This window comes from Clostridium neonatale (genome assembly GCF_001458595.1).
Taxonomy (GTDB): Bacteria; Bacillota; Clostridia; order Clostridiales; family Clostridiaceae; genus Clostridium; species Clostridium neonatale.
Window position 1 is genome coordinate 173,015 of sequence record NZ_LN890328.1, and the last position, 461,373, is coordinate 634,387.

Annotated in this window: 456 protein-coding genes, 2 tRNA genes, 1 other RNA gene, 9 pseudogenes, 1 CRISPR repeat array, 4 riboswitches and 1 other annotated feature (2 of these 474 only partly in view); of the genes and pseudogenes, 394 read left to right on the forward strand and 74 right to left on the reverse strand. The window is 28.1% G+C overall.

All coding sequences use genetic code 11. The features are described 5' to 3' along the window. On the reverse strand, nt 1–268 hold the 5' end (the start) of the coding sequence (locus BN2920_RS07835) for a helix-turn-helix domain-containing protein (protein ID WP_058294468.1). Its footprint begins 308 nt before the window's first position; 268 of the gene's 576 nt are visible here — the first part of the coding sequence; it begins with the start codon at nt 266–268; the stop codon falls past the left edge of the window. Nucleotides 269–571: 303 nt separating this feature from the next. Between BN2920_RS07835 and BN2920_RS07840 the strand changes: the two genes are divergently transcribed. Beyond that, a complete protein-coding gene (locus tag BN2920_RS07840; RefSeq protein WP_058294469.1) occupies nt 572–1,393 on the forward strand; it encodes a helix-turn-helix domain-containing protein in 822 nt (273 codons plus the stop codon). Between the two features lies 1 nt (nt 1,394). Next, nucleotides 1,395–2,321, forward strand: coding sequence for a DMT family transporter (locus BN2920_RS07845; protein WP_058294470.1), 927 nt, complete (start codon nt 1,395–1,397; stop codon nt 2,319–2,321). Nucleotides 2,322–2,467: 146 nt separating this feature from the next. Here the strand turns inward: BN2920_RS07845 and BN2920_RS07850 are convergent, their stop codons facing one another. Then, complete coding sequence (locus BN2920_RS07850; protein WP_058294471.1) at nt 2,468–2,944, reverse strand: GNAT family N-acetyltransferase; 477 nt, start codon at nt 2,942–2,944, stop codon at nt 2,468–2,470. 264 nt (nt 2,945–3,208) lie between these two features. On the opposite strand from BN2920_RS07850, the gene BN2920_RS07855 reads away from it, so the two are divergent. The 33 genes and pseudogenes from BN2920_RS07855 (at nt 3,209) to BN2920_RS08005 (ending at nt 35,576) form a co-directional block, all read left to right on the forward strand. Further along, nucleotides 3,209–3,961, forward strand: a complete 753-nt coding sequence (locus BN2920_RS07855; protein ID WP_058294472.1) for a class I SAM-dependent methyltransferase — start codon at nt 3,209–3,211, stop codon at nt 3,959–3,961. 430 nt (nt 3,962–4,391) lie between these two features. Beyond that, on the forward strand, nt 4,392–5,870 hold the full coding sequence (locus tag BN2920_RS07860; RefSeq protein WP_058294473.1) for an SMI1/KNR4 family protein: 1,479 nt from the start codon (nt 4,392–4,394) through the stop codon (nt 5,868–5,870). Between the two features lie 548 nt (nt 5,871–6,418). After that, a complete protein-coding gene (locus tag BN2920_RS22040; RefSeq protein WP_242868342.1) occupies nt 6,419–6,547 on the forward strand; it encodes a DUF2798 domain-containing protein in 129 nt (42 codons plus the stop codon). Between the two features lie 683 nt (nt 6,548–7,230). After that, nucleotides 7,231–8,085, forward strand: coding sequence for a Cof-type HAD-IIB family hydrolase (locus BN2920_RS07865; protein WP_058294474.1), 855 nt, complete (start codon nt 7,231–7,233; stop codon nt 8,083–8,085). A gap of 39 nt (nt 8,086–8,124) precedes the next feature. Continuing rightward, nucleotides 8,125–8,985, forward strand: coding sequence for a MurR/RpiR family transcriptional regulator (locus BN2920_RS07870; RefSeq protein ID WP_058294475.1), 861 nt, complete (start codon nt 8,125–8,127; stop codon nt 8,983–8,985). Nucleotides 8,986–9,225: 240 nt separating this feature from the next. Then, the gene (locus BN2920_RS07875; protein ID WP_058294476.1) at nt 9,226–9,891 is read left to right on the forward strand and encodes a DUF5105 domain-containing protein; all 666 of its coding nucleotides are present in this window, start codon (nt 9,226–9,228) and stop codon (nt 9,889–9,891) included. A gap of 644 nt (nt 9,892–10,535) precedes the next feature. Then, complete coding sequence (locus tag BN2920_RS07880) at nt 10,536–10,940, forward strand: tautomerase family protein (RefSeq protein ID WP_058294477.1); 405 nt, start codon at nt 10,536–10,538, stop codon at nt 10,938–10,940. A gap of 14 nt (nt 10,941–10,954) precedes the next feature. Next, nucleotides 10,955–11,209: a TfoX/Sxy family protein gene (locus BN2920_RS07885; RefSeq protein ID WP_058294478.1), complete on the forward strand. Its 255-nt coding sequence runs from the start codon at nt 10,955–10,957 to the stop codon at nt 11,207–11,209. 169 nt (nt 11,210–11,378) lie between these two features. Then, nucleotides 11,379–12,047 carry an epoxyqueuosine reductase gene (locus tag BN2920_RS07890; RefSeq protein WP_058294479.1) on the forward strand — a complete coding sequence of 223 codons (669 nt, stop codon included), beginning with the start codon at nt 11,379–11,381 and terminating at the stop codon, nt 12,045–12,047. Between the two features lie 161 nt (nt 12,048–12,208). After that, on the forward strand, nt 12,209–12,805 hold the full coding sequence (locus tag BN2920_RS07895) for a nitroreductase family protein (RefSeq protein WP_058294480.1): 597 nt from the start codon (nt 12,209–12,211) through the stop codon (nt 12,803–12,805). Nucleotides 12,806–13,628: 823 nt separating this feature from the next. Next, nucleotides 13,629–14,555 carry an AEC family transporter gene (locus BN2920_RS07900; protein ID WP_058294481.1) on the forward strand — a complete coding sequence of 309 codons (927 nt, stop codon included), beginning with the start codon at nt 13,629–13,631 and terminating at the stop codon, nt 14,553–14,555. A gap of 77 nt (nt 14,556–14,632) precedes the next feature. Then, nucleotides 14,633–15,637, forward strand: a complete 1,005-nt coding sequence (locus tag BN2920_RS07905; protein ID WP_058294482.1) for a PdxA family dehydrogenase — start codon at nt 14,633–14,635, stop codon at nt 15,635–15,637. A 290-nt stretch (nt 15,638–15,927) separates the two neighbouring features. After that, the gene (fsa, locus tag BN2920_RS07910; RefSeq protein WP_058294483.1) at nt 15,928–16,575 is read left to right on the forward strand and encodes a fructose-6-phosphate aldolase; all 648 of its coding nucleotides are present in this window, start codon (nt 15,928–15,930) and stop codon (nt 16,573–16,575) included. 748 nt (nt 16,576–17,323) lie between these two features. Further along, nucleotides 17,324–18,154 carry a sugar phosphate isomerase/epimerase family protein gene (locus BN2920_RS07915; RefSeq protein WP_058294484.1) on the forward strand — a complete coding sequence of 277 codons (831 nt, stop codon included), beginning with the start codon at nt 17,324–17,326 and terminating at the stop codon, nt 18,152–18,154. An 11-nt stretch (nt 18,155–18,165) separates the two neighbouring features. Next, entirely contained in the window at nt 18,166–18,822 is a 657-nt protein-coding gene (locus BN2920_RS07920) for an aspartate/glutamate racemase family protein (protein WP_058294485.1), read from the forward strand. Nucleotides 18,823–18,849: 27 nt separating this feature from the next. Then, entirely contained in the window at nt 18,850–19,677 is an 828-nt protein-coding gene (locus tag BN2920_RS07925) for a transketolase (RefSeq protein WP_058296876.1), read from the forward strand. Then, nucleotides 19,677–20,609, forward strand: coding sequence for a transketolase family protein (locus BN2920_RS07930; RefSeq protein ID WP_058294486.1), 933 nt, complete (start codon nt 19,677–19,679; stop codon nt 20,607–20,609). The genes BN2920_RS07925 and BN2920_RS07930 overlap by 1 nt, the downstream gene beginning before the upstream one ends. Nucleotides 20,610–20,614: 5 nt before the next feature. Further along, nucleotides 20,615–21,526: a sugar phosphate isomerase/epimerase family protein gene (locus tag BN2920_RS07935; RefSeq protein ID WP_058294487.1), complete on the forward strand. Its 912-nt coding sequence runs from the start codon at nt 20,615–20,617 to the stop codon at nt 21,524–21,526. 27 nt (nt 21,527–21,553) lie between these two features. Then, nucleotides 21,554–22,456: a sugar phosphate isomerase/epimerase family protein gene (locus BN2920_RS07940; protein WP_058294488.1), complete on the forward strand. Its 903-nt coding sequence runs from the start codon at nt 21,554–21,556 to the stop codon at nt 22,454–22,456. A gap of 20 nt (nt 22,457–22,476) precedes the next feature. Further along, nucleotides 22,477–23,433, forward strand: a complete 957-nt coding sequence (locus BN2920_RS07945) for a D-2-hydroxyacid dehydrogenase (protein WP_058294489.1) — start codon at nt 22,477–22,479, stop codon at nt 23,431–23,433. A 137-nt stretch (nt 23,434–23,570) separates the two neighbouring features. Beyond that, nucleotides 23,571–25,466 carry a sigma 54-interacting transcriptional regulator gene (locus tag BN2920_RS07950; RefSeq protein WP_058294490.1) on the forward strand — a complete coding sequence of 632 codons (1,896 nt, stop codon included), beginning with the start codon at nt 23,571–23,573 and terminating at the stop codon, nt 25,464–25,466. 8 nt (nt 25,467–25,474) lie between these two features. Further along, nucleotides 25,475–26,332, forward strand: coding sequence for an aldo/keto reductase (locus BN2920_RS07955; RefSeq protein WP_058294491.1), 858 nt, complete (start codon nt 25,475–25,477; stop codon nt 26,330–26,332). 20 nt (nt 26,333–26,352) lie between these two features. After that, nucleotides 26,353–27,498, forward strand: coding sequence for a glycerate kinase family protein (locus BN2920_RS07960; RefSeq protein WP_058294492.1), 1,146 nt, complete (start codon nt 26,353–26,355; stop codon nt 27,496–27,498). Between the two features lie 21 nt (nt 27,499–27,519). Beyond that, on the forward strand, nt 27,520–28,326 hold the full coding sequence (locus BN2920_RS07965) for an MBL fold metallo-hydrolase (RefSeq protein WP_058294493.1): 807 nt from the start codon (nt 27,520–27,522) through the stop codon (nt 28,324–28,326). A 501-nt stretch (nt 28,327–28,827) separates the two neighbouring features. Next, nucleotides 28,828–29,655: a pentapeptide repeat-containing protein gene (locus BN2920_RS07970; protein ID WP_058294494.1), complete on the forward strand. Its 828-nt coding sequence runs from the start codon at nt 28,828–28,830 to the stop codon at nt 29,653–29,655. 138 nt (nt 29,656–29,793) lie between these two features. Then, complete coding sequence (locus tag BN2920_RS07975) at nt 29,794–30,552, forward strand: DeoR/GlpR family DNA-binding transcription regulator (RefSeq protein WP_058294495.1); 759 nt, start codon at nt 29,794–29,796, stop codon at nt 30,550–30,552. A 100-nt stretch (nt 30,553–30,652) separates the two neighbouring features. After that, nucleotides 30,653–31,024, forward strand: a pseudogene (locus BN2920_RS07980) (N-acetyltransferase family protein); the annotation flags it as partial. A gap of 262 nt (nt 31,025–31,286) precedes the next feature. Then, a complete protein-coding gene (locus BN2920_RS07985; protein ID WP_058294496.1) occupies nt 31,287–31,619 on the forward strand; it encodes a cupin domain-containing protein in 333 nt (110 codons plus the stop codon). Between the two features lie 33 nt (nt 31,620–31,652). Further along, complete coding sequence (locus BN2920_RS07990; RefSeq protein ID WP_058294497.1) at nt 31,653–32,060, forward strand: hemerythrin domain-containing protein; 408 nt, start codon at nt 31,653–31,655, stop codon at nt 32,058–32,060. A gap of 11 nt (nt 32,061–32,071) precedes the next feature. Then, complete coding sequence (locus tag BN2920_RS07995; RefSeq protein WP_058294498.1) at nt 32,072–32,806, forward strand: ATP-binding protein; 735 nt, start codon at nt 32,072–32,074, stop codon at nt 32,804–32,806. A gap of 276 nt (nt 32,807–33,082) precedes the next feature. Then, nucleotides 33,083–34,120 carry a polysaccharide deacetylase family protein gene (locus tag BN2920_RS08000; protein WP_058294499.1) on the forward strand — a complete coding sequence of 346 codons (1,038 nt, stop codon included), beginning with the start codon at nt 33,083–33,085 and terminating at the stop codon, nt 34,118–34,120. A gap of 31 nt (nt 34,121–34,151) precedes the next feature. After that, nucleotides 34,152–34,286 carry a hypothetical protein gene (locus BN2920_RS22345; protein ID WP_268259096.1) on the forward strand — a complete coding sequence of 45 codons (135 nt, stop codon included), beginning with the start codon at nt 34,152–34,154 and terminating at the stop codon, nt 34,284–34,286. 438 nt (nt 34,287–34,724) lie between these two features. Continuing rightward, the gene (locus BN2920_RS08005) at nt 34,725–35,576 is read left to right on the forward strand and encodes a transposase-like zinc-binding domain-containing protein (RefSeq protein ID WP_058294500.1); all 852 of its coding nucleotides are present in this window, start codon (nt 34,725–34,727) and stop codon (nt 35,574–35,576) included. 554 nt (nt 35,577–36,130) lie between these two features. Here the strand turns inward: BN2920_RS08005 and BN2920_RS08010 are convergent. The 4 genes from BN2920_RS08010 to BN2920_RS08025 are packed head-to-tail and all read right to left on the reverse strand — an operon-like array spanning nt 36,131 to nt 41,765. After that, complete coding sequence (locus BN2920_RS08010) at nt 36,131–37,507, reverse strand: efflux RND transporter periplasmic adaptor subunit (protein WP_058294501.1); 1,377 nt, start codon at nt 37,505–37,507, stop codon at nt 36,131–36,133. Between the two features lie 27 nt (nt 37,508–37,534). Beyond that, a complete protein-coding gene (locus BN2920_RS08015; protein ID WP_058294502.1) occupies nt 37,535–38,164 on the reverse strand; it encodes an HlyD family secretion protein in 630 nt (209 codons plus the stop codon). Between the two features lie 26 nt (nt 38,165–38,190). Then, the gene (locus tag BN2920_RS08020; protein ID WP_058294503.1) at nt 38,191–40,041 is read right to left on the reverse strand and encodes an ABC transporter ATP-binding protein; all 1,851 of its coding nucleotides are present in this window, start codon (nt 40,039–40,041) and stop codon (nt 38,191–38,193) included. After that, nucleotides 40,038–41,765, reverse strand: coding sequence for an ABC transporter ATP-binding protein (locus BN2920_RS08025; protein WP_058294504.1), 1,728 nt, complete (start codon nt 41,763–41,765; stop codon nt 40,038–40,040). The genes BN2920_RS08020 and BN2920_RS08025 overlap by 4 nt, the downstream gene beginning before the upstream one ends. Nucleotides 41,766–41,928: 163 nt before the next feature. Here BN2920_RS08025 and BN2920_RS08030 point away from each other — a divergent pair, with 163 nt between their 5' ends. After that, complete coding sequence (locus tag BN2920_RS08030; RefSeq protein ID WP_058294505.1) at nt 41,929–42,558, forward strand: TetR/AcrR family transcriptional regulator; 630 nt, start codon at nt 41,929–41,931, stop codon at nt 42,556–42,558. Nucleotides 42,559–42,718: 160 nt separating this feature from the next. On the opposite strand, the gene BN2920_RS08035 is transcribed toward BN2920_RS08030, so the two are convergent. After that, the gene (locus tag BN2920_RS08035) at nt 42,719–43,348 is read right to left on the reverse strand and encodes an aminotransferase class I/II-fold pyridoxal phosphate-dependent enzyme (RefSeq protein ID WP_083498752.1); all 630 of its coding nucleotides are present in this window, start codon (nt 43,346–43,348) and stop codon (nt 42,719–42,721) included. Between the two features lie 53 nt (nt 43,349–43,401). Here BN2920_RS08035 and BN2920_RS08040 point away from each other — a divergent pair, with 53 nt between their 5' ends. The 4 genes from BN2920_RS08040 (at nt 43,402) to BN2920_RS08055 (ending at nt 45,933) form a co-directional block, all read left to right on the forward strand. After that, nucleotides 43,402–43,737 carry a LysE family translocator gene (locus BN2920_RS08040; protein ID WP_058294506.1) on the forward strand — a complete coding sequence of 112 codons (336 nt, stop codon included), beginning with the start codon at nt 43,402–43,404 and terminating at the stop codon, nt 43,735–43,737. Nucleotides 43,738–43,878: 141 nt separating this feature from the next. Beyond that, nucleotides 43,879–44,427: a GNAT family N-acetyltransferase gene (locus BN2920_RS08045; protein WP_058294507.1), complete on the forward strand. Its 549-nt coding sequence runs from the start codon at nt 43,879–43,881 to the stop codon at nt 44,425–44,427. 25 nt (nt 44,428–44,452) lie between these two features. Further along, the gene (locus BN2920_RS08050; RefSeq protein WP_058294508.1) at nt 44,453–44,875 is read left to right on the forward strand and encodes a VOC family protein; all 423 of its coding nucleotides are present in this window, start codon (nt 44,453–44,455) and stop codon (nt 44,873–44,875) included. Between the two features lie 764 nt (nt 44,876–45,639). Then, the gene (locus BN2920_RS08055; RefSeq protein WP_058294509.1) at nt 45,640–45,933 is read left to right on the forward strand and encodes a hypothetical protein; all 294 of its coding nucleotides are present in this window, start codon (nt 45,640–45,642) and stop codon (nt 45,931–45,933) included. A 318-nt stretch (nt 45,934–46,251) separates the two neighbouring features. Here the strand turns inward: BN2920_RS08055 and BN2920_RS08060 are convergent, their stop codons facing one another. Together BN2920_RS08060 and BN2920_RS08065 are read right to left on the reverse strand one after the other, a co-directional pair. Then, nucleotides 46,252–47,850: a response regulator gene (locus BN2920_RS08060; protein WP_058294510.1), complete on the reverse strand. Its 1,599-nt coding sequence runs from the start codon at nt 47,848–47,850 to the stop codon at nt 46,252–46,254. 30 nt (nt 47,851–47,880) lie between these two features. Then, a complete protein-coding gene (locus BN2920_RS08065; RefSeq protein WP_058294511.1) occupies nt 47,881–49,701 on the reverse strand; it encodes a sensor histidine kinase in 1,821 nt (606 codons plus the stop codon). A gap of 211 nt (nt 49,702–49,912) precedes the next feature. On the opposite strand from BN2920_RS08065, the gene BN2920_RS08070 reads away from it, so the two are divergent. The 34 genes from BN2920_RS08070 (at nt 49,913) to BN2920_RS08225 (ending at nt 77,324) form a co-directional block, all read left to right on the forward strand. Then, nucleotides 49,913–51,169 carry an ABC transporter substrate-binding protein gene (locus tag BN2920_RS08070; protein WP_058294512.1) on the forward strand — a complete coding sequence of 419 codons (1,257 nt, stop codon included), beginning with the start codon at nt 49,913–49,915 and terminating at the stop codon, nt 51,167–51,169. A gap of 168 nt (nt 51,170–51,337) precedes the next feature. Continuing rightward, the gene (locus BN2920_RS08075; protein WP_058294513.1) at nt 51,338–52,213 is read left to right on the forward strand and encodes a carbohydrate ABC transporter permease; all 876 of its coding nucleotides are present in this window, start codon (nt 51,338–51,340) and stop codon (nt 52,211–52,213) included. 11 nt (nt 52,214–52,224) lie between these two features. After that, entirely contained in the window at nt 52,225–53,064 is an 840-nt protein-coding gene (locus BN2920_RS08080) for a carbohydrate ABC transporter permease (RefSeq protein ID WP_058294514.1), read from the forward strand. Nucleotides 53,065–53,090: 26 nt separating this feature from the next. Next, complete coding sequence (locus BN2920_RS08085; protein WP_058294515.1) at nt 53,091–54,203, forward strand: glycoside hydrolase family 172 protein; 1,113 nt, start codon at nt 53,091–53,093, stop codon at nt 54,201–54,203. Between the two features lie 53 nt (nt 54,204–54,256). Then, nucleotides 54,257–55,132 carry an ROK family protein gene (locus tag BN2920_RS08090; RefSeq protein ID WP_058294516.1) on the forward strand — a complete coding sequence of 292 codons (876 nt, stop codon included), beginning with the start codon at nt 54,257–54,259 and terminating at the stop codon, nt 55,130–55,132. A 58-nt stretch (nt 55,133–55,190) separates the two neighbouring features. Beyond that, nucleotides 55,191–55,586 (forward strand): VOC family protein, encoded by a 396-nt coding sequence (locus BN2920_RS08095; protein ID WP_242868344.1) that lies wholly within the window; start codon nt 55,191–55,193, stop codon nt 55,584–55,586. Nucleotides 55,587–56,105: 519 nt separating this feature from the next. After that, complete coding sequence (gene ltrA, locus BN2920_RS08100) at nt 56,106–57,521, forward strand: group II intron reverse transcriptase/maturase (RefSeq protein WP_198157488.1); 1,416 nt, start codon at nt 56,106–56,108, stop codon at nt 57,519–57,521. Between the two features lie 335 nt (nt 57,522–57,856). Beyond that, nucleotides 57,857–57,997, forward strand: a complete 141-nt coding sequence (locus BN2920_RS21325) for an aminoglycoside 6-adenylyltransferase (RefSeq protein ID WP_230132182.1) — start codon at nt 57,857–57,859, stop codon at nt 57,995–57,997. A gap of 74 nt (nt 57,998–58,071) precedes the next feature. Beyond that, entirely contained in the window at nt 58,072–58,638 is a 567-nt protein-coding gene (locus tag BN2920_RS08105; protein WP_058294518.1) for a GNAT family N-acetyltransferase, read from the forward strand. 160 nt (nt 58,639–58,798) lie between these two features. Further along, nucleotides 58,799–59,764 carry a phosphotransferase family protein gene (locus tag BN2920_RS08110; RefSeq protein ID WP_058294519.1) on the forward strand — a complete coding sequence of 322 codons (966 nt, stop codon included), beginning with the start codon at nt 58,799–58,801 and terminating at the stop codon, nt 59,762–59,764. A 64-nt stretch (nt 59,765–59,828) separates the two neighbouring features. Continuing rightward, nucleotides 59,829–59,975 (forward strand): hypothetical protein, encoded by a 147-nt coding sequence (locus tag BN2920_RS21330; RefSeq protein ID WP_157065767.1) that lies wholly within the window; start codon nt 59,829–59,831, stop codon nt 59,973–59,975. A gap of 55 nt (nt 59,976–60,030) precedes the next feature. Next, entirely contained in the window at nt 60,031–61,002 is a 972-nt protein-coding gene (locus BN2920_RS08115; RefSeq protein WP_058294520.1) for a MerR family transcriptional regulator, read from the forward strand. 159 nt (nt 61,003–61,161) lie between these two features. Further along, nucleotides 61,162–61,584 (forward strand): flavodoxin family protein, encoded by a 423-nt coding sequence (locus BN2920_RS08120; protein WP_058294521.1) that lies wholly within the window; start codon nt 61,162–61,164, stop codon nt 61,582–61,584. Nucleotides 61,585–61,922: 338 nt separating this feature from the next. After that, nucleotides 61,923–62,153, forward strand: a complete 231-nt coding sequence (locus BN2920_RS08125; protein ID WP_058294522.1) for a hypothetical protein — start codon at nt 61,923–61,925, stop codon at nt 62,151–62,153. Between the two features lie 238 nt (nt 62,154–62,391). After that, a complete protein-coding gene (locus BN2920_RS08130) occupies nt 62,392–62,688 on the forward strand; it encodes a DUF5316 domain-containing protein (RefSeq protein ID WP_058294523.1) in 297 nt (98 codons plus the stop codon). Between the two features lie 228 nt (nt 62,689–62,916). Next, nucleotides 62,917–63,519, forward strand: a complete 603-nt coding sequence (locus BN2920_RS08135) for a hypothetical protein (RefSeq protein WP_058294524.1) — start codon at nt 62,917–62,919, stop codon at nt 63,517–63,519. Between the two features lie 122 nt (nt 63,520–63,641). Further along, complete coding sequence (locus BN2920_RS08140) at nt 63,642–64,142, forward strand: DNA topology modulation protein (protein WP_058294525.1); 501 nt, start codon at nt 63,642–63,644, stop codon at nt 64,140–64,142. 138 nt (nt 64,143–64,280) lie between these two features. After that, the gene (locus BN2920_RS08145; protein WP_058294526.1) at nt 64,281–64,883 is read left to right on the forward strand and encodes an HD domain-containing protein; all 603 of its coding nucleotides are present in this window, start codon (nt 64,281–64,283) and stop codon (nt 64,881–64,883) included. Nucleotides 64,884–64,943: 60 nt separating this feature from the next. After that, nucleotides 64,944–65,483 (forward strand): nitroreductase family protein, encoded by a 540-nt coding sequence (locus BN2920_RS08150; RefSeq protein WP_058294527.1) that lies wholly within the window; start codon nt 64,944–64,946, stop codon nt 65,481–65,483. A 78-nt stretch (nt 65,484–65,561) separates the two neighbouring features. Further along, a complete protein-coding gene (locus BN2920_RS08155) occupies nt 65,562–66,014 on the forward strand; it encodes a GNAT family N-acetyltransferase (RefSeq protein ID WP_058294528.1) in 453 nt (150 codons plus the stop codon). 356 nt (nt 66,015–66,370) lie between these two features. Next, nucleotides 66,371–66,826 (forward strand): GNAT family N-acetyltransferase, encoded by a 456-nt coding sequence (locus BN2920_RS08160; protein ID WP_058294529.1) that lies wholly within the window; start codon nt 66,371–66,373, stop codon nt 66,824–66,826. 55 nt (nt 66,827–66,881) lie between these two features. Further along, a complete protein-coding gene (locus BN2920_RS08165) occupies nt 66,882–67,352 on the forward strand; it encodes a pyridoxamine 5'-phosphate oxidase family protein (protein ID WP_058294530.1) in 471 nt (156 codons plus the stop codon). Nucleotides 67,353–67,443: 91 nt separating this feature from the next. After that, complete coding sequence (locus BN2920_RS21340; RefSeq protein WP_058294531.1) at nt 67,444–67,818, forward strand: nuclear transport factor 2 family protein; 375 nt, start codon at nt 67,444–67,446, stop codon at nt 67,816–67,818. A gap of 16 nt (nt 67,819–67,834) precedes the next feature. Beyond that, nucleotides 67,835–68,317 carry a GyrI-like domain-containing protein gene (locus BN2920_RS21345; RefSeq protein ID WP_353797273.1) on the forward strand — a complete coding sequence of 161 codons (483 nt, stop codon included), beginning with the start codon at nt 67,835–67,837 and terminating at the stop codon, nt 68,315–68,317. Nucleotides 68,318–68,437: 120 nt separating this feature from the next. Continuing rightward, nucleotides 68,438–68,692, forward strand: a complete 255-nt coding sequence (locus tag BN2920_RS08180; protein ID WP_058294532.1) for an immunoglobulin-like domain-containing protein — start codon at nt 68,438–68,440, stop codon at nt 68,690–68,692. A gap of 210 nt (nt 68,693–68,902) precedes the next feature. Then, entirely contained in the window at nt 68,903–70,078 is a 1,176-nt protein-coding gene (locus tag BN2920_RS08185) for an acyltransferase family protein (protein WP_058294533.1), read from the forward strand. Nucleotides 70,079–70,528: 450 nt separating this feature from the next. Further along, complete coding sequence (locus BN2920_RS08190) at nt 70,529–71,059, forward strand: AAA family ATPase (protein ID WP_058294534.1); 531 nt, start codon at nt 70,529–70,531, stop codon at nt 71,057–71,059. A gap of 73 nt (nt 71,060–71,132) precedes the next feature. Beyond that, nucleotides 71,133–72,593: an oligosaccharide flippase family protein gene (locus BN2920_RS08195; RefSeq protein WP_058294535.1), complete on the forward strand. Its 1,461-nt coding sequence runs from the start codon at nt 71,133–71,135 to the stop codon at nt 72,591–72,593. Nucleotides 72,594–73,025: 432 nt separating this feature from the next. Then, the gene (locus BN2920_RS08200; RefSeq protein WP_058294536.1) at nt 73,026–73,277 is read left to right on the forward strand and encodes a kinase to dihydroxyacetone kinase; all 252 of its coding nucleotides are present in this window, start codon (nt 73,026–73,028) and stop codon (nt 73,275–73,277) included. A gap of 581 nt (nt 73,278–73,858) precedes the next feature. Next, entirely contained in the window at nt 73,859–74,497 is a 639-nt protein-coding gene (locus BN2920_RS08205) for a lysozyme inhibitor LprI family protein (protein WP_058294537.1), read from the forward strand. Nucleotides 74,498–74,633: 136 nt separating this feature from the next. Beyond that, nucleotides 74,634–75,068, forward strand: coding sequence for a hypothetical protein (locus tag BN2920_RS08210; RefSeq protein WP_058294538.1), 435 nt, complete (start codon nt 74,634–74,636; stop codon nt 75,066–75,068). Nucleotides 75,069–75,223: 155 nt separating this feature from the next. Then, nucleotides 75,224–75,685, forward strand: a complete 462-nt coding sequence (locus tag BN2920_RS08215; protein ID WP_058294539.1) for a GNAT family N-acetyltransferase — start codon at nt 75,224–75,226, stop codon at nt 75,683–75,685. A 92-nt stretch (nt 75,686–75,777) separates the two neighbouring features. Continuing rightward, nucleotides 75,778–76,344 carry an HD domain-containing protein gene (locus BN2920_RS08220; RefSeq protein ID WP_058294540.1) on the forward strand — a complete coding sequence of 189 codons (567 nt, stop codon included), beginning with the start codon at nt 75,778–75,780 and terminating at the stop codon, nt 76,342–76,344. Between the two features lie 107 nt (nt 76,345–76,451). Then, the gene (locus BN2920_RS08225; protein WP_058294541.1) at nt 76,452–77,324 is read left to right on the forward strand and encodes a methionyl aminopeptidase; all 873 of its coding nucleotides are present in this window, start codon (nt 76,452–76,454) and stop codon (nt 77,322–77,324) included. 39 nt (nt 77,325–77,363) lie between these two features. Here the strand turns inward: BN2920_RS08225 and BN2920_RS08230 are convergent, their stop codons facing one another. After that, nucleotides 77,364–78,185 (reverse strand): hypothetical protein, encoded by an 822-nt coding sequence (locus tag BN2920_RS08230; protein WP_058294542.1) that lies wholly within the window; start codon nt 78,183–78,185, stop codon nt 77,364–77,366. Between the two features lie 226 nt (nt 78,186–78,411). Between BN2920_RS08230 and BN2920_RS08235 the strand changes: the two genes are divergently transcribed. The 3 genes from BN2920_RS08235 to BN2920_RS22045 all read left to right on the forward strand — a co-directional run bounded on the left by BN2920_RS08235 (nt 78,412) and on the right by BN2920_RS22045 (nt 79,935). Beyond that, entirely contained in the window at nt 78,412–78,747 is a 336-nt protein-coding gene (locus BN2920_RS08235) for a YnfA family protein (RefSeq protein ID WP_058294543.1), read from the forward strand. A gap of 208 nt (nt 78,748–78,955) precedes the next feature. Further along, nucleotides 78,956–79,516 (forward strand): VanZ family protein, encoded by a 561-nt coding sequence (locus tag BN2920_RS08240; protein WP_058294544.1) that lies wholly within the window; start codon nt 78,956–78,958, stop codon nt 79,514–79,516. A 251-nt stretch (nt 79,517–79,767) separates the two neighbouring features. Next, on the forward strand, nt 79,768–79,935 hold the full coding sequence (locus tag BN2920_RS22045) for a cysteine hydrolase family protein (RefSeq protein ID WP_242868345.1): 168 nt from the start codon (nt 79,768–79,770) through the stop codon (nt 79,933–79,935). A 548-nt stretch (nt 79,936–80,483) separates the two neighbouring features. On the opposite strand, the gene BN2920_RS08245 is transcribed toward BN2920_RS22045, so the two are convergent. Beyond that, nucleotides 80,484–81,047: a TetR/AcrR family transcriptional regulator gene (locus BN2920_RS08245; RefSeq protein WP_058294545.1), complete on the reverse strand. Its 564-nt coding sequence runs from the start codon at nt 81,045–81,047 to the stop codon at nt 80,484–80,486. Nucleotides 81,048–81,199: 152 nt separating this feature from the next. Between BN2920_RS08245 and BN2920_RS08250 the strand changes: the two genes are divergently transcribed. The 7 genes and pseudogenes from BN2920_RS08250 (at nt 81,200) to BN2920_RS08280 (ending at nt 87,185) form a co-directional block, all read left to right on the forward strand. Next, nucleotides 81,200–82,585, forward strand: coding sequence for an MDR family MFS transporter (locus tag BN2920_RS08250; protein ID WP_097919341.1), 1,386 nt, complete (start codon nt 81,200–81,202; stop codon nt 82,583–82,585). 117 nt (nt 82,586–82,702) lie between these two features. Next, nucleotides 82,703–83,263 carry a GNAT family N-acetyltransferase gene (locus BN2920_RS08255; protein ID WP_058294547.1) on the forward strand — a complete coding sequence of 187 codons (561 nt, stop codon included), beginning with the start codon at nt 82,703–82,705 and terminating at the stop codon, nt 83,261–83,263. 754 nt (nt 83,264–84,017) lie between these two features. Continuing rightward, a complete protein-coding gene (locus BN2920_RS22490; protein WP_307991124.1) occupies nt 84,018–84,245 on the forward strand; it encodes an SRPBCC family protein in 228 nt (75 codons plus the stop codon). Between the two features lie 42 nt (nt 84,246–84,287). After that, nucleotides 84,288–84,731: a GNAT family N-acetyltransferase gene (locus tag BN2920_RS08265; RefSeq protein ID WP_058294548.1), complete on the forward strand. Its 444-nt coding sequence runs from the start codon at nt 84,288–84,290 to the stop codon at nt 84,729–84,731. Nucleotides 84,732–84,906: 175 nt separating this feature from the next. Continuing rightward, nucleotides 84,907–85,152, forward strand: a pseudogene (locus BN2920_RS08270) (ClbS/DfsB family four-helix bundle protein); the annotation flags it as partial. A 420-nt stretch (nt 85,153–85,572) separates the two neighbouring features. Further along, nucleotides 85,573–86,019 (forward strand): hypothetical protein, encoded by a 447-nt coding sequence (locus BN2920_RS08275; protein WP_058294550.1) that lies wholly within the window; start codon nt 85,573–85,575, stop codon nt 86,017–86,019. A gap of 410 nt (nt 86,020–86,429) precedes the next feature. Further along, a complete protein-coding gene (locus BN2920_RS08280; protein WP_058294551.1) occupies nt 86,430–87,185 on the forward strand; it encodes an AIM24 family protein in 756 nt (251 codons plus the stop codon). Between the two features lie 189 nt (nt 87,186–87,374). Here BN2920_RS08280 and BN2920_RS08285 read toward each other — a convergent pair whose 3' ends face one another. Beyond that, nucleotides 87,375–87,920 carry a PadR family transcriptional regulator gene (locus BN2920_RS08285; RefSeq protein ID WP_058294552.1) on the reverse strand — a complete coding sequence of 182 codons (546 nt, stop codon included), beginning with the start codon at nt 87,918–87,920 and terminating at the stop codon, nt 87,375–87,377. 195 nt (nt 87,921–88,115) lie between these two features. On the opposite strand from BN2920_RS08285, the gene BN2920_RS08290 reads away from it, so the two are divergent. The 9 genes from BN2920_RS08290 (at nt 88,116) to BN2920_RS08325 (ending at nt 98,003) form a co-directional block, all read left to right on the forward strand. Continuing rightward, on the forward strand, nt 88,116–90,110 hold the full coding sequence (locus tag BN2920_RS08290; RefSeq protein ID WP_058294553.1) for an oxidoreductase: 1,995 nt from the start codon (nt 88,116–88,118) through the stop codon (nt 90,108–90,110). A gap of 331 nt (nt 90,111–90,441) precedes the next feature. Beyond that, nucleotides 90,442–90,663 (forward strand): helix-turn-helix transcriptional regulator, encoded by a 222-nt coding sequence (locus BN2920_RS08295; protein WP_058294554.1) that lies wholly within the window; start codon nt 90,442–90,444, stop codon nt 90,661–90,663. A 108-nt stretch (nt 90,664–90,771) separates the two neighbouring features. Continuing rightward, the gene (locus BN2920_RS08300; protein WP_058294555.1) at nt 90,772–90,993 is read left to right on the forward strand and encodes a hypothetical protein; all 222 of its coding nucleotides are present in this window, start codon (nt 90,772–90,774) and stop codon (nt 90,991–90,993) included. A 14-nt stretch (nt 90,994–91,007) separates the two neighbouring features. Then, entirely contained in the window at nt 91,008–93,608 is a 2,601-nt protein-coding gene (locus BN2920_RS08305; protein ID WP_058294556.1) for a CHC2 zinc finger domain-containing protein, read from the forward strand. A 466-nt stretch (nt 93,609–94,074) separates the two neighbouring features. Beyond that, nucleotides 94,075–94,518 (forward strand): hypothetical protein, encoded by a 444-nt coding sequence (locus BN2920_RS08310; protein ID WP_058294557.1) that lies wholly within the window; start codon nt 94,075–94,077, stop codon nt 94,516–94,518. A gap of 289 nt (nt 94,519–94,807) precedes the next feature. After that, nucleotides 94,808–95,278, forward strand: coding sequence for a hypothetical protein (locus BN2920_RS08315; protein ID WP_058294558.1), 471 nt, complete (start codon nt 94,808–94,810; stop codon nt 95,276–95,278). After that, complete coding sequence (locus BN2920_RS08320; protein ID WP_058294559.1) at nt 95,265–95,921, forward strand: accessory gene regulator ArgB-like protein; 657 nt, start codon at nt 95,265–95,267, stop codon at nt 95,919–95,921. The genes BN2920_RS08315 and BN2920_RS08320 overlap by 14 nt, the downstream gene beginning before the upstream one ends. A 4-nt stretch (nt 95,922–95,925) precedes the next feature. Then, complete coding sequence (locus BN2920_RS20965) at nt 95,926–96,063, forward strand: cyclic lactone autoinducer peptide (protein WP_083498756.1); 138 nt, start codon at nt 95,926–95,928, stop codon at nt 96,061–96,063. A gap of 89 nt (nt 96,064–96,152) precedes the next feature. Further along, nucleotides 96,153–98,003: a sensor histidine kinase gene (locus BN2920_RS08325; RefSeq protein ID WP_058294560.1), complete on the forward strand. Its 1,851-nt coding sequence runs from the start codon at nt 96,153–96,155 to the stop codon at nt 98,001–98,003. A gap of 498 nt (nt 98,004–98,501) precedes the next feature. On the opposite strand, the gene BN2920_RS08330 is transcribed toward BN2920_RS08325, so the two are convergent. Further along, the gene (locus tag BN2920_RS08330; protein WP_058294561.1) at nt 98,502–99,116 is read right to left on the reverse strand and encodes a hypothetical protein; all 615 of its coding nucleotides are present in this window, start codon (nt 99,114–99,116) and stop codon (nt 98,502–98,504) included. Nucleotides 99,117–99,415: 299 nt separating this feature from the next. Between BN2920_RS08330 and BN2920_RS08335 the strand changes: the two genes are divergently transcribed. Continuing rightward, nucleotides 99,416–99,865 (forward strand): phage holin family protein, encoded by a 450-nt coding sequence (locus tag BN2920_RS08335; RefSeq protein WP_268259405.1) that lies wholly within the window; start codon nt 99,416–99,418, stop codon nt 99,863–99,865. A gap of 223 nt (nt 99,866–100,088) precedes the next feature. Continuing rightward, nucleotides 100,089–100,336, forward strand: a binding site (T-box leader). 60 nt (nt 100,337–100,396) lie between these two features. Beyond that, nucleotides 100,397–101,455: an N-acetyl-gamma-glutamyl-phosphate reductase gene (argC, locus tag BN2920_RS08340; protein WP_058294563.1), complete on the forward strand. Its 1,059-nt coding sequence runs from the start codon at nt 100,397–100,399 to the stop codon at nt 101,453–101,455. A gap of 44 nt (nt 101,456–101,499) precedes the next feature. Here argC and BN2920_RS08345 read toward each other — a convergent pair whose 3' ends face one another. Next, nucleotides 101,500–101,772 (reverse strand): hypothetical protein, encoded by a 273-nt coding sequence (locus BN2920_RS08345; RefSeq protein WP_230132072.1) that lies wholly within the window; start codon nt 101,770–101,772, stop codon nt 101,500–101,502. 181 nt (nt 101,773–101,953) lie between these two features. On the opposite strand from BN2920_RS08345, the gene BN2920_RS08350 reads away from it, so the two are divergent. The 3 genes from BN2920_RS08350 (at nt 101,954) to BN2920_RS08365 (ending at nt 105,515) form a co-directional block, all read left to right on the forward strand. Beyond that, nucleotides 101,954–103,126 carry a M20 family metallopeptidase gene (locus tag BN2920_RS08350; RefSeq protein WP_058294564.1) on the forward strand — a complete coding sequence of 391 codons (1,173 nt, stop codon included), beginning with the start codon at nt 101,954–101,956 and terminating at the stop codon, nt 103,124–103,126. Between the two features lie 644 nt (nt 103,127–103,770). Then, a CRISPR array of direct repeats spans nt 103,771–104,128; the repeat unit is 30 nt; unit sequence ATTTAAATACATCTCATGTTAATCTTAATC. A gap of 284 nt (nt 104,129–104,412) precedes the next feature. Beyond that, the gene (locus tag BN2920_RS08360) at nt 104,413–105,147 is read left to right on the forward strand and encodes a YwqG family protein (protein ID WP_058294566.1); all 735 of its coding nucleotides are present in this window, start codon (nt 104,413–104,415) and stop codon (nt 105,145–105,147) included. A 116-nt stretch (nt 105,148–105,263) separates the two neighbouring features. Continuing rightward, the gene (locus BN2920_RS08365) at nt 105,264–105,515 is read left to right on the forward strand and encodes a hypothetical protein (RefSeq protein ID WP_058294567.1); all 252 of its coding nucleotides are present in this window, start codon (nt 105,264–105,266) and stop codon (nt 105,513–105,515) included. Between the two features lie 302 nt (nt 105,516–105,817). On the opposite strand, the gene BN2920_RS08370 is transcribed toward BN2920_RS08365, so the two are convergent. Then, nucleotides 105,818–107,668: a PspC-like choline-binding domain-containing protein gene (locus BN2920_RS08370; protein WP_058294568.1), complete on the reverse strand. Its 1,851-nt coding sequence runs from the start codon at nt 107,666–107,668 to the stop codon at nt 105,818–105,820. Nucleotides 107,669–108,000: 332 nt separating this feature from the next. On the opposite strand from BN2920_RS08370, the gene BN2920_RS08375 reads away from it, so the two are divergent. From BN2920_RS08375 to BN2920_RS22350, 7 genes are all read left to right on the forward strand, one after another. Continuing rightward, the gene (locus tag BN2920_RS08375) at nt 108,001–108,285 is read left to right on the forward strand and encodes a hypothetical protein (RefSeq protein ID WP_058294569.1); all 285 of its coding nucleotides are present in this window, start codon (nt 108,001–108,003) and stop codon (nt 108,283–108,285) included. 107 nt (nt 108,286–108,392) lie between these two features. Beyond that, complete coding sequence (locus tag BN2920_RS08380; RefSeq protein WP_058294570.1) at nt 108,393–108,743, forward strand: arsenate reductase family protein; 351 nt, start codon at nt 108,393–108,395, stop codon at nt 108,741–108,743. A gap of 96 nt (nt 108,744–108,839) precedes the next feature. Beyond that, nucleotides 108,840–108,998, forward strand: coding sequence for a hypothetical protein (locus tag BN2920_RS21705; protein ID WP_172437789.1), 159 nt, complete (start codon nt 108,840–108,842; stop codon nt 108,996–108,998). A 196-nt stretch (nt 108,999–109,194) separates the two neighbouring features. Next, entirely contained in the window at nt 109,195–110,073 is an 879-nt protein-coding gene (locus BN2920_RS08385) for a DUF368 domain-containing protein (protein ID WP_058294571.1), read from the forward strand. A gap of 118 nt (nt 110,074–110,191) precedes the next feature. After that, nucleotides 110,192–111,256: an HD-GYP domain-containing protein gene (locus BN2920_RS08390; RefSeq protein ID WP_058296879.1), complete on the forward strand. Its 1,065-nt coding sequence runs from the start codon at nt 110,192–110,194 to the stop codon at nt 111,254–111,256. Nucleotides 111,257–111,287: 31 nt separating this feature from the next. Further along, on the forward strand, nt 111,288–112,343 hold the full coding sequence (locus BN2920_RS08395; protein WP_058294572.1) for an HD-GYP domain-containing protein: 1,056 nt from the start codon (nt 111,288–111,290) through the stop codon (nt 112,341–112,343). Between the two features lie 79 nt (nt 112,344–112,422). Continuing rightward, nucleotides 112,423–112,551 (forward strand): hypothetical protein, encoded by a 129-nt coding sequence (locus BN2920_RS22350; protein WP_268259102.1) that lies wholly within the window; start codon nt 112,423–112,425, stop codon nt 112,549–112,551. Between the two features lie 310 nt (nt 112,552–112,861). Here the strand turns inward: BN2920_RS22350 and BN2920_RS08400 are convergent, their stop codons facing one another. Then, entirely contained in the window at nt 112,862–113,884 is a 1,023-nt protein-coding gene (locus BN2920_RS08400; protein WP_058293044.1) for an IS6 family transposase, read from the reverse strand. Nucleotides 113,885–114,007: 123 nt separating this feature from the next. Here BN2920_RS08400 and BN2920_RS22050 point away from each other — a divergent pair. The 7 genes and pseudogenes from BN2920_RS22050 to BN2920_RS08430 all read left to right on the forward strand — a co-directional run. Then, a pseudogene (locus tag BN2920_RS22050) lies at nt 114,008–114,115 on the forward strand (winged helix-turn-helix transcriptional regulator); the annotation flags it as partial. Beyond that, nucleotides 114,111–114,398, forward strand: a pseudogene (locus BN2920_RS08405) (pyridoxamine 5'-phosphate oxidase family protein); the annotation flags it as partial. The pseudogenes BN2920_RS22050 and BN2920_RS08405, both read left to right, overlap by 5 nt. A gap of 86 nt (nt 114,399–114,484) precedes the next feature. Further along, nucleotides 114,485–114,586: riboswitch (THF riboswitch) on the forward strand. Nucleotides 114,587–114,720: 134 nt separating this feature from the next. Then, a complete protein-coding gene (locus BN2920_RS08410) occupies nt 114,721–115,266 on the forward strand; it encodes a folate family ECF transporter S component (protein ID WP_058294573.1) in 546 nt (181 codons plus the stop codon). Nucleotides 115,267–115,472: 206 nt separating this feature from the next. After that, nucleotides 115,473–116,474: an alpha/beta fold hydrolase gene (locus tag BN2920_RS08415; protein ID WP_058294574.1), complete on the forward strand. Its 1,002-nt coding sequence runs from the start codon at nt 115,473–115,475 to the stop codon at nt 116,472–116,474. Nucleotides 116,475–116,668: 194 nt separating this feature from the next. Next, the gene (locus BN2920_RS08420; RefSeq protein WP_058294575.1) at nt 116,669–117,016 is read left to right on the forward strand and encodes an arsenate reductase family protein; all 348 of its coding nucleotides are present in this window, start codon (nt 116,669–116,671) and stop codon (nt 117,014–117,016) included. Nucleotides 117,017–117,706: 690 nt separating this feature from the next. Beyond that, nucleotides 117,707–118,249 (forward strand): chromate transporter, encoded by a 543-nt coding sequence (locus BN2920_RS08425; RefSeq protein WP_058294576.1) that lies wholly within the window; start codon nt 117,707–117,709, stop codon nt 118,247–118,249. Further along, nucleotides 118,246–118,809, forward strand: a complete 564-nt coding sequence (locus tag BN2920_RS08430) for a chromate transporter (RefSeq protein WP_058294577.1) — start codon at nt 118,246–118,248, stop codon at nt 118,807–118,809. Before BN2920_RS08425 ends, BN2920_RS08430 begins: the two co-directional genes overlap by 4 nt. A gap of 104 nt (nt 118,810–118,913) precedes the next feature. Here the strand turns inward: BN2920_RS08430 and BN2920_RS21350 are convergent, their stop codons facing one another. Further along, nucleotides 118,914–119,489, reverse strand: a complete 576-nt coding sequence (locus tag BN2920_RS21350; protein ID WP_058294578.1) for a hypothetical protein — start codon at nt 119,487–119,489, stop codon at nt 118,914–118,916. A gap of 217 nt (nt 119,490–119,706) precedes the next feature. Next, nucleotides 119,707–120,945 carry a DUF1002 domain-containing protein gene (locus BN2920_RS08440; protein ID WP_058294579.1) on the reverse strand — a complete coding sequence of 413 codons (1,239 nt, stop codon included), beginning with the start codon at nt 120,943–120,945 and terminating at the stop codon, nt 119,707–119,709. 401 nt (nt 120,946–121,346) lie between these two features. Between BN2920_RS08440 and BN2920_RS08445 the strand changes: the two genes are divergently transcribed. The 8 genes from BN2920_RS08445 to BN2920_RS08480 all read left to right on the forward strand — a co-directional run bounded on the left by BN2920_RS08445 (nt 121,347) and on the right by BN2920_RS08480 (nt 133,264). Beyond that, nucleotides 121,347–122,687, forward strand: a complete 1,341-nt coding sequence (locus tag BN2920_RS08445) for an alpha-amylase family glycosyl hydrolase (protein ID WP_058294580.1) — start codon at nt 121,347–121,349, stop codon at nt 122,685–122,687. Nucleotides 122,688–122,897: 210 nt separating this feature from the next. Continuing rightward, on the forward strand, nt 122,898–124,871 hold the full coding sequence (pulA, locus tag BN2920_RS08450) for a type I pullulanase (RefSeq protein ID WP_058294581.1): 1,974 nt from the start codon (nt 122,898–122,900) through the stop codon (nt 124,869–124,871). A gap of 79 nt (nt 124,872–124,950) precedes the next feature. Continuing rightward, nucleotides 124,951–125,730: a DUF4931 domain-containing protein gene (locus BN2920_RS08455; RefSeq protein ID WP_058294582.1), complete on the forward strand. Its 780-nt coding sequence runs from the start codon at nt 124,951–124,953 to the stop codon at nt 125,728–125,730. 390 nt (nt 125,731–126,120) lie between these two features. After that, nucleotides 126,121–126,750 (forward strand): hypothetical protein, encoded by a 630-nt coding sequence (locus tag BN2920_RS08460; RefSeq protein WP_058294583.1) that lies wholly within the window; start codon nt 126,121–126,123, stop codon nt 126,748–126,750. Continuing rightward, nucleotides 126,751–127,536 carry an ABC transporter permease gene (locus BN2920_RS08465; protein WP_058294584.1) on the forward strand — a complete coding sequence of 262 codons (786 nt, stop codon included), beginning with the start codon at nt 126,751–126,753 and terminating at the stop codon, nt 127,534–127,536. Further along, on the forward strand, nt 127,529–128,338 hold the full coding sequence (locus tag BN2920_RS08470; protein WP_058294585.1) for an ABC transporter ATP-binding protein: 810 nt from the start codon (nt 127,529–127,531) through the stop codon (nt 128,336–128,338). The genes BN2920_RS08465 and BN2920_RS08470 overlap by 8 nt, the downstream gene beginning before the upstream one ends. Before the next feature lie 152 nt (nt 128,339–128,490). Continuing rightward, nucleotides 128,491–129,462: an NrtA/SsuA/CpmA family ABC transporter substrate-binding protein gene (locus tag BN2920_RS08475; protein ID WP_058294586.1), complete on the forward strand. Its 972-nt coding sequence runs from the start codon at nt 128,491–128,493 to the stop codon at nt 129,460–129,462. 532 nt (nt 129,463–129,994) lie between these two features. After that, a complete protein-coding gene (locus BN2920_RS08480) occupies nt 129,995–133,264 on the forward strand; it encodes a cellulose binding domain-containing protein (protein ID WP_083498759.1) in 3,270 nt (1,089 codons plus the stop codon). A 165-nt stretch (nt 133,265–133,429) separates the two neighbouring features. Here the strand turns inward: BN2920_RS08480 and BN2920_RS08485 are convergent, their stop codons facing one another. Then, the gene (locus tag BN2920_RS08485; RefSeq protein WP_058294587.1) at nt 133,430–134,047 is read right to left on the reverse strand and encodes a hypothetical protein; all 618 of its coding nucleotides are present in this window, start codon (nt 134,045–134,047) and stop codon (nt 133,430–133,432) included. A 516-nt stretch (nt 134,048–134,563) separates the two neighbouring features. Here BN2920_RS08485 and BN2920_RS22055 point away from each other — a divergent pair. The 9 genes from BN2920_RS22055 (at nt 134,564) to ndk (ending at nt 146,141) form a co-directional block, all read left to right on the forward strand. Further along, nucleotides 134,564–134,941, forward strand: a complete 378-nt coding sequence (locus tag BN2920_RS22055; RefSeq protein WP_058294588.1) for a DUF134 domain-containing protein — start codon at nt 134,564–134,566, stop codon at nt 134,939–134,941. A gap of 55 nt (nt 134,942–134,996) precedes the next feature. Further along, nucleotides 134,997–135,386, forward strand: coding sequence for a NifB/NifX family molybdenum-iron cluster-binding protein (locus BN2920_RS22060; protein WP_058294589.1), 390 nt, complete (start codon nt 134,997–134,999; stop codon nt 135,384–135,386). Nucleotides 135,387–135,864: 478 nt separating this feature from the next. Beyond that, complete coding sequence (locus tag BN2920_RS08500) at nt 135,865–137,412, forward strand: acyl CoA:acetate/3-ketoacid CoA transferase (protein WP_058294590.1); 1,548 nt, start codon at nt 135,865–135,867, stop codon at nt 137,410–137,412. Between the two features lie 27 nt (nt 137,413–137,439). Continuing rightward, nucleotides 137,440–138,075 carry a class II aldolase/adducin family protein gene (locus BN2920_RS08505; RefSeq protein ID WP_058294591.1) on the forward strand — a complete coding sequence of 212 codons (636 nt, stop codon included), beginning with the start codon at nt 137,440–137,442 and terminating at the stop codon, nt 138,073–138,075. Between the two features lie 420 nt (nt 138,076–138,495). Then, nucleotides 138,496–139,332: a BglG family transcription antiterminator LicT gene (gene licT / locus BN2920_RS08510; protein ID WP_058294592.1), complete on the forward strand. Its 837-nt coding sequence runs from the start codon at nt 138,496–138,498 to the stop codon at nt 139,330–139,332. Nucleotides 139,333–139,617: 285 nt separating this feature from the next. Further along, a complete protein-coding gene (locus BN2920_RS08515; RefSeq protein WP_058294593.1) occupies nt 139,618–141,516 on the forward strand; it encodes a beta-glucoside-specific PTS transporter subunit IIABC in 1,899 nt (632 codons plus the stop codon). Nucleotides 141,517–141,645: 129 nt separating this feature from the next. Next, entirely contained in the window at nt 141,646–143,259 is a 1,614-nt protein-coding gene (locus BN2920_RS08520) for a DUF1593 domain-containing protein (RefSeq protein WP_058294594.1), read from the forward strand. Between the two features lie 444 nt (nt 143,260–143,703). Next, nucleotides 143,704–145,119: a glycoside hydrolase family 1 protein gene (locus BN2920_RS08525; protein ID WP_058294595.1), complete on the forward strand. Its 1,416-nt coding sequence runs from the start codon at nt 143,704–143,706 to the stop codon at nt 145,117–145,119. Nucleotides 145,120–145,733: 614 nt separating this feature from the next. Continuing rightward, entirely contained in the window at nt 145,734–146,141 is a 408-nt protein-coding gene (ndk, locus tag BN2920_RS08530) for a nucleoside-diphosphate kinase (protein ID WP_058294596.1), read from the forward strand. A gap of 506 nt (nt 146,142–146,647) precedes the next feature. Here the strand turns inward: ndk and BN2920_RS08535 are convergent. After that, complete coding sequence (locus BN2920_RS08535) at nt 146,648–146,884, reverse strand: hypothetical protein (protein ID WP_058294597.1); 237 nt, start codon at nt 146,882–146,884, stop codon at nt 146,648–146,650. 208 nt (nt 146,885–147,092) lie between these two features. Here BN2920_RS08535 and BN2920_RS08540 point away from each other — a divergent pair, with 208 nt between their 5' ends. The 6 genes from BN2920_RS08540 (at nt 147,093) to BN2920_RS08555 (ending at nt 151,002) form a co-directional block, all read left to right on the forward strand. Next, nucleotides 147,093–147,650 carry a hypothetical protein gene (locus tag BN2920_RS08540; RefSeq protein ID WP_058294598.1) on the forward strand — a complete coding sequence of 186 codons (558 nt, stop codon included), beginning with the start codon at nt 147,093–147,095 and terminating at the stop codon, nt 147,648–147,650. 381 nt (nt 147,651–148,031) lie between these two features. Beyond that, the gene (locus BN2920_RS08545) at nt 148,032–148,361 is read left to right on the forward strand and encodes a hypothetical protein (RefSeq protein ID WP_058294599.1); all 330 of its coding nucleotides are present in this window, start codon (nt 148,032–148,034) and stop codon (nt 148,359–148,361) included. 62 nt (nt 148,362–148,423) lie between these two features. Next, entirely contained in the window at nt 148,424–148,600 is a 177-nt protein-coding gene (locus BN2920_RS21710; protein WP_172437790.1) for a hypothetical protein, read from the forward strand. A 15-nt stretch (nt 148,601–148,615) separates the two neighbouring features. Further along, entirely contained in the window at nt 148,616–149,974 is a 1,359-nt protein-coding gene (locus BN2920_RS08550; RefSeq protein WP_172437791.1) for an FAD-binding oxidoreductase, read from the forward strand. Between the two features lie 202 nt (nt 149,975–150,176). Beyond that, nucleotides 150,177–150,347 carry a hypothetical protein gene (locus BN2920_RS21715; RefSeq protein ID WP_172437792.1) on the forward strand — a complete coding sequence of 57 codons (171 nt, stop codon included), beginning with the start codon at nt 150,177–150,179 and terminating at the stop codon, nt 150,345–150,347. Nucleotides 150,348–150,570: 223 nt separating this feature from the next. Further along, complete coding sequence (locus BN2920_RS08555) at nt 150,571–151,002, forward strand: GNAT family N-acetyltransferase (protein WP_058294601.1); 432 nt, start codon at nt 150,571–150,573, stop codon at nt 151,000–151,002. Between the two features lie 136 nt (nt 151,003–151,138). Here BN2920_RS08555 and BN2920_RS08560 read toward each other — a convergent pair whose 3' ends face one another. Further along, a complete protein-coding gene (locus BN2920_RS08560) occupies nt 151,139–151,753 on the reverse strand; it encodes a LysE/ArgO family amino acid transporter (RefSeq protein ID WP_058294602.1) in 615 nt (204 codons plus the stop codon). A 507-nt stretch (nt 151,754–152,260) separates the two neighbouring features. Here BN2920_RS08560 and BN2920_RS08565 point away from each other — a divergent pair. The 3 genes from BN2920_RS08565 (at nt 152,261) to BN2920_RS08575 (ending at nt 155,104) form a co-directional block, all read left to right on the forward strand. Next, entirely contained in the window at nt 152,261–152,560 is a 300-nt protein-coding gene (locus BN2920_RS08565) for a hypothetical protein (protein WP_058294603.1), read from the forward strand. Between the two features lie 343 nt (nt 152,561–152,903). After that, nucleotides 152,904–154,409, forward strand: a complete 1,506-nt coding sequence (locus tag BN2920_RS08570; protein ID WP_058294604.1) for a hypothetical protein — start codon at nt 152,904–152,906, stop codon at nt 154,407–154,409. A 128-nt stretch (nt 154,410–154,537) separates the two neighbouring features. Beyond that, nucleotides 154,538–155,104, forward strand: a complete 567-nt coding sequence (locus tag BN2920_RS08575) for an adenylosuccinate synthetase (protein ID WP_268259406.1) — start codon at nt 154,538–154,540, stop codon at nt 155,102–155,104. A gap of 121 nt (nt 155,105–155,225) precedes the next feature. On the opposite strand, the gene BN2920_RS08580 is transcribed toward BN2920_RS08575, so the two are convergent. Next, a complete protein-coding gene (locus BN2920_RS08580; protein ID WP_058294606.1) occupies nt 155,226–155,615 on the reverse strand; it encodes an ACT domain-containing protein in 390 nt (129 codons plus the stop codon). A 176-nt stretch (nt 155,616–155,791) separates the two neighbouring features. Here BN2920_RS08580 and BN2920_RS08585 point away from each other — a divergent pair, with 176 nt between their 5' ends. Together BN2920_RS08585 and BN2920_RS21720 are read left to right on the forward strand one after the other, a co-directional pair. Beyond that, nucleotides 155,792–156,061, forward strand: a complete 270-nt coding sequence (locus tag BN2920_RS08585; RefSeq protein ID WP_058294607.1) for a hypothetical protein — start codon at nt 155,792–155,794, stop codon at nt 156,059–156,061. A gap of 466 nt (nt 156,062–156,527) precedes the next feature. Continuing rightward, nucleotides 156,528–156,698 (forward strand): hypothetical protein, encoded by a 171-nt coding sequence (locus tag BN2920_RS21720; protein WP_172437793.1) that lies wholly within the window; start codon nt 156,528–156,530, stop codon nt 156,696–156,698. Between the two features lie 118 nt (nt 156,699–156,816). On the opposite strand, the gene BN2920_RS08590 is transcribed toward BN2920_RS21720, so the two are convergent. Then, nucleotides 156,817–157,995 (reverse strand): right-handed parallel beta-helix repeat-containing protein, encoded by a 1,179-nt coding sequence (locus tag BN2920_RS08590; protein ID WP_058294608.1) that lies wholly within the window; start codon nt 157,993–157,995, stop codon nt 156,817–156,819. A gap of 665 nt (nt 157,996–158,660) precedes the next feature. Here BN2920_RS08590 and dhaK point away from each other — a divergent pair. The 9 genes from dhaK to BN2920_RS08635 all read left to right on the forward strand — a co-directional run bounded on the left by dhaK (nt 158,661) and on the right by BN2920_RS08635 (nt 167,028). Next, nucleotides 158,661–159,656, forward strand: coding sequence for a dihydroxyacetone kinase subunit DhaK (dhaK, locus tag BN2920_RS08595; protein ID WP_058294609.1), 996 nt, complete (start codon nt 158,661–158,663; stop codon nt 159,654–159,656). Nucleotides 159,657–159,684: 28 nt separating this feature from the next. Further along, nucleotides 159,685–160,320 (forward strand): dihydroxyacetone kinase subunit DhaL, encoded by a 636-nt coding sequence (gene dhaL / locus BN2920_RS08600; RefSeq protein ID WP_058294610.1) that lies wholly within the window; start codon nt 159,685–159,687, stop codon nt 160,318–160,320. 3 nt (nt 160,321–160,323) lie between these two features. Next, nucleotides 160,324–160,710: a dihydroxyacetone kinase phosphoryl donor subunit DhaM gene (dhaM, locus tag BN2920_RS08605; RefSeq protein ID WP_058294611.1), complete on the forward strand. Its 387-nt coding sequence runs from the start codon at nt 160,324–160,326 to the stop codon at nt 160,708–160,710. Between the two features lie 35 nt (nt 160,711–160,745). After that, nucleotides 160,746–161,450: an MIP/aquaporin family protein gene (locus tag BN2920_RS08610; RefSeq protein WP_058294612.1), complete on the forward strand. Its 705-nt coding sequence runs from the start codon at nt 160,746–160,748 to the stop codon at nt 161,448–161,450. Between the two features lie 109 nt (nt 161,451–161,559). Then, nucleotides 161,560–162,117: a glycerol-3-phosphate responsive antiterminator gene (locus tag BN2920_RS08615; RefSeq protein WP_058294613.1), complete on the forward strand. Its 558-nt coding sequence runs from the start codon at nt 161,560–161,562 to the stop codon at nt 162,115–162,117. Between the two features lie 190 nt (nt 162,118–162,307). Then, nucleotides 162,308–163,807 carry a glycerol kinase GlpK gene (gene glpK, locus BN2920_RS08620; RefSeq protein WP_058294614.1) on the forward strand — a complete coding sequence of 500 codons (1,500 nt, stop codon included), beginning with the start codon at nt 162,308–162,310 and terminating at the stop codon, nt 163,805–163,807. A 150-nt stretch (nt 163,808–163,957) separates the two neighbouring features. Further along, nucleotides 163,958–165,385, forward strand: coding sequence for an NAD(P)/FAD-dependent oxidoreductase (locus BN2920_RS08625; RefSeq protein WP_058294615.1), 1,428 nt, complete (start codon nt 163,958–163,960; stop codon nt 165,383–165,385). 13 nt (nt 165,386–165,398) lie between these two features. After that, complete coding sequence (locus BN2920_RS08630) at nt 165,399–166,679, forward strand: NAD(P)/FAD-dependent oxidoreductase (RefSeq protein WP_058294616.1); 1,281 nt, start codon at nt 165,399–165,401, stop codon at nt 166,677–166,679. Between the two features lies 1 nt (nt 166,680). Then, a complete protein-coding gene (locus BN2920_RS08635; RefSeq protein ID WP_058294617.1) occupies nt 166,681–167,028 on the forward strand; it encodes a DUF1667 domain-containing protein in 348 nt (115 codons plus the stop codon). 206 nt (nt 167,029–167,234) lie between these two features. On the opposite strand, the gene BN2920_RS08640 is transcribed toward BN2920_RS08635, so the two are convergent. Both BN2920_RS08640 and BN2920_RS08645 read right to left on the reverse strand, forming a co-directional pair. Beyond that, a complete protein-coding gene (locus BN2920_RS08640) occupies nt 167,235–168,233 on the reverse strand; it encodes an inorganic phosphate transporter (protein ID WP_058294618.1) in 999 nt (332 codons plus the stop codon). Further along, complete coding sequence (locus BN2920_RS08645) at nt 168,226–168,852, reverse strand: DUF47 domain-containing protein (protein ID WP_058294619.1); 627 nt, start codon at nt 168,850–168,852, stop codon at nt 168,226–168,228. The genes BN2920_RS08640 and BN2920_RS08645 overlap by 8 nt, the downstream gene beginning before the upstream one ends. 592 nt (nt 168,853–169,444) lie before the next feature. Between BN2920_RS08645 and serS the strand changes: the two genes are divergently transcribed. From serS to BN2920_RS08700, 15 genes are all read left to right on the forward strand, one after another. Then, entirely contained in the window at nt 169,445–170,725 is a 1,281-nt protein-coding gene (gene serS, locus BN2920_RS08650) for a serine--tRNA ligase (RefSeq protein ID WP_058294620.1), read from the forward strand. Between the two features lie 399 nt (nt 170,726–171,124). After that, nucleotides 171,125–171,280: a hypothetical protein gene (locus BN2920_RS22065; RefSeq protein ID WP_242868346.1), complete on the forward strand. Its 156-nt coding sequence runs from the start codon at nt 171,125–171,127 to the stop codon at nt 171,278–171,280. Between the two features lie 79 nt (nt 171,281–171,359). Then, nucleotides 171,360–171,629, forward strand: coding sequence for a hypothetical protein (locus tag BN2920_RS08655; RefSeq protein ID WP_058294621.1), 270 nt, complete (start codon nt 171,360–171,362; stop codon nt 171,627–171,629). 25 nt (nt 171,630–171,654) lie between these two features. After that, the gene (locus tag BN2920_RS21365; RefSeq protein WP_157065768.1) at nt 171,655–171,795 is read left to right on the forward strand and encodes a hypothetical protein; all 141 of its coding nucleotides are present in this window, start codon (nt 171,655–171,657) and stop codon (nt 171,793–171,795) included. Between the two features lie 3 nt (nt 171,796–171,798). Beyond that, nucleotides 171,799–171,972: a hypothetical protein gene (locus BN2920_RS21370; RefSeq protein ID WP_157065769.1), complete on the forward strand. Its 174-nt coding sequence runs from the start codon at nt 171,799–171,801 to the stop codon at nt 171,970–171,972. Between the two features lie 243 nt (nt 171,973–172,215). Continuing rightward, nucleotides 172,216–174,012, forward strand: a complete 1,797-nt coding sequence (locus tag BN2920_RS08660) for a MutS family DNA mismatch repair protein (RefSeq protein WP_242868348.1) — start codon at nt 172,216–172,218, stop codon at nt 174,010–174,012. A gap of 79 nt (nt 174,013–174,091) precedes the next feature. Beyond that, entirely contained in the window at nt 174,092–174,280 is a 189-nt protein-coding gene (locus BN2920_RS08665) for a hypothetical protein (protein ID WP_058294623.1), read from the forward strand. Between the two features lie 679 nt (nt 174,281–174,959). Beyond that, entirely contained in the window at nt 174,960–175,454 is a 495-nt protein-coding gene (locus tag BN2920_RS08670) for a peptidoglycan recognition protein family protein (protein ID WP_058294624.1), read from the forward strand. 130 nt (nt 175,455–175,584) lie between these two features. Next, on the forward strand, nt 175,585–175,734 hold the full coding sequence (locus BN2920_RS21915) for a sortase family protein (RefSeq protein ID WP_159115982.1): 150 nt from the start codon (nt 175,585–175,587) through the stop codon (nt 175,732–175,734). Nucleotides 175,735–175,934: 200 nt separating this feature from the next. Beyond that, complete coding sequence (gene hcp, locus BN2920_RS08675) at nt 175,935–177,608, forward strand: hydroxylamine reductase (RefSeq protein ID WP_172437794.1); 1,674 nt, start codon at nt 175,935–175,937, stop codon at nt 177,606–177,608. A 269-nt stretch (nt 177,609–177,877) separates the two neighbouring features. Next, nucleotides 177,878–178,582 (forward strand): MBL fold metallo-hydrolase, encoded by a 705-nt coding sequence (locus BN2920_RS08680; RefSeq protein WP_058294625.1) that lies wholly within the window; start codon nt 177,878–177,880, stop codon nt 178,580–178,582. A gap of 319 nt (nt 178,583–178,901) precedes the next feature. Then, a complete protein-coding gene (locus BN2920_RS08685) occupies nt 178,902–179,732 on the forward strand; it encodes a glycoside hydrolase family 19 protein (RefSeq protein WP_058294626.1) in 831 nt (276 codons plus the stop codon). A gap of 310 nt (nt 179,733–180,042) precedes the next feature. Then, nucleotides 180,043–180,576, forward strand: a complete 534-nt coding sequence (locus tag BN2920_RS08690; protein ID WP_058294627.1) for a GNAT family N-acetyltransferase — start codon at nt 180,043–180,045, stop codon at nt 180,574–180,576. 57 nt (nt 180,577–180,633) lie between these two features. Further along, nucleotides 180,634–181,287: a hypothetical protein gene (locus BN2920_RS08695; protein WP_058294628.1), complete on the forward strand. Its 654-nt coding sequence runs from the start codon at nt 180,634–180,636 to the stop codon at nt 181,285–181,287. Between the two features lie 237 nt (nt 181,288–181,524). After that, on the forward strand, nt 181,525–182,469 hold the full coding sequence (locus tag BN2920_RS08700; protein ID WP_058294629.1) for a helix-turn-helix transcriptional regulator: 945 nt from the start codon (nt 181,525–181,527) through the stop codon (nt 182,467–182,469). Nucleotides 182,470–182,477: 8 nt separating this feature from the next. Here the strand turns inward: BN2920_RS08700 and BN2920_RS20980 are convergent. Beyond that, nucleotides 182,478–183,421 (reverse strand): annotated as a pseudogene (locus BN2920_RS20980) (transposase). A 148-nt stretch (nt 183,422–183,569) separates the two neighbouring features. On the opposite strand from BN2920_RS20980, the gene BN2920_RS08715 reads away from it, so the two are divergent. Next, nucleotides 183,570–184,148, forward strand: coding sequence for a type 1 glutamine amidotransferase family protein (locus BN2920_RS08715; RefSeq protein WP_058294632.1), 579 nt, complete (start codon nt 183,570–183,572; stop codon nt 184,146–184,148). 140 nt (nt 184,149–184,288) lie between these two features. Next, nucleotides 184,289–184,837 (forward strand): nitroreductase family protein, encoded by a 549-nt coding sequence (locus tag BN2920_RS08720; RefSeq protein WP_268259112.1) that lies wholly within the window; start codon nt 184,289–184,291, stop codon nt 184,835–184,837. 78 nt (nt 184,838–184,915) lie between these two features. Here the strand turns inward: BN2920_RS08720 and BN2920_RS08725 are convergent. Beyond that, a tRNA-Glu gene (locus BN2920_RS08725) sits at nt 184,916–184,990 on the reverse strand. 407 nt (nt 184,991–185,397) lie between these two features. Here BN2920_RS08725 and BN2920_RS08730 point away from each other — a divergent pair. The 6 genes from BN2920_RS08730 to BN2920_RS08755 all read left to right on the forward strand — a co-directional run bounded on the left by BN2920_RS08730 (nt 185,398) and on the right by BN2920_RS08755 (nt 190,106). After that, a complete protein-coding gene (locus BN2920_RS08730) occupies nt 185,398–186,087 on the forward strand; it encodes a Crp/Fnr family transcriptional regulator (protein ID WP_058294634.1) in 690 nt (229 codons plus the stop codon). A 35-nt stretch (nt 186,088–186,122) separates the two neighbouring features. Next, the gene (locus tag BN2920_RS08735) at nt 186,123–186,881 is read left to right on the forward strand and encodes a nucleoside phosphorylase (protein ID WP_058294635.1); all 759 of its coding nucleotides are present in this window, start codon (nt 186,123–186,125) and stop codon (nt 186,879–186,881) included. Nucleotides 186,882–186,969: 88 nt separating this feature from the next. Beyond that, nucleotides 186,970–187,602, forward strand: a complete 633-nt coding sequence (locus BN2920_RS08740; protein WP_058294636.1) for an ECF transporter S component — start codon at nt 186,970–186,972, stop codon at nt 187,600–187,602. A 78-nt stretch (nt 187,603–187,680) separates the two neighbouring features. Continuing rightward, entirely contained in the window at nt 187,681–188,457 is a 777-nt protein-coding gene (locus BN2920_RS08745) for an energy-coupling factor transporter transmembrane component T (protein ID WP_058294637.1), read from the forward strand. Then, nucleotides 188,445–189,299 carry an energy-coupling factor ABC transporter ATP-binding protein gene (locus tag BN2920_RS08750; protein ID WP_058294638.1) on the forward strand — a complete coding sequence of 285 codons (855 nt, stop codon included), beginning with the start codon at nt 188,445–188,447 and terminating at the stop codon, nt 189,297–189,299. The genes BN2920_RS08745 and BN2920_RS08750 overlap by 13 nt, the downstream gene beginning before the upstream one ends. Beyond that, nucleotides 189,300–190,106, forward strand: coding sequence for an energy-coupling factor ABC transporter ATP-binding protein (locus BN2920_RS08755; RefSeq protein ID WP_058294639.1), 807 nt, complete (start codon nt 189,300–189,302; stop codon nt 190,104–190,106). Between the two features lie 394 nt (nt 190,107–190,500). Here the strand turns inward: BN2920_RS08755 and BN2920_RS08760 are convergent, their stop codons facing one another. After that, complete coding sequence (locus BN2920_RS08760) at nt 190,501–190,917, reverse strand: hypothetical protein (protein WP_058294640.1); 417 nt, start codon at nt 190,915–190,917, stop codon at nt 190,501–190,503. 243 nt (nt 190,918–191,160) lie between these two features. Next, a riboswitch (purine riboswitch) is annotated at nt 191,161–191,264 on the forward strand. 28 nt (nt 191,265–191,292) lie between these two features. On the opposite strand from BN2920_RS08760, the gene BN2920_RS08765 reads away from it, so the two are divergent. The 27 genes from BN2920_RS08765 to BN2920_RS08895 all read left to right on the forward strand — a co-directional run bounded on the left by BN2920_RS08765 (nt 191,293) and on the right by BN2920_RS08895 (nt 215,594). Further along, nucleotides 191,293–192,687, forward strand: a complete 1,395-nt coding sequence (locus BN2920_RS08765; protein WP_058294641.1) for an NAD(P)/FAD-dependent oxidoreductase — start codon at nt 191,293–191,295, stop codon at nt 192,685–192,687. A gap of 220 nt (nt 192,688–192,907) precedes the next feature. Then, nucleotides 192,908–193,159: a phage holin family protein gene (locus BN2920_RS08770; protein ID WP_058294642.1), complete on the forward strand. Its 252-nt coding sequence runs from the start codon at nt 192,908–192,910 to the stop codon at nt 193,157–193,159. 182 nt (nt 193,160–193,341) lie between these two features. Continuing rightward, nucleotides 193,342–194,307 (forward strand): hypothetical protein, encoded by a 966-nt coding sequence (locus BN2920_RS08775; protein ID WP_058294643.1) that lies wholly within the window; start codon nt 193,342–193,344, stop codon nt 194,305–194,307. Nucleotides 194,308–194,329: 22 nt separating this feature from the next. Continuing rightward, a complete protein-coding gene (locus BN2920_RS08780) occupies nt 194,330–194,764 on the forward strand; it encodes a hypothetical protein (protein WP_058294644.1) in 435 nt (144 codons plus the stop codon). A gap of 47 nt (nt 194,765–194,811) precedes the next feature. Then, nucleotides 194,812–195,007, forward strand: a riboswitch (cobalamin riboswitch). A gap of 223 nt (nt 195,008–195,230) precedes the next feature. Next, a complete protein-coding gene (locus tag BN2920_RS08785) occupies nt 195,231–196,064 on the forward strand; it encodes a sirohydrochlorin cobaltochelatase (RefSeq protein ID WP_058294645.1) in 834 nt (277 codons plus the stop codon). 88 nt (nt 196,065–196,152) lie between these two features. Beyond that, entirely contained in the window at nt 196,153–197,472 is a 1,320-nt protein-coding gene (locus tag BN2920_RS08790; protein WP_058294646.1) for a cobyrinic acid a,c-diamide synthase CobB, read from the forward strand. Nucleotides 197,473–197,814: 342 nt separating this feature from the next. Next, nucleotides 197,815–198,441 carry a precorrin-8X methylmutase gene (locus BN2920_RS08795; protein WP_058294647.1) on the forward strand — a complete coding sequence of 209 codons (627 nt, stop codon included), beginning with the start codon at nt 197,815–197,817 and terminating at the stop codon, nt 198,439–198,441. A 404-nt stretch (nt 198,442–198,845) separates the two neighbouring features. Further along, on the forward strand, nt 198,846–200,057 hold the full coding sequence (gene cbiD, locus BN2920_RS08800; protein ID WP_058294648.1) for a cobalt-precorrin-5B (C(1))-methyltransferase CbiD: 1,212 nt from the start codon (nt 198,846–198,848) through the stop codon (nt 200,055–200,057). Between the two features lie 72 nt (nt 200,058–200,129). Continuing rightward, the gene (gene cbiE, locus BN2920_RS08805) at nt 200,130–200,741 is read left to right on the forward strand and encodes a precorrin-6y C5,15-methyltransferase (decarboxylating) subunit CbiE (protein ID WP_058296881.1); all 612 of its coding nucleotides are present in this window, start codon (nt 200,130–200,132) and stop codon (nt 200,739–200,741) included. 22 nt (nt 200,742–200,763) lie between these two features. Beyond that, a complete protein-coding gene (cbiT, locus tag BN2920_RS08810) occupies nt 200,764–201,345 on the forward strand; it encodes a precorrin-6Y C5,15-methyltransferase (decarboxylating) subunit CbiT (protein ID WP_058294649.1) in 582 nt (193 codons plus the stop codon). Nucleotides 201,346–201,485: 140 nt separating this feature from the next. Further along, nucleotides 201,486–202,151: a cobalt-factor II C(20)-methyltransferase gene (locus tag BN2920_RS08815; RefSeq protein ID WP_058294650.1), complete on the forward strand. Its 666-nt coding sequence runs from the start codon at nt 201,486–201,488 to the stop codon at nt 202,149–202,151. Between the two features lie 216 nt (nt 202,152–202,367). Further along, nucleotides 202,368–203,135, forward strand: a complete 768-nt coding sequence (gene cobM, locus BN2920_RS08820) for a precorrin-4 C(11)-methyltransferase (RefSeq protein WP_058294651.1) — start codon at nt 202,368–202,370, stop codon at nt 203,133–203,135. 83 nt (nt 203,136–203,218) lie between these two features. Beyond that, on the forward strand, nt 203,219–204,289 hold the full coding sequence (gene cbiG / locus BN2920_RS08825; RefSeq protein ID WP_058294652.1) for a cobalt-precorrin 5A hydrolase: 1,071 nt from the start codon (nt 203,219–203,221) through the stop codon (nt 204,287–204,289). Next, nucleotides 204,289–204,633: a DsrE family protein gene (locus BN2920_RS08830; protein WP_058294653.1), complete on the forward strand. Its 345-nt coding sequence runs from the start codon at nt 204,289–204,291 to the stop codon at nt 204,631–204,633. The genes cbiG and BN2920_RS08830 overlap by 1 nt, the downstream gene beginning before the upstream one ends. A gap of 63 nt (nt 204,634–204,696) precedes the next feature. Continuing rightward, the gene (gene cobJ, locus BN2920_RS08835; RefSeq protein ID WP_058294654.1) at nt 204,697–205,431 is read left to right on the forward strand and encodes a precorrin-3B C(17)-methyltransferase; all 735 of its coding nucleotides are present in this window, start codon (nt 204,697–204,699) and stop codon (nt 205,429–205,431) included. A 28-nt stretch (nt 205,432–205,459) separates the two neighbouring features. Next, nucleotides 205,460–206,236, forward strand: coding sequence for a cobalt-precorrin-6A reductase (locus BN2920_RS08840; protein WP_058294655.1), 777 nt, complete (start codon nt 205,460–205,462; stop codon nt 206,234–206,236). Between the two features lie 118 nt (nt 206,237–206,354). Then, a complete protein-coding gene (gene cobT, locus BN2920_RS08845; protein ID WP_058294656.1) occupies nt 206,355–207,443 on the forward strand; it encodes a nicotinate-nucleotide--dimethylbenzimidazole phosphoribosyltransferase in 1,089 nt (362 codons plus the stop codon). A gap of 171 nt (nt 207,444–207,614) precedes the next feature. Further along, the gene (locus tag BN2920_RS08850; protein ID WP_058294657.1) at nt 207,615–208,145 is read left to right on the forward strand and encodes a cob(I)yrinic acid a,c-diamide adenosyltransferase; all 531 of its coding nucleotides are present in this window, start codon (nt 207,615–207,617) and stop codon (nt 208,143–208,145) included. A gap of 69 nt (nt 208,146–208,214) precedes the next feature. Further along, nucleotides 208,215–208,742, forward strand: a complete 528-nt coding sequence (locus BN2920_RS08855; protein ID WP_058294658.1) for a bifunctional adenosylcobinamide kinase/adenosylcobinamide-phosphate guanylyltransferase — start codon at nt 208,215–208,217, stop codon at nt 208,740–208,742. A 103-nt stretch (nt 208,743–208,845) separates the two neighbouring features. Further along, a complete protein-coding gene (locus BN2920_RS08860; protein WP_058294659.1) occupies nt 208,846–209,613 on the forward strand; it encodes an adenosylcobinamide-GDP ribazoletransferase in 768 nt (255 codons plus the stop codon). Between the two features lie 12 nt (nt 209,614–209,625). Next, a complete protein-coding gene (locus tag BN2920_RS08865) occupies nt 209,626–210,018 on the forward strand; it encodes a bifunctional adenosylcobinamide kinase/adenosylcobinamide-phosphate guanylyltransferase (protein WP_058294660.1) in 393 nt (130 codons plus the stop codon). Nucleotides 210,019–210,136: 118 nt separating this feature from the next. Next, nucleotides 210,137–210,739 carry a histidine phosphatase family protein gene (locus BN2920_RS08870; RefSeq protein ID WP_058294661.1) on the forward strand — a complete coding sequence of 201 codons (603 nt, stop codon included), beginning with the start codon at nt 210,137–210,139 and terminating at the stop codon, nt 210,737–210,739. 22 nt (nt 210,740–210,761) lie between these two features. Further along, on the forward strand, nt 210,762–211,712 hold the full coding sequence (locus tag BN2920_RS08875; RefSeq protein WP_058294662.1) for a cobalamin biosynthesis protein: 951 nt from the start codon (nt 210,762–210,764) through the stop codon (nt 211,710–211,712). 19 nt (nt 211,713–211,731) lie between these two features. Beyond that, nucleotides 211,732–212,799 (forward strand): threonine-phosphate decarboxylase CobD, encoded by a 1,068-nt coding sequence (gene cobD, locus BN2920_RS08880; RefSeq protein WP_058294663.1) that lies wholly within the window; start codon nt 211,732–211,734, stop codon nt 212,797–212,799. Nucleotides 212,800–212,866: 67 nt separating this feature from the next. Next, a complete protein-coding gene (locus BN2920_RS08885; RefSeq protein WP_058294664.1) occupies nt 212,867–213,517 on the forward strand; it encodes a Dph6-related ATP pyrophosphatase in 651 nt (216 codons plus the stop codon). Between the two features lie 48 nt (nt 213,518–213,565). Continuing rightward, nucleotides 213,566–215,068 (forward strand): cobyric acid synthase, encoded by a 1,503-nt coding sequence (locus tag BN2920_RS08890; RefSeq protein ID WP_058294665.1) that lies wholly within the window; start codon nt 213,566–213,568, stop codon nt 215,066–215,068. Nucleotides 215,069–215,081: 13 nt separating this feature from the next. Beyond that, complete coding sequence (locus BN2920_RS08895) at nt 215,082–215,594, forward strand: hypothetical protein (protein WP_058294666.1); 513 nt, start codon at nt 215,082–215,084, stop codon at nt 215,592–215,594. A gap of 69 nt (nt 215,595–215,663) precedes the next feature. Here the strand turns inward: BN2920_RS08895 and BN2920_RS08900 are convergent, their stop codons facing one another. From BN2920_RS08900 to ytaF, 3 genes are all read right to left on the reverse strand, one after another. Further along, nucleotides 215,664–216,707: a response regulator gene (locus BN2920_RS08900; RefSeq protein WP_058294667.1), complete on the reverse strand. Its 1,044-nt coding sequence runs from the start codon at nt 216,705–216,707 to the stop codon at nt 215,664–215,666. Between the two features lie 13 nt (nt 216,708–216,720). Next, the gene (locus BN2920_RS08905) at nt 216,721–217,770 is read right to left on the reverse strand and encodes an HD-GYP domain-containing protein (RefSeq protein WP_058294668.1); all 1,050 of its coding nucleotides are present in this window, start codon (nt 217,768–217,770) and stop codon (nt 216,721–216,723) included. 186 nt (nt 217,771–217,956) lie between these two features. Continuing rightward, nucleotides 217,957–218,580, reverse strand: coding sequence for a sporulation membrane protein YtaF (gene ytaF / locus BN2920_RS08910; protein WP_058294669.1), 624 nt, complete (start codon nt 218,578–218,580; stop codon nt 217,957–217,959). Nucleotides 218,581–218,769: 189 nt separating this feature from the next. Here ytaF and yidA point away from each other — a divergent pair, with 189 nt between their 5' ends. Further along, nucleotides 218,770–219,573: a sugar-phosphatase gene (yidA, locus tag BN2920_RS08915; RefSeq protein WP_058294670.1), complete on the forward strand. Its 804-nt coding sequence runs from the start codon at nt 218,770–218,772 to the stop codon at nt 219,571–219,573. Nucleotides 219,574–219,632: 59 nt separating this feature from the next. On the opposite strand, the gene BN2920_RS08920 is transcribed toward yidA, so the two are convergent. Further along, on the reverse strand, nt 219,633–220,388 hold the full coding sequence (locus tag BN2920_RS08920) for a helix-turn-helix domain-containing protein (protein WP_058294671.1): 756 nt from the start codon (nt 220,386–220,388) through the stop codon (nt 219,633–219,635). Between the two features lie 179 nt (nt 220,389–220,567). On the opposite strand from BN2920_RS08920, the gene BN2920_RS08925 reads away from it, so the two are divergent. The 3 genes from BN2920_RS08925 (at nt 220,568) to BN2920_RS08935 (ending at nt 224,811) form a co-directional block, all read left to right on the forward strand. Beyond that, nucleotides 220,568–221,623 (forward strand): FtsZ/tubulin family protein, encoded by a 1,056-nt coding sequence (locus BN2920_RS08925; protein ID WP_058294672.1) that lies wholly within the window; start codon nt 220,568–220,570, stop codon nt 221,621–221,623. A gap of 479 nt (nt 221,624–222,102) precedes the next feature. Further along, entirely contained in the window at nt 222,103–223,437 is a 1,335-nt protein-coding gene (locus BN2920_RS08930) for an FAD-dependent oxidoreductase (protein ID WP_058294673.1), read from the forward strand. 261 nt (nt 223,438–223,698) lie between these two features. Beyond that, nucleotides 223,699–224,811 carry an HD-GYP domain-containing protein gene (locus BN2920_RS08935; protein WP_058294674.1) on the forward strand — a complete coding sequence of 371 codons (1,113 nt, stop codon included), beginning with the start codon at nt 223,699–223,701 and terminating at the stop codon, nt 224,809–224,811. Nucleotides 224,812–224,830: 19 nt separating this feature from the next. Here BN2920_RS08935 and BN2920_RS08940 read toward each other — a convergent pair whose 3' ends face one another. Further along, on the reverse strand, nt 224,831–225,889 hold the full coding sequence (locus BN2920_RS08940; RefSeq protein WP_058294675.1) for a lactonase family protein: 1,059 nt from the start codon (nt 225,887–225,889) through the stop codon (nt 224,831–224,833). A 370-nt stretch (nt 225,890–226,259) separates the two neighbouring features. Here BN2920_RS08940 and metA point away from each other — a divergent pair, with 370 nt between their 5' ends. Then, the gene (metA, locus tag BN2920_RS08945) at nt 226,260–227,174 is read left to right on the forward strand and encodes a homoserine O-acetyltransferase MetA (RefSeq protein ID WP_058294676.1); all 915 of its coding nucleotides are present in this window, start codon (nt 226,260–226,262) and stop codon (nt 227,172–227,174) included. A 200-nt stretch (nt 227,175–227,374) separates the two neighbouring features. Here the strand turns inward: metA and BN2920_RS08950 are convergent, their stop codons facing one another. The 4 genes from BN2920_RS08950 to BN2920_RS08965 form a co-directional block, all read right to left on the reverse strand. Continuing rightward, nucleotides 227,375–228,574, reverse strand: coding sequence for an IS110 family RNA-guided transposase (locus tag BN2920_RS08950; protein ID WP_058293047.1), 1,200 nt, complete (start codon nt 228,572–228,574; stop codon nt 227,375–227,377). A gap of 987 nt (nt 228,575–229,561) precedes the next feature. Next, the gene (locus BN2920_RS08955) at nt 229,562–229,825 is read right to left on the reverse strand and encodes a DUF1294 domain-containing protein (RefSeq protein WP_058294677.1); all 264 of its coding nucleotides are present in this window, start codon (nt 229,823–229,825) and stop codon (nt 229,562–229,564) included. 75 nt (nt 229,826–229,900) lie between these two features. Beyond that, a complete protein-coding gene (locus BN2920_RS08960; protein ID WP_058296882.1) occupies nt 229,901–230,542 on the reverse strand; it encodes an undecaprenyl diphosphate synthase family protein in 642 nt (213 codons plus the stop codon). 216 nt (nt 230,543–230,758) lie between these two features. After that, the gene (locus BN2920_RS08965) at nt 230,759–232,081 is read right to left on the reverse strand and encodes an IS3 family transposase (protein WP_058293045.1); all 1,323 of its coding nucleotides are present in this window, start codon (nt 232,079–232,081) and stop codon (nt 230,759–230,761) included. A 407-nt stretch (nt 232,082–232,488) separates the two neighbouring features. On the opposite strand from BN2920_RS08965, the gene BN2920_RS08970 reads away from it, so the two are divergent. From BN2920_RS08970 to BN2920_RS09015, 10 genes are all read left to right on the forward strand, one after another. Then, the gene (locus BN2920_RS08970) at nt 232,489–233,340 is read left to right on the forward strand and encodes a 4Fe-4S binding protein (RefSeq protein ID WP_058294678.1); all 852 of its coding nucleotides are present in this window, start codon (nt 232,489–232,491) and stop codon (nt 233,338–233,340) included. A 160-nt stretch (nt 233,341–233,500) separates the two neighbouring features. Then, a complete protein-coding gene (gene hemA, locus BN2920_RS08975) occupies nt 233,501–234,709 on the forward strand; it encodes a glutamyl-tRNA reductase (protein ID WP_058294679.1) in 1,209 nt (402 codons plus the stop codon). Further along, the gene (locus BN2920_RS08980) at nt 234,667–235,338 is read left to right on the forward strand and encodes an NAD(P)-dependent oxidoreductase (RefSeq protein ID WP_058294680.1); all 672 of its coding nucleotides are present in this window, start codon (nt 234,667–234,669) and stop codon (nt 235,336–235,338) included. The genes hemA and BN2920_RS08980 overlap by 43 nt, the downstream gene beginning before the upstream one ends. Nucleotides 235,339–235,389: 51 nt before the next feature. After that, nucleotides 235,390–236,262, forward strand: coding sequence for a hydroxymethylbilane synthase (gene hemC, locus BN2920_RS08985; protein ID WP_058294681.1), 873 nt, complete (start codon nt 235,390–235,392; stop codon nt 236,260–236,262). A 37-nt stretch (nt 236,263–236,299) separates the two neighbouring features. Then, nucleotides 236,300–237,763 carry a uroporphyrinogen-III C-methyltransferase gene (gene cobA, locus BN2920_RS08990; RefSeq protein ID WP_058294682.1) on the forward strand — a complete coding sequence of 488 codons (1,464 nt, stop codon included), beginning with the start codon at nt 236,300–236,302 and terminating at the stop codon, nt 237,761–237,763. Nucleotides 237,764–238,114: 351 nt separating this feature from the next. After that, nucleotides 238,115–239,080, forward strand: coding sequence for a porphobilinogen synthase (hemB, locus tag BN2920_RS08995; RefSeq protein WP_058294683.1), 966 nt, complete (start codon nt 238,115–238,117; stop codon nt 239,078–239,080). A gap of 98 nt (nt 239,081–239,178) precedes the next feature. Next, entirely contained in the window at nt 239,179–240,468 is a 1,290-nt protein-coding gene (gene hemL, locus BN2920_RS09000; RefSeq protein WP_058294684.1) for a glutamate-1-semialdehyde 2,1-aminomutase, read from the forward strand. 149 nt (nt 240,469–240,617) lie between these two features. Further along, complete coding sequence (locus tag BN2920_RS09005) at nt 240,618–241,673, forward strand: ABC transporter substrate-binding protein (RefSeq protein ID WP_058294685.1); 1,056 nt, start codon at nt 240,618–240,620, stop codon at nt 241,671–241,673. A 190-nt stretch (nt 241,674–241,863) separates the two neighbouring features. Next, a complete protein-coding gene (locus tag BN2920_RS09010) occupies nt 241,864–242,886 on the forward strand; it encodes an IS6 family transposase (protein WP_058293044.1) in 1,023 nt (340 codons plus the stop codon). A gap of 334 nt (nt 242,887–243,220) precedes the next feature. After that, nucleotides 243,221–243,778, forward strand: coding sequence for a DUF3867 domain-containing protein (locus tag BN2920_RS09015; RefSeq protein WP_058294686.1), 558 nt, complete (start codon nt 243,221–243,223; stop codon nt 243,776–243,778). Between the two features lie 890 nt (nt 243,779–244,668). Here the strand turns inward: BN2920_RS09015 and BN2920_RS09020 are convergent. After that, a complete protein-coding gene (locus BN2920_RS09020; protein ID WP_058294687.1) occupies nt 244,669–245,643 on the reverse strand; it encodes an alpha/beta hydrolase in 975 nt (324 codons plus the stop codon). A 272-nt stretch (nt 245,644–245,915) separates the two neighbouring features. Between BN2920_RS09020 and BN2920_RS09025 the strand changes: the two genes are divergently transcribed. The 33 genes from BN2920_RS09025 (at nt 245,916) to BN2920_RS09170 (ending at nt 279,568) form a co-directional block, all read left to right on the forward strand. Next, the gene (locus BN2920_RS09025) at nt 245,916–246,854 is read left to right on the forward strand and encodes a DUF6414 family protein (protein ID WP_058294688.1); all 939 of its coding nucleotides are present in this window, start codon (nt 245,916–245,918) and stop codon (nt 246,852–246,854) included. 266 nt (nt 246,855–247,120) lie between these two features. Further along, nucleotides 247,121–248,575 carry a threonine synthase gene (thrC, locus tag BN2920_RS09030; RefSeq protein ID WP_058294689.1) on the forward strand — a complete coding sequence of 485 codons (1,455 nt, stop codon included), beginning with the start codon at nt 247,121–247,123 and terminating at the stop codon, nt 248,573–248,575. 20 nt (nt 248,576–248,595) lie between these two features. Next, a complete protein-coding gene (gene thrB, locus BN2920_RS09035; RefSeq protein ID WP_058294690.1) occupies nt 248,596–249,495 on the forward strand; it encodes a homoserine kinase in 900 nt (299 codons plus the stop codon). Then, entirely contained in the window at nt 249,495–249,932 is a 438-nt protein-coding gene (locus BN2920_RS09040; protein ID WP_058294691.1) for an ACT domain-containing protein, read from the forward strand. Before thrB ends, BN2920_RS09040 begins: the two co-directional genes overlap by 1 nt. A gap of 335 nt (nt 249,933–250,267) precedes the next feature. Then, nucleotides 250,268–251,284 carry a transcriptional regulator gene (locus BN2920_RS09045; protein ID WP_058294692.1) on the forward strand — a complete coding sequence of 339 codons (1,017 nt, stop codon included), beginning with the start codon at nt 250,268–250,270 and terminating at the stop codon, nt 251,282–251,284. Between the two features lie 162 nt (nt 251,285–251,446). Continuing rightward, nucleotides 251,447–252,355 carry an NAD(P)-dependent oxidoreductase gene (locus BN2920_RS09050; protein WP_058294693.1) on the forward strand — a complete coding sequence of 303 codons (909 nt, stop codon included), beginning with the start codon at nt 251,447–251,449 and terminating at the stop codon, nt 252,353–252,355. Nucleotides 252,356–252,454: 99 nt separating this feature from the next. Then, on the forward strand, nt 252,455–252,934 hold the full coding sequence (msrA, locus tag BN2920_RS09055) for a peptide-methionine (S)-S-oxide reductase MsrA (RefSeq protein ID WP_058294694.1): 480 nt from the start codon (nt 252,455–252,457) through the stop codon (nt 252,932–252,934). A gap of 283 nt (nt 252,935–253,217) precedes the next feature. Continuing rightward, nucleotides 253,218–254,372, forward strand: a complete 1,155-nt coding sequence (locus BN2920_RS09060; RefSeq protein ID WP_058294695.1) for a cysteine desulfurase family protein — start codon at nt 253,218–253,220, stop codon at nt 254,370–254,372. Between the two features lie 49 nt (nt 254,373–254,421). Further along, nucleotides 254,422–255,579 carry a tRNA uracil 4-sulfurtransferase ThiI gene (gene thiI / locus BN2920_RS09065; protein ID WP_058294696.1) on the forward strand — a complete coding sequence of 386 codons (1,158 nt, stop codon included), beginning with the start codon at nt 254,422–254,424 and terminating at the stop codon, nt 255,577–255,579. Nucleotides 255,580–255,707: 128 nt separating this feature from the next. After that, nucleotides 255,708–255,830 (forward strand): hypothetical protein, encoded by a 123-nt coding sequence (locus BN2920_RS22355; protein ID WP_268259115.1) that lies wholly within the window; start codon nt 255,708–255,710, stop codon nt 255,828–255,830. After that, nucleotides 255,830–255,964, forward strand: a complete 135-nt coding sequence (locus BN2920_RS22360; RefSeq protein WP_268259116.1) for a hypothetical protein — start codon at nt 255,830–255,832, stop codon at nt 255,962–255,964. Before BN2920_RS22355 ends, BN2920_RS22360 begins: the two co-directional genes overlap by 1 nt. 223 nt (nt 255,965–256,187) lie before the next feature. Then, complete coding sequence (hisZ, locus tag BN2920_RS09070; protein WP_058294697.1) at nt 256,188–257,333, forward strand: ATP phosphoribosyltransferase regulatory subunit; 1,146 nt, start codon at nt 256,188–256,190, stop codon at nt 257,331–257,333. A 4-nt stretch (nt 257,334–257,337) separates the two neighbouring features. Next, a complete protein-coding gene (hisG, locus tag BN2920_RS09075; RefSeq protein ID WP_058294698.1) occupies nt 257,338–257,967 on the forward strand; it encodes an ATP phosphoribosyltransferase in 630 nt (209 codons plus the stop codon). 144 nt (nt 257,968–258,111) lie between these two features. Further along, on the forward strand, nt 258,112–259,398 hold the full coding sequence (gene hisD / locus BN2920_RS09080; RefSeq protein WP_058294699.1) for a histidinol dehydrogenase: 1,287 nt from the start codon (nt 258,112–258,114) through the stop codon (nt 259,396–259,398). After that, a complete protein-coding gene (locus BN2920_RS09085) occupies nt 259,398–260,435 on the forward strand; it encodes a pyridoxal phosphate-dependent aminotransferase (protein ID WP_058294700.1) in 1,038 nt (345 codons plus the stop codon). The genes hisD and BN2920_RS09085 overlap by 1 nt, the downstream gene beginning before the upstream one ends. Before the next feature lie 20 nt (nt 260,436–260,455). Beyond that, nucleotides 260,456–261,040, forward strand: a complete 585-nt coding sequence (hisB, locus tag BN2920_RS09090) for an imidazoleglycerol-phosphate dehydratase HisB (RefSeq protein WP_058294701.1) — start codon at nt 260,456–260,458, stop codon at nt 261,038–261,040. A gap of 112 nt (nt 261,041–261,152) precedes the next feature. Continuing rightward, nucleotides 261,153–261,773, forward strand: coding sequence for an imidazole glycerol phosphate synthase subunit HisH (hisH, locus tag BN2920_RS09095; protein WP_058294702.1), 621 nt, complete (start codon nt 261,153–261,155; stop codon nt 261,771–261,773). Further along, nucleotides 261,770–262,492 carry a 1-(5-phosphoribosyl)-5-[(5-phosphoribosylamino)methylideneamino]imidazole-4-carboxamide isomerase gene (gene hisA / locus BN2920_RS09100; protein WP_058294703.1) on the forward strand — a complete coding sequence of 241 codons (723 nt, stop codon included), beginning with the start codon at nt 261,770–261,772 and terminating at the stop codon, nt 262,490–262,492. Before hisH ends, hisA begins: the two co-directional genes overlap by 4 nt. A gap of 17 nt (nt 262,493–262,509) precedes the next feature. After that, on the forward strand, nt 262,510–263,271 hold the full coding sequence (hisF, locus tag BN2920_RS09105; protein ID WP_058294704.1) for an imidazole glycerol phosphate synthase subunit HisF: 762 nt from the start codon (nt 262,510–262,512) through the stop codon (nt 263,269–263,271). Nucleotides 263,272–263,938: 667 nt separating this feature from the next. Continuing rightward, the gene (hisI, locus tag BN2920_RS09110; protein ID WP_058294705.1) at nt 263,939–264,268 is read left to right on the forward strand and encodes a phosphoribosyl-AMP cyclohydrolase; all 330 of its coding nucleotides are present in this window, start codon (nt 263,939–263,941) and stop codon (nt 264,266–264,268) included. Nucleotides 264,269–264,316: 48 nt separating this feature from the next. Then, nucleotides 264,317–264,646, forward strand: coding sequence for a phosphoribosyl-ATP diphosphatase (gene hisE / locus BN2920_RS09115; RefSeq protein ID WP_058294706.1), 330 nt, complete (start codon nt 264,317–264,319; stop codon nt 264,644–264,646). A 158-nt stretch (nt 264,647–264,804) separates the two neighbouring features. After that, nucleotides 264,805–267,981 carry a tetratricopeptide repeat-containing diguanylate cyclase gene (locus tag BN2920_RS09120; RefSeq protein WP_058294707.1) on the forward strand — a complete coding sequence of 1,059 codons (3,177 nt, stop codon included), beginning with the start codon at nt 264,805–264,807 and terminating at the stop codon, nt 267,979–267,981. Nucleotides 267,982–268,158: 177 nt separating this feature from the next. Then, complete coding sequence (locus BN2920_RS21725) at nt 268,159–268,335, forward strand: hypothetical protein (RefSeq protein WP_172437795.1); 177 nt, start codon at nt 268,159–268,161, stop codon at nt 268,333–268,335. 103 nt (nt 268,336–268,438) lie between these two features. Further along, nucleotides 268,439–269,251, forward strand: coding sequence for a hypothetical protein (locus BN2920_RS09125; protein WP_058294708.1), 813 nt, complete (start codon nt 268,439–268,441; stop codon nt 269,249–269,251). Nucleotides 269,252–269,351: 100 nt separating this feature from the next. After that, nucleotides 269,352–270,638, forward strand: coding sequence for a trigger factor (tig, locus tag BN2920_RS09130; RefSeq protein WP_058294709.1), 1,287 nt, complete (start codon nt 269,352–269,354; stop codon nt 270,636–270,638). Nucleotides 270,639–270,797: 159 nt separating this feature from the next. Next, nucleotides 270,798–271,400, forward strand: coding sequence for an ATP-dependent Clp endopeptidase proteolytic subunit ClpP (gene clpP / locus BN2920_RS09135; RefSeq protein WP_058294710.1), 603 nt, complete (start codon nt 270,798–270,800; stop codon nt 271,398–271,400). A 33-nt stretch (nt 271,401–271,433) separates the two neighbouring features. After that, nucleotides 271,434–272,723 (forward strand): ATP-dependent Clp protease ATP-binding subunit ClpX, encoded by a 1,290-nt coding sequence (gene clpX / locus BN2920_RS09140; protein WP_058294711.1) that lies wholly within the window; start codon nt 271,434–271,436, stop codon nt 272,721–272,723. A 228-nt stretch (nt 272,724–272,951) separates the two neighbouring features. Further along, nucleotides 272,952–274,619 (forward strand): ATP-dependent protease LonB, encoded by a 1,668-nt coding sequence (gene lonB, locus BN2920_RS09145; RefSeq protein WP_058294712.1) that lies wholly within the window; start codon nt 272,952–272,954, stop codon nt 274,617–274,619. 218 nt (nt 274,620–274,837) lie between these two features. Beyond that, entirely contained in the window at nt 274,838–277,168 is a 2,331-nt protein-coding gene (gene lon, locus BN2920_RS09150) for an endopeptidase La (protein WP_058294713.1), read from the forward strand. After that, nucleotides 277,158–277,754 carry a ribosome biogenesis GTP-binding protein YihA/YsxC gene (gene yihA, locus BN2920_RS09155; RefSeq protein WP_058294714.1) on the forward strand — a complete coding sequence of 199 codons (597 nt, stop codon included), beginning with the start codon at nt 277,158–277,160 and terminating at the stop codon, nt 277,752–277,754. The genes lon and yihA overlap by 11 nt, the downstream gene beginning before the upstream one ends. Before the next feature lie 297 nt (nt 277,755–278,051). Beyond that, on the forward strand, nt 278,052–278,531 hold the full coding sequence (locus tag BN2920_RS09160; RefSeq protein ID WP_058294715.1) for a hypothetical protein: 480 nt from the start codon (nt 278,052–278,054) through the stop codon (nt 278,529–278,531). 35 nt (nt 278,532–278,566) lie between these two features. Further along, entirely contained in the window at nt 278,567–278,860 is a 294-nt protein-coding gene (locus BN2920_RS09165; protein ID WP_058294716.1) for a hypothetical protein, read from the forward strand. A gap of 111 nt (nt 278,861–278,971) precedes the next feature. Then, nucleotides 278,972–279,568 (forward strand): hypothetical protein, encoded by a 597-nt coding sequence (locus BN2920_RS09170; RefSeq protein WP_058294717.1) that lies wholly within the window; start codon nt 278,972–278,974, stop codon nt 279,566–279,568. Nucleotides 279,569–279,766: 198 nt separating this feature from the next. Here the strand turns inward: BN2920_RS09170 and BN2920_RS09175 are convergent, their stop codons facing one another. Beyond that, nucleotides 279,767–280,693, reverse strand: coding sequence for a hypothetical protein (locus tag BN2920_RS09175; protein WP_058294718.1), 927 nt, complete (start codon nt 280,691–280,693; stop codon nt 279,767–279,769). 114 nt (nt 280,694–280,807) lie between these two features. Further along, on the reverse strand, nt 280,808–281,215 hold the full coding sequence (gene perR, locus BN2920_RS09180; protein WP_058294719.1) for a transcriptional regulator PerR: 408 nt from the start codon (nt 281,213–281,215) through the stop codon (nt 280,808–280,810). 404 nt (nt 281,216–281,619) lie between these two features. On the opposite strand from perR, the gene BN2920_RS09185 reads away from it, so the two are divergent. Beyond that, nucleotides 281,620–281,952: a hypothetical protein gene (locus tag BN2920_RS09185; RefSeq protein ID WP_058294720.1), complete on the forward strand. Its 333-nt coding sequence runs from the start codon at nt 281,620–281,622 to the stop codon at nt 281,950–281,952. A 250-nt stretch (nt 281,953–282,202) separates the two neighbouring features. Next, entirely contained in the window at nt 282,203–282,427 is a 225-nt protein-coding gene (locus BN2920_RS09190) for a hypothetical protein (protein ID WP_230132113.1), read from the forward strand. A gap of 62 nt (nt 282,428–282,489) precedes the next feature. Here BN2920_RS09190 and BN2920_RS09195 read toward each other — a convergent pair whose 3' ends face one another. Further along, nucleotides 282,490–283,974, reverse strand: coding sequence for a nicotinate phosphoribosyltransferase (locus BN2920_RS09195; protein ID WP_058294722.1), 1,485 nt, complete (start codon nt 283,972–283,974; stop codon nt 282,490–282,492). A 255-nt stretch (nt 283,975–284,229) separates the two neighbouring features. Here BN2920_RS09195 and BN2920_RS09200 point away from each other — a divergent pair, with 255 nt between their 5' ends. Beyond that, entirely contained in the window at nt 284,230–286,236 is a 2,007-nt protein-coding gene (locus tag BN2920_RS09200) for an ATP-dependent helicase (protein ID WP_058294723.1), read from the forward strand. A gap of 408 nt (nt 286,237–286,644) precedes the next feature. Here BN2920_RS09200 and BN2920_RS09205 read toward each other — a convergent pair whose 3' ends face one another. Beyond that, the gene (locus tag BN2920_RS09205) at nt 286,645–287,178 is read right to left on the reverse strand and encodes a hypothetical protein (protein ID WP_058294724.1); all 534 of its coding nucleotides are present in this window, start codon (nt 287,176–287,178) and stop codon (nt 286,645–286,647) included. Nucleotides 287,179–287,410: 232 nt separating this feature from the next. Here BN2920_RS09205 and BN2920_RS09210 point away from each other — a divergent pair, with 232 nt between their 5' ends. From BN2920_RS09210 to BN2920_RS09225, 4 genes are all read left to right on the forward strand, one after another. Then, nucleotides 287,411–289,591: a cell division protein FtsA gene (locus BN2920_RS09210; protein ID WP_058294725.1), complete on the forward strand. Its 2,181-nt coding sequence runs from the start codon at nt 287,411–287,413 to the stop codon at nt 289,589–289,591. A gap of 203 nt (nt 289,592–289,794) precedes the next feature. Then, nucleotides 289,795–290,976, forward strand: a complete 1,182-nt coding sequence (locus BN2920_RS09215) for a M20 metallopeptidase family protein (protein ID WP_058294726.1) — start codon at nt 289,795–289,797, stop codon at nt 290,974–290,976. A gap of 185 nt (nt 290,977–291,161) precedes the next feature. Next, a complete protein-coding gene (locus BN2920_RS09220) occupies nt 291,162–292,136 on the forward strand; it encodes an RluA family pseudouridine synthase (RefSeq protein WP_058294727.1) in 975 nt (324 codons plus the stop codon). An 8-nt stretch (nt 292,137–292,144) separates the two neighbouring features. Then, a complete protein-coding gene (locus BN2920_RS09225; RefSeq protein WP_058294728.1) occupies nt 292,145–293,755 on the forward strand; it encodes a putative polysaccharide biosynthesis protein in 1,611 nt (536 codons plus the stop codon). A gap of 323 nt (nt 293,756–294,078) precedes the next feature. Here the strand turns inward: BN2920_RS09225 and spoVB are convergent, their stop codons facing one another. The 3 genes from spoVB to BN2920_RS20985 all read right to left on the reverse strand — a co-directional run bounded on the left by spoVB (nt 294,079) and on the right by BN2920_RS20985 (nt 296,928). Beyond that, nucleotides 294,079–295,578 carry a stage V sporulation protein B gene (spoVB, locus tag BN2920_RS09230; protein WP_058294729.1) on the reverse strand — a complete coding sequence of 500 codons (1,500 nt, stop codon included), beginning with the start codon at nt 295,576–295,578 and terminating at the stop codon, nt 294,079–294,081. A 985-nt stretch (nt 295,579–296,563) separates the two neighbouring features. Continuing rightward, nucleotides 296,564–296,749 carry a YjfB family protein gene (locus tag BN2920_RS09235; protein ID WP_230132116.1) on the reverse strand — a complete coding sequence of 62 codons (186 nt, stop codon included), beginning with the start codon at nt 296,747–296,749 and terminating at the stop codon, nt 296,564–296,566. A 5-nt stretch (nt 296,750–296,754) separates the two neighbouring features. Next, complete coding sequence (locus BN2920_RS20985) at nt 296,755–296,928, reverse strand: YjfB family protein (RefSeq protein ID WP_083498761.1); 174 nt, start codon at nt 296,926–296,928, stop codon at nt 296,755–296,757. A gap of 200 nt (nt 296,929–297,128) precedes the next feature. Between BN2920_RS20985 and BN2920_RS09240 the strand changes: the two genes are divergently transcribed. The 21 genes from BN2920_RS09240 to BN2920_RS09340 all read left to right on the forward strand — a co-directional run bounded on the left by BN2920_RS09240 (nt 297,129) and on the right by BN2920_RS09340 (nt 318,781). Beyond that, on the forward strand, nt 297,129–298,427 hold the full coding sequence (locus tag BN2920_RS09240) for a PQQ-dependent sugar dehydrogenase family protein (protein WP_058294730.1): 1,299 nt from the start codon (nt 297,129–297,131) through the stop codon (nt 298,425–298,427). 202 nt (nt 298,428–298,629) lie between these two features. Continuing rightward, nucleotides 298,630–299,184 carry a hypothetical protein gene (locus tag BN2920_RS09245; protein ID WP_058294731.1) on the forward strand — a complete coding sequence of 185 codons (555 nt, stop codon included), beginning with the start codon at nt 298,630–298,632 and terminating at the stop codon, nt 299,182–299,184. After that, on the forward strand, nt 299,159–300,832 hold the full coding sequence (locus BN2920_RS09250) for a B12-binding domain-containing radical SAM protein (RefSeq protein WP_058294732.1): 1,674 nt from the start codon (nt 299,159–299,161) through the stop codon (nt 300,830–300,832). The genes BN2920_RS09245 and BN2920_RS09250 overlap by 26 nt, the downstream gene beginning before the upstream one ends. A 166-nt stretch (nt 300,833–300,998) precedes the next feature. Continuing rightward, nucleotides 300,999–301,325 (forward strand): hypothetical protein, encoded by a 327-nt coding sequence (locus BN2920_RS09255; protein WP_058294733.1) that lies wholly within the window; start codon nt 300,999–301,001, stop codon nt 301,323–301,325. Beyond that, nucleotides 301,312–303,264, forward strand: a complete 1,953-nt coding sequence (locus BN2920_RS09260) for a V-type ATP synthase subunit I (RefSeq protein ID WP_058294734.1) — start codon at nt 301,312–301,314, stop codon at nt 303,262–303,264. Before BN2920_RS09255 ends, BN2920_RS09260 begins: the two co-directional genes overlap by 14 nt. 13 nt (nt 303,265–303,277) lie before the next feature. Next, the gene (locus tag BN2920_RS09265; RefSeq protein ID WP_058294735.1) at nt 303,278–303,763 is read left to right on the forward strand and encodes a V-type ATP synthase subunit K; all 486 of its coding nucleotides are present in this window, start codon (nt 303,278–303,280) and stop codon (nt 303,761–303,763) included. A 33-nt stretch (nt 303,764–303,796) separates the two neighbouring features. Then, the gene (locus BN2920_RS09270; RefSeq protein ID WP_058294736.1) at nt 303,797–304,387 is read left to right on the forward strand and encodes a V-type ATP synthase subunit E; all 591 of its coding nucleotides are present in this window, start codon (nt 303,797–303,799) and stop codon (nt 304,385–304,387) included. A gap of 12 nt (nt 304,388–304,399) precedes the next feature. Then, a complete protein-coding gene (locus BN2920_RS09275) occupies nt 304,400–305,401 on the forward strand; it encodes a V-type ATP synthase subunit C (protein ID WP_058294737.1) in 1,002 nt (333 codons plus the stop codon). Further along, on the forward strand, nt 305,394–305,705 hold the full coding sequence (locus BN2920_RS09280; protein ID WP_058296884.1) for a V-type ATP synthase subunit F: 312 nt from the start codon (nt 305,394–305,396) through the stop codon (nt 305,703–305,705). Before BN2920_RS09275 ends, BN2920_RS09280 begins: the two co-directional genes overlap by 8 nt. Before the next feature lie 18 nt (nt 305,706–305,723). Next, nucleotides 305,724–307,502 (forward strand): V-type ATP synthase subunit A, encoded by a 1,779-nt coding sequence (locus BN2920_RS09285; RefSeq protein WP_058294738.1) that lies wholly within the window; start codon nt 305,724–305,726, stop codon nt 307,500–307,502. Beyond that, nucleotides 307,495–308,874, forward strand: coding sequence for a V-type ATP synthase subunit B (locus BN2920_RS09290; RefSeq protein WP_058294739.1), 1,380 nt, complete (start codon nt 307,495–307,497; stop codon nt 308,872–308,874). Before BN2920_RS09285 ends, BN2920_RS09290 begins: the two co-directional genes overlap by 8 nt. A gap of 3 nt (nt 308,875–308,877) precedes the next feature. Next, the gene (locus BN2920_RS09295) at nt 308,878–309,519 is read left to right on the forward strand and encodes a V-type ATP synthase subunit D (protein WP_058294740.1); all 642 of its coding nucleotides are present in this window, start codon (nt 308,878–308,880) and stop codon (nt 309,517–309,519) included. Nucleotides 309,520–309,595: 76 nt separating this feature from the next. Further along, a protein-coding gene (locus BN2920_RS20990) for an IS3 family transposase (RefSeq protein WP_230132317.1) occupies nt 309,596–311,019 on the forward strand; the annotation gives its coding sequence in 2 pieces (ribosomal slippage) (nt 309,596–310,085 and nt 310,085–311,019; 1,425 coding nt in all). A 227-nt stretch (nt 311,020–311,246) separates the two neighbouring features. Then, nucleotides 311,247–313,016: a 5'-nucleotidase C-terminal domain-containing protein gene (locus BN2920_RS09310; protein WP_058294741.1), complete on the forward strand. Its 1,770-nt coding sequence runs from the start codon at nt 311,247–311,249 to the stop codon at nt 313,014–313,016. Nucleotides 313,017–313,261: 245 nt separating this feature from the next. Continuing rightward, on the forward strand, nt 313,262–314,212 hold the full coding sequence (locus BN2920_RS09315) for an MraY family glycosyltransferase (protein WP_058294742.1): 951 nt from the start codon (nt 313,262–313,264) through the stop codon (nt 314,210–314,212). 88 nt (nt 314,213–314,300) lie between these two features. After that, nucleotides 314,301–314,409, forward strand: a riboswitch (SAM riboswitch). Between the two features lie 155 nt (nt 314,410–314,564). Beyond that, nucleotides 314,565–315,248: a vitamin B12 dependent-methionine synthase activation domain-containing protein gene (locus tag BN2920_RS09320; RefSeq protein WP_058294743.1), complete on the forward strand. Its 684-nt coding sequence runs from the start codon at nt 314,565–314,567 to the stop codon at nt 315,246–315,248. Further along, on the forward strand, nt 315,238–317,643 hold the full coding sequence (locus BN2920_RS09325; RefSeq protein WP_058294744.1) for a homocysteine S-methyltransferase family protein: 2,406 nt from the start codon (nt 315,238–315,240) through the stop codon (nt 317,641–317,643). Before BN2920_RS09320 ends, BN2920_RS09325 begins: the two co-directional genes overlap by 11 nt. A 120-nt stretch (nt 317,644–317,763) precedes the next feature. Then, nucleotides 317,764–318,021: a hypothetical protein gene (locus BN2920_RS09330; protein WP_058294745.1), complete on the forward strand. Its 258-nt coding sequence runs from the start codon at nt 317,764–317,766 to the stop codon at nt 318,019–318,021. Between the two features lie 126 nt (nt 318,022–318,147). Next, nucleotides 318,148–318,279 (forward strand): hypothetical protein, encoded by a 132-nt coding sequence (locus BN2920_RS22365; protein WP_268259120.1) that lies wholly within the window; start codon nt 318,148–318,150, stop codon nt 318,277–318,279. Then, nucleotides 318,257–318,556 (forward strand): flavodoxin domain-containing protein, encoded by a 300-nt coding sequence (locus tag BN2920_RS09335; protein ID WP_058294746.1) that lies wholly within the window; start codon nt 318,257–318,259, stop codon nt 318,554–318,556. Before BN2920_RS22365 ends, BN2920_RS09335 begins: the two co-directional genes overlap by 23 nt. 9 nt (nt 318,557–318,565) lie before the next feature. Further along, nucleotides 318,566–318,781: a hypothetical protein gene (locus BN2920_RS09340; RefSeq protein ID WP_058294747.1), complete on the forward strand. Its 216-nt coding sequence runs from the start codon at nt 318,566–318,568 to the stop codon at nt 318,779–318,781. A 43-nt stretch (nt 318,782–318,824) separates the two neighbouring features. Here the strand turns inward: BN2920_RS09340 and BN2920_RS09345 are convergent, their stop codons facing one another. Continuing rightward, a complete protein-coding gene (locus BN2920_RS09345; protein ID WP_058294748.1) occupies nt 318,825–319,628 on the reverse strand; it encodes an MBL fold metallo-hydrolase in 804 nt (267 codons plus the stop codon). 187 nt (nt 319,629–319,815) lie between these two features. Between BN2920_RS09345 and BN2920_RS09350 the strand changes: the two genes are divergently transcribed. From BN2920_RS09350 to ssrS, 4 genes are all read left to right on the forward strand, one after another. Beyond that, a complete protein-coding gene (locus BN2920_RS09350) occupies nt 319,816–320,349 on the forward strand; it encodes an ECF transporter S component (RefSeq protein WP_058294749.1) in 534 nt (177 codons plus the stop codon). Between the two features lie 204 nt (nt 320,350–320,553). Next, nucleotides 320,554–320,799 (forward strand): DUF1292 domain-containing protein, encoded by a 246-nt coding sequence (locus tag BN2920_RS09355; protein ID WP_058294750.1) that lies wholly within the window; start codon nt 320,554–320,556, stop codon nt 320,797–320,799. Between the two features lie 21 nt (nt 320,800–320,820). Further along, nucleotides 320,821–321,219, forward strand: a complete 399-nt coding sequence (locus BN2920_RS09360) for a hypothetical protein (protein WP_058294751.1) — start codon at nt 320,821–320,823, stop codon at nt 321,217–321,219. A gap of 121 nt (nt 321,220–321,340) precedes the next feature. After that, a non-coding RNA gene (gene ssrS, locus BN2920_RS20995) (6S RNA) lies at nt 321,341–321,532 on the forward strand. A gap of 132 nt (nt 321,533–321,664) precedes the next feature. On the opposite strand, the gene BN2920_RS09365 is transcribed toward ssrS, so the two are convergent. Then, complete coding sequence (locus BN2920_RS09365) at nt 321,665–321,895, reverse strand: hypothetical protein (protein ID WP_058294752.1); 231 nt, start codon at nt 321,893–321,895, stop codon at nt 321,665–321,667. A gap of 296 nt (nt 321,896–322,191) precedes the next feature. Between BN2920_RS09365 and BN2920_RS09370 the strand changes: the two genes are divergently transcribed. The 3 genes from BN2920_RS09370 (at nt 322,192) to BN2920_RS09380 (ending at nt 324,837) form a co-directional block, all read left to right on the forward strand. Continuing rightward, entirely contained in the window at nt 322,192–322,377 is a 186-nt protein-coding gene (locus BN2920_RS09370; RefSeq protein ID WP_058294753.1) for a DUF896 domain-containing protein, read from the forward strand. Nucleotides 322,378–322,392: 15 nt separating this feature from the next. After that, nucleotides 322,393–323,304 (forward strand): HPr(Ser) kinase/phosphatase, encoded by a 912-nt coding sequence (gene hprK / locus BN2920_RS09375; protein ID WP_058294754.1) that lies wholly within the window; start codon nt 322,393–322,395, stop codon nt 323,302–323,304. Nucleotides 323,305–323,448: 144 nt separating this feature from the next. Next, the gene (locus BN2920_RS09380; RefSeq protein WP_058294755.1) at nt 323,449–324,837 is read left to right on the forward strand and encodes an aminopeptidase; all 1,389 of its coding nucleotides are present in this window, start codon (nt 323,449–323,451) and stop codon (nt 324,835–324,837) included. 53 nt (nt 324,838–324,890) lie between these two features. On the opposite strand, the gene BN2920_RS09385 is transcribed toward BN2920_RS09380, so the two are convergent. Together BN2920_RS09385 and BN2920_RS09390 are read right to left on the reverse strand one after the other, a co-directional pair. Next, nucleotides 324,891–325,724, reverse strand: coding sequence for a PHP domain-containing protein (locus tag BN2920_RS09385; RefSeq protein WP_058294756.1), 834 nt, complete (start codon nt 325,722–325,724; stop codon nt 324,891–324,893). Between the two features lie 127 nt (nt 325,725–325,851). After that, nucleotides 325,852–326,334: a DUF4883 family protein gene (locus tag BN2920_RS09390; protein WP_230132123.1), complete on the reverse strand. Its 483-nt coding sequence runs from the start codon at nt 326,332–326,334 to the stop codon at nt 325,852–325,854. A 142-nt stretch (nt 326,335–326,476) separates the two neighbouring features. Between BN2920_RS09390 and BN2920_RS09395 the strand changes: the two genes are divergently transcribed. Then, entirely contained in the window at nt 326,477–327,493 is a 1,017-nt protein-coding gene (locus tag BN2920_RS09395) for a pyruvate kinase (RefSeq protein ID WP_058294757.1), read from the forward strand. Nucleotides 327,494–328,181: 688 nt separating this feature from the next. Here BN2920_RS09395 and BN2920_RS09405 read toward each other — a convergent pair. Both BN2920_RS09405 and BN2920_RS09410 read right to left on the reverse strand, forming a co-directional pair. Continuing rightward, nucleotides 328,182–328,808 carry a J domain-containing protein gene (locus tag BN2920_RS09405; RefSeq protein ID WP_058294759.1) on the reverse strand — a complete coding sequence of 209 codons (627 nt, stop codon included), beginning with the start codon at nt 328,806–328,808 and terminating at the stop codon, nt 328,182–328,184. Next, a complete protein-coding gene (locus tag BN2920_RS09410) occupies nt 328,809–329,714 on the reverse strand; it encodes a DUF5685 family protein (protein ID WP_058294760.1) in 906 nt (301 codons plus the stop codon). It lies immediately after the preceding gene. Between the two features lie 548 nt (nt 329,715–330,262). Here BN2920_RS09410 and BN2920_RS09415 point away from each other — a divergent pair. Continuing rightward, nucleotides 330,263–330,805: an NADH peroxidase gene (locus BN2920_RS09415; protein ID WP_058294761.1), complete on the forward strand. Its 543-nt coding sequence runs from the start codon at nt 330,263–330,265 to the stop codon at nt 330,803–330,805. 50 nt (nt 330,806–330,855) lie between these two features. Here the strand turns inward: BN2920_RS09415 and BN2920_RS09420 are convergent, their stop codons facing one another. After that, nucleotides 330,856–331,509, reverse strand: a complete 654-nt coding sequence (locus BN2920_RS09420) for a macro domain-containing protein (RefSeq protein WP_058294762.1) — start codon at nt 331,507–331,509, stop codon at nt 330,856–330,858. A 189-nt stretch (nt 331,510–331,698) separates the two neighbouring features. Between BN2920_RS09420 and BN2920_RS09425 the strand changes: the two genes are divergently transcribed. From BN2920_RS09425 to BN2920_RS09460, 8 genes are all read left to right on the forward strand, one after another. Then, nucleotides 331,699–333,153, forward strand: a complete 1,455-nt coding sequence (locus tag BN2920_RS09425) for a sensor histidine kinase (protein WP_058294763.1) — start codon at nt 331,699–331,701, stop codon at nt 333,151–333,153. 52 nt (nt 333,154–333,205) lie between these two features. Then, nucleotides 333,206–333,904 carry a response regulator transcription factor gene (locus tag BN2920_RS09430; RefSeq protein WP_058294764.1) on the forward strand — a complete coding sequence of 233 codons (699 nt, stop codon included), beginning with the start codon at nt 333,206–333,208 and terminating at the stop codon, nt 333,902–333,904. A gap of 282 nt (nt 333,905–334,186) precedes the next feature. Further along, nucleotides 334,187–335,335, forward strand: a complete 1,149-nt coding sequence (locus BN2920_RS09435; RefSeq protein ID WP_058294765.1) for a TolC family protein — start codon at nt 334,187–334,189, stop codon at nt 335,333–335,335. A gap of 1 nt (nt 335,336) precedes the next feature. Continuing rightward, on the forward strand, nt 335,337–336,854 hold the full coding sequence (locus tag BN2920_RS09440) for an HlyD family secretion protein (protein ID WP_230143554.1): 1,518 nt from the start codon (nt 335,337–335,339) through the stop codon (nt 336,852–336,854). A gap of 5 nt (nt 336,855–336,859) precedes the next feature. Beyond that, on the forward strand, nt 336,860–337,597 hold the full coding sequence (locus BN2920_RS09445; protein ID WP_058294766.1) for an ABC transporter ATP-binding protein: 738 nt from the start codon (nt 336,860–336,862) through the stop codon (nt 337,595–337,597). Further along, the gene (locus tag BN2920_RS09450) at nt 337,588–339,111 is read left to right on the forward strand and encodes an ABC transporter permease (protein ID WP_058294767.1); all 1,524 of its coding nucleotides are present in this window, start codon (nt 337,588–337,590) and stop codon (nt 339,109–339,111) included. The genes BN2920_RS09445 and BN2920_RS09450 overlap by 10 nt, the downstream gene beginning before the upstream one ends. Nucleotides 339,112–339,267: 156 nt before the next feature. Continuing rightward, complete coding sequence (locus tag BN2920_RS09455) at nt 339,268–340,296, forward strand: threonine aldolase family protein (RefSeq protein WP_058294768.1); 1,029 nt, start codon at nt 339,268–339,270, stop codon at nt 340,294–340,296. Nucleotides 340,297–340,404: 108 nt separating this feature from the next. Continuing rightward, complete coding sequence (locus BN2920_RS09460; RefSeq protein WP_058294769.1) at nt 340,405–340,629, forward strand: hypothetical protein; 225 nt, start codon at nt 340,405–340,407, stop codon at nt 340,627–340,629. A 56-nt stretch (nt 340,630–340,685) separates the two neighbouring features. Here the strand turns inward: BN2920_RS09460 and BN2920_RS09465 are convergent, their stop codons facing one another. Then, complete coding sequence (locus BN2920_RS09465; RefSeq protein ID WP_058294770.1) at nt 340,686–341,174, reverse strand: prolyl-tRNA synthetase associated domain-containing protein; 489 nt, start codon at nt 341,172–341,174, stop codon at nt 340,686–340,688. A gap of 143 nt (nt 341,175–341,317) precedes the next feature. On the opposite strand from BN2920_RS09465, the gene BN2920_RS09470 reads away from it, so the two are divergent. The 5 genes from BN2920_RS09470 (at nt 341,318) to BN2920_RS09485 (ending at nt 344,809) form a co-directional block, all read left to right on the forward strand. Continuing rightward, a complete protein-coding gene (locus BN2920_RS09470; protein WP_058294771.1) occupies nt 341,318–341,956 on the forward strand; it encodes a hypothetical protein in 639 nt (212 codons plus the stop codon). Between the two features lie 172 nt (nt 341,957–342,128). Then, nucleotides 342,129–342,668 carry a DUF5662 family protein gene (locus BN2920_RS09475; protein WP_058294772.1) on the forward strand — a complete coding sequence of 180 codons (540 nt, stop codon included), beginning with the start codon at nt 342,129–342,131 and terminating at the stop codon, nt 342,666–342,668. 131 nt (nt 342,669–342,799) lie between these two features. Further along, complete coding sequence (locus BN2920_RS21380) at nt 342,800–342,952, forward strand: hypothetical protein (protein ID WP_157065770.1); 153 nt, start codon at nt 342,800–342,802, stop codon at nt 342,950–342,952. 301 nt (nt 342,953–343,253) lie between these two features. Beyond that, nucleotides 343,254–344,108 carry a phage replisome organizer N-terminal domain-containing protein gene (locus BN2920_RS09480; RefSeq protein WP_058294773.1) on the forward strand — a complete coding sequence of 285 codons (855 nt, stop codon included), beginning with the start codon at nt 343,254–343,256 and terminating at the stop codon, nt 344,106–344,108. Nucleotides 344,109–344,203: 95 nt separating this feature from the next. Further along, nucleotides 344,204–344,809, forward strand: a complete 606-nt coding sequence (locus BN2920_RS09485) for an ECF transporter S component (protein WP_058294774.1) — start codon at nt 344,204–344,206, stop codon at nt 344,807–344,809. 67 nt (nt 344,810–344,876) lie between these two features. Here BN2920_RS09485 and BN2920_RS21920 read toward each other — a convergent pair whose 3' ends face one another. Next, nucleotides 344,877–345,170 (reverse strand): hypothetical protein, encoded by a 294-nt coding sequence (locus tag BN2920_RS21920; protein ID WP_058294775.1) that lies wholly within the window; start codon nt 345,168–345,170, stop codon nt 344,877–344,879. Nucleotides 345,171–345,442: 272 nt separating this feature from the next. Between BN2920_RS21920 and BN2920_RS21385 the strand changes: the two genes are divergently transcribed. Continuing rightward, a complete protein-coding gene (locus tag BN2920_RS21385; protein WP_157065771.1) occupies nt 345,443–345,601 on the forward strand; it encodes a hypothetical protein in 159 nt (52 codons plus the stop codon). A gap of 312 nt (nt 345,602–345,913) precedes the next feature. On the opposite strand, the gene BN2920_RS09495 is transcribed toward BN2920_RS21385, so the two are convergent. Then, a tRNA-Leu gene (locus BN2920_RS09495) sits at nt 345,914–346,000 on the reverse strand. A gap of 429 nt (nt 346,001–346,429) precedes the next feature. On the opposite strand from BN2920_RS09495, the gene BN2920_RS09500 reads away from it, so the two are divergent. From BN2920_RS09500 to BN2920_RS09535, 8 genes are all read left to right on the forward strand, one after another. Next, the gene (locus BN2920_RS09500; RefSeq protein ID WP_058294776.1) at nt 346,430–347,122 is read left to right on the forward strand and encodes an iron-sulfur cluster assembly scaffold protein; all 693 of its coding nucleotides are present in this window, start codon (nt 346,430–346,432) and stop codon (nt 347,120–347,122) included. 25 nt (nt 347,123–347,147) lie between these two features. After that, nucleotides 347,148–348,149, forward strand: a complete 1,002-nt coding sequence (locus tag BN2920_RS09505) for a GGGtGRT protein (RefSeq protein WP_058294777.1) — start codon at nt 347,148–347,150, stop codon at nt 348,147–348,149. 539 nt (nt 348,150–348,688) lie between these two features. After that, nucleotides 348,689–349,180 (forward strand): RNA polymerase sigma factor, encoded by a 492-nt coding sequence (locus tag BN2920_RS09510; RefSeq protein WP_058294778.1) that lies wholly within the window; start codon nt 348,689–348,691, stop codon nt 349,178–349,180. Continuing rightward, nucleotides 349,177–349,692: a zf-HC2 domain-containing protein gene (locus tag BN2920_RS09515; protein WP_058294779.1), complete on the forward strand. Its 516-nt coding sequence runs from the start codon at nt 349,177–349,179 to the stop codon at nt 349,690–349,692. The genes BN2920_RS09510 and BN2920_RS09515 overlap by 4 nt, the downstream gene beginning before the upstream one ends. Before the next feature lie 108 nt (nt 349,693–349,800). Then, a complete protein-coding gene (gene fliB, locus BN2920_RS09520) occupies nt 349,801–351,012 on the forward strand; it encodes a flagellin lysine-N-methylase (protein WP_058294780.1) in 1,212 nt (403 codons plus the stop codon). Nucleotides 351,013–351,182: 170 nt separating this feature from the next. Then, entirely contained in the window at nt 351,183–351,377 is a 195-nt protein-coding gene (locus tag BN2920_RS09525; RefSeq protein ID WP_058294781.1) for a hypothetical protein, read from the forward strand. A 93-nt stretch (nt 351,378–351,470) separates the two neighbouring features. Next, nucleotides 351,471–352,082: a hypothetical protein gene (locus BN2920_RS09530; protein ID WP_058294782.1), complete on the forward strand. Its 612-nt coding sequence runs from the start codon at nt 351,471–351,473 to the stop codon at nt 352,080–352,082. 442 nt (nt 352,083–352,524) lie between these two features. After that, nucleotides 352,525–353,703, forward strand: a complete 1,179-nt coding sequence (locus BN2920_RS09535) for a L,D-transpeptidase family protein (protein ID WP_058294783.1) — start codon at nt 352,525–352,527, stop codon at nt 353,701–353,703. 46 nt (nt 353,704–353,749) lie between these two features. Here the strand turns inward: BN2920_RS09535 and BN2920_RS09540 are convergent, their stop codons facing one another. After that, the gene (locus BN2920_RS09540; RefSeq protein ID WP_141443157.1) at nt 353,750–354,247 is read right to left on the reverse strand and encodes a hypothetical protein; all 498 of its coding nucleotides are present in this window, start codon (nt 354,245–354,247) and stop codon (nt 353,750–353,752) included. 152 nt (nt 354,248–354,399) lie between these two features. Between BN2920_RS09540 and BN2920_RS21390 the strand changes: the two genes are divergently transcribed. From BN2920_RS21390 to aspS, 19 genes and pseudogenes are all read left to right on the forward strand, one after another. After that, entirely contained in the window at nt 354,400–354,576 is a 177-nt protein-coding gene (locus BN2920_RS21390; protein ID WP_157065772.1) for a hypothetical protein, read from the forward strand. 150 nt (nt 354,577–354,726) lie between these two features. Next, nucleotides 354,727–355,596, forward strand: coding sequence for a radical SAM/SPASM domain-containing protein (locus BN2920_RS09545; RefSeq protein WP_058294785.1), 870 nt, complete (start codon nt 354,727–354,729; stop codon nt 355,594–355,596). 84 nt (nt 355,597–355,680) lie between these two features. Next, nucleotides 355,681–356,250, forward strand: coding sequence for a hypothetical protein (locus tag BN2920_RS09550; protein ID WP_058294786.1), 570 nt, complete (start codon nt 355,681–355,683; stop codon nt 356,248–356,250). A gap of 339 nt (nt 356,251–356,589) precedes the next feature. Beyond that, nucleotides 356,590–357,186 carry a Holliday junction branch migration protein RuvA gene (ruvA, locus tag BN2920_RS09555; protein ID WP_058294787.1) on the forward strand — a complete coding sequence of 199 codons (597 nt, stop codon included), beginning with the start codon at nt 356,590–356,592 and terminating at the stop codon, nt 357,184–357,186. A 212-nt stretch (nt 357,187–357,398) separates the two neighbouring features. After that, nucleotides 357,399–358,436: a Holliday junction branch migration DNA helicase RuvB gene (ruvB, locus tag BN2920_RS09560; protein ID WP_058294788.1), complete on the forward strand. Its 1,038-nt coding sequence runs from the start codon at nt 357,399–357,401 to the stop codon at nt 358,434–358,436. A gap of 127 nt (nt 358,437–358,563) precedes the next feature. Then, entirely contained in the window at nt 358,564–359,589 is a 1,026-nt protein-coding gene (queA, locus tag BN2920_RS09565; protein ID WP_058294789.1) for a tRNA preQ1(34) S-adenosylmethionine ribosyltransferase-isomerase QueA, read from the forward strand. A 328-nt stretch (nt 359,590–359,917) separates the two neighbouring features. Beyond that, complete coding sequence (gene tgt, locus BN2920_RS09570) at nt 359,918–361,054, forward strand: tRNA guanosine(34) transglycosylase Tgt (RefSeq protein ID WP_058294790.1); 1,137 nt, start codon at nt 359,918–359,920, stop codon at nt 361,052–361,054. Between the two features lie 282 nt (nt 361,055–361,336). After that, nucleotides 361,337–361,615: a preprotein translocase subunit YajC gene (yajC, locus tag BN2920_RS09575; protein WP_058294791.1), complete on the forward strand. Its 279-nt coding sequence runs from the start codon at nt 361,337–361,339 to the stop codon at nt 361,613–361,615. A gap of 61 nt (nt 361,616–361,676) precedes the next feature. Continuing rightward, a complete protein-coding gene (locus BN2920_RS09580; protein WP_058294792.1) occupies nt 361,677–362,045 on the forward strand; it encodes a TIGR04086 family membrane protein in 369 nt (122 codons plus the stop codon). Between the two features lie 338 nt (nt 362,046–362,383). Beyond that, nucleotides 362,384–363,631, forward strand: a pseudogene (secD, locus tag BN2920_RS22495) (protein translocase subunit SecD); the annotation flags it as partial. Nucleotides 363,632–363,655: 24 nt separating this feature from the next. Next, a pseudogene (gene secF / locus BN2920_RS22500) lies at nt 363,656–364,519 on the forward strand (protein translocase subunit SecF); the annotation flags it as partial. Nucleotides 364,520–364,648: 129 nt separating this feature from the next. Then, nucleotides 364,649–365,515 (forward strand): DHH family phosphoesterase, encoded by an 867-nt coding sequence (locus BN2920_RS09590; protein WP_058294794.1) that lies wholly within the window; start codon nt 364,649–364,651, stop codon nt 365,513–365,515. Between the two features lie 58 nt (nt 365,516–365,573). Beyond that, nucleotides 365,574–366,092: an adenine phosphoribosyltransferase gene (locus BN2920_RS09595; RefSeq protein ID WP_058294795.1), complete on the forward strand. Its 519-nt coding sequence runs from the start codon at nt 365,574–365,576 to the stop codon at nt 366,090–366,092. Nucleotides 366,093–366,382: 290 nt separating this feature from the next. Then, on the forward strand, nt 366,383–368,596 hold the full coding sequence (locus BN2920_RS09600; protein WP_058294796.1) for a RelA/SpoT family protein: 2,214 nt from the start codon (nt 366,383–366,385) through the stop codon (nt 368,594–368,596). A 36-nt stretch (nt 368,597–368,632) separates the two neighbouring features. Further along, nucleotides 368,633–369,082, forward strand: coding sequence for a D-aminoacyl-tRNA deacylase (gene dtd, locus BN2920_RS09605; RefSeq protein WP_058294797.1), 450 nt, complete (start codon nt 368,633–368,635; stop codon nt 369,080–369,082). Between the two features lie 30 nt (nt 369,083–369,112). After that, nucleotides 369,113–369,712 (forward strand): MBL fold metallo-hydrolase, encoded by a 600-nt coding sequence (locus BN2920_RS09610; protein ID WP_058294798.1) that lies wholly within the window; start codon nt 369,113–369,115, stop codon nt 369,710–369,712. Between the two features lie 77 nt (nt 369,713–369,789). Continuing rightward, complete coding sequence (locus tag BN2920_RS09615) at nt 369,790–371,217, forward strand: coproporphyrinogen III oxidase (RefSeq protein WP_058294799.1); 1,428 nt, start codon at nt 369,790–369,792, stop codon at nt 371,215–371,217. A gap of 196 nt (nt 371,218–371,413) precedes the next feature. Then, nucleotides 371,414–372,667: a histidine--tRNA ligase gene (gene hisS, locus BN2920_RS09620; protein ID WP_058294800.1), complete on the forward strand. Its 1,254-nt coding sequence runs from the start codon at nt 371,414–371,416 to the stop codon at nt 372,665–372,667. Nucleotides 372,668–372,800: 133 nt separating this feature from the next. After that, nucleotides 372,801–374,600: an aspartate--tRNA ligase gene (aspS, locus tag BN2920_RS09625; RefSeq protein WP_058294801.1), complete on the forward strand. Its 1,800-nt coding sequence runs from the start codon at nt 372,801–372,803 to the stop codon at nt 374,598–374,600. A 202-nt stretch (nt 374,601–374,802) separates the two neighbouring features. Here aspS and BN2920_RS09630 read toward each other — a convergent pair whose 3' ends face one another. From BN2920_RS09630 to rpsD, 3 genes are all read right to left on the reverse strand, one after another. Next, complete coding sequence (locus BN2920_RS09630) at nt 374,803–375,618, reverse strand: fused DSP-PTPase phosphatase/NAD kinase-like protein (protein ID WP_242868351.1); 816 nt, start codon at nt 375,616–375,618, stop codon at nt 374,803–374,805. Between the two features lie 359 nt (nt 375,619–375,977). After that, complete coding sequence (locus tag BN2920_RS09635) at nt 375,978–376,562, reverse strand: hypothetical protein (RefSeq protein WP_242868353.1); 585 nt, start codon at nt 376,560–376,562, stop codon at nt 375,978–375,980. Between the two features lie 66 nt (nt 376,563–376,628). After that, nucleotides 376,629–377,219, reverse strand: a complete 591-nt coding sequence (rpsD, locus tag BN2920_RS09640) for a 30S ribosomal protein S4 (protein ID WP_058294803.1) — start codon at nt 377,217–377,219, stop codon at nt 376,629–376,631. Nucleotides 377,220–377,431: 212 nt separating this feature from the next. Between rpsD and BN2920_RS09645 the strand changes: the two genes are divergently transcribed. The 3 genes from BN2920_RS09645 (at nt 377,432) to BN2920_RS09655 (ending at nt 380,484) form a co-directional block, all read left to right on the forward strand. Next, nucleotides 377,432–378,121, forward strand: a complete 690-nt coding sequence (locus BN2920_RS09645) for a DUF554 domain-containing protein (RefSeq protein WP_058294804.1) — start codon at nt 377,432–377,434, stop codon at nt 378,119–378,121. A 149-nt stretch (nt 378,122–378,270) separates the two neighbouring features. Next, a complete protein-coding gene (locus tag BN2920_RS09650) occupies nt 378,271–379,566 on the forward strand; it encodes a homoserine dehydrogenase (protein WP_058294805.1) in 1,296 nt (431 codons plus the stop codon). A 762-nt stretch (nt 379,567–380,328) separates the two neighbouring features. Then, nucleotides 380,329–380,484 carry a zinc-ribbon domain-containing protein gene (locus tag BN2920_RS09655; RefSeq protein WP_058294806.1) on the forward strand — a complete coding sequence of 52 codons (156 nt, stop codon included), beginning with the start codon at nt 380,329–380,331 and terminating at the stop codon, nt 380,482–380,484. Nucleotides 380,485–380,618: 134 nt separating this feature from the next. On the opposite strand, the gene BN2920_RS21730 is transcribed toward BN2920_RS09655, so the two are convergent. Then, nucleotides 380,619–380,771 (reverse strand): hypothetical protein, encoded by a 153-nt coding sequence (locus BN2920_RS21730; RefSeq protein ID WP_172437796.1) that lies wholly within the window; start codon nt 380,769–380,771, stop codon nt 380,619–380,621. A 248-nt stretch (nt 380,772–381,019) separates the two neighbouring features. Between BN2920_RS21730 and BN2920_RS09660 the strand changes: the two genes are divergently transcribed. The 4 genes from BN2920_RS09660 (at nt 381,020) to BN2920_RS09675 (ending at nt 384,806) form a co-directional block, all read left to right on the forward strand. Next, nucleotides 381,020–381,862, forward strand: coding sequence for a hypothetical protein (locus BN2920_RS09660; protein ID WP_058294807.1), 843 nt, complete (start codon nt 381,020–381,022; stop codon nt 381,860–381,862). Nucleotides 381,863–382,056: 194 nt separating this feature from the next. Next, nucleotides 382,057–382,677 carry a uridine kinase gene (gene udk, locus BN2920_RS09665; protein WP_058294808.1) on the forward strand — a complete coding sequence of 207 codons (621 nt, stop codon included), beginning with the start codon at nt 382,057–382,059 and terminating at the stop codon, nt 382,675–382,677. Between the two features lie 190 nt (nt 382,678–382,867). After that, entirely contained in the window at nt 382,868–384,040 is a 1,173-nt protein-coding gene (locus tag BN2920_RS09670) for an AI-2E family transporter (protein WP_058294809.1), read from the forward strand. A gap of 109 nt (nt 384,041–384,149) precedes the next feature. After that, entirely contained in the window at nt 384,150–384,806 is a 657-nt protein-coding gene (locus tag BN2920_RS09675) for an HAD family hydrolase (protein ID WP_058294810.1), read from the forward strand. Nucleotides 384,807–384,947: 141 nt separating this feature from the next. On the opposite strand, the gene ilvA is transcribed toward BN2920_RS09675, so the two are convergent. Together ilvA and BN2920_RS09685 are read right to left on the reverse strand one after the other, a co-directional pair. Next, nucleotides 384,948–386,168 (reverse strand): threonine ammonia-lyase, encoded by a 1,221-nt coding sequence (gene ilvA / locus BN2920_RS09680; RefSeq protein WP_058294811.1) that lies wholly within the window; start codon nt 386,166–386,168, stop codon nt 384,948–384,950. Between the two features lie 282 nt (nt 386,169–386,450). After that, the gene (locus tag BN2920_RS09685; protein WP_058294812.1) at nt 386,451–387,410 is read right to left on the reverse strand and encodes a calcium/sodium antiporter; all 960 of its coding nucleotides are present in this window, start codon (nt 387,408–387,410) and stop codon (nt 386,451–386,453) included. Between the two features lie 272 nt (nt 387,411–387,682). Here BN2920_RS09685 and BN2920_RS09690 point away from each other — a divergent pair, with 272 nt between their 5' ends. The 20 genes and pseudogenes from BN2920_RS09690 (at nt 387,683) to BN2920_RS09775 (ending at nt 407,446) form a co-directional block, all read left to right on the forward strand. After that, nucleotides 387,683–389,239 (forward strand): ABC-F family ATP-binding cassette domain-containing protein, encoded by a 1,557-nt coding sequence (locus BN2920_RS09690; protein WP_058294813.1) that lies wholly within the window; start codon nt 387,683–387,685, stop codon nt 389,237–389,239. 1,449 nt (nt 389,240–390,688) lie between these two features. Then, nucleotides 390,689–391,048, forward strand: a complete 360-nt coding sequence (locus tag BN2920_RS09695) for a phage holin family protein (protein WP_058294814.1) — start codon at nt 390,689–390,691, stop codon at nt 391,046–391,048. Between the two features lie 141 nt (nt 391,049–391,189). After that, entirely contained in the window at nt 391,190–391,357 is a 168-nt protein-coding gene (locus tag BN2920_RS21395; protein WP_125148927.1) for a Spo0E family sporulation regulatory protein-aspartic acid phosphatase, read from the forward strand. A gap of 218 nt (nt 391,358–391,575) precedes the next feature. Further along, entirely contained in the window at nt 391,576–392,487 is a 912-nt protein-coding gene (locus tag BN2920_RS09700) for a DUF2935 domain-containing protein (RefSeq protein ID WP_058294815.1), read from the forward strand. A 429-nt stretch (nt 392,488–392,916) separates the two neighbouring features. Next, entirely contained in the window at nt 392,917–393,537 is a 621-nt protein-coding gene (locus BN2920_RS09705) for an alpha/beta family hydrolase (protein ID WP_058294816.1), read from the forward strand. A 21-nt stretch (nt 393,538–393,558) separates the two neighbouring features. Beyond that, nucleotides 393,559–394,020 (forward strand): FecR family protein, encoded by a 462-nt coding sequence (locus BN2920_RS09710; protein ID WP_058294817.1) that lies wholly within the window; start codon nt 393,559–393,561, stop codon nt 394,018–394,020. A gap of 227 nt (nt 394,021–394,247) precedes the next feature. Further along, on the forward strand, nt 394,248–394,625 hold the full coding sequence (locus BN2920_RS09715; protein WP_058294818.1) for a zinc-ribbon domain-containing protein: 378 nt from the start codon (nt 394,248–394,250) through the stop codon (nt 394,623–394,625). Nucleotides 394,626–394,698: 73 nt separating this feature from the next. Next, nucleotides 394,699–394,899 (forward strand): hypothetical protein, encoded by a 201-nt coding sequence (locus BN2920_RS09720; RefSeq protein ID WP_058294819.1) that lies wholly within the window; start codon nt 394,699–394,701, stop codon nt 394,897–394,899. A 322-nt stretch (nt 394,900–395,221) separates the two neighbouring features. Then, nucleotides 395,222–395,386 (forward strand): hypothetical protein, encoded by a 165-nt coding sequence (locus BN2920_RS21925; protein WP_207644375.1) that lies wholly within the window; start codon nt 395,222–395,224, stop codon nt 395,384–395,386. Continuing rightward, nucleotides 395,364–395,618 carry a hypothetical protein gene (locus tag BN2920_RS09725; protein ID WP_058294820.1) on the forward strand — a complete coding sequence of 85 codons (255 nt, stop codon included), beginning with the start codon at nt 395,364–395,366 and terminating at the stop codon, nt 395,616–395,618. Before BN2920_RS21925 ends, BN2920_RS09725 begins: the two co-directional genes overlap by 23 nt. Before the next feature lie 258 nt (nt 395,619–395,876). Then, a complete protein-coding gene (locus tag BN2920_RS09730; RefSeq protein WP_058294821.1) occupies nt 395,877–397,229 on the forward strand; it encodes an MATE family efflux transporter in 1,353 nt (450 codons plus the stop codon). Between the two features lie 122 nt (nt 397,230–397,351). Next, nucleotides 397,352–397,576: a hypothetical protein gene (locus BN2920_RS09735; protein WP_058294822.1), complete on the forward strand. Its 225-nt coding sequence runs from the start codon at nt 397,352–397,354 to the stop codon at nt 397,574–397,576. 464 nt (nt 397,577–398,040) lie between these two features. Next, nucleotides 398,041–399,699, forward strand: coding sequence for an alpha-amylase (locus BN2920_RS09740; RefSeq protein WP_242868355.1), 1,659 nt, complete (start codon nt 398,041–398,043; stop codon nt 399,697–399,699). A gap of 197 nt (nt 399,700–399,896) precedes the next feature. Then, the gene (locus tag BN2920_RS09745; protein ID WP_058294823.1) at nt 399,897–400,706 is read left to right on the forward strand and encodes a pseudouridine synthase; all 810 of its coding nucleotides are present in this window, start codon (nt 399,897–399,899) and stop codon (nt 400,704–400,706) included. A gap of 28 nt (nt 400,707–400,734) precedes the next feature. After that, entirely contained in the window at nt 400,735–401,190 is a 456-nt protein-coding gene (locus tag BN2920_RS09750; protein WP_058294824.1) for a GNAT family N-acetyltransferase, read from the forward strand. Nucleotides 401,191–401,257: 67 nt separating this feature from the next. Then, on the forward strand, nt 401,258–401,602 hold the full coding sequence (locus BN2920_RS09755; RefSeq protein ID WP_198157490.1) for a hypothetical protein: 345 nt from the start codon (nt 401,258–401,260) through the stop codon (nt 401,600–401,602). Nucleotides 401,603–401,624: 22 nt separating this feature from the next. After that, entirely contained in the window at nt 401,625–401,921 is a 297-nt protein-coding gene (locus tag BN2920_RS09760) for a hypothetical protein (protein ID WP_058294825.1), read from the forward strand. A 552-nt stretch (nt 401,922–402,473) separates the two neighbouring features. Further along, nucleotides 402,474–403,751, forward strand: a pseudogene (locus tag BN2920_RS22595) (ATP-binding protein); the annotation flags it as partial. Nucleotides 403,752–403,769: 18 nt separating this feature from the next. After that, nucleotides 403,770–406,130 (forward strand): annotated as a pseudogene (locus BN2920_RS22600) (pyruvate carboxylase); the annotation flags it as partial. A gap of 854 nt (nt 406,131–406,984) precedes the next feature. Further along, on the forward strand, nt 406,985–407,446 hold the full coding sequence (locus tag BN2920_RS09775; RefSeq protein WP_058294828.1) for a hypothetical protein: 462 nt from the start codon (nt 406,985–406,987) through the stop codon (nt 407,444–407,446). A gap of 42 nt (nt 407,447–407,488) precedes the next feature. Here the strand turns inward: BN2920_RS09775 and BN2920_RS09780 are convergent, their stop codons facing one another. Next, entirely contained in the window at nt 407,489–407,941 is a 453-nt protein-coding gene (locus BN2920_RS09780) for a threonine/serine exporter family protein (protein WP_058296888.1), read from the reverse strand. A 30-nt stretch (nt 407,942–407,971) separates the two neighbouring features. After that, nucleotides 407,972–408,727, reverse strand: coding sequence for a threonine/serine exporter family protein (locus BN2920_RS09785; protein WP_058294829.1), 756 nt, complete (start codon nt 408,725–408,727; stop codon nt 407,972–407,974). A gap of 201 nt (nt 408,728–408,928) precedes the next feature. Between BN2920_RS09785 and BN2920_RS09790 the strand changes: the two genes are divergently transcribed. The 7 genes from BN2920_RS09790 to BN2920_RS09820 all read left to right on the forward strand — a co-directional run bounded on the left by BN2920_RS09790 (nt 408,929) and on the right by BN2920_RS09820 (nt 416,420). Then, the gene (locus BN2920_RS09790) at nt 408,929–410,197 is read left to right on the forward strand and encodes an N-acetylmuramoyl-L-alanine amidase (protein ID WP_058294830.1); all 1,269 of its coding nucleotides are present in this window, start codon (nt 408,929–408,931) and stop codon (nt 410,195–410,197) included. A gap of 409 nt (nt 410,198–410,606) precedes the next feature. Then, complete coding sequence (gene glyA, locus BN2920_RS09795; RefSeq protein ID WP_058294831.1) at nt 410,607–411,842, forward strand: serine hydroxymethyltransferase; 1,236 nt, start codon at nt 410,607–410,609, stop codon at nt 411,840–411,842. 149 nt (nt 411,843–411,991) lie between these two features. Then, nucleotides 411,992–412,924 carry a metallophosphoesterase gene (locus BN2920_RS09800; RefSeq protein ID WP_058294832.1) on the forward strand — a complete coding sequence of 311 codons (933 nt, stop codon included), beginning with the start codon at nt 411,992–411,994 and terminating at the stop codon, nt 412,922–412,924. A gap of 28 nt (nt 412,925–412,952) precedes the next feature. After that, complete coding sequence (locus BN2920_RS09805) at nt 412,953–413,885, forward strand: dipeptidase (RefSeq protein ID WP_058294833.1); 933 nt, start codon at nt 412,953–412,955, stop codon at nt 413,883–413,885. A gap of 115 nt (nt 413,886–414,000) precedes the next feature. Then, on the forward strand, nt 414,001–414,744 hold the full coding sequence (gene ymfI / locus BN2920_RS09810) for an elongation factor P 5-aminopentanone reductase (protein WP_058294834.1): 744 nt from the start codon (nt 414,001–414,003) through the stop codon (nt 414,742–414,744). Between the two features lie 38 nt (nt 414,745–414,782). Continuing rightward, nucleotides 414,783–414,962: a hypothetical protein gene (locus tag BN2920_RS09815; protein WP_058294835.1), complete on the forward strand. Its 180-nt coding sequence runs from the start codon at nt 414,783–414,785 to the stop codon at nt 414,960–414,962. A 135-nt stretch (nt 414,963–415,097) separates the two neighbouring features. Continuing rightward, complete coding sequence (locus BN2920_RS09820) at nt 415,098–416,420, forward strand: IS3 family transposase (RefSeq protein ID WP_058293045.1); 1,323 nt, start codon at nt 415,098–415,100, stop codon at nt 416,418–416,420. 74 nt (nt 416,421–416,494) lie between these two features. On the opposite strand, the gene BN2920_RS09825 is transcribed toward BN2920_RS09820, so the two are convergent. Together BN2920_RS09825 and BN2920_RS09830 are read right to left on the reverse strand one after the other, a co-directional pair. Further along, a complete protein-coding gene (locus BN2920_RS09825) occupies nt 416,495–418,018 on the reverse strand; it encodes a sensor histidine kinase (RefSeq protein WP_058294836.1) in 1,524 nt (507 codons plus the stop codon). Then, nucleotides 418,018–418,689 carry a response regulator transcription factor gene (locus BN2920_RS09830; protein ID WP_058294837.1) on the reverse strand — a complete coding sequence of 224 codons (672 nt, stop codon included), beginning with the start codon at nt 418,687–418,689 and terminating at the stop codon, nt 418,018–418,020. Before BN2920_RS09830 ends, BN2920_RS09825 begins: the two co-directional genes overlap by 1 nt. Before the next feature lie 197 nt (nt 418,690–418,886). On the opposite strand from BN2920_RS09830, the gene BN2920_RS09835 reads away from it, so the two are divergent. The 3 genes from BN2920_RS09835 to BN2920_RS09845 all read left to right on the forward strand — a co-directional run bounded on the left by BN2920_RS09835 (nt 418,887) and on the right by BN2920_RS09845 (nt 421,619). After that, nucleotides 418,887–420,134 carry a M16 family metallopeptidase gene (locus BN2920_RS09835; protein ID WP_058294838.1) on the forward strand — a complete coding sequence of 416 codons (1,248 nt, stop codon included), beginning with the start codon at nt 418,887–418,889 and terminating at the stop codon, nt 420,132–420,134. 31 nt (nt 420,135–420,165) lie between these two features. Then, complete coding sequence (recX, locus tag BN2920_RS09840; protein ID WP_058294839.1) at nt 420,166–420,804, forward strand: recombination regulator RecX; 639 nt, start codon at nt 420,166–420,168, stop codon at nt 420,802–420,804. 161 nt (nt 420,805–420,965) lie between these two features. Continuing rightward, nucleotides 420,966–421,619: a transglutaminase-like domain-containing protein gene (locus BN2920_RS09845; protein ID WP_058294840.1), complete on the forward strand. Its 654-nt coding sequence runs from the start codon at nt 420,966–420,968 to the stop codon at nt 421,617–421,619. Between the two features lie 119 nt (nt 421,620–421,738). Here BN2920_RS09845 and BN2920_RS09850 read toward each other — a convergent pair whose 3' ends face one another. Then, nucleotides 421,739–422,086: a tetratricopeptide repeat protein gene (locus BN2920_RS09850; protein WP_058294841.1), complete on the reverse strand. Its 348-nt coding sequence runs from the start codon at nt 422,084–422,086 to the stop codon at nt 421,739–421,741. 152 nt (nt 422,087–422,238) lie between these two features. Between BN2920_RS09850 and BN2920_RS09855 the strand changes: the two genes are divergently transcribed. The 12 genes from BN2920_RS09855 to BN2920_RS09900 all read left to right on the forward strand — a co-directional run bounded on the left by BN2920_RS09855 (nt 422,239) and on the right by BN2920_RS09900 (nt 435,385). Continuing rightward, the gene (locus tag BN2920_RS09855) at nt 422,239–426,537 is read left to right on the forward strand and encodes a 2-hydroxyacyl-CoA dehydratase (RefSeq protein ID WP_058294842.1); all 4,299 of its coding nucleotides are present in this window, start codon (nt 422,239–422,241) and stop codon (nt 426,535–426,537) included. A gap of 14 nt (nt 426,538–426,551) precedes the next feature. Next, entirely contained in the window at nt 426,552–427,559 is a 1,008-nt protein-coding gene (locus tag BN2920_RS09860) for a phosphodiester glycosidase family protein (protein WP_230132128.1), read from the forward strand. Between the two features lie 11 nt (nt 427,560–427,570). Next, nucleotides 427,571–428,641 carry a hypothetical protein gene (locus tag BN2920_RS09865; protein ID WP_058294844.1) on the forward strand — a complete coding sequence of 357 codons (1,071 nt, stop codon included), beginning with the start codon at nt 427,571–427,573 and terminating at the stop codon, nt 428,639–428,641. A 52-nt stretch (nt 428,642–428,693) separates the two neighbouring features. Further along, nucleotides 428,694–428,840, forward strand: a complete 147-nt coding sequence (locus BN2920_RS21735; protein WP_172437797.1) for a hypothetical protein — start codon at nt 428,694–428,696, stop codon at nt 428,838–428,840. Between the two features lie 27 nt (nt 428,841–428,867). Further along, nucleotides 428,868–429,002, forward strand: coding sequence for a CPC_1213 family protein (locus BN2920_RS22370; protein ID WP_253073998.1), 135 nt, complete (start codon nt 428,868–428,870; stop codon nt 429,000–429,002). A 324-nt stretch (nt 429,003–429,326) separates the two neighbouring features. Beyond that, nucleotides 429,327–429,752: a hypothetical protein gene (locus tag BN2920_RS09870; protein WP_058294845.1), complete on the forward strand. Its 426-nt coding sequence runs from the start codon at nt 429,327–429,329 to the stop codon at nt 429,750–429,752. A gap of 85 nt (nt 429,753–429,837) precedes the next feature. Next, nucleotides 429,838–430,800, forward strand: coding sequence for a UV DNA damage repair endonuclease UvsE (gene uvsE / locus BN2920_RS09875; RefSeq protein ID WP_058294846.1), 963 nt, complete (start codon nt 429,838–429,840; stop codon nt 430,798–430,800). A gap of 99 nt (nt 430,801–430,899) precedes the next feature. Continuing rightward, entirely contained in the window at nt 430,900–431,448 is a 549-nt protein-coding gene (locus tag BN2920_RS22375) for a cell wall-binding protein (protein ID WP_374117010.1), read from the forward strand. Nucleotides 431,449–431,969: 521 nt separating this feature from the next. Then, entirely contained in the window at nt 431,970–432,689 is a 720-nt protein-coding gene (locus BN2920_RS09885) for a hypothetical protein (RefSeq protein ID WP_058294848.1), read from the forward strand. Between the two features lie 29 nt (nt 432,690–432,718). Further along, nucleotides 432,719–433,936, forward strand: a complete 1,218-nt coding sequence (locus BN2920_RS09890) for a peptidase U32 family protein (protein ID WP_058294849.1) — start codon at nt 432,719–432,721, stop codon at nt 433,934–433,936. Between the two features lie 291 nt (nt 433,937–434,227). Continuing rightward, entirely contained in the window at nt 434,228–434,437 is a 210-nt protein-coding gene (locus BN2920_RS09895) for a hypothetical protein (protein ID WP_058294850.1), read from the forward strand. A 147-nt stretch (nt 434,438–434,584) separates the two neighbouring features. Then, the gene (locus BN2920_RS09900; protein ID WP_058294851.1) at nt 434,585–435,385 is read left to right on the forward strand and encodes a tetratricopeptide repeat protein; all 801 of its coding nucleotides are present in this window, start codon (nt 434,585–434,587) and stop codon (nt 435,383–435,385) included. Nucleotides 435,386–435,525: 140 nt separating this feature from the next. On the opposite strand, the gene BN2920_RS09905 is transcribed toward BN2920_RS09900, so the two are convergent. Then, complete coding sequence (locus BN2920_RS09905; protein ID WP_058294852.1) at nt 435,526–435,744, reverse strand: hypothetical protein; 219 nt, start codon at nt 435,742–435,744, stop codon at nt 435,526–435,528. A 179-nt stretch (nt 435,745–435,923) separates the two neighbouring features. On the opposite strand from BN2920_RS09905, the gene BN2920_RS09910 reads away from it, so the two are divergent. The 5 genes from BN2920_RS09910 to BN2920_RS09930 all read left to right on the forward strand — a co-directional run bounded on the left by BN2920_RS09910 (nt 435,924) and on the right by BN2920_RS09930 (nt 441,021). Beyond that, nucleotides 435,924–437,309, forward strand: a complete 1,386-nt coding sequence (locus BN2920_RS09910) for a L,D-transpeptidase family protein (RefSeq protein ID WP_058294853.1) — start codon at nt 435,924–435,926, stop codon at nt 437,307–437,309. A 127-nt stretch (nt 437,310–437,436) separates the two neighbouring features. Beyond that, nucleotides 437,437–437,811, forward strand: a complete 375-nt coding sequence (locus tag BN2920_RS09915) for a hypothetical protein (protein WP_058294854.1) — start codon at nt 437,437–437,439, stop codon at nt 437,809–437,811. A gap of 140 nt (nt 437,812–437,951) precedes the next feature. Beyond that, entirely contained in the window at nt 437,952–438,788 is an 837-nt protein-coding gene (locus BN2920_RS09920; RefSeq protein WP_058296889.1) for a flagellin N-terminal helical domain-containing protein, read from the forward strand. Between the two features lie 36 nt (nt 438,789–438,824). Continuing rightward, nucleotides 438,825–439,049 carry a hypothetical protein gene (locus BN2920_RS09925; protein ID WP_058294855.1) on the forward strand — a complete coding sequence of 75 codons (225 nt, stop codon included), beginning with the start codon at nt 438,825–438,827 and terminating at the stop codon, nt 439,047–439,049. 256 nt (nt 439,050–439,305) lie between these two features. Further along, nucleotides 439,306–441,021 carry a ribonuclease J gene (locus BN2920_RS09930; RefSeq protein WP_058294856.1) on the forward strand — a complete coding sequence of 572 codons (1,716 nt, stop codon included), beginning with the start codon at nt 439,306–439,308 and terminating at the stop codon, nt 441,019–441,021. Nucleotides 441,022–441,103: 82 nt separating this feature from the next. Here the strand turns inward: BN2920_RS09930 and lepB are convergent, their stop codons facing one another. Then, complete coding sequence (gene lepB, locus BN2920_RS09935; RefSeq protein WP_058294857.1) at nt 441,104–441,628, reverse strand: signal peptidase I; 525 nt, start codon at nt 441,626–441,628, stop codon at nt 441,104–441,106. A 112-nt stretch (nt 441,629–441,740) separates the two neighbouring features. Between lepB and BN2920_RS09940 the strand changes: the two genes are divergently transcribed. After that, entirely contained in the window at nt 441,741–442,241 is a 501-nt protein-coding gene (locus tag BN2920_RS09940; protein WP_097919261.1) for a 3D domain-containing protein, read from the forward strand. A gap of 460 nt (nt 442,242–442,701) precedes the next feature. Then, nucleotides 442,702–443,298 carry an SH3 domain-containing protein gene (locus BN2920_RS09945; RefSeq protein WP_058296891.1) on the forward strand — a complete coding sequence of 199 codons (597 nt, stop codon included), beginning with the start codon at nt 442,702–442,704 and terminating at the stop codon, nt 443,296–443,298. 65 nt (nt 443,299–443,363) lie between these two features. Here BN2920_RS09945 and BN2920_RS09950 read toward each other — a convergent pair whose 3' ends face one another. Then, nucleotides 443,364–444,035, reverse strand: a complete 672-nt coding sequence (locus BN2920_RS09950) for a GTP pyrophosphokinase (protein WP_058294858.1) — start codon at nt 444,033–444,035, stop codon at nt 443,364–443,366. Nucleotides 444,036–444,254: 219 nt separating this feature from the next. Here BN2920_RS09950 and BN2920_RS09955 point away from each other — a divergent pair, with 219 nt between their 5' ends. Both BN2920_RS09955 and BN2920_RS09960 read left to right on the forward strand, forming a co-directional pair. Then, nucleotides 444,255–444,893 carry a phage integrase SAM-like domain-containing protein gene (locus BN2920_RS09955; RefSeq protein WP_058294859.1) on the forward strand — a complete coding sequence of 213 codons (639 nt, stop codon included), beginning with the start codon at nt 444,255–444,257 and terminating at the stop codon, nt 444,891–444,893. Nucleotides 444,894–444,910: 17 nt separating this feature from the next. Continuing rightward, a complete protein-coding gene (locus BN2920_RS09960) occupies nt 444,911–445,114 on the forward strand; it encodes a heavy-metal-associated domain-containing protein (RefSeq protein ID WP_058294860.1) in 204 nt (67 codons plus the stop codon). A 250-nt stretch (nt 445,115–445,364) separates the two neighbouring features. Here BN2920_RS09960 and BN2920_RS09965 read toward each other — a convergent pair whose 3' ends face one another. Then, nucleotides 445,365–445,772 carry a secondary thiamine-phosphate synthase enzyme YjbQ gene (locus BN2920_RS09965; protein WP_058294861.1) on the reverse strand — a complete coding sequence of 136 codons (408 nt, stop codon included), beginning with the start codon at nt 445,770–445,772 and terminating at the stop codon, nt 445,365–445,367. A 191-nt stretch (nt 445,773–445,963) separates the two neighbouring features. On the opposite strand from BN2920_RS09965, the gene BN2920_RS22380 reads away from it, so the two are divergent. From BN2920_RS22380 to BN2920_RS10005, 8 genes are all read left to right on the forward strand, one after another. Then, the gene (locus BN2920_RS22380) at nt 445,964–446,644 is read left to right on the forward strand and encodes a hypothetical protein (RefSeq protein WP_058294862.1); all 681 of its coding nucleotides are present in this window, start codon (nt 445,964–445,966) and stop codon (nt 446,642–446,644) included. A gap of 541 nt (nt 446,645–447,185) precedes the next feature. Beyond that, entirely contained in the window at nt 447,186–448,061 is an 876-nt protein-coding gene (locus BN2920_RS09975) for a S66 family peptidase (RefSeq protein WP_058294863.1), read from the forward strand. Nucleotides 448,062–448,178: 117 nt separating this feature from the next. Next, nucleotides 448,179–449,369 carry a MalY/PatB family protein gene (locus BN2920_RS09980; protein WP_058294864.1) on the forward strand — a complete coding sequence of 397 codons (1,191 nt, stop codon included), beginning with the start codon at nt 448,179–448,181 and terminating at the stop codon, nt 449,367–449,369. A gap of 128 nt (nt 449,370–449,497) precedes the next feature. Beyond that, nucleotides 449,498–449,896: a VOC family protein gene (locus tag BN2920_RS09985; protein ID WP_058294865.1), complete on the forward strand. Its 399-nt coding sequence runs from the start codon at nt 449,498–449,500 to the stop codon at nt 449,894–449,896. Between the two features lie 498 nt (nt 449,897–450,394). Further along, nucleotides 450,395–453,037: a valine--tRNA ligase gene (locus tag BN2920_RS09990; RefSeq protein WP_058294866.1), complete on the forward strand. Its 2,643-nt coding sequence runs from the start codon at nt 450,395–450,397 to the stop codon at nt 453,035–453,037. Between the two features lie 158 nt (nt 453,038–453,195). Then, entirely contained in the window at nt 453,196–454,041 is an 846-nt protein-coding gene (locus BN2920_RS09995; protein ID WP_058294867.1) for a TerC/Alx family metal homeostasis membrane protein, read from the forward strand. A gap of 90 nt (nt 454,042–454,131) precedes the next feature. Next, nucleotides 454,132–455,436, forward strand: a complete 1,305-nt coding sequence (locus BN2920_RS10000) for a bifunctional folylpolyglutamate synthase/dihydrofolate synthase (protein WP_058294868.1) — start codon at nt 454,132–454,134, stop codon at nt 455,434–455,436. Nucleotides 455,437–455,507: 71 nt separating this feature from the next. Further along, on the forward strand, nt 455,508–457,448 hold the full coding sequence (locus BN2920_RS10005) for an HIRAN domain-containing protein (protein ID WP_058294869.1): 1,941 nt from the start codon (nt 455,508–455,510) through the stop codon (nt 457,446–457,448). 56 nt (nt 457,449–457,504) lie between these two features. On the opposite strand, the gene BN2920_RS10010 is transcribed toward BN2920_RS10005, so the two are convergent. Then, nucleotides 457,505–457,756: a TIGR03905 family TSCPD domain-containing protein gene (locus BN2920_RS10010; RefSeq protein WP_058294870.1), complete on the reverse strand. Its 252-nt coding sequence runs from the start codon at nt 457,754–457,756 to the stop codon at nt 457,505–457,507. A 153-nt stretch (nt 457,757–457,909) separates the two neighbouring features. Between BN2920_RS10010 and BN2920_RS10015 the strand changes: the two genes are divergently transcribed. After that, on the forward strand, nt 457,910–458,794 hold the full coding sequence (locus BN2920_RS10015; protein WP_058294871.1) for a YncE family protein: 885 nt from the start codon (nt 457,910–457,912) through the stop codon (nt 458,792–458,794). Here BN2920_RS10015 and BN2920_RS10020 read toward each other — a convergent pair. Beyond that, entirely contained in the window at nt 458,791–459,315 is a 525-nt protein-coding gene (locus BN2920_RS10020) for a DUF4364 family protein (RefSeq protein WP_058294872.1), read from the reverse strand. The two genes, BN2920_RS10015 and BN2920_RS10020, sit on opposite strands and share 4 nt — an antisense overlap. Before the next feature lie 297 nt (nt 459,316–459,612). Between BN2920_RS10020 and BN2920_RS10025 the strand changes: the two genes are divergently transcribed. Both BN2920_RS10025 and BN2920_RS10030 read left to right on the forward strand, forming a co-directional pair. Next, nucleotides 459,613–460,371 (forward strand): polysaccharide deacetylase family protein, encoded by a 759-nt coding sequence (locus BN2920_RS10025; RefSeq protein WP_058294873.1) that lies wholly within the window; start codon nt 459,613–459,615, stop codon nt 460,369–460,371. Between the two features lie 127 nt (nt 460,372–460,498). Then, the gene (locus BN2920_RS10030) at nt 460,499–461,149 is read left to right on the forward strand and encodes a single-stranded DNA-binding protein (protein ID WP_058294874.1); all 651 of its coding nucleotides are present in this window, start codon (nt 460,499–460,501) and stop codon (nt 461,147–461,149) included. Between the two features lie 116 nt (nt 461,150–461,265). On the opposite strand, the gene dapD is transcribed toward BN2920_RS10030, so the two are convergent. Beyond that, a protein-coding gene (gene dapD / locus BN2920_RS10035; RefSeq protein WP_058294875.1) for a 2,3,4,5-tetrahydropyridine-2,6-dicarboxylate N-acetyltransferase crosses the window boundary here: on the reverse strand, nt 461,266–461,373 show its 3' portion. It continues 603 nt past the right edge of the window; 108 of the gene's 711 nt are visible here — the last part of the coding sequence; its start codon lies off the right edge, out of view; its stop codon occupies nt 461,266–461,268.

A 461,373-nucleotide genomic window follows, 5' to 3' on the forward strand; every position in this document is an offset into this window, starting at 1 on the left:
CACTTCTAATAAGATAATGCAAGTGCTGTTTTATTCCATTAATAGCATAAGCAACAAATCTATGATTTTTAAAGTTGTATAATTTAAGACAGGCAAACAGTGTCTTATAACATTCACTTTTTATATCAGAAACATCATATCCGTATATAAAAGTATTTCTGGAAAGACTTGAGATATAAGACTCAAATTCTTTTATAATAAGTTCTTTTGATTTTTCATCTCCTTGCTTGGCATTTACAGCTAAGGATTCGACATAATTATAATCCATAAATTTTCCCTCCTTTTTCTGAAATATAAAGTAAAGTATATATGAAAAATTTGATTCAAAACTGCATAAATGTAGTAGAGTTAAAGGTCACAAAACACTGTAGAAATATTTATAACAATGTGGTTATGATATAATGTAGATAGTTGGTAATATTTAAAAGATATTTCTATAAATTGGGCGACGCTTAATAATAGAAACACATTAATGATTGCTTAATATGTTATTGTACAAATTTGTGTTAATATCATTCAAGAAAAACAGAAATTTCATGATATACTACTTATAGTAAGGAGGGGGATTATTATAGGACAGGAAGCACGAAAAGCTGTATTTGATGAGGATTTAAATATAGAAGCATATCAATTTGAAGGGATTATGCAGAAATTCCCCAATCATTTTCATGAACACTATGTAATTGGCTTCATTGAAAGAGGTAATCGTCATCTTTTGTGCAAAAACAAAAGTTATGATTTGCAATCAGGAGATTTAATGCTTATGAATCCAAAAGAAAATCATACCTGCGAATCAATAGATGGACAACCGTTAGATTATAGGTGTTTAAATATTAAACCTGAAATCATGGAAATGATGGTATATGAAATAACAGGGGGACGTTATATGCCACAATTTACTCGGAATGTTATCTATAGTTCAAATGAAGTAACTTTGATTAGAGAACTTCATCATATGATTATGGAAAAATATAAGGAATTTGAAAAGGAAGAAGCATTTTATTTTCTTATTGAATACTTCTTGAAAAAATATACTGAGAAAGTAGAAACAAATAGTGCACAAATAAGTACACAGATCAGGGAATCATGTGATTATATGGATAGAAATTATAGAAATCAAGTAAGTTTAGAAGATTTATGTAATGTTTCTGGACTAAAAAAATATACACTGCTTAGAAGCTTTACAAAACAATGCGGAGTAACTCCTTATCAGTATTTAGAAGCTGTTCGTATTAATCATGCAAAAAAGCTTTTGGAATGTGGAGTTGAACCAATTGAAGTTGCTATGCAAACAGGATTTTCAGATCAAAGTCACTTTACTAGATTTTTTAAGAGTTTTATTGGAATAACACCTAAGCAGTATCAAATTATATTTAAAGAAGAGGAAAGTTAATATGAAACAAAATAATAATATAAGAGAACATTTTGCAGCTTTATTTACTGTATTTATATGGGGGACGACATATATATCAACAAAAATTTTGTTGGTAGATTTTCAGGCAATAGAGATTTTATTTTTTAGATTTGTAATTGGATTTCTTACATTAATGGTAATTTATCCTAAGAGATTAAAGGGGACAAGTATAAAACAAGAGCTTATGTTTGTTTTGGCTGGATTATCTGGAGTAACACTTTATTTTTTATTGGAGAATATTGCATTAACTTATTCTATGGCTTCAAATGTTGGGGTAATCACTGCGGTAGCTCCATTTTTTACAGGAATTATGTCTTATATTTTCTTAAAAGAAGAAAGACCTAAAGGAAACTTTTTTATAGGGTTTATTACATCAATGATGGGAATATTTATGATTAGTTTTAATGGAACTACAGAGTTTCATTTAAATCCACTTGGGGATTTTCTTGCACTACTCGCAGTAATTATGTGGGCAGTATATTCTGTATTTACAAAGAAAATAAGTGCTTACGGATATAGCACAATCCAAACCACAAGAAGAACTTTCTTATATGGTTTAATATTTATGATACCTGCTTTATTCTTCTTTGATTTCCAAATAGGGTTAGAGAGATTTACAAATACAACTTATTTATTTAATATTTTATTTTTAGGATTTGGAGCATCAGCACTTTGCTTTGTTACATGGAATCTAGCTGTAAAAGCTTTAGGTGCTGTAAAGACAAGCGTATATATTTATGCAGTTCCAGTTATTACAGTTGTAACATCTGTAATTGTATTACATGAGAAGATAACTAAAGTTGCAGCTATAGGAACTTTACTTACTTTGGCAGGATTATTTTTCTCTCAAAGTAAAATTGAATTTAAAAAGAAATCTCAAACTTTAGCAATGGAGAATGATCAATAAATTTTTCTTATATGACGAATGTAAAGAAAAATTCTAAAATTCTAAAATTCTAAAATTCTTGAGAATTTTAGAATTTAGGAATTTTAGAATTTATATTCTTTAATATTGAAATTGTTTAGTTAATATTTCTATAGTATAAAATAATTTTAATTATCTTCAAAGATATATTTCATTGATGTATAATTTGACTTTTCCTCTAAAAATCCTATCTTTTTATATAAAGGATACCCATCTTTAGTAGCTTTTAATTCTACAAAATCAAGTCTCATTTTTTCAGCATCACTTAATAACATTTCCATAAGATGTTTAGCAATCCCCAGTCTACGGTAATTTTTATCAGTATAAACATTTAAAACTGCTCCTGTTTTTCCAGTGATAAAATTTGGATTAGCTGGTTTCTCCGCGACTAGTAATAATGCTGTTGCAACGATGCACATATTATCATCTTCAGATAAATAGGCAAATAAATCATGATTTAAATGTTTTGAAAAATAATCTGGGAGACTTTTTTTGATTTTTTCTTCTGTTATTTCATCTAGAACCCCATAATCATCATTTAGATATGCAATTCTCATATTTACTAGAGAATCAATATCAGAATTTGTAGCTCTTCTATAGTTCATTTCTATTACCACCTAACAATATAAAATAGTTAATATATGGCACTATTATAAACCAATTATTGTATTTCGGACAGAGAGATATTGTAAAATTTATACAATCAATAGATGATTAATTAGGATATTATTTTACTCTTAATCAAGGATGTAAAAATAATTATATAACTTAAAATCATATAAGTTATAAATAATATATATTTCAGTTATGAAAATCATTATGATATAGTATTTTTAAAGTTAATATGATTTTTTAATGGAGGGATGATTATGAATATTAAATGGAATGCTGAAGGATATACAAAAGACTTTCAATTTGTGCATAAATATGGTGAAGATGTATTGAATTTAATTGATGCTGAGAAAGGTATGAAGATACTTGACCTTGGATGTGGTAATGGTGCGTTAACAAGAAAAATAGCAGACATGGGAGTAGAAGCAATTGGTATGGATGCTTCAATGGAGATGTTAAATGTAGCTAAAAGCAATTATCCAGAGTTAACATTTATGCAGGATAACGCTACAAAATTTACTTCGGACGAACCTGTGGATTGCATATTTTCTAATGCTGTTTTTCACTGGATTGATGATCAAGATGAATTAGTAAGTAGTATATCTGAATCTTTAAAAGTTAATGGACAATTGGTATGTGAATTTGGAGGAAAAGGTTGTGCAGAAACCATTCATTCAGCTTTGCAGAAGGCCTTTGAAAAGAGAGGATTAAAATATAAACGTACTTTTTACTTTCCAACAATTGGAGAGTATGCACCTATTCTTGAAAAGCATGGATTAAAAGTTTTATATGCTACTTTATTTGATAGAAAGACTGCACTAATTGGGGAAGATGGAATGAAGGATTGGATAAAAATGTTTGTTACTTTGCCATTTGAGAGTCTAGATAAAGTATTGACAGAGGAAATTATTGAAGAAGCTGTACAAGAATTAAAACCAATTTTATATGAAGATGAAACTTGGTATGCAGATTATGTTCGTATTAGAATAAAAGCCCAAAAGATATTCTAAAATGATGCTGTTAACTGGATCAAAGAAAGAAAGTACATTAAATTTTTATTAACAAGCAGGATATAATCGTAATGACAAAACAGCATTTATACAATGAATTTAGTTTATATAGAAATATATTTTTTATGATTTTAAGACGATAGAATAGAAAAGTTTAATTTATCGTTGCCTTTTACTATGAGTGTATTTTTCATCATAGCCTTTAAGGCAGAAGTAGAATATTCAATTTGATTTACTTAAGTATATTAATTTGATATAAATGAAGTAGCTGTTGCAGTTTTTGCAACAGCATTTTTATTAATTATTTAGTATAAACTGCCTTAATTTTTTGACTATTAGTTAAAAAAATAAAGTCTAATAGATGTATATATGGTAAAATATAATTAACATGTTAATAATGGTTAAATTGAAATAATAAGGGGAGTGGCATATGAGAAAATATTTTGAATTTGAGTGTAACAATGAGTTATTTGAAAAGTTTAGTGATTTTATTCCTGATATTGAAGAAAAACTCAATAAAAGTGATACAGAAGATAATATAAAAAATATTGAAAGGTTGATAGAACATAAGCTGCCAGGAGTTTTTGTAGACTTGTATTCTAAATATGATGGCGAAAAATATGATGAATATTTAGGATTGATGCTTGGATTTTCTTTAATGAGCACAAATGATATACTAGATACAATTAATAATTTTAAACATATGGATTTTGAACTTATGTCAATGCAGACAGGATTCATTAAAGATGATACTATAAGCAGTAAAGTACCTTTTGCGTCTGATGGATCAGGAAATTTTATAGCATTTGATATGAATCCAGATAAAAATGGAATAATAGGGCAAATAATCACTGTTGATTTAGACAATAATAGATCATATCTTTTAGCAGACAGCTTAGAAGGATTGTATGAGTTTATTTTTAAAACTCTTAAATGTAAAAAGATGTATATTACTGTTGGCGATAATGGTAAAGCTTATTTTGAATTTGAAAGTGGACATCTATTTAATAAATTAGATGGTATTTCAGGTGAAGTTGGAAGAGATTCTAATGAATATATTAAGATGCCTAGGGATTTTTGGAAATCATATTACGTTGATCATTTAAAAGATGATAAGGTAAGTAAAGAACTTCTGGCAAATGAAAAGAGCCTCTTTATTAAAAATGAAAATCTGTCTTTTAAGCCACTTCAATATATGAATAATTTAAGAGAAGTTGTAATACATAATTGTAATATTACAGATTTTTCTTTTATTTCTAAAGCTTCAGAACTTAGAAAACTATATATTGTAAATTGTAAATTTTCTAAAGATGAATTAAAATATTTGTCATCTTTGAGTCATTTGAAAGAACTTAGTTTAAATATAATGGAAATAGAAAGTATAAAATGTTTGACTGATTTAAAGAATCTAAAAGATCTTAGTTTGCGTAAAATAGATAAACTGAATGTTGAAGAACTATCAAATTTTAAATCATTAGAACATTTAAGTCTTGAAGAATTAAGCATTCCAAATTTTGATTTCATTAATAATTTAAAATCACTTAAAGAACTCTGTATTGATAAAATTAAAATTAAAGATTTAAGCTTTCTTAAAAATCTAACTATGTTAAATAAATTTATTATGAGATATAAGGCAGAAGATGAAAGGAACATTAATTTTATTTCTAACCTTAAAAAAATTAAGGAAGTTCAATATCCAGTTTCAGATATGAGTATTTATAAAGAATGTCCATGTATTGAAGAAATAGGTGTTGATGCAGAAAATATTTTTAATATTGAAATGTTGAAGGATACAAATATTAGAAGTGTTATGGTTTATAATGCTTCTTCAAAAGAAAATGTTGATAATCTTATTTCTAAAATAAAAAGTTATATTGAATTGAACTCTTGGGGATATATGGAGAATTGATATTATTTATATAATAAAATGGAGATAGCTATTAATTTAGCTGTCTCCATTTTCGAGGTTGATTTGTATTAAGGATATATAAATTATATACAAATACTATTAATTATATTCAGTTAAAATGATTATATAGGTACAATATTTTTGATTTTTTTCATTTGTATAATCTTGACAGAAAAAATCTGTTTTGTTAAAATAAATTTACCGAGTGGTAGAAATGCGTAAATCCAGGTTATTGGATTTACGCATTTTTTATTCTTTAGGAAATTATATTTATGGACAATCTGTGGATAAACTGTTTTGAGAAATATTGGAATAAACTAATGTTATTGAACCTAAAGAATAAAAAATAAAATATATGCGCCTGGCCTTTTATTCGGCAAGCTCAGAAAATCCAGAATGCGCTAAAAAAATCGACGGCTAAAGGATTTCCTTAAATAGGAGGTCCATTAGCTAGAAAACTAGCCTTTAAACTTGTAGATTCTAAAAAACACAAGCCAATTGTAATTATATTAGCAATTTCTGTAATGACAGTTTGTTGCATGTGTCCAATGATGAGTTTAGTAGCAACAATATTGTTTAAAGGAGTTGATATTGAATTTTTTGCAAAATGGATTCAAACTGTGGTAATTGATTTTCCAATGGCTTTATGCTGGCAGATTTTCATAGCAGGCCATTAGTTAGATTTATTTTTAGAAAACTTTTTGCAAAGCAGCTTAAAGAACAATAAGTTTGCGCTGCATAATATTATAGAAAAGTACTTTAAAGTGGAATGAAATATATTAAAATAATAGGCTGATGAATAAAATTCAAATTTAACAATGGAATTCTATTAATAATATCTGAAAAGAAATATAAGATTTAAATATCGCATTAATTCATAAGTAAAAATGAATTTGCGGTATTTTTTGTGTGTAATATTAGATTAAAGATAAAATATGAAAAGTAGGAACTAAATAAAAAATATATTTACACAAGCAGAGATTTACCCTATAAATCTCTGCCCAAAAACCTCACATAATCTATACCATTGCAAAGTTTATCATAAAATACAATATAAGTAAATAGTTTTTGCGAAATATATAAGTTAATTATAGGAAAATAAAACAAATATATAATTTAATATATATATTTATTGATAAATCATAAATTTTTGAATTATGATATGAATTGTTTTGATGATAAATTGATTATATGGTGAAAGAAGATTGAATTTATAATATGAAAAATATATTCCAAAAGAAATATATTTTTCTTATTTTTAATGAAAAGTAAGTTTCAACTTTTATTAAACTTATTGGCAGATATATTTATAGGATTATAATGACTTATATAAAGAGTTTTATATAAGGGGGACAAACGAATGAGTAAAATAAAAGCAATTGTTATGGATGTTGATGGTACACTTACTAATGGTAAAAAACAAATTACTGAAAAGACAAAGGAAGTACTTTTAAAAGCGCAATCAAAAGGAATTAAATTAATATTGGCTTCAGGAAGGCCAACAACTGGATTAATAGGATTCGCAAAAGAGTTAGAAATGGACAAGAATAATGGCCTTCTTGTTTCTTTTAATGGATCCAAGGTTGTTGACTGTGAAACATTTGAAGAGCTATTCAATGAACCAATGAGTATTGAAGAAGGAAAAGCAGTACTTGAACATATGAAAAAGTTTGAGGTAAGACCTATGGTTGATAAAGGCGAATATATGCTTGTTAACAATGTCTTTGATAATAAGATATATGCTAGGAATGGGCAAGAAATAAACATTATTGAATATGAGTCAAGAGGCGGAAATTATAAATTATGTGAAATAGATGATCTTGCAGAGTATATTGACTATCCACTAAATAAAATATTAACAGCTGGGCAGCCGGATTATTTAAAGGAGCATTATAGGGAAATGATGGAGCCTTTTAAAGACAAATTAAGCTGCATGTTTACTGCTGATTTTTATTTTGAGTTTACTGCTAAAGGAATTGATAAGGCAAAAGCTTTAGAGACAGTATTAAAACCAATGGGAATAAATGAAGATGAAATAATATCTTTTGGAGATGGCCAAAATGATTTATCTATTATAAAATATGCAGGCATTGGAGTAGCTATGGAAAATGCTGTTGATGAGCTAAAAGAACAAGCTGATGAAATAACTTTATCCAATGAAGATGATGGAATTGCATATTCATTATTAAAGCATATACCACAGCTCAATTGTTAATATTGTTTTTATAATTTATAATGTTCATGAGGTGATATCATGAACATTTTTAGTAAAATGGATGAATTAATTGACTTAACAGATAATGAAAAGACATTAGTTGATTTTATAAAAAATAAGCGCTTTGATTTTATAAATTTAGAAATTGAAGATATTTGTAGTCAATGTTTTGTTTCTAAATCAACTATATATCGTTTGTGTAAGAAGCTAGATTTAAGCGGTATATCACAATTGAAAGTAGCAGTATCAGCAGGATTGAAAGATTATGTAGAAGATGATATTGATTATGATTTCCCAATTAAATCTAATCAGACACAATATGAAGTTTTGGACAGCTTAAAAACTATTTATAGCAGTACAGTAAATAGTACATATAATTTAATAGATTTACATGAGCTTAATGTTATAGTTTCACAATTAAAAAAAGCAAAGTTTATAGATGTTTATACTTCAGCTGGAAATCTATTTTTTGCTGAAAATTTTAAATTTCAAATGGCTGAAATTGGAGTTAATATAAATGTACCTGAAGAAGAGTATTTGCAGCATTTAACTGCTTCAACAAGTGATGAAACTCATATTGCAATTGTTATATCTTTTGGTGGAAGAGGGAGATGCACAAGCAGTATTACTGGACTTTTAAAAGAAACAAAAACTCCGATTATTTTAATAACCTCTACAGATGATAATCCTCTTAAGAAACATGCTAAATATATTTTGTATATGAGTTCTTTTGAAAACCATTTTAATAAGATATCATCTTTTTCAACAAGATTATCACTTTTATATATTTTAGATATTATTTACGCATGTTATTTTAAACTTGATTATGATAAAAATTTAAAATATAAGACAGATGCATATAAAAGGATGAGGAAGTTTCCAAAGGATTATGAGTGTTAATTAAACTACAAATTAATAAGATTAGTATAAATTGAAATTAAGTAATACTATTTTAAAGTTAGATTACAGAATTAGATATCGCAATATTCATGAAAAAATGAATTTGCGATATTTTTTATATTTTAAAGTATTCTGATTACATAACAAGAATTTAATAACAGTTATAAAAAAGATTGACATAAAAAGAAAATAAATGTAAAATGTAAAATGGATTAAATTAAATTAGTAGGGGGAAATTTAATGAAAAACTCAAAAAAACTTATAATGGTACTAGTAAGTATGTTAATGCTAGTAACAATGATTGCAGGATGTGGTCAAAAAATCGAACCACCAGAATTAGTAGCAGAGGCATATTATGATTTGATTGTATATGGAGATACTAGTAAATTAGAAACAATGGGATTTGCAGCAGATGATGTAAATACTATAAAAGAACAAAGAGAAAGTCAAGTAAAGACAACAATAAAAAATACATTTTCTGTATCAGGGCTAAAAATAAGTGATGAGCAGTTAAATAAGGTAATGCAAGCACAGCTTGATGCTATGAAAAAAGTAACTTGTACTGTAGAACCAGTATCAAGTGACAAAGAAACTGCAGTTGTTACATTAAAAACAAATTATGTAAGTATAGCAGAAGTTGATCAAAAAGCAGCAGAAGATGCTATAGCAGAGGTACAAGCTATGAATTTAACAACTCAACAAGAGGTATTAGATAAAGCTACTGAACTTTATATAAATAAGTTAATAGAAGCTCTTAATAATATCCAACCATCAACTGAAACTGTTGAGAAAAATGTAACATTAAAGTTACAAGTATTTGATGTTAGTGGTAAAACTAAAAAAATGTGGTCACCAGAGAATCCTGTTACTTTTGGAAATGATATAGGAACAATGGTAACTAAATAGAGCTAAGGACTAGTATGAATGTTCATACTAGTCTTTTTGGTTCTTTATAGAAAAGAAAATTATATAATCATAAGAATTTCGTACTAGGTACTTTTTAATAGTATAGATTATTTTTATATAGGAACTAATACGGCGTGGATGTTAAAATGTATTGAATGCGCTAAAAAGAATGGAATTGATACTCCAAATACTGAGATAGCATATCAAACAAATTTCGTGAGATGACATAAAGATAAAGTAATTATAATCTAATTTAATAATGAAATAATAAACAAATATTAGATCAATAATATGCTAGAATTGATAATATATAAATATGGCACTATTTATAAAAAAATAGAGTTCCATATTTTTTATTTTATCTAAAGCAATAAAGCATTCATAAGAATTAAGTCTTATATAACTTAGTTTAATAAAAAATATAATGATTTTGAAATATATAATAGTGGATGTTTTATAGGAAATATGATTGCTTTAAGAAATGGATCTAATAGTTTATTTTGAATATAATTTATAATATGTTCAAAAATGGTAAAATGTGATATTATGGATAATATATAAATTTAAATCACAAATTGGAGGATAATTAGTGATTCCTAATATTAATTATATTATTATGTTTTCTAATTAAGGGGGATATATCAATGCCATTTGTAAATGTTAAAGTTATTGAAAACCAAATTACTTTAGAAAAAAAGAAAGAGTTAGTTGCCGAGTTAACGGATTTAATTGTTAAGGTTATGGGCAGAGAAAGAGAATACACAGTAATAACAATTGATGAACTTAAAGAGTATCAATGGGCAATAGGCGGAGTTACTTTAGACAAAAGTTCTAATAAAGAAATAGCTGTTTTTGTAAACATAAAAGTATCAAAAGGAACTACAAATCCAGATGAAATGAATACAATGATAAAGGCTATAAAAGAATTGATTGTTAGGGTATTAGGAAATAGTGCAATAACTAACTATGTTGTTATTGATGAATTAAATCCAGATGGATGGGGATTTGATGGAATTTCAATGACTGAAAGAAATAAAATGGAGCAATAAATGGAGGTAAAACAATGGGAGAACTATCGAAGTTACCTAACATTGGAGAGGTTGTTGAAAAGCAATTAAATGAAGTTGGAATAATGACATATGAGAAATTAAAGGAAATAGGCAGTAAACAGGCATGGCTAGATATAAAATCTATAGATGATTCAGCATGTATCAATAGATTATATGCACTAGAAGGTGCTATTCAAGGGATTAAGAAAAGTCAATTATCAAAAGAAGTGAAAGCAGAATTAAAAGGATTTTATGATACAGTAAAGTAATAAATGGACAATTTGTATACGGTAAGAAATATATATTACTTGGAAATCCAGATTTATATGAAATGAGTGAAGACTTAAAATAATAATTTTTTATATATTAAAGAAAGAATATTTGTAAAGGTGTAATATTTGATTTATGAATATTATGATTTAAAGAGGGAGAAATGTTGTGAACAATGATTATATTAAAAAAATTGTATATTCTTTAGGGGCTGATGTATGTGGATTCTCAAATATAGGAAGATTCGATAATGCTCCCAAAGGATTTCATCCATTAGATGTTTATGCTGAAACAAAATCTGTTATAGTATTTGGTAAGCAATTTCCATCAAGTCTATTTCAAGCAAACACTAATGTACCTTACACATTTTTTAAAAATAATTCTGCTAAATTGTTAGATGATATTTCTATTCAACTTACTTTGGCAATTGAATCAGAAGGGTGCAAGGCAATTCCTATTCCATCAGATGAACCTTATGAATATTGGGATGCAGAAAATAAACATGGTAGGGGGATACTCTCATTAAAACATTTAGCACAATTATGTGGACTTGGATCCATTGGAAAAAATACTTTATTAATAAATAAAGAATATGGTAATCGTCTTTACTTTGGAGCGGTAATTACAAATGCAGAATTAACTGAAGATGATTTATCAAACAATTTATGTCCTGAAAATTGTAATATTTGTATAAAATCCTGTCCTCAATCTGCATTAGATGGGATTACTGTAAATCAAAAGAAGTGCAGGGAACGATGCATCTATGTAACTGATGGTGGAGGATTTGTGTATGGGTGTAATATTTGCAGAAAGGTATGTCCATTTGCAAATATATAATTAAGTATTTATATTAACAAACTTCACTTTTTAAAAATACAAAAACTTTTTATGAAATAATATTTTCTTTAAAATGAAAATCAAATAGTTATTAATTTTAAATAAACGATTAAAAGAGTTTTTAAGAAGATAAAGGAAAAATTATTTGTAAGGAGAGGAAAATGAGTATAGAAGCAATTTATAGTAGGAGAAGCATACGAAAATATAAAGCTGATAAAGTACCGCTAAATATGATTGAGAAAATAATAGAAGCAGGAAGAAATGCGCCCTCAGGGAAAAATAAGCAACCGTGGAAATTTACTGTCTTTGGTGGAGATCAAAAGGATGAGATGCTTTTAGCAATGGACCGTGGAATTCAGCGAGAGTTAAATGAAGAGTCATTATTGCCTAAAGATAGAAATGGTTTACCAGACGCAATTAATACTCTGAAAATTATGAAAGAAGCACCAATAGTTATTATGGTTTTAGATTCAGACTGCAAAACACCATTTGAGCTCATTACAGCTGAATACAGGATTACAGAAATAGTAAATACACTTTCTATAGGAGCGGCAATTCAAAATATGTTATTGCAGGCAGAAGATTTAGGACTGGGAACGTTATGGGTTGGAAATACATTTTTTGTATATGAAGAACTATGTAGTTATCTTGAAACAGATATGCAGCTAGTTGGTGCGATAGCAGTTGGATACCCAAATGAGAAGCCGGATGTAAGACCAAGAAAGCCTATTGATAGTATAGTAGAATATAGGATTTAAACGGCGAATTACTTATTGGAGACAGATCAAGAAATGTTAATTTTAGATTTAGATGTATATTGTCTCTAATATGTGCAATTAATAATAAATTTTGCTTGCTATAAATAAAAATTCTTAAATTCTAGAGTTACTAAGAACTTTAGGATTTAAGAATTTTTTTATGTAGACTATAAATAAAATTATTTTACTATAAAATAACAACTAGTATAAAGATATTTAAGAAAAAGAAGTTAGAGAAACTTTAGTAGAAAAAAATATTAAAGGTTTTTCTAACTTTTTTGTATTGAAAAGTTTATGAAACAAGATGAAACTTGTTAGTAACATAAATATGAAATAAAACGTTTTTTGTTGCAACACATATTGAAGGTGATTTTTTAGAAATCCCAAGAAAATGGCCTTTGAGAAAAATATGATACAAGAGATAAAAGTGGCATGAAAGTTGCTTTATAAATAAGTATACGAAAGGGGGGAGATGATATATCATTCCTAAGGAACTTGTCAGGTATCACAGTTATATTTGATAGATCATATAGAAGTAGAAAAATTGGTTTATATTGGTAAAGTATAATAATTAAAATAGTGATAATGAAGCGAGTTATCTTATGGTATTTTTTTATATCTAATATATTTAAGCGGGAAAAATAATAGTTCTTTAGAAAATATTATAGTTCCTGATGAGCTAGATATTATTGAAATGTAAATGTTATCAAGGAGAGTGGTGAAAAATGAGTCATTTGATCTAATAAATTTGTATTACAAATTGTATATAAATGTTTAGAGTTATTATGAAATATTAAATAAAAAAATGAGGAGGAATTGTAAAATGGCAACTATATTATTAAAAGCCTTAACGTTCATTGTTGTTTTTGCATTAGGTTATGCATTGAAAAAGAAGGGCCTCTTTGGACCGAAGGACTATAACGTTCTTAAAAAGGTGATGGTTAATGTTACGCTTCCATGTTCAGTACTTAGTGCCTTTGGAGGTTTTGAAAATAACCTGGTTCTTTATTTAGTTTGTTTACTAGGTTTAGGATGTAATATCATTTTGGTATTTGTTGGATATATAATGTCTAGAAAAAAAGACAATCCTACAAAAGCCTTTTATATGATTTGCACTGGAGATTACAATATTGGAGCATTTGCAATGCCATTTGCACAACAATTCTTTGGACCTATAGGAGTCATGACTACTGCAATGTTTGATATGGGAAATGCCCTTATGTGTAATGGTGGTTCATACATGCTAACATCAAGCATGATTGAGGTAGAGAATGGAGAAAAGGTTACAATAAAAGACATGCTTAAAAAATTATTTTCTTCGGTTCCTTTCTGCACTTATGTATTAGTGTTAATTTTAGGCTTTTTAAGTATAAAGATACCAACTCAATTAACTGATTTTATTAAACCAGCAGCTAATGCACATTCATTTGTTTCAATGTTTATGGTTGGATTAATGCTTGAAATCAATATAGAAAAATCAGTTATAGCAGAAGTTATGAAAGTTTTAAGTCTTCGTTATGTTATGGCAGCAATTTTTGCAGCTATATTCTTATTCGTTCTTCCATTCGAAGGAGAAATAAGAAGAGCATTAGCGGTTGTTGCATTTGCACCACTTTCAATTATAGGATCTACTTTTACTGAAAAGGCAGGAGGAAGTCCGGTACAAGCTAGTCTTGGAGTATCTATATCAATTCTATGCAGTGTTGTTATTATGACAATAATGGTAATTGGCCTTGGCGTAGGCGCATAGTAAGTAAAATATCGTAGTTCAATATTTTAAATAAAAGTTTAATAATTTAATTTTAAATAAAGAGAGGAAGATAAATTATGCATAAACCAATTTTAGGAATTTTATTAGGAGATACAACAGGGGTTGGACCAGAACTTATAGCGAAGATAGCAGCTAATGGTTTTTTAACAGATCAATGTAGACCAGTTATTATAGGTGATGTTAGAGTATTTGAAAATGGATTAAAAATTATTGGAGAAACTGCGCCACACTATGTAATTTCTGATATAGATGAAGCTGATTGGAGCAAGGGTATTCCAGTATTAGATATGAAGGATCAAAATCCTGAGGATATTGTTATAGGTAAAATAAGTGCAGAATGTGGAAAAGCAGTTTTGAACATGATTAAGACAGCTGCAAAGTTATATAATGATGGAAAAATAGAAGGTTTCTGTTTTGCACCATTTAACAAGGCTGCTATGATCGAAGGTGGATGCTCATTTGAAAGTGAACACCACTTATTAGCCAACTTATTCGGAGTTACAGGACCTTTTGGTGAAATTAATGTAGTTGGTGAGTTATGTACCACAAGAACAACTAGTCACATTCCAATAAAGGATGTAAGTGAACATATAACAGTGGAAAGCATATTACGTGCAGTAAGATTATCTTATGATACTGTAAAAGGAATGGGCGTTGAAGACCCAATAATAGGAGTTGCAGCTTTGAATCCACACTGTGGTGAAAATGGTCTATGTGGACGTGAGGAATTGGATATAATCGTTCCAGCTATCGAAGAAGCGAAGAAATTGGGAATAAATGCAAAAGGACCTTATTCTTCTGATATTTTATTCATAAAAGCATTTAATGGTGATTTTGACAGTGTTGTAACTATGTATCATGATCAAGGGCAAATTGCTTTAAAGCTTAAAGGCTTTAGAGGTGGAATTACTATTGCGGGTGGACAGCCAGCACCTATAGTTACATGTGCGCATGGTACAGCTTATGATATTGCTGGTAAAGGAATTGTAGACACATCTTCTATTGAAAATGCTGTAAAGATGTGTACTAAAATGGCTATAGTAAAACACGATAAAAACTAATATTTAATAAAGTTTTACCTATAAATTTTATATAATTCTCATTAATCCCTTTTCCCTGATAACTATTTGTCTATATGAAAATGCCTTTAACCCAATTATAATTAAATTTTTAGTTTATCAGGGGAGTTCTGTAATGAACAATATTTTTAAATAGAAATGCAGCAACATTATAGTTACTGTTTGTATTAGATAGTTAGAAATATATTATCATTTTAAGGGCTTGAATAAAGCCCTTAAAATATAGTCTTAAATATTAATGTTTCTTAGACATTAAAGGAGGAAAATAAGAAATGAAATTATTTATAGATACAGCTAATGTAGCAGATATTAAAATGGCAAATGACATGGGTATTATTTGCGGAGTTACTACTAATCCTTCACTTATAGCTAAAGAGGGGCGAGATTTCAATGAGGTAATAAAAGAAATAACTTCAATTGTAGATGGTCCAATAAGTGGAGAAGTAATTAGCTTAGATGCAGATGGAATGATTAAAGAAGGAAGAGAAATTGCTAAAATCCATAAAAATATGGTAGTTAAAATTCCTATGACAGAAGAAGGACTTAAGGCTGTAAAAGTTTTATCAAAGGAAAATATAAAGACCAATGTTACTTTAATATTCACACCAGCACAGGCTTTACTTGCTGCAAGAGCAGGAGCTTCTTATGTTAGTCCTTTTTTAGGAAGATTAGATGACATTGCTACAAATTCTTTAGAATTAATTAAAACAATAGTGGATATATTTAAAATCCATGATATTACAACAGAAATAATAACTGCAAGTATAAGAAGTCCGCTACATGTGGTGGATGCAGCAAGAGCAGGAGCTCATATAGCTACAGTTCCAGCTAATGTAATTAAAGCAATGTTAAAACATCCATTAACAGATAGTGGTATTGAAAGATTTATGAAGGATTGGAATGACGCTTTTAATAAATAATCTATGACAAAATATGATGAAAATTTCGGTACAAAAACTTAACTAAAAAACATATAGAATATTAAATATTATGTTAAATATCAATAGATTAATTTAGCAGGTTTATTTAGGAGCATACATAGATTTATGTAAAATCAAATCTATGTATGTTTTTTAACGTATATGAAAGTATAAAATTTTTAGCATAGTAAAAGCCTTAATAATAGAACTTTTCTGTAACATAGATGGGTTCAATACATTAAAAAAATTATAGTCCCGCAAAAGAACCCAAAAGCAAGTTTGGGAACCTTTTTTATTCTTTAGAAAATTATATTGCAATATAACTGCGGCCAAGGTGTCACTTGAGGGTATAACTTGCATTGGTTAATATTATTGATATATAGCATAGTATCCTTGGTGATTTTTTTGTATATGATTATTTCATAATTAATGTAAGAGAATTATGAAACATTCTTTTGAAACATTATGAAACGTTTATTTAAAAACAATGTGAAACATATGAAACATTAATAATGAAGTTTAAAAGCAATAAAGTCATAAAACTAATAAAGAAAGACATTTTATTTCAAGGTGATAAATATCATAAACAGCCTAAAGTGAAGAACTTTTTTACTGTTGTTTTAATGAAATCAAGAAAATATAAGCGCAGAAAATAAGTTGGCACGGAAGTTGCTTAATATATTTGTGTATGAATAAACTATAAAAAATAACTAAGAGTATAAGATGTGTAGAAGGAGGTGAATGGCACATGAAGTTATGTTATCAAGTAGCAACCCCAGATGTAGCAATTTCAGATTCTGTCACAGCATATCAGGGGCCATTAGATAAAAGCTTTTCAGATTTATCTGCTCTTGGATATGATGGAGTTGAATTGATGACTTTAAATCCAAGTGAATTGGATTGGGATTTTGTCAAAAAAGAAGCAGAAAAAAATCACCTAGATATTGCTTTAGTTTGCACAGGTGAGATATTTGGCCAGCTTGGATTAAGTTATACTAATCCTAAAGAAGAAAATAGAAAAGAAGCAATTAGAAGATCAAAAGAAATAATTGATTTTGCAAGTTATCTTGGTGCCAATATTAATATTGGCAGGATTAGAGGCCAATACTGTAGTGAATTAACTAAAGAAGAAACTTACAAATATGCAGTGGAGGCTTTTCGAGAATTAGCTGATTATTCTATAAAAAAGAATGTAATGATTGCATTAGAAACTGTAACTATTATGCAGACAAATTTTATTAATACTTTGGCGGAAGGCGCGGCTATGGTAGATGCAGTTGATAGACCGAATTTTAAGTTAATGATGGATATCTTCCATTTAAATCTAGAAGAAAAAGACGTTATTGAAGCTATAAAGAAGTACAGTCCATATAATATTCATGTTCATTTAGCTGATAATAATAGACGATATCCAGGACATTGTGGTTTAAATTTTGAAAAGATTTTTACTACATTTAAGGAGTGTGGTTATGATGGTAACTTTTGTACGGAAATTTTCCAAATACCAAATCAAGAAGAGGCTGCTAAAGGTGCGATAGAATACTTGAAGCCTATTATTAAAAGAGTATATGGTGATTAGGAGATGGCGTAATGAAAAGTATTGCATTAATTCATACTGTGGAAAGTGTAGCAGTATCTTTTGGTAAAACACTAAAGAAAATATTAAATGAAGAAGTGAAAATTCATAATATATGGGATGATTTTTTAGCAAATAATCCTAATGAAATTGGAGAATTTACCATTGATAATCGTAACAGATTGTTTAATGATATAAAGTCTGCTGAAATGACAGGGGCTGATGTAATTGTTGTAACATGTTCTACATTAACTCCAGTTGTCAAAATGATAAGGCCTTTTATAAAAGTACCTTTGATAGCAATAGACGATGCAATGGGAGAAAAGGCAGTTCTATATGGAGAAAAAATATTGGTACTTGCAACAGCGGAAAGTACAATTATCCCAACTAAAGATAAGCTTGCAGAAGAAGCAACAAAAAATAATATAAAGATAAAAGTTGATGAATTGGTTTGTGCACCTGCTTTTCAAGCTTTGAAAACAATGGAAATGAACAAACATGATAATTTAATAAAAAAGATGGTTCAAAATGTATCAGGATATGATTGCATTGTTTTAGCACAGGCATCAATGGCACACTTGGAATCAGATATTTCGAAAATTTGTGGATGCCCGGTTTTATCTAGTCCAAAACTTTGTATGGAGCAAGTTAAAAAAATTTTATATAAATAATATTAATGGAAAAGAGGTTGAGTTATGATGACAAATGAAAGAAAACAAGAGTTAGAGTCTCTTTGCTTACGCTTCAGAAATGAATTAATAGATCTATTACATGACATTCAAACAGGTCATCCAGGTGGTTCACTATCATGTCTTGAAATTTTAACAACATTATATACAGAGAAAATGAATCACAATCCAAAGAATCCTAAAATGGAAGGACGAGATAGATTAATTCTTTCAAAGGGACATGCTGCTCCTATCTTGTATATGAATTTAGCAGAACAAGGATATTTTAAAAAAGAGGAATTAAAGACATTAAGACAAATTAACAGCAATCTTCAAGGTCATCCTTGTATGCACAAAACAGCTGGTGTTGAGTTATCTACTGGCCCATTGGGATTAGGGCTTGGTGCTGGACTTGGAATGTGTTTAGGAGAACGCTTAAAAGGTAACGATTCTTATATATATGTAATTCTAGGCGATGGTGAAATTCAAGAAGGGTCTATTTGGGAATCAGTTATGGCAGCTTCAAAATTCAATGCTGATCATTTGATTGCTATTCTTGATAATAATGGAGTTCAATTAGATGGAAAATTAGAGGATATTATGCCAATGGGCGATATAAAAGCAAAATGGGAAGCCTTTGGCTGGAATGTGATTCCATGTGATGGACATGATGTAAGTTCAATTTCTGATGCTGTTGATAAGGCAAAAGAAAATAAAGGTAAACCAACCTTGATTTTGGCTAAAACCGTAAAGGGAAAAGGTATCTCTTTCATGGAAGGTAAAAATACATGGCATGGAAAAGCAATTAGTGATGAAGACTATAAGAATGCAAAAGCTGAGTTAGGAGGTGCTTGTTAATGGGTAATATTGCAATAAGAGATGCTTTTGGTGAAGCTCTTAAAAAATTAGGCGGAGTAAATGATAAGGTTGTTGCTTTAGACGCAGATGTTGGAGGCTCTACAAAGAGTGCAGTATTTGGCAAAGAATATTCAGACAGATATTTCAATGTAGGTATAAGTGAAATGAATATGGTATCAATGGCAGCAGGGCTAGCCGCTGATGGATATATTCCATTTGCAAATACATTTGCAGTGTTTTTAACAACTAGAGGCGCAGATCCTATTCAAGCTTTGATTTCATATGATAAGCTAAATGTAAAATTAGCAGGTACATACTGCGGATTATCAGATTCTTATGATGGTGCAAGTCATCAGGCAATTACGGATATTGCTTTAATGCGAGCAATTCCTAATATGACTGTGGTAAGTGTTTCAGATGCAGTAGAAACTGAAAAGGCAGTATTTGCAGCAGCAGAATATGAAGGACCTGTTTATTTAAGGTTAAGCCGTGCTGCTGCACCTGTAATATATGATGAAAATATGAAATTTAAGATTGGAAAAGGTATCACAGTTAGAGAAGGAAAGGATGTAACAATCATTGCAACTGGTACAGTACTTCATAAAGCAATAGAAGCAGCTGAGTTATTAAAAACAGAAGGTATTAGTGCAAATGTTGTTGACATGCATACTATAAAGCCTATTGATAAAGAATTGATAATTTCATGTGCTAAGAATACAGGAGCTATTGTAACAGTAGAAGAGCATAGTGTTTATGGTGGTCTTGGCAGTGCAGTAGCAGAAGTACTTGCAGAAGAATGCCCAGCACCTATAGAAATAATTGGTGCAACTGAATTTGCTGAATCAGGTGACTATGAACAATTACTAGAGAAATATGGATATAGCGCAAAATCAATTTCAGAAAAATGTAAAAAGGTAATTGCTAGGAAGTGAGTAGTATGGAAAAATCAATGAGAAAATATATGAAGGTTGGAATTATCCTTCATATGGCATTTAATGGACTGGCTACTGGTGAAGGTCCTATCTTAGAGTGTCTTAAGAAAATAGTAATTGATGATTATTTTGAAGCAGTAGAAGTTACGCAGATAAAAGATGATAATGTACGTAAAGAAGTAAGAGATATGATTCAGTGTAGTCATATGACAGTAGCCTATGGCGGACAGCCAAGAATGCTTACAACAGGAATGAACATAAATGATTTGAATGAGGAAAAACGTCTTGCAGCAGTTGATTCGTTAAAAAAAGGAATTGATGAAGCATATGAACTTAGTGCAGCTGGATTTTCCTTCTTAGCAGGACAATATGAAGAAGATACAAAAGAGGATTCATTTAAGGCACTTTTAAAATCAACAAGAGAATTATGTGAATATTCCAAATCAAAAGGTAATATGCCAATTACATTGGAAGTTTTTGATTATGATATTGATAAAAAATCATTAATTGGACCTGTAAATTTGGCAAAGGAGTATGCTGAAAAAATAACTTCAGAATATGACAATTTTGGATTAATGGTTGATTTAAGTCATATTCCAATGATTCATGAGAGCATCGAAGAAAGTATTCTCCCAATTCGTAAATATATCAAACATGCTCACATGGGAAATACAGTAATTAAAAGTTCTGAAATGCCTGGATATGGTGATCAACATCCAAGATTCGGATTTCCAAATAGTGAAAATGACGTAAAAGAACTAGCAGATTATTTAAGATTACTACTTAAAATTGGCTTTTTAAATGAAGAAAATAGGCCAATTGTAAGCTTTGAAGTAAAACCATATGGTAATGAAGATAGTGAGATAGTTATTGCCAATGCAAAAAGAACATTAAATTTGGCATGGGAACTTGTTTAATAAATCAGATATTTAGGAGGTACAAAAATGAAAGACCCAATTCAAAAATATTTTCAAATAGGAACTATACAATGGATGTCACATCCACCAGTAAATTATCCTTTACTTGAATCCGTTAAATCACTTGCTTGTGATCCTTATTTTACAGCTTTAGAAGTAACTAAAGTAGCAGATGATGAGACTCGTGCAGCTATGAAAAAAATATTAGAGCAATCACATATGAAAGTTTGTTATGGTGCACAACCTAGATTATTAGGTTCTGGTCTAAATCCAAATGATATTAATGAAGAAGGAAGAAAAAAAGCAGAAGCTACATTAATTGAAGCAATAGATGAAGCTGAATATTTAGGTGCAAAAGGCATTGCATTTTTAGCTGGAAAATGGGAGATAGAAACAAAAAATCAGGCATATTCTCAATTACTAAAAACAACAAGAAATCTATGTGATTATGCAGCTAAAAAAGATATGATGATTGAAATTGAAGTGTTTGACTATGATATGGACAAGGCGGCATTAATTGGACCTGCACCTTATGCAGCACAATTTGCAGCAGATATGAGAATTACACATAATAACTTTGGTTTGTTAGTTGATTTATCACATTTTCCAACAACTTATGAATCATCAAAGTTTGTTGTACAAACTTTAAGACCTTATATAACTCATTTTCATATTGGAAATGCAGTAGTAGAAAAAGGTTGTGAGGCTTATGGAGATCAACATCCAAGGTTTGGATTTCAAAATAGTGCAAATGATGTTGAAGAATTAGTAGACTTTTTTACAGTGCTAAAAGAAGAAGGATTTTTCAATGCAAAGAATCCTTATGTATTGTCATTAGAAGTAAAACCTTGGGGTGATGAAGATGGCGATATTATTTTAGCAAATACAAAGAGAGTAATTGATAGGGCATGGGCTCTTGTGGAAGATTAATAATAGGAGGTAATTAAATTATGAATATTGTAGTATTAGATGGTTATACATTAAATCCTGGTGATATCACATGGAAAGGTATGGAGGAACTTGGAAGTTTAACAGTTTATGATAGGACACCTGCTGATGAGATTATTAATAGAATTGGTAATGCAGAAGTTGTTTTTACAAATAAGACACCAATTTCAAAAGAAACTTTTGAGGCATGCCCTAATGTGAAATTTGTCGGTGTGTTAGCTACTGGATACAATGTTGTTGATGTTGTAGCGGCAAAAGAGAAAGGTATTGTAGTAACTAACATTCCAACATATGGTACAGATGCAGTTGGTCAGTTTGCAATTGGACTTTTGCTAGAAATATGCCATCATATTGATCATCATAGTAAAGCAGTACACGAGGGACGTTGGGAAAATAATGATGATTGGTGCTTCTGGGATTATCCTTTAATTGAATTAGCAGGTAAGACAATGGGGATTATTGGTTTTGGCCGCATAGGACAGGCTACAGGAAGAATTGCAAAAGCACTTGGAATGAAAGTCATAGCATTTGATGAATATCCAAATGATTTCGGAAAAGAACTTGCTGAATATGTATCTCTCGATACTTTATTTGCTCAATCAGATGTTATTGCATTACATTGCCCTTTATTCCCATCAACAGAAGGAATTATAAATAAGAATAATATTGCAAAAATGAAAGATGGTGTAATTATACTTAATAATTCAAGAGGTCCATTAATCGTAGAGCAAGACCTTGCCGATGCATTAAATAGTGGAAAAGTATACGCAGCAGGTTTAGATGTTGTATCAACAGAACCGATAAAAGGTGATAATCCATTGCTTGCAGCAAAAAATTGTATCATTACTCCTCATATTTCATGGGCTCCTAAAGAAAGTAGACAAAGACTTATGAACATAGCGGTAGATAATCTAGATGCATTTATAAAGGGTGCACCAAAGAATGTTGTTAATAAATAATAATTAAAAATAATTTTATAATATGCCACAATAGATCCAACTATGGTAAAATATTTAATCATAAACATGAAAGTATTATACCATAGTTGAGTATTTTTATTAACGTTAGTTGTTTAGTTTAGGGAGGGTTAAAGTTTATGGCTAAAATACTTGTTTTTATACCACATATGAATATGAGGCAAAATATAGAGGAAATAGTAGAAACTATGCCTAAATATGATGACGTAGAATATAAGCTAATTTATGTGTTTGGAACGCCAGAATCTTTAAAACATGATAGAGATGCAGATATATTGGTTGCACGTGGAATGACCTATAAGCAATTAAAAGTTTTACACCCACATAAGCATATTATTGAAATTAAATTTAGTAGCTTTGATATAATAGATGCATTAGTAAAATGCAAAGAAGTGTACCATGCTAAAAAAATTGCTTTATTTCTTCAAAGGGATGTTTTGAATTCCATAGAAGTGATAGAAGAATTATGTAATGCAAAAATTGATATATATGATGTTTGTGATGAAATTACTGCAAATAGGGCTATAGAAGAAGCTAAGTTAAATGGTGCTGATATATATGTAGGAGCAGGTACAATATGTGGAATATGTGATAACTTAGGACTTCCAAGAGTGCATATTGAAACAAAACAAAAAGCACTTGAATCAGCTTTATTTGAAGCGTTTAATGCAGCCCGCACAATTAATTATGAAAGAGCAGAAGCTAGCTTAATTAGTACTATGGTGAATAAAATGGAAGATTCCATAATTATAGTTGATAAAAATGGAAAAATTTTAGCAGTGAATAATCAAACGTATCGTACTTTTGAACTTTCTACATCAGAGGATTATAAAGGGGCATTCATTGAACATATATATAAAGGATTTAAATGGAAAGCTGTTATTAATAATGAAAGCAATGAAGAAGAAATTATTGCTTTAAGCAACAAAAATTATTTTGTTCAGTATAAGCCTTTTGCAGTTGATAATGCAGGAGCTGGAGTGATTATAACATTAAAAAATACAGATGCTGTTATAGAAGAGGAAATGAAAATTAGGCAAAGATTAAATGATAACGGTTTAATTGCAAAATATTGCTTTGATGATATTATAAGAAGCAGTCAGAAGATGCAAGATAGTATTGCAATAGCAAAAAAATACAGCACAGCTAATTCTAATGTTTTAATTATAGGGGAGACTGGAACGGGCAAGGAGCTTTTTGCTCATAGCATTCATAAAGCAAGTAGCCGATGTAAGCAACCTTTTGTGGCATTAAACTGTGCAGCATTACCAGAAAATTTATTGGAAAGTGAATTATTTGGATATGAAGCAGGTGCATTTTCAGGAGCATCTAAGAATGGTAAAATAGGACTATTTGAACTTGCGCATAGAGGAACAATTTTTTTGGATGAGATTGGTGAAATACCATGTGCTCTCCAGGCAAAATTATTAAGAGTTTTGCAAGAAAAAGAAGTTCGTAGAATAGGAAGTGATTGTGTACATCCAATTGATGTGAGAGTTATTTCAGCAACTAATATTAATATTGAAAAAGAAGTTCAAAATGGAAAATTTAGATCAGATTTATATTATCGTTTAAATATTTTAGATATTTTTATACCGCCTCTTAGAGAGAGAAATATGGATATTCAAAAGCTTATAGAGTACTATTTTACAAAACTTTCATGTGAAATGGGTAACCCTATTCCGAGTATTTCCAACGAAGCTATGAAAATGTTTACTGAGTATTCTTGGCCAGGGAATGTAAGGGAGCTTAGAAACATTTGTGAAAGGCTGATTGTATTAAATGAAAATCAAAATATTGGAGTAGATTTATTAAGACAGTTAAAAATATTTAAAAACAAAACTATTGAAATTGAAAATGAAAAAGCACAAAATGTTTGTATAGATCCAGTTTATGCAAATTTTAAGCGTAAAAAGAAGAAAAAAGATATTGCTGATGAGCTGGGAGTTAGCAGAACAACCTTATGGAGAATGTCAAAAAAACAAAAAGAACAAAATAAATATAAAGTGGAGTAGGAGATTAAATGTTAGCTAAATCATTAACATTAAAAAATGGTATTAAAATTCCAAGATTAGGACAAGGCACTTGGTTTATGGGCGAAAATAAAAGTAAACGTTCTATAGAAATAGAGACATTACGTCGTGGAGTAGAACTAGGAATGACTTTAATTGATTCTGCGGAAATGTACGGAGATGGTGCCTCTGAGAGATTAGTAGGAGAAGCAATACAAGGATTAGAAAGAGAAAAACTTTTTTTGGTTTCTAAAGTATATCCACATAATGCAGGAAAAGGTAAATTACAAAATAGTTTAGAAAATACATTAAAAAGAATGAAAACAGATTATTTGGATATGTATCTTCTTCATTGGCGTGGTAGCATTCCATTGGAAGAGACTGTAGAGTGTATGGAGGAACAAGTTAAAACTGGAAAAATTAGAAGCTGGGGTGTATCTAATTTAGATATTGATGATATGGAAGAGCTTTGGAGTATTGCAAAAGGAAGTCACTGTATGGTAGATCAGGTATTATATCACATTGGATCAAGAGGTGTAGAGTTTAGCCTTATTCCGTGGCTGAATCAGCACAAGACACCACTAATGGCATATTGTCCTTTAGCTCAGGGCGGATCTTTGAAAAGAGATATTTTTAATAATCAGATTGTGCAGAATATAGCAAAAATTCATAGGGCAACACCTGCACAGATAGTACTTAATTTTATATTGCAAGAAAATAATGTATTTGCAATTCCAAAAGCATCTTCTATCAAACATGTAGAAGATAATGCAAAAGCCTTAGAACTTGAATTAACAAATGAAGAATTAAAATCTCTGGATGTAATATTTCCCGCACCTAAATGTAAAACATACTTGGATATTGTATAGAGGAAAGGCAGGAAGATAATATGAAAGTAGTTATTGCAATTGATTCACTAAAAGGCAGTCTTACATCAATTGAAGCTGGTAAGGCTATTAAAGAAGGAATTTTAAATGTAATTGATGCAGAAGTTATTGTTAAGCCATTAGCAGACGGTGGGGAAGGTACCACTGAAGCATTAGTTGAAGGACTTGGCGGAGAAATAGTTGAAATTTTTGTTATGGGACCGCAAAAAGACAAAATAAAAGCTGCATATGGATATATTGAAGAATCTAAAACAGCAATTATTGAAATGGCAGCAGCTGCAGGAATTATGCTAGTGGGTGAAGAAAAAAATCCCATGGAAGCAACAACATATGGAGTTGGAGAAATGATTAAAGATGCCATAAACAGAGGATGCAGAAACTTCATTATTGGAATTGGAGGAAGTGCGACAAATGATGGCGGTATTGGAATGCTTACAGCATTAGGATTTGATTTTTATGATAATAATGGTAATAAATTAGGAATTGATGCAAAGGAATTAAGGAAGATTTCTATAATTTCTACAGAAAATGCTATGCCTGAACTTTCAGAATGCCATTTTAAAATAGCATGTGATGTGACCAATCAGTTATGTGGAGAAAATGGTGCCACTTATATCTATGGACCTCAAAAGGGTGTTACTGAAGAAATTAAAGAAAAATTAGATAAAGATATGGCCCATTATGCGAAAGTAACCAAAAAGTATTTGAACAATGATTATTCAGAAACTTCAGGAGCAGGAGCAGCAGGGGGACTTGGATTTGCATTTTTAAGTTACTTACATGGTGATTTGCAGCCAGGAATTGAATTGGTTATTGATACTGTAAAATTAGAAGAGTGTATGAAAGATGCTGATTATGTAATTACTGGAGAAGGATGCTTGGATAAACAGACAGCTATGGGAAAAGCCCCTGTTGGAATTGCTAAATTAGCTAAGAAATATGATAAAACTGTTATTGCTTTAGCTGGAAGTATTACAGATGATGCTGTCAAGTGTAATGAAAATGGCATAGATGCATATTTTCCAATCCTATCAAAAGTTATTCCTTTGCATGAAGCCATGAAAAAGGAAACTGCAAGAAAAAATATGGTAAAAACAACAGAACAGATTTTTAGATTGATAGCTGCTGTAGAATCTAAAAAAAGATAATATTGAAAGTAGGTAAAATGTATGGAAGAGACACTAATTATTCTTGGAACTGGCAATGCAACTGTGACAAAGTGTTATAATACTTGTTTTGCTATTAAAAATGGATCAGAGTATTTTTTGATTGATACTGGTGGTGGAAATGGTATCATGACACAGTTAGAAAAAGCAGAAATACCAATGGAACAGATTCATGAGATATTTATAAGCCATGAACATACAGATCATTTGCTTGGTCTTATTTGGCTGATTAGAATGATTGCTACTAAGATGAAAAAAGGTAAATATGAAGGTAACTTGAATATATATTGTCATGCACAACTTAAAGAAACAATCTTAACAATAGTAAAATTAACAGTTCAAGATAAGTTTGTGAAAATGATTGGAGAACGTATATTTCTTCACGAAGTAGAAGATGGGGAGATTAAGGATATTTTAGGATACAAGATAATATTTTTTGATATTCTTTCTAAAAAGGCAAAGCAATATGGATTTACAATGCAGCTAAAGTCAGGAAAGAAGTTTACATTTTTGGGAGATGAGCCATACAGAGAACATGAATATCAATATGCATTTAAGTCAGATTGGTTATTACATGAAGCGTTTTGCCTTTATGCGCAAAGAGACATATTTACTCCTTATGAAAGAGATCATACTACTGTGAAGGATGCTTGTGAAATAGCAGAAAAATTGCAGGCAGTCAATTTAATATTATATCATACTGAAGATAGAAATTTGGAAAAAAGAGAAGAATTATATCTTAAAGAAGGCAGAGAATATTACTCTGGAAATCTATTAATTCCTGATGATCTTACAAAAATTAATCTATAGTATTATTTTAGATCAAAGTCCATAGATAATATGAACATTTGATTTTAAATCTTATTTGAAGAAGAAATAAAATAAAGATTAATATAGTTTCATAATTTTAAATTGGACTTGATTAAGTATTAACTCAAGTAGGATAATGAGCCTATAGAAAAAATAAGTAAATAGATAAAACTTAATAGAGAATAAATTTTAAAGATTAAAAGTTTTTAATGGTGTATTTGTAGGGCATAGCATAAAATTAATATTTATGTTATGTCTTTATTATATAAGGGCGATAATTATATATATATGTTGCAATTAGTTTTCTACATTTTATATCCTAGTATTCACTTAGCCTGCAAACATCCTAAATGTAATTTTATTATTGCAAAATATATATTTTAAACTAATGTTTAGAATATAAATCTAAATATGATATAATTTACCGGGAAGTTAATATTAATTATACCTTTAAAATATTTATGAACATGTAGGTAGTAACCGTTTAATGAGGTGATAAAAATGGTAGATATATATATAGATAAGTATATTAATGAACTTAAAGTTGACTGCAAAAACTGTTTTGGATTATGCTGCATAGCATTATATTTTTCTAAATTTGAAGGATTTCCAATAAATAAGGATGCAGGAGCTCCTTGTATAAACTTAAAAAAAGACTTTACTTGTGCTGTCCATAAAAATCTTACAGCTAAGGGCCTTAAAGGATGCACTGCTTATGATTGTTTTGGCGCAGGACAGAAGATAGCACAGGTTACTTACGAAGGAAAGGATTGGAGAGAAAATAAAGAATCTTCACAAAAGATGTTTGAAGGATTTTTGATTATGAGACAGCTTCATGAAATGCTTTGGTATCTTACATGGGCATTTGAATTACAGAGTGATATTAATATAAAAGATAAAATAGGTTTACTTATAGATGAGACAGAAAATCTTACACTTTTGCACCTTGATGATTTGCTTAAGGTAAATGTTGAAGGACATAGAGATAAGGTTAACCAGTTCCTTAAAAATACAAGTGAAAGAATTCGCAGTAAAGCTAATAATAAGAATAAGCAATCAATAAGAAAAGATTATTTTGGAAAGGATCTTAGAAAAACAGATCTTAAAGGTGCTGATTTGAGAGGGGCAATTCTTATTGCAGCTAATCTCAGTAATGTTGATTTGAGTTTTGCAGACTTAATAGGTGCAGATTTTAGGGATGCTAATATTAATGGTGCCAATCTTGAAAGAAGTATATTTTTAACTCAGTCTCAAATTAATAGTGCAAAAGGAGACTTAAAAACAAAACTTCCCAAAAGAATTGTTATGCCTAATCACTGGGAAAAATAATTAACTATGGTATACAATAAAAATTTGTAATGAAATACATGTTTAAATACCAATAAATACATATAATAGGAAATTATTGACTACAACTAAAAACAAGTTTATAATTTGGTTATACTTGTAAAAAATGAGGTGGTTATATTGGCAAGAGCTATAAATGTGGAACGTAGAGCTAAGTTAGCCAAGCTTATTATGATGAAGGGAAGCTTATCGGTTAAAGAACTTGCACACGAGTTTAATGTTTCTACTGAAACTATTAGAAAAGATTTAATATCACTTGAAAAGGATAATATAATTAATAAAGGGCATGGTGGTGCAACAATTTCAACTAATTATTTAGAAAGTCATTTTGATACAAAGCTATTCAAAAATATGGGTATAAAATCTAAGATTGCACAAAAAGCCGTTGAACTTATACCTAAAAATGGTGTTGTTATATTAGATTCTGGAACTACTGTGCTTCAAATAGCTAAGCTGTTAAATTTAAGAGATGATTTGGTGATTATTACAACTTCATTGATAGTTGCTCAAGCATTAGAAAACACTAAAAATCAGCTTCTTGTAACTGGAGGTCACTTAAGAAAGAAAAGTATGTCTTTTGTTGGAAACTGGGCAGCTAATGCCATTTCAAGTATAAATGCAGATATTTCATTTATGAGCTGCGATGGATTTCATGCAGATGGACCGTGTATAAGATCTTATAGAGAAGTTGATATTAAGCAAGCTATTTTAAAGAATTCCAAGGAAAATGTTTTAATAACTGACAGTTCAAAATTCAGCAAGCAAGGTTTATATAGATTTACAACTTTTGATAAATTTAATCTGTTAATAACTGATGAAAATATTAATGGGAATGAGCGTGATTTAATTCCAGATAATATTGAGCTTATTACAGTTTAGTGATTTAGTAATAGATGATAATATGGGATATAAGGAGAGAGAATTTATGGATATTAATGAAAGTCAATAATAATGAATTCCAAATATTAAAGTTACTGAAGATAATGCAGATGAAAGAACGTTATTTTTAGTCGTAGAAGAAGACAATAATATAGTTGGATTTACACGCTGCGAAGGAAATAAATTAAGCAGATTTAAACATAAAGCAGAATTTGGAATATGCATAGAAAAAGAATACTTTGGATATGGTATTGGAAAAGTACTCTTAGAAAATGTTTTGATGTGGGCAGACAATGTTGGAATTAAAAAAATTTCATTAACGGTTGTAGAAACTAATATAAAGGCAATTAATCTATATAAGAAATATGGATTTATTGAAGAAGGTGTATTAAGAAATGATCGACTTCATAAAGATGGAAGTTACTATAACACAATTATTATGGGAAGATTTCTTGAAGAAGATAAAAAATAGATGTAATTATATTCATTAAAAATCTCATTCTCTATGGAGTTTGAGATTTATTTATTATATAAAAAGCAGATTAATACTGATTAAACAATGAAAAAATATCATTCTAGTATATAAAAGGATATCTAAATAAAAATATGGTTATTTTTCAAAATTATGATTAAAATAATTTAAAAATGTAACATATGTTACAGAATGAGTCTCGCTAAAATGATAGTATGATTGTAGAAACAGAAATCAATTAACTGGTAGAGGAGAGAAATATATGAGCGAAATCATGAAAAATATTAATAAATCAGAAGTATTAAAATTAAAAGATGAAGTAACATACATTGATGGTCAAGTTGCAAGTAAAACACTTGTACAAAATGGAGCTGTAAGTATAACATTATTTGCATTTGCAAAAGGAGAAGAAATTAGTACACATGAGTCTAAAGGCGATGCATTTGTAACATGCTTAGATGGTGTTGGTGAAATAACAATTGATGGAGTAAAGTATGAACTTACTGAAGGACAGTCAATAGTAATGCCTGCAAATCATCCACATGCAGTTTATGGAAAAGAACAATTTAAAATGCTTCTTGTAGTTGTATTTTAATAGTAAATTCATTTATTGTAATGGAGGAGAAATATGAATCTTTTAAGTTATTTAGAACAGCATAAATCAATTGGCTCAGAGATAGACCAAATAAAAGAAATTATAAAAAGAAATGATTTTGAAGAACATGTAGATGAAATTGCACATCACATTAATACACTTGCGGGTAAACTTAAGATACATTTACTAAATGAAGATAAATATTTATATCCTAATTTGAAAGAATCCAAAGATAATAATGTATCTCATCTTGCAAAAGAATATCAAGATGAGATGGGGGATTTAGCATTAGAATTTACTAATTTCAAAGATAAATATAATACAAAATCAAAGTTATTTATAAACAAATTAGATTTTAGAAGTGAAATAGATGTGATTATTAGAAAAATTGAAAATCGTATTAAAAAAGAAGAAAATGGAATATATAAATTGATTTCATAGGAGATGGGTGAATGATTAGAAAGATTGTAGAAATAAACGAAGAGCTATGCAATGGCTGTGGAGCATGTGCAAATGCCTGTCATGAGGGTGCAATTGCAATGATAAATGGAAAGGCAAAACTAATAAAAGATGATTATTGTGATGGTTTTGGGGATTGTTTACCTGCTTGCCCAACAAATGCTATTTCTATTATTGAGAGAGAAGCAGTTGAGTATGATGAAGTGTCTGTAAAGAAGAGAATGGAAACAAAGAAAAACACATTAAATATTGGTGAAGGAAACATGCATATGTGTCCAGGGAGCATGGCAAGAGCTTTAGAAAGAAATGAGGCTGATAATTCACAATCAGTAGCTGAGCAATTAAATTCAGTTCATAGCAAAAGCAGACTTATGCAGTGGCCAGTTCAAATTAAATTAGTTCCAATAAAGGCACCTTATTTTGAAAACGCAAATTTATTAATTGCAGCTGATTGTACAGCTTATGCATATGCAAACTTTCATGAAGATTTCATAAAAAATCATATAACTTTAGTTGGATGTCCTAAGCTTGATGAAGGCGACTATTCTGAAAAATTAGGACAAATTATAAGTAACAATAATATAAAAAGCATTAAAATTGTTAGAATGGAAGTGCCTTGTTGTGGAGGATTAGAACATGCTGCAGTAGAAGCTATGAGAAATAGTGGGAAAATGATACCATGGCAGGTTGTTACTATAACATGTGATGGAAAAATTAAAGAAGATTAAAATGAAAGTAGAACATTTTTTATATGAATAGCAATCAAAAATTTGAATGTTTTTATATATTAACAACTTTATATAGAGTTTATTTAGGCGTAATATAATTGAGTTAACTATAAGTTTACCTTTATATAACGCCTTTTTATTATATAATAGTTGTTTATATGATAGAATATAAGTATAATTGATAACTTGGTGCTATCATCTGTGTATAAGTATGAGGTAGTATAGGGAATGGTTTTATTATAAGTAAAATAATAAAATTTTGAGGAGGTAAAACAAATGAAAAATAAGAAATTAATATGGATAGCTGCTATGACTTTTACTGTATCATGTATTTTTCTTTATGGATGTGGAGGCGAAGAACCTACATCAAAAAATAATCAATACATAGTATCTTCTAATGAAAAAGAAGAAAATACACTTAACGACAAGAATGAGTTTAAGAAAGAGGAACAGAAGGATAAGCCATATATTAAAAATGAAGAAAAAGTAGATAATGACAAGGAAAAAGAAGAAAAAGTAAATGAAAAAACAGATGAAATAGATAATACAGAAAAGACTGAAGAAAAGAATAATGTACAAACAGAGACCTCTGAAACACAAACATTTTCAGGTGAGATTGCCAACTTATCTAATGAGTCTATAAACTGGTCTTTTGGAGGAAGTACAGATGAAAGTGGACGACCTGATGTTGTTACTGCTGCACAAGAAAAGTATAAAAATTATAATGTGGATTTTATAAAATCAAATGATAAAAAAATTTACCTGACTTTTGATGAAGGCTATGAAAATGGCTATACGCCTCAAATATTAGATATATTAAAAGCTAAAAATATTAAGGCAACATTTTTTATTACAATGGGTTATGCAAAAAGCCAGCCAGAATTAGTTCAAAGGATGATAAATGAAGGACATGTTATAGGAAATCATAGTACAACACATCCTGAAAAAGGGATGCCATCATTATCTTTAGATGCACAAAAATCAGATATAGAGGAATTACATAATTACGTAAAAGATAATTTTGGATATGAAATGTATTTATTTAGATATCCTGCAGGAATCTATAGTGAACAGTCATTGGCTTTAATGAGTAGTCTTGGCTATAAATCAGTATTTTGGAGCTTTGCTTATGCAGATTGGGATCCTAATAATCAGCCAGATGAAGCCCAATCTTTAGAAAAGCTTACAAATAAGCTTCATCCAGGAGCAATTTATTTACTTCATGCAGTTTCTAAAACAAATACAGATATTTTAAGTCAGTTTATTGATAATGCTCAAGGGAATGGATATGAGTTTGCAGAATATAATAAATAGTATATAAAATAGGTATAAAGGGGAGAGAAATATGGATATAGCATTAACAACAACGCTATTCACAATGATTAATTTGATAATAATTTTAGTTTTTGTAGGGATTGGAGTCTATGTACTTATATTGGCTATAAAGGCACTGAAAATCTATATTAAGAAGAATTCTTAAAATAATAGATTTAAACTAAACATAAGAAAATACCATATTATTTTTATATGGTATTTTTTTGTAGTTATAATTAGGAGGAATGGTATATGAAAGAGAAAAAGAGCAATAAAAAATATTTAATTAGTGTGTAAACCTTATATTATATCTTAGTATTTATTTAGACTGTAAACATTCTAAATGCAATTTTATTATTGCAACATATATATTATCTAAAAAAAACTTGTTTTTGTTCTCATATTTACTCCAAATAGTTTTAGATTTATATGCTTTTAAATTATATTAAGAAATGTTTTAAAAAAGTGTTGTTATGTTTAAAAGTGCTGCTTTGCGGCAAGTATCAAAATATATATTAATTTTTATATTTATAATTGGTCTTATGAATTAAAGTTTAAGATAAATGATGAAAATAATAGTTTTATTTTGATAGAGGAGATTGACATGATACAAGAAGATAATAATTTTGAGAAATTGAGAAAGCATACAGGATATCTTTTGAAATGTAACATTTATAAAAACAGATGTATTAAAGAATGTCCAAATTGTAATGGAAAAAATTATATTAAATTTGGAAAGTATAAAGGCATTCAGAGATATAGATGTAAAGAATGCAATAAAACTTTTTCTAAGACTACAAAAGCTTTATGGAGTTATTCAAAAAAAGAACCAGAAAAGTGGGTTGAATTTATGGAACTTATGCTTAAAAAGAGTTCTTTAAGAGAATGTTCAAAAATATTAGAAATCAATATAAGAACAGCTTTCCTATGGAGACATAAAGTTATGCAGGGAATGCTTAAAAATGTAATGCCAGATAAATTGGAAGGAAAAGTTTTTATAACAAAAGCAATTGAAAAGGAAAATTTTAAGGGCTGCAGAAATATAACCAATTCAGAAAGAAAAAATATATGGATTGTAGCAGCAAAAGATAGACATGATTCCATGATAATAACTCCAGTGTGTAAAGAGCATTGGAATGAATTTAATTTTAATCAATTAGTGTATTCAAAAATAGAAGAAAATTCATATATAGTTTCGGACTATGACAGATATATGATGAATGTTGCAAAGAAACATAATAAAGGAATAGTTTTAAATGCATATAAAGAGGAATGTATAAAAAATTTTAGAGGGATTTTAAAAAAATGGATAGGTGGATTTAGGGGGATAGCAACAAAATATTTAGAACGATATCTTTCATATTTTACTATTTTTAATGTGTATAGGAAATTCAATAGTCTTAATTTTACATATGAATTATCTAAAAGCCAGTATGTTAATTTTAGCTTGGCTTAATATTAGCGCCTTGATTATACTTGCAGTTTATCTTAAAAAGTTATATTTGTGAGATACTTTGAATTTTAGTTAAGTAGTATGTAGGATTGTTTAATATAGATGTGAAGACGAACTGGTATAATAATAGTAATGTGATATTAACAACATTATTTTAAAACATTAACCTACAATATTTTGAAGATTATAGTGTTTGGAAAAGGTCTAAAGCTGTATTAAGCTGTTACTTATGGTGTTAATATTTTGCATAGTATAGCTTTATAAGAAGAAGTCTTAGTAATATTTATGGATCATATTACTACATATAAATTGATTTTATGAATAGAAAAGAAATATTACATTATTGTAACAGTAATAGGTAATTATGTTGATTATAGCAACAATTATAGAGCTCAATGGAATTTAAAAAGGATGAATCCTGTTAACTACAGAAATCATCCTCTTAATATTGCTTAGCCGTTTTTTAATGTCCTTGACAAAGGGTACATTTTATATTGTAACAGCTCTTTTTTATTTATTATATTAATATTTTCTATACAAGGGTAATGATACATGTATTAATTACTCTTAACTATATTGTATTTCATATTATCAGCCATATTAGAGCTTCCTTGAATAACAACTTTATCGTCTTTATTTATACCATTTGTAATTACTAAGTAATCATTTTTATTCTTTGATATAGTTACTTGTTTTTTTGATAATACATCACCATTTATTACATATACATAAGAATTATCTCCATCTTTGAAGACACATTTGCTTGGAATTAATAATGAGTTATCTTCCTTATCATTCTTTAATGTAATATTTGCTACCATACCAACTTTTAAGTTTTCATCCGGTTTATCAATGCTTATTTTAACATCAAACATACCATTAGAAGTATCGGCAGAAGGAGATACTGCATATACAGTTCCTTCATATGACAGACCAGAAGCTGGAAGATATATATTAGCTTTTATACCTTCTTTTACATTTTGTATATTTGTTTCGGTAACCTTAATTGTCGCAGTTAAAGAATTTTCACCAGTAATTACAATTGAAGGAGTTTGATTAGAGGTATATTCACCAACAGTTATATTCTTAGCGCTTATTTTACCATCAATAGGTGATTTTACAGTTGCATTATCTAAAGCATACTTAGCTGAATCTAAAGAGGCCTTAGCGCTATCTACAGTTGCCTTAGCAGCTGCAATATTATCTGGATTTGTAATTGAATTTGTAATATTTGCATTTGTGCTTGCACTGTTATAGCTTGCGTTAGCATTACTAAGTCTTGTTTCAGCGCTAGATAATGCCATTGTTGCGTTATCTATAGCAATATCTAAGGCAGCTTTTGCAGTATCTAATTTATTTTGAGCAGTTTCTAAATCAATTTGTGCTACTGCATCAGCTTTAAAAAGCTCATTTGTACGGTCATAATTTTGCTTTGCAGCATCATATGCTGTTTGGGCAGAAGTTACATTTGTGTTGTTTGAATACTGATTTTTCGCTATATCATAAGCTTCCTGTGCATTTTTTAATTCGTTTTTTGCAGCTTCTAATGCTTTTTCAGCATCTACTTGTGCTTGCTTTGCACTGCCGCTAGAAACTTTATCATAAGAAGCATTAGCTGATTCATAATTAGCTTTTGCAGCATTATATTTATATGTTAAATCTGTATTATCAAGAGTAAAGAGTACATCATCTTTCTTAACTTCTTGTCCAACTTCAACACTTATGGCTTGAACTTTGCCAACACTGCTTGGAAAAACAGAAATATTCTCCTCACTTGAGATATTTGTTGTATAAACTGTATCACTTATGGAATCAGAAGTTTTAACTTTAGTTACTGTAACATTTGCTATATTATTACTGCCAAAAGGAGAGCAGCTTACTAAAAATGTACTTAATGATAATATACATAAGATTTTGATTATATTACTTTTCATTATTTATTTCAGTCCTTTCACAAATTACTATTTCAATTTAATCTTTACTACCGCGTTCATACCTAATGTAAGAGGAAGATTTTCATCATTTTCTATTGAAACCTTCACAGGTACAAGTTGTGTAACTTTTGTATAAGTACCGCTGGTAGAAAAACTTGAAGTACCTGAAAAATAAGTTTGTGTGGTATTATCTATTTCAGTAACTTTCCCTTTGAATTTTTTACTTGGATATGCATCTAATGTTATTTTAACATCTTGTCCAACTGAAATTTTTCTTATATCAGTTTCTTCGATATTTACTCCAATGTACATATTATTTGTATCTGCAACAATTGCAAGAGCAGAAGCAGCACTTACACTTTCGTTTTCTACAACATCATTTTTTATTATTGTTCCATCAATTGGAGATGTTATATAAGGAAGTATTTCTTGACGTCCAAGTACCTGATCTTTTTTAACTATATCTCCAACATCAACATTCCATTCAAGGATTTTTCCATTAGTCACAGGAGCTATTGTATACATCTTTGAAGTGACTTTAGCATTATCAGTTTTAAAATATAAAGCATTAGTACTATAGAAATAATATCCTATGCTACAACCTATTATTACTAGTACTATTAATGCAGGGTAAATGATTTTCTTTGATATTTTCATATTATGTTCCTCCATATTAAATTAGATTATTCCTCGCCTTCATCAAATTGACTATTATATAAACCAGCATAAAATCCGTTAGCTTTTAATAATTCATTATGGCTACCTTGTTCGATAATATCCCCATCCTTCATAACAAGGATAATATCAGCATCTCGTATTGTTGATAATCTATGGGCAATTATAAAGCTTGTTCTTCCTTTCATAAGATTATCCATTGCTTTTTGAATTAAAACTTCAGTTCTTGTATCAACAGAACTTGTTGCTTCATCAAGTATTAATATTTTAGGATCTGATAAAATAGTACGTGCTATTGTTAAAAGCTGTTTTTGTCCTTGCGATATATTACTTGCTTCTTCATTTAGGATTAAATTATACCCATGTGGAAGGGCCCTTATAAATTCATCACAATGAGCAGCCTTTGCTGCATTTATGACATCTTCATCAGTTTTATCAAAGTTTCCATACTTGATATTATCCAAAATACTTGCATTATAAAGCCATGTATCTTGCAGAACCATACCAAACATGCTTCTAAGGTCATGACGTGTATAATTCTTTAGGTCATGTCCATCAATTAAAATTTGTCCGGAATTTATATCATAGAACCTCATAAGAAGTTTTATAATAGTGGATTTACCAGCACCAGTAGGTCCAACAATTGCAATTCTTTGTCCAGACTTTATTGAAGATGAAAAATTGTTAACAATAATTTTATCTTCAGTGTATCCAAATCTAACATTTTTAAATTCAACATTACCAATTACATTATCAACTTTAACTGGTGTAGAAGTATCGGGAATTTCTTCCTCTTCATTTAAAAATTCAAATACTCTTTCTGCAGCAGCAGCAGTAGATTGAAGAGTATTAGATATATTGGCAAGCTGTGCTATTGGTTGAGTAAAAGAACGAACATATTGGATAAATGATTGTATATCACCAACCTCAATGGTTTTCTTTACAGCCAAGTAACCACCTAAAATACAAACAGCAACATACCCAAGGTTTCCTATAAAGGTCATTATGGGCATCATCATTCCTGATAGAAATTGTGATTTCCAAGCAGAAGTATAAAGGTCATCATTTATAGTAGTGAATTTTTCAATGGCTTCTTTCTCACCATTAAATACTTGAACAATATTATGACCAGAGTATATTTCTTCGATATGACCATTTAGTGATCCTAAAGATTTTTGTTGATCTTTAAAGTAACTCTGTGATTTTTTGACAACTAACATTATAAGAAGACCTGATAGTGGAATTACTAAAAAAGCAACAAATGTCATAAGAACACTGATTGAAAGCATCATAATAAGTACACCAATAACAGTTGCAGTTGATGTTATCATCTGTGATAAACTTTGATTTAGTGTCTGGCTTACAGTATCAACATCATTTGTTATTCTTGATAAGACCTCTCCGTGTGTTCTAGTATCAAAATATTTTAGAGGAAGCTTGTTCATCTTTTTTGAAATCTCTTTTCTAAGATTATATGTTACATTCATTGATACACCAGACATTATATATCCTTGAATGTATGCAAATAATGCTGATATTAAATAAAGTAGAACTAATAATAAAATACAGTTTCTTATATAATCAAAGTCAGTAAGTAAATTAGTTCCTAAAAGATATGCCATCAAGCCTTCAAAAAGCTTTGTTGTTGCTTTACCTAAAATTTTAGGACCTACAATTGAAAATAAGGAAGAAAATGCAGCTAAAACAATAACAGCTATTATTTTTACCTTATATTCCGAAAGATAGCTTATTAAATCAAGCATTGTCTTTTTAAAATCTTTAGCTTTTTGTCCGCCTCCCATTTTTCCAGCCATGCCACCAGGGCCGCCCATGGAAGGACCATTTCTTTTTTCACTCATGCTAATTCCTCCTTACTAAGCTGTGATAAAGCTATTTCTTTATATACTTCACAACTTTGCATTAAACTTTCATGAGTTCCTTTTCCAACTATATAACCATTATCTAAAACAATTATCTGTTCAGCATTCATGATTGTACTTATTCTTTGAGCAACTAAAAGCATAGTGCTGCCACCTGTTTCTTCTTTAAGCGCTTTTCTAAGAGCAGCGTCTGTTTTAAAGTCTAATGCTGAAAAGCTATCATCAAAAATAGATATCTGTGGTTTTTTTAGTAAAGCTCTTGCAATAGATAGACGTTGTTTTTGACCACCTGAGACATTATTTCCGCCTTGTGCAATTCCAGTATCAAATTTTTCAGGTTTTGAATCTATAAATTCCATAGATTGTGCAATAGTTGCAGCTCTTAATATATCTTCTTCATTTGCGTTTTTATCAGCATAGGAAATGTTACTTTTTATTGTTCCTGAAAATAAAACACCTTTTTGAGGAACATAACCTATATTATTCCTAAGATCATGTAAATCTATATTTCTAATGTCTATTCCATCTAGTAATATTTCTCCAGAAGTAACATCATAGAATCTTGGAATTAAGTTAACTATGCTTGATTTTCCACTACCAGTGGAACCAATAAACGCAGTTGTTTCTCCTGGTCTTGCAGTAAAACTTATATTATGAAGTACGTCTTCATCACCACCAGGATATTTGAAAGAAACATTGTTAAATTCTATTAATCCGGTACATTTTTTTAGTTTAGATGCTATTTCATTATTTTTAATAGATGAAACAGCTTCAAGTACCTCGGCAATACGATCACCAGAAACTGATGCCCTTGGTATCATAATAAACATCATTGAAAGCATTAAAAATGCAAAAATTATTTGCATTACATACTGCATATATGCCATCATCTCACCAACATCCATTTTAAATGCTGATACCTGATTAGCACCAACCCAGACTATTAATACAGTAATTAGATTCATTATTAAGGTCATGAGTGGCATCATTGATACCATAACTCTATTAACAAATAAATTTGTATTTGTTAAATCTTTGTTTGCCTTATCAAATCTGTCTTCTTCAAAGTCTTGAGTATTAAATGCTCTTACAACTAAAATACCATCAAGATTTTCACGTACAACAAGATTTAGCTTGTCTATTAAGTTTTGTATTGCTTTGAATTTAGGCATTGCTATTGTGAAAACAGTAAATATCAAGCCTAATAGACATATGATAGCTAATGCAATTATCCAAGACATTGACTTACTGTTAGCAAGTGCATGTACAAAACCTCCAATTGCCATTATAGGGGCATAAAAAATCATCCTTATAATCATAACTATCAATGTTTGAATTTGTGTTATGTCATTTGTAGTTCTTGTTATAAGTGATGAAGTAGAAAATCTATCAAATTCTGCATTTGAGAAACTTTCGATGTTAGTAAATAAATCATTTCTTATTGTTCTGCACATTCCAGCAGCAACTCTAGATGCTAAAAAGCTAACAATAATAGTGAAAGATGCACTAAGTAGAGAAACACCAAGCATAGTAAAGCCTGTTTTTATAATAAAACTCTTATCACCAACAGTTATGCCCTTGTTTATTATGTCAGACATATAATCTGGTAGTGAAAGGTCACAAATAGCTTGACCAAATAAAAGAATTATAGACGCAATAATTGATAGTATATAAGGCTCTGCATATTTAAGTAGTTTAACCATGTAGTAAAAATCACCTCGATTAACTAATATATGAAAATTATGATACCTCAGTATAATAAAAATGTAAATAGGTTATTAAAAAAATTATATACTGTTTACATAAATTATTGACTGAGTTATAAAATATTGCTACTATGGAATTATATGATGGGAGGAGAAATTAATGAGAAAGTATGAAAATTCAACGAAAAAAAAGATTAGAGAAGTGGCATTGAAGCTCATAGATGAAAAAGGTTATGAAAATGTTACTCTTAAAGAAATTTGTGAAGTTAGTGGAATTAATAAGCATACATTTTATTATTATTTCAAGTCTAAGGATGAACTTTTAAAAGGATATTATAAAATACCATGTGAGTTAACATCAATTAACTTAGCTGAAATAATGATTGCAGATTCTAATGTAGAAAAACTATGGCTTTTAAATAAAATTTTTGTTGATTTTGTACAGAATTCAGGGGTAAGTATAGTAAAACAAATAGTAATAAAAAATCTAAATGATAATAACACTGGAACATTTAAATTTAATGATGAACATAAACAGCTTTTTAAAATTCAATTAGATATAATAAAAAAAGGTCAAAAAAGTGGAGAATTTTTAAATAAAACAAGACCAGAAGTTCTTTCAATATTAGTGATTCAACAATTACATGCAAATGCTTTAAGATGGTGTTTTAGAAATGGAACATTTGATTTTGAATATGTATCAAGATATTTGTTTGAAACAATTTTAGATGTCTCGGAAGAGCATAGAAAGTGTAAGGAAATAGATGAAGAGTTTTTGTTTGATATTTAATTTTTTATAGTTACAATATACAGGCAAATACAAATTGCTAAGAGCAGGTAAATATAAAGTGCTAAGATTTGAAAAGAAATTTTTCAAGATAAAAATTTATCAATTAATAAAATTAAAAGTAAAATTTATATTTTGAGCAAAATCAGAAATTATAAAAAATCTAATATAAAATTTTATACAAACGTTTTATACCTGCCTGAATTGAGTCAAGATCTGTATTTCCATAGCCAAAAATCAGTGAACTATGATAATTAAGCTTATTGTATATATCATTTTCATCATGAAGATAATGTTTACTTACAGGGGTTAACTGTAGGTCATTATCTTCTATTTTTTGCATTAAAATTTTATCAAAGTATATGTTATTGAAAGTTGCAATAAGGTGTATACCTGCATCTGCTCCTGAAATGGAAACTGAATCTCCAAAAAGATCTTTAAGACATTTGATTAAATGATTTCTTCTTTTTAAATAAATGTTTCTCATTTTTTTTAAGTGTAAGTCAAAAAAAACAAATTCAATGAATTTTGCCATGACAAGTTGATCAAGTATTGGAGAATGGATATCGGCTATATATTTAGCTTTTTCTATTTCACTGCATAAGACATCAGGTAATACCATATATCCCATTCGTAATGAAGGCATAAAAGTTTTTGAAAATGTTCCTACATAAATAACATGTACTGGGTCAAGATTTTGCATGGATTGTATTGGATTTCCATAAAAGCGGAATTCGCTGTCATAATCATCCTCAACTATATAATTATTGTGCTTTCTTGCATACTGAATCATTTCAATTCTACGTTTAATAGGGAGAATAACTTTATCTTGGAGTTTTGGTGATTTTGCAAAAATCAAATTTGAACTTTAGGGAAACAAATGATGATGATAAAGCAATTATAGTTATAGGAAGAGGAGCTTTAATTAATCTTTTCAATCCACAGCTTACATTGTTTTTCTTTGCATTTTTACCACAATACATCAGCAATAATATCCAAAACTATGTTAAAGAAAGTTTTCTGCTTGGTATATTATTGATGATACTTACCTTTTTAATTTTTTGCGGTTATGGAATTTTAGCAGGTTTAATGAAAAGATTTGCTACAAAATCACCTAAAAGACTCCAATACATTCAACAACTATTTGGAATTATATTCATTGTTTTTGCAATTAATCTTTAAATGATTTCATTATAAAAAGTATTGTTATATTTTTAGTTGGAGTTATTACTGTGGTATAATTAACCTATAGAAACAGAAAGTGTATATAAAGATACGGCGAGAATTTATAAACTAATAGATAGTAGCTTAGGAGGAATAGAAATGCAATTTGAAGCCAAGGAAGTAGAATTAAAGGATGGGACAAGATGTGTTTTAAGAAGTCCAAATGAACAAGATGCAGAAAGCATGATTGAGTACTTGAAAACAACATCTGATGAAACACATTTTATGATTAGATATTCAGAAGAAATTGCAATAAGCATTGAGGAAGAGAAAAAGATTTTAAATGAGAATATAAAAAGGAATAAAGATATTATGGTTGCAGAATTTGTAAATAATGAACTTGCAGGTAATGCAGGTATTAGTTGTGTGAGAGATAATATTAAGCTTAAGCATAGAGCTACATTTGGGATTTCTATAAAAGAAAAATATTGGAATAATGGAATTGGAAATGTAATTCTTAAAGAAATAATTAAACAAGCAAAGAGTATGAGATACGAGCAGCTTGAACTTGGAGTATTTGATGATAATAAGAGAGCTCAAGCTTTATATAAAAAGCATGGATTTGAAGTTTGGGGATGTTCAAAGAATGCATATAAACTTAAAGATGGAACATATCGTGATGAAATTATAATGGGAAGAATGCTATGAAGATTTTAAGAATGGAGTGAAAATAATGATTCAATCAATTGTACACATTGCTTTAGTAGTAAAAGATTATGATGAGGCAATAGACTTTTATACTAAAAAACTACATTTCACATTAGTAGAAGATACATATCAGCCAGAACAGAATAAAAGATGGGTAGTTGTATCTCCACCAGGTTCTTTAGGAACAACAATATTGCTTGCAAGAGCCTCAAAACCAGAGCAAGAGTCTTTTATAGGAAATCAAGCAGGGGGAAGAGTTTTTCTTTTCCTTGGAACAGATGATTTTTGGCGTGATTATAATGAAATGAAAGCTATAGGTATTGAATTTGTTAGAGAGCCAAAGGAACAAGATTATGGAATAGTGGCAGTATTCAAGGATTTATACGGAAACCTTTGGGATTTAGTTGAATTTGATGAAAATCATCCTATGTCTAAGAGAGTTAAATAACAAAATTAAATTTAAGAAAGGTTAATTAAAATAGAAAAGTAAACCTAATGCATTAAAGCGTATTAAATAAAATAGATATCTAAGTTTTTGATGAAAGTATATTCGGCAAATATAAATTCTTCTTAAGAACATGGAAAGGAAAAAAACAATTTTATAAAGTTATTCATAATTAAAGTACAAGAAGTAGATATATACAAATATCAACTTCTTCCAATTTCTTATAGGTCCTTTCCTATGTAATTTAAACAATAAATATATATTGTAATATTCTAATATTCTTTTATTCTAATATTCTTAAGAATATCAGAATAAAAGAATATATACATACTAGAATATAAAAATATGCTTATTTATTGAGGGTCTCAGCAATTTCATAAGAAAAAAGCAAGTCTCCTTATGAAAAAAGTTCTAGGTAGATTGGTTAGAAGAAGGAAAGCTGAAACAGAGTTATTTTTTGATTGGATATATTGATATTAATAAGATTATTTTAGGAGAAGGGGTAAATACATAGTGATGAGTGAATTGAGAAAGGGTATCTAAGTAGGATGGAAATGTAATGATATTTAAGAGAATAAAATTTTAGTTAGGGGCTTAGTTAGTGTTTTTATAAAAATTATTTAAATTTAGTTATAATGAAATCTAAATTTAGTGGTGATAATACAAAAAGCTGGTATTCGTTAACACCTTGATAGGTGGATATCTTTGGATAAAAAAGAGGTTTATACTATTATATGATAATAACAAATTGAAAGTGATCAGAAAAAATGAAAACAATAATTACGTATTATACATTAGGTGGAACATCAAAAAAAGAAGCAGAACGTATAGCAAGTGAAAATGAGAATGTAGTTATTTGTGAGGTACAGCAAAAGAAAAAATATAATATTTTAACAGCATTTATTTTAGGATGCCCAAAGGCAATGAAGAGACAAGTGGTAGAAATAAAAGATGTACAATATGATTTATCAGATTTTGATCGAATCATATTTGTAGCTCCAATATGGGCTGGATTTCCAGTTCCTGCATTTAATGCAATGGTTAATTTATTGAGAGAATGAAAAGAGGTTGAAATTTTTATGTGTTCAGGAGGTGGAGAAGCTTAAAAGAGTGAAGAAGGCACTAAAAAAATGATTCAAGATAAAAACTGCAAATTGATAGCTTATCATAATATTAAAGTTTCTAAATAGTATAATAGAAAGTAGCAATCAAGCTATCAAAAAACACATTTGAGGAAGAACTGAGAAAGTGTGGATTAATAAGGAAGGAATAGAACTGTTTTCAAATTATATAATAGAATTTGAAAACAGTTCTGTTGTATTATTTAACCCATGTAACTACTTCATCTATTGACTGTCTAAACTTTGGAGATTGGTGATTTAATATACTTCTTGGCGATAAACAGATGGATTTTTGTCCATTTTCTTTTTAAAGCATGAGCTAAAATAATATTGATTTACATAACCAACTTTTTCGCTAATTTCTTTTAAAGATAGGCTTGTATTTTCTAGTAGTTTACAAGCGTTTTCTATTCTAACATTTGTGATGGTTGTACTTATATTTTCACCAATTTGTTTTTTAAATAGTGAACTTAAATATGCTGGACTAACATTGACATATGAAGCAATTTCATTTAATGATAAATCTTTTTTGCTAAAATTATCTTTAATATATGCAATTACACTGTTACATAGGTACTCATGTTGATCCCTCATTGATTCATCAAGCTTATCACAAATAATTTTTAGAATCTGAAAAAGCCAATTTATTATATCAGAGCTATTGTCAATTGTACCTAAGTTACTATAGGTATCTACTATTATATTTTCAATATCGCTAGTATTTATGGACATATTGTATAGAAGTTTTAATACATTGCTTAGGATAGAATATATATTGTTAAATATTAAGTACTTATTATTACAATTAACCAAGATCTCTTCATAAAACATTTGTATCCAATTTCTTATTCCATTTAAGTCTTTTTTGTAAAGAAGCTGAATTAATTTATCTTCATTATTACAAATATAGATATTGTGATTTTCATTATTTTTGTTGATAATATCATGAATATCAAATATATTGTTTTGAGGAAAAAAGAAATTATATTCAAGTGCCTGACATGAATTATCATAAGAAATTTTCATATTCCAAACAGAATCAACAACATTACCAATGCCAATATTTAATTCAAATATTTTACTTTCATAATTTTCTATAAAATGACTGAGTATGTCGTAAATTTTATTTAGTAAATAGCTTTCGTTAGGATAATTTCCACCGATAAATATAATCATATCATCTCTCTCATTTATATTGTGATACAAGTGAAATTTAGAGAAAACAGACTTGATATAATCACTTAAATCTATTAATGAAATATGATATTTCTCAATTCCTAAGTCATTTTTTACTTTTTCAGAATTTGTTATTCTAAAATTTAATATTATAAAATATTTCAGATCTAAATTTAAATTTAAATAATCTGGATATTTAAAAAGATTATATTTAGAATCTTCACTATTTAAATGTATTAATTCTGAAAAAAATTTATTTATCATTAGTGGGCGACTTTCATTTAAAATTTTAAGGTTATGCTCTTCTTTATCTAGCTGATTAAAGGCATTATTGATTATTACATTAAGATATTCATAGTCAATAGGCTTTTCTATATAATCATATACACCAACTCTAATTGCTTGCTTAGCATATTCAAATTTATCAAATGCACTAATAAGTATAATTTTTATATTGGGATTAATTTTCAATATTTGATTTGACATTTCTAAACCAGATATTTTAGGCATTTCTATATCTGATATTATTAAGTCAACATCTGTAGACTTTACAGCATCAATAACAGATTGAGAATCATAATACATATATATTACTTGTGAATTTAATAAATCCCAATTTATATTTTTATAAATACCTTCAACAGACAAATGATTATCATCAACTATAATTACTTTTCTCAAAACAGTTCTCCTTATATAATTATGAAATTTTTAAATAACTTGATTTATTATTATATTAATGTTTGTTCCAATATTTAAAATACTACTAATATTCATGGATTCTTTAGCGATTTTTGAAGAATATAGCCTAGCGTTAACATTACTTAGACCTAAATATTTATCACTAACATTATTAGTATTCAATATGGATTGAATATCTATAAGTCTATCAGGATCTATACCAATACCATTATCTTTAATGTTAATTAATATATAGTCCTCATGATAAGTAATAGAAATATCTATATTAATTTTGTTACCACCTTGTCCAATTCCATGTCTAATACAATTCTCCATAAGTGGTTGAAGTGTAAGCTTAGGAATTAAAAAGCTTTCTATACTTTTATCTAAATAAAAATTCCAAGTTATATTTCCATTCTTGCATATATTCTCCATAGATAAATATAATTTAGCAATTTCTATTTCTTCTTGAATTGTGATTAAATGTTCTGAGGTACGAAGAACATAACGATAGAACTTTGACAAGTCCCTAATAATTTGATTAGCTATATCAAACTTACCGATAGAATTACATACATGAATAGAATCTAGGATATTGTATAAAAAATGAGGATTAATTTGAGCTTGCAGCAAGTCATAATTTAATTTCTCTTTTTTTACTGATAAATCTAAGATGGTATTGAAATTATCATTTATTGTATTTATCATATCTTTAAGAGTTAATGCTATATAATCGATATCATCATAATATCCGGAGTTAGAATCAATTAACTCATTCAAATTATCAATTTTAATTACATTATTATTAAGTTCAGCAGATTTGATTATTACAGATAATCTATTGAGCCTTTTTGTTATCTCTTTGCCAAGAGATGCAGCAGTAAATATAAAGATTGGAGTTAACATCAAAATAGAAAATATAATTAATTTAATAAGTGGAAATGTATTTTCTAATATATATTTATCCGGAATATCAGTTACTATGTACCAATCATTAATTGATTTTGAAGATATAATTTGTGAATTTTTATATAGTGATAAATTACCATTTGATATATTTTGTTTAATAAGTGTGAGTTTTTTAGTATCTAAAGTATTGCCAACTTTGCTTTTATCAGAATGTGCTATAATAACTCCATTTTCATCAACTATATAGTTAGATATGGAAATATCTATACTAGAGTTTTTTAATATTTCTGAGAATTCATCAGACTTAATACTTATAAAATATGAATAAAACAAAGAATCACTTTCATTGTTTTTAACACTTCTGTAACAGAATATAGCATCAACTCCATCCTTATTGTTAGAAATCATATAAGGAAAATCTTGTTTTGCCCTAAAAACCCACTTAGTAGATATACCTAAATTTAAAAGGTCATTTTCTGAAATACCATACTTTTCAAGATCATTTATACTATTAAAATTTATTCCATGGTTGCTTATAATTAAATTTGGCTCTAAGAATGCATTAATATAAAAAATGTTAAAATTATTTTTTAATATATCAATATTATTAGAAGTATTATTAAAAACTGTTAAGTAATTTGATAGTGGCAATGTTGGAGTATTATTTAAGGAATATAAATAAAATTGAATTGAATCAGCTACATGTTCAATTTGAACTACACGGTTATTAATATCTACTTTTAATTGATTATTTAAAAGTAGATTACTATTAAGTATCTTATCTTTTGCAATTTTTACAGAAGTATGATATGAAATTAGTCCAATAGCTAGAAGCGGTATAATAGTACATAATATAAAGCATACTATTATTCTATTTTGGAAATTAGAAAAATATTTTCTTATACCATTATTTAAACTGTTTATCTTATAATTGACTGCCATTAAAGTGTTCACCTCTTTATATAAAAGTTAAATAATATCATCACAGCCATTATAGATAATAACTGTAAACATTACAATATTATTTTGTTTCAATAATCAAAAACAAAAAAAATTATAAATTATGAGAAAAATAATGTATTTAAACTAACTAGTCAATTTAATAAAATAAATATGAAGTCAAATGAAAACGTTATGAAAGAGGGGGATTTTTATGAAATCAATTAAAATTATGTCTTTATTGACTTCATCTGTTTTAGCAGTAACGCTTTTAAACGGATGTGGAGGTGCAAAATCAGCAAGTGATAGTGCATCAGCAGAAAAGACTGAAAAAATTACACTAATGACAATGGATACTACTTTTGATGAAGGATTTCAAAAGTATATCGAAAAAGCAGAAAAAGCAACAGGAATAAAAATAGAAACAATAGCTTGCCCAACAAACACAGATGATAGACAAGCTAAAATCACGACTATACTTTCATCAAAAGATACAAGTGTGGATGTAATAACAATAAATGATGAAATGATTAGTGCATTTAAAAATACAAACTTTTTAGAGCCTATACAAGATACTGTTATGACAAAGGATGTTGTATCACAATTTCCTCAACAGTATATAAAAGATTTAATACAAGTAGGAGATAATATATACTCTGTCCCTATGTATATGGAGATATTAGGTTTTTGGGTTGATCAATCAAAAGTAAAAGAGCTTGGTTTAGATGGAATAAATACAAAAGAAGATTTTGAAAAGTATGTTAAAGCTTATAGTAAAGATGGTAAATATGGATATGGTGGTGCATGGGAAAAAACATATGTATTTAATGAAATAGGTACTTTTGTAAATTTATTTGGTGGAGATTACTATGATTGGACAAATCCTAAAACAATGGAGGCAGTCAAATTTATGTACGACATGGTTAAAAATGGTGAAACTCCTTTAGCACAATTAGCAGATCAATACGATCCAATGATGCAAAAATTCTTTGATGATGATTATGCTTCAATATTTATGTATACAGGTGCAATGAAAAACTTTGTAGACTCTGGTAGATATGGTGAAGATGGAATATCTTTAGCTCCAATGCCTACTTTTGAAAACAATAGTGCTTATATAGCTTGTTGGAACTATGTTTTAAATTCAGCATCAGAAAATAAGGAGGCTGCAATTAAATTCTTAAATTATGCTGCAAGTCCAGAAGGTGAGAAAGATTATTATGAGATGACTTCAAGATTACCAGCAAGATCTGATGTAATAAATGATCCAAGCTTTCAAATAGAAGGACTAGATGTAATTAAGGGATATTTAGAAAATACAGTATTACGTGGACGTCCAATGGCACCTCAAGCTATGGAATTTATAAGCTCTATGGGATCACTATTCCAAAGATATGTTTCTGACGAAATACCATTAGATGAATTCTGTGAAAAAGCGCAAGTAGAAGTAGATAAGTATACTAAAGAATAATAAAGCAAAGTAAAAATATAAAAAACTCATACCTAGATTAAATATTAGTATCACTAAAATTTATTAGTTTATTTAGGTATGAGTTCATTATAAAAGCATATTGTAATTCTATTTTAGCAAAAACCTTACAGCAAATAGAAAGTACAATTATAAAGACTGGAGGAGCATATGAGTAATAAACGTAATAAGATATGGATAGCTTGGATATTGGTAATACCTGCACTACTATTAAGAGGCTTTACAACAATATATCCAATATTAACAACATTTAAAAATAGTTTCTTTGATATGAGTTTGCTAAAAGGAAAAGAAGAATTTATTGTAATTCAGAATTTTGTACAACTGTTCACTGATGAAAAATTACTTACATCAATAGAATTTACTATTATATTTACATTAGCTTCTATGATATTACACGTTATATTAGGTGTTGGACTAGCATTGATGTTAAATATAAAATTTAAAGGCAGAAAGTTTTTAAGAACCATAGTTTTAATACCATGGGCAATGCCTATGGTTGTTGCAGGGCTTGCAGCACGTTGGGCATTTAATGATACTTATGGACTTATAAATGATTTAATAAGAAGGATATTGCCTAATTTCCATTACGATTGGTTAATAAATGAGTTTTCTGCAAGGGTAGCTGTAATTTCAGTTGATTTGTGGAAAGATCTGCCCTTTTTTGCCATATTAGTGTTAGCGGCATTGCAGTTTATCCCATCAGATCTTTATGAAGCAGCTAAAATAGATGGAGCAGGAATAATTAAATCATTTTTTGCAATTACATTACCAGGAATAAAAAACACGGTATTAACATTATGTATATTTTTTACAATGTGGAGGCTTACTAGTTTTGATGTTGTATATTCAATGACTTCAGGAGGACCTGGAGATTCAACAACATTATTATCATATAGAATAATGACAGAAGCATTTACAAATTTAAATTTAGGATACGCATCTGCAATAGCAGTATTTTTATTTGCAATAATGTTAGTTTTAACATTAATTGATGTTAGATATATAAAAAAAGTAAATAATTAGGGGTGATAATTATGAAGTTTAAAATTAATAAAACTGTACCTTTTGTTGTAAAATGGGCATTAACTATTGTTATATCGGCTTTTATATTAATACCCTTATATTGGATTTTTATATCGTCTATTAAACCTTCAAATGAACTATTTACAACACCTATAAAATATATTCCAAGTAATGTTACTTTTCAAAATTACAAAAAGTTGTTTTTTGAATTAAATTTAGGTGAAAAAGCTTTAAATACATTAATTATAACTACAGCTGCATTAATAATATCTACTATTATATGCCTACTAGCAGCTTATGCATTTTCAAAATATAAGAGCAGGGGTTTAAAAATAGCTTATGGAGCTATAGTGTCTTCTGCTTTAATACCAGGAATAGTGACTGCAAGGCCATTATATGATTTTATGAACAAATTTAATTTAGTAGATACTTTTTTAGGACTAATAATCCTATATACAAGTGCATTAATACCATTCACAATTTTAATATTGAATAATTTCTTAAATGAAATACCTGAATCAATATATGAAGCAGCAGAAGTTGATGGATGCAAAGCTCTACAAAAGATGTTTTATGTAACATTACCTTTAATGAAGCCAGCTATAGCAACTATAAGCATAATTAATTTTATTACATGCCTAAATGATTTATTTACACCATTGTTCTTTGCACGAAAGATAGAAGTATTAAGTGTTGGAATAACTACAATACCTAAGGAAACAACTTATAGTATGCCTTGGGATTTAATTAGTACGATGGGATGGATAATACTTTTACCAATAATACTATTCGTATTATTATTTGAAAAACAAATTATGGATGGAATAATGGCTGGCGGGGTAAAAGAATAATTGATTAAAGAGGAGAAGTTATTTATATGAATAATTATTTATTTTCAAATGGACTTACTAGTTTATCAGTGCTAAAAAATGCACGTTCTCGTGCTATAAATTCAGAAAACCCTAATGGAGAAAAAGGAAATGGAGGAAAGGCTGCAAGTAATTTAGGAACTTCAAGAAAAGGAAGTCCTTGTTTAAGAGATATAGAACCAGGAAAAACAGTAACATTAGCTGAAGTAAATGGTCCAGGAATAATAACACATATATGGATTACTGTTGATAATAAAACAACAGATGCTGATTGTAATGTTCTAAGAGATTTAGTTTTAAGGATGTATTGGGATGACGAAGAAGCTCCTTCAGTAGAAAGCCCGCTTGGAGATTTCTTTTGTTGTGGCTTTTCAAGAGAATGCATTGTAAATTCAATGCCAATAGTAGTGGTTCCATCTAGAGGGATGAATAGCTATTTTCAAATGCCATTTCACAAAAAAGCCAAGATTACATTAGAAAATCAACATGATAATAAAATACCAGCATTTTTCTATCAAATAGATTATTGTTTATATGATGAATTGCCAAAAGATACTGCATATTTTCATGCACAATGGAGACGTCAACGTATAACAGAATTACAGAAAGACTACGTAATTGTTGATAATATAAAAGGAAAGGGACATTATGTAGGAACATATATAGCATTAACTACACTAGAAAGATACTGGTGGGGTGAAGGAGAAGTAAAATTCTATATAGATGGTGATGAAGAATATCCTACTATTTGCGGAACTGGAATGGAGGATTACTTTGGAGGCTCTTGGAGCTTTGCATCGCAGGTTAATGGTAAAACAATAGAAAATAATTATTGTACTCCATTTCTTGGATATCCATACTATTCCGCCAATGATGATTTAATACACAATCCATATCATAATAATGATTGTCCACCAATGAGGGGATTTTATCGCTGGCATATATTAGATCCAATTTATTTTCAAGATGATTTAAAAGTTACTGTACAGCAAATAGGAGTATGTTATAAAGGATTATTTGAACGTCAAGATGATCTTGCATCAGTATCCTATTGGTATCAAGCAGAACCTCATAACAAATTTGAAGAGTTAATGGATAAAAAGCAGCGTTGGCCAAGATAAATAAAAATATTAAAAAAAGATTAAATTTTTGAATAGTTAAAGAGGAGATTATTATGAAATATGGAGCAATAGAAGCAGGCGGAACAAAATTTGTTTGTGCAGTAAGTAATGAAAAGCTTGAAATTCTAGAAAGAATAAGTTTACCGACAACAACACCTGATGAAACAATGAAGAATGTTTTTGAATTTTTTGACAAATATGATTTAGATGCTATAGGTGTAGGGTCATTTGGTCCTATTGATGTAAACAAAAAGTCAAAAACTTATGGATATATAACTACTACTCCTAAATTAGCATGGGCAAATTATAATTTTGTTGGAGCTTTAAAAGATAGATACAATATTCCAATTGGATGGACTACTGATGTAAATGCAGCGGCTTTAGGAGAATTAAAAAAAGGAGCAGCGGTTGGTTTACAAAGCTGTATCTATTTAACTGTAGGAACTGGGATTGGTGGAGGAGCAATGATAAATGGACAATTTCTTGAAGGTTATGGACATCCAGAAATGGGACATATATTAATTAGAATGCATCCTAATGACCAATTCAAAGGAATTTGCCCATACCACAAAAATTGTTTAGAAGGTGTTGCATCTGGGCCTGCCATTGAAGATAGATGGGGAAAGAAAGCATATGAATTGGTAGATAATGAAGAAGTATGGAAAATAGAGGCTTTTTATCTGGCACAAGCATTAATGACATATACACTAACTATAAATCCAGAACGTATTGTTCTAGGTGGTGGGGTAATGAAGCAACGTCAGTTATTTCATTATATAAGAAAAGAGTTAGAAAAATTAATGAATAACTATGTTACTATGCCAGATTTGGATGAATATATTGTATCACCTGGGCTTGGAGATAATTCGGGAATTATAGGATGTTTGCTTTTGGCGCAAGAAGTAAATAAAGATGAAATAACATGCTAGCAATTTTTATGGGAAAAGTGGATAATATGTAGAATTTTTTTGAAGTAGAAAGGTAATTATGATGAATTTAAAAGCATTTTGCACAGGAGTACAACATATAGGTATTCCAACAGATAATATAGAGAAGACAGTTTTATTTTATGAAGAATTAGGATTTGATAAAATATATGAAACCTATAATAAAAATGCAAATCAAAAAGTAGTTTTTTTGCAATTAGAAAATTTAATAATAGAAACCTATGAAGAAAAGAATATATCTAGTGCTAATGGGGCTATTAATCATATTGCCATAGATTGTAATAAAATATATGAAGCTTATGATATTGTAAGAATGCAGGGATATAAATTATTGACAGATGGAATTCAGAACTTAGACTTTTGGGAAAATGGAATTCAATATTTTATTATTGAAGGACCTAATAAAGAAAGACTTGAATTTTGTAAAAAGCTATAAATAGATTTTTCTCAGAAACTTTTTTATGTAATAATGTTAATAAACTTTTATATATGACCAATTGTCAAGCTAAGTGCAAAACTTAGCTTGATTTTCGTGTGTGCCCAGCATGGGCACGTACTAATCGGTGAAAGTCCGTAGCAGAGGCTGATAGTGCCAACTGCATAGCCAACGGCAAGGGTGTCCATCGTGAGGTGGAATCTGAAGGAAGCCTAAGGCAAAGCCTTGGTCTGAGGTACACGAATCACATTTGAGGCTCAAAGCTATGGGTAAGCTTGCACGACAAAGTAAAGCCCTATAACTATCCGAAATAGCTAGAGTAAATGTGGCAGATAGATGAGGTGAAAGTGCGTGTTCTTACCTGGGGAGGTCTGATAGATACGTACCAAATGAATTAAATTTCTAGGTTACAACCTATACAGTGATGTATAACTGAACTATCAGAAGTCAGCAGAGGTCATAGTAACTCCGCTAATCGCGATAGCGGATGAGGGACTGAACGTTAGGAGGTTTACAACTTTGGAGAAATCAAAGAAATTACAGAGACAGCAGAAAACTCAATATAGAGGCCAAGTGATGGAAGTAGAAGTGGAACTTCAAGGTAAATCAAAGGCGCCGAATAATTCTATGGTTTTACCAAATAGGGAAAGCGTAAACAATGGAGCATTTGATACTAGTAGACTACTTGAAGAAGTCCTTGAAAGAAATAATATGCTTTTAGCACTTAAAAGAGTAATTAGTAATAAAGGTAGTCATGGTGTTGACGGAATGAAAATCGATGAACTTCGAGAACATATCAAGAAACACTGGCATACAATTAAAGCTAAACTACTAGAAGGGAAATATAATCCATCACCTGTAAAAAGAGTAGAAATACCGAAACCAGATGGTGGAGTTAGATTATTAGGAATACCAACTGTACAAGATAGATTAATTCAGCAGGCAATTGCTCAAATATTATCTAGGGTTTATGAACCATCATTTTCTGAAAATAGCTTTGGGTTTCGTCCTCATAGAGGAGCAAAGAATGCCATAAAGAAATCAAAAGAATATATTAATCAAGGAAATAGATGGGTTGTAGATATGGATTTAGAGAAGTTCTTTGATAAAGTTAATCATGATATTCTTATGATCAAACTTGAAAAGAAAATACAGGACAGAAGATTATTAGCATTAATAAGGAAATATCTTAAAAGTGGTGTCCTTATTAATGGTGTTTCTATAACAAGTGAAGAAGGAACTCCGCAAGGCGGTCCGTTAAGTCCATTACTAGCAAATATAATGCTAGATGAATTGGACAAAGAACTTGAAAAAAGAGGACACAAATTTTGCAGATATGCAGATGACAATAATGTATATGTTAAAAGTAAAAGAGCAGGAAATAGAGTTATGAAATCTATGATTAATCTTATTGAAAATAAACTAAAACTTAAAGTTAATAAGGATAAAAGTGCAGTAGACTCTGTATCTAAAAGAAAGTTCCTAAGATTTTTATTCTATTTTTCGAAAAGTGGAGCCGAGATAAGAATCCACCAGAAATCCATAAAGAGATTTAAAGAAAAGATTAAATTTTATACTAATAGAAACAAAGGAATCAGTATGGAATATAGACTGATAAAATTAAATCAAATTATGCGGGGATGGATAAATTACTATGAAATAGCCAACGCCAGCGGAAAGCTAGTTGAACTAGACAAATGGATTAGAAGAAGACTAAGAGCTTGCATTTGGAAACAATGGAAGAAAATTAGCACCAGACATAGGAATTTAGTTAAGCTAGGAATCAACAAATACAAGGCTTTGGAATATGCAAATACAAGAAAAGGCTATTGGAGAATTTCCAAAAGCCCAATTTTAAGCAAGTCTTTAAATAACAAATACCTAGAATCACTAGGATTTGTTAGTCTAACACAAACATATCAAATGATACATTAAATTCTAATGAACCGCCGTATACCGAACGGTACGTACTGGTGGTGTGAGAGGTCGGTAGACAAAATAATTGTCTACCTTCTACTCGATTAAAAGTTTCTAATGGTGTTGTAAATCTAAGATATTTTATTTGTTTATCATTTAGAATGTTTTTAACAATATCAACTTTATTTACTTATTAAGTATTTATTTACAAAATATGATATAATGATTAAGAATTAGAAATTGCAAGTTGATACTTAGTGTATATGAGAGCAGTTAGAAAAATAAAACCACAATAAATTTAAAAAAGCATATTCTTCTGGAAATATACAGGATATATGGGGAACGTTTTCATTATGTGTGACTTATTTAATGACACAGCAAAATGTGTATCTTCCAAAATGAATATTGAATACAGCAATATAGAAGCGGATAACAGTTTAAAGTTTTTAAAAGATGTGAGTTTGCTTTCAAGAGATGCAAAAGAGGTATATTAATTTATAACTATGACTTACAGTTGCCATAGTTATTTCGCTATATTTAAGAAAATAAGAAAGAGGATGTGAATTATATGAAGGATGTTTATGAAATATGCCCTGTTTTAGAAGATGACCAATATAGCTTAAGACTGGTAGAAGAAGGAGATGCAGATGATTTATTAAAAGTATACAGTGATAGAAATGCTGTTCAGTTCTTTAACAGCGATAATTGCAATGGAGATGATTTTTATTATGAAAGCCTTCAAAGAATGCAGGATGCAATTAAATTTTGGATCTTTGCATATGAAAGTAAAGGATTTGTAAGATGGTGCATTTGTGATAAAAAGAGAAATCAAGTAATTGAAACAATTGAATTATTCAATAGAAAATCAGATGATGATTTTAATGATTGTGGTCTTCTTAGATTGGATTTAAGAAGTGATTATGAAATACAAGAGTGTATTTTTAAGATATTAACCATTGTTATTCCAGCAGCCTTTCGTTTGTTTAATTGCAGTATGATTGCAACAAAAGCAATACCTGATGCAATAGAACGAATCAGTGTATTAAATAAACTGGGATTTGTTGAATCACAAAAGCAATTAATTGGACATGATGGAACAGCTTATAAGCATTATTGGGTGAAGCAAATGGAATAATGAGTATTAAAAGATATAGAAGAAGCTGTGGATAAATTTGCAAAGTTTTTAGGTAAAGTATGTTCACGAAGAAATAAGAAAATAATTTATCAACAAAGATATTACAAAAATTAAATTTTAATTGAAAGGTAAATTGTAATTTGTGGAGGAGATGAATATAATGCCAGTAAGTATAACAAAAAATAATATAGATAAAAGGACTATTTTAAAAATGGTTCAGAAAGCTTTTCTAACAGAAAAGGTTAAAGAGATTGTTGAACTAACAGAAGGATTCTTTAATGTTGCATTTAGAATTGGTTTAGAGGATAAAAATGTAATTCTTAAAATCGCACCTCCAGTAGATACAGAAATTATGACATATGAAAAGAATATTATGTACAGTGAAGTGGATGTAATGAAAATAATAGCGGAAAAAGCACCTGTTCCAGTGCCAAAAATTTTATTTTATGATAATAGTCATGATATTTGTGAAAGTGATTATTTCTTTATGGATATGTTACAAGGTAGCAGTTTTTCAAGTATTATGGACAATATGTCACAAGAAGAAAAAGATAAAATATATTTTGAAATGGGGAAATATACCCAAATAATAAATAGTATTCAAAATAATAAATTTGGTTATTACGGTCAAAAAGAAAAGCAAAATGAAAATTGGTATATAACATTTAAAGAAATGATAATGGATACATATTCTGATGCAAAGTATAAAGATATTATAATTCCCATTTCTCAAGAAGAAATATTAATATTATTAGAAAAGGATAAAAACATTTTTGAAAATGTTCATACACCTAAATTAGTTCATTGGGATATATGGGCAGGAAATGTATTTGTGAAAAACAACAGAATGGAAGGAATTATAGACTTTGAAAGATGTTTATGGGCAGATGAACTTATGGAAGTAGGGTTTAGAACATATGGTTATCAAAAGGCATTTTACAAAGGATATGGGATTGATAAATTAAGTGATGAAGAAAAACGAAGGGCAAAGTGGTATGATATATATTTGTTTTTAATTTCTTGCCTAGAATGTAGGTATCGAATGTATGATAATACAGATACTTATGTTTGGGGATGTGATATGCTTAATAAGAGTATAGTAGAACTTTTGAAATCAAATAAGTAAAATTAGCACTTCAACATATCTAGTATGACAATTCTAATTTGTTATTAGAATAGGAGATTGATATATGATCGAATATAAAAATGGAAACGAATATTGGAATGGTCATGAATGTGATGGAAATTTTATATTTCGTACTTTAGCAGATATGTTTCCAGGAGATTATGAAAAATACATGAAAGAATCATTGGAGTTTAAAAAGAATCATAATTAATTGACTTTGACGCGATGTCGTCCTTTATAATCAATTTCAGAAAGGAGATGAGGGGATGGAGCTTACAACAATAAGTCAGGTTTCAAAAGAATATAATGTTAGCACAAGAACTTTGAGGTATTATGAAAAGATTGGTTTACTAAATAGCTGCAAGAAAGAGGATTATGCTTATCGTACTTATGATGATGAAGCAATTAGACGTCTGCAGCAGATAATTATTCTTAGAAAACTTAGAATACCATTAAAACAGATTGCTTTTATTTTTGAGAATAATGATTTATCACAAAGGCTTAAGATATTTCAGAAAAATATAAAAGAACTTGAAGAAGAAATATCGGCTAGGAGTACTGTTCGTAACGTATTAAAAGAATTTGTGGACAAGTTGAGTGAACATATTAGACTTAAAAGCAATTTTGATCTACTTAATGATAAAGAAATTTTGACACTTGTTGAATCCTTGAGCCTTTCAAAAATTAATTTAAAGGAGAAGAAGTCTATGGAAGAAATAAACAATGCAAACAACACAATTGATAAAATGAAAGATGTGAGGATAATATATATTCCTCCAATGACCATTGCTTCAAGTCATTTTATAGGACCAAATCCTGAAGATGCTGCACAAAAACAAATTGATGAATTTATAAGAGCAGTCAGATTAAATGAAATAAAGCCTGATTTTAGAGTGCTTGGTTTTAATAATCCATCACCTAATGAAGATCAAGAGTATTATGGGTATGAATTTTGGGTTACAATTCCGGAAAACATGAATGTACCAGAACCACTTACAAAAAAGAACTTTGATGGTGGATTATATGCTGCGCACTGCATTAAGATGGGGGATTTTCATGAGTGGCAGCAGTTCTTTGAATGGGCAAAAAATAATCCAGAATATGATATTGATTACCGGGAGCCTTACGGGATGGGTGGATGTCTTGAAGAACATTTGAATGCTTTCACTTACTATACTTCTAAAGAAAAGCAGTTTATACAACTAGATTTGCTTATACCAATAAAGAAAAAATCATAATTATAGACACAATTGGTGGTATGCCCTAAATATTAAGTTTTTAAATTCTTTGAATAATATAAAATAAATATATGAACTTATCTCAATTTTAATTTTGAAGATGCAAAAAAATTATATTAATTTTATGTGATAATAACAAATTGAAAGTGAGGAGAAAAAATGAAAACAATAATTATGTATTATACATTAGGTGGAACATCAAAAAAAGAAGCAGAACGTATAGCAAGTGAAAATGAGAATGTAGTTATTTGTGAGGTACAGCAAAAGAAAAAATATAATATTTTTACAGCATTTATTTTAGGATGCCCAAAGGCAATGAAGAGACAAGTGGTAGAAATAAAAGATGTACAATATGATTTATCAGATTTTGATCGAATCATATTTGTGGCTCCAATATGGGCTGGATTTCCAGTTCCTGCATTTAATGCAATGGTTAATTTATTGCCAGCAGGAAAAGAGGTTGAAATTTTTATGTGTTCAGGAGGTGGAGAAGCTCCAAAGAGTGAAGAAGGCACTAAAAAAATGATTCAAGATAAAAACTGCAAATTGATAGCTTATCATAATATTAAAGTTTCTAAATAGTATAAGAGAAAGTATGGATTAAGAAGGAAACAATAGAACTGTTTTCAAATTATATAATAGAATTTGAAAACAGTTCTATTGTATTATTTAACCCATGTAACTACTTCATTAAATCCAATGCTATGTCTACATTAAAATATTATTAGCTATATTGACATAAAATATAATCTATATAGAATAGTATTATGAAGCAGGGGAAGAAGAGAGGATTATATAAAAGTAAGGCAATGGACACTTTTTGCTAGAAATGAAAATGCTATAGAAGAGTTTAAAGAATATATAAAAAAGAATTATAAAGTACATATTTAAGAAATTATAAGTTATTTTGGAGGATAGACATGGATAAGTTTTTAATTAAAAATACAACAAGAGCAGAAAGAGAAAAGATTGTAAGGGATTCATTAGGATATAGTGATATTTGTTGTGAAGATACTTCAGACGGATATGATATGTATCAGCCATATATTGATGGAGAAAAAGAAATTTCAGAAATAACTGCATCATATAAAGCAAATTATGTATCTGAATCTTTAAACGATTTTGGAAATGGAAGATGTCGTGTAAAGTAATTTAATAATATTATTAATATAAGATTCCCCACTTGGGGAATTTTTTTGTTTAGATATATTATAAGTATGGGGAATAGTAGAAATTACAAATAAATAAGGAATATATTTTTTACTTATTTCATAGTGCAATATTAGTAAATATGTTATAATTTACTAACGTACAAATACCTGTTTTTTAACATATAAATTGTTAACATTAGGCTACACTAGAGAATCAATGATATTAGGAGGAAAAAGTTTGAAAGCATCTTTTTTTATTGGATTACTTGTATGTATATCAGCAATTTTAATTGGCTTTATGTTAAATGATTATAATATAGCATTTAAAATAACTGGAATTGTAAGTGTCGCATGCTTAATTATAGTAGGTATATTAAATGGAGCATTTATTAGTGGTGATAAATACAGATTTAATCTTTTTAGTGAAACGAAAGAAGATAATAATAAAAAAGTCAAAATTACATATCGCTTATTATTATTAGCTTTTCCTAACATAGTAGTGACAATAATAATATTTGTATACTTAATGAAATAAAATATTTTAAAATATAATATTATTTATAAAAACTGAATTTACTAAAAAATATGTTTTGAAAAATAATGATATTATATTTAATATATATGTTATAATTTAAAATGTAAATGATTTTACTTGTTATAATTTTTATAGTTATTGATATCTAGAGTTATAATGAGTGAAACCTTAGAGATACAGTATTAGTAACGGATATTTTTATAATACTAATGATTAGGAGGAGTTTTAATGGATCGTAACATTACATTGAGAGAAGGACTTAAAGGTAAAACTTTTCTAGAAAAAATAGATTATTTATGGACATACTATAAGATACATATAATTGCTATAGTAAGTATACTATTTTTACTATTCATTTTTATTTCAGATTCATTAAGTAGGAAATCACCTTACTGTAATATTAAGTATATTGATAATAATATCAGCAATCAAGAATTAACTGTTGCAGCAGATAAACTTAATGATATAGTTTTAAAAAATAATAAAGATTACGTTATTAATTTTGATTCTCAGTTTGATATGATGCAAATTTCAAACAGGCAGGTGGATATTGCAATTGTAAGCAAAGAATTCTTTGAAGAGAATTTTAAATATGATATGTTCTTAAACTTAGATACTCTTAATGGTGGTTCAGATTTACCTCTTGAAAAATATGGAGTGATTAAAAAACTTGATAGTTCAGGAAAAGAAGGAATTTATGGAATAGAGGCAAAAGATTTAAATATTTTAAAGGATATAAATTCAGAAAGAGATGATGGTATACTTGTAGTAATATCAAATACAGATCATAATGAGAATGTAGTAAATGTATTGAAAGTATTTTTGAAATAGTTATATATTAATAATATATCATATTAAATCTGAATATTATGTGAAAGAAAAAGGCATGACAGAAAATAATTTTATGTTATGCCTTTTATATTTTTATCTTATGTGGAGGAAATAAATTTATTATGAAGATAGCAATAATAGGTTATAGTGGATCTGGAAAATCTACACTTGCAAAGAAAATAAGTGAAAAATACAATTACCCACTCCTATATTTGGATACTGTAAATTTTGAAGCTAATTGGAAGGAGCGTAATAAAGAAGAAGCCAAAAGAATAGTAGAAGAATTTATGAAAAATGATTCATGGATTATAGATGGCAATTACTTTGATTTTTATCAGGATAGAAGAATGAAAGAAGCAGACAAAATAATATTCATGAACTTTCCAAGGCATGTGTGCTTTAAACAAGCTTATAAGAGATACTTAAATTCTAAAAAAAAAGTAAGAGAAAGTATGTCAGAAGGCTGCGAGGAAAAATTTGATTTTGAATTTGCAAAATGGATTTTAATTGATGGAAGAAGCAAAAAATATAAAGAGAGATATGAAAATATCTGCAACAAATATAAAGATAAGGTGATAGTTTGCAGAAATAGGGATGATGTTAGAAATAGGATTGAAGTTTGATGTTAAATATTACATCTTACTAATAGCAGTTGATAAAGATGATTAAGATATAGCAATGCCTAAATTGCCATATTTTAATATGGTCTTTTTTTGTATTAATGAATGTTTTAGAAGAATAGTTTTAAAGGAGACGTTATAATGATACCAACAAGAAAGCAAGCAGAAGAGGAATTGAAATTAGCAGGACAGCTGAATCAGGGGTTATGGGAGGAGCATGCTAGAAATGTAGGGCGAGCAGCAGAAGAAATTGCTAAGCATTGTAAAGGTCTTGATTCAGATAAAGCATATGTTCTTGGATGCCTACATGATATAGGAAGAAGAGTAGGTATTGTTGGGGTTAAACATATAATCACAGGTTATGATTATGCAATGGAAAAAGGATGGGATGAGGTGGCGAGAGTTTGTTTAACTCATTCATATTCTGTTCAAGATATTAAAGCTGAGATAGGAAAATTTGATATTACTGAAGAGGAATATAATAGAATAGACCGTTTTTTGAAATCTGTTAAATATGACGAATATGATAAGTTAATAATTTTATGTGATTCATTGGCCACTGCACAGGGATTTTGTCTTTTGGAAAAACGATTTGTAGATACTACTAGAAGATATGGAGTTTTTCCTTTTACAATTGATAGATGGAATGCAACTATAGAAATTAAAGAATATTTTGAAAAACAAATGGGATGTTCAGTTTATGATATATTACCAAATGTTAAAGAAACAACATTTATAGATTAATTGCAAAAAATTAATATAAAATATATGAAAAGAACTGATTATAAAAAGGGGGACATATACATGATTAAAGAAATTGAAATGCGAAGAAGTATAAGAAAATATATTGACAAGCCAGTTGAAGAGGCGAAGATAACACAGATTCTTGAAAGTGCAAGACTTGCTCCATCAGGAAATAATACACAACCATGGCATTATATAATAGTAAGATCTGAAGAGATGAGACAAAAAGTAATGGAGGCTTCTCATAATCAAAAATGGATGATGACAGCACCAGTATTTATTGTATGTGTTGCAGATGTGCGCTGCAGGATAAAGGATGACAGAGAAGTATACATAAATGATAGTAGTCCAGAAGATGAAGTAAAACGTATAATTAGAGACACTTCAATTTCAGTAGGATATATGCTTCTTGAAGCTAATAATGCAGGCCTTGGAGTTTGCTGGGTTGCAGAATTTACTCAAGAAGAAATTAGACCAGTTTTAAATATACCTTCTGATAAATATGTAGTTGGAGTTATAACTGTTGGTTATCCAGATGAAAGCCCTAAACCTCGCCCAAGAAAGAATCTTGATAATATTGTGCATCATGAATGCTGGTAATTAATAAATATAATTTTTAAACATAGTCTTTTTTATTTAATATATTACAAAATAGCTATTTGATGGGGAGGAAGATTAATGAATATAAAAATAATACATACTGATAGCAGGAATAAGGATTTCATAAAACTTATAAAGTTATTGGATGATGATCTTAATGGGCAATATGGCGAATTACAAAAACAATATGATAAACATAACAAAGTTGATTATATAAATGATGTTGTGATTATATATGATGATGAAGTACCAGTTGCATGTGGTGGATTTAAAGAACATGATAGTGAGTCTGTAGAGATGAAAAGAGTATTTGTAAAGAAAGAAAATAGAAGACAAGGATTATCTAAAAAAGTAATTAATGAACTTGAGAAATTAGTTCAAGCAAAAGGCTATAAATATGCTGTATTAGAAACAGGGAAAAAACAAATTGAAGCAATTAATTTATATAAAAGCAGTGGATATGAAATGATTGAAAATTATGGACCATATGTAGGATATGAAAATAGCATATGTATGAAGAAGGATCTGTAATATTTAAATTTTAGCTTATACATAGAAGAATTAATAACTTTTAAATCTTTCTGGAAAGAAGAGTGGGGAAAATGGATTTAAAGTCATGGAATAGTCAACAAATTGGCTTATTGATTTTTGGGGAAGAAAAAATGTGGCAGGAATCATATTGATGCCAGTTACAAGACATCATGTGGTTCATATAAATGAATCCGTGCGTGCAAAAAAGAAAGGTAAAGAAAAGTGATATTATTAAGAAATAATATGGAATATCATTGGATGACACAATATATGTAAATATTATATAATATTTATATGAAATGCTGAAATAGGTTTGTAACATAATCACATATAAATAAGTTAACGAGGTCACTAATATGGAAATTGAATTTATAACAGCATCTGAAGAGGATGCAGAAAAATTTGTAGAAGTGCAAAATAAATCATTTTATTCTGATTATTTAAAATATGGTATGTGTCCTGGATATGGAAGAAATGCTGAAGAGATAAGTGAAGCAATGAAAAATAATTTCGTATTCAAAATTGTTGCAGATAAAGAATTGGTAGGGAAAATAAGTGTAAAGCAAATTAAAGATGATGAATATCATGTGAATTGCCTTTGCATAATACCAGAATATGAAAATAAGATGATTGGACAAAAAGCAATAGCATTTATTGAAAAACAGTTTCCCCATGCTAAGAAATGGTCACTTGAAACGCCAGCAGATAAATTAAGAAATCATTATTTTTATAAAAAATGTGGATATAAAATAGTAGATAAAATGATTGATGGCACAGTAGAATTAGTAGTTTTTGAAAAAGAGATAAGTTAAATTAGCTTAAAAGTAATTTAAATATAAAAAATAATTTGAAATGAGAGGTTATAAAATGAATACTTTTGAAAAAGCATTGAAAACGCTGGAAGAACTATTTAGTAAGGATTATCAATTTGCATTAGCCACATCAAAGGACAATATACCATCAGTTAGATTTGTAGATACTTTTTATGATGATGGGAGGTTTTATATTGTTACGTATGCAAAATCACAAAAAACAATTGAATTAGAGTCAAATTGTAATGTTTCACTTTGCAATAAATTATATAGATTTAATGGAAAAGCTTATAATATAGGACATCCCGTAAAAGAAGAAAACAAAGAAATAAGAAGTGAGTTAATTAAAGTATTTGAACCTTGGTACTTTGAACATAATAATGAGGATGATGAAAATATGTGCTATATAAAAGTAGAATTAGATAATGGCTTCTTCTATAAAGATGGTACTGGCTATAAGGTTAATTTTGCGTCAAAGGAAGCAGAAGAATTTCCATTTGATTTTGATAGTGTAATGATAGAGTAAAGTGAAATAACTAAATATTTTCAAGTATATGAAGAAAGAATTGCAAGAGATAAATAGTAATTTAGTTTTGGATACAAGGAGATAAGTGGATATGGCTGAAAGAGAAAAATTAATAAAAAGATATTTTGAATCTTGGGTTAAAAATGACATAAGTTCTTTAGAAGAGGTATTTGATAATTCTATAATATATAGTGAATGCTATGGCCCAGAATACAGAGGATTAAAACAAGTTAAGCAGTGGTTTGAAGATTGGAATAAGAAAGGGAAAGTTATACGCTGGGATATTAAATCATTTATTCATGATAATAATGTAACTGCTGTTGAATGGTTTTTTCAATGTAAATATAATGATGAAATAAGCTCTTTTGATGGTGTTTCATTAATCGTTTTTAATGGAAATGGAAAAATAATAAGCTTAAAAGAATTTCAGTCAAAATATGAACACAATTATCCTTATGGAGTATAGAAGATAAGAATTAGGAATGGGAAATCTAAAGAATGTATTTATTCAAGTGATTGAAAAACCTGCTCGCAAAGTTATTATCAAAAGGGGAGTCAAGGCTAGTGACTATTTTGCTTACTGTGAGGAAGTAGGCTGTGATGTCTGGGGGCTTCTTAAAAGTATCAAATCAATCAGTGGTGAGCCAGTTTGCTTATGGCTTCCATCTGAATACAGAATTCATGGTACATCAGAATATGTACAGGGAGTTGAAGTTGCTGAAAACTATGATGGTATTGTGCCAGAAGGCTTTGATGTAATTAAACTGCCTGCTGCAAAATACATGATGTTTCAAGGAGAGCCGTTTGCTGAAGAAGATTATTGTCAGGCAATTGAAGAGATATGGGATTCTATGAAGAAATATGATCCATCTGTAATTGGATATTCGTGGGATGATTCAAACCCTCGAATTCAACTCGAACCAATTGGAACAAGAGGGTATATAGAACTGCGTGCAATTAAATAAAATCTAATCGAGAGTTAAATAGAAGGAAGCTTTAAAGAGAAAATAATAATTTTAAATATAGCATTATTCAAATTAACAAATTAATTTTGAATAATGCTATATTTTTATTTCTGAGTTTACATGCTAAGTTGTGAGGAGTACTATGAGGTTTATAAATTTGAAAATGATAAAGGGAATCTTTTGGAGTTTTCTGATGAAACATATTTTACTGATCTTGCATATGAAATAGGACCTAAAGAAATAAATGGGAATAAGTGTAAATTAGATATTATAAAAGATTTTGAAGATTTTACAGCAGGAAAGTATAAGATAGTAAAAGAGGTGAGTAACAAAATAGGATATAGGACTCTTGTAGCAGAATTTGAAATTGATTAAATTAAGAAAAGGTGTTATGGCTACATTGATAATAGATTTCTTTAAGATAATATTAAAAAATAATAATGTATTTACTTTTTATAATTAGTGCTATAATAAAGAAAATAATAAATTGAAAAAAATAACATAACATATATAAATATACATATTGAATAAAAGTTTAAAATTTATATATTAGTGTTGATGCTACCAAAATATAGGAGGACAATAATGACAATTTATTTACTTATTTTTGCATTTATATTATTTTTAGGTGTAAAAATAGCGCCAAAAGGAAATTTTAATGAAGACTTCTTAAGTTTAAAAGTATCAAAAGGAATACAGGGATTCTGGGCTGTATGTATTATTGCACATCATTTTGTTCAGCCTTTTGTTTATAGTGGACAAGGAGCAGGAGCATTAAGTATATTTGCTCTAATTGGATTCTTATTTGTAGGGGTATTTTTCTTTTTTTCAGGTTATGGATTATTTAAAAGTTATAAAAATAAACCAAATTATTTAAATGGTTTTTTAAGAAAAAGGATACCAGTTGTTCTTGTGCCTTTGTATGTAGTAAATACTATTCTGACTGTAATTGTATTAGTTACAGGTGGAACAATGTATAATGATATGAATCCACTTGTGATGGGAATGGATAATATTTTTTTCAGAATAACAACATTTTTAGGTATTACTCTTATGAATTCTAATGCATGGTATATGATTACTATTGCAATATTTTATATTATATTTTACTTAGCTTTTAAATATGGCAAAAATGAGGATAAAGCATTTAAAATAATGGGTATTTTTTCAATAGCATATTTAATTGTAGGAATAGCAGCAGGCCACGGAATTTTTTGGCTTCAAGGTGAATGGTGGTATAATACTAGCTTTTTACTATTTATAGGCATGTATGTAGCTAAAAATGAAGAACGAATTATTTCATGTATTAAAAAACGGTATGCTACTTTTTTTGCTATTAGTAGCGTAGGAACAATTGTATTAACAGGTGTTGCAATTGTTGTTGTAATGATGCTTTCTTATTACCGGCCAGGCTTAGCTGGACGGGCATGCTCAATTGTATGTCTTTTATGCGAAACATTAGCAACAACATTTTTTGTAAGCTTTATTCTTATTTTAACAATGAAAGTCAGATTAAATAATAAGATTCTTGATTTCTTAGGAATAATAGCACTTGAAATTTATCTTATTCATAGATTTTTCTTGGTTGTATTAAATTCACAATATATAACTATTTCAAATAATATTCTTTATCTGGCTGCAGTTTATGTATGCACTATTATGACTGCAATTGTTCTTCATCAGGTTGATGGAATGATTGTAAAAGCAATTCAAGGAAAAAAATATTATGATGTGGAGCTCAATAAAAATCATAGCAGTTAAATATTTTTAAGAACTTAAGAATTTAAGAAGAAAAATTCTTAAGTTCTTAAAGTCCCAAATCCTTAAGAATTTGGTGATTAGTGCTAGTATAGCTTTGTGGAGACATTTTAGATTTAAATTATAATAAATTTAAGAGAATAATTGTAAATTAGATAAAAGATAGTGAGTTATTGTTAAAAAATTAGAAATGATTGATTATGTTAAAGAAAAAATAAGAACTCTATATAAAAAAATACTCAATAAAGATTGCTTAGTAAAATTAAGACTAAGCAATTTTTACTTTTATATAAATTTGAAAATATACTATGAAATCATATCATAAATATTTATTATATACTATAAATGTAATATAATTAAATGAATTAAATCTAAAGGGAATATTATTTAAAATAATAATCTAAGAAAATAATTATTTTGTAATGAAGCTATGATTATTATAAGGAGAGCATTATGGTTATATGGATAAATGGGGCATTTGGTGTTGGAAAAACAACAACAGCAGAGGAGCTAAATAAACTCATTAAAGATTCTTTTATATATGATCCTGAAATGGCAGGTGAATTTATTTGGGATAATTCACCACAGTGTATTAAGGAAAAAGGTGATTTTCAAGATATACCAATGTGGCGTGATTTTAATTATTCCATGTTAAAATACATTCATGAAAATTATTCTGGGACAATCATTGTTCCAATGACACTTACAAATAAAGAATACTATGGCCAGATCATAGAAAGGCTTATAAAAGAAGGGGTTGCTCTTCAGCATTATATTCTTATTGCTAAAAAGTCTGTTATATTAGAAAGATTATCAAAAAGAGGTGAAGATGATAGCTCATGGACTGTGCAGCAAATTGATAGATGCTTAAATGCATTTGAAAAAGATATTAATGGAATAAAAATAGATGCAAATGCAAGTACAAAAGAGGTAGTAAGGATCATTTTAGGAAATAATTATAAAGATATTGATCTCAATGATTAACTTCTATATAAATAAAGCATCGATCTAGACGTTTATAACAAATACATTTAATAATATGTTTAGGAGAAAAAATATGTCTAAATCTATATCAAAAAATGCAGTTTTTAAATCAATATTAAATATATTTAATATAATTTTACCTATAATAGTTACGCCAGTTATAACAAGAACATTTACTGAAAAGCAGTTTTCATACATCACGCAAGGAGAAACGTTTAATACAGTGCTTATAGCATTTGCAAGCTTTGGAGTTTATCAATATGGATTAAGAGAAATAAGCAAGGTTCGAGATGATAAAAAGAAGTTGAGGCAGACATTTACAAGCTTATTTTTAATAAGTACAACAGCAACAATAATTGTATCAGCATGCTATATGATATTTTTATTTAGATTTTATAGAGATAATCCAGCTTTTTATACATGTGTTGTTTTAGGATTCAATATAGTCTTTAATTTATTTTATGTAGAGTGGATCAATGAAGCTTTAGAAAATTATGATTTTATTGCAGTTAAAACAATGATAGTAAAGATAATTTACTCAATCATAATTTTATGTGTTATACGTTCAATCGATGATTTCTTTATATACATTTATCTTGGGGTTGCAGTAAATATAGTAAATAATTTGTGGAGCTATTTTTATATTAGAAAAAAAATAAGATTTGATTTTTCTAACTTAAGAATAAAAGAGTATATAAAGCCCATGTTTCTTGCAGTAATTCTTTCAAATACAAGCCTTTTGTATACTCAATGTGACAGGCTATTAATAATAAAATTTGGCAGTGAAGCAGATTTGTCAGCATATGGGATAGCTCAAAAAGCAATGCTCATAATAAATACATTAATGCTTACTATAATTCAAGTAACAATGCCAAGGCTTGCTAATAACCGTGGAAATGATAATGATGATACATATTTTTCATTATTAAATAAAGTGATGAAAATATATTTTCTATTGTTATTCCCGGCATCAATAGGACTTCTTTGTGTTTCAAAGCAGGTAATGTGGATATTTGGACCTAAATATGTTCCATGGTATCCTGCAATGATAGTATTTTCAATATATATGCTAACTTTAGGTGTACAAGGAATCATATCAAATCAGATTATATATCTGTATAAAAAAGAAAATGAAGATGTAAAAATATTTTTTATATGTGGAATATTTAATGTAGTTGTTAATTTTATTCTCGTATTACTTAATGTATTTACTCCAGCAAATTCAATTATGGTGACTATGATTTCTAATGTATTAGTAATTTTATTAGAATATAGGGTTATAAGAACAAAATTAAAATTGGACATAAAGCTGTTTTCATTTGAAAATATGAAATATTTCTATTATTCATTATTGTTTATTCCAATAACATTTGTAGTCAATAAATATGTGGAAAACATGATTATTTCTTGTGCATTAGATGTTATTCTTTGTGGAGCAATATATTTGGGAATATTAATAAGTACAAAAGATAATGTATTTTTTGATGTTTATGATAGGTGTAATAGTAAATTTAAGTCTTTATTAAGAAGATAAATATTACTTAATGAGTATTTAAATATTATTGTATTAAACCATATGAGATAATAATTTATAATATTCAAATGATATATTATAAATTAGTTTAAGAAAATACTTGAGTTAAACTTACTAAGATCATAGCAATAGAAATAAGATGAGATTTTTATAATATGTATTGCTAAAATATTAGTTTGAAATATCACATTATTCAATGATAAAGGAAACATCTTCATCAGTAGATGAAGATGGGCTATAATGCTAGTTTCGTGCCTCGCCAAGCATTATATTCCAATGGATTATGTGATATTTTTTATTGATGAAATTTAGAGGTTAAGTAATAAATTCATAAATAAAAATTTGCAATATTAAATAGTATTATATTAATAAAAGTGCTATAATTTACTAACAAATAAATATAAATTTTTAAATTTTAAAAGGAGAATTATTATGCTTGAATATAGATTTGATACACAATTATTAATTGCAGGAGAAAATCTTTCAGAAGATGAAATAAATGAGTATATTACTAAAAACTTTGAAGGAGACTGCTTGCTTGCAGTTGGTGATGATGAGCTGGTTAAAGTTCATTTTCACACAAACGCTCCATGGAAAGTACTTGAGTATTGTGCTTCACTCGGAGATATTCATGATGTTGTCGTAGAAAATATGGAAAGACAGGCAAACGGTCTTCAAGGTTAGATAATAACTATAAATTTTAAGTTATCAATAAGGTGAATTAGTAAATCTAATATTGATATATGAAAAATTTAATATGCTTATTGAAGTATCGCTTATTTATAATAAATGAATAGGCGATATTTTTTATATATTTGTAGATTGAGATATCAAATAATTAAAGAATACTCTTTGAAATTTTATAGTGTGATATTAACAAATACAATACTAGTCCAATGGATATATCTATTTATATGAAATTAGATTTGTGCAATTAGATAATGATTAATTGATTAATATAGAGATTTTGAATATAAAAACAAGCTACATACTTAATAATATATAGCTTGTCTGATTTTATTAGTTTTCTAACTCTACAGGTGCATCAGTAAATGAGTAAAGCGTAGCTTTCATATCATCTATATAGAAAACTTCAAAAATACCATTTTTAATGTGAATTAGATATTTGGATTTGATATATATGCCATAAAAGTACCAAAGAAGGTATTTTTATTACCTGAGATTTTATATGATGCAATGATAAACTGTGTGAATCAGTAAAGTGTAATTTGAATAGAAATAAAAAAGTGATTGGGTGAATAAAAATGAAAAAATTAAAGTTGACAAAAGCAATGGTTAGTTTATTAGTAGTAACTTCAGTATTTGCATTAAATCCAATAAGAGCAAGTGCAAAGTGGATAAAATCAGAATATGCTGAGGATGTTTTGTGGAAATATTCAGAAGGGAATAAATATACTATAGGTTGGAAATTAATTGATGGAAAATGGTATTATTTTGATGAATATGGAGTTATGAGTAGTGGAACCAAGATTGGAGATTATTATGTAAATCTTGAAGGAGTATGGACACATTTTGATTATTCAGCAAATAATCAAAAATTTAATAGTTTCTTAGATAGATTATACAAAATTGAAAAAAATGATAAGGTAGCCAATGAAAAAGCAAATACAACATATGATATTACAATATACGCGAGTGATTTTGCTAAACAATATGATACTTTATTAAATGATATATATAATTATCTTAAAAAAGTTATGCCAGAAAATGAATTTAAAAAATTACAAAAGGAAGAAATAGAATGGATTAATAAAAAAGAAACAGCTATTAAGGATGATTTACAAAGACATGAAGGTGGGACGATTTGTGCATATATTTCTGCACTTGATACTATAACGTACACTCACGATAGAATATATGAATTGCTAAAATATATAAATTAGAGAGAAATATAAAAGATTAAAGTGAAAGAGGGTTATTTTAATAAGATATTTGTTTATGGGGTGTGAAGATTTTTGGTAATAATAACGATAGGTGACTGTTACCATATTGGTAAAATTATAAAGGAGGCGATGTTATATGAAGAAAAAATATGTTGTTTTAGGTTTTTCACTATTATTTTTATGTAGTATAGTTTTTATATGTGTGAACAGATTAAATAAGATAAAAGAAGATGTTGCTTTAAAAAATACAATCATTGAAGCTACTGACAAATCAAACGAAATAGACTTTAGCCAAATAACAAATTTTGAATGGGATAAGATGTACATATTTACTCCATACTCGACTCCTAAAGATATCTTAAGTCAGGATGGAATAAGTACAAGAAATTCACAATTTAATATAGAATATCTTGACACGATAAATATGATTGGATTTATTAAGTCAGATAAGTTAGTAGCATTTGTAGAACTGCCAATAAATTATATAGACGAAGATTTAACTAATTGTATTGTTTTCAGTAAGGAAGAAACTAAATTTAAGATATCAAAAGAGAAAAAGATTGTTCTTTAAAAGGAATTAAATAAGATCAATAAAAAAATAAGTATAAATATAGTTATAAGCCCAGTAGAGCTACATTTTAAATCAGTATCACTTAAAGTAATATGCGAAGAAATGCAAACAGCATTATAAATAAATATTCAGAATTTTAAATGGAGATAGAGAGAATGATAATTAGAGAATATACAGCAAAGGATTTTGATGAAATAGCTAAGCTATTTTATGATACAGTTCATACAATCAATATAAAAGACTATACTAAAGAGCAAGTGTATGTATGGGCAACAGGTAAATTAGATACTGTTAGATGGAATAAGTCTCTTTTGGAAAATTATACTGTTGTAGCAGTTGAAAATGAAAAAATAATTGGTTTTGGCGATATTGATAAAAACAATTATTTAGATCGTCTCTATGTTCACAAGGATTATCAAAATAGAGATGTTGCAACAGCAATATGTAATAAATTAGAAAAATATGCAATTGGAAAGAGAATTTTAGTTCATGCTTCAATTACTGCAAAGCCATTTTTTGAAAAGAGAGGCTATAAAGTTTTGAAAGAACAACAGGTTGAGCGAGAAGGTATTTTTCTTATAAATTATATGATGGAAAAATGGAAAAATTCAATTTAAAAAATAGGATCCATGTAAAAGTAGGATAATATAAAGTTTAATTTATATATGGAAATTCCAATTTCTTATTCTAATTAAGGGAGAAATCAAATATGAGACAAGATATAATCAACTATATAAGCAAAGAAGTTGAATTTAGGTGTAAACAACCTTCAAATTTTTTTGGTATGGGATGTTTTTACCATATTAAAGCAGTTGTTAATAATGCAGAATTAATTGCAGATAGGTATAATGCAGATAGAGAGGTTGTAATAATTGCGGCATGGCTGCATGATATTGCTTCGGTAACAGATTATAGCTTATATGAAGAACATCATATTCATGGAGCAAGAATAGCAGAAGAAATTTTAAAAGAATTGAATTATCAACCAGATAAGATTAAGCTTGTCCAACAGTGCATTAAGAATCATAGAGGCAGTGTTTTAAATGGAAAACAAACAAAAGAGGAAGTATGTATTGCAGACGCAGATGCTATCTCACATTTTGATAATGTACCTAGTTTACTATATTTAGCGTATGTAAAAAAGAATTTGGACTTTATTGAAGGTGTGGAGTTTGTAAAGAATAAGCTTAAACGTAGTTTTGAAAAACTTTCAGATGAGAGTAAAGAGCTCTATAAAGATAAATATCAATCTGTTATGAAATTATTAGATTATTAGAGTGAGGAAATAAAGTATCTAAAAATATATTATAATATATGAATTATAATATAAACAAGAATATAATGAAAGATAAGAATTAATTTATATAGATAGGATATGATTTTATGAATAATAACAGAAATGATGAATGTTGGTGTGGAAGTGGATTAAAATATAAGAAATGCCATCTTGAATTTGATGAAAAAATAAATTTTTTAAGATCAAAAGGAAAGATTACTCCTCTTAAAAGGATGATAAAGAATGCAAAGCAGATTGAAGGAATACGAAAAGCAGCAGAAATAAACAGTGGACTTCTTGATCTTGCAGAAGAAAATATAAAAGAAGGAATGACTACAGAAGAAATCAATAAAATGGTTCATAAATATACAATAGATCATGGTGCTATCCCAGCAGATTTGAATTATGAAGGATTCCCTAAGAGTGTATGTATATCTATAAATGATGAAGTGTGTCATGGAATTCCGTCAACAGACAGAATATTAAAAGATGGAGATATTGTAAATGTAGATGCTACTACTAATTTAAATGGATATTTTGCAGATGCATCAAGAATGTTTATGATTGGAAATGTAAGTGAAGAGAATAAAAAACTTGTACAAGTAACAAAAGAGTGTCTTGAAAAGGCTATATCAATAATAAAGCCATTTGAAACAACTCTTGGGGATATTGGTGCTGTAATTGCAGAGCATGCTAAGAATAACCACTATACCGTAGTTCGTGAATTCTGCGGGCATGGTGTAGGACTTGCTATTCATGAAGATCCAACAGTTCTTCATTATGGAAAAAGAGGGACAGGAATGGTCCTTGTCCCAGGAATGGTCTTCACTATTGAACCCATGATAAATGCTGGTGATAGAAAGATTTTTATTGATAAAAAGAGTGGATGGATAGTGAAGACGAAGGATGGTTCTTACTCAGCTCAGTGGGAGCATACACTTCTTGTAACAAATGATGGAGTAGAAATTATATCAAAATAATATAGTGATAGAATTATACTTTTTATTTATAAGACTTTATTAAAAATAGGAGATAACCTTTTTTAATAATATAGAAAAAAGAAGATGCAGCACTGAGAATAGCAATGAAGTATTTAACAGTATAACAATAATGATGTTGTATGTAGTTATTAAAGGCAGTGATATATTTAATCCACTGAATATGTTTAATGCTAAAATAAGTATGAACATAGTTATAAGTCCACTATAACTGCCTTTTAAATCAGCATCACTTAATGAAATATGTGCAGAAATACAAATAGCAATATAAATGAATATCCAAAATTTTAATGTATGAATATTGTTAAATGAAAACATTGAAATAAGCATTTGCTTAAAAATATTAATTTGAAATGCAAAAAAGTCAGTACTTAATATATTTACAGTGTTTAATGAAGCATGTATGTTATTTACTAATAGAGTATATGTGTCATGCAATAAAAATCTCATAGATATTAGAAGACAAAAAGTGCCGCCAAATATAGGCGCAAATCCAACAAAAAATAAGCCTATCTTTTGAAATATACTTCGCTCATTGTATGAAAAATTAACATACCCTAAAACTCCATCTTGAGAGCCTTTGATAGGTCTAAATAATCTTACTTCTTTTATATTGTACCTGAAGATTTTTGCAAAAACATAATGACTAAGCTCATGTATAAATACTCCAGGACAAGTGAATATAATTCCATTAAATCCCACTGAAGATAGAATATTTTTAATTGATTTATTTCTTAAATATCCAAGCAGTAGTCCAAATATAATTATTATTCCAAACAATTCAAACATTATTATGAGTGTCTGCAAAAATGCATGACTAACTGTAGATGCTAGTATGTTCATATTGTAAATGCTCCTTTTTTAATTGATTTTATTTCTATTATATCATTACTTCTTTCTTTAGTAATTAAATTTATATTGGAGATGGAAAAGTTGTATGTTGAATAAAATCATATAAAGTGTGCAGCTATTCATAAAATGTTATTAGAAATTGAATAGTCGATATATAAATATGATATAATGGCTGGGGAAGTTACTTCAATACATTGTGAGGAGCATGGATTTACATATGGAAATTATAAAATCAATATTTTACTTTATATTAGCAGGAATATTTGAAATTGGTGGTGGATATCTCATATGGATATGGCTACGTGATGGAAAGAGTTTTTGGTATGGAATCACTGGGGCAATAATATTAATTTTGTATGGTATAATTCCAACATTACAACCTTCAAGTGCTAATTTTGGAAAGGTATATGCAGCTTATGGAGGAATATTTATTGTTCTCTCAATTTTATGGGGATGGAAAATTGATAATATAACACCTGATAAGTTTGATTTGATTGGTGGTTTTATAGCGCTAGTTGGAGTTATTATAATTATGTATGCACCTAGAGGCTAAAATATTATAAAGTTAAATATATTAGAATTACATAATAAAGATACCGTATTATTCAGTGATGAATTTGCGGTATTTTTTTATGCACAATATGAATAAATTGCGAACTAAATGATCCTTGAAAATTGAATAATACGGTATGAAAAATATGTTATAATAGTACTGACTTTTAAGTTGAATAAATTAGAATTTGATGGAGGCAAATAGTAATATGAAGAAATTTAAGAAATTCAACGCGTTTATGCTGTTTGGAATTTTTCTTTTTTTGTATACTCTTATATGTTCTTATGCGTTGATTTTCAAGTACGTTTCACCATTAGAATTGTTTAGTTCAAATAGAGAATATATTAGGAGTGTTAATGTCATACCATTTCATACTATATATAGTTATTTGGTAGGTGGGTTGAATGTTCCTCCAATTGTCATTTTAAGCAATATAATTGGAAATATAGTATTGTTTATTCCTATGGGAATTTATTTACAGTTATTAAAGAAAAATAAAAAAATATGGATAAGCACGTTGTTTGTATTATTCATCTCTTTGTTTGTTGAAATGCTTCAACTTATTTTGGGGCTTGGTGCTGCGGATATCGATGATATTATTCTTAATTTTTTAGGGGGCTTAATCGGAGTATTAATATATAGAGGATTATGTGCACTATTAAAAGATGAGGAAAAAGTTCGTATATCTATTGTATTCTTAGGGGGAATTACTATTTTGGTCCCAATTTTTGTGATGACTATATTTGGTCTCAGGTTTAGATTAGGTTAATGCTTTTTTATAGAATATAAAAAACAATAAGTATTATATGTAAGATGATAAATTTCAGTTTATTGATTAAATCATTGAAGCAATAAAAATATAATTAAAGTACCGTGTTATTCAAATGAATATGCGGTATTTTTATTTCGCAATTCTAAAAAGTGACGAAGTAAATTAATATCTGAGAAATCGAATAGTATTATATTTGCATATGGGCTATAATTTTCTAAAAATAAATTATAATTTGTAGAGGTGATAAAATGAAATGTTTGCTGGTTATTGATATGCAAGAAGATTATGTCAGAAACAAAAGAAATAAAAAAAGATATCCATATGATGAGAAAAAACTAATTCTAAATATCAATAAAAAAATAAGTGAATATCCGGCAGAAATGGTGTTTTATATTACAAATAAATTTTGGTGGTAGAATGGAAAAATTGAAAAAAGTTAGTTGATGGACTATCTGTTGTCTCAAATAACATTTATGAAAAAAAGAAAAATAGTTGTTTTTCTAACAAGGAATTATTTGAATATCTTAAGAAAATTAACACACAAACAATAGAATTTGTTGGGGTAGATGGAAATGATTATGTTGGATATTCAGCGTTGGTAGGACGAGAAGAATTTGATGTATTATTTGATTTGACTTGTATTGGAATTGGGAACATGAAAAAATTTCAGCATACAAAAGAGAAGTTATTGAAAGTAGGGGTAACTTTTCTTTAATAAATTCCAATAAGTGAGATAGATTTAAAAATTGAAATTCAGTAGATTGTATATGATGTTAATTTGCATACCATTAAACAAGAATGGAAAATTATGAAGCTAAATAAAGAAGAAAAAACTAGTTAAGAATGAGATATGCCATAGCATTAGGAACCTCTCGAAAATCATAAATATTGGATTTTCGTGGGGTTATCTTATCTATAAATAAGTCTTATAATAAATTACTGTCTTTTTAATCATAATTATTTTTTAAATATTTTCTGCATTTTGATTAGAAAATATATAACTATATTCCTGAAGCAGTATTTCAGTCATTTCTTCAGGTGTTTCTATGCAGCCATCAAAAAGCCATTTGCATGCAATAGATTTTATTCCATTTCCAATGAAAATCATATGATATTTTCTTTTACGCTTGGCTATCTCATCATCGTTTAGTGGCTTGGAATATAAATCAAATATAGAATCATAAGTAGTTTTTGCTAATATTTTGCTATCAATACTCATAAAATATGCTTTATAAAAGCTAGAATGATCCTTTATATAAGAAAAATACTTTGTGTAGGCATCTTTTGGTGAAAGCTTATTTTTTAGAAGTATATCAATGATTTTATTAGAATATTTTTTCTGGATTTTTAATATCAAATCATTTATGTCATCATAATGAGAATAAAAAGATGTACGTGCAATTCCAGCTTCTTTACATATGTCATTAACGTATATTGAGTTAAAGTCTTTATCTTTAAGAAGCGTTAATAATGCATTTTCTATTTTTTCATCTGTTATCTGGTATCTTTTATTATTGCTTTTATTCATACTTTTTCCCTTTATATTTACATATTACAAAATTGTGTAGTGGTTAAAACAAAGTCATTATAATATACTTTTATTAAAGTTACAACTGTTTAGATAATAAAATCATTATCTAAACATTACACATTGAGGATATGGAAAGGATGAAAACTTTAATGAAAATTAATAAACAAAAGAGGTCATTAATATTCATAAATATATTGGTGACATGCATTGCATCATCTATGCTTGCAACTTCACTTACCACAGCGCTTCCCCCTATTTTAAACGATCTTAAAATTAGCGCAACTATTGGGCAGTGGCTTACAAGTGGTTATTCTCTTGCAATGGGAATCATGATGCCAGCCACTGCATTTTTGATAAGAAGATTTGAAACAAAGAAATTATATTTGTCTGCTTTAGTATGTTTTATGTTTGGACTTATAATTGATATTTTTTCACCAAATTTTACGATGCTTATGATTGGAAGAATTTTTCAAGCAGCTGGAAATGGAATATTAACATCTATGGCACAAGTTGTTCTTCTTAGCATTTATCCAAAAGAAGAAGCAGGTTCTGTTATGGGATTATATGGACTTTCTGTTGGAGCAGCACCTGTAATTGCACCTACCATTGCAGGATTTATTGTAGATCATATGAGATGGCAGATGATATTTGTTATTGCATTAATTATTATAGCTATTTCATTTGCACTAGCTATTTTTGTTTTTGATGATATTCTTGACACTGTAAAACAAAAATTTGATATATTGTCTTTTGTTTTAAGTGCATTAGCTTATTGCGGTATTATCTTGGGAATTGGAAACATAGGAAATTATGCATTATTAAGTATAAATATTATTCTGCCTATTATAGTAGGAATTACAGCTATGATTATATTTGTATACAGACAGCTACACATGGAAATGCCATTTCTTGAATTAAGAATTTTTAAAAACAGGGAGTATATGTTGAGCGTCATAGGAAGCATGGTATTATATCTTGTTATGATGGGATCTTCTATTATTATGCCTCTATATGTACAAGCAATTAAGGGAATGTCTGCAACAGTATCAGGGTTAGTTACTCTTCCAGGATCACTTTTAATGGCAATAGTAAGCCCATTTGCTGGGAAAATATATGATATGATTGGAATGAAAAAGTTGTTTATAGCTGGTGCTTTATTTATGCTTATAAGTAATGTAGGTATGGCATTTATACCATTAAATGCGTCTATAGTAGTTGCAGCAGTATTAAATGCCATAAGATGTATTTCAATAGGATGCCTTATGATGCCTTTAGTTACCTGGGGACTTAGTGGAATTGAAGTTGAAGATACACCTCATGGAACGGCTCTTCTTACATCGCTTAGAACAATTTCAGGATCAATTGGGTCAGCTATATTTGTTGCAATAATGACACTAGTAGCACAAAATTCAGTCACAAGTTTTGGGGAAAGCGCACATATACATGGATTAAACATAACATTCGCAGTAATGTCATGTATTACAATAATTTTACTTTTAATGGCTGTGTTTTGCATCAAAGAGAAGAAGAATTAAAATTTTAAATATGGTCAATAGCAACTAAATATACGTTCTTTAGAGATTAAAGAACGTTATATTTATATATGTGTTATAATTTACTAATAAATTAATTATGATTTGTGAGGGGATATTATGAATAATATTGGAACAAAAAGAATAGAATCTGAACGTTTAATTTTGCGTCAGTTTGTATTAGAAGATGATAAAGCAATGTTTAATAATTGGGCATCAGATGCAGAAGTAACAAAATATTTAACGTGGCCAGCTCATAAAAGTTTAGACATTAGCAAACAAGTATTAAGAGATTGGGTAAATAATTATAAAAATCCTGATTTCTATCAATGGGCTATTATAGTGAAAGATTTCAGTATTGAGCCAATAGGATCGATAAGTGTTGTACATCAAGATGAAGAAGTTGGAATGGCTCATATTGGTTATTGTATTGGACGTAAATTTTGGCATGAAGGAATTACTTCTGAGGCATTAAAAATGGTTATTAATTTTCTATTTGATGAAGTTCACGTGAATCGTATTGAATCTAGACATGACCCTAGAAATCTCAATTCCGGTAGAGTAATGAAAAAGTGTGGAATGATTTATGAAGGAACATTACGTCAATCTGATCGGAATAATCAAGGAATATGTGATGCTAGTTATTATGCAATATTAGCGTCAGATAGATTAAAAATATAGTCTAATTTATAGATAAGTGAAGATTTACCAATTTTAAATATTTCAAAATTAATAATATATATAATATCACATATTCAGAAATGAAAATGTGGTGTTTTTTTATTACTTTATTATAAAATTTTATCTATAAACTTAGATATGTTTTTTTAAAAAATAAATGATAATTGCTCATACTATTAAATATTGACCTAAGTCACTAATAATTTTAGAATCTTAGAACTTAAGAATTTAAGAATTTAGGAACTTAAGAATTTTTATTTTTTAGAATTTTAGAATTACTTCCTGGTGCTAGTATATCTTTATGGACACATTTTAAATTAATAGAGACATATCTAAAACATTAATATAGCTTCTATAATATATAAGCTTCTTTTTGCTTGTATAATTAATTCTGGTTCTTGTGTCTCTTCAGTAGTTAGCTCATTCATTATAAAATTCACATACTTATAAATATCACTTTGAAATTATATTATAAATTATAAATAGTATTAATTTAGTTGTAAGTGTATGATAAAAACCATAAATGATACTTCAAATTCAAAAAGTGTATAAATTATATTTTAAATAAAAAGGGGATTATGATATGAAAAAATGTGTGATAAAGGGTAGATTTAGATCAGATATTAAGAATGTTTGGAAAGTTGTAACTGACAATAGTAATTTTGAATGAAGAAGTGATTTAAGCAAGATTGAAATTGGTAAAGATAACTTAAGTTTTATAGAATATACATCAAAAGGATTTCCAACAAATTTTATGATTACAGAAAAGAAGCCTTTTGAGCGTTATGAGTTTCATATGAGCAATAAGAACATGAAAGGTTATTGGATTGGAAAGTTTAATAAGATAGGTGATGGAACTGAAATAGAATTTACAGAAGAAGTGTCTTTAAACAATCCTATTATGAATTTGTTTGCTGGAATCTATTTAAAAAAGCAGCAGGAATTATATATTAAAGATTTAAAAAAAGCTTTAGGTGAATAATATTAATAATAAAGAGAAAAGAATGACTAATAAGGAGGAAATATGGAAATAAGAGAGCTTGCATGCAGTGAATTTGATACTGCATTACAATTAGCATGGACAGGTTTTCAAAAATATGAATCACCAGACTATTCCGAAGAAGGTATACAGGCTTTTTGGGATTCTATACATGACAAGGATTATATAAAAATGCTTAGAATCTATGGAGCATTTGAAAATAGAAATATGGTTGGTATGCTTGCAACCCGCAGTAGTGGTAGTCATATTGCATTATTTTTTGTAGATGGTATGTATCATAGAAAAGGAATTGGAAGGCAGTTGTTTGAAAAAGCATGCTCAGATAATATTTCTGGTACTATAACAGTAAATTCTTCTCCATATGCTATAGAAGTATATCATAATTTAGGATTTGCTGATACAGATATAGAGCAGGTTACAGATGGATTAAGATATACACCAATGGTATGCTCTTTAAAAACAAAATAATGATTATAATGGGATTATTATATAAAATTAAATAATTTTATATTTGAATATATGTTATAATTTGTTAAAAAATATTACTTCAAGGAGGTGCATTATATGAGAAAATTGGGCTTGGTAGGAGGTATGGGACCAGAATCAACTTTAAACCTAACATGTTGATGAAAAAGATAAATCAAAAATGATAGATGGAGTTGGCAGGACACCATCACAAATTATTTCTTATCAGCTAGGATGGCTAGACTTAATTAGAAAATGGGACAAAGACGAAGCTGATGGTAAAGTAGTAGTTACACTTGCATCAGGATATAAGTGGAATAACCTTGGCGGGCTTTACAAAAGTTTTTATACTGAGTATTCTGAGTACTCTTTATTAGAGCTACAAAATTTGTTTAATAAAAAAGTAGAGGAGTTTATTGAGTGAGTGAATAATTTTACAGAGGATGAATTATTCATAGAAGGTGGGCGTAAATGGACCTCTTGCACCATAGAACATAAAGTGAGGACAAATTTATATAAAATGCCGAAATGGAGTTTTTTATGATTAAAAATTTTAAAAGTATATATTGCGCAATGTATGAAATTGATGCATTAATTAATAAAAAAATGTTCTTTGAAATTTGAATAGCTTAATAATTACAAAATGTACTATAATTAGTAATGAATAAATTAGGATTTTTAGAGATAAATCATTGTATGGTAGTTAGGTATGATTTTTATTTTGAAATACATTCAAAAAGAATTATATTTCTAATGAATTTTCAGTATAAATAATTATAGAAATATACGGAAAATAAATAATAAAAGTTATCATTGATTAAAATTTAAAAGGTGGATAAGAAAGTTGAAAAAAATAATTAGTTTTATGATTATCTTGACTATATTAGTAATGACAGGCTGCTCAAATAAGGAAGTTATTAAACACGACTATACTTATAGGGGAGAAAATGAATCTTGGACTGCTGAATACAAAGTAAATGGTAAAGTAACATTTACTAAAGAAAATAATGTTACTAAATGTAATACTGAAGCTAATAAGGTTTTTACAGTAACTTATAAGAAGGATATATCAGAATTATCATCAGTAAAAAATGTAGAGATATCATATAAGAGTAGTGTTTCAGGCGGAAAAATAACTGGTAATTCTGATGAGGGAGATAGTGTACAAAAAACTTATACTATGCAATCAAGTAGTAAAAATGGAGCAATAGAGAAGCAAGATGAAGTTATAGAAGTTACTATAAATATTGATGGGAATACAGAAGTTTTTGAGTTAAAAAATGAACAATAATTTTTATATCACAATTTTTAAGTCACCGACATTAAGTTAAATCCCAATTTGTAGATTAGAATAAAGCCTTAAAATATCACATTATTCAAATAATAAATGAATTTTGTGATATTTTTTATTTTACAATACTACAAAAGACTTTTATTTTACCTACTTACAAACTTAAAAATGCTTTTAAAAGAAATAAACGATAATTACTTATACGAGTAAATGAATTATGACTTAGAATATTAGAACTTAAGAATTTGTTTTATGGTTAAGTATAGTTCTATAGGAAAATTTAAAAAACGAATTATAATAAAATTATTGTTGTAAAATATAAAATACTAAATTATAAATTAATTGCCACATATTACAAAATAATTTATAATTAAAAATGAATGAAAGATATAAAAAGGGAGATGATGAGAATGATAACATACAAAAATCTTTACGACAATAAGAACATAGAAATCATAGCAACTAAAGGTGGGGTTAAGGTACTTGAATATAAAAAAGATTTAAGTGTTAATACACAAAATGCAATAGCTGCATATTATGCATCAGAAATGAATGTAAGAAAGAGACAAGTCCTAATAGAGTTAAATGGAAATGCATATACAATAAGTGCAGGAGCAATGCAATGGACTTCTGGAAATGTGAAAATGGCAGCAGATGTTAAAGGTTTTGGCGATCTTTTAGGCAAAGCCATATCTTCTAAAGTAACAAAAGAATCTGCAATTAAACCTAAATATGAAGGAAATGGTTTATTAATGCTTGAACCTACATATAAACATATCTTGCTTGAAGATGTTGCAGAATGGAATGGGTTAGTACTTGATGATGGACTTTTCCTTGCTTGTGAATCAAAAGTTAAACAAAAAGTAGTTGCTAGAACAAATCTTTCTTCAGCTATGCTTGGAAATGAAGGGTTATTTAATTTATGCCTTGAAGGTGATGGAGTTGCAGTACTTGAAAGTCCAGTTCCAAGAGATGAACTTATAGAATTTGTTTTAGATAATGATGAAGTTAGAATTGACGGAAATTTTGCAATTGCATGGTCTAAGTCATTAGATTTTAGGGTTGAAAAATCTAGTAAGAGTTTAGTTGGATCTGCTGTTTCAGGTGAAGGCTTTGTAAATGTATATCGTGGAACAGGAAAAATCCTTATGGCTCCTATAGCTTAAAAAAATTTTGATAAATATATATGTTGCAATAGGTTTATTTTTCTAAATTATAACATATGAATTTTATAAAGCTACTAAAGGTAAGTTTCAAAAGTTTTTGTAGAGAAGCGTGAAGTACAATATAAGAATATTACAACTGAATTTATTTTAATTTGTTTTGATTATAACTTAAAAAATAACACAATCATTTTATTGTGTTATTTTTTTTATACAATCATCAAGCCAATCTATATAACTTTTTTCTCTCATAATTGCACCATTTAAAACAATATAATCTCCAAAATAAGGAGAAGATACTTTGGATATATCTTTAGTTTTTAAAAGCTCTTCCATAGAATTTTCCAGGTATTCTAATCTTTCAGAATGCTTACTTAATGCGCTTTGAAATTGCTTTAATAAAGTGTTATTATCCATTTCATCACAGAAGTAGGCTTTAAGTCTAAAAACATCTTTTGGAGTTGGCTCTAAAGGATCATCTTTTGCTAACCATTTTTGTAGGCATTTCTTTCCTTTTTCGGTTATAGTGTATAACTTTTTTTCTAGCTTTTCACCCTGTATAACTGTTTCGTATGAAATAAGATCTTCATCTGTTAGTCTTTTTAATTCAGGGTATATTTGACTATGTTTAGCATACCAAAATTCTACTAATCCTTCATTAAATGCTTTTGTTATATCATATCCTGTTAATGGCTGTCTATTAACAAGTCCTAAAATTGCATATTTTAAATTTCTCATATATTATTACCTCTTTATTATTATAAAGTTATTTTATCATAATTAAATTAAATGTAAAATATAATATGAAAAATAGAACATGTAAGTATTGACATGTTTTAATTTTGAATAATATAATAATAGGGAGGCATGCCAAACATAGGAAGAATTTTGTTAAAATATTAACGGCTATATATTTAATTTAGGAGGATATCTATGAATAAGTATAAAAAGTTATTTGAATCAATTAAAATAGGAAAATGTGAAATAAAAAATAGATTTGCATTAGCACCAATGGGACCGTTAGGGTTAGGTGATAGTGAAGGTGGATTTAATCAAAGAGGAATTGACTATTATACTGAAAGAGCAAAAGGTGGTACAGGATTAATTATTACAGGAGTGACTTTTGTAGATAATGAAGTTGAAGAACATGGTATGCCAAATTGTCCATGTTCTACACACAATCCAGTTCACTTTGTTAGAACCGCAAGAGAAATGACTGAAAGAATACATGCTTATAATGCAAAAGTATTTTTACAAATGTCAGGCGGATTTGGTAGAGTTACTATTCCTACTAATCTAGGAGAATTTCCACCAGTTGCACCATCAGCAATTCAACATAGATGGCTTGATAAAATCTGCCGTGAGCTTACAGCAGATGAAATTAAATCTATAGTTAAAAAGTTTGGAGATGGTGCTTATAACGCAAAAAGAGCAGGTTTTGATGGAGTACAAATTCATGCTGTTCATGAAGGATATCTTATAGATCAATTTGCTATTTCATTATTTAATCACAGAACTGATGAGTATGGTGGAAGTTTAGAAAATAGACTTCGATTTGCACGTGAAATAGTTGAAGAAATTAAAAATAGATGTGGGGAAGATTTTCCAGTGACTCTTAGATATTCACCAAAGAGTTTTATCAAAGATTTAAGAGATGGAGCACTTCCAGGAGAGGAGTTTTCAGAAAAAGGGAGAGATTTAGATGAAGGAATAGAAGCAGCTAAATTACTTGTATCTTATGGATATGATTCATTAGATACAGATGTTGGATCTTACGATTCATGGTGGTGGAGTCATCCTCCAATGTATCAAGAAAAAGGATTATACAGACCATATGCTAAATTAATGAAAGAAACTGTAGATGTGCCAATTATATGTGCAGGAAGAATGGATGATTCAGATATGGCATTGGAAGCTATTGAAAATGGGACATGCGATATTATAAGTCTTGGAAGACCATTGCTTGCAGATCCTGATTATGTAAATAAATTAAGAAGCAATAAATTGGAATCTATTAGACCATGTATTTCATGTCAAGAAGGTTGTATGGGACGTATTCAACATTATTCAATGCTTAATTGTGCTGTAAATCCACAAGCTTGTAGGGAAAAAGATAATGGGTTAACACCAATACTTAAGAAGAAAAAAGTTTTAATAGTTGGTGGTGGAGTTGCAGGCTGCGAAGCAGCAAGGGTTTTAGCTCTTAGAGGTCATGAACCAGTTCTTTACGAAAAGAATGATAAATTAGGAGGAAACCTTATTCCAGGTGGAGCACCAGACTTTAAGGAAGATGATATAGCACTAGCTAACTGGTATGCTCATACATTAGGGGAATTAAATGTTGAAGTACATTTAAACAGTGAACTAACAAAAGAAGAAATATTAAAATATGATGCTGATAGTGTAATAATAGCCACAGGATCTACTCCAAAGGTATTTTCACTTGGAGACGATGATAAAGTATTTACAGCAGCAGATGTATTACTAGGAAATAAAGATGCAGGAAATACTACTGTTGTAGTTGGTGGAGGTTTAGTTGGCTGTGAATTGGCACTTGACCTAGCTAAAAAAGGTAAAAAAGTTACAATAGTAGAAGCGTTACATAAAATCCTTGCATTAAATGGACCTTTATGTTCTGCAAATAGTGAAATGCTTGAAAAGTTAATACCATTTAACGGTATTGAGGTAAAAACAAATTCAAAGGTAAAAACATATAAAGATGGAATGCTTGAAGTAGAAACAGAAAATGGAATAGAAAAAATAGAATGTGATTCAGTAATACTTTCAGTTGGATACAAGGAAGAAAATTCTTTATATAACGAATTAGAATTTGAAATTCCAGAAATTCATCTTTTAGGAGATGCACGAAAAGTTTCTAATATTATGTATGCTATTTGGGATGCTTATGAGGTTGCGAACCATATATAAGTTCTAATATAATCTTCAAAAAGATTATATTAGAATATATGTTATTATGAATAAATAAAGAGTGTTAATCAAATAAAAAAGTAGTAAAAAATTAGAGTATTAAGAGGTTGTAGTTAAAACTACAGCCTTTTTTGTATTTAGAAGTTACGTTTTTAACGTCATTATGCCAATAAATAACAGATAACTAAAGAAAAGCAATGATAACATCCTAATTTTATCCATAAAAGACGTGATAAGACGTATAAATGAAATTGATTAGTACGACATAAAGACGTAAAATATATTTGTAAGCTAAAAAGTGGTAAAAATACGTAAAAGGGAGGTTGTATAAATGTCTGATTTAATAAATGATTTACCTTGGTTTAAAAAGATGGAAGTTTTAAGAACTATTAAGGGGTGGAGTCAGGAAGAAACTGCTGAAAAGTGCTGCACTGGTCAAAAAGCATATTGGGGATGGGAGAAGGGAAACATTTATCCGCGTAAAAATAGTAGACGAGCTATAGCACATGCATTTGGTATTAAAGAAGAAGAGATATTTGGAAAAGAAAAATGAAGCCTAAATCAGGTATAACAAAATTTATTTTATAAAAACTAATTGTATGTTGAGTGACAGGATATTATTAAGGTAATCAAAAGAATAAAAAAGGAAGGACTGATATCTTTGGATAAGCTAACTCTTCTTAAGGAAAAGTATAATGAAAAACTAAAGAAAGCTAATGATGCTGAAGAATATTTTAAGTCGCATTCAGTTGAAGAATGCATGAAGCATTTAAAGTTATTTAATTTAAGAACAAAAGAAGTGAGCATGGCAGGCATAGAGATTGAAAATTTCACAGGTAGAAAGATGACGAGTTATGAACTAATTAATGGCTTCGTGTTATAGGAGGTGCAAATGGAATGAGAGAAATAAATGATATAGACTTAAAATCTTTAATAGAATCTTTAACAGGAGAAAAATTCAACAGAGAAAACAAAATATATTCTCCATTTAAGAAAGAAAAAACACCTTCTTTTTGCATATACTTTGACAGCAATTGCAATAAACAAAAGTTTAAGGATTTCAGCACAAATGAGCAAGGTGATGCAATAGATTTTGTAATGAAGTATAAGAATTTAACTTTTCAGGAAGCTAAAAAGTATTTGGGGTTATATGAAAAACAGACTGAAAAAGAAATTTTTGAGGAAAAGATAAAAAAATATATTAAGGGTCAAATGAAATCTATTAAAAAAGGTTATGAACTTCTTGGAATATTTACTTTTGTAGATGAAAAGAGCAAGCCATTATATGCAAAGGCAAAGTTTCTAAAGCCTGATAATTCAAAAGAAACACCATATTATCACATTGATAATGGAAAAGTAATAAACAAAAGAGGATGCAATGAAGTACCATATAATTATTTCAATTTATTAAAAGCAATGGAGGAAGAAAAGACAATAATTTTTGTTGAAGGTGAAAAGGACGCTAATACCATAAACAATATCTTTAGAAATAAAAGTTATGTGGCTGGATCATTAAAGGGATTTAAAGATTTTGAAAAACTGAAAAAAGAAAATATGAAAGTATATGTTATTGGTGATACAGGAGAAGCAGGTGAACAATATGTATCTAAAATTAAAGAAGAATTTATAGGCTGTTCTAAAAAGTTTAAAATAATAAACTTACATGGAATAAATAAGTTAGGTGAAAACAAAGATGTAACTGACTGGTTAGAATCTGGACATAATACTCAGGATTTACTTAATGCTTTTGATAGAAGCATTGATCTAAAAAATAAATATGAATATGTCCAGGATAGAAAAGGAATATACAAGTTTAAGATTGTTAAAGATGATAAAAGTGATTTTGAAACAAAAATATATATTTCAGACTTTAACATTCTTGAAGCCAAAAAAATAATAAAAGTAGATGAGGAATGTGAAGGTATAAAGCTTAAATTTAAAAGCTGTATTGAAGGCAAAATTATAGAAAAGACTGGCAGCAGTAATATATTTGATGATTTAAAGAGCTTTAGAAATTTTCTTGGAATAGATTTAACTTTTCTAGGAAAGATGGATGATTTAATAAAACTCAAATTATATATTAACAAGTATTTTGCTTTAGAAAATGAAGAAGTACATTTAGGGACAAAATTCATTTTAAAAGATAAAAAGATTGGACTTATAACGTCTAGAGGAACAATTTATAAACACAAAATAGACTATGAGGTTTTAAGTGAAGAAAGTAGGGTAAATATCATAAATAAAGATCAAATAAACAAAGAAGAATTAAGGGAGATTAAAGAGAGAGTATTTAAATTCTTATCACCTGAAAAAAGTTTAAGCATCATTGGAACAGTAATAAATGATCTTGCAGTATTACAGAATTCCTCATTAGATCAAAAACTTCATCATCTTCTTATAGTTGGTGAATCTGAAAGTGGCAAATCTACAATATTAGAGCAGATAATAGCACCGATTCTTAATTATCCATTAGAAGAAAAACAATCAATATCAACAACTCCATTTGCAATGATAAAAGCGTTAAGTACAGGAAATTATCCTATTATTTTTGATGAATTTAAACCAAGCATGATGGACAGATATAAATTGCAGCGGTTAAGTGAGATTTTGAGAAATACTTATGATAAAAGTGTTGTTTCAAGAGGCGAGAAAACACTTAAAACAAGGGCGTTTAAAATGGAAAGACCAATAATTATGGCAGGTGAAGAAAGTTATCCAAATCAAGAAAAAGCACTCATAACACGGTCATGTATTGTTTATATTTCTAAGAATGAACGGACACAGGAAAGCAGTGAAGCCTTTTTATATCTTACTAGCCACAAAGAAACGTTAAATAAATTTGGCAGAAGTTTAATAGATGAAATATTAAACATGCCGATAGAAGAATATGCTTTTATTAGAGAAAATCTCATGGAAAAATTCAAGGAATTAAAGGACAGAACATTAACTACAGCACTTAATATAGGATGCGGAATAGAAATTTTTAATATTCTTATGGAGAGATATGGACTTGAAAAGATAGAGGGGTATGAAAAATTTATAATTCAAAATATCAAAGAAGAAATTCTTGAGGGCAGTGAAGATGTAAAAACAACAGTGGAGCAGATGCTGATACTTTATAATGACATGATTGCAAATAATAGGGTAAGCAGTCCAATGATAGAAGTTAAAGATGGTGAGATTTATATAAGAACATCAAAGATGATAGATGAAATTTTTAAGTTCATTAAGGATTATGGATCAGCAGATGTTATACCTTTAAAGTTAAAAGATTTTAGAAAACAGGCAATTAAGTCAGGGTATATTACAAAGATAAATGCAAAGCAGGCAAGATTCTTATCAGGCTTTAATGAATTTTCAAAGCCTGTATGGGTGGACATGTTCCATAAGGAAAAGCTTATGGATTTAAACGTAAGTAATATAACTAATGAAGAAATTTTTGAAGAAAATGTATGTGAATATGAACAGGAAATTTTTGAAAGAATGTTTCCAAACTAAATTAGAATAGTAATTGTAGGTATAGATGTTATATTTGTAACAAAAATTGCAAATCTTGTTACAAATTTTGTTACAAGTGAAAGCTCAGTAATTTAGGGGGTTAAGAACAGTTTGAGAATTTAATGAAAATTATTTTTGTTACAATTTTGTTACAAGGCTAAGGCCTCATGGATTGGGCTGTTGCAGTGTAAAATATATCCTCTGTAACAAAATAAAAAAATAATATACTAATAATAAATATTAAAACTAAAACAGATAGAAAGTAATAAATTTAAGTTTTTATTGTAACTTGAAAAAATAAAGATAAGCATATAATATTTATTTTTTTGTTACACATAACAAAAAGTTATGTAAGGCCTTGTATATTAAGGATTTCAACTGTAACAAAATTGAAATTAATTTTTGTTACAGAGATGCAAAAAGAAAAAAAATTGATAAATTTAGTGTAAAAATGAGGTGGATATGTATGAAGGAAAAGTTAAAAAGAACAGAAGAAGCTTTATATAATTATAAAAGAATGGAAATTGCTATAAAAAATATTCAAATAGATATAGAAAATTTATTAAATGATATAACACTTAAAGCTGTATCATATGATCAGAGAGGAAGTAAAACAAATGCATTCAATTCAAGTGTAGAAAATGAAATTATAAAAAGAGAAGAATATATAAAAGAACAGGTTGATATACTTAAAGCCAAACTTAAATATAATAAGGATTTGAAAGTGAAAATTGAAGGAGCACTAGGAGAACTAAATTCAATTGAATATAAATTAATAAATCTAAGATATTTTAGTAGAGAAAAAAAGACATGGGTTGCGGTAGGAATGGAACTTGGATTTGATAAGGATTATTGTGTAAAAATTAGAAGTAAGATAATTAAGAAAATGAGTGAATTGATTTACCCATAAAATAATAAAATGCTGATAGATGATGAATAAAAATTCGTTGTTTATCAGTTTTTTTCATGATTTTGTAATAATAAATGATATATACAAATATATTAAATAAATATTCCCTATTCTGCATACGATTTTTAATATATTTTCTTGAATTAATTACTTATTTTATGAAAAAAGTATTTTAAATAAAAAAAAGTAAAAAAAAAGAAGGAATATAAAAAAAAGTATAGAATTATTTAAATATAACATTGAAAAAGGTGATATGACGTTTTTATAGATAGGGTATAAGGGGGATAAAATGTTACAGCTTAATTTTTTGGAATTTGTATTTAGAGTAATTCCTGAATCATTTATGATAACTTATGGCATTATATTATTATCTGAAGAAAAAAATATGTCTATTTGGAAATATTTTTTATCAGGTATATGTATGTCAATAAATGCTTTTTGTGTAAGGCTATTGCCTATATCATTTGGTGTGCATATTATTATAAATATTATTTTAGATATATTAATAATAACTTTTATTAGAATTAAGCTTATTAAAGCTATATATAGTACATTAACTATGTTTTTAATTTTGTCGCTAAGTGAATTTATTAACATATATGTATTGGGACTTATGAACATTGATTTTAATACAGAAAGCATTAATATTTTTAAAAAATTATTATTAGGAATCCCTTCGTTAATCATTATGGTTGTATTTATTTTTATAATAAAACTTCTACTAAAAAAGAAGGCGAGGAAAGAATATGTCAATTACTGAAAAACTAGCTTTTAAATTAGGAAATATGGTTAAAACAAATTTAAATACTGATTCAGATGAAACAGATATCATTATATATGGAGCAATAAATTTATTTCAAACTATAAATTCTATATTATGGGTAATAATAGTTGGATTTTTTACAGGAGCATTATATGAGACATTACTATTTTCAATTACAGCAAGCATTTTGAGAAAATACTCAGGAGGAGTACATGCATCATCTCCTATGAGATGTACGATAATTGGAGCAGTTAGTTCTGGAATTTTTGGGGGTTTTATCAACAGGTTTTTTTATAAATCAAATATAAATATAGTTATTATTTTCAGTGTGTTATTAATAATAATTAGTCTGTTGATAATATTGAAAAAAGCACCTGTAGATAGTATCCAAAAGCCAATTGATGATGACAGTATGAAAAAATCGTTTAGAAAGAAATCAATATTATTAATATTTATAATTACATTTATAACTATAAGCTTACTTTTAGTATATATAGTAAATAGAAATGTAATATATATAAAATTAATAGAGTGCTTAATTATAGGAACATTTTGGCAGAGTTTTACATTAACCAAGATGGGAGATCTCTTAGTAACTAAAATTGATTTGGGATTAAAATTTCTTATTGAAGGGAGGTGAGGATATGATCCGTAAAGTATTATTAAAAACTGCAAGTGATGTATGCAAAAAAATGGCTTATGAAGTTTCTGCTTCAGCTTGTATTTGGGGTACTTATCAGCCTAAAGAGCCTAAGTGCCTAAAAAAGATAAAGAAGGATTAGAATTAATAGAAAGTGAAAATTGTTATAGAGAATTATCTTAAGTAACAATTTTTACTTTTTGATTTAGAAGCTATTGATGGGGGAATATAATGCAGGATAACATATATAATAATAAAATGTATAACATCTTATCTATTTTAAAAATTTCAATTTTAGTATTTATTATAATAATTATATATATTAATTTGCCTGAGGAATGGATAAATCTTATGGATAATAATCAAGGGGTAAATCTATATACATCAGCATTTTTTTTATGTCTTATAGCAGTATTTTATTTTTCGTGGATTGCTTTAAATAGAAGAAAAGATAAAAATCGTAAGAAAATAAAGAGAAGATTAATATTAGAAGATATAGTTCTTATTTTAGCAATATCTTTACCAATGTATATCTGCATGGAAAGTGATAAACAATATAAATATTTATTTTTATTACTTATAATATGTATAACCATTGAATTTGGAACAAAATATGGAACTATAACAGCAGTAATTTCTTCATTAATTATACTTATAGCAGATTTGTTATATGCTCCATTAAAAGATGGAATTAATATGGAATTCCAGAAAGATTTAATTATGACTGGTGTATTTATATTTGTTTCATACATACTTGGATATTACGTAGATATAGTAAAGGATATTGATAAAAAGAAAGAAGAAAAATTAAATAAATTAAGCAGTAAATTAGAAGAAAGAAATAAGCAGAGGGAGGAAATGAAAGTTATCCTCTTTAATAATGAGATATGCTATGATATATTATTTGAAAATTCTTTAAACGCTATTATTATACATAGAAAAGGAAAAGTTATTTATGCTAATCAAAGTGCCTTAAAATTATTAGGATATGATGATTCTTGCAACCTAGATAATATAGATTTTTATGGGCATTATTCTAAAGAGGCTCAAGAAGAGATTAAAAATAAATATTTAAATATAGTAAATAAGAACCTTATAAAGGATGTTAAGGAAGAAAATATATTTGACTGCAATGGAATGGAAATTCCAGTTCGTAATACATCATCTTTTTTTGTTTATAAAAAAGAAGCAACAATATTAACATTTTTAATAGATATAACTTCAGAAAAAACTTTAGAAAACCTAGAATCAGATATAGAAGAAAATATAAAAGTTTTAAATAAGACAAAAGAATTTAATTTACTTATTAGAAACTTTTTTACAAATATGTCCCATGAGCTTAAAACTCCAATTAATGTTATATATTCAGGAGTTCAAATGATTACTATGGATCTTCAATTACCTAATGAAAATAAGATTCTAAGAAGTAAAGCATATTTAAAAACAATGAAGAAAAATTGTTTAAGGATAATACGCTTGATAAATAACTTTTTAGATACTACTAAATTGGAATCAGGATCTATTAAATTAAGTAAGAGAAATAGCGATATTGTATATACTATTGAAAATATAGTGCAATCGGTTGCTAGCTACTTGAAAGATAAAAATATTAATATAATTTTTGATACAGATATAGAAGAAAAGATAATGAGCTATGATGAGGAAGTAATAGAAAGAATATTGTTAAACTTGTTATCAAATTCTATTAAATTTAGTAATGATAGAAAAGATATATATGTAACTGTAAGTGATAAAAATGATAGGATTATAATTAAAGTACGGGATGATGGGGAAGGCATTCCAAATAGTAAACTAGGTATTATATTTGAAAGATTTGGCCAGGCAAACAGTTCTTTATCAAGAGAATGTGAAGGAACTGGAATAGGACTATATCTAGTTAAATCATTTGTTGAACTTCATGGAGGAACAATAGAAATATTAAGTGAAGAAGGAGTTGGATGTGAAGCTATAATAGAACTTCCAGCGCAGCTAGTTGAAGATAAAGATTATACAATAAAAGTAATTGGTGAAACTAATGAACAAAAGATAGAAAGAGAATTTTCTGATATATATACAATATAAAATAGCTAAAATAGAAGTGATTTTTATAAAGTGTTCGATTTGGAATAGTTACTAATATTTTAGCTATTATTATTTTTAACAAGTGATTTTTTCATTACAATTTTTTAGTTTTAAACAATAATGTTATTCATTATTCATAAATCAACTTACTTTATATTCTTATGCATTATATCATTATTTGAGAAATGATGATAAATATTAAACAGTTTTAAAACAGCAAAGTTACATTTTTGTCTTCTTAATAAATAATATAATTATATTGTCAAAAGAATTGATTAAGAAATATTTAACCTTAATCATTTTTTTTGTTATTTTTTCCATCTAACCTCATTGTATCAGGATTATTATTGTTATGAATAAAATGGAATAGTTATTTATACATTTAAAAAAGGTATTAATTCACATATTCAATTTTGGTTATTTCTCACTAAACTATAATATAACACCATATATTTATTTCATACGTAACAGTATCATTTTTCACTTTTTAATGAATCATCATCCATGAAAGTATCCTGTTCTTGCTGAAACTACCACATAAGGAACATCTTTACCATCTATATTTACATATGCTTGGTATAGATCATTATCTAAAGGTTCTAATTTTGTTACCTTTTGACCATATATATTATATAGGTCCCGTTCAAATAATTTTTTCCAATCATTAAGAATTGGAGCATTTAAAGTTACATATTGTGAAATACTTTCTAAATCATTAGGATTTCCACCACTGGATATATATTGATCATATAATGAGCCAATATCAATTCTATTTAGAAATGACTCACTCCATTTTAACTTTTCAGCTTCAGGTTTATTTTCTTGTCCATTAATAATATAGTCAGTAATTTTTTCTGTAACATTTTGATTATTAATTTCAGATATATTTTTATCTTTATCATTGGATTCAGCATTGGCAGCAGAACTGTTATTTGTTGAATTATTTTCATTTTTAGCGGTATCTTTTGAATCATTATTTTCATTAAGGTTTTCTGAAACAGATTTATCAGAACTATTATTTATCTTAGAATTGTTTTCTTCTTTAGAAGACTCTGATGAACATGATATAAAAAACGTTATAAAAAATAATAAGATAAATGCTAACTTTTTCATAATAAAAATCTCCTTTTGTGTAAATAGGCAAATTTTAAATAATTTATGAATTTTGTGCTATATGAAATTTTAAAGTTTCTAAATAATAATATTCCTAACCTATTATTTATTTTAACATATTTTCCATGATGAATTAATTTAAAATGTTCCTAAATTTTAATACTAATAGCAACCTTATTAAAAATTATGAAAACTGCACTGTACTAAATATCATATTTAAATTTTTATCTTTACTAAAAGAAAGGAGGTGACCTAAAATATTAGAAAAAACTAACCTAATAAAATCAATATTTGCAGCCATATCAGCATATTTAAGCTCAAAACTTGGAATTTTATCCCCCATAATAGTCATGTTAATAGCGGTACTTATTACAGATTATCTAACTGGAATGTTATCAGCCTTTCAAAATAATGTATTAAATAGCAAAACTGGATTGTGGGGGATAGTAAAAAAACTTCTCTATGGGGTAGCTGTAGCAGTTGGAATGATTGTAGATTGGACAATAATAAATGTTGCACAAGCTATTGATATTAATATACCAATGACTACATTTTTTGGACTTTTAGTATCTATATGGCTTATAATCAATGAATTAATATCAATATTAGAAAATTTAATGAAACTAGATGTGCCTTTGCCTACATTTTTAATAAAAGTAGTATCAAATTTTAAAATAGCAGTTGAAAATAGCGGTGAAGTCTTAGCAGATACAATTGATAAAAGTGGTAAAAAGAATGATGATATGTAGAAAAATTTAAAGGCAATAGTTAGGTTTGATTTCCTAGCTATTGCCTTTATTTGTAGCATAAGAGTATATTGAATAATAACTGAAATCCAATATACGATATATTCTATTATAGGAAAATTTGAACTAAAAATATCGATCATTTTAAAACTGACAAAATATTAACATTGACAAAAGTATTAATTGACATATAAAAGTAAATATGTTACATTATAAAAAATAAATTACAAATGCTATGAAAAGAAACAGTAAATATTTTTGATTTTTCAGAGAGAAGTTGCCAGGTGAAAAACTTTAATGAAAAAATATTGAACCAGTCTTGGAGCTATGAACCGAAAGTGTATTATGAGTAGGCTTCATCGGAGATTCTACCGTTAAAAGGAAAACAGTATAAAGATACATAATCTTCGTACTGATTGAGTGCAGTTATTTCTGAAATTAGGTGGTAACACGGATTGTATATTCGCCCTAAGTTGATTATTAAATCAGCTTAGGGCTTTTCTTTTTGTAGCAGGAAAATAGGAGGAAAAAATAATGATAAAAGTTGGTATTTGTGGAGCTTCTGGCTATATGGGTGGGGAGGTGTTAAGAGTACTTTTGGAACATCCAGAAACAGAAGCTGTATGGGCAACAAGTAGACATGACAAATATGTATCAGACTTTCACAGAAATTTTTATGGATTAAATATGAAGCTATGCAAAATGGAAGAAATCACTCCTTGTGATGTTGTGTTCCTAGCACTACCTTCAGGCCATGCAATGGAGCTATCACAGAAATTTCTTGAAGAAGGAACTAAAGTTATAGACCTTGGATCAGATTTTCGTCTTGAAAATATAAGTGATTGGGAAGAAATCTATGGAATGAAACACACTCAGCCAGAGCTTATAAAAGAGGCTATATACGGACTCACTGAATTTAAAAGAGATAAAATTAAAAATGCTAAGCTTATTGCAAATCCAGGCTGTTATTCTTCATCAGCAATATTTGGACTTGCTCCATTAGTAAATGAAGGAATAATAGATACAAATAAAATAGTGGTGGATGGTCTTTCAGGAACAGCTGGCGCAGGAGCAGAACTTAATATAAGTGTTCATCATCCAGAGATAGGAAACAATATACTTCCATATAATGTAGTAAATCATAGGCATACATATGAGATAGAGCAAGAATTATCTAGATTTACGCAAAATAAAGTAAGTGTTCATTTTTCAACTGCTTATGTTCCAATTACAAGAGGAATATTAACAATATCACATTGTTTTCCTAACAAAACAGTAACACGAAAGGAAATTTTAGATTTGTATAAGAGTTTTTATAATGATAGCAAAGGCTTTATCAAAATTCTAGACTATGAAAAGAATGAAAAATCAAGCTATATTTATGAACCATATCCATGGGTTTCAGCAGTTTCAGGAACAAATTACTGTCATATTGGTGTTGATGTTGATGAAAAGAGAAATAGAATTGTTGTGTACAGCGTTTTAGACAGTATTGGAAAGGGAGGAGCACATGCAGGGGTCCAGAATTTAAATGTGATGTTTGGTTTAGATGAAAATACTGGACTTTCAAGAAGCGGAATGCATCCATATTAAATTTAAGCATATGAATATTAATTAATTTCTATTTTAATAATCAATTAATAATAGAAATTAATAGTATACTTTTTCCATGGAATGCGGCTTAAAGGTACCTTAGATATAAAATTTACAAGATCACGTCTTCCGCTATATCTAGCAGTACCTTGAGCATTTTGTGCCATAAGAACTACAGGCAGATTTTGAAATACACGAGAAAAATCCTTCCTAAGACCTTCTATATCAGAACTTGCAAAAACAGAAGGTTTTACAACAGCTATTGCAAAAGTTACATTCCTTTCTTTAATAACAGCTCCATCAAATTGCATTTGCATAACTTACACCTACTTTCAAAAATATTTTATCACAAGTAAATTAAAAGAAAAATAGGAAGAATATAATTCTATAATGAATCAAGTTTAAAAATATTATAAGAGCTTTTAGTATATTTATAGAAAAGAAATGAATTTATGACTTATGAATTCAGCTTAATAAAATTATGAGGAGGAAGTGCGTATGGAAAAGTATGAAGAAGAACTTATTAAATATATAGATGAAAATGATGAAAGGTATAAAGAAATAGCAAGAAAAATTCACGAAAAACCAGAAGTGTCTAATTATGAATTTTTTTCAAGTAAGCTATTAGCTGATACATTATCTGCAAATGGATTTGATGTAAAAATTGATGTTGCTAACCATAGAACTGGTTTTACAGCTGTAAAAAAGTCTGATAAAAAGGGACCTGTTCTCGTCTTTCTTGCAGAATATGATGCCCTTGAAGGATTAGGACATGGATGTGGGCATAACCTTATAGGAACAATAAGTGTATTTGCAGCTATAGCTCTTTCAAAGTTTTTAGATAATTTTGGAGGAGAAGTAAGGGTTTATGGTACACCAGGAGAAGAAGGAGGAGAAAATGGAAGTGCAAAAGAGGATTTTGTTAATTTAGGATATTTTAAAGATGTGGATATTGCTTTAGAAACGCATCCTAATATAGTGAATACACTTACTCCAAAAAGTTTAGCACTAGATCCAGTAGACATTGAGTTCTTTGGAAAAGCAGCTCATGCAGGAGTTTCACCTGAACAAGGAATAAATGCTCTTGATGCATTGATTTTGACTTATAACGGAATAAATGCTTTAAGGCAGCATCTCACATCAGATGTAAAAATTCATGGAATTGTTTTAGATGGGGGAACTGCACCTAATATTGTTCCAGACTATAGTCGTGGAAGATTTTATATAAGAGCTGATACGCGTGAAAGAGTAAATGAGGTCCGTAAGAAAGTATTAAATATAGTAAAAGGTGCTGCTCTCTCAACAGGATGTACTTACAAAATGGATTTATTCCAGAATAAAGTTGATAATCTTGTACCTAATAAAAAATTGGATGAAGTTTATGAAAGATATCTTAATGAATTATCACAGGAATATGAAAGAGATATTAAATTTGCATCAACTGATGCTGGTAATGTATCACAGGTAATTCCTACACTTCATGCAGGAATTAAAATTACAAATGGAAATTATTCTCTTCATACTGTTGAATTTAAAGATGCAGCTGTTTCAAAAGATGGATTAAATGCTATTAATCTAGGAGCAAAACTTCTTTCGTTAACAGGTTTAAAATTGCTTTCAGAACCGTCTTTAGTTGAAGAGATAAAAGAATATCATATAATTAAGAAGTGATCTTTGAAAATTAGAAGGTGCCATATTTTTCGATATATGTTATAATTTAAAAAATGCTTTTATGGGAGAATATGTATGCTATTTATTATATGTGGTGTAATTATGCCAATATTATTTGTTATTTATAATATTATTTACTATTTTAATAAAAAAGTTATTTACACAATAAAGGATAAGAATTTTATTATAGTTAATGATAAATTTTTTAAAATGCAATTATTCTTTAGTTGCTTAAATGCTATACTTGTATCTATAGTAATTTATTTTTGGGATAAATATAATTCAAGTTTATGTCTATTGTTTTTTATATTAATCTTTTGGGGAATTAATTATTTAATAAAATTCAGTGCAATATTGAAAAAATATGCAAAAATAGATAAATAAAATGATTTAATATATGAGTCTGTAGAAATACGATCAAGTAAAATTACTAGATTTATCTAATTATTGTTTTATTTGGTTTTTGGGTGTTTTTACTTGGTAATTGTCTAAATTAACTATATCTGAGGATAGTGGCAAAAATATTACGTATTTACCTGGATATAAGTAGAATAAAAACTTTGGGTGACTTAACTAAAGTTTTTATTCTACTTATATTAATATTAATCTACTACTAATAATCCAATAGATAAGGGATATACACAATTTAAATACATCTAATGTTAATCTTAATCGCATATTCTTTTAATAAAGAGACTTCTTCAGCATTTATTTAAATACATCTCATGTTAATCTTAATCAGTACCTAAAATTAAATAGGCAATTGTATTATATATATTTAAATACATCTCATGTTAATCTTAATCGAAACGCTCACATGATTTTGAAAGTGGTCTTATAGAATTTAAATACATCTCATGTTAATCTTAATCATATGTTTTTGATATTTCCCAAACTAATGCAAAAGTATTTAAATACATCTCATGTTAATCTTAATCGATAGTAGAAAGCAAATAGAAATTTACGAGTTTTATTTAAATACATCTCATATTAATCTTAATCTTAATCCAACGCAAATAAGCCATTTTTAAATTCAGCAATTCTCTGTATATGACTATAGTAGCATATTCTTTAAAAATTTACCAACGAAATTATATATTGATGCAAGCAATAGAGGAAAGTGCTTAAAGTGGCTTTGTCACTCTAATTTAAACAGAAAAGTAAATAAATGGCCTGGTAAATAATTAATGAAATGATCAGGTCTATTTAGATTATGGATAATGTTTTATTTACAAGATATGTTATAATTAGCATAGAAATAAATATTCATTTGGAGGGTTGATGTGATGATTAAATATGAGATTCCTGAGATTTTAAAAGAGCATGAAGCTATTATCATGGAGAATACTAGGTATAGTAATGAAATAACATTTAAAATTGAAGAGACTAAACCTTGGGATAGTAAATTGGGAGGATGTCCATATTTAGAATGTATTGAAGATTATCCTTTGGATAATGAGGGAAAAGCAATGGCATTTTTGGCGCAAATAAATTTATCAGATCTAAAGAATTTAAATGAATTACCTTCAAAGGGATTACTACAATTTTTCATTACTAATGATGATATGTACGGCCTAGATAGTCCTATTATTGTAAATTATATTGAGAATTATAAGGAAAGTGAAGAAGATTTGGTAAGAGAAAATCCTTATGAGAATGAATATGAGGAAGGCTTACCTTTCAGCAATAATGGAAAAATGTATTTTGAACTAAGGGAAATGCCAATTTCATCTTCACTAGATAAATTTGATGAATTATTTGAGGACAACCTGTCTCCAGAACAATATAATAGACTTCAAGATGATTGTTATGCTTGTGACAGCAGAGTAGGAGGATATCCATATTTTGTACAAAATGATTATGGTTTTGAAGAAAATGATTTTCTCTTATTACAGCTTGATATAGATGACACTTGTGGAATAATGTTTGGGGATTCAGGAAATTGTACATTTTCTATTTCAAAAGAAGATTTAAGAAATAGAGATTTTTCAAAGGTTGTTTATGATTGGCAATGCTGCTAATGAATAGAGTATGAAGATTTAAAGTTATATAACATTTACTTTATAGATTATACTTAATCAAGTAAAAAAGAAGCAATTAAATTTTATTATTGAAGAAGTAAAGAGGTAAAAGCTCTATGTTTTGGAATAAATGCTTATTATATAAAGGATCATCAATTGAAACATATAATAAAATAAAAAATACATTAAACTTAAATAATATAAAGTATAAAGAAAAAATAGAGAATAAGAACGGAAATTTAGGACCAATGGTAGATAAAATGATTATAGGAACATTAGGACAAAAAGAAGACTTCTCTTATGAATACAGTATTATTGTAGATAAAGAAAATCATGAGTACGCTTATTATTTAATAAACCAAATTTAAAAGAAAAAATGAATAAATAAGTTTGATAAAACATTATCCAAAATTAAAGCCAGAAAATTGAAAGAATAAATTATATAAAAAACTAATATTAATCATGAAAAAATAAACCCCACTCAAGCCTTGAGTGGGGTTCTATATTTTATAGGGTAGAAAAGTTATATTTCTTAATTTAAGATCAACAAAAGTTTAATTGTAATTTTTTATAATAGTTAATTTATTAATTGTATAGATTTTAATAATCGATTAATTTAAAACGTAGGGTTATTTTAAAGATTAATCTTAACATTATTTAATATAAGAAATTATCTTATCCAAGCACCGTTAGAGCCTAATCTGTAACCATTTATAGTTGTGTCATGAGCCATAGCACCATTTGGATATAGATAGTACCAAGTTCCTCTGTCATTTATCCATCCTGTTTTCATAGCACCTCTAGTACCATCAGAAATTGGATTTAAATAGTACCAAGTACCACTAACATTAACCCATCCAGTTTGCATAGCGCCTCTATAACCATTGGAAATTGGATTTAAGTAATACCAATGACCATTATCTAAAACCCAACCTGTTTTCATAGCACCTTTAGTACCATCAGAAATTGGATTTAAATAATACCATTGTCCACCAACTTGAACCCAACCAGTTGCCATAGTTCCATTAGAATTTAAATAGTACCATTGTCCATTTAAATCTAACCAACCAGTAGCTTTAGTTCCATCATTTTTATAGTAAACCCAAGTACCATCAGAGTTTTGATCCCAACCAGCTTTTTTATCTTCTTCTTTATTGTCATCTTCAGATGAGTTGCTCTTAGCTGAAATTATAGAGTAAACTTCATCATCTTCATTCCAAACAACAAGATTGTTATCATCGTAAACAGTTATTTCTTCCATAGATCCATCTACTTTATAAACTTTATCCCAAGAATCATCATTATCATATTTGTAAACAAATCCACCATTTAAAGCCCATAGATTACCATTAGCATCTACATCATAAGCTTCAGCATTTTCTAAATCTTGATCATCGCCATCACTAAAGTCAGTATAGTAGAATCCATTTTTAGATTTTAAAGTTAATGTAACAGCTTCAATATTATTACCATCTAATTTATAATTTGTTACTTTTCCGTTAGAGATTGTGAAATCTTCTTCTGCTTCAGTTAATAATGATTTAGCTTGACCTTTATCATTTGCAAGAACATAGTTGTTTACAGTCTTTGCATATTTAGCATCATCAACATCATCAGAAGCTTGAGCTTTAGAAATCTTTTGAATTACTTTAAATGTTACTGAAGTACCATCAGAATTAACTACTAAAGCATCGCTCTTATCAACAGCCATTCCATAAATTTCTGTAATTTTAGTGTTAGCTGATTTGCTAGCATCAACACTTACAGTAATTGTAGCAAGTCTGTAGATATTACTAGAGTCTTGTCCTAATACTTTTGTGTTAGAAAGTGAAGCTTTTATAGCATCTTTTCCATTAACAGCATCGTAAGTATCTTTAGTGTTTTCTATATTAACATTTTTTTCTGTATTATTAGATTTTGTTGTAACCTTTATTTTTCCAAGGTTATAATCTGCATCAATATAGTTACCTTTTGAATCAGTGAATATTGAAACAGCTGAGTTTGTTGTATAGGTAACGGCTGAGTCTGTTGTATAGTCTTTTGTCATATACCAAGTAGATGAGAATTTAGGCCCACGGAGAGCTTCTAAATTAGGTAATCTATTGTCATCACCATATCTATCGACATCTTTTATTTTTCTTCTTAATGCAGTACTAGCATCATCAATATTGTCTTCTTCTATATCATCATCAGTCACTTTACCATTTGATAAATCTAAGAAATAATCACCATTTTCAAAGTTGATGTATTTTTCACCATATATTTCAAGATCAGATCCAGTATCAATATCATCTAATTTATTATATTTTCCATTATTTAAGAAGTAAGTTGCTTCTTTATCATTTATGTCTCCATCTAAATAGAATGTCCCATCTTTATATGCTACTGCATTATAGATTGTCCCATCCTCTGAAGAAATTCTTTTATAGTCTGCTGCAAAAGCGCTTGTACTAGGTACTAATGAAATTACTGAAGCAGCAGCAAGTAATCCGCTTGTTAATTTATTTACTCTTTTTATCATATTTATTCCTCCCAAAATAGTAGTCAAAATCTTATAAGCATATATGCGTAAAAAGTATTATTAAATTAAATATTATTCGAAATATATTTCGTTTTATCCCCTTGTCGCTATATAATACAATCAATATTAGTCGATTTGGGTACCTTTTTTGAAAAAAGTTTATTTAGAGTAGAATTTTTATTAAATATCATTATAATTCCATAGCAGGATTCAACATAATAATTATAGATAATAATTCTAGATTTAGTGGAAATACATGTGAATATTAAGTTAGTGCGTAGATAAAAGATTAAGATAAAATTAACATGTTAAATAGGAAATAAATTTTTATAATGGCTATACTTTTTATTGTTTTATGCATATTTACATTATGCTTTGCATTTGTATCAAACATGGAAGTAGCATATATAACTGTAGTATTAGTTATTGTACTTTATCCACTTATATCTTATATTATTAGTGAGATAATTATTGGTATAAAATTCTCTAAAAAGGTTAAAGCTGATGAAAAAGTAATTTTAGAAAGAGATTTTGAGACAGAGAAGAAAGCAAATATAATTAGATATATAGATACAGAAATAATATCTATAATTTTAATTGGAATAATTATAGGGTAGTAATTTTAAAGATTATATATGTTTATGTCTATAATAGACATGGTTCTGTATTGGCAGAATATTACAAAAATAATTATCATTATAATTTAACAAATAGGAGAGAACTAATGAATATACAGATATTTGGAACTAAAAAATGTTTTGATACTAAAAAGGCAGAAAGATTTTTCAAAGAAAGAAAAATAAAATATCAACTTATTGATTTAAATGAAAAAGAAATGAGCAAAGGTGAATTTAATAATGTATGCAAAGCTGTAGGAATAAATGAATTAATAAATACAAAAGCAAAGGAATATGCAAAATCTAATTTGGGGAATATTAGAAGTGCAGAAGTGAAAGCTGAAGTTTTGCTTAAAAATCAAAAAATAATGAAGACACCAGTTGTTAGAAATGGAAAAGAAGCAACTGTTGGTGTTGATTTAGAAATATGGAATAAGTGGATTGAAAATGAAAAATAATTTTTAAAATTAACAAAAGTATTTATTTTATATGAATACTTTGTAATCTCTTTTTAAATACTAAATTTGAAGGTTATTTAAAAGGAGATGAATTTCATGGCTAAAGCAGGTATGCGAAGACCAGATCCAAGTGATGCACATGGAACAGAAAGTAATCACAAAATGAATCATCACAAAAACTCTGTAAAAGATATACCAACAGAAATACAAGGAAAAGCTAAGACAGGAAATGAAAAAGCTGGTCCAATAAACTAAATTAGCATAAATAATATTTAATTTATTATTTATACATATTTTTATGAATAGTAGTGCTTATAATCTTAAATAATAGTTTTATATACTATTTAATGAAGGATTATAAGCACTATTTCAAATTTAGAGTAAACTTATAATGATTATTATGCTAAAATGTAGTGGTATATAAAAATTATCAATTAAGAAGGAGAAAGACATGTATTTAATAAACTTTATAAGAGGATTTTGTATGGCGCTAGCCGATAGTGTACCAGGAGTGTCGGGAGGAACTATAGCTTTTATTTTGGGATTTTATGATAAATTTATAGGTTCTTTAGATGATCTAATTACAGGAAAAAAGGCTGAAAAAATTGAGGCATTAAAATTTCTTATTAAGATAGGGATAGGATGGATAGTTGGATTTGTTTTAGCAATGTTATTTTTAGGGAAGGTTTTTACAACCCATATCTATAATATTAGTTCATTATTTATAGGATTCATTATATTTGCAATTCCAATAATAATAAATGAAGAAAAGGAAATTTTAAAGAATAGATATTTTAATTTAAGTTTTACAATAATCGGAATAGTAATAGTTGCAGGCATAACTTACTTTAATCCAGCTAAAGGTGGAGTAGGGGTTTCAATTGATAATTTATCTTTAGGACTTTCAATATACATATTTATATGTGCCATGATAGCAATATCAGCTATGGTGCTTCCAGGAATATCTGGATCTACATTACTACTTATTTTTGGTCTTTATGCACCAGTTGTTAATGCAGTAAAAGAAGTATTACATTTTAACTTAAAGTATCTTCCGGTTGTTTTGATTTTTGGATTTGGTGTACTTACAGGTATATTCTCAATAATAAAATTTGTTAGGATTCTTTTAAAGAAGTATAGATCTCAAACAGTTTATTTAATATTAGGACTTATGATAGGTTCTATATATGCTGTATTTATGGGACCTACATCTTTAGAAATACCAAAGGATCCTATGACATTAAAAACATTTAATTTAGTGTTTTTTGTAATAGGAGGTATCATAATAGTCGGCTTACAGAAATTGAAAAGTTTTTTTGACAAAAAGTGAAAAATATAGAATAATATATATAAAGTATACATTAATGTAAAGGTATGAAAAACGAATACATTAATTATTTAGCAAGAAAAATATAAAGAGTATAGATTGGATGATGGGTGTGGGGAGTATGGAGAGGAAAACTAAGCTAATTAACTTTAATGAGTTAAGACCTGGAATGGTAATAGCAAAAAATGTTGAGCAAGGAAGACAGATACTACTAAAAAAGGATTTTGCAATAACGAACTCAGCTATACAAAAGCTAAAAAGAACTTTATTTCTTGATAGAATTGAAGTATATGATGATATGGTAACTAATGAAGATAAAATTGAAAGAAAAAAAATTAAAGAATATGAAAAAATTGACGAAGATTTTAAAGAGATATCTACAAGACTTCAAAGGACATTTAGGTTAATTACTAATCCAACTGGTTCAACTTTAAATGAGTTAAAAGAGTTTTCTGAAAGAATACAAAATGAGATGCGCCCAAGCAGTATGATTATTAAAAATATTGTCTTGCAAGGTAGTGGTGAAGATAGTATATATAGACATGGTGTAAATGTTGCAGCCTTAAGTGCATTAATAGGCAAATGGATTGGTATGGAACCTAAAGACATAAACAGACTTATATATTCTGCCATATTACATGATTTTGGAAAAACAAAAATCGATAAAGAAATACTTAAAAAAAATGGCGCTTTAACAACAAGTGAATTCGAAGTAATAAAAACACATACAACTTTAGGGTATAAAATGTTAAAAGATGTATCTTATTTAGATAAGAGTGTTTTATACGGAGTGGTAATGCATCATGAGAGAGAAGATGGATCTGGTTATCCATTAAGTCTTAAAGGAGAAGCTATCCACCAATTTGGAAAGATAATTGCAATTGCTGATGTTTTTGATGCAATTAATTCAAATAGAGGATATAAGAAAAAGAAGCCGCCATTTGAAGCATTACAAATTGTAAAAAATGAAAGCTTAGGCAAGCTAAATTATGAATATTCTAAAGTATTTATAGAGCATATAGTCAATTATTATTTGGGAGAAGAAGCAATTCTTAATAGTGGAGAAAGATGCAAAATAATACAGATGAATGTTAATAACCTAGAGAAGCCATTAATATTAAAAAAGAATGAATTTATTGAATTAACTAAAGAAAAGAATTTATATATAGAGGAATTAGTCTTATAATAATTTTAAATTGATAGAGGGTGGAGAATTTATGAGCGAAAAAGAATTTTTATCTGTCGATGAATTAAAAATTGGAATGATTATTGCAAGTGATGTTTTTAAAAATGGAGGTCTTCTTATAAAAAAGAACTCTGTAGTTACAGAGGATCTTATAAACGTTTTAAACAGAGCATATTTCTTGGACAAGATTCAAGTTACTGTTCCAGAAGAAGTGCTTAGAAGAAGTAGTAAAGAAGAGGAATTAAAAAGAGTTGAAGAAAAATTTAAAGAAGTAAGTACAGATCTTGAAAACATGTTTGAGAAAATGAAAAGAACAAAGGACTACAGAATAAATAATGATTTAAGAGAATTTGCAGATAAAATTCAAAAAGAAATTAAATCTACTGAGATCGTTGTAAGTAATATTCTATTTAAAGGTAGTGGAGAAGATTGTATATATAGACATGGAGTAAATGTAGCAGCTTTAAGTGCATTGCTTGGAAAATGGCTTGATTTTGATGCACCTAAAATAAACCTTCTTATATATACAGCACTACTTCATGATTTTGGGATAATAAAATTAGATTCTAAATTTCAAAGTAAGCCTGATATACTATTAGAAAATAGATATAAAGAAATTAAAGATCACACAAAAATAGGATATAAGGCTGTAGATGCAATACCATATTTAGATAAATCCGTTAGCTATGGAGTATTAATGCATCATGAAAGAGAAGATGGTTCAGGATATTTAGGAGTAAAAGGTGAAAAGATTCATCCTTTTGCTAAAATAATTGCAATTGCAGATGAACTAGATGTTATGAATTCAGATATAAAAGGTGTAGAAAAAAAGGGACCATTTGAAACATTAGAAGAAATTAAAAAGAACAGTTTAAATAAATTTGATTATTCATATGCTAAGACATTTTTAGAACATGTAGCAAATTATTACATGGGTGAAGATGTTATATTAAGTAATGGTAGAGAGGGAAAGATTCTTCAAATAAACACTGAAAATATATCAAAGCCATTAATATTAGTTGATGGAGAATTTGTGGATTTAAATAAAGAGAAGGATATGTTTATAAAAGAACTTATTGTAAGATAATTATTGATATTATATTTAAAAAGCTGGTATTCTAGTCAGTTTAATAAGCATTTATATTTTACTATAAAGATGAAATTCAGTGCTTAATGAATTATTGACTAGACCAGCTTTTTCTTTAATTCTTTTAATATATAGTTCTAAAATTGTTACCTATGATGATGATTTGTATGGATTTCATAAAGAAGATATTAGTGCTATTTTAGATTGATTTAAGAATTAAAGAACTTTAGAATTTAAGAATTTAAGAGTTTGAGAACTTAAGAAGTTAAGAATCTAAGAACTTAAGAATTTTAGAATTTATGTCTTTTATTAAAAATGACATATGCAGAAAAATATTGATTTAGTATAAAAGTGCGTTCACTGTGATTCTGTTAGGTTGTTATGAAAAAATAGCTTAACATTTCGTAGAATTACTCGCTCTTTGAAAATTATATAAGTTTGATTAATTTATTGCATGGCAAACAAGCTTGCAATAAATAGGATTTTTGCAGGTTAATCAAAGATATTGATTAACTAAATTAAGCAGCAACAAACCAAGAATGTTTAGATTTGCTATCGCTAGCGAAGCCGGCAACTTCAGCTGGAGTATGATTGTTTAATGATCCATGAGGTCTTATAAAGTTATAGTGAAAGATAAATACAGATATTAAGTTATTAGCTTTCTCGAATGAATTAAAGCCTTTTTTAGCTTTATACCAAGCTTTAAAAGTTTTATTGAAAGATTCTATAAGATTATTACTTGTATCACTGGACATTGGTGCTACAGGAATATGCTTAGTATTTGGCAAAACTTTAGCTACAGCTTGATTATATGAAGGCAATCTATCAGTAATGAAATTACTAGGTTCACCAAACTTTTTAGCTTGATTAATTAGAGTAAAAGCAGAATCTTCACTACGTGATTTCGTAAGATGAAATGCTAATATGAAGCGTGTTTCTGAGTCTATAGCAAGCCATAGATAATACTTTTCGCCATTTATAAATACAACAGTTTCATCAGCGTGCCAATCGTCAGATTGAAGATTTAACTGATCTTTAAAGGAATCAGCTTTCAGATTGAAGAATGGTGCAAATTTATGAGCCCAACTCGCTATGGTTACATGGGATACTTTTATATTTGCTGTTGTATGTAGGAAATGTGCAATAGCTCGTGTTGATGTATTATTTAAGAAATATAATGTCAATGCTGTAAGAATAATATGTAACGGAAAGCGCATTCCTTTCATAGAAAGGGAGCCGGTTAGCTTTTCACTAGATGCATCATCAATATTTAAATTATGATGATGTACAATTACATGATTACATTTTTTATTGCCACATTTATATCGATTATAGTGCTTATAAGAATGATGTAAGAATGTAGATTTACCACATTTAGGACACGTGGGGTATTTTGATTTCTTCGGCATGCTGACAGAGTCAGGAGCGAATTGGCGTTTGCAGTTCTTACATTGATATTTTTGGTTAGCCTGCTTATCCAAACCAAACTTATATAGTTGGTCAGAGTGACAGCGAGGACATTTTACTTTAGTTTTGTTCATTGTTCTTCTCTCCTTTTCTAGGGGGATAATTGGTTCTAGTCAAACTTATTATATTTTCTAGTGTTGAGAAGAGCAATGTTCATATAACTTAACAGAACGTTCACTGTAAATGGGAGATAAAATATGAAATTAAGAGAAGAATATACTTGTCCATTAGAATTAACACATGATTTGATACGCGGAAAGTGGAAGCCGATTATATTATGGCAGCTTGGAAAAGGTAATGCTTCATGTTTTCTATTTTACTACCAATACATCATCAATGCGTGTTAAACAATATATTAATAATACTAAAGCATGTATTTATTTTTGCGATAAAAGGTTCTTTAGAGGGGTAATGCTTAAAGGAACTATGGAAGTCCTTCAAGATAATAATTCCAAAGAAATGATTTGGCAAGAAGGTGACACAATGTATTATTCAAAAGGTGCTATTGATCCAGATTATTGCGTTTTGAAGTTTACAGCAGAAAGTGGAAGATTTTATAGCAACTTTAAATCAGAAGACCTTGATTGATAAAAGCATATAGAAATATATGTTAATAATATATACAAAAAATAAAAAAAGGTATATACTATACCTTGAAAAGTTAAAAAAATATGTACAGAGTAGGTATTTGTGCGTCAAGTGTTAAGAGGACGGGAAGTTGTCTCTTAAACGAAAAACTCTAGCAGTTTGCGGTACAAATATTGCATTCCGCTGTATTTAAAAGAGGTCTCTCTTTTATTTCAGCAGTAATTAAGTTATAAACTTTTCTTAAAACAACTAACTTTTTAAGTTTAGCTGAAATGACCTTGCTTATTTTTAGCAGGATTAAATGAAAGGGGGATTTTTTGTTATGAAAAATGTTGTAGAAGTGATGATTTCTTCATCAAAAGAATTAAAAAGTGTAAGAAACTTAGTGTTAGCTTCACTTTTAATAACAGTACATTTACTTTTGGATTTATTCACAATTCAATTACTACCAACGCTTCATATAAGCTTTGAATTCTTAGCGAGTGCAACTATTGGTATGTTGTTTGGCCCTGTAGTTGGAGGTATGTGTGGAGGATTATCAGATATAATCAATTATATACTTTATCCTAAGGGAGCATTTTTTCCGGGATTCACTATATCAGCTATAGTTTCTGGATTAATATATGGGGCAATGCTTTATAAGAAAGAAATAACATTAAAAAGATGTTTAGTTACAACTACATTAATAATATTAATAGTGGACATTATATTAAACACATACTGGTTATCAATTCTTTATAAAAATGCATTTTTAGTATTATTTGGTCCGAGATTAATTAAGAATCTTGTAATGATTCCCATAAACACTATACTTATGTATATTGTTTTAAAGAAAGTAAAAGAAATATCAGTGAAATTTAATATGTAATTAAAGTAGTATGTATAGTGTTACTCTGGCTATGCATACTTTTTTATTATGTTTGAAATTATACAATATATGGTGGTACTGTGAAAGCAATATAAAATGGATATTAAGATAGCGTTAAATATTATAAAGAATTATAATATATAGTGAGATTTAAAATACAATATAACCAAAGAGAAAAAATTATATTTATGGGAGAGAGATAATAAATGAAAGTAAGTAATTTAGATTTTAATAAATTTACTAATAACTATATTTCAGAAAAGAGTTTTCAGGAAGAAATGAAAACTAAAGTTGAACCATATTTAGATTCATTAAGAAAAGGTGGTTATTTAACTGGAAGTAATGGCTTGAAATTTTATTATGAAACTTTTATTAAGAAGAATTCAAAGGCAAGTATAGTTATATGTCATGGATTTGGAGAATTTATTGAAAGATATCATGAGCTTATATATTATTTCTTAAGAGAAAATTATTCTGTATTTATAATGGAACATAGGGGACATAGCAGATCAAGCAGACTTGGAAGTGACAAGTCACAAATAAATGTAGAAAAGTTTGATTATTACGTAGAAGATTTTAATAAGTTTATAGAACAAGTGGTAAATCCAGATAGCAGAGATAAAAAGTTATTATTATTTGCACATTCAATGGGTGGTGGAATAGGAACAGCATATTTGGAAAAGTATTCAACACGTTTTAAGGCAGCTATTTTAAGTGCTCCGATGCATGAAATAAATACAGGAAAGTATCCAAAGATAGTGGCAGATATTGTTTCAAGATTAATGAAACTTATTAATAAAGGAGGAGATTATCTTCCAGGACAAAAGGCATATAACAGTAATTATAAGTTTCCGGGAAAAGCAACTACATGTAAGGCAAGATATGATTATTCCTATAATAAAATGATAGAAGATGAAGCATTTCAAAGCGGTGGATCATCAGCAAATTGGTATGTAGAAGCTTCTAAGGCAACAAAAAATATAATAAAAGAAAAAAATGCTTCAAAAGTAGAGATCCCAGTTATGCTGCTTCAGCCAGAGAATGATACTTATGTGATGCCAGAAGCTCAAAATACATTTGCAAAGTATGCTAAAAATTGTGAGCTTATAAGAATTAAAGGCTCAAGGCATGAGTCTTTTAATGAAAAGGATGAAATAGCATTTCCTGTTTTTGAAAAAATACTTAATTTTTATAACAGTATAATATAGGTAAATAATATACTGATGTTAGTAAAAATAACATAAATTCAATAGATGATATGGTCGATTATAGGAAAATTTAAATGGAAATGTATTATCTTATTTATTAAATCTTTACCAAAATCATCAGATATGGTAAAATTAAATTAATAATTGATGGTAATTAATAATTATTATGATTTATAAAATTAAGGAGTGATAATATGTTATTTATAGAATATCCTAAATGTACTACATGTAAAAGAGCATATAAATATTTAAATGAAAATAATGTAGAAGTTGAAAGAGTAAATATAGTTGAATGCACACCAAGTAAAGAAGAATTATCAGATTATATGGAAAGAAGTGGACTTGAACCTAAGAAATTTTTCAATACTTCTGGAAAGCTTTATAAAGAAATGAACTTAAAAGACAAGGTTAAAGATATGTCAAAAGAAGAAGCTTGTGAGCTTTTAGCTACAAATGGAATGCTTATAAAAAGACCTCTTTTGGTTACAGAAGATAAGGTAATTGTTGGGTTCAAGGAAGATGAATACAGTAAAGTAAAATAAAGGACGCAAAATAAGAAGTTAGTGAGAAATAACCGAAATAAAGCTCTCAAATTCTGCTCGCTTGCTACAAAAAATGAACTAAGAATTAAAACATCAATGATTGTGCACAAAACTGTTTGCTCCAATATAAAATTTGACAAACAATTTTGGAACAATCATTGATGTAATAATTCTAAAGTTCATTTTTTGAATGCAAGTCTCCGCAGAACATGAGAGCTTTATTTCTTTGTTTCATCTAAACTTATATTTTATATATAAATTTTACTATAGATTGATACTAAAATTATACATTAAACATAGTGTATATAGGCTACAGTGAATAGAGATTTTTAACTTAATTCACTGTAGCCTATAATTTTATATCTTAGTAATAGACATAGTTTTATATACAGCAATAAAAGAAGAATACTGAAATAAATTGTAAAATTAAACCTTATAAGTAATAAAAGATAAAATATAAACCAAAATCTAATAATTAATTGTAGCTTTCATAGAAGGTATGATATGTTTTTGTACATTCACTATTCAAAATTGTTTAAATGGGTAATTAAAACAATTTTGAATTTTATATAGGATGTATTACTTATAAGTTATTGTGAAAAAATAATAGTGGCTTTGGTATTTAATTATGTTTAAAAATATATATTTATATAGAGAATAATATAAACAAAAGAAAGAGGGATACCTTGGATGAAAGAATTATTTGATTTATTTTTTACTTTTTGTAGAATTGGAGGACTGACTTTTGGAGGCGGATATGCAATGCTTCCTATGATACAAAAGGAAATTGTTGAAAATAAAAGATGGGCAACAGAAGATGAGGTCGTTGATTATTATGCAGTTGGGCAATGTACTCCAGGAGTAATAGCAGTTAATACAGCTACATTTATTGGATATAAAACAAAGGGTGTAATCGGAGCGTTGTTTGCAACATTTGGAGTTGTTTTTCCTTCACTTGTTATAATAATGATAATTGCAGCTTTTTTAAAGAATTTTGCAGAATTCGCAGTAGTAAAGCATGCTTTTGGCGGAATAAGAATAGCTGTTGTTGCACTTATCATAAGTTCAATTATAAAATTATGGAAAAGCTCAGTTAAAAATTCAATAGGTATATTCATAGCAATAGCTGCTTTTATTCTTGGTGCAGTATTTGGTTTATCACCAATTTATATAGTAATTGGTGCAGGAATAATTGGATTTTTAACTAAGAACATAGGAGGCAACAAGGCATGATATATTTAATATTATTCTTTGAATATTTTAAGATAGGCTTATTTTCAGTAGGTGGAGGCCTTGCAACATTACCGTTTTTAATTGATTTGACATATAAATATAATTGGTTTGATCAAGCGATGCTTGCAGATATGGTTGCAGTTTCAGAGTCAACGCCAGGACCTATGGGAGTTAATATAGCTACGTATGCAGGGTTTGAAACAGGAGGCTTTATAGGAGGATTTATAGCAACACTTGGCCTTATAACACCATCAATAATAGTGATTTTGATTGTTGCAAAGTTTTTAGAGAAATTTAAAAGTAATACTATCGTTCAATCAGTATTTAATGGATTAAGACCAGCAAGCGTAGGACTTATTGCTGTTGCAGGATATGAAGTTGTAAAAATTGCACTTATTAATATTGATTTATATAAATTAAGCAGAAATATAATGGATTTAATTAATATAAGAGCATTGATTGTTTTCGTAATTATTTTTTATGCCATAATGAAATATAAAAAGCATCCTGTTGTTTATATAGGTGCAGCTGCTATAGTTGGCATAATATTAAAGTTATAATATGTATAATCTAAGATTCTTAAAACAATAGAATTAAAGAGACTACTTCAAGTACATTTAAATGATATTTGAAGTAAGTCTCTTTTAAATTGGTTTCATTTCTATTATCTTAAAAAGTCTTTTAAAAAGTTTTTAGCAGTTGCAGATGTTTTAGCAGTATTGATCATATCGATTATTTCTTTTAATCTTTTATTTTCTGCATCGCTAAGTTTTGCACCGCTGTCTTTCTTTTTCATTAAATCCTGATATTCTTTATAGTTCTTGTCTCCAAGCTTTCCCTTTATGATACAGTCAACAACGTTTCTAAGGAAATCTTCTTGCTCCTTTGTAAGTTTGTCACCTTTTTCTCTGCATTTTTTTACTTCTTCTAATTTTGTGCATTGATCTTTAGAAAGATATTTCTTGTTTTCTTCACTAAAAATACTTTCACGTTTTTCTTCCTTTTTACAGTCATCCTTCTTTTCTTTTACTTCTTCTTTTTTACATCCGTCTTTCTTTTCTTCTTTTTTATCTTCTTTACAACCGCAACCATCTTTGTCTTTATTCTTATGATTTACAGTAGAAGACACATTGGCAACAGATATATCGTCAATAGATGCTAAAACTCTTTGAGGGATTGAAGATATACATCCCATGATTGCCAAAGAGGCTGCTATACATTTAATAGTTTGCTTTTTCATTAGTTACACCTTCCTAACATTAAATTTCAATCATAGTATGTGATTTAATAAAAAAATTTATTAATAAAAATAAAAAAATATTAAAAAAAGAAGATATCTTAAAATGATAATAATGATTTTAAGATATCTTTTTCTCAATTTTTAATTACAGAAATTAAAAATAAACTATTTTAAATATGAAGTTAACATCCAAATATTCTTTTAATTATTTATTAGTTTAATTGTTATTTGTTGAATTAGTGTCTTCAGTATTATTTTCTGAATCATTGTTTTTTGAAGTATTAACATCTTCAGAAGAATTATCTGTATTTACATCAGAATTGTTTTCATTTGAATTTTTATCTTCAAAATGAGTTTCAGTTTCTGCATCGTCAGGAATTATTGTTTCTTTATCTGAATTTTGTTGTGAACTATTACCTTCTGATTTATCTCCAGCAAATAAGTTTTTAAACCAATTAGATATTTTTCCAAGGAAACCTTCTTCTTTTGGAGTTTCAGTTTGAATTGCATCTGATTCAGTAGCATCAATTTGAGCAGTATCACCTAGTATGCTGTCATTTGTACTTTGAAGAATCCCTAAATCACCATCGTTACTTCCTGAGAATAGATCTTTAAACCAGTTACCTATTGATTCAAAGAACCCAGAGGTCTTAATTTTTTCACCCATTGCTTTTAAATTTGCACTTACATTATCAGAAACATTGTCCAAAGTGTTTTTCATAGTATCATAATCGTAATCTTGATCAGCAATTTTTTTCATTAGATCTTTAATTTGATCCTGCTGTTCGCTTGATAAAGTTATATTGTAATTATTAGTTACATTATTTATTGTTTCTGCAATTTGATTTACGTCTTTAGTATCATTTTTAATGATATCAGCTTTAATATCATTCATAACGCCTGTTGCTTTGTCTTGTCCGATTTCTTCAGCTAAGTCACCAGTAGTTATTAATTCTTTAGAAGCAAGTTCTTTCTTTTCTTCATCAAGCTTATTTCCAGTTGCATCTTCAAAAGCTTTCATTACACCAGTAAGTCCACCAGTTCCTGATACAGGAAATAATGAAGCCACAACAACGTTACAAGAATCCATTCCAGATGTAGCTAAGGTACTTGCTATCATTGAACTTGTAACCCAAGTTAAATTTGCAGTTTTTACTTTTATTCCACTTCCTGACTTTGTAGGCTCAACATATGCACAAGAGTATGTTTTAGTTCCAATTTGGGATTCAGTAGCTATTCCTTCTAAGTATTTTCTTTCATCATCATTATTTACTTCAAGTATAACAACTTGGTCTTTATTAACACCAAAGTATGTAAGCATTTTTTCTTTTTGCTCATTTGTAAGGTTAGCACCTAAAGTTACAACATTAGCACTATCAGCGTAAGCAAAAGAAAGATTATTAATAAGTAATGTACAGCTTAGCAAAATAGTAGCTATTAATTTTTTGAATTTCATTGATATTATCTCCTTTACAGTCAATTATGTATTATGTCAAAAGAATTATACCACAAAATTTCTTAAAAAGTGTTTTCGAAAATATTATTTTTCTATTAATATTTTGAAGATACTAAAGGGTAAATTTAAAGATACTAAGAGATGAATATGATTAAAAAATATGCGTAAGGGTAAGAATGAAAAATATAATAATTTACCGCTTAAATAATAGTCAATAAATATATTTAATGCATAAAGTATTAGTAAGATAAAATATTTTAATAATTATCTTCTCTTAAGATTAATGCTAAAAATTAAAACGAATTTATAAAAAATTAATAATTTATAATCGAAACGATATCATAATTAGGAAAAAATTAAATGAAATGTTATAATATAGTTGGCGATAAGGGGGAGAAGTTATGAATTCATGGATTAAAGAAAGTATATTTTATCAAATATATCCACTTGGATTTTGTGGAGTTTTAGATGCCGATAAGGATTATGAACAAAAGAATAGATTAATGATGATAGAAGATTGCATACCTCATTTAAAAGAAATAAATGTAAATGCAATTTATTTTTCACCAGTATTTGAGTCTACTTATCATGGATATGACACTAAGGACTATTATCAGATAGATAAAAGACTTGGAACTAATAAGAATTTTAAAGATTTATGTAGAAAATTACATGAAAATAATATAAAGATCGTACTAGATGGAGTGTTTAACCATGTTGGCAGAGATTTCTTTGCATTTAATGATGTTAAAGAAAAGGGAGCTTCATCTCAGTATATTAATTGGTTTACAAATTTAAATTTTAATAATAAAAGTGCCTATGGCGATGATTTTAGCTATGAGGGCTGGAATGGATGTTATGATTTAGTAAAGTTGAATTTATGCAATGATGAAGTTGTAGATCATTTACTTAAAGCAGTTGGATTTTGGATAGATGAATTTGATATAGATGGATTAAGACTTGATGCAGCAGATAAGGTGGAACTGGAATTCTTCAAAAAACTTAGAAGATTTACTGAATCTAAGAAAAAGGATTTTTGGCTTATGGGAGAAATAATTCATGGAGATTACAGAAGATGGGCAAATGACGAATGTCTTCATTCTGTAACAAATTATGAATGTTATAAGGGAATTTACTCAAGCCATAATGATAAGAATTATTTTGAAATATCATACTCTTTAAATAGATTATTTGGGAATGGTGGATTATACAAAGATTTATGTTTATATAATTTTGTGGATAATCATGATGTAAACAGAATAGCAAGTACTCTTAAAACAGAAAAGTACTTGAATAATGTATATACCATTTTATATACAATGCCAGGTGTACCAAGTATATATTATGGAAGTGAATATGGAATTAAAGGCGTAAAGGAAAATGGCAGTGATGTTTCTTTAAGACCACTATATGATATTGACGCATTTGAAAAAGAAAATAGCGAATTATGTGATACTATTGCTAGGCTTGGAGAAATAAGAAGCAAAAGTAAAGCGTTAAAATATGGTGATTTCGAAAATGTTGTAATAAAAAATGAACAATTAGTTTATTCAAGAGCAATTGAAGACGATAAGGTATATGTTTTAGTAAACTTAAGTGATAATGAAAGCATTTTAGATTTTCATATGTCCTTTGAAGAAGGTATGGATTTGCTAGATTCATCTAAAGAAATAATAGAAGGTGGAAGGGTAAGCCTTAAAGTACCTGCATTTTCGGCAAAAATAATAAGTAAAAGCAAGTAAGGTTTTGAAAGGGTAATTAAAAAATGAATTTATTAGATAATGATTATAATAACTATAATGGAAGTTTAGGTGTAGATTATTCTAAANTATGGATTTGCTAGATTCATCTAAAGAAATAATAGAAGGTGGAAGGGTAAGCCTTAAAGTACCTGCATTTTCGGCAAAAATAATAAGTAAAAGCAAGTAAGGTTTTGAAAGGGTAATTAAAAAATGAATTTATTAGATAATGATTATAATAACTATAATGGAAGTTTAGGTGTAGATTATTCTAAAGATAAGACAAAATTTGTAGTATGGGCTCCTAATGCTAATAATGTACGTTTGGTTTTATTTACAAGTAATGAAAAGGAATATAACGATCCGCCTCAAGAGATAATTGAAATGAATAGAGGAGAGAATGGTACTTGGAGTATAGAAGTAAAAAGAGACCTAAATAAAGTTTTTTATAATTATTTAATTACTAATAGTGGAAATGAGAGAGAGGTAACAGATCCGTATGCTAAAGCTGTCGGTGTTAATGGGAGACGAGGAATGGTTCTTGATCTTAAAGAGACAGACCCAAAAGGTTTTGAATATGATATAAGACCAGAGCTTAGCAGTGCATCAGGCTCAATAATTTATGAACTTCATATAAGAGATTTTTCTATAAATGAAATGTCTGGAATAGATGAAGATAAAAAAGGAAAATATACTGCTTTTACGCAAGAAGGCAGCAGTATTCCATGCGAATTTTCAAAGACAGGTATAAGCTATCTTAAAGATTTGGGAATTACACATGTTCATTTGATGCCATGCTTTGATTATGCAACTGTAGATGAAGAAAGATTAGATAAACCACAGTATAATTGGGGTTATGATCCTCAAAATTATTTTGTACCAGAAGGATCATATTCCACAAACCCATATAGCGGAAGTCAAAGAATAAAAGAATTCAAAGAAATGGTTCTTGCACTTCATAAGGCAGGTATAAGAGTAATAATGGACATGGTTTATAATCATACGTATAAATCTTATGATTCAAACCTTAATTTAGCAGTTCCAGGATATTATTATAGATGTGACCAAAATAGAAATTTCTCTAATGGTTCAGGATGTGGCAACGAATTAGCTTCAGAACGTTTTATGGTAAGAAAACTTATAGTTGATTCTGTTATATATTGGGCTAAGGAATATCATATAGATGGATTTAGGTTTGATTTAATGGGATTGCATGATATAGACACAATGAAAGCAATACGTAATGAATTAAATTTAATAGATCCATCAATAATTATATACGGAGAAGGCTGGACTGGCGGAGGAACATCATTAGATGGACATATTCAATCAAGTAAGCAAAATATAACTAAATTTGAAAGGATGCAGATTGCAGCTTTCAGTGATGATACAAGAGACGGTGTTAAAGGTCATGTATTTAATGTAAATGAAAGAGGTTTTGTAAATGGAAGAAGTGGACTCGAAGAAACTATTAAATTTTGTATAGTTGGTTCGACCGGTCAAAGTGGAATAAATTATGATAAAATAATATATTCACATTGGTCATGGGCAAATGAGCCATATCAATGTATTAATTATATATCTGCACATGATAACTATACACTATGGGATAAGCTTGCTATGGCTAATAGCGATTCATCCATAAAGCAGAGAATTAGCATGAATAAGCTTGCAGCTGCAATAATACTAACATCTCAAGGAATACCTTTTTTCCAGGCAGGAGAAGAATTTTTAAGAAGCAAGAAAAATGATGATGGAACATTTAATCATGACAGTTATAATGCTCCAGATAAAATAAATAATTTAGAGTGGCAAAGAACAATAGAGTATAAAGATATAGTAGATTACTATAAAGGCCTTATAAAATTAAGAAAGAAATATAGGGCTTTTAGGATGAATAGCAGATGTGAAATAAAGGAAAACTTAAAGTTTTTTGTTAAGGGAGAGAATTTTTATAAAGATAATATAGTTGCGTATAAAATTGAAGACAATACAGGAAAAAACTTATGTAATGATATTGTTGTAATATTTAATGCCAATGATGAAGAAGCTTTTATAGATTTACAAGAATGCAGATGGAGTGTGCTTGTTAATAAAGAAAAAGCAGGTGTTGATGAAATACATGCAATTACAGGAAACAATATAACAGTACCTTCAAAATGTGCATATGTTCTTATAAAAAAATAAACTTTTGAAAAATCATGATTTAAAATGATATAATGATTTTTATAAGATGAAATACGTAAGAAAGAAAAGGTGGTAATAGGTGGAGCAAGACAGATACCTGACATTTTTAAATGACATTAATGATGGCAAACCTAATAACTTTGTCAATAAAGATACTGAATGTCCATTTTGTGATAGAAAAAGTCTTGAAAATATAATTGATACCGAAGGTCCATTTATTATTTTAAAGAATAAATATCCAACTATAAAGGACACATGCCAGCTTGTTATAATTGAATCATATGAATGTGACACAAATATGAGCAAGTATAGTGATGAATATATGATAGAATTAATTAGATTTTCAATTAAGCACTGGCTTGAAATAGAAAAAAGTAATAAATATAAATCAGTAATTTTCTATAAAAATCATGGACCAAGATCTGGAGGAAGTTTAAAGCATCCCCATATGCAGATTGTAGGAATAGACAATATAGATTATAAAGAAAGTCTAAGAGAAGATAATTTTGAAGGAATATCAATATATGAAAGTGAAGGGTGCAGCATAAATTTATCTACAAAGCCATTTAATGGTTTTTCAGAATTTAATATAATTATGAGCGACACCTTAGATGCAATTGAAGAATTTTCATGCATCGTAAAGAAAGTTGTAACTTATGTGTTAAATGATTATTTTGTTAAATGTGATAGCTTCAATTTATTCTTTTATCATATGGATAAAAGAATCATATGCAAAGTATTCCCAAGATTCGTGACTTCTCCTTTAAATTTAGGATATGGAATAAGACAAATATCAGATAGTGCAGAAGATATTGCAGATGATTTGAAAAAATTATATTTTACAGATTACAAAAAATAATATATTAGTAAAGAAGGTAAAAAAATCTGGTGCACATGGAATAAATAAATGGTGCAATATCAGTGGCTAGGGATAACAAGAGAAATTCAATATATGATATGCTCTATTGTAAAAAAATTTTAAGCTGAAAATTCTAATGACAGTGGCTGTAGCCAAAATAGTTTGCTCCAAAAACAAGTTTTTGACAAGCAATTTTGGAACGGCCTTTGTCTAATAATTTAAAAGGTTAAAATTTTAATGCAATACATAAGTATACTCATATATTGAATTTATTTGTTTTTCTCTAAAATCATATATTACTTTATACTAGTGTTTTTATATTGACATAAGTAAGTAAAGATTGTATTATACTAAATGAAAATGATTATCAATATTTTAAATGGAGGCAACATGTCGAAATATATTTGGATAAATCCTGTAGCTGAAAAGATGTATGATGATGAGTTGAATTTAATAAAGTACAATTTAACTAAAAAAGGATATATAATAGTAAATTGTGAGTCACAACTTGAGTATGTAAAAGAACAGTATAAAAAATATTCAGAAGAAATAAACGGAACTATTTTAGACTGTAGATGCCCTGAAAGTATAAATTTTTTAAAAAGAAATAATTTAACTTATGGCTTTGAGATTCCAATGATTGAGCCAATATTAGTAAGAACATCTAGAGTATTATATGAAAAGTACATAAAAAATGAAGAGGATACATTAATAATAACCTGTCCATGTACGCAGCTTAGGGATTTTTCAAGGCAAGCAATGAATGATAAAGTTGGAATTAAATTTTTTACATGGAAAGAGTTTATTGAAAACGAAGGTATGGAATCATTAGGTAGCGTGGACGAGTCTCCTATACCATTAGGATATTTTAAGGATACTTTTGAAAATGTTCTTGAATTATCAAGTGAAGAAGAAATACTTACTGGAATAAGCAGCTTAAAAGAATGCAATGAAAAAAGATATGATATTGTAGAAATGCTTTATTGTAAAAATGGATGCAATAATGGAGATGGTCTATAAATGAAAAGTGAAAAATCTAAATTTAATATTTTAGGAAATTTAAAAGGATTTTTAATCTTTTTAATAATACTTATAGCTTGGTATATTGTATGTGAGATGAAGGTATGGAATGCTTATATATTACCTCCACCACAAAAAGTATTTGAAACATTTTTAAAGATGCTAAAAGATGGATCAATATTTATCAATATTTATGCAAGTATGAAAAGAGTTTTTATTGGGTTTTTCATAAGTGCAATAATCGGAATTCCACTTGGGATATTCTTTGGAATGGTTAACAGCATTTATGAATATTTTAAGCCGTTATTTAATTTCTTTAGAAATACACCACCATTAGCACTTATACCAATGCTTATATTGTGGTTTGGAATTGGAGAAAAATCAAAGATAATAATTATAATTCTTGCATCTTTCTTTCCTATATTTACAAGTACATTAAAAGGAATAAGAAATTGTGATTCGAAATTAATTGAAGTTGGTAAAGCTTTTGAATTATCTAGGTTGCAAATAATACTTAAAATAATAATTCCAAGTGCAGTCCTTGATATAGCTGTTGGACTAAAATTAGCATTAGGCTATAGTTTTAGGGCTATTATTGGTGCCGAGCTTGTAGCTGCATCTTCAGGACTTGGATATTTAATTTCAGATGGAAAAGAAATGTCTAGAACGGATGTAGTTATAGTTGGAATAATCGTAATAGGTATACTCGGAATATTGTGTGATTACATATTTTCTATACTTGTAAAGAAGGTCAACAAGGGAAAGTCGGTGGAAGCTTATGAGTAATTCGGGATATATAATAAAAAAAGTTTGCAAAAATTATGAAGTCAATAATGAGCAGCATATGGTTCTTAATAATATTTCATTAAATATCTCAACAGAAGATATAACAGTAATACTTGGAGAAAGTGGATGTGGAAAGACAACATTTCTTAGGATTATTGCAGGTCTTGAAAATGTAACAAGTGGTGAAATAAGCTACATTAAAGATAATAAAGAATTTAAACCAAAGGTAGGAATGGTATTTCAAGAAAGCAGGCTTATGGATTGGCTTAATGTAAGTGAAAATATAACTTTTCATAATGTTAGTAATAGATCTAAAAAAAATAATAAAAATGCAATATATAGGCTGCTAAGTAAATTAAGATTTAAGAAAAATAATTCAGTTAGTGAAATAGATGTAGATAAGTATCTTTCTATGATGAAATTAGAAAAGTTCAAAAATTCATATCCAGGTGAATTATCAGGGGGAATGGCTCAAAGAGTAAGTATAGCAAGAGCTCTTTCATTTGATCCAGATATGCTGCTTATGGATGAACCTTTTTCAGCTTTAGATTATTTTACAAGAAAAGATATGCAAAATGAAGTTATAAGAATACATGAATCTACAAATAAAGGTGTTATCTTTGTAACTCATGATATCGATGAAGCTTTAAAAATTGCAGATAAAATAATAGTTTTTACTTTAGAAAGAGAATTTAAAGAATTTAAAATAAATGATACATATAATAGAGATTTGACATCTAATTATTATGTTTCACTGAAAAAAGAAATTTTACATACCTTAAAATCTAATATTAAAGATTAAAGCCAATGAAGTAAAGATGATTAATAATATATTCCATGCAGAAAGTTATAAGTAAAAGGTAGAAAAGATTATTAAATATACATTATAAGAAGATTATAAATTATATATTAATATGTAATTTAAATATATAAACTCAAGGGGGAAAAACAATAATGAATTTTAAAAAAGTATTAGCATGTATGACAGCTATGATGGTTTTAACAGGAACAATGATAGGTTGTGGAAGCGTGAAGACAACAGAAGATAAGGCAGAACAAGTTTCAGAAATAAATTTAACTTACGTTAAATCACCACTTAATGTACCATCAATTATTCAAAAGCAGGATGATTTATTTGGAAAGGAATTTTCAAAAGATAATATAGCTGTTAATTTTCATGAAATAACTTCAGGACCAGATCAGACACAAGCTTTAGCAGCAGGAGAATTAGACTTCTTACATGCTTTAGGTGGAACTTCAGCATTAATAGCAGCATCTAATGGTGTTGAGTTAGAAATATTAAATACATATAGTAGATCACCAAAAGGATTTATGATTTTAACAAATGATGATTCAATAACTTCAGCAAAAGATTTAGTAGGTAAAAAGGTAGCAGGGCCTAAAGGAACAGTACTTCATCAAGTATTAATAGCTGCTTTAAAAAATGAAGGACATACAATTGATGATGTTGAATATATAAACATGGGGATTCCTGAAGCTAGTGCAGCTCTTGCAGATGGCAGTGTAGATGCAGCTCTAATAGCTGGACCTACAGCACTTAAGGCAATAAATTCAGGAAGCAAAGTTGTTGCAAATGGGGAAGGCTTAGTTGATGGAATAATTGTAACTGCTGTAAGCAAGGACTTTGCAGATAAGCACCCAGATCTAGTAGATAGATTTTTAAAAGTAGAAAAAGAAACTTTAAAGTATGTAGATGAAAACTTTGATGAAGCTATGGAAAAAGTAGCAAATGAAGTTGGCTTAACAGTTGAAGAAACAAAAGAAATGTATAGCTGGTATGATTTTAATTTAGACATAACAGATGCTGATATACAATCACTTAAGGATACACAAGACTTTTTAATTGCAAATGGATTACAAGAAAAAGAAGTAAATGTTGAAGATTTAATATATACTAAAAAATAATTATAAATAGCAAAGAATAAAGAAGTACGAATTTTTATTCATACTTCTTTATTTTGTATTAGAGGCAATAATATGTATTTTGTATTTAAAGAAAAAATATTAAACGTAAATAATGTATGTGAACAAGCGCAATATTTATTAACGAATATCCCATAGTTCAGTAATATGAACATGGGATATTTTTGTGTGATTTTATATTATATATAAATAAATTATAGATTTGTTTAAAATAAATCTAATTAATACAAGAATTAATTCTAAATTAATATGTAATATATTATAGCTATTATGATTTACATTAGAATTATTTAGACAAAAAGTACAAAATAATACCCCCTAAAATACTTAGTATATCATGATATAAAGGTTATGAATGTATAAGTAAGTCATATTAAGTCGGAAGATAATTATTGATATTATTTCCATAAAATAATATAATTTGAATTATAAAAGATTAAAATATTTTACTCTTTTATAAAATAATTAATTTAAACTCAAGGCTAAAAAATAAGGGAAAAGTGAGGGTGTTTTAATGATTAAAAAAAGATTTAAAAAACTGACATCATGTGTAATGGCTGGATCTATAATTACATCTTTAATTGGACCAACTAATGTATTTGCACAAGATATGAATCAAAATGTACAAGCAATCACAAATAGTGAAAATCAAGCACAAGTAAAAATTAAAGAGCGTACATCTGTTCATGATCCTTCTATTGTAAAAGACGGTGATACTTATTATGTATTCGGTTCTCATATAGAAGCAGCAAAGTCTACAGATCTACAAAATTGGACTAAATTTACTAATAACTATACCACTCCCAATAATGTTTTATTTGGGGATTTGTCAAAAAATTTAGCGGGATCTTTTGCGTGGGCTGGTGAAAATGATTCAGATAGTAAAGGTGGATTTTCTGTATGGGCACCAAATGTATTTTGGAATGCAGACTATGTAAACGATAACGGAACAAAAGGTGCATATATGATATATTATTGCACATCATCTACTTATAAGAGATCTGCTATAGGTTACGCTGTATCTCAAAATATAGAAGGTCCATATACTTATGTTGATACAATTATGTATTCGGGCTTCACTAGTGGAGATTCTTATGATACTGGAAGTAAAATAAATACTAATTATTTGAATACAAATATTAAAGAACTTATTGATAACGGTACATTAACAGGATCAAATTCAAAATGGTTTACAAGTAATGGGGCTTATAATACAAGCTATTCTCCAAATGCCATAGATCCAGAATTATTTTATGATTCAGAAGGTACACTCTGGATGACTTATGGCTCTTGGTCGGGTGGCGTGTATATATTAAAAGTTGATAAAAGCACTGGTAAAGTAATATATCCAGGAAAAGATGAAAATAGTGATAGTGGTAATATTACTGATAGATATTTTGGAACTAGAATATCTGGGGGATATACAAAATCAGGTGAAGGTGCAAAAGTTGTTTATGATAAAGAAACAGGGTATTACTATTTATATGTATCTTATGCTGGATTAGCTGCAAATGGTGGTTACAACATAAGATTATTTAGATCAAAAAGTCCAGAGGGTCCTTATTTGGATGCGGCTGGAAATAATGCTGTATTACCTGGAAATGTAGATAATGCTTATTCTGGAATTAAACTTATTGGCAATTATAAATTTGATTGTTTAGATGTTGGATATAAAGCGGCTGGACACAATTCATCATTTATTGATTCAGATGGACAAATGTATCTAGTTTATCATACAAGATTTAATAATGGTACAGAAGAACATCAAGTTAGAGTTCATCAAATGTTTATAAATGAAGAGGGATGGCCAGTAGTAGCACCTTATGAATATAGTGGTGATAAAATTTCTGAAGATGGTTATTCAAAGGATGAAGTTGTTGGATACTACCAATTTATTAATCATGGTAATTCTAACAGTTCTGCAATGATAGATACATTAAATGTAGAGCTAAAGGAAGATTATACAGTATCTGGTGATGTAAGTGGTACTTGGAGCATGAAAGATGATTCATATTTCATGAATGTTACTATAGATGGAGTGACTTATAAAGGAGTATTCTTTAAACAACAAGATGAGTCTAAATATGTGTCTAAAGTAATGACATTTACTGCTCTTGGTAGTAATAATGAATGCATTTGGGGAAGTAAGCTTGAATTAAAAGATAGTGAAGCAGTACAGTATGCAGGAAATGATTTAGAGGCGAAAATTCCAAGCAGTACAAAATCAGATATAACATTGCCTACAGTAGGCGCATATAATACAACAATTTCATGGTATTCAAGTAATCCTAGTGTGCTTGATAGTGAAGGAGTAATAAGTCGTACTGCAAATGACGAGATTATCACACTTACAGCGAAAATATCTAAAGGTGAATCAGTTTATAATAAAACATTTAATGTTGTTGTTAAAGGTAAATTAGAAAAGATTGATTTAGAGCCAACATATAAATATGATTTTGATACATTAAATGAATCAAATGAAGTTTTAAATAGTGGAATTAAAGATGGAAGTGCAATTCTAGTAGGTTCAGCATCAATTTTAGATGATAAAAATAGAGGGAAGGTACTAAGTATATCAAATGAAAAGGGCGCTATAAAAGAAAATTATTTAGCCTTACCAAGTGATACATTTAGTGGAATTATCAATAAAGGTTATACAATAGGAATGTGGGTAAATGTAGATACTACAGATCCAAATTACTTTGAGCATAGTGCATTGTTTGAAGGAAATGGTGGTGGACAAGATAAATATCCTGTCACAAGAATTAGTGCTAATTTATTCTCTAGAATTAATTCCAATGGAGCATGGGCTGACGCAACAGAAATTAGTAAGCCATTAAAAGCAAATACATGGCAATATGTAACATATACAGTAAATTCAGAAGGAATTGCTGTATATGTAGATGGAGATGAAGTTGGAAGCGCTAAAGGTAATTTAACAGCATGTTTTGCAGATGATTTTCTTTCAAATATGACTGATGTTAGAGTTGGAAGTGGTAACATTTGGGGAGATGCAGATATATCTTCTGCAAAATTTGATAATGTATCTGTCTATGATACTGCATTAACAGATCAACAAGTAGAAGCACTTTATAATGAAGAAGTGTCATCAAAGCCAGAAGAACCATCAAATCCAAGTGAAGGTAATGGAATTTCATTTAATTATAAAGTAGATGAGGCATGGGAAAATTACGTTAAGTCAACTGTAAAATTAACTAATACAAGTGATAAAACAATTAGCAATTGGGCATTGAAAGCTGATTTTGATGGAGAAATAACTCAAATATGGAATGCTTCAATAGCTTCTCATGATGGAAATAGTTATATAATAAAAAATTCTGGATGGCCACAAGATATTACCACAGGTGCAGCTGTTGAATTTGGTTTTATAGCTTCATATGAAGGAGAAAAAGCTCCTGAAATTACAAAACATAGTATTGTATCATCTGAACAAAGAGTAGAAGATGATCAATATAAAGTTGATTTCTCTAAAAGTTCTGAATGGGATAATGGATTTAATGGTGAGCTTGTAATTAATAACAACGGTAATACACCAATAGAAAATTGGGTTATTGAATTTGATTATAAAGATACAATTGAATCTATATGGAATGCAGAAATAGTAAGCCATAAAGGAGATCATTATGTAATTAAAGGTAAATCACATAATGCTAATATTAAAGCAGAAAATAGTGTATCATTTGGATTTGAAGGAGTGCCTATTGAGGGAGGTAAGTCAACGGAGGTCCCAGAAAATTATATTTTAAGTGAAGTCACATACTAGTATATATACAGGACAGGTATTGATAAAAATTTAATAATAGTTAGTTTTTTAAATCAGTTGGAGTGGATTTAAGTACTTCAACTGATTTTTCTGTACAAGAAATAATTAGTGTTGCATTTGATATTGTAATTTATCTTATATTAAAATTTAAGTTTAAGTTTAAGCTCATTTAGCATTAAACAGAGAGTATACCATATCTTCACGTACATAATTCAATGATTCAATTGTTCCATCAGATGCAGATAAATATCCATATTCACCATTATCAAATTTAACTGCATTATAGCTTAAATTCCCATTAATTTTACCAATAGCTTCACTTATTTCTACAAGATTATTTTTAAAGGAATCACTCATAGGAACGTATTTTTCTTCAAATAAAGTATTATTAGATATAGAATAAACATACATTTTTTCACTGTCATTAGGATGCAATTGTACTATATTACCATCACTGCTTATCTCAACATTACAATATGAATCGCCTTGAGTAGCGTTACAATCTATAGATTTCAAATCTAAGCTTTTCATAATGCTGAGATTATTTAAGTCATATAAAAAAAGACCAAAGTATCCATGGAAGATCACCATGTCAGAAGATGCATAGTCAATCTCGGCCATATCTGCACCTATAATGTCTTGAGGATTTAATTCGGATACAGCAGGTTCAATTTGTATTTTTTCATCATTAATATTACTAACATTTTTAGATACATTATTTGAAGATAATGATAAGTTTTTTGATGAGCCCTCATTGGTGTTACTACAACCAGTTAAAAACATACATGCTACCGATATACTTATTATTAAAGAAATTAATTTTTTCAGAATTCATCATCTCCTTTCTACAAACTAATTAATAAAGTATTAATTTATTTCGTCTTAGTTAAAATAATTATAAAATGTCTTTTATAAAAATATTTGAGATCTTTATTGTGTTTTTATAATTAATATTTTTGTGTTTATTGATAATTTACTAATACTGATTTTTATATATTCATCTACTAATTTATTTACCAAAGTAATTATATAGATTGTGAATATGATTATTTTTTTTGTAATATATAGCAATATTGTTAATAACCTGTGTAATCAAATTATATCATGAAAGTGATTAAAATAGAAAATTGAAATTTATGAGACTAAGAAAATAGAGTTATAGTACTTCGATGATGGTATTATAGATCTATTTTGGTAAAAATATAAAGAATAAATATGGAAATAGATACTAAGAATATTTGACATATGTCATAAAAGGTATATAATAATAATTGACATATGTCAAAAAGGGGGAGTGTCATGCCAAGACCTAAAAAGTGCAGAAGAATCTGCAGTATGCCTAAAACTGAAGAATTTATCCCAGTAGGTAAAAATATGGATGATGAGATAATAGTCATGAATTTAGATGAGTATGAAGCTATACGTCTCATTGATTTAGAAAAAATGTCTCAGGAACAATGTGCTAAGCAGATGAATGTTGCAAGGACGACAATTACAGCAATATATGATAGTGCGAGATATAAAATTGCTAATTCGTTGATTAATGGAAAGAAAATATTAATTGATGGAGGAAATATTGAACTTTGTGAGTATCATAGTAAGTGCTGTGGCATGGGCTGTATGAAAAAATGTTTTGAAGATAATAAGACATGCAGTAAAAACTGCTGCAATAAATAATATATTAAGTTAGTGTACAAGCATGTACATGACATATGATAAGGAGAATGAAAAGATGAAAATAGCAGTAACTTATGAAAATGAACAAATATTTCAACACTTTGGACACAGTAAACAGTTTAAAATTTACAATGTAGAAGATAAAAAAATAGTATCGAGTGAAGTTGTTGATACAAACGGAAGCGGACATGGAGCCTTAGCAGGATTTCTTAAAGAGCATAAAGTTGATACATTAATATGTGGAGGAATTGGCGGTGGTGCTAAAACAGCACTTGCAAATGCTGATATTACTTTATATGGCGGAGTTTCTGGAAATTCAGATGAAGTTGTTAATGAATTCTTAAACGGCAAATTACAATACAACCCCAATATTGAATGTTCTCATCATCATGAAGGTGAACATAACTGTGGGAACAATGGATGTGGAGAACATAGTTGTAAATAATTTATAATTTATATCTTTTTTAAAGAAATAAATTATAAATAATGGAGTCTTAATATTTTCTGGACTCCATTATTTTTATAATTAATATAATATTTCTATTATATTGCTACAAAGTTTAGCTTTTTAATTCAAAGGTTAAAAATCATAAATTTAGTGAGAATATATTTTTTGCAAACAATTAAAATATTCAGAAAATTTAAAAAATATATCTTGTTTTATTATTTGCATAATGCTATAATTATTTCTAAGAGAAAAGTAATTATTTAGAAAATAAGTATAATACGATAAATAATTAAATAAAAAGTTAAATTTAGGAGACTAAGAGATATAGAGTTATAGTACTTCAGTTAAGGAGGTGTTATAACTTTTTTTGTTGCAACATTTGTTAAAAAAATATCAATAATTACGGTTTAAATAATCCATTTAATAATGTGTGATGGATTGAAAAAAGAAATGAGAATTTGAGGGGGAAAAGACAATGACAAAAGTAATTAATTTTAAGGATGCAGTAAGATTAGTGAAAGATAATGATGTTTTAGCAACATCTGGTTTTGCCTTTTTAGGAGTTCCAGAAGCATTGATGAAAGGGCTTGAAGAAAGATTTTTAGAAGAAAAAAGTCCTAAAAATTTAACTTTAATGTTTGCAGCAGCATCAGGAGATAGAAAGGATAGAGGATTAAACCATTTAGCTCATGAAGGCTTAGTTGGTAAAATAATAGGAGGTCACTTTGGCTTAGCACCTAAGATTGGAAAATTAATTAGTGATAATAAAACAATTGCATATAACTTGCCTCAAGGAGTTGTATGTCATATGTTTAGAGATAAGGCTGGAAAAAGAACAGGGACTATAGAAAAGGTTGGATTAGACACATTTGTAGATCCAAGAATAGATGGTGGAAAAGCAAATTCAAGAACTAAAGAGGATATAGTTGAAGTAATAGATATATTAGGTGAAGAAAACTTAATTTATAAATGTCCAGATATTAATATAGCTTTTATTAGAGGGACATATGCAGATGAAAAAGGAAATATAAGTATGGAGCATGAGGCTACGTACTCCGAAGCCACATGCATAGCGCAAGCAGCTAAAAATTGTGGTGGAACAGTAATAGTACAGGTAGAAAAGGTGGTTAAAGAAGGCACTATTGATCCTAAAATTGTTAAAATTCCGTCAATTTATGTTGATTATATAGTTGAGGCAGAAAAAGAAGATCAGGCTCAAGTTTTAGGTCAAGACTATGATCCTTCATTGACTGGTGAAGCTAATATGGTGGTAGATGCACTTAAGCCATTAAATTTAAATGAAAGAAAGATTATTGGAAGAAGAGCAGCTATGGAATTATCAGAAGGACAAGTGGTCAATATAGGAATAGGAATGCCTGAAGCGGTTTCAAGCGTTGCAAATGAAGAAGAAATTGAAAAGCTTTTCTCTTTAACAGTGGAGCCAGGGTTAATAGGAGGAATCCCACAAGGTGGAGACAGGTTCGGAGCCTCAATCAATCCTGAATGCATGTTTGATCAAGCAACACAATTTGATTTTTATAATGGAGGTGGACTTGATATAGCTTTCTTAGGACTTGCAGAATGTGATAAAGAGGGGAATGTAAACGTAAGCAAATTTGGACCAAAGCTTCCGGGGTGTGGTGGATTTATTAATATTACTCAAAATGCAAAGAAAGTAGTCTTTTGTGGAACATTCACAGTCAAAGGACTTCAGATAGAAATTGAAAATGGAAAAGTGAAGATTATAAATGAAGGAACTAATAAGAAGTTTTTAGATTCCGTTCAGCAGATTACTTTTAGTGGTAATAGAGCAAGAAAGCTTAAGCAGCCAGTAATGTATATAACAGAACGAGCAGTTTTTGAATTAAAAGAAGATGGTCTTCATTTAACAGAAGTAGCACCAGGAATTAACCTTGAAAAAGATATTTTAAGTAATATGGAATTTAAACCAATAATAGATAAAAATCTTAAAGTAATGGAAGAAAAAATATTTTTAGATAAATTAATGGGATTAAGAAAGTAGCCTAAATTTATAAGGAGATGATGTAGTATGCTAGAAAATTTAAAAATTAAACTTATAAAAATTGCACAAGATGCAGAAAAGAATAATTTGGGTTTAGAAAAGTGTGGAAGTTTCAGTATCAAAGATAAGACATCAGGATATATAGTGATAACACCTGCAAAAATAAAAATAGAGAACTTAAAAACAACAAATATTTGTATTGTTGATTTAAAAGGAGAAAAAATTGAGCCGCTTGATGGAATAAACCCTAGTTCTGACTTGAAAATGCATCTAGAAGTATATAGCGCTAGAAAAGATATACGTACTTTTATGCATATAAATTCAACTTATGCAACAACATTTTCAATAGCAAATAAAGTGATTCCACCAATATCATATGATTCAGCAAGCTATGGAGGGTATATCTATTTAGCAAAATATGAAGAAAGAAAATCTGATGAATGTATAACTGATTTAATAGAAAAGTTAAGTAGAAGTGATGCTTGTTTATTAGAAAGTAATGGAGCTATTGTTATAAGCTCAAGTACAGAAGACATATTGTCTAAAGTAATAGATGTAGAAAAAGTTGCTAAAGTTTATTATAAAGCATTAATTTTGAATCAATTCAAAGAGCCAAAAAGAATATCAAGAGATGAGTTGATGCTTTATTTATCAAATAGATAAAACAATTTAACTTGCTTTCCCTAAACCCATTTATATAAAAGACCATATAATAAAAAATAAGGCTAAATAGTTTTCTATTCGGCTTTATTTTTTATTCAGTTTATTATAGTTTCTTAAGTATTGTATCATTTTAGCATGTTATATAGAATTAAATTGTAAATATAAAATGTGTAGTAAGTTTGCATATTATCATATTCTTAAATTAAAAGATAAAATATAAAAAGATTATATATTGACATGAAAAAGTTTTTATGATATCCTTATCATGAAATTAATATTTAAGGATTGTTACTGGTTATGCAGGCTTTACCGCTTTATTTTTAATATTTTGTAAAAAATATTATATTATTTTGTGGTGTGGTCTTTTTTTATACCACAATATAGAGATTCAAAAGGTGAAATTTTAGGGGAGAATAGCTTATGAAAATAGACAAGGTAATAAACAACAATTTAATTCGTGCATTTGACAAAAATAATAAAGAAGTCCTTGTTATGGGATGTGGTCTAGGATTCAAAAAGAAAATTGGAGAGGAAATAGACTCTGATAAAATTGAAAAGGTTTATTATTTAGAAGATGCAAATAGCACTAACAAATTAGTAAGTTTATTATCAGAAATTCCATTAGAAGTCATTCAGGCATGTAATGAAATAATTTCTTATGCAAAATATTCACTTGGTAAAAAGATTAATGATAATATTTATATTTCATTAACAGACCATATAAATTTTGCATTAGAGAGAGCAAAACAAGGGGTAGATTTTAAAAATGCTCTTATTTGGGAAATAAAAAGATTTTATAATCATGAATTTTTAATAGGTAAAGAAGCATTACAGATAATTAAGAAAAAGCTTAATGTTGAACTTCCAGAAGATGAAGCTGCATCAATTGCATTACATATAGTTAATGCAGAGCTTAATTCTAGTAATATGGATGAAACTTTAGACATAACTAAGATAATACAAAATACTTTAAATATAGTAAAATATCATTATAATTTAGAATTAGATGAATATTCACTTCATTATGAAAGATTTATAACACATCTAAAGTTTTTTGCACAAAGAATGTTTAGTGGAAAGGAAATAGAAGATGAAGATACTAATCTTTGTGAAATAATGAAGGTAAAATATAAAATGGCATATGATTGTGTTGAAAAAATAGAAAAATATATTGAAAAAGAATACGATCATAAGCTTACAGAAGATGAAAAGATGTACCTTGCTGTACATATAAATAGAATAACAAAAATAAACTAAATAAGTTTAGGATTGTTACTGGTAATGCAGGCTATACCTAAGAAACATAGATTTTTGAGCGCTCAGTCTATGTTCCTTAGGTATTTTTTATAAAATTTTATGTAGCTTTAAATAGCCTAAAGCTCGCAATAATATTTAATTAAATGCAAGAATGTTACCATAAGCAGGTTTATATAAAAAGTAATTACAAAATATAAAGTTAGTTAAATAAAATATAGATCTGGGTTATGGGCTTTACTTCATTAAAATCAAATTTAAAATTTATTTTAATTGGAGGATTGTATTATGGACTACTCAGTAGTAGCAAAAAGAATAATAGAAGAGTTAGGTGGAGAAAAGAATGTTAACAGTGTTATGCACTGTATGACTAGACTTAGATTCACATTAAAAGATGAAAGCATTGTTGATGATGAAAAAGTTAAGAAAATAAAAGGTGTTATGGGTGTCATGAAGAAAGGCGGCCAATACCAAATCATCATAGGAAACAATGTAGGAACTTGCTATAAAGAACTATTAAAGCTTGGAAACTTTAGTGATTCAAATAGTAATAGTGAAGAATCAAAAGAAAAGAAAGGAATTGTTACAACCGTTTTAGATGTAGTATCAGGATGTATGTCAGGAACTATGCCAGCTTTAGTTGGAGCAGGTATGGTGAAGGTTTTACTTGTAATACTTACTACAATAGGATTATTGTCTGATACAAGCCAAACATATAAAATACTGTATTCTTTAGGAGATGCAACATTTTACTTCTTACCATTTTTATTAGTTATTTCTTCATCTAAGAAATTTAACATTAATCCTTATACATTAGGTGCAGTTATAGGAGTTATGTTATATCCAGATTTTACAGGATTAGTAGCAAGTGGTGAAAAAATATCACTATTTGGACTTCCAGTAGCTGCAGCAAGTTATACATATGCAGTAATTCCAGTAATCATAATGGCATGGATTATGAAATATATAGAACAATTTGCTGATAGAATTACTCCAGCTGTAACAAAGAACTTTTTAAAACCATTACTTATTTTAATTATTGCACTTCCTATAGCACTTGTTTTAGTTGGTCCTTTAGGATATTTTGGAGGTAATATATTATCATCAGCATTATATGCTATGTATGACAAAGCAGCATGGCTTGCATTAGCGCTAATGTCTGCACTTATGCCTTTACTAGTTATGACAGGTATGCACTGGGCATTTGTACCTATATCAATACTTAGTATAAATACTACGCCAGGATTTGATACTTTACTATTAGTTGCAATGTTATCTTCAAACTTAGCTCAAGGAGCTTCATGTATAGCTGTAGGTTTAAAATCAAAAAATAAAGATTTAAAACAATTATCTTTCTCATCAGCAATATCAGCATTTCTTGCAGGTGTTACTGAACCAGCAATGTATGGTGTTACTTTAAAATATAAAAAGCCTTTATATGCTTGTATGTTTGCAGGTTTAGTTGGAGGATTTTACGCAGGATTAACAGTATTAAAATGTTATGTGTTTGCAACACCATCAGTATTAGCAATGGTACAATTTATTGCACCAGAAGGTGGTAGCAATATGACAAATGCATTAATAGTAGCAGGAATATCAGTTGTTATAGCTTTTGTAGGAACATGGATATTAGGTTTTGATGATCCTAAAAACGAAGAAGATGAAATAGTAGAAGAAGTTAATGAAGATAATACTTTAGAAGAAAGTATAGAAAATAATAATGAAGTAACAGTTGAATCTGTAGTATATGCTCCGATTGAAGGTAAGGCAGTTTCATTAAAACAAGTTGATGATGCTACTTTCTCAGAAGAAATAATGGGAAAAGGTGCTGCAATAATACCAACAGTAGGAAGAGCAGTAGCTCCAGTTGATGGAGTAGTTTCAGCATTATTTGAAACAAAGCATGCAATTGGAATCACAAGTGAAGATGGTGTTGAATTGTTAATTCACATAGGACTTGACACAGTTAAGCTTGGTGGAAAACACTTTACAGCTCATATAAAAGCAGGAGATAAAGTTAAAAAAGGTGATTTATTAGTAGAGTTTGATATAGAAGCTATTAAAAAAGCAGGATATGATACTATAACACCAGTTCTTGTAACTAACGCATATGACTATAAAGATGTTTTATCACTTATAGATAGAGATGTTAAAGAAAAAGAAGAATTGATTAAAGCTACTAAATAATTAATTCTACTCAAATTTGATATTTATAATATGATGAATTCTAGCTGATATATAGATATCAGCTAGGAGAATTCTATAAATTAAATATAAATTAACAAAAGAAAATATTAAAATAAGGGGAGTAGTAAAATGAAAAACAAAAAATGTTCTTTACTTTCTATGCTTGTAGCATCAGTTTTATGTGTTGGTATGTTTGCAGGATGTAATAATGCCAAAGCGCCTGAAACTAATAACAAAGTAGAAGGTCAAAATGTTTCATCAACAATACAAAAGACAAAGGCTCGTACTGTTATTACAACAGATGGTGAAGTTGATGATATGAACTCAGTAATAAGATTTATGCTTTATGCAAATGAAGTTGATCTTGCAGGAATAGTTGTGACAAGCTCCATGTATCACTATGCAGGAGATGAAGAAAAAGGGATTGAACCATTTAGATGGACTGGAACTAAGTGGGTAGACGAATTTATTGATGCATATGAAGAAGTATATCCTAACTTATCAGTACATGCAGAAGGCTATCCAGAACCAGAACATGTTAGAAACATAACTAAGATTGGTAATATCTCAGATGCTGGAGAAATGGATGAAGTCACAGAAGGTTCTGAGTACCTAAAAGAACTTTTCTTAGATGATGATGATAGAGAACTGTATGTCCAAACATGGGGTGGAACTAATACTACAGCTCGTGCTTTAAAGTCTATAGAAGAAGAGTACAAGGATACAGATAAGTGGGAAGAAATTCAAAAGAAGATTAATGAAAAGGTTGTACTTTATATAATTTTAGACCAAGATGACAGCTATGGTGAATATATAGCGAAAAATTGGCCAAACATTAGAATCATAAATGATAGAAGTAACTTCTGGCACTTTGCATATGCTTGGAAATATCATAACGATGAGGTGAACTCTTTATTACAAGGTGACTGGATGTATGAAAATATTAAAGCAAATCATGGACCATTACTTGAAAAATATGCTTTAATGGGTGATGGAAATTATATAGAAGGTGAACTTGAAGAAGAACAAAGAGGAACTGAAGAATATCTTAAAAATAACTCAGAGTATAATAGATATGACTTTATATCAGAGGGAGATTCTCCATCATTTTTATACTTAATTGATAACGGTTTAAGAAGTATGGAAGATCCAACTTATGGAGGTTGGGGATCTCGTTTTGGAGTTGTTAATGATAACTTATGGAAAAATACTGAACTAGATTACAATCCATATACAAATCAATATGAAGCATCATATTCTTTAACAAGATGGTTTGATGATATTCAAAATGATTTTGCTGCAAGAGCAGATTGGTGTGTTGCTAAAACTTATGAAGAAGCTAACCATGCTCCAACAGTTAAAGTTAAAGAAGGAATTGATTTAACTGCGAAAGCAGGAGAAAAGATAACATTAACTGCTGATGCCAAAGATCCAGATGGTGATGAAATAACTTATAAATGGTGGCGTTATGCTGAAGCTGATACTTATGAAGATTACAAAGGTCAAAAGAATGAGACAGAAGATACTTATGCTGGAGATCTATTACTAGATACTACTCGTAAACTTGCAGAAAATGAAGTTGTAGACAGCATTAAATTAGAAGGAAGTGACACTAATAAGGTTACTTTCACAGTACCAGAAGATGCAAAATCTGGTGATACTATTCACATTGTTGTTGAAGCAAAAGATAATGGAAAAATAAACTTAAAACATTATCAACGTGTTATTATAACAGTTAAATAAGAGATTATACTTAGAATAAATAATAACTAAGATATTAAAATATAAGTGCTGCTTATTGACACTATCAAAAAAATATGATATCCTTATCATAGATTTATAAAACAGGATTGTTACTGGTAAAGCAGGCTATACCTAAGAGATTTAGAAATTATTTTTCTATATTTCTTAGGTATTTTTTTATAAATTTTATATAAAACTATTACGATTATACNTATTAAAATATAAGTGCTGCTTATTGACACTATCAAAAAAATATGATATCCTTATCATAGATTTATAAAACAGGATTGTTACTGGTAAAGCAGGCTATACCTAAGAGATTTAGAAATTATTTTTCTATATTTCTTAGGTATTTTTTTATAAATTTTATATAAAACTATTACGATTATACATATTTTATCATTAGCGCTATGAAGATATAATCTTAAATTAGGAGGAGTAATTATGGCAATTAAATTTCCAGAAGGATTTTTATGGGGTGGAGCAACAGCTGCAAACCAATTCGAAGGAGCATATAACGAAGATGGCAAGGGATTATCAATTCAAGATATTATGCCACATGGTATAAAAGCACCATTAACAGATGAACCAACAGAAGATAATATGAAGCTTATAGGAATAGACTTCTATCACAGATACAAAGAAGATATAAAGTTATTTGCAGAAATGGGCTTTAAGACTTTTAGATTATCTATTGCATGGTCAAGAATATTCCCAAATGGTGATGATAAAGAACCAAATGAAAAAGGATTACAATTTTATGATAATGTTTTTGATGAATTAGCTAAGTATGGAATTGAACCACTTGTTACAATTTCACACTATGAAACACCTTTAGCACTTGCTAAGAATTATGATGGATGGACTAACAGAAAGCTTGTTGGATTCTTTGAAAATTATGTGAGAACAATTTATACAAGATACAAAGATAAGGTTAAATACTGGCTTACATTTAATGAAATAAATTCAGCACTTCACTTTCCATATATGAGTGCAGGAGTATGGACACCAAAAGAAAAGTTAAGCAAGCAGGACTTATATCAAGCTATGCACAATGAATTAGTAGCAAGTGCATTAGCAGTTAAAATAGGTCATGAAATAAACCCAGAATTTAAGATTGGATGTATGATACTTGGTGTACCGAACTATCCATTAAGCCCAAGACCGAGTGATGTACTAAAGGCTATGGAACAAGATAGAGCTAATCTTTTCTTTGCTGATATTCATGCAAGAGGAGAATATCCAAGATATATGAATAGATACTTCAAGGAAAACAATATAGAAATCAAAATGGAGCCAGGTGATGCAGAAATACTTAAGAACACAGTAGATTTCATTTCATTCAGCTACTACATGAGTTCATGTGCAACAGCTGACCCAGAAAAGAATAAGGCTGGTGAAGGTAACTTAATTGCAGGAGTACCAAATCCTTATTTAGAAGCATCAGACTGGGGATGGCAAATTGATCCAGAAGGCTTAAGATATATTCTTAATTTATTATATGACAGATATCAAAAACCATTATTTATAGTTGAAAACGGATTAGGTGCTGTTGATGAATTAATTACAGATGAAAATGGAAATAAAACTGTAAATGATGATTATAGAATAAATTACTTAAATGACCACTTAGTTCAAGTTTATGAAGCAATTGAAGATGGTGTTGAACTTATGGGATACACTACATGGGGATGTATTGACTTAGTTAGTGCATCAACTGCTGAACTTAAAAAGAGATATGGATTCATTTATGTAGATAGAAATGATGATGGATCAGGTACTCTTGAAAGATATAAGAAAAAGAGCTTTAATTGGTACAAAGAAGTAATAGCTACTAATGGTGGAAGCTTAAAAAGATAAACTATAAGATTTCAAAATAAAATATTATTTAAAGCTAAATAAGTTTATATGGTTTTATCTTTAAATAATTTAAAAATAAATATAGCATAAAGCATTAAATTTAACACAATATTTATATAAATAAACAAATAGAAAATGTAAACCATAAAAAGTAACTTTAATATAAAATAGTCTGTAAATAAAAAGTATAAACTCATAAACCATAATAATAGAAAGTGGGCTATCGCGTTAAGAATTAGTGCGAAGCTCCTTTTTATTACAAAAAATAAATCAAAACTCTAAAAGCTTATGATTTGTAGTAAAATATTTTTATGGAAAAAGAAAATATTTTACAAAAGATTATGTAATTAATCAGAAGTTTTATCAATTAAAACTTCAATTAAATATTGATTGTATTAAAGAAGAGATATGTATTTAAAGATTTGTAACGTATTCTCTTATTGATTTATTAAATAAATTAGAATTATAAAAATATAAATCTAAATGATAACCTTGTAAAATAGGATTATATCAGAGCCAAGCAGTTGTTAAAGCTATAACTTTTAATATATAATGACCATGTTATTTTAGTAATTATAATATTATTAGCAGTAATAAGCGCAGCAGGAGGAAACATGCAAAAACAACAAACTTTAGTCCTATTAAAACCAGACGTATTACAAAGAAATTTAGTTGGTAAGGTATTATCAATTTATGAAGAAAATGATTTAAAGATAGTAAAGATGAAAATGTTAGATGCAACATTAGAGCTTGCAAAAGCACATTATGAAGAACATGAAGGAAGAGAATATTACGATAGATTAATTGAATATATAACAAGTGATACAATTGTGGCATTAATTCTTGAAGGTGAAAATGCAATAGAAAGAGTTAGAGCGTTGAACGGACCTTTTGATATATCTAAGGCAAAAGAAGGAACAATAAGAAAGAAGTATGCAATAAGTAATAATATCAACTGTGTTCATGCTTCAGATTGTATAGAAAATGCAGAAAGAGAAATGAATATTTGGTTTCGAGAGTAAAGTAATATATAAGTAAACCAATCTATAAATATAAAATATAATTAATAAAAATCCACATATAAAAAACTGATAAATTCAGTTTTTTATATGTGGATTAACAATTTTTTAATACTGAAAATTTGATATAATCCAATTTTCAGTATTTTATTATTTAAATTTTTATTTCCAATTTTAAACAATTTTATAACACGAACTAAACATTTTTCAATGTTTTGAATGGAATATAATAAAATTGTTAAAAGAATTCATTAACAATACTTAATAATCCTAGGTAAAAAGGCACAGTGTAACAGTTGGAAGATTATATGACTTTTAATTAATAAAATCCCTAATGTAAAAGATAATTGAATTAAAAAGGAGAGAAAAATATGTTATTAAAAAAAGGATCAACTCCATAATATATTTTTGTACCTATTATTTTTTTAATATCTTCAGTACTATAAATTGTTACAGGGCCAGAAGCTGCTGTACCGGTGATGGTCCAATCACCAAAAATATTTCATCATTTATTGAGTTATCATTTTTGCTATTGGTCTCTGTAGACTTTTTATTATCTTTATCTGAAGTCTGTAAAGACTCATTACTAGTTTCCTTTTTTTCATTTGTTTGAGATACATCTGCAGTTTCTTTTTTATTTTCTTTATTATCATTTGCTTGTCTTCATTATTAATTTGAGCTTTATTACATCCAGTTATAAATGCGCATATTATAAGTGGAAGTATTATTAATTTTATTCTTTTCATTAGATTCCTCCATAAAACAGCATATGCCAAATAATACCATTTAATTTTTATTGAGGCAATAATTTAAAAAAATAGAAATATATATGTTATTTATTGAATATTAATCTGAAAAGTAATATAATTTTTAAAAGGTATTGTTATATTTTGCTAAATTTGTATTTATGATTTTTTTATTATTTAATTAATTTTTAAGATAGAAGGTGTTTATTTGACGGAGATAGACTATACTATTTCAAAGGAAGAATTAATAGATTTTCATATGGGACATGTTGAGGAAACTAAAGTTTTTAAATATCAGATGATTTCTAATTTTATTTTTATTATTTTAGTTATTTTATTAGGTTTTTTAGTTGCAATTGCTCTTATTAAAGACCCATTATCAATTGTAATATATATAGTATTTTCGTTTATAATTATGTTATTTAGAAAAAAGATTATTATGCATAAGCTTAGAAAAAAGTTTTTTAAAATATATTCTTTTGATAAATATCAAAATTTATTTGAACAAACTAAATTAACTTTTGTAGAGGAAGGATTAAAAGTTAACACTAAATTTGTAGTGAAAATTTATAATTGGAATTCTATTAAGAGCATACATTCACTAGATAATTACATACTTGTAAGAACAGTTAATAATGAAGATTTATTGATTCCAATATTCTCTTTTAAACCTATTGAAAATAAACAGATTTTTTTAGATACTATAATTAATAATACAAATTTAGAATTAGAAAAAGAATATCCTAAGGATATAAAATATCTTTAAACTGAGAATAGATTTTTATGAATATTTAAAAGAAGAATTTTGAATTAGACTAAGCTATATTGAATTAAATTTTTTATTTATTCAATATAGTTTATTTTATTTAAACAACATTTATGGTATGAAAAATCAAAATAATGACAGTTAAACTGCGTAAAATTAAAGTAATAATGTTCTATGGAGTTAAGTAAAATACTTAAAAAATTTAAGAATAGCAAATTTATGTTGTATAATCTATATAAGAAATGAGTGAAGTAAGTTGTAAATTATAGTGAATAATTAATAAAGAGCTATGTTCAAAATTTATTAAGGTCTTTTAGGAGCGTTGAAAATAAATTATAATACCATTATTAAAATATTTATAAATTAAAGGATGTAAAAACTATGAAGGAAGAAAGATTCACAGAACTAGATAAAGATGATTCAAAAAGATTTATACCATGTAAGCAATATAAATGGCTTAATGATATGAATGCAGAATATAGTGAATATAAGTTTTTTCTAGAAAAGCTTAAATACAATAAAGAAGTAAAATATATTGAAACAAGAGATATGGTTTATATTGCTGCATCAGATTATATATATAAAGACATAAAGTTTACTATGATAGTTGATTTGGATTATGAAAGTGTAGATTTTCTTGTTGAGGATATTGAAAAAGTAGAAATAATAAGAAATTTTATAGAAGAAATTATAAAAGACAGTTTATTATAAAAAATTGTAGAAAAAGTTTATAATATAAGTAAATCAATATTTACTTATATGGAGGAATGAATATGGTATGTGGGTGTAGTTTACCAGATAAATGTCCAAAGTGCGGAGTGCTTTTGGAGAGAGAACGTAAGTATGATGGAGCATATATAGTTATTGAAAGAGTATGTAAAAATCCAAAGTGTGATTCTAATTATAGAATAAGAGAAGAGAAAATTAATAGCTGTGATATTGAAATATAGATTATGGAGAAAAATATGGATAATATAAATTTAAATTTAAATTTAAATCAATTAGAAGGAAAAATTATTTTAAAAGATAATATAGATTATGAAGAATGCAGATTGTCATGGAATAGAGCAATTGATGCTTATCCAAAAGCAATTGTTTATTGTTTTAATAAAGAAGAAGTTTCAAAAAATATAAAGTGGTGCAGAGAGAATAAAGTTGAGTTCAGAATAAGAAGTGGTGCTCATAACTATGAGGGATATTCAACAGGGAATGATTTGATTGTACTTGATGTAAGCCAAATGAAAAAAATAGATTTAGATGAAGAAAATAAAAAGGTAACATTAGAGGGTGGAGTAACAAATAGAGAAGCATGTAAAATCCTATGTTCAAAAGGATATGCATTTCCAGGTGGAGGATGCCCTACAGTAGGAGTTGCAGGTTTCACACTTGGTGGAGGCTGGGGATATTCAAGCAGATTTTTAGGACTAGCATGTGATAGCTTAATCGAAGTAGAGTTTGTAGATTATAAAGGTGACATAATTATTGCAAATGAACATATAAATAAAGACTTATTTTGGGCAAGCAAAGGATGTGGTGGTGGAAACTTTGGAGTTGTAGTTTCTATGACATTTAAGCTTAAAGAAAAAGTTGAAAATGTAACTTTAATTGATCTTGAGTATTTTAATTTGGAATCTGATAGGCAAGTAACTGTAGTAAAAACTTATCAAGATATGTTTAAAAATCTAGATAATAAGGTTAATTTTAAGATGGCAATTTATAATTCAAAGAAAAAAGGAAGAGGAATAAAGCTAATTGGATTATATTATGGTGAAAAAGAAGAAGCTCACAATATTTTAAGACCACTTATAGATTTATGTTATGATGAAACTTTAAATTTAACATATACAAGTATATTTGAAGCAAATAGAATAATTCAAGACAGCCATGCAGATTATGAAAAATATAAATCAACAGGAAGATTTATTTATAATGACTATTCAGAAGAAGAAATAAAAGAGATAATTAAAATTTTAGATAATGCTGCAAATGGAGCAGTTTATGCAGCTGTAACATTTTATGGACTTGGCGGTGCAGTAATTAATAAAACCAAAGAAGATGGTGCTTTTTATTATAGAGATGCAAAATTTATAATGGGCTTCCAAAGTGTATTTGAAGAAGATAAATATAAAAAAGAAAACATAGAATGGATATTAGAAAAATTTAAATACATAAAATCTATAACAAAAGGATCATTTATTAATTTCCCATTAGTAGAGCTTGAAGATTATAAACATGAATATTATGGTGATAATTATGAAAAGCTGAAATTTATAAAAACTAAATATGATCCTAATGATGTATTTGCATTTGAGCAAAGTATATAACTAATAGGTGACATTCACCTCTCGAAAAATGTCAGAATTATGAATAGAATCATATTTATCAACAAGTATAGAAAAAATTTCTACTAGAATAATGAGATAGTACGATGTATAATAATTTAAACGTACTATTTTATTATTTTTTTAAATTTTAGTACCGAAATATAAAAAACGAATTGTATTATATATAAAAGGGGGTGAGAAAATGGGAAATATAATGAAAATAAACTTGTATGCAGAAACTAAAAAGGCGCATAATAAAAAGATTTGTTTAAAAAATGTAGAAAAAAAGATTATGCAATATAATAAGTGGCTAAAGCAAACTAATAGAGAGGATAAGGTTGAAACTTATGAAGAGTTTTTGCAAGCACAATAATAAAAAATAAAGAGGTAAATTAGGCAGGGATGTTTAATTTACCTCTTTATTTTTTATGTTTAAATATATAGTTATGTACGTAGAAAAAAAGTGTCATAATTGCTTACAAGATTAAAACCACAATATACATCTAATTATAATTGTGTGGATCTTTAAAAATAGTAAGAAAAAAGTATACTAAATTTAAGTTAGTATGAATTAGATATATATTAGGAGATATAATATGGAAAAATATAATATTGAAAAAAGTAGTGACAAAGAATCAGAGTTAATAATAGATAAGCTGATAAATTACAATTTATCTAAGGTGCCCAATACTCAGAAAAAATCATTCATATGGATAAACAGAGTTATTAAAGATAATCATGGAGGAATCATTGCAGGGATAAATAGCAAAATGTATTGCTGGAACTGTTTATATATAGATTCTTTATTTGTTGATGATAAATATAGAAATAAGGGACTGGGAAGAAAGCTTTTAGAAGAAATTGAGATGATAGCAAAAGGAAATAAGTGTAAATTAATTCACTTAGATACATTTGATTTTCAAGCAAAAGATTTTTATTTAAAGCAAGGTTACGAGATATTTGGAGTCTTAGATCAGTGCCCAGAAAATCACAAGAGATACTATATGAAAAAGAATATAAATTCTTAAATTCTTAAGAATTTTAGAACTTAAGAATTTTAATGAAACTTCACTTATGTCATTTTGCAAAAACACGATTGCATTTGCTATTGGGTATTCATACAAAATGCAGGATTTAGAATACTGACTTAAAGAGTAATAAAATTTATAAAATAAGCTTTAAAAAATTATAGGCAAGCTTAATTCCATAATAAATAATCACAGAACCGCAGACCATGTTAATAATCTTTAAAGTTTTTTCATTAAATGATTTACTAAATATACTGACAATGCTTCCAAGGCAAAAAAACCACATAAAAGATGAAATACATACTCCAAAGATAAAATATGATGTCATATGTGATGGAAGAGTTGTGCTAAGTCCGCCAAAAAGCAAAGTACTATCAAGAAGAGCTTGAGGATTAGCCCATGTAACTAAAAAACAAGAAATTGTTGTTTGTATAAAATTTTTTTCTATATTAATTGAAGAATACAGTGAAGGAGTACTTTTAATTAACTGAATACCAATCATTATTATTGTAATTGAACCAGCCAAAAGAATTATTAATTTAAATAGTGGAAATTTATTTATTAAAAATCCTATACCAAAGAAGCATGCAAGACTTAATGAAATATCAAAAAATATTGTAGTAAATACAACCATATACATTTGAGATCTTTTTCTACATAGAGCACTATTTATCACATATAAATTTTGCATTCCTATAGGTGCAAGATAGGCAAGTCCAATTGTAAAACCTCTCAATATTGTTTTTAACATAAAAATCATTCCTTATTAGTAGTATAAAATTAAGTTAATAATAGATATATTTATTGAATGATATTATTTTTCAATAGAAAGAACTCTTATAGAATTTTCTATTTCATTCTTATTATTGTTTAATGCCCAATCTAGAATGTTTTCATCTCTCTTTAATCTACATATAGCAAAGCTGTCCTTTAATAATTTTAATGATAATATTGCGTTTTACATTGAAAAATCTCCTCTCATGTTTATAAATTTAGTTTTAAAGACTTTAATATATTTCTTATACACAAACTCATAGTATCATCATATCATTTAGCTGTATCCAGCCATTTTTAATATCACATTATTCAAAATAATAAATGATTTTTGTGATATTTTTTATGCACAAAATATGGATTTTGAGTAGTAATTAAAAAATTTTCCTTGAAACTTGAACATGATATATTTACAATTTATGTTATAATATAACTTATAATCTCAAAAAGATTTGTAATAAAGTTATAGAAAGTAGTGAATAAAATGAGACGAATCCAAACCTATGAGTTTAAATTAAGTGTATTTCTACTCATTGTTGTTACTTTTATTGTACCAGCTAATATAAGACAAAATGGAACGTTAATAGTATATAACTTTGGATTTCCATGTAACTATTGGTCAATATACCAAGGGAGTGAAGGAAGTTATATACTTTTTGATAATCTATTTAATGGAAATAGGGGGATGGATATCAATATATTGAGTTTATTCTTTAATATAGTTATTATTTATGCATTAGTAATACTATTAAAGAAAATATATATAAAATTTATCAACGATTAAAAATAAATAGCAAAATTGTAAAATCGTATTATCAAGATATGTAATTCATCATGAATTTGAAATACACCAAGCCCTAACATTGGCATTTCTATACCATTATTTAATTTTACATATTGCATCTTTGTCACCTGGTTTATATATTTGATATTAATATATCATAAAAGAGTGTACAACTTTAGAGGTACTCGAAGTCGAATGTTTTTTAAAATTATTTTAAAACTTATTGGTATTAGATGAAAAAATTTTTATTAACAACAATGGATTAAGCTAACGTTAAGATAAGAATACTATTGTTAAACCATAGACTATATAACAATTGAGTAAAATTTAGGAGGATTTAAGTATGGTATCTAAAAATGTAAAGAGATTAATTGGTATATTTTCAGTATTTTCTATAATAGGAACTGGTTTATTAAGCGCCACTGTAGCTAATGCTGCAACACAATATGCTACGCCTTATTATGAAAATGTGCAGAATAAAGTGAATAGTAATTCTGATTCTGTAAATGAAAAGACTAATGGTAAACCGCCTGAAATGCCACAGGGAGGACAAAATGGACAAATGCCTAATGGTGTGTTCAATGTTGATAAAGGAAGTTCAGTAGAGTCTACAGCAGTAATGTCTATTGATGGAACATCTGAAACTAAAAGCAAGGAAGAAGTTACAGCTACGAAGGCAAATGAATCAGCTATAAAAGTGACTAATGGAGGTTCTTTAACAATTTCAGATTCCAAATTGAACAAGACATCTGGTGAGATGACAGTTGAAGAAGCTAGTGATTTCTTTGGTGCAAATGCAGGCTTTTTAGCTAATGAAGGTTCAAATGCAACACTTGATAATGTAAATATAAATACGACAGTAGCTGGTGGAAATGCTGTATTTTCAACTGGAGAAGGAACAAAAGTTACTGTTAAAGATTCTGTAATAAATACAACAGGAGACCATTCGAGAGGACTAGATGCTACTTATCAAGGTGAAATTAATGCTGATAATGTTAAGATAAGCACAGCTGGGGCACATAGCGCAGCAGTTGCTACTGACAGAGGAGAGGGAACTGTTAGTGTGAATAATAGCACTCTTAATACATCTGGAGAAGGTTCACCATGTGTTTATTCAACAGGAGATATAAATGTTTCTGATAGTAAAGGTAAGGCCACAGGATCTTCTATTGCTGTTATAGAAGGCAAAAATTCAATTGAATTAAATAATTGTGATTTAACTGGATATGCAATTGGAAGAGGTACAGGTGGTGTTGATGATGCTGGAGTAATGGTTTATCAGAGTATGTCAGGAGATGCTGATAATGGTGTGGGAACTTTTTCAGCTTCAGATTCAAAACTTACTATTGATCCTGCTTCAGGTAAATATAGCACAGCTCCAATGTTCTTTGTAACAAATACAGAAGGTGTAATTAACCTAACAAATACTGAACTTTCATTTGGAAGCGGAAAACTTCTAAATGTAGCTGGAAATAATGGTGAATGGGGAACAAAAGGAGCCAATGGAGCAGATTTGACATTTAATGCGGATAATCAAAACTTAGAAGGCTTAATAACAGTAGATAAGATAAGTACTTTAAAACTTAATTTAAAATCTAGTACATTAAAATCTACAGTAAATAGCGCAAATTCTGGAAAAGAAGTAGACATATCATTAGATAAGAATAGTACATGGAATGTAACAGGAACATCATATGTTACAGTTTTAACTGATGAAGATACTTCTCTTGATAATATAAAAGATAATGGAAATACAATATACTATGATAGCAGCAATAGCAGCAATTCATGGCTTGAAGGCAAAACTATAACATTAAATGATGGAGGAGTATTAACTCCAGCAGAATAAATAATAAAAAGCATAATGTGATAAATAAAATGGAACTTATAGGATAGGTACTAATAAAAGAAAATCTATCTTATAGGTTCCATTTTAAAATTCGTGATGCTTTTTGTTATTTTAAAAGTTTTTCTAAGATAGCAAATGATTTTGATACCTTAATATTTGAAGGTGCGCAGGGATTAATGTTGCATCAAAATTATAAATATTTCCCTCATGTAACACCTTCAAATACTGGCATTGAAAATGTTATTGAGCTACTATATGATGAATTTAATGATGAAGAAACAAGGCAGGCTGTTGATATTGAGGCTATATATATTACAAGAAGCTATTTAACAAGACATGGAGCAGGTCCAATGCCAGATGAATTAAAAGATAAACCATATGAAAAAATAGAAGACTTAACAAATATACCTAATAGATATCAAGGAACTTTAAGATTTGGATTATTAAATTTAGACTTATTAAAAGAAAACATTGAGGCAGACTTTAATAAATCATTAAATAGTAAATTTAAAATAAGAAAATCTTTAGCTATAACTTGCCTTGATCAAATAGATGATAAAGCTCTATATATTAAAGATAAAAGAAAAGTAAGTTCTGAAGTTAATGTATTTATTGAAGAAATAGCTAGAATAATAGATGCAGATAAATATTATTTAAGCTATGGAGATAACAAAGAGGACATAGAAGTTAGATAAATTAAGAGCACCTTAAGATATTTGAGATTTAAAGGTGAACTTTTAAAAATATTATTTCAAATATTTAAACGAGGTAAATTAGGAATATACATTTAATTTACCGCGCTCAAATGATAATTATTTAAATTAGGATTTCATAGCTTTCATTAGAAAGTACTTCTATAGCATGAGGAATATCAGTATTTTTAACAAGTATATAATCCGTATCATATGTAGAAATTGCAAATATACTTATTTTCGATTTTGCTAGAATAGTACTTATTTTTGATAGTATGCCAATTAATGAAAAATCCAGAGGACCTTCAATTTTGAGGGCTTTAAAATCATCTTTATGTTTTATATCTTTTGGAACAGATTCTTGAGAGCATACAATTGATAATTCGTCTTCTGTTTTTGTTATAGAATAAAAATCACTAGTATTTATCCAATCAGGAATTACCTCATTTTTATTTAATCTACAGACAGCAAAAGTTTCTTTTAATAATTTAAGTGTTAGTGTTTTTTCTGACATATTTAAATTCATCCTTTCATTTACCAATAATATTACCAATCATTATAAGCTTATATTTAATATTTTGAAAGAAAAATTAAGGAACTTAAGAGTATGTTAAGAAAATCTTAATCTATTTGACAAACACCTGACATAAACATTATTTAATATATATAGTATAGAAAGGGTGTTGATGTATGATAAATGAAAATAATCAAATGGAAATAAGAAAAGATATTACAATAGAAGATAAAGAAATATTAAGTAAAGCAGTTGATGGAATAAATGGATGGGATTTTAATCCTATTGCAGTAATTACAAATGGATATGATGAGTATTATTTCATATGCAAAGTTAAGACGATAATTGAAAATCTGCAAATGAAAATTGCAAAAATATCTATAAAAATAAATGAAAGAATCCCTAGATTACTTGGAATAGAGGAAATACCTGAGAGTATTGGTTGAAAGGTTGATACTTTGAATAAAAAAGAAGAGAATTAGAGAAGATTATATGGATAAAAATAAAGTTACAATAGAAAAAACGATAAAGTTGCTAAATATATCAAAATTTTATATATTTTTAAGATAAAATTTTGATATATGGCTATAATATAATTATGGATATAATTAATATAAATTGTGATTAATTAAATTAATTTCAAAAGTAATATATATAAGTTCCAATAATTGATTTACATATAAATTTAAGAAATCTTGAAAAGATTTCAACCATCATTGTAAATTGTTAATTAGAACATATATAATAAGCTAATTTTTACTTGTTATTTTTTAATAAAATGACTTAACATTCTTAATTTTTTTAAAATCGAAAAAATTAAGAATGTTAAGTAAAGGTTTACTAATTTGACAAAATGCTGACACAAAAATGGATTATTATTAGGATATGAGGAATTGAAAGAGAGGTGAGAAGATGGGAAATATAATTAAGATTAATATGTATGCAGAATGTAAAGGTAAACAAATTAATAATTTAAAGCTTGAACAGTTAGAAAAATATATTTTGAAGTACAATACATGGCTAAAAGATACCAATAGAGAGGATAAAATAGAAAATTATGAAATGTTTTTACATGTTAATTAATTATTTTTAAAGGCAGGAGAAATATTTGAATTTCATCCTGCCTTTTTATTATTTAGGAGATATATTTATATAAGAGCAGAGAACAGAGCTATTATTTGAGTTATAAATTATTTTTAGATTATTTGCTAAAAGTGTTATTATTAATAGTACAATCATCAAATTTAACACTTTCTTTATTGTCTACTAAAGAATCACATGTGTTCTTAGTTATTTCTGAGTTTCTTACTATTATTTTACTGTCACATTTACCAAAGTAGTCTGTTGTTTTAAATAAGCATATATTTTCATCATTGAATTCTGAATTTGATGATTTTGAATTATTCTTAATTACACATGAATCAAACAATATATCTGATTTGTTTGAGGTTTCTATAAAACTCCACATGAAATTATTATTATTTGCAAATTCACATTTCTCAAATGTAATGCCTTTTCCACCATCTATCATTACTATATTACTATAGGCTTCATGATCAATGATTTTATTTTCTACAAATTTAATATCTGAAGAATCATAAATCTGTATTGCACGCAAAGAACAATGATCTATTAAACAATTTGATGCTTCAAGTTTACTTACATTGTGTAAGTCCAATCCAATACTTCCGCAGCCATATAGATGTGAATTTGCAATTGAAATATTATTACTATTAGTAAACTTCAATACTCCTGCATTACATTTATATTTTGCTGGTGTGTGGCCTGCAACAATATTTTTTATAGTAATATTTTGGGCGTTAGAAAAATTCATTATATTAGCAAAACGTGGAGCTACTTTAATTTCTACTTTACCTGCCTCTGCACCTTCAATAGTAAGATCATGAATTCCTATTATATTCAATTCATCACCATCATTTACTGGTATATACTTTACACAAGAATCTGAATTATTAATTTGTTTTACATCTGATAAATTATATACTCCTGGTTTTAATATGATTTTTTTATTGGAGCCTATAGAATTAACAAATTCCTGAGCATTTCCAACAGTAACCTCAGTAATTTTTGATTCAGTTGATTTATTAGAATTATTTAATGTATTTGTAATCCAGGCACCATCAGATCCTAGCTTATATCCACCAATTATTGTATCATGAGCCATATATCCATTAGAGTAAAAATAATACCATTTTCCATCGATTTCTTTCCAGCCTCTAGAATATGAATTATTTACTGTATACCACCAGCCTGTAGTATCTTTTTTCCATGCAGCATTGGTTTTCATTGGAGTTAATGAAAATAAGCAGGCTGTTACTAATGAAAATGTCACGGCTTTTCTTATATTTAATTTTATCATTTTGATTATGCTCCCTTCTTGTATTTATTTACTATTTTACCATAATAATAAATAGTGGGATGAATTATTAAAATTTTTAAGAGGAATTTAAGTTTAACTGATAAAGATTTTTTTACTGATATATTTAATTTGTTGTAAAAAATACTATATCCGTTAAGCTAACGTTAAGATAAGATAAATATAATAATTATTACAAGGATGTGCTGAAAGTATTTTTCATTTCATTACTTAAATATATTTATCACAGTAATATGTAGATATGAACTCCCCTATGTCTATCTACAACAATAATATATTTACCCTAGAAGGCAGTATATAAATTTTTATATACTGCCATTTTAATCTTCATAATAAGCTTATTTATAACATATAATTTATTGTAATGATAATTATCTTTAATTAAACTTTGATGCCTAAATAATAATATTAAATTTTTCTTGAAAATATCATTGACATAAAATTACAGATGTGTTTTAATAAAAGGGAAGAAAACGTTTATATGAATAAAAATATAATTATATGCAGGCTATGAGAATTAGAGAATAAGCCGCATAAAACTACATTCATTATTAAAGTAATAAATAAGTTCTACAATATTACTTTATTTTGAAAGTGTTTTATGCGGCTATAATTATTTATTAAGAAAAAAGAGTGGAGGAAAAAATATGAAAAAACTAATTAATGATCCTAACAATGTTCTTAATGATATGATTGATGGTATTGTAGCAGCTTATCCAGAGTATGTAAAGAAATTAGAAGGTTTTAACGTTATTGTTAGAAATGAAAAAAAGAAAAATAAGGTAGCATTAGTTAGTGGAGGTGGCAGCGGACATGAACCAGCACATGCTGGATATGTAGGATATGGAATGTTAGACGGAGCAGTTTGTGGCGAAGTATTCACATCACCAACTCCAGATCAAGTATATGAAGCAATCAAAGCCACTGATGATGGAGAAGGAGTATTACTTGTAATAAAAAATTATACTGGAGATGTCATGAACTTTGAAATGGCAAAGGAAATGGCAGAAATGGATGGAATCAAAGTTGAAGAAGTTATTGTAAACGATGATGTAGCTGTAGAAAATAGTATTTACACAGCAGGAAGAAGGGGAATAGCAGGTACTGTATTTGTTCATAAAATAGCTGGAGCTAAAGCTGAAATGTCAGGAAGTTTAGAAGAAGTAAAAGCAGTTGCAGAAAAGGTAATAAGTAATGTTAGAACTATGGGAATGTCATTATCTTCATGCATAATACCAGCAGTGGGTAAGGCAAATTTTGAGATAGGTCATGATGAAGTAGAAATTGGAATGGGCATTCATGGTGAGCCAGGAACTCATAGAGAAAAAATATCTTCAGCAGATAGTGTAGCTGAGCAGCTGATGAGTAAGATTTTTAGTGATATAGAATTAAAGGGTGGAGATGAGGTTAGCGTTATGATTAACGGTTTAGGCTCTACTACTAATATGGAATTGTTCATAGTTAATAAAAAAGTAAATGAAATATTAAAGGATAAGGGAATAGAAGTATACAAAACTTTTGTAGGAGAATTCATGACATCATTAGAAATGGCAGGTTGTTCAATTTCAATTCTAAAGCTTGATGATGAATTAAAGGAGTTATTAGAAGATTCTGCAGATACACCAGCATTTAAGAGTTTATAGTATTATTCTATTTTGGAGGCAATAAATCATGGTAGATGCAAAAAAACTTAAAGAAATATTTTTAGATATTGGAGAGGTTATAGAACAAAATAAATTATATTTAAGTGAGCTTGATGGAGCAATTGGTGATGGAGATCATGGACTTAATATGTCTAAAGGGTTCAAGGCTCTTAATGATAAGATGAGTCAAATTGATACTGATGATATATCAACAATTTTAAAAACATGTGGAATGACATTAGTTAGTACTGTTGGGGGTTCTTCTGGGCCGCTGTATGGTACTGCCTTTATGAAGGGAGCATTAGTAACGGTAAATAAAACAAGCCTAGATGTTAATGATTATATGAACATATTGCAGCAGGCATTAGATGGAATAAAAGCAAGGGGGAAATCTAAGGAAGGTGAAAAAACTTTAATAGATGCATTGTTACCTGCGATTACAGCAGGAAGTAAAGCTTTATCACATAATAAGACTGATAAAGAGATACTAAATGCAATAAGTGAAGCAGCAAAAGATGGAATGGAAAAAACAATTGATATTATAGCAACAAAAGGAAGGGCAAGTTATTTAGGTGAAAGAAGTAAAGGTCATCAAGATCCCGGTGCTACATCAATGTATTTGATTCTAGACACAATAACAAAAAAGGTATTAGGAGAAAATTAAAATATGGTTGGGATAGTGATTGTTTCACATAGTGAAAAAATAGCAGAAGGTGTAAAGGAAGTAGCTGAGCAAATGGTTCCAGAGGTGAAAATATATTCAGCAGGTGGAACAGATGATGGAAGAATAGGAACTGATGCTATGAAAATTTCTGCTGCTATAGAAAATGCATTTGATAAAGATGGTGTTATATTATTGTTTGATCTAGGAAGTTCACTTATGAATGCTGAGATGGCAATAGAATTTTTAGATGAAGATATTAAAAGTAAAGTAGAAATAATAGATGCTCCATTAGTAGAAGGAGCTATAGTTGCCGCAGTATATGCCAGTATGAATAAAACCATTGAAGAGATAAAAGATAATTTAAAAAGTATGTCATTAAATAAATATTAAATAAATATTAATTATGGAGAGGAAGAGATTTTATTATGACAATCTTTATGGCAGAAATGATAGGGACATTATTACTTATCCTTTTAGGAGATGGCGTTGTTGCAAATGTTGTCTTAAAGAATTCAAAAGGTTCAAATTCAGGATGGATGGTTATAACAACAGGATGGGCAATTGCTGTTGCGGTTCCAGCGCTAATATTTGGTTCATATAGTGGTGCACATTTTAATCCAGCACTAACTATTGCATTTGCAGTTATTGGAAAGCTAGATTGGAGCTTAGTGCCAATTTATCTTGCTGGACAACTTATAGGAGGATTTTTAGGCGCAGCTTTGGTATTTATTCAATATTATGATCAATTTAAAGCTACTGATAATAAAGCAGACAAGCTTGGAGTATTTGCAACAGGTCCAGCAGTAAGAAATACTACATTAAATTTAATAAGTGAAATTATAGGAACAGCTGTATTAGTTTTTGGTATATTAGGAATAGGCGCTCAAGATATTGCAAGCGGACTTGGAACTTTATTTGTAGGTCTTTTAATTTGGGCAATTGGTTTAAGTTTAGGTGGAACAACAGGATATGCTATAAACCCTGCTAGAGATTTAGCTCCAAGAATTGCACATGCATTACTTCCAATTCCAGATAAAGGTGATTCAGATTGGGGATATGCTTGGATTCCGGTTATAGGACCTATTGTAGGTGGAGTTTTAGGTGCATTAATATATACAATGTTGGTATAAACAAGAAAAAATCAGCATTATACTGTAAGGTGTTGAAAAACCAATTTGACAGGTAAATACAAATATGTAATACTCAAATAAATATTATGTTATTAATTGAGGAGTGAATATGGACATTAAAGATTTACTGGAAGAAAATCCAATTATAGCGGCTGTGAAGAATGAAGAACAGCTAAATTCAGCCTTAGAATCATCTGCTAAGATTATATTTGTATTATTCGGAGACATCACAAGTATCGCGAGTATAAGTGAAAAGATAGAAGAAAGTGATAAGATTGGCATAATTCATATAGATTTAGTAGAAGGTTTTGCAAACAAAGAAATCGTTATCAAATATTTGAAAGAAAAAACCAAGTTTCATGGGATTATCAGTACAAAACCTCAAATTGTAAAAGCTGCTAAGAAGTATAATTTATTAGCAATTCAAAGGGTGTTTATTTTTGACACACTTTCATTAAATAATGTAAAAAATCACATGATAACTGAATGTGATGCTTTAGAAGTATTACCAGGTGTAATACCGAAAGTTTTAGGTATTATTTCTAGAGAAACTAAAAAACCTTTAGTTTCTGGAGGATTAATTGAAAGCAAGAACGAAGTTATACAAGCATTAAATAGCGGAGCAACTTGTGTATCAACAACCAAAAAAGAAATTTGGGATATGTAGCTATAGAGATTTAGAGTGGAAGCCACATAAAACAAAATTGTATAGTAATTTCCTGTACAAGACGTATGATGTATTGAAATAGACATTATAGGTATATGTTTTATGCGGCTATAATTATTAAAAATAAGCTTACAATAAAATTATCATAAATATTATTTTTATTAAATTTGAAAGGGTAGGTGTCATATAAATGGGAAAATATATAATAGCGTTAGATCAAGGAACTACAAGCTCAAGAGCAATAATATTCGATAAGGAACAAAACATTTTAAATTTAAGCCAAAAGGAATTCACACAAATTTATCCAAAGGCAGGATGGGTAGAACATAATCCATTAGAAATTTGGGCAAGTCAATATGCTGTTTTACAAGAAGTAATAGCAAAAGCTAATATAACACCTGAAGATATAGCAGCCATAGGCATTACAAATCAAAGAGAAACTACAATAGTTTGGGATAAGAATACGGGAGAGCCTGTATATAATGCAATAGTATGGCAATGTAGAAGAACAGCGGAAATAGTTGATGAATTAAAAGAAGATGATGAGTTTTCTGCATATGTAAAGGAAAATACAGGCTTATTATTAGATGCATATTTCTCAGCAACTAAAATTAAATGGATTTTAGACAATGTTGAAGGTGCAAGAGAAAGAGCCGAAAAAGGAGAATTATTATTTGGTACAGTAGATACATGGCTTGTATGGAAGCTTACTAATGGTAAAGTTCATGTAACTGATTATACAAATGCTTCTAGAACTATGCTTTATAATATTAAGGAATTAAGATGGGATGAAAAAATACTAGAAAAACTTGAGATTCCGAAATCAATGTTACCAGAAGTAAAAAATTCATCTGAAGTTTATGGATATACAAACCTTGGAGGAACAGGTGGAATTAGAGTTCCAATAGCAGGTATGGCAGGAGATCAACAATGTGCTTTATTTGGACAAACTTGTTTTGAACCAGGAAGTTCTAAAAATACTTATGGTACAGGATGTTTCTTATTAATGAATACTGGAGACAAAATGATACAAAGTAAAAATGGATTAGTAACAACTATTGCTATTGGAATTGATAACAAAGTAGAATATGCTTTAGAAGGTTCTGTTTTTGTAGGAGGAGCTGTAATTCAATGGATTAGAGATGAACTTCAATTAGTTGATGATGCAGCAGATACTGAATATTTTGCAAAGAAAGTTGAAGATAATGGCGGAGTATATATTGTCCCAGCATTTACTGGACTTGGGGCTCCACATTGGGATATGTATGCTAGAGGTGCTATATTTGGATTAACAAGAGGAGCTAATAGAAATCATATCATAAGAGCAGCACTTGAATCTATAGCTTATCAATCAAGAGATTTAATTGATGCAATGGAAGAAGATTCAGGATGCAAGCTTACAAGCCTTAAGGTTGATGGCGGAGCAAGTAGAAATAACTTATTAATGCAATTCCAAGCAGATATAACAGGTTCAGAAGTTGTTAGACCAATAATAACTGAAACAACAGCTCTTGGTGCTGCTTATTTAGCAGGACTTGCAGTTGGTTTCTGGGAATCTAAAGAGGAAATTGCAACAAAATGGTCAGTGAGTCAAACTTACACTCCGAATTTAGATGAAGATAAAAAAGAAAAGCTTTATAGAGGATGGAAGAAAGCTGTTGAAAGAGCAAAAGGCTGGGAAGAAAATTAAAGGAAATATAGACAAGTATACATTTACATGATATAATTAGTATATAAATAAATATTAATGCTGAGAGAATATAGAGTCAGGCATAAAATATAGGTATACATACCTTTGTTTTTGCTTGGCTCTTTTTGCTATGATTAAGGAGGAAATATGATGTATGATGTGGCAATAATTGGTGCAGGAGTTATTGGAAGCTCAATTTTTAGAGAATTAACAAAATATGATTTGAAAGTACTTATGCTAGAGAAAGAAAATGATGTAGCAATGGGTACGTCAAAAGCAAATTCAGCAATAGTACATGCTGGCTATGATCCCAAAGAAGGAACATTAATGGCAAAGTACAATGTCAAAGGAAATGAAATGTTTGAAGATTTATGCAGGGAACTGTGTGTTCCATTTAAAAGGAATGGATCTTTAATCCTAGCATTTACAGAAGAAGATATGGAAACTGTAAAGAATTTATATGAAAATGGTGTTAAAAACAAAGTAAGAGGTCTTCAAATATTAAGCAGAGAAGAGGTTTTAGAAAAAGAACCCAATTTAAGTGAGAACATATTAGGTGCTTTATATGCTCCAACAGGAGGAATAGTTGGTCCATTTGAATATACAATAGCGTTGGCTGAAAATGGAGTAACAAATGGTGGAGAAATAAAGTTAAATAAAGAAGTTACAGGAATTGAAAAGAATAATACATTTAAGATTTCTACTAAAGATGGAGAAGTCATAGAAGCAAAATATGTTATTAATGCAGCTGGACTTTATGGAGAGGAAATTCATAACTTAATCTGTAAAGAAAGCTTCAAGATAATTCCAAGAAGTGGTCAATATTTTGTTTTAGATAAAAAACAAGGTGATCTAGTAAGCCATACAATTTTTCAATGTCCATCAAAAATGGGGAAAGGTATTTTAGTTACCCCAACTGTTCATGGAAACTTATTAGTTGGACCAGATGCAAGGGATATTTCTGATAAAGAAGATTTAAATACTACTAGTGATGGCTTAAATTTTGTGAGAGAAACATCAGGTCTTACTACAGAAAAGATTAACTTTAGAGATAGTATAAGAAACTTTGCAGGACTTAGAGCAAATTCAGATCGCAACGATTTCATTGTAGAAGAAAATGATGAAGTTAAAGGATTCATTGACGTTGTAGGAATGAAGTCCCCAGGACTTACATCAGCACCAGCTATAGCAGTTGATGTAGTTGAAATTCTAAAAAATAGCGGATGTGAATTGAAGAAAAAAGAAAATTTCATAGGAAAAAGAGAACAAATTCACTTCATGGACCTTTCACCAGAAGAAAAGGCAGAATTAATAAAGAAAAATCCACACTATGGAAGAATGATTTGTAGATGTGAGAGCATAACTGAAGGTGAAATAATCGATGCAATAAATAGATGTTTTGGAGTACCTTCTTTAGATGGAATTAAGAGAAGATGCAGACCTGGTATGGGTAGATGCCAAGGAGGATTTTGTGGACCTAGGGTACAAGAAATAATATCAAGAGAATGTAATGTACCTCTTGAAGATATAGTTCAAGAAAAGAATGGTTCATATATCTTATTAGGAAAAACAAAGTAGGAGGCGTACGGTTATGGATTATGAATTAATAGTAGTAGGTGGAGGACCAGCAGGACTTGCTGCAGCATATGAGGCATATAATAATGGAATAAAGAACATATTGATTTTAGAAAGAGACAAAGAACTTGGCGGAATATTAAATCAATGTATTCATAATGGATTTGGTCTGCATACTTTTAAAGAAGAGCTTACAGGTCCTGAATATGCAGCTAGATTTATAGATTTAGTAGAAGAGACTGAAATTAAAGTAAAATTAGATACAATGGTACTAGATATAAGTGAAGGAATAGACGAAAAATCTAATGAAAAATATAAGGTAGTTCATGTTATTAATAGTGAAGAAGGATATATGGAATTAAAATGTAAGGCATTAATACTTGCAATGGGATGTAGAGAAAGAACAAGAGGAGCTATAAATATTCCTGGTGCAAGACCTTCAGGTATATTTAATGCAGGAGCAGCTCAAAGATATATTAATGTAGAAGGCCATATGCCAGGCAAGGAAGTTGTTATATTAGGATCAGGTGATATAGGACTTATAATGGCAAGAAGAATGACACTTGAAGGTGCTAAAGTTAAAGCAGTAGTTGAGCTTTGCCCATATTCTAATGGATTAAACAGAAATATTGTTCAATGCTTGAATGACTATGATATTCCATTATACTTATCTCATACAGTTGTAGATTTAGTTGGAAAAACTAGATTAAAAAAAGTTATTATAGCTGAAGTTGATAGCAATAAACAACCTATAAAAGGAACAGAAATAGAATTTGATGCAGATACATTACTTCTTTCAGTAGGATTAATTCCAGAAAATGAACTATCGAGTAATGCTGGGATTAAAGGGGATAGAAGAACTAATGGATTAGAAGTTACAGAAAGTATGGAAACTTCTTTAGAAGGCGTATTTGCTTGTGGAAATGTTGTACATGTACATGATTTAGTTGACTTTGTAACTCAAGAATCTAAACATGCAGGAGCTTGTGCAGCAAAATATATTAAAGGGAAACTTAAAAAAGAAAGCTATGTTAATATAATAAACGGTCAAAATATTAATTATACGGTACCACAAAAAGTTGATATTGAGGCTGTAGATGATAAATTAACAGTATTTATGAGAGTAAATAATATTTATCATAATAAAGTTTTAACTGTAAAATGCAACGGCGAAGTTATAGCTAAATTCAAAAGAGAACATTTAGCACCATCAGAAATGGAAAAAGTGACTCTACCAAAAGTTTTATTAAATAAAGTAAAAGGCGATATGACAATATCTTTAGAGGATGGTGAATAAAATGGAAAAGGAAATAATTTGTATATGTTGTCCAAAAGGATGTCATTTAAAAGTAAATGCAGATGAAAATAAGGTTAGTGGTAATAGCTGTGAAAGAGGAGCTGAATATGGAATAAATGAAGTTACTAATCCAGTTAGAGTTATTACTTCTACTGTAAAAGTTGAAAATGGAGACTCGCCTGTAGTTCCAGTAAAGACTAAAAACCCAATTCCAAAAGCACTTAACTTTAAGTGCATGGAAGAAATAAATAAATGCACAGTTAAAGCACCAGTTAAAATTGGGCAAGTTATAATTGAAAATGTACTTGGGACAGGTGTAGATATAGTTGCTACTAAAAATGTAAAATAGGCTTATAAGATTTCTTGATTCAGATGAAGTGTTTTTAAGAAGAGGATAATATGAGTAATAGATTTATTTAATAAAAGAGAAATTCCAACAGAAAAACTTGAATTAAATAATAGAGCATAAAATACCAGTTATGATTAAATCACTAGTGTTTTATGCTCTATTATTATTTATTTATAAGGTTAAATGAAGATGGGATTTTTATTAATTTAGAGAAATAATTTTACAGCATAAATGAATAATGCAGAAAAAATTGCAGTGATTGGAATAGTTAATATCCATGCCCATACAATGCTTTTGGCTACTCCCCATTTTACACTTTTTAATCTTTTAGAGGCTCCAACTCCCATAATAGTAGTAGTTATTATATGAGTTGTACTTACAGGTGCCTTAAAAAATGTCGCACATAAAATCACCAGTGATGCACCAGTTTGTGCAGCAAAGCCATTTACAGGAGTAAGCTTTGTCATACCACTTCCCATAGTTTTGATTATTTTCTTTCCACCAATGGAAGTACCAAGTGCTAAAGATAATGCACATAAAAATACTACCCATACAGGAACTTTAAATGAACTTATTAGTCCTCCACTTAAGAGTGACATTGTTATTATTCCCATTGATTTTTGAGCATCATTTCCACCATGATTAAAAGCCATAAATGCACCTGCTAAAATTTGCAGTTTTAAAAAGATTTTATTAACGAGACGTCTTTTACAATTTTTTAAAATGGAATTTAATATATTCATTATTATGTATCCAACAAAAAAGCCAATTACAGGTGAAAGAAAAAGCCATAATACAACACTATGAAAGAGGTTATACCAGTTTATTACACTAAAAGAATTATTATATGCAATTCCACCGCCTAAAAGTGATCCAATAAGTGCATGAGAAGAACTGCTTGGAATTGCAAAATACCATGTGAGTATATTCCATACTATAGATACTATTAATACACACATAATAACCCACTGAGGGGTAACTGTATGACTTACAATATTATCACCTACAGTTTTTGCAACAGCAGTTCCTGTAAAAGCACCAAGAAAATTAAAAATACAGCAGATGATTATAGCATTTTTAGGAGTAAGTGCTCTTGTTGTAATTGAAGTAGCTACTGCAGTAGCTGTATCATGAAAACCATTTATAAAATCAAAGATAACTGCAAAAATAACTATTAATATAACAAGCATAAGAGAACTATGCATTTTTAATCACAACTCCCTCTATAATATTGGCGACTTTTTCACAATTATCAATTGTGTTCTCTGTAATTTGATATATTTCTTTTAACTTCATAATAGTAATAGGATCTTTTTCGTATCTGAATAATAGTGCAACAGCGTTTCTGAAGAGTTTATCCGCTTCATATTCTATTGAAGAAATATACCTGATTTTATCAAGAAGATTTTTTGATTTGCATCCATTTAATCTTATTTCATTCATTAAATCACAAAGACTTTCGGTGATATTTAACAAAAAATCAGAGGCTTGTATGATTTCAGAAGTAGCATTTGTTATGTCAAACATTATAAAACGGTGCATTATAGAATTAATACAATCAAGTATATTATCCATTTCTTTTACTATTTCGTATATGTCTTCTCTGTCAATTGGGGTAATAAACGCCTCGTCCAATTCCTTGGTTAAGGTAAGGACTAAAGCATCACCTGCATCTTCAAGTGCAGTTGTTTTTTTTAATTGCTCTTCTTTTTTATCAAGACAATCTAAGCTACTTCTCAAAATTTTAGCAGATTCATGAACTGTATTAGCAGATTCTGACAACATATCGTAAAATTTATCTTCCTTATTATTGAATTTAAACATTATTCCACTCCTTTGGTGTTATTATTTTTATAAATATGTCAAAATAGAAAAAATTTTTACTCATTAGTAAATTATACAACTTTATTTACAAATATTAAATCGTTGTTAAGATTAATATTTTATTATTAAGAACATGTTAAGAAGAAAATAATATGGATTTAGTAGTTATTATATTTTTTTTAGTTTAGGTAAACTATTTTTCGGGTATGTATTTGTTACATTTACTTTTATAAATAATAAATTAAAAAAGTACTTGTAAAAAATTTTATTTAGTTCTATACTACTTAATATATAATATTTTTATAAGGCGTTTTTATAAAAGCTACGACTTATTAATGTCTTCAGAGAGCTGATGGATGGTGCAAATCAGTGATTATTGTAAGTCTTTCCACTTTTAGAGCTGCTGGCGATGAGTCAGAGGGTTATGCCCTTTATAGCATATTGAAGAGGTCGGTATATATTATATGCTGGCAATTTAGGTGGCAACGCGGATTTTTTCGTCCTATTTATAACTTTTAAGCTATAAATAGGACGTTTTTTATAATAAACTAAAATAATCAATAGAATTTAAGATGAAATTTTGGAGGGAATTATGTTAGATTTAAAATTTGTTAGAGAAAATCCTGAAATTGTAAAACAAAATATTAAAAATAAGTTTCAAGATTATAAGTTACCACTTGTAGATGAAATAATTGAGCTTGATAAGAAATCTAGAGAAGCGCAAACAGAAGCAGATAAATTAAGATCAAACAGAAAAACAGTATCTAAGCAAATCGGTGCATTAATGGCTCAAGGTAAAAAAGATGAAGCTGAAAAACTTAAAGAACAAGTAAATAAAGATGCAGAAACATTAGCAAAACTTGAAGCAGATGAAAGCAGACTTCAAGAAGAAGTAAAAGAAAGAATGATGAAGATACCAAACATCATCGATCCTTCAGTTCCAATAGGTAAAGATGATAGTGAAAATGTTGAAGTTGAAAAATTTGGGGAACCTAAAGTTCCTGACTTTGAAGTACCATATCACACAGAAATTATGGAAAAATTCAATGGAATAGATCTTGATAGTGCAAGAAAAGTTGCAGGTAATGGATTCTATTATTTAATGGGAGACATAGCAAGACTTCATTCGGCTGTAATTTCATATGCAAGAGACTTTATGATAGATAGAGGATTTACATACTGTGTACCTCCATTTATGATAAGAAGTAGCGTAGTTACTGGCGTTATGAGCTTTGAAGAAATGGATTCAATGATGTACAAAATTGAAGGTGAAGATTTATACTTAATTGGAACAAGTGAACACTCAATGATAGGTAAATTTATAGATACAATTCTTGATGAAAAAACTCTTCCTCAAACTTTAACAAGTTATTCACCTTGCTTTAGAAAAGAAAAAGGTGCTCATGGAATCGAAGAAAGAGGAGTTTATAGAATACATCAATTTGAAAAGCAAGAAATGATAGTTGTATGTAAGCCAGAAGAAAGCAAAGAATGGTTTGAAAAACTTTGGAAGAACACTGTTGATTTATTCCGTTCATTAGATATACCAGTAAGAACACTTGAATGTTGTTCTGGTGACTTAGCAGATTTAAAGGTTAAGTCAATTGACGTTGAAGCATGGTCACCAAGACAAAAGAAATATTTTGAAGTTGGAAGCTGTTCAAATCTTTCAGATGCTCAAGCTAGAAGACTTAAAATACGTATAAATGGTGAAGATGGAAAGAAATATTTCCCCCATACATTAAATAATACAGTAGTAGCACCACCAAGAATGCTTATAGCATTTTTAGAAAATAACTTAAATGAAGATGGAACTGTAAATATTCCAGAAGCATTAAGACCATATATGGGTGGAAAAAGTATTTTAAAGTAAACACAAAATAAAATTTTTATATTTCATTTTTAATGACATTTGTACATTAAATTAGGAACCATATCAGAGGAATATGCAAATTCTAATCTGATATGGTTCCTTTTTTAGAAAGAAAAAATAGTTTATTCATTATTATTTATTTCAGATGCATAGTAATCTATTTTATCATTTAGCTTTTTCATATGGTTATTAAGAGTATTAATTTGAGATTCAAGAAAAAGCATTTGCTATTGAGCAAGCAAATTTTTTGTCAGTGCATTTACAGAAGGCTTAGCTATAGAGCTAAAAGAAGCTGATGATAAATTACAAGCAAAAGAATTAGTACCAGCAGCAACCAAAACTAACTTTGGAAATATTGCTAATGATATAGTTAATTATGATTATGATAATAGTTTTGGAATGTATCATACAGGTAAAGACATGGCTGAATTTCTAGTTGAACTTTATGAAAGTGATAAGATTGTAGGAGCTGTAGATAGAGAAACATTTGAATTTAAATTATTAGAGCTTCTTATGCCTTATGCAGGAAATTCAAAGCATAATCAAAAAATATAACAGATAAATACTTGGCTTTTATATAAATTAAAGCTATAATGTAAAAAATATGTATTTCAAGTTAATTATGGAGGTAAAGATGAAAAATTATATATTAATATATGACGATTGTTGTTTTTATGAAATAGTAACTATATGCTATTATTTGAAATTCACGAATAATAATATTGTATTTTGTTCATTAAATGGTGAAAAAATTACATGTACGGAAGGGACTACTATTGAAGCCAATAGGGCATTATCAGATATTAAAATAGAAGATGTTTTATCTTTTATTTTACCTGATGAAGAAGAGGCAGAGCATACTATGTATTTTGGAGAGAGTGTGGATTCATATCGTTTGAAATAATATTTTGAAATAAATGGAGATTATTATGTTAATTATATTTATAGCTATAGTATTCATTATGTTTTTATTATATTCGTGGCTAAATATATCAATAAAAGAAATTAAAAAACAATTAGATAGTATTGAGGATATGATTAAAGATGAGAATAATAAAAACAAGGAATGATAAATGTGTTTTATAGTTTTTGATTTTAATCCAAGTAAAAATAAAGAACGTGCATTTTTAAATAAAATATTCTTTTTAGATGACAATCTGATATTTGTAAATTTACTAATTTTGGGATATTCATATGAAGAAAATAGAAGTACAAAAAAGCTATCTGTTGAAGAAATAGTGTTGTAGTTTATAAGATATTTAAATATTATGCACAATAAAACTTCCTTTATTTTGAATTATAATCATTTTAAGGTATAATTTGAGGTGATATATAAGAAAATTAATATTTAAGATAAATGTATTAATATTAAACTAAGTATAAAAATTTGTACACTATCAAAGATAGGAATGATTATAATGCAATCACTTAAAGTATATGCAAATAGAAAAAGGAAATATGATTTACTAATAAAAAAGCAGAAGAAATATATGAATAATTTAATCATATCAAAAGTTATTATTGTTATATTAGGAGGAATATCTTTAATAAGTTTATATTCACTTAAGAATAGTTATTTTTTTATGATTATAGCTATAGTGACTATTATTTTATTATTTTTTTTAGATTCTTTGTATAAAAACGTAGAAAACAAAAATAAATATACAATAATCTTGCATGATATAAATAAAAATTCTATAGAAAGATTAAATGGCAGATGGAATCTTTTTGATGATACAGGTGAAGAATTTATAGATGAAAATCATAATTACTCATATGATTTAGATATTTTCGGTAAAAATTCTTTATTTCAATGGATAAATACTTCTAATAGTTATATGGGAAGGCAAAAGCTTAAGAATGTATTAACAGAAATACCTAAAGACAAACAAGATATTTATGATAGACAAGCAGCTGTTGAAGAGCTTGCAGAAAAAATATATTTTAGACAAAGACTTGAAACAGAGGGAAAAAAAATTCCTAATAGCAGGCAAGATCCAAATGAACTTTTTTTATGGATGAAACAAAGAAATAAAAGAATAATAGAAAAACAAGTAATTTTTGTAATATGCATTTTATCAACAGTAACAACAATACTTACAATAACTTTATTTACTAGAATAGTAGCTTTTTTATTTAGTTTTTTATTAGATATTCCAATCTTTGTACCTAAAATATTTTATTCAGTACCTTACTATATTCCTGTTTTACTTATTGTTATTCAATTGATTATTTTAATGATAAAAAAAGAAGATAGAATGAATAATCTCATTATTGCTGAAAGATATAATAACAGTGTAAGCACATATAAAAATATGCTTAGGTATATAGAAAAACATAGATTTAGATCAAAATATATTATAAATTTATGCAGGGAGCTTTGTAATGCTGATGGTGAAAGCTCATCTAAACAAATAAGTAAATTTTCTAGAATTTGTGAGTGTATAGCAAGTAGACGTAATATGGTTTATCTTATTTTGAATCCAATTCTAATGATGGATTATCATTTAAATATTTCTCTCGAAGTATGGAAGAAAAATAGTGGCGCCAATTTTGAAAATTATCTCAATGTAATAGCTGAATTAGAAGCGTTATGCAGTCTTGCAGTTATTAGATATGATAATCCATGCTGGAGTATGCCTAAAATTGAGGATAAAAAAACAAGGATTATAGCTAAGAATATAGGACATCCACTTTTGGGAGAAAAACGGGTGTGCAATAGTATAAAATTAGAAGAACCACATGAAGTTATTCTTATAACAGGTTCTAATATGTCTGGAAAAAGTACATTTATGAGAACTATTGGAATTAATATTATTTTAGCATATGCAGGAGCACCAGTATGTGCAGATAAATTTAATTGTCCTATTATTGGCTTGTATACTTGCATGAAAATTAGTGATAATTTGAAAGAAGGAATCTCATCTTTCTATGCAGAAATTCTTAAAATTAGAAAGATAGTTGAAACTTCAAAAGAAGGAAAGCCAATATTATTTTTATTAGATGAAATTTTTAAAGGAACTAACTCAAAAGACAGGCACACTGGGGCTAAGGTCTTAATAAAACAATTAAGTAAAAAAGGAAACATTGGATTTGTATCTACTCATGATATAGAATTAGGAGAAATGGAGAAAGAAAGTGATTCAAGGGTAAAAAACTACCATTTTTCAGAGTATTATGTTGATAACAAGATCTGCTTTGATTATAAATTGAAAACTGGAGTTTCAAATACAAGAAATGCTGTGTATTTAATGAAGCTAGCTGGCATTGAAATTGAAAATAAATAGGTGAAAGTTATTATAAAGTGATTAGAAAATAATGTTTTGGAAATAGATTTAATAAAGACATTATTTTGGAGGGTTAGTCATGGTAAATGAGCTTTATATAACAATATTTAAATTAATATGTATCACAGGTATTTCTCTTTTATTAGCAATGATTAGTGAGATTTGTACATTAATTGTGTATATGAGAAAATTAAATGAACATATGAAAAAAGCAGTTGTAGTTAATTATAGGCAAAATCATAATTGGGTATCTAATGGTAATAATTAATTAAAGTATAAAAATTCTAAAATTCCTAAATTTTCAAGAATTTTAGAATTCATATTCTTAAGAATTTACTTATTTAGCTGAAATTAAGTGAGATATTAAAATAAAAAGATACGTAATGCATAACGGGCTTGCATTACATATCTTTTTTTATCCTAATTTAAAAATGATCAGCAAATATAAATGCTTTATCATTACTACTGTTTATACCTATGGCAATAATATTGAAAATGAGATTAAAAAAAGAGAATAAAAATAAATGCGATTTTGAAATAGAAATTCAAGTGATATTCAAATTAACAATATAACACTAGTTATGCTGAAATTAATTCTAAGAAATATGTTATAATTTCAGCTTTTATTGAAGCAGAATATACTGATGCATCAACATTGACTTTCACTCATAAAACATGGAACTATATTCATGATGAGCAAGATAAGAGGATTATAGGCTTGTAGCATACTCACCCTAATTAGGGGATTTTTATCCAATTATTATATATTTATCCACATTTTTTAAACCTCCAATGGCAAATAGCGTATGTTGTTGATCTTATAGCAGAAACAAGAGGGGGCAATGGAAAAACTATAGTTAGGGAAAATTGATAAAAAATCAAATCCAAATTATCTTAGCAAGCATAATATATTTATAAAGTATTTAAATATGGTGTATGGAGGCTTAATGAAGAAATATATTAAAAAAGCTATGCTTAAATTTGATGGCGACCTTGAAATCTTAAAAAATCCAAGCTATATAGTTATTCATCATACTGGAGAAATAGGATGGGATGTTTATAAAACTCATGAATACCATAAATCCTTGGGATGGAAAGGGATTGGATATAACTATTTTATAGAAGAGGATGGACGAATAATAGAAGGAAGAGGAATGCATGTAGGAGCTCATACTAAAGGGCTGAATAATATATCAATAGGAATTTGTATGTCAGGAAATTTTGATTTGAATTATCCTTCAGAAGAACAAAGAAAATCCTTGTATAGACTATGTAAAATATTTATGAATAAATATAGTATACCAATAGATAAAGTTATAGGTCATAGGGAAGTTGAAGGCGTAAATAAAAGTTGCCCAGGATACAATTTTGATATGAATAAATTTAGAGAAAGTTTATCTAGTACTTTTCATAAAATGATAAAGGCTTTGATAACAGTATAATAAATTATTCTATAACACAACATTCTTATAATAAATATTATCTCCATAGCTATGCAAATAATAATCCATCTATTTATGTAGTTGATGCGATGCCAAGACAATAGACATTAATCATTACGCATGTGAAAAATTGTTAGATTATATAAAAGTATGTGAAGCACGTTCAGTATTTAAAAGAGATGTTAATCTTAATAAGGGTGACAAGATAATGAAATTAATTACATGTACTTATGAGACTGATAATTCACATACTCTAGTTAAAACAAAACTTATTAATTAGAGTTCTTTAACCAATTAAAATATTGAATAAACTGAATTAAATTAAGGAAATATAGAAATAGCAAAAGAATTTATATATCTGAATTAATAGCCTAAACAATTAGTTATAATAATTATTAATTATGGTATTAGGCTATGTTGGTGATTTCTAATGCTTTAATAAAGAAGAACATAAAAATAAAGATAGGAGTGGAAATAGTTATGGGAAATAATATGGATATTGAATATCCAATGTTTTGTTATCAGTGTGAGCAAACAGCAGGGGGAAAAGGGTGCACTAAGCTTGGCGTATGCGGCAAAACACCAGAAGTTGCAAACCTTCAGGATTTATTGATATTTCAGATAAAAGGAATAAGTTGCTATGCAAATGAAATAATTAAGAAAGGTGAAAATGTAGATAAATCAATAGTTAGTTTTATTGAAAACAGCTTATTTACAACACTTACAAATGTCAATTTTGATGCTGATGTTCATGTTGAAATGCTCAAACAGTCTCAAAAAATAAAAGATGAATTAAAAAAGAAAGTTGGAAAAATTAAAAATGATACTGCGCATGTTACATATACCTTAAGCGACAGCAAGTCTGAGATGCTTAAGGATTCAAAAATAGCAGGAATTATGTATGATAAAGAGTTAGACCCTGACATACGTTCACTAAGGCAGACTATAGTATATGGATTAAAAGGAATAAGTGCATATGGACATCAGGCAAGGGAACTTGGATATTATGATGATGAAGTTGATAACTTTTATGTGAGGGCTCTTGAAGCAGTATGTGATGACAATTTAACTGTTGAAGACCTTATAAGATGGACTATGAGAACAGGTGAAATGAGCATTGCTGTAATGAAAAAATTAGATGAAGCTAATACTACTGTTTATAAAAATCCAGAACCTCATAAGGTTAATGTACATATTAAAAAAGGTCCTTTTATAATAGTCTCAGGACATGATTTGAAGGATTTGGAGATGATTCTTGAGCAGACAGAAGGTAAGGGCATAAATATATATACTCATGGAGAAATGTTACCTTGTCATGGATATCCTGAACTAAAAAAATATAAGCATCTTGTAGGAAACTATGGAGGAGCATGGCAGGACCAACAGAAAGAATTTGACAACATTCCAGGATGTATTTTAATGACTACAAACTGTCTGATGAAGCCAAGAGATTCTTACAAAGATAGAATATTTACCACCAATGTAGTGGGATGGGACGGAGTGCAATTTATAGGCAAAAATGAAAATGGTCAGAAAGATTTTACTCCAATAATAGAAAAAGCTTTAGAACTTGGAGGATTTAAGGAAGATCAAGAGCCACATGAAATACTTGTAGGTTTTGGTCATCATGCAACATTAAGTCATGCAGAAGAAATTGTTAGTGCAGTTAAAGACGGAAAAGTAAGGCACTTCTTTGTAATAGGTGGATGTGATGGTGCTAGGCCAGGAAGAAATTATTATACTGAATTTGCTACTAAGGTTCCAGAAGACTGTATTATCTTAACACTTGCATGTGGCAAATATAGATTTAATAAGATTAATTTTGGGGAAGTTGCAGGGCTTCCAAGACTTCTTGATGTTGGTCAATGTAATGATGTATATTCTGCAGTGAGAATAGCAACAGTACTTGCAGATGCATTTGAAACTGATGTAAACAGCTTACCACTTTCTATAATATTATCATGGTATGAACAAAAAGCTGTTGCAGATTTGCTTGCACTATTATCCTTAGGAATAAAGGGGATGTATATAGGACCATCACTTCCAGCATTCTTTAGTCCAAATGTTCTTCAATATTTAGTTGATACATTTGACTTAAAGCCAATAAGTATACCAGATGATGATTTAAAATCATGTCTAAAACAAGAAATTTAAAATAATGAAGAATAATAGCATTATTAGATAAATAAAAATATCTGATAATGCTTTTTTACACTAAAAGTTAATAAACGAAAGAGTAAAACAAAAGATTTTATTCATATAAACTTAGTTAAAATATAATATATAACTAAAATTAAATATTATCTGAAAAATTAAAGTGAAATGGTATAATACAACGATAATTATATAGAATATACGTTTATAAATTAATTAAATGAAGCATTTTAATTAAATAGCATATGTAATAGAAAGGAGTATTAGAAATGAACAAACTGAAATTTATAGGAAGAGGCTCTGGATATAATGTGAAAGAAGGAAATACAAGTGCATACATTATAAAGAATGAAGTTCTTCTTTTAATTGATTGCGGAGAGGGTGTTTTTAAAAGAATTATTGAAACTAACTTGATTGATGGCATAAAGGAAATACGCATACTTATTACTCATATGCATGGTGATCATGTGGGATCACTAAGCAGTTTTGTTGGATTTTCTTTTTGGAAATATCATATATGCAGTAAAATATATTTCCATGAGAAAAGTGTTTTAAAACAGTTCTTAGAATTAACATCTATGCGTGAAGGAGAAAGCTTTATAATTGATGATGGTAAAAATATCAGAATAGATAAATTAGGGTTAGAATTTTCAGCAATACTAACTAAACATAATAAAAGAATTAATACATATTCTTATACATTAAAATTTGACGAAGGTAATGATATTTTTTATAGCAGTGATACATATGAAACAAATTTTGATATTGTACCATTTTTAAAAGACGGTAATATAGTATATCATGATACATGCTTAAATGATTGTGAAGGTAATGTTCATACTTCACTAAGGGTATTATGTGAAAAGGTTCCAAGAGAACTAAGGAAAAATGTTTATTGCATACATATTGATGGGGAAAATTTCATTGAAGTAGCTGAAAATGAAGGGTTTAATGTTCCACATATTTTAGTTTGATTAATTTTAAAGAGGTGAATTCCAATTAATAAGATAGATTTACAGACTAATTCTATTATATCTGACGGAACATCAGCACTAGAAGAACTTATACACGATCTCTAATTGAAAATGTAAAAGCATTATCCTAATACAAACTATATTATTTGTAGCATTAGATATGAGCTATCTCGAAATTTACATAATGATTACAGTATTCTTTTTTAGTAAAGATATAGTTGATAAACATCAATTATTGTAGCTTTAGTGGCTGCTTATCTTTGTTTTAAAGAACATAATTAATATATTTTTCATATTATGTAACAAGGAGGAGAGAGTTATGTCTAAAGTATGGAAATGGTGCTTAGAGGAAGATGGAAAACTGTTAAAAGGATGGCAGCAAGTAGAGAATAATTGGTACTATTTATATCCTAATGGAACTATGGCTATAGGATGGGCTCAAGTAGAAAGTAGATGGTTTTATTTAAATAAAGATGGTGTAATGCAGAAAGGCTGGTTACAGGATAAAGGAGAATGGTATTATCTTGAGGAGAAATCTAATGGGCATCAGGGAGAAATGTATGTAGATGGTGCTTATATAATAGATGGCAAGTCCTATAAATTCAATTCAAATGGTGTATGGATAAAAGATAGCTTAGTTACTAAGGAGCAATTAAATGCTGTTGGATGGAAAAATGTAAGTGATTTTGTAGTGAAAGATTTAAATAACTGTCTACAAAAATTTAATATTAATACACCAGAAAGGATAAGACATTTTATAAGTCAGTGCAGCCATGAGAGTGCTTGTGGAATTTATACGAAAGAATTAGCTTCGAGACAGGCTTATGAAGGAAGAAGAGATTTAGGAAATGCACAAACAGGTGATGGAAAAAAGTATAAAGGTGCAGGCTATTTACAGTTAACTGGACGTTCTAATTATCAAGCTCTAGCAAACTATTTACCAGACCAATTTGTTATGAAAGGTGTAGACTATGTTGCTGATAATTATCCATGGACTAGTGCAGGGTTTTGGTGGTATAAAAACAACATGAATACTTTATGTGATAAAGGAGCAGACTGCATAACCATAACTAAAAAAGTTAATGGCGGGACTAATGGATTGGCTGACAGGCAACGTTATTATGACTTATGCTGCAATATATTTAAATAGAATCTGTTATAATATTTATAGCTAGAAAGAGTATATGCAAATTAATATGAACTATAAAATTTAGAAAACAACTAGAAGCAGTATGTAGTTTTATATGGTCTTCTTTATAATGGACATTTAAAATAATAAAAATGTTTATTATGAAGAAGACCATATTTTTATTAGAGGAAAGTAAAAGGTACATTAACTTTCTCATTTATATAATGATGTACAACACACTTTAATAGAATTATAATGTAATTATGTAATTTATTAGAAATGTTAATTTTAAATTGAAACGCAAATTTAACTGATAAGGGAGAATATATAAATGAAAATTGAGATAAAGGATTTGATTATTCGTAATTTTGAATTGAGTGACGAGAAGGATTTATGCGAATATATGGTGCAGCGAGTTAATGCAGAACTTGAATCATATCCAGATTTTACTTTAGAGAAGGCGAAAAAAGAGATAGAATTCAGAGCACAAAGCGATGAATTCTATGCAATTGAGTTGAAAAAAGAACATAAGGTTATTGGAAATATTTATTTAGGAAAAAGGGATTTTAACGCAAGAGAACTTGGATATGTTTTAAATGAGAACTATCAGAATAAGGGATATGGAAGTGAGGCCAGCAAAGCGGTGATAGAATATATGTTTAATAAAGGTATTCATCGGATTTATGCAGAATGTGCTCCTCAAAACATACCTTCATGGAAGGTTATGGAGAAAATTGGTATGAATCGTGAAGCATATTTTAGAAAAAACGTTTCTTTTCATAAAGATGCTAATGGACATCCTATATACTGGGATACTTATGTATATGCAATATTAAATCCATGTGAAGAATCGGAATGTGATTGATAAATTTCAATAAGTGAAGTAGATTGAAAAGTTGTAATTTGAATTGGAGAGTGATTTATGAATTATGAAGAAATAAAATATAAATTAAATAATGTTTATTTTATCAATGGTACTGCTTATGCTGGTAAATCAACTATTGTAAAAATGATATCAGATAGATTAGGTCTTTATTTTTGTGGTGAAAATTATAATCTTGATAAAGTTCTAAGAAAAGTAAAACCTAAAGAATACCCCAATTTATGTTATTTTAAAACTATGAAAAGTTGGGAGGAATATGTATCTAGAACACCAGAAGAGTATGATGCATGGATTACGGGTGGACAAGTTGAAATTACTCCTTTTGAAATTGAAGATTTAATAGAATTATCAAAAAATCAGAAGGTTGTTGTTGACACTAATATTCCAGTGGATATTTTACATAAAATATCAGATTATAATCATGTGGCTATCTTATTATCACCACAGTGTATGTCTGTAGATGAATTTTTTAATAGAAAAGATCCAGAAAAATTATTTATTCTTGATCAAATAATGAAAACAGAAAATCCAGAACTAAATTTAGAGAATTTTAAGAAATGCATTAAAAAAGTAAATAGTTTAGAGCACTATAATGATTTTTTGAATAGTGGATTTAAATGTTTTATTAGAAAAGAAAATAGCAATTTAGAAGATAGATATAATCAAATTATTAAACACTTTAAATTAGTATAGAAAGATTTAGTTTACTAACATGCAAATCTCGATTTGTCGCTCAAATATAGTATATGCCTCTGAAAGTGGTGGTATAGTTTTTTTATATCACCACACCTTAGAGAATAAGGTGGAAATAAATTTATCAAAAATACTGAAATTGAGTTTTGGATACTAATATAAAGTATTTATGATATATAATTATAAATATAAATTGTTTTTAATTTTTAATAAATAATTGATAGAAAGTGTACTGCTATGAAGATTGATAGGTTGTTAGGAATATTAAATATACTAGTTAATACAGATAGAATTACAATAAAAGAGCTGGCAGAAAGATTTGAAGTTTCTAAGCGTACAATTTTTCGTGATTTAGATACATTAAATAAAGCTGGAATTCCTATAGTTACATATTCAGGTATTGGTGGAGGAGTATCAGTTGTTGAAGGATATAAATATAAAAAAAGCATTTTTTCTAGGAATGATATAAAAAATATTTTTACTGCACTTTCTGGATTGATGAGCATTAATAAAAATAATGACTTAATAAATCTTATGGCAAAGATAATACCAGAAGAAACAAAGACTATATTTTCAGAAAGTGACTATTTAATTGATTTATCATCATGGTTTAAAGATAGTATTACACAGGAAAAGGTTCTACATTTGCATGAAGCAATAGAAAATCACAAATGTACTTGTATTGAATATATTTCTAAAAACTCTAGAAAAATGAGAATTGTTCATCCATATAAACTTGTTTTTAAGCAATCATATTGGTATTTATATGGCTTTTGTGAGGAAAATAATGAATTTCGTTTGTTTAAGGTCAATAGAATTGTTTCATATAAAATTTTAAATATAAATTTTAATTACAAGTCAATTGAAAAAATTGACTTTAGGAATGATTTTGGTGCTGATTTATTTCATCCAGAAGATTCAAGAATATTATATAATGTTACATTAGAATATAACATTATTAATGAGTTTTTTCTAACAGGTAAAATTGATGCAAAATTTTTTCATAGGAATAGCAATGAAGAAAATGGGTGCATAATATTTCAAGTAAGTGATTTAGATTGGACAGCAGATTTGGTTATAACCATGCAGGATAAAGTTAAAGTTATATGGCCACTACAATTAAAAGAAAAAGTAAAATTACGAATAAAAAATATGAATGGAATTTATAAAGATGACATATAGGTGTCATCTCAGTTTGTAGACAAAAGAGGGTAAATGAAATTTGCATTTACCCCTTTTGCTATTATTAATAGAATTTTTTCTATATTTTTCATTAAATTGGTCAATAAATTGTCCGAACTGGTAGGCAATAATCCATTCCGATCCAGCCATGTGGCTAATTTTTTTAAATTCATGCATGCAAATAAGAGGTTAAGCTCCATCTTAACCTTTTTTATTCCACGATATTGTGTATATCTCATACCATGCTTTTCTTTTGCATCCGCAAATACACGTTCAATTGTTTGACTTCGTAACATATAGATTTCTTTCATACCTTTTATATGTCTTATATCTTCTACTTGCTCCATGTATTCTTCCCAAACATGCCTGCATATTACTTTTACATGATTTTTACTTTGAGTACATTGATTAAGAAATGGACAATTAGCGCAAGTCTTTTTGTTACTTTTATATTCTTTATAACCGTCTCTATTAGTTGTAGAATATTTTAATATTTGGTTATTAGGGCAAATATAACAATCATAGTATTCATCATAAGCATAGTCATATTTTTTGAAGAATCCTTGTTTAGTCATAGGGCGTTTATAAGGCATTATTGGTGTCTTTCCATCATNCTTGAATAGTTTTTACTAAATGTTGAGAAATGAGGTAATTGTTCATGCATGTTATATCCCAAATACCAACGATATGCAAAATTAACCTCAATTTCTTTAAGTGTTTGTCTCATTGAACGGATACCAAAAAGATATTGAATCATTACTATTTTTATCAAAACTACTGGATCAATGCTTTCGCGCCCGTAAGGCTTGTATAGATCTTTTACTTCATCGTAAATAAAACTTAAATCTATTGCTGCATCTATTTTTCTAACTAAATGATTTTTAGGAACAAGATCATCTAAACTTAACATTTCAATTTGTGTTCTATCTGCTTTCTTTTTAATTCCCATCATAATGAAACACCACCTTACTTTTACTATCATATTTTAACATAAAAATAAACAACTAACTTCATTTTGAAGTTAGTTGTCAACAGTCTGAGATGACATATAGGTGTCATCTTTTTTTATATACAATATTTAAGAAAGGATGTGCTGAATAATGAAAAAAGAAATACTTACATTTATTTTTGATGGATATGCTGACTGGGAGAGTGCTTATATATGCTCTGAACTTAATGCAGCAGAAACAGATTATGTTGTTAAAACTTTAAGTTTTGATAAAGAACCTAAGATATCAATGGGAGGTTTTCACACTATTCCTGATTATTCTATAAATGATTATCCTAAGGATTTTGCAATACTCATATTAATTGGGGGCTATGCATGGATAGAAAATAAAAATAATGATATTAAACCTATAGTTGATTATGCAGTTGATCATAATATTCCAGTAGCAGCAATTTGCGGTGCAACCTTTTTTATGGGCGAAAATGGTTATTTGGATAATAGAAAACATACAAGCAATACATTAGAGTTTTTGAAGTCGCAATCTCATCATTATAAAGGTGAGAATAATTATGTTGAAAAACAAGCAGCGAGTGATTGTAATGTTATTACTGCCAATGGAACAGCAACATTAGAATTTGCTAAAGAAATTATGTTATATCTGAAAGCTAAATCCGTAGATAAGATCAATGAATGGTATGAATTTAATAAATTAGGCTTTTATAAAAAGTAAAGCATTTAGGGTGAATAATATCTATTTGATTAAATTTATTGTGATAATGTTGACTATATTGCTAGTTATAGTACAGACAATTAGAAATTTGCTTTTTATTTATGATTATGTAGGCTAGAGGGAATAGGGGGGAGATTTATTTGGATATTATTAATGCAATATTAACGAGGTCTAGCTACAGGGGAAAATATATGGATACTATAGTTCCCAGGAATGATTTGAAAAAGATTATGGAAGTAGGGTTAGCTGCACCTTCTGGATCTAATAAACAAACAACAAGTCTAATTGCAATTGATGATGTACAAATTTTAAATAAATTACATAGTGTAGTAAATTCATCTATATGTGAAACCGCTCATGCAATGATTTGTGTATTAACAAAAAGAATATGTTCATATAGAGGTAAATGTTATAATATTCAAGATTATTCAGCCGCGATTGAAAATATGCTACTTGCATGTGTTGAACTAGGGGATCAGAGCTGTTGGATTGAAGGAATTATAACTGATTCAGATAATATCAGAAGACAAATGGCAAAGATTGTGAGTGTACCAGATGAAAATGAATTAGTTTGCTTTTTGCCTGTTGGAGTTGCATCAGAACCTCTTACTAACTTGAGTAAGAAAGTGGGTAGAAAAAGAGCCTGGTTTAATGAATTTAATAAAGATAGCAAAGAAGGAAATTTATAAAATGCCATCAAAAGCTATTGTGTGAAAAATAAAAAAACATGAGCAATTTACATACGTAAATGCTCATGTTTTCTAAAATGGTGACCCATACGGGAATCGAACCCATGATTCCACCGTGAGAGGGTGGCGTCTTGACCGCTTGACCAATGGGCCTCAGAACATTTAATAGTATACTCTTATTTTTTATCAATGTCAAATTATTCTTCATATATTATTAGATAGGATAATATTAAAATTATGTATTAATAGGTGTATAATGTTATTTTGTTATATAAGTAAAAATATACTATATTTATAATACAAAAAAGCAAATTATAGACAAATGTCTCAAATTATTAAAGAAAAAATTAAATAATTATGAATAAATTGTAATTTAAGGACAAAATTCCTATACTTATATTGAGATATATAATATAATAATAGTGAAGCAAATATATTAAAGTAAGAATAAACTAACAACTTAAAAATTCAAAACCCTATAATGAACAGGAAGATATGGAATCTTATTCTATATCTTTTTGCCATATATAAAATAATAAATTAGAAGGTAGACATAATTTATGAAAAATGAATGTATTATTGAGCTATTTAATATATTAGAAGCAAATCCCATAATATATGAGATGATGAAACAATGTCCATATGAAATTTTAAAAAATATTTCTGTAAAAGAATATAAAGAAGAGGAGTTTGTACTAGAACAAGGAGATAAGCAAGAATCATTTTACATAATAGTTGAGGGTATATTTGATATTTATACAGTTTCTGAATCAGGGAAGAAATATTTAATTCAAACATATACTAATGGGGATTATATTGGTGAGCTAGAAATTTTTGATAATAAGCCATATGTATCTAGTGTTAAAGCAAGAAGCAGTTCAAAATTAATTGAGATTAAAAGAAATGATTTTTTAAAATGGATAGATATAGATAAAAATTTTAGTCAATATTTAATGCGTACACTATGTAAAAGCACGTATGTTTTGTGTGAGAATACTAGCAATAATACATTATATACATTAAAACAAAGGATATGCCAATATTTAATAGACAGTATAAATAAATCATGTGAATCAGATGAATTTTGCATAAAAATTAAAACTGATAATTTGGGAGATAAAATGGGGGTGACTCAGAGAAGCATAAACAGAGTGTTAAAGCAATTAAAAGAAAATAGAGTTATAGATATTCAAAACTCAAATGTTATAGTAAAAGATTATGAATTATTAATTAACCAAAGAGATTTATAAAGCATGTACAAGCTTGAAGAGGAGCTGAGATAAAAATGAAAGAAAATAACTTATTACAACCACATATACGTTGTGGCATAAAAGACAGTGCAAAATATGCACTTTTGCCTGGAGATCCTAAGCGTATTGATAGAATTAAAGAATTTTTAACAGATACAAAGGAGATTTCTTATAATCGTGAGCACAGAAGTATTTCTGGATACTATAAAGGAATAAAGATAATAGCAGTATCCACAGGAATGGGTGGAGCTTCAACTGGAATTGTAGTTGAAGAATTATACAATATAGGGGTTGAAGTCATGATAAGAATAGGGAGCTGTGGTGCATTAGACTCAAATATTAACTTAGGAGACATTATTCTCGTTAATGGTGCAGTAAGAGATGAAGGGGCATCAAAAGCTTATATAGAATCCATATATCCAGCCATTCCAGACTTTGACGTACTGCTTAGTACCTGTGAAGCAGCCAAGGAGAAGAAGTATAGATATTTTATTGGAAAAGCACGAAGTCATGATAGTTTTTATACAGATGAAGAAGAAACAATTGATGAATATTGGTCATCAAAAGGAATATTAGGAGCTGATATGGAAACAGCAGCATTATTTACAATAGGTGCTTTAAGAGGGGTAAAAACAGCTTCTATTTTAAATAGTGTTTCAGAATATAAAAAAGATTTGAAAGATGAAGTCAATAATTATGTTGAAGGTGAAAATTTAGCTATTGATGGAGAAAAGAGAGAAATAATTGTAGCACTTGAAGCTATAGTAAAATTAAATAATAAGTTTTTAAAGTAATAACTTTACATAATAAGGGTTTTGATATATCCTGTATATACAGGAGTAAACACAATATAATTTAATATTAAAATGGAGGAATAAAATTATGAAAAAAAATAGTATGTGGTCATTTAAGCTTAATACAGCTGCATTGGTTCTTATTCCAGCTGCTGTAGGTATCAATTATTTAGGAAAACTTTTTGCAGGGTTATTAAAATTACCACTATGGCTGGATTCAATTGGTACATGCCTTGCTGCAGTCTTAGCAGGACCAATAGCAGGAGCAATTTGTGGTGCTGTAAATAATATTATTTACGGGCTTACTATGGATCCAATATCTACAGTTTATGCATTAACTAGTGCATTTATAGGTGTAGCAGTTGGTGTATGTGCTTATAAAGGAAACATGAAAAATATTAATGGTGCAATAATAACAGGACTCATTGCAGGACTTGTTGCAGTTGTTATATCTACACCTCTAAATATGATTTTCTGGGGTGGAACAACAGGAAATGTATGGGGAGATGCAGCATATGCATGGGGAATAGCAAATAACTTACCAGCATTTTTAGCATCAGCAATAGATGAAATCATAGTAGATTTACCAGATAAAATAGCTACATTATTGATAGTTTTTGTTATATACAAAGGACTTCCAAAAACTCTAACTTCACTTTATAAAAATAGCGAAGAGATTGAAAGTTTAGATGAAGAAGAAAATCATTTAGAAAATATGTAATCATAGATTTTTTACATATTATCTTTTGAATATATGTAAAAATTAAAAAACTTCTCTATGGAAGGAGAGTAAGCATAAGTGAAAAGCATAAGCTTATATGAAGATAAAAAGTCAATCATAAATATACTAGATCCTATGAGTAAAATTATATATATTATAACAGCACTTATAGTACCATTTTTTATTGGCTCTAAAATAGCCAGTGTAATTTTTATAGGAATGAGTATAATTATATTATTGATAGGCAAAGTACTAAAGAAAGTAGTACCTATATTAGGATTCTCATCTATTGTAGTTTTATCAGTATTTATTATTCAAGGTTTATTTCGCTCAGGCAATGTAAATCCTTTATTCGCAATAGGACCAGCAGTATTTTATAAAGAAGGATTAATATTTGCACTTGACATAGGGATAAATATATTAAACATTTTATTAAGCTTTTGTATATTAGTTCTTACAACAAATCCATCAGATTTAATAGAGTCATTTGTTAGAATAGGTTTATCACCAAGAATAGGATATGTATTTATTTCTGTATTTCAAATAATACCACAAATGACAGAAACAATGGCGACTATCACAGATGCTCAACGCAGCAGGGGGATGGAAACAGATGGAAATCTTATTACACGTGTAAAAGCATTTTTTCCTCTAATATCTCCTGTCGTAATGAGTTCTTTAATAAATACAAAAGAGCGTGCAATAGCACTTGAAGTAAGGGGATTTAACGCAAAAGAAAAGAAGACATTTTTAAATGAAGAAGTTAAAACAAAAGGTGATATTTTTATAAAAATAATTTTAATATTAACAATTATAATATCAATTATTTGGAGGGGATATTTATGGCTAAAATAGTTGTAGAAAATTTGAAATATAAGTATCCTCTTTCAGAAAAATTAGTTCTTGATAATGTATCTTTTGAAGTAAATCCAGGAGAATTTATAGGTATTATAGGAAGAAATAATTCTGGTAAGAGTACATTATGCCAAGCTTTAGTTGGTCTTGTACCTAATTTTTATAAAGGGGCATATGGCGGAAAGGTAATTATTGATGATATTGAGGTCGCTAAAAGTGATACTTCTGAAATGTGTAAAAAGGTTGGAATTGTGTTTCAAAATCCATTTAATCAAGTAACTGGTTCAAAAATGACTGTGTATGAAGAAATAGCTTTTGGTCTTGAAAATTTAGGGATAAAGAGAGATGAGATGATAGAACGCATTGATGAAGCAATGGAACTTTTGGATATTAGTAAATATAAAGATAGAAATCCATTTGATTTATCAGGTGGTCAAATGCAAAGGATGGCTATAGCAAGTATTATTGCAATGAAACCAGAAATTATTATTTTGGATGAACCAACTTCACAACTTGATCCACAAGGAAGTGAAGAAGTGTTTAGAGCAGTTCAAGCTTTAAGCAAAAAAGGAATATCAATAATTATGGTAGAACATAAAATAGAAAAAATTGCAGAATACAGTGATAAAGTTTTATTACTTAATGATGGAAAACTAATAGATTTTGATATTCCAGAAAAGATATTCTCAATGGATAACCTTATGGAATATGGAATAAAGCCTCCGATATTTACAGAAGTCTGCAGAGAACTTGGTTTTTATGATAAGGAAACAAATCTATATCCAGTAACTCTAAAGCAAGCAGAAAAAATTCTTTCATGTAAGAAAATGGAGGAACTATAGATGAATAAAATTGATATAAAAAACTTATCATTCTCATACACAAAGTATGAACAGATTTTAAAAGATATATCTTTGATAATTGATAAAAGAAGCACAGCAATAGTTGGACAAAATGGTGCAGGAAAAACAACTTTTGTTAAATTATTAAAAGGTTTATTAAAGCCAACACAAGGGGACATACTTTTAAATGATAAAAGTATAAAAGAAATGACAGTGGCACAAATAGCAAAACATGTTGGGATGGTATTTCAAAATCCTAATGATCAGATATTTAAGAACAAAGTGATTGATGAGGTAATGTTCGGACCGCTAAATATAGGAATGCCGCATGAAAAGGCATTAAAGTTTTCTAAAGATGCCTTAGAAATGGTTGGATTAAGTGAGAAATTAGAAAGCAATCCTTATGATTTAGGACTTTCAGACAGAAAATTAATTACAATAGCTTCTGTTTTAGCAATGGATACTGAAGTTGTTATATTTGATGAGCCAACAATAGCTCAAGATTACTATGGAAAAGAAAAAATAAAATCTATAATAAAACATCTAAGAGAAAATGATAAAATAGTAATAACAATTATTCATGATATGGATTTTGTAGCAGAAAACTTTGAGAGAACAGTGGTTTTCGCAAAAGGAAAAATACTGCTAGATTCAGATACTAGAGAAGTTTTTTCTCAAAAGGAGATTTTAGAAAAAGCATATCTAGAACAACCTCATATTACAAAGCTATGTTATGAATTAGGCTATGATAAAACATTTTTAAACGCTGAGGAATTTATTCAATATAGAAAAAATATAAATTTATAATTTTTAAATCTTTAACATCTATAAATAACTATTCCTTAATTTAAAAATATATTTATGTATAGCGACAATAATACCGATACTCTGAATTTAGATAAAACAAAGAAATAAAGCTCTTATGTGTGCAGTGTCTTGCAGTCAAAAATTGAGCTTTAGAATTCTTCATGTAGACTTGTTCCACAATTGTTTGTCCGATGCATATTAAAGGAAACATCTTCATCGGTAGATGAAGATGGGCTATACTGCTAAGTTCGTAACTCACTAAGCATTATATGCCTTGGAGCAAACATTTGTGGGTGCAAGTCTGCATGTTTGAATTCTTAGCTTCATTTTTGTAGCAAGCGAGCACCACATAAGAGCTTTATTTCGGTTATTCACACTAAACTCAGTACGTCCTTTATTTATTTAACCATTCTACTAGAGCTTCATTTTCATAAGCAACTTCAGATGGATCTATTTTTGTTACTAATAATATATCACCAGCATTGCTTACACTTTTTAGTTCTTCATACATTTCTTTTGCCGATAAATCGCTTTTAACAACAAATGATTCAGGCATAACTTGAGCCCATGCTCCAAAAGATCTTATTTTAGCTGTTATTTTTAATTCGCTATCAATTTCTTCTTCATCATGATGATGTTCATGATCGTGATTACATCCACATGAAGTTTTTTCATCATTGTGACTATGATCATGTCCACAATTACATGAATCATTATGTGAATGATTATGTTCATGTTCATGGTCATGATCTCCACAGCCACATCCTCCAGTTGTATCGCTTATAAAATATGTAATGTTATATATTGCCATATGCTTTCTCCTTAAATTTAATAAGTATTATTATAATATTTCTACTATAACTTAAATTATACATGTATAAATGAGAAAGTAAATCAATTATTTCAAAATAGAAAAATACAGTAAGATAAAAAACAAATAAAAATATAACAACATTCGTGTTTTTGCTTTTGAATATTAATTTTTCGCAAAAAATATTGTCAAATATATTGAAATACGCTAGAATATATCTGTAAATAAGAATAATAAATATAAAAAAACATATTAATATTCACTTGTATAAATTCTGCAATAAGGGTGGAATGTTTCTACCGAGCTACCGTAAATTGCTCGTGGCTATAAGTGTCTACTAAGCATTTGACTTTAATTGAAAGGGAGATGTAAATCATGAATTATGATGTAATAATAGTAGGTGCGGGCCCAGCTGGGATATTTACTGCTTATGAACTTAAAAACCAAAAACCAAATTATAACATTCTATTAATAGAAGAGGGAAGAAGTATAGATAAAAGACAGTGTCCAAAGGCTAAATTAAAAAAATGTGTATCTTGTAAGCCATACTGTCATATTACTTCTGGTTTTTCAGGTGCAGGAGCATTTTCAGATGGAAAATTATCTTTAAGTTATGAAGTAGGAGGAGATTTGCCAGAGCTTATTGGAGCAGATGTTGCACAGGAATATATAGATTATACAGATTCAATATACTTGAGTTTTGGCGCAGATACACATGTAGAAGGTGTAGGCAAAGATGAAGCAGTTAAAGAAATAAGAAAAAAAGCGATACAAGCAGGTTTAAAGCTAGTTGATTGTCCTATTAGACATTTAGGTACAGAAAAGGCTCATGAAATATATTTGAAAATTCAAGAATATCTTATAGAAGAAGGTATTGAAATTAAATTTGATACTGTTGTGAAAGATCTTATAATAAAAGATAATTTGATTAACGGTGTACTTATAAGTGATTCATTAACTAAGACAAAAGATCAAAGAATATTATGTAATAAGGTAGTTGTTGCGGCAGGAAGAAAAGGTGCAGACTGGCTTAAAGATATGTGTGTAGATCACAATATTGAACATTGTGCAGGAACAGTTGATATTGGAGTTAGAGTAGAGCTTAGAAATGAAATTATGGAAAGTATAAATGATGTTCTTTATGAATCAAAGCTTATTGGGTATCCAGCTCCATTTAAAAATAAAGTAAGAACTTTCTGTCAAAATCCGGGTGGATTTGTTAGTCAGGAAAACTATGATAATGATCTTGCTATAGTTAATGGTCATTCATATAAGGATAAAAAGTCAAATAACACAAACCTTGCAATTTTGAGTTCACATAATTTTTCTAAGCCATTCAATGAACCCATTGAATATGGCAAAAAAGTTGCAGAACTTGTTAATATGCTTGGAAATGGCAGCATTTTAGTTCAAAGATATGGAGATATTTTAGATGGTAAGAGAACTTGGGAAAAAGAACTTTCTCAATCAAATGTAAGATATACTCTTCCAGATGCAGTTGCAGGTGATTTAACTTCTGCAATTCCATACAGAACAATGACAAATATACTTAATTTTATTCAGGCAATGGATACAGTAGTCCCAGGATTTGCAAGTCCAGAGACTTTACTTTATGGACCAGAAATAAAATTCTACAGTAATAAAATAGTCATCGATAAAGATTTTGAGACAAATATTAAAGGCCTATATTGTTTAGGTGATTCAAGCGGCTGGACAAGAGGATTAATGATGGCCTCAGCAATGGGGGTTATGATGGGAAGAAAATTATAGAATGAAGATAATTTGAATTAAAATGATTACTATAATTATAAAATAAATAATATATAAAAGACTATATATTTAAATAATAAGACAGATGGAAGTTATCATATTTCCATCTGTCTTATTAATTTAAATTATATAACTATTTTAAATTAATTTACATATTATGAATAATGATGAGAAACTTTCAATATAAAATAATGTATATGTAAATTAAGGGGGAACAGAGATGGAAGTTGCAAATTATATAGTACAGAATGCTTTAATTTTAATACCAGCCCTATATATTTTAGGAATGATATTAAAGAGCACTCAAAAGATATCAGATAAATATATTCCTATTACTTTATTAATATTTGGAGTTGCTGGAGCTATTGGAATTTTAGGAGTTTCAGTTGATTCAATTATTCAAGGAATATTAGTTACAGGCGCAACAGTTTACACTAATCAGTTAATAAAGCAAAGTGAAAAGAAAGAATAAAAAATATATCTAGTAGAGGATAAATCCTCTACTAGATATATTTTTTATTCTTATTGTATTCTATATAATTTGGAATTTAGAAATTAATATACAATAGCTTTGATGATTTTTTATAATATACATTACTATATAGCAGGTGGTATAATTTATAATTGAAGTAAATAAATTGATGGAGTAGAATTATGAAAAAATTTTATACTTATATATTGATAATTACATTATGCTTTTCAAGTATAGGATGTAGTAAAGAAGAAAAGAAAGAAAATGAAAACAACAATAAAGCTGTAGTTGAAGAAAAGGATGAGAAAGAAATTAATAGTGGAGTAAGTGAAGAGAAAAAAATAGATTATTCAGCATATGCTGGACACTGGGTTAATGAAAAACTTTTGATTCAAGATTTTAAATATGGTACAACTGTTGACCTTGATGTTGATGAGAAAGGGTATGTCAATGGAAGTGTATATTCAGCAACAGAAAATTTAGCACATATTGCACAAGTAGATATAAATGGGCAAATAGAAAATAATAAATTATCTTATGATTTTGATGAAGATGGCTGGGAACATAGTGGTAATATAGAAATAGAATTTAAAGAAAACTCTATAGTTTTAAATATTAAATATAATGAAAAGAGCAGTGAAAATAATCTTTGGGGAATTGGTGAAGGTGCATTTCCATTAATTAATGACACAACACCTGTCAAAAGAACTTTAAATGATATCAAAGATGGTGGTTTTGTGGCTCAAGAAAATCAATCTTTTGATACAAAAATTGATAACTATGGTGATATAAAATTTATTTCTGGGTTAAAAAGAGAAGATGGAAATGATATTGCTGTTTTTTATATAGCAGATAGAAATAATAATATATTATATAAGCTACCAGCATTCTATGGAAATAATAAAGGTAGATTTGAAGAAGTTAACTGTGTAGCTTTTATGGATTTTAATGGAGATAATTTGAAAGATATATTAATAATAGGTAAGTTCTTAAGTAATGAAGACTTTTCTAAAGAAATACATGTGGCCAGTATATATTTTCAAGAGGGCAAAGAATTCAAAAATAATGAATCTTTAGATAATGAAATAAATAATTCTGGACATAATGAAAATATGGAAAGTGTGGTTGAGTTTATGAAAAACTCATAAATACTATGAAGGGATGAAAAAAATGAATTTATCTGATATGTATAGTATTAATCCAAGGCTGGTTGTTAGAAATTGCACAGATGAAATTTTGACTAATTTAAAATTTTCTTATACTGGAATAGAAAAGAGTCCTTTAAAGATTTCTAAGATTTATCCAGGAAAACAAGAAACTAAAGTTCTTGTAGCAGATAATTTAAATAAGCAAACTGATTTAATACTCTCTTATGAAGATACAGAAGATATGGTTGTATATGATAAACTTATAAGAAATACTAATAAGACAATAATATTAAATTTATATAAAGAGAATGGAAAGCTAGTTGTAAAAACAAAGATAGAAGACATAAAGGTTAAACCAACAGAATTTGGAAGCTTGATAGGAAAATTTTACAATATTATAATTGCAATACTTATTATTTTATCTGCAATTATATTTATAATTCAAAAACTCACATAAAAAGAATGTTTTATTCTATTGAATAAAACACAGTTGTAATCTATAATTTTAAATAATGATTTCAAGGTTTTAATTATTTTATGTAATTAAATTAAAAGGGAAAGCAGTGAAAAGCTGCTACAGCCCCCGCTACTGTAATGGAGGACTTAAGCTCTAGTAAACCACTGAGATTTATATCTTGGGAAGGTAGAACTTTAAGGAAGATACCAAAGTCAGGAGACCTGCCTTGGAAAGAATTACTATTGCTTTCGGTGGGAAGGATAATAGCAACGTAAGAGTAAATTATATATATTCTTGTTTTGTTATATTATCCCTTATTATCTTTGAATAGGTAATTTGGGATTTTTTACTTAGCGTATTATATAAGAACTATCCTAAAGATGCAGAAAAGTTTAAAAAATAAGCATCTTGTTAATATATAAATGCTTGCTTCAACCGACAAGTTATTTTATTTGGAGGAGAAAGAATGAAAAAGGCAATTTTAGTTGTAAGTTTTGGAACAAGTCATATGGATGCTTTAAAAAATTCCATTGAAAAGATTGAAAATAAAATAAAGGAAGAATTTAAAGAATATGATGTTTATAGAGCATTTACAGCTCACATGATAATAAAGAAAATAAAAAATAGAGATGGCATTAATATTCCTACGCCAGAAGAAGCTTTAGAGGAGTTAAGAGAAAAGGGATATGAAGAAGTCCTTGTTCAACCACTTCATATAATACCAGGAGAAGAATTTGATTATATAAAAGGTATAGTAAAAATACATAAGGATGATTTTAAAAGTATTAAGATTGGACGTCCAATTTTCTATTATCAAGGTATGGAAGGACTTCCTAAGGATTATTCTTTGTTTATTGAAAGTATAAAAGAAGTCTTAGAAAATGAAGAAAGTGTAGTACTATTTGGTCACGGAACTGCACATTATGGTAATGCAGTATATGGAATGCTGCAGACAGTTTTAGTGGATGAAGATTATGATAATGTATTTGTTGCAACAGTTGAAGGTTATCCAAGTATAGAAAGCTGCATTAAAAGAATGAAAAAGAAAAATATAAAGAAAACTAAGCTAGTACCATTATTATTAGTAGCAGGAGATCATGCTAAAAATGATATGGCATCAGATGAAGATGATTCATTAAAAAGCATGTTAGAAAGAGAAGGAATAGAAGTACGCTTACATATGCATGGACTAGGTGAATTTGATAAATTTGGACATCTATACATAAATAGAATTCATGATTTAATTGAAGAGAGATATTTAGATGCAGGAAAGACAAAAAAGCTTAGAAAAAGAAAATAGGTTGTTATAGGTTAAGTTTTCTTAAGTATGAAAATAATTAATATATATATAACTTATTTGTAATAATTAAAAATAAGGAGTTTATAACATGAAGTCTATAATAATAGCCTCTAGTCATAGTGGTGGCGGTAAAACCACATTTACTTTAGGTCTTATGAAAGCTCTTAAGGATAGAAATTTAGACGTTCAAGGATATAAAGTAGGCCCAGATTATATAGACCCGGCTTTTCATAAAGAAGTTACAGGTAAGGCCTCAAGAAATCTAGATGTATATTTAATGGGAGAAGAAGGTTTAAAGTATAATTACTCAAAAGGGTGCGGAGATGTTGGAATACTTGAAGGAGTAATGGGCTTATATGATGGTATTGGTGTTTCATATGAGGCATCAACATATGATGTTTCAAGAATTCTTGATAATATGCCAATAGTTTTAGTAATGTCTCCAAAGGGGCAAAGTACAACTTTATGTGCTGAGATAAATGGATTAAAAAGCTTTAAGAATGCTAATATAGTAGGTGTTATTTTAAATTCTGTTAGTGAAAAATACTATAAATTATTAAAGTATTCAATAGAAAGCAACTGTGATGTCAAAGTACTTGGATATGTCCCAAAGGAAGAAAAAGTATCTTTAAGCAGCAGACATCTAGGCCTTGTTCAAAGTATGGAAGTTTTAGATCTTAAAGAAAAGCTAGACATATGTGCAGATTTAATTAAAAAGCATGTTGATATAGATGGAATATTAGATTTAATGGAAGCATTTAAAGATAATAATGAAAATATATGTGGTAAAAGCATAAAAGAATTAAAAAGAAAACATATAAGAATTGGAGTTGCTTTAGATAAAGCATTCAGTTTTTATTATAAGAATAACATAGAGCTTTTAGAAGAAGTTGGTGACGTTATTTACTTTAGTCCAATAAATGATGAAAAGCTTCCAAAAAACTTGGACTTTTTATATATCGGAGGAGGTTATCCAGAAGTATTTAAAGAAGAACTTGAAAGTAATGTTTCAATGAGGAATAGTATAAAAGAAGCTTTGGATAATGGTCTTAGGTGCTATGCTGAGTGTGGTGGACTTATGTACTTAACAGATGAAATTGATGGATGTAAAATGGTAGGCTTTTTAGAGGGAAAAAGCTTTATGACTAAAAGACTTACACGTTTTGGTTATTGCACAGTTAATATAAAAAATGAATATTTTACTAATAATATAAAAATAAATGCACATGAATTTCATAAGTCTGATGTTGAATTAAATGAAGAACCTATCTATGAAGTGGAAAAAACTCAATATAATGGGGAAGTTTTAAAATGGAAGTGTGGCTATTTAAAAAAGAATACTTTAGCTGGATATGCACATATTAATTTTCTTGGAAATTTAGATTTTTTTAAGGAATTGATGAAATAAGAATATAAATATAAGGAAACATCTTCATCAGTAGATGAAGATGGGCTATACTGCTAAGTTCGTACCTCACTAAGCATTATATGCCTAAGGAAACATCTTCATCAGTAGATGAAGATGGGCTATACTGCTAAGTTCGTACCTCACTAAGCATTATATGCCTAAGGAAACATCTTCATCAGTAGATGAAGATGGGCTATACTGCTAAGTTCGTACCTCACTAAGCATTATATGCCTAAGGAAACATCTTCATCGCTAGATGAAGATTGGCTATACTGCTAGGCTAGTACCTCACCAAGCATTACATACCATAAAAATAATTGAATTAAGAAGGAATTTTAAGATATGAGTTATTTAAAAAATCCTATGGGAATAGAAGAAAGAAGTTTTGAAATAATTGGCGAAGAAATGGGAACTCATTCATTTAATGATGAGGAGCTTATGATAGTTAAAAGAACTATACATACAACAGCTGATTTTGAATATAAAGAGTTAGTTGATATAAGTAAAGATGCAATAGAAACTGCAAAAGAATTATTTAAAAAAGGTGCTACAATATATACAGATACTAATATGGCTCTTAATGGAATAAATAAAATGGCTTTATCTAAAACAAACAGCAAGGTTATCTGTTATGTAAATGAAGAAGTAGTTCATAAGGAAGCTAAAGAAAAAGGCATTACAAGAAGTATGGCGGCTGTAGAAAAAGCCTGCAGTGACAATGTAGATATATTTGTTTTTGGAAATGCACCAACAGCACTTTTTAGACTTAAAGAATTAATAAAAGAAGGAAAAGCAAATCCAAAGCTTATAATAGCTGTACCAGTTGGGTTTGTAGGTGCAGCAGAAAGTAAAGAAAACATGGATGAGCTTAACATTCCATATATAAGAGTAAAAGGAAGAAAAGGTGGAAGCACTGTAGCAGCAGCAATTGTTAATGCACTTATGTATATGGTGGTTGAGCGAAATTAATATTAAAAAATGTTTGCACAAATATTTAAAGAATGATAAAATGCCCAGAATTTAAGAATTTAAGAATTTAAGAATTTAAGAATTTAAGAATTTAAGAATTTAAGAATTTAAGAATTTAAGAATTTAAGAATTTAAGAATTTAAGAATTTAAGAATTTAAGAATTTAAGAATTTGCTTATTTTATGGGGATTAGAAGGAATTATTTAAGGAAACATCTTCATCGGTAGATGAAGATGGGCTATAATGTTAGGCTCGTACCTCACCAAGCATTATATGCCTTTGAACTTACATAGAGTGCACTCCTATGAACGAATGTGAATAGTGAGTTCCCTTTAAAAAGTGAATAGTTAGAAATAATTTCAGTAATATAATGAAAAAACTAAAAAAGTTCAGGAGGTGATATTTTGTTTGAGATGTATGTAGAAAGTGATGGGAAAAAATTAAGATGTGGTTATACTACAGGATCTTGTAGTGCAGGAGCTGCAAAAGCTGCAACAATAATGCTTTTTAATAAAGAAAAAGAGATTTCAGAAATAGAAATATTATCTCCTAAAAATATAAAAATAAATATGCCTATCGAAAAAATTGAAAAAGGTGAAGACTATGTTGAATGTACAATATTAAAATTCAGTGGTGATGATCCTGATATTACAAATGGAATAGAAATAAGGGCAAAAGTAAGAAAGATAAGTGATGAAGAAGAAACTAAGAATTTATCTGAAGAATTCAATGAAATTGAAGATGTGGAAGTAGTTGTTTTGAAAGGTGGGATAGGTGTTGGAACTGTAACAAAAGAAGGTTTGTTTGTTAAAAAAGGAGAGCCGGCAATAAATCCTGTGCCAAGGAAAATGATAAAGCAGGAAGTAATGAGTGCTCTTAAGAATGGACAGAGAGTTGAGGTTACAATATCTGTGCCGCAAGGTGAAGAAATAGCAAAGAAAACTTTTAATCCAAGGCTTGGGATTCAATGTGGAATATCAATACTTGGAACAAGTGGAATAGTTTATCCAATGTCAGAAGATGCACTTAAAGCTTCTATAAAATTAGAAATTACACAAAAGGCATTAAACAANTATCCAATGTCAGAAGATGCACTTAAAGCTTCTATAAAATTAGAAATTACACAAAAGGCATTAAACAATGAAAGATTAGTTTTAACTTTTGGAAATTTAGGCGAGAATTATTGTAAGAAGCTAGGGTTTAATAGTAGTGAAATAGTAATCTGCTCTAATTATATAGGATTTGCATTAGATATATGTGTTTCATACAAAATAAAATCTGTTGTTGTAGTAGGGCATATAGGAAAAATGAGCAAGATAGCTTATGGTTGCTTTAATACTCACAGTAGAATTAATGGGGTAAGATTAGAAGTATTTGCACTTGAACTTGCTCTTCTTGGATATGATATTTCACTTGTTAATGAAGTCTTAAATCAAAAGACAACAGAAGGGGCAGTAAAGTTACTTGGTGATGGCTATGATGAATTATATAAAAATATAGGCACTAAGATTTTAAATAAAATTAAAGAGTATGTTTATAATGAAATGGATGTGGAAGTTGTTACTTATTATGGTGCAAGTAATCCGATTTTACTTTGGAAATCCTTTGATGATTAATGAAATTTTAAGTTGTGAATTGCTCTACTGGGTACCCTAAAGGGCATAAATCGAGTAATGGATGGTGATAAATTGATTTATATTGTAGGTCTTGGACCAGGTAATACAGATTATATATTAAAAAGAGCAACAGACATATTAAAAGAAGCAGATTATATTTTGGGATTTGAAAGAGCACTTAAATCACTTGATTTTATATATGGAGAAAAAGTATATATGAAAAAATTAAGTGATTTAGATAAGTTTATAATAGATAAAAGTGAGTATGAGAATAAAATCATATGTATAGTAGCATCAGGTGATCCGACATTTTATGGAATAACTAATTATATAAAAAATAAAACAACTATGGAATTTGAAATAATACCAGGAATAAGTTCATTTCAATACTTAACTTCAAAAGTTAAACTTCCTTGGAATAATGCTGTTTTAGGCAGTTTACATGGAAGAAAAGATGAGTTTTTAAAAAAAGTTAATGAAAATAATATGACAATTTGGCTTACAGATAAGGAAAACAATCCATGTGAGTTATGTAAAATACTACACAAAAACAATGTAGACTGCACTGTGATAATAGGTGAAAATTTATCATATGATGATGAGGTTATAAGTATAGGAAAACCGAAAGAGTTCATAAATGGAAATTTTGAACCTTTAAATATATTTATTGTTATACAAGAATAAAGACATATTATGGAGGATAATAATGAAGTTTATAAAAGATGAGGAATTCATCAGAGGAAAGTGTCCAATGACAAAAGAAGAAATAAGAATGCTTTCTATAGGAAAAATGAATATAAGTGAAGATTCTTTAGTATTAGACGTTGGATGTGGTACAGGAAGTATAACAGTTCAAGCTGCATTAATAGCTAAGAAGGGGAAAGTTATAGCAATTGAAAAAGAAGATGAAGCTTTTGAAATTACTCAAAAGAACATTGAAAAGTTTAATTGTGATAATGTAGAAATTATTAAAAAAGAAGGAAGCAGTTGCTTAGATGAACTTTTAGATAACAATATTAAGTTTGATTCTATATTTGTAGGGGGAAGTAGTGGTCATTTAGAAGAAATACTTTTAAAGTGTAATGCAGCTTTAAAAAATGATGGTGTTATTGTTATGAATTTTATAACTTTGGATAATGCTTATAAAGGAATAGAAATAATGAAAAATTTAGACTACAAGGTAGATGTATCATTGGTAAGCATAAGTAAGAATCGTGGGAATAGTCTAATGATGATGGCTCTTAACCCTATATATGTTATACAATGTTTTAAGTCAGTTAAGGATTAAGAGTTAGAAGTTAACATGAATAATAGATATTTAGGATAAATAAAAGAATAATGTTATATTCTAATAAGATTGAAAGAAAAGTTTATTACTAAAATATATAGAAGAATATAACGTGGTTTAGTGAGGAGAGAAATTAGAAAATGGCAACTTTATATGGAATAGGTGTAGGACCAGGTGATAAAGAATTACTAACAGTTAAGGCGGTAAGAATAATTCAAAGCTGTGATGTAATTGTTGCCCCAAGTGCTACTTATGGTGGAGAAAGTATAGCACTTGAGACGGCTAGAGAATATATAAGAGAAGATTCAGAAATAGTAATAAAACATTTTCCAATGGGAAAGAAAGATAGAGTACTAAAAGCTTTGGAAGCTTATGAGTTTATAGAATCAAAGCTTAGAGAAGGAAAGAATGTTGCATTCTTAACAATAGGCGATCCATATGTTTATAGCACATATAGTCATATGTTAAAACATATGAGAGATGATGGATTTCAAGTAGAAACAATACCGGGAATAACTTCATTTTGTGCAGCAGCAAGTTTAGTTGACAGAACATTAGTTGTTGGAAATGAAAATCTTGTGGTTATGCCAGCTACAAAAGTAAAAGAAATTACTGATGAAAAGTTCATAGTTGTAATGAAGGTTTACAAACATGAAGAAGAAGTTTTAAATACTTTAGAAGAAAAAGGTTTTGATTATATATATGCAAGCAGAGTTGGACGTGAAGGTCAGATAGTACTTACTGATAGAGAAGAAATACTTAAAGTAAGAGATTATATGTCTTTAATAATAGCAAGCAGAAGTTAGGCAATTAACAATTCACAGTTCACAATGCACAATTAAGGAGGAAATTCCTTACAGGAATTTCTGAAAATAATATAATTTATAGAAAGGCGCGCCTTTCGTCATGAATTGTGCATTGTGAATTCTAAATTGATTAAAATTGTGAACTGTGAATAGTGAATTGATTAAAATTGTGAATTTTGAATCGTGAATTGTGAATTGAAAAAAGGGGTGTTAATTATGATTTATTTTATAGGTGCAGGTCCAGGAGCGGCAGATTTAATTACTGTAAGAGGTAGAGATTTACTTGAAAGAGCTGATGTCGTAATATATGCAGGGTCACTTGTTTCTAAAGATCATTTAGAATATTGTAGACCGGATGCTCAAATTTATAATTCAGCGCATATGACACTTGAAGATGTCATGGAAATAATGACTATGGAAGAACGTATGGGAAAATTAGTTGTAAGATTACATACTGGTGATCCATCTATATATGGCGCAATAAGAGAGCAAATGGTAGAGCTTGATAGGGTTAGTATTCCTTATGAAGTAGTTCCAGGAGTAAGTTCATTTACAGGTGCAGCCGCTGCAATAAATAGAGAATTTACGCTGCCAGGAGTTACTCAGACAGTAATATTAACAAGAGTAGAAGGAAGAACTCCAGTACCAAAAACAGAAGATTTAGAAATATTAGCTTCTGTGGGTGCATCAATGGCTATATTTTTATCAATTTCAATGATTGATAAAGTGGTTGATAAGCTTAAAAAAGGATATAAGAGAAACGACGTACCAATAGCAGTCGTAGAAAGGGCCACATGGCCAGATGAAAGAATAATAATAGGAACTTTAGAGAATATTGCTGATAAAGTTAAAGAAGCAAATATAACTAAATGTGCTCAAATATTAGTTGGAGATTTTATTGATAGTGATTTTGAAAAGAGTCTTTTATATGATAAGAGTTTTTCTCATATGTTTAGAGAAGGACAAAAAGATATGAACGACTAATAATTACAATCATAAAAGTTTTAATTAAAAAGTTAAATTGAAATTAATACAAGATAATTTCCTGGGAAATGTGGTGAAAGAAAATGTTGTTAAGTGATGAAAAAGAAAGTATAAGTATAATTTGTCCATCACCTAAAGGCCTAAATTTAGGAATAAAGCTTCAAAATGAACTGGCTTGCACTCTTTATATTAAAGATGCGTCAGATGGATATATTAGTGATTTCTTAGGAAATAAGAATGAGAAAATAAAAGTATATGGAAAAGAATTTAACTTGAGTAAGGTTACAAAAGAAGCTTTTGATATCTCGTCTAAAATTATATTCATATCCTCAACAGGTATTGCAGTAAGAGCCATAGCACCACTTTTACAGGGAAAGGATAAAGATCCAGGTGTAGTTGTAGTAGATTTATCTTCAAAATATGCTGTAAGTCTTGTAAGCGGACATTTAGGTGGAGGAAATGAGATTACTTTAAAGGTTTCGGAAATATTAAATGCAGAGCCAGTTATAACAACAGCAACTGACACTATGGGAATAATAGGCCCTGATATTTTGGCTAAAAAATATGATTTGATAATAGATAATTTAAAAAGTGCGAAGTATATTGCAGCTTTATTAGTTGATAATAAGACTGTTGGAATTAAAGATGAATATAATTTAATAGAAATAAGTAAAGGATATGAAAGAATAGAGGAACTAAATGAAGATTCTATTTGGGTGACTAATAAAATTGCTTATTTAGAAAAAGAGAACTTAGATTATTCAAAGATATTAAAACTTATAAAAAAGGATTTAGTCCTAGGCATAGGATGCAGACGTAATACTCCTTATGAAAAAATAATAAAATTTATAGAAGATAGCTTAAAGAAATATAATTTTGATATAAAATCAGTGAAAGAAATTGTTTCTGTAGATGTTAAAAAAGATGAGCAGGGGATAATGGAAGCTGCTAAAAAGCTTAAATGTCCTTTTAGAACATTTGAAAGAGAAAAAATTAAAACTGTACAGGATAAATATGAAAGAAGTGAATTTGTATTAAAAACACTAGGGGTAACAGGGGTATGTGAGCCATGTGTTGATCTTGCAAGTGCTAAAGTAATAATAAGTAAAATTAAGCATGAAGGAATGACGTTGGCAATTGGAGTGGTGAATTAATGTTAGAGAGAAGAGTTATATTTCATATAGATGAAATGAATAAATGGAATATGGTTTTAAAAAATGCAGATAATTTATTAAATTCAGTAGATGGAGAAAATATAAAAATTGAAATTTTAGCTAATGGTGAAGCTGTACAATACTACGAGAAAAATATGGAAAAAAGATATGCTAATATGAAAGCATTACACCACAGAAGCGTTAAATTTGTAGCTTGTAATAATGCATTAATGAGTAATGGATTAGCAAAAGATAAACTAATTGAATTTGTAGAAGTTGTGCCAGCGGGCGTTTTAGAGCTTGTTGATAAACAACATGAAGGATATGCATATATAAAACCTTAAAAAGATTATGATTAAACAAATTTATATAGATAAAAAACATGATTATAGTGATTGGAGAATAGAATGGGAAAGTTAAGAGTGATTGGAATAGGACCAGGAAGTATAGAAAATATGACACTTAGGGCTTTAAAGGCCATTGAAGAAAGTGAAGTAATTGTTGGATATTCTAAATACATAGATATGATAAAAGAATTACTAGAAGGTAAAGAACTATACTCAACAGGAATGATGGGTGAAGAAGCTAGATGCAGACAGGCACTTGATATATCTAGAGAAAAAGATGTTGCAATAATAAGTACAGGTGATTCTGGAATTTATGGAATGGCAGGACTTATTTTAGAAATGAAAAGTGATGAAGAAGTAGAAATAATTCCTGGAATAACAGCATCAAGTTCAGCAGGTTCAGTAGTTGGAGCGCCACTTATGCATGATAACTGTAATATAAGTTTAAGCGATTTGATGACACCTTATGAAGATATAAAAAAGAGAGTAAAGTTAGCAGCAGAAGGTGATTTTATAATATCTTTATATAATCCAAGAAGTAAAGGCAGACCACATTATTTGAGGGAATGTATTGAAATAATAAGAAAATTTAGAAATGATGAAACTCCAGTTGCAGTTGTAAAGCATGCACTTAGAGACGGAGAAAGCATTACATTATCAACTCTTGGTAAGTTTAATGATGAAATAGTAGATATGATGTCTATAGTTACAATAGGTAATTCTAAGAGTTTCTATAAGGATGGAAAGTTTATAACACCAAGGGGCTATTCCGATAAAAAGAGAGATAAGAAATAATAGAAAGTATTAAATAGAGGAAAATAAAGTGATAGGATTCATTTTAGGAACATCAGAAGGTAAGAAGATATTATCATTAATAAATAAATATACAGATGAAATTGCAGTTAGTACAGCAACTTCTTATGGTGGGCAGTTACTTAAAGAATATAAGATTAAAGATTTGAATACAAAACCGCTAAATAAAGAAGAAATGAAGTTGTGGATTCAAAATAATAAATTAAATATTTTAGTTGATGGATCTCATCCATATGCAGCTGAAGTAACCAAGAATGCAATTGAGTGCTCTAAAGAGCTTAACATTAAATATGTGAGATATGAAAGGTTAGGTGCTTTAGAGCAAATAAGTTGTGACAATATAATAAGAGTAAAAGACTATGATGAAGCTATAGAATATATAAAAACTTTAAATGGAAATGTATTAAATACTACAGGCGGAAATAATGTAACTAAATTTATAAATATAGATTTTAATTACAGAGTAATTCATAGGATTTTACCTTCACCGTCTGTTTTAAGCAAAATAGTTGATGCAGGAATAAAAATAATAGATATTATTGCAATTCAAGGACCAATAACATATGATCTCGAAAAAGCTTTTATTAAACAGTTTGATGTTAAGGCTATTTTAACTAAAGACAGTGGTGTTCAAGGGGGAGTACTTGATAAGTTTAAAGCAGCAAGAGATAGTAATATAAAAATAATAGTAATTGAAAAAACTAAATTTGACTATGAGCTAGAATTTAATGATGAAGAAAGTTTGGTGGATTTTTTAGTGGTACATGAAAACTTTACGCAACACTAAACCACATTTTGGGAAGAATTATATTACATTTAATAAAATGTAAATTAAGTTAAAGTATCATAAAACCATCTTTTTAGGTAACTATCTAGATGGTTTCATATTTTAGGGGGCTTATGAAGTGGAAAATGAATTAATAAAATTAAAAGAAATAATAAATGAAATAGAGGATGTAGACCAAGAGACGATTATTGAAGCTGAGAAAAGAATGATATCTCTAGCAAAGCCGCCAAATAGCTTAGGAAAGTTAGAAGATATATCTATTAAATTAGCTGGAATAACTGGAAAAGTAAAAAATACAATAAATAAGAAGCTTGTTATAATAATGTGTTCTGATAATGGAGTTGTTGAAGAAGGAGTTGCTTCTTCACCACAATCTGTAACACTTGCACAGACAATAAATTTTACTAAAGGACTTACAGGAGTTGCAGTAATTGCAAAGGCTAATAATACAGATTTAAAGATATTAGATGTTGGAATAAACTGTGATTTCACTTATTCTGAAGTTATAGATAGAAAAATAAGAAAATCTACTAGTAATATTGCAAAAGGCTCTGCTATGACTTATGAAGAAGCAGTTAAGGGAATTTTAATAGGAATTGAAGCTGTATGTGATGCTAAAAGTGAAGGCTATGAAATACTTGGAGTTGGTGAAATGGGAGTAGGAAATACAACAACAAGCAGCTCAGTTATATCAGCATTGACAGGTGCAAGGGTAGAAGATGTAGTGGGGAGAGGTGCAGGCCTTACAGATGAAGGACTTAAAAAGAAGGTTAGTGTTGTTAAAAAAGCAATAGAAATAAATAGGCCTAATAAAGAAGATCCAATAGATGTTTTATCAAAATTAGGTGGATTTGATATTGCAGCAATGGCAGGAGTATTTTTAGGTGCAGCAAGATACAAAATACCAGTAGTAATTGATGGATTTATATCTGTTGTTGCAGCTCTAATAGCATACAGGCTTAATAACAAATGCCGTGATTATATGTTTACATCACATTGTTCAAAAGAAATAGGGTTTATTTTAGGTATGAAAGAACTAAACTTAAGTTCGATTCTAGATTTAAATATGGGACTTGGAGAAGGAAGTGGATGTCCTATAGCATTTTCAGTAATTGATACAGCATGTGCAGTTATGAATAATATGGCTACATTTGCAGAAGCTGAAATAGATGATAGTTATTTAGATAAACTAAAAAAGAAAATATAGGCTTCAATTCAAATAGGTTTAATATAAACGTATTTGCTATTTTGAAATATAAAAAAGAGTATATAGCAAAATGATATACAAGAATGTACAAATACAATAAATATTTGTGAAAAAATAGGAGAATAATAGTTATTAATTGATTATATAGTAATGCGAAAGGAATGTGTTTTTATGGAACTTGGACTTATTCATATATATTGTGGTGATGGAAAAGGAAAAACAACTGCATCAATGGGCCTTGCCGTGCGTGCAGCAGGAAGAGATAAAAAAGTATTATTAACTCAATTTTTAAAAGATAATGAAAGTGGAGAATTAAATTCTTTAGAAAAATTAGAAGATAATATAATTTTATTTAAAGGTGATCCAGTAAAAAAGTTTTTTAAATTTATGAGCCCAGAAGAGCAGGCAATAACTAAAAAGGAACATGAAGAGAGGTTTAAAAAGGTAACTGAAAAAGCAATAGATGAAAATTTTGATCTTCTTATAATGGATGAAATAATTGCATCAATCAATCTAGGTTTAATATCATTAGATGAAGTTGTGGAATTTCTAAAAAATAAGCCTAAAACTTTAGAAGTTGTATTAACAGGTAGGGGACCAGATGAAAAATTAGTTAAACTTGCAGATTATGTTTCAGAAATAAAAGCAATTAAACATCCGTATGAAAGAGGAATATCATCAAGAATAGGAATAGAAAAATAATTAGTATTATATCCTAAAAATATGAAGATAAAAATAATTGTAATAATAAAAGATAGGATTTGATTCATTATGAATTATTTAATCATTGGTGGTTCTAAAAGTGGAAAATCACACATAAGTGAACAAATAGCCTTAAGCTTAAATAAAGATAAGGCTGTATATATTGCAACTATGAAGCCATTTGACATAGAAGATGAAGAAAGAATAAAAAATCACATTAAGGCCAGAGAAGGTTTAAATTTTATAACAATAGAAAAGCAACTAAGCTTACATGAAATAGTAAATGAAATAAAAGAAAATGACACAGTTCTTTTAGATAGCATAACATCACTTTTAACTAATGAGATGTTTGCAGGAAATGAAATAGTAACAGATCCATCTATAAAGATCCTAACATCATTAGATCTTATTATGAATAAAGCAGAAAATACAATAATAGTATCAGATTTCATATTTAATGATTCTATGGAATATGATGATATAACAGAAATTTATAAAAAAGAACTGGGGATTATAAACAGGCACTTAGCGCGAATATGTGAAAATGTAATTGAATGTTCATTTGGAAATATAAAGTATCATAAAGGTGGGAATTAAATCTCACATATGCAGATTAATAAAGTCTTGTTAATGATAATAGATGTAATATATATAAATATTAATGGATTTTTCAAGAAGAAAGTATGGGGGAAATAATTTAATGAGAAAAATATACAACAGCTTTATAATGGCGTTAAGTATGTTTACAATAATACCTACGCCATATATTGAATGGGATGATGAAAGCAGCAAAAATATGATGAAATTTTATCCAGTTATCGGATTGATTGTAGGTGCCATATGGAGTCTCATTTATGTGATTTTAAGTATTATAAATTGTACTATTATGATTAAAACTACAGTGATAATGATTGTACCATTTATAATAACTGGTATGCTTCATTTAGATGGATATTGTGATGTATGTGATGCTATACTTTCAAGACGTGAAAAAGAAGAAAAGCTTAGAATATTAAAAGATTCACATATTGGAGCGTTTGCAGTAATAAGTCTTATAATATTATTCTTTTTGCAATTTTCAGGAGTATATTCGTTTTTAGAAAAAAATATTGACATTAGAAATATCATTTGTTTATTGATATTGATTCCAGTAATAAGCAGGAGTCTTGCAGGGTATTTTTTACTAAGCAAAATTACAATTAAGGAAAGTTCACTTGGGACATATTTTAAAAAAGGTACTAATAAAGTTGATATAATAATAATGATAGGTGTAATAATTTTAAGTACAATATGTATTTTCATAAATAGTGGATTAAAATATTCTATAGTACCACTTACTATGACTGCTATAGTAACAGTAGGAGTTAGAAAATGTATTAAAGAATTTGGTGGAGTTTCTGGTGATGTGGCAGGCTTTGCTTTGATTATTGGTGAAGCTGCAGGACTGATAACTTTAGGAATTATGTAATTTGGAGGGAATATGATTTTAATATTTGGAGGATCATATAATGGAAAACTTAATTTCTGCAAAGAAAAATATATGGTAAAAGATGATGAAATCTTTTTTTGTGGAAAAGATAATAAAGATAATATAGAAAAATTAAATTTTAACAAAAAAGTAATATGTGGTTTACATATTTTTGTGAAAGAATGTGTTAAAAATAATATTAGTGCATTAGATATAATAAAGAATAATGCAGATAATTTAAATGATAAGATAATTATTTGTGATGAAATAAATAGTGGTATTGTTCCAATGAAAAAAGAAGATAGAATGTGGCGAGAAGAATGTGGACAGTCACTTCAATTTTTAAGTAAACACTCTGAGGAAGTATACAGAGTATTTTTTGGAATACCAGAAAAGCTTAAATAGTATAACTTTTAAATTTTTCTTAAGGAGGATAATATGGGATACTGTGGTATTTACAAATTTTAATTAAAAAGAGAATAAGTAAGAAGTAAATAATGCGACAGTGCCATATAAGAAGTTTATGAAAAAGAAGATATATTTAATAAGGCATGGGAAAACGTATTGTAATGAAAAACAACTATATTGCGGCAAGACTGATATTGATTTAAGTGAATCTGGAAGAAAAGAGCTTGAATCAAGGGATATAAATATATATCCTAAATGTGATTTTTATTTTACAAGTGGACTTAAAAGAGCAAATTCAACTTTGGAGATTATCTGTCCAGATAAGAAGTATACAGTTATAAATGAATTTTCTGAATATAACTTTGGTGATTTTGAATTAAAATCTTATGAAGATTTAAAGGATTTGAAAGAATATCAAGATTGGATAATTGATGAAACTCAAAATGTATGTTGTCCAAATGGAGAGAGCAAACTTGAATTTAGAAATAGAATTGAAAAAGCTTTTGATAAGCTTATAAAATATATGTTTAAAGAAAATAAAGAGACAAGTTTAGGGGTCATTCATGGTGGAGCTATAGGCATAATTTTAGAAATCAAATACGATGACAGTAAAAAATTTTATGAGTGGCAGCCTAAAAATGGTTATGGTTATGAGATAATAGTAGATATCTTAGATAATAATGATTATGAGATATACTCCATAAGACCAATAGAATAGTATAAAAATACGGAGAAAAGAAATGATACAATTAACATTAGGATTTATTTTAGATTTATTTATAGGTGATCCAAACAATCCAGTTCATCCAGTAAGAATAATAGGAAAGATTTGCAGCAGCTTAGAAAATATATTTAGAAAGCTATTAAAAAGCAACTTAAAAACAGCTGGATTTATTGTATGGATAATTACAGTAGCAATTACATTCTTTACGACATATATGTTAGTATGCATATTCAATAAGGTTAATATATACTTAGGCGTTATAATTGAGGGAATATTAATATATTTCTGCATATCAAGCAAGGGGTTGATAGTGGAAGGTTTTAAAGTTATAAATTATTTAATAAAAGATGATGTGGAAAAAGCAAGACATCAATTGTCATATATAGTAGGGCGTGATACAAAAAGTTTAGACAAAGAAGGAATAATAAGAGCTGTTATTGAAACAATAGCTGAAAATATGTCAGATGGAGTTATAGCACCACTATTTTATGCAGGAATATTTGGAGCACCACTTGCAATGGCATATAAAGCTGTTAATACAATGGATTCAATGTTTGGATATAAAAATGATAAATACATGGACTTTGGATATTTTCCAGCTAAATTAGATGATGTATTTAATTATATACCAGCAAGACTTACAGGAATTTTAATTGTTATATCGGCATTTGTATTAAAATATAATTATAGAAATAGTTATAAAATCTATAAGAGAGATAGATATAATCATACAAGCCCTAATAGTGCACATCCAGAAGCAGCTATGGCAGGTGCCTTAGATATTCAGCTTGGTGGAGCAAACTATTATTTTGGAAAGCTTGTAGTTAAGCCAACGATTGGAGATAAAATAAAAGTAATTGAAATAGAAGATGTCAATCGTACAAAAAAAGTTCTTTATTTATCATCATTTATAGGATTTTTATTATCACTATTAATAAATTTTGTAGTACAATTTATTTTAAGATAGAAATGTGGAGGAAGTTGATGTGGCAAGTTTTGGTCATGGTGGAAATGCAAAAATCATAAGCAGAGAAAAGAACATAGATTTTAAAGAAATAATAGATTTTTCTGCAAATATAAATCCTCTTGGTATTCCAGATAGCGTACGAAGTGCAATAGTAGAAAATATAAGATTAATTGAAAAATATCCAGACATAAGTTACTTTGAATTAAAAGAATGCATAAGTAAGTTTGAAGATATAAGGAAAGAAAATATATTACTTGGAAATGGGGCATCAGAAGTTTTATTTTCTATAGTCAGAGCCATAAATCCAAATAAATCATTAATAATGGCGCCAACTTTCTCAGAATACGAAGAAGCTGTTAATTCAGTAGGAGGAAGTATAAGGTATTATTATTTAAAAGAAGAATACGCATTTAAGATACAAGATGACATTCTAGAATTTATAGATAATACACTAGATTTAATATTTATATGCAATCCTAATAATCCAACTGGAGTTTTAACAGATAAAGAACTGCTTTTTAAGATATTAATAAAAGCAAAAGAACATAATGTTAAGCTTTTAATAGATGAATCGTTTTTGGATTTTATAGAAGAAAAACTTACAATGATAAATTACATAAATGAACATGATAATTTAATAATAGTTAAGTCATTAACTAAATTTTTTGCACTTCCAGGATTAAGAATTGGTTATGCACTTACATCGAATAAAATGTTAAAAGAAAAGATATTTGAAGTATCTCCAGCGTGGAATATAAATATATTAGCTGAAATTGCTACAAAAAGTGCATTAATAGATACAAGATACATAAAGAATACAAAAGAATTTATAGATAAAGAAAAAGATTATTTATATGAAGAACTTACAAAAATAAAAAGATTAAAGGTATTTAAGCCAAGTGTTAATTTTATTTTTATAAAAGTAAAAGGAGATTTAGACCTCAAGGAAGAGCTATTAAAATTTAAAATATTAATTCGCAGCTGCAGTAATTATAATGGTCTTAATAATAAATATTACAGATTTGCAGTTAGAACACATGAAGAAAATATTAGGTTAATAGAAAGTTTACAGGAAATATTAACATAGCACCATTTTTATAAAAGTCAAGGGTTATTTTAATGTTAAATTTATATTATAGTAGAGGTATAAAGAGATGGAAAATAAGAAAGTGGTTATATCATTTAGTGGTGGAAAAGATAGTACATTATCATTGTATAGAATGATAAAACAAGGATATGAAATAATAGGTCTTTTAGTTACTTTTGATGAAAATAATAATTCATGCTTTCACAAAATACCAGAGAAAATTTTTGAATATATATCTAAATCACTACAAATAGATTTGTACAAAATTGAATGCAGTAATGAAAAGATTTACGAAAAAGAATTCGAAAAGACATTAAAGAAAGCAAAAAATAATGGTGCAGATATTTGTGTATTTGGTGATATAGATATAGAACACCATAAAAAATGGGGGATTGATAGATGCAAAAATGCAGAAGTTGAGGCGTATTTTCCTTTATGGCAGGAAGATAGAGAAAAATTAACCCATGAATTTATAGATTCTGGATTTAATGCCATAATCAAAAAAGTTGATTTAAAAAAACTTAGTGAAAATTATCTTGGAAAAACTTTAACTAATGATTTAGTTGATGATATAAAAAATCTAGGATGTGATCCATGTGGAGAAAACGGAGAATATCATACACTTGTTATCGATGGACCGATATTCAGTAAAAAAATAGAAATGAATATAATAGGTAAAGAAATAGTAGGTGAATATGGATATTTGATAGTATCATAGACTATATGATACTATCAAATATTTGTTACATACTGAAAGGAGTATATCATGAATAAAAAAAACATTATGTTTTTGGGTACAGCATCTTCGGTTGGGAAAAGTACTTTAGCAGCAGCGTTATGTAGATATTTAGTTAATGATGGTTTTAATGTATCTCCTTTTAAAGCGTTAAATATTTCATTAAATTCGTTTGTTACAAAAGAAAATTTGGAAATGGGAAGAGCGCAAGTGGTTCAAGCAGAAGCTTGTAAGATCGAGCCTAAGGCTATTATGAATCCAGTTTTATTAAAGCCAGGCGGAAATGTAACACAAGTTATAGTAGAAGGTAAGGTTTATAAAAATATTGAGCCATATAAATATAAAGAACTAAATGAAGAATTAAAAGTTAAAGTAAAGCAAGCTTATGATAAATTAAAAAGAAAACACGATATTATCGTTTTAGAAGGATCAGGAAGTTGTGCTGAGATTAATTTAAGAGATAGTGATATAGCTAATATGTATATGGCTAAAAAGGTTAATGCACCAGTAATTTTAGTTGCAGATATTGATAGAGGTGGAGTATTTGCTTCAATTGTTGGAACGCTTCAATTATTAAAACCTGATGAAAAAAAATTAGTTAAGGGTGTAATAATAAATAAATTCAGAGGTAATAAAGAGTTTTTTAAAGATGGAATAAAAGAGCTTGAAAGTATTATTAATATACCAGTAATTGGAGTTATGCCATATGAAATGTTTAATATTGAAGATGAAGATAGTGTAACAGAAAAAATTAAAAATGAAAAAAAAGAAGGCACTATTGATATTGCAATAATAAGACTTTCTCATATGTCTAATTTTACAGATTTTAATGTACTTGAAAACGTGGGATTTGTGAATGTAAGGTATGTTGATGATGTTAAAAAGTTAAAAAACCCAGATCTAATAATAATTCCTGGAACTAAAAATACCATAGAAGATTTAAGACTTCTAAAAGAAAAGAATTTATTTGAAAAAATAAAGGAATTAAAAGAAAAAGGAACTCCTATTTTTGGAATATGTGGCGGATATCAAATGCTTGGTAAATTTATATTGGATAAATTGGGTGTTGAAGGAGAAATATGCGAAGAAGAAGGTTTTGGTTTTTTAGATATAAAGACAAGATTTAATGAGAGAAAGATAACAAAGCAAACAAATGCAAAAATAGTATGTGACTTAGAAAAAATAAAAGATATACGTGGAAAAGATGTTTCAGGGTATGAAATACACAATGGAATAAGTAAAATTGGAAAAAATACAATTCCATTTATAAAGGATGCAGATGAAAATATACTTGGAGTTTGTGATGAAAGTGGATTAGTTTCTGGAACATATCTTCATGGAATATTTGATTCAGAAGAATTTTTAAAAGCATTTATTAACTCCTTAAGAGAAAATAGCAATATTCATAGTGATGATTATGAGGCTTGTGATAATATTATAATTGATAAAAAAGATAAAGAATATGACAGACTCGCTCAAGTTTTTAAAGATAATATCGATATAAATAAATTGAGAAAGATAATAGGGATATAAGGGAGTGATGTTTATGCTAACAGCTACCGAGGAAAGAAATCTTGAATATATAGAACAAAGAGCTAGGCATAATATAAGGGGAAAGAACTTTTTTACCACAACTGATGTATTAGAAGAAGCTTTTTGGATGAGCAAAGACAAAGCATATGAAGTATTAAAAAATATTTTAGGTAGAAAAACAATAAGAAATTCTCCAGATGCAATAGTTGATGAATATATTGACATGTTAAAAAAAGGGTATGCATCAATAGAAGAGCAGATAGATATTTTTGGTGGCGATAAAGCTTCTAGAGTAGAATCGACAGCAAGAATAAGATTTAAAAAATTTGCAGGTGGCACTTTTATAGATGCACTAAGAGAGGTCTATAATGTTGAAGAAGATGAGATTATGCCTCTTATAGGAAGATATTTAGGAAGCTTAGAATCACAAGTTTTTTCATATACAATAGACCAAGAATCATTTCAGAGATATCTTGAATCTAATGTTGAGGAATTAGATGCTCAGTTTAAAAGATTTATGGATTAGTTAAATTAAATATTATTTATTACTTCATAACAAAAGAGAGAGGAATATGAGTTTTTCCTCTCTCTTTTGTTATGAAGTAATAAATTCTTTATTTAATGTTAAAGCAAGAGTATAAGCGGAGTCGTAGTCAAATATATTAAGACATTCTTTAATTTTACTTAAAAGTTCTATTTGAATTTTTTTGAAATTATATCTTGATAATTCATCCAAACATTTAAAAGATTCATCTAAATCAAAATCATCAATAGAATTTATAAGAGACTTTATTAAATTTAATACTTTGGTTTTATTAAATTTCTTTAAAACATTTAAATGTGGAATCTTTGAAGGAATGATAAAAGGTCTAATATTGCTTAAAAAAGCTTCATATTTCATAATAATATTCTCGTGATTTTTTATTACAAATTCTAAGTTACCGTTTAAGGCTTCTTCCTCATGTTGGCTTGCTAAATCAGATAAATTATAATCTCCAATAATGGCACAGACTGATTTTAAAGAGTGTACCTCAATCATATAATTTTTTATATCTCTATTCAAAGCATATTTTTTAATAAGTGAACATCTATTTATGCCATCATCATAAGCTACAGTTAAAAGTGACAAATATTTATTAATATCATTTTCGAAGTAAATCAAAGCGTTTTTTAAATCAATATTAGGAATATTTAAGTCATAAGATTTAGTTATTTCTTTATTAAATATATTACAATCTTCTATAACATTTCTAGGAATATAAGTCTTTAACACACAGCTTAAAATCTTATTGTTAATTGGTTTCTTTATAAAATCATTAAAGCCATTTTTAATATAATTTGAAAGTATATTTGGAGAATCATTACAAGTTAGGGCTATAAGTGTTAAGTTTTTATAATAGTCATCAGGAATGTTTCTAATATTATTGGCTGTTGATATTCCGTCTATATCAGGCATTATATGATCTATAAAAATTATATCAAATTTTTCTTTCTTAATAAGTTCTAAACATTCAAAACCATTTTTTGCAATTGAAATATTCATTTTATATTTCTGAAAAAGTTCTTTTTCAAAATTCAGTGTAACCATATTATCATCAACTATTAAAACCTTTGCTTTTGGGGCAATAAAATTATACATTATATTTTGCCTCCTATTCTTGAGTATATATTTTATATACTTGCTCAAATTTAGGATGTATACTTTTAAAAACTCCAACAATATTAGGGTCAAAATGAGTACCACTTGATTCTATAATTATTTCTGTAGCTTTAGAATGAGAAAGAGCTTGTTTATAAGGACGTTTAGAAGTTAAAGCATCATATACATCAGCAATAGCCATAATCCTTGCAGATAAAGGGATGTTTGTACCAGAGAGCCCATATGGATATCCGGTGCCATTCCATTTCTCATGATGTGAAAGTGCCATATCTTTTGCTATGTATAGGAAGCTTTCCCCATCAGTAGCATCAATAAGCTTTTGAAGAGCTCTTCCACCTAAGATGGTATGCTGCTTCATATATTCACGCTCATTATCATCAAATGTGCCATTTTTCAATAATATATTATCTGAAATTCCTATTTTACCGATATCATGAAGAGGAGCAGATCTAATCATATTATTAATATATTCATCAGTCAAAATATCTGTATATAATTTATTCATGCAGACTGCTTCTACTAAAATCTGTAGATATTTTGCAGTTCTATTTATATGACCGCCAGTTTCTCCGTCTCTGCATTCAACAAGTTCAGCAAGTCCTATAACCATAGTATCCTGTAGATTTTCAATGGTAGCCGTCTTTTCTGAGACTAATGATTCAAGTTCATTTCTATAGCTTGCAAGTTCTAATTGAGTATTAATTCTGCTTATCATAATTTCAGGGATAAAAGGCTTGAATATAAAATCAACAGCTCCTAGTTTCAGAGCTTTAAGTTCACTCTTAACATCGTTTTGGACAGTCAGAAAGATTACAGGAACATTTTTGAATTTATCTATAGATTTAATTGTACAAAATACTTCGAATCCATCAACTCTAGGCATATTAATATCTAGTAATATTAAATCAGGAGTATGTGTTAGTAAAAATTTCATAGTTTGTACAGCTGACGTTAATAGTGTCACTTTAAAATGCGGTTTTAAGGATTGTTCAACAAATTTAAGATTTGTAATATCATCATCTACTACTAATATATGTTTCATAATTATTCCCCCCACAGTATACCATAATCATATAAATAAAATTCGTCATAACCAGAGGATATGACGAATTTGTTGTAGTGTTAAAATACATTTAATTTAAATTCATACCCTTAATATTATTTTAACAAAAAAAATATACTAAGTAAAAAGATTTATACAAATAAGGAATTATTTTGTAAATGATCGTTATAAAATTCTTAAAAAGGCTAAAATGATTAATAATACTCCAGAAAGCCATGAAAGTTCAAAGTGAACTTTATCAGCAAATTTTTTACCAATAAAAACACCAGTTGAAATTGCTAAAAAGCCAATGACGATACAAAGGATTAGTACCTCAATATAGTTAATGTTGCATAAGCTAGAACTAAATCCAACAGCAATGCTATCTAGCGATAAAGCAAGTGCCAAGTAAAATGCTTCTTTTGGACTTAATGATTTAGATTTATCAAAATCTGCTTTAACTTCATCAGTATAAACTTTTAAAACAAAATTAAAATCGAATAATTTAAATTTTAAAGGCTGATCAAGTAATAGATTTTTAGAGATATATGACTTAAAGACATATTCAAATATCCTATAAAAACCTAATATTATAAGCAAAGTAAAACCTAGTAAACTTGGAATTTTATCAGGTAAAAAGTTTTTAACAATCGATCCTAAAAACAACGAAAAAGCCAAAGTTCCAGTGCAGACTAAATTTATTATTATTGTTGAAAGCTTTGGTATATGAATTTTTGAAGTACCATATGCTACGCTTGCAACAAATGAATCAATACATAAAGAACAAACTAATACTAACGATTCAAGCATAAAATTTACCTCAGACATTTTTATTTACAAACATAATATGATGAAAAGATGGCATTAGTTACAAAAAACCACTTTTACAATATGTTTATTTTATTGAATAAACATAGATTTCAAATTATAATAAAGTTAGTGTGATAAATTAAGAAAAGATCATAATAGAATATATAGTATAGCATTAGGAGGAAATATATGTACAAACTAATAGCATTAGATATGGATGGAACGCTTTTAACTAGTGAGAAGAAAATCGCTGAAAGTACTAAAATAGCTTTAGAGAAAGCAGAAGAAAAAGGCGTAAAAGTAGTTCTAGCATCAGGCAGACCAATAGATGGAATAACAAGATATTTAGAAGAGCTTAACTTATTAAAGAAAGATGATTATGTACTTAGCTATAATGGTGGAATAGTTCAAAATACACACACTAAAGAGATTGTATCAAAAGCAGTATTAAAAGGATCAGATTTAAAATTATTATATGATATAAGTAAGAAATTAAATGTAAATATACATGCATTTTCTGCCACAGAAGGTTTAATTACACCTAAAATTAGTAAGTATACTCAATATGAAGCTGATATGAATGGAATTGAAATCACAATAAAAGATTTTAATGAAATTGATGATAATGAGGAAATAATAAAAGTTATGATGATTGATCCGGCAGAAATACTGGATCCTGCTATAGAAAAGCTGCCAAAAGATCTTTACGAAAAATATAGTGTATTCAAAAGTGCAGAGTTTTTCTTAGAATTTACAAATAAAGAAGTAGATAAGGGACTAGGTCTTAAAAAATTAGGAGAATATCTTGGAATAGCTAAGGATGAAATGATTGCATGCGGAGATGCAGGTAATGACTTATCTATGGTTAAGTACGCTGGAATGGGAGTAGCAATGGGGAATGCAACTAATGATGTTAAAGAAATTGCTAATTACATAACATTATCAAATGATGAAGATGGAATAGCGAAAGTAATAGAAAAATTCATATTATAAAGTAAATAAAAAAACTTCTCGTAGAAATGGTTTTGTGTTCAGTTTCTACGAGAAGTTTTTTACTTAGCACCAAATAATCTGGCTATAAGGCTTGGACTTTTTTGAGATGCGATTTCATGTTCAATTGTATAAGCTTTTTCAACCACATTTTCAAACTTTTTAATCCTATAGATTACTTGATCACTTAATTCTATGGATTTTGATTCAATATTGTTAGATAAATCAGATAAGTTTTCTTCCATTCTTGAACTCTCATATTCAAGTTTATCTGTTATTAAATCTTGAACTTTAGAAACCATATCGTCATTCATTGTTTGAGAATTTTTAGTGTGTTCAGATAATTCAGTACATATGTAATCTTTTATATCTTTAGTTAAATTCTCTTTCATTTGATCTATGTAATTAAATAATTCAGATTTCAATTTTGAAATTTCATCAATTTGTGATTGAGAAATCAATGAAATTAAATCAGAAACAGATAATGTGTTTGTCTCCCTAGATATATCATTATCATCTAGTGGAAGTTCTTCACAATATGATTGAATTTCCTTAATTGTTAAACCTTTATTTTTTAAGCGAATAAGAAATTCTAATTTATCTATATCTTTATCAGTATAAATAAGTTCTTTATTTGAAACCTGAATTTTTAATAAATTATCAAAAATGTTGGTATAGTATCTTATTTTGCTATCACTTTCCCCTAATAATGCAGCAACTTGATTAATCGAGTAAGATAATATGCCACTTCTTTTTTTTTCTTGAAGAGTTACTGTATCATTATTTTGTATACTAATGTACTGAGTCTTATTTTCCATATTAGTTTTACACCATCCTTAAATATCTATAAAATAGAATTACATATTGACGTGGAAGTATGTGGGATATATTATAGAATTATAATATCACAAAAGTGTATAATATGAAATGATTTAAATATAAAAATTTAGACTTTATAAAGTATATTTTTGAAATTATTACCAGTGGAGGTTGTATTATGGAAAAGAGCAAAATGCTGTTTGTAGCATTAGGACAAGGTGCAGGAAATGTAGTTGATGGATTATTAAGCAAAGACAAAAGGTATAAAGGGTTATTCTTAAATAGTAGTTTATTTGACATTAAGCCTTTAAAAAATGCATATATCGATAAAAATGTATATTTATATCCTGGAATGGATGGATCAGGTAGAGATAGAGCTAAATCTGAGGAAATGATAAGAGATAATGCAAATGCAATAGGAGCTTTACTTAGAAAATATCCTCAAACTGAAACTATGGTTGTATTTACAACAATGGGAGGAGGGACAGGCTCAGGAGCAATAAAAACTTTTATACAAATAGCTAAAGCTTCAATACCAAATACAAAAATAAATATTGTAGCAATACTTCCGAGTCTTCATGAAGATGAACTATCATTTAAAAACACTATTGAATGTTGGAATGATATAAATAGTATGATGGATGTAATCAGTGATGTAAAATTTGTTGATAATAATAAAAGGAATACATATAAAGAAATTAACAATGAATTAATTGAAAGCTTAGATTTAACCTATAACATTATAGGAATTCATCCAGATGGAAACATAGATAATAAAGATTCATTTAGAATAAATACAGCTGAAGGTACTGGAATAGTCTTAAAGCTTTATGACAGCTTAAAGGATGAAAAGACAGCAATTGATTTGGCTATAAAAAATAGTGTATTTGTACAGCCTGATATATACGATTGTGATTACTTGGGAATTAATTTAAAAGAGGGCGGATATAATCCAAATGAAATTGCTAAATGTTTCGAAGTTTATAAAAGTACATATGTAACTTACAATGATAAATTTAATACAGTTGTACTTGGAGGATGTGAGACACCTATAGAAGCAATTAAGTTAATAAAGATGTCATTAGATGAAAAGAACAAAAGAAAATCCCAAAGAAAAAGAAAAAGAAGTGTAATGATAGATATTGATGAAAATGTTAGTTTGGATGTTGTAAAAGAAGATAATAAAGAAATAGATATATTTAGTGACTCTATTTCAGATATACTAGATATATAAATTTATTAAGGTGGCGTTTATTTATAATTATCTAAGTAGCTTGGAATAATATGGGATACTTACGAAGATATAATATAAAAAATAATAGAAAAATTCATATTATAAATTAATACGAGCTTCTAGTAGAAATTGGTTTACATATATTTTCTACTAGAAGCTCTTTGTTTAAAAAATAACTAATTATTGATAACTAATTAATTTTTGTGTATATAAAAATTAATTTTTATATGATAAAATGGCGATTTTAGGTGAGCTGGTGATAATAACAATGAAGAATTAGATATATTGAATGTTAAAAAAATAGCAAAATATAAATAATAATCATTGATAATTAATAATTATTATTCTATAATGATTATAAAGATTAAAAGAAACAATATGTTAATATTTCAAATTTTTAATATGAGAGTATAGAAATTGTCTGCAAATGTATAATAAATAATATAAATAAAAGTCAGACAATTCAAGGAGGAAAATAAATGAAAATTATTGTAGTTGGATGTACACATGCAGGAACTGCTGCTGTAGTAAATTTAAAAGAAGAACATAAGGATGCTGAGATAGTAGTCTATGAAAAAAATGATAATGTATCTTTCTTATCATGCGGTATAGCATTAAGTATTGGTGGAGTAGTAACAGAAACAGAAAAGTTATTTTATAATTCTCCAAGCAATCTAGAATCTATGGGAATAGCTATGAAGATGGGATTTGAAGTTTTAGATATTGATTTTGATAATAAGAAAATAAAAGTAAAAAATTTATCTGAAGATAAGGTTATAGAAGATAACTATGATAAATTAGTATTAACATTAGGATCTTGGCCAATTGTTCCTAGACTTGAAGGCATAAATTTAGATAATATTTTATTATGTAAAAATTATGATCATGCAAAAGTGATTCAAGAAAAAGAAAAAAGTGCTAAAAATATAGTTGTAATAGGTGCTGGATATATAGGAGTAGAGCTTGCAGAAGCATTTGAAGTTCAAGGCAAAAATGTTACGCTAATTGATGCAGAAGATAGAATTATGGCAAAATATTTAGATCCTGAGTTAACTAATGTAGCTGAAGAAGAATTCAGAAAACATGGAGTAAAACTTGCTTTAGGCGAGATGGTTCAAAGATTTGAAGGGGAAAATAATAAAGTTACAAAAGTAATAACAGAAAAGAATAGTTACGAAGCTGATTTAGTTATATTATGCATAGGATTTGCACCTAATACTAAAATTATAAAGGATAAGCTTGATACATTAAAAAATGGTGCAATAATTATAGATGAATACATGAGAACAAGCAAAGAAGATGTATTTGCAGCAGGTGACTGTTGTTCTGTAATATATAATCCTGTAGGTGATGTAAGATATATTCCTCTTGCTACTAATGCAGTAAGAATGGGAACTCTTGTAGCGAAAAATATAGAGAAACCAACACTTAAATATATAGGTACTCAAGGTACATCAGGAATTAAGATATATGAAAAATGCATAGCATCAACAGGACTTACTGAAGAAATGGCAAGAAAGACTACAGATTATAATGTTGAAGCTGTAAGTATAGTTGATAACTACAGACCAGAATTTATGCCTACATATGATGAAGCTACTGTAAAGATTGTTTACGATAGAGATTCACGAAGAATTATAGGAGGGCAGATACTTTCTAATCTAGATCTAACTCAATTTATGAATACACTATCAGTAGTAATTCAAAATAATATGACTGTGGAGGAACTTGCTATGACAGATTTCTTCTTCCAGCCACATTTCAATAAACCATGGAGCTTATTAAATTTAGTAGCACTAGAAGCAATAAAATAGTTTAAGATAAAAATCTCTCAGTTAGAATACTAATATTATTGAGAGATTTTTTTATTTTCCCTTTTATATGATATGGCATCCTAAAAGCGAAATATAAACAAAATATAAATAAAATATAAACTTAAAGTAATAGTTAACGACAATTATTTTATAATATAATTTTATAGACTTTGTAGACAATAAAAGTTAGTTTAGATTAGTAGAAATTATGTATAGCCATACAAAAGAAAATTGAACAAGGATGTTAAAGGGGGAAAATAAATGAGGCTGATCCCTATTGATAGAGTACGGCCCAATACAGTTTTGGGGAAAACTGTATATGACTGGGGTGGAAAAGTATTATTAAGAGCTGGTGTAGTGCTAAAACAAAATACTATAAATAAGATAAGAGAAATTGGTATAAGTTCAATTTACATAGTAGATAAATACAGCCGAGAAGAAATTGAGGATGTAATAAAACCAGAGATAAGACAAAAAACCATAACCTTAGTTAAGGAAGCTTTTTCAACAATCCAGAGATTAGAGCCTGAAAATAAAATTAAAAATGAAGAAAATGATTATACATGGCAAGAAGAAAGTTATTTTTATAATATTGGAAAAATGGTAGAAGATATTATGACGGACATATTAAGAAAAGAAGAACTAGTTCTTGCATTAGTAGATATAAGAAGCAATAATGACTATATCTATGCTCATTCGGTTAATGTTGCAGTTATTTCTCTTATGATTGGTATAGCATTCAAATTGCCTAAAAAAAGATTAGAAGCGCTTTGTATAGGTGCATTACTACATGATATTGGTAAAGCATATTTGCCAAAAGAAATAATAAATAAAAAGGGAAAGCTTACAGAAACTGAGCAAAATATAATGAATGCCCACCCAAGGCTTGGATATAAATATTTATCAAGTACATATAATGTCAGTGCATTAAGTAAAATAATAGTTCTTCAGCATCATGAAAATGTTGATGGAACTGGATATCCAGATTGCCTTAAAAGAGATAAAATTATGGATTTAAGCGCTATTGTTAGTATTGCAAATGTTTATGATAATTTATCAACTAATACAAATGGAAGAGAAGCAATGTTTCCAAGTGATATTTTAGAATATTTAATGAGTAATGCAGAAAGAAAGTTTGATTATAATATGGTGAATGTGTTTTGTAGAATTGTAATACCATTTCCAAGGGGAACCCTTGTAGAACTCAGTACAGGGGAAATAGCTGTTGTTGAAAAAACAATACCTAACTTCCCATTAAGGCCAATAGTAAAGATAATTAATAGTAAAAGATCCAGCAGAGAAAATATGATAATAGATTTAATTACAGAACTGTCTATAGTTATTGTAAAAATAGTATATGACATAGATTTTTAGAAAATCTATGTCATATTTTTTAGTCAAACACTATACATGTAGGTGATGGAGCAGTAAATGAATTTAACAATGCTAAATCTCCATTAGATTGATTTATAGAAAAAACAGATAAATTATTTGATTTTTCATTCGCACAAATCATGTATTTACCAGATGGGTCAATTCTAAAATCTCTTGGAGAATCTCCACCACAATCAAAACTATTTATATATTTTAATAATCCAGTATTAGAATCAATATAGAATAAATTCAAAGAGTTATTCCCTCTATCTGATGTATATAAAAATTTATCATTATTATGAATATGAATGGCAGCTCCTGACTTGTTAGCCTCATAATCTTCAGAAAGGTTACTTATTGTTTGAATATTTTCTAAGATTATATCTGAATCTGGATTGTATTTAAATGCAAAGACTTCAGAAGTTAACTCACTCAATACATAATAAAATGGTTTAGATTTGCAATAAGTTATATGTCTTGGACCAGTTCCGCCAGGAAAAGAAATATTAAGATCATTTCTTTGAATTAATTTATTATTTTGAATTTCAGATATTATTAGCTTATCAATTCCAAGGTCCACAGAAATAATATATTTATTATCATTTGTCATAATAGAACAATGTATATGTGGTTTTTCTTGTCTTTCAGGATTTATACTTGAGCCACTATGCTTATCAATAAAAGGATAATTAAGGATAATGCCGCATAATGTGTTATATACAATCATTTTATTTTCGTGATAATTAGAAGACAAAAGTAAAGAGTTGCTAGAATCGATACTTACATGACAAGGTTGCTTGTCTTCTGAAAGATTGTAATTAATTAAGTGTAGATTATTAGTTTCCTTATAATATTTAAATGATGCTACCCCACATTTTTTATTAATCTTGCATGAAGAATATATTATATGATTTTCTTTATCTAAACATAGATAAGTAGGATTATCAATCTTATATGCTAAATGCAACTCTTCAATTTCCCCAGAGTCAGTATTTAAGTTAAATCTATAGATTCCTTCACTTTCGTTATCTGTATAACTTCCAATGAATCCTGCTATTATATTTTTATGTAATAACATTTGATATGCCCCCTTTTTGATTCATATATAATATAAAAAGTATACCATAAATAGTTTTACGAGAAATATATGGCGTATAGCTGTTTAATAGAAAAATATTTATTTAATTAAATGATTAATAAAAAAACAATTAATTCATAGATATATAGGTGCAAAAATATTGAATTATAATAATATTTTGAAAAAAATTTATGAATAAATATAAATAAGATGTGTATACAAATTATTGTGGACTTCAAATTTCTAATTTAATTGTTATTTCTTTTGAAAGTTGATAAAAGATATGTATCTGTGATAATATTTACTTAATAGGTTTAAAGATAAAGAATTGTAAAAAAATATAGCAATAAGCATACTAGGGGGGATATAAATGCCAATAAAAATTCCTAAAGAATTACCAGCATTTAAAGTTTTGTCAGATGAAAATATATTTATAATGAATGATGAAAGAGCTATGTCACAAGACATAAGACCTTTAAAAATAGTTATTCTTAATTTAATGCCTAAAAAAATAGTTACAGAAAATCAACTTTTAAGATATCTATCAAATACACCTCTGCAGGTTGAAATAAGTTTAATTCAGCCTAAAACATATACATGCAAAAACACTCCAGAGGAGCATCTTAAGAAATTTTATGGATATTTTGATGATATAAAGCATGAAAAATTTGATGGATTAATCATAACTGGAGCTCCAGTTGAAACAATGGAGTTTGAAGATGTAGCATATTGGGACGAGCTTTCGGAAATTATGAAGTGGAGTGAAAAGAACGTATTTTCAACATTGCACATTTGTTGGGCATCACAAGCAGGGCTATATTATCATTTCAATGTTCCTAAATATGATTTGAAAGAAAAAATGTTTGGAATATTTTCACATAATGTTATAGATGAAAAAGCAGACTTAACAAGAGGATTAAGTGATATCTTTTATGCACCACATTCTAGACATACAGAAGTCAGAAGAGAAGATATAGATAAAGTTAAAGAACTTGAAATATTATCAGAATCTGATGAAGCAGGAGTGTTTATTGTATCTACAAAGGATAGAAGAAAAGTATTTATAACTGGTCATCTTGAATATGACAGGGGAACACTAAAAGAAGAATATGTACGTGATAAGGAAAAAGGTATGGAGATACAGATACCTAAAAATTATTTTAGAAATGATGATCCAAATAGTATGCCACTACAAACATGGAGGGGCAGTGCGAATATCGTTTTTGGTAACTGGCTAAATTACTGTGTATACCAAAATACACCATATAATCTTAATGATTTATAATTTAAATATATTGTGTAGAATCAGAATTTAGTGGGAAATAACCGAAATTTAATATATGATATGCTCGATTGTAGGAAAATTTCAGCTAAAACCTGCTAAGAAAAATCAAGTTTTTTTTAGCAGGTTTTTTATATATTTTTTGCATGACAAATAAATTAAACAGAAATTCTGTTTAATTTAGATATAGATACTATCTAAATTTAAGTATTATAGACTTCTTTTACTCTAGCGTAGTATATTCTTAGAAACTTATTTAATGCAGCAATTTTAGCAACTTTTTTAGGTTTTCCTTCTGCTTCTTTTTTTAACATATATAAAAATATAGGATCATCCTTTGGTTTGGCACTTTTGATACATTTCATAATTTCATATCCAGTTTTTCGTAATAATGCAGAACCTCTTTTAGAAATACGACGTTTGTTTGCAACAAACTGTCCCGACTCAAAAGGAGGTGAATCAATACCCGTATAAGCTATCAAAGCCTTTTTATTATAAAAGCGTTTTAAATCACCGATTTCAGCAATTAAGCGTGGAGCCAATGTATCTCCAACTCCAGGCATATTTCTAACAACATTGTATTCCTTTAAACTACTTGCTAATTCTTGCATTTGTGATAATATCATAGATAGAGTTCTATCTATTTCGCTAAGAACTCGAACAGCTTCTAATACTAACATTTTGGTTGATGGGGTACTAGAAGATAGTGTAGGGATGCCTTCTTGTGCTAAAGCATATATCTGTTTTGCTTTTGTTTCACTTTGATGGTATCCTTTATTTTTTGCCCATTTAAAATAACTATTTATAAATTGCTTTTCATTTTTCTTGGTAATATTATCGTAATGCCAGTATTCTTTAACAAAATCATTTAATTTATCTTTCTCTGGCTTATCGGATCTATTTTTTAATAGATTTTTAATTCCTGGCATTGTTCTATCTAATAGATTACTTAGTACAAGTTTGCTCTCTATTCTCATAGCTATATAATGAGAATATTGCCTACCTAATAATTTTAATTCAGAATACACCTCATCTGTTGCTTCATAGTCAGTTAATTTAAACCAATTATCAATTCCATAATTAGCTATTTTGATAGAATCTAATTTATCAGTTTTACCTTTCCTTAATCCTATAGCAGAATATTTTTTCATAATTAATGGATTTATTACGGCTACAAATATACCATGATTTTTAAGATAAGTAAGTAGTGGCAAATGGTATGCACCGGTCGCTTCCATAACAACTCTAGTTTCTTCATTTAATTCAGAAATAGATTCAACTAATGCTTTTAAATCAGCTTCAGTATGATTTATTTCATGTGGTTCACTAATAACCTCACCATATTCTTTCAATATACATACTGTACTTTTTCCTTTTGAAACATCAATTCCAACACTAATCATGTTAATCCTCCTAAAAAATTATTGTAATTTTAATCCACCCACACTTATTACAATTCATTTTGGTTAGTTACACGAAAGCCGTACGGTTTCAACCTGCTTAATCGAATCTTTATAATAAGGGATGGCTGACAGTTTTAGCTACGGATGTTAAAACCCAATTCTAAAGTCGTCATACCAAATTACTCCCTTTATTATAAATTAAAATAAGTGCAGATGTTAAATCATATATTTATGATTTGTATCTACACTTATAGAGTACCAAAATTCTAATGGCAGAGGCTGCGCCTAAAAATGTTTGCTCCAAAAAGCAAGTTTTTGGACAAACAATTTTGGAACAGCCTCTGCCAAAGAATTTAAAAGCTGAAATTTCTAATACAATACTACGCATATTCATATATTGAATTTCTTTGTTTTTCTCTAAAATCATATATACTCAATTTATTTTAATTATGATTAATGTTTTTTATATTCTATGACTTAAAGTATATCTTCCAATCAATGGATGTAATTTATGAAGTCACCTATAAAAATCACCTTAACCATCATAGAATAAGCAAATTCGTAAGAATGTATATTCTGATATTTATAAATCTATATCTTTTTAAAAATGATAAAATATTAACCTTTTAAATCTTTAACATATATAAATAACTATTCCTTAATTTAAAAATGTATTTATGTATAGCAACAATAATACCACTACTCTGAATTTAGATTAAACAAAGAAATAAAGCATTTGTGTGGGCGGTGTCTTGCATCAAAAAATGAAGCTTTAAAATTTTTCATCAATGATTGTTCCAAAATTGTTTGTCCGATCTTGCATCGGAGCAAACGTTTTTGGAACAATCGTTGATGCTTAAATTTTTAGCTTCATTTTTGCAGCAAGCGAGCCCACATAAATGCTTTATTTCGGTTGTTATCCACTAAACTTTGTACGTCCCTTATTTATGTTATGAAAAATTATTATTTTTATCTATGATTCGATATTCAATTTATATGGATAAGAAATAATATAATTTCTATTATTAAAATAGCTGGAATTCCAAAAGTAAACTTAAGATGCTTTGTTTTATGTCTAAAACAATACATTCCTAAAAGGGAACCAATAGAACCGCCAATTATTGCTACAGCCATAAGTGTGTTTTCAGATATTCTCCACTCGTGTTTTATAGCACGTTTTTTATCTATATACATTAAAATAAAGCCTAATAAATTTATAATAGTTAAAAATATAAATATGACATTTTTCATAAATTACTTAAAACCTCCATTTTTATTTATGTATATTATATCATAAATAAAAATGGAGGTTTTCTTTAAAAAAGATTAGCCACCTAAAGTTACATCTTGGTCATTATACCAATTAAGAGCATCAAAAAAATCTTTGGTTTTAAAGTCTGGCCAGTAATTATTTATAACATAAAAATCAGCATAAACAGATTGAACAGGAAGTAAACCACTTAAACGTCTTCGTCCACCCCATCTTATGACAAGATCTATTCTAGAAATATCTGAAGAATTAATATTATGTATAATATCATGATTATCATTATTGCATGATTTTAAGCCATTTAAGTCCCATTGCCACCCGTAATTTATTAAAAAATTAACTTTTGTTCCTCCACTCCCGTATTTTACTCTTTTTGTAAAAGGCAATAATTCTTTAGGGAAATTTTTAGAAGTAGTATCGCCTAAGACAAGTATTTCACAATTTTCTTTTGTAAGCAGCATTACTGATTTTATACATGCATCTGTAAAAGCCATTTTTTGTTCAGATGGTCTTTTAGTATTATCTATGGTGAACCCATAAAAAGTCACTTCACTTATATTTTCTTTTTGGCAAAGCTTAAAAACTTCTAATCCTGGATCTATTCCGTAATCATATCCTTTATCTTTAGTTAATCCAAGAGAAATGGCATATCTTCTATTTCCATCAGGAATTATTGCTACATGATTTGGTTTTCTCATAAATATAGTTGTTAAATTCATACTAAACTGAATTAACAAGATCACCTCCATATTATTAATTAGAACTAAATAATATTATTAACCAATAAGCAAAAAAATAAACCCCAGCATAAGCTGAGGCTTTATTAGTACTGAGTAGGGGTTTCAGTACTTAATATAAAAGGGGATACATCTTGTAAAGTGGACCCTTTGTCAAGGACAATAAAAAAAAGATGCTTATGCCGCTGAAAGCTGATTTCTGTATTCTACAGGAGTCAGCTTTTTTAAATTCCATTGACAACGATGATTATTGTAGTAATCAATATAATCATTAATAGAATTCTCGATGTCTTCTAATGTAGTACAACTCTTATAATCAACTTCATCTTTCAGATGGCCGAAGAAAGATTCTTGAGGGGCATTATCCCAACAATTACCGCGTCTAGACATAGATTGTCCAAGATTATTTTCTTTTAATAATTTTTGATATTTAGGACTAGTATAATGAACTCCTTGATCCGAATGAATAAATGCATCATTAGATGGTTTAAAATCTTTATTAGACATTAAATTACGTATGGTGGTCATAACTATATCTAATTCCAAACTATTTGATACATTATAAGATAATATTTCATTAGTTGAAGCGTCTTTTATGGTTGACAAATAAGCCATCTGGTTAGCACCATATGGTAAATATGTAATATCAGTAAGAAGTACTTTTCCAGCTACCCCTTGTTTAAAGTTTCTGTTAAGAAGATTCGGAACAACTCTATGCTCTTTTGTTGCTTTAGCCATTCTTCTATATGGATTAGCTTTTCTTATTGGGCAAAGTATATTATATTTTCTCATAATCCTTTGAATACGCTTTCTATTATATGTAATACCAAAGCTATTTTCTAAAGTCATTTTAATTGAACGTGATCCTTTCTTGTATCCCTTAAAATTAAATGCTTTTAGTATATTATTTCTAAGGACTATATCATTGTTATCACGTTCGATTTTTAATGATTTACTTTTTAAATATCTATAATAACCCGAACGTGAAACTTCAGCTATAGCACATAAATGTCTAATACTAAAGTTATTTATAGAACCTTTAGCCAAGTTTTCTATTAAGTAAAATGCTTCTGCTGCAATTAATTTACCTTTTCTCACCTGCCTTTCTTGCAGCTCTAATTTTTTTAACAACTCAACCTCAGCTTTTAAATATTCAATCTCAGCATTTTGTTTTGCTATAATATCGTCTTTAGTTAGTTCACGCTCACGCGGACGACCGCTATTATTACGACGAGTATCATCTAAGCCAAGAACTCCATTTTCTTTATAAGCTTTTTTCCATCTGCTTGATGAACAATCGATACGTTTTAAACCAATTACCTCAGCATCAAATCCAGCTTCTTGAAAAATTACTCTTGGAGATTTTCCGTTATTGTATTCTGCTATAAAATGAATTTTAAATTCATTAGTATATGTAATAGCTTTATCACTAATTTTTTTAACATACTTATTTTTAGATAAATTCTTGATTTCTTCATTTGAAAATGTCTTCTTACTCATTAATTAAATCACCTCATAAATTTATTGTACAAAAAAAGACTCTATATAGATAGACACTCTTTTATTAGTGTCTACTATATAGGGTCCATTTTATTGGATAAGATGTTTTTAATATTTAATAAGGGGTAAATATTATTGTTTAACTACTTTACGATTTAAATTATATTATTGGTATGTGTCAAAATCGTGACAAGAATGTTAAAAAATATTAATACTAAATTATTTTCTTAACATATCAAATGAAGCTATAATATAGAAAACAGCTTATTTATAATATAAAAAGACCATAAATATTTGTTATGCTATAATAAATATTTATTATAAAAGTAAAAGTCCTAAAAGGGTTTAAGTTTAATACTATTTTAGTTAAAATTAAACTATATTTAGATAAAAAGGAGCAAAAATATATGGTTAATGCGAAAAGACAAAAAGAATTAAAAGCTTTAGGATTTTTATTACAAAATGATCATGAACATTTTGCAGTAAGATTTTTAGGACGAGCAGGTAACTTCACAGCAGAAGAATTGAAAAATATTAATTATATTGCTGAGAAATATGGAAGAGGTTACTGTGGAATGACAACAAGACTTCAAATAGAAGTACCTTGGATAAAAGACGAGGATGTTGAAAATGTTATAGAAGAAGCTAAAAAAATAGGCTTAAGACATGGTGGAACAGGTCAAAAAATAAGACCTCTTGTAGCCTGCAAGGGAACAGTGTGTTTACATGGTAACATTGATACTCAAGAAATATGCAGACAATTAGAGGATAAGTATTTTGGAACTGATACACCTCATAAATGTAAAATAGGTATAGTTGGGTGTGCAAACAACTGTGCAAAAGCTAATATAAATGATATTGGAGTACTTGGAAGAACAGTTCCTAAATTTGATTTAGATAAGTGTGTTGGATGTGGATTATGTGTCAAAGGATGCAGACAAAAAGCATTAGAAGTAGTAGATAGAAAGATTGTTTATAATAAAGATTTATGTGTTAGCTGCGGTGAGTGTGTAAGATTATGTAGAACTAAGGGAGCTGTAGCAAAAGAAAAAGGTGCTGAAATATTTGTTGGCGGAAGATTTGGAAGAGCAATGAGAATTGGAGATTCACTTGGAAAGATCTTCAAAGAAGAAGAAGTTGTACCTATGATAGATAAGATTATGGATTACTATAAAGAAGTAGGTATAAAAGGTGAAAGAATATCTCATGTTATGGATAGAATAGGAAAAGATGAATTTATAAAAGCAGTTTTAGAATAGAAATAACATATATGATATACTAAATGATGAAATATTATTAATATTTCATCATTTACTATTTTTTTTATTAAGGATAATATATACTATAGAATTAATGATATATAATTAGAAATTGTAATATATGATAATAATAATGCAATTAATATTTGAGGTGAAACATATGATAGGCTTGCTTGGGGTAAAGAGAAATACACCATTAGAAGTTAGGGAAAAGCTTATAGTTACTTGTAAAAATCATGATTTATATATAGATAAATTACTAAAATCTTTTAAAGAAGTAGTGATACTAGCTACTTGTAATAGAACAGAAATCTATTTTAATGTTTTTGACATGGATAATGAAGAAATATTAAAAAAGATTTTTGAAGTATTCAATTGGAATACTAATTATAAAGAGTATATTTTTATATCAGAAAATAAACGTGCATATACTCACTTATTTGAAGTGTGTTCAGGATTTCATTCGAAGATTGTTGGAGAGGATCAGATTCTTGGACAGGTAAAAAGCGCTTATGAAGAAGCAGTAAAAAGAAAAGGCGTTACATGTGAACTTCAAAGATTATTTCAGCAAGCACTTTCATGTGGAAAAAAGTTTAAAAGTACATCAAGATTATATGAGATACCAGTTTCATCTGTATCTATAGCTGTAAAGGAAAGTATAAATAAAGCTTGTAGTACATATATGATTTTAGGATATGGTGATGTAGGAAAATTAGCAGTTAAGTATCTTTTATGTCATAAGATTTCAAAAATATATTTAGTGGTTAGAAATATGAATATAGTAAATGAAGTAGAAGATGCTAGAATAGAAGTGATTTCTTTTGATGATAAAAATAAATATATTAATGATGTAGACTGCGTTATAGGATGTACTTCTGCACCACATGTTATAGTGAAAAACAGAGATATAAGTGAAAAAGGAAAAAAATTATACATGTATGACCTAGCTGTTCCAAGAGATTTTGAAGAAGAAATATCATATCTGAGCAGAACAGAAGTTTATAATATTGATGAAATAAGTCATATGAATGATGAAAATAAAAAATTACGTATTAAAAAAATGGAAGAACATAAATATATCTTAACAGAGTATCTAAATGAATATGAAGAATGGCTTAAATTAAGAGAGATTGTTCCACATATAAAAGATTTAAAATCATTGGGGCATGATGTAAATGAAAAAAGAATAAAAACATTTGTAAATAAGAGTAATAGCAAAGATCATATAATGCTTGTAAATAAGCTTGTTGAGAGTACATCAAATTTTTATATTAATAATGCAATAGATGTGTTAAAAGAAGAAACTTTAAAAGGTTGTGGTGATGAATGTCTAAGGATAATCGAAAAGATATTCAAAATGAAAGAATAGATTATTCATATATTGGACTAATGTCAAGTAAGACTAGAGTTGGAATAATAGGCGCTGGAAGAGCAGGATTTATAAAAGCAAAGCATTTTGCTTTGAATGGATGTTACGTTGAAATAATTGCAAAAGAGTTTAGCAAAGAAGTAATTGATATTTCAAGTGAATGCAATTTAATACTTATAAACGAAGAGTTTACAATAGATTTTTTAAAAGATAAGCACATAATAATAATAGCTGTAGATGATAATGATTTAAAAAAGCAAATAAGAGAATACTGTGAGAGTAATTATAAAATATATATAGATTCATCAAATTTTAAAGATGGAATGGGAGTTGTGCCAGTAGAGAGGCAAAGCAAAAATATAATGGTTGCTTTAAATACTAAAATAGGAAATCCAAAAGGTGCAGTACTAATATCTAAAAAGATTAAAAATATTATAGATGAATATGATGAGTTTATAGAATTTACTTCAAAGCTTAGAAATAATTCAAAGGAATTATTAGAGTATAAAAAAGATATTGTAGAAGTAATAGGAACAGAAGAATTTGAAATGCTATATAAAGAAAATAATCATGAAGAGTTTTTAAGAAGAAGATTCCCAGATGAGATTGTGGATTATATAATGAAATAATATTTTAATGGTAAGATAACAGTCATAGTTAACATTTTTGGAGGATAATTGATGAAAAATTTAATAATAGCTACGCGAAAAAGCAAGCTCGCACAAATGCAAACAGAAATTGTTATGAAAAAGCTTAAAGAGAAGTGCAATATAGATAGTGAGAAACTTTTAATAGTTACAGAAGGAGATAAAAAGTTAGATATTTCTTTAAATAAGATTGGAGGGAAAGGTCTTTTTGTTAAAGATATAGAATTAGCCCTTTTAAATAATCATGCACATGGAGCAGTACATAGCATGAAGGATGTACCACATGAATTACCAGAAGAATTTGAAATAGCAGCTGTAACTGAACGTGAAGATATAAGAGATGTATTCATATCAAGAAAAGGAATGCTTTTTAAAGAACTTAACTCTGGAGCTAAGATCGGAACAAGCAGTTTAAGAAGAGCTCTTGAACTTAAAGAAATAAGAAGTGATATTGAAATAGTACCAATCAGAGGGAATGTACAAACAAGATTAGCGAAGATGGAAGAACAAAAACTTGATGGAATTATCCTTGCAGCTGCTGGACTTAAAAGGTTAAATAATGAAAATATAATAACAGAATATTTTGATCCTAAAATTGTACTGCCAGCTGTAGCACAAGGTGCTTTAGGTGTTGAATGTTTAAAGATTAGTGAAGCAAAGGGGTATTTTGAAGCATTAGAGGATAAAAATGCAAGATTAACTGTTGAAGCTGAAAGAAGCTTTATGAGGGCTTTAAATGGAGATTGTCATAGTGCAATAGGAGTATATTCAGAAATACAAAATAATGATTTATATATGATAGGTATGTTTGAAGTTAATGGAAAACTTATAAAGAAAGATATTCTTGGAAGCAAAAATGATAATGTAATCCTAGGAAATGAGTTAGCTAAAAAAATATTAGAATAACAAAATACTATATAATTGTTTAAAGGAGATATTCTTTATGAGTAAAGTTTATATAATTGGTACAGGATCAGGAGATGAGGAGCTTTTAACATTAAAAGCTGTTAAGTGTTTAAAAAAATGTACAGCAGTTTTATATGATAGATTAGTCTCAAATAATATATTAAATTATTTAAATGATGAATGTGAAATATACTATTGCGGAAAAGAGCCAGGTACTCATTATAAGACACAAGAAGAAATAAATGCTTTATTGGTTGAGCTTGCTAAAAAAGGACATATAGTAGGCAGAATAAAAGGCGGCGATCCATATGTTTTTGGAAGAGGTGGAGAAGAGGTTTTAGCTTTAAAAAAAGAAAATATAGAATTTGAAGTTATTCCAGGTGTTACTTCACCTATTGCAGTTTTAAATTATGCTGGAATTCCAATAACACATAGGGGTATAGCCCAAAGCTTTCATGTAGTAACTGGAATGTCTGCAAATGATCTTAATGTGAATTTTGAAGCTCTAGCAAAAGAACAAGGAACTCTTGTCTTTATGATGGGGCTTAGCAATCTTGAAAATATAGTAGAAAACTTAATCACTAATGGAAAAGATAGAGCTACACCTTGTGCTGTTGTTATGAGAGGAACATGCAGCAAGCAAAGAAAAGTTGTTGGAACATTAGAGAATATAGTTAGCTCAGTACGAAAAGCTGAATTAAAGTCACCATGTATCATTGCTGTTGGTGATGTTGTTAATTTAAATGAAGAATTAAGTTGGTATGAAAATAAACCTTTGTTTGGGAAAAACATCTGCGTAACAAGATCAGAAAAGCAAGGAGCATCATTAAGAGAAAAATTAAAAGATTTGGGTGCAGAAGTAACATCCTTTCATGCAATAGAAATAAAAAGCACAGTAGAAAAATTAGATATGTATTTAGAAAAATTACATAAGTATGATCATATTTTGTTCACATCTGTAAATGCAGTTAATATATTTTTTGATTATCTAATTGAAAAAGAATATGATATAAGAAATATAAAGGCAAAAATTTCGGCTGTCGGTAAAGCTACATGGCAGGCTCTTAATAGAAGAGGAATAGTATGCTTTTGCAAAGCTAGAGAATTTATGGGTATAGGGCTTTTTAAAGAATTAAAACCATATTTGGAGGAAAATCAAAAAATACTAATTCCATGTTCATCATTAAGTAAACCTGATTTATATAATCAGCTTTTAAATGAAAATACACAGGTAGACAGAGTATTTATTTATGATACTGTCTGCGGAAAGATAAGAGATACAAGACCATTTGAAGAAGTTGATGTAGTATTTTTTACAAGTCCATCAACTGTCTATAATATGATTGATGCAGTTGGTATTGATGCAATTAAAGAGAAACATGTTATAGCTATAGGACCTAAAACCAATAAACCACTAAGAGAAAATGGAATTATAGCAGATGTATGCAGAGAGCATTCAGAAGAAGGCTTTTTGAATGAAATTATAGATTTACTGAGGTAATTATTTTAAATAATTACTAACTATATATAGTAAATTTGACTTAGATTGATATCTAGGGACATGATATGCACGAAATATTAGGTTTGGATATCTGATTAAGAAAACTCTACTTTAAAGGTTTGCTAAGTATATTTAGCCTACCATTTTAGAAAACATCTTCTCATATGCATTGGTAGGTATAAATAATTCGTAACAAATGCAAGATTTGGATTCTCTAATTAAGATTTGAGTTTTCTGCTTAAGAATTTTAAAACTTAAGAATTTTAGAATTTATATTCTTTTGGTAGTATTATAATATTTTTATATGAATTATACATAAAATTATTTTTAGAAGGAAGGCCAAGAAATTAAATGATTAAAAGAGGAAGAAGATTAAGATTAAATTCTGCCATAAGAGATATGGTAAGAGAAACTACACTAAATTCAAAGAATTTTATTTATCCTATTTTTGTGGTTGAAGGAGAAAATATTAAAAATGAAATATCTTCAATGCCAGGAATTTATCATTTTTCAATAGATAGATTGCATGAAGTAATAAAAGAAGTTGAAGAAGCAAAAGTAGGAGGTGTGCTTCTATTTGGCATTCCAAAACATAAAGATGCATGCGGATCAGAGAGCTTTGCAGAAGATGGAATAGTTCAAAAAGCTGTAAGGAAGATAAAAGAAATAAATAATGATATTCTTGTAATTACTGATGTATGTATGTGTGAATATACTTCACATGGACATTGTGGAATTTTACATGGGGACTATGTAGACAATGATGAAACTTTAGAATATTTAGGTAAAATAGCAGTATCTCATGCAAAAGCAGGAGCAGATATTATTGCACCTTCTGACATGATGGATGGAAGAATAGGTTTTATAAGGAATGCTTTAGATACTAATGGATTCAAAAATGTAAGCATTATGAGTTATTCAGCTAAATACTGTTCAGCTTTTTATGGACCATTTAGAGATGCAGCAGATTCAGCACCTAAGTTTGGTGATAGAAAGACTTATCAAATGGATCCGGCAAATAGAATGGAAGCACTTAGAGAAACAGAAATGGACATAGAAGAAGGTGCAGATTTTATAATGGTTAAGCCAGCGCTTTCTTATTTAGATGTAATTAGAGAATGTAGAGATAACTTTAATTTACCTCTTGCTGCATATAATGTAAGTGGAGAATATTCAATGGTAAAAGCAGCAGGAAAGCAAGGACTTATAGATGAAGAAAGAGTAATGATGGAAATTTTAACTTCAATAAAAAGAGCAGGAGCAGATATAATAATAACTTATCATGCATTAGACGCAGCTAAACTTTTAAATAAGTAGAAATTATTGAAGAAGTAATGCTAAGAATATGTGTTTATAAAAAGAGTGGTTATTATATAATTTAGAACTTATAAACCATTATGAAATGAGGAAAAGTTATGAATAATAATGAAATATTTGAAGAATCAAAAGAGTATATGCCTGGAGGAGTAAACAGCCCAGTTAGATGTTATAAAGGAATGGATATGAATCCGCCAATAATAAAGTCAGGTGATGGCGTAATAATAAAAGATGAAGAAGATAATGAATATATAGATTTTGTTTTAGCATGGGGACCAATGCTACTTGGACATTGTGATCCAGATGTTGTAAAGGCAGTGAAAGAAACAAGTGAAAAAGCATTAGCTTTTGGAGCACCAACAAAGCTTGAATTAGACCTTGCAAAGTTTATGTGTGAAAATCTTGATAATATAGATAAGATAAGAATGGTAAACTCAGGTACAGAAGCTACAATGAGTGCCATAAAGCTTGCAAGAGGATACACAAAAAGAGATAAGATAGTTAAGTTTGCAGGGTGTTATCATGGACATTTTGATGGCTTTTTAGTTGAAGCAGGTTCAGGTCTTATGACAGCAGGAGTACCTGATTCACTTGGAGTGCCAAATGAAAGTATTGCAAATACTTTAATTGGTGTATATAATGATAAAGCGCAAATTACACAGCTATTTAAAAAGTATGGCAGAGAAATAGCAGGGGTTATTATTGAACCAGTAGCAGGAAATATGGGAGTTATAAAAGCTGAAGATGATTTTATGATAACTCTTAGAAATCTTTGCAGCGAGTATGGAGCACTTTTAATATTTGATGAAGTTATGACTGGATTTAGAGTAGCTTTCAAAGGTGCACAAAGCTTATTTAATATAAAGCCAGATCTTGTTACATATGCTAAAATCATGGGAGGTGGACTTCCTTGTGGTGCATATGGTGGAAGAAAAGAAATTATGGAAAACTTATCTCCGCTTGGAGGAGTATATCAGGCTGGAACTATGTCAGGTAATCCAATAGTAATGGCAGCAGGTCTTGCTACTTTAAATAAACTAAAAGATAATATGAAAGAATATTATGAGAAAATTGAATCTATTGGTAAAAAGTTAGAAGAAGGTATAGTTAGTATATCTTCAAAGTATAAATTACCATTAGTAATTAATAGAGTTGGTGGAATGTTTACTATATTCTTTACAGAATTAAAAGAAGTTAAGACATATGAAGATGTTAAAACTTGTAATATTGAAAGATTCAATAGATATTTTAAACATATGATAAAAAGTGGATTTAATTTTGCACCATCACAATTTGAAGCAGTATTTTTAAGTGTAAAGCATGAAGAAAGTCATGTTTTAGATTACTTAAAAGCATTTGAAGAGTTTGCAATTAATGAAACTAAATAACAGATTGTTAACCACTAAATCTAAAGCAATCAATTAATAAACAAATAGAAGTTTATTATTTATATAGATGTTTTATAAAGACTGTATTGTAAGTTTATAAAAATATGCAGTTTTTAAAAGAGCTTATTTTTAGGAGGATTAATTTTTTTATGAAAAGAAAATTAAAATCATTGTCTTTGCTAGTTGCAGTATTCATGATGGCAATGATGTTTGCTGGCTGTAATAAAGAAGAAAAACCAACAATAAATTTCTTTAATTATGGAGAAAACATTGGAGAAGGAATTTTAGAAGAATTTGAAGAGAAATATGGAATACATGTAAACCAGGATGTATATGATACACCGGAAGAAATGTATCAAAAGATAGCATCAGGAGCAGCTCAATATGATGTTATTGTATCAATAGATTATTTAGTACAAAGAATGATACAAGAAGATAAATTAGAAAAGATTAATTTTGGTAATGTACCTAATATGAGTAAGATAGCAGATGATCATTTAGGAAAAACATTTGATCCAAGCAATGAATATTCAGTACCATATATGTCTGGTACAATAGGACTTGTTTATAATACAGATTATGTAGATGAACCAATAGACAGCTGGACTGCACTTTGGGATACTAAATACAATAAAAATGTAATTTTATTAGATGGTGTACGTGATACATTGGGTGCAACATTAAAAATGCTTGGATATTCATTAAATACAACAAATCCAGATGAAATCAATGAAGCAAAGGAAAAGCTAATAGAACTTAAAAAGAACGGTAATTTATTAGCAATTGGAGCTGATGATAATACGGATAAAATGGCTAGAGGAGAAGCAGCAATTTCTATTCTTTGGTCAGGTGAAGGATTAAATCTTGAAGCTGAACACGATAATTTAAAGTTTGTAGTGCCTAAAGAAGGTGCAAATTTCTGGATTGATTCTTTATGCATTCCAAAAGGAACTAAAAATAAAGAAAATGCAGAACTTTTTATAAGCTATTTATGTGAAAAAGATCCATCATTTAGAACAGCTGATGAAATTGGATACACTACACCACAAAAAGAAGCTAGAGAAGAACAAGATGATAATGTAAAAAATAATCCTAATGCATATATGGATGATGAATTACTTAAGAAATGTGAAAGCTATAATTATCTTGGTGATAACTTAAGATTATATGAAGATGCATGGACTCAATTTAAAGATTATCAATAGAAAAATACTGAAGATGTATTATAATTAAAAATTATATGAAGGGTTATATCAAAGTTGAATATTCATTTTGATATAACCCTTATTATTTGATCGTTCTGTTAAGTTATATGAACATTGCTCTTCTCAACACTAGAAAATATAATAAGTTTGACTAGAACCAATTATCCCCCTAGAAAAGGAGAGAAGAACAATGAACAAAACTAAAGTAAAATGTCCTCGCTGTCACTCTGACCAACTATATAAGTTTGGTTTGGATAAGCAGGCTAACCAAAAATATCAATGTAAGAACTGCAAACGCCAATTCGCTCCTGACTCTGTCAGCATGCCGAAGAAATCAAAATACCCCACGTGTCCTAAATGTGGTAAATCTACATTCTTACATCATTCTTATAAGCACTATAATCGATATAAATGTGGCAATAAAAAATGTAATCATGTAATTGTACATCATCATAATTTAAATATTGATGATGCATCTAGTGAAAAGCTAACCGGCTCCCTTTCTATGAAAGGAATGCGCTTTCCGTTACATATTATTCTTACAGCATTGACATTATATTTCTTAAATAATACATCAACACGAGCTATTGCACATTTCCTACATACAACAGCAAATATAAAAGTATCCCATGTAACCATAGCGAGTTGGGCTCATAAATTTGCACCATTCTTCAATCTGAAAGCTGATTCCTTTAAAGATCAGTTAAATCTTCAATCTGACGATTGGCACGCTGATGAAACTGTTGTATTTATAAATGGCGAAAAGTATTATCTATGGCTTGCTATAGACTCAGAAACACGCTTCATATTAGCATTTCATCTTACGAAATCACGTAGTGAAGATTCTGCTTTTACTCTAATTAATCAAGCTAAAAAGTTTGGTGAACCTAGTAATTTCATTACTGATAGATTGCCTTCATATAATCAAGCTGTAGCTAAAGTTTTGCCAAATACTAAGCATATTCCTGTAGCACCAATGTCCAGTGATACAAGTAATAATCTTATAGAATCTTTCAATAAAACTTTTAAAGCTTGGTATAAAGCTAAAAAAGGCTTTAATTCATTCGAGAAAGCTAATAACTTAATATCTGTATTTATCTTTCACTATAACTTTATAAGACCTCATGGATCATTAAACAATCATACTCCAGCTGAAGTTGCCGGCTTCGCTAGCGATAGCAAATCTAAACATTCTTGGTTTGTTGCTGCTTAATTTAGTTAATTAATATCTTTGATTAACCTGCAAAAATCCTATTTATTGCAAGCTTGTTTGCCATGCAATAAATTAATCAAACTTATATAATTTTCAAAGAGCGAGTAATTCTACGAAATGTTAAGCTATTTTTTCATAACAACCTAACAGAATCTATTTGATTTAAGAGCATTTTCTTGTTTTAAGAAGTATGTTTAGGATATAATAAAAATATAATTTAACAAATTGTAAAAGTATGATAAATATTATTGATACTATATTTTTTATATAGTATAGTAATCATAATTAACAAAAGAAGCAATACTATATATAATGTAATTAAGGAGTGATTAATATGTCTGACAGAATTATAGATTTTAATGAAATAAAGAATAAAGCCAAAGATAAGGATGTAGATAAATTTGAGGAATACATATACTCAATGTATTATCAAATGGCTGAAGGTAAATTAAATATGGCAGACTTTTCAAAAAATATAATGAAATATATGGAAGAAAACAATATATCTCAAGATAAATTAATTAATATTCAAAAGAAATTTTTAGAGAGATATGGATTCGATCCTTCAATTTTAGAAAATCAGTTCAATATGTCAGGATTTGATCTTTCAGGACTTGGATTAAATTATGATAATGTGAAAAAGACAATGGGCTTTCAAGAAAAATACAAAGATAGAATTTCTGTTAGATCAATATCAGAATACTTTATAAAAAATGATAAAAATGATGTAAAAGTATTGCTTGAAAATGAAAAAGTAATTTTAATAAGCGAAAAAAGTATTGATTTAAATGATAATGAATTAAATGAATTTTTATGTTCATACAAAAAAGTTGTTGATGATAAAGCACTTGATATTTCAATCTGCGAAAATAGTAAAAATTATAATTATTAGAATCTTACACAACATAAATAAGGTATGTACTAAGTTTCGTGAAAAATAACCGAAATAAAGCTCTTATGTGTGGCTCGCTTGCTACAAAAATGACGCTAAGAATTCAAACATGCAGACATTGTACCCACAAATGTTTGCTCCAAGGCATATAATGCTTAGTGAGGTACGAACTTAGCAGTATAGCCCATCTTAATCTACTGATGAAGATGTTTCCTTTAATATACCTTGGACAAACAATTGTGGAACAAGTCTACATGAAGAATTCTAAAGTGTCATTTTTGAATGCAAGACACCGCCAACATAAGAGCTTTATTTCTTTGTTTCATCTAAATTCAGAGTAGTGGTATTATTGTTGCTATACATAAATACATTTTTAAATTAAGGAATAGTTATTTATAGATGTTAAAGATTTAAGAAGGTAATATTTTATCATTTTTTAAAAGGTATAAATTTATAAATATAAGGATATATATTCTTAAGAATGTGCACTTATAAAAAGAGCAGCTATGCTGCAATTCGGAACTTTTCTTATTTATTGGGTGATGCAGGGGGCCATAAATTATTACAAGTGATTGAAAAATATATTTTTAGGCATGAAATATTCCTAAAACATAAATTATAGCTAAAAAAGTTAGATATCTATGATTTTAGAGAAAAACAAAGAAATTCAATATATGAATATGGGGAGTATTGTATTGAAAATTTGAGTTATTAAATTCTTAGACAGAGGCTGTTCCAAAATTGTTTGTCAAATACTTGTTATTGGAGCAAACATTTTTGGGCACAGCCTCTGTCTGTAGAATTTTTAACTCAAATTTTCCTACAATACGAGCATATCATATATTGAATTTCGGTTGTTATCCACTAAACCATGATTCTACGTCCCTTATTTAAAGTGGTGAATTTAATATTATAAATTTTAATAGTCCAGTAGAAAAACTTATAATATCGTCTTTACTTATTCCAGAAAAATCGTGTGATGAAAAATCAAGTAATATTAATTCACTTTTGGCATTTTCTTTTTGGCATTTATCATAAAGCATCACAGAACTTTCATAAGGAACAAGTTCATCAGCTTTTCCATGAATTATAAGCGTATTTGGAATGTCTTTATTGACATAATTAATAGGATTATACATTTTCTTAGTTTTATCTATATCATCAATAGATGAAAATATGTTTGATAAATCATAATTTAAATCGGAAGTATTTAATAAGCTCAAATCTGTAGGACCAAAACAATCTACTAAATATTTTACTTTTGATGGATAGCCTATAAGACCTGGCTCATCTTCAAATGAATTTTCATCACTATATGCAGCAAGCATGGAGATATGCGCTCCAGAAGAAACACCGATTAGTCCTATTTCATTAGTGTCAAGGTTGTAGACATTTTTATTTTTATAGATCCATCTAATTGCATCTTTTACATCAGATACTTGTTTATCAAATTTTTCAGTATCATGCATAAGTTCATATTCAACACTAATTATAGTGTAACCTTCTTCTCTAAAAGAGTTTAAAATTGGTGTTAAGACATCAGGAATTGATTTATCACCATAAGCCCAAGCTCCACCATGCACATACATTAAAACTGGTGAAGATTTATAAACTTGATTTATTGGACTATAGATATCCAAATGAAGTTGTACACCATTAGTGCTTTTATAAAGAACATCACGGCAGTCCATAGCAGTAGAAGATGTATTAATATCAATTTCTTGTGCAACTGCAATATTATCTTTAAAAGAAAGGAATTTATCAATTAATCCATAACATAAAATTATTCTCTTATGAAAAATAATTGAAAAGATACAAACTACAACTAAGAATAAAATAAGAATATTTTTAATAAATTTTTTCATAAGTCTTAATTTAATCTAATTATTACAAAGCATAATTAGATTTCCTCCCTTCTCTATAATGTCAGTTTAATTATAACATAGTTAATTTCATAAAAAAAATGTTGAAATATACTATATTATATTTAAAAAAATTTAGAATAGAATTATTAATTATTTTAAATATGGAATAAAATTTGCTGAGTAAAATAAATTTAATAATATTTTCAATTTATTAGAATATATTATATGAGAGAAAATACATAAATACATTAACATTATAGAAAGGAGAAAGTATGAATAATCCTTTTGATGTGCTTGTATATTTAGATGAAATATTGGTTAAAAATCTATCATCACTAGTTCTAACAGGGTTTATAGAAACAGTAACACTTACACAATCATTTGACAATACATTATCAGCAGGAATGCAGGAAGGTCATAGAAGTGAAAATACTAGTCAAGACAGTATTACAAGAATAGAAAGAGAAGGCTTCAAAGATAAAAATAAACTTGATTCCAATAATGATTTTGAGCATTACCATTATGACAGGGCATTGGATGCAAGAAGGTGTGTAAGGGAAGAGAAAAAAGTTCAAACTACCTTTACTACTTTTGTGCTAAATAGAAATCTAATTGATTATTTCAATGAAAATGAAAAACTTCATAAAAAAAATGAAGATGATATAGAAAATGACAATATAGAGGTTGGGGATATAATTGAATTGGAAGGTACAATTACTAATAATAGTCTCGTATCTTATGTAGACACATTAATAAATCTTATGGATGTATTTGGATGTGATTATTTAGATACTCTTACAAAAGATTGTAGTTGTAATTTGACGTTCACAAGGTTTTACAAAATGTTAACATACCTGCAAAAAGTCTTATGCTGTAATAATACACAAGATGTAATAATGAAGTCTGGTAATGGAACTGTAATTTTAACTGTAAGTACAGATAATTTCATGAATAATAAATGTAGTGTATTTGATAAAATAAACTGTCATTGTAAAATTGTTGGTAAAGTAGTAAAGACGTGTAGCGAGGATTGCGATTCAATAAGTTTGTTAAGAAAAACAGGTCAAGAAGAATTTTACGAAAAATTTTTTGAAAAATCTCAGTGTCTTATTAAATGCTTAGAAGACAATGATATTTTTGTTCCCCAATGTCCTAATTTAAGGATGGAAAAATGTGCAATTCAAGTTATGCCGATAAATATATATATGTGAGCAATAATAGTCATATAAAAGTGTAGTTTTTAAGAAATTATTATAAGAATACGTTTAGTTTTAATATATCATTAAAAATAAATATGAAAAATTTTTATAAAATATGAAAAAATTTTATTTTATTTGTGTGTTTAAAGGAAAAACACTTGTTTATCAATAAGATACATGATAATATATACTACAGATGGAATATATTTATATATTGATAATTGTCGACAATCTATATATGTATAATAATGTCTGAATATATTATTTGAGGTGATAAAATGAAGTTTAGAAGTACTAGGGGATTGGAAAAAGAAATACCATCTGCAGAGGCAATAATTAATGGTATTGCAAAAGATGGTGGATTATACGTACCAGATGAATTTCCAAAAGTATATGACAAGCTAAAAGAAAATACAAATATAAAATATGAAGAATTAGCATTTAAAGTTATTAACGAATATTTTACAGATATTGATGATGCAGAATTAATGGGGGCAATAAATGATGCATATAACAATAGATTTGATGTAAAAGTAAAAAATAACTTTTTAGAATTATACCATGGACCAACTTGTGCATTTAAAGATGCAGCACTATTATTTTTACCACAAATAATGAAAAGAGCAAAAAAAAATCAAGGAATTAAAGAGGAAGTTACTATTCTTACAGCTACATCTGGAGATACTGGTAAAGCTGCACTAGAAGGTTTTGCAGGAGTGGATGGCTTTAAAGTAGTTGTGTATTATCCTAAGAATGGAGTAAGTGCCATTCAAGAAAGACAAATGTCAAGTCAAGAAGGGGATAATGTTAAAGTAATCGGAATTAAGGGGAATTTCGATGATGCTCAAACAGGTGTAAAACAAATTTTTGGAGATGATGATTTTAAAGCAAAATTAGCGCAAAAAGGATATATATTATCTTCGGCTAATTCAATCAATATTGGAAGATTAGTACCTCAAATAGTATATTATTTTTATGGATACTTCAATTTAGTTAATCAAGGGGTAATTAAATTAGATGATAAAATAAATGTTGTAGTTCCAACTGGTAATTTTGGTAATATACTAGCAGGATATTATGCAAAGCAAATGGGATTACCAATAGATAAATTTATATGTGCTTCAAATGAAAATAAAGTTCTTACAGACTTCTTTGAAACAGGGGTATATGATAAGAAGAGAGAACTGATTTTAACTGAATCACCATCAATGGACATACTTGTTTCATCAAATCTAGAAAGATTATTATATGAAGCAAGTGGAAGAAATCCTGAAATAGTTAGCGAATTAATGAATTCACTAAATGCTAAAGGAGTATATGAAGTAAATGATAAAGTAAAATCATTTATAAAAGAATTTTATGGAAACTTTGCTACAACTGATGAGGTTTATGCAGCAATAAAAGAAGAATACGAAAAAGAAAATTATGTTATGGATACACATACAGCTGTAGCACATGTAGTTAAGAACAAATACGTTAAAGAAACTGGAGATGATAAACCAGCTTTAGTTCTTTCAACAGCAAGTCCATACAAATTCCCAAGAAGTATTTGTAATGCATTAAATATTGATGTTAAAGATATAGATGATTTTAAAGTATTAACAAAATTACATGAAGAAACTAAGACTGATATTCCAAAGAACTTAGCAAACTTAGAAAATGCCAAAGTTCTACATGATGAAGTATGGGATAAGAGCCAGATGAAAGATGCTCTATTATCTTTCTTGAAATAAGGCAAAAGGGGATAAGCTTTATGAGTATTAGAGTAAGAGTACCAGCTACATCAGCTAATATGGGACCGGGATTTGATTCATTAGGAATTGCGTTAAATTTATATAATGAATTTGAATTTAGTGAAATTGAAAATGGCTTAAAATTTAAAGGAATGCCAGAAGAGTTCTGTAATGAAGATAACATAATTTATAAAGCAATGAAATTTTGTTTTGATAAAGCTGGATATAAAATAAAAGGATTAGAAATTAGTGAAATTAAGCAAGATGTACCAGTAGCAAGAGGCCTTGGAAGCAGCTCTACATGTATAGTTGGGGGACTAGTTGGAGCTAATGCAATACTTGGTAATAAGTTTTCAAAAGATGAATTATTAGATATGGCAACAGAGATTGAAGGGCATCCTGACAATGTTGCACCAGCACTACTTGGGGGCATGGTAGTTGCAGCAACTGAAGACAAGAAAACTTTTTTTGATAAAATTAAAGTACATGAAGGCTTGAAATTTATAACTATAGTTCCAAACTTTAGGTTATCTACAGAAAAGGCAAGAAGTGTATTACCAAAAGAGCTTACTATGAAAGATGGTGTATACAATGTTTCAAGAGCAGCGCTAATGGTTGCTTGTTTAAGCAGTGGAAAATTTGAAGTAATAAGAACTGCATGTAAAGATGCCTTTCATCAAAATTACAGGAGTAAGTTGATTCCTGGTTTTGAAAAGGTGTATAATAAGAGCTATGAGCTTGGAGCGTTAGGCTGCTATTTAAGCGGAGCAGGTCCAACAATCATGACTCTTATCGAGGATAGGGATGTGCGTTTTAGCAATAAGCTTAGAGAATTTTTAAATCATGAAAATTTACAATGGGATATATTAGAATTATCTTTAGATAATGAAGGGGCAACCATTATAGAAGGTGATTACTAATGAATGGAAGTTACTTAGTTATAGACAAAAGAGTTTTACCAGATGTCTATGAAAAAGTTCTTTTTGCAAAAAAACTTTTAAAGGATGGAAAAGTTAAAGAAATTACGGAAGCTGTTAAAATTGCATGGATAAGTAGAAGTGTATATTACAAATACAAAGATTTTGTATTTGATTTTTCAGAAACATCAGAAGGAAGAAAGATTACATATAACCTCATTTTGAAAAATGAAAGAGGTATGTTATCGGCTATAAGTAATTACATATCTGAAACAGGAGGAGATATTTTAACAATAAATCAAGGTATTCCTCTAAATGGTTATGCTAATTTAAGCATAACCATAGATTTATCAACTTTAAATGGAGATATAAAGACATTAACAGATGGGCTCACAAAAATACGTAATGTTGAAAAAGTAGAGTTTATAGGAATGGAATAACTAAAAGCACTTAAGAAATATAAATAATATTTCTTAAGTGCTTTTAGTTCTATATAAAGAGATATAATCATATATTAATTTGTAATAAGATTTTCTTTTTGGAAAAAGAAGGAAAAAATAGTACCGATGTTGAATATATTATTAAAGGGCTTAAGAAAGTGGTCATTAGAAACTAATGGGAAATAATTATTATATAGCTTTTAAAGTGGGTATTTTTTATAAGCTATTATAGTTATTAATATATTATTATATCTAAATGCAAAAATGTTTATAATAATAAAACATATATATGCATAGTATTTAGAATAATATAGTATTATGGAGGAGAGGGTTATATGAGTAAAGAGTATTTAATGTTTATTGACGAGAGAGGATGCTATAGTAATAGTGACGGAAATAATTTTTCTATGGTGGGAGTAATATTTGAACGTGATTATTGCACTAATTTATCTGCTGTAGATAGTGAGCTTGCCGATAAGCTAAAAGGGTTTAAGAAGCAAATAATAAATAAGGATGGGGCTAATGACATAAGAATAAATAACATAACAGAAACAGAAAACGTTTTCTTGGCCGAGGCTAGTGAAATATTAGGTAAGACAATATCAGTATTACCAAAATTTTTAAAGAATTTAAAGTTCTCAATTGTATCAACTTCTATAAAGCAGGATAGATTTCGGTCAAAGGATTTATATGAATTGGCTGTTAACAATTTAATAAAAAGATTTTATTCCTTCATTATTACTAAAAAAGCAAAATGCGGAGGGATTATAGTACAAAGCAGGCATGATGAAAAAGACTATATTATGCCACAAAAGTTTTTTAACATATATAATGAAAGAAAAACTAATTTTTATATGCATGAAGATATAAATAAAAAAATTAACAAATTTATGATTTGTGAAGTGTATAATAAAGAGTATAAATATGCATTAGAAGTTTCAGATACAATAAATAATTTACTTTTAAGCATATTAGGCTCAAAAGATGAGTACAATTTTTATATTGAATATGATTATATGAATAAAATATTAAACATAATCAAGGAAAAAATATATAGAGAAGAAATTGATTTATTAAATGATAATACCCAGAAATATATTCAAAATGCATTGGATAAATACACTAAGGAATCAGAAAAATTGAAATATGAATTATCATTAAAAAATAGAAACATAGTAGAGAGAGATAAGGAAATTGTTGAGTTAACAGAAGAAATAAACATATTAAAGCAACAGTTACAGACTGCTATAATTAATAGAAAGAGTGAAAGTATAATATTTGATATTCTTTCGCAAGTTGATGTTAAGATTAAAGGAATTGAAAAACAGGTTTTAGTTAATGCAAAGAATTAATTTCTATCTAGATAGCTTGGATTTAAGATGATTCCGGGCTATCTTTTTTATAAAAGTCAATTATAAAATATCTATTTTAAATTTGTGAAAAAATGCTTATACTAAAATTAAGTGTTAATAAAAACAAAAAAATAAGATATTCAAATAAACGGAGGAATAAAGATGAAAAAAATATCATTTATAGGTACAGGGGTCATGGGAAGGTCTATGATAAAAAATCTTATGAAAGATGGATATGATGTTACTATATATAATAGAACGAAAGATAAGGCCTTAGAGTTGATTGAAATGGGAGCATTATGGAAAGATAGTATAAAAGAATGTGTAAAAGATACTGATATCATAATAACAATTATTGGATACCCTAAAGATGTAGAGGAAGTTTATTTTGGAAGTGAAGGAATTTTAGAAAATATAAAAGAAGGAACTGTTGTTATAGATATGACAACAACAAGTCCTACTCTTTCAATAAAAATATACGAAGAAGCTAAGAAGAGAAAAATATATGCATTGGATGCTCCAGTATCTGGTGGCGATGTTGGTGCTAAAAATGGTACATTATCAATTATGGTTGGTGGTGATAAAGAGGTATTTGAAGAAAATAAAAGTATATTTGAATCTATGGGAACAAATATAATATATGAAGGAAAAGCAGGCAGTGGGCAACATACTAAAATGGCAAACCAAATAGCAATAGCAGGTGCTGTGTCAGGTGTGTGTGAAGCAATAGCATATGGGAAAGCTCAAGGATTAGATACTAAATTAATGTTAGATAGTATTTCTGAAGGTGCTGCAGGAAGCTGGCAAATGAAGAATATGGGTTCACGTATGTTAGAAGGAGACTTTAATCCAGGGTTTTATATAAAGCATTTTATAAAAGATATGCACATTGCAAAAGAGGAATATGAATCTGCACACATAGCAAAAGAGATATGTAGTGATGTATTTGAAAATAATAAAAATAGAAGTAAGCTGGAAATGCTTGATATAGTATTGAAGATGTATGAGCAGCTAAGTGAAGATGGGATGGATGACCTTGGCACACAGGCACTTCTTAAATACTATTTATAGGAATGATAAATCATACTAATGTATGATTATAAAAATAGAAATAAGGAATAATTAAAAGAGTATGTATTTATTAATAATATGTTCAAAGGATGTGAATATATGAAAAAAATAGCTTTAGGGGGAGGATGCTTCTGGGGTGTGGAAAAGTTTTTTTCTAAAATACCTGGAGTTGTAGAAACTGAAGTAGGATATGTAAATGGAAATATAGAAAGTCCAACATATGAGATGGTATGCACAGGAAATACTGATTTCGTAGAAATATGCTTAGTAAAATTTGATGAAAAAGTAATATCACTAACAGAACTATTAGATAAATTTTGGAAAATAATAGATCCTACAATTATTAATAAACAGGGAAATGATGTTGGAACACAATATAGAAGTGGAATTTATTATTTTGATGAAGAAGATTTAAAGGATATTATAATAAGTAAAAGAAAAATGGATTCATTTTACAAAAATTTAGTGGTGACAGAAGTGAAGCCAGTAAAGAACTATTATAAAGCGGAAGAATATCATCAGAAGTATTTAAAGAAAAATCCAAATGGATATTGCCATATACCTGATTATATTAAATAGAAGAATAAAAAGTTAGCATCGCTTTTTTACTTACAGTTAAATACTATTAAGTGAAATAAATTTAATTATTAGTTAAAAATTTCATAAAATGAAAAGTATTAAATACTATGTTATTGATTTTTTCAAAGCATAGTATTTTTTTGTGGTGGGTGATTATAATAAAAAGTACTTTAAGTATAATTCTTTTTTTGCTATAATAAAAAATGCTAAAGCATAGTAAGTTTATAAGAATAATATATATATTAGCAGTTTAGGTACAATATCAATTAGAAAGAAGGATAATATGGAAGTTTATTTTGATAATAGTTCTACTACAAAAATGTATGATAATGTTATAGAAGAAGTAGTAACAGGTATGAAAGAGTATTATGGAAATCCTTCATCACTTCATAACTTAGGATTAAAGAGTGAAAGAAAATTAAAAGAGTGTAGAAGTGTAATTTCAGAGATAATAAATGCTGAAGCAAATGAGGTCCATTTTAATTCGGGTGGAAGCGAAGGAAATAATTTAATACTTAAAGGTGTATTAAAATCTGGAAGTCACCTTATAACAACTCCATTTGAGCATGCTTCTATTTTAAATACATTAAAAAAGCTAGAAGAAGATAATGTTAAAATTACATTTTTAAAAATTGACAAAGATGGAAGAGTTGATTTAGAACATCTTAAAGAATCTATAACAAAAGACACGGCACTTGTATCAATTATGCATGTAAACAATGAAATAGGAACTATTCAGGATATAGAGTCCATTGGGAATATAATAAAAAGTAACAGCAGCAGAGCAAAGTTCCATGTAGATGCTGTACAAAGCTTTGGAAAATTAAAAATTGATGTTAAAAAGATGAATATCGACTTTTTAAGTGCAAGTGCACATAAATTTCATGGTCCTAAAGGATGCGGATTTACATATATAAAAAAAACAAATAATATAAACCCTCTAATTAATGGAGGATCACAAGAATTTGGATTTAGAGCAGGAACACAAAATATTGCTGCTATAATGGGAATGGCTAAAGCAGCAGAAATAGTTAATAAAAATATGAAAAATAACTATCAAAAAGTATTTGACATTAAACAAAGATTTATAGAAAAGCTTAATGATATAGAAGATATAACTATAAATAGCTTAAATAATGATTACTTTTCACCATATATATTAAATGTTTCTTTTAAAGGTATCAAAGGAGAAGTTTTACTTCACTTTTTAGAGGAAAAAGGAATTTATATATCAACTGGATCAGCATGTTCATCAAAAGAACGTGAAAAAATAGGGGGAAGCTATGTATTAAAATCTATTAATTTAGATAGAGATGAAATACTTGGTGGAATTAGATTTTCTTTTTCAGATGATAATAATATAGAAGAAGTTGACTATGTTATTGAAGAATTAAAAAATGGTTTGGTGTTCTTAAGAATACTTAATAAAATAAGGTAAATCATTTGGAAGTAAAATATTTATAACTAAATGAATTTAGGAGGAAAATATGAAAGAATTAATATTAGTAAAATATGCACCTGAAATATTTTTAAAAGGATTAAATAGAGGTAAATTTGAAAAGAAATTAAGAGATAATATATGCAAGAAGCTTGAAAATATAAAAGTTGAATTTATTCATGATAGTGGAAGATACTTTATCAAAACAGATGAAATTGAAGAAAGTGTAAAGAGAATATCGAAAGTATTTGGTATTTTAGAAGTATGTGTTGTTAAAGAAGTAAGCATAGATTTAGATGAGATAAAGGCAGTTTCATTAGATAAAATAAAGAAATGTGAAGGAAAAACATTTAAAGTAAAAACTAATAGAGCAAATAAAAACTTTGAAATGAATTCTATGGAAGTTTCTAGAACGGTTGGCGGATATATATTAGCAAATTATGAAAAAGATTTAAACGTTGATGTTAAAAATCCAGATATTTTAATTAATATTGAGATAAGAAACAATTATGCATATATATGGTCAAATTCAGATATAACAGAAGGTGCAGCTGGATTGCCATATGGAATGAATGGAAGCACAATGCTAATGCTTTCTGGAGGAATTGATTCACCTGTAGCTGGATATCTTATGGCAAGAAGAGGTGTTGAAGTAAGCTGCGTTTATTACCATAGTCATCCTTATACTTCAGAAAGAGCAAAAGATAAGGTTAAAGATTTAGCTAAGATATTATCTACATATACTGAAAGAATTAATTTATATATTGTGCCATTTACAGATATTCAAATGAGTATAATAAAAAATTGTAGAGAAGATGAATTAACAATTATAATGAGAAGATTCATGATGAGAGTAGCTTGTAAATTAGCTGAAAAATATAATATAGATTCAGTAACTACAGGAGAAAGTATAGGTCAAGTTGCAAGTCAAACTATGGATGGTCTTATAGTAAGTGACAATTGTGCAGATAGACCAGCATTTAGACCACTTATTGCAATGGATAAAACTGATATAATGGATATATCGAGAAAAATAGGAACATATGAAACATCTATTTTACCTTATGAGGATTGTTGTACTATATTTGTTCCAAAACATCCTAAAACTAATCCAAAACTTGAGCCGATCATAAAGCAAGAAGAAAATTTAGATATAGATGAATTAGTTAATGTTGCAATTGATAATATGGAAATTGTAACATATTAAAATGAGACTGTTTATAATGAATATTAAATCATTATAAACAGTCTTTTCTATGTATTGTAAGGTATATTAAAATATATTGTAAAGAATGTGAATTAAAAGAATGATTATAAAATTAAAGGAGAAATAAAATGAATTATATTGATACTAATATTAAGAATGTAAGATTTAAAAAAACAACAAAAGAAGATGCAAAAATAATTTTAGAGTTAATTAAAGAGTTGGCTACATATGAAAAATGTGAAAGATTTTAGTGGTATGCCTAGATTGGAATAAATCTTCTCTTAATTTCTATAGTAGCTTAGGAGAAAAGATTAAAAAACAGTGGGTTATTCATAGATTAGATAAAGAAGGAATAGAAAGACTCAATGAAGATGAAGTTAAATAATTATAAGGAGTAATGTATGAAAGTTTATATTAATCATACACCACTCCTTTTTTAAATGAATTACTTTTGAACAAATTATATATTTAGAAGTTAGAAAATGAAATAAGAAGAAAATATTTTGAAGTGATTGACAATATTGCTAGAATAAGATATTATTATTATTATAGCATCAATTTAGCACGCTAAATTGATAAATTAATAAATGATTGTAGGTGGGGTAACAATGGGGCAAAGAAATGTTCTTCCAGAAGGAACAAGAGATTTAATATTAAATGAATGTATTGTTAAAAAACAATTAGAAAGAGATATAGATGAACTTTTTAATAAGTGGGGATATAAAGAAGTTATTACTCCTACTGTAGAATATTATGAAACTTTCAATCATAATTCTAATACCCTTAGAGAAGAAGATATGTATAAGTTCTTTGATAATAAGGGGCGTATTTTAGTTCTTAGACCTGATATGACAGTTCCAATAGCAAGAGTTGTAGAAACTAAACTTAAAGATACAGACTTACCAATAAAGCTTAGATATAATTCTAATATATTTAGAGTTCATAAAAGCCTTGGGGGAAAAAGAAATGAATATACCGATATTGGGGTAGAACTCATAGGACTTAGTGAAAAAGAATCCGACTTAGAAATACTTGTTTTAGCATTAGAGGGATTAAAGAAATTAGGATTAAAAGATTTTAAACTTGAAATTGGTAATATAGGTTTTTTTAATGGTGCATTTGTTAATACAGATATAGATGAAGAGTGCAAAAGTAAAATAGCTAAATTTATTGATGAGAAGAATTTAAAAAGTTTAGAGGAATACTTAGAAGATTTAAATATTGAAAATGAATATAAAGTATTTTTCAATAAGCTTCCATGGATGTTTGGAGATAAATCAATATTAGAAAAAGCGAAAGAATTAGCATTTAATGATTCTATAAAAGAAAATTTAGATTATTTAGAAAGAATATATTTAGATCTAGAAAAATTAGGTTATGGAGATAATGTAACTTTTGATTTAGGAATGATACCAAGGCTTAATTATTATACTGGAATTATTTTTAAAGGGTATGTTGATGGTGTGGGTACTACTGTACTAAGAGGCGGTAGATATAATAATTTAATAAAACCACATAAAGATTATTTACCAGCGGTAGGATTTTCTATTGATATAAATTCAGTTATACCAATTGTAGATGTAAATGATATTCTTAAATATGAGTATGAAGCTTATAAAATATTTTATAGTGAAAAAAATAAAATAGAAGCAATTAAAAAAAGCCAGGAACTCAGAAATCAAGGATATATAGTAGAATTAATGCCAAAAGAAGATCTAGAAGAAGTTAAGATAATTAAGGAAGGGGTCAAATAGTATTATGAGTATAAGTATAGCACTTACTAAGGGCAGATTGGAAGAGGAAAGCATTAAGTTATTAGATAAAGCACATTATGACCCATCAGAATTAAAGAATAAAGGAAGAAAGCTTGTATTTAAAGATAAGAGCGCAGATATTAACTATTTCTTGGTTAAATCAGCTGATTCAATAACTTATGTTGAACATGGGGTTGCTGATATTGGAGTTGTAGGTAAGGATACAATATTAGAAAGTGATACTAATTGCTATGAGGTATTAGATTTGGGATTTGGAAAGTGTGGCTTTATTGTAGCATCTCTCCCAGAAAATGATATTTATAAAAAAGTTGGACATGTTAAGATTGGAAGTAAATATCCTAAAGTTGCAAAAGATTATTTTAAAGACAAAGGCATGGATGTTGAAGTTATTAAAATTGAAGGCTCAGTGGAGTTAGCACCAATACTTGGCTTGTGTGATGGAATAGTAGATATAATGGAGACTGGTACAACGCTTAGAGAAAATGGCTTAATAGTACTAGATAGAATTTGTGATATAAGTGCAAGAATGATAGTTAATAAAGCAAGTTTTAAAATGAAGCAAAAAGAAATTGGGGAATTTATAGAAAAAATTAAAAAAGTTATTGATAAGTAATTGACAAAATTCGCAGAGTATTCATAATTATAATTAATATATTAATTGATTTTGCTCAAATAAGTTGATATATTAATACTAATATGTATATATATTTAATAATCGGTTAATATGTAAATTTATGTTAGAGGGGGCTACTACTAAATGCTAAGCTTAATGGAAATTAATGAAAGCAATAAAGAAAAGTTGATTAATGAATTAAAAGAAAGAGTGGAAGACGCAGATAGCAGTGTAATTGAAAGTGTAAGAAACATTTTATCAAAAGTTAAGAGTGACGGGGATGAAGCTTTATTTGAATTAACAAAAACTTTTGACAAAGTTGAACTTACTAATTTGCAAATTTCATCAGATGAAATTGAAAGGTGCTTTGATAAGGTAGAAGATGAGTTTATTGAAGCCTTAAAAGAAGCAAAAATTAACATTGAAAATTATCATATGAAACAAAAGAAAACTGGCTATATTATGACAGAAGAAAATGGAATTTATTTAGGGCAAAGGGTTCTCCCACTTGAGAAAGTTGGGGTTTATGTACCAGGGGGAACTGCGGCTTATCCATCTTCTGTTTTAATGAACGTAATACCCGCAAAGGTTGCGGGAGTAGAAGAAATAATAATGGTTACACCACCAGATAAGGATGGAGGAATTAATCCATATATAGGTGTAGCAGCTAAAATTGCTGGTATAAATAAGATATATAAAGTCGGTGGAGCACAAGCTGTTGCAGCTTTAGCATATGGAACAGAAAGTATACCAAGAGTTGACAAGATAGTTGGACCAGGAAATATATTTGTAGCGACTGCTAAAAAATTAGTTTTTGGACAAGTAGATATAGACATGATTGCAGGACCAAGTGAAATTCTTGTTATTGCTGATGAAAAATCAAATCCAGTTCATGTTGCAGCGGATTTAATGTCACAAGCAGAACATGATAAGTTAGCATCATCTATACTTATAACAACATCTAAAAAATTGTATGAAGAAGTTGAGGCGGAACTCGATAAACAGGCTAAAACATTAGAAAGAGAAGAAATAATAAGAACATCTTTAAAAGATTTTGGAAAAGCTATAATTTGTAAAACACTAGAAGAATGTATTGAAATATCAAATTGCATTGCACCAGAGCATCTAGAGCTTATGGTTGATGAACCAATGTCGTATTTAGGATTAGTTAAACATGCTGGATCAGTATTTTTAGGAAGATATTGCCCAGAGCCAATAGGGGATTATTTTGGAGGCACAAATCATGTTTTACCTACAAGTGGTACAGCAAGATTTTTTTCACCTTTATCTGTTGACAGTTTTGTAAAAAAATCATCATTTATATATTATTCAAAAGAAGCTATTCTAGAAAATGGCAATAAGATAATAACTCTTGCAAACAAAGAAGGATTAACAGCCCATGCAAACTCAGTTAAAGTGAGGTTAAAGTAATGAGTGTTATTAATGAGTATATAAATATAGAAAAAGAATACAAGATAAATCTTGATAGCAATGAAATTTATCTTAATATTAATGAAAATATACTCATGAAAATGAAATCCTGTCTAACACAAATTGATTTGCATAGATATCCAACAAATGATATGCAGGAAATAAAAAAATTATATGCTAAGTACGCAGATACAGATCCTAAAAATATTATTGTTGGTAATGGATCAGATGAAGCTATTGATCTTGTAATAAGTTCAGTTATTAGACAAGGAAAAAAAGTATTGAGTTTAAATCCTGATTTTGTAATGTATGATTTTTATGTAACACGATTTGGTGGAGAAATTAAAACCTATAATATAGGTGAGTCTATGAAGTTTAATGTAGATGAATTTATAGAAATGGGTAAAAACGAAGATATAGATATGATTATATTTTCTAATCCTAATAATCCAACAGGAATAGGCATTAAAGTAGAAGATATATTAAAGGTTCTAGAAGCATTTAAGGATAAGCCTGTAGTTGTTGATGAAGCATACTACGAATTTTATGGAGAAACAGTAATTTCATATATAAATGAATACAAAAATTTATATGTAACAAGAACTCTTTCAAAAGCATGGGGGCTTGCAGCACTTAGACTGGGATTTTTAATAACTAATGAAGAAAATGTAAAGGAGCTATTAAAATTCAAAGTACCATATACAATAAGCTCATATTCACAAAATTTAGCTTCAGTAGTTCTAAGATATCCAGATAGAGTAATTGAAAATGCAAAAAAAGTAGTAGAACAAAGGGAATTACTTTTTAGTGAACTTAATAAAATACAAAAAAATGCAGCAATGCATATTGAGTTTTATCCATCAAAGGGAAATTTCATTTATGGGAAAACTAGTCATAAAGAGGCACTTGAAAAAGGTCTGATAAAAGATGGAATCTCAATTAGGTATTTCAATGGGGATGTTTTTAGAATTACAGTTGGTTCACCTATGGAAAATAGGAAGGTTGTAGAATCTATAAAAAATATATTTGGATATTAAATAAATTAAGGGGTGAGTAGATGTCTAGATATTCTAAAATAGATAGAAATACAAAAGAAACTAATATAACATTAGAACTGGAACTGGATGGCAAGGGCAATAGCGAAATTGATACTGGAGTTGGTTTTTTTGATCATATGCTGACTCTATTTGCATTTCATGGGAAAATGGATTTAAATATAAAAGCTAAAGGTGACTTAAATGTATGTGATCACCACACTGTAGAAGATGTTGGCATTGCTTTAGGTGAAGCATTTAAAAAATCCATTGGAGATAAGAATGGGATAAATAGATATGGAACATTTTATATCCCAATGGATGAAACATTAGCTTTAGCTTCAATTGATATAAGTAATAGACCTTATTTAGTATTTGACTGTGATTTTAAAAGAGAAAAAGTTGGGGAAATGGCTACAGAAATGGTTGGAGAATTTTTTAGAGCATTTGCATTTAATGCTGGTGTAACTTTGCATTTAAAAGTGATTTATGGCGAAAATGATCATCATAAAATAGAAGCATTATTTAAAGCTTTAGGAAGAGCAATTAAAGAAGCAAAATTAATTAATCCTGAGAATGGACTACCATCAACTAAAGGAAAACTTTAAGCAATGTACAATTCATAATGCACAATTCACAATTAATGATGAAATCATTAATGAGTTTGAATAATTGTGCATTTTGAATTGTGAAATGTGAATTGTAAAATGGGGTGTATATATGATAGTTATTATAGATTATGGCATGGGAAATTTAAAAAGTGTTAGAAATGCTTTGAATTTTCTAGGACTTGAAAATAAGATTTCATCTAAAGAAGAAGACATAAACAATGCAGATGCACTTATATTGCCGGGTGTTGGAGCTTTTCCGGATGCTATGGAAACTATAGAGAAGCTTGGCTTGGATAAGATGATAAAAGCAGAAGTAAAGAAAGGAAAACCACTTCTTGGAATATGCTTAGGTATGCAGCTTTTATTTGATAAAGGATATGAAGGTGTAGAAAAAAAAGGTTTGGGGCTTATAAAAGGAAATATAGTTAGGATGAATGAAGACAAGGTTAATAATATAAAAATACCACATATAGGCTGGAATAATCTTTTCTACAATAAAGAGGATGAATTATTTAAAGGTATAGACGAAGGAAAATATGTATATTATGTACATTCGTTTTATGCTCAAGATTATGATGAAGATGATTTGGTGGCATATAGTGAATATGGATCAAATAAAATTCCGGGTGTTGTTAGATGCAAAAATGTAATTGGTGCACAATTCCATCCAGAAAAGAGTGGAGATGTTGGCGTTAATATTTTAAGAAATTTTGGGGAGTTGATTAAATGATAATTTTACCAGCTATTGATATTATTGATGGAAAGCCAGTTAGATTATATCAAGGAGATTATAATAAGAAAGAAATAGTTGCAGATGATATATTTGAGACAGCTAAATCATTTGAAAGAGTAGGAGCCGACTATATACATTTAGTAGATTTAGATGGAGCAAAAAGTGGTGGCAATGAAAATCATGAATTAGTAATAAGGATTGCTAAAGAACTTAATATTCCAGTAGAATTGGGTGGCGGAATAAGATCGTTGGACACAATTAAGCACCTGCTTGAAAATGGTGTCTCTAGAGTTATTTTAGGGACAATAGCAATAGAAGATGAAAATTTACTTAAAACTGCAGTAGATACATATGGTGAAAAAATAGCTGTTGGTATAGATTGCAAGGATGGTAAAGTTTATGGTAGAGGCTGGCTTGAAGGAAGTAATTTAGATTATTTAGATTTCGCTAAAAAAATGGAGAATATAGGTGTCAAAAATATTATAGTAACAGATATAAGCAAAGATGGAACATTACAAGGGGCTAATGTTGAAATGCTTAAGAAGTTAAAATCAACTGTTGATATTGATATTACAGCGTCTGGAGGCGTTCGGGATTTAGATAATATTAAAGAGTTAATGGAAATTGATTTATATGGGGCTATAACTGGTAAAGCAATATATGCTGAAACATTATCATTAGAAGAGGCAATAAGAATATCAAAAGAAAACAGATAGTAAAGGGGGGAATTTATATGCATACTAAAAGAATAATACCTTGTCTTGATGTTAAAGAAGGAAGAGTTGTTAAAGGAATAAATTTTGAAGGATTAGTTGATGTTGGAGATCCAGTGGCATTAGCTGAATACTATAATAAACAAGGTGCAGATGAATTGGTTTTTTTAGATATAACAGCAACTCATGAGAAACGTGGGATAATGGAAAAGGTAGTTGAAAGCGTAGCAGAAAAGATATTTATTCCGTTTACTGTAGGTGGTGGATTAAAAACTATAGAAGATATAAAAGCCATATTAAGGGCTGGAGCTGATAAAGTAAGTTTAAATTCAGCAGCTGTAAGAGATAAAAATCTTATTAAAGAAGGTGCATTCTATTTTGGAAATCAATGTATAGTTTTAGCTGCTGATGCTAAGAAGAAAGCAGATAATACAGGCTGGAATGTCGTTATAAATGGAGGAAGGATAGATACAGGAATTGATTTGTTAAAGTGGATTGAAGAAGCAACAAAGCTTGGTGCAGGAGAAATTCTTTTAACATCTATGGATGCAGATGGAACTAAAAAAGGATTTGATTTAGAACTTACTAAAGCTGTAAGTGATATAACAAATGTTCCTGTTATTGCATCAGGTGGATGTGGATGTCTAGAAGATTTTTATGATGTCTTTAAAACTAATATAGCAGATGCAGCACTTGCAGCATCACTTTTCCACTATGGAGAATTGACAGTTGATGAAGTAAAAAATTATTTGAGTCAACGTAATATATCAGTAAGAAGATAAATTAATTTTATGCGGATTAAAAGGGATTCTTATAAAAAAATTTATTACGTAAATATTTGAAGAATGAAAAAATAGCCAGAATTTAAGTGAGAACCCAAATTTTATATTTGGCTGATCGAACTTACTCCTATGAACGGATGTGAATAGTGAGTTTCCTTTAAAAAGCGAATAGTTAGAAATTATGACAGTTAAAAGGATAAAAGAGAGAGTTTAAATAAAGAAAATATCTTCAGCAGTAGATGAAGCTGGGCTATACTGTTAAGTTTGTGCCTCACTAAGCATTATATGCCAAAGAAATGCATTGCGTAAATATTTGAAGAATGAAAAAATAGCCAGAATTTAAGAATTTAAGAATTTAAGAATTTAAGAATTTAAGAATATATATTCTTAAGAATTTGCTTATTTTATGCGGGTTAGAAGAAAATTTTTAATGAAACACCTACTCATATTCATTTGTAGGTGTAAGCGATTCGCACCAAATGCAAGATTTGGGCTCTCTGCTTAAGAGTATGCACATATAAAAAGTGCAGCTATGCTGCAATACGGATCTTAAATAAAAAGAGTAGTTATCTTAAAATAAGGAACTTTTCTTATTTTATTATGGTATTAGATATTTTACTAATAAATATATTCTGAATTTCTCTATTTATAAGAGAGGAGTACGCATATGGAAATTTTAGAAAGATTAGAAAACGTTAATTTCGAAAAAGGGAATGGTCTTGTTCCAACAATTGTACAAGATCATAAAACCAAAGAAGTTTTAATGCTTGCATATATGAATAAAGAAAGTTTAAAAAAAACATTAGAAGGTGATACAACGTGGTTTTATAGCAGAAGTAGAAATGAATTATGGAATAAAGGCGCTACATCAGGACATTTTCAATATGTTAAAGAAATTAAAATAGATTGTGATAATGACACAATTTTAATTTTAGTTGAACAAGTGGGAGCTGCATGTCATACCGGAAATAAAACATGTTTCTATAGAGATTTATAAGTATATTAAAGAGCAAAAAAATAATTCTTAAAATATAAGGAGAAGATTATGGAAAAGGAAGATTTAGAAGCTTTATATAAAGTTGTTTTAGATAGAAAAAATAATGGTAGTGAAGGGTCATATACAAATTATTTATTTGAAAAAGGTCTAGATAAGATATTAAAAAAAGTTGGTGAAGAATGTACAGAAGTTGTTATTGCCAGTAAAAATGATAATAAGGAAGAACAGATATGTGAAATATGTGATTTAGCATATCATTTACTTGTGTTAATGGCTGAACTAGGAATATCTATGGATGAAATCAAGGTGGAATTAGGCAAAAGAAGAGAAAAGATAAATAATTTTAAAGGCGAAAGAAAAGAAATAACAAATGTTTAATAATTACAGATTATTTAAAGTCTATTATTTTAATAGGCTTTATTTTATTCTATTCTTTATGTAAGAATAATATATTTGATGATATAATATAATTGATAAGAATATTAATTATATTATATAAGAAATACACTTTTTCTTAAAGTGAGAGGTGTTTTAGTATGGAAAGTATATCAAAGAATTTATTATCTATTTTGGTTACTGCAATTAATGAAAAAGATAATAAGGTTATTTTAATTAAAGATACTAAAAATTTATCATTAGGAGATATAAATAAAACCTTAATAAATCTAGGGAAAAAATGTTTTTATAGAGTTTTAGAAAAACATAATAATGGAGAATTAGAACCGTATTTTCCGTTTTTAACTTTCATAGATGAAGAAATTAATATAGCAAATATTGAAGTAGAAAAATTTTTAGAAGATATTAATATTTATCCGCTGCATAAATCATTATTTTTAAGTTATTTAAAATGTGGAAAAGCTGAAAGAGATGAAGAATTAATATTTTTTGATTATGAGTATGAAAAAAATAAAATTTATGAATCATTGATGAATATTATAAATAAATTTGGAGACAATGTATTTATTTTATTAGAAAACATAAATTATATGTCACTCTCAACTCTCAATTGGCTAAAATATATAGTGATGAATAATGAAGAATATAATTTTAAAATTATATTAACTTTTTCAGATGACAAGTATTTTGATTGTGATTATCAAGATGAATTTGAAAATCTAATTGATTCTATAGAAGCAAAGCATTCATTATTACGACTTAGTATTAAAGAAAAAAGCAACGGAGATAATAAAAAGCCTAAAAAAGTAGAAAAAGATCTAATTATTCATGGTGAGAATTTGTATAACCTTTTTGCAATAGATGAAGCTTTAATATGCTTTTGTAGAAAATATAAGAGTATGATTGATTCAAATGATATTTATGAATTAAAACAAGTACTACTAAGATTGGGTGATATATATTTAATAAAAAAAGATTATGGAAATAGTTATAAGTATTATGATTTGTTATTAAATTTTGCAATTGATGTAAACGATAAACAATTAAAAACATTGGCACTTCAAAAATTGTCTATGTTAAATATAGTACGCTTAAAGTTTAATGAGGCAGAAACCCTTGCGAAAAATAGTTATAAATTAGCTGTTGAAATTAATAATGATTATTTTAAACTAAAATCTTATGAACTATTATTCTGGATTAATGAAAAAGGAAAGTATAGGACAACCATAGAAGAACTAAATTTTGATGAAGAATTTATTAAATTGGCAAGAAAATATAACCAAAAAAATATACTTGCATATTTTTTGACACATAATTTTAATCTTATATCTTTTGTTGGACCTAAAGATCAAAGAGAAGACTATTATATGGAAGGGCTTGAATTAGCAGAAAAATTAAAGAATATAAATTGTATTTTATCAGCTGATTTAAAAACTGCACTAGTATATGCAGTTAATGGAGATCATGATATTAGCCAGGAATACTACAAGAAAGTAGAAAAAATACTTATTGATATGCATGACAATTTTAGATTGGCACAGACATATAATGGAATGGGTTATTATTGCTTAATTGAAGGCGATTATATAAAGGCAAATGATTACTATAATAAATCATTAAGTTATTTAAGACTTGAATGGAATTTTGATGAAATCTGCATGGCTTTAATAAATAAAAGTCTTACTTCACTATTTGTATGCGATTATGAGACAGCAAACAAACAATTAGAGATACTTCTAAATGTAATTAAGACATTAAAGCTGGGAAGATTAAGACTTACTACTGTTAGTAGAATATATGGAATAGCAGCATTAAATCATTTCTATTTAGGAAATCTATATAAAAGTTATTCGTTTTTATCTAAAATTCAAACTGTAGATATTAGTAATAGATTTTATGAAGATGATGAAGAATATTTTCTTAAGAATTTTACTGAAGCTCTATTAGCTAAAAAGCCAGGAGATTTAGACGAAGCTCTAAAACTATTTAGAAAATCATATAAGAATTTAATAAAAGCTAAAGGTTCATTAAAATGTATGTATCCTAAGTTTATGTATGAATATTTTAGAATATTGGAAATATCTGAAGAAAATAATAATGCAGACTCTGTAAGGAAAGAAGCAATAAAATATTGTAAAGAACATAATATAAATTACTATATAAATCTAATTGATGGAGTTACAGTAAACAATAATTATACTTTTGAGAGTGATTTAAAAGACTTAAGTTGGATTATTGAAGCAGCTAAACAAGAAGCTACAATTAATTCTCTTAATGATAAAGTTGAAGAAATACATTTCATAAATAGCTTTCAAGAAATTTTAACATCAATAGATGATAAGAATACCATTATAAATAATTCAATGACTCTGATAGAAAATAAATTTTCTATTGACTATTCATTATTGATTTTTTATGAAGGAGAAACCACAGAAATACTTTATACGACTGATAGGGAAATTTTAAGTGATAATTATATAAAAGAATTAAATGCTATAATAACTGAATATACGTCACCATTTGTAACAAGCGATGATATTGACTTAAGTAATTGGATTGAGAGAACTATAAATGAAAAGGTTCGTTCATTAATTTATGTGCCTATTATAAAAGATGAGAATTTAAAATTAATATTTATATGTGCAACTAAGTTTGGAAATGATCCTATAAGAAATAATATAATATTAGATAGTTCTAATTTAGGAATAATAAATATATCTATAAAAGAATTTAATGAAACACTTCAAAAAATAAAATGGCAGGAAAAATTAATGGAAAGTGCATTAAAAGATGCACTTACTGGTCTAAATAATAGGTGTTATTTCTTTGATAAATTATCTACACTTGTGAAAAATAATGGTAAGAAAAATATAAATGCTTGTTTATTATATATTGATTTGGATAATTTTAAATATTATAATGATACATTTGGACACTCTATAGGTGATTATATTTTGAGTTTTTTTGCTAATTCATTAAGTTCTATATGTGAAGAATTAAAGAGTGTAGATGTTATTAGATATGGTGGAGATGAATTTATAGTATTACTGGAACAAGCAGAATTTGGAGATGGAGAAGTGTTAGCAGAAAAGTTATATGAAGAAATAAAACGATGTAGAGGATACGAGGATAATATAAAAGCACTTTTAAATAAAAATATAAATATTCCAAAAGAAAAATTATTATCATGTTCAATGGGAATATCCTACAGAAAATTAAATTCTTCTACAAATTATAATAAATTAATTGAAGAAGCTGATAAATGTTTGTACAAAGCTAAAAATTCTGGTAAAGGCAGGTATATAGTTTTTAAATAATTATTACAATTTTATAAAGTATAATGTATAAAAAGTTATATTGATGTATTATAATAATAAATCAATATAGCTTTTTTATTTGTAAGAGTAATTTTAGAATTTAAAGCAATATTTTATATAAAGTGTATTAAATGATTTGTTTTAGTTAATTAATAATAAGAAGAAAGGAATAGATTTATGATTGAAATAAAAAAAGAAGACTTACTAAAAGATTCTGTCGATTATGAAGATTATTCAGAAAATATATGTTCTTTATCAATAGAAGAATTAAGAGAGGAAGGTTTGATAAAGTGTGGGGGCTGCTCAGGATGCAGTTGTAGTAAAGTTAAATGCGGTTCTTGTGATAAAAAATAGTAGTTGTTGTAAAAAATATATATTAATGCTGTAGATTTAACAATAATAATAAGATATAATAAATTTGTTTGAGTAAAAAATATGTGATTTGGAGGGAAGTTTTTTGGGTAAGCCAAGTATTTTTAGCAGAGAATATGAAAAGAAAATGAAGAAAAGAAAACGTAACATAATTATTTTCTCTCTAGTGATGATTTTAATAGTATCTGCTATAGCTGTTAAATTTGTTTACAATCCAATTGATTTTTCAAAAGTAAAACAGGATCTTCAAGCTTGGATAGATAGTGATACATTAGATAATAAAGAACAGGCACAAGACGAGAATAAAGAAAATGAGGAAAGTGTAAATAAAGAAGAAATTGCTGAAACACCCAAGGAACCAGTAGAACAGACTATAGATATTCCACTTAGCAGTGGGAATGTTGCAAAAGCAGTATATTCTAAAGACTCAAATGAAGAAAGTACATTTACAGAAGTGAAAGATTTAGACGAAAATGTTAGTTATGATATAAGTCCATCTAAAAAACAAGTATTAATTAATGATGTAAATGGAGATATGATTGTATATAATATTGATGGAAGCAGTTCGATTGTTTCAAAAAATGAGTATACATCAACTAGAGGAAGTGTTTTTAGAAAAGAAGACACTCTTGCTAATAATCCTAATTATTTATGGAATTATGGTGGAAAATTTATAAGTGATGAAAAAATAATCTTTATAACTAATAGACCTTATTTCGGGAATAATGTTTTAAAGCAATATCTTTGGATAACTGATATTCAATCTGGCGCAGATACAGTACTTTGGGATTTAGCAGCTAATAGTATTCAAATTTCTACAATGAACGAACTTGGTTTACAAGTTGATGTAGATGGGGTAACATATTATATAGATAAAGATGGAAATTATAATCACTAATTATATAGAGGAAAAATAAATTATTTGATAAAATTTAAAGGTTTATGGTATAATAACCTAGTTAAATTAGATGCATACTATTTTAGGAGGAAAGAATAAAATGAAAGCTAAAGTGGAAAAAATAGAAACAAATGTTGTAAAGTTAGAAATAACTGTGGAAGCAGAAAAATTTAACGCAGCATTAACAAAAGCATATAATAAGAATAAAACAAGATATAATATACCAGGGTTTAGAAAAGGTAAAGTTCCAATGGCAATGGTTAAAAAGTTCTATGGAGTAGAAGTATTCTATGATGATGCTATTAACTTTGCAATTGATGAATCATATGGAGAAGCTTTAACTACTGAGAATATAAGACCAGTAGATTATCCAAAGATAGATATAGTGGAATTAGGTGAAGGAAAAGAGTTTGTTTACACTGCAACAGTTACTGTTTATCCTGAAATCGAATTAGGTGAATATAAAGGTTTAGATATAAAGAAACCAGTTTATGAAGTTGAAGAAGCTGAAGTTGAAAAACAAATAAATGACATGAGAGAAAAGAATGCAAGAGTTGAAGAAAAAGCTGAAGGAGCTACTATAGAAAAAGGTGACATAGCAGTTATAGATTTCAAAGGATTTATAGATGATGTTGCATTTGACGGTGGAGAAGGAAATGATTATTCTTTAGAAATAGGTTCAGGTACTTTCATAGATAACTTTGAAGATCAACTTATAGGTTTAAAAGTGGGAGATAAGAAAGATGTTAATGTTAGCTTCCCAGAAAACTATGGAAGAGATGAATTAAACGGAAAGCCAGCAAAATTCGAAGTTGAAGTTAAAGGAATAAAAGTTAAAGAATTACCAGAATTAGATGATGAATTTGCTAAAGATGTATCAGCTGTTGAAAGCTTAGCTGAATTAAAAGAAAACATAAAGAAAAACTTAGAAAAGAGCAATAATGATAAAGCTGAAAGAGAATTTGAAGAAGCTGTAATAACAGCAATAATTGAAAACTCAAAGATGGATGTTCCAGAAGCTATGATTTCAAAAGAAATTGATGCTATGATGAAAGACTTAGAAGGAAGATTAAAATATCAAGGTTTAAGTTTAGATCAATATATGGAATTTACAGGTAACACTGTTGATAAAATGAGAGATTTTATGAAAGAAAATGCTGAAAGAAAAGTTAAAGCTGATTTAGTTCTTGAAGCTATAGCAAACGCTGAAGAAATAAAGGCAACAGATGAAGAAGTTAAAGAAAGAGCATTAGAACTTGGTAAAATGTATGGACCAAAAGATCCAGAAAAAATGGCAGACATTTTAGTTAAAGCTCAGAAGCCTATGATAGAAAAAGATCTTGTTATTGAAAACACTTTAAAATTCATTAAAGATGCTTGTAAATAGTAAGTAGTATACATTAAAATAGAAAAATGCTTTAATAATTGCCAGAAAAAAGTTTTCTGGCAATTATTTCAAATAAGCATTAACAAATAAACTAAAAACCTATATAATTATAAGTAAAATGAATTTAAAATTATTGAGGTGAAAAAAGGGAGGATTTAAATGAGTTTAGTACCTATGGTAGTAGAACAAACCAGCAGAGGTGAACGTTCTTACGATATTTTTTCAAGATTATTAAAAGAAAGAATAATAATGTTAAGTGGAGAAGTAAATGATGATAGCGCTAACTTAATTGTGGCACAGCTATTATTTTTAGAAAGTGAAGATCCTGATAAAGATATATATTTATATATAAACAGTCCGGGTGGATCAATCACAGCAGGGATGGCAATATATGATACTATGCAATATATAAAGTGTGACGTATCAACTATATGTATTGGTATGGCTGCATCAATGGGATCATTCCTTCTTATGAGTGGAGCTAAAGGGAAAAGATATGCTACTCCAAATGCGGAAGTTATGATACATCAACCATTAGGTGGATTCCAAGGTCAAGCAACTGATTTTGAAATACATGCTAAGAGAATTATAAAAATGAAAGAAAAATTAAACAAAATATATAGTGAAAATACTGGTAAGCCTTTAGAAGTAATAAATGCTGATGTTGAAAGAGATAATTTCATGAGTGCTGATGAAGCAAAGGAATATGGATTAATAGATGAGATTATAACTAGTCATAAAGTAGAAAAGAAGGAAGATTAGTATTTCATTACTTAGATTAAGTGAGGTGAGTTTATGGCTAAATATGACGATAAAAAACAACTAAAATGTTCTTTTTGTGGTAAGACACAAGAACAAGTAAAAAGGTTAATAGCAGGACCAGGAGTATACATCTGTGATGAATGTATTGATTTATGTTCAGAAATAATAGCAGATGAATTCCAAGAAGCTCCGGACTTTGATCCAAAGAGTTTACCAAAACCATATGAGATTAAGGAATACTTAGATTCTTATGTAGTAGGTCAAGATAGAGCTAAAAAATCTTTAGCAGTAGCTGTTTATAATCATTATAAGAGAATAAATACTAATAAAGATGATGGTGATGTAGAATTATCAAAAAGTAATATTTTATTACTTGGTCCAACAGGTTCAGGTAAAACATTACTAGCTCAAACATTAGCTAAATTTTTAAATGTACCATTTGCAATTGCAGATGCTACAACTTTAACTGAAGCAGGTTATGTTGGAGAAGATGTTGAAAATATACTTTTAAAATTAATTCAAAGTGCAGATTATGATGTTGAAAAAGCTGAAAGAGGAATAATATATATAGATGAAATAGATAAGATTGCAAGAAAATCTGAAAATCCATCTATAACAAGAGATGTATCTGGAGAAGGTGTACAACAAGCTTTATTAAAAATACTAGAAGGTACTGTTGCATCTGTTCCACCTCAAGGCGGAAGAAAGCATCCTCATCAAGAATTCATTCAAATAAATACATCTAATATATTATTTATTTGTGGTGGTGCATTTGATGGAGTAGATAAAATAATCGAAAATAGAACAAGAAAAAGTTCTATGGGATTTGGTGCAGAAATCCAAGGTAAACATGAAAAAGATGTTGGAAGTCTTTTAAAAGAAATTATGCCAGCTGATTTATTGAAATTTGGATTGATTCCTGAATTTGTTGGAAGACTTCCAATACTTGTAACATTGGAATCATTAGATAAAGCTGCATTAATTGAAATATTAACTAAGCCTAAGAACGCTCTTGTTAAACAATACAAAAAGTTGTTTGAACTTGATGATGTTAAGCTTGAGTTTAATGATGAATCTTTAGAAGCTATTGCAGCTGAAGCTATCAGCAGGCAAACAGGTGCCAGAGGGTTAAGAGCTATAATTGAAGATATAATGAATGAAATAATGTATGAGATACCTTCTGATAAAACGATAACTAAAGTTACAATAAATAAAGAAGCTATTAAAGATAAAAAGGAACCAGAAATAGAAAGACTAGAAGAAGGTAAAACTAGACCTTCATTAGTTAAGCCAAGATCAAAAAAAGAAGTTGAAACTGCTTAGTTTTTTAATCTCCAAAGATTTTATTAATCTTTGGAGATTTTATTATTTGGTAAATTACATTGTTGTAGAATTCTATTTAATCATTTGAAAAAATATAAAAGAAAAATTATACCTTCATAGAATTATATATAATTTAAGGAATATTTATCAATATATATACACATACTACTTTCAAGATGATTTTTGGAAGGGAGGAAAAGTATGCTTAAAAAGTATACTTAAGCAATAATGAATGAAGTAGTATTAATTTTTCAATTTGTTCTTATTATAGTAATGATATGTGTAATAAATAACTCAAGTAAACCTAAGGTGAACAAAACATCTACATATATTGATAGTAAGAATAAAGAATTAGATAATTTAAATAAAATGAGAAAAATAAAATTAACCGAACCGCTTACAGAAAAAAGCAGACCAACCAGTTTTGATGAAGTAATAGGTCAAGAAAAAGGTATTAAAGCATTAAAAGCTGCACTTTGTGGGCCAAATCCTCAGCATGTTATAATATATGGGCCTCCAGGAGTGGGGAAAACCGCTGCCGCTAGATTGGTATTAGAAGAAGCAAAAAAGAATAAAGTATCACCTTTTACAGCTACATCAAAGTTTATTGAGATAGATGCAACAACACTACGATTTGATGAAAGGGGTATAGCGGATCCGTTAATAGGATCAGTACATGATCCTATTTATCAAGGTGCAGGTTCACTTGGTGTTGCTGGGATACCTCAACCAAAGCCAGGAGCTGTGACAAAGGCACATGGAGGCGTATTATTTCTTGATGAAATAGGTGAACTACATCCAATTGAATTAAATAAGCTACTAAAAGTTCTAGAAGATAGAAAAGTCTTTTTAGACAGTGCATACTATAATGCTGATGATCCTAATATGCCAAAATACATAAAAGAAGTATTTGATAATGGATTACCAGCTGATTTTAGATTAATAGGTGCAACAACAAGATCGCCAGAAGAAATAATACCTGCTATTAGATCAAGGTGTGTAGAAATATTTTTTAGAGCATTACTTCCAGAAGAAATAGAAAAGATTGCTATAAATTCTGTAAAAAAAGTTGGATTAAATATAAGTGACGAAGGTGTAAGAGAAGTAAGTAAATACTGCACTAATGGAAGAGAAGTAATAAATTTAATTCAACTTGCATCAGGTGTGGCTATAAATGAAGATAGGCAGGAAATACAATTGGTTGATGTAAAGTGGGTATTAGAAAATGGCCAATACAATAAAATAGTATGTAATAGCATTCCAAATAACTCTAAAGTAGGTGTTGTTAATGGGTTAGCTGTATATGGGGCTAATATTGGTATTTTAATGCCTCTTGAGGTTAGTGTAAAAGAGGTTAAAAATAGAAGAGGAGAAATAAAAATAACAGGTATTGTTGAAGAAGAAGAAATAACAAATAATAATAAAAAGATAAAAATGAAAAGTACAGCATATTCATCTGTCCAAAATGTTCTTACTGTATTAGATAACTTATTTGGATTGTGTACTGAAAAGTATGATATTCATGTAAATATTTCAGGCGGAATGCCTATAGATGGACCATCAGCTGGAATAAGTATTGCAACAGCAATATATAGTGCAATAACAAGATCAAAAGTTGATAGATTTGTTGCAATGACAGGAGAAATAGGAATATTAGGATCAGTTAAAGCAATTGGAGGAGTAAAAGCTAAGATATCTGCTGCATTAAAAGCTGGTGTAAAAAGAGTAATAATTCCAAAAGAAAATTATGATGAATCATTACATGACATTGGTGATATTGAAATAATTCCAGTATCATATTTTACAGATGTTATTAGGTATTCGCTAAAAGAAGATTTAAATACTGTTAATAGAGAAATATTACTTGCAGAAGGCAATAATAATTTGGAGAATTAATAATATTGTAGTAAAATATAAATAAGAGGTTAGTTTATTTTATAAACTAACCTCTTATTAGAAATAAATGCTAAAAAACGCCATAGACACGCATATTGAAAAATCATACTAAAATAGTAAGTTTTTATTCTTTGGTATTATTGAAAAAAGTTATTAATATGTGTATACTAGATAGGTCCGAATAATTAAGGAAATAATGAATGGGGGGAAATAGTAAGATGAAAAAGTTATATACAATTCCTTTAATTCCTCTAAGAGGGTTAACTGTTTTTCCTAGTGTAGTAGTACATTTTGATGTTGGAAGAGAAAAATCAATAGCGGCTATTGAACAAGCCATGTTAGAAGAGCAGGAAGTATTTCTTGCAGCACAAAAAGATTCAGCCATTGAAGATCCAAGTAAAGATGATATATATACTATAGGAACTATATGTAAAATAAAACAAATACTCAAAATGAATGATAATTCTATAAGAGTTCTTGTAGAGGGAAAAGTAAGAGGTAAGATTACTGAATATATAGATGAAGAGAAAGATTATATTAAAGTTTCTGTAGAGGAAATAAATGTAGAAATAGTTAGAGATGAAAAATTAGAAGCTTATATAAAGTATTTAGATAAAGAATTTATAAAGCTTGTAAAGCTTACTAATGAAAGCTATTTAGAAGCATTGAAAGCAATTGAACCTTTAGAAAAGCCAGAAGAATTTGTTGATATGATAGCTTCATATGCTCTTACTGATGAAAAAGTTAAACAGGAAATTCTTGAAATTTTAGATATAAAGACTAGAATTGAAAAGATACTGGAAAGACTAAAGATAGAAATATCTATAGCAGCGCTTCAAAAGAAGCTTGAAGGAAAAGTTAAAAATAAAGTCAGTAAAGAACAAAAAGAATATTATCTAAGAGAGCAATTGAAAGCAATTCAAGAGGAACTTGGAGAAGATGAAACAGAACAAAATCAGCTAGAAAAATATAAAGAAAGAATTGATAAGAGTAAGCTTACAAAAGAAGGTAAGGAAAAGCTAAGCAATGAACTTTTAAGACTTAAAAATATGAGCTTATCTTCATCAGAAGCTAATGTTATAAGAACATACCTTGACTGGGTGCTTGATATTCCATGGGGAAAATATAGTAAAGAATCTATAGATGTTGTTAAAGCAAGAGAGGTCTTAGATGATGAACATTATGGATTAGATGATGTTAAAGATAGAGTTATAGAATACTTAGCAGTAAAGAAATTTAGTAAATCTCAAAAAGGACCTATATTATGTCTTGTTGGTCCTCCAGGAGTAGGTAAGACATCTATAGCAAGATCAATAGCAAAAGCTATTAACAGAAAATATTCAAGAATATCTCTTGGCGGAATGAGAGACGAAGCGGAAATTAGAGGGCATAGAAAAACTTATGTTGGAGCTATTCCAGGAAGAATAGCTTATGCATTAAAAGAGTCAAAAACAATGAATCCATTAATTTTATTTGATGAAATAGATAAAATAAACTCTGACTATAAAGGTGATCCTTCTGATGCATTATTAGAAATATTGGATAATGAACAAAATAAGGATTTTAGAGATTCGTACCTAGAAATACCTATGAATTTATCAAGAGCTATGTTTATAGCAACAGCTAATACATTAGATACTATACCAAGACCGCTTTTAGATAGAATGGAAGTAATCGAAGTAACAGGATACACATATGAAGAAAAATTTAATATTGCTAAAAACCATCTAATAAATAAAATTCTAGATGATTTAGATATAGATAGAAAGTTAATTGATATTAAGGATTCTGCAATAAAAGAAGTTATTGAAGGATATACTAGAGAATCAGGTGTGCGTGGACTTGAAAGAAAGCTAAGTTCACTTATAAGAAAAGCATTAGCTGAAATATTAAAATCAAATAAAGAAAAAATATCTATAAATAAGAAAAAAGTTGAAGAGCTATTAGGAAAAAGATTGTTTGACTTTGATAAGATTGATAAGTTAGATAAAATTGGAGTTGTAAATGGAATGGCATGGACTGCTTATGGTGGAGATACATTGCCTATAGAAGCAATGGTTATGTCTGGAAATGGAAAGCTTGAACTAACTGGGAAGCTTGGAGAAGTAATGCAGGAATCAGCTAAAACAGCATATAGCTATGTGAGAGCAAATGCTAATAAATTTGGAATAAAAGATAATTTCTATAAAGATAAAGATATACACATTCATGCTCCAGAAGGAGCTGTTCCAAAAGATGGGCCATCAGCTGGGGTTACTATGGTAACTGCACTTGTATCTGCATTGTCAGGTAAGAAGGTTAGACATAATGTTGCTATGACAGGTGAAGTTACATTAACGGGAAGAGTTCTCCCTATTGGTGGATTAAAGGAAAAATCATTAGCAGCTTATAGAGCTGGCTTAGATACAATAATAATTCCTAAAGAAAATGAGAAAGATATAGATAAGATACCACATTCAATTAGAAGCAGCTTAAACATCATACCTGCAGAAGAAGTAAATGAGGTATTAAATAATGCATTAATTGGAGAGGATAATAATGAGAATTAAACAATCAGAATTTATAACCTCAGCAGTAAAAAGAAGTCAATATCCAGAAGATAATAGAAATGAAATAGCTTTTGTTGGAAGATCAAATGTAGGTAAAAGCTCAATAATAAATTCGCTAACTAATAGAAAGAAATTAGCAAAAGTTAGTCAAACTCCTGGAAAAACAAGATTAGTAAATTTCTTTTTAATCAATAATGATTTTTATTTGGTTGATTTACCTGGATATGGATATGCGAAAGTTTCAAAAAGTGAGAAAGAATCATGGGGAAAAGTTATAGAGACTTATCTAAGCGATAGAGAGCAGTTAAAAAGAATTGTATTATTGGTGGATTCAAGACATAAACCTACTGAAGATGATATAATGATGTATGATTGGATAAAGCATTTTGGATATGATTGTGTAGTTGTAGCTACAAAAAGTGATAAACTTAAAAATTCTGAATTTAAAAAGAATGAAAAAGTAATTAGAGATACATTAAAGTTAAGAGTAGAAGATAAGTTGTACTTCTTTTCTTCTTTAACAAAGAAAGGAACTGAAACTTTAATTGATAATCTTTTCTTAGAATATGCAACAAATATAGACTAAATACATTGAGGAATTAAAGGAAAAGACTGAGATTTTAAAATCTCAGTCTTTTTATTATATGAGAAAATGTCAAGCTAATTGCAACACTTAGCTCGATAATTCGTCATATAAAAATGCTGAAAATTTTTTTGCTTTTTTCATATCAGATAAGAACTAAAAAGACAGAAAATAATACTATAATATTAGGCTATATACTAAAAACAATACGCTATTAAAAAAATAAAAAAATGTGTCAAAAAATCAGCTGAAGAATAGTATATAGTATAAAAACAAAAATATTTCCAAGGAGGAACAAATATGGAGATGAATGATATCCTAAATGGTTTAAATTCATGCGATGATACTTCAAGTGAATCAACTTCAACTAGTGATTGTTGCTGCTTTAGCGGAAGCACTAATAATGCTAACACAGGATTTCCACCTGTAATAGGCGGTGGATGCGGATTTAATGCTTGGATTTGGATTTTATTAATATTATTCTATTGTGGATGTGGAAATGGGTTTCTAGGTGGAGGATACAACAATAATAGAAACAATAATTGCTGCTGTAACTCATGTGACTCATGCTGTAAGAAAGACTGCTGCTGCTGTAATAACAACTCAGGATATAACAATAATAATGGCTCATGGTGGGGCGGTGGATTATTAGGAAACTGTAGTGCTTATTTATTCTTATTAGTAATCTTATTCCTTTGCAATGGTAGTTTTGGCGGCTTCGGCGGCTTCGGCGGCGGATGCGGTGGATTAGGTAATTTTGCAGGTACAGGTTTAGCTTAATTAATATTCTGAATTTTTAGGAAGGAGAGATAAATATGTCTAAAAAGAAGAGAAAATGTAATGACTGCTGCTGTGAGAAAATGTGTGATAGCTGCTGCTGTGAAACACCTTGCTGTTGTAATAACAACAACTCCTATGGAGGAACTGGAGGATTATTAGGCGGCTGTGGTGGTGGCGGTTTAGCACCAATTATATTCTTATTAATAGCTTGTGGATCAGGATTATTAAATTGTGGTTCATCTTATTTAATTATCTTACTATTTATATTATTTGGTGGATGCTTCTTTAATGCAGGATGCAATGGAGCAGGAAATAGCTGTTGCTGCTAAAATAATAGGTGGAGGACCGATGGTCCTCCAAAAAAATATCCAATTTTATAACACTTTTAAGTACATATGCATATACTAGAAATAGGTAAGTTATAAATGGGAGGATTTTTAATGGCTAAACATAAACATAGGAATCGGGAACCTTCACCAGAGAATAGAAATAATATGAATAATAATAACAATATGAATAATATAAATAATATGAATAATAATCCTTTTGGAATAGATCCTTTTCAATTAATGGGATTGCTTGGCGGAAATGTTGATATGAGGAATATAGGAAATATGTTATCTTCAATGAATACTAATGGTTTTAATTTGGGAAACTTGGAACCATTAGCTAAGATGGCAGGATTAAATTTTGGAAATAATAATGGAATCGGTAATATGAATCCAGCAGGTAGTGGAAATGGTATGAATAATATTAATATGATGAATGAAGTAGGAAGTTTAGATAATATTAATGATATGGATATGGAAAACGGTGCTGAAAATGAAGAAGATATTGAGGATATGAGTGCTATGACAACTGAAAAAAAGGAATCGGGAAAGAGAAGTAGTAAGAAACATAGGGATAAAAGCAATAATAGAGATGATGAAAATTTAGAGTTTTTGCATCATCTAAGAAATTGTGTTCACCCAGAAAGAGTAAAGCTTATAGATAAAATGATAGAATTATACATGAATGGAGGATTTAACGATATTTAATATAAAATAAATTAATATATAAATAAAAATATTTTTTAATGTATATAAATAAAGAAATTGTCAATACTATTAATGTAACGGAGAAAGTACTCTCCTACATGCTGAATTTAAATAAGAAGTATAATTTACAGCTTATTTAATTAAGCAACCCCCCCATCCCCCTTTTAGGCCGCATTTTGCGGCCTTATTTATTATTAATTATTTTGATTTTTTTATGCTAGTTATCTTATACAAAGAAGAATCTTTTTTTACATCAAGAAAAATTATAATCTCATCTTTATTGCCTTCACTTCCCTTTAAAGCATTTTTTTCAAAAGATAGCCTCCATTTTATATTAGTTGGATCGCCATTGGCATCCCATTTATAATCATAAAAGAATGCATTTTGAAATGCATATGAATAATTATCTTTATCCAAGTTCCATAATAAAGATAATTCGTTACTATTAATTCCACTCGTGAATATATCGGGTAACTCATCAACAACATAATTATATTCAACTAGATTTATAAATTTAATTACACTATCAAGGCTAGGAATATTATTGTTATCTTTGGAAGTATTTAGTATATCATTATTAATAACCATGGAACTTTCTAATGAAGATATACCATTTTTAGAATCAATTGAGTAAAGTTGTGGAGTTTTACTGTTCTTAGAATCAAGTATGCCTAAAATGTTTTTTTCAGTTGATGTAACTAGAGAAAAATCTTCTCCATTCCAATGAAATAAATAAGAAATGCTTTTGTTATTTTTTGAGCCCTGAAGAAGTATTTCAGGTATTTTATCTCTTGATAAATCATGAATGAATACAGTTGGTTTCCAATGATTATTAGTGGTAAAGAGTAGTTTATCAGGAACTTTTTTTGAAAGAAAATAATCATCTCCATAAGATTTTATATTGTAATCAATTTTATTTTGTCCATTTATCATTTGAAGTGTATCTTCTTTTCCATCACCAGTTAAATCATACTTAGAATTTTCATTTATATCTAATGGATAAATGGTTTGCGTTGTTTCAAATTTTTCTGATGTAAGAGTAAATATTACTATAGATAAAATAATTAAAAATAAAGTAAAAATTATATTAATAGCAAATTTCTTTTTAATAATTAGTATTTTCATTATGTATCACCTCATTAAATTATATGATGATATATGTGATACATAGAAGTAAAAAGAAAAGAACTATAGCTTCAATAAATAAATTTTACTAAAGTTATAGTCCCTATAAAGATATTATTGGCACTCCTTGCAGTATCCATAAAAATAAACTTGATTTGACATTATTTTATAATCACTATTGGTTTCGGCTAATTCATTAAGATTATCAAGAGATAAATTTTTAAAATCTTCAACTTTACTACATCCTAAACATTGTAAATGTGGATGTGGATGTACATTTGCATCATATCTAAAGTTGCCTTCACCAACATTTATTTCTTGTATTAAACCAACATCAGCTAGTGTTTTCAAAGACTTATAGACTGTAGCTAAGCTCATAGTTGGGTATTGCTCATGCATATCTGTATATATTTTATCTGCAGATGGGTGTGAATTGGTACCAATTAGATACTTATATACAGAAAGTCTTTGTGGGGTCAATTTTAGCTTTTTTTCTTTAAAAATAGAAGCTATAGTATCCATTCTCATCACCTCACTATAATTATATTTATATAATAAATTATAATATAAATATATAAGTATAGTCAATAAAAATAATTAGTTATATTAATAAATAGTTATTATTATTTATTAAAATATTAAATAATAATAACTATTTATTAATATATTGCATTATTATTATTTATAAAATATTGTAAAATATATAAAAATGTATTAGATACTAGATAAGATTTTTCACAAATAACCTTAAAAATTTTATTTAAAAGTTGTTAATTTATTAACAAAACAGAAAAAATGAAATATAATATATATATAATAAGAAAAAGGTTCATTGTCATAATTTATTTTTTTCTTATTATATGCGGTATTATAAATTGCAATCAACTTTAGTTTATACCTAAAATTTATATTGGGAGGCGTTTTTAATGAGTAAATATAAAGTTGGAGATGAATTAATAATAGTTAATGATCCTAGTAAGGATAATAAAAGGCTAAAAGAATTAACAAAACTATCTGTTGAGGGGGATTTTGCTAAGATTTCATGGGGAATAAAGATACTTAATGTAGAGTATGATAAGCCATATATAACATTAACTTATAAGAATTTTAAAGGTGAAAAAAACAAGGTATTTTCAGAATGTAGAGATATAGAAAACTTTGATAAAGAAAAAGTCCTAGAAAAAGCATTGTTAAGAGCTTTTCAAAATGAAATAATAAATATATCAGTAGTAAAAAATAATGGTGAATCGAAAAAGTGATTATTTAAAATATTCAAGAACTCTACCTTTTATGGACATGTATATAATATTATATTTGAGTATATTTGATTAGATAAATTTTTTATAATTAGATTCTAGGTGATAAAAATTATTTTATGTAAAAAATTAAATAATTATTAAAAAATATAAAAGATTTAGTAAAATTTGATATGAAACCTTTACAAATATAAACAAATGTAATATAATGTAACCATAATTTTCACATGAATAAATGAAAAGGGTGGGGTATATGAGAAAATGTCCATTTTGGTCTACACAAAAGGAAAAAGTAGAATGCAATTCAGAATGTCCGATGATTAATAAGAATTCAAATATGGATTCTGATGAACGCTGTATTTTCTGTGAATGTTCATTTGATAATAATATTGATATAAAAGGAATAATGAAAAACGAATATGATTTCATGAACATATCCATATATGAAGATGAAAGAAATTTAAAAGTAGGATATTAAAGAACTTAATTAAAAAAACCTCTCTGTTATATGGTTTCAGAGAGGCTTTTTTATACTAATATTTATTCTTCTTGATTTTCAAATGTACTTGTATATTTATGAAGCAATGATTGTTTTAATGTCCATAAATTTTGAGATAAATCGACATAATAAGTATGAGGATTTTCAAATCTTAAAACTTCTGACCATAATCTGTCAGTTTCTTTTTTAGAAAATTCTTTTATGTCTAATACACTAGGAGATTCATAAACACATTTGCCTTGCTCGAATATTTGTACTTGGAGATCTTTAATGTAGTAATTTTTTAATGTCTTTCTCTTCCAAGTATGAATAGGGTTAAATAGAGTTAGTGGCTTATTTTCATCAATTTTTTCATCTCTTAATGCAATTAAATCGGCAAGAGCTTTATTTGATTTTTTGTCGAAAATTCTCACAATCTTTTTAAATCCTGGATTAGTTATTTTCTCATCATTTTCACTTATTTTAATCTTTGGTACTATTTCGTTAGCTTCATCTAATGCAACTAGTTTATAAACTCCGCCGAAAACAGGTTCTGATTTAGCTGTTATTAATCTTTCACCAACACCAAATGAATCTATGCATGCGCCTTGATCTAGGACATCTTTTATTATGTGTTCATCAAGAGAGTTAGAAATTATAATTTTACAATCTTCATATCCAGCTTCATCAAGAATAGATCTACATTTTTTTGTTAAATAAGTTATATCTCCTGAATCAATCCTAATTCCCTTAGGTCTTTTTCCAAGAGGCTTTAATACTTCGTCAAATACTTTTATTGCATTAGGTAAACCAGATTTTATTACGTTATATGTATCAATAAGAAGTACACACTCATCAGGATAAATTTCTGACCATGTTTTAAATGCTTCATATTCAGTATCAAATAGCTGAACCCAGCTATGAGCCATTGTACCAACTGCAGGAATATTAAACATTCTGTCAGATAATGTACATGCAGTTGAATTACATCCACCTATTATGGCAGCTCTTGCTCCATAAATAGCACCATCATATCCTTGAGCACGTCTTGATCCAAATTCCATTACAGGACGACCTTCTGCAGCTCTGCATATTCTATGGGCTTTAGTAGCAATCAAAGTTTGATGGTTTATAGTTAAAAGAATCATTGTTTCAATAAATTGAGCTTGAATTACAGGACCTCTAACTGTTACAAGTGGTTCATTTGGAAATACAGGATATCCTTCTGGAACAGCCCAGACATCACAGCTAAATTTAAAATCTTTTAAATAATCAAGAAAGTCTTCTGAAAAAAGATTTTTATTTCTTAAATAATTTATATCCTCATCGGTAAATTCAAGGCTCTTTAAGTATTCAATTAATTGTTCAACACCAGCCATTATGCAGTATCCACCGCCATCTGGAACTCTTCTAAAGAACATATCAAAGTAAGCTATTTTATCTTTTAAACCTTTATTATAATAACCATTTCCCATTGTTAATTCATAAAAATCAACTAACATTGTTAAATTTCTTTCGTTTTTTACATCAAATTTTGAATTATTCATAAATAAGCTCCTTTTTAAATTACAAGAAATCATAAAATTAAATCTCATTATTCTAGCAATCATAATATTTATATCTGTATATAAAATATACAAAACTATTGTACAACTATAACACTTACATTACAATAGAGTTGCTAAAGGCTAGGTGAAATAAATGAATATAATGAATTTTAGTATAGCTAATTGCAATAGTGGAAATAAATTTTAATAATTTAATGTATAATAGATAAACTCAAAGAGAAAAGAGGAATGATGATGGGGTATAATCTTGATGAATATCAAGAAAGTTCTGTAAAAGCAGAAGAAAAAAATGCTTTAATAGTTGCAGCACCGGGTTCTGGAAAAACAACAGTAATAATAAATAGAGTTAATTATTTAGTGAAACAAAAAAATATATTGGATAAAAATATTATAGTAATAACTTTTACTAAAGCTGCAGCATTAAATATGAAAAAACGTTACTTTGATAAATTTAATACAACGACAGCACCATTCTTTGGAACGTTTCATGGACTGTTTTATAAGATGCTCTTAAAAACAGGAGGTAATATAGATATTATAGATGGAGGTATTGTACATAAAATAGTAAGTAATATTTTGAATAAATATTTTGATGAAGTAAGTGAGGATAAAGTAAAAGAAGCAATAAATAATATTTCCTTATATAAAACATCAAGATTACCGTTAAATGAATTTAAAGCTTCTATTTCAAAAGAAATATTTGAGGAAATTTTAGAAACATATGAAGGATATAAGAAAGAAAATAATAAGTATGATTTTGATGATTTATGCATTAAAGTCTTAGAACTTTTAAAAAGCAATAAGAATCTATGCTCAGCATACCAAAAATTATTTAAATATATACTAGTAGATGAGTTTCAAGATTGTGATGAGATGCAAATAGAATTTTTAAAAATAATAAATGAAGGCCATGAGAATTCTCTTTTTGCGGTAGGGGATGAAGATCAATGCATTTATTCATTTAGGGGATCTAAGCCAGAATATATGGTATCTTTTGATGAGATATTTGGCGATGCAAAGAAATACTATTTATCAGTTAATTATAGAAGTAAGCAAAATATAGTTGAAAGCTCTAAAAAATTAATAAAATTTAATAAAGCAAGAAATAATAAAGAAATTTATTTTAATAGAGAAGAGTTAGGAATTATAAAATGGTTTAATACGTATAATGAAAAAATGCAGGCTGAAAAGCTGGCTGATATTATAGAAGAAAATAAAAAGCTAGGAATACCATATGAGAAAAATGCAATTTTATATAGAACCAATATGGAATCTATGAATGCTATTGATGTACTGACAAGAAGAAAGATTCCATTTACTTTATTGGATCGTGAATATAATTTTTTTGAACATTTTATATGTAAAGATATAATAGCTTACTTAAAGTTAAGTGTAAACAATTTTGATAAAAAGAGTTTTATTCAAATAATAAATAAACCATTTAGATATATGAGTAAATCAAATATAGCCTATTTAAATAATTATTTTAAAGAAGAAAGTCCTTTTGATATTATAATAGATAAAGAAGATACGCCGCCATTTCAAAAGAAAAAAATAGATGAGCTTAGAAAAGATATAAATTATCTTAATAAAATTTCGTTATCATCAGCTATTTCATATATTGTTATGGATTTAGGATATATTGACCACTTAAGAGAATATTCACAAAAATTTGGACAGAGTTTGGATGATCTAGAGGATATTATTGAAGAATTTAAAGTAGCAGCGGAAGGTTATAAAACTATATTTGAATTTTTAGCACATGTAGATGAAGTTAAAGAAAGTATTGAGGAAAGTAAAAAGAAAAAAGATAGGGAAGGGGTTATATTAAGCACAATTCATGGCGTAAAAGGAATGGAATTTAAAAATGTTTATATAATAAACTGCTGTGAAGATACTATCCCACATTCATCAAGCAAGGATACAAACATAGAAGAAGAGAGAAGATTATTCTATGTTGGAATTACCCGTGCAATAGATGAGCTTTATTTATTCTCACCAAGAAATAGAAAAGGTCAGTTTAAAGATATTTCGAGATTTATAATAGAAGGTGGATTTAATGATTTGCCAGTAGATACTTATGGATATGAAATAGGAAGAAGAATAACTCATAAAACTTATGGAACTGGAATTATTGAAGAACTTGAAAAAGATAAGGCTACTATAAGATTTGATGATGGAGAAGTTAGAAGTTTTTCTTTAAAGGTACTAGTTGATAATGGATTAGTTAATAAGGTATAAAAAATTAAAAGAGTAACTTAATTTAGGGGATATAAGTTACTCTGAATACTGATTTATTATAGGGACAATAATGAAAACATAAAATTGTTCTGTAACAACTTTACAAGAACTATTTTATCTATCTAGTGTTACAGTATTATGTCAATAAAATTAAAATTTTATTAATGCAAGTATATTTAAAATTAAGAAAGCTTATATAGAATATATTGCTATTGATTTAACAATCTATATGATGATAAAATATCATATTATAAAAATGTAAAGTAAGGTGATATTTTGAAGAAGGTAGAAGATATTTCAGTTGAAGCATTAAAAAGTAATGAGTATTATGTGAAAAAACTAGATGAAGCTAAAAAATTAGTAAAACAAAAATAGGACAATCTAATATTTGTCCTATTTTTATTTATGTTAATATAGATGTTTTTTTATTGTTTCTTCAAGTGTGATATTATTCTTTCTTACATCATAACTATTCTTTATACTATTAAATAATGCAATTAGACAATCCTTATCAAGCATAGGATTATCATATAGTAGCATTTCTAAACATTCTCTTTCACGTGCAGTGTAATACTGATTGACTAAAAAATCATGAGATATTATAAGTAACTTCCAAGTTTCTGTGCTAAAAAGCTTAGTTTTTTTATTTCTAGCTAACACGTTATGAATTTGGAGATAGAGTATTTTATAAGTATTATCACTGGAGATATTATCATTTATAAATTCATATTTTCCAGGTGATGAATTGATTATTTTTTTATATGATTTTAAATTTTTCAAACCTTCTAATAACATTTTACGAGAAAATTTAAAATTAACAGTACCTTTAATTAAGCCATCAGGAATGTCTTTTCTTAATGTAGAATAGTCAAATGATATAATATCATCTTTATTTGATTCAATATAATTAATCCATTCAATATTAGATATTTTGGTAAACATTTTCAACACCTCCTGAACAAATGCTTTATATAAATATTTTACAATAAATAAAAGCAATTTAAAATTGCTTTATGAAAAATATAATAAATTCTTAATAAATAAAAAGTAACTATATTTTTGCATTAAATATAGATAAAAAAACTAAAGTAATTTTCTAAATCATTGTATGTAAATGTCTTATAATATATAATTTATAATAAGGTTTATATATTATAGAAGTAGGGAGAGTTTTATGAATTTAAGTAATTTTAATGAAAAAGATATAATTTTCTCTTTGGATATAGGTACTCGTTCTATTATAGGAACAGTAGGGATAATTAAAGATAAAAAATTTCAAGTAGTTTGTGAAAAATATTTAGAGCATGAAGAAAGGGCTATGGTGGATGGTCAAATTCATGATGTAAATTTAGTAGCACAAGTAGCATTGAAAGTAAAAGATGCCATTGAGAAAGAAATAGGCATTAAGCTTACAGAAGTTTCAATTGCTGCAGCAGGTAGATTTTTAAGAACAATTAATAGTAATGCTGAACTTGACATAAGTGATGATGAAAATGAAGTTAATAAAGAGATAGTTAGAACTCTTGAATTAAGTGCTGTAAAAAAAGCAGAAGAAGAAATTAATAAGACATCAGAAGGAAAATTATATTGTGTTGGGTATTCAGTTAAAAATTATTATTTAAATGGCTACTTAATAGCAAACTTAATTGGCCAAAAGGGTGAAAATATTGGAACAGAAGTAATAGCAACATTTTTACCTAGATCTGTAATTGATTCACTTTATTCAGTAATGAATAAAATAAATTTAAAAGTGAGCAATTTAACATTAGAACCAATAGCTGCAATGGAAGCAGCAGTTCCTAAAAATTTGAGGCTGTTAAATATAGGATTAGTAGATATAGGGGCAGGAACTTCAGATATAGCTATAAGTTCAAAAGAAACCATTTCAGCATATGGAATGGTACCAATTGCAGGTGATGAAATAACAGAAGCAATAGTACAGGAATATTTGGTAGACTTTAATACTGCAGAAAGAATAAAAAGATCAATTAAGGATAATGAAGAAATAACATATGTGGATATAATGGGATTAGAGAATACTGTATCTAGTGAATCAGTTTTAAAATCAATATATACTGTAGTAAAAAAATTAGCAGATGAAATATGTAAAAAGATAGTAGAGTTAAATGGTGATAAATCACCTAGTGCTGTATTTTTAGTTGGAGGTGGAGCACATACTCCAGGTTTAGTTGAACAGATGTCTGAAAAACTTAATTTACCGCCTCAAAGAATAGGTATAAAAGATAGAAGTACAGTTACTGAATGTATATCTGATAATAGTTTAGGCTCAGCAGGTGTAACTGTTCTTGGAATAGCTTTAACTGCAATAAAAAGTCTTGGAAATGATTTTATAGATGTAATGTTAAATGATGAACCTATAAGTTTATTTAATTCACACAATCATACTGTTATGGATGTAGTATTGCAAGCAGGAATCAATCCAAGCTTATTTATAAGTAAAAATGGTAAAAGCGTTAGATTTACTTATAATGGATGCAAAAGAATTGCTTTTGGTGATTATGGGAAAAATGCAGTTATTAAGATTAATGGTGAAGTAGCAGCATTAGAAAGTGAAATTAGAATTAATGATAAGATTAATATTGAATATGCTCAAAATGGTAAGGATGCACAACCTAAATTAGCTGATAATATAAGAGATATCGATTCTATGAGTATATATTTAAATGGAGATATAATTAATGTAGAACCTGTAATTATGGTAAATGATTGTGAAATAGATTTAGAATATATAATTAAAAATAATGATGATGTAAAAGTATTTTTACCTTCTAGATTGAAAGAGTTTAAGAAATATGTTATCAGAGAAGATGTAGAATTGTTAAATGAAGAAGGAAATCTATTGCCAGAAGAGTATGATATTAAAGAAGGGGATAAGATATTCAAAAAAAATACTGAAGAAGTTAATAATGTGGGAGATGTGAATATAGAAATAGATGAAAAAGTAGCTGAGACTGAAATTTTACCAGAAGATTCATTAAATGACGTCAACAAAGTGATTGATAATGAATTAGCTTCTTATGACGTTGTAAAAAATGATATTAATATTGAAGAGAAAGAAGTAAAAAAGAACGAAGATCATAATGAAGATGATAAATTAAAATTAGAAGAATTAAAAAATAAAATAAGTGAAAATAGAGGAATAACTGTTATTGTCAATAATGAAGAAATCAAAATGAAAGAAAAAGCACAATATGTAGTAGTTGATATTTTTGATTATATAGATTTTGATTTAACAGTACCAAAAGGTTCAATAAATATAACTTTAAATGGAGAAAATACTCCTTATACTGCGAGTATTAAAGATGGAGATGTTATAGAAGTATTCTGGTCGTAATTCATATAATAAAGTGATTTTAAATCTAAAATTTCCACTGGAACTTAAAATGACATATCTCACCCAACGGATATTGCATTAAAAATGACTACTGAATATGGAATAGGCGAAATGACTATGAACATTAAGAATAGAAAATAATATGACATTTTTATATTGGAATATGTGAAAACGGAAGTATAAAAAGAGAGAGAGGAATATACATGATTAATTTTAATAAAGAAGCAAATGAAATCAAAGATGAACTAATAGCCATAAGAAGAGATCTACACATGCATCCAGAACTTGGGTTTGAAGAAGTAAGAACTTCAGGAGTTATAAAAGAATTCTTAAAGGAAAATAATATTCCATATATCGAAGTTGCAAAAACTGGAGTTTGTGGAATAATCACAGGAACTAAGGATGGTGAAGGTAAAGTTGTAGCATTAAGAGGCGATATTGATGCACTTCCAATTCAAGATATGAAATCTTGTGAATATAAATCTCAGATTCCTGGGAGAATGCATGCATGCGGACATGATTCACATACAACAATCCTTATGGGAGCAGCTAAAATTTTAAATAAATATAAAGATAAATTTTCTGGAACAGTTAAGTTATTATTTGAGCCCGCAGAAGAAACTACAGGTGGAGCACCACATATGATAACACAGGGGGTACTAGAAAATCCAAGGGTTGATTGTATATTTGGACTTCATGTAGATGAAGAGACAGAATGTGGAACAATAAAGATAAAAAAAGGTGTAGTTAATGCTGCATCAAATCCTTATAATATAAAAATAACTGGTCAAGGTGGTCATGGGGCATCACCACATACAACGGTAGATCCAGTTGTAATTGCAAGCCATATAGTACTTGCACTTCAAACTATAGTAAGTAGAGAAATAGCTCCAGTAAATCCAGCTGTAGTAACAGTAGGCATGCTTCATGCTGGAACAGGACAAAATATTATTCCAGGAGAAGCAAAGCTTAGTGGAATGATTAGAACTATGACAAAAGAAGATAGGGAGTTTGCAGTTAGAAGATTAAATGAAATTGTAAATGGAATTGCTGAAATGTCTAGAGCCAAAGCTGAAGTCGAAGTTTTTGAAAGTTATCCTTGTCTATATAATGATGATGATTGTGTAGACTTATTAATGGAAAGTGCAAGTAGTGTTATAGGAAAAGAAAATGTATTAGAGCAAAAAGCACCTAAAATGGGTGTTGAGAGCTTTGCATATTTTGCTAATGAAAGACCATCAGCATTTTATTTCTTAGGATCAGGAAATAAAGAAAAAAATACAACACATCCAGCACATAGTGATTTATTTAATATAGATGAAGATTGTTTACCGATCGGAGTTGCTATTCAGGTAGCGGCAGCATTTAATTTCTTAACAAAGTAAAGTAAGAATAATTAGTATAACCATCCTGTGTTAAGTCTTAAACTTTAATGTTTATATAGACATATAGGATGGTTATTTATATACTGTAATTAAACATTTTATTTATTAGTTTGTAATATAACATTTTTTATCATATAATTTATAAGTAAAAAATGTTTTACTAAAGGAAAACGGAGTGATAATATTTGAAAATAGAAATTGGACCAAACGAAGCAGGACAGAGATTAGATAAATTCCTAAGAAAGTTATTAAAAGATGTACCATTAAGCGCTATATTTAAGGCGTTAAGAAAAAAGGACATAAGAGTTAATGGGAAGAAACAAAATGAAAAATATTTTTTAGAGGAAGGCGACATAGTAGAGATTAAATACATACAAAGTAAAAAAGAAGATAAAAGCAATAAATTTATGAAAGTTGATTCAAAACGAATGAAGATTTGTTTTGAAGATGATAATTTAGTAGTAGTTGAGAAATGGCCAGGAATTTTAGTACATTCTGATAGTGCTGATGGAAAAGAAGCAACACTTACAGATTATACCCTTTCATATCTAGATGCAAAGGGAGCATATGTTCCAGAAAATGAACTTACATTTACACCAGCAGCATGTAATAGATTAGATAGAAATACATCTGGCATGGTTATTTTTGGTAAAACTTTTGAAGGACTAAAATGCATAAATGAAGCAATTAGAGAAGATGAAATCAAAAAATATTATTATGCTCTTGTAAAAGGAAAGATAAAAAATGGAAGATATGAAGGTTATATATTAAAAAATTCAGATAATAACCTTTCAAAAATTTATGAAAATGAAGTTGAAGGTTCTAAAAAGATTATTACAGAAGTAAACACTGTAGAAACTAATGGAGCGTATTCACTTCTTGAAATAAATTTGATTACAGGAAGAAGCCATCAAATAAGAGCACATCTATCATATTTAGGAAATCCAATAATTGGTGATAATAAATATGGAGATAAGAAATTAAATTCATTCTTTGAGAATAAGTACGGACTTAATTATCAATTTTTATATGCTTATAAATTAAACTTTAGAGAAATTAAAGGAAAGCTTAGCTATTTAAAGAATAAGACTGTAGCTGTAGCTCTGCCTCCTTTATTTAAAAAGATAAAACAAGATGTATTTAAGTTTTCACTTAGATAGGAGGAGTTATGGAGGAGAAATCATCTAACAGAGGGTTTTTAATACTTTCAGTAGCTGGTATTCTAACAAAAATAATTTCAGTTTTCTATATTCCTATGCTTCAAAGAATAATAGGACTTTCTGGATATGGAATATATCAAAATTGCTATGAAGTTTTTTTGTTTGCATATGCAGTTACTAATCTTGGAACACAACCTGCAATTGCAAAAGTAGTTGCAGAATTGAGTGCAGTAGATAAGCCAGATGATGCAGTACGAACTCTTAAAATATCAAGAAGTATATTGGCATTAATTAGTGGAGTTATTTCACTTTTATTAATGATTGGCGCATTTGCACTTGGAAATGGAATTAAGAATCCAGATGCTTCTTATGGAATTTTAATGCTTGCACCTAGTATATTTGTAACTACAATATTATCAGCTTATAGAGGATTCTTCCAAGGGAAAAGCAGCATGACAGCTATTGCAATATCTCAGGTTATTGAGCAGGTTATAAATATAGCAGTAAGTTTATTATGTGCATATTTACTTATGAAAATAAGTATCCCATATGGAGCAGCAGGAGGAACAATAGGTACTTCAGTTGGTGCATTAATTGCTCTTGGGTATATGATGTGTGTATATAAAAAGAAAGATTTTGAAGAAGAAGCTTATATAGCACAAGGTGATGCAAAAAGAATAAAACCTAAGAGTATAATTAGGAAACTTGTAAAGTATGGATTACCAATAACATTAAGTTCCGGTCTACAAAACTTTGGTAGTCTTGTAGATATGGTTAATGTTAATGCAAGATTAGCTTTTGCTGGTTTTTCAATGGAAAAGGCTCAAGAATTATATGGAGTTCTTGGTCGATATAAAACATTATTATCTGTACCACTTATAATAATAACAGCGCTTGGAACTACAGTGCTTCCAGCAGTATCAGCGGCAATGGCGGTGAAAGATAAAAAAGAAGTTAGAAATAAAACTTCATTTGCTTTTAGAATGGTATTTTTAATTACAATACCATCAGCAGTTGGCTTGTCTTGTTTATCAAGAGAAGTTTTTACAATACTATATGGTAGTGAACAAGGGTATGAACTTATGATGGTTGGATCAGTTGTACTTATTTTTATGGCTGTAGCACAGATACAAACTGTATTACTTCAAAGTATGAATAAGCTATATTATGTCCTTGGTACATTTATAATTGGACTTACATTTAAGATAATAGCTAATTATATCTTAGTTGGAATGAAAGATATAAATATAATGGGAGTAGTGGTTGGTAATTTCTTGTGGTTTTTTATTCCATGTATATTAAATCAAAGAGCACTTAAAAAAGCTTTAAGAGTAAAAATACATATGATCAGAAATATAGTAAAACCATTGATTGCATCAGCAGTAATGGCACTTGTAATATATTGGACTAGGATTCCAATAAGTATAATGTTAGAACTTACTAATAAAAATATGATTTTATATGCTGTTTCAACATTTTTACTAATAGCTATTGGAGGTTTTGTTTACTTATATTTAATAATATTGCTCGGTGGGTTAAGGAAGAGAGATCTAGACAGTATTTCAGGAAGAATATACAAAATGCTCCCAAGGTTCATGAGAGAAAATATGCACTTATAAAAAGAGCAGCTATGCTGCAATTAGGATCTTAAATAAAAAGAGCAGCTATGCTGCAATACGGATCTTTTCGCCTCTAAAAATAATATAAAGTATCTATTAAAGAATTTAATACGCAAAGAAGTATTAATTACATTTTTTATAGTTAAAAAATTATAAGAATCACATATAAAATTATTGACAAGCAAAGCTTATGGAATAAATATAAGAAATATACATAATAAAAATATAAAATAAAAATTACGGAATGTATTTTAGCATTCCGTAATTTTTATTATATATAATTTTAAAAAGAAGAAATTGTAAAGTGAATTTATAAAAAATTGTTATGAATCACTTTCGCCAAAGCCTCCAAGATATGCAAATATAAAAAATGTCAAGCCTATGACCATAAAATTATTTATAATAAGAGAATGTGCCAAGAAATGAGTGGCTAATATTTTTATAATTAAAAATACAAGTAATGCAAGCAAGATATAAATAAATATATTATATGAATTTATATTAATATCTATATGTTTTTTTACTTCATGTATGTTAAGTAAAAAGCTAGTACCTGTAGCAATTATCATTGTTATGCTATATCCTAGAATATTTATTGAAGGAATAGCAGTAAATATATATAAACCGATTAATTCAATAATTGCTTCAATTAAAGAATTTCTTAATATAATACCTTGTTTATTAAGTCCGTTTAAAATACCAAACATTGTACTGGAAGTAAATAAAATAGGTGCCCCAAAGGAAGCAAATCTAATATAAGTACCTAAATCATCACGTCCATAAAACATTTTTCCGAGATTATCTGGTATTATATTGCATATTATTGTTGTGGAAAGTCCAAGTAAAAATGCAAGTTTTATAACTTTTCTAATTCTGCATGAAGCTTCATATTTTTTTCCTTGACTTAAAGTTTGTGAGAGATCAGGTATAAGTAATGTATTAATTGTGGATACCACAATAAGTGGAATAGTGAGCAAAGTCATTGCCATTCCAGTAAATTTACCAATAAGACTTAATGCTTCTATATGATTAAAACCTGCAACTAAAAGCCGTCTTGGAACAATAAGAGTAGCCATAGTTCCTAATATATTTGTTAAAAATCCATTCATACAAAGTGGTATAGTTATTATAATAACATCAAATAAGAGCTGGAATCTACTTTCAGGAACTTCACAAGAATGTGGTGTTTTAGCAATGCAGTATTTATAATATATATATAAGCCTATTAAACTTTGAAGTTCTCCAATACATAAAGCAATAGTAGCAAGTGTTACCATTTTTTCAATTGAATCCGCATTAAAAAATAAAATTAAAAGGCTGACGGTTATTATTCTCATAGCCTTTTCTAATATATCTAGTAAAGCAGGTATCTTTATTTTTGATGTTCCATAAAAATATCCTTTAAAGATATTCGAAATTGCAATAAACACCATAGCAGGGCAAATAACTCTTATAGCGCTTATTGTTCTTGTATCACTAACACCATATTTTCCAATCAAAGGAGCAGCTACAAAAACTAGTATACCGATAATGATTGCCCAAATTATATTAAACATTGCTACAACTCGTATTGTTTTAGTAATGTTATTTTGCTCGCCTTTTTGATCATAAACTGCAACTATTTTTGACATTGAGGAAACAATACCAGCAGACATAAGGCATATAAACAAATTATAAATAGGCATAACTAAATTATAAAGCCCCATACCTTCAGGACCAAGAAGATTGGATAAATATATATTGAATATAAAGCCTAATATTCCAGTAGTAACATTTGATGCGGTAAGTAAAAAAGAATTCTTTAAAAAATTATCTTTTGCCAAAAGTTATCACTCCTTTAGATTACTCTAAATAATATTCATATATTTTACGTAATATTCCTGAAGAAAAATAAGAAAGATACATGATCAATACAAATAAAGGACGTAGAAAGTTTAAAGTGAAATAACCGAAATAAAGCTCTTATGTGTGGCTTCCTTTTTGAATGCAAGACACCGCCGAACATAAGAGTTTCATTTCTTTGTTTCATCTAGACTCATAGTATCAACATTATTGCTCTAAATAAACACATTTTTAAATTAAGGAATAGTTATTTATACATGTTAAAGATTTAAAAAGTTAATATTTTATTATTTTTTAAAGGATATCAATTTATAAATATCAGAATATAAATTCTTAAGAATTTGCTTATTTTATGCGGGTTCTATGGAAATAAAGATGTACTTATTCATATATTTTCTCTGTTTAAGGGAATATCTACTCATATACATTCGTAGGTATAAGAGATTCACACCAAATCACAGATTTGGGTTCTCTGCTTAAGAATGTGCACTTATAAAAAGAGTAGCTATGCTGCAATTCGGATCTTTTCTTATTTATTGAGTATCAGATGGGATTTTTTTAATAAGGAAACATCTTCAGCATTGAATGAAGATGGGCTATACTGCCAGGTTTGTACCTCACCAAGCATTATATTACATTGATTGAAAACTATATTTTTAGACAGGGGATATTCTAAAATCATAAATTACATTGAGAATAAGTTTAGAGAAAAACAAAGAAATTCAATATATGAATATGGGGAGTATTGTATTGAAAATTTTAGTTATTAAATTCTTAGACAGAGGCTGTTCCACAATTGTTTGTCCGACACTTGTTGTTGGAGCAAACATTTTTGGGCACAGCCTCTGTCTGTAGAATTTTTAACTCAAATTTTCCTACAATACGAGCATATCATATATTGAATTTCGGGTGTTATCCACTAAACTCTGATTCTACGTCCCTTATTTTATGTGACGATATATAGATCTATACAGTTACGTCAATATTTGAACCTAAATTTGGATCAACAGCTAGATTATCTAAAACTTCAGTCATTGCTGTAAGTTGATTAGCAGCAGTATCCATAGTCATATTTAAAACAGAGATAGAAACTGCATTTTGAAGAGAAGCTTGACTCATTCCCATTGAAAGATCTGCAATGCTCATTTCCATATAAATCACATCCTTAACTTTATGTANGGATCAACAGCTAGATTATCTAAAACTTCAGTCATTGCTGTAAGTTGATTAGCAGCAGTATCCATAGTCATATTTAAAACAGAGATAGAAACTGCATTTTGAAGAGAAGCTTGACTCATTCCCATTGAAAGATCTGCAATGCTCATTTCCATATAAATCACATCCTTAACTTTATGTATTTAATTCTTACAATAATTATCGGTTAATAAAATGATACCTTTATTATAAAATGAAGGTCTTATTTTAATATTATGGAAATATAAATTTAGTAATGAAGTATATTATTTAGTAGAAGTGTTACGAATATATGTAAGATAAGAATATAATATTAAAAAGTGGTGGAGGGAGAAAAGTGAGGCGTTTTTTTAAATTCTTGTTAATTTCAATTATAATTGTAGCAGCATCTTTGGGATTATTTGAATTATCAAGCAAGTATAAAATAAATATTCTAAAAAGTAATATAAATTGGAGTATAGAGGCTAAAAATTGTAGAAATGCTGTAAGTTTTGATAAAGACGGAAAAAATACATATGTAGCCTATGAAAATTATGTGAAGGTTTTAAAAGATGAAGGAAGAGAAGAAATACTTTTTTCAGATGAAGCTTTAAAAATAGAAGATATTCTGTTTTATGATGGAAAATTATATATTATTTCAGGTGATAAATTATATAATTATGATTTATCTACATCTGAATTAAATGTAATGGTAAGTAATATACCTTCTGTTGGGAAATATTTAGACAGAAAAATTATAATAAAGGATAACAAGTTATTAATTGCAATAGGCAGTGCTACTAATTCTGGGATTGCAGACAATGATGGAACTTATGATATAAATAACATTCCATATGATAAAAGTCCAATAAATATATCATTGAATGGAAAAAATTATGGTGAGAGTAAAACTGGCGCATTTATGCCCTATGGAAACTCTAGTGTTGAAGGACAAAAGATAGAGGGAGAGAAGCTAGGCAATGCATCTATAGTTGAAGTGAATTTATCGAATAATAAGATATCCCTTTATGCATGTGGAATAAGAAATATAACAGGGTGGGATTTAGATAGTAATAATAATTTAATATGTGTTGTAGGTGGTATGGAGAATATTGGAGATAGACCTATAAATAGAGATTTTGATTATTTATATGAAATAGAAAAAGGAAAATGGTATGGATGGCCAGATTATAGTGGAGGAGATTTAATAACTTCACCTAGATTTAAAGGAGAACAAAAAATATCTAGGATTATTTTAAATCCACCTAATAAAACAGTTGCTGCACCAATATATCAATTTTCAGATGTTGATAATATAAAATATCTAGGAATAGATAAAGAAGGAGCAATTTTAGAAAAGGACAGTTGTGTATATTATGATAAAAAGGATAATATGATATATTCCATTAACGAAAATGGAGTAAAACATAAGCTTTTAAAACTTAAAGATGAAAGTATAATTAGAGGAATACGTACTAAGAATGGATCGGCATATATATTGGATAGTGGAACTGGATGTGTTTATAAATTACAGTCTAAGAATGATGGAGTAGTATTTAATTTACCTAAAGAAGTACGTATATTTATCTTGATACTTTTATTTGTTCTAGTATGTTTATTTATTCTAAAATTAAATAATAAAAAATCTTTAAAATAAAGAAAAAGATGTTTAGAAGTTAACAATTGAGCAGTTATCTGATTAATTATCAGGTAGCATATCAAAATCTAAACATCTTTTTTGATTAAATTAAATATACTAAAATATTTTATTGGATATATATTTTGTTAAGTTGTATTTTATTAATATGTAAAAAAATGTTAAAATAATAGTATGAAATATTAAGGAAGGGTGATTGGAAATGGGAAAAACATTAGTAATAAATTTAGAAGATGTAAATATACAAGGAGATATATTAGATGTTGGAGAGAATAATCTTGGTATAATATATAATATATCTAAAGAGGTCTTAGAGGAAATTAGCATTGATTATGTGAATGAAGAGACAAAGTGCAAATTACAAAGTAGAAAATATGATGCATGTACTTTCTTTTTTGATCTAAATAAGATGTGGACTAGTCTTGAGAAAGAAAGATTAATAAAAAACGTTTCTAAATATCTAAAGAATAATGGTGAAATACTAATATGGGATATAAATAAACAAAGGGGAAAAGTGTTTAATAATAAGATAAAAGTTATATTACCAAAAGAAAAACTCAGAGAATTTACATTTAAAAATTTAAATATATTATCAAATAACAGTGTAGATGAAATAAAAAAAATCCTTGAAAAATACTTTGAAATAGAAGAAACTAAAGTTTATGAGGATGTTTTTTTCATAAGAGGAAAAAAATTAACATTAAAAGAAGAAGTAGAGGAGAACACAATAAATGAAAATATTACTTACAGCTATTAACTCAAAATTTATCCACAGTAATTTGGCAGTTAGATATTTAAAAAGTTTCACTAATGATCTGCCATATGAAGGAAAAATACGAGAATTTACTATTAACGATAGGGAAGAAAGAATATTAGAAGAAATCATAAAAGAAGATCCAGATGTAGTTGCATTTTCCACCTATATATGGAATGTTGAATTAATTGAGAGATTAGCTAATCTCATCAAAAAAGTAAATTCTAATATAGAAATTTTATATGGTGGACCTGAAGTATCTTTTGATTCAGTCCAGTTTTTAAGAAATAATATTGGAGAGTATGTAATTGAAGGTGAAGGGGAAAAAACTTATAGGGACTTTGTTTTATATAAATTGGGAGAATTAGATATTGATAAAGTAAGAGGGTTACATTATAAAAATTCAGGAGATGTATATTCAAATGAAAAAAGACCGCTCATGTCTATGGATGAGATTGTATTTCCATATGAAGAAGATGAAGATTTAAGCAATAAAATAGTATATTATGAAGCATCAAGAGGATGTCCTTTTAATTGCAAATATTGTTTATCATCAACAAGTCATGGTGTCAGATTTTTAGATATAGAAAGAGTATTGGAAGAATTAAATTATTTTATTAAAAAGAAAGTTAAACTAGTTAAATTTGTTGATAGAACATTTAATTGTAATCACAAATTTTCTATGGCAATATGGAATTTTTTAATTAATGCAAATACAGAAACATCATTCCATTTCGAAATATCGGCAGATATCTTAAAAGATGAGGAAATAAAATTATTATCAAAAGCTCCAGAAGGGAGGTTTCAATTTGAGGTAGGTGTTCAAACTACTAATGATGATGTTTTAAGAAATATAAATAGATTTGTTAACTTTAGCGATATTAAAGAGAAAGTATTAGAATTAATGTCCATAAAGAATATAAAACAGCACTTAGACTTAATAGCAGGGCTTCCAGGTGAAGATTATAATTCATTTGTAAAATCATTTAATGATGTATATTCTATACATCCAGAAGAAATACAATTAGGTTTTTTAAAGTTATTAAAGGGATCATCAATGAGAGAAGAAGCGAAAATGTATGGGATGGAATATTCACCATATCCACCATATGAAATACTAAAAACTAATTTAGTATCATATGAGGAAATGATAAAACTTAAGAAAGTAGAAGAAATGGTCGATAAGTATTATAACTCACAAAAATTTAATTATATAATTAAATTTTTTGAAAAAAAATTTAATACACCATTTGAATTTTATTATGCTTTAGGAAAGTTTTTTGAAGAGAATGGATATTTTAATCGAAATATTGGAAACATAGAATATTATAAAGTCTTTTTAGAATTTAACAAAAAAATACTAAAAAGTGATAATAAATACCTAGATAATATAGTTAAATTTAACTATTTACTATATAATAAAAGGAGAGGCTTGCCTAATTTCTTAAAAATAAATATTTCTAAAGAAGAAGAAAAGAAATATAAGGATAAGTTGAGAGAAAAATACTCATTTAAGGAATATTTTTTAGAAAAATTTGATATCAACTTAGAAAAATATGTTAAAAATGGCGAACTTATAGAAGAAGATTTCTACTGTCTATTTAACAATAATAATGAATATTTATTTATTGAAAAACTCAGTGATTTATAGTGTGGATGCATTATGAAATAATAACTTTCTGTTAATAAAATTTCAAATGTGTTGAAAATTATGCAGAGGCATTGTATAATGAGACAGTGACAAAGTAATTAATACTATATAAAGTATTAATATATATTATTTTTCTTTGTATTAAGGCATAAAAGGTGGTGATATTTTGGCATTAGAAGCAATTGAAAAAATTAAAAAAGCAGAAGCAGAAGCAGAAGAACTAGTAAAAAATGCTACTTTACAAGCGAAAGAAATAGTTCAAAAAGCGAGTGCAGAAGCACAAGCAAAATATGATGATGTGCTAGCTAAAGCAAAAGAAAAAGCTAATGTTTTAATGAATGAAGCGATTAGCGCAGGAAATAAAGAAGCAGAGCCTATATTAGCTAAAGGTAAAAGTGAAGCTTCAGACATAGAAAATATATCTGAAGAAAAGAAAAATAATGCTGTAAAATTAGTGGTTGAGAGGATAGTGAAAATTCATGGCAATAGTTAAGATGAATAAGTTCACTTTGTTAGCCTTTGAATCAAAGAAAGAAGCATTGCTTGAAAAATTACAAGAATTTTCAAATGCTGAGTTCATTAATCTACAAGATGAAAATCTTTTAGAACAAAATGAAATCCTTTCAGAATTGAAAAAGGATATAATTGATTCTGATATAGCAAAGTGGGAAGAGCAATTATCAAAGGTTAAGTTTGCCCTACAATTTTTAAAAGACTATGTGCCTAAACAATCATTAGTGAAAACTTTAAGAACAGAAAAACTCTCATTAACGATGGATGAGCTTAAAGAAAAAGTTGAAAGTAGTAATTGGGAATCTGTTTATGAAAAAGTTAAGGAAAAAGAAGAAGGGATTGCAAGACTTGATAATGAGAAAACTAAGCTTCAAACTGCAGTATCAAGTTTAACACCTTATGAAGCTTTCGATGCACCTTTAAGTTTCTTAAAAGAACTTAAAGAAACTTCTTATTTCTTAGGTAGTGTAGCTAATCAATATGAAGAATCATTAATTAGTGAACTAAATGATTGTTATGTCGAGATTATATCAAAGACTAATCAAGATACTTATTTTATTGCTTTATGTAACAAAGCAAACAAAGACAGTGTTGAAGAGGCACTTAGAGGATTTGGGTTTACTCCGTTTAAAACTGATGAGGAAGAAACTCCTCTAAAATTAATTCATGAATATAATGATAGAATTGGACTGATTGAATCCGATAAATTCATTATAAAAGAAGAATTATCAGGTTTTGAAGAAGGAATGAAGAAATTGCAGTTAGCTTATGAATACTATAGCAATCTTGTTTCAAGAAAGAGTGTAAGTACAAATTTCTTAAGAACTGAAAGCACTACATTAATTCAAGGTTGGGTTCCAACCAAGTTTAATGAAAAGCTTACTGCAATAGTAAAAGATATTTTAGGTGAGGACTATTATTTAAATTTTGAAGATGTTAAAGACGAAGAAATTGATGATGTTCCAATCAAGTTGGAAAATAATGATTTGAATGATTCGTTTATGTCAATAACAGAAATGTATGCATTACCTAAATATGACGAGATTGATCCTACACCGATAGTAACACCATTCTATTTAGTTTTCTTTGGAATGATGGTAGCGGATATGGGATATGGTCTATTAATGCTTATAGGTACAATTATAGCACTTAAGTATCTAAAGTTTGATGATGGAATGAAAAAGATGATAAAATTCTTCCATTATTTAAGTTATCCAACAATAGCATTTGGTGCTATTTACGGATCATTTTTTGGAGATTTGATTCCTTTGCCAAAACTAATTGATACTACTGCAGATGTTATGACTATATTAGTCTTATCAGTAGTTTTTGGTGCTATTCAAATATTCTTTGCATTAGGTGTTAAGGCTTATGTATTAATAAGAGCTGGAAAACCATTAGAAGCTTTTATGGATGCAGGATCATGGGCAATTACATTAATATCATTAGGGTTACTTGCAGGTGGTATGATGGGGAATATACCGATGCTTGGAACAATAGGTAAAATTGGAGCTATAGCAGGTTCTGTATTAATTGTAATTACTCAAGGAAGGTCAGCTAAGACAACAGGTGGAAAGGTAGCTTCAGGACTATATGAATTATATGGTATTACAGGTTATGTAGGAGACTTAGTTTCTTATACAAGACTTATGGCACTTGGTTTATCTGGTGGATCAATAGCAGGAGCTATTAATCTTATTATGGATATGATACCAGGACCACTTGGCACATTTTTATTTGGACCATTAATATTTGTAATATTCCAAACAGTAAATCTAGGATTATCGTTACTAGGTGGTTACGTTCATTCATTAAGATTAACTTATGTTGAATATTTTGGTAAATTCTATGATGGTGGAGGCAGAGCCTTTAAGCCATTTAAATCAAATAGTAAATATATAAATTTAAGAAGAAATTAGGAGGATATTTAAAATGGATATGACTTGGATTAAATTTTTTACGGAAAATTACGGTGGATTCGTAATGGGAGCATTAGGAGTTGCATTAGCAGTAGGTATGTCAGGTATAGGATCATCTAAAGGTGTTGGTATAGTAGGTCAAGCGGCAGCAGGACTTTTATCAGAACAACCGGAAAAATTTGGTAAAGCGTTAGTTCTTCAATTATTACCAGGTACACAAGGCCTTTATGGATTCGTTATAGGATTATTAATATTCTTTAAATTATCACCAGAAACAACATTATCACAAGGTTTATATTTATTATTTGCAGCATTACCAATAGCTATATGTGGTTTATGGTCAGGTATTGCTCAAGGTAAAGCAGCAGCTGCTGGTATTCAAATATTAGCTAAAAACCCAGATCACACTACTAAAGGTATAGTATTAGCTGCCATGGTTGAAACATATGCATTATTAGGATTCGTTGTATCATTCTTATTAGTAAATGGCGTATTTTAATTAGTCAGAATTTAAGGATGAGGATGTGAGAGAATGTCTAACATAAGTAATTTAACTTCTAAAATTCTTGAAGATGCAGAAGATAAAAAAACTTCTATATTAAACGATGCTAATGAACAAAGAGATAAAATCATAGCTAAAAAAGAAGAAGAAGCATCTGCAGAAGAAAAGTTAATTTTAGAAAGAGCAGAAAGAGATGCAGCAGCTAGAAAAGAAAGAATAATTTCAGGTGCAGAATTGAATTCAAGAAATGAAAAACTTGCTGCTAAGCAAAAAGTTATAAATTCGGTATTTGAAAGTAGTGTAGAAGCACTTTGCAATCTTTCAAATGAAGAATTAAAGGATTTTGTTACTGATTCAATATTAAATAGTGGTATAGAAGGAAACCAAAATTTAATATTAAATGAAGAGGGTGCAAAAGTTATAACTACTGAAGTTTTAAACGAAATAAATAATAAGCTTAATTCAAAGGCTACAATAACTTTAAGTAGTGAAAAAAGAAACTTTAAGGGTGGATTTATATTAGAAAAGGATGGCATAGAAATAAATAATACATATGAGGCTTTAGTAAGCTCTATTAAAGATGACTTAAGTCTTAAAGTTGCACAAGTATTATTTAATTAAGGAGGATAAATAATGGATGTAATGAAATTTAGTCAAGTTATACCCAGACTTAGAGTATACGAGACAAAACTCCTTGATAAATCAAAGCTTGACAGAATGATAGATTCTCATTCAGCAAGTGAAGCACTTAAAGTGCTTCAAGAAACAGAGTATGCCAATGTTATGACAAATGTTAAGAGACCAGAGGATTACGAACTTATATTAAGTGAAGAATTGAAAAGATTATTTGAACTTATGTATGATATAAGTCCTGAAAAATCACTTATAGACTTAATGAGTATTAAATATGATTATCAAAATATAAAAGTGATTTTAAAAGGAATGTTTCTTAAAGAGGATTTATCATATCTTTTAGTTAACGTTGGAACAATTGATTCTTTAAAATTAAAGAACTTAATTGAAAATAATGATATAAGAGATTTATCTCCAATTATGAGAGAAGCAATTGAAGAAACTATCTTGAAATTTGAGGAAAGTAAAGATCCTCAACTACTTGATATTATTTTAGATAAATACATGTTTAAACAATTAGTACATATTAAGAGTGAAATAAATGATACTTTTGTTGATAAATATGTAAAATGTCTTATAGATTCTACTAATATAAAGACTTTATTAAGAGTTAAGAAGCAAAATAAAAGTAGAGAATTCTTTAATTCAGTTATTATTGAAGGTGGATCTTTAGATAAAGATAAATTACTTGGCATGTTAAATGATTCAGTTGAGAATATAACTTCAAAGCTTGCATTTACTGATTATGCTGAATTTATTAGAGTTGGTATTGAATACTATACTAAAACAGATTCAGTTAGTATGCTTGAAAAGTTAATTGATAACTATATTATGAACATGATGAGAGATGCTAAAATAATACCATTTGGTGTGGAACCTGTAATTGCTTATATTTATGCTAAAGAAACAGAAATAAAGATAATAAGAATTATAATGGTTGGCAAACTCAATAATATTGCTGCGGAAGTAATAAGAGAAAGGCTGCGTGATATTTATGTTTAAAAAAATAGGTGTAGTTGGTGATAAGGATTCGGTTTTAGCATTTAAAGCTCTAGGTATTGATGTTTTTCCAGTGGTTGAACATGATGAAGCTAGAAGAACTGTTGATAGATTAGCAAGAGATAATTACGCAGTTATCTTTGTAACTGAACAAGTCGCTCAAGGAATTGAAGAGACAATTGAAAGATACAATAAAGAAGTGCTTCCTGCTGTAATATTAATTCCAAGCAATCAAGGAACATTAAATATAGGTATGCAAAGAATAAGCGATAACGTTGAAAAAGCTGTAGGCGTTAATATTTTATAGAAAGGTAGGTTGATAAGGGTGAAGACCGGAAAGATAATTAAAGTTTCAGGACCTTTAGTAGTTGCTGAAGGTATGGATGAAGCTAATATATATGACGTATGTAAGGTTGGACAAAAAGGACTTGTCGGTGAAATCATCGAAATGAGAGGTGATAAGGCATCAATCCAAGTTTACGAAGAAACCTCAGGAATAGGACCTGGAGATCCAGTTGTAACTACAGGAGAACCATTAAGTGTTGAACTTGGCCCAGGACTTATTGAATCAATGTTTGATGGAATACAAAGACCGCTAGATGCATTTATGGAGGCTGCACAGTCTAACTTCTTAACAAAAGGTGTATCTGTTCCATCACTAAATAGAGAAAAGAAATGGGAATTTAAACCTACTGTTAAAATTGGAGATAAAGTAGAACCAGGATATGTTATTGGTACTGTTCAAGAAACACCCGTTGTTGAACAAAGAATTATGGTGCCAGTAGGTGTTGAAGGTACAATTAAGGATATAAAAGCTGGAGAATTTACAGTAACTGATACAGTTGCAGTAGTTGAAACTGCAACTGGTGATAAAGAAGTTATGATGATGCAAAAATGGCCAGTAAGAAAAGGAAGACCATATAAAGCTAAGATCAACCCTGTTGAACCAATGCTTACAGGTCAAAGAGTTATAGATACATTCTTCCCTGTTGCTAAAGGTGGAGCAGCTGCAATTCCAGGTCCATTCGGAGCTGGTAAAACAGTTACTCAGCACCAAATTGCTAAATGGGGAGATGCGGAAATAGTTGTTTATGTTGGATGCGGAGAACGTGGTAACGAAATGACAGACGTTCTTAACGAATTCCCAGAACTTATTGACCCTAAGACTGGTGAAAGTTTAATGAAAAGAACAGTTCTTATAGCTAATACTTCAAATATGCCGGTTGCTGCTAGAGAAGCATCAATATATACAGGTATCACAATCGCTGAATACTTTAGAGACATGGGATACTCTGTATCAATAATGGCTGATTCTACTTCAAGATGGGCAGAAGCTTTAAGAGAAATGTCTGGTAGACTTGAAGAAATGCCTGGTGACGAAGGTTATCCAGCATACCTTGGTTCAAGACTTGCAGACTATTATGAAAGAGCAGGTAAAGTTGAATGTTTAGGCAATGATGGAAGAATAGGTTCTATCACTGCAATAGGTGCAGTATCACCTCCAGGAGGAGATATTTCAGAGCCAGTATCACAATCAACACTTAGAATAGTTAAAGTATTCTGGGGACTTGATGCTCAACTTGCATATCAAAGACATTTCCCATCAATTAACTGGTTGACTTCATATTCATTGTATGCTGATACAATTGATAAGTGGATGAATGAAAATGTAGCTGAAGACTGGGGAAAACTAAGACTTGAAGCAATGACTATTCTTCAAGAAGAATCAAGCTTACAAGAAATCGTAAGACTTGTTGGTATAGATGCATTATCTGAAAAAGACAGATTAAAATTAGATGTAGCTAAATCAATAAGAGAAGACTATCTGCAACAAAACTCTTTCCATGAAGTAGATACATATACTTCACTTAAGAAGCAATACAAGATGTTAAGTCTTGTTATGGGATATAAGAGAGAAGCAGAAAGAGCTTTAGATGCAGGAGTTTATTTAAATGATATATTAGCAATGGAAGATTTAAAAGACAGAATTGCTAGAAGTAAATATATAGCTGAAAAAGACTTAGATGCAATAGATAAGATCTTTGAAGATTTAAAAGTAGCAATTGATGACCTAATAAGCAAAGGAGGGGTAGCAAATGCTTAAGGAATACAGAACAGTTACTGAAGTTGTTGGCCCTTTGATGGTTGTTGAAGGTGTTGAAGGTGTTAAGTTTGATGAATTAGTTGAAATTGAACTTCATACTGGTGAAAAGAGAAGAGGAAAGGTTCTTGAAATAAATGGATCAAAAGCAATGGTTCAAATATTTGAAGGATCTTCAGGAATAAACTTAAAAGGTACTAAAGCTAAGTTCTTAGGTAGACCACTTGAACTTGGCGTATCTGAAGATATGTTAGGTAGAGTATTTGATGGTATGGGTAGACCAAACGATAATGGCCCAGAAATAATACCAGAAAAAAGAGTAGATATCAATGGTGAAGCTATTAACCCAATGGCTAGAGATTTCCCATCAGAATTTATTCAAACTGGGGTTTCAGCTATTGATGGTCTTAACACTTTAGTTAGAGGACAAAAGTTACCAGTGTTCTCTGCATCAGGACTTCCTCATGCAGAACTAGCTGCACAAATTGCAAGACAAGCGAAGGTTTTAAATTCAGATTCTAAATTCGCCGTTGTATTTGCAGCTATAGGTATAACTTTCGAAGAGGCTCAATTCTTCGTTGATGAATTTAAATCAACAGGAGCTATTGACAGATCAGTTCTATTTATGAATTTAGCATCTGACCCAGCTATCGAAAGAATATCTACTCCAAGAATGGCCCTTACTTGTGCTGAATACTTAGCATATGAAAAAGGAATGCACGTTCTTGTTATTATGACAGATATAACAAACTATGCTGAAGCATTAAGAGAAATTTCAGCAGCTAGAAAAGAAGTTCCAGGTAGAAGAGGATACCCAGGTTACTTATATACTGACCTTTCTACATTATACGAAAGAGCAGGAAGACTTAGAGGAGTGGAGGGTTCAATCACTCAAATTCCAATACTTACAATGCCAGAAGAGGATAAGACTCACCCAATTCCAGACTTAACTGGATATATTACAGAAGGTCAAATTATCCTTTCAAGAGAATTATATAAGAGAGGTGTAATGCCACCTATCGATGTATTGCCATCACTTTCAAGACTTAAAGATAAAGGTATTGGAAAAGGAAAGACAAGAGAAGATCATGCAGATACTATGAACCAATTATTCTCAGCATATTCTCAAGGTAAGCAAGCAAAAGAATTATCAGCAATCTTAGGAGAATCAGCATTATCTGAAACTGATAAGAAGCTAGCTAAATTCGCAGAAGCTTTTGAGGAAGAATACGTATCTCAAGGCTTAACTACAAATAGAACAATTGAAGAAACTCTTAACCTAGGATGGAAATTATTAAAGATGCTTCCTAGAACAGAGCTTAAGAGAATTAGAGATGAATACCTTGAAAAATATATGCCAAGAGAGGAAGAATAGTCTATGGCAAAGTTAAATGTCAATCCTACTAGAATGGAACTCTCTAAGCTAAAAAAAAGATTAGCTACATCAACAAGAAGTCATAAGCTTTTGAAAGATAAACAAGATGAATTAATGAGACAATTCATTAACTTGGTTAAATATAACAATAAGCTAAGAAAAGAAGTTGAAGATAATCTTCAAGGCTCTTTAAAAGACTTTGTTATGGCTAGAGCCGTAATGAGTTCAGAATTTTTAGAAGAAGCTATTGTTTATCCTAAAGAACATATTTCAGTTGAAGTTGGTGAAAAGAATGTTATGAGTGTATCTGTTCCTGTAATGAACTTCAAGAGACAGCTTGAAGGAGATGAGGGAAGCATATACCCATATGGATTTGCAAATACTTCATCAGAACTTGACGATGCATTAGCTAAACTTTATGGAATACTTCCACAATTACTTGAACTTGCAGAAGTAGAAAAGTCATGTCAGCTTATGGCTAACGAAATTGAAAGTACAAGAAGAAGAGTTAATGCTCTTGAATATATGACTATACCTCAACTTCAAGAAACAATCAAATATATTAGAATGAGACTTGATGAAAATGAAAGATCTGCTACAACTAGATTAATGAAAGTTAAGAGTATGATTGAGCAAAGAGGTTAATATTATAAAAGGATGCTAGAAATGAACCGACCCCAAAAAGTTAGACCAAAAATCTAATGATTTGGAGGTCGGTTTTTTGGCAAAATATAGTTATGAATTCAAAAAAGAAGTTGTTCAAGCGTATTTGGATGGTAAAGGTGGTTATAAATTTCTTGCGAAAGAGTTTGGTATTCCTTCTCCAAGCAAGGTTAAATTATGGGTTGATAATTACCGTACATTAGGCGATGAAGCGTTGATGCGTTCAAGAAAAAATGAATCTTTTACTTTCGAATATAAACTTCATGTAGTAGAATTATATCTAACAAGTGAGGTCTCATATCAGGAGTTAGCCCTTCAAGAAAGGATACATAATCCAACGCAAATAGTTAAGTGGGTAAATGATTTTAGAATTGCTGGTCCTGATGCTTTGCGGCCGAAGAAGAAGGGACGAAAGATATCGTTGGAATCATCAAATAAATTGTCTAGTAAAACAGAATCCGCCGAAATTGTTTCAGTTGACACTACTGCTGAACATGTAAAACAGCTTGAAGATGAATTGCTCAAGCTCAAAATTGAGAACGCATATTTAAAAGAACTGAGGAGGCTGCGTTTAGAGGAGGAAGCTCTTCTGAAAAAACAGCGAGAATCATCCACAGCCTCCGAGGAGAATTCAAATTAAAAGATATTCTCGCAGTTGTAGGCTTTCCAAAAGCGACATACATGTATTGGCAAAAGCGATTTAATAGAGAAAATCCTAATAAAGAACTAGAAGAAAAGATCCTTGAAATACGTAGTATTAATAAAGATTGGGGTTATCGACGTGTATACGGAGCACTACGTAAACAAGGAATACTTATAAATAAAAAGAAAGTTCAGAGAATTATGCAAAAGCTTAATCTTCAGGTGACTTCCTTTACAAGAAAGAGTCGTAAGTATAGTTCATACAAGGGTAAAGTTGGAAAGGTTGCTCCTAACAGAATTCATAGACGTTTTGACACACAGATTCCTCATCAGAAAATCACAACAGATACTACTGAGTTTAAGTATTATGAGGTTGATGATAAGGGACGAATGATAATAAAGAAACTATACTTAGATCCATTCATGGATATGTGTAATAGAGAAATCTTAAGCTATGGAATATCTCAACATCCGTCAGCGGCCAATATCATGGGAGCACTAAACCAGGCAATTGAAATCACAGCTGATTGTCCATACAGAAGAACTTTTCATTCTGATCAAGGTTGGGCTTACCAAATGAAAGCTTATGTACACACTCTTAAAGAAAATCGAATTTTTCAAAGTATGTCCCGAAAGGGCAACTGCCATGACAATTCAGTAATGGAGAACTTCTTTGGAATAATGAAACAGGAAATGTACTACGGCGTTGTTTACTACAGTTATGATGAACTCAAAGAGGCAATAGAACAATACATCAAGTACTACAATGAACAAAGAATTAAAGAGAAACTAGGATGGATGAGTCCCGTAGAATACAGGCTCAACCTCTTGGCTGCATAAAAATAGCGTAGCAGCCATTAAAACTGCTACGCTTAAAAAGTCTAACTTTTTGGGGTCACCTCAAAATAGCATCCTTTTTTTATTACATATTAAAAATACATAGATATGTTAAAAAAATTAACTATACTATAAAATAAAATTTTTAAAATTAACAAAAGAGGACTTGGTTTATTAGAAGATAATTGGATACAATATAAATACAACCTAATTAAAGGGGAGGAAGTATATTGAAAAAACAAGTAATGTTAAGTTTGATAGTATCAATAACTTTACTTTTCAGTAGTGCTACTTTTGCACTTGCAGATCAAACAGAAGATGCTAAAGAGATAACAAAAATAACAATAATACATACCAATGATACACATTCAAGAGTATTAGCAGAAGATGGAGGCCTAGGTTTTGGAAAAATAGCAACATTAATTAAGAAAACTAAATCAGAAAATCCCAATACTTTAGTAGTTGATGCTGGTGATACATTACATGGAAAACCAATTATAAATGTAAGCAAAGGTGAGAATGCAGTTAAAATATTAAATGCAGCAGGGTATGACTTTATGGTTCCAGGAAATCATGATTTTAATTATGGAATAAGTAGACTTATAGAACTAAGTAAATTAGCAAAATTTAAAATGCTAGGTGCAAATTTTACTTATGACAATGGAACTGAAATTTTTCCACCATATGAAATAGTAGAAATGGGTGGAGTTAAAATAGGAATTTTTGGATTATGTACACCAGAAACAGTATATAAAACAAGTCCATCTAATGTAGAAGGAGTAAAATTTAATGATCCAATAGAAGTTTCTAGAAGAATTGTAGATCAGTTAGATGATAAAACTGATATAATAATAGGGTTAGCGCATATAGGACTTGATGAAAGTTCCATCATTACATCTAAAGAAATAGCAGAAAAAGTTTATGGGATAGATGTAATAATAGATGGGCATAGCCATACAGAATTAGAGAATGGTCTTGTTGTTAACAATACATTAATTGCTCAAACAGGTGAATATGGTAATAATTTAGGAATAGTAGAAATTGAAGTTAAAGATAATAAAGTAAAAAGCAAGAATGCTAAATTATTGAAAGCATCTGATTATGCAAGTTTAGAAGAAGATAAAGATGTTAGTTCTTTAATAAATGAAATTAAAGCAAAAAATGATATTGTATTCTCAGAAGTTGTAGCAAATTCAAATATAGATCTTGATGGTGAAAGAGAAAATGTTAGAAGAAAAGAAACTAATCTTGGAAATTTATCAGCGGATGCAATAAGAGCAGAAACTAAATCAGATATAGCATTTGTAAATGGAGGTAATATAAGAACGTCTATACCAGCAGGTCGTGTTACAAAAGGTAAAATAGCAGAATTATTTCCATTTGGAAATACAATTCAGGTTATAAAACTAAATGGAAGAGATGTAAAGAAAGCGTTAGAAGTATCTGTAAGTGGATACCCAGAAACACAAGGAGGTTTCTTACAAGTAAGTGGAATAACATTTGTCTTTGATCCATCTAAACCCGTTGGCAGCAGAGTATATGATGTGAAGGTAAATAATAACTTAATTGATGGCACTAAAGAATACACAGTAGCCATAAATGATTTCTTATCAGAAGGTGGAGATGGCTATGGCGTATTTAAAACTAAGGTAGTGGCTGAATTTGGAACATATGAAGAAATATTTGCAAACTATTTAAACAATAATGGAACAAAAGGCTGTGAAGTTAGTGGAAGAATACAGGTTAAAGGAAACTCTATAGCTTCAAATGAAAGCTTAAAAAATAGAGAAAATGAACAATATGAAGTTGTGAAAACTGAAAGTAATGTTAAAGTTATCGCTACTACTTCAAAGGAAATTGTATATGTAGTGAAATCTGGTGATAATCTAACTAAAATAGCAAGTGAAAATAATAAGACATGGCAAGAAATTGCAAAATATAATAATTTGAAGAATCCTAATTTAATTTATTCAGGAGAAAAAATTAAATTACTAACATGATATATGGTTAAATAGTATAAATAAGTTGATGAACAGAGAGTGTTTAAAAATAATATTTTAATTTTTGAATACTCATCTTGTTTTTTATAATATAATTTACCATGTAAAAGGATAAAGCTTAATAATTTTGTAATTGATAATAAGTCCCTTTAATAGTATAATCTAATAGGTAATTAAAATGGATATATAATAAGTATTTATATATAATAAGTATTTATATATAATTTTACTAAGGAGTAGATACAATGAATTACATAATAGCAATGGTGGTTGCATTTATAGTGTCATTTGCCATAATGCCACTTCTTATGAAATTATCTGAAAAGATTGGATTTACAGATAAACCTAATAAGAGAAAAAAACATAAATCACCAACTCCTTTATGTGGAGGAATAGCACTATACATAGGATTCTTTGTTTCATATTTATTATTTGTAGGAGATGAAGCAAAGCAGCAAATAATGATATTTATTGGTGCTACATTTATAGTATTAATAGGACTTGTTGATGATTATTATAAGACTAAGGGAAAAGAGTTTCCTATTTTGCCAAGATTAATAATTCAGCTTTTATCAGCTATTCTTGTGTTTAAAGCTGGTATAATTTTTAAAGGCTTTACAAATCCATTTACATCAGAATTCATACTATTAAATCCGACGTTACAGTTTATATTAACAATAACATGGATTTTTGGAGTAACTACTGTTATAAACTGGTCTGATGGTATGGATGGATTAGCTGGTGGTATATCTTTAATATCATCTATTACATTTTTTGTGGCAGCAATAATATTAGGGCGGAATGTTTCGGCTCTAATTTCTATTGGATTAGTTGGAAGTATTGCAGGATTTTTATATTATAATAAATATCCGGCAAAAGTATTTATGGGAGATTCCGGAGCTAATCTTTTAGGATTTTTATTAAGTATAACTGCATTAGATGGAGCTTTTAAATCTGCTACGGTAATGAGTCTTTTTATCCCAATATTTGCACTTGCAGTACCTATATTTGATAATTTATTTGTTATTTTTAAAAGATTTTCAGAAGGTAAACCTGTATATCAAGCAGATAGAAGTCAAATACATTTTAGACTAGAAGCGAAAGGTTTTACTCCTAAGCAGGTTGTTAAGTATATAATGATAGTAAGTATACTTTGTAGCTCAATTTCTATTTTTTTGTTATTATTTAAACAATAAACTTGTTATACAATATACTGGTAAAATGTTTAAATACTAACTTTACAAATTTAAGCAGATAGTATATAATTATTAAAAAATGAATATTAACTTATCAAGAGAGGTGGAGGGACTGGCCCAATGAAACCCAGCAACCAATATGGTTCATATACTATATGTGGTGCTAAATCCTGCAGTATTAAACTGATAGATAAGGTATTTTAATAGAAAGTTAAGTCTAGAGGAATGCCTTTAGACTTTTTTTTATATAATTATGGAATAGTATTAGGAGGAATTTGAAATGAGTAGTAAAAGCGTAGAAAGTTTTTATTAATTATTATAAAATAAAATTTAAATGTTTATGGGGAATAATATGAATGAATTTAATATTAGTATAAATAAAGAAGAAGTATTAAGATATCTCGGGTATAAAGACCAAATTATAGATGAAAAGATAATGAATACTATCGATGAATGCATAAAGGAAGTTAAAGAAATAATAACTCCAAGAGTAATATATGAATACAAAGATATTAAAATTATAGACGAAGGTGTAGAAATATTAGGTACTAATCTACAATTAACAGGAAAAGATATAAAAAATCATCTTTTTAATTCAAACAAATGTGTACTTATGGCAGTAACAATTGGAAATGATATTGAAAGAAAGACTAGATTATATGAGAAAACTAATTTAACTAAAGCTTTAATACTAGATTCTTGTGCTACAACAGCAGTTGAAGAAGTGTGCGACATAGTTGAAGAGGAAGTAAGAAAAAAAGCAGAAAATGATAATATGGATATAACTTTTAGATATAGTCCTGGATATGGTGATTTACCATTAGATGTGCAAAATAGTTTTTTAAGAACATTGGATGCTCAAAAAAGAATAGGACTTATAGCATCAGAAAACAACCTATTGTTTCCAAGAAAATCTGTAACAGCGATAATTGGCATTATTGAAAAAGGAGTTAGTAAGAAAAAAAAGAGCTGCAAAGAATGTAGTAATTATGAAAACTGTAGTTTTAGAAGAGAGGGCGAAAGTTGTGGGGCTTAAAGAATTTATAAAAAATAATATTTTAATATTTGATGGGGCTATGGGAACAATGCTTCAAAAAAAGGGATTAAAGTTAGGTGAGAATCCTGAACTTTTAAATATAACATCACCATCTATAATAGAAGATATACATAGAGAATATATAGAAAATGGTGCAAATGTAATAACTACTAATACATTTGGTGCAAATGAACTAAAACTTAAACTTTGTAATATGGAAGTAGAAGAAGCAGTAAGTGCAGCAGTTAATATTGCAAAAAAAGCTAAAGGGAATAGTGCTGCCTATATAGCTTTAGATATAGGACCAATAGGAGAATTATTGGAGCCTATGGGAACATTAAGCTTTGATAGAGCCTATGAAATATTCAAAAGGCAAATAGTTGAGGGGGTAAAATGTGGAGTAGATATAATACTTTTAGAAACTATGACAGACCTTTATGAGCTTAAAGCAGCTATACTTGCTGCAAAGGAAAATAGTGATTTACCTATATTTGCAACTATGACTTTTGAGGAAAATGGAAGAACATTTACAGGATGTTCCCCCGAATCAATGGTATTGGTACTTGAAGGATTAGGGGTAGATGCGCTTGGTGTAAACTGTTCACTTGGACCTAAGCAGCTTAAACCTGTTATTGAAGAAATATGTAGCTTATCTAATATTCCAGTAATGGTTCAGCCAAATGCAGGACTTCCTACATTATCAATAGGCAATGAAACTAAATATGATGTAACCAAGGAAGAGTTTGCTGAAACTTTATGTGGTTTTGTTGATAAAGGAGTAAGAATCATTGGAGGATGTTGTGGAACTACTCCAGAGTATATAAGAGAATTATGTATTAGAACTAGAAATATAGAATTAAAAAATAAAGAAATAAACTATTATTCGGCAGTTTGTACACCATCAAAAGTAGTTCGTATAGATAGAATTAGAATTGTTGGGGAAAGAATAAATCCGACAGGAAAGAAGTTATTTAAACAAGCACTCATTAATGATGATTTAGATTATATTTTAAATACAGCTGTTGCACAGGTTGAAGGTGGTGCACATATTCTAGATGTTAATGTTGGATTACCAGAGATTGATGAGCCTAATATGATGCATAAGGTTGTGAAGGAAATACAAGGAATATTAGATATTCCTCTTCAAATAGATTCATCAGACGTAAATGCAATTGAAACTGGACTTAGATATTATAATGGTAAGCCAATATTAAATTCAGTTAATGGGGAAGATAAGGTCTTAGAAAGAATATTACCACTTGTAAAAAAATATGGTGCTAATGTTGTAGGTTTAACTCTTGATGAAAAAGGAATACCGCCAAAAGCAGAAGATAGATTTAAGATCGCAGAAAAAATAGTTAATAAGGCTATAGAGTATGGAATAAGAAAAGAAGATGTATTTATCGACTGCTTAGTTTTAACGGTGTCAGCACAACAGGAAGAGGTTCAAGAAACCTTAAAAGCTGTAAGAATGGTTAAAGAAAGATTAGGCGTTAAAACACTTCTAGGAGTTTCAAATATATCTTTTGGACTCCCTAATAGACAATTTATAAATGAAACATTCTTAGCGTTGGCTTTAGGAAATGGACTGGATTTGCCTATAATGAATCCTAATGAAACTGGAATGATGAGAATAGTTGATACATACAATGTTTTATATAATTATGATAAAGGTTCAGAGAAGTATATAGATAAGTATGCTAATGTAAAAATAAGTACAACTACATCATTGAATGATTCAAAAGATAACAATAAAATAAGTGATAAGAATGAAATACGTAATTTGAAAGGGATAGTGATAAAAGGGCTAAAAGAAGAAGCTAAAAACGCGACTGTTGAACTTTTAAATACGCTTAAACCACTTGAAGTTGTTAATGAATATCTGATCCCAGCATTAGATGAAGTAGGTGAAAAATATGAAAAAGGTGAGCTATTCCTACCACAATTGATTCAAGCAGCTGAAACAGTTAAGAATTCATTTACTGTGTTGAAAGCTGAAATAGCAAAGAGCAACACAGAAAATATATCGAAAGGTAAAATAATAGTTGCAACAGTTAAAGGTGATATTCATGATATAGGAAAAAATATTGTAAAAGTTATTTTAGAAAATTATGGATATGAAATGATTGACTTAGGTAAAGATGTTCCTATTGAAACTGTTGTAGAAGAAGCAAGAAAGCATAATGTAAAACTAGTTGGATTAAGTGCTCTTATGACAACCACATTAAGGAGCATGGAAGAAACTATCAAAGCATTAAAAGACGATGGATATGATGGAAAGGTATTTGTTGGAGGAGCAGTTCTTACTCCGGATTACGCAGAGCAAATAGGGGCGGATTTTTATGCAAAGGATGCTAAAGAATCAGTTGAAATTGCGAAAAAGATATTAGGATAATAAAATAAGCGAAATCTTTGACTTTAATGTTAGAGTTTCGCTTATTTTATATATAAATATATTTGGCTATATTGACAAATACTGTTATAGGCAATATATTACCTATATGAAAGGAAAGTTATGATAGAGAAAAATAAAAATTTAAAAGAGAGTGTTATAACCGTAGAAAATAGAAAGTTCATTTTTGCTAGTTTATTTTTACTTGCTAATAAACTACAAACTGTTGGAGATAGATGGGATGAAACAATTACTTTTAAGCAATGGTTGCTCCTAATAATGATAATTCAATTTAAAGAATCATATCCAACACTTACGGAAACAGCAGAGTTAATAGGTACTTCTAGACAAAATATAAAACAGTTGGTTTTAAAATTATAACAAAAAGATTTTATAGAAATATTAAAGGATGCTGAGGATAACAGAATTATACGATTAAAAACAACTGAAAAAGCAAAAAAAATTTTAGATGAAAAAAGTCAACAGCAAGAAATTTTTTTTAAACATATGTACAATGGAATTACAAAAGAAGAAATAGAAGTTGTTTATAGATGTTTTTTAAAACTTGATTCAAATTTAGATTATATAAATAAATTAATAGAAAAGGGGTATAAGTATGAAGATAGCAGTAATATATAGCTCAAAATATGGTGCAACAGAAGTATGTGCTAAGAAAATTTCGGATAATATAAAAGGTGAAAGTGAAATAGTAAATATTAAAGAAAATAATAATATTAATTTAGGGGAATATGATAAAATAGTTATTGGAACATCAGTATATGCAGGTAATATTGATAAAAGAATAAAAGATTTTTGTTCAAAAAATGAAGAGATATTAAAATCTAAAGTATTTGGAATTTTCATAAGCTGCATGAATGGAAGCGATTTGACAAAGTATGTAACAAGTGCTTTTTAAGCAGAAGTGATGTCTAAAGCTGTTATTATAAAAGATGTTGGTGGAATGTTTAATTTTGATAAAATGAATTTTTTTGAAAAATTTATAATAAAGAAAATAACTAAATCAATTAATATGAAAGATAATTCAAGCAATAAGATTGATGGAAAGAATAATAGCAATATGATAAATGATAATAATATTAAAGAATTTTGTGATTCAATAAATGAAATGAAGGTAAAATAAATATTTAAGGTACAGGAAGCTACTTTTCCTGTACCTTAAATATTTATAGTTCTATTACATCTAAATCATCTGGAACATAGATCTTACCAGAAAATTCTTCTTGTCCTTCTTTAATATAAAGCTCTTTTCTCATATCTAAATTTTTATCTTCAGTATGATATAAGATAACATTTTTCACATGTAAATCAGACGCATTCTTACAAGCATCTTTTGCAGTTGCATGATGTTTTTCATATGGTTTAAATACATCTTTTTGAGAATAAAGACAGAAAGCTTCATGAAATAAATAATCTACATTTTCTGAATATCCTCTCAATTCTTCTCTATAGGGCTCATCGCCTAGAAAGGTTAAAGTTTTACCATTTTCTAAGATTGTTGTAAAGCCATGTTGAAGTTCTTTGGTGCTATGTATATCGAAGAATGTTGTCTTTCTTCCAAGAATATATGTTTCATAACTATCTTCTATTTCGTTAAAAATAATTTTGTCATTAAAAAGTTTTAAAAACTTTTTTTGAAGAACAAAAGAACATATAGATTGAATTGCCTCAATAGATTTTTTATGACAATAAATATTTAAGTTTCCTGTATAGTTATTATTTAAAATATGTTGAGCTACAGCTCTAATAATCCAAACACTACCTAATATATGATCATTATGATTATGTGAAATAAACATATTATGTATTTGATTTATTTTTATGTTTGATTTTTCTAAATTAGTTAGTATTGTATTTCCACCGCCTGCATCTATAAGAAAATGTTCATCATCATTAGAAATTGTAAAGCATGTATTATAACATTTTGTTACCATTGCAGAGCCAGTACCAAGTATTGTTAATGCTTCCATAACGTCCTCCTTGTATAAATGTGTTTATAATATAAATAATTTAAAATTATTTATATTATAACAATATAAATAATAGTAAAACAAGCTAATATAAATTTATTTTTTATAGAATCGTTTACTTATATTTACTAGTGAATAATAATATATTATACTAGTGTATATACACTAGCGTTAAGGAGGATAAAAAATGAATAATAGAATTAAAGAAATGACTTATGCAGGGTTACTCACTGCACTTGCAATTATTATTCCTATTCAATTTGGATTTTTGAAAATTTATATTCCACCATTTTCAGCAACATTAACTGCGCATGTACCAATGATGCTTTCTATGTTTATTTCACCATTTGCAGCCATTGTAGTTGGAATTGGTTCAACCCTAGGTTTTCTTATATCAGGGATGCCAATGCCAGTAGTAGCTAGGGCAGCAACACATATTGTTGTGGGATATATTGGAGCAAAAATAATAATGCAAAATAAAAGCTATGTTAAAGCAGCGGCGATAACTGCACCGATACATGGAATTTTAGAAGCTGTAGTTGTAATTCCTTTTGTTGGTTTTAACTTATATCAGTTATTAATTGTTACAGCTGTAGGTGGATTTTTACATCATTGTGTTGATAGTATAATTGCTTATGGAATAGTTAAAGCAGTTGCAAAATCTAAGAAAAAAGATATATATAATGTTTTTGGACAATTTAATGTGTCTAAGACAGCATAAAATATGGAATTTTTGAGAACGAATAAGCCTTATAAAGTAGATAATAAAGAATAAGTCTATTTTATAAGGTATTCTTTTTTATAAAGATAGATAACATTAAATATAGATTTAAGTTAAAAAGTAAATTATTTAACAAATATATAGACAAAATAAATATATATCATATAATAAGTTTAGAAACAGTAAAAATATGAGGTGAAATTGATGGAAGAAAAAGAAATAATGTCTTTTAGAGATGAAGAAGGAAATAAAGTCGATTTTGAAGCTATAGCTAAAATATATTTAGATGAACAAGGATATTTATTATTATCTCCACTTGAAGAAGGTAATGATGATATGTTTGCATTTAGAATAGATATTAATGAAGATGGCAAAGAAGAATTGAATTTTGTTGAAGATAATAAAGAATTTGAAGCTGTTAAAAAGGAATATAAAAAGTTATTATATTAGATACAAAGAGGTGGAATTTTAATGGATATTACTGAAATAATAACTTATTTAGAGGAAAATGGATTAGGCGAAGTTGAAGAAATAAAAAAGGTTAAGGGTGCAGTAATAATAAAGTTTTATTATGATTTTGATAATGATGAGTTAGCTGCTGCGAGAAGTTATGCTAATGATGAAAGCGACTTTGAAGCAGAAAGTGATGAATGGTATAGTGAATACTATATTCCTTACTTGAAGGATATCGCTATTGATAATGTTGAAGGAATATGTGAAGATATGATTGATGAATATGAAGTGGGATGCAAATGTAAAAATGTAGGAATACAAAAAGGAAATGGAGAATACTTTGAATTTATTGCTATAATTTCAGAGGTTTTAGAAGACTCAGAGTTAGAAGATATATTAAATGAATACCGTGATTAATAATTAAATAATACGAATTTAATACAATTTATTATTAAATTCATATTTAGTTATAGTTGTTTATAATATGACATTAATATACACTTGAAATAATATACTAGTATGATATAATTAACTCATAGAATTCCTGAGATGTGCGTAAAACTTATCATATTCAACCTACATGACATTATCGGGATTTGCAAAATGCTTTGAAATGTCGGACTTCATTTATTCACTTAATGTGACAGAAGATGACAGGAAGAAGTTGAGCTTAACCCACCTGCGAGGCGCAGGTATTGAATATATAAGTAAACGGCATGTTGGGAATCATAGAATGTAATTAACACCTCAGTTAATGAGGTGTTTTTATTTTAGAAAATTATATTATTATAAATGTAATTTTAAGCAAATATATTATTTTTTTAAATAAGAATTTTTTAATTTTAGAAGAAGCTTAGAATAGCTAGGCAATTAAGGTTTTTTTACATGATGTTTTTTTACATGATGTTTTTTTATCCTCTTGAAAGTATTTATCAGATATCATCTTTTGACGTAGAACTATATACTTGTCTAAATTTTGAGAAAGATAAATCATGAACTTCTTTCTAGGAGAAAAAAATAAAAGTAAAAAATTTAATAGGTTTTTCCTAATAAAAATTCTGTATCCAATTAATAAATTATATATTGCTTTCATAATTACCCCCCCCTTGCGAACTTTATAGGTTAATTATAATAAAAAGAGAAATATTTGTAAAAAGAATTCGTTATACAAATATTGACATTAAAAACTAAGAACATACTAAATAATATCAAAAAACATATATAAAAGCCTATTTCACGCTAACAAATTACAATATTTCCATTTAATTACAATTAAAGCGTCCGACTATATATTACAATAAAAAATCTAATTTGTCGAAAAAAATTATTTCAAAAGTAATAATTAAAATGCTAAAATTAATGATAGATAAACTGAAAGGATGAAATCATATGGATATAAATAATATGAAGATTGAAGAGGTTGTTGAAAAGATTAATTCACTGTATAGAATTAGTCAAGAAAGGGAATTAACACAAGAAGAAAAAGAAATACAAGGACAATTAAGACAAAGATATATAAATAATGTTAAAAGAAATTTCAGAGCACAATTAGAAAACATAGAATTAAAAAAGTAAAAGGGTGATGATATTTTGGCAGTTTCAGTAAAAAAACTAATTGATGACCTTGAGTTAGAAGTCTTGGCAGAGGGGAAAGAAGATATTGAAATATCGGTAAACGATATAAACAGACCAGGATTACAATTAGCAGGGTTTTATAACTATTTTGCACCAGAAAGAATTCAAGTTATAGGTAAAGCTGAGTGGAGCTTTCTAGATGATATGCAAATTGAGGTAAGAAAGAAAAGAGTAAAAAAATATTTTAGCTTTGATATAAGCTGTTTAATAATAACAAGGGGATTAGAACCGCATCCTGAATTTATTAGTGAAGCAAAGAAGCATAAAATATGGGTACTTAGAAGTAAGCTTGTAACTACTAATTTCATTAGTAAGACTACAATTTACCTTTCTGATAAGCTTGCTCCAGAGACACGTTTACATGGAGTCCTTGTAGATGTTTCAGGAATTGGGATATTAATTACTGGAGAAAGTGGAATTGGAAAGAGTGAAACGGCATTAGAACTAATAAAAAGAGGGCATAGACTTGTTACAGATGATGCTGTTGATATAAAAGAGATTGATGGTGATTTAATTGGCACATCACCTAAGATTACAGTGGGTATGTTAGAAGTAAGGGGAATAGGGATAATAGATGTGACTCAATTATATGGATTAAGCTCAGTTGTTCAAAAGAAGGAAATAAAATTAGTTATGCATTTTGAACATTGGAGAGATGATAATGATTATGACAGATTGGGTATAGATGAAAATTATATGGATATATTAGGAGTAAAGGTTAAAAAACTTATTGTTCCAGTAATACCAGGTAGAAATATTGCAGTTATCATTGAAGCAGCAGCAGTTAACTATAGATATTCACTAATGTCTCAAATTACACCAGTAGATGTTATTGAAAATAGAATGAATACTATTAGTGATTTATAGTAGTATAATAAATATATAAGTATATAAGTTCCAATAAAGTTACTTCATATGAACATGTATCCTTTTGATTTAGGGCAGATTTTAATGAAGATCTTAATTAGAACATATATATTAAACTAATATTATAAGGAGTTGACATAAGTTATGAATAACAAATCAAAAAAGAATGCATGGGTTAAGTATGATGATGAGAAAGTGAAAGAAATATTTAGCTTTAGTGATAAATATAAATCTTTTATTTCTACATGTAAAACAGAAAGAGAATGTGTTAAGGAGTCAATAAGGCTTGCAGAAAGTGTTGGATATAGAAATTTAGAAGATATAATTAAAAATAATGAAACTTTAAAATGTGGAGATAAGGTATATGCAAATAATAAAGATAAAAATATTGCCTTATTTGTTATTGGAAGCGAACCAATAGAAAAAGGATTAAAAATATTAGGAGCACATATAGATTCTCCAAGATTAGATTTAAAACAAAATCCTTTATATGAAGAAGGAGAGTTGGCATTATTAGATACTCATTATTATGGCGGAATAAAGAAATATCAATGGGTTACACTTCCATTAGCACTTCATGGGGTTGTTGCTAAAAAGGATGGCACTTTAATAGATATATGTATAGGAGAAGATGAAAATGATCCTGTAGTTGGAATATCAGATCTTTTAGTGCATTTAGCAGGAGAGCAAATGGGAAAAAAGGCTGATAAAGTTGTTGAAGGTGAAGATTTAAATGTGCTTGTTGGAAGTATTCCATTAAAAGAAGATGAAAAAGAAGCTGTAAAAGCAAATATATTAAAAATATTAAAAGAAAAGTATGATTTTGAAGAAGAAGACTTTTTATCAGCTGAAATAGAAATAGTTCCAGCAGGTAAGGCTAGAGATTATGGATTAGATAGAAGTATGATCATGGGATATGGTCATGATGATAGAGTATGTGCTTACACATCTCTTGCTGCCATGTTAGATATTGAAAATGTTGATAAGACTTGTTGTACTCTTTTAGTTGATAAAGAAGAAGTTGGAAGTAATGGAGCAACTGGTATGCATTCAAAATTCTTTGAAAACATAGTTGCTGAATTAATAGATAGAGTAGAAGGATATAATGACTTAAAATTAAGAAGATGTCTTACAAATTCTAAAATGCTTTCATCTGATGTAAGTGCTGCCTTTGATCCAAACTATCCAAGTGTAATGGAAAAGAAGAATAGTGCATATTTTGGTCATGGAATTGTATTTAACAAGTATACTGGTGCGAGAGGAAAATCAGGATGTAATGATGCTAATGCTGAATATATGGCAGAGCTTAGAAGTATAATGGAAAAACATGATGTAAGCTTCCAAACTGCTGAATTAGGTAAAGTAGATGCTGGTGGTGGTGGAACTATTGCATATATTCTAGCAAATTATAATATGGAAGTTATAGATTCTGGTGTAGCAGTTCAAAACATGCATTCTCCATGGGAAATTGTTAGTAAAGTAGATGTTTATGAAACAATGAAGGGATATAGAGCATTCTTAAAAGAAGCATAAAATAATATGAAAAGAACCTAGAAGATTTAATATTCTTTTAGGTTCTTTTCATATTATAACTTAATTTGTAATTTTTCTAATAAGTTTGATAAATTTTCAGATGAGATCTCCATAGAACCTATATCTCCGTGTCTAGTATCATTTTGTATGCCGTGAAAATCAGAACCACAAGAGTTTAACAAATTATATTCTTTAGCTATATTTAAATAATAATTAGTTTCTTCAGTTGTATTTTGATAATAAATTGATTCTATACCATCTATATTCATTTTAATAAATTCCTCTATAGGAGTATTTTTTATTAATTTTGGGTGTGCCAAAAAAACTAAAGCATTATATTTCTTTAAAAGATTTATTCCATACTCTGTAGATAGCTTTAATGTAGGAACATAAGCCTTAGAATCTTTTCCTATAAATTTATCAAATATTTCATCGTGACTATAATCATATCCAGCATCTATTATAGCTTTAGCAATGTGAGGTCTAGCAATTGTATCTTTTGATTCTTTTAATATTTTTTCAAAACTTATTTTTATGTTAAATTCATCATCTAATTTTTTAGTTATTTTTTGAGCTCTTATAATTCTATGATTTTTTATTTTGTCTAGCTCTTGTATGAAGTTTTGATTATTATAGCTTTTGTCTTTAAAGTAACCTAATATATGTATGCTTTCATTGTTATATTGAGTAGATAATTCTATTCCAGGAATAAATGAAATATCATATTTTTGACTTTCTACCAGGGCTTCATCTAAGCCGGAAACAGTATCATGATCAGTAATTGAAAGATATTTTACATTATTCTTGTAAGCCTTGAAGACAACTTCTTTGGGTGATAAAACTCCATCAGAAGATGAAGTATGAACATGAAAATCAGCTTTGATCATTTTTGTATTAACCTCCAAATTTACAGTGATTTTAATAATTAAAAAGAAATTCTTATTTATAATATAATATCATAATAATAGTTATTTGAAATAGTTTTATAAAAAATACTGTAAATTAAGAAGTTATTTAATTAGACGTAGGTGTATTTTGTATATGGCTGCAAAATTCAAATAAGTTATAACCTAATGGTACATTTTCCATAGATATAGAGTCTTCTTCAAAAGTGCCATCCCATGGTGATATAGAAATATTTGAAGAGCTAAAAACCTTGATTAGATATTTACTAGTATCATCGAATACTATTTTTATTCTAAAAGGCTCTTTTTCTACAATATAATTATCTAAATAATTTGTTTCAGTTAATGAACCTATAAAATTTTCGATTATATCATCTTCATCAGAAGATACTTTAATCTCCTTATAAAGATTAGTATCAAAAACGTATAAAGTAAAAGGATCATTCTCAAGAAGCTTCTTTTTAATCTCACTTGTATAATAATGATTATTAGGTTTTTTAGATAGACTTATGTATTTTGGATCTTGAATAGTACAACTACATAGCATTAGTGAAAGAAGTGTGCTAACTGCAAAAAATAAGAATTTTTTCAAACGAATTTCCTCCCATAAAAGTAATACTTATTTTAATTTATTCAAAAGAGATTTTTTTAGAACTTGTTAAAGTTCAGATATAAGTGATAATTAGGTATTTTGTTTAATAAAAATACAAGGTAAGAATAATTTGGAGGGCACCATGTATATAATAGGAACAGCAGGACCTAATATAAAAGAAAAGTCTTCAATAAAGGGAATTATTGATAATGGAGTAAATGTCTTAAGGTTTAATTTTGCACATGGAAGTGAAGACGAATTTTTAGAATTCTTAAAGTTTACAAAAGATATTGATAAAAATGTTAAAATAGTATTAGATCTTTCAGGTACAAAAATTAGGGTATCTAATAGGTTTGATTATATATACAAGATTTATGAGAGAGAAGAAGTATATTTTTGCGGAGAGGATAAATATGAAAGCATAAAAAGCAGTTTTAACAATAAGAAACTTATACCATTAAATATAAAAGATGAATTATTGCATTTGAAAAAATATAAAGAAATATCAATTAAAGATAATACAATGAATTTTAGAATAATAGGAAAAAAAGATAGCGCAATAAAAACTATAACTATAAAAGGTGGAATAATAAGAAAGGGAAAAGGTTGTAATATAAAGAATCTCGACAGAAGTAAATTTGATTTAAGTGAAAATGATAAAAAAGCAATCTTATGGGGAATAGAAAATCAGGTTGATATAATATGTCAGTCATTTGTGGAAGAAATAAATGATATAAAAAAGATAAAGGAATTTTTATCTAAAAATTCAATTACAGAATATAAGCCAACTATTTGGGGGAAAATAGAAACTTTGAAAGGAGTAAACAATATAAAAGGTATAATAAAGGAAGTTGATGGAATTGTTATTGGAAGAGGAGATTTAATACCAGAAACATCAATTGAAGATACACCTATTTATGAGCAGATTGTTATGGATGAAGTTTTAAAAGAAGGCAATAAAGATCTAATTATAGCTACACATATTTTTAATAGCATGAAAAATGGAAAACGTGCATCAATAGCTGAAGTAGAATGTGTATATAATTTTATTAAAGCAGGGGTTACAGGATTTTTATTAGCAGGAGAAACATCAATAGGAAAGACACCGTTAAAAACAGTGAAATTTTTGAAATCACTCATTGATAAATATATAAATTAAATTTATTTAATCTTATGTCATTTACATTCATATAAAGTCATGATAAAACTTCACAAAATAGAACGATAAAATTAGTCATATTATTTTTATTTTGTGAAGTTTCCATTTATAAAAGTTTATGAATTTTATTAAAATAGATAGTTATTATAAGTGTTAAAGCATAATCATAAACTAGAAACATAATTTGAGCTAAAATAAATACTATATATAATGAATATGGTAAAACAATATTTCCAATGAAAGCAGTCATTATGAAATATATAATTAAGAGTAGCACATTAAATGTAAGTAATTTTAATAATATTTCATAAGTTAGCTTATGAATCTTTTCAATATAATGCTTTATTATTCCGTAAATTCCGAAAAACAATATATATGCTAGTGAAATGTTAATAGGTATTATCATTAAGCTAAGTATACTGCTACAAGCGTATACTAGAAAAGCATTTTTTATACTAGTTCTAATAATACAGATAGGAATTAAGCATGATGATATGGTGAGAACGGATAAAGTACTTATTGGCAACAAAGAGGTAGCATAAAGAACTACTAAAGTAAGAGCTATTAAAATTCCGCTTTCAGCAATATGTTTAGATTTCATTGTATCACTTCCTATAAATTAATATAAAGAAAGAAATTAAGTCATATATTTAGACTCAATTTCTAAAACACTAACAAAATATGTAAATTAACAACAACTAATAATATCTCCACCAAAACATTCACATAAGGTGTCTAAACACCATAACTGCATACAGCAATCACATGGATCTTGGGAACCGCCTCTTGTTGTTCTATAATATGGATTAGAATAGTTTGTAGTTCTTTGATTTAGAGAATTTAAAACCTGTCTATATTCAAAATTGTTTGGATCCATACGGGTAGCAGTGCTAACATGTTCATAAGCAGAATCATACCAACCTTTGTTAAGCATAACAACTCCATATAAAAAGTGCCATTCAGCATTTCTATTTGGAATAGAATTTAAGCTTTGTTCAGCAGCAGTAAAGTTTCTGCTATTTATATATCTTCTTATTTCTTGTAGATTAAATGAGTTATTAGAAGATGTATTACTATAACTAGTTGAAGAATTGGTAGAATTAGAATAATTATTTGAACTTCCATAGTTACCATTATTTTTAGTTAATGTATCATATGCTTCATTTATTTCCCTCATCTTTTGTTCTGCTAAATCTTTAAGTGGGTTATCAATATATTGATCTGGATGATATTGTTTTATAAGTTTTCTATATGCACTTTTTATTTCATCTTGACTTGCTCCCTGTTTTAATCCTAATACTTCATATGGGTTCATTTATAAGTCACTCCTCTTGCTTTTGTTAATTTTATCTTCATTTTCAATTACCTTTAAATATTTATCCATTAATCCAAGTTCAATTATATTAAAAATTATATCTTTATTTCGAGTTAGATTAAGTTTGTTTAAATTTTCCATGCAAGTATAGCCGCAATTTAATATTGTGAACTGAACTCTTTGTTTTATTGATTCCATAAATCTATTATAATCTAAATTATCTTTATTATATAAATAATTCAATGGATTAAATTTATTTTTTTCTATATCAGACTTTAAATCATCTAAAGCATCTATTAAATATATCCATTTTCCAATAGAATATCCTAATTGATATAGTGTTTCTCTTAGTTCATTAGAATCATCTTTTAGATTGAAAGGATATTCTTTTAAAACTATTCCAACTAATTTGCTAAATGGCTCACAAATTTCATCTATACAAGTAAAATTTTTATTCTTTTCTAATAGAGAAAGATCATTTAAGCATTTACGTATCTTATTATTTATTTCTATAATGGAAGTAGAAAACTTTTTTTGGTAAGGTGATAATAGAGCAGCTTTAAATTTACTTTTTAAATTATCATCATCATTAACATCGTCTATAAACTTATAATATACTAATGCAATATTTATTGCAGCAGCGTAAGATAATGCCTCATTATCATCAATTATTATTTTTTTCATTGATGGATGAAGCGCACATAAATGCTTTTTTACTTTTATTTCATCAGCACTTAGACCATCTAATAACAAACCTAAAAAAGTCATATCATAGTTTAAGAATGCTCTAGGAACATTACCAAAATTGTTCTTTATATGACAACAAAGACCACAGTAATAACATTTAAATCTTTCGTAATCTTTGACTTTCATTTCAGCTTTTAATGGAGTAACATATCCAAACAAGGTCAACACTCCTTAATTTAATTCATTATAAACTTATTATATTATACAGTAATTAATATAATTCAAACAACAGTATAGAAGATTAATAAGAAAAAGTTAATATATTATTAATAATTATTTATAGGGGAATAGGATTATATAATAAAAATTAAATAAAGATCTAATTCGACAAAGTATTGAGAATGTTTTAAGAAAAAATATGATAAAAAATGATATTAAGTACTATAATTAATGAGTGATAATCTATAAAGATTTACATAACAATACTTTTTTTTACAATTAGTACACGCTTTTAATTAAAGCACAGTTGCTTTTTATCTTGGAAGAGATATAATTAACTCATAAAATAGTTTTATTGGAATATAATATTAAAATGGACAAAGTGTATTAAATATTTATTATTTATGAATAATATAGAAAATAAATAAATAATTTTTCTAAAAGCTATTTACAACGGATAATTATTATTATATAATAATATCTGAAAGAGACAAAAACAAAAGATAATAAATTAAAAATAATTATAGATATTTTAGGAGGAGTTTATTATGAAAAAATTTGTTTGTACAGTGTGTGGTTATGTTTATGAAGGAGAAACAGCTCCAGAAAAGTGCCCAGTGTGTGGTGTAGGTGCTGATAAGTTTAAAGAACAAGCTGGAGATATGACTTGGGCAGCAGAACATGTTGTAGGAGTAGCTCAAGGTTCATCAGAAGATATCATGGCTGACTTAAGAGCTAACTTTGAAGGAGAATGCTGCGAAGTAGGTATGTATTTAGCAATGGCTAGAGTTGCACATAGAGAAGGTTATCCAGAAATTGGTTTATATTATGAAAAAGCAGCTTGGGAAGAAGCTGAACATGCATCTAAATTTGCTGAATTATTAGGAGAAGTTATAACTGATTCAACTAAGAAGAACCTAGAATTAAGAGTAGCTGCTGAAAATGGAGCAACTGAAGGTAAGTTCGATTTAGCTAAGAGAGCTAAAGCTGCTAACTTAGATGCTATACATGATACAGTTCATGAAATGGCAAGAGATGAAGCTAGACACGGAAAAGCTTTCAAAGGATTATTAGAAAGATATTTCGGTTAATAAATAAAAAAATAAGATAAGAGTACTTTTGTACTCTTATCTTATTTTTTTTATTCTCCTAATTTTAAAACTAAATCATTATAAGTAGATTCGTAAACATCAAAAGTTTTTTTATCAAAACATACCATTGCAATTTCATCTAATTTATTAGGCGTATTTTTTATGAAATTAAATATTTCTTCTAATGCAATTTTACTTGCTTCTTTAATTGGAAACCCATAAGCTCCAGTACTTATAGAAGAAAAAGCAAGTGTTTTTATTGGATAAGTACTGATATATTTGTTAAATTGATCAACAGTTGATTCTTTTTTCCTTGAGCTATTAAATAAGTAAAGATGATCATTTATAATTCTAATGCATTGCTCAGAATAATAAGAGGCATAGTTAACAGCTACATTTAGAACTGAACGATAGCAATTTCTTAAATATTTATTTTCGTGTCCATTATGTCTGTAAATAGGTCCAACAGTATGGATTATCCAGAAAATACCTTGTGTAGTTAAATTATATGATCGAGTAATCTTTGAACTTCCTGTAAGGCACCCTTGTAAAAATTTACACTCTTCTAGCAATTGTTCACCACAGGCCTTATGAATAGCACCATCAACGCCACCACCACCAAGAAGAGAGGCATTTGCAGCGTTAACAATTGCATCATATTTAACTTTTGTTATATCGTCTAATATTATCTTAACTTTTGTCATATATATCCCCTCAATAATATAAATTCTAATTAATTATAGTTTACACCAAAGAATAGAAAATAAAAAGAAATTATTGGATAATATAGAAATGAAAATATAATATAGAAATAGCATTAAAAATACTTTACTAAATTATCTGTAAACACTTAAAATAAAAAGTAATTAATAATATGTTAAGGAGAAGAAAATATGACAATAAAAAAAAGTATTGTAATATCTAATATATTAATGCTTTTAATACCGGTTGTATCAATAATAAGTATATCAACAATAATTAAAGAACCTTTCTTAAGATTAGTTGAATCAAAAATGAATGACTATGAACTAAATACGCCAGGAGCTTACTTTGTTCAAGATAGACTAAGGCTTGATTTCAAAAAATTAGAAGATGAAGAATATTTCAAACGATTGCCTTTTGAACTAGAAGAAATGTTAAAACCAGAAGGATATAATTTATTTATAAAATATGGTAATGAAATACTTTTTTCTAACATTACAGAAAATGATAAGAAATCTATTTCTACAATAGGAAGTGAGCTGTTAGAACAATCAAATTCATTAGTACTTGAAGTTAATCATATATCACTGGTTAAAACAAATTTTTTTCATAAAGGAAAGGTTGTAGAAATAGTTACTATAAACTCTTCGTATGAACCTGCAAAATTTGATATGGGAAAACATATGAGAGCATATTTTCTTACATATATTAGTTTAGTTGGCTTAATATCAATACTAGTAATAACTTTAACCAATGGAATCTTATCAAATAGAATTGCAAGAAGCATTATTAGACCTTTAGATTTATTAAGATATTGGGCAGATCAAATAAAAAAAGGGAATCTTGATTTTGAAGTTAACTATAGTAAGGATGATGAATTTAAAAAAGTTTGTAGTGACTTTGATGAGATGAGGATACGATTAAAAGAAAGTATTGATACTAGAATAAAATATGAAGAAAATAGAAAAGAGCTTATGGCGGGAATATCACATGATTTACGAACTCCATTAACAGCAATAAAAGGGTATGTAGAAGGTTTAAGAGATAATGTGGCTAATACACCAGAAAAACAAAAGAAATATTTAAATACAATTTATTATAAAGCTTGTGATATGGATAGACTAGTTGAAGAGTTATTCCTGTTTTCTAAATTAGATACTGGTAAGTTCCCATTTAAATTTGATATAATTAAAATAAATGATTATATTAATAATTTCTATTTAAAAATAAAAGAAGAATTTTTAAATAAAGGACTTGAAATTTTCTTGGTCAATGATTGCAATGAAAAAGATAAAGTAAATATAGATTGCAAACAGATGGATAGAGTTCTTTTAAATATTATAGAAAATAGTTATAAATATAAAAAAGATAGTATTGGAACCTGTAAAATAAATATGTATGAAAAAGAAAATGATATTGTTATCAAAATTAGTGATAATGGAAAAGGTGTAAGTGAAGAAGAACTTGAAAAAATATTTATAAGTTTTTATAGGTGTGATCCATCACGTACAAAAACCAATGAAGGCAGTGGACTTGGACTTGCTATTGCGAAACAAATTATAGATAATCATAAAGGGAAAATTAGAGCGTATAGCAATAATGGACTGGTAATAGAAATATTAATTCCTAAAATATTATCAGATTAAGTAAGTTTAAAATTTAGATAGGAAATATAGACTAACGATGGCGGTGGAAAAGTTGAAAAAAATACTAATAATTGAAGATGATAAAAGTATTGCTGAATTAGAGCAGGATTATCTTGAAATTAATAATTTTGGAACAGAAATTGCAGCTACTGGATATCAAGGGTTAGAATTAGCATTAAATAAAGGTTTTGATTTAATTTTGCTTGATGTAATGTTACCAGGAAAAGATGGTTTTGAAATATGCAGAGAGGTGCGAAAGTATAAAGAGATTCCTATAATTATGGTAACAGCTAAAGAGGATGATATATATAAGATAAAAGGCCTTGGCATTGGTGCTGATGATTATATTGTTAAGCCATTTAGTCCAAGTGAGTTGGTTGCAAGGGTAACTGCTCATATAAAAAGATATGAAAGATTGACTAATATTGATAAAAGAAGCAGAGAAAAAGATAATATAATTGATCTTGGAAGATTAAAACTTATGTGTGATGCAAGACGTGTATATGTAGGAGATAATGAAATTAGATTAGCCAATAAAGAATTTGAACTTCTTCAGTTTTTAGCAATGAATCCTAACATAGTTTTTTCTAAAGATAAATTATTAGATAGAATTTGGGGAGAAGAATCATTAGGAGATACATCTACAGTTACTGTACATATTAATAGAATAAGAGAAAAAATAGAAATAGATAGCAGTGATCCTCAATATATAGAAACCATATGGGGAGCTGGATATAGATTTAATATTTAAATAAAAAGTTAAAATATAAAATATGAAAACCAGATGGATAAAGATACATTTACATCTGGTTTTTACTATGTAAAGAAAAATTTATTAAGCTACCGTTAAGAAAAGTAAATTAAAATATAAGTTAAAGTTCATGTTATTCATTTTGTTTATAAATTGTTTAGATTTGTTTTAGAGGAAAGTTATATTTTATCTCTATAATTAATCTGTAAAAAATTATTTTATTCAAAAAACACTTGTTTAACTATTTTTTAAAGAAGTAACTTATTAAAGGAGGCAATAAATTTGAAAAGAAAAATACTATGTTTTTTGATTACGTCATTATTAATCTTAAATACAGTTCCAGTATTTGCATCAAGTGATAGTGGACAAACTGCAATTTCATTAGAAAACATAAAAGAGGTAATGCTTGATAACAGCATAGAGATGAAGATTGCAGAAAATAATTATAAGCAGACGCTACAGAAGTATGAAGATATAAAAGATGCTGTTGATGATTTAGAAGATGAAATATATTCATTAAAAGCACCTTCAGATACTGGATCTGATACGTATGATAGTGAATATGAATCATATAATACTAAATTGAGCAATTTAAAGAGCCAATTAAGTTCTAAAGAAGATGAGGAAGAAAGTTATAAATACACAGTAAAATCTGCAAAAATAAATTATAGAACTACAGTAGAAAATAAGGTGTATTCAGCTAAAAAAGAATATGTAGCTTATTTAAGTGCTGTATCAGATTTACAACTTATGGAAGATCAACTTAAATCAGATCAAAAAGATTTAGAATTATATAAGAAAAAATATGAGTATGGATTTATATCTAAAAAAGAATATGACTCTTATAGTATTACTAATACTACTTCTAATAATGATTATGAATCAAAAAAGAAGGATGTTGAATTAGCACGCAATAATTTATGTTTTACATTAGGATTAGATATTAATAGTGATGTTGTTTTCGATACAAACATAGAAGATACATTTGACGATGTACTTGATATTAATTATGATGAAGATTTACAAGAAATGCTAAGTAATAATTATGATATAAAATTGAAGGAAATAGAAATAGATAAACTTGATGATAGTGAAGATTCATATGATAGTGATGAAGTTTATGATTATGATGTTGATAATGCAGATTTAAATTTAGAATCAACAAAAACAAATGCTGAATTAGAATTTAAGGAGCAATACAACACATTAATAAGTTCATATAATAAACTTAAGACAACTTATGATGAATTAAATCAAAGTCAAATTGACTATAACCTTATGAAACAAAAAAATCTATCTGGATTTGCATCTGATAAAGAACTAAGTGATAAAAAATTAGAGTTAGATAATAAAACTTCAAGTTTTGTTAGTGACAAAAATAATTTTTTATTAACATATTTGAATTATTTGCAAATGAAGGAGGGCTATTAAATTGAGCTTTAATTTTAAAGATATAGAAATAAAAAAGTTTTTAAATAAAAAAGTTATTATTTCAACAATTGCTATAGTATTAGTTGTTACTACAGCGGCAATAGGCATAACTATAAAAAAATCAAAATCTAATAAAGATTCACAAACAAAGGTGAAATATACAATATTAAATAAAACAAATGTAATGACTACTGTAAGTTCATCAGGAGCAATAAAAAGTGGAACATCTACCAATGTGTATTCAAATTTTGATGATAATTATACTTTAAAAGAAGTGAATGTTGAAGTTGGTGATGAGGTAAAAGCAGGAGATGTTTTAGCTGTAATTGATACAAGTGATTTTGAAAAGGAAATTGAACAACTAGAAGCAACTGTAACTGCTAATGAAACAAAAGCAAAATTAACATTAGAAAAAGCGAAAAAAGCATATGAAGATGAAAAAAATTTATATGATAATGATTTAAATTCTTCTGTAGTTAATGCAAATGCAACTCTTGAATCAGCTAAGCTTTCACTTGAAAATGCTCAAAGAGTTTATGAATATAATAAAATGCTTAATGAAAATGGAGATATTTCAGAAAATGATCTTAAATCAAAAGAGATAGATTTTGAAAACGCAAAAAATGATTATACTAAAGCAGAAGTAGCATTAAACTCTGCTAAGGTTTCTGCTGAGCAGAGTTTAAAAAATGCACAAACTGATTATGAAAGTGCTCTTGCAAGCTATAATGATAATAGTGACAGATTGCAGCTTGAAACTAAAAAAGCAAAGCTTGAAGATAGTAAGGTAATAGCACCTGTTGATGGGACTATTACAGCAGTTAATGTTGCTGTAGGAGATAAATGTGGTTCGGGTGCATTTTTTGTAATACAAGATTTAAAAGATTTAATAGTAGATGTTGACGTTGATGAAACTGAAATAGCAAATGTAAAAGTTGGACAAAAGGTACAAGTTACAACAGATGCATCAGAAAATCAAATATTAAATGGTGAGATTGTAAGTGTTGATCCAATTTCTAGTGCAGTAGCTAGTACTTCAAGCAGTTCTTCAAGTAGTAGTGGATCTTCTTCATCAGGAAGTGGCACATCAAATTCAACAAGCAGTGATGTAACATTTACTGCTAAGGTTCAAATAAATGATTATAATGAACTTGTTAAAGTAGGAATGAATGCAGTTGTTAATATTATTACAAATGAAGTAAATGATGTTTATGCAGTACCATATGAAGCGATTAAAAATGAAAATGGACAATCTGTTGTTTATGCAGCTAAAGAAAAAAGTGGAAAGTATGTAGTAGAGTCAATACCAATAACAACAGGATTAGAATCTGATATTTATACTGAAGTAAGTGGAACAAATTTAAGTGATGGCTTAATTATTTTAAATGACCCATCAAGTTACAAGGTAGGAGATGAGGTTGACATAAAGTTACCTCAAAAGCCTCTACAGGCAAATAAAGAAGGGAATTCACAAGATGTGACTAATATTACTGAACCTAAAAAAGATGGTGAGGAGTGATTATCGTGAATAAAAAAATAATAGAAATGAAAGATATAGTAAAAAGTTTCTATATAGGAACTCCCAATCAGTTAAACATTTTAAAAGGAATTAATATAACAGTAGAAGAAGGAGAATTTGTATCTATTGTTGGTAGTTCTGGTTCTGGTAAAAGTACACTTATGAACATAATAGGAGCGCTTGATAGGGCAACTTCTGGCTCATATATTTTAGATGGAACTAATATTCAGGATATATCAGATAACGGATTATCAGAAATAAGAAACAAAAAAATAGGTTTTGTGTTTCAAACTTATAATCTAATACCTAGAAGTTCAGCACTAAAAAACGTTGAATTACCACTTCTTTATGCTGGAATGGACAGAAAAGAAAGAAAAGAAAGAGCAGAAAGCTTTTTAGAGCTGGTAGGAATGAAAGATAGAATGAGTCACCAGCCAAATGAATTATCAGGTGGACAGAAACAAAGAGTAGCAATTGCCAGGGCCTTAGCTACAAATCCAAGCATAATACTTGCCGATGAACCTACAGGAGCACTCGATTCAGCAACAGGAAGATTAGTAATGGACTTGTTTCATAAAGTGCATGAAGAACAGGGAAAGACCATAGTGTTTATAACACATAATAATGAACTAGCAGATGAGACAGAGAGAATAATAACATTAAAAGATGGTAACATCATATCAGAAGAAGATAATAAAAGATATTTTAAAAGATTTGGAAATGGTGAAGTATCATGTTTATAAAAGAAAATATAGCATTAGCTTTAGCAGGGCTTAAATCTAATAAAATGCGTGCAATACTTACTATGCTTGGTATAATTATAGGTATAGCATCGGTAATAAGTATTGTTTCAGTAGGAAATGCAATGACTTCTTCTGTAACTAGTTCAATGGCAGATATGGGAACAAGTAATATTATGGTAAATGTAACTGAAAAGAGCACCACAACTACTACAGATACACCACAATCTCAAGATGGTAATAATGGTGGAGATGGTAAAGATAGCGAAATGGCAGATGGTGATCCACAAGGTGGTGATATGCCGGGCGGTGGGGGCCCTGAAGCTGGTAGAGGTGGCCCACAAGCTGGTGGAGGCGGAATGCCAGGCGGCGGAGGCGGTGCTCCATCTGGTGGAGGCGGAATGCCAGGTGGCGGAGGCGGTGCTCCATCTGGTGGTGGTGGAATGCCAGGTGGCGGAGGCGGCGGAGGTCGTCCAGGAATGTTTGGCTCAGATGCTTCTACACCAGATGATAAAGACCTTATAACAATGGATACTATTAAGGATCTAGAAGAAACTTTCAGTGATAAAATTAAAGCTGTTAGTGTTTCAGAAACTAAAGATTCAGGAAAAGCTAAAGATGGGACAGCATATGCCAATGTAAGCATAAAAGGTACTAATCCTGGTTATGCAGATGTTGAGAACATAGAGCTTATTGATGGAAGATATATTTCTGACAAAGATATGGATAGTGCAAAAAAGGTTGCTGTTGTGTCAGATAAGTTAGTTACTAAAATTTTTGGAGAAGGAGCAGATCCAATAGGAGAGCAGGTTAAAATATATACATCAGATGCAATTTACTCATATACAATAATAGGCATTTATGAATATAAGTCTAAAGGAACAGTTACAACAGCCTCAGAAGAAAAATTAACTACAGATTTATATATACCTGTAACTGCTGTTAAAACATCTTCAACAGATAAAAATTATCAATCACTTACAATAAGAGCAAATGATGATGTTGATATACAGGATTTTACTGACGAAGTTCAATCATACTTTGATCAAATATATGCTAGAAATACTGAATGGGAAGCTAGTGTAAGCAATATGGAAAGTATGCTTGAATCAATGACATCAATGATGAGTACAATAGCTCTTGCTATATCAGCCATAGCAGGAATATCACTTGTAGTTGGTGGGATTGGTGTAATGAATATAATGCTTGTATCAGTTACTGAAAGAACAAGAGAAATTGGTACAAGAAAGGCATTAGGTGCTAAAGGTAGTCATATTAAGATGCAATTTATTATAGAATCTATGATTATATGTGCAATGGGAGGAATTATAGGAATAATTCTAGGCATTGTATGCGGTGCAGTTGCTTCTAACTTAATGGGATATGCAGTTGTTATATCTCCTGTAGTAATATTAGGAAGCTTCACATTTTCTATGGCTATTGGAGTTTTCTTTGGCTATTATCCAGCTAAAAAAGCAGCATCTCTTGATCCTATTGAGGCATTAAGATACGAATAGAATATATTGATTTTATTGCATATAATGATATAATTTAGTAGTAGAATAACAAAGGAGCTTTGTCGAGTACAAGCTCCTTTGTTAATAAAAATATAGATATATGTGAATTAAATTGTAAAAATCACATAATATATTAAAAATTGGAGGAAAGAGTTAATGTACAGTTTTGTAAACGACTATAGTGAAGGAGCTCATCCAAGAATAATGGAAGCTATGGTGAAAACAAATTTGGAACAAACAAGTGGATATAGCACAGATTATCATACTGAAAATGCTAAGAGACTTATAAAAAAGGCAATTGATTGTGACGATGTTAACATACATATACTTGTTGGTGGAACTCAGACAAATGCAATTGCAATTTCGTCTTTTTTAAGACCACATCAGGCTGCAATTGGAGTAGATACTGCACATATTAATGTTCATGAAACTGGAGCAATTGAAGCTACAGGACATAAAGTTTTGACTGCACAAAGTGAGGATGGTAAATTAAAGCCAGAGATGATTCAAAAAATAGTCAATGAACATACTGATGAACATATGGTGCAACCAAAATTGGTATACATATCAAACTCAACAGAGATTGGGACAATATACAAATTAGATGAAATAAAGGCCATAAAGGAATGCTGCAATAAGAATAATTTACTTTTATTTCTAGATGGAGCACGTTTAGGTGTAGGTCTTACATCAAAAGAAAGTGATGTTAAATTAAGTGATTTGCCAAAGCTTTGTGATGCTTTTTATATAGGAGGTACAAAAAATGGAGCATTATTTGGAGAAGCACTTGTGATATGTAATAATTCTTTAAATGAAGATTTTAGATTTTTAATAAAGCAGAAGGGTGCAATGTTAGCTAAAGGAAGACTTCTGGGAATTCAATTTGAGGAACTATTTAAAGATGATTTATATTTTGAATTGGCTAGACATGCCAATAAGATGGCTATATTAATTAAAAATGCAATCTCTGAGAAAGGATATAAGTTTAAATCAGATTCATCAACTAATCAACAGTTTCCTATTTTACCTAATGATTTAATAAGTGAACTCGAAGAAAAATTTTCTCTTGGAGATATAATTCGTGTAGATGATAAAAATAGTTCTATAAGAATTGTAACCTCTTGGGCTACAGATGAAAATATTGTATATGAATTTATTAAAATAATAAAAAAATTTGATAAATAGTAATAATTTTGAAGAGTGTTGATTTGAAAAAAATATGTAATTATGTTATATTTGTTATAGCATTTTTATAAAATACAATTTCTGAAAAGTAAGAGAGGGGAATAAAAAATGATATTAGTAAATTGTGCATTAAGACAAGATGATATTGTTGCAATAGTTGAAGCTGTAGAATTTGAAGGAAAAAAGCCATTTAAATTAAATAAAAAACAAGGTATTCAATTATATTTTGATGCAGATGTTGCAGATAGTCAAGCAGCAGCAAAAGAAATAAAAGCAGCTATAAAAGCTACTGAAGTGGGAAGGGCATTATTTTTTAATGTTACAGCTCAATAATTATATAATTAATAAGATAAGGTTGTCTAATTATTAGGACAACCTTTTTCCATATATCAGATTTCTATTATATGAACTTTATTTCCACATTTTTCAATGACCTTTTCTAAATCTTTAAAGGATATCCAGACGGTTGCAGTATTCACATTTGGATGAAAGCCAAGGTAGTTTTCATTTATAATATTTTTATCAAAAACAAGCTCAACCTCATGATTAATATCATTCAAAATTCCAAAAGGAGTTACTGATCCTTTGGTTAACTTGAGGTAATGATAAAGTTTTTCTTCAGAAGCAAAGCTTAAAGGAGAAGAAGATAGTTTTTTTTGAAGATCTTTTAAATTAACACGTTTGTTTTGTGAAAGGACAACTAAAAAGAATTTAGAACCTTTTCTATCTTTTAAAAATAAATTTTTACATCCATATCCTATATTGAGTTCATCAATAGCAATTGCTTCTTCTACAGTAAAAACGGCAGGATGTTTTGTTATATCATATTTTATGTTCAAATCAGCTAATGTTTTGTAAACAAGGATTTCAGTAAGCATATAAATAACTCCTTTTAGACTAAATTATGTATATTTTATGAAACAATTATATTATAACACATACAAGATATATCTTTAGGATATGAGTCACATGTATTAAAAAGATTTAATATAATAAATGAAAGCTCTTTTTAGGAGAAAATATGGATAGCAATGGATTTGGTAATTTTGAAGATATTTTTAGAGCTTGTGGACTTGGAAACATAAATATGGATGATTTAAAAAATAGTAAAGATAATAAATCCAATGAAGAAAAGTTTAGAGATAAAACTACAAGTGATGGTAATGCACAAGATACAGGAGGTGGATTTAATTTTGGATGCAATGATATTCCGGGAGGTTTCCAAAATGTAAATCCAGAACTTTTTATAGTAGTTGCAGAAATACTCGGAAATGTAATGGCTGGAAATATGCCATTTAATGTTCAAAATGCAGTAGGAAATTGGCTTGAACTCGTAGGGCAAGTTATATTGACTTATAATTCACAACAACAGTATTTTCAAGGTGGACCAGGAAGATATTTTAATCCTATGTACTATAATGTAAGTAATCCTTTCTGTAATCAGACCTCAACGAGCTCTGCAGAAGATAATATGACCTCTTATGGTGTATCAAAATCAGAAGGGGAATCAAGTGAAGAGAAAGGCAGTGGATCATCTAAAAAATATTCAAAAAAGAATAAGAAAAATGATGATATTAGAGTACTTAAAAATAAAATGGAAGATTTATTATCTCAAATTCAAGATATAAAAGAAGAAATAAATAATATTAAAAAGAATTAAGCATAAGGTTCCGTTTGAGTGTAACCTATGCTTAATTCTTTTGTGAAAATCTCTAAATTAAAGATTATATAGGGTTAAAATATCAAAACATTTAATGTATAATGTAATTAAGAATTATATTATAATGTATTAAAAACTGTATTAATATAAAGTAAGGTGACATATAATAAAAATGAGTAAAATTAAAAATGCATTAGGACACTTTATAACAATAACCAATCACAAATTACTAGTAATGAAATCTTGTTTTAAAGTCGGTTTATATAAACAGGGACTATTACATGATTTATCGAAGTATAATCCAGTGGAATTTTTTGCTGGAATTAAGTACTATAACGGTAGTATTAGTCCAAATGGCATTCAAAAGAAACAAGAAGGACTTTCAGAGGCATGGCTGCATCATAAAGGAAGAAATAAACATCATTTTGAGTATTGGATAGATTACGGTATTAAAGAAAGTGAAGGACTAAAAGGTATGAATATGCCGACTAAATATGTTGTGGAAATGTTTATAGATAGGATGAGTGCTTCAAAAAATTATTTGAAGGAAAAATATACTCAAAGAAGTGCGCTGGAGTATTATGAAGCAAGAAAAGATTATTATATACTGCATCCTGAAAGCAGAGAGCTTTTGGAATTTTTACTTAATAAACTATGTGATGAAGGTGAAGAAAATACTTTAAAGTATATAAAGAATAATATTCTTAAATAAGTAATTATATATTGTTTAATTTATGATTATAAGTAGATTATAAATTAAATAACACATTCCATGAAAAGGTTTAATATGGTGGAGTGTTAATTAATATATGAAGTTTAATAGAGTTTATGGGGGGGGACGATATGAACGTAGTATCTACAATGGTATTAAGAGGTGAGAACTTAGACGACTTAAGTAACAAACTGAATAAAGAGCTACTTAGGTATAGTGGAAAGGACATTTTGGATGTAAAAATTTTAAGTGCTACTGAAGCTGTTATTGTATTTAAAAATTAATTGATTTTGTTACTTAAAAAGCATTTGTATTGATTATGATGAAACTAATCAATACAAATGCTTTTTAATTCTTTAGAAAATTATATTGACGATTTTTTATTTATAATAATATTTTGTCGAACGAAAAATATAAAAAATTTATAAAAAACATATAGATTTTTAGTACTAAACCATATATCTATTATATAAGAGAATTTTTTATAAAAAATAAGATCAAAAAAACTAAAAATTATATGTGTTTTTTTAATCTCGCGCGTATATCTTTTATGAAGGAAAAAATTATTTATAGGAGTGATAAATTATGAAAAAGAGAACTCATGTTAGGTTTAGAGTGGATATGTATGATGATATCAAGTGTAAGATAATTGATACAATGGCTAGAAGGGATCTTATACATTACGTTTTAGCTAGATTAATAGTATTAGCTGGAAAAGTAGATTTAGATGGAGAGTTATATATTACAAAAAATATGCCTTATACAATAGAAACTTTAGGAATAGAATTTAACAGAAGTTATGAAGAAGTTGAATATGCTATAGGTGTTTTAAATGAATTAGAAATTATTCATATATCAGAAGAAAATACTTTTAAGGTGAAAAATTGGGCCAAGCACCAAAATAATTGCAGAAGAAAAGAAATAATAAAAGATGATCACAAGGAAGATGAAAAGTTCCAGAATAATATATTAGTAAAAGATAGAGATAATAAAAATAATATTATAGAAGTTGAAGTTAGGAATGATGTCATAGATGAAATCACAAAAAATAATGAAACGACACATTATGAGAAAGAATCTGAGCCAATTAATATTATTAATAAGACTAATGATCAAAAAGATAATAATAACGCAACATATTTTATGAAAAGTAATTTAAGTAATAATGAGAATATAGAGAATTCAAATAAAATGACTATAAATTGTAATCCTAAAATAAAAAACACAGATAGAAGTAATAAAAAAGCAAAAGATAAAATAGGTACAGAGGAAAGAGGAGTATCTTTAAAAAAAGATGATAAAAATATTAATAAAAAAATGACTGCAGAGCAAATTAAGGAGGTATTCGGAACGGAAGAAGTGATTTCTATATTTGCAGAAGATCAGGATGAGCTTTTTATTGGTGAAAGCAGGGTTGTAAAAGTTTTTGATCTCACGTAATATCGTATGGGTACAATTGCTATAAATTTTTTGCAGTGATATAATGACCATAATATTTTTATATACAATTAAAAGTTATAAGGGGGCTATATTATATGGAAAATAAAAATATTAGAACTAAAAAATTAATTCAGACTGCATTACTTGCTGCATTGTGTTTTGTATCATTTACATTTCTTCAAATTAAAATTCCATTACCAGGAGGAGATGCATCATCACTGCATATAGGAAATGCGTTTTGTGTGTTAGCATCACTTTTACTCGGAGGCTTGTATGGTGGACTAGCTGGTGCAATAGGAATGACTATAGCAGATATATTAGATCCAGTATATATTATTGTTGCACCAAAAACATTTTTATTAAAGCTATGTATTGGATTAATTACAGGACTTATAGCACATAATTATGCTAAAATAAGTGAAAGCAATGATAAAAAGTATATATTTAAATGGAGTATAATTGCAGCAGTTGGTGGCTTAGCATTTAATGTAGTTGCAGATCCAGTTGTAGGATACTTTTATAAACAATATATTTTAGGACAGCCGCAGGAAGCAGCTTCTATATTAGCAAAGCTTAGTACTGTAACTACTTTTGTTAATTCAGTAGTGTCTGTAATATTGGTGGCATTTATATATAATGTTTTAAGACCCATATTAAAAAATTCGGGATTATTATTACCAGTTGGAAAAACGAATGAATAAGATTTTAGTATAAATCAAAGAGAGTATTCTAATACTATTGGAATACTCTCTATTTAGAAATATATTTTCAATGATTAGTTGTACGTTTACATTTAATTCGTGTTATATTAGATATGAAGTTTTTGTATACTAGTTTAAATTTTTTAATAACTATACATAGAAATATTATTATAGAAAAATCAATTAATATAAATTCAGATTCTTTAATAATATTTATAGAATGAGAATTGAAATTTAAAAATAATTCATCTATTGATATGACTAATGAAATAACTACCGTTGGTACAATTAATCCTGTGATTTTTAAAAACTTATATAATTTCTTAAGCAAGAAGCAACAAAATTCTGAGAGCGCATACATATGAAATCCCCCTTAATTTTTTATTAAATGCTTTACATTCTTAATTGTATTTGAGTTATTTGTTCTTAGATAAACATTTTACTAATCCCTTTCAAGATAATAGGATTTATATAATACATATCTCTATTGTAATTATATTCCATAAAGTTACTTAATACAATAATATTTTAAAATAATTATATTTTTTTATAATTTAAAGTTGTCGAAAAAAAATATATATGATAAACTTCTTAAAGTATAAATTATGATAGAAAAATAAGTAGGGTGAGGAAATGCAAGAAAACATAAGTGATGAACTCTTAGAAGAATATAAGGAAAGAATAAGAGAAATTAATAGGCAATTAAGATTAGGAAAAATATATACTGATAATTATTTAATTGATGTACTGAATAATGAGAAAAAAGAATTAAAAGATAAAATAAAGGCCTAAATATAAGGTATATTAAAATAATAATTAATTATTTTAATATACCTTTTTTATATAAGTGCATAGATTATTTTTAAAAATTAGTTAGTTTGGGACTTGATATTGTAATTTATATATTAAAGAAGTTTAAGCATAGAGATTATAAATAATTTATAGATTTTTTATTGTATTTATTAAAATAAATTATTTATAGACCATGGAATAATTAGTTGATTTGTTGGAAAATAAATATTAATTCTAGTTATTGCAAACAAAATAAAAAAGCCGTACTACAAGGGGCTACACCCAAGCAATACAGCGATTTGATAAAAATAATGGTGCCGGTGACCGGGGTCGAACCGGTACGGTATCGCTACCACTGGATTTTGAGTCCAGCACGTCTGCCAATTCCATCACACCGGCATGCACCAACAAAAAATATTCTAGCATGAATAAAAAAATAATTCAAGCATAAAATTATTTTTTTTATAATTTATTTATAAATAGAAAAATTTAGAGATAAATTATTGAATAAATTTACATGTAATAACGCATCTTATGCATTAAAAGAAATAAAAAAATCTAACTAGGTTTATATATTTTACTAATTAATCAGAAAATATTATGCGAGAATTTAAAGAAAATCTCAAATTGGATTAAAAATTTATATTAATTTCACTTTTTGAGTACATTTTTAAAATTAAAGGTTGTGACAAGCAAAATGATTTGCTATTATAGAAATAGGGGGAACGACCCTAGCGGGTCGGATTATGCCCAATAGTATATAACTATTAAACAGGTTGTGCAGTTCAATAGTTATTATCATCTATTAATTAGGGAGGAGCAAATTATATGATGTATTCAAAAGAAGTTGAAGAAATGTGCGTAGTTGCTAAAGGTCCTAATCATGGACCAGCACCAATTCCTGCAGAAGGAAAATGGGTACAATCAAAAGAAGTAACTGATATATCAGGTTTAACACATGGTATAGGTTGGTGTGCACCACAACAAGGAGCTTGTAAATTAACATTAAACGTTAAAGAAGGTATAATCCAAGAAGCATTAGTTGAAACAATTGGATGTTCAGGAATGACTCATTCAGCTGCTATGGCTTCAGAAATATTACCAGGAAAGACTATCTTAGAAGCATTAAACACAGACTTAGTTTGTGATGCTATAAACACTGCTATGAGAGAATTATTCTTACAAATAGTTTATGGAAGAACTCAAACAGCGTTCTCTGAAGGTGGATTACCAATAGGAGCAGGTCTTGAAGATTTAGGAAAAGGATTAAGATCTCAAGTTGGTACTATGTACGGAACTTTAGCTAAAGGACCTAGATACTTAGAAATGGCTGAAGGTTATGTTACAGATGTAGCTTTAGATGAAGATAAAGAAATAATAGGTTACAAATTCGTTAACTTAGGAAAAATGATGGAAAGCATTGCTAAAGGTGTAGATGCTAACGAAGCATTAGAAGCTGCTAGAGGTCAATACGGAAGAGTTGCTGACGCTGCTGAATTAATCGATCCAAGACATAAATAATTATTTGTAAAGGAGGAATTTTAAAATGGCATTATTTGAAAGTTATGAAAGAAGAATTAATCAAATCACTCCTGTATTAGAAAAATACGGAATGAAGACTCTAGAAGATGCAAAGGCAGTTTGTGCTGAAAAAGGTGTTGATCCTTACACAATCGCTAAAGAAACTCAACCAATCGCATTTGAAAATGCTGGATGGGCTTACACTTTAGGTGCTGCTATAGCTATAAAGAAAGGTTGCACAAAGGCTGCAGATGCTGCTGAAGCAATCGGAGAAGGATTACAAGCATTCTGTATCCCAGGATCAGTTGCTGATGATAGAAAAGTTGGTTTAGGACACGGAAACTTAGGAGCTATGCTTTTAAGAGAAGAAACTAAATGTTTCGCATTCTTAGCAGGACACGAATCTTTCGCTGCTGCTGAAGGTGCTATTAAAATAGCTGAAAAAGCTAACAGAGTTAGAAAAGAACCATTAAGAGTTATATTAAATGGTTTAGGTAAAGATGCTGCATTCATAATCTCAAGAATCAACGGATTTACTTACGTTCAAACTCAATTTGACTACTACACTGGAGAAGTTAAAGTAGTTAAAGAAAAAGCATACTCAAACGGAGAAAGAGCTAAAGTAAGATGTTACGGTGCTGACGACGTTAGAGAAGGTGTTGCTATCATGCATATGGAAGGTGTTGATGTATCAATCACTGGTAACTCAACTAACCCAACAAGATTCCAACATCCAGTTGCAGGAACATACAAGAAAGAATGTGTTGAACAAGGTAAGAAATACTTCTCAGTAGCATCAGGTGGTGGTACAGGAAGAACTCTTCATCCAGATAACATGGCAGCAGGTCCAGCTTCTTACGGTATGACAGATACTATGGGAAGAATGCACTCAGATGCACAATTCGCAGGTTCTTCATCAGTTCCAGCTCACGTTGAAATGATGGGGCTTATCGGAATGGGTAACAACCCAATGGTAGGAGCTACTGTTGCTGTTGCTGTTGCTGTAGAAGAAGCAATGAACAAATAGGCTAAGTTTCTAGCTTTACAGTATTTTTGATAAATAAATAATCGGATTTTTATATAGTACACATCATATTTTAAGATAAATTTTATTTTATATATGACGTGTGCTATTTTTTATTTATTATTAGCATTTTTAGTTTTTGTAGCATAAATTAAGAATATGATTTAAAAAACAAATTATACACTGTTTAAATATAACTGTTAAATTAGTAATATTTGAATTGTTTTTTATGTTATTTTCAGTTATAGATTATTCGATAGAACGTATAGAAGAAATAATATTAGACGTAGTTTTATACTGTAGTTAGAATAAAGAATAAAAGTTTGGAATTATATTAATTGGATTAAGGGAGACAACTATTAATTTAGTTATCTCCCTTTTAGGTGGTATTTATTATGATATTACAATTATAGACTATTATCTTGAAATTTATTCATATATAAAATAGGATAAAAATAAAGAAATTATATATTATTTTATAGACTTTTTTTGTAACAAAATTATTTTTCTATACTCTAATTTAATAGGAAGGGGGATATGGAATGAGGAGGCATGATGAAGTAGAAGAGATTTATTATACATATTCAGATGATGTTTATTATTATCTACTTTCAATGACACGTAATGAAGTTATTGCAGAAGATATGCTTCAAGCTACTTTTTTACAAGTTATGAATGGCATAGCTACATTCAGAGGAAGATGCTCACTGAAGACATGGATTTTTACAATTGCCAGACATGAATATTTTCATTGGACTAAAAAGAATCCACCGATGTTACAGTTAGATGAAGAAGTTCCACTTCATGATAAAATGATAGATAGCTATGAAAAGCGTGAACAGGTAAGCAAGATTCTTAAATATATAGATAATTTAGAAGAGCCGCATAGATCTTTGATGGTTTTTAGATTAATAAATGATCTTACATTTAGAGAAATTGCAATTATACTTGGTAAGACAGAGAGCTGGGCAAGAGTTACTTTTATGAGGGATAAACATAAACTTCTAGAAGATTTGAAGGAGGAATTAGAATGAAAGAATTAGAATGCTATGTAATACGTGACTTGCTTCCTAATTATATAGAAGGTCTTACATGTGAAGAAACCAATGATTTAATAGTAGACCACTTAAAATCATGTGGTGAATGTAGAAAATTGTGTGAAAGTTATAAAACTGAACTTAAGATACCGGTAGAGAAACCAAATACAGATGATAAAAAGATAATTAAGGGAATGAGATTTAAATTTTTATGGTATTTATTTTGGCCAATGTTTTATGGTGCAACATTACAGTTTAGAGAAGAAGGTTCATTAGAATTTCTAATAACGGCATTATTAATAACAGGTTTTGCACTGTGGCAGGCACCAGTATTAGATTTTGACTTTGATATAGATGATACAAAGAAAAGCTTTTATGAAAGAGAAGAAAGAAATATTAATTCTGGAAATGGATCTTTTTTTACTCAAGGGCTTTTCTGGTTAATTCCAATAATAATACCTATCTTATTTAAAGCTATACCTATTTTAATTTCATATTTTAATTCGTAAGGAAGTTATTTCTATAGGAACAATGCATTTCTTTATAGGAACATTGTTTCTTTTTTGATAGAATTAAAAGAGTGAGTTAAAAATATAAGTTTAAAAAGGAAGAGAAATATGAAAAAAATAATTAAGCTGTTACATCCAAGTTATCTTGATGAATTTAAATGTATAGGTGGAGAATGTGAAGATAACTGCTGTGTTGGATGGGATGTGGACATAGATAAAATTACTTTTAAGCAATATAGTGAAATTGATGATAATGAAATAAAAGTAGTTATTAAAGATAATGTTTTTGAAAATAGAAATTGTACAAACGAGAATGCTGATTATGGTAAAGTTAAATTAAATAAGGAAAAGAGATGCCCCTTCCTAAATGATAAAAATTATTGTAATATACAATGTAAATTAGGAGAAAATTACCTTTCTAAAGTGTGTACATCTTTTCCAAGAATAATTAATAAAATAGATGATCAATATGAAATGTCTCTTGATGTAGCGTGTCCAGAAGCAGCTAGACTTATTCTTTCAAAGGAGGAAGGATTAGAGCTTGCTGAAAGTGAAAAAATATTTAATAAATATATTATAAATGATGAAATAGAAACAAATTTAGACGAAGAATCATGGCTAAATTACTTCAAAGAAATTAGAGGATTCAGTATTAAAATAATAAAAGATAGAAATTTTACTTTAAGTGAAAGGCTTTATATATTAGGTGATTTTATAGAAAATTTAGAGTATGTTGATTATGAAACTGATGATGTGAATGAATTTATAAAGGAATATGATGTGGCTTTAGCAAGGAATTCATATAAAAAAGATAATCTTAATTATATTTTCCAAGTATCATTTCTAAATAATATGATTAAATCTCTAGATATTGTTAATGAAATTGATAGTGAAACATTTAAAAGATATACAAGACAAGTTTTGAATGGAATAAATGCTAAGGATAATTATGATATAGAAAAAAATGCAGATAAATATATATATGAATTTGAGTATTATATTGAAAAGTATGTAAATGAAAATGACTATATTTTTGAAAATTACTTAGTTAATTTTATGTATAATAATTTATTTCCTTTTTCAGAAGGTGAATATATGTTTGACGCGTATATTATGCTATTAATAAGATATTCTCTAATGAGATTTTATTTAATAGGTATGCATTTAGATAACCAAATAGATTCAAGAGAAAATATAATCAAATTTATTCAGGTATTTGCTAAAGCAATAGAACATGATAAAAATTATTTAGAGGAAATATTAGAATATATAAAGGAAAATGAGTTTGATAATATGGAATTTGCAAGTATGATTTTATAATATAAAGGATATAAAAGCATGGAAGAAATATTTGACTTAAATCCTAGTTTTATCATTGTTATAAAGTAATTAATAAGTTAGACATATTATTTCATTAATTGTATAATATTAATGATTTATGTATTAATTTGTTAAAATGTGATGTATTAAATGTAGAATGAGGTGTAGCAATGGTTAAAATTATTATGGATAGCGGAAAAGAGTATAATGTTGAAGAGGAAAATATAGAAAGAATTTTATATGAGAATTCATCTGGATTAGGGTTCTCTGAGATGAAGCTTAGAACTGGATTAGTTAAGATACCAAACCAATCAATAACAATAAGCCCGCAACATATATCATCGATTGAAAAAGTGGACAGATAAAGTATTTATTGTAATTCCTTATTACATAAGTATATAATTTAATAAACCAATATATTATTAGCAAAATATTAATGTAAGAAGGAAGAAGACAATATGGATAAGATTAATTTTGAAAACTTAAGTGGAGAAGAGATTTGGGAAAAACTTTATAATAAAGAGCTTACTTGTAAGAAGAATATTCTAGAATATATAGAGATGACTAGAATTCTTATAAAAGAACAGGTGGAAGTATACCAAATAGAATCTACATATAATTTTATTTATAGAAGTATAGATAAGATGTCTGATAAAGTGAAACCTAATACTATCATGTTTCTTCAAAATAAGTTAAAAGCACAACTTGGAAAATACGTTTCAGTAAAGGATCCTAAGATACAAAGTACATTCCTGGAATTTTTCAAAGAAGCATATCCAAAGGGTGAAAGAAGAAAAGATTTTACTTGGGTTCTTATAGATATAAATAACATATCAGAAGAACAAATATGGCATACTTTAACTTATATAAATAGGGAATGTTTAGAAGGCTTTATTTTAGATGATGACGAAATAAATGATATAATAGAAATGATTGAAAAATTAATAAGTAAAAATGATATAAAATATATTAATGATGTCAGAAGTTTAGAAATATTAAATAACATTTTAAACATAAAAATAGTTAAAGAAAAAGATAAATATAAAGTGAAAAGAATGCAAGAACAATAGATATTTTTATGAGATTTAAAACTCAGAGTAAAATATATTTTATTGGTGATATATCATATGCAATAGTGATAATATTAATAAATACAAAATCCAACTTTAAGCTGATTTCAGAAAAAGTTGGATTTTATTTATGTAAAAAAGGTTTATTAATAATAAAGAGAATCCTAACTACATAATATTATAATATACAATTTAAATTTACAGCTTTTAATATGTATTTAAATGTTATGGGGGAGGAATTGTTATTTTAGATATAAATAAACAAGAAATTAAGAAAATAATTGTAGCTACTGCTATTATTACTACTTATATATGTATTTCATTATTTTTTAAGAGTCATTTTTATTTTGGAACAATCGTTAATGGAATAAATATTTCAGGAAAGACAGTTGAACAAGCAGAAAAAAAGATAAATAGAAAGATAGAAACCTATACTATTTCTTTGGAAGAACGAAATAGCATAGTAGAAGATATTAAAGGAAAAGAAATTGATTTAAAATATAATAAAAATGAAATTTTGGATAACATTATTAATAAACAAAAAAGTTCAATATGGATATATGAAATTTTTAAAAGGAAGAATTATGTTCATGATAAATTTTTCAATTATGATATTGATTTATTAAAAGAAAGCTTTGAAAAATTAAATTGCTTAAATGATGAAAAAACAATAGAACCTAAAAGTGCAAGTTTAAAATTTAATGGTATTAAATATGAGATTATAGATGAAGTATATGGAGATAAGGTAAAAAAAGATGAATTATTTAATAAAATTGAAGAAGCTATTCAATATGGAAAAGTAAAAGTAAACATTGGAGAAGTTAATTGTTATGAAAAACCTATATATACTTCAAATTCATTAGAGCTTATTGAAGCAAAAAAAATATGTGATAAATATGTATCATCTAAGATTGTATATACTTTTGATGAAGCAACAGAAACAGTTGATAGAGGAGTTATTAGTAGTTGGATTACTATAGATGAAAATCTAAATGCTAGAATTGATAAAGAAAAGATAAAAGAATATGTACAAGAGTTATCGCGAAAATATGATACTTATGGAAAAACTAGAATATTTGCTACTTCAGTGGGTAAAGAGGTTGAAGTTAAAGGTGGAAACTATGGATTTAGAATTGATAAAGATAAAGAGTATACAGAGTTAATAAATGCGATAGAAAGTGGTCAAAGTATAGTTAAAGAGCCGGTATATATTCAGAAGGCAAAAAATAGAGGGGATAATGATATTGGAAAAACTTATGTTGAAGTAAATATTACAAGACAGCAATTATGGTTTTATAAAGATGGAGAACTTGTAACTCGAGGAAGTGTTGTAACGGGTAATGTGGAAAGAGGATGGAAAACTCCCAATGGGACTTATGTATTAAATTATAAGCAAAAAGATGCAGTACTTAGAGGTGATAACTATGCATCTAAAGTTAAATATTGGATGCCGTTTAATGGAAATATAGGACTTCATGATGCAAGTTGGAGAGGTGCTTTTGGAGGAAACGTTTATAAAAATGATGGGACTCATGGCTGTGTAAATTTACCTAGTTATTTGGCGAAAAAAATATTTGATAATATAGAAGAAGGAACACCCATAATATGTTATACAGAGTAAATTGAAAATATAGCCAAACTCTATTAAGAAAGAGTTTGGCTATATTTTATACAAGTTCATTTACGTTGTTACCTTTTAGATTTGATTTATCAAAATTAAAAGGTAAAGTAGTTTCGGATTTTGTTGTAGTTTTTGTAGTACCACCTGAAACATATGTCCTGCCGCATTCAGGACAGACAGAAGTTTGTAAAGATACACTTTGAGATATAACGTCCTTATCTTTAGACTTAGTACTAGCTTGTTCATTTGCTACATGTTCCATTTCGTGGCTTTTAACTACAGCGGCGGAATTTTCAGGATCAATATGTCCAGCAGCTTTGAAAGATACACTAGGATCGTCTGAACCATCTTGATATTTTCTCTCTTTACAGGTTTGACAGATTTCACCTGATTGAATTTCTTTAGATGAAAGGTTTGCTTCTGTAGAGATTTCAGATGACTTTGAGGTAGATGCTTCAGCTGCTGGAGTTGATTGAAAATTATAAGGCTGATATTGATAAGGACTAGATACAGAAAGAGCACTTAAAATCATATATACCTCCACTCTTATTTTAAGTTTTACATTTATAATAATATTATAGCATATTATAAGTATTTTACATAATAGTGGCTAATTTGATTGTATAAGTAAATTATATATGGTAAAGTGCATATATTTATATTAATTAATAAATACAAAATGATAGAGGAAACGTTATGAATGTACCAGATTCAATCCATGCTTTTACTATTGTATTAATTGTTATTGGTATAATTCTTTTGATAGTGCATTTAATATATTATGTTTTAGTTTTTTTTGATTCAAGAGAAAAAAGAGATGAAGAAAAAAAGTTGATTGAAGTCAAAAGCAAAGAAAAAAATAAAAAAGATTAAGAGTAATGCAGAGATTATTTTAAAAGTGTTTATTATTTTGAATACTATAAATAATATGTACTTAATAAAGTAATGTCTTTGCATTTTTAAAATTTATTGTGTATAGTTGTAAATGAAATATCAAAAACTATTTGGAATTGGAGAAAAACAGTGAAGAAGTTTAAAAAAATTTATATAGAAACAACAAATATATGTAATTTAAAATGTAATTTTTGTCCCCAAATATCAAGAAAATTAGAATTTATGAGTGTAGATTCTTTTTCAAAAATCATAAATAAAATTGCACCTTATACAAATCATGTATATCTGCATCTTATGGGAGAACCATTTTTAAATAGTAATTTTAGTGATTTTTTAAATATATGTGAAGAGAACTTAATAAAAGTTAATATAACTACAAATGGAACATTAATAAATAATGTAAAAGAAATTTTATTAAATTCAAAATCAGTTAGGCAGGTGAATTTTTCACTACATAGTTTTGAAGCAAATGAACATAAAGTGACATTTGAAGAGTATGTTGATGGAATTCTTAATTTTATAAAAATATCTAGTAAAGAAACCGATATAATTTCTGTTTTAAGATTATGGAATTTAGATGCGAAATATAAAGCAAGCAATAATATGAATAAAAATATATTAAATTTATTAGAAGAGAAATTTGATTTAGATTGTGATTTGAAAGAAAAATTAAAGGAAAAAAACAGTTTTAAGTTAAGAAATAATGTTTATATAAATATGGGAGAAAAATTTAAATGGCCATCCTTAAAAGAGGAGGAAATGGATGAAAGAGTTTTTTGTTATGGATTAAGAGACCATATTGGAATATTAGTTGATGGAACCGTAGTGCCATGCTGTTTAGATAGTGAGGGGAGTATACCTCTTGGAAACATATTTGAAAATGATTTAGAAGAAATCATAAATTGTGATAGGGCTAAAAAAATATATGATGGATTTTCAAATAAAACAGCAGTAGAAGAATTATGTAGAAAATGTGGATTTATAAGCAGAGTAAGATAAAAAACTAAAACTATAAAAGTTATAATATAAGTTGTATATAAATTTTACTATATGTCAATAATCCCTAGTAAGGAGGGATTATTAATGGTAAATAATAAAATAAAATTATTTTTAAGCATGAGTATAGCTTTAGCAATTATATTTTCACTTACTTATATATGTATGGATAATTATTATAGCAAAGAGCCAAACATTGCAACTCAAAACGCAGTAAAAGAAAAAGAAGGATTGGATGATAAGACAAAAATAATCTTATTTGCTGGAGATAAAAAAGAACAGGAGTATTCACTTGCTGATCTAAAAAGTAAACTAAATATAACAGAGAATTTGACAGAAAGTGAACTCATTAAATTGTTAGAAAAACAAGGCTATGTACTTGATGTTAATGCTAATAACGAATTTATGTTCAAAAAGGATGCAACAAAAACATTAGAAGCTAATAAATATTATATTGGTGATAAAGACGGATATTTAGCAATATATAAAACTGATAAAGATGGAAATTTAAAAATTGAAAATTCAGCCGATGTGTATTCAGACTTTAAGACAGTTGATAGTTTGGGTCAAATAGATAAAGAAAAAATAAGAAATTTTGAATTTATGTATAATAGTAAAGAAGAAGCTGAAGAAGGATTGTCAGAATTTTTGTCTTAAAATAATAGTGAAGATGTATTTAAAACAATTCAAATATAGTTTTAAAAGCAAATTATAAATTTGTTAAAAAATAATATATGAATTTGGGTTAAGTACATCTTTGTTTTAAGTTTAATATTTTTCAGAAGATGATAATAGATAAACTGAATTTGGACAAATTGTTAATAAAAATAAAGGATAAATTATGAAGCCTTAATAAGAAATTTATATTAACAATATTAAGATAAGAGTTTATGAGTTGAAAGATTTATTGTAAAATGATAAAGTATAATTTAGATTAAATCTAAATTATACTTTATCATTTTAGTGTAAGAGTATTTATTATGAGGAGAAACAATTATGTATGAATACATAAAAGGAATATATATAGGAATAAATAAGGACTATATAATAGTAGAGAATAATGGGATAGGATATAAAATCTTTACCTCAGGGGCTACTATGTCTTCTATGCCTAAAAATGGAGAAGAAGTTCAGCTTTATTTAGAGCAAATAGTAAGAGAAGATTTTATAGGATTATATGGCTTTGATTCAAGTGAAGAACTTGAAATGTTCAAATTATTATTAACAATAAATGGTGTTGGTGCAAAGGCAGCATTATCATTATTATCAATAAGCAGAGTAAACAATTTAAAATATGCTATTATGACAGGTGATGAAAAACATCTATGTAGAGGTGTTGGAATTGGTAAAAAGACAGCAGCAAGAATTATACTTGAACTTAAAGATAAGCTAAAGCCAGATGAATTACTTGATTCTTCAGTAGGTGGTGTTTCAGGAGATGAGAGTAATATAATGGCCTCATCAGAAGCATTAAGTGCTTTAATAGCATTAGGATATAGTGAAAAAGAAGCAGAAAATGCATTAAAGAATGTGGATAAAAATGATACTGTTGAAAATATAATTAAAAATTCATTAAAACAATTAATGATGTAATTAAGAAAGTTAACAGTTGAGAGCTGACAAGTAACAGTTAAAAAAGAGATTCTTTATTAGAATTTGTAAAATAATATTAAAATATAGAAAAGAATTCTCTTGAGTTAAATGATAAAATTAATAGAAAGTAGCATGAATTTTATTAGGTTTTATATTCAACTGTCAACTGTACACTGTTAACTCTTAACTGAAAAAGTGGGGTGGAATAAGAAATGGAACGAATAGTTACTCCAAATGAAATGCTTGAAGATAATAATTCGGAATTAAGTTTAAGGCCACAAAAGATAAGTGAGTACATAGGTCAAGAAAAAGTTAAAGAAAGGCTTGAGATATTTATAAAAGCAGCTCAAAATAGAAAAGAAGCCTTAGATCATGTTTTATTATATGGACCTCCAGGACTTGGAAAAACAACTTTAGCTAATATTATAGCTAAGGAAATGAATGGAGATTTAAAAATAACATCAGGACCTGCAATTGAGAGAGCAGGAGATTTAGCTGCAATATTAACATCATTAAAAGATTATGATGTTTTATTTATAGATGAAATTCATAGATTAAATAGAAGTGTTGAAGAAATATTATATCCGGCCATGGAAGATTACTCACTGGATATCGTCATAGGAAAAGGTGCAGCAGCAAAGTCTATAAGAATTGATCTCCCTAAGTTTACACTTATAGGAGCAACAACGAGAATTGGAATGCTTACAGCACCACTTAGAGATAGATTTGGTGTATTATGTGCAATGGAATATTATACAAATGAAGAACTTAGAGAAATTGTAGTAAGAAGTGCTGCTGTATTTGGATGTGATATTACTGAAGAAGGTGCACTTGAAATTGCAAGAAGATCACGAGGAACTCCGAGGATTGCTAATAGACTATTAAAAAGAGTTAGGGATTATTCAGAAGTAAAAGCTAACAAATTAATTTCATTAAAAGAGGCTAGAAATGCATTAGAATTATTAGAAGTTGATAATCAAGGTTTTGATAAAGTTGATAATAAGATATTGGAAGCAATTGTAGATAACTTTAATGGAGGACCAGTTGGTATAGAAACTTTATCATACTTTATTGGAGAAGAGCTTGGAACTATAGAAGATGTATATGAACCATATTTACTTCAACAAGGTTTTATAATTAGAACGCCAAGGGGAAGAATTGCAAGTGACAAAGCTTATGAACATTTAGGACGTGTTAATCCGTCTAAGAAAAAAAATAATATACAAGTTAATTTGTTTGATGAGGAATGATTACAGTTGGCAGTTGACAGTTGACATGTGACAGTTATAGTATAAGCAATAACTTTGTGTTATTGAAGTATTAACAAATGTTAAATGTAGATTGTTTATTGTCCATTAAAAAAGGAGATAATATATTATGGACGTAAAAGATTTTGATTTTTATTTACCGGAGGAACTAATAGCACAACACCCATTAGAAAAAAGAGATACTTCAAGACTTATGGTGCTAGACAAAGAAAGCGGAGAAATTACTCATAGGACTTTTCATGATATCATAGAGTATTTAAATAAAGGTGATACTCTAGTGTTAAATAATACTAGAGTAATGCCTGCGAGACTTATTGGTGAAAAGGAAAAGACTGGAGGGAAAATAGAATTCCTTTTACTTAAGAGAATAAAAGGAGATAAGTGGGAATGCTTAGCTAAACCAGGGAAGTCAGCTAGGGAAGGTAGAAGATTTTCATTTGGTGAAGGTAAGCTTAAGGCAGAAGTAGTAGAAGTTTTGGAAAATGGAAATAGAATTGTAGAATTTTATTATAAGGGAATATTTGAAGAAGTATTAGATTCATTGGGGGAAATGCCACTTCCACCATATATTCATGAAAAACTTGAAGATAAAGAAAGATATCAAACTGTTTATTCAAAGGAAAATGGATCAGCAGCAGCACCAACAGCCGGACTGCACTTTACAAAAGAATTACTAGAGCAAATAAAAGAAAAAGGTGTAAATATTGTTTACTTGACTTTACATGTAGGTCTTGGAACATTTAGACCAGTAAAAGTTGAAAAGATAGAAGAACATGAAATGCATTCAGAGTTCTATATTCTATCTAAAGAAAGTGCAGATATAATAAATGAAACTAAAAAAAGAGGAAATAAAATAATTTCTGTTGGTACAACATCTACAAGAACACTTGAAACTATTGGAGATGAAAATGGTTTTGTAAAAGAACAAAGTGGATGGACTAATATATTTATCTATCCTGGATATAAATTTAAGGTAGTAGATATATTAATAACAAATTTCCATTTGCCAGAATCAACTTTAATTATGCTTGTTTCTACACTTGCAGGTAAAGAGCATACAATGAAAGCATATGAAGAAGCAGTAAAAGAAAGATATAGATTCTTCTCATTTGGAGATGCGATGTTTATAAAATAATTCAACAATTCACAGTTCACAATTCAAAATTCACAATTAAGGATGAAATTCCTTAGAGGAATTTCTAAAAAAATATAGGTTCATCACAGAATTTTGTGAAAGGTGATTTTTCAACATCAATTCTTTATTCAAAACCAAGTAAATAGGCATATAAGTGATGTAGAGTATTATTTATGGCAAAATTTCAGGATGAACCAAAATATATTTAAAGAAAGGCAATGCGTTTCATCATTAATTGTGAATCGTGCATTGTGCATTGTGAATTGAAAAAATCGGTGAGGTGACATTAACCGTTTATATAAAATACTAAAAGTAAGAGGTGTCGCTTATGAGCAAAAGATATACACTATTAAAAAAAGATGGAAATGCTAGAAGAGGGCAGTTTGAAACTCCTCATGGTACAATACAAACCCCTGTATTTATGAATGTTGGTACTTTGGCAGCTATAAAAGGTGCTGTATCAAGTATGGATTTAAAAGAAATTGGATGTCAAGTTGAACTATCTAATACATACCATCTTCACTTAAGGCCTACTGATAAAGTTGTTAGGGAATTAGGTGGATTGCATGAATTTATGAATTGGGATAGACCAATTCTTACAGATTCAGGTGGATTCCAAGTGTTTTCACTTTCAGCAATGAGAAAGATAAAAGAAGAAGGTGTTTACTTTAATTCTCACATAGATGGTAAGAAAATATTTATGGGACCAGAGGAATCTATGCAAATTCAAAGTAATCTTGCTTCTACTATTGCAATGGCATTTGACGAATGCATTCCAAATCCATCAACTAGAGAATATGTAGAAAATTCTGTAGCAAGAACAACAAGATGGCTTGAAAGATGTAAAAAAGAGATGGATAGATTAAATTCAATGCCGGATACTATAAATAAAGAGCAAATGTTATTTGGTATAAACCAAGGTGGGACTTATGAAGATATTAGAATAGCACATGCTAAGGAAATAACAAAATTGGACTTGGATGGATATGCTATTGGAGGCCTTGCAGTTGGAGAAAGTCATGAGGATATGTATAGAATAATAGATGCAGTTGTACCACATCTTCCAGAAGATAAACCGATATATTTAATGGGAGTTGGAACACCTGAGAATATTTTAGAGGCTGTGTCTCGAGGCGTAGATTTCTTTGATTGTGTACTTCCAGCCAGAAATGGAAGGCATGGTAATGTGTATACAAAAGAAGGAAAGCTTAATTTAATGAATGCAAAATATGAACTTGATAAAAAACCTATAGAAGAAGGCTGCGAATGTCCTGCTTGTAAGCATTATACAAGAGCATATATAAGACATTTATTTAAAGCAAAAGAAATGCTTGCAATGAGACTTTGTGTATTACATAATTTATACTTCTATAATAAATTAATGGCTGAAATAAGAGATGCTATTGATGATGGATGCTTTGAAGAATTTAAAGAAGAAAAATTAAAATCATGGGGAAATAAATAATATTTTTTGCTAATGATATAATAAAAAGATGTATTAGAATTAAATTGTTCCAATACATCTTTTGTATAAAATATATATTAATGGCTAATATATTATAAATGTAATGATAATTTATTTGTGATTAATTACAATGGAATTTAAAAACTATTTTTGGTAGTATATAATAAATATATGAACAAATAGTTAACAGTGGTTAAATAATGTTGATATTAGTTCATAATACCTATAAACTATTTATCATGGAAACTAAGAATCCAATAAGAATAACCTTGGAGGTGCAAAATGAATAATTTTATGACATTACTTATAAACATTGGACCTATCATATTAATGTTTATAATTTTCTATTTCTTATTAATTGTTCCAGAAAAGAAAAGAAAGAAAAAATATCAATCTATGGTTGATGAATTAAAAGTAAATGATGAAATTGTAACTAGAGGTGGAATTATAGGTAAGATATCTCATATAGATGATAAAAGTGTTACAATTGAAACAAGTTCTGCTAAAACAAAGATTAAGTTAGATAAAAGTGGAATAGCTTATAAAGCAACAAACGAATAATAAAATTATCATAATACCTCTCTATATTTCATAAAATGATATACTAGGAGGTGTTATTTTTATGGAAAAAAATAAATATTTAAAATCAGTGTGTAAAGGAACTGTTGGATCAATATTACTTAGTCTTGTAGGTGTAGTAATTCTTTCGGCCATAATGACGAAGTTTGTGTTCAGTGAAAGTATATTTAATATGTTATATGTAATCATTTCATTAATTGCTTTAAGCATAGGCGCTATAATTGGAGCAAAGAAAAATGAATCAAAAGGATGGCTTGTAGGATTTGGAGTAGCAATAGGCTATTATTTAGTGTTATTCATTTTGTCATGTTTATTAAGTGGAGAATTATCATTTAAATTATTTGAATTAGCAAAATTAGCAATTGCAATGACTATTGGAACATTAGCAGGAATGCTAGGTATAAATTTATAAAAGTGATAAGATAACATTTGAAATTTATAACATATTTACATAAGCTTAATATCAAAGAAAAACGATTTGGTAAGAATTTATAATTATATATTATAAGGATAATAAATACTTTATTAAGAAATTATAGTGTGCTATAATGAACAATGTATTGATTGTATGATAAAAAAAGTTTAAAATTAAGAATTATAAAAGTTGCAATATATTTTTATATTTCTTAATTTTAAATATTGTTTTGGTTACATAACAATATAAAATGTTAATAAATGAACGAAAGCTTCAAAACAAATAGTATTAAGTTTACTAGTGAAGCAAAGACATAATACGTGGAGGGGATCAACATGAAGAAAAAAAGCAAAAGTTCAGTACTATTTGTTTTGATAGTAGCTGTAATTGGATTTTTAGCTTTTGCAGGATTTAAAGGTTTTATTCTAGGTGGATATGAATTTAAATCTTTTGATAAAGTGATAACAAAAGGTCTTGACTTACAAGGTGGTGTTTCTGTATTAATGGAAATACAACAAGATAATGTAACTAGAGAGCAGCTGGAAAATACTAAGCAGCATCTTGAACTTAGAGTCAATTCTCTTGGAGTTGCTGAAACAGTAGTTACTACAGAAGGGGATAAGAGAATAAGAGTTGATATCCCTGGATATAGTGATTCAAATGGTCTTGTAGAAAGCTTGGGAAAATCAGGTAATTTAGTATTTAAAGGACCTGATGGAGAAGAAATATTAACAGGTAAAGACATAAAAAATGCAACAGCACAATTAAATCAAAATAATGGTGGTTCAGAAGTCGGACTGGAACTAAATGCCGAAGGGCAAAAGAAATTTGCAGAAGCAACTAAAAAATATATAGGCCAAGCGATTTCAATTTATATGGATGATGAACTTTTAATATCTCCAACAGTACAAACTCAAATTACAGATGGCAGAGCTAGTATAACAGGAACAAAGACATTAGAAGAAAATAAAAAACTTGCAGGAATAATCAACTCAGGAGCTCTTCCAGTTACAGTGAAAGCTGTTTCTGTTAAGAATGTTGGAGCACAACTTGGACAAGAAGCTCTTCCTAATGCTATGAAAGCTGCTGTTGTTGGTGTTGGACTAATTTTTGTTTTAATGATAGCAATCTATAGAGTTCAAGGTATTATAGCAGACATAGCATTAACATTATATATATTGTTAATATTATTCATTTTTGCAGAAATAGGAGTGACATTAACCCTTCCGGGAATAGCCGCATTGCTGCTAACCATTGGTATGGCAGTTGATGCTAATATATTAATCTATGAAAGAACTAAAGATGAATTGAGAAAGGGATTATCAGTAAGATCAGCTGTTAAGGCAGGATCAGAACATGCACTTTCTTCAATAGTAGATTCGAATGTAACAACTATTCTTTCTGCTTTGATCTTATATTTTATAGGGTCAGGATCAGTAAAAGGGTTTGCTATTACTCTTATGATAGGTATTTTAGTAAGTTTATTTACTGCATTAGTAGTAACAAAAGTGCTTACTAATTTAGCTGTTGAAATGGGAATATTGAAAAAATTATCACATTTTGGAGTAAGCCAAAAAGAAAAGAAGAGAGTAGTCTTTGATATAATTGGAAAATCAAAAATATGGATTTGCATGTCAGCAATTATAATAGTTATTGGGCTTGGAACTATGTGTTTTAAAGGATTAAACTATGGTTTAGATTTTCTTGGTGGAACTGAGGTAACAATACAAGTTAATGACAATGCAAACAAGGAAGAGTTGGATTCAATAGTTAAATCATATGCTAAAGATGCAGTAACAAGTATATCCGATAAAAATGAATACGAAATAAAATCAAAGGATTTAGATAGTTCTAAAGTATCTAAAATAATGAATGATTTAAAAGAAAAGTATAATTTAGAGGATAGTGCTTTAGTATCTCAAGACGAAATAGGTGCATCTATAGGAAAAGAATTAACAAGAAGTTCTGTATTGGCAGTACTCGCAGCATTTTTAATGATACTTATATATGTTGGAATAAGATTTGAGTTTAAATTTGGTAGTGCAGCTGTAATTGCTGTAATACATGATGTTTTACTTACAATTAGTTTTTATGCTATTTTTAGGGTGCCTGTTAATACTCCGTTTATTGCAGCTATCTTAACAGTTATTGGCTACTCAATTAATGACACAATAGTAATATTTGATAGAATAAGAGAAGATTCTAGGAAGATGAGAAGAGCTGTTCCAACTGAAATAGCGAATAAAGGAATAAATGATACATTAAAGAGATCAATATATACATCTGCGTCAACGCTTATAACAATAACTGCAGTTAATATATTTGTGCCAACAGTTAGAGAATTCTCTACACCTCTTATAGTAGGTATAGCAGCAGGGGCATATTCTTCAATATTCATAGCTTCACCAATATGGGTATTATTGAAAGAAAAATTTAATAAATCCCCTAAGAAAAAGTTGCAAGGTATATAATTACTGGTAGAATATTAAAAACCTCTAGCATTATTATTGGAGGTTTTTAATTTTTTAATAAAGTAATTGTAAAAATGGTTAGAATCATATATAATATATTTGTTTTCTAATTTTATGGAGGAAGAAGCCGTGCGTAAATTCTGGGAAAGTATATATTGTCCAAATTATATTACTGGATATGACCCGTTTGAACTTAAAGGTATGAAGAGAGCAATTAATAGATTAGCTTTAGCTATTAATAATAGACAAAAAATTGTCATTTATGGTACATATAATGTTGATGGAATTTGTGCAGTATCATCACTGATTCTTTTGCTGAGATATTTAAATGCAGATGTTGAGTATTTAATATATGATAGACAAGATAATGATGCTAGAATAAATTCAAAAGATATTAAAGAAAATGTAGATTTTTTAGGTGCTGAGCTCCTTATTACTTTGGGTGTAGGATTAAAATCAAAAGATGAAGTTGAACTATGTAAAAAGCTTGGTATAGATTTAATTATTCTTGAAAATGAAGTAAGTGATCTCGTAGATGACTACATATATATTAATCCTAATCAAAAAGGGTGTCAGTACAAATATAAAAATTTATCAACAAGTGGATTGGCATTTAAATTAATGCAAGCTATTTCTATATATTATAATATGAAAAGTATTAATAAATATTTAGATCTAATACTTATAGGCGTAAAATGGTCTAATGTAACATCTAAAGGCGAAAATGAGGTGTTTATTAAAGAAGGAAATAAGTTTTTAGTAAATACTAATAATAATGGGTTAAGATCAATAATAGAATTTAACAAAATAGAGGAATTTGATAATGATGGCGTTGATACGATAATAGATTTTCTAGTACCACCAATAGGAGCTGTTGGAGTGACTGATAATGCTAGAATAGTATTAGAACTTTTAACAACAAATGATAAAGATAGATCAAATCAAATTGTTAAATACTTATATAGATTGAAAAAAAACAAAGTTTTAAGCAATTAGCAAAAGTTTGTTAATATTATATTAATCTTGTTAAAATGCAGGTTGTGGAGGAATTAACATGGATTTTAAAGAAAAAATAAGAGTGATTGAAAATTTCCCTAAGGAAGGTATAAGTTTTAAAGATATAACTACATTAATTGGGGATGGAGATGGATTAAAGGCTTCAATTGATGAAATAGTTACTTATTTAAAAGATAAGGAAATAGATCTTGTAGTTGGACCAGAAGCTAGAGGCTTTATTTTTGGAGTTCCTGTTGCGTATGCATTAGGTGTAGGTTTTGTTCCAGTAAGAAAACCAGGAAAATTACCTTATGAAACTATATCAATGAAATATGATTTGGAATATGGTCAAGATGAATTACAAATACATAAGGATGCAATAAAGCCAGGACAAAGAGTTGCAATAATTGATGACTTATTAGCTACTGGTGGAACTATAAAAGCGGTTGCTGATCTTGTTGAAAGTGCAGGGGGAATAGTAGCTTCATTAGATTTTGTTATAGAGCTTACAGGATTAGAAGGTAAAAAGAAATTAGAAGGATATGATGTATATTCATTAACTAAATATGAATTTTAATAAAATAAGTTATTTAAAAGTAGAATACTAATTTCTATTTTTAAGTAACTTATTTTATTTATAAATCTATATAATGATAAAATAATATATAAATATACTATTTTATAAAATGATAAAATATAAAAGAAAAATAAGTTGAATAAATTTAAATACCTATGATTGATTACATTATTGAAAATAATTCGAAAATAATATATAATTATTAATTATTAGAATGGTAGGGCTGGTTTTACATACCAGCCTTTGATTTACTTATATATTTATAATTTGTAGAAGGAGAGCAAATCCTTATGATTGATGAATTATTAGAAAAAATCCAGAAGAATTGTCATAATGTTGACATTGAAATGGTTAAAAAAGCATACTATTTTGCAGAAAATGCTCATAAAGAACAAAAAAGAGAATCAGGTGAACCTTATATAATACATCCATTAGCAGTAGCTGAAATTTTAGCTGATATGGGCATGGATACAAATACGATTGTAGCAGGATTGTTACATGATGTTATAGAGGATACTGAATGTTCTTATGAAGATACAGTAAAACTTTTTAATGAAGAAATTGCCAATCTTGTTGAAGGTGTAACTAAGCTTACCAAATTAGGTGAAATGGAATATAAAACAAAAGAAGAGCAGCAAGCTGATAATGTAAGAAAGATGCTTCTTGCTATGGCTAAAGATATAAGAGTTATCATAATAAAGCTTGCAGATAGATTACATAATATGAGAACTCTTAAATATATGCCTGTCAATAAGCAGAAAAATAAGGCAAAGGAAACATTAGATATATATGCTCCGCTTGCACATAGATTAGGTATGTCTAAGATAAAATGGGAACTTGAAGATTTATGCTTTAGATATTTGCATGAAAAAGAATATTATGATTTAGTAAGAGACATAGCAGAAAAAAGAGTTGAAAGAGAAACGTACATAAAAGATATAATAAAAGACCTCTATGAAAAACTTGAATCTTCAGGAATTGATGCAGATATAGATGGTAGACCAAAACATTTCTATAGTATATATAGAAAAATGGTTACAAAAAATAAGAGCTTAGAGCAGATATTTGACTTAACAGCTATAAGAATACTTGTTAATTCAGTTAAAGATTGTTATGCAGTTCTTGGAATAGTTCATACAATTTATAAACCAATACCAGGAAGATTTAAAGATTACATTGCTATGCCGAAACCTAACATGTATCAATCTTTACATACAACTGTAATAGGACCCCAAGGTAAAACATTTGAAATACAAATAAGAACTTTTGAAATGCACAAAACAGCAGAATATGGTATAGCTGCTCACTGGAAGTATAAAGAAGGTGATACTGGTACTTCAGAACAGGAAAAAGAAAAAGATTTTGAAAAGAAGCTTGTATGGCTTAGAGATATGCTTGAATGGCAGAAAGAAACTTCTGATGCAGAAGAATTTATTGAAGGATTTAAAATAGATTTATTTTCAGATGAAGTTTTTGTATTTACACCAAAAGGTACTGTAATTAATTTATGCAGGGCGGCGACACCTATTGACTTTGCGTATAGAATACATACAGATGTAGGGAATAAATGCGTAGGTGCTAAAGTAAATGGGAAAATAGTTCCTTTAGATTATACTTTAAAAACAGGAGAAATCGTTGAGATATTAACATCACCTAATTCAAAAGGTCCTAATATGGATTGGCTTAATATTGCAAAAAGTAATCAATCAAAAAGTAAAATTAAATTATGGTTTAAAAAAGCTAAAAAGGAAGAAAATATTTTAAAAGGGAAGGAATTACTTGATAAAGAACTTAAAAAGCAAGGTGTAAGTTATGCAGATATAGCTAAAGGTGATATTTATGAAAAAATGGTTAAAAGGTATAATATTCATAATATTGAAGACTTTCATGCATTGTTTGGTATAGGTGGCTTAGCAGTATCTACTTTTGTTTCAAGGCTTAAAGAAGATAATGGAATTGGTGTAGATAAAACTTCGAAAGAAAAGGAAAATACAGAAATTTTAAATAAATCAATAGAAGAACAGATTGCAAAATCTTTGAGACAACAGCCAAGTAGTCAAGGAATTACAGTAAAAGGTGAAAGTAATCTTATGATTAGATTTGCAAAATGCTGTAGTCCGGTTCCAGGTGATGATATATTAGGATATATAACCAAAGGTAGAGGGGTATCTGTTCATAGAAAAGATTGTATTAATTTGCAAAATCTAATTAATACAGATAAAGATAGAGTTGTTGAGGTAAACTGGGGAGAACCTAAGGGCACTGCTTATTTTGCTGAAATTCAAGTAAAAGCAGAAGATAGAGAAGGACTTCTTGCTGATATAATGAGCGTAATTACAGATCTTAAGCTTCAATTAAGTGCTGTAAATGCAAATTTAGCAAAAGAAGGATATGCATATATAAATGTTAAGGTAAAAATAACATCAATAGATAGTTTACAAGATTTAATGAAAAAAATAAAAAGATTAAAAGGCGTATTAGATGTATACAGAATGAATAGTTAGATTTTAATCTTGATCAGAATAATGAGGAGTAGAATTATGCGTGCAGTTATTCAAAGGGTAACATCTTCAAGCGTTACTGTGGATAATAAGACCATAGGAGAAATAAATAATGGCCTTAATGTTCTCATTGGAATATGTAATGATGATACTATTGAAGATTTACAGTATGTAGCAGATAAAATAATCAACTTAAGAATTTTTCATGATGAAAATGATAAAATGAACTTATGTATTCAAGATGTTAAAGGAGAGCTTTTGATAATATCACAATTTACATTATACGGAGACTGTAGAAAAGGAAGAAGACCTAATTTTATGCAGGCCAAAAGCGGAGAAGAAGCAAAAGTTATTTATGAAAAATTTGTTGATATTATAAAAAAATCTGGTCTTAAAGTGGAAACAGGAGAATTTGGTGCAGATATGAAAGTTCAAATAAATAATGATGGACCAGTAACTATATTACTTGATAGTAAAAGACAGTTTTAAATAATATTATTAAAGAAAAGGGTGAAAGTTTTGATAATTGAGGCAATTCCAGCAGGAATATATGATGCAAACTGTTATATATTAGTAGAAGAAAATACAAAAGAATGTGGTATTATAGATCCAGGTGGAGATTCACAAAGACTAATATCACAAATAGATAAGTTAAATGCAAAGCCTAAGTTTATTTTACTTACTCATGGACATATGGATCATGTTGGTGGGGTTATAGATTTAGTAAAGAAGTATAATATTCCATTTTATATTAGTAAGGCTGATGAAGAATATATGGAAAAAGATGATTTTGTATTTGGAACATTACCTAAAGCTTCTGGATATTTAAAAGAAAATGATATCTTAAAATTAGGTGATGAAATCATTAAAGTTTTGGAAACTCCAGGACATACAAAAGGCGGACTTTGTTTCTTATTAAATAATGATAAAGTATTTACGGGAGATACTCTTTTTAATGGATCTATAGGTAGAACTGATTTTATAGGAGGAAGTATGAGTGAAATTATTAATAGTATAAAAGAAAAATTACTTCCGTTAGGTGACAAAGTTGATGTCTATCCAGGACATGGAGATATGACAACAATAGAACATGAAAAGAAATACAATCCGTTTTTATAAAAATATAAATTGAGAAGTCTGTCTAAATAAAGTGATTTTTATACTCTAGGCAGACTTCCTTTGCGTGAGGAGAAATAATGGAAGTAAAAATTTATTTAAATGACTTAAAATATAGATACGAAGTATATCAGTTGTTTAATATTTATTTTTCAATGAGCAATATTGATTTTGTTGAAAAAGATAAAAGTGATTATAAAGTATATATTGATGATGAAACATTAAAATTTATATATAAAGATTATCAAAGGAAAGAAAAAATATCAGAGGAAAAGAAACATTCAATTAGAAGATTTATATTTATTTGCCTTAGAGAATTAACAAATGATATGTATCCATGGGGGATACTAATAGGAATACGACCTTCTAAAATAGCATTAAAATTATTAAAAGAAGGAAATACTGAAGAAGAAGTAATAAATATATTTAAAGAAAGATATTTAGCACATGAAGATAAGGCTAAGCTTTGTATAGATGTGGCAAGGGCGGAAGAAAGAATTGTAAATAAAGATAAGAACAATATAGCAGTATATATTGGAATGGCGTTCTGTCCAACACGATGCGTATATTGTTCATTTACTGCAAATCCAATAGCAGCTCATAAAAAAATGGTTATGCCATATATTGAAGCTCTTATAAAAGAAATTAATGGAATGAGCAGTTATATAAAAGAAAAGAACCTAAATATTGAGTCAGTATATTTTGGTGGAGGAACGCCTACGTCAGTTAATGATGAAGAATTTGCTATGGTTATGAAAGAAATATATGATAATTTCATTAAAGATAATAATGTTAAAGAGTTTACGGTTGAATGTGGAAGACCAGATAGTATAAATAAAAATAAGCTTCAAACTATGAAGGATTATAAAGTAAACAGAATAAGTATAAATCCTCAAACCATGAACGATAAAACATTAAAACTTATAGGGAGAAATCATACATCAGAAGACATAATAGAAAAGTTTAATATGGCAAGGAATCTTGGATTTGAACATATAAATATGGATTTGATTATAGGTCTTCCAGGTGAAGGATATGAGGAATTCCTTAATACTAAAAACGAAATAATAAAATTAAAACCAGATAGCATAACCATTCATGGTCTAGCATTAAAAAGAGGATCAGCCATGTATGAAAACTTTGTTCTTAAAAAAGGGATAGAGGTAACATTGCAGGATGAAATAATAAAAATGTATGCAGAAACTAAGAATTTAGGTGATAGTTTAGGGCTTTCACCATATTATATGTATAGACAAAAGAATATGGTTGGTAATATGGAAAACTTAGGTTATGCTAAAAAAGGAAAAGAGTGCATTTATAATATTCAAATGATAGAAGAAAAGCAAACAATAATCGCACTTGGTGCAGCAGCTGTAAGCAAGGTTGTATTTTTAGAAGAAGATAGACTTGAAAGATTTCCTAATTTGAAGGATTTACATGAATATATCAGAAGAATTGATGAAATGATTAAGCGTAAAAAAGGACTTCTTGATACTTTATATAATTGATAAGGTACTTTAAAAATTATGATTAATAATTAATATAGAAAAGTAAATTCTTATTAAATAAATATGATTTTTAAAAGTTGTATAAGAATTTTAATTTAAGGCTATACACTTTTAATAATCAATTGTGAATTGAAATAATTTTTTGTTTATATTAATATTATCATGTAGTAAGAAATAGATTTGGAGGAATTTAGATATGGCAATGGAATTGCAAGCACCAAAAGGTACTAAGGATATGTTACCAGAAGATGCATATAAATGGCAGTATGTAGAAAGTACATTTAGAGAAGTAGCAAAAACTTATGGAATAAGAGAAATCAGAACTCCAGTGTTTGAACATACAGAATTATTTTTGCGAGGTGTTGGAGACACAACAGATATAGTACAAAAAGAAATGTATACTTTTAATGATAAAGGGAATAGAAGTGTAACATTAAAACCAGAAGGTACTGCACCTGCTGTTAGAGCATTTATAGAAAATAGATTATTTAATGAAGCTCAGCCAACAAAGTTATATTATATAACACCAGCTTTTAGATATGAAAATGTTCAAAAGGGAAGGCTTAGACAATTCCACCAATGTGGTCTTGAAATGTTTGGATCTAAAGAACCTTCAATGGACGTTGAAGTAATTAAAGTTGCAATGGACACCTTGAATAAATTAGGCTTAAAAAGCTTAAGCCTTCATATAAATAACTTAGGATGTCCTACGTGTAGAGCAAAATACAATGATGCATTAAAAGCATTCTTAAAAGAAAACTATGACACTCTTTGTGAAACGTGTAAGACTCGTTTTGAAAAGAATCCAATGAGAATATTAGACTGTAAAGAAAAAAAATGTAAAGAAATCACAAAGAATGCACCTATAATATTAGATTATGTTTGTGAAGAATGTGAAACTCACTTTAATAAAGTAAAGGAATATTTAGATGTATTAGAAATATCATATGAAATAGACCCAGGTATAGTAAGAGGATTAGATTATTATACAAAAACTATATTTGAAATTATAAATGCAGATTTTACTGTATGCGGTGGAGGCAGATACGATAAACTCATAGAAGAATTAGGTGGACCTGATATGCCGGCAGTTGGTTTTGGTATGGGTGAAGAAAGACTTATAATGACATTAGACAATGAAAATATAGAAATACCAAAGGAAAACTTATTTGACTTGTACATTGGTGCAAGAGGTGATGAGGAAAGAAAAGTTGCATTTAAGCTTGCAAGTGATTTAAGAGTGCTTGGAGTTAAGTGTGAAATTAATCATATGGGTAGAAGCGTAAAAGCTGAAATGAAATATGCTAATAAATTAGGTGCATCATTTACTACTATTTTAGGTGAAGATGAACTTAATAATAAGAAAATAAATCTTAAGAGAATGAGTGATGGAGAAATTTTTGAAGTTTCTTTGGATAACGGTGAAGAAATTGCAAAAACAGTTAAATAGATAGAATATTATATGTTATAATTATATGTATTGTATTTATACTTTTAAGAACAAATGTTGTTTTAAGTTTATATATTCATAATGTATAGAAAATGAAGTATAAACTTTAAACTGCTATAAGGAGGAAATTATAATGGGTGAAGCTTTAAATGGATTAAAGCGTACAATGATGTGTGGCGAACCTAGAGAAGCTCATGTTGGGCAAAAGATTACTTTAATGGGATGGGTTCAAAGAAATAGGAAACTTGGAGGACTAGATTTTATTGATTTAAGAGATAGAACTGGTATAATGCAAGTTGTATTTGGTGAAGAAATTAATGCTGAAGCTTTTGAAAAAGCTAAAAGTGTTAAGCCAGAATACTGCATAGCAGTAACTGGAGAAGTTGTTAAGAGAGAAAGTGTTAATGAAAACATGCCAACTGGTTTTGTTGAATTAAAATGTGAATCTATAAAGATACTTTCAGAATCAGAAACGCCACCAATAATAATAAAAGAAAATTTAGATACAGCTGAAGATATAAGATTAAAATATAGATATTTAGATTTAAGAAGACCAGATATGTTCAAGATTTTTGAAACTAGAAGTAAGACAACAGCAGCTATTCGTTCTTACTTAGATAGTCATGGTTTCTTGGATGTAGAAACACCGGTACTTGGAAAAAGTACACCAGAAGGAGCAAGAGATTACTTAGTGCCTTCAAGAAATTATAATGGTATGTTTTATGCTTTACCACAGTCACCACAATTATTTAAACAATTGTTAATGATGTCTGGATTTGATAAATACTATCAAATTGCTAAATGTTTTAGAGATGAAGATTTAAGAGCTAACAGACAACCTGAATTTACTCAAGTTGATATGGAATTAAGCTTCGTTGAAGAAGATGATGTTATGGAATTTAATGAAGGATTAATTGCACATGTATTTAAAGAAGTTGCAGGAGTGGATGTCAAGCTTCCAATAAAGAGAATGACATATAAAGATGCAATGGAAAAATACGGATCAGATAAACCGGATTTAAGATTTGGTATGGAAATAACAGACATTACTGCAGATGTTAAAGATATGGATTTTGTAGTATTTAAGTCAGCAATTGAAGCAGGTGGATCTGTTAGAGCTTTATGCTTAAAAGGTGGAGCGGATTTAGGTAGAAAGCCACTTGATAAGTTAGGCGAATTTGTTAAGACATATAAAGCAAAAGGTCTTGCATGGATTCAATTTAAGGAAGATGGAATTAAATCTTCAATTTCAAAATTCTTAACTGATGAAGTAACAGAATCTATAAAAGAAACTATGAATGCTGAAAATGGAGATGCTGTACTTATTGTTGCAGATAAAAATTCTGTAGTATTCCAAAGCCTTGGAGCATTAAGATTACACTTAGCTAAAGAATTTGATTTAATTAAAGATAAAAATGAGTTTAACTTTACATGGGTTACTGAATTCCCATTATTTGAATATAGTGAAGAAGAAGGCAGATATATGGCATGTCATCACCCATTCACAGCTCCAATGGATGAAGACTTAGAGTACGTTGAATCTGATCCAGGAAGAGTAAGATCTAAAGCTTATGATTTAGTATTAAATGGTGAAGAACTTGGTGGAGGTTCAATAAGAATTCATGATACAGCTGTTCAGGAAAGAATGCTTAAGGCATTAGGATTTACGCATGAAAGAGCATGGGAGAGTTTTGGATTCTTATTACAAGCACTTAAATTTGGAGCACCACCACACGGTGGTTTGGCATATGGGTTAGATAGAATGGTAATGTTCCTTGCAGGAACTGAAAACATAAAAGATGTTATTGCATTCCCTAAAAATCAAAATGCATATTGTTATTTAAGTGAAGCTCCAAACATAGCTGATGAAAAGCAATTAGCTGAACTTGGAATATCAATACTTCCAAAAGAAAATAAAAAAGACGAAGAATAAGAATTTGGTAGACTTTAACAAAGTGATTAGTTTAAATCATTTTGTTAAAGTCATTTTTATTCTAGAATATATAATAAAATCTTTAATGGTAAAATAATTTAATATTATTATATATGTTGAAAATCGAAATTCACATTAAATGTACAGTACGTATACTCAAGTATTGAATAAATCATATTGCAACATATATAATTTGATTTTATTATAAATAAGATTCATAAGATAAATTATTTATTTTCAGATATTCACTAAAAGAAACATTAAAATCTTTTCCGTATTTAGTGCAATATTCATAAAACAAATTATAAAGTGTAATACGCCTTTTACTAGTTATATCTTTAATATCTTTTTCTGTATAATCACTGACTAGTTCAATTTGTCTATTTATAATATCTTCAGAACCAACTTTATCATAATTATTCATCATATCATAAAAAATCATGAATGTACTTGTTCTACCAATCCCTTCTTTGCAGTGAAAGTGTAGCCACTTATCTTTAGGAAGCTTATTAACTGAATTTATAAAAAAGTCTATATTTTCAGGAGATGGAGGAATTTCGTCAGTTGCAGTTATTCTTAAATATCCTAAAGAATTATCAAGACACGTTTTGCTTTCGTTTCCTACATATTTTGGAATTATTGAATCTTTATGATTATAAAAATTTAATTCAGAATTTAATTTTATTTTACTTAAATCATCTTTTTCTTTAAGTAGCACTTTATTCCTTGATAAGCCCATATTTGCATTATTATGATTATTTTCATAACTTACAGGAATGTCATTAACAAATCCATGAGATTCTTCTCTTAAATCAATAACTATAAAAGGAAAATTTGTATTTATATTATTTATAATTAATCTTATATTGTTTCTTGAGAATTGCTGGCTGCCGGATATGTTTAAGGTATCTAAGCTATATGTATTGATATTTTTTTCATCAAGTATGGATAGATCTGAAGTTTTTCTAAAATGAGATGGTAGCTCATTTATTCTTAAGTTATCGATTACAAGATTCACTGTATTGGAATTATTAGAAATTTCTTTATTAGAGTAAGAATAGGCACATTTTGGGAGTAAAGCTAATGAAAAAAGAAAAAGTAAGCAGGCAGATATAAAAAATTTACTAAGTTTATTCATATTAATAATCACCCTCTTAAAAAATATTTGTATTACTAGCTTTCTATAATAAAAGAGTGTTTATACAATAAATTAGAAAAAGCAAGATAAATTTATTTAACTATAAATTATCTTGCTTTTTTAAATTAAAATAATATAGGTGTGTTAATGTTTAATAGGTTTATGAACCTTTTATTAATAAGAGGTTCAGTAAGAACACTGCTACATGTATTATGCAATGTTTCAAGGTTCATTGAGATTTATTCTTCAACAAATTCATCAAAGTCCCATCCTATAGTTGCCGTTATAAAATGGTAGATTTCCATTGGAGAATCAAAAATCTTTATGAATAATTTTTTTTCTGGATCATTATCCCACTTATTGTTGAAATTATCTGTAAAATTTATCAATTTTTTTGTTAAAGTAGCTTCGTCTGCATTCCATAAAGAATTAATATATTCATATGAATTTACCATAAAGTTAGCAGAATTTATATCAATATTTTTTTCGTGTTTAAGAACTTCTTCAATGACTGTATCAAAGGTTGCCATAGGGATACAAAATTCATTTGAAAATGAATCAAACCATGTAAAAAAGCAAGTAGATAAAAATATATTTTGAATAAATCCTAGCGCTGAGTAAATCGATGGATACGAAACAAATCCACACTCAATAATATTTTTTTCAGCATTTAATATGCCTGTATATATAATCTTAGAATGAGTTGTTATAGTTTTATTTTCGAAGTATCCACTTAGTACTGAATCATTACTTATTATTTTATTTTCCCAATAATGATAATCTTTATAATAATTTTTAAGCAGCGTTTTATTATTAAAGTTCATATAAACATACAGCCTTTCTCTAGAAATACATAAAAACTAAAATACAAATTGTTGTTAAAACCCTAATTATAATTTAGAATAGAATTCTACAACTAAAGAATCGTTGATTTGTATTGGAACTTCTTCTCTAAGTGGCATTCTAGTAAGACTACCTGAGAAAGAGTTCTCATCTTTTTCTAAGTATGGATAAGTATTAAGGATAGAAGATAAGAAATTATCCTTAAACATTTCATTCTTTTGAGATTTTTCACTTAAAGAAATTCTTTCGCCAATACTTACATTATAAGAAGGTCTATCTACTTTTTGCCCATTTACTAAAATATGACCATGAACTACCATTTGGCGAGCTTGAGCAATTGAATTTGCAAATCCTAGCCTATATACTAAATTATCAAGTCTACATTCTAATTTTTTTATTAATGTATAGCCAGTCAGTTCTTTGTCAGCAAGTGCTTTTTTCACGTAATTAGAAAATTGTCTTTCTCTTATTCCATAATAAGATCTGAGTCTTTGTTTTTCTAAAAGTTGAATTCCATATGATGAAAGTTTTTTAGCATCTCTAGCTGAACCATTATTTGATCTTTTCATTGCCTTAGGATGTCCTATTACATTAAGTCCTAACCTTCTACATAATTTGAATCTTGGTTGTTTTGCCATAATAATTATCATCTCCGTATAATAAAGATTTGCCGCGATAAAATTAAGCCCATAGATAATATAGCATAAATTTTGGAGTAAGTAAATGAAAATCATTATCATTTATAAAATTTATTTTTAATATTAATGATTTCATAATGTGGGGTTAAGTACTTTTGAATTTGGGAATATGGTATAATATAAAAATATTCATAAAAATGGGGGGATTAAAAATGTTAGGTACTATAGTTAATGCGTTAGCAGTAGCAGGTGGATGTATAATTGGATTAATAGTAAAGGGAAAATTAAATGAAAAAATCAGTAATACTATAATGAATGGGCTAGCATTATGTGTTATATATATAGGGATAAGTGGTACGCTTAAAGGTGAGGATACTCTGCAGATGATTATATGTATAGCAATTGGAGCTTTAATTGGAGAAATAATAGATATCGATGATAAACTCAATAAATTAGGACAACTTATTGAAAATAAGGTAAATAATAACAAAGATGCTACAAGTGAAACCGTTTCTATAGCAGAAGGATTTGTTACATCTAGTTTATTATTTTGCGTTGGGGCTATGGCTGTTGTAGGATCATTAGAAAGTGGATTGAAGGGAAATCATACAACACTTTTTGCAAAATCTATTTTAGATGGGGTTTCATCAATAATATTTACTTCATCTCTCGGTATTGGAGTTATATTTTCAGCAGCAGCTATTCTGATTTATCAAGGAAGCATAACAGTACTTGCTGGAGTTCTTTCTGGAATTCTCACAGAAATTGTAATAAACAATATGTCTGCTGTTGGAAGTCTTTTAATATTAGGATTGGGATTGAATATGTTGGGTGCAAGTAAAATAAAAGTGGCTAATTTGCTGCCTTCAATATTTATTCCAATTATATTTGGTTTATTTTAAAATACAAATATTACATAAAAATTAGTAATAGATGCAGGTAAATATAAAATATTCAGTAAAAAATATAGCCAAAGTTTAATAGAACAATTATAATTAAATAAGTATACTATATTTATTATAGTAAGTAGAAACTTAAGGGGGCACACAAAATGAAGAAAGTAAAAATAGCACTACTAGGATTGGGGAATGTTGGTCGTGGTGTTTGGATGATTTTGAATTCTAATAAAGAAGAAATAATGAAAAGATCTGGATATGAGGTAGAAATCGCAAAAATCCTTGTAAGAGATAAAAATAAAAAAAGGTCAGTAGAAGTACCAGATGAAATTATTACTACAGATTTTGATGAAATACTAGAAGATGATAGCATCAAAATAGTAGTGGAAGTAATGGGTGGCATGGAGCCATCAAAACGCTATATGCTAAGATGTATGGATAAGAAAAAACATATTGTAACTGCAAATAAAATGCTCATAGCAAATGCAGGAGATGAACTTTTTGAAAAAGCAGATGAAATGGGCGTAATGTTCCAATATGAAGCTAGTGTAGCAGGAGGAATTCCTATTATTAAAGGTATAGATGAAAGTCTTACTGCTAATAAAATAGAAAAACTTTATGGAATAGTAAATGGTACTACAAATTATATTTTAAGTAAAATGGAACTTGAAGGTGCAGATTTTGACGATGTGTTAAAGGAAGCACAAGAAAAAGGGTACGCAGAAGCAGATCCAACATCTGATATAGAAGCGTTTGATGCTCAATATAAACTTGCAATACTTGCATCTTTAGCATTTGGTAGCAAGATAGATGTTGATAATATATATAGAGAAGGAATTACTAAAATTGAAGCTGTAGACATGAAGTATGCTAAAGAATTTAAAATGGGAATAAAACTTCTTGCTATTGCTAAAGAAAATAATGGTAAGATAGAATTAAGAGTTCATCCAACTATGATTTCAAAAAAACACCCATTATCAAATATTTATGATTCATTCAATGCTGTATTTATAAAAGGTAATGCTGTTGGTGACTTAATGTTCTATGGAAGAGGAGCAGGTGATTTACCTACAGGAAGTGCTGTGGTTGGAGATATAGTTACTATAGTAAGAAATGGTGTAGATGCAGAAAATTCTAATCCTGTTGTTAAGAATAACTTATGGAAAAGAGAAATTTTATCAATGGAGGATATAGAGAGTAAATATTATGTGCGTGCTACAGTAGTAGATGAGCCTGGTGTTTTAAGTAAAATAACATCTATACTTGGAAAGAACAATGTAAGTTTACGTTCTGTAATCCAGAAAGGCGATGAAGAGAATGGAAATGTTACAATAGTTCTTGTTACACATAAGACTAATGAAAAAGAGTTAAATAATTCAATCAAAGAAATAGCTGAATTAAAATCAGTTTATAAGATTAATAATATAATTAGAATTGAAGACTTAGAATAGCAATAGGGTAAGATTAGTTATATTCAAATAAGGTGCTATCAGTAAGTTCTTTTTATGCATTCACAATATTATTATACTTAAAAAAATAAACAAAAATTTAAAATAAAATGATAAAATCAATATATTTTATTATTTTATTGAAAAGTTGGAATCTTTATGATAATATAATAATATAAAAAGAAGCAATGATGTTTCAAAAACTCATTGCTTCTTTTTATATTATAAATTTTAATATAGATTCTAAATAAGCCCCCAAAAAGGAGTATTTCTGATGTGTAATGATTGCTTTGCCATTATTTATCATGCATTATAATACAACTTCCACATGCTATATGTTGTATTTTTTAGAGATATTGCCTTTGAATAATATATGAATCCCCTGTATTTTACAGCTTAAATACAGGGGAAATTTAATATTGATTTACAAAATATAAATCAATATAGATGTGGAAGCTACTTTTTTATATCTAATTAATATTCATAATTAACTTATTAATATGTATTATGGATTGTAGAAGAACAAAAGAAAGAATAAGAAGAGAGTAAGAACATTAGAAAATTAGGTTAAATAATGAATAAAATGAAGATCAAGATATTATATAGAAGAAAAATTCAAATTAAACATTGCAATTACTAATAATAGGTGATATACTAATAGTGTTCGATAAGAACAGAAATTTTTTTTTTAAAGATTTATTATATGAACATTTCTCCTATGAGAAACTATCAGTAACTAAGTCTTTGAATATGGAGGAATGTAAAATGGAAGATAAGAAAATAATATGTAAAGATTGTGGAAACGAATTTGTATTTACAGTTGGAGAACAAGAATTCTACAAAGAAAAAGGATTCGATAATGATCCAGTAAGATGTGCTGATTGTAGAAGAGCTAGAAAGCAACAAAATAATAGAAGATAGTTATTTTAGCCATAAGGAATATTCCTTATGGCTTTTTGATTTTATTGAAACAATGTTAATTAAAGTGCGTAAAAATAAAAAAGTTAATTTCTATTTTCAAAAATTTAAGCATAAATAAAAAGTTTTATATTTACCTAATTGATATGGTCACTTTTGAAACCCTCACGCTTTACAGAGTGCCTTTTTCTATTTTTGTTGTGATTATGATTTTCTTCTGTTAGTGGAGTTTGATAATTACATTTTTCCATTCTGGCTATCTTATTATCTGGCTGACTATCTTTTGGCATAAATATTCCACCTCTCTTTTAATGTTTCACAAATAGTTTAAGCTAAGCGCTTTATTATTATTCATAATGAAATTTAATTGATAAATAGACTTAATGTTACAAAAACTGATACAAGAAAATGATGAATATAATAATAAAAAATAAAAATAAGTTATAAATGAAATGTATTTAAAGAATATATTTTCTTGAAAACAATTAACAAAAGTTGTAATATTAAGTAAATAATTACCAATTAGGAGGAGAGGAGCATGGGGACACAATCAGCAAAAATTAATTTTATAAAGAAGATTAGAATCAAAAAAAATGATATATTTACATTAATAAAAAATAGAAAATTAATGATAGATAAGATATTATCGTATAGTTCAACTTTATCAGAGGGCATTAAAAAATATAATAATGCAAATATTAAATTTATTATATTGATAACGATAGGAATTCTACTTAATAACTACATGTTAATTTCAATACCATGTTGCTTATTATCAATTTATTTTATTGTTTTAATGCTTAAATATATAAAATATGGTAGTGTAATTCACATAGTAAAAAAACTATCAAAAGATCTAGCTTTTAAAGGTATTTATGATAAGGAAAAAATAAGTTTTATGTTACAAGAATTTAAAGATAGATATGGTGATGAAAACGTAGAATTTAGAGAATTGGTCATTACTATAAATAGCTATGAATCATTCGTTATGAAATTAGAGTATATTATAAGAGGATTAGAAATAGAAAGCAAACGAGCATATAAAGAAAAAGAATTATTAAAGAAATACAAGATTCCATCATTTTCTTATATAGAAAAACATTCTACTTATAGAAAAGCGGAAGAAGAAAATCAAAAAAATAGTTATGAAGTTAAAACTGTTGGTGATTACTATAGAGATTCAGAGGATAGTATTTCAATGATTTATAAGGATGAAAGTGGTGAAACAAAGAAAGTAAATAGAGCTATTGAGTTTTTTGAAGATGAAAATAGCGAAGAATATAAAAATACTTTAATATTAAAAAGTAATTCAAAAAATAATAAAAATTTAACTGTTTATCTATATAAAAAGGAATCAAATTTTCAAAAAAATGCACTTTGATTATTAATTTATAAAGATATATTTTTTTCTTTAACTCTTATTTATTTTTTAAATATTATAAGAGTTGTTTTTTTTATTTTTTTGTAATAAAATTTAATAGTTAATTATAAATAAGAATAATAATCTACCATTAATAGATTTACTTTTAGATTATATAATAAAATTAAATATACTTTATTGCATTGGAGGAACATATGAGAAATACAATGATTATAGGCATAGCTGGTGGAAGTGGTTCGGGAAAGACTACAATAGCACAAAAAATAAAAGATTATTTTGAAGAAGAAGTTGTTATTCTTTGTCATGACTATTATTATAAATCAAATGATAATATTTCATTAGAAGAAAGAAAAAAATTAAATTATGATCATCCTAATTCATTTGAAACTGAATTATTAATTGATCATCTTAAAACTTTAAAGAATGGGGATATTATAAGACATCCAGTGTATTCTTTTGTAGAACACACAAGACTAAAAGAGACTGTTGAAGTTAAGCCTAAAAAAGTAATAGTAGTTGAAGGAATATTAATCTTTGAAAATAAAGAACTTTGTGATTTAATGGATATAAAAGTTTTTGTGGATACAGATGCAGATGTTAGAATAATAAGAAGACTATTAAGAGACGTTAAAGAAAGAGGCAGAGATATAGATTCAGTTGTGAATCAATATTTAGGAACAGTAAAGCCTATGCATGAAGAATTTGTTGATCCAAGCAAGAAAAGAGCTGATATTATAATACCAGAAGGTGGAGATAATATGGTGGCTTTAAGTATGTTACTTGAAAGAATTAAAAATTTCATAAACGAAGAATAATAAAATATGAATTGTATCAGAATTTCTATTAAAGTTCTGATACAATTTTTTGATTTTGAAATATTTTTTATAAAGGAATATTAAGAGGGAGAAATCTATAAGTTAATAAAATATTAATATAAGTTTATTATATATTGGTGTATAATCTATATAGACTATGCAAAAATTCAATGCACTAAAGGAGAAAAATATGAAAATAGATTGGAATACTAAATATACAACAATAGCAACATATGTATTTATAGTTGCATGTTCTATAATTATTTTTTATCTAGGCATATCCCAATTAGGAGCTGTGTTAAGTAAAATTCATGGAGCTATAGGCATATTACAACCTTTTATAATAGGTTTTTCTATGGCATATTTATTAAATTTCATATTAAAGTTTTATGAAAAAAAAATATTTGAAAATAGCAATATAAAAAAGCTTAAGTTGAAGCAGAAAACAAAAAGAAGTTTTGGTATATTATTTACATACGCTACTGCATTAGTAGTTGTGTTCTTGTTTATTAAATTTGTATTGCCTCAAGTTGTTGATAGTATATCAGGACTAATAAATGATATTCCATCATATATAAATGAAACTAATAAATTTATTGATGGTACATTAGCAAAGCTAAATATTGATCAACAATATTTAAGGATAATAAATGAAAATTTTAATGACTTAGTAAATTATATAATAAAAGTTGCAACAAACTTTTTACCTTTATTAGGTGGGATGCTAACAACGGTGGCATCTAGTATATGGAATATAATACTCGGAATAATAGTATCAATCTATTTACTAATAGATAAAGAAAAATTTTGTGCTTTAATAAAAAAGATAACATATGCAATATTTCCTAAATCGGCTTCAGAAAAAATATTAGAAGTATCTTATATGAGTAATTCTATTTTTGGAAAGTTTTTAATCGGGAAGATAGTAGATTCTGCTATTATAGGGGTATTGACGTTTTTTATCTTAGCTTTATGTAAAATGCCATATGCGATTCTAGTATCTGTAATTGTTGGAATAACTAATATAATTCCTTTTTTTGGACCTTTTATAGGAGCTGTTCCGTCATTTATAATAATTTTATTTATTTCGCCTGTTAAGGCACTTTGGTTCTTGGTTATAATATTTATTATTCAACAATTAGATGGTAATATAATCGGTCCTAAAATATTAGGAGATTCCATAGGAATTTCAGCGTTTTGGATTTTATTCTCAATACTTGTGGCAGGAAAATTTTTAGGACTTATAGGTATGGTTATTGGGGTGCCATTATTTGCTGTTATTTATGCAATTGTTAAAGAGATTATAGAAGGAAAATTAAAAAAGAAAAATATGAATTATAAGACTGAAGATTATTTGAAATAACAAATTAATGGGATCAATATATAATTAATATTCATTATATATTGGCCCTATTTTTTATTTTATATGATAAAATTAATATTATGTACTAAAAGTGATGAGGAGAATAAAAATGAAGAAAATTGAAGCGGTAATTTTTGATATGGATGGTGTTCTTGTGGACACAGAAAGAGTATCTTTTGAGTCCTATAAAAAAGTACTTAAAGAATATAACTATGATATTAGTCATGAATTTTATTTGACTTTATTAGGAAGAAATATTCCGAGCATTAAATCTATTTTTATTGAAATATATGGGGATGATTTCCCTTTCGATGAAATATATCCAAAGAAATCTAAATTGGCAACTGAGACTGTTGATAAAAATGGAGTTATTGTAAAGGGCGGGGTTCATGAGCTTATAGATTACCTAAAGGATAATAAATATAAGATAGCTGTAGCTACTTCTACTAGAAAAGAAAGAGCACATAAATTATTAAGTGAGATAGATGTATTAGATAAAGTAGATTATATAATCTGTGGAGATCAAGTACAAAACTCTAAGCCGAATCCAGAGATATTTCTAAAAGCAGCTAAAGTATTAGATGTGGAACCAGAAGTATGCGCTGTTATAGAAGATTCGGAAGCAGGAATATTAGCAGCAAATGCAGCTAATATGAAAGGATTTAATGTGCCTGATATGAAAATGCCAGATGATAATATGAAAAGATTAGCTTTTAAGATATGTGATGATTTAATTGAGGTAAAGAACTACTTTGAGGCCCTATAACATATACTTGTATATAAAAAGTGATATGTTAGTATTTACGAGACTTACAATTAAAAAGTATGATAAAGAAAATATACATATATTATAAAATAAAGCTTCTAAAATAAATACATAATGTAATTATTTTAGAAGCTTTTTGCTTTAGTTATAAACACATTTTGGATTAATTAACTTTGGAGAATATCCGTTAGCCTTAAGTGCTTTTATGATTTTTTGTTTATGTTCATGACCGAACGTTTCCATTGTTATATCAAGCTCAACAGCACTATTTCTGTTTATACTTACAAATTGATTATGATCAAGTTTAATTATATTACCTTGCGCTTCAGCAATTACTTTTGATACATTTGTAAGCTCGCCAGGCTTGTCTGGTAATAAAACTGAAACTGCAAAGATACGTTCTCTTTCAATTAAACCGTGTTGAACAAGTGAAGCAAATGTAATAACATCCATATTACCACCGCTTATTATCGATACAACTTTTTTGTTTTTACAGTCTAGATGCTTCAAAGCAGCAACTGTTAATAAACCAGAATTTTCAGCCAGCATTTTATGATTTTCAAGCATGTCTAAAAACGCACCAATTAATTCATGATCTTCTATTGTGATTATATCGTCTATATTTTCTTGAATATAAGGGAATATTTTGGAACCAGGAGTTTTTACTGCTGTGCCATCAGCTATGGTATCAACAAAAGGTAAAGTCACAACTTCACCTTTTCTCAAAGATTCCTGCATACAATTAGCGCCAGCAGGTTCTACTCCTATAACTTTGATATTGGGATTAAGTAATTTTGCTAATGTAGAGACTCCTGTAGCAAGTCCACCTCCACCGATTGGAACTAATATAACATCAACAGTTGGAAGTTCTTTAACAATTTCCATAGCTATTGAGCCTTGTCCAGTGGCAACATCTAAATCATCAAATGGATGAATAAAAGTATATCCGTTTTCTTCAGCTAATTTTAATGCGTAGTCACATGCTTCATCATATACATCTCCATGTAAAATTACATCAGCCCCGTAAGCTTTGGTACGATTAACTTTCATAAGAGGTGTAGTAGTAGGCATAACAATAGTTGCTTTAATGCCATATAGTTTTGCAGCATATGCAACTCCTTGAGCATGATTACCAGCAGAAGCAGTAATTAATCCTCTATTTCTCTCTTCATCAGTAAGAGTACTTATTTTATAGTAAGCACCTCTAATTTTATAAGCACCTGTTTTTTGCATATTCTCAGGTTTTAAATAAACCTTATTGCCAGTTGATTCTGAATAAAAATCACTATACACAAGCTTTGTTTTTATAATTACTTTTTGAACGGCATCATAGGCTTGTTCAAATTTTTCTAATGTCATCATAATATGTCACCCCTTTATTTAATTATTGCTTTTTAAACTTAACAATCTAATGATATCATTTTAGGTTTTTCTGTCAAGATATATGTTATTGAAGTGAAAGAATATAAAATTAAATATATTTTTGATATTATTTAGAAAAAAGAAAAGTAGGTCAAATAGTTGAAGTGAGTGTTGATGTAAGGTAAGGTATTGTATTGTGAATGTGTATAAATAAATCAGATAATATAATAAAAAACTAAGTGATCCATTTATAAGTATATAATATGGAAACACTTAGTCTTTTTAATTTCGTATTATTATATAGATCATATATCCTATATACAGAGTTACTAAAATTAATCCTTCAAATCGAGTAAGTTTTTTTTCTTTTCCTTTTCCTATGAATATTAATGCAAATAAAAAAAATGTTATTGCTAATAAGTATAGGAAATCAATCATTAAATTAGCAGCAACTGTAATAGGGCTTATTGTTGAGGAAAAACCTATTATAAGTAATATATTGAAAATATTCGATCCTAGAACATTACCAAGAGCAATATCATTTTCACCTTTTAAGGCTGCAACAATTGAAGTTACAAGTTCAGGAAGAGAAGTTCCCATGGCTACTATTGTAAGACCAACAAGTTTTTCGCTCATGCCAAATCTATAAGTTATATTAGTAGCACTATCTACAACAAAATCACCACCTAATATTATTGCACAGGCACCTAATATTATAAGTAATATCTTAATGAATATATTTATATTTTTATCTTCTTCACTCGGTAGTTCAACATTTGTTTTAATAGACTTAAATACGAGGTATGTAATATAAGCAATACAAACTATAACTAAAATTATTCCATCGAATCTAGAAATTAAATTTCTGTCTTTCCCTAAAATACTGTCAAAAGTTAAAAATAATAATAATATTGTAACTGCAATATTAACAAGAAAATCAATTTTAATCTTTTCTTTTTGAATCATTAATGGAAGAACTATAGAAGTTACACCTAATACCATAAGAGTATTAAATAAATTTGAACCAAGAACATTCCCAATGGCAATCTCATTACTGCCGTTTATTGCAGAAATTAAGCTTACAGCAAGTTCTGGTGCACTTGTTCCAAGAGATACTATAGTAAGACCAACTATTACTGATGGGATTCCAATTTTTTTAGCTATAGAAGAAGCACCATCTACAAATATGTCAGCACCTTTTATAAGTAATACAAATCCTATAATTAATAATATGTAATTCAAAAATTTTCACCTACTTTCAATATTTTATATAAAAACAAATCTTCAAATTATATATAGATTTATCTCCAAGATTCAATATATTATACCAAAGCCGATATATTTTATGGAAGAAATAACGAACTAATATATAATTAAAGCATACAAGGATATAAAATTCTTTTGACATAAATGGTTTACATGTTTTAAACTATTTACTGTATATAAATTTTGGACATTAAATTGTAACATAAGAACTAAAAACTAAAATAACTATATAAATTGGGAGGAAATAAATGAGCGTATTACTAGTTAAGGATATGAACCATGGATTTGGTGATAGGGCTATTTTTGAAGATGTATCATTTAGACTATTAAAGGGTGAACATGTTGGGCTTATTGGAGCTAATGGCGAGGGTAAATCAACATTTATGAATATAGTTACTGGAAAACTTCAACCAGATGAAGGGAAAGTTGAATGGTCAAATAACGTGAGAGTTGGCTATATGGATCAGCATGTAGCACTTACAAAAGGTCAAAGTATAAGAGATGCATTAAGAGGTGCGTTTCAGTATTTATTTGATATGGAAACTGAAATGAATTTGTTATATGAAAAAATGGGAGACTGCAGTGAGGATGAATTAAATAAAATGCTTGATAGAACTGCAGTAATTCAAGATTTACTTGATAATAATGGATTTTATGTAATTGATGCTAAAGTTGAAGAAGTTGCTAAGGGGCTTGGACTTTTAGATTTAGGGCTTGATAGAGATGTTGATGATTTATCGGGAGGCCAAAGAACAAAGATTCTTTTAGGTAAGCTATTACTTGAAAATCCGGATATATTACTTTTAGATGAGCCTACAAACTATCTTGATGAGGAACATATAGAATGGCTTAAGAGATATTTACAAGCATATGAAAATGCTTTTATCCTAATATCACATGATATTCCATTTTTAAATTCAGTAGTTAATTTAATATATCATGTAGAAGATAAAAAGCTTACAAGATATGTTGGAGATTACGATGAATTCCAAAGAATATATGCTGAAAACAAAAAGAAATTAGAAGCAGCATATGAAAAACAACAAAAAGAAATTGCGAGACTTGAGGATTTTGTGGCTAGAAATAAAGCTAATGTTGCAACAGCTAATATGGCAAAATCAAGACAAAAGAAATTAGATAGAATGGAAAAGATTGAACTTTCAGCAGAAAAACCAAAGCCAGAATTTAACTTTAAACCTTCAAGAGCGTCAGGTAAAGTGATTTTTGAAACTAAGGATTTGGTTATCGGATATGATTCTCCACTTACAAAACCATTAAATATTTCAATGGAAAGAGGTCAAAAAGTAGCTTTAGTTGGAGCAAATGGCCTTGGTAAGTCAACACTACTAAAAAGTTTACTTGGAAAAATTAAGCCAATAAGTGGAGAAGTTCATTTAGGTGATTATCAATACATAGGATATTTCGAACAAGAAGATAGAGCTGATAATAGCAATACTTGTATTGAAGAAGTGTGGCAAGAGTTCCCAGGGTATACTCAATATCAAATAAGAGCAGCACTTGCTAAATGTGGACTTACAACAAAGCAACTTGAATCTCAAATCAGAGTGTTATCTGGAGGAGAAGCTGCTAAAGTAAGACTTTGCAAGATAATAAATAATGAAACAAATATATTAATCCTTGATGAGCCTACGAATCATTTGGATGTAGATGCTAAAGATGAATTAAAAAGAGCATTAAAAGAATATAAAGGAACAATTCTTTTGGTATCACATGAACCAGAATTCTATAGAGACATTGTTACTGAAATTTGGAACTGTGAAGATTGGACTACTAAAATAGTATAACCTTAGAAAATTCAATGGATATGAGTGTTTAAAATGATAGAAATAAAACTGATTAACACATTAATTATATCCATTGATTTTTCTTTTTTTAACACATGAGTATAAATATCAGCAGTAATACTTATGATTGAATGAGCTAATAAAATAGATATTGTTTTTTAGGTAACAGAACATCATTTAAAATTTTAATGTTGAATAAGTGTGGCGGAGTAGATGAAAATTTTGTGCTTAACACCACACTTTTTTAAAAAGGTATTCTAGGCATTCATTTAATTGTGGCTTAGGATCGTTAAGCACCAGTACATTATGGCAATTAATTAAAGTCAGAAATAGAAATGCTGTTAAAATAACTAATGCTTTTCTTATGCATGTTAAGGATGGATGACGACGCAACCAGTATTGGTTAAAAGAAGAAATACAGAAGCTAAGCTATTTCTTACTGGTAAATATACATTAAATAATTAAAAGCTTATTAAATAATATAAAAAACTATTTTATTATGTAAAAAATATGGTATAATATGATTATAAATAGTAATACCATACATAAATCTAATATATCTATAAATAATTAGAAAACAATAGAAGCCGGTTAAAGATTAATTTCTTTAGCTGGCTTTTATTCTGTTTAGAAAATGTTAAGAAATAGATTATATTAGAAATAAGGATGCTATTAAATTCTTATGTTTTGAATGTATAATAGCATTGAGGTGAATTCATGAGTACAAAGGGATTACGTGAAACAATAAAGAACATGGCAATTTAAATCTAGATTAGCAGGAACTATAATAAATACGGTTTGTAATTGGATAAGAAATCTTATAAGGAGATAGCAGTAATAATATATATGAAAGCTATCTCCTTTTTATATGAATATTAATAATTTTATCATTTATATTATTGATATATATTACCAATAGTATACAATGTTAATATATTTATGATAAAGGAGATTAAATAATGGATTTGGCTGAATTAGTAGTTGGGATAATACCAATCCTAATAATTTAATAAGATTAATTAAATATAAATTTAAAGATCTAGAAAAAACTCCATTAGTAAAAATTCAAATTATAATACATATAGTATTACTAGTACTTTGCATATTGTCATGTATACCACTTATAATATTTCCTCTTATTGCATTTTTCAGTTAATAAAAAGGAGACAACTATTAATTTAGTTATCTCCTTTTCTGAGGGCTAGATATATTATGTATGTATAGATTATAGACATAATATGTTAATTATATACAAAAATTTATTATCACATAGTAACATATTTTTAACAAACAAGTTCCGAAGACTTAAGTTGATATTTGAGTGTTTAACGTAGGACTGTGGAGTATTTTTTATTTTAATATTTTTCTTAGTAAAAAATTATAATTATTATTAAATTATATGGGCATAATAGATACGAAGCAAATTATGTTTATAAGGAGGAATATTAAATGGAAGAGAAAAGAAAAACTTCAAACAATAATATTTTGGGTTGGATAACTAGACTAGTATTAGTTGCAATTATTTTAGGAATAACATCATTTTTAACACCAGGATTTACTATTAATGGATTATGGTCATTTTTATTGGCCGCAGTTGTAATAACTGCATTAGATTATATAGTAGAAAGATTTATGGGACTTGATGCATCACCTATTGGAAAAGGTATAAAGGGGTTTATAATAGCAGCAGTAATAATATATTTAACACAATTTTTTGTTCCTAATATGGGAGTATCTATAGTCGGAGCATTATTAGCAGCTTTGGTTATTGGAATTTTAGATATGGTAATACCACAAAAAATAATGTAAAAACTTATTTTAATAAGAGCTCTAGAAATAGGGCTCTTTTATTTTAGGTAAATTATAGAAACTGTAATGTTTTTATGAATAAAATATAAAATTCATTGCAAACTAAATCATAAAGTCTACAATTATGAAAGGAATATTGTTATGAAAAGTTTTAGAGAAATAGCTGAAGAAATATGTAAATGCAGAAGAGAATTAGAAAAAATATCTCATGAACAATCAAATTTAATAGATCCTAAAGTAATAGAGGAAACTAATAAACTAAATGAAGCAATAAAAAAATTTGAGTATTTTATGATGGAACATGAATGATAAAGTAAAAACACTTTTACTTAATTACAATATCTGCAACATTAGCATAATAAATGTTTGCGTAAAAATAACTATTAATGGGGAAAATCATTGTATAAAAATAGCTTGAGTACTATGCTTAATCTATTTTTATTTTGTTTTGTATGTAGAATAAAACTTCTTGGAACTATTAAAGTCCAAGAAGAATATAATATTAAAAAATTATATGGGAGAAAACTATGCTAAGCAGAGAAAAATATATTACATTATCTTTAGAATTACATCTATTTTTTGGGCGAATTATGAAGGAACATTCCTTTTTTCTAGAAGCTGGATTCACGCCTAAAAACACAAAGCTTTCTAAGGAAGCAGATAATTATAAAGTAAATTTTGAAAAACTTTTATTAGATACAGTTAAACTTAGCAACGGGAGAATTAGGCAAGCTGTTATAGATTCAGGAGAAGTTTTTACCGAGTATACTTTAAATGCAGAAACAAAAACAAAATACTATACAGGTATAGATATTAATTCTAAAATAACACTAATGGAGAACGACTTAGAATGCAGACCTACAAAAGGTACTGATACCAAGATTATGAATTGTGTGAAAGGTCTTAATAACAGAGCTATAAAATTATTGGATGGACTAATAGAGTTTAAGACAAAAATTTTAAATGATATGTTGTGTTGTAAACTTTTCACAGTGAATTATCCTTTACTTATTGAACATATAATACGAGAGGCGAAATTGTATCGTTTATATGTAGAACAAATTGAAAACAATAATGATATAGATAAGGACGACATTAGGAAAAACGAGTTATTTTGGAATCAAATTATGATGGAACATTCTCTATTTATCAGGGGATTGCTTGATCCTAGTGAGGCTGAATTAATAAGTACTTCAAATAAATTTGCAAATGAGTTTTCTGAACTAATTAAAAAGGCAGATGAGATTACTGAAATGACTATGTCTAGTATTACAAATGATACTTTAACAGAGGTAATTAAATTAAGAGATTTTAAGAAGGCAGGCACAAAGGGAATAGTTGATTGTGAGATAAAATCTATAATATTACCACTTCTTGCTGATCATGTACTAAGAGAAGCAAATCATTATATAAGATTACTAAAAAGTTATGAGGCATAATATATAGTACTAGCTACCCAAAATAGAAATTAAATTTCTATTTTGAGTAGCTTTTTAAGAATGTTTAGATAATTTATATTTAAAATAATTATGTAATGATTTTAACATATAAGGAAAAGTGGTATGAAAGCTGTATTTTGTAAATTAAAGAAAAGCGAAACATTTAAAGCATATGTATTTTTATTGCCAAGCCTTAAATGTAGTGTTACTGGTTGGGCTATATTTCGTAAAAAGTTTGATTAAAACTAATTTATGGAAAATGATATCTTAAATTAATGAATGGTATTGATTAATATGAACTAAATTTAAATATGATAGCAAAATATTGGAGAATATTCATATCATATATAATAATATAGTGTATAATATAAAATATGGAATATTTATGGCGATAAATATAATAACTATTGGTATTGAAGGAGAGAAAATATGAATATAAAGATGTTGTCGTATTTTAAAGTAAATTTAGATTGTAATTTAATAGAGAATTATAGTGATACATTAGTGGTTTTATTACCAGGAATAGGATATACAGGGGATAGACCACTGATGGATTACTCTAAGAGATTAGCCTCAGAAATGAGATATGATGTACTTTCAATAGAATATGGATTTCAAGTTGCAAGAACATCACTTAATCACTCTGATGAATTCAGCATAGTTATAAGAGAAACTAGGGAAATTATATTGAAGGCTTTAAATGATAAATACAGAAAAATAGTATTTATAGGTAAAAGTATTGGAACTTTGGTACAAACATCCATAGAAGAAAAATTAGCTAAATATGAGACGTTTAACATATATTTAACTCCAGTAAGTGAAACAATAAAGGTGGGGATAAAGGAAAATTCGTTAATTATTGCAGGAAACAATGATCCTATGATAAATAATGATGCTTTACATAAATTAAGAGAGATGAGTAATGTAAAATTTTTAGAAATAGAAGGTGCTGATCATTCTCTAAATATTAAAAATGATACAATGAAGAGTATAGATGTATTAAAAAAAGTTATTGAAGCTGAAAGAAATTATCTTAATTCTATTAAATAAGAATTTAGGGGTAAAAAAGTGATGAAATTTTTTAGTAATAAAATGAGTTTGATAATAATTTGCTTTACTATATGTATGATTTCAGGTTTATGTATATATAAAATAAGTACTAAAGATGGTTTTAGTAATATAGAAATAGTTGAAGTAAATGGTTATGTATCTATAGAGAACCTTGATGGAGATATAACCAAAGCTGATAATAATATGTATATATATGTTGGCGATACATTAAAAGTGGAGAATAATGGATATGCTAGGTTGAAAATCGCACATAAAAAGTATATAAAGCTTCGAGGAAATACAAAAATAATAGTAAATAAAATGAGTGCCAATGATACAAAAGTTGAGCTTACTTTAGTTAAAGGATCAGTAGAATCAGAATTGGGAGAAGATGTATATAATAATACATCATATAAAATTTTATCACCAGATTTTTCTGTTGTAGATAATAAAAATATAGATAAGACTCAAATTGAATATTAGAAATAATTTTTAAATATTAAAAATGCCTTGATGTTAGTAGTATAGCAGGATGCATTTTTTTATTTAGCTATTGATGTATATAAAAAATAAATATATTTAAACTAATTGCCTAGAAATGATTCGGGGAAAATAGATAAGAATAAATTACAAGAACTTTATTTATTATATTAATATTTTGGATTATAATAAACATTAATATAAGTAAAAAAATAGAGGTTGGTAAATGTATGTTTTTTATAGGAATATTTGGGATAGAAAATAAAAGTGCAGAAATAAAAATATTAAATAATTTAATCTGTGAAAGATGCAAACAGATAGTAAATGCAAAATTAATTAAAAAATTTGATTTTTTTCATTTTTTCTTTATACCAATATTTAAATGGAATGTTGAATACTATGTTCAATGCGAAAGATGTAATGCGATATATACTATTTCAAAAGAAAAAGGAAGAGCTATTGAAAATAATGAAGAAGTTCAAATGACATATTGGGATTTAAAAGACGCCTTTAATGATATTTATTATAATAGTAAATGCTTAAATTGCGGAAGAGAAGTGGATAGGCAATATAGTTATTGTCCATATTGTGGCGAGAAAATTAAATAGAAACATAAAATAAATCTTATTACGACATACTAATATTAAAAGAACTATATTGATAAATAAGGTTGTGATAAGTATGTCTGAAAAATATAAAAATAAATTTCATGAAATGAAATTTACAATTGATCATGAAGAAAATTTTGATGCAGATTTAATTAGTTCTATGCCAAAAGATTTAGAGCATGAAAGAATTAATGATGATTTTTCAAATGAATTAGAAGTTGAGCTTAAACATCCATCAGAAAGTGAAAATAGAAAAAATAAGTTAAAAAAATAATATAGATTGAGATTTATACCATAATAATCATTAATATAAATCTCAATTTTTTATTGTCTATAACTTCAGATGCGTTGGGATTTTTATTCTGAAGTTTATTTTTGAATCGTAAAAATTTTGAAGTAGCAGTAATTTTTATTTAGGAATATAAATCTATAAAGTTAATAATGTTTCTTATACATCACAAAGTAACAATGTTAAGATTGGTGATAACTTAGAAGTTTTATTAAATGGGGATGGAAAAGCAGAAATATCAGATAAGGTTGTAAACTCTTCTAAAATTGTAGATGCAGTAAAGAAATTTGCAGATGATTATAATGAAGTGGTTTCATTTCTAAAAGACAATTCTAATAAATCCAGTAAAATAGAGAATTTAGCATATTCTTTTAGCAGTAATAAATATTTAAATAATTCATTATCTTCTATTGGAATACAGATAGATTCGGCTGGCAAAATTGATATAGATGAAAAAAAGATTAAAATCTGAAGTAGAAAGTAATATTAATAATGTAAAAAAGGTTTTAGGAAATTGGTTTGTACTTGCTACTTCTACATATGATATGGTAAGTGAAGCAATGAAAAATGGAAAAAATCTTTATCCAAAATTTGAAATGAATTCTGATGATATAAGCACATATTCATATAACAATTCTAATATTATTTTAAGTCACTATAATTCAGCATATAGTAATGGATTATTTTTAACTTATTTATTATAAGTATCATGAAATGTAATATACTTAAAATTCCGGTATGGTTTGTAAAGTTCTATAATTATGAGTTTTAATATGCTCATAATTTATAGAACTTTTTTATTCTTCACAAATTTATATTATTGAAAAATATGATGAGAACTTAGATATAAATAATTACTTTAGAGATTTTTATTAATTATAAGTATCAAAATAATGTTTAATATTATAAATTAAATATTATGGCATTATAAATACAATGCCATTAATGAAAGAAGGTTTTTTATGATAAAAGACATGACAAATGGAAGTCCTTCGAAGATTCTTTTTTACTTTGCATTACCGATGGTAGTTGGAAATATATTTCAGCAGCTTTACAATATTGTTGATTCAATTATTGTAGGAAACTTTGTTGGAGTTAACGCATTAGCAGCAGTTGGAGCATCATATCCAATAACATTTGTATTGATTACAGTTGCTAATGGAGCAAGTATAGGATGTTCGGTAGTTATTTCGCAATTATTTGGAGCAAAAGATATTACTAAGATGAAATCTTCAATATATACAGCATTATTATCAGTGGGAATATTAGGTCTTATATTGATGTTTCTTGGATTAGTATTTAATGAAAATATTTTAAGATTACTACAGATAAAAGATAGTATTCTTAATGATGCTAGTGTTTATATGAATATTTATTTTTTAGGAGCTATTTTTTTATTTATATATAACATATCAACATCATCTTTTAATGCATTAGGTGATTCCAAGACACCACTTGCATTTTTGGTTTTTTCTTCAATAATAAATGTATTTTTAGACTTACTATTAGTAGGAAAATTTAATATGGGTGTTAAGGGGGCAGCAATAGCAACATTTATAGCACAAAGCATATCAGCGTTGCTGTCATTAACATTTATATTAAAAAGAGTAAAAAGCATACAAGTAATAGATATGCATGAACGTAAGATAAAAATATTTGATTTAGAAATTTTCAAATGCATGTGCAAAATATCAATACCTTCAACATTGCAGCAGTCAATAGTATCAATTGGAAATTTACTTGTACAGGCATTAGTAAATAGTTATGGTGTAGTAACTATTGCTGGATATACTGCAGCAACAAAGATTGACTCAATAACAATACTTCCTATGTCAAATTTAAGTAATGCCGTTTCAAATTTTACAGCACAAAATATAGGAGGTAAGAAAATAGAGCGTGTTAAATCTGGATATAGATCAGCATTAATTATGATAGCTATTTTCAGTATTAGCGTAACAATATTATTATTTGTCTTTGGGCAAAATCTAATTGAGCTATTTATAAATTCTGATTCTAATCAGGATGTAATAAAAATAGGTACTCAGTATTTGCGTATTGTATCAGTATTCTATTTCTTTATGGGATTAATGGTAACAACAAATGGAGTGTTGAGAGGTAGCGGCGATATAAAAATGTTTATAATAAGTACTATATCTAATTTAGGTTCAAGAGTAATGTTCGCATACTTTTTTGCATATAGCATAGGAGAAAAGGGAATATGGTATGCGGTTCCTTTAGGGTGGATTATAGCATCAACGATATCAGTAGTACGCTATAAAAGTGGTAAATGGAAAAATAAATCAATAGTTTCATAAAAAATGGATTGTATCAAAATTAAAGAATTTTTTTGGTACAATCTATTTTTTAATATTATTTAGATAATGGTGCAAACTAAATAAGAAAAATAAATTAATAAAATAAAGAAAGGGTGGAAATTATGAATGATTTAAAAAATTCAATGAAGAATATGACAAGCGATATAAAGAATAATGCAAGAGAGATTGGCGATGAAATAAAAGAAAGTGCATATAATATGAGGAAAGATATGAAAGCAGTAACTAGCGAAATGACTTCTGAGGTAAAAGAAAAGACTCAAGAATTTACAGGGATAATTAAAGAAAAAGCTAAAGAAATGAAAAGTCGCATAAATGACATGAAGTAAATAATTTCTTATGTAAAGAGAATATTAAATAAAACTATTTTTAAAAGAAATATACTTACAAGTAGACAATTAACCATGTAAAATATATACAAAATATGGTATAATTAAGCGGTTGACAATTTTATAGATTGTAAACTGCTTTTTTAACGTATAGGAAAGTATAAAATTTTTATCATAACAAAAGCCTTAAGAATAGAGCTATTCTGTAACTTAGATACTCCAATACGTTAAAAAAATTATAGTCCCGTAAAAGAACCAAAAAGCAACTTTTGGAACCTTTTGCATGGGTAAAAAAGTGGCTTCTTATTTAAAAAAGTGTTTGTAATTGCTTATTTTATAGTGTTAAGGTTTATATTTTACGTATAAAGCATGGCAAAGCCACTTTTTTATTAATTTTAGTATAGTATTGTGTATTAATATATAAATATGGCATTCTTTAAGGCTAGATTAGTGAGGTGTTGAAAGTGAGAGATGAATATTTAATTTTAGTAGTTATTCTTGGGATGATAGCATTTGGACAATACTTAAAACGACAAATAAAATCAGAATTAAAAGATGGTGAAATAGAATTAATAAATAAAGAAATAGAATGTTCAGATGATGAAGATAGCATACAGAATATAGAAAAAAATATAGAACCTGATAAAAACGATTTAGATTTAGATAAAAATAGAGTTGTAAGTAAAAATCAAACAATGATGCAGATGTTTGAATGGTATTCACCTAATGATGGTACAATGTATAAAAAAATAAAAGAAGACATTAAGGATTTAAGTGAAAATGGAATTACAACAATATGGATGCCTCCAGCATGTAAATCAGTAGGTGGAATTTATGATGTTGGATATGGAATATATGATTTGTATGATTTGGGTGAATTTGATCAAAAAGGAAGTATAAGAACAAAATATGGCACAAAAGAAGAGTATATCCAGGTTATAGAAGAAGTGCATAAATATAACATGGAGGTTTATGCAGATGTTGTTTTTAATCATAAGGCAGGTGCAGATGACTCCGAAATAGTTAAAGCAATTCAAGTAGAAAAATATGATAGAAATATTGAAATTGGAGAAGTAAAGGAAATTGAAAGTCATACAATATTTACTTTCCTAAGTAGAAATAATAAATATTCAGATTATAAGTGGAATCATAAAGATTTTACTGGCGTTGATTATGATAATCTTACTAAAGAAAATGGAATATATAAATTTTTCAATAAGGAATGGGCAACTGATGTAGATACTGAAAACGGAAATTATGATTATTTAATGTTTGCTGATGTTGATATTAATAATATAAATGTACAAAATGAACTTATAAAATGGGGAAAGTGGTTTATTGATGAGACAAATATAGATGGTTTTAGATTAGATGCAGTAAAACATATACAATTTGATTTTTTTAAAATTTGGTTAGATGAAATGAGAAAATATAAAAAGAAAGATATGTTTGCTGTAGGAGAATATTGGAGCTATGATCCTCAAAAATTGAAATATTATATGAAGAAAAGCGGAAATTCTATGAATTTATTTGATGTACCACTTCATTTTGCTTTTTATGAAGCAAGTAAATCATTTGGATATTTTGATATGAGGACACTACTTGAGAAAAGCTATTTAAAAGATAATCCAGATAGAACATGCACATTTGTTGATAACCATGATACTCAATTAGGACAATCGCTTCAATCCTGGGTAGAACCTTGGTTTAAACCAATTGCATATACATTTATTTTAACAAGAAAAGAAGGATATCCTTGTATATTTTATGGAGATTATTATGGAATACCTCATAATAATTATAAAGGGATTAAAGATGAACTCGACATAATATTAAAAGTAAGAAAAAATTACGCTTATGGAATCCAACATGATTATTTTGATGATTATCATATAGTAGGATGGACTCGCGAAGGGGATTTGGAACATAAAAATTCAGGGTTAGCAGCTATTATAACTGATGAATGTGGTGGAGAAAAAAATATGTATGTTGGAACTAAATTTGTAGGTGAAGTATTTGTAGATATCACAAAAAATTTTGAAGAAGAAATAAAAATAAATAGTGAAGGTATTGGAAAATTTAAAGTTAAAGATGGTAGTTGCTCAATATGGATTAAAAAATAGTTGATGATTAATATTTAATAAAGGAATAAAGGATGGTATATGTAATTTATAAATTATAAGCACAAATATATAGGAATTTTATAATTTTTTATAATATTAAAAGCATTTAAATAATTATTTATTGAATTTAAGTGCTTTTTTTAGTATAACAATTAAGTAACAAAATTTTATAGAGGCTGTGTAGGAGAATAGAACATATGAGAATCAATAAGCTCTTTAGTAATATGGGAATATGTTCACGAAAAGATACAAATAAGTTAATTGAAGAAAAAAGAATAAAAGTTAATGGTAAATATTGTGTTCAAGGTCAGTGGATTAGAGAAGAAGATGAAATTCTACTAGATAATGCTCCTATTTTAGAAAAGAAGAAGATTTATCTTGCATTTAATAAACCAAAAGGAATAATATGCACAACATGTAAAGATACAAAAAATAATATAGTAGATTTTATAAATTATCCTCAATATATATTTCCTATTGGAAGACTAGATAAAGATTCAGAAGGACTTATAATTATGACTAATGATGGGGATGTTGCAAATAAAATTTTAGATTCTGAAAATAATCATGAAAAAGAATATATAGTAACGTTGAATGAGAGTTTTACAGATGACTTTATTGAAAAGATGAAAGACGGAGTTGAGATTCCTTGTATGGAAAGTACAGGAATTAAAAGAATATCAGATACAAGTGGTGTTAGAAGGATAAATGAGAACGGTGAAATAATAGAAAAAGAAGAATTACTTAGCTCAATTAATAAAGTAGAAAGAAAAAATATAGTAAAAACGAGGCCATGTAAAATAGAAGGAATAGATGAGAAAACTTTTAAAATAATACTAACTCAAGGTTTAAATAGACAAATTAGAAAAATGTGTGCATCTTTTGGATTTAAAGTAGTTAAGCTAAAAAGAGTAAGGATTATGAATATTAAATTAAGTGATCTAAAAGAAGGATCTTTAAGAGAAATAACAAATGATGAAATAATATATCTTAAAAGTATTTTATGATATATGTACTGAGGAGGAGATAGCATTCATGGAGAGATTACAGGATAAAATAGAATATGTTTTTATTGATAACAAATCACATTTATATGAGCAGAGTATAGATTTAAGATATGATGAATTCTATAAAAATTTTAACCGTACAAGAGAAAGCATATTTGATGAGTTTGAAGATAAAAGTATTCGTATTGTTGCATGTATAGATAATAAAGTGATTGGTAATGCACGCTTGTTTATAGATGAAGAAAAAAATGCAGAAATAACACAAGTAGTAGTGCATAAAGAGTATAGAGGAATGAATATAGGTGCTGAAATTATGAAAAAACTTTTATTATATGCAAAAGATAATAATGTTAAGAAAGCAGAACTTGATGCAAGGATATATGCTGTTAATTTCTATAATAATCTTGGTTTTAAATCCAAAGGAGAGATTTTCGCGTCTAAAAAGACAGGATTACCACATATAAGAATGGAAATGTTTTTATAATATATAAAGTATAGCTAATAATCTATGTTATAATTAATTTGAATTTATTTATTTAGGAGATATGGGTATGGGGAAAATTGAAAAAGATAGGCATTATTATGATAATAGTTATAAATTAAACGGTAAAATTTTATTTATAGATAGAGTATATATGGTTGATGAATATAGATTTACGGATGATACGTATGAGGAACTTGCTAAAATATATAGATTATTACCTGAATTTATTTTTGATCCAACTAACATATGCTGTTGGTATGGAGATAAAGATAAAGGAGATGAAATTTATCTTTATGTTTCATTTGAGCCAGCAGGATTGCAGATAGTGGGAAATTTACCATTGTATAATTTTAAAACATGGGAAGAAGAATTTCATAAACAAATAATTAAGGTACCATTTAAAGTAAGATAGTTTTAATTATTGAGGAGATATTATGAAAAATATATTTACTGTTAATGATATAATAACTATAGTAATGGAAGAAGTTAATTCATTAAAAGAAAAACAGATATATTCTATTGAAAATGATGAATATAATCTTCCAAAACCTATTTTAGATAAATTAAGTTCACTAAATAAATATGAATTTGATGAATTTACCAAAAGAGTTTCTATTATTGCAGAAGAAATTTTAGAAATGCAAAGTGGAGAGCTAAATGAATTAAATATTTTTCACGCAGAAATAACCTTTGTAATAGAAGATATTTTGGGGAAAGAATGGATAAATTAAATTTAGAATATAAATGATAATATAAAATATAGATAGTTGAAAAATAATATTTCTTTCCTTGTAATATTAATGTTTGCTTTTTTAAATATGAATTTTAGAATTATATAATAAATCATTTAAAGAATAGATAAGTATTTTGAAATTGAAATAAATACTTATCTTTTTTCTATAGTTAATAAATTTCTATTTTTACAAATTATGCGTAATTATAGATTGTACAGTAATGTTAAATTGTAAAAAATACGAACTATAATAATAATATAAAGAATATAGTTCGAAAATATACATATAATTAAATGATTTATTAAAAAAATGCAATTATTTTTGTAAAATGATAAATTATATATTTTATCTAGAATTAATAAAAAAATATGCTATAATTTGTATTATGTGGTTGCAAAAATAAAAAAAGATAGTGAATATTTATAAGGAAAGTGTTATAATTAACACTATTAATGCATTTAGTTTTGCAGTATTTAGATTTGTAAATTGCATTATTTAAAAATTTATAAAAATATATTATAGAAATTAAACACAAAGGAGTGCATTTAATTGGGGAGAAAATTTAAAAGAGTACTTGTTGCAAATAGAGGAGAAATAGCAATAAGAATTTTTAGAGCATGTCATGAACTTGGAATAAGAACAGTGGCTATATATTCAGAAGAGGACAAGACTTCTTTATTTAGAACTAAAGCTCACGAAGCATACTTGATAGGAAAAGGCAAAGGTCCTGTTGAGGCATATTTAAATATAGATGAAATAATCAATTTAGCTTTAAAAAAGCATGTTGATGCAATTCATCCAGGATATGGTTTCTTATCAGAAAATCCTGAGTTTGCAAGAAGATGTGAAGAAGCAGGAATTGAATTTATAGGTCCTAAAGCTGAAATGATGGAGCAATTAGGTGATAAGATACAATCTAAAATTGTTGCAGAAAAAGCAAATGTTCCAGTTATTCCGGGTGTAGAAAGACCAATAGGAACAGAAGAAGAAGCTAAACAAATTGCAGCAGAGTGTGGTTATCCAGTTATGGTTAAAGCAGCTGCTGGTGGTGGCGGAAGAGGTATGAGAATCGTTCATTCTGAAAAAGAGATTTGTGAGGCTTATAGAAATGCAAAGAATGAAGCTAAAAAAGCTTTTGGTATAGATGATATATTTATAGAAAAATATATCGAAGGACCAAAACATATTGAAATCCAAGTTCTTGGGGATAAATACGGAAATTTAGTTCATCTTTTTGAAAGAGATTGTTCAATTCAAAGAAGACATCAAAAAGTAATTGAATTTAGTCCAGCCTTAACATTAACTGAAGAAAAAAGAAACGAAATATGTGAAGATGCATTAAAGATAGCTAAACATGTTGGATACAGAAGTGCAGGTACATTAGAATTCTTGGTTGATAAAGATAACAATCATTACTTTATAGAAATGAATCCAAGAATCCAAGTAGAACATACTGTTACAGAATTAGTAACTGGAATTGATTTAGTACAAAGCCAAATATTAATAGCAGAAGGATATAGTTTAGATTCTAAGGAAATAGGAATTCCGTCTCAAGATTCAATTAAACCAAGAGGTGCGGCAATTCAATGTAGAATTACAACTGAAGACCCTACAAACAATTTCATGCCAGATACAGGTAAGATTGATGTTTATAGAAATGGTGCTGGTTTTGGTATAAGACATGATGGTGGTAACGGATTTGCTGGTGCAGTTATAAGTCCTTATTATGATAGTTTGCTTGTAAAAACTACCGCTTATTCTAGAACATTTGAAGATGCAAGAAGAAAAGCAATACGTTCAATTAAGGAATTAACTATAACAGGTGTAAAAACAAATGTAGNGCCAGATACAGGTAAGATTGATGTTTATAGAAATGGTGCTGGTTTTGGTATAAGACATGATGGTGGTAACGGATTTGCTGGTGCAGTTATAAGTCCTTATTATGATAGTTTGCTTGTAAAAACTACCGCTTATTCTAGAACATTTGAAGATGCAAGAAGAAAAGCAATACGTTCAATTAAGGAATTAACTATAACAGGTGTAAAAACAAATGTAGATTTCTTAATCAATGTATTAAATGATGAAACATTTAAAAGAGGAGAATGTGATACTAACTTTATAGCTAGTAATCCTCAATTATTTGATATTACACCAGCAACTGATGAAGAATACAGAGTATTAAAATTTATTGGAGAGAAAATTGTAAATGGAACTAAAGGAAATAAAACAGAATATGATGTTCCAAACATCCCTAAGATAGATACAATAGAGGGACTTGTTGGTACTAAACAAATTTTAGATGAAAAAGGTCCAGAAGGTGTAGTTGAATGGATAAAGAGCCAAAATAAGCTTTTACTTACTGATACAACTATGAGAGATGCTCAACAATCTCTTATGGCAACAAGAGTAAGAACTCAAGATATGAAAAATATTGCGAAAGCTACAGCAACTTATGCAAATGATTTATTCTCTCTTGAAATGTGGGGTGGAGCTACATTTGATACAGCTTATAGATTCTTAAAGGAATCTCCATGGAAGAGACTTGACTCATTAAGAAAGAGAATTCCAAACATAATGTTCCAAATGCTTATAAGAGGAGCCAATGGTGTTGGATATAAGAACTATCCAGATAATGTTATACAAGAATTTATTAAAGAGAGTGCAGAAAGTGGAATAGATATATTTAGAATATTTGATTCACTAAATTGGACAGAAGGTATAAAGGTTGCACTTGAGCAAGTTCTTGAATGTAATAAGGTGGCAGAAGTAGCTTTATGCTATACTGGTGATATTTTAGATGAAAGCAGAGATAAATATACATTAAAATATTATGTAGATAAAGCTAAGGAAATAGAAAAAATGGGGGCTCATATTTTAGCTATCAAGGATATGTCGGCTTTATTAAAACCTTATGCAGCTAAAAAGCTTATAACTGCACTTAAAAATGAAATTTCAATTCCTGTACATCTTCATACACATGATACTACAGGAAATGGTGTCGCAACAGTTCTTATGGCAGCTGATGCAGGTGTAGACATAGTTGATACAGCATTTAACAGTATGTCAGGACTTACAAGCCAACCAGCACTTAATTCGGTAGTTGCTGCACTTTCAAATACAGATAGAGATACTGGAATTGATTTAAGTAAGGTTCAAAAGATTTCAGATTATTGGGGAGCTGTAAGACCAGTATATTCACAATTTGAATCAGATTTAAAATCAGGAAGTGCTGAAATTTATAAGTTCGAAATACCTGGTGGACAATATTCAAACTTAAAACCACAAGTTGAAAGTTTTGGAATTGGACACAAATTTAATAGTGTTAAAAAAATGTATAAGAAAGTTAATGATATGCTTGGAGATATTATAAAGGTTACTCCATCATCTAAAATGGTTGGAGATATGGCAATCTTTATGGTGCAAAATGATTTGACTCCAGAGAACATATATGATAAAGCAGCAAATATGGCATTTCCAGATTCAGTGGTTGCTTATTTTAAAGGAATGATGGGTCAACCAGAAGGCGGATTCCCAGAAAGATTACAAAAACTTGTATTAAAAGGTGAAGAGCCAATTACAGTAAGACCAGGTGAACTTTTAGAACCAGAGGATTTTGATAAAATATCTAAATATTTAGAAGAAAAATATAAATTTAAAGCATCAAGGAAAGATATGTTAAGTTATGCTTTATATCCAGATGTATTTGAAGATTATATTAAGTTTGTTTTAGAATATGGTGACGTAAGCAGAATGGGTAGCGATGTTTACTTCCATGGTTTAAATGAAGGCGAAACAAGTGAAATTGAAGTTGCTGAAGGTAGAACTTTAATTGTTCAATTAATTGAAATTGGTAAATTAGATGAAGAAGGCAATAGAACTCTGATTTATGAAATTAATGGAAATAGAAGAGAAATAAAAATTAAAGATAACAAAGCAGTAGAAAGAAATGTATCTGCAGGAGGAAGTTTATCTGCAATGGCAGATCCATCTAATAAACTAGAAATTGGATCAAGTATACCAGGTACAGTAATAAAAGTGCTTGTTGAGCCAGGACAAAAAGTTAAAGAAGGCGAAAGCTTAATAGTAATAGAAGCTATGAAGATGGAAACAAATATTGTTGCATCTTGTGATGGTGAAGTTGAAGAAGTTTTAGCTGAAGAAGGAAGACAAGTTAAGAGTGGTCAATTAGTAGTTAAATTGAAATAAGATTTTTCAGAACATAAATAAAGGACGTAGAATCATGGTTTAGTTGATAACAACCGAAATTCAATATATGATAGGCTCGATTGTAGGGAAATTTCAGCTAAAAATTCTAATGGCAGAGGCTGTACCCAAAAATGTTTGCTCCAAAAAGCAAGTGTTCGGACAAACAATTTTGGAACAGCCTCTACCAAAGAATTTAAAAGCTGAAATTTCCAATACAATACTACGCCTAAGCAGAGAACCCAAATCTGTGATTTGGTGTGAATCGCTTACCCAGCGAATGAATATGAGTCGGGTATTCATATATTGAATTTCTTTGTTTTTCTCTAAAATCATAGATAACTAATTTATGTTTTTAGGATTATTCAATGCCTAAAAATATAGTTTTCAATCACTTATAATAATTTAGGGGACTACTTATCCCCTTGTATCCCCCAATAAATAAGCAAATTTTTAAGAATATATATCCTTATACTTATAAATTGATACCTTTTAAAAAATGATAAAATATTAACTTTTTAAATCTTTAACATCTATAAATAACTATTCCTTAATTTAAAAATGTATTTATGTATAGCAGCAATAATACGGATACTCTGAGTTTAGATGAAACAAAGAAATAAAGCTCTCATATTGGGCGGAGACTTGCATTCAAAAATTGAGCTTTAGAATTCTTCATGTTTGAATTCTTAGCTTCATTTTTGTAGCAAGCGAGCCAAATTTGAGAGCTTTATTTCGGCTATTTCACTATAAACTTACTACGTCCCTTATTTATTTTATATGTAATCACTTTTTTCACGTTTTATAGATAAGAGAATAGAATATACAATGAAGCAATTAGATAAATTGATGAAATAATGGTGAATAATTATAACTGTAAAAATATTTTTTCTGGATTTCAAGAATTACATCCGAGATTATTTACTTTGACAAGTGAAGTTCTTGGAGATATATTATGTCAAAAGCTGCCCTTTAATGTTCAATGTGCATTAGGAAATTGGCTTGAATGTATTGGGGATGCTATAATAGCATATAATTCTAAACAGATGTATTTTCAGAGTGGACCAGGAAGATACTACAATATAATATATAAGAATGTAACTAATCCATTTTGCACAAGTAATGGAAATACTCCAGAAGAAAGTAATAATTCAGATTTATTTTTTAATGCATCAGGAAGTCGATGTTATAATGAAAATATTACAGTTACATCTGATAACGAAGATATAGAGGATAGTTCAATAGATGAATTATATAACATACTTAAGTGTTTAGAGTTTGAATTACAGAAATTAAAAAAAGAAATAGATATATTATAGATAGAATTATCTTTTAATAGAGACTGACTTTAATTTTATAAGTCAGTCTCTATTAAATAATTGCTTTTTAATTTTCTTAAAATTAGTTACTTGTTTTGTTATTGTAGAAACAAATATTATACCAAGAGCTAAAGTGCCAGCATTTGCAATAGTGTTTAAACCAAGTTCAAGTGCCTTCGAAGAATTACCACTTATTATTTCATACATGGTGTAATACATACCAGCACCAGGAACAAGGGGAATAAGAGCACAAATAATTATTGTAGTGACAGGAGTTTTTAAAATTCTAGCACAAATTTCAGAATAAACACTAAAAGCAATAGAAGAAATGAAGAGTGAGGATATCTCGCTATTGTTATTAGTTTTAAAGAATAAATATACAAACCAACTTATGCATCCTCCTAAAGCAGCAAAAAAAAGATTCTTTCCTCTTATATTAAATAAAACGCCAAAACCCAATGATGCTAAAAATGCAAAAAAAGATTGATAAATCATATTAGCCATATTATTCCCTCCATAAGATTATTATAGAATAGGCAATAGTAAACTTAAGACAGCACCAGTACCAACAGCTATTGATACAGCAATTAGGAAAGCTTCAGCACCTTTTGTTATCCCGGATAAAAAGTCTCCGGCTATGGTATCACGTATTGCATTAGTAATTGTGAGCCCTGGAACAAGAAGCATTATTGAACCTATTATTATCTTATCTAGGTTTTCACCAAGATTAATTTTTATAAGCAGCATTGCAATTAATGCAGTAATACCACCACAAAGGGAGTTTATGAAAAATTCATTTATATTTAATTTCTGACATGATAAAGCTATTATTTTTATTATTGCACCTATTATAAAAGCACCACAGAAATCTAAAAAATCTCCGCCAAATAATAAAGCAAATGAACCAGCAGTTATTGATGACCAAATTAAATTTGTAATAAGTTTATATTTGTAATTCATATTTATAATACATAATTCTCTGTTAAAATCGTCAATTGACATTGAAGAATTTTGAATTTTTCTTGAGAGGTTGTTAATCTTATCTATTTTATTTAAATCAACGCCTCTAGAAGTTATTCTTCTAACTAATGTAGAGACTTCATCGTTATGAGTTATTGTTACAATAATTCCAGTTGGGATAACAAAGCTTTCAGCATTTTCAGCACCAAAGGCCAAACATATTCTAACTATTGTTTCTTCTACTCTATATGTTTCAGCGCCACTTTCCAATAGAATTTTACCAGCTAAAGTAGAAACTTTAAGTAATTTATTTAAATTCATATTGCATTTCCTTTCTAAAATTATCATCTAACAACTAGCATTATATCACAAAATTTTGATTTATAAATAAGGGAAGAGACTATATCAAATAGTTATTTATACATTTATTATGCTTCAAATTAATAAATATAATTTAATAAAAAATTAATATGGAAAAAAATATATTTTATGGTAGAATAATTTATGGGAGGAGAGAGGCAAATGTTAAAAAAGAAAGTTATTAAATTTATTGCGGTATTGGGAATGACACTAACTTTTGGTACTGCCTACAATGTAAAAGCAGATACAAGCTATGGAACAACATCTACATCAGTACAAGCTGAAAATATGGACCATAATATAGTATCTGTAAGTGAAGCTACTGTAGAGCAAGCTAAACAATGGGCTAAAAATAAAGGCGCATCTCAAACTTTTATTAGTTTAGCTGATTTATATTTTAAATATTCAAATGAGTGTGGACAAGTTAATCCGGCAATTGCATATGTACAAGCTGCTAAGGAAACTAATTTTGGAAAATTTGGTGGAGTTATAGATGAAAGTTATAAGAATCCATGTGGATTAAAAATATCATCTGGAGGAGATAATTATGATCCAAAAGCACATCAAAAATTTTCAACTTGGGATGATGGCGTAAAAGCTCATTTGGATCATTTAGCATTATATGCAGGTGCTGTTGGATATCCAAAATCAAATACTACAGATCCTAGGCATTTTAGCAAGATTAAAGGAAAGGCAGTTACTGTAAAAGCTCTTGGTGGAAACTGGGCACCAAGCAAAACATATGGAGATGAAGTTAACAAATATTATAATGAGTTAATAAGTACAAGTGATAATAAGAGTAAGAATATGGCTACTTCTCCTATAGCAAAGAAAACTATAGTTATAGATCCAGGTCATAATTATGGTGGAGATAAGGGCGCTACTTCTACCGTAGATGGACATGTATATTCAGAAGTGGAATTAAATATGCAAGTAAGCTCATGCTTAAAAGATGAATTTGAGCAAAAGGGATATAACGTTATTTTAACAAGGAAGGCTGATGAGAAACCAGAGGTAGAATTGACAGAAAGTCTTAAAGATAGAGTTATTATGGCAAATAATGCAAATGCAAGTTTATTTATAAGCATACATCATAATTCAGCAGAGGCTGAAGAGGCCAATGGAATAGAAACATACTATAGTTCTGCTGAGCAGGGTGAAGATTTTAAAGGTGGAGCAGTTTCAAATAAACTTGAAATCAGTAAAAAGATAGCTTTAGCTGTAAATAATAAAGTAGCAGAAGGATTAGCTTTAAATAATAGAGGAATAAAGGATTCAGCATTATTTATTAAGAGTACTAATATGCCTTCAATATTAATTGAAGTAGGTTTTATCACAAATGAGGAAGAAGCAGAAAGATGTAGTGATGCAGATAAACAAAAGGAAGTTGCTAAATTAATAGCTGATGCTGTAGCAGAAAATTTGAAATAATATAAATGTTTTATGGGGCTGTCACATTAAATGATTTGTGTCAGTTCCTTTTTTGATGTCACAAATTATAACTTAAGTGACACAACAAAACTTGTTTTTGGTAGATGGAATTTACACATATGAATGAATATGAGAAGTATGTTGCTTTTAAGTGAAGAGAGAATAAAGAAATATGAATAGATAAAAATGGTGAATGCATCAAAGCTGTAGAGCTCACATTTTTTCTTAACTCTTATCCGTTTATTCTTACTTTTTCTATTTCAAATTAAAATTTGTAAGTGAGGCATCCCTTGAGTGATATTACTATAAATAGTAATGTCTTGTGGTGATTGTTACTTTAAAAGTATTTGCTATTTTTTTAAAACTGACATATAATTTGAATATAATTAATGAATTTGGGGTGAAAAAGATGAATTTTGAAAATATCAAAAAAGAAGATAAAGAAATATATGACTTAATTGAAAAAGAGCTACATAGACAACAAAAAGGAATAGAATTAATAGCGTCTGAAAACATAGTAAGTAAAGCTGTTATGGAAGCTATGGGTTCATACTTAACTAATAAATATGCAGAAGGATATCCAGGAAAAAGATATTATGGTGGATGTTATGTAGTTGACGAAATAGAACAAATTGCCATTGACAGAGCTAAAGAATTATTTGGTGCAGAACATGCTAATGTTCAACCACATTCAGGTTCACAAGCAAATATGGCAGTATATTTTACAGTCCTTAAACCAGGAGATACAGTTCTTGGAATGGATTTAAGTCATGGAGGTCATTTAACTCATGGTTCTCCAGTAAATTTCTCAGGAAGATTATATAATTTCGTTTCTTATGGTGTTGATAAAGAAACAGAAATGATTGATTATGAAAATGTAAGAAAAATTGCATTAGAATGTAAGCCAAAGCTAATTGTTGCAGGTGCAAGTGCATATGCTAGAATTATAGATTTTGCTAAATTTAGAGAAATAGCTGATGAAGTAGGAGCAATTCTTATGACAGATATGGCTCATATAGCAGGACTTGTTGCAGCAGGAGTTCATCCATCACCAGTTCCATATTGTGATTTTGTAACAACAACAACTCATAAGACATTAAGAGGACCAAGAGGTGGATTAATTCTTTGTAAAGAAAAATATGCTAAAGATTTAAATAAGAATATATTCCCGGGAATACAGGGAGGACCACTTGAACATATAATAGCAGCAAAAGCTGTGTGCTTTAAAGAAGCATTAGATCCAAGTTTTAAGGAATATGCTAAAAATGTAGTTGAAAACTGTAAGGAATTAGCTGATCAATTAATTTCTAAAGGATTTAAAATAGTATCAGGTGGAACTGACAATCATGTATTCTTAGTAGATTTAAATAATAAGGATATAACAGGTAAGGAAGCAGAAGCACTTTTAGACTCAGTTGGAATAACAGCTAATAAAAATACAGTTCCTAATGAAACAAGAAGTCCATTTGTTACTTCAGGAATCAGAATAGGTACTGCTGCAATTACAACTAGAGGATTTAAGAAAGAAGATATGGCAGAAATTGCTGATATAATAAATCAAGCAATAGAAAATAGAGAAGGTGATTTATCACCATTAAAAGCAAGAGTTGAAGCTTTATGTGATAAATATCCTTTATATGAATAATAAGTGATAAAAGTTTAGGAAGCTATTAATTATAATAGCTTCCTTTAATTTTAGATTGTTTTATATTAACTAGAAAGACTTTTATATTATATAAAAAAAGAATTCATATAATAATAAAAAGAATTAATAAAGAGATGATATATATTAAAATGAGAAATAATTGCTCAAGAAGTAAAAACTTTATAAAGCGAATAGAACAATTTGGTGCGGATATAGAATTTGATGAAAAATCCAAAATAGTATTTATAAGTGATGTTCATAGGGGGGATGGTGGATACTCTGATTCATTAAGGCAAAACAGAAATATATATAAGGCGGCAATAAATTATTATTTGAGAAATGATTATAAATTAATTGAACTTGGTGACGGAGATGAATTATGGAAGAATAAAAACCTTGTTGATATAGCATACAATTACAGAGATATATTTAAAATACTTAATGAATTTAATAAGAAAAAAAATTTATATATGGTATTTGGAAATCATGATATGGCAAAAGCTGATAAAGATTTTATTTTGAAGCAGGAAAAAATTTTTAAACAAATAGGAAGAAGATTTGGGAAAGACTTATTAAATTTATATAAAAATATAGATTTTTATGAAGGAATAGTATTAAAATATATTCCAGCAGGGAAAAAGATACTTGCCTTTCATGGACATCAGGTTGATTTTATGAATTGCGACTTATGGAGAATTAGCAGGTTTTTAGTACGATATATATGGCGCCCAATGGAAGGTATTGCTGGTTTCAAAGAGCCTGTAAGTCCATCAAGTAATTATGATAAAGGAACAAAGATTGATATGATGTTAGAAAAGGTAGCTAAAAAAGAAAGAAAGATTATTATTTGTGGACATACACATAACGATATTTTTCCAAAGGTTTCTGAAGGGTTATATTTTAATGATGGATGTTGCGTTTTTCCATCCTCAATTACTACAATAGAAATAAAAAATGGATTAATATCATTAGTTAAATGGAGAATAGAGGTTGATAATAATAATATTCTATTTGTAAAAAAGAATATTATTGGTGGTCCTGAGAAAATAGAAAAATATTTTGAATACGCAAGAAACTTATAATTGCTATAATGAGTAAGGAGAGAGTTTTATGAAATTTATTGATTTGCATTGTGATACTGCAATGAGAATGTATGAAGAAAAAGGAAAGCTAAAGAAAAATGACTTTAGTATTGATATTGAAAAATTAAAAAAAGGGGAATGCATGGCACAAGTATTTGCTTTTTTTATAGAGCTATCAGAAGTTTCAGATCCATACAAATATTTTTTGAATATGTATGATAATTTTATAAAAGAAATACAAGAAAATTCAAAAGAAATAGAGATAGTGAGAAATGTAGATGAATTAGAAAAAGCGAATTTAAATAATAAATTAGGCGCATTTCTTTCGATTGAAGAAGGTGAAGTTTTAAAAGGAAGCATAGATAATCTAAGAGATGTATATGATAAAGGAATAAGACTCATAACACTTACATGGAATTTTGAAAATTCAATAGGATATCCTAATATTAATTTTAAATATAAAGAGAAAGGATTAAAACCTAGAGGTAAAGAAATAGTTGAAAAGTGCGAAGAGCTTGGAATAATTCCAGATGCATCACATTTATCAGATGGAGGCTTTTATGACCTAGTTGATATATGTAAAAAGCCATTTATAGCTACACATTCTAATGCACGAGAAATCACATATCATCCAAGAAACTTAACAGATGATATGATAAAAAAATTAGCTGATAAAGGTGGAGTTATGGGAATAAATTTTGCAAGTGATTTTTTAGGTGAAAGTTTTGTATCAACTATAGAAGAAATGATTACACATATTAAGCATATAAAAAATATAGGAGGAATTGATGTAATAGGACTTGGAAGTGATTTTGATGGAATAGAAAATCAAGTTGAGATAAAAGATTCATCAGAATTTCCAAAGTTATATGAGGCATTAAAGAAGGCTGGATTTAGTGAAAATGAAATGGAAAAAATATTTTATAAAAATGTTTTAAGAGTTTTTAAAGAAACTTTATAAAATAATTGTTTTAGTTTATAATTTTAAAAGGATAAATTACAATCTTCGATATAACAATTATATTAAAATGCATTGTATTAAAAATTTATTTTAAATTTAGAAAGAGGTAATTAAAATACGTAAGTTAGAAGGAAAAGTTGCACTAGTTACTGGTGCTTCAAGAGGTATTGGCAGAAATATAGCAATTGAGATTGCTAAGGAAGGCGCAATTGTAGCAATAAATTATTCAAAAGATGATAATGGAGCAAAAAAAACTTTAGAAGAAATTAATAAGGTAAATGGATATGGATTTTTAATAAAAAAAAGTGTTAATTCATTTGAAAACTGCAAGTATATAATTAATGAAGTCATAAGTAAAAGTGGAAAAATTGATATACTTATAAATAATGCAGGAATAAGCCTTATGGGTCTATTTATGGATTCTTCAGAAGAAGAAATTAATGAAATAATAAATACAAATTTAATGGGTGCTATTTATCTAAGCAAGGAGGCTCTTCCACATATGATTTCAAGAAATGTAGGAAATATAATAAATATTTCTTCTATGTGGGGAGAAGTAGGTGCGTCATGTGAAGTGTTATATTCAGCAACAAAAGGAGGAATTAATTTATTTACAAAAGCACTTGCAAAAGAAATGGCTATGTCAAATATTAGAGTAAATGCAATAGCGCCAGGGGTGATTGATACTAAAATGAATTCAATGCTGGATGAAGAAAGTAGAGAAAGTTTAAAAGAAGAGATACCTATGGGGAGATTTGGATTGCCATCTGAAATAGGAAAAGTTGCAGTATTTTTATGTAGTAAAGAATCATCATATATAACAGGACAAGTGATACGAGTAGATGGTGGATTTATCTAGATAATAAACTTAGTTAGTAATGATTAGGAGGAAATTTTATGTTCACTAAGGATGAACTTTTGGTAATTGAAGAAGCTTTGAAAATAGCAGATGAAACATATATGGATAAAATGAATGCAAATAAAAATAATAGGAACATAATGGTTTCATATAACAGAAAACAAAAGAAATTATGGCTTGTTCAAAATAAACTAAAAAAATTATTACAGGAAAACTAAATATTAGTATATAAAAAGACAATTAATTTCGTAGCTTTCTAATAAAATGGACCCTATATAGTAGACACTAATAAAAGAGTGTCTATCTATATAGAGTCTTTTTTTGTACAATAAATTTATGAGGTGATTTAATTAATGAGTAAGAAGACATTTTCAAATGAAGAAATCAAGAATTTATCTAAAAATAAGTATGTTAAAAAAATTAGTGATAAAGCTATTACATATACTAATGAATTTAAAATTCATTTTATAGCAGAATACAATAACGGAAAATCTCCAAGAGTAATTTTTCAAGAAGCTGGATTTGATGCTGAGGTAATTGGTTTAAAACGTATCGATTGTTCATCAAGCAGATGGAAAAAAGCTTATAAAGAAAATGGAGTTCTTGGCTTAGATGATACTCGTCGTAATAATAGCGGTCGTCCGCGTGAGCGTGAACTAACTAAAGACGATATTATAGCAAAACAAAATGCTGAGATTGAATATTTAAAAGCTGAGGTTGAGTTGTTAAAAAAATTAGAGCTGCAAGAAAGGCAGGTGAGAAAAGGTAAATTAATTGCAGCAGAAGCATTTTACTTAATAGAAAACTTGGCTAAAGGTTCTATAAATAACTTTAGTATTAGACATTTATGTGCTATAGCTGAAGTTTCACGTTCGGGTTATTATAGATATTTAAAAAGTAAATCATTAAAAATCGAACGTGATAACAATGATATAGTCCTTAGAAATAATATACTAAAAGCATTTAATTTTAAGGGATACAAGAAAGGATCACGTTCAATTAAAATGACTTTAGAAAATAGCTTTGGTATTACATATAATAGAAAGCGTATTCAAAGGATTATGAGAAAATATAATATACTTTGCCCAATAAGAAAAGCTAATCCATATAGAAGAATGGCTAAAGCAACAAAAGAGCATAGAGTTGTTCCGAATCTTCTTAACAGAAACTTTAAACAAGGGGTAGCTGGAAAAGTACTTCTTACTGATATTACATATTTACCATATGGTGCTAACCAGATGGCTTATTTGTCAACCATAAAAGACGCTTCAACTAATGAAATATTATCTTATAATGTATCAAATAGTTTGGAATTAGATATAGTTATGACCACCATACGTAATTTAATGTCTAATAAAGATTTTAAACCATCTAATGATGCATTTATTCATTCGGATCAAGGAGTTCATTATACTAGTCCTAAATATCAAAAATTATTAAAAGAAAATAATCTTGGACAATCTATGTCTAGACGCGGTAATTGTTGGGATAATGCCCCTCAAGAATCTTTCTTCGGCCATCTGAAAGATGAAGTTGATTATAAGAGTTGTACTACATTAGAAGACATCGAGAATTCTATTAATGATTATATTGATTACTACAATAATCATCGTTGTCAATGGAATTTAAAAAAGCTGACTCCTGTAGAATACAGAAATCAGCTTTCAGCGGCATAAGCATCTTTTTTTTATTGTCCTTGACAAAGGGTCCACTTTATAAAGTAATTTGAATATTAATTGTCTTTTTTATATTATTCTATTTCGTCATTATCTTCAGGGGAAACTATTTTCTCTAAATAGAAATAGAATTCCACACCTTCATCAATATTATGAAATTTAAATTCACTTTTATGAAGTTCTAAGATGTTTTTTACAATAGCTAAACCAAGTCCAGTACTATTTTTTTGGGTTCTTTCTCTTGATTTATCTAAACGATAAAATTTATCAAATAATTTATCAATTTCATCTTCTGGAATATAAGTTCCAAGATTTTGAACTATTATTTTATATCTATGTAATTCTTCTTCAATTGCTATATTAATTGTATTATGTGGCGGCGTATATTTTATTGCATTGGTAACAAGATTAGTCATTACCTGTTCCATTTTAAAGGGGTCAGCATAAACATAGCTATATGGATTAGTTGAAGTAAAATTAACTTTAAAATCATGTTCCTCAAAATTAGGTGTATGTTTAGCTAATATTTTTTTTATTAATCTGTTTATATTGAAGGCTTCGGGTGAGAGTTTTATTACTCCAGATTCTAATTTGGATAATTCAAGCATATTTGAAACTAAAATACCCATTTTTTGAGCTTCATCAATAATTGTTTCTAAGTAAAGTTTAGCATCTTCTCCCGTAACGATACCATCTTTAAGACCTTCGGCATATCCTTCAATGATTCCGATTGGTGTTTTTAATTCATGACTTACATTATCTACAAATCCTTTTCTCATATTTTCAAGTTCACGTTCTTTTTCAATATCTTCCTCAAGCTTCTTATTCTTCTTTTGAAGATCTAAAAGAGCCGTTTGAAGATTATTAGAAAGAAAATTTAATGATTTAGCAAGACTTCCAATTTCATCTTCTCTATTAGTTGAGCAGGTGACTGAAAAGTCCATATTAGACATTTTATTTGCTACATATGTTAATGTTACTAATGGTTTAGATATTAAATTAGAATATATTGAAGAAAGTATTACTGAAATAGCAACTAATCCTAAAAATAAATAAATTAAAAATTCATCAATAACTTCCGATGCTTCTTTTATAGATTGTATTGAAGAAACGCAAAATATTAAACTATCATTTTTATAATTTAATGACATGGGTGCGATAACACCAATTTTTTGTAAGTCACTGCTGGCATTATAGAATGTTGTATAACGGGTATTTGAATTTCGTGTCACATCATTAATAAGTGATTTATTATTAATAAGCTCAGAACAAAAAGAAGTCAATTCATTAAATGATTCCTTATCAGTATATAGCTGGTTAGGTGAATAAATTATTGAGCCATCTAATGATAATATAAGAATTTTTGCATTATTATCATTTTCAAATTTTTTTAAAACAGGATATATTTCTGCAGGCTCAGAAATATGCATTGAATATAAAGTACTAAATTTATTAACTTCATGAACCAAACTCATGGTTCTCTTATAAGAATAAAATTTTTCAAATAAAAAGGCTTGAGCAAAATAGGTTAAAAACATTAAAACAAGCATTAAGGAAAGTGTTATTCCAAATAATCTTTTAGATAAACGATATCTCATTATTTACCTTCGAATTTATATCCGCTTCCGCGAACAGTAACAATACAGTTAGATTTAGAAAGTAATTTTTCTCTTAGCCTTTTAATGTTTGTATCTACAGTACGTATATCACCATAGTAATCTAATCCCCATACATTATCTAAAATGTTATCACGGCTTAGGGCAATGCCTTCGTTAGTTATTAGATAAACTATGAGTTCATATTCTTTTGGGGATAATAGTATCTCAGTTCCATCAACTTTTACTTCGTGCGAAAGTTTATTAATTGTAAGACCATTAAATTCTTGATAACTAGAATCTAAATTATCTCGTGTTCTTTTTAATAGAGCTTTAACTTTGGCAATTAAGACTTTTGGACTAAATGGTTTAGTTATATAGTCGTCAGCTCCATAGTCATATCCTTGAAGTTTATCTTCTTCTTCGCCTTTTGCAGTAAGAAGTATAACAGGGACTGTAGAAACTTCTCTTAACTTTTCCAGCATAGTGATGCCATCCATTTTTGGCATCATGATATCTAAAATTACTAAATCAATTTTTTGACTACTAAAAGCAATAAGCCCTTCTTCACCATCTGAAGCTTCAAAAACATTAAAGTTTTCTTTCATCAAATAATCTCTAAGTAAAAATCTTATTCTTAATTCATCTTCTACAATTAAAATAGATTTATTCATTTTAACTCCTCCATTTTAAAATATTAATTATACATTATACTATATTAATTTAATAATACAATAAAAATAAGTCAACTATATTACAATTATATTTTATCATGTATTTTAGCATAAGTATAAAAAGATAGTGAATATTATTGTGTTTTAAAGTATTATTAGTAGTATAGAAAAGTAATTTAAATGTAAGGTGGAAAAATATGATACAATTGAATTTTGATATAAAGAGACATAAACTAAAGAATGGATTAGAAGTATTAACTATACATAAAGACACACAAATTGCAGCTATAAATGTAGGAATAAAAATTGGAGCATTATATGAGAAAATGAATGAAAAGGGAATAAGTCATTTTATTGAACATTTATTATTTAAGGGAACAGATACACGCAATGACGAAAAACTTAATAGTGATTTGGAATCTTTAGGTGGAGAATATAATGCATATACTGATTATGATGTTACTGTATATACGATAAGCTGTTTAGCTGAGGAGATACATAATGCAGTTGAAATATTAGGTGATATGATAATAAATTCTTCATTTGATGATGAAGAAATTGAGAAAGAAAGAGGCGTGATTTTATCAGAAATAAAAACAAGTAAAGATGATATAGAAGATTTAAGTTTTAAGTGTGTAAATAAAACAGCGTTTGAAAAAAGTGCTCTTAAATATGAAGTTACTGGCATTAAAAAAAATGTAAAAAATTTTAAAAGAGAAGAATTATTTAATTATTATAAAGAAAATTATACTCCTAAGAATTCCATAGTGAGCTTTGTATCTCCATTAAGTCACGATGATGCTATTAAATTAATTGAAAAGTATTTTGGAATATGGTCAGGAGATGAAAAAGAAAAGTGTGAAATTATCCTAGAAGATAATAAAGAAATTATAGAAATTGGGTATAAAAAAGATATTGAGCAAAGTACAATTGTTTATTTATTTACTTTTAATGGGTTAAAAAAAGAATATGAGCTGCCACTAAGAATATTAAACCATAGACTTGGAGAAAGCTCTAATTCTTTATTATTTAGAGAAATAAGAGAAAATAGAGGATTAGCATATGATATATACACACATTTAGAGATTACTAAAAACATTAAAACATTATATATTTACACTGCTGTGAGTGGAGAGAATGTTGAAGAAGCAAAAGAAGCTATTGATGAAACAATAAAAAATATAGTTGATGGAAAAATAGAATTTGGCGATAGAGATTTAGAGATAATGAAAAAAGTTCATAAAACAGCTGTTATTTCTACATTAGAGGACTCTTCAGAATTATGTAATTATATATTACACCAAGCTCTTGAAGATGAAGACATATTTGAGTTTATAGAAGATATGCATAGATTAAATGAACTAGATAAAAGAAAAATTAAAGAAGTAAGTAAGTTGGTTTTGAAAAGCCCTACGGTTCATATATTAAAATCAGAAGATAATTAATTCATATTCAATATTTAAGAAAGGTGAAAATATGCCAAAGATAACAAAAATAGAAATTCAAAAAAATAATAAAGATAGAGTAAATATCTACTTGGATGGAGAATATGCATTAGCTATAAATGCTGAGCTTGTTTACAAAGAAAATCTTAAAGTAAAAGATGATGTAGATATATCAAAACTTCAAGAGATAGCAGAAAAGGAATCATATATAAGATGTAAAGAAAGTGCTATCAAAATAATAGAAAGAAGTTATAAAACAGAAAAAGAAATAAGAGATAAGTTAAAACAAAAAGGATATGAAGAAAAACAAATTAATAATAGTATAGATTTTTTAAAAGAATATAATTTTATAAATGATAATACATATGCAAAAGCATTTATAAAAGATAAGCTTTCGTCTAAAGGTAGCCAAAAGATAAAATATGACTTAATGAAAAAAGGAATAGCTAAGGATATTATTGAAGAAAATCTAATTAAAGTTGACAAAAATGAAGAAAAAGAAGTAGCATTAAATGTAGGAAGGAAAAAGTATGAGTCTATAAGAAGAAAAGAAAGTGACAATTATAAATTATCTGGAAAGCTATATAGGTTTCTAATTTCTAGAGGATATGCATATGACATTGTAAAAGATGTTGTAAAAGAAATAATGTCATTAGATGAATTTGAATAAAATAAGCTTAAAAATTTTCAGCATATTTGATATAATGGAATATAGATATAATAATTTGTTAAGTACATGCATAAATTATAAAATAAGAATTATATACCTATAAACAGATTAATATCTAAATAATAATATAAAATATACAATGATATACTGGAGGAAGTTTCATGAACAAGAAAAATATATTGTTGAAATTTATTGCTCTAGTGGTTATATTATTAATTCCAGCTATTATGAAAATCTTTTTTCATGAAAAGAATACAGTAACGTTACTGTTAAATAATTTTTCAAGAGATAATGAGAAAGTTTCCTATGTAGAGGATAAAAGATTAGATACTCCAAATGTAATTTATAATGGAACGACTGTAGAAGATGGAATTAGATCAAATAGTATAATAGAAAAAAAAGCAAAGAAGGTCACTGAAAGTGCTACAAATGATAGAGAAAAAGCACGAGATTTATATGTATGGATCGGTTCAAATATAGAATACGATAATAATAAAGCAGAAAAAGTATTAAATTCTAATGATGAAACAGTGGAAAGTGGAGCAATATACGCTTTTAGAGATAGAAGTGGTATTTGTTTTGATTATGCATGTTTATATGTTGCAATGGCTAGAAGTGTGGATCTTAAGGTGAGATTAGTGATTGGAGAAGCTTATGATGGAAGCAAATATGTATCACATGCATGGAACCAGGTATATTTAAGTGACGAAAAGAAATGGATTAATGTTGATACTACGTTTTATAATGGTGGTAATTATTTTGATTCGGAAAATTTTGATAAGCATATAAATAAAGAAATTATTGGGGAATGGTAAACTAATAAGTAAGATATGTTAGTCATTAGTTTTAGTTGAAACTTAATAGTATATATACTTAGTTAGAGATTAAAGCTATAACAGCTTTAATCTCTAACTAAGTATAAGGAAGTTGTAATTTATACTATTTTTGATAGTAATAGATTAACTGCTTTTTCACATTCTTTATCGCTAGGATCTATTGACCATGCTAAATTGAATAGATAAAGAGCTTTTGGTGTTATTTCTTGCATTGCGTAACAGTATCCAAGGTTAAATATGTATTTACTTTCCGGGGTTATGGAAATAGCTTTTTTTAGTACATCTATTGCACTATTATATTCTCTTAATTTAATTAAACAAACACCGATATTATAATATGAACATGCTTCATTTAGATTTTCGCTAGCAGCTTTTTTATAACATTCAATTGCACGACGATAGTCTTGTGTATTATAAAATTTATTACCTTCATTAAAGTGATTCATTTTAACCTCCTAAAAGTACTTTGCAATAAATAATTTATGTGTTAACAAGTATATCCACATATAAAGAAATATATACATAGTTGTGATTTTCAAAAAAGATAAAACGATAGAAAATGTGAATTTAATGTTACAAAGTAGGTGAAATAATAAGGATGAATATTTATAAAATAGGATTAGATATAGGTTCAACAACAGTAAAATTAGTAGTATTAAATGAAGAAAACATAGTAGAATATAGTCAATATAAAAGACATAATTCTGATATACGCAGTACAATTATAGAATTAGTTAATGAATGTTATGACAAAATTGGAAATGTTGAATGTAAAATAAGCATAACAGGTTCAGGAGGGTTATCTGTATCAAAGTGGACTAATATTGATTTTGTACAAGAAGTAATAGCATGTTCTAAAACAGTAGAAACATTTATACCAGAAACAGATGTTGTAATAGAACTTGGTGGTGAAGATGCAAAAATAACATATTTTAAAAATGGAATAGAGCAGAGAATGAATGGAAGCTGCGCAGGTGGTACAGGAGCTTTTATTGATCAAATGGCATCACTTCTTAATACAGATGCAGCAGGTCTTAATGAATATGCAAAAAGTTATAATGTTATATATCCAATAGCATCTAGATGTGGAGTTTTTGCAAAGACAGATGTACAACCTCTAATAAATGAAGGCGCAAATAAGGAAGATATAGCGGTGTCAATACTTCAAGCGGTTGTAAATCAAACAATAGGAGGATTAGCTTGTGGTAAGCCTATAAGAGGAAAAGTCGCTTTTCTTGGTGGCCCATTATTTTTCTTATCAGAATTAAGAGAAAGGTTTATTGAGACTCTTAAACTTAAAGATGATGAAATAATAATACCAGATGACTCACAGTTATTTGTAGCTATGGGAGCAGCACTTTTGGCTGTTGATAATATGAAAACAACATTAAAAAATGTAGTTAATAAAGTAAATAATATAACTAATCTCAAGGAAGATAATGAAAATAAACTAGAAGCACTTTTTGAAAGTGAAAAAGATTATGAAGATTTTAAAAATAGACACAATAAATCTGTAGTAAAAAGATGTCCTATGGAAAGCTATAAAGGACAAGCTTATTTAGGAATAGATGCAGGATCTACTACAACAAAGGTTACTTTAATAAATGAAGCCGGAGAATTATTATATTCATACTATGGAAGTAATGAAGGAAATCCATTAAAGAAAGTAGTAGAAATACTTCAAGATTTATATTCAAAACTTCCTTCTTCCATAAAAATAGTTAATAGTGCTGTTACAGGATATGGAGAATCATTAATTAAAGCAGCGCTTCATGTTGATATAGGGGAAATTGAAACAATTGCTCATTATAAGGCAGCAGATTATTTCTTGCCAGGGGTAGATTTTATTTTAGATATTGGTGGACAAGATATGAAATGCTTAAAGATAAAGAATGGAGCTATAGACAGTATAATGCTTAATGAAGCATGTTCATCTGGATGTGGATCATTTATAGAAAGCTTTTCAAAATCATTAGGTATGCCAATTGATAAATTTGCAAAAGAAGCATTATTATCTAAAGCACCTGTAGACTTAGGCTCTAGATGTACAGTATTTATGAATTCAAGAGTGAAGCAAGTACAAAAGGAAGGTGCACAAATTTGTGATATTTCTGCTGGACTTTCTTATTCTGTAATCAAAAATGCATTATTTAAAGTAATAAAATTAAGAGATGAAAATGATATTGGTGAAAAGGTAATTGTTCAAGGTGGTACTTTTTATAATGATGCTGTTTTGAGAGCTTTTGAGATTATATCTGGAAGAGAGGCTGTAAGACCTGATATAGCAGGTCTCATGGGGGCATTTGGATGCTCACTTATTGCAAAAGAAAGATATTTAGAAGGCAGAACAACATCACTATTGCCAAAAGAAAAAATAGACCAATTTAAAATGACTAGCTCATTTAGAAGATGTGGAATGTGTGGAAATAACTGCCTTCTTACTGTAAATAAATTTTCTACAGATGAGGAATTTATTTCTGGTAATAGATGTGAACGTGGACTTGGAATTGAAAAGAAAAAAGAAGAAAAAGAAATTAATTTATATGATTATAAATATAAAAGAACATTTGGGTACAAGCCGCTAAAAGAGGAAGAGGCTAAAAGAGGAACTATAGGAATACCAAGAGTTTTAAATATGTATGAAAATTATCCTTTTTGGTTTACTCTTTTAACTAAACTTGGTTTTAGAGTTATATTATCAAATCCATCAAGCAAAAAAATATATGAACTTGGAATTGAGACTATTCCGTCAGAATCAGCATGTTATCCAGCAAAGCTTGCACATGGACACATAATGAATTTAATACAAAAAAATATTAAAACAATATTTTATCCATGTATTTCTTATGAAAAGAAAGAATTTGAAGACAGTCAGAACAACTATAACTGTCCAATGGTAACTTCATATCCAGAAGTAATAAAGAATAATATGGATGAATTAAAAATTAATGAAATTAAGTATATAGCTCCATTCTTTTCATTGGATAATGAAAATGTGCTTGCTAAAAGGATAGTTGAAGAATTTAAGGAATTTGATGTTACTTTAAGTGAAGCAAAAGAAGCTGTAAAAAGTGCAGTTTTAGAAAGAGAAGCTTATAAGAGAGATATACAAAAAAAAGGTGAAGAAACTTTAGAGTATTTAAGGAAGAATAATAAAAAAGGAATAGTATTATGTGGTAGACCATATCATATAGATCCAGAAATAAATCACGGTATTCCAGATATGATCAATTCTTTTGGTATGGCAGTACTTACAGAAGATAGCATAAGCCATATTGAATGTTTAAATGAAAAGCTTAGAGTGGTAGATCAATGGGTTTATCATTCACGACTTTATAGGGCAGCTACATTAATAGCAGGAGAACCTTGTCTTGAAATAATTCAGTTAAATTCTTTTGGATGTGGCTTAGATGCAGTAACTACTGAGCAAGTTTCAGAAATTATATCATCAAAAGGGAAAATATATACTGTCTTAAAAATAGATGAAGGTAATAATTTAGGTGCCGCTAGAATAAGGATAAGATCTTTAAAAGCTGCAATAGAAGAAAGAGAAAGAAAAAATTATAAACCTATAGAAGAGAAAATAAGTTATAAAAATCCAGTATTTACAAAAGAAATGAGAAAAGATTATACTATTTTAGCACCTCAAATGTCTCCAATTCATTTTAATTTAATTGAAGTAGCTGGAAAGGCAGCTGGATATAATATAGAAGTACTTCCATCAAATGATGCTGAAGCGATAGAAGAAGGTCTTAAATATGTTAATAATGATGCGTGTTATCCTTCAATAATTGTTGTAGGACAAATGATAAGTGCATTAAAATCTGGTAAATATGATTTAAATAAAACAGCTCTTATAATGAGTCAAACAGGTGGTGGATGTAGAGCCACTAATTATATAGGATTTTTAAAGGCAGCATTAAGGCATGCTGGATTTGAAAATGTCCCTATAATTTCACTAAATGTGGCTGGTCTTGAAACACAGCCAGGCTTTAATATTACACCAAAACTTATAAAAAAGGCACTTATGGCTTTAGTATATGGTGATTTATTTATGACAGTTTTATACAGGACAAGACCTTATGAAAAAGTAAAAGATTCTGCAAATGAACTTTATAACAAATGGAATGAAAGAGCAAAAGCAAATATAGTTAATGGAAGTAAAACAGAATTTAATAAAAATATAAAAGAAATTATTAAAGAATTTGATGAATTACCTTTATTTAATATAAATAAGCCGAGAGTTGGAATTGTTGGTGAAATACTCGTTAAATTTCATCCAACAGCCAATAATGATATTGTAAAAATATTAGAAGATGAAGGTGCGGAAGCAGTAGTTCCAGATTTATTAGACTTTTTCTTTTATTCAGCATATGATAATAAATTTAAGGCTGAATATTTAGGAAAGAGTAAAGTGGCAAAAACTGTAAGCGGGTTGGCTATTTTCTATATGGAAACATATAGAAAAGTAATGAAAAAAGAGTTAGAGAATAGCAACAGATTTAGCAGACCTAAACATATCAAGGAATTAGCCAATATGGCGTCACCAATTTTATCACTTGGTCACCAGACTGGTGAGGGATGGTTTTTAACAGCAGAAATGATAGAACTAATAAAAAGCGGAACAAAGAATATAGTGTGTTTACAGCCGTTCGCATGTTTACCTAATCATGTTACAGGAAAAGGTATGATGAAAGTACTTAAAGAGAAATATCCAGAATCTAATATAGTGGCAATAGATTATGATCCAGGAGCATCTCATGTAAATCAATTAAATAGAATAAAATTAATGCTTTCTGTAGCAGTTAAAAATCTTCAAAATAATGAAATAAACTTTAAAGAAAGTGAAGAATCACAAGAAGAAATACAATATCATAACAAAATTAGTTTGACTTAATGAAGGAGATACTAATGCCTGAGAAATCTGAAAAAAAGCATTTTAATTTAATTACATGTTTATTAGGAACAATATATATTTTTCTCTTTTTAATTATAACTACACCATTAGTATTATTTTTAGGACCTTATCAAAATACTAGAAAAGCATTTGTATCAACATTACTTGCTACCAGACATGAGTACCTTTTGACAGATTTTTTTTCTAAAGAAACATTAAATAAAATGATGGGAATAGAAGCAGAACCTAAAAAGGAAAAAGAAGTTGCACAGAAAATAGAAAATATTGAAATAAAACATTCTACAAGCACAGAAATTGAAAGATATGATATAAATACGGATAGATATGATGCATATCTATTAGAAATAAAAAATCCTCTTAAAATAAAAGTAGCAATGACAAAGTACTTAGGAAAAACAGGGCAAAAAACTAGTGAAATGGCAAAAGATAATAATGCAATAGCAGCTATTAATGGTGGCGCTTTTATAGATAAATCTGATGATGGTACTTTATATGCAGGTACAGGAGCAATCCCTGGAGGATTTGTAATAAGTGGAGGAAAGCTTCTATATCCTCAGATGACAGATTTAAATTCAAAAGATAAAGAAAATGTTATCGCATTTACTAAAGAAGGACAATTAGTAGTTGGAAGTCATTCTTATGATGAATTAATTGATATGAATGTTCAGGAAGGAATGTGCTTTAGACCACCTAATATAATAATAAATGGTGTGAAGCAGATTAAAGATAAAATGGCAGAAGGACTAAACCCAAGAACTGCTATAGGACAAAAAGAAGATGGAACAGTAATATTTTTAGTTATTGATGGAAGAAAAATTTCAAATCCTGGAGCAAGTCTTTATGATGTACAAGAAATTATGGCTAGTAGAGGAGCAGTAAATGCGGCAGCATTAGATGGTGGATATTCTTCAACAATGTATTATAAAGATGAAGTAATTAATTCACCAAATGCTTGGGATGGAGAACGATCTGTAGCTACAGCATTTTACGTTGAAGAATAGGAGAACTAAAATTGAAAAGTATAGCTAAAATATTAATTTGGACATTTATAGCATTGTTAATACAGCATGGAATATTTTTATATATTGAAAATATATATTTAGATACAGATTTAGAGATAACAGCCAAAAAAGTTGAAGAAGAGCCAGTTGAGGAAGTAAAGGAAGAAAAACCAAATGAAATAATATTACCAGAAAGTGTAGAAAATATTTCAGTTTCATCAGATGGAAATTATGTAGCCTATACAAAAAATAATGAACTTAAAGTTTTTGATAATACTAATAAGGAAGAGAATAAATTCAAGTGTGAGACAAGTGGTATAATTGAAAACTATAAGTGGTTAAATGATGAAGATTTAATGCTAGTTATACAGCGAGTGGAAGAAGATGATGGAGTTTATTTCGAACCTGTTTCTTATGATATTAAAAAGAATGAAGCAAGAGAACTTGTTGATTTTAATTATAATAAAATGAGAATACCAGTTAATAATGAAGATGATAGAGTTGAAAATATAGCATTTTCAACTTCAACGCATAGTCTTTATATAAAGATTCGAAAAGCTAATGGCTTGTGTGATTTATATTATTCAAATGTAATGAATCAAATAAATAGAGTAAGACATAATAAAGAAATTGGTAATATAGTTGTTCCAAGAACTAATACAAACGCAGTTATGGAAATGGGGAATAATTCAACAATATTAAATGAATCTGGCTATATAAATATTCCTGATGTAAATGTATCTAGGCTCCTAGGAATTGATAAGGATGATAACATTTATTTTGGAAAAGAAGAGGATGGATTAATTACTTCTATATATAATACTAATTTAAATAATGAAGAAAATAAATGGAATTCATTTGCCTTAAAAAATTCAGTAAATAAAGATAATATATTTGTAGATTATAGTGGTAAAATTTACATTAATAATGAAAGTGACAAGACTATTTCAGAGATTACAAAAGGCAGGCTTATAAATTATGAAGGTGAATTTCTTCAAACCTATAATGATGGTTTTATAACTAAAAAAGGAAATAACATTATTAAGAATAATATAAATGAAATAAAGCTATCAATTAATTAATAATGAATAAAAAGAATTTTAGTGTACATCATAATTACTGAGGTGATGTACTATGGACAATAATAAAAATAGATTAAATGATAGACCAAAATCTAATGCCGAGCTAAGAAAAATACATCCAAAAGGAAATTCGGATTTAGGAATTATTGATGGTAAAAAAATCGGAGCACCTCCGCATAAAGAAAAAGATCATTTTTAAAATTAAAATTAATAATGAGGTGGAACAATGACTAATAAGATGAAGGAAAATAATAAACGAAAGAATAAAAATGTAAATCATAATCCACAAGCGGAAAGCGTTAAAGCAGTGTTTGGTGAACCCAAAGCTAAGACATATGATAGGTCAGATTTTAAAATTTAAAATAATAGAATAAGAAAAAGAAAGAATAAGTCAGGATATACATAGTAAAAGATCCAATAAATTAATACTTTAAATTTATTGGATCTTTTAACTATGCAGTATTGATATAAAAAGTAATTGATTAAAACTTCCTAAGTAGAAGAAATATTCAAATTTTTAATATAACATAATGTTGTTTAATTATAGATTATAAAATAAATATATTGGAAAAGTATAGTTGAATTTCTTATATTAGACATATAAATAAGCTAATAGAATAGTAATGTTAATATATGATAAACTATATTAAGAATCAATCAAAACAAGTGAAGAAGAGGTGTAACTATGAATTTAGAAGTTGACGTTTGTGAATTGGGAAAAATATTAAAAGAAATAGAAAAAAATTATGAGTTAAACATATTAGTCAAGTCAAATTTGAGCGGTGGATGGATGACTATTACAGGAAAAGCATCCATTGAAAAGCATCCATATGAAAGTGAAAGTGGATGCAGTAGTAAAAAAGATAATATTATTCACATAAGAATTAAGGAAGATAAAGAAGATGGAGTATTAATAAAAATAACGGGTGCGAAAGATAAAAAATTTAATGTTGATATATCATCAGGTAAATATAAAGAAATTTCAAAAGTAGGTTTAAATATAGATATGATAAAAACAAATGAAAATGAAACGAAATTAAGAATTGATGAAAATATTATTTTTACAATAAAAACAAATGCAGAAAAAATAAATGAACTTATAAATCAATAAATTATTTTAGTTTGTGTAAATAAACAACTCAGGTTATGCATAAAATATATCTAATTAACTTAACTAAACTAAAGGTGTGATAAATATGTTAATTAGATTAGGGTATGTTTCTATCTCAATGAAGCTTGGTAAAAAAGTTACAGCTTCAAGTAATGTTACTTTTACAAATTATAATAAACAAGAAAGCAAGGAGAAGAAGTTAGAAAAATTAAAAACAGTTGCTTTATCTAATCTAAATGATTTAGAGAAAATCCTAAAATATAACATTAATAATAATATACATTTTTATAGAATAACTTCAGCATTAGTTCCTCTAGTTACTCATCCTGAAGTTGGATATTGGGGACATAGAGAGATATTTAAAAAGGACTTTGAATATTTAGGAAATTTAATACGAAAATCGAACATGAGAGTAGATACACATCCAGATGAATTTAATGTATTAAATAGTATTAACCCATCAGTTGTTGAAAACACTAAAAGAAATTTAATGTGTCAAGTGGAATGGTTTGAGGATCTTAATTATCCTGAAGGGAAAATGGTGCTACATGTAGGAGGAGCTACATATGGAAAAGAAAATGGAATAATAAGATTTATAGATAATTTTAAAAAGATGCCTATAGAAATAGCTTCACGTTTAATAATAGAAAATGATGATAAAACATATACAGCAAAAGAAGTTTTAGAGTTGTGTAATAAACTAAAAATACCTATGGTTTTGGACGTTCATCACCATAATTGTAACAATTCAGGAGAAGATTTAGAATATATGTTAGAGAATATTTTTAATACTTGGAATAAAGAAGTTCTTCCGCCTAAAGTTCACTTTTCGTCGCCAAAGGATTTTGAGAAAGATAGAAGACATGCTGATTATATTAATCCAAAAGAATTTATTGAATTTATTGAAAAAGCTAAAAAAATAGATAGAAGTTTTGATGTAATGTTAGAATGCAAACAAAAGGATGAAGCATTATATAAATTAGTAGAAGATATAAAAAAGCTTAAGCCAGAATATAGATGGGTTGATGCAAGTAGTTTTTATTTATAAAATATATTAATATCATATAAAGTAAAATACAAAAAATAACGATAATAAATTAAAAGATTTTAAATACAACAATATAAGTAAAGCTGGGAGATGGTCTTTGTGAATAGGAATAAAATTATTATAGGAGCATTAATAGCGATGATGTTACCATGTAACATTGTTTTTGCAGCTAGCTCAAAAGATGATTATGATAAAGAAGAATTAGAAAATATGACTCCAGGATACAGCTATTCTGATATAAATAAGAGTAAATATAAGGTTGAATCAGATAAAAATAGATTTTCAACAACACAAATCGAGGATGAAGATGAAGACGACGATGATAAAGAAGAAAAAGAAGTAGCATTTGATCAGATATTAGCAACTTCAGGTCCGGAAGTTGTTAGTATTAGTCCTAGCACAGGAAGTAGATATGATTATTGGGCAATGACAACAGATGGAAATTGGATGCTTATTGAAAAAGGTACCCCAGTTATTGGTTGGAAGAATGTACGTGGATCTTGGTATTACCTTGATGAAAGTGGAATAATGAAAACTGGATGGGTTAATGTAAATGGCTATTGGTATTACTTATACAGCAGTGGTAAAATGGCAAGTAACACATATGTAGATGGATATTATCTTGGATCAGATGGAGTAATGAGATAGTAGGGAAAAACATAGCACATAAGCTTATAGCATTATGCTATGTTTTTTTATTCTTTAGGAAATTATATTCATGGATAATCTGTGGATAAGTTATTTTTAAAAATATTGCAATAAACTAAATGCATAGTTCCTAAAGAATAAAAAATATTATATGCGCCTGGTCTTTTCTTCGGCAAGCTCAGAAAATCCAGAGTGCGCTGAAAAAAATCGACGGCTTAAAGGATTACGTTTTATAAAAGCTATTGTATTCTATTGGATTTGTATTTTTATAGAAGACTATATCATAGTCGCCTTGGCGATTTTTTTATTCTTTAAGAAATTATTACGTTGAAAAAAATTTGTGGAGTTAAGTTTAATTAGATATTTTGAACTATTAATATGAAACTTAAGTAAAATTTATATAAATATCAATGAAAACAATTAGTAATAAAATACGTTTATGTTATAATTAAATATATAATTAATAAAAGTATTGTCTATAATAATAAATACAATAATAATCTAATAAAGGTAGATTTAGTATGAAAAATAAAAAGATAGAAGAAATAAATTTAAAAAAATTCAATATAAAGGGGCTGGATTATGAAAGCAGGCAAAATATATTAGGTGATTTTGTTAAAAATAATATAAATCAGTTGGAAATACTAAATAAAGAAATACATACTTTATTAGAAAATGATTGGATTTATATTAAAAATAAAAAAGTATATTATAATAGTAATCTAAATGCACTATTTCCAGATTTACTTACATTTATTATAGGTTTTTGTCCAATACGTGAAGAATTTAATGATGACAGTTTAAGATTGGAATTTGGAGGATTTCATGGGAGAATAATGACGGATATAGAGCTTTTAAGTATTTTAGATAAGAGTGGTAATGTACAAGGAATATCATTTTATAATTATACTGTATTTGTAAATGGAATAAGATATATAGATAAAAATAATATTAGCAATATTAACAAATTTAAAAATAATAATAATCCATATCTATCATATCATATTCCGATATATGAATTAGATGATAATACAAGTATAATTGATGAAAATGGATATGATTTAAAGTATATAGATAATAGAAATTATATAAATGATGTATTAGATATTGTTAATTTATGGTATAAATTTGATCTTATACCAGATGGATTATCAAAAGAAAGTGAAGATTTATATATAAAGATGATGGAGCTTTCGAAGATAGGAATAAGTAAATATTTAATTTCACATAAAAGAATATAATTTTAGTAATTAAGAGGAGTATATATCAAATGAATAAACCAGAGCTTTTAGCACCAGCAGGAAATCTAGAGAAGCTTAAAACAGCTATAGAATTTGGAGCTGATGCTGTATATCTTGGAGGAAGTAAGTTAAATTTAAGAGCATATGCAGATAATTTTACGACTGAACAATTAAAAGAGGGAATTGAATTTGCACACTCAAGAGGTAAAAAAGTTCATGTAACATTGAACATAATTCCACATGATTCAGATTTAGAAGGAATAGAAGAGTACCTTAAGGAATTATACGAGCTTGGAATTGATGCAGCTATTATTGCAGATCCAGGAATTATGACAATTGCCAAGAAAGTTGTTCCGAATCTAGAGATACACTTAAGTACTCAAGCTAGTTGCTTGAATTATGAAATGGCAAAATTTTGGCATAATTTTGGTGTGAAAAGAGTTGTTACAGCAAGAGAAATGACATTGAAAGAATTAAAAGAAATGAGAGAAAAATTACCAGACACATGTGAAATTGAATCATTCATACATGGGTCTATGTGTATGGCATATTCAGGTAAATGTATGTTATCAAATTATTTAACAGGAAGAGATCCTAATAGAGGAGCTTGTGCTCAACCATGTAGATATAAATATCATTTATATGAAGAAGATGGAAATGAGCTAATTGAAAAAACAGATGAAGGCTCTGGAACATATATAATGAATTCAAGAGATTTATGTATGATAGAATACTTACCAAGTCTTATTGAAGCAGGGATAAATTCTTTTAAAATTGAAGGGAGAATGAAAAGTGTATACTATGTAGCCTCTGTGGTAAAGGCATACAGACAAGCTATTGATACATATTTTGAAAATCCAAAAGAATATAAATTTAATCCAAAATGGATGGAATACCTAGTTAAACCAAGTCATAGAGAATTTACAACAGGTTTCTATTTTGATGAGGAAGTTAAACAAAGTTATGGAAGTTCATCATACATTAGAGCATACGAAATAGTTGGAATAGTTAAAGATTATGATTCTAATACCAAAGTTGCAACTATACAGGAAAAAAATAAGGTTTATAATGGTGAAACAGTTGAATTATTGGCATTAGAAGGCGATGATAAACTTATAGAACTCAAAAATATGAAAAATGCAGACGGTGATGAGATTGAAACTGCCAATGTTCCTGAAATGATTTTTACTATAGAGTGCGAATTAGAACTCAAAAAAGATGATATATTAATTAAGAATTTACCATAATAAATTTTGGATAAAGAATATAATTAATATAAAATGATCAGAATTTAAACAGGGATTACTTAATGTTAAAGTTTAAGCACAAATAGAAAAGACTGTCTCAAATTTTTTGAGACAGTCTTTTTTATTTGTGCAATTAGGAGATACAGAGAACCATGCAATTAATATTGTTACCAAATTTCCAATTTATATACAAGTAATTACTAAATCATAGTCATACTATAATAAAATTTATCATATATATTAAAGGAAATTTATAAAAATCAACAATATTTAAAATAGGTGGGATACGATATGGATATTAAGAAGTTTTTTAGAAATATAAAAAAGGCAGTGCTAATGAAGATAAAATATGAAGTTTTCAATGATGAATTTATTTGTATAAGATTAACAAGGGAAGAAAAAAATATTGTTAGAAAATTAGCAAACTGTCAAAAAAGCAATGTTCAGGACTTTGTTAAATATGTTATATTTTCGAAATATATTGATGATTTTATAAGGTAATATATAAGTTTTAAAAAAATATATGTACGAAAACAATATCATATGTAGAAATGTTAGAAGTTATATGTTATAAATTTATTATGAGGGTTAACAAAGTAAAATAAAAAATATTTATTTACATAATAATGAATACTGGGGGATGAGAATTTGGGTGGAGTATTATTATCTATTAATGAATTTATTGAGGAATATAAGAATGCAGATATAAATTTTGAAGACTGTAATCTTAGGATTCTTATGAAATATGCAGAAAGGGGAAATAAAAAAGCTCAAAATAGTCTTGGAGACAGATATTACAACGGTGAACTAGGAGAACAAAATTATGAGAAGGCAATAAAATGGTATAAAAGATCAGCAAGCCAAGGATATAGTATTGCAGAATACAATCTAGGGTATATGTATTATTATGGACTTGGTACAAAAATAGACTATGAAAATGCTTTAAAATATTTTAAAAGAGCTGCATTTAAAGGTCATGTTGATGCTCAATGTAATTTAGGATGCATGTTTGAAGACGGTGAAGGTACTGAGCAAAATTATAAAGAGGCAGAAAAGTGGTACTTGGAAGCTGAAAAGCAAGGAGACTGTTTTGCACAATATAATTTAGGAAATTTATATATGCACGGTAAAGGTGTTAATACAAATTATAGTAAAGCATTTATGCTTTATGAAAAATCTGCCATGCAAGGATATTCTAAAGCACAAAATATTTTGGGATATATGTATGAAGAAGGAATTGGAGTAGAACAAGATTTTAGGATCGCAGCTAAATGGTATGAAAAAGCTGCATATCAAGGCTATTCTTATGCACAATATAATTTGGCTGGGATGCACTATTTAGGAAAAGGGATAAAACGAAATTACAGTTTGTCTTATTCGTGGTATAAAAAAGCAGCTCAGCAAGGTCTTGAGAAGGCTCAGATTGCATTAAAAAAAATGTTTAGTTAAAAATGGAGGACTTATAAAAATCAATATATTTTTATAAGTCCATTTTTATTTTACATTTTAAAACTTGGAGAGGTGAAAATAACTATTTTGTTATTATTGATGATATTATTAAGAATATAATTGATAATATTATTTAAATATTATAGGAATAAAAGTGGCCATAATCCAAGGCCGCCAAAGCCACCAAAGCCACCAAGGCCACAGCAACCAAAACCATTGTTAAATCTACCAAAACGATTATTAAAATTATTGTTAGATCTACGATTAGAATTATTGCAACAACAACATCTTCTACATCTTCTTCTTCTTCTTCTTCTTCTTCTGTTTGAAGTATCTCTATCTGAATCGCAACGTGACATATACATAATCTCCTTTTTGATTATTTTTTATATTAATAATATATTCGACATAATAGATATGTGTTACAATATTATGTTAAAAAAATGCTTCAAATAATCAATTTGATAAAGTATTAATAATTAGTTTTATTCTAACAAATATATAGTATAATATATAATATGTTAGGGGGAAGTTTTGGATGAGTAGAAAAAAAAAGAATAAGGCTGATTTATGGAAAAAAACAATAATTTTTCTTTCACCTTTAGCTATAATATATTTAAGTATATCAATTTATTTTAGTAATCATTTTTATTATAATTCTGTAGTCAACTGCATTAATGTGTCAGGACAGACCGTAAAAGAAGCTAATAATACAATATCATCAGAAATAAATGAATATACACTGCAATTACATGGTAGAGAAAACGTTAATGATGAAATTAAAGGAAATGATATTGAATTATCTTATAAATCAAATGATGATCTAAAAAAAATAAAAAAGAGCCAAAATCCGTTTACATGGTTTTTAGGATTTTTTAATAAAAATAGCAATTTGACAATAGACATGGTTTCTTATAATGAAAGCTTATTAGATGATTATATTGATAATCTTACATATTTTGACGTTGGAAACATAGTTGAACCTAAAGATGCGAATTTTGAATTTAAGAATAATAAATTTGAGATTACAAACGAAGTTGTAGGAACAAAAGTAAATAAGGAAGTTCTTCGTGAAAAGATCATAAATGCTATAAAAAACGGTGAACATATATTAGATTTGGAAGAAGAGAATTGTTATGAAAATCCTAATTATACAAAAGACTCTAAAGAAGTAATTGATGCTAAAGATAAGTTGAATTCAATGATAGATCTTACAATTACATATGATGTTGGAGACGAAAAAGAAATTGTTGATGGTAGTATAATTAGTAATTGGCTTAATGTAGGAGAAGATTTTGAAATAAATTTTGATAAAGAGAAAATTAAAGAATATGTTTATAAATTAGCAAGTAAATACAATACATTTGGTGGAAATAGAGATTTTCTCACAACAGATGGGGATAAGATTAAAGTTAGTGGGGGGAATTATGGATGGATTATTGATCAACCTAAAGAGGTTGATGAATTAGTTAAGGATCTTAAAGAAAATAAATCAATAGAAAGGGAGCCTATATATTCACAAACAGCAGTATCAAGAGCAAAAAATGATATTGGAGATACATATGTTGAGATAAATATGACTAAACAACACATGTGGTTCTATAAAAATGGAAATCTTATAACAGAGGGTGATGTTGTAACAGGAAATGCAAGTAATAATTGGTCAACACCTGTTGGAACATATAGATTAAACTATAGAGAAAGAAATGCTACATTAGTTGGAGAAAATTATAGTTCGCCAGTGAATTTTTGGATGCCATTTAACAATAATATAGGAATACATGATGCAACATGGAGAAATGAATTTGGTGGACAAATATATTTAACAAATGGTTCACATGGATGTGTTAATGCTCCATATGCAGTTGCAGAAACAATATTTAATAATATTGAACCAGGAACTCCAATTATTTGCTATTATTAAACAAAGTTTTTATCATATCTTATAAATAGTGTTTAAATATAGTGTTTGATAATGTATAATATAATCATATTAAATATAGAAAAAATGATACTTAGAAAACTACTTGAATAAAAAGGGGGATATTTAAATGAAGTTTATAGGATGTATACAATTAATAAAGGATGATTTTAATAATGTATTGATAATGAAAAGGAAGGCTAAAAGAGGTACTATTTCTAAATGGACTTTATTAGAACAAAAGATTAGAGGAAAAGAAAGTGATGAAAAGTGTCTTGCAAGAGCTGCTAAGGATGTTTTGAAAACAATAGTGTTTGACAATAAAGAATTTAAAGAATATAAAATAAATGAAGATGAAGCTATAAAGGTTTATATAGGAACATTAAAGGAAAAATTCATTCTAGATAAATCATATGATGAAGCAAAATGGATCAATAAAAGTAGAATAGATGACTGTGATATTGAAGAATTAGATAAAAAAATATTACTAGATTATTTTAATTAGAATGTTGAAAAGATGTTGTATCAGAAATAGTGAATTTAATACAACATCTTTTTATTTTATGGTAAATTACAAAATTATTTATTCGATAAAAAAATATAGGGTAAATTCACAAATGTGAGAAAGGGGTGATTCAGATGGGAATGTCAATAAGAAATAATTTAAATGCTATGTTTGCTCTTAGATATATTGGTATAAATAATGATCTTTTGGGTAAAAGCATAGAAAAACTATCTTCTGGTCTTAGAATAAACAGAGCTGGTGATGATGCAGCAGGGCTTGCTATATCAGAAAAAATTAGAGGTCAGATTAATGGTTTGACTCAAGCAAGCAGGAATGCACAAGATGGAATATCGTTAATGCAAACAGCCGAAGGCTCTGTAAATGAGACTCATAGTATGCTTCAAAGAATGAAGACACTAGCAGTTCAAGCTGCTAATGGAACTTATACAAATAGTGATAGAAAACTTATAGATAAGGAACTACAAGAGCTGAAAAAAGAAATAAACAGAATTGCAAAAGATACAGAATTTAATGGAATGACACTTCTTGATGGATCATTTGATAAAAAGAAGGGGTCAGATGGTCTTAATTTACAAGTTGGAAATAAAGCGAATCAAATAATATCTGTTGATATTGAAGGAGCTACATTAAATGATCTTGGCATTCAACATATCAGTATAGAGACAGAAGATGATGCTAAAAGTGCCCTATCTAAAATAGAAAATGCCATACATTATACATCTGGCATAAGAGCTACTTTAGGCGCAGTTCAAAATAGATTAGAGTATACTATTTCTTCATTAGATAATACAGCAGAAAATTTACAATCTGCTGAAAGCAGAATTAGAGATACAGATATAGCAAAAGAAATGATGGAATATGTAAAGTCTAAGTTATTAATGGATGTGGGAATTAGTATTTTGACACAAGCAAATCAAGAATTCAATTTTATTTTAAAATTGTTAGATTCAATGTAAAATAATTTGAAATTATTGAAAAGGATTGACGTAAAAATGAAAAAAATAATATATATTTTTTGTATTTTAGTGCTTACTTTAAATTTGATTTCTTGTGGAAATAAAGAAACTGTAGATTCAGATGAACAGGCTACAGAACAAAAAGAAAGCACAAATACTATTAAAGCTAAATCAGAAGAATTAAAAGTAGATACATTTACAACAAATGATAATTATGTTAAAGCAAAATGGGTATATGGTCCAGAAAAAGAGAGTGAGTGACAATATAATATGATTATCAGAGTTAATAAAAATGGCTACATCAGAATGAGTATGTAATTTGGGTGCAGTCTATTTTTTATTCTACATAAATATGAATAAAATAAAATTAAAAAGTAATAATAAAAAAGTAATGTTATATATTGAATAATATTTTAAATAATATTTTTAAAGTACAAGCATACTTGCATGTATATAAAGTAAAATGTATAATTAAGAAAAATATAGTAGAGAAAATGGAATTTTAAGGAGTACAAAATTGGAAAATAATAATATTGAAAAAAAACAAGTAAAGAAGAAGCGAAAATATATACCTAATAGAAAGAAAGTAAAAATAATCCCATTAGGTGGGCTTGGAGAAATAGGAAAGAATATTACTGCATTTGAATATGAAAATGAAATAGTGGTAATAGACTGTGGATTATCATTCCCAGATGAAGAATTATATGGTATAGATATTGTTATACCTGATGTAACATATCTTATTAATAATAGTCATAAAGTTAAAGGTTTTTTTATAACACATGGACACGAAGATCATATTGGAGGTTTGCCTTACGTTCTTAAGCAAATTAATGTACCTATTTATGGCACAAAGCTAACAATAGGTTTGATAGAAAGTAAACTTACTGAACATAATATTTTAAGTGATTGTACATTAAATGTTGTAGAGCCAGGCGAAATAGTTGAACTTGATAATTTTAAGGTGGAATTTATAAGAAATAATCATAGTATAGCGGATAGCTGTTCAATAGCGTTACACACACCATTAGGTGTAATTGTTCATAGTGGAGATTTTAAAGTTGACTTTACACCAATAGATAATAAAGTTATGGATTTGGCTAGGTATGCACAGCTTGGGAAAAAAGGAGTGCTATTATTAATGGCAGATAGTACTAACGCTATTAAGCCAGGATATACCATGTCGGAAAAAACAGTTGGTGAAACATTAGAAAGACTATTTTTACAAGCAACAGGAAGAATTATAGTTGCTACATTTGCATCTAATATTCATAGATTACAGCAAATAGTCAATGCATGTGAAAAGCACAATAGAAAAATAGCGTTTAGTGGAAGAAGTATGGAGAAAATATCAGAAGTCTCAATGGAACTTGGATATTTAAATGTTCCAGATGGAATGATAATTAGTCTTGATGAAATAAATAATTATTCAGATGAAAGAATAACTATTGTAACTACAGGAAGTCAAGGAGAACCAATGTCGGCTTTAACAAGGATTGCCTCAGCTACTCATAGAAATATACAGATACAAAAAGGTGATATGGTTATAATATCTGCTACTCCGATTCCAGGAAATGAAAAATCAGTTTCTAATGTTATAAATTCATTAACAGAGAAAGGTGCTAATGTAATTTATAAGGCGATTGAAGATATTCATGTATCAGGGCATGCTTGTGAGCAAGAATTAAGACTTATTCAAGCCCTTCTTAAACCCAAATTCTTTTTACCTGTTCATGGAGAATATAAGCAGTTAAGAGCTCATAGCAAAATAGCACAAGATATGGGAGTAGATGAAAATAAGATATTTATATTAGAAATTGGTGATGTTTTTGAACTTTATAAAAATAGAGGTAAAATAGCAGGAAAGGTTCCATCAGGTAGAGTTCTTATTGATGGAATGGGAATAGGTGATGTTGGTAATATAGTTCTTAGAGATAGGAAAAATCTATCGCAAGATGGCATAATAACTATAGTTACTGTTATAGATAAAAAGAATAAATTTATAATATCTGGCCCAGATGTAATAACAAGAGGATTTGTTTACGTGAGAGATAGTGAAGAACTAATAAATGAATTAAGAAATGAAGCTTTGAGAATAGTGGGAAATTGTCTTGAAAAAAATATAACTCAGTGGTCAGAAATGAAAAATACAATAAGAAAAGATGTTGGATCATATATTTATTCAAAGATTAAAAGAAAACCTATGATTTTACCGGTTATTGTTGAAGTATAAAAATGAAAAGAGACCAACAAGAAGATTTATTTAATATATCTTCTTGTTGGTCTCTTTATTTTTAAAGTAAAGAATTTTTTCTTCATATTCTTTTATTTTGGCTTATATCATATATAGCTTTTGCATAAAGCTGATGATCAACATCAATAAAACCTATTTTATTGCTTCTACTGTCTAAACTATCGTTTCTATTATCACCCATTACAAATATTTTACCTTTAGGAATATAAAAGGTCATGTTTTCGCATTCCATAGGTTCTTTTATGTATGACTCAGAGACCAATTTATTATTTCTATATAATTTATTATTTAATATATCAATTTTATCATTAGGCAAGCCGATAACTCTTTTAATTAGAAATTTATTTTTATATGAATAATCAATATTAGAATAATTTCTTTTTACTATAACAACATCTTCATAATTAGGAAGATTATCTTGATACGTATACATATCTAGAAGTACCACATCTTCATTATCAATAGTGTTATTCATAGAAAATCCTTTAACTACTGTTATACCAAAGGTTTTAAAAAATAATACGAATAATATTAAAGAGGCAACAAAAAGTTTAATAAGAGAAGAGAGTATAGTTTTAATATTCATTATTAGTACATCCTTTCTGTGAACAATTTAAAAGATATTACTATGGATATTATTAACATTATTTTGTGTAATTAAACAAAACTTATAAAAAATATACGAGGAGAATCAGAGTTTGTTTTATTCAAAAAAGGTATTGTGTAGCTTATGTATTATTTTTTCAATGTTTATAGGTGGATTTTTAGCATATATAACGTTTGCTAACGAGCAAAAAACTATTAATAAAAGAAAAGAAATACAAAACGAAGTGATAAAAGAAGTGAAAGATGATATGAATACTATTGTTGATGATGAAAAATTTATAAAAATAGATGCAGAATTAACAGCTTATTGTAATTGTAAAGAGTGTTCAGAAGAGTGGGGAGATATTACTGCAATGCAGACTAGGACAAGGGTAGGGGTTGTTGCAGCACCAAAAGAAATAGAATTAGGAAGTAAAATATATATTCCTATTCTCAAAGATTATGCCGCTAATGGAATGTTTTCTGTAGAAGATAGGGGGAGTGCAGTAAAAATTAAAGATGATGGAACATATATAATAGATGTATGGATTTCAAATCATGATGAAGTTGAAAAGTTTGGAAGAAAGAAATGCACAGTATATTTACAGGAATAATATTAAATAGAGCATAAAATAATATATTTAGATAAAAAAATAGAATAAATATTTTGCCTACATTAGAAAAAATTATGCATAAAAAAGGCTAGAAATCAAGAATAAATTGGATTTAAAATACATAAAAAATATAAAAGACCAATTAAGGAATGTTATTGCTTTGCATAAATAACAATTATATACTATAATAATTCATGCCATGTCGATGTCACTGCAATTTTTTATTTTAAAGATTAATTTCTAGAAAAATTGCAAAAAAGAAACAAGGAGTGGTTATTTGTCGAACTTAAAGAAATATATGTTTAGGGGATGTGCATTTGGTGCAATCTCACTAGTTATAGGAATGTCTTTATATTCTGCTAAAGGAGTTAAAGGTGAATCTATAAATAGAAACATAGAATATTCTAAAAGCGAAACGCCTAAAGTAAATACTAATCAAAATAATAATTATACGGTTAGTATGATGAATCAACTTACAGTAAAGGAAGAAAAACAAAAATTACTACCTTATGGTCAAGTAGTAGATGTTGAATCAAATTTATGTGTAAGAGAAACGCCTGACATAAACAGTGGAGCAAGTACTGTTTTAATGAATGGTATGACATTTGAGATATTGAGTAAAACTAATGAATGGTATGAGATTAAATATAATGATATACAAGGTTTTGTTCATGAAGACTATGTAGAAGAGTATGAAAATACTCCGCCTAATGAGGTTTATGAAGAAAACACGACATTTAAAAGAGCGATTAAGGCGGAATTAACAGCTTATTGCGATGATCCAAGATGTTCAGATGGATGGGGTTCTAAAACAGCTATGGAAACTCATACAAGAATTGGTGTTATCGCAGCTCCAAAAGACATCCCTCTAGGTAGTAAAATATATATACCAGAGCTTACAAATTTAAAATCAGATGGTATTTTCGATGTGGAAGATAGAGGTGGAGCAATTAAAGTTAAAGAAGATGGTACATACGTTATTGACGTATGGGTACCATCATATGAAGAGGCAATCGCATTTGGAAGAAAAGAAGCTACTATTTATTTAATGGAATAGTAAAAAATAAGAAGACTAGAAATTTAAGATTCAGGATTTCTAGTCTTCTTATTTTATGAAATTTTTTAATCTAAAAATTCAACTTGTCTTTGTATTTGCTGCATTTTAAGATCTGTAGAAGATATAACATCTGCACATTCCTTTAAATCATGTTTAATATCTAAAGAAGCATTTTTTTCTGTTTTATAATATAACTTATGTTCAAGACTTGCCCAAAAATCCATAGCAATGGTTCTGATTTGAACTTCAACTCTTACTAGTTCTACATGTTCAGAAAAAAATACAGGAACTTGTACAACTAAGTGTAGGCTTCTATAACCATTAGGTTTTGGATTTTTTATGTAGTCTTTTTCTTCTATTAATATAATATCATCTTGTTTAATAAGTGTATTTGCAACTTCATAAATATCATCAACAAATGAGCATATGACACGGACACCTGCAATATCATGCAAGTTATTCTTAGCAGATGCTATACTTATTTCAAATCCTTTTCTCTCAAGTTTGGACATTATACTTTTTGGAGTTTTAATTCTAGATTTCATATATTCAATAGGATTACGTTTCCTTTTTATTTTAAATTCTTCATCTAAAATTTCAAGTTTTGTTTTTACCTCTTTTACTGCTGAATGATAAAGCAATAAAAAACCAGCCATTTCATCAAATTTTTCTTCTACATCATTATTACCATCTTTGCTAGATAAAAAAATTTTTTGCTCAACTGTTACATCATCCATAAATAATTCTCCTTTCAATCTAGCTCTAATTACTATGTAAACATTTCATTATATAACAATTATATAATATTTTCTTTAATATCTAAATAGATAATTTAAAAGATAATAAAATATTAACAATATATTCTAGTATATAACATAAAAAAATACTAAATAATAAAATGAGGATTTATTACTACTTAAGGAGGTGAATACTACATATTATATTGTAGTAAGCATATGAAAAAAATCGTAAGGAATTTAATGATATTTGTTTTAGGGGTTATTGTAAGTTTATCTTCTAGTATTAGTATATTTGCTGAAAGTAAAGAAAAAAAACAAGAGTATATGGATTCACATAAAGAAATAATTAAAAGCTTAAAAGAATGTGAAAAAGTATGTGATATACATACAGAAGATATTACTGTTGATTTTTTAAATCAATTTATTTATGCAAATAAGATAAAGATTGGGTTAAGTGAAAACTTAATTAAGTATGGTGACAGTAAAGAAGTAAGAAATGAAGCTAAAAAATGTATACGTAATTCTCTTGAAAACATTAGTAATGCTGAACCAATATTAGATTGCATAAAAAATAATTTAACAAAAGATAAGCTCAAAGAAGAAAAATATTTAAAAGAATACCTTGAGATATATAACGAAATGATTGAAGAGATGGAAAATGATTGTAAAGAAGATATTGTTGATAGGGTGTTCTTAAAGAATATTATTTGTCATGGTAAATTTACTGTAAAGATGTTAGATAATATAGAAAAATATAATGAAGATAAGGGAATAGTTAAACTTTATAAAGATTCTAAAAAGAATCAAATAAAAGAAATAAAAAAAATGGAAAAACTATTAGATGAACTTGAATAAAGAAGGGAGAAATAAAAATGAAAAAAGAACATTATAATGTTAATGGCCTAGCAAATGAAGAAATGAAAACTCAAGTCAAAAATGCACTTGATAAAATTGAAGGGGTTAATAATGTTTGCGTTGATTTAGCTCGAGGAACCGTAGAGGTTGCTTACAATAATCCTGCAACTAGTCAAGAAATAAAAAAATGCATTGAAAATACCGGGCATGAGGTGGAATAATTCGTGGGGATAAGTGAAAAACTCTCAATCTGTATTAAGTAATAAGGAAATAGAGACTCCTAAAAACATCATTAATGTTTTTAGGAGTTTTTATTATGGACTTTACTCTGTTGAGCGAATGCGAAACATAAAACCACTTGCTATGCGGTGATTATTATTTATTCACGAAATTATAGAATAAATTTAGAACAATAAAATTTATAATCTATATCATATATAGGAACAATAAAATACTGCTAATAAAGAAAGATTATCCTTCTAATATTTTTACATAAAAGGTTCTATTTCGTGGCCCGTCAAATTCACAAAAATAAACATCTTGCCATGTTCCAAGTATTAAACTGCCATTATGTAGAATTAGAATCTGAGAAACACCTACTGTAGATGATTTTAAATGTGCATGTGAATTTCCCTCGAAATGTTTATAATTTTTATCAAATGTTGGATAAACTTTTTCAAATCCATAAATGCAATCATGTACTACATCAGGATCTGCATTTTCATTTATTGTAATGCCAGCAGTAGTATGCGGACAGTATAATATAACAATTCCATTAAGTATTTTACTTTGCTTTATATCATCTTTTATATAAGAAGTAATATTTATAAAATCCTGCCTATTAGATATTGTTAGTGAATGTTTAAATAAATTTGACATACAAACAACCTCCATAAATTAATTATCTATACATAGTATAAAGTATAGAGCATATTTTTTCTAAGAAACAACTTTTTTATTTAATTTTTAAGTATAAATGAATTTATACTTTATTTATATATTTTAAATTATGTTAATAAATTTATATATAACGAAATATACATAATTAATATAAAGGAAGGTGTTGAAGGATGAAAAGTAATAAACTAAAAAAAATATCACAAATATTATGTATTGGCGTTATTTTAACTACTGTATCTGAATGCAGTGTGCAGGCATCACCATCTACTGGATGGGTAAAGAAGAATAATGACTGGTATTATTATAATGGTGGACATAAATCTACTGGATGGATAAAAAGTGATGGTTTATGGTATTATTTATCGCCAAATTCAGGGCAAATGCAGACAGGATGGATACAAGATAATGGAGCATGGTATTATTTGAATAATTCTGGGGTAATGGTAACAAATGTGTACATTGGACAATTCTATATAGGACCTAATGGAAAGTGGATTCAAGACGGGTGGGATAGTGGAAGTAGCAAGGATAATAAAAAAGATAAAGAAATTACCCTAGAAGAAGCCCAAAAAATAATGTATAAGGAAGATAAAGATTATCTAGCATGGATGATTAATAAAGGTTATACTGTTATTGCTGGAAGTAAGGGAAAAAATGAAACACTAATCGAAAATTATGGTATTAATGAAACTGTATATTCATTTTATATAGAGAATTCTGAATATGTAGAATCTGTGATCTTTGTAGGAGCAAAAAGCAAGAAAGTATATAGAACTAGTGGAAATGTCGGAAATTCAGTTTATGTTATAAGCAACAATAAAAAAGTACAAGAATATAAATATTATTCATAATTATAATATTTATAAATAATTAAATTACTATTTTTTAATAATCGATTATCAATGAAATATAAAGTAATTTAGGTGATTTTATATGTTAAAATAAAGTTACAGGCAGTTCTTTATCTTCATTGGTAATTGAATTGATACTTATTTATTAGTAATTATTTTTTTTGAGAGACATTATTATAATAATTTAAATCATTAAATTTTTTATAAATAATTTTATTACAGGAGTCATTACCTACCTCATTTGATTTAAAACAAACAAGTGCAACTTCTTATATGTATCTTATCTAAGGTTTAAATTCTCATGCCTGGAATTTGCACCTATATAATTGTATATGTAATCATAATAATCAATTTTACGTAAGTTGTAATTAATATTTATTCGCCTTTATTTAAAATATTACAAATATCCTATAATAAGATGTACAAATATACAAAAATATTAATAAAAAATCATAAAAACTATGTAGAAGAAATTAATTTTAGTAAGAACTATGAAAATGAGATATAATAATATATATTTAGTGTTGAGAGGAGAATTATATTGAGTTTGCTAAAATGTGGAGATGCAGTTGGAATTATTGCATGTTCAAATGGATTAAGTTTAGAATCAAAGGTATATTTAAATAATCTTAAAAAAATACTAAATGGGTTAGGATTAAAAGTAGTCTTTAGTGAAAAATTATTTAAAGAGAAAGATATATTTAATGGAACAAATATTGAAAAAGCACAAGTACTTATGAGATTTTTTAAAGATAAGGATATAAAAGTTATATTTGATGTTTCAGGTGGGGATTTAGCCAATGGTATTTTAGAATATTTAAATTTTGAAGATATCAAAAACAACCCTAAACCATTTTTTGGATACAGTGATCTTTCGGTAGTGTTAAATTCATTATATTCAAAATCTAATGTATGTTCTTATTTATATCAAATAAGAAACTTAATAGGTAATGATTCAGAAAATCAAATAAAAAATTTTAAAAATACATTTATTGAGAAGAAAGATAATTCTTTATTAACATTTAATTATAGATGGATCCAAGGAGAAGAAATGGAGGGTATTGTGATTGGTGGAAATATAAGATGCTTTTTAAAGCTGGCAGGCACGGAGTATATGCCAGATTTCAATAATAAAATATTGTTTTTAGAAAGTTTAAGTGGTAATGTAGCTAAAATGAGTACATATATAAATCAATACAAGCAGATTGGTGCTTTTGATAATATAAAAGGAATAATACTTGGAAATTTTACTGAGATGGAAGATAATAATTATTCACCCAATATTGCTGAGCTAATAAAAGGTACTATAAATAATGCAAATATTCCTATAATTAAAACTGAGGAAATAGGTCATAAAGGAAATTCTAAATGCATTATTATAGGTGAAAAGGTAAGGTTTAAAAATAAAAGAAATTAAAAAGATGATGAAAAAATAATTTTTAAATAAATTTTTATTACATGTGTTTAATACGATAGGCATTAAAAAAGCGCAATCGTGTAGTTGTAATCATAATTTTTGAAAGGAGAGATTTATATGGAATATGATTTTCAAACGTTGGTATCAAGAAAAGGTCTTGGATCAGCTAAATGGAATATAATAGAGGGATTGAAAGATGATGGCGAGGAGGAAGTAATACCATTTTCAGTTGCAGATATGGAATTTAAAAATGCACCAGAAATAATTGAAGGCTTAAAAGAATATGTGGATTCTGCTATATACGGATATACTGAGGCTACTAAAAAATATTATGATTCAGTATGCAGTTGGATGGAAAAAAGACACGACTACAAAATCGAACCAGAATGGATAGTTGAATTTCCAGGGGTAGTTCCAGCACTACATATAATAGTACAGGCTCTTACAAATATAAATGATGGTGTTATAGTAATGACTCCAGTATATTACCCTTTCTATAAAGTAATAAATATACATGGTAGAAAGATCATAAAAAATCAACTTATATATGATAAAGGTAAGTATGCTATAGATTTTAAAGATCTTGAAGAAAAAGCAAGTAGGGAAGATACTAAGCTTATTATATTATGTAATCCTCATAATCCTGTAGGTAGAGTATGGACAATAGATGAACTAAAAAAAGTAGGAGAAATATGTATAAAAAATAATGTATTGGTTATATCTGATGAAATACATTTTGATCTTATTATGGAAGAATATAAACATACTGTATTTAGTACAATTTCTAAGGAATTTGAGGAAAACTCAATTATCTGTACAGCGCCAAGTAAAACATTCAATTTGGCAGGACTTCAAGTATCTAATATAATAATCGCAAATAAAAACATAAGAGAAATAGTTAAAAAAGAGCGTGAAAAATCTGGATTCCCTAGATTAAATACATTTGGATTTAAAGCATGTGAATTAGCGTATACAAAGTGTGAAAATTGGCTAGATGAGCTTCTAAAAGTATTAAATGAAAATAGGAAATTTGTAAAAGAATTTTTGAATAAAAACATTCCAGAAGTTCAAGTAATACCACTTGAGGGAACATATCTTCAATGGCTTGATTTTAGAAAATTAGAAAGTGATTATGTTAAATTGCAAGATTTTATGGAAAATGAAGCAAAACTCTTTTTAGATGAAGGTTATATTTTCGGAAAAGAAGGTCAAGGATTTGAAAGAATAAACATAGCATGCCCAAAACATATTTTAGAAAAGTCATTAAATAGGTTTTTGGAAGCTGTAAATAGAGTGTATAAAAAATAAAGATATTTTATATTAAGGATCAATTTATTGAATAATTATAATAAATTATATAAAATATGTAAGGGAGATGGTGAGTATAAAAAGCATCTCCTTTTAAATTGTGTATTTATAGTAAAGGGGATAGTACAATGGGAATTGATTTTAGGATATCATCATTATATATTTGTGTAGATGATATGACGCGTGCAATTAATTTTTATGAAGAATTATTTGATCAAAAGGTTACAGTAAGAGATGAAATTTATAGTGTATTTGATATAAATGGGTTTAGATACGGCTTATTTAATTATAAAAAGATGAATGAAAAGCATACTTTTGGCAATAATTGTTTACCAAGTATTGAAGTAAGTGATTTAAATGAATTTACTGAAAAACTTAAAATTTTAAAAAGTGAAATAGTATTTCCAATAACTAAGATAGGTTCTAATTATGTTTTGGAGTTTGTTGATAGTGAAGGAAATAATATAGAAGCAACATTTCCTATTAATACATACAATAATATTGAAGCTGAAAAAATAGATATATAATAAAAGTACATATTGACAAAATAAAGTCATTAATATATTATAAAGATAATTTCAAAATTATATAAAAGCATTGAAAAAGAGGAGTAAAAATTGGAAACATGGTAGGAAGCTTGCAGATAATAATGTGAGTAGTACTGTTTTTTATGAGTTATATAATTCATAAAAATATTCAGAGAGAGGGATTAGGTGAAAGCCCTTATGTGGAAGATTTTGAAGGTAGCTTTTGAGCTTCTTTAGTGAAAATAACAGTAGCTAAAGACGGTTTTTCTAAATCGTTATTTAAATTAAGAGTCCCTTAGAGCATGATTTTATCTGCTTACGTGGAAATAAAGGTGGTACCGCGAGTTTTCGTCCTTTTATAGGATTGAAAGCTTTTTTTATTTATAGCTAATATTTTTAGAAATTTAACAATCAACAAGAGACTTTTATTAAAAAAATAATTTATAACTGTCAATTATCAGATGTTAACTGTCAACTAAAATAAATGGAGGAATAAAAATGTCAGAGATCAAGAACATATCAACTACATATGATCCAAAAGAATTTGAAGAAAGAATTTATAAGAATTGGGAGGATAAAGGATATTTTACACCTGTAATAGATAAAAGCAAAAAGCCATTTACTATTGTAATGCCGCCTCCAAATATAACAGGTCAGCTTCATTTAGGCCACGCATTTGATGATACTCTTCAAGATATGCTTATAAGATTTAAGAGAATGCAAGGGTATTGTACATTATGGCTTCCAGGTGAAGACCATGCATCTATTGCAACAGAAGTTAAGGTTGCAAATAAGTTAGCTGAAGAAGGCTATGATAAAAAAGAAATGGGAAGAGAAGCGTTCCTTGAAAAAGTTTGGGAGTGGAGCGATAAGTATAGAGCCACAATAAGAAATCAAGTTAAAAAGCTTGGAGTATCTGCCGACTTTACAAGAGAAGCATTTACAATGGATGAAAATTTAAGTGCAGCTGTAAAGCATGTATTCGTTAAGCTTTATAATGAAGGACTTATTTATCAAGGAAATAGAATAACTAATTGGTGTACTCATTGTCAAACTGCACTTTCAGATGCAGAAATTGAATATGAAGAACAAGCGGGACATTTCTGGCATATAAATTATCCACTTGCTGATGGTTCTGGATTCTTAGAAATTGCAACAACTAGACCAGAAACATTACTTGGAGATAGTGGCGTAGCTGTTAATCCTAATGATGAAAGATATAAACATCTTATAGGAAAGACTGTAATATTACCACTTGTAAATAGAGAAATTCCTATAGTTGGTGATGACTATGTTGATTTAGAATTTGGTACTGGTGCAGTTAAGATGACTCCAGCTCATGATCCTAACGATTTTGAAGTAGGTAAGAGACATAATCTTGAAATCATAAGAGTTATGGATGATAAGGGAATTATCAATGAAAAAGGCGGAAAATACAAAGGCTTAGACAGATATGAAGCTAGAAAAGCAATTGTTAAAGATTTAGAAGAAGCAGGACTTTTAGTTAAAGTTAAAGATCATACACATAATGTTGGAACACATGATAGATGTGGAACTACAGTAGAGCCTATAATATCAAAACAATGGTATGTTAAGATGGCAGATCTTGCAAAGCCAGCAATTGATGTAGTTAAAGAAGGAAAAACAAAATTTGTTCCAGAAAGATTTGATAAAACTTATTTTAATTGGATGGAAAATATTCAAGACTGGTGTATTTCAAGACAATTATGGTGGGGCCACAGAATACCTGTTTACTATTGTCAGGACTGTGGTGAAATGATGGTTGTTGAAGAAACACCAACTAAATGTTCTAAATGTGGAAGTACTAATATAAAACAGGATGAAGATGTGCTTGATACTTGGTTCTCATCTGCATTATGGCCATTTTCAACACTTGGCTGGCCAAATAAAACAGAAGATCTAGAATATTTCTATCCAAATAGCGTATTAGTTACAGGCCATGATATTATATTTTTCTGGGTAGCAAGAATGATATTCTCAGGACTTCACTGTATGGGTGAAACTCCATTTAACACAGTTCTTATACATGGACTTATAAGAGATTCTCAAGGTAGAAAGATGAGTAAGTCTTTAGGTAATGGTGTAGATCCACTTGAAGTTATTGAAGAATATGGTGCTGATGCATTAAGATTTATGATTGCAACTGGTAATGCTCCAGGAAATGATATGAGATACTATCCAGAAAGAGTTGAAGCATCAAGAAACTTTGCTAATAAGATCTGGAATGCATCAAGATTTGTTATGATGAATCTTGATAAGGGTATAATGAATAAATATAAAGACTGCAAGGATTATTCATTAGCAGATAAATATATACTTTCAAAGATGAATACAGTAGTTAAAGAAGTTACTGAAAACATGGAAAAATTCGAACTTGGAATTGCTATGCAAAAGGTTAACGACTTTATGTGGACTGAATTCTGTGACTGGTATATAGAACTTGTTAAACCAGTATTTTATGGTGAGGACGAAAAAGCTAAGGGCGTAGTTTACAATGTTTTAAGCACTGTTTTAGTTACAGGACTTAAATTATTACATCCAGCAATGCCATTTATAACAGAAGAAATATTCACTCACTTAACTGATGAAGAAACAATAACAACATCGAGCTGGCCTGAATATGATGAAGCTTTATTAGATGAAAAAGCTGAAAGTGATATGGGATATATAATTGAAGCAATTAAAGGATTAAGAAATGTAAGAGCTGAAATGAATGTACCACCATCAAGAAAGGCTAAAGTTATATGCTATATTTCAGATGAAGCTAAAGAAGCCTTTAATGTAGGTACATCTTATATTGAAAAATTAGCTTCAGCATCAGAAGTTGAATTTATAGCTGATAAATCTAATGTACCAGCTAATGCTGTATCACTTGTTGTTAAGGGTGGAGAATTATTTATGCCGCTTCTTGACCTTGTAGATAAAGAAAAAGAACTTGAAAGATTAAATAAAGAAGTTAAAAAGCTTGAAGGCGAAATAGAAAGAATAGACAAGAAATTGGGAAATGCTGGCTTTGTGGCTAAAGCACCTGAAGCTGTTGTTAATGCAGAAAAAGAAAAGAGAAGTAAGTATGTAGAAATGCTTGAAGCTGTTAAAGTGAGAATAGATGCTTTAAATTAATAATTAAATGACAAATATAAAAATCTTATGTAGTTTAACTGCATAAGATTTTTATATTTTAAGCCTATTATGTGATTAACTAATGGTAATAAAGGTTAAGTATAAATAATATATTAAATTATAATATATTAATCAGGTTTATTACTGAGGGGGAAATCATGGGACGAAGTAAAACAAAGAAAAATCTATTTAATTTAATTTTTTGGATAACTTTATCTATACTATTTAATATTTATATATTTTATAGCAGGGGAGAAATAGCAGCAGTTGAGTATTTTGGAGGGTATATAGTTGAAATGTCATTAAGTTTGGATAATTTATTTTTATTTTTAATGATATTTTCTAGCTTTGGAATACAAAAAGATTATCAGGAACGTGTTCTGCTTTATGGAGTTATTGGTGCAATGATACTTAGACTTATTTTTATTTTAGTGGGTGTAACAATAATAAGCAAATTTCATTTTGTTCTTTCAATATTTGGTTTTATATTGCTTTATAGCGGTTTTAATATGTTTTTTAATAATAATAAACATATAGATTTTCATGATAATTTTTCAGTGAAAATCCTTAGAAAGATAATGCCTGTTACAAATGTTCTATATGATAATAATTTTTTTGTAAAAAAGAATAAGATATTATATGCAACACCATTGTTTGTAGTACTTTTAATAATAGAATTTTCTGATATTATCTTTGCAATAGATTCAATACCAGCTATATTTTCAATAACTACAGATACATTTATAGTTTATACATCTAATATTTTTGCAATACTTGGACTTAGAAGTATGTACTATATATTAGAAGAAATGAATGATATGTTTAGATTTATGAAGTATGGAGTTGGATGCATACTAATTTTTACTGGAATTAAACTTGTAATATTGCTCTTTGGAATAGAAATTTCAGTTACTAATTCAGTACTTTTTATAATAATAATTTTATTATCTAGTATATTAATTTCATTAATATTTGATAAAAGTTATATTCGAAATCACAAATAGTTATATATGGTTTGCTTGAAGAATAGCAATAAGTAGGATAAAATTTAGTAAATGATAAAAATAAATTTTTATGAGGATGAGGTTTACAAAATGAGTATGACATATGAAGAAGCAATGGAGTATATAGAAAGCGTAGGAAGATTTGGATCTAATTATGGACTTAGAAGGACTTTTAGATTACTAGAGATACTAGGCAACCCACAAGAAAAGCTTAAGCTTATACATGTAGCAGGAACAAATGGTAAAGGGTCTACTACAGCTATGATTACTAAGATGCTTAGGGGGCTTGGATATAAGGTAGGAATGTATACTTCACCATATTTAGAAGAGTTTGAAGAAAGAATACAGATAAATGGAGTTAATATTAGCAAAGATACTTTTGTAGAATTATTAGAAGAGGTTAAAAAGGCTGTTGATAAGGTTATAGAAGAAAACTATGATCATCCAACAGAGTTTGAAATATTAACTGCACTTATGTTTTTATATTTCTATAATGAAAGGGTTGATTATGGGGTTATAGAAGTTGGTCTTGGAGGAACAATGGATTCAACTAATGTGTTAACACCAGTTATTAGCGTTATTACATCAATAAGTATGGATCATATGAATATATTAGGTGATACAATAGAAGAGATTGCTAAGCAGAAGGGTGGAATAATTAAGCAGAATATACCAGTTGTATTATATCCACAAGAAAAAAAAGTGGAAGAAGTTATTTCTAAGATAGCTAAAGAAAAAAATTCTGAGCTTCATTTAGTAAAAAATGATTCTGGAAAGCTTATAAAGATTAACAGAGAAAAAGTATATCAAGAAGTACAGGTAAGAGGAATTAATGATATATATAATATAAATCTTCCATTACTTGGAGAACATCAAATATTAAATTTAACTGTAGCGATAAATACAGTAGAAATATTACTTAATAATGAAAATAAGTATGCTTCTAAAAATTTAATAGAAAAATCACTGGAAGATGTTGAGTGGAAAGGTAGATTAGAAGTATTACATAAGGAACCATTTGTAGTTATTGATGGAGCACATAATATAGATGGCATAAAATCTCTTAGAAGAAATATTGAAAAATACTTTAAATATAATAATATGTATTTGCTTCTTGGCATATTAGCAGATAAACAGGTTGGAGAAATGATAAAAGAAATAACACCTATGGCAAAGAAGATATATGCACTTACACCACATAGTGAAAGAGCAGAATTAAGTGAAGATTTAAGAAAAGAAATTTTAAAATATAATAAAAATGTTGTTGCAACTGAAAATTATGAGGATGCATTGGAAGAAGTCATAACAGAGGCGAAAAAAGATGATTTAATTTTAGTAAGTGGTTCACTTTATATGATAGGTGACATGAGAAAAATAATAAGAAATAAATGGTAATAATTTTATTGGAGTAGTAATATAAAAGGGAATTAGATAATTTATTACTAGAGGAAGGAAATAATAGCTATATGAATATTAACAAAGAAAAATACATCTATGATGACTTAAAAGAATTTTATAATAAAAATAAAAGTCAATTATATACTTATCAAGATTTAGAATTGTCGGGTAAAAATGAATATGAAATAAGTATAAAAAAGTCATATCAACTAAAAGAATATGAAAAGAATAGATTATCTAATGAACTTATAGAAATTATTATTAATGTATCAAAAGAATATAAGCAAATTAAGAAATTAATCAATTATATAAATGCTAATCCAGTCATTCTTTATTATGATAATTATATAAAACTTTTAAAAAACTATTTAAAGTATAATGATGAATTAAAGAAAAATTTCGATAAGTTTATTATAAATCTTGTAACAAAAAGTTCATGTGAAGAAATAGTGAAGCTTGGAATAATAAGCTCATGTCTTTGTAGTACTGATAATTTAAAAGAAATATTAGAAGTTTTTACTATTCACAATGAGTATATATTTTATGTTATTAAGTGCTTAACTTACCTAGGAGAGAATGATAAAATATTTGAAATATGCAAGAATTCTTATGGATATGGGAAAATATTTTCAGTAATGAATTTAAGCTGCGTAAATAAAGAAATGAGAAATTGGCTTCTTGAAAAAGGCTCAACAAATAATGTTGAAATATCCGAACTTGTTGAGTACTGTTTGTTAGGAGGTAACTTATTAAAATATTTTAAAGAAAATGAATATGACAAAGAAAGATTTGAAAATGTAATTATGCATTTTACTGAGCTTATTTATAACTATGATATAGATGAGATTGAAGATGGAATTGATATATGCTTAAATATAATAAATTTCATTGAAGATAAATTTGGTGGAATCTATTCACTATATTCAATAGTTCTAATAAGTGATTCAATAGAAAATTCTATTTTTTTAGATTCTAATATAAATGATAAAACGATTAAACAAAGATATAATAACATGCTTTCTAGATGCAAAGATATTTACATTAAGAAAGAATGGCATGAAGTTATTAAAAAAGAATTTGATAATGTTGATATTGAAGGTTCAATATTAATAAGTTGTGCTCAGAAAACAAAATATAAGATTAAAAAAATGGAATTTAAGCGATTATTTAATAGAAACTATAAATCACCAATTATATATAGATATGCTGTTACTTATGGAAGTCCATCCATAAAGAAATTTTTATTTTATGAAGGCATAAATAAATTAAATATTTATGACCTGCTTACAGGACCAGATAATATTAAGTTAGAGAATGTACTTTATGATAAAATAGAACAAGTTTGTTTCTTTATAATTATAAATTATTTAAAATATGAAGAGTTTACTGATATATATAAAGATATAAATTTACATGCATTAAGATCTCCAATAGTAGAAACAAGATACGAAGCTATAAGTAATCTAAATATAATTAAAGAACTTTTAGATGAAAATGATATTAATTTTATAAAAGAATTAATTGATGATGAGGTAGTTAAAGAAATAAAAAGATCATTAATAGTTTTATTGCCTAGAAACAAGGAAAAGATCATTAGGTATATAGATATTACTAGCCAATTAAGGATAAAACCACATGTGAAAGATATCTATTTGAACACAATACAAATATCAGAAACAAACTATGTTGATATGAGTGAAGTTAGTAATAAATTATTTGAAGAAGAATTAGTTTACTTAAAAAGAGAGTCAACCAATGTTTATGATGAAAATGCTATTTTAGTCACTACAAATGAAGGGTATGTCTTAGGATATATACCTAAGAGTGATAATTTTATATTAAGAAATCTAATGGACAATAATAAATATATATATGGATATATAAAAAGTATAAACGATGATTATACCAATATAAGAATTGATTTATACTTAAGTTATGAAGATGTATTAGAAGAAATAACAGATACACTAACTCTGTTATCAAACAACTATAATAGCTATTTGCAATAAAAATTATAAAAAATAAACTCTGGTATCATACTGGAGTTTATTTTTGTAGACTATAATTATAAATTTTCTTTTTTCCAAGCTGCTAAAGCTTTAGATAGCTGGTCAGGGCAAGAAGTACTTTTATTTCCACAAAGAACACCGTTTAATCTATCAATTACATCATCAACTTTCATACCTTTAACAAGCTGACCTATGCCGGAAAGATTACCATTGCATCCGCCAGTAAATTTAACAGACTGTATAATATCATTAGATATTTCAATATCAATTTTAGATGAACAAACACCTGAAGTCTTATAAGTAAACATAAACAAGCTCCCTTCATATTCTAATCAATCATTATTATTATAGTAGCAATTTGTCAATAAATAAAGATATTTGAGAAAATAAGTTGTACCAATAATATAAAATAGGAATATATTGATATTATCAAGCATGATTATTTTATAGGAGGGTATAAAATGAGTTATATTATAGTGTGTAATACAGGTTCTGATAGTATAATCAAATTCGATTGTGAAACTATGAAAACTAAAGAAATGAAACTTACTAATGGAGAAAAACCATTTGGCCCTCATGAATCATGTGTATACAATAATAAATTATTAGTTTCTAATAGCTATAACAATACAATTTCAATAATTAATTTAAAAGAATTTAAAGAAGAAGGTAATATATATATAGGATCTCATCCTAATGATTTGATTTGTTATGAGAACAGAATGTATGTTGCATGTGGTGACTTAAATTCACTAATAACATATGACATAGAAAAAAATCAATTGGATTTTGAAATTCCAACGGGCATTTTCCCTCATAATATTCAAATTATAGATGAAAAAAAGCTAGCATTTGTCTGTAATATGGGTGAGGATAATATATCCGTTATAGACTGCACTGATAATAGAGAATTAACCAGAATACAAGTGGGACATATCCCTATTAAATCTATAATATCTAAAAATAAAAAATACTTATATGTAGCAGTAAGCAAGCTGGGACATAATACAAAAGGTGAAATAGTTATGTTATCGTTAGATAATCTAGAAATATTAGAGAGAATAGATGTGGGATTTGCTCCTGTTGATCTTTATGAAGATGATGATTATCTATATGTATCAAATTTTTGTGATGAATATATAAGTATAATAAATCTAAAAACTTTCACTGAAGAGAATAAATGTAAAATAAATGGAATGCCAAGAGGAATAGTGAAATATAATGACACACTATATATTGGTGATTATCTAAATGGAACATTGAATATTGTAGATCTAAAAATGGATAAGAAAAAAGTCATAACAATAGGGAAAGAACCTAATGCTATGACCATATTTAAAAACTAGTTAATAAATAAATTAATAATATTATTATATATTTCCGAAGGATTTTTTTTCCATTTAGAACAAATTGATGTGGCTTGTTCTTTGGAAGGAACAGTTAATTTCAATTCCATTAATAGACTTTCACTTTCAACTGCTTTTAAGTCAACAATAAAGCTGTCATTACTTGCAATTGTGTAATCTGCTTGTATTGTTAATTCTCTTTTTATGGATTCCCATTTTTCTTTTACGTACTCATTAATGATTGTAATTTTTGAAGGAGATAATCTGTCTTTAAATAAAGATAGGACACTATCTCCTTTTTCTGTTATTACTAATAGTTTTTTATTATTGTTTTCATGATATTCTACAAATTTAGATTCTTCAAGTTCAGATAAATATTGCTGAAAAATAAAGTAATTCATAAAATTGTTTTCAAGAATAATTTCTGTAAATTGAGCATTAGATATGGGATCTTTTATAGATTTTAATATATATAACATTAATAATTTATTTTCAGCCAATTCTAATGAATTTTCGTACATATTTACCTCCATGACTAATGAAACTCTTATCTTATTATAGCATAATTTATTATTTAGGGAATACATGATTGACTATGAATTTTTAAATGTGGATTTTGTAAGTAGATACATCTTATTTAACTACTATATAATTACCTTATAATGAAATTAATTATTAAAAAGCAGTATAAATGTAAGAGTTGACTTTATATTATCTGCTTAAATAAAGGGTTATTAATTTTATTATGTAGTTATCATAAATGTTGTTTTTATGAATATATTTTAATAAAGAATTAATGTGACATATGGGAGGAAAAGTTGAATTGGAGAAAATTAAAGATATCAATAAACATATTGTTAGTGGTTTTTATAATTTTAATATCCATATTAGTAGGTAGGAGTGTTCAAGTGTCAGGAACTGCGGAAGAAAAGCAGCCAATTTACCGTGTTGATACAGAGGAAAAAGTAGTTAGTTTAACTTTTGATGTAAATTGGGCTGAAAAAGAAAATTTGCAAAGCATATTAGATATCCTAGATAAATATAATGTAAAGGGAACATTCTTCATAATGGGAGGATGGGTAAATTATAGTGAAGAAAATGTAAGTAAACTAAAAGAAATATCCGAAAGGGGGCATGAAATAGGAAATCATAGTTATAAACATCCAAGCTTTAGTAAAATTACTGGTGATGCTATTGAAGAAGAGATAATAAAAACAGATGATATAATAGAAAGATATACAGGAAAAAGACCAGTATTATTTAGATTTCCAAGTGGAGATTACAATAAAAATGCATTAATGAAGGTAAGAAGCTTAAATCATATTGCAATTCAGTGGGATGCTGATTCAGTAGATTGGAAGGAAATGGGGTCGGATATTGAGTATAATAAAGTAATGAAGAATACAAAAAGTGGATCTATATTACTATTTCATAATAATGCAAAGTACACACCGGAAAATCTAGATAGAATAATAAAAGAATTGAAAAGCCAAGGATATGAATTTAAGCCTGTTGGTGAAATGATATATACAGAAGATTATTATATTGATGAAAATGGTATACAGCATAAAAATTAGCAGTGTTTTTATAATTTAAATTCGATATTTATTGAAAAGAAACTAGTTTTTGTATTATAATGGTAATATATGCTAGTCATGAATATATTACACTAAAAAATAATTGCCGATAGAGAGAGGGATTACAATGGATAATTTAATGCTAAATAACAAGATTTATCTAGAAGGTAAAGTAGCGTCTGGATTAGAATTTAGCCATGAAATGTATGGCGAAGGGTTTTATACTTTTGATTTGGAAGTTATGAGATTAAGTGATTCAGTTGATCATCTAAATATAACTGTTTCAGAAAGATTACTAAATGAGATTAATTTAGAAATAGGAGTAGATATAATTGTTGAAGGTCAATTAAGATCATATAACAAGTTTGTAGATGGATCTAACAAACTTATACTTACAGTATTTGCTAGAAACATTGAACCGTGTATCGAGAGAAGTAAAAATCCAAATGAAATTTTCTTGGATGGATATATATGCAAAGAACCTGTTTATAGGACAACTCCTTTTGGAAGAGAAATAGCTGATGTATTATTAGCAGTAAATAGAGCATATAATAAATCTGATTACATTCCAACAATTGCATGGGGGAGAAATTCTAGATTTTGTCAAACATTAAATGTTGGAGATAATATTAGAGTTTGGGGAAGACTACAAAGCAGAGAATATCAAAAAAAGGTGTCAGAAACTGATGTTATAAAGAAAGTTGCATATGAAGTTTCTATATCTAAAATGGAAAAGGTTGTAAAGGAAGAAGGCTCAGGAGAAGAAGGCGCAGTTTAAAGTATATAAAGTTAAAAACTATGGTCAATAACCTGAATAAACTTCAATTTACTTTTATTATAAGTTGAATAAAAAAGAAAGTATCGATAACGATACTTTCTTTTTTATGTATTAAATTATTTTCTTAAATCATCTAATAGTTGAGTTTTATCCTTAGTCTTGTCATCTACATTTTTTATGATTTTTGCAGGTGAACCAGCAACAACAACACCAGCAGGAACATC

What these genes read in the sequence shown, in the direction of transcription:
- BN2920_RS21390 (WP_157065772.1), top strand. Translation starts at nt 354,400, where the DNA reads ATGAATGTACCAGATTCAATCCATGCTTTTACTATTGTATTAATTGTT.
- BN2920_RS08325 (WP_058294560.1), top strand. Translation starts at nt 96,153, where the DNA reads ATGCAGGATAACATATATAATAATAAAATGTATAACATCTTATCTATT.
- metA (WP_058294676.1), top strand. Translation starts at nt 226,260, where the DNA reads ATGCCAATAAAAATTCCTAAAGAATTACCAGCATTTAAAGTTTTGTCA.
- BN2920_RS09330 (WP_058294745.1), top strand. Translation starts at nt 317,764, where the DNA reads ATGATAGAGAAAAATAAAAATTTAAAAGAGAGTGTTATAACCGTAGAA.
- BN2920_RS08390 (WP_058296879.1), top strand. Translation starts at nt 110,192, where the DNA reads ATGGAGAGGAAAACTAAGCTAATTAACTTTAATGAGTTAAGACCTGGA.
- BN2920_RS08220 (WP_058294540.1), top strand. Translation starts at nt 75,778, where the DNA reads ATGAGACAAGATATAATCAACTATATAAGCAAAGAAGTTGAATTTAGG.
- BN2920_RS09245 (WP_058294731.1), top strand. Translation starts at nt 298,630, where the DNA reads ATGGGAAAAACATTAGTAATAAATTTAGAAGATGTAAATATACAAGGA.
- BN2920_RS08525 (WP_058294595.1), top strand. Translation starts at nt 143,704, where the DNA reads ATGGCAATTAAATTTCCAGAAGGATTTTTATGGGGTGGAGCAACAGCT.
- fsa (WP_058294483.1), top strand. Translation starts at nt 15,928, where the DNA reads ATGAAATTATTTATAGATACAGCTAATGTAGCAGATATTAAAATGGCA.
- BN2920_RS08090 (WP_058294516.1), top strand. Translation starts at nt 54,257, where the DNA reads ATGAAATATGGAGCAATAGAAGCAGGCGGAACAAAATTTGTTTGTGCA.
- BN2920_RS09750 (WP_058294824.1), top strand. Translation starts at nt 400,735, where the DNA reads ATGGAGAGATTACAGGATAAAATAGAATATGTTTTTATTGATAACAAA.
- BN2920_RS21350 (WP_058294578.1), bottom strand. Translation starts at nt 119,489, where the DNA reads ATGAAAAAGCAAACTATTAAATGTATAGCAGCCTCTTTGGCAATCATG.
- BN2920_RS09195 (WP_058294722.1), bottom strand. Translation starts at nt 283,974, where the DNA reads ATGAATAATTCAAAATTTGATGTAAAAAACGAAAGAAATTTAACAATG.
- BN2920_RS08105 (WP_058294518.1), top strand. Translation starts at nt 58,072, where the DNA reads ATGAAGGATGTTTATGAAATATGCCCTGTTTTAGAAGATGACCAATAT.
- dhaK (WP_058294609.1), top strand. Translation starts at nt 158,661, where the DNA reads ATGAAAAAACTAATTAATGATCCTAACAATGTTCTTAATGATATGATT.
- BN2920_RS09835 (WP_058294838.1), top strand. Translation starts at nt 418,887, where the DNA reads ATGATACAATTGAATTTTGATATAAAGAGACATAAACTAAAGAATGGA.
- pulA (WP_058294581.1), top strand. Translation starts at nt 122,898, where the DNA reads ATGAATTTATTAGATAATGATTATAATAACTATAATGGAAGTTTAGGT.
- BN2920_RS08730 (WP_058294634.1), top strand. Translation starts at nt 185,398, where the DNA reads ATGAAAAATGAATGTATTATTGAGCTATTTAATATATTAGAAGCAAAT.
- BN2920_RS07955 (WP_058294491.1), top strand. Translation starts at nt 25,475, where the DNA reads ATGTTAGCTAAATCATTAACATTAAAAAATGGTATTAAAATTCCAAGA.
- BN2920_RS08020 (WP_058294503.1), bottom strand. Translation starts at nt 40,041, where the DNA reads ATGAGTGAAAAAAGAAATGGTCCTTCCATGGGCGGCCCTGGTGGCATG.
- hisG (WP_058294698.1), top strand. Translation starts at nt 257,338, where the DNA reads ATGAGTATAAGTATAGCACTTACTAAGGGCAGATTGGAAGAGGAAAGC.
- BN2920_RS09715 (WP_058294818.1), top strand. Translation starts at nt 394,248, where the DNA reads ATGTTTTTTATAGGAATATTTGGGATAGAAAATAAAAGTGCAGAAATA.
- queA (WP_058294789.1), top strand. Translation starts at nt 358,564, where the DNA reads ATGGACGTAAAAGATTTTGATTTTTATTTACCGGAGGAACTAATAGCA.
- BN2920_RS08580 (WP_058294606.1), bottom strand. Translation starts at nt 155,615, where the DNA reads ATGTCAGAAAAAACACTAACACTTAAATTATTAAAAGAAACTTTTGCT.
- BN2920_RS08410 (WP_058294573.1), top strand. Translation starts at nt 114,721, where the DNA reads ATGAAAAATGTTGTAGAAGTGATGATTTCTTCATCAAAAGAATTAAAA.
- BN2920_RS09690 (WP_058294813.1), top strand. Translation starts at nt 387,683, where the DNA reads ATGAGCGTATTACTAGTTAAGGATATGAACCATGGATTTGGTGATAGG.
- BN2920_RS08065 (WP_058294511.1), bottom strand. Translation starts at nt 49,701, where the DNA reads ATGGCAGTCAATTATAAGATAAACAGTTTAAATAATGGTATAAGAAAA.
- glpK (WP_058294614.1), top strand. Translation starts at nt 162,308, where the DNA reads ATGGGAAAATATATAATAGCGTTAGATCAAGGAACTACAAGCTCAAGA.
- BN2920_RS22380 (WP_058294862.1), top strand. Translation starts at nt 445,964, where the DNA reads ATGAAAAGTAATAAACTAAAAAAAATATCACAAATATTATGTATTGGC.
- BN2920_RS09470 (WP_058294771.1), top strand. Translation starts at nt 341,318, where the DNA reads ATGGATAGCAATGGATTTGGTAATTTTGAAGATATTTTTAGAGCTTGT.
- BN2920_RS08590 (WP_058294608.1), bottom strand. Translation starts at nt 157,995, where the DNA reads ATGATAAAATTAAATATAAGAAAAGCCGTGACATTTTCATTAGTAACA.
- BN2920_RS09700 (WP_058294815.1), top strand. Translation starts at nt 391,576, where the DNA reads ATGCTAAGCAGAGAAAAATATATTACATTATCTTTAGAATTACATCTA.
- BN2920_RS08940 (WP_058294675.1), bottom strand. Translation starts at nt 225,889, where the DNA reads ATGTTATTACATAAAAATATAATAGCAGGATTCATTGGAAGTTATACA.
- BN2920_RS08035 (WP_083498752.1), bottom strand. Translation starts at nt 43,348, where the DNA reads ATGATTCAGTATGCAAGAAAGCACAATAATTATATAGTTGAGGATGAT.
- BN2920_RS08225 (WP_058294541.1), top strand. Translation starts at nt 76,452, where the DNA reads ATGAATAATAACAGAAATGATGAATGTTGGTGTGGAAGTGGATTAAAA.
- BN2920_RS07950 (WP_058294490.1), top strand. Translation starts at nt 23,571, where the DNA reads ATGGCTAAAATACTTGTTTTTATACCACATATGAATATGAGGCAAAAT.
- fliB (WP_058294780.1), top strand. Translation starts at nt 349,801, where the DNA reads ATGAAAAAAATAATTAAGCTGTTACATCCAAGTTATCTTGATGAATTT.
- BN2920_RS09250 (WP_058294732.1), top strand. Translation starts at nt 299,159, where the DNA reads ATGAAAATATTACTTACAGCTATTAACTCAAAATTTATCCACAGTAAT.
- BN2920_RS08865 (WP_058294660.1), top strand. Translation starts at nt 209,626, where the DNA reads ATGATTTTAATATTTGGAGGATCATATAATGGAAAACTTAATTTCTGC.
- udk (WP_058294808.1), top strand. Translation starts at nt 382,057, where the DNA reads ATGAGAAATACAATGATTATAGGCATAGCTGGTGGAAGTGGTTCGGGA.
- BN2920_RS07860 (WP_058294473.1), top strand. Translation starts at nt 4,392, where the DNA reads ATGAGAAAATATTTTGAATTTGAGTGTAACAATGAGTTATTTGAAAAG.
- BN2920_RS08385 (WP_058294571.1), top strand. Translation starts at nt 109,195, where the DNA reads ATGTATTTAATAAACTTTATAAGAGGATTTTGTATGGCGCTAGCCGAT.
- BN2920_RS08190 (WP_058294534.1), top strand. Translation starts at nt 70,529, where the DNA reads ATGGTTATATGGATAAATGGGGCATTTGGTGTTGGAAAAACAACAACA.
- ruvA (WP_058294787.1), top strand. Translation starts at nt 356,590, where the DNA reads ATGTATGAATACATAAAAGGAATATATATAGGAATAAATAAGGACTAT.
- BN2920_RS08345 (WP_230132072.1), bottom strand. Translation starts at nt 101,772, where the DNA reads ATGCAAATGCAATTTGATGGAGCTGTTATTAAAGAAAGGAATGTAACT.
- BN2920_RS08050 (WP_058294508.1), top strand. Translation starts at nt 44,453, where the DNA reads ATGATTCAATCAATTGTACACATTGCTTTAGTAGTAAAAGATTATGAT.
- dtd (WP_058294797.1), top strand. Translation starts at nt 368,633, where the DNA reads ATGCGTGCAGTTATTCAAAGGGTAACATCTTCAAGCGTTACTGTGGAT.
- BN2920_RS08070 (WP_058294512.1), top strand. Translation starts at nt 49,913, where the DNA reads ATGAAATCAATTAAAATTATGTCTTTATTGACTTCATCTGTTTTAGCA.
- BN2920_RS09855 (WP_058294842.1), top strand. Translation starts at nt 422,239, where the DNA reads ATGAATATTTATAAAATAGGATTAGATATAGGTTCAACAACAGTAAAA.
- BN2920_RS08655 (WP_058294621.1), top strand. Translation starts at nt 171,360, where the DNA reads ATGAAAAATTATATATTAATATATGACGATTGTTGTTTTTATGAAATA.
- perR (WP_058294719.1), bottom strand. Translation starts at nt 281,215, where the DNA reads ATGGATACTATAGCTTCTATTTTTAAAGAAAAAAAGCTAAAATTGACC.
- BN2920_RS07990 (WP_058294497.1), top strand. Translation starts at nt 31,653, where the DNA reads ATGAATCTTTTAAGTTATTTAGAACAGCATAAATCAATTGGCTCAGAG.
- BN2920_RS08295 (WP_058294554.1), top strand. Translation starts at nt 90,442, where the DNA reads ATGTCTGATTTAATAAATGATTTACCTTGGTTTAAAAAGATGGAAGTT.
- BN2920_RS09290 (WP_058294739.1), top strand. Translation starts at nt 307,495, where the DNA reads ATGCTTAAGGAATACAGAACAGTTACTGAAGTTGTTGGCCCTTTGATG.
- BN2920_RS08715 (WP_058294632.1), top strand. Translation starts at nt 183,570, where the DNA reads ATGAAAAAAGAAATACTTACATTTATTTTTGATGGATATGCTGACTGG.
- BN2920_RS21340 (WP_058294531.1), top strand. Translation starts at nt 67,444, where the DNA reads ATGGCTGAAAGAGAAAAATTAATAAAAAGATATTTTGAATCTTGGGTT.
- BN2920_RS08970 (WP_058294678.1), top strand. Translation starts at nt 232,489, where the DNA reads ATGGTTAATGCGAAAAGACAAAAAGAATTAAAAGCTTTAGGATTTTTA.
- BN2920_RS07885 (WP_058294478.1), top strand. Translation starts at nt 10,955, where the DNA reads ATGGGAGAACTATCGAAGTTACCTAACATTGGAGAGGTTGTTGAAAAG.
- BN2920_RS09530 (WP_058294782.1), top strand. Translation starts at nt 351,471, where the DNA reads ATGGATAAGATTAATTTTGAAAACTTAAGTGGAGAAGAGATTTGGGAA.
- BN2920_RS09800 (WP_058294832.1), top strand. Translation starts at nt 411,992, where the DNA reads ATGAGAAATAATTGCTCAAGAAGTAAAAACTTTATAAAGCGAATAGAA.
- tig (WP_058294709.1), top strand. Translation starts at nt 269,352, where the DNA reads ATGAAAGCTAAAGTGGAAAAAATAGAAACAAATGTTGTAAAGTTAGAA.
- BN2920_RS09210 (WP_058294725.1), top strand. Translation starts at nt 287,411, where the DNA reads ATGAATTTAAGTAATTTTAATGAAAAAGATATAATTTTCTCTTTGGAT.
- BN2920_RS08425 (WP_058294576.1), top strand. Translation starts at nt 117,707, where the DNA reads ATGAAAGAATTATTTGATTTATTTTTTACTTTTTGTAGAATTGGAGGA.
- thrC (WP_058294689.1), top strand. Translation starts at nt 247,121, where the DNA reads ATGAAGTTTAGAAGTACTAGGGGATTGGAAAAAGAAATACCATCTGCA.
- BN2920_RS09120 (WP_058294707.1), top strand. Translation starts at nt 264,805, where the DNA reads ATGGAAAGTATATCAAAGAATTTATTATCTATTTTGGTTACTGCAATT.
- BN2920_RS08850 (WP_058294657.1), top strand. Translation starts at nt 207,615, where the DNA reads ATGGAACTTGGACTTATTCATATATATTGTGGTGATGGAAAAGGAAAA.
- BN2920_RS08005 (WP_058294500.1), top strand. Translation starts at nt 34,725, where the DNA reads ATGATACAAGAAGATAATAATTTTGAGAAATTGAGAAAGCATACAGGA.
- BN2920_RS07935 (WP_058294487.1), top strand. Translation starts at nt 20,615, where the DNA reads ATGGAAAAATCAATGAGAAAATATATGAAGGTTGGAATTATCCTTCAT.
- BN2920_RS21720 (WP_172437793.1), top strand. Translation starts at nt 156,528, where the DNA reads ATGGGAAATATAATTAAGATTAATATGTATGCAGAATGTAAAGGTAAA.
- BN2920_RS08195 (WP_058294535.1), top strand. Translation starts at nt 71,133, where the DNA reads ATGTCTAAATCTATATCAAAAAATGCAGTTTTTAAATCAATATTAAAT.
- BN2920_RS09040 (WP_058294691.1), top strand. Translation starts at nt 249,495, where the DNA reads ATGAATGGAAGTTACTTAGTTATAGACAAAAGAGTTTTACCAGATGTC.
- BN2920_RS08430 (WP_058294577.1), top strand. Translation starts at nt 118,246, where the DNA reads ATGATATATTTAATATTATTCTTTGAATATTTTAAGATAGGCTTATTT.
- BN2920_RS08185 (WP_058294533.1), top strand. Translation starts at nt 68,903, where the DNA reads ATGACAATTTATTTACTTATTTTTGCATTTATATTATTTTTAGGTGTA.
- BN2920_RS09270 (WP_058294736.1), top strand. Translation starts at nt 303,797, where the DNA reads ATGTCTAACATAAGTAATTTAACTTCTAAAATTCTTGAAGATGCAGAA.
- BN2920_RS08870 (WP_058294661.1), top strand. Translation starts at nt 210,137, where the DNA reads ATGAAAAAGAAGATATATTTAATAAGGCATGGGAAAACGTATTGTAAT.
- BN2920_RS10000 (WP_058294868.1), top strand. Translation starts at nt 454,132, where the DNA reads ATGAGTATGACATATGAAGAAGCAATGGAGTATATAGAAAGCGTAGGA.
- BN2920_RS09060 (WP_058294695.1), top strand. Translation starts at nt 253,218, where the DNA reads ATGGAAGTTTATTTTGATAATAGTTCTACTACAAAAATGTATGATAAT.
- BN2920_RS09905 (WP_058294852.1), bottom strand. Translation starts at nt 435,744, where the DNA reads ATGTCACGTTGCGATTCAGATAGAGATACTTCAAACAGAAGAAGAAGA.
- BN2920_RS08400 (WP_058293044.1), bottom strand. Translation starts at nt 113,884, where the DNA reads ATGAACAAAACTAAAGTAAAATGTCCTCGCTGTCACTCTGACCAACTA.
- BN2920_RS08615 (WP_058294613.1), top strand. Translation starts at nt 161,560, where the DNA reads ATGGACATTAAAGATTTACTGGAAGAAAATCCAATTATAGCGGCTGTG.
- BN2920_RS08905 (WP_058294668.1), bottom strand. Translation starts at nt 217,770, where the DNA reads ATGAAACATATATTAGTAGTAGATGATGATATTACAAATCTTAAATTT.
- cbiT (WP_058294649.1), top strand. Translation starts at nt 200,764, where the DNA reads ATGAAGTTTATAAAAGATGAGGAATTCATCAGAGGAAAGTGTCCAATG.
- BN2920_RS09815 (WP_058294835.1), top strand. Translation starts at nt 414,783, where the DNA reads ATGTTCACTAAGGATGAACTTTTGGTAATTGAAGAAGCTTTGAAAATA.
- hisD (WP_058294699.1), top strand. Translation starts at nt 258,112, where the DNA reads ATGCTAAGCTTAATGGAAATTAATGAAAGCAATAAAGAAAAGTTGATT.
- cobM (WP_058294651.1), top strand. Translation starts at nt 202,368, where the DNA reads ATGATTTATTTTATAGGTGCAGGTCCAGGAGCGGCAGATTTAATTACT.
- BN2920_RS08315 (WP_058294558.1), top strand. Translation starts at nt 94,808, where the DNA reads ATGTTACAGCTTAATTTTTTGGAATTTGTATTTAGAGTAATTCCTGAA.
- BN2920_RS08280 (WP_058294551.1), top strand. Translation starts at nt 86,430, where the DNA reads ATGATAACATACAAAAATCTTTACGACAATAAGAACATAGAAATCATA.
- BN2920_RS08210 (WP_058294538.1), top strand. Translation starts at nt 74,634, where the DNA reads ATGAAGAAAAAATATGTTGTTTTAGGTTTTTCACTATTATTTTTATGT.
- BN2920_RS08670 (WP_058294624.1), top strand. Translation starts at nt 174,960, where the DNA reads ATGAAGAAATATATTAAAAAAGCTATGCTTAAATTTGATGGCGACCTT.
- BN2920_RS09595 (WP_058294795.1), top strand. Translation starts at nt 365,574, where the DNA reads ATGGATTTTAAAGAAAAAATAAGAGTGATTGAAAATTTCCCTAAGGAA.
- BN2920_RS08855 (WP_058294658.1), top strand. Translation starts at nt 208,215, where the DNA reads ATGAATTATTTAATCATTGGTGGTTCTAAAAGTGGAAAATCACACATA.
- BN2920_RS08520 (WP_058294594.1), top strand. Translation starts at nt 141,646, where the DNA reads ATGAAAAACAAAAAATGTTCTTTACTTTCTATGCTTGTAGCATCAGTT.
- BN2920_RS08885 (WP_058294664.1), top strand. Translation starts at nt 212,867, where the DNA reads ATGGAAAATAAGAAAGTGGTTATATCATTTAGTGGTGGAAAAGATAGT.
- BN2920_RS07900 (WP_058294481.1), top strand. Translation starts at nt 13,629, where the DNA reads ATGGCAACTATATTATTAAAAGCCTTAACGTTCATTGTTGTTTTTGCA.
- BN2920_RS08685 (WP_058294626.1), top strand. Translation starts at nt 178,902, where the DNA reads ATGTCTAAAGTATGGAAATGGTGCTTAGAGGAAGATGGAAAACTGTTA.
- BN2920_RS09010 (WP_058293044.1), top strand. Translation starts at nt 241,864, where the DNA reads ATGAACAAAACTAAAGTAAAATGTCCTCGCTGTCACTCTGACCAACTA.
- BN2920_RS08965 (WP_058293045.1), bottom strand. Translation starts at nt 232,081, where the DNA reads ATGAGTAAGAAGACATTTTCAAATGAAGAAATCAAGAATTTATCTAAA.
- BN2920_RS07880 (WP_058294477.1), top strand. Translation starts at nt 10,536, where the DNA reads ATGCCATTTGTAAATGTTAAAGTTATTGAAAACCAAATTACTTTAGAA.
- BN2920_RS07875 (WP_058294476.1), top strand. Translation starts at nt 9,226, where the DNA reads ATGAAAAACTCAAAAAAACTTATAATGGTACTAGTAAGTATGTTAATG.
- BN2920_RS22055 (WP_058294588.1), top strand. Translation starts at nt 134,564, where the DNA reads ATGCCAAGACCTAAAAAGTGCAGAAGAATCTGCAGTATGCCTAAAACT.
- BN2920_RS09675 (WP_058294810.1), top strand. Translation starts at nt 384,150, where the DNA reads ATGAAGAAAATTGAAGCGGTAATTTTTGATATGGATGGTGTTCTTGTG.
- aspS (WP_058294801.1), top strand. Translation starts at nt 372,801, where the DNA reads ATGGGTGAAGCTTTAAATGGATTAAAGCGTACAATGATGTGTGGCGAA.
- BN2920_RS09020 (WP_058294687.1), bottom strand. Translation starts at nt 245,643, where the DNA reads ATGAAAAAATTTATTAAAAATATTCTTATTTTATTCTTAGTTGTAGTT.
- BN2920_RS08375 (WP_058294569.1), top strand. Translation starts at nt 108,001, where the DNA reads ATGGCTATACTTTTTATTGTTTTATGCATATTTACATTATGCTTTGCA.
- hisB (WP_058294701.1), top strand. Translation starts at nt 260,456, where the DNA reads ATGTCTAGATATTCTAAAATAGATAGAAATACAAAAGAAACTAATATA.
- BN2920_RS09965 (WP_058294861.1), bottom strand. Translation starts at nt 445,772, where the DNA reads ATGTCAAATTTATTTAAACATTCACTAACAATATCTAATAGGCAGGAT.
- rpsD (WP_058294803.1), bottom strand. Translation starts at nt 377,219, where the DNA reads ATGGCAAAACAACCAAGATTCAAATTATGTAGAAGGTTAGGACTTAAT.
- BN2920_RS08475 (WP_058294586.1), top strand. Translation starts at nt 128,491, where the DNA reads ATGAATTTTAAAAAAGTATTAGCATGTATGACAGCTATGATGGTTTTA.
- BN2920_RS08785 (WP_058294645.1), top strand. Translation starts at nt 195,231, where the DNA reads ATGAAAAAGGCAATTTTAGTTGTAAGTTTTGGAACAAGTCATATGGAT.
- BN2920_RS22045 (WP_242868345.1), top strand. Translation starts at nt 79,768, where the DNA reads ATGAAATGTTTGCTGGTTATTGATATGCAAGAAGATTATGTCAGAAAC.
- BN2920_RS08160 (WP_058294529.1), top strand. Translation starts at nt 66,371, where the DNA reads ATGGAAATTGAATTTATAACAGCATCTGAAGAGGATGCAGAAAAATTT.
- BN2920_RS09580 (WP_058294792.1), top strand. Translation starts at nt 361,677, where the DNA reads ATGGAAAAAAATAAATATTTAAAATCAGTGTGTAAAGGAACTGTTGGA.
- BN2920_RS08445 (WP_058294580.1), top strand. Translation starts at nt 121,347, where the DNA reads ATGAATTCATGGATTAAAGAAAGTATATTTTATCAAATATATCCACTT.
- BN2920_RS07895 (WP_058294480.1), top strand. Translation starts at nt 12,209, where the DNA reads ATGAGTATAGAAGCAATTTATAGTAGGAGAAGCATACGAAAATATAAA.
- BN2920_RS08025 (WP_058294504.1), bottom strand. Translation starts at nt 41,765, where the DNA reads ATGGTTAAACTACTTAAATATGCAGAGCCTTATATACTATCAATTATT.
- BN2920_RS08290 (WP_058294553.1), top strand. Translation starts at nt 88,116, where the DNA reads ATGAATAAGTATAAAAAGTTATTTGAATCAATTAAAATAGGAAAATGT.
- BN2920_RS08545 (WP_058294599.1), top strand. Translation starts at nt 148,032, where the DNA reads ATGAAGGAAGAAAGATTCACAGAACTAGATAAAGATGATTCAAAAAGA.
- BN2920_RS07930 (WP_058294486.1), top strand. Translation starts at nt 19,677, where the DNA reads ATGGGTAATATTGCAATAAGAGATGCTTTTGGTGAAGCTCTTAAAAAA.
- BN2920_RS09510 (WP_058294778.1), top strand. Translation starts at nt 348,689, where the DNA reads ATGAGGAGGCATGATGAAGTAGAAGAGATTTATTATACATATTCAGAT.
- BN2920_RS07945 (WP_058294489.1), top strand. Translation starts at nt 22,477, where the DNA reads ATGAATATTGTAGTATTAGATGGTTATACATTAAATCCTGGTGATATC.
- hisI (WP_058294705.1), top strand. Translation starts at nt 263,939, where the DNA reads ATGGAAATTTTAGAAAGATTAGAAAACGTTAATTTCGAAAAAGGGAAT.
- BN2920_RS08690 (WP_058294627.1), top strand. Translation starts at nt 180,043, where the DNA reads ATGAAAATTGAGATAAAGGATTTGATTATTCGTAATTTTGAATTGAGT.
- BN2920_RS08415 (WP_058294574.1), top strand. Translation starts at nt 115,473, where the DNA reads ATGAAAGTAAGTAATTTAGATTTTAATAAATTTACTAATAACTATATT.
- BN2920_RS09085 (WP_058294700.1), top strand. Translation starts at nt 259,398, where the DNA reads ATGAGTGTTATTAATGAGTATATAAATATAGAAAAAGAATACAAGATA.
- BN2920_RS09045 (WP_058294692.1), top strand. Translation starts at nt 250,268, where the DNA reads ATGAGTAAAGAGTATTTAATGTTTATTGACGAGAGAGGATGCTATAGT.
- BN2920_RS08320 (WP_058294559.1), top strand. Translation starts at nt 95,265, where the DNA reads ATGTCAATTACTGAAAAACTAGCTTTTAAATTAGGAAATATGGTTAAA.
- BN2920_RS22065 (WP_242868346.1), top strand. Translation starts at nt 171,125, where the DNA reads ATGTATCATACAGGTAAAGACATGGCTGAATTTCTAGTTGAACTTTAT.
- BN2920_RS09015 (WP_058294686.1), top strand. Translation starts at nt 243,221, where the DNA reads ATGTCTGACAGAATTATAGATTTTAATGAAATAAAGAATAAAGCCAAA.
- BN2920_RS09650 (WP_058294805.1), top strand. Translation starts at nt 378,271, where the DNA reads ATGAAGAAAGTAAAAATAGCACTACTAGGATTGGGGAATGTTGGTCGT.
- BN2920_RS09215 (WP_058294726.1), top strand. Translation starts at nt 289,795, where the DNA reads ATGATTAATTTTAATAAAGAAGCAAATGAAATCAAAGATGAACTAATA.
- BN2920_RS08795 (WP_058294647.1), top strand. Translation starts at nt 197,815, where the DNA reads ATGAGTTATTTAAAAAATCCTATGGGAATAGAAGAAAGAAGTTTTGAA.
- BN2920_RS09500 (WP_058294776.1), top strand. Translation starts at nt 346,430, where the DNA reads ATGATGTATTCAAAAGAAGTTGAAGAAATGTGCGTAGTTGCTAAAGGT.
- BN2920_RS08010 (WP_058294501.1), bottom strand. Translation starts at nt 37,507, where the DNA reads ATGAAAAGTAATATAATCAAAATCTTATGTATATTATCATTAAGTACA.
- BN2920_RS09185 (WP_058294720.1), top strand. Translation starts at nt 281,620, where the DNA reads ATGAGTAAATATAAAGTTGGAGATGAATTAATAATAGTTAATGATCCT.
- BN2920_RS09360 (WP_058294751.1), top strand. Translation starts at nt 320,821, where the DNA reads ATGGATATTACTGAAATAATAACTTATTTAGAGGAAAATGGATTAGGC.
- dhaL (WP_058294610.1), top strand. Translation starts at nt 159,685, where the DNA reads ATGGTAGATGCAAAAAAACTTAAAGAAATATTTTTAGATATTGGAGAG.
- BN2920_RS09925 (WP_058294855.1), top strand. Translation starts at nt 438,825, where the DNA reads ATGAAAAAAATAATATATATTTTTTGTATTTTAGTGCTTACTTTAAAT.
- BN2920_RS07985 (WP_058294496.1), top strand. Translation starts at nt 31,287, where the DNA reads ATGAGCGAAATCATGAAAAATATTAATAAATCAGAAGTATTAAAATTA.
- BN2920_RS22365 (WP_268259120.1), top strand. Translation starts at nt 318,148, where the DNA reads ATGTACAATGGAATTACAAAAGAAGAAATAGAAGTTGTTTATAGATGT.
- BN2920_RS08780 (WP_058294644.1), top strand. Translation starts at nt 194,330, where the DNA reads ATGAATTTATCTGATATGTATAGTATTAATCCAAGGCTGGTTGTTAGA.
- BN2920_RS08460 (WP_058294583.1), top strand. Translation starts at nt 126,121, where the DNA reads ATGTCGAAATATATTTGGATAAATCCTGTAGCTGAAAAGATGTATGAT.
- lonB (WP_058294712.1), top strand. Translation starts at nt 272,952, where the DNA reads ATGAATGAAGTAGTATTAATTTTTCAATTTGTTCTTATTATAGTAATG.
- BN2920_RS09260 (WP_058294734.1), top strand. Translation starts at nt 301,312, where the DNA reads ATGGCAATAGTTAAGATGAATAAGTTCACTTTGTTAGCCTTTGAATCA.
- BN2920_RS08960 (WP_058296882.1), bottom strand. Translation starts at nt 230,542, where the DNA reads ATGAGAAAACCAAATCATGTAGCAATAATTCCTGATGGAAATAGAAGA.
- BN2920_RS09955 (WP_058294859.1), top strand. Translation starts at nt 444,255, where the DNA reads ATGAAAAAAATCGTAAGGAATTTAATGATATTTGTTTTAGGGGTTATT.
- BN2920_RS08505 (WP_058294591.1), top strand. Translation starts at nt 137,440, where the DNA reads ATGCTAGAAAATTTAAAAATTAAACTTATAAAAATTGCACAAGATGCA.
- BN2920_RS09050 (WP_058294693.1), top strand. Translation starts at nt 251,447, where the DNA reads ATGAAAAAAATATCATTTATAGGTACAGGGGTCATGGGAAGGTCTATG.
- BN2920_RS08080 (WP_058294514.1), top strand. Translation starts at nt 52,225, where the DNA reads ATGAAGTTTAAAATTAATAAAACTGTACCTTTTGTTGTAAAATGGGCA.
- BN2920_RS09295 (WP_058294740.1), top strand. Translation starts at nt 308,878, where the DNA reads ATGGCAAAGTTAAATGTCAATCCTACTAGAATGGAACTCTCTAAGCTA.
- BN2920_RS09995 (WP_058294867.1), top strand. Translation starts at nt 453,196, where the DNA reads ATGGGACGAAGTAAAACAAAGAAAAATCTATTTAATTTAATTTTTTGG.
- BN2920_RS09635 (WP_242868353.1), bottom strand. Translation starts at nt 376,562, where the DNA reads ATGAACTTTAATAATAAAACGCTGCTTAAAAATTATTATAAAGATTAT.
- BN2920_RS08660 (WP_242868348.1), top strand. Translation starts at nt 172,216, where the DNA reads ATGAATAATTTAATCATATCAAAAGTTATTATTGTTATATTAGGAGGA.
- BN2920_RS21730 (WP_172437796.1), bottom strand. Translation starts at nt 380,771, where the DNA reads ATGCCAAAAGATAGTCAGCCAGATAATAAGATAGCCAGAATGGAAAAA.
- BN2920_RS08860 (WP_058294659.1), top strand. Translation starts at nt 208,846, where the DNA reads ATGAGAAAAATATACAACAGCTTTATAATGGCGTTAAGTATGTTTACA.
- BN2920_RS09850 (WP_058294841.1), bottom strand. Translation starts at nt 422,086, where the DNA reads ATGAATCACTTTAATGAAGGTAATAAATTTTATAATACACAAGACTAT.
- hemC (WP_058294681.1), top strand. Translation starts at nt 235,390, where the DNA reads ATGAAAAATTTAATAATAGCTACGCGAAAAAGCAAGCTCGCACAAATG.
- BN2920_RS08895 (WP_058294666.1), top strand. Translation starts at nt 215,082, where the DNA reads ATGCTAACAGCTACCGAGGAAAGAAATCTTGAATATATAGAACAAAGA.
- BN2920_RS20965 (WP_083498756.1), top strand. Translation starts at nt 95,926, where the DNA reads ATGATCCGTAAAGTATTATTAAAAACTGCAAGTGATGTATGCAAAAAA.
- BN2920_RS09830 (WP_058294837.1), bottom strand. Translation starts at nt 418,689, where the DNA reads ATGAATAAATCTATTTTAATTGTAGAAGATGAATTAAGAATAAGATTT.
- BN2920_RS08255 (WP_058294547.1), top strand. Translation starts at nt 82,703, where the DNA reads ATGAATAATATTGGAACAAAAAGAATAGAATCTGAACGTTTAATTTTG.
- BN2920_RS08790 (WP_058294646.1), top strand. Translation starts at nt 196,153, where the DNA reads ATGAAGTCTATAATAATAGCCTCTAGTCATAGTGGTGGCGGTAAAACC.
- BN2920_RS09425 (WP_058294763.1), top strand. Translation starts at nt 331,699, where the DNA reads ATGACAATAAAAAAAAGTATTGTAATATCTAATATATTAATGCTTTTA.
- thrB (WP_058294690.1), top strand. Translation starts at nt 248,596, where the DNA reads ATGAGTATTAGAGTAAGAGTACCAGCTACATCAGCTAATATGGGACCG.
- BN2920_RS08550 (WP_172437791.1), top strand. Translation starts at nt 148,616, where the DNA reads ATGGATAATATAAATTTAAATTTAAATTTAAATCAATTAGAAGGAAAA.
- BN2920_RS09460 (WP_058294769.1), top strand. Translation starts at nt 340,405, where the DNA reads ATGATATTAGTAAATTGTGCATTAAGACAAGATGATATTGTTGCAATA.
- BN2920_RS09985 (WP_058294865.1), top strand. Translation starts at nt 449,498, where the DNA reads ATGGGAATTGATTTTAGGATATCATCATTATATATTTGTGTAGATGAT.
- BN2920_RS08770 (WP_058294642.1), top strand. Translation starts at nt 192,908, where the DNA reads ATGGAAGTTGCAAATTATATAGTACAGAATGCTTTAATTTTAATACCA.
- BN2920_RS21370 (WP_157065769.1), top strand. Translation starts at nt 171,799, where the DNA reads ATGTGTTTTATAGTTTTTGATTTTAATCCAAGTAAAAATAAAGAACGT.
- lon (WP_058294713.1), top strand. Translation starts at nt 274,838, where the DNA reads ATGAAAAAGTTATATACAATTCCTTTAATTCCTCTAAGAGGGTTAACT.
- BN2920_RS08920 (WP_058294671.1), bottom strand. Translation starts at nt 220,388, where the DNA reads ATGGAAAATAAGACTCAGTACATTAGTATACAAAATAATGATACAGTA.
- BN2920_RS08630 (WP_058294616.1), top strand. Translation starts at nt 165,399, where the DNA reads ATGGATTATGAATTAATAGTAGTAGGTGGAGGACCAGCAGGACTTGCT.
- BN2920_RS09990 (WP_058294866.1), top strand. Translation starts at nt 450,395, where the DNA reads ATGTCAGAGATCAAGAACATATCAACTACATATGATCCAAAAGAATTT.
- BN2920_RS08285 (WP_058294552.1), bottom strand. Translation starts at nt 87,920, where the DNA reads ATGAGAAATTTAAAATATGCAATTTTAGGACTTGTTAATAGACAGCCA.
- BN2920_RS08085 (WP_058294515.1), top strand. Translation starts at nt 53,091, where the DNA reads ATGAATAATTATTTATTTTCAAATGGACTTACTAGTTTATCAGTGCTA.
- ruvB (WP_058294788.1), top strand. Translation starts at nt 357,399, where the DNA reads ATGGAACGAATAGTTACTCCAAATGAAATGCTTGAAGATAATAATTCG.
- BN2920_RS09275 (WP_058294737.1), top strand. Translation starts at nt 304,400, where the DNA reads ATGGATGTAATGAAATTTAGTCAAGTTATACCCAGACTTAGAGTATAC.
- dhaM (WP_058294611.1), top strand. Translation starts at nt 160,324, where the DNA reads ATGGTTGGGATAGTGATTGTTTCACATAGTGAAAAAATAGCAGAAGGT.
- BN2920_RS09205 (WP_058294724.1), bottom strand. Translation starts at nt 287,178, where the DNA reads ATGTTTACCAAAATATCTAATATTGAATGGATTAATTATATTGAATCA.
- BN2920_RS09170 (WP_058294717.1), top strand. Translation starts at nt 278,972, where the DNA reads ATGGCTAAACATAAACATAGGAATCGGGAACCTTCACCAGAGAATAGA.
- msrA (WP_058294694.1), top strand. Translation starts at nt 252,455, where the DNA reads ATGAAAAAAATAGCTTTAGGGGGAGGATGCTTCTGGGGTGTGGAAAAG.
- BN2920_RS21715 (WP_172437792.1), top strand. Translation starts at nt 150,177, where the DNA reads ATGGGAAATATAATGAAAATAAACTTGTATGCAGAAACTAAAAAGGCG.
- BN2920_RS08640 (WP_058294618.1), bottom strand. Translation starts at nt 168,233, where the DNA reads ATGCATAGTTCTCTTATGCTTGTTATATTAATAGTTATTTTTGCAGTT.
- BN2920_RS09705 (WP_058294816.1), top strand. Translation starts at nt 392,917, where the DNA reads ATGAATATAAAGATGTTGTCGTATTTTAAAGTAAATTTAGATTGTAAT.
- BN2920_RS09515 (WP_058294779.1), top strand. Translation starts at nt 349,177, where the DNA reads ATGAAAGAATTAGAATGCTATGTAATACGTGACTTGCTTCCTAATTAT.
- BN2920_RS09385 (WP_058294756.1), bottom strand. Translation starts at nt 325,724, where the DNA reads ATGATCAAAGCTGATTTTCATGTTCATACTTCATCTTCTGATGGAGTT.
- hemB (WP_058294683.1), top strand. Translation starts at nt 238,115, where the DNA reads ATGATTAAAAGAGGAAGAAGATTAAGATTAAATTCTGCCATAAGAGAT.
- BN2920_RS09200 (WP_058294723.1), top strand. Translation starts at nt 284,230, where the DNA reads ATGGGGTATAATCTTGATGAATATCAAGAAAGTTCTGTAAAAGCAGAA.
- BN2920_RS07850 (WP_058294471.1), bottom strand. Translation starts at nt 2,944, where the DNA reads ATGAACTATAGAAGAGCTACAAATTCTGATATTGATTCTCTAGTAAAT.
- BN2920_RS21920 (WP_058294775.1), bottom strand. Translation starts at nt 345,170, where the DNA reads ATGTATGCGCTCTCAGAATTTTGTTGCTTCTTGCTTAAGAAATTATAT.
- BN2920_RS09950 (WP_058294858.1), bottom strand. Translation starts at nt 444,035, where the DNA reads ATGGATGATGTAACAGTTGAGCAAAAAATTTTTTTATCTAGCAAAGAT.
- BN2920_RS22355 (WP_268259115.1), top strand. Translation starts at nt 255,708, where the DNA reads ATGAATTATATTGATACTAATATTAAGAATGTAAGATTTAAAAAAACA.
- BN2920_RS22060 (WP_058294589.1), top strand. Translation starts at nt 134,997, where the DNA reads ATGAAAATAGCAGTAACTTATGAAAATGAACAAATATTTCAACACTTT.
- BN2920_RS09745 (WP_058294823.1), top strand. Translation starts at nt 399,897, where the DNA reads ATGAGAATCAATAAGCTCTTTAGTAATATGGGAATATGTTCACGAAAA.
- BN2920_RS09695 (WP_058294814.1), top strand. Translation starts at nt 390,689, where the DNA reads ATGGAAGAGAAAAGAAAAACTTCAAACAATAATATTTTGGGTTGGATA.
- BN2920_RS07970 (WP_058294494.1), top strand. Translation starts at nt 28,828, where the DNA reads ATGGTAGATATATATATAGATAAGTATATTAATGAACTTAAAGTTGAC.
- BN2920_RS08235 (WP_058294543.1), top strand. Translation starts at nt 78,412, where the DNA reads ATGGAAATTATAAAATCAATATTTTACTTTATATTAGCAGGAATATTT.
- BN2920_RS22490 (WP_307991124.1), top strand. Translation starts at nt 84,018, where the DNA reads ATGATTACAGAAAAGAAGCCTTTTGAGCGTTATGAGTTTCATATGAGC.
- BN2920_RS09335 (WP_058294746.1), top strand. Translation starts at nt 318,257, where the DNA reads ATGAAGATAGCAGTAATATATAGCTCAAAATATGGTGCAACAGAAGTA.
- BN2920_RS08695 (WP_058294628.1), top strand. Translation starts at nt 180,634, where the DNA reads ATGAATTATGAAGAAATAAAATATAAATTAAATAATGTTTATTTTATC.
- BN2920_RS08900 (WP_058294667.1), bottom strand. Translation starts at nt 216,707, where the DNA reads ATGTATAATTTTATTGCCCCAAAAGCAAAGGTTTTAATAGTTGATGAT.
- BN2920_RS08330 (WP_058294561.1), bottom strand. Translation starts at nt 99,116, where the DNA reads ATGAAAAAGTTAGCATTTATCTTATTATTTTTTATAACGTTTTTTATA.
- BN2920_RS08585 (WP_058294607.1), top strand. Translation starts at nt 155,792, where the DNA reads ATGATAAATGAAAATAATCAAATGGAAATAAGAAAAGATATTACAATA.
- BN2920_RS09645 (WP_058294804.1), top strand. Translation starts at nt 377,432, where the DNA reads ATGTTAGGTACTATAGTTAATGCGTTAGCAGTAGCAGGTGGATGTATA.
- BN2920_RS08000 (WP_058294499.1), top strand. Translation starts at nt 33,083, where the DNA reads ATGAAAAATAAGAAATTAATATGGATAGCTGCTATGACTTTTACTGTA.
- BN2920_RS09785 (WP_058294829.1), bottom strand. Translation starts at nt 408,727, where the DNA reads ATGAATTTAAATAAATTACTTAAAGTTTCTACTTTAGCTGGTAAAATT.
- BN2920_RS09480 (WP_058294773.1), top strand. Translation starts at nt 343,254, where the DNA reads ATGAAAAAGAGAACTCATGTTAGGTTTAGAGTGGATATGTATGATGAT.
- BN2920_RS09315 (WP_058294742.1), top strand. Translation starts at nt 313,262, where the DNA reads ATGAATTACATAATAGCAATGGTGGTTGCATTTATAGTGTCATTTGCC.
- yidA (WP_058294670.1), top strand. Translation starts at nt 218,770, where the DNA reads ATGTACAAACTAATAGCATTAGATATGGATGGAACGCTTTTAACTAGT.
- BN2920_RS08570 (WP_058294604.1), top strand. Translation starts at nt 152,904, where the DNA reads ATGGTATCTAAAAATGTAAAGAGATTAATTGGTATATTTTCAGTATTT.
- BN2920_RS08135 (WP_058294524.1), top strand. Translation starts at nt 62,917, where the DNA reads ATGGATCGTAACATTACATTGAGAGAAGGACTTAAAGGTAAAACTTTT.
- BN2920_RS09720 (WP_058294819.1), top strand. Translation starts at nt 394,699, where the DNA reads ATGTCTGAAAAATATAAAAATAAATTTCATGAAATGAAATTTACAATT.
- BN2920_RS09655 (WP_058294806.1), top strand. Translation starts at nt 380,329, where the DNA reads ATGGAAGATAAGAAAATAATATGTAAAGATTGTGGAAACGAATTTGTA.
- BN2920_RS09755 (WP_198157490.1), top strand. Translation starts at nt 401,258, where the DNA reads ATGGGGAAAATTGAAAAAGATAGGCATTATTATGATAATAGTTATAAA.
- argC (WP_058294563.1), top strand. Translation starts at nt 100,397, where the DNA reads ATGATAAAAGTTGGTATTTGTGGAGCTTCTGGCTATATGGGTGGGGAG.
- BN2920_RS21330 (WP_157065767.1), top strand. Translation starts at nt 59,829, where the DNA reads ATGATCGAATATAAAAATGGAAACGAATATTGGAATGGTCATGAATGT.
- BN2920_RS08515 (WP_058294593.1), top strand. Translation starts at nt 139,618, where the DNA reads ATGGACTACTCAGTAGTAGCAAAAAGAATAATAGAAGAGTTAGGTGGA.
- BN2920_RS09025 (WP_058294688.1), top strand. Translation starts at nt 245,916, where the DNA reads ATGAATAATCCTTTTGATGTGCTTGTATATTTAGATGAAATATTGGTT.
- BN2920_RS08635 (WP_058294617.1), top strand. Translation starts at nt 166,681, where the DNA reads ATGGAAAAGGAAATAATTTGTATATGTTGTCCAAAAGGATGTCATTTA.
- BN2920_RS10010 (WP_058294870.1), bottom strand. Translation starts at nt 457,756, where the DNA reads ATGTTTACTTATAAGACTTCAGGTGTTTGTTCATCTAAAATTGATATT.
- licT (WP_058294592.1), top strand. Translation starts at nt 138,496, where the DNA reads ATGAAAATAGACAAGGTAATAAACAACAATTTAATTCGTGCATTTGAC.
- BN2920_RS08250 (WP_097919341.1), top strand. Translation starts at nt 81,200, where the DNA reads ATGAAAATTAATAAACAAAAGAGGTCATTAATATTCATAAATATATTG.
- BN2920_RS09670 (WP_058294809.1), top strand. Translation starts at nt 382,868, where the DNA reads ATGAAAATAGATTGGAATACTAAATATACAACAATAGCAACATATGTA.
- BN2920_RS09790 (WP_058294830.1), top strand. Translation starts at nt 408,929, where the DNA reads ATGTTAAAAAAGAAAGTTATTAAATTTATTGCGGTATTGGGAATGACA.
- BN2920_RS08350 (WP_058294564.1), top strand. Translation starts at nt 101,954, where the DNA reads ATGGAAAAGTATGAAGAAGAACTTATTAAATATATAGATGAAAATGAT.
- BN2920_RS09885 (WP_058294848.1), top strand. Translation starts at nt 431,970, where the DNA reads ATGAAAAATAAAAAGATAGAAGAAATAAATTTAAAAAAATTCAATATA.
- BN2920_RS07845 (WP_058294470.1), top strand. Translation starts at nt 1,395, where the DNA reads ATGAAACAAAATAATAATATAAGAGAACATTTTGCAGCTTTATTTACT.
- hisS (WP_058294800.1), top strand. Translation starts at nt 371,414, where the DNA reads ATGGCAATGGAATTGCAAGCACCAAAAGGTACTAAGGATATGTTACCA.
- BN2920_RS08395 (WP_058294572.1), top strand. Translation starts at nt 111,288, where the DNA reads ATGAGCGAAAAAGAATTTTTATCTGTCGATGAATTAAAAATTGGAATG.
- BN2920_RS09320 (WP_058294743.1), top strand. Translation starts at nt 314,565, where the DNA reads ATGAATGAATTTAATATTAGTATAAATAAAGAAGAAGTATTAAGATAT.
- BN2920_RS08775 (WP_058294643.1), top strand. Translation starts at nt 193,342, where the DNA reads ATGAAAAAATTTTATACTTATATATTGATAATTACATTATGCTTTTCA.
- BN2920_RS09825 (WP_058294836.1), bottom strand. Translation starts at nt 418,018, where the DNA reads ATGAGATATCGTTTATCTAAAAGATTATTTGGAATAACACTTTCCTTA.
- BN2920_RS09505 (WP_058294777.1), top strand. Translation starts at nt 347,148, where the DNA reads ATGGCATTATTTGAAAGTTATGAAAGAAGAATTAATCAAATCACTCCT.
- hisA (WP_058294703.1), top strand. Translation starts at nt 261,770, where the DNA reads ATGATAATTTTACCAGCTATTGATATTATTGATGGAAAGCCAGTTAGA.
- BN2920_RS09730 (WP_058294821.1), top strand. Translation starts at nt 395,877, where the DNA reads ATGATAAAAGACATGACAAATGGAAGTCCTTCGAAGATTCTTTTTTAC.
- BN2920_RS09710 (WP_058294817.1), top strand. Translation starts at nt 393,559, where the DNA reads ATGAAATTTTTTAGTAATAAAATGAGTTTGATAATAATTTGCTTTACT.
- BN2920_RS09780 (WP_058296888.1), bottom strand. Translation starts at nt 407,941, where the DNA reads ATGATTTATCAATCTTTTTTTGCATTTTTAGCATCATTGGGTTTTGGC.
- BN2920_RS09725 (WP_058294820.1), top strand. Translation starts at nt 395,364, where the DNA reads ATGAAAAAAAGATTAAAATCTGAAGTAGAAAGTAATATTAATAATGTA.
- BN2920_RS07920 (WP_058294485.1), top strand. Translation starts at nt 18,166, where the DNA reads ATGAAAAGTATTGCATTAATTCATACTGTGGAAAGTGTAGCAGTATCT.
- BN2920_RS09805 (WP_058294833.1), top strand. Translation starts at nt 412,953, where the DNA reads ATGAAATTTATTGATTTGCATTGTGATACTGCAATGAGAATGTATGAA.
- BN2920_RS22345 (WP_268259096.1), top strand. Translation starts at nt 34,152, where the DNA reads ATGGATATAGCATTAACAACAACGCTATTCACAATGATTAATTTGATA.
- BN2920_RS07995 (WP_058294498.1), top strand. Translation starts at nt 32,072, where the DNA reads ATGATTAGAAAGATTGTAGAAATAAACGAAGAGCTATGCAATGGCTGT.
- BN2920_RS08140 (WP_058294525.1), top strand. Translation starts at nt 63,642, where the DNA reads ATGAAGATAGCAATAATAGGTTATAGTGGATCTGGAAAATCTACACTT.
- BN2920_RS08500 (WP_058294590.1), top strand. Translation starts at nt 135,865, where the DNA reads ATGACAAAAGTAATTAATTTTAAGGATGCAGTAAGATTAGTGAAAGAT.
- BN2920_RS21380 (WP_157065770.1), top strand. Translation starts at nt 342,800, where the DNA reads ATGAACGTAGTATCTACAATGGTATTAAGAGGTGAGAACTTAGACGAC.
- BN2920_RS08680 (WP_058294625.1), top strand. Translation starts at nt 177,878, where the DNA reads ATGAACAAACTGAAATTTATAGGAAGAGGCTCTGGATATAATGTGAAA.
- glyA (WP_058294831.1), top strand. Translation starts at nt 410,607, where the DNA reads ATGAATTTTGAAAATATCAAAAAAGAAGATAAAGAAATATATGACTTA.
- BN2920_RS08420 (WP_058294575.1), top strand. Translation starts at nt 116,669, where the DNA reads ATGTTATTTATAGAATATCCTAAATGTACTACATGTAAAAGAGCATAT.
- BN2920_RS08875 (WP_058294662.1), top strand. Translation starts at nt 210,762, where the DNA reads ATGATACAATTAACATTAGGATTTATTTTAGATTTATTTATAGGTGAT.
- BN2920_RS08830 (WP_058294653.1), top strand. Translation starts at nt 204,289, where the DNA reads ATGTTAGAGAGAAGAGTTATATTTCATATAGATGAAATGAATAAATGG.
- hemA (WP_058294679.1), top strand. Translation starts at nt 233,501, where the DNA reads ATGATAGGCTTGCTTGGGGTAAAGAGAAATACACCATTAGAAGTTAGG.
- BN2920_RS09775 (WP_058294828.1), top strand. Translation starts at nt 406,985, where the DNA reads ATGGTGAATAATTATAACTGTAAAAATATTTTTTCTGGATTTCAAGAA.
- BN2920_RS08935 (WP_058294674.1), top strand. Translation starts at nt 223,699, where the DNA reads ATGAGGCTGATCCCTATTGATAGAGTACGGCCCAATACAGTTTTGGGG.
- thiI (WP_058294696.1), top strand. Translation starts at nt 254,422, where the DNA reads ATGAAAGAATTAATATTAGTAAAATATGCACCTGAAATATTTTTAAAA.
- BN2920_RS08205 (WP_058294537.1), top strand. Translation starts at nt 73,859, where the DNA reads ATGAAAAAATTAAAGTTGACAAAAGCAATGGTTAGTTTATTAGTAGTA.
- BN2920_RS09340 (WP_058294747.1), top strand. Translation starts at nt 318,566, where the DNA reads ATGTCTAAAGCTGTTATTATAAAAGATGTTGGTGGAATGTTTAATTTT.
- BN2920_RS08735 (WP_058294635.1), top strand. Translation starts at nt 186,123, where the DNA reads ATGAAAGAAAATAACTTATTACAACCACATATACGTTGTGGCATAAAA.
- BN2920_RS09405 (WP_058294759.1), bottom strand. Translation starts at nt 328,808, where the DNA reads ATGAACCCATATGAAGTATTAGGATTAAAACAGGGAGCAAGTCAAGAT.
- BN2920_RS09235 (WP_230132116.1), bottom strand. Translation starts at nt 296,749, where the DNA reads ATGGAAATGAGCATTGCAGATCTTTCAATGGGAATGAGTCAAGCTTCT.
- BN2920_RS09265 (WP_058294735.1), top strand. Translation starts at nt 303,278, where the DNA reads ATGGATATGACTTGGATTAAATTTTTTACGGAAAATTACGGTGGATTC.
- BN2920_RS09395 (WP_058294757.1), top strand. Translation starts at nt 326,477, where the DNA reads ATGTATATAATAGGAACAGCAGGACCTAATATAAAAGAAAAGTCTTCA.
- BN2920_RS21385 (WP_157065771.1), top strand. Translation starts at nt 345,443, where the DNA reads ATGCAAGAAAACATAAGTGATGAACTCTTAGAAGAATATAAGGAAAGA.
- BN2920_RS09485 (WP_058294774.1), top strand. Translation starts at nt 344,204, where the DNA reads ATGGAAAATAAAAATATTAGAACTAAAAAATTAATTCAGACTGCATTA.
- BN2920_RS07905 (WP_058294482.1), top strand. Translation starts at nt 14,633, where the DNA reads ATGCATAAACCAATTTTAGGAATTTTATTAGGAGATACAACAGGGGTT.
- BN2920_RS08115 (WP_058294520.1), top strand. Translation starts at nt 60,031, where the DNA reads ATGGAGCTTACAACAATAAGTCAGGTTTCAAAAGAATATAATGTTAGC.
- hisE (WP_058294706.1), top strand. Translation starts at nt 264,317, where the DNA reads ATGGAAAAGGAAGATTTAGAAGCTTTATATAAAGTTGTTTTAGATAGA.
- BN2920_RS08645 (WP_058294619.1), bottom strand. Translation starts at nt 168,852, where the DNA reads ATGTTTAAATTCAATAATAAGGAAGATAAATTTTACGATATGTTGTCA.
- BN2920_RS08370 (WP_058294568.1), bottom strand. Translation starts at nt 107,668, where the DNA reads ATGATAAAAAGAGTAAATAAATTAACAAGCGGATTACTTGCTGCTGCT.
- cbiG (WP_058294652.1), top strand. Translation starts at nt 203,219, where the DNA reads ATGTTGTTAAGTGATGAAAAAGAAAGTATAAGTATAATTTGTCCATCA.
- BN2920_RS08980 (WP_058294680.1), top strand. Translation starts at nt 234,667, where the DNA reads ATGTCTAAGGATAATCGAAAAGATATTCAAAATGAAAGAATAGATTAT.
- BN2920_RS08760 (WP_058294640.1), bottom strand. Translation starts at nt 190,917, where the DNA reads ATGGCAATATATAACATTACATATTTTATAAGCGATACAACTGGAGGA.
- BN2920_RS07915 (WP_058294484.1), top strand. Translation starts at nt 17,324, where the DNA reads ATGAAGTTATGTTATCAAGTAGCAACCCCAGATGTAGCAATTTCAGAT.
- BN2920_RS21365 (WP_157065768.1), top strand. Translation starts at nt 171,655, where the DNA reads ATGTTAATTATATTTATAGCTATAGTATTCATTATGTTTTTATTATAT.
- hisZ (WP_058294697.1), top strand. Translation starts at nt 256,188, where the DNA reads ATGGGGCAAAGAAATGTTCTTCCAGAAGGAACAAGAGATTTAATATTA.
- BN2920_RS09910 (WP_058294853.1), top strand. Translation starts at nt 435,924, where the DNA reads ATGAGTAGAAAAAAAAAGAATAAGGCTGATTTATGGAAAAAAACAATA.
- BN2920_RS08215 (WP_058294539.1), top strand. Translation starts at nt 75,224, where the DNA reads ATGATAATTAGAGAATATACAGCAAAGGATTTTGATGAAATAGCTAAG.
- BN2920_RS09945 (WP_058296891.1), top strand. Translation starts at nt 442,702, where the DNA reads ATGATGAATCAACTTACAGTAAAGGAAGAAAAACAAAAATTACTACCT.
- yajC (WP_058294791.1), top strand. Translation starts at nt 361,337, where the DNA reads ATGAATAATTTTATGACATTACTTATAAACATTGGACCTATCATATTA.
- BN2920_RS07965 (WP_058294493.1), top strand. Translation starts at nt 27,520, where the DNA reads ATGGAAGAGACACTAATTATTCTTGGAACTGGCAATGCAACTGTGACA.
- BN2920_RS08955 (WP_058294677.1), bottom strand. Translation starts at nt 229,825, where the DNA reads ATGAAAAATGTCATATTTATATTTTTAACTATTATAAATTTATTAGGC.
- ndk (WP_058294596.1), top strand. Translation starts at nt 145,734, where the DNA reads ATGCAAAAACAACAAACTTTAGTCCTATTAAAACCAGACGTATTACAA.
- BN2920_RS08110 (WP_058294519.1), top strand. Translation starts at nt 58,799, where the DNA reads ATGCCAGTAAGTATAACAAAAAATAATATAGATAAAAGGACTATTTTA.
- BN2920_RS21735 (WP_172437797.1), top strand. Translation starts at nt 428,694, where the DNA reads ATGGACAATAATAAAAATAGATTAAATGATAGACCAAAATCTAATGCC.
- BN2920_RS08535 (WP_058294597.1), bottom strand. Translation starts at nt 146,884, where the DNA reads ATGAAAAGAATAAAATTAATAATACTTCCACTTATAATATGCGCATTT.
- ilvA (WP_058294811.1), bottom strand. Translation starts at nt 386,168, where the DNA reads ATGATGACATTAGAAAAATTTGAACAAGCCTATGATGCCGTTCAAAAA.
- tgt (WP_058294790.1), top strand. Translation starts at nt 359,918, where the DNA reads ATGAGCAAAAGATATACACTATTAAAAAAAGATGGAAATGCTAGAAGA.
- BN2920_RS09355 (WP_058294750.1), top strand. Translation starts at nt 320,554, where the DNA reads ATGGAAGAAAAAGAAATAATGTCTTTTAGAGATGAAGAAGGAAATAAA.
- BN2920_RS08480 (WP_083498759.1), top strand. Translation starts at nt 129,995, where the DNA reads ATGATTAAAAAAAGATTTAAAAAACTGACATCATGTGTAATGGCTGGA.
- BN2920_RS08155 (WP_058294528.1), top strand. Translation starts at nt 65,562, where the DNA reads ATGAATATAAAAATAATACATACTGATAGCAGGAATAAGGATTTCATA.
- BN2920_RS08310 (WP_058294557.1), top strand. Translation starts at nt 94,075, where the DNA reads ATGAAGGAAAAGTTAAAAAGAACAGAAGAAGCTTTATATAATTATAAA.
- BN2920_RS08440 (WP_058294579.1), bottom strand. Translation starts at nt 120,945, where the DNA reads ATGAAATTCAAAAAATTAATAGCTACTATTTTGCTAAGCTGTACATTA.
- BN2920_RS09895 (WP_058294850.1), top strand. Translation starts at nt 434,228, where the DNA reads ATGGATATTAAGAAGTTTTTTAGAAATATAAAAAAGGCAGTGCTAATG.
- BN2920_RS09760 (WP_058294825.1), top strand. Translation starts at nt 401,625, where the DNA reads ATGAAAAATATATTTACTGTTAATGATATAATAACTATAGTAATGGAA.
- BN2920_RS09455 (WP_058294768.1), top strand. Translation starts at nt 339,268, where the DNA reads ATGTACAGTTTTGTAAACGACTATAGTGAAGGAGCTCATCCAAGAATA.
- BN2920_RS09190 (WP_230132113.1), top strand. Translation starts at nt 282,203, where the DNA reads ATGAGAAAATGTCCATTTTGGTCTACACAAAAGGAAAAAGTAGAATGC.
- BN2920_RS08665 (WP_058294623.1), top strand. Translation starts at nt 174,092, where the DNA reads ATGGTAAATGAGCTTTATATAACAATATTTAAATTAATATGTATCACA.
- BN2920_RS08180 (WP_058294532.1), top strand. Translation starts at nt 68,438, where the DNA reads ATGCTAAGTTGTGAGGAGTACTATGAGGTTTATAAATTTGAAAATGAT.
- BN2920_RS08030 (WP_058294505.1), top strand. Translation starts at nt 41,929, where the DNA reads ATGAGAAAGTATGAAAATTCAACGAAAAAAAAGATTAGAGAAGTGGCA.
- BN2920_RS08470 (WP_058294585.1), top strand. Translation starts at nt 127,529, where the DNA reads ATGAGTAATTCGGGATATATAATAAAAAAAGTTTGCAAAAATTATGAA.
- BN2920_RS21705 (WP_172437789.1), top strand. Translation starts at nt 108,840, where the DNA reads ATGGCTAAAGCAGGTATGCGAAGACCAGATCCAAGTGATGCACATGGA.
- BN2920_RS09735 (WP_058294822.1), top strand. Translation starts at nt 397,352, where the DNA reads ATGAATGATTTAAAAAATTCAATGAAGAATATGACAAGCGATATAAAG.
- BN2920_RS09420 (WP_058294762.1), bottom strand. Translation starts at nt 331,509, where the DNA reads ATGACAAAAGTTAAGATAATATTAGACGATATAACAAAAGTTAAATAT.
- BN2920_RS08365 (WP_058294567.1), top strand. Translation starts at nt 105,264, where the DNA reads ATGTTTTGGAATAAATGCTTATTATATAAAGGATCATCAATTGAAACA.
- hcp (WP_172437794.1), top strand. Translation starts at nt 175,935, where the DNA reads ATGGGAAATAATATGGATATTGAATATCCAATGTTTTGTTATCAGTGT.
- BN2920_RS07925 (WP_058296876.1), top strand. Translation starts at nt 18,850, where the DNA reads ATGACAAATGAAAGAAAACAAGAGTTAGAGTCTCTTTGCTTACGCTTC.
- BN2920_RS08750 (WP_058294638.1), top strand. Translation starts at nt 188,445, where the DNA reads ATGGCTAAAATAGTTGTAGAAAATTTGAAATATAAGTATCCTCTTTCA.
- BN2920_RS09225 (WP_058294728.1), top strand. Translation starts at nt 292,145, where the DNA reads ATGGAGGAGAAATCATCTAACAGAGGGTTTTTAATACTTTCAGTAGCT.
- BN2920_RS09175 (WP_058294718.1), bottom strand. Translation starts at nt 280,693, where the DNA reads ATGAAAATACTAATTATTAAAAAGAAATTTGCTATTAATATAATTTTT.
- hisH (WP_058294702.1), top strand. Translation starts at nt 261,153, where the DNA reads ATGATAGTTATTATAGATTATGGCATGGGAAATTTAAAAAGTGTTAGA.
- BN2920_RS08245 (WP_058294545.1), bottom strand. Translation starts at nt 81,047, where the DNA reads ATGAATAAAAGCAATAATAAAAGATACCAGATAACAGATGAAAAAATA.
- BN2920_RS21345 (WP_353797273.1), top strand. Translation starts at nt 67,835, where the DNA reads ATGGGAAATCTAAAGAATGTATTTATTCAAGTGATTGAAAAACCTGCT.
- BN2920_RS22370 (WP_253073998.1), top strand. Translation starts at nt 428,868, where the DNA reads ATGACTAATAAGATGAAGGAAAATAATAAACGAAAGAATAAAAATGTA.
- BN2920_RS08925 (WP_058294672.1), top strand. Translation starts at nt 220,568, where the DNA reads ATGGAAAAGAGCAAAATGCTGTTTGTAGCATTAGGACAAGGTGCAGGA.
- BN2920_RS21395 (WP_125148927.1), top strand. Translation starts at nt 391,190, where the DNA reads ATGAAAAGTTTTAGAGAAATAGCTGAAGAAATATGTAAATGCAGAAGA.
- BN2920_RS09005 (WP_058294685.1), top strand. Translation starts at nt 240,618, where the DNA reads ATGAAAAGAAAATTAAAATCATTGTCTTTGCTAGTTGCAGTATTCATG.
- BN2920_RS08055 (WP_058294509.1), top strand. Translation starts at nt 45,640, where the DNA reads ATGAAAACAATAATTACGTATTATACATTAGGTGGAACATCAAAAAAA.
- clpP (WP_058294710.1), top strand. Translation starts at nt 270,798, where the DNA reads ATGAGTTTAGTACCTATGGTAGTAGAACAAACCAGCAGAGGTGAACGT.
- BN2920_RS08145 (WP_058294526.1), top strand. Translation starts at nt 64,281, where the DNA reads ATGATACCAACAAGAAAGCAAGCAGAAGAGGAATTGAAATTAGCAGGA.
- BN2920_RS08740 (WP_058294636.1), top strand. Translation starts at nt 186,970, where the DNA reads ATGAAAAAAAATAGTATGTGGTCATTTAAGCTTAATACAGCTGCATTG.
- BN2920_RS09870 (WP_058294845.1), top strand. Translation starts at nt 429,327, where the DNA reads ATGAATTTAGAAGTTGACGTTTGTGAATTGGGAAAAATATTAAAAGAA.
- lepB (WP_058294857.1), bottom strand. Translation starts at nt 441,628, where the DNA reads ATGAATATTAAAACTATACTCTCTTCTCTTATTAAACTTTTTGTTGCC.
- BN2920_RS09345 (WP_058294748.1), bottom strand. Translation starts at nt 319,628, where the DNA reads ATGGAAGCATTAACAATACTTGGTACTGGCTCTGCAATGGTAACAAAA.
- BN2920_RS08360 (WP_058294566.1), top strand. Translation starts at nt 104,413, where the DNA reads ATGATTAAATATGAGATTCCTGAGATTTTAAAAGAGCATGAAGCTATT.
- BN2920_RS22040 (WP_242868342.1), top strand. Translation starts at nt 6,419, where the DNA reads ATGATGAGTTTAGTAGCAACAATATTGTTTAAAGGAGTTGATATTGAA.
- BN2920_RS09550 (WP_058294786.1), top strand. Translation starts at nt 355,681, where the DNA reads ATGGTAAATAATAAAATAAAATTATTTTTAAGCATGAGTATAGCTTTA.
- BN2920_RS07855 (WP_058294472.1), top strand. Translation starts at nt 3,209, where the DNA reads ATGAATATTAAATGGAATGCTGAAGGATATACAAAAGACTTTCAATTT.
- BN2920_RS08165 (WP_058294530.1), top strand. Translation starts at nt 66,882, where the DNA reads ATGAATACTTTTGAAAAAGCATTGAAAACGCTGGAAGAACTATTTAGT.
- BN2920_RS08150 (WP_058294527.1), top strand. Translation starts at nt 64,944, where the DNA reads ATGATTAAAGAAATTGAAATGCGAAGAAGTATAAGAAAATATATTGAC.
- BN2920_RS09615 (WP_058294799.1), top strand. Translation starts at nt 369,790, where the DNA reads ATGGAAGTAAAAATTTATTTAAATGACTTAAAATATAGATACGAAGTA.
- BN2920_RS09525 (WP_058294781.1), top strand. Translation starts at nt 351,183, where the DNA reads ATGGTTAAAATTATTATGGATAGCGGAAAAGAGTATAATGTTGAAGAG.
- BN2920_RS10020 (WP_058294872.1), bottom strand. Translation starts at nt 459,315, where the DNA reads ATGTACGAAAATTCATTAGAATTGGCTGAAAATAAATTATTAATGTTA.
- yihA (WP_058294714.1), top strand. Translation starts at nt 277,158, where the DNA reads ATGAGAATTAAACAATCAGAATTTATAACCTCAGCAGTAAAAAGAAGT.
- BN2920_RS08565 (WP_058294603.1), top strand. Translation starts at nt 152,261, where the DNA reads ATGAGACGAATCCAAACCTATGAGTTTAAATTAAGTGTATTTCTACTC.
- BN2920_RS09160 (WP_058294715.1), top strand. Translation starts at nt 278,052, where the DNA reads ATGGAGATGAATGATATCCTAAATGGTTTAAATTCATGCGATGATACT.
- BN2920_RS08755 (WP_058294639.1), top strand. Translation starts at nt 189,300, where the DNA reads ATGAATAAAATTGATATAAAAAACTTATCATTCTCATACACAAAGTAT.
- BN2920_RS09370 (WP_058294753.1), top strand. Translation starts at nt 322,192, where the DNA reads ATGGATATAAATAATATGAAGATTGAAGAGGTTGTTGAAAAGATTAAT.
- BN2920_RS08075 (WP_058294513.1), top strand. Translation starts at nt 51,338, where the DNA reads ATGAGTAATAAACGTAATAAGATATGGATAGCTTGGATATTGGTAATA.
- BN2920_RS09920 (WP_058296889.1), top strand. Translation starts at nt 437,952, where the DNA reads ATGTCAATAAGAAATAATTTAAATGCTATGTTTGCTCTTAGATATATT.
- BN2920_RS08465 (WP_058294584.1), top strand. Translation starts at nt 126,751, where the DNA reads ATGAAAAGTGAAAAATCTAAATTTAATATTTTAGGAAATTTAAAAGGA.
- BN2920_RS08555 (WP_058294601.1), top strand. Translation starts at nt 150,571, where the DNA reads ATGGAAAAATATAATATTGAAAAAAGTAGTGACAAAGAATCAGAGTTA.
- BN2920_RS08625 (WP_058294615.1), top strand. Translation starts at nt 163,958, where the DNA reads ATGTATGATGTGGCAATAATTGGTGCAGGAGTTATTGGAAGCTCAATT.
- BN2920_RS09415 (WP_058294761.1), top strand. Translation starts at nt 330,263, where the DNA reads ATGAAAAAATTTGTTTGTACAGTGTGTGGTTATGTTTATGAAGGAGAA.
- BN2920_RS10030 (WP_058294874.1), top strand. Translation starts at nt 460,499, where the DNA reads ATGGATAATTTAATGCTAAATAACAAGATTTATCTAGAAGGTAAAGTA.
- BN2920_RS09380 (WP_058294755.1), top strand. Translation starts at nt 323,449, where the DNA reads ATGAATAACAAATCAAAAAAGAATGCATGGGTTAAGTATGATGATGAG.
- BN2920_RS08815 (WP_058294650.1), top strand. Translation starts at nt 201,486, where the DNA reads ATGGCAACTTTATATGGAATAGGTGTAGGACCAGGTGATAAAGAATTA.
- uvsE (WP_058294846.1), top strand. Translation starts at nt 429,838, where the DNA reads ATGTTAATTAGATTAGGGTATGTTTCTATCTCAATGAAGCTTGGTAAA.
- BN2920_RS09350 (WP_058294749.1), top strand. Translation starts at nt 319,816, where the DNA reads ATGAATAATAGAATTAAAGAAATGACTTATGCAGGGTTACTCACTGCA.
- BN2920_RS09980 (WP_058294864.1), top strand. Translation starts at nt 448,179, where the DNA reads ATGGAATATGATTTTCAAACGTTGGTATCAAGAAAAGGTCTTGGATCA.
- hemL (WP_058294684.1), top strand. Translation starts at nt 239,179, where the DNA reads ATGAATAATAATGAAATATTTGAAGAATCAAAAGAGTATATGCCTGGA.
- BN2920_RS21325 (WP_230132182.1), top strand. Translation starts at nt 57,857, where the DNA reads ATGTGTGACTTATTTAATGACACAGCAAAATGTGTATCTTCCAAAATG.
- hisF (WP_058294704.1), top strand. Translation starts at nt 262,510, where the DNA reads ATGCATACTAAAAGAATAATACCTTGTCTTGATGTTAAAGAAGGAAGA.
- BN2920_RS08930 (WP_058294673.1), top strand. Translation starts at nt 222,103, where the DNA reads ATGAAAATTATTGTAGTTGGATGTACACATGCAGGAACTGCTGCTGTA.
- BN2920_RS09660 (WP_058294807.1), top strand. Translation starts at nt 381,020, where the DNA reads ATGGGGACACAATCAGCAAAAATTAATTTTATAAAGAAGATTAGAATC.
- BN2920_RS09475 (WP_058294772.1), top strand. Translation starts at nt 342,129, where the DNA reads ATGAGTAAAATTAAAAATGCATTAGGACACTTTATAACAATAACCAAT.
- BN2920_RS09845 (WP_058294840.1), top strand. Translation starts at nt 420,966, where the DNA reads ATGAACAAGAAAAATATATTGTTGAAATTTATTGCTCTAGTGGTTATA.
- BN2920_RS08485 (WP_058294587.1), bottom strand. Translation starts at nt 134,047, where the DNA reads ATGTTTTTAACTGGTTGTAGTAACACCAATGAGGGCTCATCAAAAAAC.
- BN2920_RS10015 (WP_058294871.1), top strand. Translation starts at nt 457,910, where the DNA reads ATGAGTTATATTATAGTGTGTAATACAGGTTCTGATAGTATAATCAAA.
- BN2920_RS09600 (WP_058294796.1), top strand. Translation starts at nt 366,383, where the DNA reads ATGATTGATGAATTATTAGAAAAAATCCAGAAGAATTGTCATAATGTT.
- recX (WP_058294839.1), top strand. Translation starts at nt 420,166, where the DNA reads ATGCCAAAGATAACAAAAATAGAAATTCAAAAAAATAATAAAGATAGA.
- BN2920_RS09450 (WP_058294767.1), top strand. Translation starts at nt 337,588, where the DNA reads ATGTTTATAAAAGAAAATATAGCATTAGCTTTAGCAGGGCTTAAATCT.
- BN2920_RS08765 (WP_058294641.1), top strand. Translation starts at nt 191,293, where the DNA reads ATGAATTATGATGTAATAATAGTAGGTGCGGGCCCAGCTGGGATATTT.
- BN2920_RS09365 (WP_058294752.1), bottom strand. Translation starts at nt 321,895, where the DNA reads ATGAAAGCAATATATAATTTATTAATTGGATACAGAATTTTTATTAGG.
- BN2920_RS08560 (WP_058294602.1), bottom strand. Translation starts at nt 151,753, where the DNA reads ATGTTAAAAACAATATTGAGAGGTTTTACAATTGGACTTGCCTATCTT.
- BN2920_RS08950 (WP_058293047.1), bottom strand. Translation starts at nt 228,574, where the DNA reads ATGATTAGTGTTGGAATTGATGTTTCAAAAGGAAAAAGTACAGTATGT.
- BN2920_RS08125 (WP_058294522.1), top strand. Translation starts at nt 61,923, where the DNA reads ATGGATAAGTTTTTAATTAAAAATACAACAAGAGCAGAAAGAGAAAAG.
- BN2920_RS08230 (WP_058294542.1), bottom strand. Translation starts at nt 78,185, where the DNA reads ATGAACATACTAGCATCTACAGTTAGTCATGCATTTTTGCAGACACTC.
- BN2920_RS07960 (WP_058294492.1), top strand. Translation starts at nt 26,353, where the DNA reads ATGAAAGTAGTTATTGCAATTGATTCACTAAAAGGCAGTCTTACATCA.
- BN2920_RS08265 (WP_058294548.1), top strand. Translation starts at nt 84,288, where the DNA reads ATGGAAATAAGAGAGCTTGCATGCAGTGAATTTGATACTGCATTACAA.
- ytaF (WP_058294669.1), bottom strand. Translation starts at nt 218,580, where the DNA reads ATGCTTGAATCGTTAGTATTAGTTTGTTCTTTATGTATTGATTCATTT.
- BN2920_RS09465 (WP_058294770.1), bottom strand. Translation starts at nt 341,174, where the DNA reads ATGCTTACTGAAATCCTTGTTTACAAAACATTAGCTGATTTGAACATA.
- BN2920_RS07940 (WP_058294488.1), top strand. Translation starts at nt 21,554, where the DNA reads ATGAAAGACCCAATTCAAAAATATTTTCAAATAGGAACTATACAATGG.
- BN2920_RS08305 (WP_058294556.1), top strand. Translation starts at nt 91,008, where the DNA reads ATGAGAGAAATAAATGATATAGACTTAAAATCTTTAATAGAATCTTTA.
- BN2920_RS08095 (WP_242868344.1), top strand. Translation starts at nt 55,191, where the DNA reads ATGATGAATTTAAAAGCATTTTGCACAGGAGTACAACATATAGGTATT.
- clpX (WP_058294711.1), top strand. Translation starts at nt 271,434, where the DNA reads ATGGCTAAATATGACGATAAAAAACAACTAAAATGTTCTTTTTGTGGT.
- BN2920_RS08610 (WP_058294612.1), top strand. Translation starts at nt 160,746, where the DNA reads ATGACAATCTTTATGGCAGAAATGATAGGGACATTATTACTTATCCTT.
- BN2920_RS08120 (WP_058294521.1), top strand. Translation starts at nt 61,162, where the DNA reads ATGAAAACAATAATTATGTATTATACATTAGGTGGAACATCAAAAAAA.
- BN2920_RS09915 (WP_058294854.1), top strand. Translation starts at nt 437,437, where the DNA reads ATGAAGTTTATAGGATGTATACAATTAATAAAGGATGATTTTAATAAT.
- BN2920_RS08380 (WP_058294570.1), top strand. Translation starts at nt 108,393, where the DNA reads ATGAATATACAGATATTTGGAACTAAAAAATGTTTTGATACTAAAAAG.
- BN2920_RS09860 (WP_230132128.1), top strand. Translation starts at nt 426,552, where the DNA reads ATGCCTGAGAAATCTGAAAAAAAGCATTTTAATTTAATTACATGTTTA.
- serS (WP_058294620.1), top strand. Translation starts at nt 169,445, where the DNA reads ATGTTAGATTTAAAATTTGTTAGAGAAAATCCTGAAATTGTAAAACAA.
- BN2920_RS09280 (WP_058296884.1), top strand. Translation starts at nt 305,394, where the DNA reads ATGTTTAAAAAAATAGGTGTAGTTGGTGATAAGGATTCGGTTTTAGCA.
- BN2920_RS07870 (WP_058294475.1), top strand. Translation starts at nt 8,125, where the DNA reads ATGAACATTTTTAGTAAAATGGATGAATTAATTGACTTAACAGATAAT.
- BN2920_RS09890 (WP_058294849.1), top strand. Translation starts at nt 432,719, where the DNA reads ATGAATAAACCAGAGCTTTTAGCACCAGCAGGAAATCTAGAGAAGCTT.
- BN2920_RS08890 (WP_058294665.1), top strand. Translation starts at nt 213,566, where the DNA reads ATGAATAAAAAAAACATTATGTTTTTGGGTACAGCATCTTCGGTTGGG.
- BN2920_RS08240 (WP_058294544.1), top strand. Translation starts at nt 78,956, where the DNA reads ATGAAGAAATTTAAGAAATTCAACGCGTTTATGCTGTTTGGAATTTTT.
- BN2920_RS08045 (WP_058294507.1), top strand. Translation starts at nt 43,879, where the DNA reads ATGCAATTTGAAGCCAAGGAAGTAGAATTAAAGGATGGGACAAGATGT.
- BN2920_RS08200 (WP_058294536.1), top strand. Translation starts at nt 73,026, where the DNA reads ATGCTTGAATATAGATTTGATACACAATTATTAATTGCAGGAGAAAAT.
- BN2920_RS08015 (WP_058294502.1), bottom strand. Translation starts at nt 38,164, where the DNA reads ATGAAAATATCAAAGAAAATCATTTACCCTGCATTAATAGTACTAGTA.
- BN2920_RS09960 (WP_058294860.1), top strand. Translation starts at nt 444,911, where the DNA reads ATGAAAAAAGAACATTATAATGTTAATGGCCTAGCAAATGAAGAAATG.
- cobA (WP_058294682.1), top strand. Translation starts at nt 236,300, where the DNA reads ATGAGTAAAGTTTATATAATTGGTACAGGATCAGGAGATGAGGAGCTT.
- cobJ (WP_058294654.1), top strand. Translation starts at nt 204,697, where the DNA reads ATGGGAAAGTTAAGAGTGATTGGAATAGGACCAGGAAGTATAGAAAAT.
- BN2920_RS07865 (WP_058294474.1), top strand. Translation starts at nt 7,231, where the DNA reads ATGAGTAAAATAAAAGCAATTGTTATGGATGTTGATGGTACACTTACT.
- BN2920_RS21710 (WP_172437790.1), top strand. Translation starts at nt 148,424, where the DNA reads ATGGTATGTGGGTGTAGTTTACCAGATAAATGTCCAAAGTGCGGAGTG.
- BN2920_RS10005 (WP_058294869.1), top strand. Translation starts at nt 455,508, where the DNA reads ATGAATATTAACAAAGAAAAATACATCTATGATGACTTAAAAGAATTT.
- BN2920_RS09165 (WP_058294716.1), top strand. Translation starts at nt 278,567, where the DNA reads ATGTCTAAAAAGAAGAGAAAATGTAATGACTGCTGCTGTGAGAAAATG.
- BN2920_RS09820 (WP_058293045.1), top strand. Translation starts at nt 415,098, where the DNA reads ATGAGTAAGAAGACATTTTCAAATGAAGAAATCAAGAATTTATCTAAA.
- BN2920_RS08700 (WP_058294629.1), top strand. Translation starts at nt 181,525, where the DNA reads ATGAAGATTGATAGGTTGTTAGGAATATTAAATATACTAGTTAATACA.
- BN2920_RS21725 (WP_172437795.1), top strand. Translation starts at nt 268,159, where the DNA reads ATGATTGAAATAAAAAAAGAAGACTTACTAAAAGATTCTGTCGATTAT.